This window comes from Tamlana carrageenivorans (genome assembly GCF_002893765.1).
Classification (GTDB): Bacteria; Bacteroidota; Bacteroidia; order Flavobacteriales; family Flavobacteriaceae; genus Pseudotamlana; species Pseudotamlana carrageenivorans.
This window is the reverse complement of record NZ_CP025938.1, coordinates 519,044-980,416: the sequence shown is the minus strand read 5'-3', so window position 1 is coordinate 980,416 and position 461,373 is coordinate 519,044. Positions and strand designations below refer to the sequence as shown.

Genomic DNA, 461,373 nt, shown 5'->3' with positions numbered 1-461,373 from the left:
ATTTTAGATTCTCTAATAGCATGTTCTGTAATTTTTCTAGCAGCGTATAATTTGGCTTTAAAATCAGCCTCGGTAATCTCCTCAGTTTTTCCAATAAATAATTGTTCGATATTAGGTTCTGATGCCAAGGCAATTTCACCTAATTGTGAAGAGTCTACAGGCACTTTTCTCCATCCTAAAACAGCGAGTCCTTGTGCTTTTACTTCGTTTTCAAAGGTCGTTTTGCAAAACTGGTATTGGTTGGATACTTTTGGTAAAAACACCATTCCAACAGCGTATTCACGTTGTTCGGGGATGGCGAAATCGCAAACGCGTTTAAAGTAATCGTGGGGAATATCTATTAATAATCCTGCACCATCGCCAGTTTTTCCATCAGCACTTACACCTCCACGGTGTTCCAGTTTTACGAGTATCTCTAAGGCATCATGAATGATTTGATTGGTCTTCTCTCCTTTAAGATTACAAATGAAGCCAGCGCCACAGTTTTCGTGTTCAAATTCGGGCAAATAAAGTCCTTGTTTCTTCAGCATAATCAACAATATTGGTTTTAAAAACTTGAGTTGAATGGTAAAGATATGCACTAGTATTTGAATAACAATAGGCTGGAATTCATTATTTCGGTTTTACGAGTTAACTCAATATTATTATAGTGATATGTCAATATTAATGGTCTTTTTTAATAAATATTCAAACGCGAAAAAAGAGGTGTATTTATATGGATATCTAATTTAACGCAAGCTTTTTGTTTAAATATTAAGGTAATGTTACGAAATGCGGGAAAATATTGATGATAATTCAAATGGATAAGATATTAAAAAAACAATAAATTAAAAATAATTACGAATACCCTTAAAAAAATAGGGGTAAAAATAGAAAATCGATAAAAGTGAATCAAATACCCCCTTTTTTTATGGGGGTTAAAAGTTTTTAGCATAAGTTTGAACCATTCTTAAGGGATAAAGATCTAAGTAAATCAACCAAAACTCTTAAACAAACCAAGTCTTAGATCTTGAATATTAACAACTTAAAAATATTTACAATTATGAAAAAACTATTTACATTATCAGCATTATTACTAGCTAGCGTAGTTTTCGCGCAAGATGAGCCAAAAAAATTATCGATTAGCGGATCTGTAGATGCTTATTATAGAACTAATTTAACATCTTCTGACGCATCGATTACTGAGGTGCTTGATGAAAATGGTATGGGAACTGGAGAATTTATTCCACAATCATTCGCAACTTCGTTTGCAGATCAAACTGGTTTTGGTTTAGGTATGGCTAACGTTATTCTTTCTTACGAAGGAGAAAAAACAGGAGCAGTTGCCGATTTAGCTTTTGGAACTAGAGGAACTCAAGCTGTTGGTGACGGTACTGATTTATATATTAATCAATTATATGCTTACTGGAATGTTTCAGAAAGCACTACATTAACTATGGGACGTTTTAACACGTATTTAGGTTACGAAGTTATTTCTCCAGTAGCAAACTTCAACTACAGTACATCTTATTTATTTTCTAATGGACCATTCTCTCACGTTGGTTTGAAAGCAGATTTTGCAATATCTGATGATTTCAGCTTAATGTTAGCCGTTATGAATCCAACCGATAAAAATAATAATTTAGTTGGAGGCTATGCTTTAGGTGCTCAACTTGGCTATGCTGGACAATTTTTAAATTTCTATTATGACGACAAGGAAGTGTTAGGATTTGAAATTGACTACACAGGAGGATTCAATTTGTCTGACGCTTTATTTTTAGGTATTAACGCTGCATATCAAACAATGGATAATGCTGGTTTCTATGGCGCTGCATTATACCCTCAGTTTGCCGCAACAGAAAGTTTTTCTATCGGATTAAGAGGCGAGCTTTTTGGAAACCATGAAAAGGATGTAGATGATTTACCTTCTGTTTTTGCTACAACTTTAACAGCAAGTTACACCCTAGAAAACTTAATTATCAAGCCAGAAGTTAGATTAGATTCTTGGAGTAATGATATGCCTTATGTAAATAATGACTTAGACGCTTCTAAAAGTTTAGCTGCTTTCACATTAGCTGCTATCTATTCTTTCTAAACCAAGAAAAATCAAACCTATAAAGAGGGAGGGTAAAGTAAAGCCACAACCATCTTTTTTTACGCTCCTTTAATTAACTAACCAAAAATATATTAATTATGTCAATATTAAATTTGCCCCTATTAATACAAGACGTTGCTGCAACCAAAGCCGACATTGAAGGTATTATAGGAGATATGGGTATGTTATGGATGCTAATCTCTGGGATTTTAGTATTCTTAATGCAAGCAGGATTTACTTTAGTGGAGTCGGGAATGACACGTGCTAAGAATGTTGTAAATATTGCAATGAAAAATGTTTTAGATATCGCCGTTGGATCGATTGTATTCTGGTTCATGGGATATTCTTTAATGTATGGATCTACCAATGGGTGGATTGGATGGAGTGGTTTTATGTATAACCAAGGACCAGCCGATTTATTCTTTCAAACCGTTTTTTGTGCCACTACAGCAACAATCGTTTCTGGAGCTATTGCTGGTAGAACAAAATACACAACCTACATTTTATTCTCTTTAGTGATGACCGCTGTAATCTATCCAATTTCTGGTGGATGGCAATGGAACGGTGATGGATGGTTAGCTCAAATGGGCTTCATCGATTTCGCTGGATCTTCTATTGTACATGCTGTAGGTGGATGGGCTGCCTTAGTTGGTGCTGCTTTAGTAGGACCAAGAATTGGTAAATACATCAATGGTCAAGCTGTTACTATTCCTGGACACAACAAATTATTAGCAACTTTAGGGGTTTTCATCCTTTGGTTCGGATGGTTTGGTTTCAACGGTGGTTCTCAATTAGCTTGGGGAGGTGATGATGCTGTTGGAGGTTCTATGGTTGTATTAGTAACTAATCTAGCGGCCTCTGCTGGTGCGGTTGGTGCACTTTTCTTATCATGGTTTAAATACAAAAAACCAAATTTAGATATGACTTTAAACGGTGCTTTAGCTGGTTTAGTAAGTATTACTGCAGGTTGTGGAAACATGACAGAAGGTGGTGCTATTATCGCTGGTTTTGTTGGAGGTCTTATCGTTGTATTCTCAATGGAGTTTATAGAGCAAAAATTAAAGATTGATGATGCTGTTGGTGCGGCTTCTGTACACGGTGTATGTGGTGCATGGGGTACTTTAGTAATCGGTCTTTGGGGTGTAGATGGTGATACGGCTATTGGTTTATTCAATGGTGGTGGATCTGCACAATTTGTAACACAATTAATTGGAACGGTATCTTATGCGGTTTGGGCTTTAGTAACGGCGTTTATTTTCTTCTTCATTCTTAAGAAAACATTAGGATTAAGAGTAACTGAAAAAGAAGAAGTAGAAGGGTTAGATCTTTCAGAGCACGGTACGTTAGCTTACCCAGGTAAGAGACAAAGAGAAATAGAAGAATAAGTTCTTTTAAATTAAATAACATAGGTTTTAAAATTAAAACTCTAAATGTTTATAAAGATTTAAGTGATTAAGTTTAAGTTTATTTAAGGATGCCTGCTGAATAAGCAGGTATTCTTTTGTATTTACTGCTATGTGACTTAGCATATAGTTAACAGGAAAAATCTTAAGGAGCATTTTAATTTTTATATTTGAAATCTAACTATTAAAACGAAATGATATTATGAAAAAAATTGAAGCAATTATTAGAAAATCTAAGTACCGCGTGGTAAAAGAAGCTCTTCATGATGTTGGAGTGAATTTTTTCTCGTATTGGGATGTTACAGGCTTAGGAAATGAAAAGGAGGGCCATGTGTATCGTGGTGTTTCTTATAGTACAAGTGATATTCAGCGTAGATACTTGTCTATTGTTGTAAACGACGATTTTGAAGAGATTACAATCAAAACGATTCTTAATTCTGCCGCTACTGGGGAAGTAGGTGACGGGAAAATATTCGTTTCCGATGTAAAGGAATGTTATAGAATTCGTACAGGTGAAAAAGGTGGGGACACATTAAAATAAACTAATAACACACAAAAACTAATTATAGATTTATGGAATTATTGACAATTAATAATGTATGGATGATGGTCTGTACAGCGCTCGTTTTCTTTATGCATACCGGATTTGCATTTTTGGAAATTGGTTTAACAAGACAGAAAAACACAATCAACATATTGTTTAAAAATATTTTTATTATAACCATAGGTTTACTCCTATATTATATAGTAGGGTTTAATTTAATGTACCCTGGTTTTGCTGAAGATTCTGCAGGAATTTTTGATTTCGCAGGATTTGGAATTGCCCCTCCTGAAAATGGAATGACTCCAGAATATGCTGATGGTGGTTATACCTGGTGGACCGATTTCTTATTCCAAGGGATGTTTGCGGCTACTGCTGCAACGATTGTTTCTGGTGCAGTTGCCGAGCGTATGAAAATTGGACCTTTTATGATTTTTACAATCATTTATGTTGGATTGGTTTACCCAATTGCTGGTTCATGGAAATGGGGTGGCGGATTTTTAGATCAAATGGGATTCTATGATTTTGCTGGTTCTACTTTAGTACACTCTGTTGGTGGATGGGCTGCCTTAGTAGCTGTTTGGTTATTAGGTTCTCGTATCGGGAAATTTAAAAATGGAAAACCTCAGGCGATTCCTGGACATAGCATTCCTTTAGCGACTGCAGGGGTATTAATCCTTTGGTTAGGATGGTTTGGATTTAATGGTGGTTCTGTACTTTCTGCCGATCCAGAATTAACTTCTTTAACCTTAGTGACTACTTGTTTAGCTGCTGCTGCCGGTGGTGTGGTGTCTGCTTTAGTATCATTCTTTAAGTATAAGAATTTAGATTTAACCATGTTTTTAAATGGTATTTTAGGTGGTTTAGTAGGTATAACTGCTGGAGCTGATGTGATGACTCCTGAAAGTGCTATTATTATTGGTGCTATTGCTGGAGCGCTTATTGTTTTTGCTGTTAGCTTTGTAGATGCTATTAAATTAGATGATCCTGTTGGAGCCATTGCCGTACACTTAATTTGTGGTATTTGGGGTACTTTAGCTGTTGGAATCTTTTCAACGAACCCAGAACATAGCTTTTTAGTACAACTTACTGGTGTAGCATGTTATGCAGGATTTTGTTTAGTAACCTCATTTATAATCATCTTTACTCTTAAGAAAACATTGGGTATTAGAGTGCCTGAAAGAGAAGAATTAGAAGGATTAGATGCACACGAGCACGGTATGGATGCTTATCCAGACTTCAGACTTAATGAGCATTAATATGATATAGCTATTATCAATTAATTTTTTAAAAGGATGTTTTACATGAAGTAAAACATCCTTTTTTGTTTCTATACCTTTTTTTGATCGTTACCTATAGTTGTTGTATTCGTGTCTATCATAACAACTAGATGTTTTAACCACCAAATGATCGGTTTTAAGCGCGGTAGGATGACGCTTTACTTTGATTCTTATTATGAAATATCTGTCCTAAAAGTGTAAAATTTATGTCTTAAACAGGCTGTTGTAAGTGTTGGGAAAGGGGATGGTAGTTTTATTCAGGTTTGGTTATTGGAATATAACTTGAAATTAGTGTTTAATTTGAGGGTTTGTAAAGGTTGAGTATAGTTTCGGTTTTGAAATAAGTAATAACCATTCGTGCAAAAAAAAACCTCCACATCTACATGCGAAGGTTTTAATTAGGATATAAATTAGAAAAGCTATTTACTAAGCTGAATTTCTACTTGCATTAATATTTCCGAATAACGAACGCGTTACAATTTTCTCAAAAATTAACTTTTCAGGGTCATCGGCTGGAACTCCTGCTTTTTCTAACTCCTGAACCTTTTTAAGGGCGTATTGCTGAATCGTTAATAACGGTAATACGATAGACTCTCTAACTTCAATCGAGGCCTTTCCAGTGGGCTCATTTTGCATTAAAGTTTCATATCCTGTAAGCTTTAAAAGCAAACGTTTTGTCGTTTCGTATTCGGTGTGGATAATGTTCCAAAACGCACCAAATTCTTCATCATTAGACATGTATTTTGTCAGGTTAAAGAATGACTTTGTTAAGGACATCATACTGTTCTCCAGAAGCGTTTTAAAGAACTTATTGTTTTTATAAAGTTGTTGAACCTTATCAAACTCGCCGCGATCTTCGTATTTTTTCAATGCCGTTCCAACACCGTAAAATCCAGGAACGTTTTGTTTTAATTGGCTCCAAGATCCTACAAAAGGAATGGCTCTTAAATCGGAGAACACCAACTTATCTGATGTACCACGTTTGGATGGTCTACTACCAATGTTAGTTTTTGCATAATACTTTAAGGTACTCATGCGCTCCAAGTAAGGGATAAACATCTCATGACTCTTGAAGTCTTTGTAAACTTGATAGCTAGTTTCAGCTAAATCGGTCATAACAGCGCGATCTTCTTCAGAAAGCTTGTTCTTTTCACTTCCAATTCGGTTTGTAACGCCCGAACTAATTAACTGTTCTAAGTTGAATTGTGACGAGTTTAAAGTTCCGAAATTAGAACTAATGGTTTGACCTTGAATGGTTAGTTGTACTTCTTTATCTTCAATAGTAGGTCCTAAAGAAGAATAGAAGTTATGTGTTTTCCCACCACCACGTGCTGGTGGTCCACCACGTCCGTCAAAGAATATGGCGGTAATACCATATTTTCTAGACATTTCGGTTAACAATTCTTTAGCTTTATAAATACCCCAGTTTGCCATTAAGTAGCCCCCGTCTTTGGTACCATCAGAGAAACCAAGCATAATGGTTTGTTTGTTTCCTCTAGATTTTAAGTGCGCCATATAAGCTGGGTTGGTATACAACTGTTCCATAACACCAGGAGCGTTTTCTAAATCTGGTATGGTTTCGAAAAGTGGTACTAAATCAACGGTTAATTTGTCTTTGAAAGCAACCATTTTCAGCATAGCAAAAAGCTGCATCATATTTAATGCCGTCTGATTGTTACTTATAATGTATCGATTAGCCCCACGTTCACCATTCATTTTCTGAATTTGCTTAATAACCTGTATCGTTTTTAAGGTGTTAAAGGTCATTTCATCTTCAAAAACATCTAAATCGGTTATTTCATCGGTAGTTTTTGATAAAATATCGATTTGTTCTTCTTCAGATAAATCATGGTAATTTTCTGGTAAGCAAGAGTTGCCGCTAGCTAGTAATTGATCGACAACATTTGTGAATACACTGTGGTGAATTCTGCTATCTTGTCTAATATCTAAAGTTGCAAAACGGTACCCAAAAAGGTGAATGCGGTTAATTAAATTGTTAATCTCGTTTTCATATAACGATTGGTGTTGTTCTACAACTATTTTTCTAATGCTTAAAAGTTCTTCAGTCAATTCCTTTACCGAAATTGCCTTTTTACTTTTAAGATTAATACTGTAATCGTAAAGAATCGTTTCTAGGTTAATGATGCGATCTTCAACACCTTTAAAAGTTAGTTTTTTTCTTAATTTCTTAAGATCCTCGTAGTATTTTTTAAGAATCGCCTTTTTAAGCTTTTTAGCTACTTTTAAGGTGGTTTCAGGTTTTACAAATGGATTTCCATCACGGTCGCCCCCTGGCCAGAAACCAATGTTAATAATTTCATTATGCTTCTTTTGGTCCGCATAAATATTCGTTTGAATGTAATTATAAATTTTTCCAAACGAGATGTAAAAAACATTCTCTAAATACCATATTAAGCTTTTTGCTTCATCGTATGGTGTTGGTTTTTTATGCTTAAAGAAAGGCGTTTTACCTAACTGTCCGAAAAGGTTATTAATTTCAGATAAATTATTCTTTTCTATAGCTTTAGATAATTCGGTAATAATGCCTAATACCGAACCTGGGTAAAACTGTGTTGGGTGGGCTGTTAAAACGATACGTACCTTAAAATCGTCTAAATAGGCTTTTAACTCATCCAACTTGTATTCAGCTTGAGCTTTGTCTTTTAAGTTACGTAGGGTTCCTACGCCATCCATATTGTTTACTATTGGAAAGGCAGCATCTTCAATTGCATCAAACAGTACAACTTGTCTTTCGATGTATTGAATGAATCGGAACAATAGGTTAATTTGACTTTCTTTGTTTCTACGCGCTTGGTATTTTTCAAAAAAAGTATCAACTATCGTTGTGGGATTGTCGCCGTTTTCAAATCCTTTTTTGCAAGTTTCGTGAAAAAGCGGAAGTAATACGCCTGTTTTGGTTACGGCATCAAAGGGTAATGTCATGAAGATACTGTTGAATATCTGATATTTAGACAAGACGCTTTGATTAAATCGTGTTAATTTTGGCTCTATTGACATGTTATGGTTCTATTGAATTTTACGCATAAAAGTACTAAAGCTTAAGGGAAACACACAGTCTTTTTAAAGTTTTATCAATATTTGTTGATAAGCGATTTCTCTTTGTGAAAAATGAAATAAAAGGCAGTTTAATATTAACTTTTTACAATTAAAATTTGTAAGAAAAAACAACTAAACATGGTAAAAAGTGTGCTTTTTGGTTGTTTTTACATGAAATTGGGTTTGTTTGTGTATGACATATGTCATGTTTTTAGCTTGGATGTCGTCCTATCTTTGTAGTCCAAAATATAAATTATGAAAAAAACACATTCGTTTCACATTCCAGTAATGGGTATCGGTTTTACAATCGATACACCTTTGAAAGTGGCGCAATATGGTATGGACTCCGTGATTTCATTAGTAGATGACATTCTACTTGAGAAATTAAGGAAAATGTACAGTGAAAAATTTGAAGTACCTTATCAAGAAATTACAGATAAAATTGATGATTTTAGAGCAAAAAGGATAACGTCTTATTTAAATTTAATTAGTGACCTTGCGGAAAAGAAGTTTGAAGCTTTAAAAAGTTTAACGTCTAAAACCAGTGATGATATTTTGGCTTACATCAATATGTTGCCTAATAATTCCGAGCTTAAAGCGGAATATAAAAAGCTCACTGAAAAGGAATTTAACTTTACAGAAATTAAACGTTGGGCTTCAAAGAATTTGGTTATGGGTTCCATTGATGTGAACATCATGACTAAAGTTGATAAAGATAATTATAAGGATAAGGAGCAGTTGCCAACCGAATATAATGATGCCCATGCGGCCTTACGCGGTTTTGCTAATAGTAAATTAAGTTCTGCTGTGGTGCTTTCGGCAGGGATGAATCCGAGATTGTACAGCTATATGGCGCAGTTTAATGATTTTTTTCCTGATAAAAATGGTCAGTTTGCAAAACGAATCATTTTAAAGGTTAGTGATTATAGATCGGCCTTAATTCAAGGGAAATTTTTAGCTAAAAAAGGACTTTGGGTTTCAGAATATAGAATTGAATCGGGATTAAATTGTGGTGGCCATGCTTTTGCTACAGATGGTTATCTATTAGGACCTGTTTTATCCGAATTTAAAACAAATCGCAAAGCGTTGCAAGAAACCATTCAGCAAGTTTTGTTTCAAGAGCTTGAAAACCTAGGTAAAACCATTCCTGAAGCCGATTTAACTTTCGAGGTTACGGCCCAAGGCGGTGTTGGAACCGAAGAAGAACATACCTTTTTAATCGAAGAATATGATTTAGATTCAGTAGGTTGGGGAAGTCCGTTTTTATTGGTTCCAGAGGCTACAACTGTAGATGATAGAACTTTACAAAAGCTTGTAAAAGCCAAGGAAAAAGACTTATATTTAAGCGATATTTCGCCATTAGGTATTCCGTTTAATAATTTAAAAGACAATACCAAGGATCTTGAAAAACAGGTAAATATTGATAAAAACAGACCAGGAAGTGCCTGTCCAAAAAAGTTTGTAGCCCTTAATAAGGAGTTTAAAGAAACTGGAATTTGTACGGCTTCAAGGGAGTATCAACATTTAAAAATAAAAGCTTTAGACGAAAAGGGATTAGATCCCGAGTCGTATAAAAAAGAGTTAAATAAAATTGTTGTGAAATCCTGTACTTGTGTGGGATTAGGAACTTCAGCATTATTGGCTTATGGTTTAGATACCAAAGTGGAAGGCGAAGGAGTTTCAGTTTGTCCAGGGCCTAATATGGCCTACTACTCTAAAGTTATGAGTTTGGCAAATATGACCGATCATATTTACGGAAGAGCCAATATGGTATCGCGACCTGATCGACCAAATTTATTTATAAAGGAGCTTGGCATTTATATGGATTTTCTAAAAAATAAATTCGAAGAGGCTAAGGTTAATATGAATAAAAAAGAAGAGAAGTATTTGAAGACCTTTACAACTAATATGAAAGCTGGTGTGACCTACTATCAAGAGTTGTTTAATGGTGTTAAAGATAGTTTTCAGGATATAAAAAGTTCGGTGCTTAACGAGCTTGAAAAAACCGAAGCTGTTTTAAATCAAATGCAATTAGATATTCAAAACTTAGCTGTTAAGCTTTAAATATCGGTAGTTTGACTTGTAAATTTAAAAACCAATAAAATGAAAAAATTAGTATTAGCTGTGTTGATTGCTGTGGGGGTTACTTTTTTAGTTACTTATACCTACAATCAAAGTCAACAAGAAACAGCAACGGAATCTAAAATAGCATTAAATTACATTACTGGTTGGCAAGATGGATATTGTGAAGGATGGAAGTTCGTAACAGGTGAAAAATGTCCTACAGTTCCAGTGGCAAAACAATGTGATGATTGTCCTAATACTTACAAATCTGGTTTTAGTATGGCTTTCATGGCTGGAATAGAAGCGGCTCAAAAATAAGAATTACGTATTCTTTTAATAGATTTGAAGAGGCTATCTAAAAAGTCAAAAGCTTTGTTGTATAGAGTCTGTCGAAATATCTTAAAATGCTCATAGTCATTATGGGTTTCGACAAGTTTAACCCTACAATGCCAAGTTAACGACTGTTTAGATAGCTTCTTTTTGCGTTTGAAAATATTATAAAATTATAGGGATTTCTATTTTGTTAATTTTTAAAGGGAATCATTTAAGAAACATTAAAAGAAGCAATAATTAGGCTGTAGGTTGTTAATTTCATGCTTTTTTTTGATAGAATCTCATTTAATAAAATTAATAATTAGGATATTTGTATCTTTATGGGTGGTTAATGGCTGCCAATTATGAATTTCAAATTGTTCCAGAAAATTTAAAATGGATTTAGTAAAAGAAATACAACGCCTTAAAAAGGAGAAAAATGCTGTAATCTTGGCGCATTATTATCAAGTGCCAGAGATCCAGGATATTGCAGATTATGTTGGTGATAGTTTAGGCTTGTCTCAAAAAGCTGCTGAAACCGACGCCGATATTATCGTATTCGCAGGAGTACATTTTATGGCTGAAACCGCCAAAATATTAAACCCAACTAAAAAAGTTGTATTACCTGATTTAGATGCAGGCTGCTCACTGGCAGATTCTTGTCCGCCAGAGGCCTTCGAAAAATTTACAAAAGCGCATCCCGATCATATCGTGATTACTTACGTGAATTGTTCTGCCGAGATAAAAGCTCTTACCGATATTGTTTGTACATCATCTAATGCTTTAAAAATTGTAAATTCAATTCCTAAAGATCAACCCATCATTTTTGCTCCAGATAGAAACTTAGGGCAGTATATTATTAATGAAACGGGTAGAGAGATGTTGCTTTGGGACGGAAGTTGTATTGTTCACGAAGCTTTTTCAATGGAAAAACTTTTAGACTTACATAAAAAATATCCAGATTATAAAATCATCGCACACCCAGAATCGGAAACGCATATTTTAAATACAGCCACCTATATTGGGTCTACCTCGGGCATGATAGACTATGTAAGGCAGCATCAAGATCAAAAATTTATCGTAGCTACCGAAGCAGGAATTTTGCATAAAATGCAACAAGAAATGCCAAATACAGAAATGGTGCCTGCTCCCGCTAAAGAAGATAATACCTGCGCATGTAGCGAATGTCATTTTATGAAAATGAATACCCTTCAGAAATTACACGATTGCTTACTTAATGAATCCCCTCAAGTTGATGTCGATGAAGCTATTCGAGAACGTGCTTTGTTGCCTATTCAACGAATGTTAGACCTTTCCAAGTAATGATGATGATTTCAGATTATTTAGTTATTGGGTCGGGTGTTGCCGGATTAACATTCGCGGTAAAAATTGCAGAAAAATTTTCCGATCGTAAGGTGGTCATCGTTACTAAAGCTAGTGAAGATGAGTCTAATACCAAATACGCTCAAGGCGGTGTTGCCATTGTTTTAAATAAAGAAGAAGATTCATTTAAAAAACATATTAAGGATACTTTAATTGCAGGCGACGGACTTTGCAACAAGGAAGTTGTTAAAATGGTCGTTAATGAAGGTCCAGATCGTTTTGAAGAACTTTTATTATGGGGTGCAAATTTTGATGCTAACGACGCTGGAAAGTTCGACCTAGGAAAAGAAGGTGGGCACTCCGAATACCGTATCGCACATCATAAAGACATTACAGGTTTCGAAATTGAGCGTGCCCTACTAACGCGAGCACACCAATTACCTAATATTTCTATATTACCGCATCATTTTGCCATCGATTTGGTAACCAATCATCATATTGAAGGTAAAGATCCCGACGATTTATGCTGCTACGGGGCCTATGTGATGAACCAAAATACAGGTGAGATTTTCACCATAAAATCCAATAGTATCCTTTTAGCTTCTGGAGGTATTGGTCGTGTGTACGGGCATACCACAAATCCTGTTATTGCTACGGGCGATGGTGTTGCAATGGCACACCGTGCTAAGGCACGCATTAGGGACATGGAGTTTATTCAATTTCACCCTACAGCGCTTTATGATGCTAAAGGCGAATCGTCTTTTTTAATCTCTGAGGCTGTTAGAGGCTTCGGAGCCATTTTAAGAAATGGTAAAGGGTATCGCTTTATGCCCGATTATGATGAGCGCGCCGAATTGGCGTCTCGTGATATAGTATCGCAAAGTATCGATAACGAATTGAAAAAATCGGGAGATTCGCATGTGTACTTAGATTGTACACATTTGGATATGGATGGTTTTATGGCGCATTTTCCTAACATTTATGAAAAGTGTTTGGAGCACCATATCGATATTAAAACCGACTGGATTCCCGTAGTACCGGCGTGTCATTATTTATGTGGTGGGGTAGATGTGGATATGATTGGTAAAACCACGATCGATAATTTGTATGCCTGCGGCGAATGTACCAGAACCGGTTTGCATGGCGCTAACCGTTTGGCATCAAATTCATTATTAGAGGCTTTGGTTTATGCGCATAATATTTATAAGCACTTAGCGGAAAGTGATAATACCGTAAAGGATGTTAATATTCCCGATTGGAACGACGACGGTACTGTAATTCCTAAGGAACATGTACTGGTACAGCATAACTTAAAACAAGTTCAGGCTATTATGCGTGACTATGTGGGCATCGTTAGAAGTAACAAGCGTTTGAAAAGTGCTCTAAAACACTTAGATGTAATTTCTAGTGAAGTAGAAGATTTGTATAAAGAATCAAGAATTTCTACCACACTTTGTGAGCTTCGTAACATGATTAGTGTCGCCTATTTAATTATCTGGCAGTCATTAGAACGTACAGAAAATAAAGGCGGTTACTACAACCTAGATAACATCAAAAAGTAAAATTTTATAGTCTTTATAAAATTAAGTGTGACTATAAATGCACGATAAATAACTATTACTAAGCCTGCCTAAACTTATTATGTAATTCATATTTGGTTTAAGCAGGCTTAGTGTTTTAATAGGAGCTTTATTAAAAGCCTTTTATCTCTTTATTTATCAGTCCGAGCCTTTCGAAGACTATTTTTATTTCGAACTTGACAAAGACATTTCCTGAAAAACATATCATACTAATTCTTGGTTTTCAGTCTGAGACTGTCGAAGACCAATTGTATTCGAACATTAAAAAGATAGGTCAATAAGTCCCATGGACTAGGGCTTAAATTTTCAGGCAGCCTCTATTGTTTATAGGTTATTTTCCCAGCATTAAAAGCTCATTGCAAACAATTTCGGTCATGAATTTTTTTTGACCTTGTTTATCATCATAACTTCTAGACGTAAGTTTGCCTTCAATGGCGACTTCTTTGCCTTTTCCAACATATTTTTCAATAATATCGGCTGTTTTCCCCCAAGCAACCACATAATGCCATTGAGTATCCGTTATTTTTTCACCCTTCGCGTTGGTGTAATAGTCGTTTGTGGCCAATCTGAATTTTGCCATCTTTTTTCCCGAGTCTAAATTGGTGATTTCTGGATCGTTTCCTAAGTTTCCAATCAACTGTACTTTGTTTCTAAGCGTGTTCATAATTTTAATTTTTTCGTTAAACAGTTAATACAAGTGTTCATGTCTGTTTGAATGTGAATTTTATCAAACAAGGACAAGGCAAAGATGCGATAGCTTCAAAGTTTTAGTCGGTAATTACATATTTAAAATCGTTTGTAAACGTTTGTAGTCGTTTGAAAATGGATGTATTATATTTGTAGGTTTTTGCTTTCAAAAGTATTTTGTTGTATGTTTGGTAGTGTGTAAGTGATTAAACATAAAACTTTCTAATTTAAACTTGAACAACGTAAGACATGAAAAAAAAACTAAAAAACTTACTTAAATTAGGAATTCTGGCTTTAGGAATTTCGTTATTCTTAACTAATTGTTCTAAAGAATCTATTTCTGAACAAGAATTAAATCTTGGAAATAACCACTATGAAAGAAACTCAGAATCAGTTTCACTTCAAGAAGCTATAGATTATTTTAATATTCATTCTTCTAAACCAACGAACACAAGAGCTAAAAGCACCTCGGCTTTAATCCTGAATCCAGATTGGAATACTCTAAACCAACAACCTTTACCTACCACAAGCGCTTTACTTACTAATGTAAATACTGATGTTAATAGAAAGGGAAATTTTAATTCTGAACTTTTTTTTATAAAAATCAATGACACCATCAAAAATGTAATCTACACTATTTACAAAGACTCTATTGATACCAATGGAAATCTAATTAATGCAAGATTCTTTATTAATGAGCTAAATGGAGATTATATTGATGGCTATAAAGTTGAAAATGGTAATGTTATAAAGAGATTTATTTTTAATATCGCAAATAGTTCGACTAATTCAAGTCTCTACAGTAAAGCAAGAGCAGAAACAGACCCTGAAAATTGTTGGAATACAGATAATCTACCTGATGGAGATCATACTTTTGATACTGTATATATAACAGGTACTGGCGGAGGTCCTATGGGAAGTTGGGGAGGCTTTACTGGTAGCTCGCGTGGTTCATTTTCAACCACAGGTGGATATTCTAATTCAGAAGGAAGTTCGGGAGGTGGTTCAAATGGAACTGCTGGAGGTAGCTACAGTAATATTGAACCACAATTAACTGCTAGGGAACTTAAAGAACTTGCTGGTGCTATTGTTGTTGATCCACCGGCACCTTATGATGTTGACGACAAAATCGACGCCTCACAACTTACTGGTAAAGCTAAATGTGTTTATGATAAAATGGTAGACAATAACAATAACATTAATTGGATTCTTATAAATTTTATTGATGGGGACAAACCTTCTCAATTTAACTTAATTTTTAAAATGTCTACAGAATTAGGAAATAATACAAATGCCTCTACAGCTACTCCTGCTCAAAGTGGAATACATGATACTTTTGTTATCAGTATAAATCAAAATCGTGCAGAAAACATAAACACCTCTTTAACTATAGCTAGGACTTTATTGCATGAAGGAATCCATGCTAGACTTTGGGAGTTTTATTACAGAAACGGTCCGGGAGTCTCAAATATTGATTTTCCAGGAATATATGATTTTATGAGGACATATGATAAAAATTGGGATCATGAACAAATGGCTGCTCATTACAGGAAAACTATAGCAACTGGATTAAAACAATTTGACAACGGGCAACATTCAGATGCATATTACAATGCGCTTGCATGGGAAGGGCTTTCTAAATATAAAGATGCAAACGGCAATCATGAATTGATTTATTCTGAAGCTTGGGATAAATTATCCCCAACAGAACAACATGAAATTTTAAATATTATTTCAAATGAAAAACAAAACGGAAGTAAAGAGTGCGACTAAACACCTAATTATGTTTTATGCTTTTTTAGGTCTTATTAATATTATCAATTCACAAAACACAAAATATCTTTTATTTGATAATAGTAAGGACACGATTGTTGTTGATATTGATAAAACTAAATACTATAAAATCGACAAAAATTTGTTTGACATTACTCGTTTCAATGAGATTGATACAATTTGCAAAAATAATATTTCAGAAAAAAGTTATACTACTGTTGATCAATTATGTATAGAGGGAAAAAGAATTAGTGATTCTCTTTTTTCTGAAGAAAGAAAAAAAAAGGAAATCAGAATAGTCGAAACTAACAATCAAATTTTTGATAAAATTTATATTCTCGAAGAATTAACAAAATGGAAGTACAAAAGAACTCGTGTCTGGTGGATTGACTATTAAGAAAAATACAAACTGCAACACCAAATAAAAAAATGGCAGTTAAGTGTCAAACCAAAATTAAAGAACTGCTGTTAATGATTCGCCTTATTAGTATATTAGCTTATCATGAAAAACTTAATTATAGCATTCCTTGTTTTAACAATTACAGGATGTAAGGATATGTAAATACTGATGTTAATAGAAAGGGAAATTTTAATTCTGAACTTTTTTTTATAAAAATCAATGACACCATCAAAAATGTAATCTACACTATTTACAAAGACTCTATTGATACCAATGGAAATCTAATTAATGCAAGATTCTTTATTAATGAGCTAAATGGAGATTATATTGATGGCTATAAAGTTGAAAATGGTAATGTTATAAAGAGATTTATTTTTAATATCGCGAATAGTTCGACTAATTCAAGTCTCAACAGTAAAGCAAGAGCAGAAACAGACCCTGAAAATTGTTGGAATACAGATAATCTACCTGATGGAGATCATACTTTTGATACTGTATATATAACAGGTACTGGCGGAGGTCCTATGGGAAGTTGAGGAGGCTTTACTGGTAGCTCGCGTGGTTCATTTTCAACCACAGGTGGATATTCTAATTCAGAAGGAAGTTCGGGAGGTGGTTCAAATGGAACTGCTGGAGGTAGCTACAGTAATATTGAACCACAATTAACTGCTAGGGAACTTAAAGAACTTGCTGGTGCTATTGTTGTTGGTCCACCGGCACCTTATGATGTTGAAGACAAAATCGACGCCACGCAACTTACTGGTAAAGCTAAATGTGTTTATGATAAAATGGTAGACAATAACAATAACATTAATTGGATTATTGAAAATTTTAAAGATGGTACTAATCTTTCTGAATTTGATTTAGTATTTGAAATGTCTACTAATTTAGATGATTTAACTAACGCTTCAACGGTAAAATCTGGTAATACATTTACTGTTAAAATTAATGCAAACACTTTAGCTGATAGAACTACCCTTGGCTTAGCAAGAACTATTATTCATGAAGGAATTCATGCTAGATTATGAGAGTTTGCATCAAGAAAGGGAAGTAATGAAACAAGCTTTCCAGGTGTTTATGATTATTTTAGAAATTATGCTAAAAACTGGGATCACCAACAGATGGCTAATCATTATAGAAATACTATTGCAAAAGGATTAAAACAATATGATAAAGGTCAGCATTCTGATCAATTCTACAATGACATGGCTTGGGAAGGTTTGGCAAATATTCCTGATCATAATTCTACAAATGTACATGACCAAATTTATACTGAAGCCTGGAAAAAACTAACATCAGTTGAGCAAAATAGAATTAAAAATACCATTACTACTGAAAAGATGAACGGAAATAAAACTTGTGAAAAATGAAAAAAAATATTTTAATATTTATTTCTTTTTTATTCTTTAATTCATATGGTCAATCAAAGGATAGTGTTTATTTTTTTATTAATCCAAAAGATACATTGATTAAAAAGCAAATTGCTAATAAAACAAATAATTTTGAAGGATATAAAATAATTAATGAAAAACGAGAAGTTAAAAAAACAAAAAGGTCTTCTGCTATTGATGGTGATGATATTGAGTATACATCATTTGAAAGTTTTTCGTTCTCATTTAATAGAGAAAACGACACTATAATTTCAAAATCTTATGTGAATAACTTGAATATAATAAGAGAAAGGAAACAGTTTTTGGATGTCATTAAAAAATTAAGAAATGAAAGATTAAATTTCATTTTTATTGAGCCTAAAAGTTGTAATAGATTTATAATGAGAAGCGTTGAAATTTTAACCTTTGAATAAATCCAAACCACAACACCGAATGTTAAAAATAGCAGTTAAGTGTCAAGCCAAAATAAAAAAGCTGTTGTTAATGAAAATACTCTGATTGGCAATCAATTTATCGTGAAAAACTTAATTCTATTATTCTTTTTTTTAACGTTTACAGGCTGTAATAATGAGACGAACTCTTCCGATATTAAAGAAGTCATCTCGTTTATGGTGGATAAAAAGCGCTTGCATTGCCGCCACCTCCCCCTCCCCCTATGAATGATATTACAACAGTTATTAGTAAAAAACTATAGACTCTTTGCTTAATGTAAAGCTGAAAGTGGCATTATATCCTACAACAGATATTTTTTTTAAAAAATGAATTAAAAGGGGTTTCAGAAGAATATTTAAATAAATTTAATATAAGTGGCTAACACGGTTCGATTTGTGCCAGTGATTTCGGAGTTACTGTGCCGTTGATTTCGGTTTAAATTGTGCCACACGGAAATTGAGTTAGCTAAAAACGGTTTGATTTGTGCCAATGTTTCCGTTTCGATTTGTGCCACTTTAAGAGATCAAGTAATTACCTTATTGCTCTAAAAAGCGATATGGCCAACACACTTGATCCAATGGACCTAAAACAAATTATCAACTTAAAACAAGATGGTTATAGTAACCGTCAAATTGGAGCCACACTTGGCATTTCCCGCAACACTATAAATAGCTATATACACCTATTTAAAGGTAGTGGTTATAGTTTTAAGGAGTTATTAAAGCTAGACAACCACACCCTAGAAAAGCTCTTTACATCTCATACAACCATAAATAACAAACGCTATGATGAATTGATGTTTTATTTTGAAAGTATTAATAAGGCTCGGAACCACCCAGGATTTACTTTTTTGTACCACTACACAGAATATAGTCAAAAGGTTAAAGACCCTTATAGTTACACTCAATTCATGGAGCATTACCATCGTAAATATGCCAAGATCAAGGGATCTATGAAACTTGAACACGAGGCAGGGAAAGAGATGTTCGTGGACTTTGCTGGAAAAAAACTTCAGATAGTAGACAAAATCACAGGCGAGATACTTCCAGTAGAGGTCTTTGTTGCCATGCTCCCTAACAGTCAGTATACCTATGTTGAGGCTTGTATGAGCCAAAAGCGTGAAGATTTTATAAGTTGTTGCGAAAACGCCCTTCATTTCTACGGGGGAGTACCCAAGGCCATCGTATCAGACAATCTAAAATCAGCCGTTACCAGATCTAGTAGATACGAAGCTCAGGTTAACCGTAGTTTTAAAGACTTTGCCCGCCATTACAACTGCGTGGTCAATCCAACGCGTAGTTACTCCCCTCAAGATAAAGCGCTGGTGGAAAACGCGGTGCATCTAGCTTATCAACGGATTTATTATCCCCTTCGGGAAATGACCTTTTTTTCTTTAGCAGATCTAAACAAAGAGATAAAACTTCTGCTAGAGTGCTACAACAACCTATTATTCCAACGCAAAGAAGCTAGTCGTCTGGAGCTCTTCCAAAGCGTCGAACGAGAGTATCTAAAACCCTTAAGCAGTACACGCTACGAGATAAAAGAATATAGAAGAGCTAAGGTTCAGAAAATAGGCTATATCTATTTTTCACCAGATAAGACTTACTACAGCGTTCCATATCGTTACATTGGCAAGGAAACCACGCTACACTATACCAAAGGCATGGTAGAGGTGTATTATAATCAACAGCGCATAGCTATACACCAACGTAGCGGTTCCAAAGGCGCATACATAACCAACAAGGATCACCTTAGTAGTTCTCATAAACAATACAGCCAGTGGAGTCCGCAATACTTTAAGAACAAGGCAGCTGTCCATGGTAGTTATGTTGCAGCATGTGTCGAGCGGATTATTGCTGCGTTGGATTATCCTGAAACAGGGTATAAAAGAGCTATGGGCGTTATACAACTCCATAAGTCTTATGGCTCCCAAAGGTTAGATAATGCTTGCAAAAGAGCCATACAGGCTGATGCTGTAAGCTACAACAGGATAACCAACATACTGAAGAATAATCTAGATCAAAGCTCCTTATTCCTACAAGAAGAAACAGACCGAGGTTCTCATATCCCCAAGCATGCGAACATCCGTGGGGCATCCAATTATAAGTAAAAACAACACGAAAAAATCACTTAAATTTTATACATATATGAATACAAATCACACCATCGAAAAACTCAGAAAAATGAGATTAACAGCTATGGCTGAACTCCATCACAACCACCTTAGTGATAACCGAATAGAGGGTCTTACGCCAGATCAATATCTAGCATTGCTTACCGATCACCAATGGGAAGACCTTCAGAATAGAAAGATAAAAAGGCTTACAACGCAAGCAGCCTTTAAGCAGGGAGCTACACTTACAGATATTAATTACCTGCACAACAGAAGCTTGGACAGAAATATGTTCGAGCGTTTGGCTACTCTAGATTTTGTACAAAAAAAGGAAAACTTGATTATCACAGGATCCTCTGGAGTGGGTAAAAGTTATATAGCTCAGGCATTGGGACATCAAGCTTGTATGATGAATAAAAGAACCCTATACACAAATACTGCTAGACTGATGAAACGATTAAAACTAAGTAAAGTAGATGGCACTTACCTTAAAGAACTTGCAAAACTATTAAAAGTAGATCTGCTTATCCTTGATGATTTTGGTTTACAGAGCTTCGACAATCAGGACAGAGAGGCGCTTATGGACATAATCGATGAAAGACATGATAAAAAAGCAACGATTGTAGCTTCACAAATACCTGTATCCGCTTGGTACGATATTATCGGCGAAAGCACTATCGCTGATGCGATACTAGATCGTATTGTAAATTCATCGCATAGGATAAACCTTACTGGAGAATCCTTGAGAAAAGGTAAGTTGAAAGAACAGTATTAATTAAATTTAACTATTATTGTATGATCTCTTAAAGTGGCACGGTTTGACCGAAATACGTGGCATGGTCACTCCGAAATAGCCAGGTGTAGCGCTCTTTATATATTGAAAAAAGAAAACAACCTATGGGAAATAGAATACTCTAAATATATTTCTGAGTGGTAAAATAGAAGTAATGCGGTCTACCACATTAGTAATTGTTAACGCAAGCTGATAGGCTGTGAAATATTGATTAAATGTTTCATTTTAAGATTCAAACTGGCTGGGATGGCGACTACTCAAAAAGTGTAACTTGTTGTTTGTAAGTTTTTGCTTTCAGTATTATTTTGTTGTATGTTTGGTGTTGCGTAAGTGATTAAGGGTCAAACTTTATAATTCAAAATTAAACTCATGAAAAACATAGCACTATTCTACAAAAAGCATAAGCAACAAATGGATTTGGGATTTAGTATCGGTTTTGTAGTTGGGTTGGTTTCTGTGGTGTTTTTGTATTTAAGTTAAACCAACCTATGAATAAAAAATGTTTAGAATGCGGCGATAAAATTGTTGGGCGTATCGATAAGAAATTTTGTTGTGATGCCTGTAGAAACGCCTATAACAATCGGGTGAATAAGGATAGCAAAAACCTCATTCGAAATACCAATAATCGCCTACGTAAAAACTATCGCATTTTAGAAAGCCTAAATCCGAGCCAGAAAACCAAAACCTCACGAGCCAAACTTGTCGAAGCCGGATTTGACTTTAATTATTTTACCAGTATTTATAGGACTAAAGCGAATACGGTATATTATTTCGTTTACGATCAAGGGTATTTGCCCTTAGATAACGATTTTTATGCGCTTGTAAAACGAGAGGGGTAAATCGAAAAAAAAGCCTTCAGCCAAAAAGAGCTAAAAGCTTTAATAAAATTGCAGTGTATAAAATTATAATATTATTTCCACGTCTGACCTTTTATAGTCATGGCGGCTTTTAGGATGTCTTTCTGACTTATTTGTCCAACGAGTTTGCCTTTTTCAATAATTGGGAACCTACGGCGTTTCGATTCTAGAAATTTCTTAGCGGCATCAAAAATATTCATGTTGCCGTCTATGGTTTCAACTTCAGAAATCATGTGTTTTTCAATCGTCTGATCTTGTAAAGGCATGTTGTAGTAATGGCTTTCACTAATTTGTTTAATGCAGTCGCCTTCAGAAATAATGCCAACAAGTTCATTTTTTCTGTTTACTACTGGGCCACCAGAAATTCTATTTCTAATTAATGATTGCATCACGCTTTCAATCGTTTGGTCTGGCCGGAATGTAATTAAATTGCGGCTCATATAATCGCTTACGGTTAATGATGGTGTTGTGGTGGTGCCTGTACGCTTTCTCGCGCCTATAAAACTCTTTATCCCCATAGTAGTTAGATTTTTTGGTAATCCTAAATATAATGTATTTAATTTGGAATTCCTAATATAATAAGAGATAAACTATTGGTTAACACGGTTATAGTATTGAGATACGTGTTTGACAGGGGAGAGGCTGACTTCTAATCAGATTAATTTGAGAAGGCGTGACTCATTTTATGCTGTATTAAAATGAGTATAATTTAAGGTTTTTATGAATGCTTAAATCCAATTTGTTGCGCTTAAAACGAGAAATGTTTATTGAGGTTTTACAATGTTGATGGCGTCAAACTCTGCTTTTTTATTCATTTGAAGGTTTAAATTCGAAAAAGCTACCAATACTTCCTCAACACTGGCCTCTAGCTCCTTTTCGCTAGTGGTGCCCAGATTAAACAAACTTTCCAGTTTATAAAATTTAGTTTCTACAACCAAAATACGAGCTTCTATTGAGGGTGATTTTATAGTGCCTGGAATGGTTGCTTTCAACTCTTTAAAAGCGTCTTTTATTGTTTTTTCATTGTCCTTAAAAAAGTGTAAGTCGCTAGCCTTTACCTTCTCGATAACATCTTGCAGTTTATAATACTCTGCCCAATCCTTAATTTGAGCTTGTACTTTATTGTCAATGGAAAACTCAGTGTAATCGAAACTTTTAATGTCGTTTTCAGAAATGAGTTTACTGTTATCGACTTCAGTTTCGGTTGTTGCTGCTTGATCGGGATCTTTTTTACAATTCCAAAGTAGAATACTTATGCCGACTAACCATAAAAATTTATTACGCATCATTTTCATTTTGAGACAATAGGCTACAAAGATATAGGAATAGTTGATTTTATAATAACATAGATGGATAGCAAATTAAGAATATTTCGGTCTTTTTGTAGATTATTTTTAACGAAAACTTGTTATTTTTGAAAATTCTTTATAAACACCTTGAATATTGAGCTCTAAAATACTAATTATTGGTGCCTGTGGGCAAATTGGATCCGAATTAACTTTTAAGTTGCGAAGCATTTACGGCGATGATAATGTGGTGGCTAGTGATATAAGTTACAGTAACTTAGATATTGTTAATTCAGGACTGTTCGAAATTGTTGATGCCAAAGATTATGCAAGCGTAAAAACATGTGTTGAAAAGTTTAATATTGATACCGTTTATTTAATGGCCGCGATGTTAAGTGCAACAGGGGAAAAATACCCTATGGAAGCCTGGGACTTAAATATGACCTCATTATTTCATGTGTTAAACTTAGCTAAAGATAATTTTATAAAAAAAGTATTTTGGCCTTCCAGTATTGCTGTTTTTGGACCAACAACACCTAAAGAGTACACACCGCAATATACCATAATGGAGCCAACAACGGTTTATGGTATGACCAAGCAAGTTGGCGAGCGCTGGTGTGAATATTATTTCAATAAATATCAGGTAGATGTAAGAAGTTTGCGTTACCCGGGTATTATCAGTTGGAAAACTTTGCCAGGAGGTGGAACTACCGATTATGCGGTGGAAATCTACCACGAAGCCATTAAAAACAAATCTTACGAATGTTTTTTAAAAGATGAAAGTGAATTGCCTATGATGTTTATGGATGATGCTATTAAAGCTACTGTGGATATTATGCAAGCTAAAGCAGAAGATATTAAAATCCGTTCTTCCTATAATTTGGCGGCAGTAAGTTTTACACCAGAAGACATTACTGAATCTATCAAAAAACAAATTCCTGAGTTTGAAATATCTTATAAACCGGATTACAGACAGGATATCGCCAACAGTTGGCCAAAAAGTATTAACGACTCTTATGCGAGACAAGATTGGAAATGGAAACATCAATTTTCTTTAGATGATATTACCGAAGAGATGTTGTCGCAACTCCGCAAGAAATATAATTAATTGTATATCTTTGAGCCACCCAAATTGTTATAACTATGCTTGAAAATTTCTGGTTTCACGTGGAATATGGTATCAACCATGTGCTTGATATTAATGCTTACGATCATGTTTTATTTTTAATCGTATTGGCTGTGCCGTATTTGTTTAAAGATTGGAAGCGTGTATTGCTTTTGGTAACCATGTTTACCTTAGGTCATACTTTGTCTTTAATTTTAGCAAGCTATGGGGTGGTAAGTATAAATGCTAGTATAGTAGAATTTTTAATTCCTATTACCATTTTAATTATTGCACTATTTAATGTGTTTACTGCTGGAAAAGGAGCGCAAAAAGAAAAGGTTGGTGTCTTGTTTTTGTCGACCTTATTTTTTGGTTTAATTCACGGATTAGGTTTTGCTAGAGAGTTTAGAATTCTTTTAGGGGATTCGGATAGTAAATTATTGCTGCTTTTTGAGTTTGCCATGGGTATTGAAATCGCTCAAGTAATTATCGTGTTTTTAGTCCTGTTTTTGGGGTATTTAGTACAAACCATTTTCAGGTTTTCTATGCGTGATTGGGTTATGGTTATTTCGGCTATTGTTGTTGGCTTGGTTATTCCTATGATCTTGAATAGCGATTTTTTAGCTTAAAAACAGACTTTACTTATTCTTATCTTTCAGTTAAAGGCTGAATAAGCTTAAATTATTCTTAAAATTTAACGGGCTTACGTTGTAATTAAAATACGAAGCACCTATCTTCGTTAATCAGAATGGATTAGAGTTCGAACGTGAATTTGCGTTAAGGATTGCAGTGGAAATCCTTTTGCTTTTTTCGGCAAAAGATTGCAGCGTAAAGCCTGACCCGAATTGTAGTAAGGTTCCCTTTTTAACGAGGACTTGAAATGAGGGTAACGCCCTAATGATTATAATTTTTAATGCCAGAACACAAACAATTAAAGTACGACAAAGCGTATTTGCGCATTGCTCAGGAGTGGGGAAAGTTGTCGTATTGTAATCGCCGACAAGTAGGAGCGATTATCGTGAAAGATCGCATGATTATTTCCGACGGATATAATGGAACACCTTCCGGATTTGAAAATTTTTGCGAAGATGACGAAGGTTACACCAAATGGTATGTATTACATGCCGAAGCCAATGCCATTCTAAAAGTAGCGGCTTCAACACAATCTTGTAAAGGTGCTACCTTATATATTACCATGTCGCCTTGCAAAGAGTGTAGTAAACTTATCCACCAAGCAGGCATTGTAAAAGTGGTGTATCACGAAGCTTATAAGGATGACTCCGGATTGAAATTCTTAGAAAAGGCTGGTATAAAACTTAAAAGAATAGAAGATTTAAAAGCATAGCATTTTATGGCTTTTCAAAAAAAATACCTTCCCTTGTTTATAGGTGCTGCAATTGCGGCAGGTATTTTTATTGGCGGAAAATTAAGTTTTAGAGATTCACCAGACCGTTTATTTACTACCAATAGTAAGAAAGATAAGCTTAACAGACTCATCGATTATATTGAGTACGATTATGTGGATGATGTTAATACCGATAGTATTGTTGATGTTACCGTTAACGGGATTCTTGATAATTTAGATCCGCATTCCGTGTATATCCCTAAGGAGGACATGCAGCGTGTTACCGAAGAAATGAAAGGTGATTTCGTGGGTATTGGTGTGAGTTTTTATACTTATAAAGATTCGATTGCTGTAATTCGTGCCATTGAAGGCGGGCCAAGTGCAAAAGCAGGGATAAAAGGGGGCGACCGTATTATTTTTGCCGATGGCGATACCTTATTTGGGAAAAATATTGAAGATGGCGCTCTGGTTAAAAAACTTAAAGGGCCTATAAACTCTAAAGTGAATTTAACGGTGTATCGACGTGGCGAACCCGAACTATTAAAATTTTCTGTAAAACGCGGTCATATTCCTATTAAAAGTGTGGATGCCTATTATATGCTTACCGACAAGCTGGGCTATATTAAGGTGAATCGCTTTGCCGAGTCTACCTATAAAGAATTTCGAAAAGGCATTCAAGAACTCGAGGCTTCTGGAGCGACCGAAATTGCTTTAGACTTACGAGGAAACCCTGGAGGTTTTTTAGGAATTGCCGAACAGATTGCTGATGAGTTTTTAGAGGATGATAAGCTTATTTTGTTTACTAAAAATAAACGCGGCGATATCGAGGAGAGTTTTGCAACCAGCAAAGGGGACTTTGAAAACGGAAAAGTTTATGTTATGATTGATGAAAACTCCGCTTCGGCAAGTGAGATTGTAGCAGGAGCTTTGCAAGATAACGATATAGGTACCATTGTTGGTCGTCGATCTTATGGTAAAGGATTGGTGCAGCGGGAAATGGATTTGGGAGATGGATCTGCGGTGCGTTTAACGGTTTCAAGATATTACACACCTACAGGACGTTCTATTCAGCGACCTTACGATCATGGTAATAAAGATTATTATGATGAGTATTTCGATAGAATTACTAGCGGAGAACTTTTAGATCCTGAGAAAATTCATGTCGACGATTCCTTAAAGTTTGTAACTCCAGGCGGAAAAATTGTGTACGGCGGCGGCGGTATTATCCCCGACGTTTTTGTGCCTATAGATAGTGGTATGCAAAATGAAACCCTTTCCTTTTTATTGCGTCGTGGCTTTTTTGGAAATTTTGTGTTTGAAGAGCTTGAAAAAGACCGTGGTCGATACGAAGGTGTTTCAAGACGTGATTTTATAGATAGTTTTGAAGTAGGAGATGACCTTGTGTTCGCTTTTCAGGATTATTTAAATCTGCGTTCCGATTCTAAAGTGACTTTCGTAGCCTATCACGATGAGGTGAAGCAATACATAAAAGCAACTTTAGCCGATCAACTTTATGGCAATGGGGCTTTTGAAGAGGTTTACAATCAAACCGATATCATGATTGAAGAGGTGGTGCGCTTGAGTCGTGGTGAAGTTGTTGAGGATGTTGAGGAAGTAGACTTTGAAAGCGGGGGGTAGGGTAGAGGTTAGTTTATTTTTGCTTGAAGGATCATGCCGTAAAACACCTTGAAAATCACAAAGATTCCAAAGTTAAATTATTTGAATTCGAGATCACACCGCAACCTTATCATGAACCTTCACATGTTTACCGTCATTCCAAAGTGTTAAAATATCGGTAGCCACATGAGCGCCACTTCCTGAAGCTATGGCAAACTGACTGCGCCAACCCGCTAAAGTACCAGCAACATATAGGTTTTCTTCAATAAGGTGATCGGTATTTTTTAGCCAAATACGATTTTTTTCAGCTGCTGCTCTAGGGTGGGCTTCAATATACGGCTCCAAACCTTCAATGGTCATCAAGTTGGTATAGCCTACAGCGATAACCGCTATTTTGGTGAGGTATGTGTTTTTGTTTGTAGTTACGCTATATGCGTCATTTAGTTTGGTAATGCTTAATACCTTTTCGTGGTCAATTTGCTCAACGTGTGGGTATAAGTTAGCGAGTTGATTTTTGCCGTCTTCTAAAATACTTTCGCCAGTGGTTCCTGGGGTTAGTCCTAAAACATTATTGAATAGGGCTGTTTGTAAATGCGATGTTTTTTGGTGTACGATAATACCAATCTTTTTATCGCTAGCAAAAGCCTTGTTTTTTGCAGAACCTAAAACTAAAGCGCAAGATAAACCTGCAGCGCCACCACCAATAATAAGGGCGTCGTACATTATTTTCTGTTTTTTATCTTTTGTTCAATGTGTTTTGAAGTACGTAAAATGGCCATCATTACAATCACACAAAGTGATGCCATAATGGTGATTATAGCAACCATGCTTTGGCCTTCAAACGGGGCGTTAAAATCTAACTGTGTGCAATTAAAAATGATTAAACCTAAAGCAATGATGCTTAGTATTATAGTAAAAATTTTCATTTGTAAATAATTTTAAATAAGCTCAAACAAGGCTTTAATGTTATGTGCAAATAATTTTACAGCAATGGCTAGTAGTACCACACCAAATACTTTTCTAATAATGTTGATACCGTTTTGTCCTATTAAACGTTCGATCTTAGCCGATGTTTTAAGCACGATAAAGATAATGATAACATTTAATAATACGGCAATTATGATATTTTCGGTAGCGAACTCAGCACGTAGCGACAGTAGAGTAGTTAAACTTCCTGGCCCAGCAATAAGTGGGAATGCTAAAGGAAAAACTGCGGTTGTCATGGCATCGTGTTCTTCTTGTTTGTAAAGGGTGATACCCAAAATCATTTCTAAAGCAATAAAAAATAGAATAAAGGAGCCAGCAACAGCAAACGAATTAACATCGATACCAATAAGGTTTAAAATGCTTTTTCCTAGAAATAGGAACATAATTAATATGACTCCAGCAATAATCGAGGCCTTCTCACTTTGAATTTGTCCTGCTTTTTTTCGTAAATCGATAACAATGGGAATGTTTCCAACAATATCAATTACAGCAAATAAAATCATGAATGCTGTAAATATTTCTTTAAAATTGAATTTTAGTTCCATAGGTATTAAATTGTTAACCTAGTAATAACACTTGGTTTTTTTAGTTTTGTATTTTGTGTTCTTTTAAGAAAATTCTAAATTAAAAATCTGTTTTTTAGCTAATTTTGAATTTTCGGCAAAAATATACCATTATTGCCGAATAATCTTAAAAGTTTAAGCTAAAGTTTGTTTATTTTTGCCCACGATTTTAATAGGTGATTTTTATGTTTCAGTTAGGGAAAACGATTGTTTCAGAAGATGTAGTAAAGAAGGATTTTTTATGCAATTTGTCGGCTTGTAAAGGTGCTTGTTGTATAGATGGGGATGCAGGTGCGCCTCTGGATGCTGAGGAAGCTAAAATTCTGGATGATATCTATCCGAAAGTTAAACCTTTTTTGCGACAAGCAGGCATTGATGCTATTGAGGCCCAAGGTACTTATACCGAAACTGAAGATGGTGATTTAGAAACCACGTTAATTGATGGCGCAGATTGTGCTTATGTTATTTTTGATGACAAAAACGTGGCGCTTTGTGCTATTGAAGAAGCCTATAATCAAGGAGAGATTACTTGGAAAAAGCCAGTATCCTGTCATTTATATCCGGTAAGAGTTCAAGATTATTCCGAATTTTCGGCAGTTAATTATCATAAATGGCAAATTTGTGACGATGCCTGTGCTCTTGGCCAGGAGTTGCAAGTGCCCATCTATAAATTTGTAAAGGAAGGTCTGATTCGTAAATTTGGAATAGACTGGTATGCCGAATTGGAGAAGGTAGCTGCGTCTATGTAGCTTTCTAATTTTTCTGTTAATAACGCTTAAGATTCCTTTAAATTAAGGGTTTTTGGTGTAAAAATCCTTAATTTTTTTGTAGACTTTTCTAAGTTTTAAAAAATGTAAAACACATCATGTCAGTAAAATAAGTGTTTTTTTGTGTAAACTTATTGATTTTAAGTGTTTTCAATGTTTGTTAAAAACTTGTTGAAAAGCTTTCTTCTTTTTTGTTAAAACATATCAATCATTTTACAATCTTTGTTCTGCTCAAAATACAAGAATAGAATCCTTTTTTTAGCCTGTTAATAAACTTGTTAAAAATGTATTTTGAATTCACCGAATACCTTTTTTAATATATCATAGCTTTAAAGAAGTCTTTTTACTGTATTGACTTTTTATCGCATGAGGTAGAATTTTAGTTGTTATTCGGTATTGTTAGTTGCTATATTAATTAAATAACCAAAATCAGCGCCATAACCATGGAAATTTCCCACATTATTAAACGCGATTACGACACAACCCCTTTTGTGTTAAAAAAGATTACGCATGCCATTGAAAAGGCTATGCTCTCTGTAAATCATGGCACCAGTGAAGATGCCGCAGACATTTCAAACAAAGTATTAGAAGCTCTTTTAGCACGAAAAGAACTGGATGCCCGTTATGTACCTACTGTAGAGCAAGTTCAAGATATTGTTGAAGATAAATTGATGGGTAGTGCCTTTCATGATGCCGCAAAGGCTTACATATTATATCGCGACGAACAGGCTAGGAAACGCCAAACTAATATTTTTGAAAAACGTATTAATTTAAAGCCTTACGAATATCCAGATTTATATGAATATGTAAATGCTATTAGACATTCGTATTGGATCCATAGTGAATTTAATTTTACTAGCGATATTCAGGATTTTAAGACCGGACTAAGTTCGGTTGAAAAATCGGCTATAAAAAACACCATGTTAGCCATTTCACAAATTGAAGTTGCTGTAAAAACATTCTGGGGCGATATTTATCAAAAAATGCCAAAACCAGAAATTGGTTCTGTTGGAGCTACTTTTGCCGAAAGCGAAGTGCGTCATCATGATGCGTATTCTCATCTTCTTGAGATTTTAGGATTAAATTCTGAATTTAAATCTCTTAAAAAGAAGCCGGTAATTATGCGTCGCGTGCACTATTTAGAAACGGCACTTAAAAATTCTAAAAGTGAAAATATTCAGGAGTATGCTGAATCTATTTTGTTGTTTTCTTTATTTATTGAGCATGTGTCTCTATTCTCTCAGTTTTTAATCATTATGGCCTTCAATAAGCATAAAAATATGCTGAAGGGAATATCTAATGTGGTAGAAGCAACATCAAAAGAAGAACAAATTCATGGCGATTTCGGCATTGATGTTATCAATATTATAAAGAAAGAAAACCCGAAATGGTTTGGAGAAGAATACAACGAAAAAATCCAGACCATTTGCAAAGAAGCTTTTGAAGCCGAAAGCGATATCATCGATTGGATTTTTGAAGAAGGCGAGTTAGATTTCCTTCCAAAGGATGTTATAAACGAGTTTATTAAAAATCGTTTTAATAATTCTTTAGAAAGTATTGGTATAGGTAAGGTGTTTACTGTAAATGAAAAATTATTAGCAGAAACCGAATGGTTTGATGATGAAATTATTGGTACCAAACACGGCGATTTCTTCGTGAAACGCTCAATCAATTATAGTAAAAGAACAAAAAGTATAACCAGCGATGACCTATTTTAATTATGAAAGTACAGACGAACCTCCAAGAATCTCAAACCGAAAAATCTACAAATTACGACGAATTAGTAAATGCTCGTAAAGAACAAATTAAAAAAGCAACGCAACAGGAAGATGCTCCTGAATTTAAATGGTTAACTGAAAACAGTCGAAAATTTTTAGAATCGGGTTACTTAACCGATGGCACTACCCCTGAAGAACGTATTCGTGAAATTGCGAATCGTGCAGAAGAGATTCTACAAATTGATGGTTATGCTGATAAGTTTTATAAATATATGGCGGAAGGGTTTTTCTCTTTAGCTTCGCCAGTATGGTCTAACTTCGGTAAAAAACGTGGCTTACCTATAAGTTGTTTTGGTTCGAATATCGCTGATGATATGGGGAATATTCTTTATACCCAATCGGAAGTTGGTATGATGTCAAAATTAGGAGGAGGAACCTCTGGTTATTTTGGTAATTTACGTCACCGTGGGGCACCTGTAAAAAATAATGGCGTTTCATCTGGCGCGGTACACATTATGCAGCTTTTTGAAAAAATGGTGGATGTAGTTAGTCAAGGTTCTGTTCGTAGAGGGCGTTTCTCTCCGTATTTACCTGTGGAGCATCCAGATATTAAAGAGTTTTTAGAAATTGGTACCGAAGGAAACTCCATCCAAGAACTTACACATGGTGTTTCTGTTACCGATAAATGGATGCAGGAAATGATTGATGGTGATGTTGATAAACGTTCTATTTGGGCAAAAGTAATTCAACGTCGTGGTGAAATTGGTTACCCGTATATATTTTTTAAAGATCATGCTAACAATCAAGCTCCAGAAGTTTATAAAGAAAACGATCATAAAATAGTAGCTTCTAATTTGTGTACTGAAATAATGTTGCCTTCAAATGATCAGTGGTCTTTTGTTTGTGTATTATCTTCAGTAAATGTATTGCACTACGATAAGTGGAAAGATACCGATGCTGTTGAAACCATGGTGTATTTCTTAGATGCTGTAATTACAGAATTTGTTCAGAAATTAGAGGAGTACAGAGATTCTTCAGATTTAGAGGATAGACAAACGTTCATGTTTATGGAACGTGCTTATAACTTCGCGAAATCTAACCGTGCATTAGGTTTAGGTGTTTTAGGATGGCATTCCTTATTACAGTCTAAAATGTACTCATTCGATAGTGAAGAGGCTTATAGTTTAAACAGTGAGATTTTTAAGTTAATTCAAGAGAAGTCGTATAAAGCTTCAGAAGAATTAGCTGAGTTATATGGCGAGCCGGAAGTTTTAAAAGGCTACGGAAGAAGAAACGCGACATTAAACGCGATCGCACCAACAACCTCTTCGGCCTTTATTTTAGGACAAGTATCACAAGGAATCGAGCCCATCTGGTCTAATATCTATGTGAAAGATATCGCTAAGATTAAAACCACGATTAAAAATCCATTCTTAGAGCAATTACTCGAAGAGAAAGGTAAAAATACATCTGAAGTTTGGCGTAGTATCCGCGATTATGATGGTTCGGTACAACATTTAGATTTCCTTACAGAACATGAGCGTGATGTGTTTAAAACTTATTCTGAAATCGATCAGTTGGTTATTGTATATCAAGCTGCCAATCGTCAAAACCATATCGATCAAGGACAGTCGGTAAATATTATTGTGCATCCAGATATGCCTGTAAAAGATATAAATAACATTTATGTTACGGCATGGAAATTAGGGCTTAAATCATTGTATTACCAGCATAGTATGAATGCGGCTCAAAAGTTTAAGCAGAAGAAAGAATGCGCAAGCTGTGAAGGCTAATCCTATTAACTTTATAAGTTAATCTTTTAAATATTAAATCGTCTAAAATGTATGTTTTAGACGATTTTTTTTTTGGCTCAATTGAAATACACTTAGTTGTATAAAAACAGAACGAGCCGCCCAAAAGGCAGCTCGTTCTGTTTTATACATTATTGTAGATGTGCTATAAATTAGCTTTCATCAGCCATCAAAGCAAAAAACTTATCAATATTCGGAAGAATGATAATACGTGTTCTTCTGTTTTTCGCACGGTTGTCAGAGCTATCATTATCCACGATCGGTTGATAGCTGCTTCTACCTGAAGCGATCAGTTTTTCTGGAGCGACATTATATTTGTCTTGTAGCTTTCTAACTACCGATGTGGCTCTTAATACACTAAGGTCCCAGTTATCTGCGATATGATCTGTATTGATGGTTCTAGAGTCTGTATGACCTTCAACCATAACATCTAAACTTTCTTCAGAGTTAATAACATCGGCTAATTTTTTTAAGATAGGATCTGCTTTAGAGCTCAATCTGTAACTAGCTGTGTTAAAAAGCATGTCGTCGGCAATAGAAATCATAACCACAGTACCGTCAATACTCACACCAAAATCTTCTTCGTTATCTAATTCTGAAGAGTTAATTACTTTTTCAAGGTTATAAGCTACAGCTAAATTCATAGAATCTTTTAGTGTTTTAGCTTGACTTAATTTCTCTGCATCCACATGTGTTAATGTTTCACGCATTTTAATTTTGGCGTCATTGGAAATGATTGTTCCGTTTTCTACAACATCAAGTTTTGAGTCATTTTCGGCTTGTAAAGATGAGATTTTAGAGTTATAGGTTTCTACACGCTCCTCAATTCTGGCAAATTTAGCTTCTAAATCCTCTTTTTCTACTTTCGTTTTTTGTAATTCGCTTCTTATTTCTCCATTTTCATGTTCTAAAGCCAGATACTTTTTTTTAGATACACATGATAAGGTTAGAATAGCGAGCAATAAAATCGAAATTTTCTTCATAATTATAATTTTAGTTTAATGCATTTACGTACAAAAAAAAGATATAGATTACGAAGAACGAAAGTTTTTGCATTTAAACGATTATTTGTAGGTACACAAATAGGAAGTTTGTGAAGATACTTTAACCTGGAATTTTTCGTTCGCATCAATTTCATAGGCTTCTCCGGCGTTAAAAGTAGCCCAGTCTGTTGCGTTTGGTAGTTTAACAACCATTTGGCCTTCGATAACTCGCATAGTTTCGTGCTTAGACGTGGCAAATTCATATTCACCTGGGTTCATAACTCCTAAAGTCGAGTTACCTTCTGTAGTCGTGTAACCTAAAGATTTTACATTGTCGTTAAAATACGCGTTGTTTGAAATCATAAATAATATGTTTTTTAGTTTTTAATGCCAACAAAGGTAGATGTTTTAATGAGCTGAGCGAAAATATTGCCGTTTATTTAAAAAATCATGAAATATGATATCAAAAAAAACACTCATTAAGCTGTAGCCTTATGAGTGTTTTGTAGATAAGAATAAAAGAAAGTTATTCTTCTTCGTTATTAATTTTAATGGTTTGAACGTTATTCGTTTCAGCTATTTTAGCTGGCTTAACAGAGTCGTCATGAGCATTATCATATTCCTCTAACAGGTTCATGGTTGCCGATAACAAATCCTTAGTCTCTAATAATAAGCTAAAATATAAAGTTGTGTTTTTCGGACTAGACTCTTCCGTTCGAGTGCGCTCTACTTGTTTATGAATTTTTTCAGTAAGCAATTTAAATAACGGTTCTTTACTTGTTAGTATATGCGAAATTTTACTGAACGATTGGGTTTCAAAAGCTTCTTTAGTATCATTGAAAAGCTGTTCTAAAATAACATCAACCTCTTTCAATTCTTTAATTTGATTGAATTTTAGTTTTTTGTGGTTATTGTTAACGTGTTTATGAATGGCTTTAGAAATAAAATCTAAAGATTGTGTCATATCTTGTAGGTAACCTAAAATATTGATGTAAAAATCACTAGCCCCTATACTCGAATCATCTAAATTTTTAATGAAGTAAAATATATTATCTCGCAAGCCTTCAACTTCTTGTGATAATTTAACAATTTGTTTGTTGTTCTTTTTCAGCATGACTAAATCTTGTTTAGCCAAACCATTTATTGAATTGGTGTAAATTTTGTTTCCACGTTTAACCACATTGGCAATGTTGCTTGCGCTTTCGTGAATCACGCCTTGTATTGAGCTGCTTTCGGCTCTTATTAAGCTGTCTTCTGCTTTTAATTCTTTAGATTTTTTACTGTGTACAATAGAACTTCTAATTAATAGGGCAAGTGCTATAAGGAGTAGGAGTGGGAACATAATGCCTATGTTCAAGTTAAGTAAGTAGGCTACTAAGGCCGCCGCTGTAAAGGCGCTAAATGCCGTGAAGAACCAACCTCCAATAACGTTTATTACTCCAGCTACTCTGTAAACTGCACTTTCTGCACCCCAAGCGCGATCGGCTAATGAACTACCCATGGCAACCATAAAAGTAACGTAAGTAGTAGATAGTGGTAATTTATAAGATGTTGCAATCGAAATAAGTACAGCAGCGACCATAAGGTTTACTGCGGCTCTTACCAAATCAAATGCAGGTAGTTCAATGCGTTTGTCTTTTGAAATTTTAATAACTGGCGCTTCAAATTGTTTGTCGATTTTTGCTTGCCAAGATTTTGGTAACATATAACCTAAAATCTGAGACATTAAAACGGCTGTTCTTACAAAAATTCGTGATAAGTAGTTAGGTTGAAAACGTTCTTTAGTTTCACTTTGGCTTGATAGGTCTAATGAAGTTTTTACAACGTTTTTAGCTTTTGTAGAAAACCATAGGGTTAAAACCATAATCATACCAGCTATAAAGAGTAGCCAGTTGTTGGTGGGGACCTTTTGAGCTAGAATGCCCATAGAAAACTCACTTGCAGGAATTCCAGAGGCAGACCATGCAGTAAAGGCATTATAAGCAGCTACAGGAACACCTATAAAGTTTACTAGGTCATTCCCTGCAAAAGCTAAAGCTAGAGCAAACGTTCCTGCTACAATAACTAATTTGTAAATATTTGATTTTAGAAATACAATTAAAGCATAGGATAGTAAAAACCACCAAATAAAGTTAGCAAGTACAATAGGAATTACTTGTGTTTCTAAAAAATGACTCATGGTATCACCACCAAAAATATCGAAGGTCTGACTCGCATATGAAGTACCTTTTAGGCCCTTCATAAATATAAAATAGGTAATTGCTGTTAATGCAAAACCACCAAATAAAGCGCCTACCCAATTAGCCTTTTTTCGAAGTTATAGGATAATAATAGTCTTGAAAACCATTGCACAAAGGCACCTACCGAAAATGCGACGACCACCGAGAGCAGTATTCCAAAAATAATTTGTGTGGCCTTTGAGGTATTGATATAGGTAATAACATCAGAGAAACCTCCCCCGTCATGTCCAATTTTTATAAGGGCTATAGCAACTGCGGCTCCTAAAAGTTCGAATACAATAGATACCGTAGTGGATGTAGGCATACCAATAGAATTGAAAAAGTCTAACAGTAGTATGTCGGTAATCATTACGGCAAGAAAAATAATCATGATTTCATCAAACATGAATTCCCCCGGGTTAAAAATACCCTTTCTAGCGACTTCCATCATGCCGCTGGAAAAAACGGCTCCAACTGCTACGCCTAAACTGGCTACGATCATGATGGTTTTAAACGATATGGCTTTAGAACCAATCGCAGAATTTAAAAAGTTTACGGCGTCATTACTAACCCCAACAACCAAATCAGCAATGGCTAAAATGGCTAATGCGATAATCATGTACAAATAGATGTTGTCCATAGTATTTAATTGAAATAAGTTTGCAAATATCATGAGTATAAATGTGTGTAGTGTTATCGAATTGTTATGTTTTAGAAGTGCACGTCCATTTGTAATCTAGCTAGGATTTCATTGGATCCACCATGGGTTTCTATGTAGCTGATATCACTTTGTATTTTTAATTTATGCCCAACAATATATTTTGAAACCCCTAAGGTATACATATCTTTAGAGTTTTGCATAGTAAAAGTGTTCATATTTAGGTCGGTATAGCGCCCTGCGATTTCCCAATTTGAAGCAAAAAGGTATCCAGATTGGAAATTTAGTGCGTTTCCGGTTTCAATAATATCTCCTGTAAGACTACCATCTGAGTTTTTTGCAAAGGGATCGTCGGCGTTACGATCGGCATATTCAAACATGAAAGAATAACCTTTATATTTAAACATAGCATCTATAAACACAGTGTTTATGTCCGTTTTATAGAGTCCGTTGTTACTGTCAATAAACATATATCTACCTAGGTTACTTCTTGTTCTAACGGCGTCATTGTTAAATTCATAACTTGCAGCAATAGCCAGTTTTGGTGTGGGCTCTCTTTTTAAGTCGGCTCCTTTATAATCGCCTTTACTTTGGAAGTTTCCAAAAGGTAAGATCTCTATACCGCCTACATATTGCAGACCTCCCAGGTTTCCTGAGGTTACGTTTCGTCCTTCACCCAAGGAAATGGATAGAATTTCACGAAAGTATAGATTTCCAAAGGGATTAAAAAAATGTTTCAATTGAAATCCAATATCTCTATCAATATTAAATTTGCTGTTTAGAAGTGATCGATCTACAAGCTGAAGATTTGCAGACGATATAATACGTTCTCTGTTTCCTGGTAGTTTTCCTTGTCCGACGCGAATAATCATATTTTTGTAGAAATTCCAATCCACAAAGGCATCCATAATAAACCTAGGAGAACCATGAGTAAAATCATCGGAACCTCCCGACATGTCTCTATTGGAGAAACCTGCCTCGAATTTATATTTTAATTTCGGGGAGTACACAAAGCCATCTAGCTTTAACCTGGAGCGTCTTACTAAAAAACTTAAATCGTTAGGTTGGTTTTCTTTCCAACTTGAAACACCTAAGAGTTGAAAGCGTACTGCAAATTTCATTGTAAAAGTACTGTCCTTTCCAGTAACATTGAAAATACCTTTACCAAATGCACCTGTTTTGATTTCTTGTGCATACATGAATGTGCAAACAAGAAGTGCTGCCCCAAGAAGGGGGAATTTAATGTTCATGTAAAATTAGTTTTTGTCGGTGGCAAAGAACTTATTCTAATGTTAATCCAATGTTACCTAATTGTTAACATTGTAAAACAGTAAAGACTGCCTTGGCCGAGGCAGTCTTTCTAGAAATCATGATAATGTAGTCGACAAAAACTAATATATTATATGAAATACTATTTTGTCTTAAGACAGGGCAAATATCCTTTTTATACTTGGTTTTAATGTAAATAAAATATTATGTAATCATTAATTAACTTATGTTAACAAAGATTTGTAAGTCCTGTGATTATTAGGTTTTTAAGATTCCAATGTTAAATTAATGTTACGTAATGATTGTCTAAAAGTTAATTATATTGTATATTTGTGTTATAACATTAAAACCCCATAATTATGAAGAAATCAATTTTAATATTTTTCGCTTTGTTAATGACAGTGGTTTCTTTTGCACAACAAAAGAGGGAATTAAAACTTAATAAGGAAACGAATTTAATCGATGTTGTTTATTATCATGACAATGGTGTTGTAAGCCAAACAGGTTCTTACACAGCAGATGGTAAATTACATGGTGTTTGGTTAAGTTTTGACACTGAAGGCAAAAAAATTGTTTCAGCTAATTATGATAATGGTAAAAAAGTCGGCAAATGGATTCACTGGGTAGACGGTGTAGCCAAAGAAGTAGATTATAGTAAAAATGTTGCTTCGCTTTAAAAAGCAGCAGTTTTGAAATTTGAAATACTAAAACAAAAAGCACTCTTTTATAGAGTGTTTTTTTTTGTTTAGAGGTTTTGCATCATTAAGAAGAATTATGAGATCTTAGTTATTCCAATAGTTTAAATTAAGACTCCTTGATTTAAAAAAAAGCTCTAATATATTAAATTGTATTAGAGCTTTTTTTTGGGGTCATCTAAAAGTGTTGCATTCAGATTTTACTGTAGCGTTGGAGCATATGAAATTGGGAAGTCTGCTGCTTTCATTAAGTTTCCTGAAGCTTCAAAATTAGATCCATATGTAGTATCAATAGCTTTTAAGAAGGTGTTTGCCATTAAAGCATATCCTCTTGCGGTTAAATGGATACCGTCTAAACTTACTAGGCCACCAAAGACTAAATCTGTATTTAGAAAAAAATCATCAAAGGCGATTCCATTTGTAGCAGCTTCATCTAAAACACTTTTTAAATCTGCTAAAGCCAAACCTTTTGTTTTTGCTATGGCTTCAATGCTGGTGTTATAAGCCATGGTAGCATTGTTAATTTCTGTCTGTTCTTCTGGAGTAAGTACAAATTTATCTCCCATTGGGGTAGATACACCTATACCTTTAGGGATTTCAGATGATGCTGTAAGCAAAATTAAGTCGTCTGCCGTAGCTTGTCTTAAATTGATTAAAGCGGGGTTTAAAACCGTTAAATCTCTTAAATCTTCATCAATAATAACTAGGTCGTTATTTGGTCCAGCAGAAAAGGAAATACTACGTTTTGCAATTTCAGCATCGGCCATTTCTTGAGTTAAGGGGGTGTTCGCCACTAAATAAGCATAAGCTTGGGCGATTCCAGCGTTATAAGCCCCATAGCCATTCATGCTGTTTAGTAAATCTGCTGTAGGTCCATCTAAAGGAACTGGATTATGAGGTACGGTAGTGAAATGAGAAACACTTGTAATACTTGGTACATTTGCTATGGCTCCTTTAGCCCCGTTTGCTGTAAGTTTGTTTATTAAAACTTCTAAAGATGCGTTAAAAGTTGCAGGATCTGTAATAGGGTCAGAACCGTCACCTCCAGATAAAGCGTAACCTAGAACATCATTTGCCCCAACTTCAGATAATGTGAAAAATGTAGGCTGCTGGGCCACGGCGTCATCAATAACTGTTGCAGCAGGTGCAGAAGCTATTCTGGCATAATATGGGTTAGCACCAGCATATCCTGGCGTTATTAAATGGAAACTTTTGGAGCCCGGAATACCAAAATTATTAAAATCACTGCCTATATTAATTCCGGCTTCTGTAGTAATTGGTGGTACAGGAGCACCTAATCCTTCTAAAAATTCATTTAAAGGTTGTGGCCCAGGAATCTCGCTATTAAATGTTAAACGGTAACCACGAACAGGTGTACCGCCAACAAGTATACCACCAGTATTGTCATTAACTAATGGTTGTAAAAAATCGCCCCCACCAACTTTTTTGAATTGTGAGGCTAACATATTTGGAAATGAATTTTCTTGGCCTGCGATAAATAATCCGAAGTCTGAATAACCAGCAGTAAGGGAAGCCCCTACAGATATGTAATTTGAGAAATCGGCACTGCCGGCCGTTAATTCAGGAAGCTTTTCCTCGTTCACAGGAGGAAGGATGTCTTCAGGCGTATTGCAAGCTGATAAGCCTAAGAGGGTTAATAGTACTCCTATATATTTAGATTTAATCATAATTGTTAGTTTATAAGTTATTAATAGTCCATGAGAGGTAATACATAGAACCAATAAATCCGGTGCCGTAAGCGGTGTAGTATTCGTCACCTAATAAGTTAGTGGCACCCAATTTAAATGTCGATTTAAAGCAAGGTATCGTATAGTTTACCTGAGCATCTACCACATGGTACTCTGGAATTAATCCGTTTCCAAAAGTTGACTCCCAATAGTAATCATCACTAAAACGATAAGCGATATTAAAACCAAGGTTTTTAAAAACATTGGTGTTTCCAAAAGTCGCTTTGAATTTATGTTCGGGTGTATTAAAGTTTGTTGTGAAGTCCGGATATTTCTCTTGGTCAAAATCTAATTTGGCAAAAGTGTAGTTGGCTCCTAAATCGAAATCACCAAATACTTTTGTAGATACCCCAATAGAAGCTCCATAAGAGTTAACAGCTGCTTTAGAGTTTGTATAAGCGTTGTAAGTGACATCATCACCGCGATTAAGGGCGTCGATAGATAGTGAATTATCACCTACTTGACCGTATAATGGTGCTACAACATATTCTTGGGCGATAAAATCTTTATAGCTGTTGAAGTAAGCGCTAAAATCAATAGTCAGGCTTTTAAGTTTACCGCGGTATCCAATTTCAGCAGAGGTTACTTGTTCAGGTTTGATTAAATCGGGATTAGAAACCACAAGGTCGTTAACATCACCTGAGGCTTGATAAGCTAATACCGAAGCTTCAGAATATGAGTTGTTATACGCAGCTGCCCCCGTTTGGGTAATCACACTAGGTTGCCCACCTATTTGTCCGCTTCCACTTACGTTATAATCACCTGAATAACGGTCTAAGTTCGTTGGTGCAGAACCTACCAATATGGCACGATTAGCATCCAGCCCAATAAACAAATCTTGAGTGGTAGGATTTCTGAATCCTGTTTGTACAGAAGCACGGAAGTTATGATTTTTGTTTAAAGTTAAGCCAGCCGATATTCTTGGTGAGAAGAAACCGTCGAAAAACTCAGACTTATCATAACGTACAGACCCCGTTAGTTTAAGGTCCAAGCTTTCGTTTAATTCCAGATTTTTCTGAATTTGTGTATACATACCATATTCAAAATAATCGATGGAGCCGTCGTAATCGGTGTATATGGTTCCGAAGGAATTTAAACTGTATTTTCTATAAGATCCACCAACTTGAATTTCAGCAAATTTTATGAGTTCACTAAAATTGTAATTACCGTCGGTGTGGTAATATTTTGAAGCATCTTGAAATTTAGATCCTGTTAATAAATCGGGATCATTAATACTTTTATTGAAAGCTGCGATATATTCGGGTGTACCAGGTTCAAACCTTCCTGTTTCTGCTTGAGCACGTGCTGCGGCATGTGCTTGGGCATCGTTAGCACCACCTAAAGTTGATAAAACGTAAGTTCCAGCATATTCTGCAAACCAGTTTAAATCTGGTTTCCATGCTCTATTGATATTAATCCCTGTGAAAACCATATCATAAGAATCACCAGCTTTATCAGCAACCAAATACGTTCTTAAGAAGAAGTTTTTGTTACGGAATTCAATTTTGTGTTGCTCTTGGAAAAAGTTGTCTATGTAGTAGCGGTTTAATCCTTGGTATATGGTTGTACCAGTTCCAACTTTTCCGACGTATGAAACTTCAAAGTCATTTTCAAATGGGCGGTAGTATAAGCCCCAGTCGGCCTTAATGCTCTTTGCTTCATTATTGGTAAGGTATTTTTCGTTATATCCTGTTCTACTTACTTGTACAGAAGGAGCCAATGTGCTTGCGCCAGCTGGTAAGTAGGGTTGTCCGGTAGCAGGATTAATTGCCGATTCTAACAAAATAGCAACCTGTTTTAGGTTTTGTGAAACTTCATCGCCATATACATTAATACCGTTATAGTTCAGGTTAGTTTCTCTAGTACCGGCTTCCATGTTTCTGTCTACTTCACTAGTTGCAGCCCAATCGGTGCCTTCTAAGTATCCAAAATTAAATTTTGCAGCAAATTTTTCACTAAACTTATGAGCGGCACGAATACTTAAATCGGTATAAGGATTTGTTCCAGAAGCTTCTTGAGACGTGACACCTCTTTTTATAGAGGCGCTTAATCCTTCATATTCGAACGGATTTTTGCTACGCATGAATAAAATACCGTTAAAGGCGTTTGCGCCGTATAAAGCAGAAGAAGCTCCAGGCAGTAGTTCAACACTTAGGACATCGGTTTCCGTCATACCCACCAAGTTTCCAATGGGGAAGTTAAGCGCTGGTGTGGAATTATCCATACCATCAACAAGTTGCATAAATCTGTTGTTTGAAAACGTTGCGAAACCTCTGGTGTTTACAGATTTAAAAGTTAACGAATTGGTGTTTACGTCGACTCCTTTTAAGTTTTCTAATCCGTCATAGAAATCGGCTGAAGCGGTGTTTTTAATTTCCTTTAGACCGATACGTTCAACCGTCACAGGAGATTCAAAAATACGTTCAGGGGTTCTTGATGCTGAAATGACAACTTCATCTAGAGCTGTTCCTTCTATCAAAATGAAATTTATAGTTTCGTTATTAGTAGTCACTGCTTTAGTAACGGTTTCAAAACCTACGCTACTGGCCTGAATGGAAAAAGGTGGGTTTTTAGTGTAATTCAATATAAATTTGCCGTCAAAATCGGTAACGGTGCCAACAGCAGCACCAACCACAATAATGTTAGCTCCGGGAATAGGTAGATTGGCATCATCAACAACGGTTCCTGAAACGATGGTTTGTCCGTGGGTTAATCCACAAATGAACAGTAAAAATAGGGGGAGAATTTTTTTCATGTAGTATGTTTCGTTTAAGTTAAAACAATAATTCGCAAAAGAACGAAATATTGTTCATTGCTAAAAATATAAAAATCTATGCACGCATAGTTAAATTTCGTAAAAAAAACCCTTTATTTTTATCAAATAGCTGTTTTTTTAATAAAAAAATGCCATGATTTCTTGAAATCATGGCATTTTAAAAAAAAGCTAATTTTTTGTTGTTTATTCTACAGTCACTGATTTTGCTAAATTACGCGGCTGATCAACATTTTTATCAAGCATTACCGCAATATGATAGGATAATAATTGTAAAGGAATTGTTGTGAGCAATGGAGAAAGTGATTCTAAAGTTTCAGGCACTTCAATAACATGATCGGCTAGTCCTCTAACTTGGGTGTCGCCTTCCGTTACGATGCCAATAATTTTTCCTTTACGGGATTTAATTTCTTGAATATTACTTACGACTTTCTCGTAATGTCCCTTTTTAGTAGCAATTACTGCAATGGGCATATTCTCATCAATTAATGCAATAGGTCCATGTTTCATTTCTGCAGCCGGGTAGCCTTCTGCATGAATATATGAAATTTCTTTGAGTTTTAAAGCGCCTTCGAGAGCTACTGGGAAATTGTAACCTCGACCTAAATATAAAAAGTTTTTAGCGTCTTTGTAAATTTCAGATATGGCTTTAATATTATCATCGGCCTCTAAGGCTTTTTCAACTTTTTTCGGAATTAATTCTAACTCCAGAAGATGTGTTCTAAAATCGGAACTACTTATTGTGCCTTTTGCGCGTGCTAATCTTAAAGCGATTAGGGTTAAAACCGTTATTTGTGTGGTAAAAGCTTTTGTTGAAGCTACACCAATTTCTGGTCCGGCATGGGTATAGGCTCCTGCATCAGATTCTCTTGCTATTGAAGAGCCAACTACATTACATACGCCAAATACAAAGGCTCCCCTTGATTTTGCAAGTTTAATAGCAGCTAAAGTGTCGGCTGTTTCTCCCGATTGTGAAATGGCGATGACCACATCATTTTCGTTAATTACAGGATTACGGTATCTAAATTCAGAAGCATATTCTACTTCAACAGGAATTCGTGCTAAATCTTCAAAAATATATTCTGCAACTAGTCCAGCATGCCAAGATGTTCCACAGGCCACAATAATAATACGATTGGCATTAAGAAACTTTTTCATGTTATCTTCAACACCAGCCATTTTTATAATAGCTTCGTTTCTTAATAAACGGCCTCTGTAAGTATCGGTGATGGCTTTAGGTTGTTCATGAATTTCTTTAAGCATGAAATGGTCATAGCCACCTTTTTCAATTTGCTCTAAATTAAGTTGTAATTCTTGAACATAGGTTTCTACTAAAGAATCATCTTTAATTTTTCTAATTTTAATGCCTTTATGGAATCTAATAATAGCTAATTCTTCATCCTCAAGGTACACGGCATTTTTTGTGTATTCTAAAAATGGAGACGCATCACTAGCAATAAAAAATTCTTCTTCATTATCACCAATTCCAATAGCTAAAGGACTTCCTAAGCGTGCTACAACAATTTCTTCAGGCTTATTTTTATCAAAAACAGCAATGGCGTAAGCGCCAATAACTTGGTTTAATGCTAATTGAACGGCTTTACCTAGTTTTAAATCGTCTTGCTTTTGAATTTCTTCAATTAAGTTTACTAGAACTTCAGTATCAGTATCCGATTTAAATGTGTATCCTCTAGAGATCAATTCTAATTTGAGCGATTCGTAATTTTCAATAATACCGTTATGAATAATAACGAGATTCCCCGAATTTGAAACGTGAGGATGTGAGTTGACATCGTTTGGGACACCATGGGTAGCCCATCTTGTATGTCCGATTCCAACATTACCTGTCGTAGTAATTTCTCTTTCAACTTGGGCCTCTAAATCGACCACCTTTCCTTTAGTTTTTGAAACCTTTAGGTCTTTCCCGTCAAAAAGTGCAATTCCTGCACTGTCGTATCCTCGGTATTCTAAACGTTTCAGGCCTTCTATTATAATAGGATAGGCTTCTCTAGGTCCAATATATCCAACAATTCCACACATATATTATATTTTAATATTGAAGTTAATAATTCCTAACAAATATGAAAAATAAAGTGTAATGAATCATATTTATTATGTGTAGCTTTCATTTTATACGATGAAATTCACAATAGGAGATGATTATTGATTTTATTCTTTGGCTTCAGAAGAAAATATTCTCAATTTAAGTCTTTTCTCTTCTGGAATGTTAGCTGTACTTCCTTGAATAATTGTTCCTCTAGGTGAAATTATTGAAGCTCGTGGTACCTCTGTCACTTCATCGCCACTATCAAGAATTATTCCTGTATCGGTATAATTTACATTGGTAGAGAGTACTAGTCCTATTTTAGTGGGAGTATCTTCGGCAATAGAGTCTGTGAATAAAATATTATTAAGGTGTTGTGTTAGGCGAATTTTAAAAATTCCATCTTCGCTACGTTGACCAAGACTAACTATTTTAGAATTTAATGGGTCGGATTGATTTGTTGTGGCATCACCAATAGAATAATCTAAAGTAGGATTGTTTGTTTTTATGTTATAGGCATAAATACGATCGTAGGTGTGGTAGTCTTCAACCCCACCTGTTGGTAGGTTATCATCTTCGCTTACAACAAGTTGTGCTTCGTTAATAAGTTTTTTAAGTTCGTATCTATTAGTAAGGGGGTCTTTAACATAGTTACCATCCTCATCTAGTTTCCTATAAGTTTGCTTAAAACAATCAATAGCATCGGTATCTACAACACCATCACCATCGCAATCAACCTTACCGCTAAACAGTTCTACTACAGCCATAGATCCTTCGGTGCCTTTTAAGTATAGTTTATCGTCACCTAAAGTTTTATCTCCATTAGTAAGCGGAATGTTATAATTGTTGATAAAGGTATTTAAAATGTTACCTGAGAAATTCAAAGTATAAGTATCCTGGCTTCTACTTTCTTCTTCACCAGAGGTGTAATACATAGTGATATTCGCATTGGCTGCAGAAAGGTTTAGGAGCAACATAGCCCCATCTGTGCCAATGGCTTCAGCCTTTATGTAAAGTCCGCGAAAATAATTTTTAAAATTATTGGAGCTGCTTAAAACAGGATCTCCTTCTTTATCGATAATGGTTGTTTTCCAATAATCGTTATTCAATTTTACACGTAATGCAGGCGATTCGTTAGTAGAAACTTTGTCATCATCTTCGCCTATTGTGGTTATAATCCCCTCGTTACTCGGAATAAATTTAGGTTCTGAATAAATAGGTGTCGTTGCATCAACAATATGATCATCGAATGTAATCACCGAAGTGCCGTTTAGTGCTGTGTTTACGGTACTACGTCCGTTTGAAAAATAGTTTTGTGCTTGGTTTTCAGTACTGTTGGGATCAAAATCTCTTAAGAAATAATTACTTCTATAAACGGTTAGTTTGATAGGAGCGTTGCTTTTTCCGTATAAAGAATCCAATTTGTACTCTGGATTGTTGTCGTCATCATAGTCAACAATGGTACTGTAATAAGGGATTTTAAAAACCACACTATCTATAACAGGGTTTTCGCCAAACTCTGGAGATAGCTTATTAGGTACTATTTGTGATACAATACTGGCTGTTGTAAGACCATATGCAGGGTCGTTAAATACCCCAAGTAAATTTCCTCCTGAACCATTGCTTCCTGTAATGCCTAGGTTATTAATTTGTAAGGAATCTAGCTTTTTGTTGTATCCAACTAAAGGCCATAGGGTGGCTTTAGTATTAAAGTTTGCGTTCTCATCGCCAAGAACATCACTTTCTATAACGTTAAAATCTTTATCGCAGCTAATAAAAGCGCCAACCAAAAGAAGAAAAACAATAGGGTATTGAAGGGATTTAATGGTCTTTTTCATAAAATGTTATGACTTTGATGTTTATCCTAAAACGGTTTCGTTGAAGAATGTTGTATAAGCTTCACCAAATTCATCTTTCGATTTATATTCTAAAATAGGTTTATCTGATGCTTTTAAGTAGGTTTCTAAATCTTCAGGAATGGTTTCAGAACCAATAATTAAAGCGTCAGAATAATCAATAGCAACCTTCATTAAGTTTGTATAAGTTGGTTCTTCCAATGGTTGAATCGATTCGTTATCGATATTATCAAACTTAATTTTATTAATCATCTCTTCGTTTAACGTGCCGTTGAAACTTTGGTTGTATACCGAGGTTACAATTTTACTTTCGCTAAAAAGAGGCTCGTCTTTGTAGTATTCTTTAAAATAAAGCGGTAATAAAGACGCTAACCAACCATGAACATGAATAATATCTGGAGCCCAATTTAATTTTTTAACGGTTTCAATAACGCCTTTAGCGAAAAAGATAGCGCGCTCGTCGTTGTCTGGAAATAGTTTTCCAGCTTCGTCGGTTAAGGTTGCTTTTCTTTTAAAATATTCGTCGTTATCAATAAAGTAAACTTGAATGCGCTCTTTTGGTATCGAAGCGACTTTAATAATTAACGGCATGTCTAAGTCGTTAATAACTAAGTTGATACCAGATAAGCGTATAACTTCGTGTAATTGATGTCTTCGCTCATTTATATTACCATACCTAGGCATAAATATTCTAATTTGTCCGCCTTGTTGATTTACTAATCTAGGCGCTTCAAATGACATAGAAGAAATTTCGGTTTCAGGTAAATAGGGCACTACTTCAGATGATACATATAATATCCTCTTATCTTTCATATGATGGTTTTTGTTGACATTAAAAAACCTTTACAAACGTAAAACTTAACGATTTCATCTTTAAACAAGAAACCTTGTAAAGGTGTTTCTTTTAGCAATTGAAAATAAAAAACACGCAAAAGTACAAAATTTTATGCAAATTGCTTGTAAAATATTAAGTTTGCACCCGTTAATTTTATATTAAAACGTGGAAGTTTACTCAGAAAAACAACAAATAACAGCAGCTCTTGATGCTGTAAAAGCAGAAAATAAAACGGTTGGTTTGGTGCCCACTATGGGGGCCTTGCATGATGGTCACTTAGAATTGGTAAAAAGAGCATTGGTTGAGAACGATCAAGTGGTGGTAAGTATTTTTGTGAATCCAACCCAATTTGATAATAAAGATGATTTAGAGAAATATCCGAGAACCTTAGAAACAGATGTCGCACTTTTAGAAGCTATTAGCGCCCAGAGAATCATGGTTTATGCGCCTTCTGTTAACGATGTATATGATGGTCAATTAATAGCGCAAAAATTCGATTTTGATGGTTTGGAGTTTGAAATGGAAGGTAAATTTAGATCTGGACATTTTGACGGTGTTGGTACTATTGTAAAACGATTGTTTGAAATTATTAAACCTAATCGGGCTTATTTTGGCGAGAAGGACTTTCAGCAGTTGGCTATCATTAAAAAAATGGTTGAAAAACATGACATGCCAATAATAATTGTGCCATGTGCGATTTATCGTGAATTGAATGGCTTAGCGATGAGTTCTCGAAATGTTAGGCTTAAGCCAGAATATAAAGAAGCAGCGCCTTTTATTTATAAAACTTTAACATCTGCCAAAGAGAAATTTGGCACAGAAAGTGCGGTTGGTGTTGTGGAATGGGTTGAAAATCAATTTTCTACACATCCGTTGTTGAATTTGGAATATTTTATAATTGCCGATGAAAACACCTTAAAGACAATAACAGAAAAAGAAAAACAAAAAAAATACAGAGCTTTTATTGCTGTTTATGCTGATGACATCAGACTAATTGATAATATCGCTCTAAATTAATTACCTTTGCCTCATGCAAATTCACGTAGTAAAATCTAAGATTCATCGAGTTAAATGCACCGGTGCAGAACTCAATTATATTGGCAGTATAACCATTGACGAAGACTTGATGGAGGCGGCTAATATTATTCAAGGAGAAAAAGTTCAAATTGTAAATAATGATAATGGCGAGCGCCTAGAAACGTATTGTATTCCAGGACCTCGTAATACAGGAGAAATTACCTTAAATGGTGCAGCAGCAAGAAAAGTTGCAGTTGGCGATACTTTAATATTGATTACCTATGCGATATTGGATATTGAAGAAGCTAAAGGATTTAAGCCGGCTTTAGTTTTTCCTGATGAAGCCACAAACTTGTTAAAATAATTTTTTGAACCAGAAAATAAAAAATCTGTTAAAGGTTGTACTCCCATTGTTATTGGGAGTTTTTTTAATCTGGTATTCGCTGTCTAAAGTTTCTATAGACAAACTTCTGGTATATGCCCAAAATGCAAACTATTCATGGATTGTATTAGGTATGTTTTTGGGTTTGTTAAGTCATATTTCGCGGGCATACCGTTGGCGTTTTATGCTTTTGCCAATTGGGTATCATGTAAAGTTTGGGAATACTTTTATGGCTGTTTTTGCAGCTTATTTAATTAATTATACCATACCAAGAGCGGGAGAGGTGGCTAGAGCTTCACTGTTAACAAATTATGAAGGCGTTCCTTTTGAGAAAGGCTTCGGTACTATTGTTGCCGAACGTATTGCTGATATGATTGTCATGTTAGGTATTATGCTGATTACGCTTTTTTTGCAATTCGATTTTATTTATGGGTTTTTAATGGAGAGATTTAATCCTCTTAAGGTTATCATGTTTATGGTGATTGGACTCATTCTGTTTTTTATAATGGCATTTTTTGTGACTAGAAGTCAGTCTGCCATCGCTATAAAAATAAAAACTTTTGTTAGTGGTTTAGTTGAAGGGGTGTTAAGTATTTTCAAAATGAGAAACAAATGGGCCTATATTTTTCATACCCTTTTTATTTGGGGTATGTACGTGCTTATGTTTTATGTAACGACCTTTGCTATTAGCGAGCTGGGAGTGGTGCAACCCGGAGCTGTTTTGGTTGGGTTTATTTCTGCGAGTTTTAGTATTGCTGCTACAAATGGAGGGATAGGGTCTTATCCTTTAGCGGTTTATGCAGCCTTTGCTTTGTTTGGTATCCCAGAAGAGCCTAGTATTGCTTATGGTTGGATCATGTGGGCGTCTCAAACATTAGTTATAATTGTTTGTGGTGGACTCTCGTTAATTTACTTGCCTATTTACAATAGAAAATATATAAAAATTAAGGGTTAATTGTAGATTTGCACTTCCTATAACTTGTGCTTTTAAACTCTCGGTTTATTTATTACCTTGGCCTTCCGAACCAAAATCTAAATATTTAATATGAAAAACCTACTTTTTGTTTTATTCTTTGCCGTGTCAGTGAGTTATGTGGGGGCGCAGGTTAAATATCAAACCATTACTTCTTCAAAGCTAGGTGAAGATCGTCAATTAAAAATTCAATTGCCTCAAGGTTATAATAAAGATCAAGGAGACTATCCTTTAATTATTGTTTTGGATGCCGATTATATGTTTGAAGCCGTGGCAGGAAACGTTTCTTATTTTACCTATTGGGAGGATATGCCACCAGCTGTTGTGGTAGGTGTCAATCAGTTAAATAAGCGTTATGACGATTGTATGTATTCCGAGCAAAATTCATTGCCTATTGATTCTGGAGCTGCATTTTATGAGTTTATTGGTTTGGAATTAATCCCGTTTATTGAAAAATCATTTAAAACCGGAAGTTTTAAAGCTATTATAGGGCATAGTGAATCTGCCAACTTCATTAATTATTACCTCTTAAAACCGCAGCCATTATTCCAGTCTTATGTGGCCATAAGCCCAGATTTAGCGCCAAATATGTTGGATTATTTACCAGAAGCTTTACGAAAAGTACCGTCAAAAACGTTTTATTATTTAGCCAATACTGATAACGATACAGAAACCATTAAATCAATGACCGATGCTTTAAATTCAGATATTTCAGGTATTGAAAATGACCAGTTAGAGTATAACTTTAATAACTTTAAAGAGGTTTCGCATTATTCGGTTCCAACAAATGCTATTCCTGTAGCTTTAGAAAAAATGTTTAAAATCTATCAGCCTATTTCTAAAAAGGAGTATAAAGAAGTGATTCTTGAATTGGAAACTTCGCCGGTAGTGTATCTTCAAGAAAAATATCAAGAAATTAGTTCGGTTTTAGGTATTGAGAAACCTATTTTGATTAATGATTTTAAGGCTATTGCTGCTGCTATCGAAAAGAAAGAGGCTTACGAATACTATGAAGAATTAGGTAAAATGGCTAGAAAGTCTTATCCTGAAACTTTATTGGGGGGTTATTATATTGGACGTTTTTATGAGGAAACGGGTGAAACCAAACGAGCTATGAGAACTTACCAGTCGGCTTATACTTTAGATGAAATTGCAGGAATTACTAAAGATGAAGTGATGGATAGAGCCGACCTTATTAAAGCGGATTTCGGATATAACTAATCGCATTGTTTCTGTTAAAATAAAGAGATTTTATGGCCAAGGTTAAAACCACATTTTTTTGTCAGAATTGCGGTACCCAATTTTCAAAATGGCAAGGGCAATGTACTGCTTGTAAAGAGTGGAATACCATTGTAGAAGAATTGGTGCAAAAACCTGAAAAAAGCGATTGGAAAACACCAACAACGGCATCAAAACGAGCGGCTGTGCCATTGTTGGTGAGTGAAATTGATACCTCGAAAGAGCCACGATTAAACACTTTTGATGGGGAATTAAACCGCGTTTTAGGAGGTGGTATTGTGCCTGGATCTTTAACGCTTTTAGGAGGGGAACCGGGTATAGGTAAAAGTACCTTGTTGCTTCAGGTTTCTTTGGGCTTGCCTTACAAAACGCTTTACGTTTCTGGAGAAGAAAGTCAGAAACAAATTAAAATGCGTGCCGAACGTGTTAATCCTAATAACAGCAATTGTTACATTTTAACAGAAACTAAAACTCAAAATATATTTAAGCAAATAGAAGCTTTGGAGCCTGATATTGTGATCATAGATTCCATTCAAACCCTCCACAGCGATTATATCGAATCTTCTTCAGGGAGTATTTCTCAGATAAAAGAATGTACTACCGAACTCATAAAATTTGCTAAAGAAACGGCGACTCCGGTGCTACTTATTGGGCATATTACTAAAGATGGAAATATTGCTGGTCCAAAAATATTGGAACATATGGTAGATACCGTATTGCAATTTGAAGGCGATCGCAATCATGTATTCCGAATTTTAAGAGCTCATAAAAACCGTTTTGGTTCTACAAACGAATTAGGGATTTATGAAATGCAAGGTTCTGGACTTCGAGAGGTATCCAATCCTTCAGAAATATTAATATCCAAAAAAGACGAAGAGTTATCGGGCAATGCTATTGCAGCAACTTTAGAAGGTATGCGGCCCTTAATGATCGAGGTTCAGGCCTTGGTGAGTACTGCTGTTTATGGAACACCGCAACGTTCGGCAACAGGATTTAATGCGAAACGTTTAAATATGCTTTTGGCGGTTTTAGAAAAACGTGCTGGCTTTCGTTTAGGCGCAAAGGATGTCTTTTTGAATATTACTGGCGGCATTACTGTTGACGATCCGGCTATCGATTTGGCTGTTGTAGCTTCTATTTTGTCTTCCAATGAAGATGTATCTATTCCTAAAGATTACTGTTTTGCCGCCGAGGTTGGTCTTTCAGGTGAAATACGACCCGTTCAACGTGTGGAACAACGTATTTTAGAGGCTGAAAAATTAGGTTTTGCTACCATTTTTGTTTCTAAATACAACAAGATTTCGCTTCAAAATACCGCCATTAAAATTCAGCTTATTTCCAAAATGGAAGACCTGGTGGATTTTTTAGTTTAAACGGTATACTATCTTTTCATAATAACAGAAATAGGTTTGTAAAAGAGGGGCTTGGTATGCGGTTTAATCGCTGTATTTTTCTTCTAAAACCCAGTAAATTCGAGTATAATTCCTTAAATTCGCGGACTTATTAGAATCACAAGAAAATGAACGCTAAATTTCCTGAATATAAAGGTCTTAACTTGCCAAATGTAGCAACCGAAATTCTACAGTACTGGCAAGAAAATAACATTTTTGAGAAAAGTGTAACCACGAGAGAAGGTAAAGAGCCTTATGTGTTTTTTGAAGGGCCGCCGTCTGCAAACGGACTTCCTGGTGTGCACCACGTTTTAGCGCGTGCGATTAAAGATATTTTTCCGCGTTATAAAACCATGAAAGGGTTTCAAGTTAAGCGTAAAGCTGGTTGGGATACCCATGGTTTGCCTATTGAATTAGGTGTGGAGAAAGAATTAGGTATTACTAAAGAAGATATTGGTAAAAACATTTCTGTTGAAGATTATAACGCCGCTTGTAGAAAAGCCGTGATGCGTTATACCGATGTTTGGAATGACTTAACTGAAAAAATGGGTTACTGGGTAGATATGGACGATCCGTACATTACTTATGAGCCTAAATATATGGAGTCTGTTTGGTGGTTACTAAAACAGATTTACAACAAAAGCTTGCTTTACAAAGGCTATACGATTCAGCCGTATTCGCCAAAAGCAGGAACAGGTTTAAGTTCTCATGAGTTAAATCAGCCAGGAACGTATCAGGATGTTACCGATACGACTATCGTGGCACAGTTTAAAAGCCCCCTAACCCCCAAAGGGGGAACGGAAAACTCAATTGCTAAGGCGTTTGAGGTCTCCCCTCCTATGGAGGGGTCGGGGGAGGCTTACTTTTTGGCATGGACGACAACACCTTGGACACTTCCTAGTAACACGGCATTAACCGTTGGTCCGAAAATAGAATATGTATTGGTTGAAACTTATAACCAATATACTTTTGAGCCTGTTAAAGTGGTATTGGCTAAAAAATTAGTAAGCTATCAGTTTTCTGGGAAATTCAAATTAGTTGAAGAGGCTTCTGAAATTTCAGCTTATAAACAAGGCGATAAAAAAATCCCATACAGAATCATTAGCGAATGTATTGGGAAGGATTTAGTAGGAATTCAATACGAGCAGCTTTTAAAGTATGCGTTGCCAAATGATAATCCAGAAAATGCATTTCGCGTCATTGCTGGTGATTTTGTGACTACCGAAGATGGTACAGGAATCGTACATACCGCCCCAACGTTTGGTGCCGACGATGCTTTGGTTGCAAAACAAGCGACCCCAGAAGTGCCGCCTATGTTGGTGAAAGATGAGAATGGCAATTTAGTGCCTCTTGTAGATTTACAAGGTAAATTTAGACCAGAAATGGGTGAGTTTGCTGGTAAATACGTGAAAAACGAATATTACAACGACGGCGAAGCGCCAGAGCGTTCGGTGGATGTTGAAATTGCCATCAAACTAAAAGAAGAAAATAAAGCTTTTAAGGTTGAAAAATATAAACATAGTTATCCAAACTGTTGGCGTACCGATAAACCAATTTTATACTACCCGTTAGATTCTTGGTTTATTAAGGTTACCGATGTAAAAGATAAAATGGTAGCGCATAACGATACCATTAACTGGAAGCCAAAAGCTACGGGAACAGGGCGTTTTGGAAACTGGCTTGCTAATGCGAACGATTGGAATTTATCACGCTCGCGTTACTGGGGTATTCCGTTGCCAATTTGGAGATCTGAAGATGGTAAGGAAGAACTTTGTATTGGTTCTGTTGAAGAATTAAAAAGTGAAATGGCTAAGGCTGTTTCAGCGGGAGTTTTAGAAAAAGATATTTTCGAAGATTTTGAAGTTGGAAACAATTCAGAAGAAAATTACGCGAAACTCGATCTGCATAAAAATATTGTCGATAACATTGTGTTAGTATCGCCTACAGGTCAGAAAATGTTCCGCGAAAGCGATTTAATTGACGTATGGTTCGATTCAGGATCTATGCCTTATGCACAATGGCATTACCCTTTTGAAAACAAAGATTTAATAGACGATAAAAAATCGTACCCAGCCGATTTTATTGCTGAAGGTGTCGATCAAACACGTGGATGGTTTTACACGCTTCACGCTATTGCGACTATGGTATTCGATTCTGTAGCCTATAAAAATGTGGTGTCTAACGGATTGGTACTCGATAAAAACGGACAAAAAATGTCCAAACGTTTAGGGAATGCTGTCGACCCTTTTGAAACTTTAAGCAATTACGGTGCCGATGCAACCCGTTGGTACATGATTGCCAATGCGAATCCTTGGGATAACTTAAAATTTGATATTGAAGGGGTAGAAGAGGTAAAACGTAAATTCTTCGGAACACTTTATAATACCTATTCATTCTTTAGCTTATATTCAAATCTGGATAAGTTTAGCTATGCTGAAGCCGATATTCCGTTAGCTGAGCGACCAGAATTAGACCGTTGGATACTTTCAGAATTACATACCTTAATCCAGAAAGTAGATGCTTTTTATGCCGATTACGAGCCAACAAGAGCGGCTAGAGCCATTTCAGATTTTACTCAAGATTATTTGAGTAACTGGTATGTGCGTTTAAGTAGAAGGCGATTCTGGAAAGGCGATTATGAGCAGGATAAAATTTCGGCTTATCAAACGCTTTATACTTGTATGGAAACCATAGCTAAATTAGGCGCACCAATTGCACCGTTCTTTATGGATAGACTGTATTTAGATTTAAATTCGGTGACTCAAAAAGAGCAATTTGAAAGTGTGCATTTAGCAAATTTCCCTGTTTTTGATAGTGCTTTTGTCGATAAAAGCTTGGAGCGTAAAATGGAAAACGCACAAATCATATCTTCTTTAGTCTTGTCTTTAAGAGCTAAAGAGAAAATTAAAGTACGTCAGCCGCTTCAAAAAATTATGATTCCTGTAGATTCACTTCAGCAAAAAGAGGAAATCGCTGCGGTTTCTGAATTGATAAAACACGAAGTGAATGTTAAAGAGATTGAGCTTCTGGAAGATGCGTCTGATATCTTAGTAAAACAGATTAAACCTAACTTTAAAGTGTTAGGTCCGCGCTTTGGGAAAGATATGAAAGCCATTGCTGGAGCAGTAATAAACTTTACACCTGAAGATATTAACAAAATTGAACAAAATGGTAGTTTAGAAGTTGATATTAATGGAAAAAATATTACATTAGAACGCTCGGATGTTGAAATTACCTCCCAAGATATCGAGGGTTGGTTGGTTGCAAATGAAGGTGCTTTAACGGTGGCTTTAGATGTAACAATTTCGGATGATTTGCGTAAAGAAGGGATTGCCAGAGAGTTAATTAATCGCATTCAAAATTTACGTAAAGATTCAGGTTTTGAGGTTACAGATAATATTGCTGTAAAACTTCTTAAAGATGAGCAAATTGTAAAAGCTGTAGAGGCAAATGTGGCTTATATTAAGTCGGAAACTTTAACCAATGAACTAGAAATAGTTGAAAAATTAGACGGCGGTATAGATATTGCTTTTGATGATGTCAATACCAGATTGTTTATCCAAAAAAACTAATATTATGGCAGATAACGTAAGATATTCGGATGCAGATTTAGCAGAATTTAAAGCGCTAATTACAGAAAAAATTGAAAAGGCCAAATATGATTTAGATCTTATTAAAAGTGCTTATATGAATGATTCAACAAATGGCACTGAGGATACATCACCTACTTTTAAGGCTTTTGATGAAGGTAGTGCTGTTATGAGTAAAGAATCAAATTCGCAATTGGCTATTCGTCAAGAAAAATTTATTCGTGATTTAAAAAACGCCCTTATTCGTATCGAGAATAAAACCTATGGTATTTGCCGTGTTACAGGAAAATTAATTAATAAAAAACGATTGGAGCTTGTGCCTCATGCAACTTTAAGCATTGAAGCAAAAAATATGCAATAAGTTTTTTAAATATAGCTATTCAGGCTGTCTTAAAAGTAATTTCTATGTCATAGAAAGCTGTCAAAATATCTCCGTGTATCAACTACATCAGGGATTTTGACGTGCTCAAACTAACAAACTAAAATGACATCACTTTTGAGGCAGCCTTTTCTTTTTTTAGCGTCATTTTTTAAATTTCACCCTTTATGTATAAAGTGATTAAAACTTTATAGCGTTCTAATTTCTGTCCATGTCTTTAAAGAAATCGATTCTTATCATCATCGTTATTTTACTTATTGATCAAATTAGTAAAATCTATATAAAAACACATTTTTCCTTGCATGAAAGCGTCGATGTATTTTCATGGTTTAAAATCTATTTTATTGAAAATGATGGCATGGCTTGGGGTACAAAAATTAGTGATTTTACATCCTTAATCTCCGATAGAAGTGCTAAGGTAGCCTTGACTTTATTTCGTGTGTTCGCCATTTTCGGAATTGGGTATTGGCTATATGATGCTACTAAAAAAGGCTGTTCCAAAATTTTACTATTGGCCATTGCTTTAATTTTTGCAGGCGCTTTAGGAAATATTATCGATTCGGTATTTTACGGTGTTTTGTTCGATCATAGTTTTGGTCAGGTTGCCTCTTTTCTAACAGAATCAGGGGGTTACGACAGTTTATTACACGGTCGTGTAGTCGATATGCTATATTTTCCTTTAATCGAAGTAGATTTACCACATTGGCTTCCTCTTTATGGAGGTAAGCGTTTTAACTTCTTTGAACCTGTTTTTAATATTGCCGATGTGGCTATAAGTACAGGCTTTATTATGCTGATTGTTTTTAATAAAAAGGCGTTTCCTAAAATCGACTCGTAAATTTATTTGGTCAAGAGTTTTCATCTCATAAGGGTTTTCCTGTATTTGAGGTTTAAAGCCTTATAAATGAAGTCCTACCGTCTACTTTTAACCTTTGTGCTCGTTTTTTCTTTTCAGAAAGTTTATGTGCAAAGCCATTTCGATATTGTTTTTCCAAGGAGTGCAAACGAGAGAAATCAAAAATGTAAATCCTGTTTTGAAACTTTTAAAAACAAACCCAAGGGGGTTAAGTTTTCAATAAAAAGAGATGGTAATAACCTGTACTTTGAAGTGAATGATAAGGACTGGTTTAACAAATTATTCGCTACAGAAGGCGATGGTATGGCCATAGATTTGGTTACAAAAAGCAAGTATGATTGCAGTATAGATTCTATAGAAAACAAACAAATTCGTGGCCGATTAATGCGTCCACTCTATGGCTCACTCTTACGTAAAGCCTAGAGGCCTCATGGTAAAAATGCCTATCGTGTGCATGTGGGTCGTGTTTCCGATATGGAAATTAAAGAGCCTATAGAATATAACATCCTCTTTTTAGGTAATAAAACACTTTGTAGATATAATCTGTTATACGATTTGGAATCTTAACCTTGGGATTTGCTCGATATGGGGATGTACTTGGATTCATTAAGTTATTCAACTAGAAAAATTCAGGCCTAAGGTCATGAGGGCTATGATCTTAAGAATAAAACCTTGAAGTTTAAAATTCCTTTTGAAAAAGACAAAGCTGAATATTCTCAAGAAGATATAAAACCTATATACGATTCATTAAGACTTACCGATTATAATATAACTGCCTATGAAGTGTCTACCTTTGTTGTGACGGTTTTATATAGAGTATAAACTATATTTGAATTATGGGAAAAAAATATGACAACGAGTTTAAATCGATGATATTAGATTTATCAAAATCTGGTATACGAACAAAACAACTGAGTGAAGAATATGGAGTTCATACAAGTGTTATTAATAGATGGAAACAAGAGTATGATTTAAAAGGAGGAGATTTTTCTAAAAATGAACCTAAATCCAAAGAACATCAAGAACTTATAGCATTAAAAAAGGAATTAAGAGATGTTAAAATGGAACGTGACATCTTAAAAAAGGCGGTGAGCATCTTTTCCAAGAGCGACAGATAAGGTATAACTTCATTTTATCAAACAAAAATACTTATCCTGTCGAAAAGATGTGCAAATGCATGAAGGTTAGTAAAAATGCTTATTACCATTGGCTTAAAACCAAAGACACCTTAAAGGTTAATTCCTCTAAATCATTTTTAAAAGACAGAATCGAAGCTATATTTGACAATAGTAAACAGATTTATGGTAGCTATCGAATTCAAAAACAACTTGAACGAGAAAAGCTTTTTTATTCCCGTTCATATGTGGGGTTACTTATGAAAGAAATGGGACTAAGAAGTGTATTGAATAAAAAATTTGTGGTAACTACGGATTCAAATCATTCTCTAAAAACAGCTAAAAATGAATTAGACAGGGATTTTACCAGTTTTTCTTTAGGCTACAAATTAGTCTCTGACATTACGTATATAAGAGTTAATCAACAATGGAACTATTTAACCACGATAATGGATTTGGCTGATAGAAAAATAATAGGCTGGTCTTTAAGTGAAGATATGACTACTGAGAATACGGTTTTAAAGGCCTGGGTTGATGCTAGAAGAAACAGAGTGATAAACCAGCAGTGTATTTTTCATTCGGACAGGGGTGTGCAATATGCATCCAACAGAATCACAAATATGTTCTTTTTTAATCAAAAAGTGATACAAAGCATGAGTAGAAAGGGAAATTGCTGGGATAATGCTGTAGCTGAAAGTTTTTTTAAAACCATTAAATATGAGTGGATTAATGGATTTAAGTATACGTCTTATAATCAATTATACAAATCTATTGATCAATATTTAAACTGGTATAACACTCAAAGATTACATTCTAGTTTAGGATACATGACGACTCTTGAAAAAGAATCATTAGTGTCCGATAAAAGATTTAAAAAGCGGGATTTCCAAGATAGGATTTCCCGCTTATTTTGTATCTTGAAGTTATCACACATCCAAGATATGAATAAAAGTAAAAACTTTAGCGGACAACCCATAATCAAACAGGTATTAAATTTCATTTTGCCCAAAGATGTTCATCGGACAGCCAAAAAGCACAACAGCGATCGCTATACCAAAAAGTTTACCACCTATGAGCATTTGGCCACTATGGTATTTACCGTGATCAGTGGCTGTAGCTCACTTCGTGAGGTTTCCAGTATTATGCTTGCCTGCGAGGGAAAGATCAACCATCTAGGACTCACGGACTTTCCAAAACGCAGTACCTTGTCAGATGCTAACAGGAGAAGAAGCTCTGAAGTATTTGCCGATATTTATCATTTACTCTACAAACGTTACCATCGCTTTTTATCGGACAGCAGACCCTTAGAACCTGCAGTGAAGAACCTTAAAATCGTTGATTCCTCGACCACACCCCTATTTAGCGACATTCTTAAAGGTGTAGGAAGGAACCCGCTCAACGGCAAAAAGAAAGGAGGTATCAAGATGCATACTATGATAAACGCCATGGAAGACGTTCCTTGTCTGATTAAGTTTTCAAGCGCGGCCACGCACGACCACACCTTTTTAAAAGACCTGGAACTCAAGAAGGGCTCTTATGTGGTTTTTGACAAAGGGTATGTGGATTATGAGCAATACCAAAAATGGACACTGGAAGATGTTTACTTTGTGACTCGGCAAAAGGACAATGCTCGCTATACAAGCCTTGAAGAGTTTGATATCTCCAATAAAGTGGACGATGCTGTCTTAAAGGACGAAAAAATAGGGCTTACGGACAAAAACGGCAATGCTTTTTCCCTGAGGAGAATCGCTTTTTGGCACGAAAAGCACCAAAAAGTTTATGAGTTCATCACTAATAATTATGATCTTGATGCAGACAAAATAGCCGACATCTATAAAAATAGGTGGCAGATTGAGACGATGTTCAAGCGGCTTAAACAGAACTTTCCGCTAAAGTATTTTTTGGGAGACAATCAAAATGCCATCGAAATACAAATCTGGGTCAGTTTGATAATCCAGCTCATTATGCTTGTGATCCAAAGAAAAACCCAAAGAAACTGGGCTTATTCCAATATGATGTCCGTCATACGATACCATTTGATGACATATATCGATTTGTTCAAATTCCTGAAAAACCCAGAAGCTAATTGGGAAGAGATTACAACCAAAAACATTGGGCAATTAAGCCTTTTTGACCCATAAGGAGGTTCTGTTTTCAAAATAAAGAGTGCGATCAATAAAAAAGGCCAACACCAACGCTTTTTTAGCTAATTCTGTTTTTTATCGGACAACAATAAAAAAGAATTACAATTAAAAGGATTTATTAACAAAGCTGCTTAGTATAAAATAGTACCAAATTTATTAGGTAGTCCAGCTATACATATTAAGGCCTATGCTTCCGTTGAAGGGAGTTTAGAGCGTAATTTAGAACTGCAAGAACAACGTGCTAAAAGTATAGTGGCTTCGCTTCAGACGTTTCAAAAACCAACCATTGAAACCACCGTATCGACTTCAGAGAATTGGGTAGAATTTTTTAATGATATTAAAGGAACATCCTATGAAAATTTAAATAACTTAAGTAAAGATCAAATTAAAAGGGAGCTTGCTGCAGGTGTAGGTTTGAAAATGGAACCTATTTTAGAACGTCATCGTAAGGCGGTTGTCGATTTGGAGTTGGAACGCAAAGACAAGTACAAAACCATGTCTGAAGTCATCTTACTCGAAAAGTTTCATGCGGCACTATCTTCGGATGATTTAGAAGAAGCTATAGCGATTCAGAATTCCATTTTTGAAAAAATTAAAGGCGGCACGGTCTCGCCTTTATTTTTAAGAAAAATGGAAGTTCCGCAGCAGGAGAAATATGCTAATTTGCTTAATAAAAACATGTCCTTTTTATATATGATAGATAAAAGGCAAGCGCTAAACGTGTATAATGCGTTATTAGAACTTGAAAAATTAGTGCCACAGGATGCTCATGTTAGGTACAATATCACAGCTTTTAAAATTATATTATGGCGTCATAAATGGCAAGATATTGATGATAACCAGATCAAAAATGATATCAATGCCTTGAAAAATTACGACATTGATCATGCGCTTATTTCCCGAATGCTTGTTAATTATAATATTGTTAAAGCTGAAGATTACATGAGAAAACGTGATTACGACAATAAAGATAAAGCTGTTGGTTTTATTGATAAGCACTATAGCGAATTTACTTTGTTTGATTACGACTATTTAAGTTTAGCGCAGTTTTTTACCTATTATGCGAATTTGGATTATGCTGTTAAGTTGTTAGAAAATAAGGTAAAAAGTATCGATGTTGACGAGGATTTACTTTACTATTACTTGAACCTGACGTTAGTTAATAAAGAACTTACTCAGGATACCGATTACCGGTCTATTTTACTCAATGCTTATAATATGAATCACAAGCGTTTTTGTGAGCTTTTTAATGCTGTTGAAGATGGAGGTGTGACCTTCCAATTGTTAGATGATACCTATTTACGAGCTACGTACTGCGAAAGCTGCAACGATTAAAAGCGATATGTTTTATGTGGTGTGACACAGAAATCTAATTTAACATCTGTTTCAGAGGTTTCAATAGTGTCGGCTTCGGCTTCAAAAAAGGATAGGCCTATTTTAACAGTGTCAGGTTTACATTGTGCTAAAAAGCGATCATAAAAACCTTTGCCGTAACCAACACGATTGCCTTTGTCATCAAAAGCTAAAAGTGGAATAAAAACAACGTCGGTTTTGCTGTTCTCTATTTCAATACCATTAACAGGTTCTGGAATGTTATAACTGTTTTTTTTAATCACTGTGTTGTCTGTGAGTAAAAAACTATGCATGGCACCGGTTGCAAAATCAGATTTAGAAATCAGAATGTTTTTGTCCTTTCCCGATAAAATATTTAGGATATAATCGGTGTTTATTTCCTTTTGTTCCGCAATACTTAAAAAGATATGGTAAAAAGTATAGCTCCAAATGGGTAAATGTAAAAGTTGATTAGAAATGAGTAAACTTAAATCTTCCAATTGCGCTTCGGTGAGTTCCGCTCGAAGCGCCTTATATTTTTTTCTTAATGCTAACTTATTCATGTCAATCTGAGTTTTGTTAATTTTGATTGTATCATTACAATCGAAATCAGATTATTAGCTTAATACACGTTTTAATTTTTTAGAAATGTGAAATAATGCATCGCCTTGGTACACAACAGGCGCTTCATTTACATTTATAATATAACCCGAATTTGGTGCTTTTACGAAGTAATTAAACTTTCCGTAAGGGTCGGTAATATGTCCTAAAACATCGCCTTTTAATACATATGCACCTATATGGATTGAGGCTTTAAACATGCCCGAGTATTTGGCTCGTATCCATTTACTGTCATCAATAAATACACAATCATGTCGCGGTTTAGACGATTTTATATTGGTGTTAAGCATACCCAAGTGTTTCAAAATACGCTTGGAACCATTAACCCCAGAATTGGTAACCACATCATCAATATGAAAAGATTTACCGCCTTCAAAAAGTAAAATCGGTTTCCCTAATTTCGAACAAGTCGCTCTAAAAGATTTCGATAAATTTTTGGAGTAAAGCACAAAAGGTGCTCCAAAAACTTTGGCTAAAGCGATAAGCTCTTCATTCGATTTTTCAAAACGAAGTTGAGGTGCATTAAAGCGCCCCGAGCCCCCGGTATGAAAGTCGATTATAAAATCTACATTCGGTATCACATCATTAATCAGTTTGTGAGCCACGCGTCCTGCAAGAGAGCCAGTGGGGCTACCAGGGAAAACACGGTTTAAATCACGACCATCGGGAAACTCACGTGTTAAGTTTATAAAACCGAAAATATTAATAACAGGCATACACATAATGGTGCCGCATTTCGGTTTATTTATGTTTTTCGCGATGAGCTGTCTAACAATTTCAACCCCATTTACCTCATCACCATGAATACCTGCTGTAAATAAAACCGTAGGTCCGGGTTTTAAAGCACGTTCAATAATTATAGGAACGTTTACTGGGGTAGAAGAGTGTAAGTTGGCCACATTAAAGTTAACCTCCTTACTTTCTCCTAATTTTATGGTAGTACCAAGAATGTGTAAATCACCTTTGTTTATGTTTGTCATTACCTTTTGTTTTTTTCAATAAAAGATATAATGGCTTTGGCGATGTTGCGACCAGTGGCTTTCTCGATGCCTTCTAATCCGGGTGTCGAGTTCACTTCTAAAAGTAGTGGGCCTCTAGATGATTGAAGCATATCTACGCCACAAACGGGTAGTTTAAGGGCTGCCGCTGCGCTCATAGCCAATTTGAGTTCATCATGACTTAATTTTATAATATTGGCTGATCCTCCACGATGCAGGTTTGAACGGAATTCCCCTTCCTTACCTTGGCGTTTCATGGCACCAACTACTTGTCCGTCTACCACCAAAGCACGTAAGTCGGCTCCTCCGGCCTCCTTAATAAATTCTTGAACAATAACACGTGCTTGTAAACCATTAAAAGCTTCTAGGACCGATTCGGCAGCACTTTTAGTTTCGGCTAAAACAACGCCTAATCCTTGAGTGCCTTCAAGTAATTTAATGATTACTGGCGTACCTCCAACATGCTCGATAACTTCCTCGACATCTCTAGAGTAATTTGTAAAAACAGTTTTAGGCATGCCTATTCCTGCTTTGCTTAAACGCTGTAAACTGCGTAGTTTATCACGTGAGCGCTGGATAGCATCAGAAGTGACAATAGTAAAAACCCCCATCATTTCAAATTGCCTTACAACGGCACAACCATAAAAGGTTACCGAAGAGCCAATTCTTGGGATAATGGCGTCTACGTAATCTAAATATCGGTCTTTATAGAAAATTGTGGGTTTTTCTTTTTCAATAATGATATCGCATTTTAGAGGATCGATAATTTCCATTTTATGTCCTCGTTTTTCACCTTCTTCAATAAGACGATCGGTAGAGTACAATTGTGAATTTCTTGATAGAACGACTATATTCATGTTATTTTTTTAGAAAAGAAACGTTGATTAAATCTACGTCTACTATAAATTTTTGTTTTAGGAACTGTCTGCCAATAAGCACGGGAAATTTCATATCGTCTCTGGTGCTTAAAGTTAGGTTAATCTTATATGTTTTGCCAAAAAAGATGACGTCAGATTTAATTTTGTAGCGATTTTCTTTGTAACCGTTACTGCTTTTTACATCGGTGCGCCAAAAAGTATCGAAAACAATTTCTGTTTTGCCAAAGTTTTTATGGGTATTACTGTTGAAAATACACCTTAAAGTACTGCCTTCTTCAATAATTTTTGAACAATGGATGGTTGAAGTGTAAGCTCCAGTATCCATTTTTACATCAATATTGAAGAGTTCCAGATTAGGGAAGTCAACAATATCGGTGCGTCCGAGGATTTTCTTACTCATTATAAATTTTTTAAAAGTGGCGCAATGTAAGGAATTAGTTAACTCAAAGATAAATAATAGCTCATATGATTTTCAATCTATAAAAAATAATTCAATTGTACCGGTTGTTGCATGTAAAAGCTTACCCCTATAATTGTTTGATTTTGTGAAATTGTAACACCATGTGGTAGTATAAACGTTGCGTTAATCTATTACAATTCTGGTTATGAGAGCGTTGTTTTTATTAATATTTTACTCGATTTATTAAAGCGGTCAATTTCCTTTAAAATCTAAAAAGAATTACCTTTACCGTAATGGATCAGCCTAATCTAGAGATACAATTAAAAACGCTTCCCAATCAGCCAGGAGTTTATCAGTATTATGATAAAGATGGTGTTATTATCTATGTTGGTAAGGCTAAAAATTTAAAAAAAAGAGTTAGCTCGTACTTCAATAAAACACACGATAGCGGTAAAACTCGGGTATTGGTGAAAAAAATTGTAGACATCAAGCATATTGTTGTCGATACCGAAACCGATGCGCTGCTTTTAGAAAATAATCTGATAAAAAAATACCAACCCAGGTATAATGTATTGCTGAAGGATGATAAGTCATACCCGTGGATTTGCATCAAAAAAGAACGATTTCCCAGAGTGTTTAGCACCCGACGTGTTTTTAAAGATGGCAGTGAATATTTTGGGCCTTATACCAGTTTAAAAACGGTTTATACGTTATTGGATTTAATAAAAGGATTGTATAGCCTAAGAACTTGCAATTATCATTTATCTGAAGAAAAAATAGATTCAGGGAAATATAAAGTGTGTTTAGAGTATCACCTAGGAAACTGTAAAGGGCCTTGTGAAGATTTGGAAAATGAAGTGGCCTATAATGAGAATATCAAGGCTATTCGTGAGATCTTAAAAGGAAATTTTAAAGATTCCCTGCAGCAATTTAAAACTCAAATGAAAGCCTATGCCGAGAACTTGCAGTTTGAAGAGGCGCAAAAAATTAAAGAAAAAGTTGAGGTTTTAGAGAGCTATCAGGCAAAATCTACCATTGTAAATCCTAAAATAAGCAATGTCGATGTGTTTTCAATTGTGAGCGATGAAAGTTATGGTTATATTAACTTTTTACAAATATCTTACGGTTCTATTATTCGATCTCATACTTTAGAAATTAAAAAGAAATTAGAAGAAACCGATCGCGAACTTTTAGAACTGGCTATCACCGAAATAAGGCAGCGATTCAATTCCAATTCTAAAGAAATTTACGTACCTTTTAGTGTAGAATTGGGTGAAGACGTTAAGGTTACGATTCCTAAGTTAGGTGATAAAAAACACATTTTAGATTTGTCTTTACGAAATGCAAAATACTATCGTATGGAGCGTTTTAAGCAAATGAAAATTGTTGATCCCGACCGGCATGCTAAGCGAATCATGGCACAAATGAAAATAGACTTAAGGTTGTCGGAAGAGCCGCGACATATTGAGTGTTTTGATAACTCAAATATTCAAGGTACAAACCCGGTAGCGGCTTGTGTGGTATTTAAAGATGGTAAGCCCAGTAAGAAAGACTACCGTCATTTTAATATTAAAACGGTTGTAGGACCAGATGATTTTGCTTCTATGGAAGAAGTGGTGTACAGGCGCTATAAGCGTTTGCTTGAAGAAAATAAGCCATTACCGCAATTAATTATTATTGATGGAGGTAAAGGGCAGTTGTCTTCGGCTTTAAAAAGTTTAGACGCCTTAGGTTTGCGACAGGAAATCGCCATAATAGGCATTGCTAAGCGTTTGGAAGAGTTGTTTTATCCCGATGATCCTATTCCGTTGTATCTGGATAAAAAGAGTGAAACGCTAAAGGTGATTCAGTTTTTACGAAATGAAGCACACCGGTTTGGTATCGAACATCATAGAAACCGTAGAAGTAAAACGGCCTTAAATACCGAGTTAGAAACCATACCTGGTGTTGGCAAAAAAACCATTGTAGAGCTCTTAAAGCATTTTAAATCGGTAAAACGTATTTCAAATGCCAAACGTGAAGAATTGGAAACTGTTATAGGGTTCTCCAGAGCTTCAAAAGTGTATAACCATTATCATAAAAAATAAAAATTAGGCTTTAATCATTGTAGAACTTTGAATTTAAAATATGTCATATGCATGTTGTTGTTTTTCGCTTTGTTTTCCGCGGAAGCGCAAAAAAATGCTCAAGATAATCGGCCTAAGGTAGGTTTGGTTTTAAGTGGTGGTGGGGCAAAAGGCTTGGCGCATATTGGCGCTTTAAAGGTGATTGATAGTTTAGGTGTAAAAATAGATTATGTAGCAGGAACCAGTATGGGGGCTATAATAGGAGGGTTGTATGCTTCTGGATATTCTGGAAAACAATTAGATTCTTTATTTCATGTCATTAATTTTGATGATCTGCTTAGTGATGAGTTGCCTCGAGCTTCAAAAACATTTTCCGAACGGGCTAATGCCGAAAAATATGCTGTAAAACTACCTTTCAATAAGTTTTCGGTAAAATTACCTTCGGCCATTTCTAAAGGCCATAATACCTATAATTTATTTTCAAATTTGTTGTTTTCCGTAGGTGGGATAGACGATTTTAGTAAGCTTCCTGTGCCCTTTTTTTGTGTGGCTACTAATGTTGAAAATGGTGAACAGGTTATTTTAAATAAAGGAAATTTGGCGCTCTCTATTATGGCTAGTGGGGCTTTGCCTTCTTTATATCAGCCTGTTATGATTAATGGTGCGATTTTGGTAGACGGTGGTGTTGTAAATAATTATCCAGTTGATGAGCTTCGAGATTTAGGCATGGATATTATTATTGGGGTAGATGTTCAAGATGATCTGGCCAATCGCGAGAATTTAACCTCGGCTCCTGATTTGTTATTTCAAATAAACAATTTCAGAACCATAAATGATATGCGTCAAAAAGTTAGAAAAACGGATATCTACATTAAGCCCGATATCATAGATTATAATGTCATTTCTTTTGATGAAGGACAGCAAATTATAAACCAAGGGAGTGAAGCTGCTTTAATGAAAGTAAAAGTGCTTAAAAAATTACCAAAACAGACTTTAAACACATCAAAAAAAACATGGCGACGCCGTAACACTGATAGTATTTCTATTAATCAGATTAGAATTGATGGTAATAAACATTATACCAGGGCTTATGTTATAGGGAAGCTAAAATTTAAAGAAAAGGAGAAAATAAGTTACCCCGATTTCAATGAAGGGGTGAATAACTTAGTGGCTACCGATAATTTTGATGCTTTCGAGTATCAATTAAAAGAAGCTAAAGATACTGTGGGTTACGATTTGGTAGCACGGGTAAGAGAATCTTCGGTAGATACCTATTTGAAATTGGGAGCGCATTACGACGATTTATATAAAACAGCCATTTTACTTAATCTTACTAAAAAACGCTTGTTGTTTAAAAATGACGAGATGTCTTTCGATTTAATTTTAGGCGATAATGTGCGCTATAATTTTGAATATTTAATTGATAAAGGGTTTTATTGGAGTATCGGTGTAAAATCGCGATACAATCAGTTTGATAAAAAAATAAGTGCAGGTCTGGTTTTAGAGGATGAAGTTTTGCGAGATAATGGCCTAAGCAAAATTGATGTGAAATTAAGGGATCAGACTAATCAATTTTATGTGCAAACGTTATTCATGAGGGATTTTGCCTTTAGTATGGGTGCCGAGCATAAGCATATCGAAATAAATACCGAAAATTTAACAGGTATTGATAATGAAGATTACTCCATAGGGAGTACCAATTATTTAGGCCTTGTTGGCGCCTTAAAAATGGATAAGTATGACGATTTTTATTTTCCACGAAAGGGAGTCTATTTTGATGGGCAATTAAACATGTACCTCTATTCTTCCAGTCAAGGTAGCGATTTTAAAAATTATTCTATTGCTAAAGCAAGTATGGGCTATGCCTATAGTATTTCTAATAAGTTAGCCTTTAACGTTCAAACCAGTGGCGGTTTTAAATTTGGTGATAAATCCGATCCTACTCTAGATTTTGCCCTTGGAGGCTTTGGAAATCATTTAATCAATAATTTTGTTCCCTTTTTTGGATACGATTTTGTGGCTTTAACCGGTAATAGTTACGTAAAATCATCGCTTACTTTCGATTACGAAATTTTTAATAAACAGCACATTTTGCTCGAAGGGAATTGGTCGAATATTGATGATGATATTTTCGATACGGGCGAGTGGTTTACCCTGCCTGATTATTCTGGTTATAGTATTGGCTATGGCATAGAAACATTTATTGGTCCTATTCAACTTAAATACAGTTATTCTCCAGAATTAGGAGACCGCAAATGGGTTTTTAACGTTGGATTTTGGTTTTAAAGCCTTGGTTGTATTTGTTTTATTAGTAATAACGTGCAGTTGCTTATTTTAATAACAAAGAGATCTATTATAATTAAACGTAATAGGTTTTTTTTTATGGCAAAAATTTGAATACATTTAGATATCGTTTTGTGCCAAATTTTAAGTTTTTGCACCTGAAGTTTTGCCGTAACGCGTTTACGGACTAAGTTTCAATGTTTCGTTATGGAACAGTAATTGCCAGAATTTAAGCATAACAATAAAAACACAGCTAAAGAAGTTGTATAACAAACGACCCAACTTATGATGAAAAAAACACTACTTATATTACTTGTTTTAGGGGTTATGCCTGCTGCTATCGCACAAGAAGAATCGGCTTTTGGAGTGGGCGAATGGTTCAAGTTTAAAATGAGTTATAGTAATTGGTTAAAGGCAGGAAATGCCACTTTAACGGTGAAAGAAGGAGGGATTAAAGGTAGGGATGTGTATCATGTAGTAGGTAAAGGTTGGACAACGGGTATGATAAAATGGTTTTTTGCTGTTGAAGATCGTTACGAGAGTTATTTCGATAAAGAACGTTTAGTGCCTTATAAGTTTATAAGAGATATTGATGAAGGCGGTCATACCAAGGATTTGGTTATAGATTTTGATCAGGTTAATAATAAGGCCTATGTACACGATAAAAAAAAGGGATCAAAAAAGGTCATTGCAACAAAACCAAATGTTCAAGATATGGTTTCTACATTTTATTACCTTCGAAATAATTTAGAAACAAAAACCATAAAAATTGGTCATGAAGTACATGTGGATATGTTTTTTGATGAAGAAAACTATGGGTTTAAATTAAAATATTTGGGAGAAGAAACCATTATTACCGATTTTGGACCAGTACGGGCTTTAAAATTTAGGCCTTATGTGATGGCCGGACGGGTTTTTAAAGAAGAAGAGAGTTTAACGCTTTGGGTTTCTAAAGATAAAAATAAAATTCCGTTACGCATTCAGGCTAATTTAGCGGTTGGATCTTTAAGAGCCGATTTAGAAGATTTTAGTGGTTTAAAACACCCGTTTAAAAGCAGTAAAAATTAGGTATGGCAACTAAAGATTTATCAGATAAACTAAAAGCAAAATACGAGACTCTAGATCAAGATCTCGAAACGCATTTAGAAGGTTTATTACATAGCCGCCCTATTAATTATTGGGATTACATACAAACCGACACCTTATTAAGTCTTCAAAAACCACGAACCGACTTTCCCGATGAAATGGTTTTTATTATGTACCATCAAATTTCTGAACTCCTCTTTAAAATGGTGCTTAGTGAAATTAGTCAGGTTGCTGAAGCCAAAGCCTTAACAGCCGAATTTTTTACCGATAAAATTATGAGGGTGAGCCGTTATTTTGATGTGCTCACCTCGTCGTTTAGTATCATGAAAGATGGTATGGATTTGGAGCAATACAATGCTTTTAGAACCACGTTAACACCTGCAAGTGGTTTTCAAAGTGCCCAATATAGAAAAATAGAATTTGCATCAACCGAGCTTATAAATCTCATTGATAAGCGTTTTCGGGATACCATAGATCGAAATACCTCATACGAACACGCTTTTGAACACCTGTATTGGCAAGCCGCTGGAAAAGATTTTGTTACAGGTAAAAAGTCTTATACTTTAACAATTTTTGAACAGAAGTATAAATCGGAATTTATTAATTTTACGCGGTTTTATAAAAACAACAATTTGTGGAGCAAATTTAAACAGTTACCTAAAGCTGCACAAGAAAACAAAGCATTGGTGAAAGCCATGCGCCACTACGATTACACTGTAAATATCAAGTGGGTCATGGCACATTACAACACCGCAAATCACTATTTAAATATTGGTGGAAAAACTGCCGAAGCAACAGGAGGCAGTGAATGGGTGAAGTATATGCACCCAAAATATCAAAAAAGAATATTTTTTCCAGAATTATGGACAAAAACAGAAAAGGAAACATGGGGAACAAATGTAAAGTAACAGCCCTTTTAGGATTAATCATATTATTTTCGGCTTGTAAAGAAAACTCCAAAGAATCGACACCTATCGTAAAAGCCGAGCCCCCTGTGGTCAAGGAAGTCAAAGAAGTTCATGAATTCGGTTTTAATTTAAACGATTACGTTGTTAAACGCGATACAATTAAAAGCGGTGATAGTTTTGGTCATATTCTTGGTCGAAATCATATAGGCTATTCTACCATTCATAATATCGTAGAAAAGGTAAAAAGCACTTTTGATATTACAAGTTTACAAATAGGAAAACCTTATACACTTTTGTGTGCTAAAGATTCTTTACAAACGCCAGAGTGTTTTATATATCAACCTAATTTAGAGGATTATGTGGTGGTAGATTTTAAAGACTCTATTCAAGCTTATACCGAGCAAAAACCAATAAGTTATATTGAAAAATCGGCTACTGGAGTTATAAATAGTAGTATTTCGGAAACTCTAGAAGAACAGGGGTTGAGTCCGAGGTTAGCTTTTAAATTGGCCGATGAAATTTACGCCTGGACTATTGATTTTAGAAGACTTCAAAAAGGCGATCGATTTAAAGTTATTTATACCGATAAATATATTGATGATACCATTTATACGGGAGTTCACAACATTAAAGCAGCTTATTTTGAGCATAATAGCGAACCGTTTTATGCCTTTGAATTTGAGACCGACTCCGATAAAGGGATTGTAGATTATTTTAATGAAGAAGCCAAAAATTTACGTCGTGCATTTTTAAAGGCTCCTGTGCAGTTTAGTCGTATTTCATCGCGATATAATTTAAAACGTAGAATTGCTGTTTATGGTTATAAAGTAAGACCTCATAGAGGCACCGATTTTGCTGCGCCTATAGGAACACCAATTATGGCAACGGCAAATGGTTCGGTTACAAAATCGGAACGTCGCGGTGGCAATGGAAATTATGTAAAAATTAGACACAATGCCACCTACGAAACACAGTACCTGCACATGAGTAAACGTAAAGTTAAAGTGGGCCAATATGTGAAACAAGGTGATGTTATTGGCTGGGTTGGGATGACCGGAAATACCGGTGGCCCTCATGTGTGTTATCGCTTTTGGGTGAATGGAAAACAGGTCGATCCGTTTAAACAAAAACTACCTCAAGCACAATCTATTTCAGATTCGCTTAAAGTAAAATACCTAGAATATATCAAACCTATAAAAGAGCAACTAGACGATATTCCTTTCGAGCTTAAACCTGAGCTTATCGAAGAGCCAAAAGGTGAAACCGTTAGACAGAATGAACACTTAATTTCATAAACCAAAAACAACTACATGACACTACCAAAAATTAATCCTTTAAACACCCCTTCATGGAAAAAGCTTCAAGAGCATTTTGAAGCTGTAAAAGACCTACATATGAAAGATTTATTTGCTGCTGATGCTGAGCGTGCCAATAAATTTACAGTAAAATGGGATGATTTCTATGTCGATTTTTCTAAAAACAGAATCACCGAAGAAACTCTAAAATATTTATTAGAGCTCGCAGATGATGTGAAGCTAAAAGACGCTATTGCCAGTCAGTTTTCAGGAGAAATTATTAATCAAACCGAAGGAAGAGCTGTATTGCATACCGCTTTACGTGCTCCAAAGACAGCCCATTTTAAAGTTGGAGGCGAGGATGTTATGCCTGAAATCTATAAGGTAAAAGATCAAATAAAAGCCTTTACTAACGAAGTGGTTGGCGGCGTTAGAAAAGGATATACCGGAAAAGCCTTTACCGATGTGGTGAATATTGGTATTGGTGGTTCAGATTTAGGACCAGCCATGGTTGTAGATGCTTTGCAATTCTACAAAAACCATTTAAACACACATTTTGTAAGTAATATAGATGGCGATCACGTTAACGAGGTGATTAAAAAACTCAATCCTGAAACAACGTTGTTTGTTGTGGTATCCAAAACCTTTACTACTCAGGAAACTTTGTCGAATGCCAATACGTTAAAAGAATGGTTTTTAGAATATGCCGATGAATCGGACATTGCAAAACACTTCGTTGCGGTGTCTACAAATATTGAAAAAGTGCAAGCCTTTGGGATTGATCCAAACAACATTTTCCCGATGTGGGATTGGGTTGGAGGCCGTTTTTCATTATGGAGCGCCGTAGGATTAACCATTAGCTTGGCGATGGGCTATGAGCATTTTGATAGTTTGCTTAAGGGGGCTCATAAAATGGATGAGCATTTTAGAAATGAAGATTTCGATTCTAATATTCCAGTACTTTTGGCTTTAATTAGTGTTTGGTATAACAACTTCTTTAAAGTAGAAAGCGAAGCTGTAATTCCGTATTCTCAGTATTTAAATCAGTTTGCTACTTATTTACAGCAAGGGATTATGGAAAGTAATGGTAAAAGTGTCGATAGAAACGGTAATCCTATCAACTACCAAACGGGAACCATTATTTGGGGAGAGCCAGGTACCAATTCGCAACATGCCTTTTTTCAGCTTATTCATCAAGGAACAAAACTCATTCCTGCCGATTTTATAGGATTTGCAAAATCTTTACATGGTAACCAAGATCATCAAGATAAATTAACCTCTAACTTTTTAGCTCAAACCGAGGCTTTACTAAACGGTAAAACTGAAGCTGAGGTCGTTGCCGAAGGTACTGCTGAAGCCATTATTCCGTTTAAAATTTTCCAAGGTAACAAGCCTACAAATACCATTTATGTTGAGAAGTTGTCACCTGAAAGTTTAGGGAAATTAATAGCCATGTATGAACACAAAATATTTGTACAAGGGATTATTTGGAATATTTTTAGTTACGATCAATTTGGTGTAGAGCTAGGGAAGCAATTAGCTAGTAAAATTTTACAAGAATTTAATAGCACTGAATCTAGTACACATGATACGTCAACCCAAAATTTATTGAATTATTACAAAAGTTTTAGTTAAAAAAATAAACGTCAAATAAAAATAAGGCATCATTTTTAAAGAAATGATGTCTTATTTTTTGTATAACACGTTGATTCTCTTAACTTTTAGTTAATGTTGATTAGTATTTTATATGTATTTTTGCAGCGACTAATTCATAATAATTAATTCTTTCATGAAAAAATTTACAAAAATTTTATTTGCAATGGCAGTGCTGTTATGCTCTGCTGTGGCATCCTCACAGAGTACGATTACAGGAACTGTCGTTGATGGGGATATCAATACACCGCTACCAGGTGTTAATGTGGTAGAAAAAGGAACATCTCATGGTGTTTCAACAGATTTTGACGGAAATTTTTCTTTTGAAACAAAATCAACAAATACAGTTATTGTAATCTCTTACATTGGCTATTTAACAAAGGAAATCACAATTACTGGTGATGTTAATTTGGGTGAAATTGTTTTAGAATCTAGTGAGTTTGGACTAGATGCTGTTCAAATTATTGCTTCTGTAGCAGTAGACAGAAAAACGCCCGTTGCTGTTTCTACGATTAAGTCGGAGCAAATTCAATTGAAATTAGGAACTCAAGAATTTCCTGAAATTTTAAAATCTACTCCAGGGGTTTATGCCACTAAAGCAGGAGGTGGTTTTGGTGATGGCCGTATTAACCTTAGAGGATTCGAGTCGGAAAACGTTGCCGTACTTATTAATGGTGTACCGGTTAACGATATGGAAAATGGCCGTGTATATTGGAGTAACTGGGCTGGATTATCTGATGTTACGAGCTCTATGCAAGTACAACGTGGTTTAGGAGCTTCAAAAGTTGCTGTGCCATCTATTGGTGGTACCATTAACATTATTTCAAAAACAACCGATATCGAAGAAGGTGGTTCGGTTGAAACTTCTGTGGGTAACGACGGGTATTTAAAATTTGGCGCTACTTATTCAACAGGTTTAATGGATAATGGTTTTGCTGCTACCGTTTCAGCATCAAAAACCGATGGTGACGGTTATGTTGACGGAACGGAATTTAATGCCATGTCATATTTTATTAATATTTCTAAGGAAATAGGAGAAAATCATAAATTAGCATTTACTGCTTTTGGCGCACAACAACGTCATGGACAAAGACAAAACAGACAATTAATTTCAACCTATAGAGCGTCCGAAAGAGGAAAACGTTTTAACGCCGACTGGGGATATAAAAATGGTCAAGTTACTCATCAAGAAGATAACTTCTACCATAAACCACAAATTTCATTAAACCACTATTGGGACATTTCAGATAATGCGAAATTATCAACTTCAGTATATGCTTCCTTCGGTTCTGGTGGAGGCGGTGGTTTCTCTGGTGTAAATAAATTTGGTTTAGGAAACAATGGTGTAAGTGATTATAGAACGGGGCTTTACGGACCAGTAAATTTTGATAAAATTGTAGATGAAAACGAAGATTTAGGAGCTCAAGGATCTGAAACGATTTTAAGAGCATCTCGTAACGACCACGAATGGTACGGCCTTTTATCTACTTTAGACATGAAACTTACCGATAATTTAGTGTTAACGGGAGGTTTAGATTTAAGAAATTATAAAGGGATTCACTTTACAGAGTTAACCGATTTATTAGGTGGTCAATTTTTTGCCGACGATAGTAATGAAAATAATCCTAATGCCACTTACAAGGTTGGAGACAAGATATTATATCATAATGATGGTTTAGTAAATTGGATCGGTCTTTTCGGTCAGTTGGAATATTCTTATGATGCCCTTTCTGCTTTCGTTTCGGTTGCAGGATCTAATACAGGCTACAAACGTATCGATTACTTCAACTATTTAGATAGTGACCCAAATCAATCTACCGATTGGTATAACTTCTTAGGTTATATGGCTAAAGGTGGTGCTAACTATAACTTAAACGAAAACCATAACGTTTTTGCAAACATTGGTTATTTTGAAAAAGCTGGAGGATTTGATGCGGCATTTATTGGTTTCGACAATGAAAACATTAATCCAGATGCCGAAAATCAAAAGATTTTTAGTGTGGAATTTGGATACGGATTTAGAGCTGAAAAATTATCGGCTAACATTAACGTATACAGAACAACTTGGAATGATAGAACAGAAACCTATAGTTTTAATCAACCTGATGGCTCTAGAGCTACAGCAAATATTTTAGGTGTAAACGCGATTCACCAAGGTGTAGAATTAGATTTTGTATATCGAGCAACAGAAAATTTAAGACTTACAGGTATGGCTTCTTTAGGTGACTGGAGATGGGCTAATGATGTTAAGAACGTACAAATTTTTGATGATGAGCAAAACTTAATTGAAACAGTAGATTTATACATTAAAGATTTACGTGTTGGTGATGCCGCGCAAACAACTTTTGCATTAGGTGCTAACTACGATGTTTTAGAAAGAACAACTTTAATGTTAGATTACAACTATTACGATAACTTATATGCATATTTCGATCCGAGTAGTAGAGGTACCGAAGGTGCTGGTGAATCTTGGAAAGTGCCAGCTTATGGCTTATTCGATTTAGGCTTATCTCATAATTTCGATATGGGACCATTTGATGTTCGCTTATTAGGAAGAGTAAATAATGTATTTAATGTTGAATATATCTCTGATGCAAATGATGGTGTAGGTTCTATGGCTAGTACGGCACTAGTTTATTACGGAGTAGGAAGAACATTTAGCATTGGTGCCAAATTTAACTTTTAAAAAAAATTAAAGATGAAAAAAATATTATTTTTATTAGTAGCTGTTGGCGCCATGTTAGCGGGCTGCAACCCTATGGAAGATGTTTATAAGGAATTAGATAAAGTTGAAAATCCGATTGTAGGGAGTTCCGAATATACATTACAGGATGATGATTATTCTGCAATGGGATTAAGCTTTTCAAGTTTTGATACGGAAGATCAAGCTAAAGAGGAGATTCCTGGTTTCCTTGAAACACTTTACCCTTTCTGGGGAAATGGATCGCAAGCTTTAATCACTTATAATTTGTATAAATCAAATAGTATTAAATCTACAGATGCTTATGAAGTAACCGATCAAGATTACCAAGACCTAGGCTTTAGTTATGGAAACTTTAGTAGTCCAGGTGATATGGCAGATTTCTTAGTTTATAAGTTTCCGAATGCCGTAAGAGGTGATGTGGTAGATTTAACGTATAAATATTATTCTGGAGGATCGACTTCAGAACTTACCAATAACTTCGTGTTACTTGAAGGTTGGGAAATGGTGCGTGAGTTTACTGCTGATGAATACATGGATATGGAACAATCGTATCCTAATTTTTCAAATGAAGATGTTGCTGAAAATAACATCTCAATCTACTTGAAATCGTTGTACCCTTATGCTAGTTCAGGAGAGCGTATTGTAACGATGTATGAATTATTTATTAATGGCGAACCAAAAGAAATGAAGTTAATTCCTTTCGTATATGATGGTGCAAATTGGAATGCTATTTCTTCCGTGATAGAAAGTACTTTACAGTTTGGTCATGATGGGAACACATGGGTTCCAGATAATACTATAAAATATGCCTTGTTAAGATCGGATTATGACTATATGTCTGCGCAATTAGCTAGTGAACCTGGTTTTGAAGGTCCTGCTTCAAGTATGGGGAATTACGGAAACTTTGATAGAAGAGAAGGTAATGCTAACTATTGGAGTTTAGATATGATTGAACAAGCCTTAATCATCTTGTTGGATAATATGGATCCTAATGCTGAAGAAGGTCAAAAATATATTATGACTTACGACATCTATAACGGTACAAATACCACCGAAGATATGTTCATGATCAAAAAAGATGGTGTTTGGCAAAAAAACATTTAATCTTAATTTAAAATTGAAGCTAATTAAAAACCATGCAGAAATGCATGGTTTTTTTATGCCTATAATTGTTATCTTTGATTTTTTTAAAATAAAACACAACCAACTATGTACGAGATTATATTGTCGCTTCACTCTTATTGGGCCTATTTAGTCCTCATTGTTATAACTATTACTGCGGTTACTGCTATTGTTAAAGCCTTAGGCGATAAGGAATATGAAAATAATGATTTTAGAAGAGGTTTATTCTCATTAATTGTATCTCATATTCAATTATTAATTGGCTTAGTGTTGTATTTTATATCACCACGTTTCGAGTTGTGGAGCGAATTAGGTGGTAAAGTAATGAGTAATTCATTAGCGAGACTTTATCTAGTTGAGCACCCATTTGTTAATATTATTGCCATTGCTTTAATTACTATGGGCTATTCTAAGCATAAAAGAAAACTTACCTCAAAGGCCAAATTAAAAACCATGGCTATTTTTTATTCGTCAGCCTTAATATTATTGCTGTCTAGAATTCCTTGGGGTACCTGGTTAAGCTAGTCGTTTTTAGCTTCTTTGATTAAATAGAGGTACACCGGAAAATGGTCGCTAAAACCATTTGAAAACCCGCTGTAGCTCCAACTTCTAAAAGGATAACCTTTATGGGAGCCTGTTTGTTGAATGACAGCGTTTTTATTGTAAATACCGGCTTTGTAAAACCTAAAACCGCTTTGGTTTTTTTCTAGTAGCGGTTTGGTTATTATCATTTGATCGAATAAACTCCAAGCATCTCGGTAGGCTGTAGTACCAAAGCCATCTTTGTAAAATTTGCCAAAGGGATTGTATAAACCTTTCAATCCCACCTGATTTCTATCTGTTTTGGCTTTTAGTATTTTTTTGACACTTTGGTTATTAGGGTTATCGTTTAAGTCGCCCATAATAATAATTTTTGCATACGGATCGGTTACTTGTAAGGAGTCGATCATTCGTTTATTCAATTTGGCCGCAGCCACCCGTTTGTAATTACTTTTAGCTTCACCTCCACGTCGCGAAGGCCAATGGTTTACAATAATATGAATCCATTCATTTTCAAGCTTGCCACTTACTAAAAGCTGATTTCTAGTAAAAACGCGTTTTCCGGTTGTTTCGTCGTAAATTTTTAGAACATGAGAACTTTGGTATATGGGCATAAAAACTTCAGGTCGGTATAATAAAGCGACATCTATGCCTCTAGCATCGGGTGAATCAAAATGAATGAATTTGTAGGCCTTAGACTTTAAATGTGGATCTGAAACCAAATCTTCCAAAACACGCTTGTTTTCTATTTCACAAACCCCTATAAGCGTTGGGGAGTGACTGGTGAGATCTCTGCCTATATCCGCTAAAATCCGCGCCATGTTGGTTGTTTTTTGCTGATAGGCTTCACGGCGTTGTGTTTTGAGTTCCATAATGGGGCTGTAATCATCGAGCGTATTGGGATCGTTAATGGTATCAAAAAAGTTTTCGAGATTATAGAAGGCTATGGTGCGAATTTTATATTTTTTTTGTTGCGCATTTAGGTTAGTCACAAGTAGAAAAGTGAGGGCGCAGCTAAATAATTTTAATAACGACATGATAATAATTTGAAATTCAAAAATAAGATATTACAACAAAAATTGTAAGATTTTATTATCATTTCGGATAATTTTATATTTTTGGCTTTCAAATATTTTATGTGAAACAGTCGCTGCTCCTAATCTTTTTTCTAAGTATATCATGTGTTATTTATGCACAGGAAACGCTTGTTGTGGGTAGTGTTAAAGACTCTGAAACCCTTGAGCCAATTGAAAGCGCCATAATCCATCTGGAAGGTACTTCACTTAAAACGCAATCTAATCATTTGGGCGTATTTGTTCTCGAAGGAATTATTCCGCTAGGCGAACAAATTCTTGTAGTTTCAAAACAGGGTTACAACCAAAAAAGTTACCCCATTGTGGTTTACAAAGGTAAAACGCTTAATATTAACGATATGGTTTTGAGTCGGAATTTGTCACCAGACAATGATTTATTTACCATTAGTTTGACTGATGACGAACTGCACGACGATACTTTAGCTTCCGATAATATTTCAGGATTACTAGCCGCTTCATTAGATGTTTTTCAGCGTACCGCAGCCTTTGAATTTAGTGCCTCATTTTTTAGACCTCGCGGCTTAGACTCTAACCACAGTGCCATACTTATTAATGGAGTAGCGATGAACAAAAGTTTTAACGGCCGACCGCAATGGAGTAATTGGGGCGGATTAAATGATGTGCTTAGAAATCAAGAGCTTGCCTTTGGTCTTGCGCCTTCTAGTTTTAGTTTTGGAGGTGTTTTAGGGAGTACCAATATTAATGTACGCCCTTCGGAAGCACGTTCTGGTGGCCGATTAACCTATTCATCCTCCAACCGAAGTTATGCGCACCGCATTATGGCAAAATATGCTTCGGGCTTGTTAAAAAATAATTGGGCTTACACCGTGTCTTTAGGTAGGCGATGGGGCTCGGAAGGGTATCAGGATGCTACTTTATATAGTGCCAATTCCTTTTTTGCTAGTGTAGAAAAGCAATTTAACGGAAATCAAAGTTTAAATTTTACGGCCATTTACACGCCCAATATACGCGGAAAATCATCACCAAACACCCAAGAAGTTTACGACATAAAAGGCACAAAATACAATGAGTATTGGGGTTGGCAAGATGGCGAAAAACGCAATTCGAGACTAAAGGAAGTTAACGAACCCATACTCATGCTTAATCATTATTGGAATCTGAGTTCTAAAACGATACTTAATACCAATATCGCTTTTCAGTTTGGACATATGGGAAATAGTCGATTGGATTACAATGGCACCGATTTAATTGACGGCATGCCACAAGGAGGAGGATCTAATCCGAGTCCGACGTACTACCAAAAACTCCCAAGTTACTTTGAGCGGAATGATCCCGACCATCTAGAGTATGCCTATCAAGCCTTAAAAGCGTTTCAAAGTGATGGGCAAATACATTGGAGCGATATGTATGAGGCAAATATATCGCATGCCGCACAAGGAGGTCATGCGATTTACGCTTTGTACGAAGATCGTGTAGATGATACGCAGTTTACTATAAATTCAATTTTAAATACGGCTATAAATAATAATGTGACCCTTAATGCGGCGGTTAATTATAGCGGGTTGAATTCAGAAAATTTTGCTAATGTACTGGATCTTTTAGGTGCTACGCATTATTTGGATGTCGATGCTTTTGCATCCAACAGTCATGAGGCGCAAAATGATTTACAGAACCCTAATCGTCTCGTAACAGAGGGAGACAAATTTAAATACCATTATCGCCTTTTATCTAAGGCATTGAATGCTTTTGCTCAAGCACAGTTTAGGTATAACAAAATCGATTTTTATTTGTCAGGACAATTCAGTCAAACCCAATACCAACGTGAAGGCTTGTATCAAAATGGCGGATTTCCAGATAACTCTTTAGGCAAAGGGGAAAAAATGAATTTTACAGGATTTGGTTTTAAAGGCGGATTCACCTATAAATTTTCTGGGAAACATCTGTTTGATGGCAATTTAGGGGTTTTATCACGCGCTCCAAGCCTTCAGAATACCTTTTCAAATGCTAAAGAAAATCATAATACCGTACCTCAAATTTTAACAGAAAATATCAGGTCGGTTGATGTTAGTTATCATTTTCGCTCTTCGATAGTTAAGGCTAAATTAACGGGATATTTTACAAAAATAGGGCGTGCTAACGACATTGCTTTTTATTTTGCTGATGGCGTTGGCGGGGATCATGCCGTTTTTGTTCAGGAGATTTTACAAGATATTGAAAAGAAACATTTTGGAGCCGAGTTAGGCATTGAAGCCCAAGTCACTTCAACCTTAAAACTTAAAGGGGTAGCCTCGCTGGGGCAGTTCATCTATGCTAACAACCCCAATCTATTGCTAACAACAGAACCAGATGCTGAAGCTATAACCGCCGGATTTGTTGATGGTGCGAAGTATTTTGGAGAAACAAAACTTAAAAATTATCGATTAGCCTCTGGACCTCAAAACGCGTATTCCATTGGGTTCGAATATCGAGATCCCAATTATTGGTGGTTCGGGGCTACGGCAAATTTTTTCTCCAATACGTTTTTGGATGTGAGTCCGCTAAAGCGGTCTTCCAATTTTAATACCGATTACGACGGACAAACATTTAATGATTACGATGAAGATATCGCTAGGGAATTGCTGAAACAAGAACGGTTTGATGATTATATGGTGGTGAATTTAGTTGGTGGAAAATCATGGATACTCGGTAAGCACTATGTGGGTTTATTTGCTAGCGTTAATAATTTGCTTAATGCCAGTTATAAAACTGGTGGTTTTGAACAAGGCAGAAATGCCAATTACCGTGAGCTTCGCGATGACAAAGCTCTAGAAACCCCTGTATTCGGACCAAAATATTGGTATGGTCGTGGGACAACCTATTTTTTAAACCTGAATGTTAGTTTTTAATACAGATTTTTATGAAGACAATAAACAGCCTTAGATTCGTATTACTACTTTTATTGTGTGTTGGTTTGCTCCAATCCTGTGTAAAAACAGACGATTACGAATTTCCTGAAACTTCAATTAAGGAACCTCAAATACCTTCTGAAAACAAGACGACTTTTAAAACGATAAAATCACTTTACGAGCAAGCGGTAAACGGTGGAAATTCAACTGTCGTTATAAAATCTGAAACCGATTTGTTTATTGAAGGGTATGTGGTGTCTTCCGATAAATCGGGGAATTTTTTTGAAGAACTCATCATTCAGAATAAAACCGATGGGAGTGATCCCGATGCCGATCCGAGACTTGGTTTTTGCTTGCTTTTAAATAAGAGCAATTTGTATGAAACTTTTCAATTCGGACAAAAAGTTTATGTAAAAATGAACGGTTTAACCGTAGGTGAGAACAGTGGTGTGTTATGTATTGGAACAGGTGATGGTGTTCGTGTCGGACAAATACAGGCTTCGGAAATCCCTTCCGTTATTAGTAGAAGTCCTGAAATTGCAGAGATACAGCCTAAGCTGGTGCAACTACAAGATTTAACAGCTAAAGATGAAAACACCCTCATTCAGTTAGAACATATGCAATTGAATCGCTTTGAATTAGGCGCAAGCTTTTCTAGTGAAGCTTATGATGAATTTGATGGTTTTCGCGTTTTAGAGTCCTGCGACTCTGGTGTTTCAGTGATGATGCAAACCAGTACCTATGCCGATTTTAAATCGCTTATTGTTCCGCAAGGAAAAGGCCATGTTTCGGGGGTCTATAGTCGGGATTATGGCGATGATTTTAATGTGTTAGCTGTAAACAGTTCTGCTGATGTCCTTTTTGATGATCCCGAACGCTGCGACCCCATGGAACTGAATTGCGGTCTTGCCGAATCTTACGGGTTAGGAAATTTACTAACCGAAAATTTTGAGGCACAGAAAAACAACAAGCCTATAGTAATCGATGGGTGGACCAATTATATGGAAGTAGGTACCCAAGCTTGGGAAGGTTATTCGTCTACCTCATCGAATGCATCGTTAGGGCGATCAGCAAGATTTCAAAGTGCTAGTTCTGGTGATACGAGTAATATTGGTTGGCTCATTACACCGCCTATAAATTTAGATGACCAAGATGGTGAAACCCTGCGTTTTAAAACTTCAAACAGTTTAGCCGATAGTAGTTTTATGGAAGTGCTTTGCAGTCAAGATTGGGACGGTACCGAAGCTGGGGTACTACAAGCTACTTGGGCTGTGTTATCGGCAGCATACATAGTTAAAAACTCCGATTCCTTTGTGCCGTGGTTTAATTCTGGTGTGGTCGATTTGTCTTGTGCCACAGGCATGGTGCATATCGCTTTTAAATATACGGGTGGCGGACAAGAATCTTTTGATGGGGTTTACGAATTGGACGATATTCGTATTGATTATGTCGAATAGTTTTTACCTTTGAAGACTTTTAAAAATTACCATGACCACATTCGATAAATTATTCTTTCATTTTTTTCAATATTATAAATCTAAAAAAAGTAAGAAAGCCAACGATATTGCTACGTTTTACGTATCATTTCTGCAATGTAGTTTGTTACTACTTTTAGGCGTTTTTTTTTCAGGATTTTTTAAACAAATGAATGTGCAAACCATGTCGGCATCAAAAGCATGGATATTATTTGTGTTGGTTGTTATCTTCATTTATTTTAAAAATTGGATGCAGTACGGCGGTAGAAAACGAAAAATACGCAATGTTAAAATGCTTAAAAATAAAAAGCTAGATTATAACATTTGGGTATTGTGGTTTTTACCTGTAGTCGTTTTGGGACTTACTTTAGTTTTATTTCAAGCACTATAGTGGTTAATATCTTGTTGAAAAATCAAATTTTTCGCTAAGCCTATCAGCGCTCTTTTTTACTACTTTTGAACTATGAATTTGGTTCTAAAGACAGGCTGTGCCCTGTTTTGGATTAAAAGGGAATATGGTGAAAATCCGTAACTGTTCCCGCAGCTGTAAGCTCTTAAAAAGGTGTTACATTCTTTAGTCACTATTTAAAAAAATAAATGGGAAGACGTAACAACCAGAGTAAGTCAGAAGACCTGCCACTTTCAGAATGAGCCTAACTTTCGGGAAAAAAGTTACTGGCATCAAGCCATCCTCATAAAGGATACCTATTGCAATTTAATCGTTTTTTAATGTTTCGATAAACCTGTTTTATCGGTATTACCCTGTTCTATGTATTATCATGATATGCAAATAGCCTTGCAAGAAGTGCCAGGACAAATAAGTATTTGTTTTAGTATTAGTGGTTGTCAATTAAAGTGTCCGGGCTGTCATTCACCTTTTCTTTGGAAGGAAAAGTATGGGGAAAAGCTAACACAAAATATCTATTTGGATATTTTAGATAGATACAAAGTTCTTGCTACTTGTGTATTGTTTATGGGGGGGGAATGGTATGCTCAAAAGCTTTCAAAATATTTAAATATAGCTCAAAAATCAGGGTATAAAACCTGTTTGTATACTGGAGAAACCTCTGTGCCAAAATGTATTTTAGATGAGCTAACTTGGATAAAAACAGGTAGGTGGGACTCCGATTTAGGAGGGCTTGATAGTGCAAAGACCAACCAGAAGTTTATTGAAGTAGCATCGAATACGCCATTAAATCATTTATTTTTAAAAACCCAAAAGTCATGATCAGATTAAGCCAAAAACAAATTGAACAAAAAATTCAATTCATTTCCAATTACATCAATGCCAATAATGCTGCCGATGGATCTACCATGGATGCCAATGCCAATGTGGCCTCCAAAAACATAGCGACTATGGAGTTTGAGCTCAATAAGGATGTAAATATTCAGGTAAACAGGCAACTAGTTAAAAATAAAATTGCCACGCTTTTTGATGATGACTTAGCTAATGAATACGTGCGACAAATTGAAAATCATGAGATTTATATTCATGATGAAACTTCATTAAAACCGTATTGTGTCTCCATAAGTATGTATCCATTTTTGTTAGATGGCATGACTAAATTGGGCGGTGAAAGTAAAGCGCCTATGCATTTGGAGAGTTTCTGTGGTGAATTTGTTAATTTGGTATTTGCTATAAGTTCTCAGTTTGCAGGCGCTTTAGCAACGGTAGAGTTTTTATTGTATTTTGATTATTTTGCTAAAAAGGATTATGGGGACAATTATTTAAAAACAAATACCAAAACGATAGAAAATCATTTGCAACATGTGGTTTATGCTATCAATCAACCCGCTGCCGCTCGTGGGTATCAATCGGTTTTTTGGAATATCTCAATTTACGATGAGCTTTATTTTAATAGTATGTTTAGCGATTTTGTTTTTCCAGATTTAACCCCAGCGCGATGGGAGGATTTAAAAAAATTACAAAGCTATTTCATGTCTTGGTTTAATAAGGAACGGGAAAAGGCTGTACTTACCTTTCCTGTGGTTACCGCGGCCATGCTTGTAGCCAAGGGTAAACCCGTAGATCATGATTTTGCAAACATGTGTGCCACCCAGTTAAGTGAAGGCAACTCTTTTTTTATATATCAGGCGGAGAGCGCCGATAGTTTAGCTTCTTGTTGTAGATTAAGAAATGAAATTAGCGATAATACCTTTAGTTACTCACTTGGTGCTGGAGGCGTTTCAACGGGATCTATAAATGTAATCACCCTAAATATGAATCGCCTTATTCAACAAAAAAGGGATCTTAAGGAAGAGGTTGTCAAAATCCAGAAATATCAGGTGACTTATAGGCGTATTGTAGAAGATTATTTGGAAGCTGGCATGCTTCCTGTTTATGATGCGGGTTATATAACCTTAGATAAACAGTTTTTAACCATAGGGATAAACGGTATGGTGGAAGCTGCTGAATACTTAGGTATAAAGGCCGAAAATAGTTCCACTTATAAAGACTTTGTAAAAAAACAATTGAAAACCATTTTTGACGCCAATAAGGAAGCTAAAGAGAAATATGGTTACATGTTTAATACCGAATTTGTGCCAGCCGAAAATTTAGGGGTTAAAAATGCTAAGTGGGATGCCGAAGACGGCTTGTTTGTGCCTAGAGCCTGTTACAACTCCTATTTTTACCCTGTAGAAAGTCAACAAATAAATCATCTAGACAAAATTATTTTACACGGTAAAGAGATTATTCAATACTTGGATGGCGGATCGGCATTACATTTAAATTTAGAGGAAACACCTAATAAAGCGGGGTTTTTAAAACTTTTGGAAACCACTGCCGCAGCCGGCTGTAATTACTTTTGTTTTAATATAAAAATTACCATTTGTAATGATTGCCAACATATTGATAAGCAAACCCTTCAGAAATGCCCTAAATGTGGATCAAAAAATACTGATTATGGTACCCGAGTAATTGGTTACCTAAAAAGAATATCTAGCTTTAGTTCTCCAAGACAAAAGGAGCATGATTTAAGGCATTATGAGTGCAAGAAAAAGAAAGTAGAACTGGTTTAAAAAACCGAATATCTAAGTGCTTTCCGCGGAAGCGTATTATTTATAAATTGATACTTTTTTGATTAACCCTCTGCTAGCGCTCAACTGTGTCGGGTACCGGTACTGGTAAGTCAAAAAAATAATAGTATTCTAATATTAAACGGGTATATTTATTATACTCGTTTTTTTAATTGAATTTAATGGCGGTATATTTATGTTTTAATCTTTGACGGCACTCGTTATAAACGAGCCCCGCTACCGCCAGTTTGCAACTGGTGGCCGTAATAAAATTCAAAACCAAAGCTTTATATGGCTGTAGTTTTTTTACTACCTTGATAAGGTTAGTAGAAATTTTAAGTCCAAAACACACCTAGGCTATTGTATTTTTGTGTCTTTTGGAATGGTTTACTGGGTAAAAACCACCAGTTGTACACTGGCTGGGAGTGGCGTTTTTTAAAACGTTTTTATAAAGCGCAGAACACTTGAAGCTTGAGCTACCGAATTTTCAAAATTTGCCCCAATACCAAACTGCAATTCGTAACCATGCCCTATATGGTAATGCATTTGTGGTAATACTAATAATGACATCTCGTTACTATCCAAACCCTGTTGCATCGTATCTGTATTATTGAGCTCTAGACCTAAAACGAGGTGTTCGTTTAGGTTAGCAAATACAGAAGTGTTTAATAAAATCGTATGATGCTTGCTTGGTACATCAGCCCCCATTTCTATCATCACGCCAAACAAACCAATAGCACTCCAGGTTTTGTTAAAACGATAAGCCGGTATGTATAACATGCTTAATTCTGTAATTCTGCTGTTTAACATGGTTTCTCCAATGACTTGAATACCATGAATGAATTTATTTGATTTAGACTGCCCAAGCGTGTATTGCGCGGCAACTTTTATCGCTTCCAATTCAAAATTATGCATTGGGAATTCGAGTTCAAAAGCAAGACCATCTATAACGGCGTATTCTATTTCTGGAGCCCATTCTACACCGCGAGAATCTATATGATTCATAGGGAAGTCTGCTAAGGTGTTAATCTCTAATTCCCCTTTACTCGCCCCTAATCCTCTAACCAAATCAAACATTAATGGTTCTGGTATGTCTACAGCTTTAGGTTTTACCTTGTCTTGAGCAGAAAGCCCCATACATAAAAGACAGCATAATAGCGTATAAATTCTTTTCATTATAGCAGGTTTTTTAAAAAAATTAGAAAGCACAAATTTAAAAACTAGCATAAAAGGTCTCTATTAAAATACTGTTAATTGGTAGGTAAGATAAACCGTTTTTTCGTGAATATAAATGGCTCACTACTTATATCAACCCCCGCTACCTCCAGTTTGCAACTGGTGGCCGTAATGAGATTCAAAACCATGACTTTATATAGTTGTAGTTTTTTACTACCTTTCTATGGTGAGTAGATATTATAAAGTCCAAAACACACTTAGGCTATATTTTGTGCCTTTTACAACTGTTTATTGGATAGATATATTTACAAGGTCAGTTTATTTTAATGTCTTTGGGGTCGTATAAAATATTGCGTGAAAACAACCAGTTGCAAACTGGCGGGAGCGGTGCAGAACAATAAAAAGTATACCGTGTAACTAAATTGAAAGAAAAAATTATGACACAATTAAAACTTATTTTAACATTAACATTTTTAGTTGCATTAGGGTGTAAAGTACAACAATGTATTGTACCATTGGAAGAGTTTTGGATAAAAGGTGGTGAATTTATAGAAGAAAATGATTGTTATGCTAAAGATGTAAATGACATTTTGGGGAAGTATGTTGGTGTATGGAGGGGTGATTATAACAACAAGAGTTATGAATTTATGATTGCAAAAGAGACTGATAATAAGTTTGTTAGTGATTTTAAAATTGATATTCTTTTAATGAAATACCTTATTAAAGATAGTAGTGGTCGTACAATAGAAAACACGACCCTTTTACCTGATGATGATAGTTTAGTTATTTGGGGTATGTATCCATCTAGATACAATAAAGCTTATACGCTTTATTATAATGGGAAAAATACAGAGTGTGGTCAATCGGGAGTTGTTTTTATCTATAGCAGTGGCGATGGAAAAATGACATTATCATTGGTTCCGAGTAGGGAGTTAATTAACTCCGAAGAATGTGTCGGCAGAGTGGTGCAAATACTGCCTACTAATACGATGATGTTAACTAAGCAATAGCACTTCCTAAATTCCCCGCTACCGCCAGTTTGCAACTGGTGGCCGTAATGAGATTAAAAACCAAAGCTTTATATGGCTATAGTTTTTTTACTACCTTGCTAAGGTGAGTAGAAATTATAAGTCCAAATCACACCTAGGCTATTGTATTTTTGTGTCTTTTGGAATGGTTTATTGGATAGATATATTTACAAGGTCAGTTTATTTTAATGTCTTTTGGGACGTATAAATTATTTGGTAAAAACCACAAGTTGCAAACTGGCGGGAGCGGTGCTGTAACTAAAATAATTATTGAAAAATGCAAATAATAAAATTAATATTAAGTTTACTAGCTTTAGTCTTAACAAGTAATACAATACTAGCCCAAAATAAGACTCAGATTCTAACTAATTTAAACGAAACAATTATTGATGAAAAAAACAGCTTTATAGATAATTCAATTTCAAAACTAATTGATGCATTAGAATATGATGTTAAAGGATATGCTTTAAAATTAACAAATGAGCAAAATATTAAAGAAATAAAATTTGCTTATATCTATTTACATTTTTTACCTAAAGAGGATGAAGTATATGAAGCACTTAAAGGAACTTTAAATTCATCTAATAATGATTACTTAACCTTGATCGTAAAAATTAAAAATACTGATGATTTTCCATTTACAGATAATAAATTTCCTAATTATACTGCGGGAAATAATTGGAATAGTTCTGCTGAATTTGCTGTTGCTAATTCAGGAATAATTGTAGAGCATTTGAAAATTATCTCGAAATAATACTTTAATTGATCTAGGAAAACAAATTCTCTGAGTATTTAAAAAGTCAATTTGTTTTAATGTTTTTGGGATCGGATAAATTATTTCGTGAAAACCACCAGTTTAAACTGGCGAGAGCGATGTGTTTATAATGATTAATTAGAGTCTTCCAATTGTTTATGCGAGCCATCACAAGTAGGTTTTCGTTTGCTTAACCCACAAGTACAGTCATTTAATCCGTAGCCGTCTAAAATTCGAGCTTGGTTTTTATTAATGCGGGCTGTTTTGGTTTTCGATTGTTTGGGCTGGTCAAAATGTAACAAATAACCACGTTGACGCCCTGGAGTTAAATTATAAAATGCCTTTTTAAAATCTGGGTTCTCTTTAAAAACAGCTTCCAATTCTGTGGGTACGACATAATCGGAGGTTTTCTTCATTGCAACCTTTTGTCCCGATTTCTCTATAGCTTCATTTATATACTGCTTTATAACGGGTTCAATCGTTGTAATTTCTTGAACACTTGTAAAGCGCATCTGCCTTGCCGTTTGCATGTTTTCGGTTTGTTGAATAAGCCTATTTTCAGGGTCGGATAATAAAACACCTTTAAAAAATGAAAGTCCGCAATAGTCCTTAAATTCATGAATGAGTACCACATTATTATCTTGGTGTGTGTAACATGGGTGTTTCCATTTAAAGGTTTCTTCCAAGTTACAAGCCAAAACAATATCCCTAAGTTTAAATAGTGCCTCTTTCCATGTTTTTTGGTGGTCTAGATAGTTTTGAACCGCTTCATTCATATATTTCGTTTCTATTTGAATTCACTATAACCATACAAGCACCTTGAAACTTATAAAGATATTTACTTCTTAAAAACAGCATACACCGGAAAATGATCGCTATACCCGCCATTATAACGTGTGCCAACATAGGTGCGATATGGGGTTCCTTTGTATGGGCCGTTAAATGTTTTTAGGAAGTCTTCATCAAAAATATTGGCTTTACTAAACTCAAAGTTGTTTTCAGAGGTTTTAAAGAAATTAGTAGTAATTAATATTTGATCAAACAAATCCCATTTTCTATTATAGTAGGTCGAGCCGCGGTTGTAGGAACGCAGGGTTTCCATAAGATTAAATAAATTCGAGGTTTTAACCAATTCTTGGATACCAGGGTTGTTGGAGTCTTCATTAAAATCGCCCATAACAATGATTTTAGCATCCTCGTTAACAGCTTTTAATCCAGAAATAATCTCGCTAACTTTTGCAGAAGTGGCTAATCGTTTCGGTTCCGATAATACTTCCCCTTCACGACGCGATGGCCAATGGTTTACAATAACATGTATCTCTTCACCATCTAAAAGTCCGGTAACCAGCAAGATATCGCGGGTGTAATCGGGTAAACCACTGTCGTGGAAAAGTTCTATTCTAAACGGTTCAGAGTGGGTAACACTAAAAACATCCTGGTCGTATAACAAGGCCACATCAATGCCACGTTCGTCCAAGGAGTTGTAGTGCACATAATTGTACTTTAAATGCTCTAAGTGTTTCGACTGTAATAAATCGTTTAAAACCTTTTTGTTTTCAATTTCAGCCACACCAACAATAGCAGGGTTTTTCCCTGTTTCTCTCCGGCCTATATGCGAAATGGCATAACCTAATTTCCTTAGTTTATTTTCATAGCGTTTATGCGTCCATCGTTTTGCTGAAGTTGGCAAAAAATCTTCATCATGAATGTGTGTGTCTTGAATTAAATCGAATAAATTTTCAAGATTATAAAAAGCAACCGCTTGTAAATCGTGGCGTACAGGAATGTCGTCAAAGGTATTTGTCATAATTTCAAAAATAAGACTAATAGTTTAAAAATGAGGTTTAATAATATCTGTAAGTCTAAAATTCTTTTTTAATTATAATGGTAGCAATTGTGTAACTTTGTATAATATATTTATTTATATGATAGAAAAGAAGGATGTCGCTTTAGAAAGAGCCGTATTAATCGGTATTATTACTAAAGATCAAGATGAAGAAAAATCTAAAGAATATTTAGATGAATTGGAGTTTTTAACGTTTACCGCTGGTGGCTATGCGGTGAAGCGTTTTACCCAGAAAATGGAGATGCCAAACTCTAAAACTTTTATTGGAACTGGGAAGATGGAAGATGTGCGCGAGTACATTGAAGCCAATAATATTAGTACAGCTATTTTTGATGACGAGTTATCGGCAGCACAAGAACGTAATATTAGTAAAATTCTAAATGTTAAGGTTTTAGATAGAACCAATTTAATTTTAGATATTTTCGCCCAACGTGCCCAAACCAGTTATGCAAGAACGCAGGTTGAATTGGCGCAATGCGAATATTTACTACCGCGTTTACGTGGTATGTGGACTCACCTTGAGCGTCAAAAAGGGGGTATTGGTATGCGCGGACCTGGTGAAACCGAGATCGAAACCGATAGACGTATTGTGCGTGATAAAATAGCCTTGTTAAAATCGCGTATCAAAACTATCGATAAGCAGATGGCTGTACAACGCGGTAACCGTGGTAAAATGGTTCGTGTGGCACTTGTAGGGTATACCAACGTTGGAAAGTCAACCCTTATGAATGTGATTAGTAAAAGTGATGTGTTTGCCGAAAACAAACTCTTCGCTACTTTGGATACCACCGTTAGAAAAGTAGTAATTCAAAACCTGCCTTTTTTACTTAGTGATACGGTAGGGTTTATTAGAAAATTGCCTACCCAGTTGGTAGATAGTTTTAAAAGTACCCTTGATGAGGTTAGAGAAGCGGATTTATTATTACATGTGGTTGATATTTCACACCCTAATTTTGAAGAGCATATTGCCTCGGTTGAAAAGATTTTAGGTGAAATTGAAAGTAACAACAAACCTACCATCATGGTTTTTAATAAAATTGATGCGTATCAACAAGAACCGATTGACGCGGATGATTTAGCAACCGAACGTACCGAAAAACACTATTCTTTAGAAGAGTGGAAAAGTACTTGGATGAGTAAAGTAGGCAATAATGCCTTATTTATTTCTGCGCTTAACAAGAAAAACTTAGAAGAATTTAAAAAACGTGTGTATGATGAAGTACGAGAAATTCATGTAACACGTTTTCCTTATAACCACTTTCTTTACCCCGATTATGAGGAGGAGGATTAATAAGCTTTTATATCTTGATTGTTTATGAAACATAGCATTAAAAAGATATTACAGAACAAATGGATAAAACGGTTGCTACTTTTAGTGGTAGCTGTTTTTTTATTTTTTGTGAGTTTGTTCTTTAGTATTTATCTCGGACTTTTCGGAAAGGTGCCATCCAAAGAAGATTTAAGTTTTATCATTCAGGAAGAATCTACCGAAGTGCTTGATAAGGATGGTGAACTTATTGGTAAATATTATATCTATGACAGGCAGCCTTTAGAGTTTGAAGATTTCCCCAAGCATTTAATAGATGCTTTAGTGGCTACCGAAGATGTACGTTTTTTTAATCACGACGGCATCGATAATGTAAGTTTACTAAGGGTTTTCGTGAAAAGTATACTCCTTCAAGACAAATCGTCTGGTGGCGGAAGTACCATCACACTTCAGTTGGCTAAAAATCTTTTTGGGAGAAGAGACTACTGGTTTTTTGGGATTGTAGTCAATAAATTCAAAGAGAGTATCATTGCCAAGCGGTTGGAAGAAATTTATACTAAAAATGAAATCCTAACCCTTTACTTCAATACGGTTCCTTTTTCTGATAATACTTATGGTATTGAAAGTGCTTCTCAAAAATTCTTTAATAAATCAACGAAGGATTTAAGCATTTCTGAGGCGGCAACCTTAATAGGAAGCCTAAAAGCAAATACCTATTATAATCCCCGATTGCATTTAGATCGTAGTCAAGAACGTCGCGATGTGGTGCTTTCTCAAATGGAGAAGTATGGTTACTTATCGGCCGATTCCTTAGAGGTTATTACAGAAACACCTGTGGAGTTAAATTACCGGTCGTTTAATCATGACCAAGGTGTGGCACCCTATTTTAGAGAGCAGGTTAAAAAGGAATTGTCTGCCATTTTAGATACCATAACAAATTCAGAAGGTGAGGCCTATGATTTATATAAAGATGGATTAAAAGTATATACCACCTTAGATTTAAAAATGCAGCAGCTTGCGGAAGAAGCCATGAAAACACATATGGCCAAACTTCAAAAGGACTTTGAGGCTTCTTATGGAAACGCAGGACCTTGGACGAACTCCAAATTAATTGATGCTGAGGTTAAAAAATTACCCAAATATAAGCTGTACAAGGAGCAAGGGTTGTCGGATGCTCAAATTCAGGATTCCCTGGCTGTAAAACGCGAAGTTGAATTGTTTTCTTGGGCAGGTGACACCATTCAAAACTTAAGTGTAAGAGATAGTATTAGTCAGTTTTTAAAATTTTTAAACACAGGCATGTTGGCTGTCGACCCAAGTTCTGGAGCTGTACGAACTTATATTGGAGGTGTCGATTACCGCTTTTTTAAGTACGATCATGTTTCGCAAAGTGAACGCCAAGTGGGGTCAACCTTTAAGCCTTTTGTGTATACGGCCGCCATTCAAAATGGTATGGATCCTTGTGAATATTTCTCATTGGCAGAAGTGACTTATACCAATTATAAAAACTGGACGCCAAGTAATTCTGGTAGTAACGAAGATGATGCATATGAGAATTATTCTTTAGAGAAAGCTTTAAGCCATTCGGTAAACACCATTGCCGTTAAGGTGCTGAATAAAGTTGGTATTTCTAAGGTTATCGAACAAGCCCAGCGCATGGGCATCACTAAGGAATTGCCTAATGAACCTTCACTGGCTCTTGGAGTGGCCCAAATCAATTTAAAAGAATTGACGGGGGCTTACACCAGTTTCGTAAATAACAGTCATGTAGCCAAACCGTATTATATCACTAAAATCGAAGATCATCATGGTAATGTTATCGCTTCTTTTGAGCCTGAAATAGCCGAAGAAGAAGCCTTTAATGATTATACTAGGCAAGTCATGCTTCACATGATGAAGGCCACCGTAAATCATGGTACCGCAAAACGATTAAGAAGTCGTTACGGTTTAAAAAATGCCATTGCAGGAAAAACAGGAACCACCCAAAATAATAAAGATGGCTGGTTTGTAGGTATTACACCAAAGTTAGTTACCGTGACTTGGGTGGGGAATGATAATCATAGCATCGGATTTAAAACCACAGGAATGGGGCAGGGCGCTAACTCGGCTTTACCCATTTTTGGTGAGTTTTATAAAGCTTTAAATGCTGATAACGCTTTCGCGGAAATTACCAATGCTCATTTTGAAGCGTCATCTCAACAAGTTATAACAGATTTAAATTGCGAACCAGAAAAGCATGATGGCTTTTTTAAGCGCCTTTTTAAAAGTAAGAATAAAAAGTATTGTTGTCCGATAAAAAACAGAATTAGCTAAAAAAGCTTTGGTGTTGGCCTTTTTTATTGATCGCACTCTTTATTTTGAAAACAGAACCTCCTTATGGGTCAAAAAGGCTTAATTGCCCAATGTTTTTGGTTGTAATCTCTTCCCAATTAGCTTCTGGGTTTTTCAGGAATTTGAACAAATCGATATATGTCATCAAATGGTATCGTATGACGGACATCATATTGGAATAAGCCCAGTTTCTTTGGGCTTTTCTTTGGATCACAAGCATAATGAGCTGGATTATCAAACTGACCCAGATTTGTATTTCGATGGCATTTTGATTGTCTCCCAAAAAATACTTTAGCGGAAAGTTCTGTTTAAGCCGCTTGAACATCGTCTCAATCTGCCACCTATTTTTATAGATGTCGGCTATTTTGTCTGCATCAAGATCATAATTATTAGTGATGAACTCATAAACTTTTTGGTGCTTTTCGTGCCAAAAAGCGATTCTCCTCAGGGAAAAAGCATTGCCGTTTTTGTCCGTAAGCCCTATTTTTTCGTCCTTTAAGACAGCATCGTCCACTTTATTGGAGATATCAAACTCTTCAAGGCTTGTATAGCGAGCATTGTCCTTTTGCCGAGTCACAAAGTAAACATCTTCCAGTGTCCATTTTTGGTATTGCTCATAATCCACATACCCTTTGTCAAAAACCACATAAGAGCCCTTCTTGAGTTCCAGGTCTTTTAAAAAGGTGTGGTCGTGGGTGGCCGCGCTTGAAAACTTAATCAGACAAGGAACGTCTTCCATGGCGTTTATCATAGTATGCATCTTGATACCTCCTTTCTTTTTGCCGTTGAGCGGGTTCCTTCCTACACCTTTAAGAATGTCGCTAAATAGGGGTATGGTCGAGGAATCAACGATTTTAAGGTTCTTCACTGCAGGTTCTAAGGGTCTGCTGTCCGATAAAAAGCGATGGTAACGTTTGTAGAGTAAATGATAAATATCGGCAAATACTTCAGAGCTTCTTCTCCTGTTAGCATCTGACAAGGTACTGCGTTTTGGAAAGTCCGTGAGTCCTAGATGGTTGATCTTTCCCTCGCAGGCAAGCATAATACTGGAAACCTCACGAAGTGAGCTACAGCCACTGATCACGGTAAATACCATAGTGGCCAAATGCTCATAGGTGGTAAACTTTTTGGTATAGCGATCGCTGTTGTGCTTTTTGGCTGTCCGATGAACATCTTTGGGCAAAATGAAATTTAATACCTGTTTGATTATGGGGTGTCCGCTAAAGTTTTTACTTTTATTCATATCTTGGATGTGTGATAACTTCAAGATACAAAATAAGCGGGAAATCCTATCTTGGAAATCCCGCTTTTTAAATCTTTTATCGGACACTAATGAATAAAAAGAAAAAGTTTAAGGGCGATTAAATGAAGGATGTCAATCTGATTTCTATGCCAAAACCAAAGGAAGAAGAAGTTATATATTAAAAATGTTAGATATTAGTAAAAAGTTTAAAGTTAGGACATACGTTTAATAAAAACGTTGGACTCTTGCATACCTTAAAGCATATAGCTCTCCTTGTCAGTCTGAGCTTGTCGAAGACCAATTTTAGGCAATATTATTTGAAAAGAAATTTTACACACCCAATATAAAATTATAAAAGCGCCCTTAAAGACGCTTTTATAATAAACTATTTTCCCGATGGATTAAAAAGCATAACTCAACCCAAAGGTCCAGTAAGTTTGTAAGTCGTTGTCAACATTGTCGAACGTAGGCTCCGTTTGTGCTGGAATAGCTGAAGGATCGTAGTTGTCAAGTGCAAAATTTAAAGCTTCTTGTTTGTTGTCTCTTAAGCCAAATTCAAATCCTAAACCAATACCTTTCCATACTTCGTAAGCAAAAGTGTTAGTCCATGTCCAGTTTGATAAATCGGAACTTTTATACGATTGAAACATCGATAAATTAGATTTCAACTTTAGTTTACCAATAGATTTTGCATAGTTAGCAACTATTTTGGTACCTAAGGAAGAATCGAAAACGGTAGATTCACTACTAAATACAATATTGTAGTTTAAAGGGTGTATAACCACTACCAAATCGCTAATAGGTGTCCACGTAATACCAATACCTAAATCTAAGTAACCAGGATCGTTAAAATTGTTTAATAAAGTGGTTCTGTATTCTCCTAAGGTAGAAGCCGCCAACGTCTTGCTAATTTTATATCCATAAAGCGATGTTAAGGTAAAAACATCGGTAGCTTGTCGGTAGCTATCATCGTCATTTGGGTCGTCTTTATCATCAAATTTCACCCAACTTAAATTGATATTTGCTGTATTGTACCAAAAATATTTTTCATGATTTAGCTTGGCAAATGGGTTTACTGTAATGTTTATGTTACCAGCAGAATTGTTAGGTGAACCTTGAGCGTACCAATTGTTAAACTCCGAAAAATTAGCACCAATAGTACCAAAAGCACCGTAATGCCAACCTGGGTATTTTTCTATTTGTTTTTTAAGGGCATTAAATTCCGATTGCAGTGCACTAATAGAATCTTCTTTTTGAGATTTTAAGGCTTCTAATTCTTCTTTAGTTTGTGCGTTTAAGAATATAAAACTCATAAAAAAGGCACAAATTAGCAGCATTCTTTTCATAATCTTAAATTTTTTAATAAAATGGATTGATTTAAAATGTTTGTTAATTATTAAGGGTTATTTGTTTTTGTATAAGGGTACCGACGAACAAGCTTCGCCATACATTATGGATTTAGCAACAGGCTGCAATTTATTAGCAAGCATGATGTAAGCGTTTTGAGGGACTGGTTTGTTCGAGCAACCTTTTATAATAATTGGTTTTCCTTCAAACTCAGAAACATCCAATTGGTTAATCACGTCTTGGTATATGGACGTTTCAAGGTTGTCTAAACTACCAACTATAATTTTTTTGGCAACAGGTTGCAGTTGAATACTAAGCAACATATAGGCCCATCCTGGAATGATGGCATCAGAACTACAAGTTAAGGCAACATATTGGTCTTGAAATTGACTCCAATCGAAGCTGGCAACCTGGTTTCTAAAGTCTTTTTCACGAAGTATAAAACCTTCGTAAAGCCAATCTTTAATATCGAAAAGCACACGTTTCCCTTGTGGGTAATAATCTTCAAGGTTTACAGTAACCAGTTTGCTATTGGCAACGCGATTGATGATTTCATCAGCCATATAAATGTTTGTTTTTTAATATACTGTTAAGTAAGAAGTCGTATTAGCTATTTGTTAATTTTGACTATTGACTATTGACTATTGACTATTGACTAAAAACTATAAACCAAGAACCAAAAACCACCTTTAAAGCATGCCCAACTCCAATTTCGCCTCTTCGCTCATCAGTTCTTGAGTCCAAGGTGGATCGAAAGTAATTTCAACCTCGGCACCTTTAACCTCGTCAAGAGATTTTACTTTTTCTTCTACCTCTAAAGGAAGGGTTTCGGCAACAGGACAATTAGGTGTAGTTAATGTCATTAAGATCTTAACATCATTGTCTTCATTTACAAAAACGTCGTAGATTAATCCTAATTCGTAAATATCTACTGGAATTTCAGGATCGTAAATAGTTTTTAAAACATTTACAATTTTTTCGCCGAGTTCGGCGGTATCTATATTTTCACTCATAATCGTATAATTTTATTTTCATTTCCGCGCAGGCGGAAATCTGTTTGTTATGCTTTCCGTTTTTTTACAGAAATTATTTCAATTGGGTCTGATAAGCAATAGCATACATTTTTAATTGCTTAATCATACTTATTAAACCATTGGCTCGCGTAGGCGATAAATGTTCTTTAAGGCCGATTTCATCAATAAAATCAGTTTCTGCATGAATGATATCTTTAGGGTGCTGATTAGAAAAGGTACGAATCAGAATCGCAATAATACCTTTGGTGATGATGGCATCACTGTCTGCAGTAAATACCAATTTATCGTCTTGCATCTCGGCATGTACCCAAACTTTACTTTGGCAACCTTTTATGATGTTGCTGTCCGTTTTGTATTGGTCGTCGATAAGGGGTAAATCTTTCCCCAAATCAATCATATATTGGTAGCGTTCTTCCCAATCTTCAAACATTGAGAATTCATCTATGATGTCATTTTGTATGTCTTCTATACTCATTAAGCTCAAATTTTAAACAAAAATACAATATATACCAGTTTGCTACAAGCTGAAATGAGTGAACTGCGCATTTCGATTAAAAAAGAAAAAGTGGATATACTACTGTTGTTTGCGTAAAAGGTTCTTAAAAGTTGAGTTCAGTATTGATTCATTTTTATCATAACAAAAAAGCACAATAAAAACAATATCTCTTACAGTAAAAGTAAGTTTATTCCAGCATTTTTGTTTTGAGCTTATAGATATTAAATGGGGTTTAAATTAATACTAAACCTAAAGCTATATTATAGAATATGATAAAATGATTTTACCAAAAATATTATGAATTATTATCAAATTAATAAACGAAAAAAATGAAACTAATACCCTTTCTATTTCTTGCCGTGTATCCTTGAGTGCACAAGAACAAAATCTTAATTGTAGTTATAATATTCAGGAAGCGCTCTTCTATTTAAAAGGAAGTAGTAGTGTTGAAAAAAACACCAAAAAGGCAATTCAATATTTAAAGCCGTGTGTGTCTGTAGGTAATATTGAAGCAAAACTGTTATTAGGGCACATATACGTTAATAATACAGATAATTCCATTGTGAAAAAAGGTTTTAAATTAATTAAGGAAGCTGCAAAGGAGGGAAATTCACTAGCTGCACAAAAACTGGGCGTTTTATATAAGTATGGAACAGGATGTAATTTAAATTACCAAAAAGCTATTAAATGGTTTAAAAAATCTTAAGAATTAGGAAATGATGAAGGGGTATATAGTTTAGCGTATTTTTATTTAAAGGGCTTAGGAGATATTCCTCAAGATTACACCAAGGCAGTACATTGGTTTATAAAAAGTGAATCCGACATGGCTAACTATTGGTTAGGTGTTTGTTATTTAAACGGAGATGGAGTTCTCAAAGATCTTGAAAAGGCTAATGAACTACTAGGAAGGGGTTATCAGGTCAAGAATAAGGAGTCTACAATTTCAAAACAAATAATGGATGTAAAACCAGGTTTTGGAGTAATTGAGGAGGAAGAAATTTTTGAAGAAATCAAAACTTTTAGTATCAATACGAATGGGACTGTAAACTATTTTGTGTTTTTGCTATTAATTAGTTCATAGGGAGAATTATTTATGGGTGCCTGTCTTGTATTCGTTATAAGGCAGGCATTTTTTTTAAATCTAATGAGGGTTTTAAAAAAGATCTAAAACCCGCTCCAACGCCATACCTCGAGACCCTTTTATTAATATTGTGGCGTTTAAAAAATCTAGATTTGGATTTTTTGCTTGAAAAGCTTCGAATGAAGGGTATAAAGTCAACTTTTCTGAATATTCTTGTACGTTATTAAAATTTTCACCGATAAAATAAATTTTATCAATTTCAAGTGCGGTGGCCAGTTTCACAATCTCTGTATGCTCTTTATGGGCATCTTTTCCAAGTTCAAACATATCGCCTAAAATGGCTATTTTGGTGCCTTCTTGTTTTTCTAAATTTAGAAGGGCTGCTCGCATGCTTGTGGGGTTTGCATTATAGGCGTCAAGAATAATTTTATGAGATGCTTTAGTTATAATTTGCGAACGGTTGTTGGTTGGGATATAACTTTCAATAGCAGTTTTAATAGCGCTGTCATCGACTTTAAAATAATGTCCTATGGTAATGGCTGCTGCAATATTATTAAAGTTATAATCACCTATAAGATGACTTTGTATAGCGTAATTATGATAAGCGCAACTCACAAAAGGTTGAGCGTCTATATAGTTTACACCTACATCAACCTTGTGATCTGATTTTCCAAACGTATATATTTTGGCCTGTTTTGTTTTTTCAATTTGGATGGGGTCATGCGCATTTACAAATATGGTTTTACCATGGTTAGTTAAATATTGATACATTTCACTTTTACCTTTTATAACCCTCTCAACACCTCCAAAACCTTCTAAATGGGCTTTTCCGAAATTTGTGATGTAACCATAATCTGGTTTTGCAATGTGACATGAAAAGGCGATTTCCTTAAGATGATTGGCTCCCATTTCGACAATGCCTATTTCTGTGGTCTTGTTCATGGATAGTAGCGTTAAGGGTACGCCTATATGGTTGTTTAAATTCCCTTTGGTTGCTGTGGTGCTATATTTTTGGGAAAGTACAGCATTGATAAGCTCTTTGGTAGTTGTTTTTCCGTTGCTACCTGTTAAAGCTACAATGGGAATACCGAGATAATTACGGTGGAACGAAGCGAGTTCTTGAAGTGTTTGAAGAACATTTTCCACTAGAATGGTATGTTGAGAAGTATGGGCTGATGCCTCGTCTATAACGGCAAATTTTGCTCCGGCCTCTAAGGCTTTACTAGCATAAGTATTTCCATTAAAATTATCGCCTTTTAAGGCAAAAAATATGTCGTCCGTCTGTATGGTTCTTGTATCTGTACATGCGCTACGACATGTAAGGAAAAGGCTGTGTAATTCTGCTGTTTTCAAATGGAAAAATTTTATTAGAAATAAATGTATAAAAAAAGTCCTAACAACGAAGCGTTAGGACTTTAATTTATTCTATAAAACTAGCGTTAATTTAGTTTTTAGTTTTAGCTTTTGTTTTGCTTTTAGATCCAACTCTAGACATGGCACATCTAAATCCGATATAATCTGTAGCCATATCTTGTGGGAAGTAACGTCTTTGAGCAGGGTCTAGCCAGTACTCTCTGTCTTTCCATGAACCACCTTTATATACACGAACTTCATCGTTGACTAAAGAGGTTCTGTGCGATGCTTTATCAAACTCTCTGATAATATTTCCTAAGGAATCTCTAGTGATTTTGTGTTTAGGAGAATTATACATTTGTCTGGTTTCAGCTTCTGGATCGCTTCCAAGATCATCATCATTAAAACTTTCGAAATAACGAGAAGAACGTTTGTCGCCATCACGGTAATTGATGTGGTTACTTCTATCGAAGTTCGTTCTTAAATATGTTTCGTTTTCATCAACAGGAACTTGTAAAATTTCACCCGGTAAATCTCTTGCGATAACTCTTCCGTTAGATAATGTATCATAAACAATATTTCCTGGCGTTACGATTTTCACAGTACCATCATCATTAATAGCGTTTTTAGTATAAACGTTTCCACGGTAATAGTTGAAATCATTAAACTCATCATCGATAATTGGACGGTAAACATCGGCAACCCATTCTGCAACGTTTCCAGCCATGTCATATAAGCCAAAATCATTTGGTTCGTATGATTTTACTGCGTTAGTAATATCGGCTCCATCGTCAGACCATCCTGCGATACCACCATAATCACCTTTTCCTTGTTTGAAGTTAGCCAATTGGTCGCCACGTATTTTACGTTTTCCAGAACGTGTGTATTGACCGTCCCATGGGTACTTTTTACGTCCGCGGTATAAGTTGTAATCTCTAATTTCACTCAATCCTAAAGCGGCATATTCCCATTCGGTTTCGGTTGGTAGTCTGTATTTAGGCGAAAGTATACCTGTTTCACGAGTGGCGTATACGCCAGTTTCATTTCCTTCTTCGTCAACTCTTGCGTTTCTGCTTCTTGCACGACCATCATGAATTTCTTCATTACCTCCATAAGTACCTGAAGGTGAGTTGATATATGTGTCGGTGCTAAAAGTTTGATCTGCGGCTACATCAGTAGTTTTTGCGTGGCGTTTTAAATAACCAGCATCTTCTAAGTTTTTCTCATTTACACGATCCGATCTCCAGTTGGCAAATTCAACGGCTTGAATCCAGCTAACACCAACTACAGGGTATTCGCCGTATCCTGGATGACGCAAGTAGTTGTTGGTCATAACTTCATTAAAACCTAAACGATTTCTCCAAACTAAAGTATCTGGTAAGGCTCCATTATAAATGGCTCTAAAATTGCCTTCTGATGGCGGGTAAACACGCTTTAACCAATCTAGGTACTCCATGTACATCATGTTAGTAACCTCGGTTTCATCCATGTAAAAAGATTGCACATGTTGTTGACTAGGGCTGTTGTTCCAATCGTGCATCACATCATCCTGAACACGGCCTTTGGTGAAAGTTCCACCCTCAATAAATACCAATCCTGGAGCAGTTTCTTGTTCTCTAAAATTTGTATTGTACTGAAAGCCACCCTCACGAGAATTTAATTGCCATCCAGTAGCTCTTGAACTATTTCTGGAGCTCGAGGATTTTGAACAACTTGTTGAAGCGATAGCAAGTGCTAATAACGCTAAAACTTTGCATGCGACTACTTTTTTCATATCCATACTTTTAAGTAAGCTAAATCATGTTTTGGTGCTGCAATATAAGAATTATACCGAATATTGCAAGCTATTAATTACATTTTGACTAAAAAATCGTGTATTTCGTCCTGTTTTTTGCGCCTTACAACGATGATTTTATCTGTTTTTCGTTGGCTTTTGTGTTATGTTAACGAAGGTTTAACAAATTTATTATTGTATTTTTGAACTACTTTTTAAAAATGTTATTTGTTTTAATAATAACATATTATTAATGACGTTATTTTATCAATGAAAAATAAATTTTTCCTTTTACTACTGCTAACCACAGTTGGATTATTTGCGCAACAAAAAAAATATACGATTTCTTGGGAGGGTGCTAAAACCATATCTGGAACAGGCTTTTCTTTTGAGGTGCCTTATTTTAATTCCGATAATTTCTCTTTTTCAGAGGATGGTCTGCGCTTCACAGATCAGTGGGTAGTATCAAATCGCGTTAATGAAACATCAGCAAAACTGAGTCAGGTGGTTTATGAAGTCATTAGTACTTCAGAATTAAAAGATCTTGATATTACTCGAATTTCGCGCGATTTAAAGTTTCAGTTAAAAAATGTTACGGCTAGAAATAAACGGTATGTAAGTTTTCAGTTAAGTCCCATTATTCGTGATGCCAATGGCACGTATAAAAAAATCATGTCTTTTCAATTGGATTACAAATGGGGGGCTACTTCTAATAGAACAACGACTCGTAAGAATGATGTGTCTTCAAAAGTTTTGTCTAATTCGGTTTTAAATTTAGGGAAATGGTATCGGTTTTATGTTGATACTACAGGGGTTTTTAAATTGTCTAAAAGTTTTTTACAGCGTTTGGGTGTTGATGTGAATAATGTTAACCCCAAGAGAATTCGGTTATTTGGTCATGGCGGTGAGATGATTCCGTATTCGAATGCCGTGTCATATCCTTATGATGTTCCAGAAAATGCCATCAAGTTTGTTGGTGAAGAAGATGGTGTCTTTAACGATCAGGATTATATTTTGTTTTATGCTCGCGGACCAAAAGGATATAATGCTTACAGTAATACGCATATTAATTGTTATACAGATAAAACCTATTATTATATTAATGTAGGCACTGCTGAAGGAAAGCGTATTCAGAATTTTTCACAACCTTCTGGGGTGCCCAATTTGGTTATCGATACTTATGAGGCGTATCAATTTCATGAGGTTGATGATCATAATTTGATTTCATTAGGTAGACGCTGGTTTGGTGATCGTTTCGATGTCGTTAATCGCAAAAATTTTGACTTCGATTTTCCTAATATCAATACCTCAGAGCCTATAAAATTAAATGTTTTGGTGGGCGCTGTTAATTCAACAACATGTTCGTTTGATGTTGATGTGAATGGAACTGCCATATCTACCATCACTTTGCGTGGTGTTTCTAGTCCAAATTTAGCTTCAGGTAATGGGCTTTATAGGGAGGTTGATGTTAGTAGTTCCAAAATATCCGTAGGACTTAATTTTAACAATCAAGGAAATCCTAGTATTGAATCTTATCTTGATTATATTGCTATAGAGGCTAAGTGCGCATTGAGTTTTTCGGGGAAACAATTTCAGTTTAAAAATAGTATTGTAGAAACAGAATCTGGTGTGGGCCAATATAATTTATCTAATGCGACTGCGGTTTCAGAAGTTTGGGATGTCACCGATTTGTATTATGTTTCCAGTGTAGAAAATACTCAAAACGAAGCTGTGTTTAGTTTTACATCAACCTTGGGAAGTTTAAAAACTTATGTAGCTGTAACCCCATCAGATTATTTTACGCCTAAAATAGATTCGAAAACCGATGTCGTTAATCAAGACATTAAAGGAACAATTTTTAAAAATGCCCAAGGGAATTTTCAGGATATAGACTATATTATTGTGGCGCCTAATAATATGCTTAATCATGCCGAGCGTTTAGCCGATATTAATCGAGAGCAGAATGGTTTACATGTAAAGGTTGTGGGTTTAGATGAAATTTATGCCGAATTTAGTACAGGAAATCAAGATGTTGGTGCCATTCGAAATATGGTTAAATATGTGTATGATAATGCTAGTGAACCCAGTAAAAAAATCAAGTATTTATGCTTGTTTGGTGATGGTTCTTTCGATTATAAAGACCGTATTCCTAATAATACGAATATCGTGCCTTCATGGTATTCTTATAACAGTTTTAGTTTAGCTAATTCGTATGTGACCGATGATTTTTATGGTATGATGGACGACGATGAGGGGAGTATGGCCTCAACCGATATGTTGGATATTGCCGTGGGGAGAATTATTGCCGACTCGCCCCAACGCGCGAAAGAACTTGTCGATAAAGTGGCTCAGTATTACCAAAGGGAATCTTTTGGAAGTTGGCGTAATAACTTTGTAGTGATTTCTGATGATGTTGATGCCGATTGGGAAGGTATTTTGCAGGAAACTACCGATAATGTAGGTAATTTGGTTGCTGAGAAAAAGCCTTTTATTAATGTTGTTAAAATTCATAGCGATTCGTATCAGCAAGAAACTTCGGCTGGTGGAAACAGGTATCCTACGGTTAATACGGCTATTTCAAATGCAGTAGATAATGGCGCTTTGGTGGTTAATTACTTCGGTCATGGGGGTGAAGAAGGTTTAGCTCAAGAGCGTATTTTGGGTAAAACAGATATCGAAAATTTTAGGAATTATAATAAACTCAATTGTTTTGTTACCGTAACTTGTGAGTTTACACGTTTTGACAACCCGTATCGTCAAACCGCAGGAGAGTTTACCTTCTGGAATAAACGCGCTGGCGCGATTGGGTTAATTACGACTACCAGACAAATTTATGTGAGTTTTGCCATTTCATTTAATAATATTTTAGGGCAGTATTTGTTTTCATATCATGATAATGACAATTATGGAGATGATGAATACCCGTCTATGGCCGAATCTTTAAGGCTTTCAAAATCCGATCCAGCCGTGTCAAATAACAGCCAACGCAGATTGGTGTTTTTTATAGGGGATCCCGCTATGAAATTAAGCTTTCCTAAACCAAGTATTCGATTAACTAAAATTAATGATGTACCTCTAGCACAATCCACAGATACGCTAAAAGCTTTAAGTAAGGTTAAGTTGTCTGGCGAGGTAGTTGATGCGTCTGGTAATGTTTTAACCGATTATTCAGGCTTGCTCTCAACCACCATATACGATAAATATATTGATAGAAGTACGCTAGGGAATGATGGTACACGTTTAAATGGAGAGTTGGTTATTTTAAATTTTAAAACTTTAGGGGAAATTATTTTTAGAGGCCAGGCTTCAGTTAAAAATGGTGCTTTTGAATTTGATTTTGTTGTTCCTAAGGATATTGGCATTCCTGTAGGTTTTGGTAAAGTGAGTTTTTATTCAAGAAATGATGAACTCACGATTAATCAAACAGGATCTAGTAATAACACAGTTAAAATTGGAGGTTTGGATGAAAATGCTGCCGAAGATAATGTTGGGCCAGTGATTAATCTTTATATGAATGATGAAAACTTTGTATCGGGAGGCATTACAAATGAATCACCAACCTTATTAGTGAAGTTGCAGGATGATAATGGCGTCAATACAGCCAGTGGTATTGGTCATGATATCGTAGCTATTATTGATGGCGATGAAAAAAATCCTATTATTTTAAATGATTACTATCAAACCGAAGTCGACGATTATACGCGTGGTGTTGTGAGTTTTCCCATGAGAGATTTAAAACCAGGTTTGCATACCTTAACCCTTAAAGCTTGGGATGTTTATAATAATTCATCTGTTTCTGAAATTCAATTTATTGTGCATGATCAAGATCAAGAATTGGTTATAAACAACGTGCTTAATTACCCTAATCCGTTTGTGAATTACACCGAATTTTGGTTCAATCACAATAGTTCGGAGTCTTTGAGCGTTTCAATACAGATCTTTACGGTGTCGGGAAAACTTGTGCGAACCTTAAACGGGAAAACTTCAGGTGGAGCGGTGACAAATAGTTCCTTGTCTCGTGATATCGTTTGGGATGGACGCGACGATTTTGGAGGTAAAATAGGGAAGGGTGTTTATGTGTATAAACTTAAGGTGCATTCCGAATTATTGAATAAGACCGTAGAAAAAATAGAGAAACTTGTAATACTGTAAGAAAAAATTATATTTGCTAACTAAACTATATTTCATGAAGAATAAACTATTGTTATTATTAGCTTTTGCTTTTATCTATAAATTAGAGGCCCAAACTACAGAAACGACTATTATTCCAAACAGTAATGATAGCAGAGTCATTACCACGGGAATGCCTTTTTTGCTTATCGCCAGTGATGCGCGCTCAGCGGGTATGGGGGATATGGGTGTGGCTACTTCGGTGGATGCATATTCTCAACAGTGGAACTCTTCAAAGTACGCCTTTTCGGAAACAAAGTCTGGAATTGGACTTACGTATACGCCTTATTTAGGAAAGTTAGTGAATGATATTTTTCTTGGAGGGTTAACTTATTATAATCGAATTGATGAGCGTAGCGCTTTCGCAGGAAGTTTTAGATACTTTTCATTAGGAGATATAGATTTTGTTGAGAATGAATCACAAGTGACTCCTTTTACAGTGAGGCCTTATGAGATGGCTTTAGACGCCTCTTATGCATTAAGACTTAGTGAGCGGTTTGCCATGTCTGTAGCTATGCGCTATGTGCGATCGGATTTAAAATTGACTGATTTTCAGGCAGACTCTACCCCAGCAAGTACTTTTGGTGTCGATATTTCTGGTTACTACCAAAGTGAGGAAGAGGCTTATGCCGATTTTAACGGAAGATGGCGCGGTGGTTTTGCCATTCAAAATATTGGTCCGAAATTTAAATATGATGAAGGCGGACAAGAAAATTTTCAGCCTACTAACTTAAGATTAGGTGGTGGGTTTGATTTTATTTTCGACGATTACAATAAAGTGTCATTAACTGCTGAAGTTACTAAACTTTTGGTGCCAACACCGCCAATTTTGGGCGATGAAGTAACATATGTTGATGTCGATGGTAATGGAGAGTTTGATGAAGATATAGATACAGAACTGTCTCGTACCTCGAATGTCATTTACAAAGGAAAATCTGATGATGTAGGCTTTTTTAAAGGTATGTTTCAGTCTTTTGGTGATGCGCCAGGCGGATTTAAGGAAGAAATGAAAGAAATTACATGGGCTTTAGGGGCCGAGTATATGTATCAAGATGCCTTTGCTTTCAGAGCAGGGTATTTTCATGAATCGGAAGAAAAAGGTGCTCGACAATTTATGGCTTTAGGTGCCGGATTTAAAGCTAGTGTTGTTAATATAGATTTGTCTTACCTGTTTTCAACATCTCAAGTTCAAAGTCCTTTAGAAGGGACCTTGCGTTTTTCACTAACATTTAATATTGGAGCAGGAGCTTATACAGAATACTAATTATAACATTAATTGAATACAAAAAAAACTATTGTGAGAGCAATAGTTTTTTTGTTTCTAAGACTTTCTTAAATTGTTATAACAAATTGAAAGCTTCATGAAAGAAATAAAAAAAGAGTCTAAAATATACGTTTTTGATGATTTATATGAATTACCAAGTGATGTAGCCCAGTTAATGGAAAAAGCGATTGAGGCCAGAAGTCGTGCCTATGCGCCTTATTCAAATTTTGAAGTTGGCGCCGCTTTGTTGCTCGATAACGGCCAAATCATTACCGGTAATAATCAAGAAAACGCCTCATACCCTTCCGGGCTTTGTGCCGAGCGTACCGCAATTTACTATGCTGGATCGCAATATCCAGAAGCTAAAGTAATTCGAATGGCCATTTCAGCAAGTTCAAAAATGACCGCTACAGATACTCCAATTCCGCCTTGTGGTGCCTGTAGACAGGCAATGGTAGAATATGAAGTCAAGCAAATACATGATATCGAGTTATATTTTATGGGCGCAAAAGGAGCTGTCGCTAAGTCAAATTCGGTAATGAATTTGTTGCCTTTTGTATTTGATAAAACAGTACTATTTTAACTTTTTAGTTAGAATCTATCTGTCTGTCATCTACATAAATTGAAAAAAATATAAAAATAAGGTGAAAAATTACAGAATAATCAGCGGAGGTTCTAATCACTAGAATTTTAATTTTTTTCTCACTTTAGTGAATTTGAGTTTTCCCATTTCTCCACAAAGTGTTACTTTTGTAGTCGCTTATAAATTATCATAAAATTATTCCATGCAAAAAATAACAAAAGAGGTTTACCTCAAATGGTACGAAGACATGTTATTCTGGAGAAAGTTTGAAGACAAACTAGCTGCAGTTTACATCCAACAGAAAGTAAGAGGATTTCTTCACTTATATAACGGACAAGAAGCTGTATTAGCAGGAGCTTTACACGCAATGGACTTAAGTAAGGATAAAATGATTACAGCTTATCGTAATCACGTACAGCCTATAGGTATGGGAGAAGATCCTAGACGTGTTATGGCTGAATTATACGGAAAAGCAACAGGTACATCCAAAGGTATGGGTGGTTCTATGCATATTTTTTCTAAGGAATTTAGATTTTATGGTGGTCACGGAATCGTAGGAGGTCAAATTCCTTTAGGTGCTGGTATTGCCTTTGGTGATAAATATCACGGTAGTGATGCCGTTACCTTATGTTGTTTTGGTGATGGTGCGGCAAGACAAGGGTCGCTTCATGAGGCATTTAACTTAGCGATGCTTTGGAAATTACCTGTAGTATTTGTTTGTGAAAATAACGGATATGCCATGGGAACCTCGGTAGAGCGTACAGCAAACCATCCCGATATTTGGAAGTTAGGTTTAGGATACGATATGCCTTCGGCTCCAGTTGATGGTATGAACCCTATTAAAGTAGCTGAAGCTTTCGATGAAGCTATCCAAAGAGGACGTCGCGGTGAAGGGCCAACCTTCTTAGAGTTAAAAACTTACCGTTATAGAGGGCATTCTATGAGTGATGCGCAACATTATAGAACAAAAGATGAAGTTGCTGAATACAAGAAAATTGACCCGATCACGCAAGTGAAAGATGTTATTCTTGAAAAGAAATATGCAACTGAAGACGATATTAAAGCAATAGACAAACGTGTTAAAGAGCGCGTTTTAGAATGTGAGAAGTTCGCAGAAGAATCGCCATTCCCAGAAAAGCAACAGCTTTATGATATGGTTTACGAACAAGAAGATTATCCATTTATTCAACACAAAATATAAGCTATGGCAATAGTAGTAAATATGCCGCGTTTAAGCGATACCATGGAAGAAGGTACGGTAGCGGCTTGGTTAAAAAAAGTAGGAGATAAAATTGAAGAAGGAGATATTCTAGCTGAAATCGAAACCGATAAAGCAACCATGGAATTTGAATCCTTTAATGAAGGAACTTTATTGCATATTGGTGTTCAAGAAGGTGAAACTACTAAGGTAGATGAGCTTTTAGCAATTATTGGTGATGAAGGTGAAGATATTTCAGATTTACTAAATGGAGGAGGAAGCGCTGATGCTCCTGCTACTGAAGCTAAGGAAGAAACTGCCGAGGCTGCTCCAGTTGCAACAGAAGAAGCTCCTGCTGAAGAAGCGGCGCCAGCTGCTGCAGCATTACCAGAAGGTGTTATCGTTGTAACGATGCCACGTTTAAGTGATACTATGGAAGAAGGAACTGTCGCTACTTGGTTGAAAAAAGTTGGTGACACCGTTGAAGAAGGTGATATTTTAGCTGAAATTGAAACGGATAAAGCGACTATGGAATTTGAATCATTCCAATCGGGTACTTTATTAGAAATAGGATTACAAGAAGGTGAATCGGCAAAAGTAGATTCATTATTAGCCATTATTGGCCCTGCAGGAACAGATGTTTCTGGTGTTGCTGCTAATTTTTCAGCATCTAGCGCTCCTGCGAAAGCAGAAGCACCAAAACCAGCAGCCCCTAAAGCTGCTGCACCTGCACCAGCTGCAAAATCGGCTCCAGCGGCGCCTAAAAAAGCGGCTGCACCTGCACCAACGCCTGTTACTGAAAACGGACGTGTGTATGTATCGCCATTAGCTAAGAAATTAGCTGAAGATAAAGGCATCAACTTATTAAAAGTCCAGGGTTCTGGTGAGAACGGACGTATCATTAAGCGTGATATTGAAAATTATGAGCCTGCAGCATCTGCAGCTTCAGCTGGAAAATTTGTACCTTCTGGTCAAGAAGATTTTGATGATGTAGATAATTCACAAATGCGTAAAGCGATCGCTAAGGCATTAACGAATTCTAAATTCTCTGCACCGCACTATTACTTAACTGTAGAGTTCGACATGGAAAATGCTATGGCTTTCCGTGCGCAATTCAACTCGATTCCAGATACAAAAATATCTTATAACGATATGGTTGTTAAAGCTTGTGCTTTAGCGTTAAAACAACATCCTCAAGTAAACTCACAGTGGTTCGCAGATAAAATGCGTTTAAATAACCATGTTCATATTGGTGTAGCTGTAGCTGTTCCTGATGGATTAGTAGTGCCTGTAGTACGTTTTGCTAATGAGCAAACTTTACCTCAAATTGGTGCTGCGGTTAAGGAACTTGCAGGAAAAGCAAGAAACAAAAAATTAACCCCAGACGAAATGCAAGGGAGTACTTTTACCGTATCTAACTTAGGAATGTTTGGTATTGATACCTTTACATCAATCATCAACCAACCTAACTCAGCTATTCTTTCTGTTGGTAACATTGTAGAAAAACCAGTTGTTAAAAACGGTCAAATTGTTGTTGGACACACTATGAAATTATCATTAGCTTGTGATCATAGAACTATTGATGGTGCCACTGGAGCGCAATTCCTTCAAACTTTAAAAGGATATATCGAGAACCCAGTAACCATGTTAGTGTAATTTTAAATTGATACCGATATACGTCGGTTTGTATAATAAATTAAAACCTGTTTCATCTTTTGTGAAACAGGTTTTTTTTATCTTTAAACTATGAAAAAAATATATGCATTACTGTTTTTTCTGCCTATTCTTATCTGCGGAGCACAAGAAAAACAAAATCAATCGAAACATGTTATTTTAAAAGAAAGTGTTGAGAAACATATGAATTACCTCGCTTCAGATGCTTTAGAAGGTCGAAAAACAGGGAGCGAAGGATTGGAAAAAGCAGCTGTTTATATGGAATCTTTTTTTAGGAGCCATGATATTAAACCGTTTTTTCAAACCTATAGAGATAGTTTTAAGTTAAAAGGTCTTGTTGGCTATAATATCGTTGGCTATATAGAAGGTCAAGATCCTATGTTGAAAAATGAATTCGTGATACTTGGTGCACATTATGATCACATTGGTTTTGCGAGAAAAGTAAATGGTGATACTATAGCAAATGGAGCTAACGATGATGCCTCGGGCACGGTTGCTGTTCTTGAATGGGCAAAATATTTCGCAAAAACCAAATCGAATAAACGCAGTATTTTATTCACACTTTATGATGCTGAAGAAATGGGATTAAAGGGTTCAGAGCATTTGGCTAATCGTCTTAAAAAGCAGCCTATCGATTTGTATACTATGATTAATTTTGAAATGATTGGAGTGCCTTTAGCTAACCATGAAACGATGGCCTACATTACTGGCTATAAAAAATCAAATATGGCTAATCAACTAAATAGTTATGCCCATGAGGAATTAATTGGTTTTTTGCCTCAAGCCAAAGCCTATGGTCTTTTCAAGCGTTCTGATAATTATCCGTTTTATAAGACTTTTAAGGTGCCTGCACAGGCAATTTCAACTTTCGATTTTAGCAATTATGAGTATTATCATCATGTCGATGACGAGGTAGAGGCTTTAGATTTTGACCATATGACTACATTCATTCAAAAAATGATTCCTGCACTCGAAGGCATGATTAATTCAGAAAAAAAAGAAATTACCTTACATGAGTAAAAATATTATTATTACAGGAACAAGTCGTGGCATCGGATTCGAATTGGTGCAATTATTCGCCAAGCAAGGCCATCAAGTATTGGCGCTTTCGCGGAATGAACAACCCATTCAAAATCTAAATCTTAAAGAAGTTACTAGCTTTTCCTTCGATTTAGCCGATGAAAAAAACTATAAAAAAGTTGAAGATTTTATAACTAAAAACTGGAAACAGGTGGATGTGTTAATCAATAACGCAGGCGCCTTGCTTAATAAGCCGTTTTCAGAAATTTCCATGCAAGATTTTGAAAACATCTATAGAACCAATGTTTTTGGCGTTGCCGAATTAACCCGTGTGGTATTACCGTTTATGGTGAAGCCAAGTCATGTAGTAACCATCAGTTCTATGGGTGGCGTTCAAGGAAGTATGAAATTCCCAGGATTAGCAGCCTACAGTTCTAGTAAAGCGGCGGTCATTACTTTAACCGAATTACTAGCCGAAGAATACAAAGAATCTGGGATTTCCTTTAATGTTTTAGCTTTAGGTGCCGTTCAAACCGAAATGCTTGAAGAAGCTTTTCCAGGATATCAAGCGCCCATTACAGCTTTAGAAATGGCCGAGTACATCTTCGACTTTGCTCTCAATGGAAATAAATATTATAACGGAAAAATGCTTCAGGTATCTAATTCAACCCCTTGATAATGGCTATGAATAAAAAATATAAATGTATCATTTTCGACTGCGACGGCGTATTGGTTGATAGTGAACCTACAAGTATTCAGGTTTTGGTTGATATCGCTAATGAGTATGGTGCTAATATCGATTTGGAATACGGTATGAAGCATTTTAAAGGCAGTTTTTTTACGGCCTGTAAGCAAATGATAAGTGACTTAACCCAAAAGCAACTTCCCGATAGTTTAGAGGATGAATACCGAAATCGTAGTTTTGAGGCTTTTCAGAAAAAAATGGAACCGGTTGAAGGCGTAAAGGATGTTATAGGACGATTACATTTACCGTTTTGTGTGGCTTCCAGTGGTCCTGAGTCTAAAATCAGACTTAATTTAGGTCTCGCTGGTTTATTGCCATTTTTTGAAGGCCGTATTTTTAGTTGCTATGCCCTGAAAAAATGGAAACCCGATCCTGCCGTGTTTTTATGGGCAGCAAAAACCATGGGCTTCAATCCCGAAGCATGTTTAGTTATTGAAGATAGTCTTTCTGGTGTAAAAGCAGCCAAAGCTGGTGGTTTTGATGTTTTTGGTTACACCGCGCACGATCCCGATAATGAATTGATGCCTTTAGCAACTAAAACTTTTTCTAAAATGAGTGACTTATTGGCGCTTATTGAGTAGGATGGAAGTGGGCTTTATGTTGTAGTTTCAATGCTATATGCTTTGCGATACATGCATAACTAAATCATAGAGCTACCTATTGATGCACTTTGAAACTTTTACTCATAACATAATACACAATTAAACTTTTCCTCGATTCAACATTTAAATTTAAATCTACTATTTTTGTTTTAATGCAGGACACACTTCAAAATTACATTCCCAAAAAAGCGGTACCTCTAATTTTACAGCTTTTAGAGCATGAACATTTAACGATAAAAATAAAAAATGAACGTAAAACCCGTCATGGCGATTATAAGCGTTTGCCAAACGGTAGACATCAAATTACAGTAAACTCGAATTTGAATTGCTACCGATTTTTAATTACTTTAGTTCATGAAATCGCGCATTTAGAGGCTTTTAAAACCTATGGTAAGTTTATTAAACCTCACGGTAAAGAATGGAAGTATACCTTTCAGCGTTTAATGTTGCCCTTTTTAAATCCAGAAGTTTTTCCTTTGGACTTACTCCCTTTATTGGCGAGACATTTTAAAAACCCGAAGGCGAGCAGCGATACCGATGCCCATTTATCATTAGCCCTGAAACAATTTGATGCCCCTAATGATAAAACTTATATTTTTGAAGTGCCAATGGGTCGTCATTTTAAAATTTATAATGGTAAAATTTTCCAAATGATGAAAAAACGGGTTAAGCGTTTTGAATGTGTTGAAGTTAAAACCGGTAAAGTGTATTTGTTTAGTCCGAATGCCGAAGTAGAACTTTTAAATTGAAAATATTTAAATATTAAAAAAATAATAAGATGAAGAAGAATTATTACGCAATATTAATGGCAGGTGGTGTTGGATCACGATTTTGGCCTGTAAGTACAGAAGAATTTCCTAAGCAATTTCACGACATGCTAGGAACCGGCGATACGCTTATTCAGAAGACCTTCCATCGTTTAGCAAAACTGATACCCCAAGAGAATATATTTATTTTAACCAACGCGCGTTATAACGACTTGGTTTTAGAGCAGCTTCCCGAAGTAACCCAGCGCCAGGTAGTTTTAGAGCCTGCCATGCGAAATACAGCGCCTTGTATTTTATATGCTTCATTAAAAATTCAGAAAGAAAATCCCGATGCAGTAATGATTGTAGCACCAAGTGATCATTGGATTGAAGATGAAGATACCTTCTCTAAAAATGTAGAACAGGCCTTTGAATTTTGTTCGGAAAATGATGCGCTTATGACATTGGGTATTCAACCTACATTTCCAAACACAGGTTATGGTTATATTGAATACGATAAGACTTCCGCGGAAGCGATAAAACCCGTAAATCAATTTAGAGAAAAACCAGATTATGAAACCGCTAAAGCCTTTATATCTCAAGGTAATTTTCTTTGGAATGCGGGTATTTTTATGTGGAGCGTAAAAACGGTAATAAACACCTTTCAGAAAAATCAACCAGAATTGTTCGAGCTTTTTAAATCTGGAATTAGTGCTTACAATACTAATGCAGAAGCCGATTTTATAAAAGAAAACTATCCGAAGGCGGAAAACATATCGGTAGATTATGCCATTATGGAAAAGTCTAAAAATGTGTACGTAATTGCAGCAGAATTTGATTGGAACGATTTAGGAACCTGGGGTAGTTTATATGATAAACTTGATAAAACTGAAAATGGTAATGCTGTTGTAAACGCTAGAGTATTACCTGAAGATGCATCTGGAAACATGATTCGCACCAAAAAAGATAAAATTGTGGTTATAGACGGTTTGCAGGATTATATTATTGTAGATAAAGAAGAAGTTTTGCTTATCTTTCCTAAGTCTAAAGAACAGGATATTAAAAAAGTACTCCAAAATGTAAGAGATAAATTTGGAGAACAATACGGTTAATAACATATGAGCGAAGAAAATAAATTTAGTTTTTCGGAAGAAGAAGCTGAAGCTAAGGTGAACAAGGTTGATGAAGCCGCTGAGGCAGAGAAAGCCAAAAGTGTTGAGCAGTCTAAAGATGCTGTAAAAAAGGATGCGCAAGGTCTTCTAGCGAGTATCAAAGTGTTTTTGCGCGAATTGTTAGATTTTCGTGAAGATACCGATCGGGAAGCGACTACCAAAGCCATTGTTGCCGATATTCCGTTTAAAGGTGCCACGGCTTGGATTTTAGTCTGTTCCATTTTTGTGGCTTCCATTGGATTAAACGCCAATTCAACCGCCGTGGTTATTGGAGCCATGTTAATTTCTCCGCTCATGGGGCCTATTTTAGGTATAGGCCTGTCTATTGCTATAAACGATATTGATACGCTTAAAAAGTCGTTAATAAATTTAGCGACGATGATCGTTCTAAGTTTACTAACGGCTTTTCTATTTTTCTGGTTATTCCCTTTAAGTGAAGATACTTCAGAGCTTTTAGGTCGTGTACGACCAGATATTCGCGACGTTTTAATTGCCTTTTTTGGTGGCTTGGCCTTAATTATTGCACGTACCAAAAAAGGAACCATCGCCTCGGTTATTTTTGGTGTGGCTATCGCAACAGCCTTAATGCCACCGCTCTGTACGGCAGGTTATGGTTTGGCTAAAGGAAACTTTGTGTACTTCGGTGGCGCCATGTATTTGTTTACCATCAACACGATTTTTATTGCCTTAGCGACCTTTTTAGTATTGAAATTACTGAGGTTCCCCATGCTTAAATACGCCAATTCTAAGCGTCGTCAGTTCATTTCTAGAGCGGCCATGTTGTTGGCTATTGTGGTTATGATTCCGGCGGTATGGACTTTTATTAATGTGTTGAATGAAAGTAATTTTAACCGCGATGCTAGTACTTTTATCCGTAAAGAGTTAACCGATTTGCCTCATGGGGAATACATAAAAAACAATGCGACATACACTTATTTTGATGATAAAACTTCGGTCATAGAACTGAATACTTTTGGTTTAGATGAAATTTCTGAAACAACCATTACCTTGCTTCGTAATCGTTTAAAAGATTACCGCGCTTTGTCTACTACAACTTTAAATATCAATCAGAATCGCTCTAAAAACTTAGATAATTTTAAGTATATGGAAGAGCTTAGAACACGTGACTCGTTGGATCTGTTAACTCAAAATCAAAAAATTAGATATTTAGAAGATAAGTTAAGAGGCTTTTCGCAATTAGAAAGCAGTTATATGGCCTTTGATGGGTTAACAGAAGAGTTGAAAATCAACTACGAAAACATAGAACAGTTCTCTTATGGTAATGTGATTAATACCAATTTCACTAAAAAAGATACCACACCAGTTTTCTCTGTAAAGTGGAAAAAAGAGTATAAGGACGAACTACGCCAAAAGGATAAGGACAAACTTGAAAAGTGGCTAAAACTTAAACTAGATCTAGATACTTTAGTGGTACGTAGAATTAATTAAGGCGTCATCGTTGTTTCAAACTTATTTGAAAGGTAATGCATATTCGAAATGAATGCCATGAGAATGGGGGTTCGAGGATACAGAGTCTCTAAGAAATAATAAAATAGCTAGGCTAAAGCGTGTTATAGTATTATGGCTTAGAGGCAAATATTAAAATTCCAAAAAGCTTTTTTGATTTTAAGTAGATAAAGCACGAATTAAAGCTTTATTTTAAGAGAAGATGTAATGGACAAAATGGTTGGTAAATCCTTTCGAAGAGCTTATGTTTATTAGCTTTGAAGCAAATCAAAGGCTTTGAATAAAAAAAATGTAAATTTTGTAATAGCTTACTAACCCATAAATATGGTGTTAGATTAGAAAAACAGCGTTATAAATGTTTGAATTGTAAAAGTGTTTTTACTGGAGGAAAAGAAATTCAAGTAGACTCTCTTTGGGATGAATATACCAGAGGAAAGCAGACCTATTTACAGCTTTCTCAGAAATATGGATGTTCAAAGCGAACTATACAACGTAAACTAGATCTTCATCAAGTAAAGGACGTAGAGATAACACCTAAGAAAGTTATTGTCTTAATGGATACAACATATTGGGGGAGAAGCTTTGGATTAATGCTCTTTAAGGATGCTTACAGCAAGGAGAATCTTCTTTGGTATTACGTCAAATCAGAAACTAACGCTTTGTATATAAAGGGGATTAATGAGCTAAAATCTAAAGGTTTTGAGATTGTTGCTATTGTATGTGATGGTAGAAAAGGCTTGGTTGGTACGTTTAAAGGAATACCTGTCCAGCTCTGTCAATTTCATCAAGTTGCTGCAATAAGAAGATATATAACTAAGAACCCGAAAATGCTTGCTTCAATTGAATTAAAAACGCATGTAGCTATGCTCAAAAATACAGATAAAGAATCTTTCGAAGGAGGATTAAATATGTGGTTTATTAAGTGGGAAAGCTTTTTAAATGAGCGAACTATTAATAATGAAACAGGCAAGAGTCATTTTACCCATAAACGACTTAGGAGTGCGTATAGAAGTCTTAATACGAATATGACATGGTTATTTACATGGTATGATAATTACGATTTAAATATTCCTAATACAACCAATATGATTGATGGGCATTTTTCTGATTTAAAAAACAAACTCAGAAATCATAACGGATTAACCAAACAAAGAAAAATCAAATTTATTAATGAGTTTTTAAAAGCAAAAATAGACGTACAAGAATAGGTGTTAAAAGACCAACCATTTTGTCTATTAGGCCTAAGAGAAGTATTTTGTGTTTAGGTTAAGCTTCCGCTTTACTCATGATCCTCCAAGTACATCTTACGTACTTTTTTAAAGAGGTTGGAAGAGTAAACAAAATCGGTAACCACTTCGTTATCTGTTCTAAAAATAGTTTCGTTAGAACCTTCCCAAGCTTTTAATCCATTTTTTAGAAAAACGATTTTTTCACCTATTTCCATCACCGAGTTCATGTCGTGTGAATTAATAACGGTAGTAATTTGATATTCGTCGGTTATTTCTTGGATAAGATTATCAATAACAATAGCTGTTTTGGGGTCTAAGCCCGAATTAGGTTCATCACAAAAAAGGTATTTTGGTTTGTTTACAATAGCGCGTGCAATGGCAACCCGTTTTTGCATCCCTCCAGAGGCTTCGCTAGGCATTTTATTATGGGCATTTTCAAGATTTACACGATTTAAAACGAAATCTACACGATCTTCCATTTCACTCTTGCTTTGCTTGGTAAACATGCGTAAAGGGAACATCACGTTTTCGGCAATGGTCATCGAATCAAATAAGGCACTACCTTGAAACACCATACCTATTTCAGCACGAATGTTTCTTTTTTCATCCTCACTTAATTTGGCTAAAATTTTACCGTCATAGGCAATAGAGCCGCCTTCGTAATTAAAAATACCTAATAAACATTTTAAGAAAACGGTTTTTCCTGCGCCACTTTGCCCAATAATGAGGCTGGTTTTACCCTTCTCAAAAGTAGTGGTAATACCTTTTAAGATCTCTGCGTTTCCAAACGATTTACGTAAGTCTTTAACTTCAATCATTAGCTTAATAACATTTGGGTTAGTAAATAGTTTAGAAGGATGATGAAAACACTGGTCCAAACAAAAGATGTTGTGCTCGCTTTTCCTACTTCTAAAGCACCGCCTTTCATGTAATAACCGTGGTATGAAGGAATTGTTGCTAATAGAAATGCGAAAACACAAGTTTTTATAAAAGCATAGGTAATGTGAAACGGATTGAAATCTAACTGTACGCCAGTGATATAATCTTCGGGCGCGCTAAATCCGCCATACATGCAGGCCACTAAGCCGCCAACAATGCCCAGAAACATACCAATACAAATTAAAAACGGATATAGCATCAGGGAAATAAACTTCGGAAAAACAAGGTAGTTAATCGAGTTAATCCCCATGACTTCTAAAGCATCAATTTGCTCTGTAACTCGCATAGTACCAATACTAGAAGTGATAAACGAACCTACTTTACCAGCCATAACTATCGATACGAAGGTGGGGGCAAATTCTAGTAAAATGGATTGTCTGGTTGCAAATCCAACCAGGTATTTCGGGATTAACGGATTGTCAATATTCAATGCCGTTTGTATAGTAACTACCCCGCCAACAAAAAAGGATATAAAAGCTACGATTCCTAAAGATCCGATAATCAAGTCGTCTATATCTTTTAATATCAGCTTCTTCATAACGCTCCACTTCGTTGGTTTGCGAAACATTTCGGCAATCATCAAAAAATAAGTTCCAATATTATGAAGGTATTTCATATGTAGTTTTGTAGCTGCTAAAGTAAAAAAAAGTTAGGGGTATTTAACGTTAATTTTAAATTATGATGTGCTTAATTATGTATTTTTGAGACCTATCTTAAAAATACGTAATGAAAAAAGTACACCTCTTTGTTTTCACTTTAGCCATCTTATGTTCTTTTGTTGAAATTCATAGCCAGTCGACATCATCGACTAAAAAAGATCAAACTGCTCCAAAACTTGTTGTGGGGATTGTTGTAGATCAAATGCGATATGATTATCTAACCAGGTTCTATTCGCGCTATGGAACTGGTGGTTTTAAACGTATGATGGATGAAGGTTTTAACTGTAAAAACAATCACTTTAATTATGTGCCAACCAAAACGGCTCCAGGTCACGCTTCTATTTTTACCGGAAGTACACCTAAATATCATGGGATTATTTCAAATTATTGGTATGATAAAGAGACTAAAGAACAGGTGTATTGTGCCGATGATGATAGTGTGTTGCCAATTGGAACAAGTGATAAGGCAGGAAAAATGTCGCCTAGCCGCATGTTAACCACCACTTTTGCTGATGAAAATAAATTGTTCACGCAAATGCGTGGTAAAACCATTGGAATTTCTGTAAAAGATCGAGGCGCTATTTTGCCAGCTGGTCATACAGCTGATGCGGCCTACTGGTTTCATGGTGACGATGAAGGGGCATGGATTACCAGTTCTTTTTATATGGATGCGCTGCCAAAGTGGGTGGCTAAATTCAACGCAAGCAAACAAGCTGCCTCGTATTTTAAAAAATGGGACACCTATTATGATATAGACACCTATACAGCGAGTGGTGCCGATTTGAATGATTACGAAGCTGGATTTAAAGGTAAAGAAACGGCAACTTTTCCCTATAATTTGAAGGCGTTAAAAGATAAAAACGGAAATTTTAGTATTCTTAAAATAACACCATTTGGAAATAGTTTAACCACCGATTTTGCTATTGCTGCTATCAAGGGCGAGTCTTTAGGTGCTGATGATATTACAGATGTTTTAACGGTGAGTTATTCTTGTACCGATTATATTGGTCATAATTTTGGGGTAAATTCTAAAGAGATTGAAGATACTTATATTCGTTTGGATCAAGATTTAGAACGTTTCTTTAATGTGTTGGATAAAGAAGTAGGAAAAGGGGAGTATGTTGTGTTTTTAACTGCCGATCATGGTGCTGTTGATGTGCCGGCATATTTGCATGCTCATAATATTCCGTCGGGATATTTGGATAATAAGGCTCGTAAGAAGCAGTTTAATGCGTTTTTAGTTGCTAAATATGGAACTGCTGATGTGGTTGAAAATATTAGTAATGAGCAAATTTTTCTGAATAAAGAAAAACTAAAGACCTTAAATTTAAATGCCATAGAGGTACAAAATGCCATTGTTGAAGAACAAATGACTTACCCTCATATTTCAAAAGCCTATACAAGAGAAGCCATTGTTTCAAGAGATTTTACTGAAGGTATTGAGGCTCTAATTCAAAAAGGCTTTAATCAGAAGCGTTCTGGAGATGTGGTTTTAGTGAGTGATCCTGCCTATATTTCATACGGGAAAACAGGGTCTACACACGGTAGTGGCTTAAATTATGACACGCATGTGCCATTATTGTTTTTTGGAAAAGGGATTAACCATGGCGAAACTACCGAAAGAACAAATATTACCGATATAGCACCTACCATTTCTGCGATGTTAGGTATAAGTTTCCCTAATGCTTCTATTGGAAAACCTTTAGGATACGTTTTAAAATAACAAAATTTTTCCTTACTTGGTTGGATTGCAACTCTCTAAAGGGAGTATTGTAATTGGTCTGGGGTAAAAATAGATGAATAAACGTAATACATACGCCATTTTAGCCGCTATCATCATGATAGCGGTTTATGGTTATGAGCACTTTTTAGACACAAAAGTTCAAGCCGATATAGTTGCTGAAGGTGGTAAGCCTAAAAAACAAACCAACGAATTTTTCTTGCCAACGAGTACTACAGGACAAGTAATTCATCATAATGGCTATTCCTTATCTTACAGTGAAAAAGAGGAACAAGCGGAATGGGTGGCTTACGAATTGAAAAAATCGGATCTTTCAAATAGTCATTTTAAACGCCCTTATTTTGAAATTGACCCTGCTGTAAAAACTGGAGCAGCCCATTGGCGTAATTATAAAAATTCGGGTTATGATCGCGGACACCTTTGTCCGGCGGGCGATAGAAAATACAACAAAGCAGCCCACGATGAAACTTTTTTAACCAGTAATATTAGTCCGCAAGAGCACAATTTTAATGCTGGAATTTGGAATACGCTGGAGCAAAAGGTGCGTTACTGGGCCGCAAAATACGACGGTGTTTTTGTGGTTACTGGAGGCATACTTAAAGGGGATATGAAAACCATTGGAACCGAAAAGGTTGCCGTGCCCAATGCCTTTTATAAAGTGCTCATAGATGCCAATTCGGGGCCCACAAAAATGATAGGCTTTCTTATGCCTCATGAAAATTCTAATAAACCTTTACATCATTTTGTAGTGCCAGTAGATGCTATAGAGCAATTAACTGGGATTGATTTTTTCCCGCAATTAGATGATGAGTTAGAGGATAAATTAGAGGCATCAAGCAGTTATAAAGCCTGGAGTTTTAACTAAGTTTGGAGCGCATACCTTTCCAGCGGAGGTTTCTAATAAATTGGCCTTCTTTTTCATTGACTAGAAAATCAACTTGCTTCTTTTTGGCCTTAAAATAGCCAGCCATATAATCTTTAAATAAAGAAATACTCTGTTTTTTATAAGCGAGTTTTGCTGCAGAAATTAGCGTGATCAAAAAACCATAACGCATTTTGTACATGGCTTCACCTTGCAAATATTTTGAAGCTTTATTGTAACTGATGCCTGTGGGCTTTAAATGTTTGACATGAAGAGTGTCATCGGTTAAAATTTGCCAGTTGTAATATTTAGCCAAAAGCTCATCAACGGTATCCCAACCCATAGAAGGTTTTAGTTGTCCGATTTCGATAAAACACTTTTTGCGATAGGCTTTTAGAGCACCGCGAATATGATCTTTTCGGGTGAGATTTTCAAGAATCCAATCGCCATTTTTTTCAATATAGCAAAAACCTGAAGCCATGCCTAAGTTGTTATCGGCTTCAAAATGATTTGCCAGTTGTGCTAAGTAGTTTTCAGGGAAAATTAAATCGGCATCAAACTTACAGATCACATCGTAATCATCATCTAAAGTTTCAAATCCTTTATAAAAGGCATTAATGATTTTTGATCCTGGTAAATGTTTGTTGGATGATTTGGAATTGACTAAGGATATGAACGGGTACTTTTCCGCGAAAGCGCTAACAATATGTTGCGTACCATCGGTAGAATTATCATTCACCACCACCACACGTTTAGGTAATAGACTTTGTTCTGCTAAAGACTTTAATGTGACGCCAATAGAGGACGCTTCGTTATGTGCTGGGATTACAATATAAAAATTCAATGTACGATGGTTTTGATTTTACTGTGAAACCCTTTCGGCATAAACGATGTAATATCTGGGAGTAAACCATCTTAAAATAGGGCGAATGCCTAATTTTTTCGTGGGGTTTGTCCATTTTTGACGGTCGATAATCTTCCAGCCTGCTTTTTCCAGTAGCCAATCGAATTGCCAATCTTCAAATTCATGATAGTGTCGGTCCAACATATCGGTTTTACTTCTATAAGCAGAAGAAAACCAAAGTTTCAGCGGTACACTAGCCACTAATTTATCGGCTTTAATCGATTGAAGGACGGTAAAAGGGGAGAGCAGGTGTTCGAAAATCTCGAATGCCGTTACCACATCAGCTTTCGAATTTGTGATGTTCGATGTATCTGTGTCTAGATCTTCACCCTTCGTATTTTCAATAGCATAACCATGTTGTGTCATAATTTCAGAAAACGGATTTACAACGCCTAAATCTAAGATGGATTTGGAGGTTGGGATGTGTTTTTCTAAAAAATTAATGGTATGCTTAAAACGTTTATTTGGAAATGTTTTTTCGTACATCAATTTGTTTTATTTTTTATTTCCATGAGCATGGAAATCTCAAATAATGGCTCAATACTTTATACTTCGTAAACAATAGCATTAATATTCATGCCAGCGCCTACGCTTGCAAACATAATGATATCACCCTCATTAATGGCTTGTCCTTCCATTTTTTCGTTAAGAATCAAATCGAATAAGGTAGGAACGGTAGCCACACTAGAATTTCCTAATTTTCCAATACTCATAGGCATAATGCCGTCGGGCATGTCCATATTGTAAAGCTCGTAAAAACGTTTTACAATGGCTTCGTCCATTTTTTCGTTGGCTTGATGGATGAGGATTTTTTTGAGTTTAGATATATCGATACCACTTTTATCCAAGCAAGACTTCATGGCTAAAGGCACGTTGGTTAAGGCAAATTCGTAAATTTTACGACCGTGCATTTTAATGTAGCAACGGTTATCATCAACCTTTGGATTATAAGTTTCTCCAAAGAAGATGAAGTGGGCTTCCTCCAACGAAAATGTTGCCGCTTCATGGGCTAAAATGCCTCCTTTTTGCTCGGAGGCTTCTAAAACGACAGCGCCAGCACCATCGCTGTAAATCATGGAGTCCCTATCCGATGGGTCTAAGATTCGCGATAAGGTTTCGGCACCAATAACTAGGCACTTTTTAGCTATACCTGATTTTATAAAAGCTTCGGCTTGAATAACGCCTTGAATCCATCCTGGGCAGCCAAAAAGTAAATCGTAGGCTACACATTTTGGGTTTTCAATACGTAAAAGATGCTTAACACGGGAAGCGATACTAGGAACTGTATCACTTTGAATGCTATCGTGTTTGATATCCCCATAATTATGGGCAACGATAATATAATCTAAGGTTTCTCCAGAAATATTGGCTTTTTTAAGCGCTTTTTCTGCAGCAAAAGTGGCAATATCTGAGGTGGTGAAATGTGGTTTAGCATAACGCCTTTCTTTAATTCCAGTAATGGCCTTAAATTTTTTAACAATAACCTCGCTCGGGGCTTTTATGGTTGAACCATCACTATTTAAAAACTCATGATTATGAAAGTCTTCGTTTCTTTCAATATCGGCAGGAATATAGCTTCCTGTTCCTGTTATTTTTATAGTCATAAAAAAGGAAAATTGCCTGATTAAAATTAGTATCAAGCAATATATGAGTTTTTAAATCGTGATGGTTTCTATTTTATTAAAATTTACGATGTTCAACCGTGCTTTTACGCTTCAATATAATCTTCAATCGGAGCGCAAGAGCAAATTAAATTTCGATCACCGTAAGCATCATCAACACGTCTAACGCTTGGCCAAAACTTGTTTTCTTTTACATAATCTAAAGGAAAAGCGGCTTGCTCACGCGAGTATGGGAAATCCCAAGTTTCGCTAGTAAGCATGGCTAAAGTGTGAGGTGCGTTCTTTAAAACGTTGTTAATCTCGTCTTTAGAGGCTTTATCAATTTCACTTTTTATAGCGATTAACGCATCACAGAAACGGTCTATTTCCCCTTTACTTTCACTTTCTGTAGGCTCGATCATTAAAGTACCAGCCACCGGGAATGATAAGGTAGGTGAATGGAAACCGTAATCAATTAAACGTTTTGCGATGTCGGTTACTTCAATACCGTTAGCTTTAAACGGACGACAGTCTACAATCATTTCGTGAGCCGCTCTACCACGTTCACCAGAATATAAAGTATCAAAACTACCTTGAAGGCGTTGTTTGATGTAATTAGCGTTTAAGATGGCTACTTTGGTAGATTCGGTTAAACCTTCAGCTCCAAGCATTTTAATATAGCCGTAAGAAATCAAACAAACTAAAGCCGATCCAAAAGGCGCCGCTGATATTCCAGTAATGGCATCTTTACCTCCTGTTTTCACAATGGGGTTTCCAGGCAAAAATGGTACCAGTTGTTCGGCAACACAAATTGGGCCAACACCTGGACCGCCACCACCATGAGGAATTGCAAAGGTTTTATGCAAATTTAAATGACAAACATCGGCTCCAATATTCCCTGGATTTGTTAAGCCTACTTGGGCGTTCATATTCGCACCGTCCATGTAAACTTGTCCGCCATTATCATGAATAATTTTGGTGATTTCTTTAATCGCAGATTCGTAAACGCCGTGTGTTGATGGGTAAGTTACCATTAAACACGATAAGTTATCGGCGTGTAGTTCTGCTTTTTCACGTAAGTCTTCTACATCGATATTACCTTCTTCTGTCGATTTGGTTACGACCACTTTCATACCAGCCATAACCGCACTGGCAGGGTTGGTACCGTGAGCAGACGACGGAATTAAGCAAATATTTCTATGGTGATCGCCACGAGATTCATGATAAGCCTTAATAACCATAAGTCCGGCAAACTCACCTTGAGCACCAGAATTAGGTTGTAATGATGTTGCAGCAAATCCTGTAATTTCGGTAAGTTGATCTTCTAAAGCTTTAAGCACTTTTAAATAGCCTTTAGCTTGTTTTAAAGGCGCAAAAGGATGAATGGTTCCCCAGTTCACCGAGCTTAAAGGTAACATTTCTGAAGCCGCATTTAGCTTCATAGTACAAGATCCTAGAGAAATCATAGAATGATTTAAAGATAAATCTTTACGCTCTAGCATTTTGATGTAACGCATTAATTCGGTTTCAGAATGATAGCTGTTAAAAACAGGTTCGGTAAGGAAATCTGAAGTACGTTGTAAATCTTCTGCAATATTATTATGTTGTTCAACTTCAGAAATAACCATGCTCTTTTTATCTGCAGCCTTAGCAAAAACTGAAATTAAAACGTTTAAATCTGGAATTAAAGTGGTTTCATTAACCGAAATAGCTACCGTGTTTTTATTTGGGTAGTAGAGGTTTACTTTTTTACGATTCGCTATTTTTTCAATCTTTTTAGCATTGGCTTTAATAAGGATGGTATCAAAAAACGAACTATTAACTTGTTCATATCCTAATTTTTCCAAAGCATTGGCAAGCGTTACCGCTTTATTATGCACGCGGTTGGCAATAAACTTTAGGCCTTTTGGTCCGTGATAAACCGCATACATGCTAGCCATAACAGCTAATAAAACCTGAGCTGTGCAGATGTTAGATGTGGCTTTATCACGTTTAATATGCTGTTCTCTGGTTTGTAAGGCCATACGCAGTGCACGGTTTCCGTTGGTGTCTTTGGTAACCCCAATAATACGTCCTGGTAAATCACGTTTGTAAGCTTCTTTAGTAGCAAAATATGCCGCGTGCGGACCACCATACCCCATCGGAATTCCGAAACGTTGTGTGGTTCCCACCACCACATCGGCACCAAATTTTCCAGGCGCTTCTAATTTTACCAAGCTTAAAATATCGGCAGCTACAGCTACTTTTATTCTGGCTGCGTTGGCTTGTTCTATAAATGATTTAATATCGGTAATTTGACCTTCTTTTCCTGGGTACTGTAAAATAGCTCCGAAAAATTCTGAAGAAAAGTTGAAATCTTCTTCGCTACCAACCACTAGCTCAATACCAATTGGCGTGGCTCTGGTTTGAAGTACCGATAAAGTTTGAGGTAAAATATTTTCTGAAACGAAAAATTTATTAACGCCTGCTTTTTTCTGATCGCGTTCACGCACAGCAAATAATAAACTCATGGCTTCAGCAGCAGCAGTACTTTCGTCAAGAAGTGATGCATTGGCAATTTCCATTCCTGTTAAATCGATAACCATGGTTTGGAAATTCAGTAAAGCTTCTAATCGACCTTGAGCAATTTCTGCTTGGTAAGGTGTGTAAGCCGTGTACCAACCTGGGTTTTCTAAAACATTGCGTTGAATAACCGCAGGTAAAACCGTTGGGTGGTATCCTAAACCAATATAAGTTTTATAAACTTTATTTTTTAGAGATAATTTATGAATATGAAGTAAATACTCATATTCGGTCATAGGCTCGTCTAAATTAAGCGGTTTTTTTAAACGAATATCATCGGGAATGGTTTCGTAGATTAACTGATCTAACGAATCTACACCTAAGGTTTGTAACATTAAATTTTGGTCCTCCTGGTTAGGGCCAATATGACGCAAAGCAAACGCGTTTGTATTCATAAAAGTATATTTGAATAAATAATTCGCAAAAATACTGAATATTTGCTCCGTTTTATTGCGAAAAATAGAAAGTTTTTAAACAAAAGAATTCTTTAACACCGGATTGGTTACATTTGTGTTATGAAATTATCAAAGAAGCTTTTAGAGTTTTATGTTAATAGTAGTATTCACGTGGCTTTAGCGGTGTGCGCGCTCGTAGGAGTTACTATGGTGGAGTTGGGTTTAGAGACTGATAACGTAATCCTTTGCTATGTTTTTTTTGCTACCATTTCGGGTTATAATTTTGTTAAATTTTTTGGTGTAGCAAAGTTTCACTACCAACGCTTAACAAAGTGGCTTAAAATGATATACATTTTCTCTTTTTTTAGCTTTTTATTGATGTGTTTTTACGGGGTTCAGTTGCAGGTTAAAACTTTAGTGGTTCTTGGAGGTTTTGCGGTACTAACTTTTTTATATGCCATCCCTTTTTTGAAAGATGGTTCAAAAAGTTTGAGACATGTTGAAGGACTGAAAGTATATATTATCGCTTTGGTTTGGATGGGGGTTACCGTGTTTTTGCCTGTTATAGAAGCTGGTATGGAGATGACGACTAACGTCATTCTCATGGGGATTCAGCGGTTTGCGTATGTTTTGGTGCTTATGCTGCCTTTTGAAATACGCGATTTAAGATATGATCCTAAGGAGTTAAAGACTATTCCTCAGAAAATTGGAGTAAAGAAAACGAAGCAACTTGGGTTGTTTCTTTTGGTTTTTATACTACTGTTGGAATGTTTAAAAGTAGATTTAGATTGCTCTAAACTATTAGTTTTAATTATAATATCGGTAGTAACGGCTGGTTTTGTATGGAAGGCTGAATTGAATCAAGGAAGATATTACTCCGCTTTTTGGGTGGAAGCCCTACCCATTTTATGGTTGCTGATGTTGCTGCTCTTTTAAAGCTTTATCGATGGTTTCTCGCATGGCTTCCTTGCAATCATGGTCCAGGCATTTCACTTTCGATTTTTTAATAAATTTAGTGAGCTTTGAATTGGTTATTGTGTGTTGTCTACACGTTTTACAATACATCACGTGCAGGTTAAGTTTAAGTTTATCCGATAGTGAAGCTTCTCTATATTGGACTTTGTCACAAATTTGACACACTTCTTCGCAAGGTGCAAAAACCCTTATCTTACTCTTCATTATAACCAATTTTCTTTTAAACAATCTGCCATAGCGGTTCGTGCTCTATGAATGATAACCCATAGGTTAGACGCTGTAATATTCAGTTCATTACAGATGGTTTCTGTTTCGTAGTTTAAAATGGTTTTCATTTTAAAAACGTCGGCTTGTTTTTTAGGAAGCTTACTTAAACAGTTGTGAATGGCATCCCCGAGCTCTGAATTTTCCAGGGCATCTTCTGCGGTTTTATCGAAGGGGTCGGCCACGCGTTCCTCTAGCCAGTCGCCCTCACCATCAGTATCTTTGTAATGCATTCGCACTTCGGCCTTGCCTTTATTCGAATTTATTTTTCGGTAATGATCTATAATTTTTCGCTTTAAAATGGAGATGAGCCAAGTACGCTCACTAGCTTCCCCTTTAAAGTTTTTCATGGCTTTTAAAGCCGCTAAAAAAGTGTCCTGAACCAAATCTTGAGCCATTTCTCTATCACTTACACGCGCAATGGTGTAATTGAATAAGTAATCGGAATACAAATCGATCCACTTATTGGGGTTAATTTGATGATCAGGCATTGTTGAACAGTTTTAGTGTGTCAAAAGTAAGTGAAAAAAATGGAATTCTAATTAGTAATTAACCCAGCACGCCTCAACAAAGCCTCCGGTTTTGGTTCCTGACCTCTAAAACGTTTGTAAAGAACCATTGGGTTTTCTGTTCCACCTTGGGACAATACGTTATCTTGGAATTTTTTAGCCACCGTTTTATTGAAAATCCCTGTTTCTTTAAAATATTCGAAAGCATCAGCATCTAAAACCTCGGCCCATTTATAGCTGTAATATCCAGAGGAATAGCCACCTTGAAAAATGTGTGAAAAGGCCGTGCTCATACAGTTTTCTTCCACTTCAGGGTAAAGGGTTGTGTTTTTAAAGGCTTCTTTTTCATGTGCTTTTACATTGGTGATACCTGACGGATCAATACCATGCCAGCTCATATCTAATAAACCAAAACTTAGCTGACGTAAGGTTTGCATGCCTTCGTGAAAAGCAGCTGAAGCTTTAATTTTTTCAATCAAATCCATTGGGATTACTTCACCAGTTTCATAGTGGGTTGCAAATAATTCTAAGGCCTCTTTTTCATAACACCAGTTTTCTAAAACCTGACTTGGTAATTCAACAAAATCCCAATACACGCTGGTTCCAGAAATACTCGGGTAGGTGGTATTGGCGAGCATGCCATGTAAGGCATGACCAAACTCGTGAAACAATGTGGTAACTTCATTGAAAGTTAAAAGCGATGGTTTGCTTTTTGTAGGTTTGGTGAAATTACAAACTATAGAAATATGAGGTCTGCTATTTTCGCCATCTTTGATGTATTGCGGTTTAAAAGAAGTCATCCAAGCGCCGTTACGTTTTCCTGGTCTTGGGAAAAAATCGGCGTAAAAAATAGACACTAAATTGCCATTTATATCGGTAACCTTGTAAGTTAATACATCGTTGTGGTATTTATCGATATCGTAAATTTCTTCAAAATTAAGATCGAATAATTTGTTGGCAATGGTAAAGGCGCCGTTGATAACGTTTTCTAGTTTGAAGTAAGGTTTAAGTAATTCATCATCCAAACTGAATAATTTTTGCTTCAGTTTTTCAGAATAATAAGCCCCATCCCATTTTTCTAAATGATCGATGTTATCTAAATCTTTAGCAAAATTTTCAAGGTTTTTAAATTCTTTTTCCGCCGCAGGCTTCGCTTTTTCTAAAAGCTCATTCAAAAAGGTTTTTACGGTTTCTGGTGTTTCTGCCATGCGTTCTTCCAGTACAAAATCCGCGTGAGTTTCATAACCTAAAAGCTTGGCACGCTGGTGTCGTAATTTTACAATTTGAAGCACGTTGTCTTGGTTGTCTAAGGCATCACCTTTAAAGGCTTTGGCTCCGGCCTCCAGGGCTAATTTTTTTCTTAGCTCGCGGTTGTCGGCATAGGTAAGGAAGGGAATGTAACTCGGGTAATCTAAAGTGAACATCCAGCCTTCTTTATCTTTCGATTCTGCAAGTTGTTTTGCGGCTTCAACCGTGCCTTCTGGTAATCCCGATAAATCGGCTTCATCGGTAATAAGCATTTCAAACTTATTGGTTTCAGCCAGTACATTTTCTCCAAATTTAAGTTTTAAAGCGCTTAATTTTTTGTCGATGTCTCGAAGTTGTTGTTTCTTATCTTCCGCAAGGTTGGCCCCATTTCTGGAAAAACCTTTGTATTTTTTTTCTAAAAGCGTGTGTTGTTCTACGGTAAGTTTTAAGTCATCGTTAGCTTCATAAACGGCTTTAACACGTTTAAATAGGGCTTCATTTAAGGTAATATCGTTACTGAATTCCGAAAGCAGTGGCGATACCTCTTGAGCTATTTTCTGAATGGTTTCATTCGTTTCAGCCGAATTTAAATTAAAAAAGATACTCGATAAGCGATCTAAAGTTTCTCCCGAAAAGTCTAAGGCTTCAATCGTGTTTTCAAAAGTTGGAACCTCGCTGTTGTTGGCAATGCTATCAATCTCTCTTTTAGCACTTTTAATAGCTTCTTTAAATGCAGGAAGGAAATCTTCATTTTTAATTTTTGAGAAAGGAGCGGTGTTATATTTAGTGTTATACGGAGTATTTAATGATTTGTTTAGCATTTTTTTAATTTAAGTGTTAAATATTTAATTTTGCTATGTGTGCATAATAAAATTTTCGTACTTTTGAAACCATAATTGCAGAGTGACTAACTCAATAGAATTATTTGTTAATAGCTGAAAAGCCCTGAATTAATTTTCGGGGCTTTTTTCATTAACAGATATTTATAAGTCTTTTGCAGATTCATGGACCTTTACTTTAAGGCCTTCTTTGTACATGACAATTTTATCGAGCACACATTTATCGCTGGCACCAATAATTTGAGCCGCTAAGATACCTGCGTTTTTAGCGCCGTTTAGGGCTACTGTAGCCACAGGAACACCACCAGGCATTTGTAAAATGGATAAAACAGAGTCCCACCCATCAATAGAGTTACTACTTTTTACAGGCACACCAATAACTGGAAGTGGTGATAGTGAAGCAATCATACCAGGAAGGTGTGCTGCACCGCCTGCGCCAGCTACAATTACCGAAAAACCTCTAGTATGAGCATTTTTTCCATAATCGAATAATTTTTCTGGGGTACGGTGAGCCGAAACAATATCGACTTCCACTTCAATATCAAATCCTTTTAAGATGTCTATTGCATCTTGCATAACAGGAAGGTCACTTTTACTTCCCATAATAACGCCTACTTTGCTCATATCTATTCGCTTATTACTTTAATACTATTTTTAACTTGTTCTGCAACGCGTCGTGCTTCATTTAAATCTTCGTTCACGATGGTCACGTGCCCCATTTTTCTAAAAGGTCGCGTTTGTTTTTTGCCGTATATGTGTGGGGTTACACCATCCATTTTCATAATGGTTTCGATGTTTTCATAAATCACATTTCCAGAATATCCTTCAGCACCTACGAGGTTTACCATAACACCACCAACTTTGTTATCGGTACGACCCAAAGGTAAGTCTAAAATAGCTCTAATATGTTGCTCGAACTGCGAAGTGTAACTGGCCTCAATAGTTTGGTGACCAGAATTGTGAGGTCTTGGTGCCACTTCATTAATTAAAATCTCGTCGTCTTGGGTTTGAAACATTTCTACAGCCAATAAACCAACATGATTAAAAGCTTGCGAGGTGCGTAAAGCAACATCTTCTGCTTTTTTAGCAATCTCGTCTGGAATTCTAGCCGGACAAATAACATATTCCACTTGGTTGGCTTCAGGATGGAATTCCATTTCTACAACAGGATAAGTTTTTATCTCACCCGAAGCACTTCGTGAAACGATTACCGATAATTCATTTTTAAAAGGTACTAACGATTCAGCAATGCATTCTACATTAGGTAAGTCTGTTAAGTCGTCAGCCGATTTCACGATTTTCACTCCCGTACCATCATATCCAAATTGCGCCGATTTCCAAACAAAAGGCAGTGTTAATCCCCCGTTATTTAAAGCTTCTTTGATTTCAGAAGTATAAGCAAAACGTGTAAAGGGTGCCGTTGGTAAATCATGATCCACATAAAACAACTTTTGTGTGGCTTTGTTTTGTATGGTTCTTAAGGTTTTAGAACTCGGATAAACTTTTACGCCTTCCTTTTCTAAAGCTTCAAGAGCATCTACATTAATATTTTCAATTTCAAAAGTTAAAACATCCACTTGCTTTCCGAAGTTATAAACCGCATTGTAGTCCATTAAATCGCCAAGCTGAAATTGATCGCAAGCAATCTTGCAAGGCGCTTCGTTACTAGCGTCTAAAACGGCGGTGTAAATGTCGAATTTGCGTGTGTTGTAAAGGAGCATTTTACCAAGTTGGCCGCCACCTAAAATACCAAGTTTAAAGTCTGATGAAAAATAATTCATTAATGTGTTTTTTTACTAAATAAAAATTTGGATAGGCAAAAATACGTTTAAATCTTAAAATACTTCCTAAAATCCTAAATCAAAAAATGGTTATTGCTCAATCTATTGATTATCTTTGCCTCTTTAAAAAATATTTAAATTTTGATAAAGCTACACGACAAGTTTTTTAAGCCCTTTATTTCAGCCAAACAAATTGATGAGGCCATGGCACGGTTGGCTAGAGAAATAGCAAACGATGTAGGTGATGAAATCCCCGTTTTTATTGGGATTTTAAACGGATCGTTTATGGTGGTTAGTGATTTCGTTAAGAAATACCCGAACCCTTGCGAGGTGACTTTTATAAAGTTAGCTTCTTATGAAGGGGTGAAATCTACCGAAGACATTCAGCGTTTAATAGGCTTAACACAAGACTTAACAGGACGTACGGTAATTATTCTTGAAGACATTATTGATACAGGAAATACCCTAGCTGAGGTGCACCGTATTTTTAAAAATGAAAATGTAAAATCTTTAAAAATAGCCACGCTATTCTACAAGCCTGAGGCCTATAAGAAGGATTTTAAATTGCATTACGTCGGTATTGAAATTCCTAATAAATTTATTGTAGGCTATGGTTTAGACTATGATGGCCTTGGAAGAAATTTACCAGAAGTATATCAAATAAAACAAACTCAACATATGACAAACTTAGTGTTATTTGGCCCTCCAGGTGCCGGAAAAGGAACGCAAGCAGAATTTTTAAAAGAAAAATATAATTTAGTACACATTTCTACAGGCGATGTTTTTAGATTTAATATTAAAAACAAAACGGCTTTAGGGATGTTAGCAAAATCATACATTGATAAAGGTGAGTTGGTTCCAGACCAAGTAACTATTGATATGCTTAACGCAGAAGTTGAAAAAAATGCCGATGCTAATGGCTTTATTTTCGACGGATTTCCACGTACTAATGCACAAGCTGAGGCTTTAGACAAATTAATGGATTCTAAAGATTCGCAAATTAATGCGATGATTGCTCTAGAAGTTGAAGATGAAATTTTGGTTAAGCGTCTTATCGGAAGAGGAAAAACGAGCGGAAGAGCCGATGATGCCGATGAATCTATCATTAGAAATAGAATAAAAGAGTATTACGATAAAACAGCGATTTTAAAAGATTACTATTCAGCTCAAAATAAATATTTTGGTGTTGATGGCGTTGGTAGTATCGAAGATATTACGGTACGTTTAAGTGCTGCAATCGACAAATTATAAATTCCTAATCATCCGATAGCTATCGGAAAGGAATCTCATAACCAAAAACTATAGCTTTGAGATTAAAGTTATAGTTTTTGTGTTTTATATTTAAACAATAAATTTTTCGCTTTCGCGGAAAAAACAAAAGTTAGAGTGCACAAACTTTTAACTTTTAACTCATAACTTTAACTTATAATCATGACTGAAGGGAATTTTGTAGACTACGTAAAAATGTATGTGTCTTCCGGAAACGGCGGTAAAGGTTCTTCGCATTTACATCGCGAAAAGTATATTGCTAAAGGTGGTCCCGACGGTGGTGATGGCGGTCGTGGAGGCCATGTTATTGTTAGGGGGAATCCAAATTTATGGACGCTTCTTCATTTAAAGTTTAAAAAGCATTTTCGCGCTGGCCATGGTGAACACGGTAGTAGTGGTAGAAGTTTTGGTGGTGATGGCGAAGATGTATACATCGATGTGCCTTTGGGAACTGTAATTCGCGATACCGAAACCAATGAAATCCTTTTTGAAATTACCAAAGAAGGTGAAGAACATATTTTGGCTGAAGGCGGAAAAGGGGGGTTAGGAAACTGGCATTTTAAGTCGTCTACCAATCAAACGCCTCGTTACGCACAACCAGGCTTACCGATGGAAGAAAGGTATGTGACCATGGAGTTGAAAGTTTTAGCCGATGTGGGCTTAGTAGGTTTTCCTAATGCCGGAAAATCGACTTTACTTTCGGTAGTCACTTCAGCAAAACCTAAAATTGCCGATTACGAGTTTACTACCCTGAAACCTAATTTGGGTATTGTTAAATATCGTGATTTTCAAACTTTCGTTATGGCCGATATCCCAGGAATAATCGAAGGAGCAGCCGAAGGACGCGGTTTAGGTCATTATTTTTTACGCCATATTGAGCGAAATTCTATACTACTGTTTTTAATTCCAGCCGATGCTGAAGATATTAGAAAGCAGTATGATATTCTGTTAGACGAACTACGTCGCTACAATCCTGAAATGTTAGACAAAGAGCGCATCATTGCCATCTCCAAAAGTGATATGCTAGATAGCGAGCTTAAAGCTGAAATGAAAGCGGAATTGGATAACGAATTACCCGTGCCTTATTATTTTATTTCTGCTGTAGCCCAACAAGGGATTACCGAGCTTAAAGATGTGCTTTGGAAGCTGCTTAATTAAACTTGTCCAGGTTATATTGAGGAAAGAGAAAAGTTCTGCTTGGTAGGTTATATTGAAAAACTATTGTTCGGGATATTCCAAAGACTGATAAATTAGAATCTTATTTTAGTTAAAGTGAGACAATAAGTCACATTTAATTTTCAATTAGGTTATTTTTTGCATTTTTTCTTCAAAATTCATTTCGCAAAATTTCACTAACTTTATCTCTAAAACAAGTAAAAATGCGATGGCTTTCAATCATTTTATTGGCGTTCTTTTTAGTAGCATGCGCTCCCATAAAAGTGCAATACGATTACGATAAAAATGTCGATTTTTCAACCTATAAAACCTATCAGTATTTTGCCGATATGGATACCGGTTTAAGTACTTTCGATACTAAGCGATTATTAGACGCTATCGATTTAAAAATACAAACATTAGGGTTTAAAATTTCTGAAACCCCAGATTTCTATATCGATATTAAATCGAAAGCCTTTCAGACGAATCAACATAGTAGTGTTGGCGTCGGACTAGGAGGCGGTGGAGGTCATGTTGGTGGCGGACTCTCAGTTGGCATTCCCATAGGATCTTCTCAAACCAATGCCGAGCTTACTATCCATTTTGTAGATCATGGTAAAAACCAACTCTTCTGGCAAGCTATAAGCACCTTTAGTTTCAATGCCAATCAAACCCCAGATCAAAAGGAAGCTCAATTTAAGACTCTCGTTGAAAAAGTTCTAGCTGAATATCCACCCAAAGGATTATAGACTTGATGCTTTTGGCTTGATGTTGAATACGATATGCGCCAAACAAATACGCGATGGCGATCAATAAATGACCTATAATTATTTTAATTTGTGTCATGAGGAGATAAATGCTGTAAGCTATTATGTAATAGTCTTCATAGTAAATTATCAATCCTGTCCTAAACATTTTTGATCTAATCAAAAGTCAACGATTTTACTGGTAATTAGCCATGTTTTTTATCTTTTTCAAAAAAGAACCCCTTGTGTATAATTTTGTTTGGGGGGAGGCTGCTCGTTAAAAGGGCTGTCAATCCATTTTTGCAAATCCACTTTGACAAAAAGGTTAAGTCTTATAAAAGCTACTAAATTGGACAAGTACCAATTATATTTTGGATTTGCTTTTAAGGCTTTTAGGATGAGTATAGTAATAAGAGCCGTCCATATTTGTATCATTACGGCATTTTCAGAAGTTCCTATAAACGATTTAATATGTAGCTGTTGTTTGATGTCTCTAAAGAATATCTCAATATCCCATCTAGCTTTGTAGAGTTGGCTAATTGTGTTTGCTGTCCAAGACATTTGGTTGGTAATAAGTTCTATTTCCTGGTTATTTTTATCGTCCCATACAGCTATTCTACGTAGCTTCTTTGGGTATTTTGTTTTTGATTTAGCCCCTGTTAGCTCAATGATTTCATCTTTTAAAACATGATGATGTCTATTTTCTGGCAATTCTTTTTCTTTAATACTCTTAAATTGGATGTTTTCTTTGTGCCTAATTACAAAAAACACTTGGTTGCTGTCCCAAACGTTAAGTAACGAAAAATCATTATAAAATCGATCTGCGACAATAACCGAACGGCTAATCAAAGGAATATCGTAAGCTCCTTTATTATCTGCTGTTTTACCATCGCTAATATTTACATAGTGCGGTAAATTACCATCATAATCAAGCAAGGTGTGCATTTTTACAGCTCCTTTGTGGGTTTTGTATTTTGCCCAATCAAAGAGACTTAAACATAGACTTATCGTTGTAGAATCTAATAGAAATATCTTGGATTTAATTTTGAATTTAACACGTTTTAAGTGAGGGTGCTGTCCAAAACTTTTTAAAAGAACATAGTAGTAATCTCGATAAAGCGTCCAGTCTCGATGTTTGTTTTGATAGCTTATCGTTGATTTAGAAGGTGCTTTCTGTATGCCTAAATGATTAAGGTTTCCTGTGGCAGAGCGAAGTCCATTACTTATATCTCGGACGGATTGACTTTTTGCAAATTGACAAAACAACATGGAGACTAAATGTGTCCAACTATTAAATCCTTTTTGATGTTTATCTGTTCCCTTGGCTTTTACAAGTTTAGAAAAACTAGAACGGTCTAATTTGGAGATTATCTGAGAGAACAATGTTATATTTGTCATGGAGAAAGGTTGTTTTTTGTTGTGCAACTCAAAAATAATATTTTGAGATACAAAATCCCTTTCTCTTTTTAAGCGTTTTGGACGCTATTGGTAAATTATAAATAATCAATAAAAAATAAACGCATCATGAACGAATTAAAAGATAAAGTGGCCTTAATTACAGGAGGTACAAAAGGAATAGGTTTAGGTATTGCTCAAGCGTTGTTAAGCCAAGGGATTCATGTGGCTATAACCAGTAGAAGTGCTAAAGCTGCTGAAGAAACTGCCAAGCAATTAAATTCTAGCGCCACCAAGGCTAGGGCTATAGGTGTTAAAGCCGATGTTCGCGATTTTGAAAGTCAGCAAAATGCGGTGCGTTTAGTATTAAGTGAATTTAAACAATTGGATTTTGTAATTGCGAACGCTGGTTTAGGGCATTTTGCAAGTATCGAGGAATTAACTTTAGAACAGTGGCAGGACACCATTGATACCAATTTAACAGGTGCTTTTTATACCATAAAAGCCAGCGTTGAGGCCTTGAAAAAATCTAAAGGCTATTATATTTCAATTTCTAGTTTAGCTGGAGCGAACTTTTTTGCCAAAGGCGCGGCTTACAATGCTAGTAAGTTTGGCTTAACCGGCTTTACACAAGCTGTCATGTTAGATTTAAGACAACACGGTGTGAAAGTGAGTACCATTATGCCAGGATCGGTTTCTACGCATTTCAATGGTAATGAGCCCGATTCTAGCGACGATTGGAAAATTCAAATTGAAGATATTGGTGAGTTGGTTGTCGATTTGCTAAAAATGAATCCGCGTGCCTTACCTAGTAAAGTTGAAGTGCGCCCTACGATGCCGCCATCAAAATAAAATAAAGAATTACCCTGGATTGTGTTGGGCAATTAAATTGGAAATGACCTCCTCGGTTAATTCATGGCCTGGTAAGCTTGGCCAGCCTTCCCAAACTACAATGCCTTCTGGGTTTACTATAATACAATGTGGTATACCTTGAATTTCAAGTTTGTTATACATGCGTCGTTTGGTATCTACAGCACTGTGATATTCGATGTTAATGGCGGGATTGTTTTTAACTTTTTCAATCGGCTCATCACTTAAACCAATAACCACCAAGTCCTTTTTAAATTGCTCTTGAAAACGGTTTAGTTCGGGAATGACTTTTCTGCAAGGCATACACCACGTCGCCCAAAAATCAATCAACAGAAATTTGTTCTTCACCTCAGGAGATTCCGAAATCCATCGTTCAACCACTAGTTTTGGAGCCTTTTGGTTGATTACAGATTTTGCCCAAAGTTGTTTGTGTTGTGCATGAGATATATAAAAGCTTAAACTTAGAGTTAATAGTAGTAGTGTTTTTTTCATCTTGACATATTGGATTGCATAGTGGTCTATTGTTTAATTAGTCGTTTGCTTGAAATTAAAACAGTACCAGAGTAGAACCGTGCTAAATAAAAGCCAGCATTTAAGAAGCTTAAATCTATTTTTTGATCTGTTAAATCGGATAAATATATGCTTTTAATTCGTTTACCATCCAAACTAACAAGGTCTAGTTTTAAGGGCTGTTGATTACTGTTTTCAAAGGTGATATTCAAATAATCACTAACAGGATTTGGATAAAATGAGAGGCTAAACTTTTGGGTATCACTTTCAATATCGGTTAAACCTAGAGTCTCGTAATTGATGGTCCATGTTACTGTGTAAGCATGTATTGTTTCATGGTTATCAACTTTTAGTAAGCTGGTGTCATCGGTAATAACTGTTGTTAGCGTGTTTATACCTTTTAGTAAGTCGGCTTCAGAAATGGAAATGGCATCCACGTTATTGGCTATGTTGTTGAGGTTTAAAGTCCAAGTGCTTTGTAGGGTATTCGGATTAGGTTTGGTCAAATCTAAACTAAATTCTAAAGGAAAATTTTCGACTTCTACCGTAGATTCATTTGGTGTATAGGCGTTAATCGGACTGGTGAGTTCATGAATTTTTTCAACAATACCTTCCTTACACACATGGCAAAATGGTTTGTCTACGCTTTCCATAATACAAGTCCCGCTATTAGGCTTATACCAATCTGTAGGAGTGCCTTTGTAATAGTGTTGGTGTATTCCAGCTTGGTTAGCGTTGTACCAGTTTTTCCAACGTATTTTGGTGGGGTCGGTCTCTTGGGTCATATTAATGCCTTCAGCAGCCAAATCATCGCCGGGATAATACTCATCAAAAAGCTTAAAAAGGGAATGTCCCATTTCATGCATGGATACGGCGGCGCCCCAGTAGCCTGAGTAGCTAACGGGAAAATCACCTCCACTGCCTCCATAATGAGGTGTGTTTACAAGAATTAAACCCTGATCGTAATTTGGGAAATTATCGGCTAGGACATTGATAATTTTAGTTTCGGTGTCGTTTGCAGAAGCGCCATCTATTTCATAATAGAGCAGGTAATGCTTGCCAAAAGAATCGAAAGTCGCATTAAAATAAGTGTCGACATATTTTACGGGGTGTAAAGGTTCGGAAATATCGGTAGCTGTTCCTGGGTGATCGGCACCACTTTCATTAGATGGTATTTTTAAAGCATAAACATTAAAATAGTTGCTGTATTCTTTAAAGGGACTCGTGTTGAATATTCTATTCGTAAAGGTTTTAGCGTCAGCAATAAATTTATCCAATTCGCCCGCTTGATATCCTTCACTTAAAACCACGATATTGATCCTCTTGTCATCATCACCTGAATTTTTAATCACTTCAATAGGAAAAGTTTGTGCGGTAATGCGACCTAAGGAAAACAAAATAGAAATGACAAGGATAAGTTGTTTTTTCATTCTAGTGTTATTTTTGTGCTTATCAGTTTTTCCGAAGTACTAAAGTTACTAATTGTAATGGTTTTAGTTTTACTTTTTAGAGCAATTCTTGTAGAGAATTTTGTTTTTTGAAGCTTAAATGATGTCGATTCCAAACTTCGGGACGGCGTTAAGGATTCTACGGTTTTTTTTAAAGGATTTTTAATCAAGCTACGGCCAATAAGTTTTGATTGGTTGTCGAACTGCGAACATATTAAATCTCCCTCAGATCCATTTTTTATGGCATAAGAACTGTTATTTTTTATTTGACCATCAACGATTTTCTGACTTACAAAACTCATGCTTCTTTCTCCCGAAGGAGCTTCAGATAAGATGTAAGTTAGAAAGATGATTTTAGAATGTCCTTCATCTTTAATAGGGACTTCATTGTTTTGCTTTTTTATGCCGCAAGCACATAAAAACAACAAAAGCGTGCCAATGGAAAATGTAATGATATGTCGTTTTTTGGCAAAACTATTCAAAATCATTATTCGATTTTAATTCTTAATCCATCACTATGACTGCTAAATTCTGGAGCATACATACTTTGTATGGTTGTGATGCCATTACTCATGTCGCCGGTGTTGTTAACACGTAAGTCATATTCAAAAACATACACCCCTTTTGGTAAATAGTCTATAAAGAAGTTGGTGCTGGCATCTTGAGTGCTTTCATAATAGCCTAACCCATCTTGTGTTTTGTATTTGGAAATCACATTCACAGGCTCTAAACCAGAAGCGCGCATGCCTTTCATATGAAGGAATTCTAGGTTTCTGTCACTTTTTAATTCAATGCGAACGCGCACTAAATCACCTACCTTGAGTTTGGTGTTCGTCGTGATTTCTGTGATTTCTTCTCCAAAATCGGTATTCTTTTTAAGGAATAGTTTTTTGTTTAATTGCAGCGAGGTTTCTGCTGATGTGATATGGTCTAAATCTTCAAAATACTGCCAATACAATCCTGCCCAAGCAATACCTTCACCCTTTTTAGTGAGCGTCACTTGTCCCATGTCAGGTGTGATTTCTGAGGCCTGCCAAGAGGTTTTAAAATAGCCGGTTCCTGCTTCAACTGTAATATCGTCTAATTTAGTCGGGTCGATAGTTTTATTGCCAATTTTCACATCAACCATATCGGTAACCGCTAGCCAATCGTTGCCTTGAAGTAGTAAGGCGTAAACGGCATCGGTCGTGGCTTTTGTGGTCTTCCATTGGTTGGTTTGCTTGTTTTTAAGTAACCAGATTTTTAAATTATCAATGGTGTTGGTGTCCTTTGTAATTTCTAAAAAGGCTTCTATTAAAAGGGCCTGCGTTTCAATGGGGGCTTGACTCCAATGCCAAGAACTTTTGTTTTCTTTCCAATACATGCCCATTTCATCGGAAGTGATACTGTTTTCTTCAAGCGAAGCCATAATCTTTTGGGCCGTTTTTACCTGGTTATTTCTGAAAGTAATTAAGGCCATTAAACCCTTTTGGTATAAAGGTTGATTTAGCCAGTGCTTTTCAATTTGGGATAAGTAATATGCTTGGGTCGCTTCAACTTTATCCGATGCTTTAATTTCAGGGAAGTAGCTTCGTAGGTATAAATAATGGAGTTGAATCGGATTTAAATGATCGTCTTCTAAATTAACTTTAGGGTTGTTTAGTTTTAGGTTTTCGTAAGTCTTTATAAACTCTGAATCTAAATATTTAAGGGCTTTTTCAAGCATTTCCGTAGGGTCTTCAGAAGTCACATTTAAGTGCTTTAGATGTGCGAAGCCCGAAATGATATGTTGGGTGATGAAACGGTTTTCACGACCGCCCTCAAACCAGGCCCAAGCGCCAGATTCTAATTGATTTTTTGATAACTTTTGAAGGTCCGATTGGCTTTCAGAAATCATTTTATTCAAATCAAATAATAGGGCCATACGTTTTTTTTGTTCAGTTTCACTCCGTGCGTCCAGTAACCAAGGCGTTTCCTGAAGGAGAATGGATTTTAAATCATCATTCTTTTCTAGGTTTGAAATTAAAACATCTTGATTTTTCCATTGTTCAAAAACAGCTTTAATTTTCGGATTCGCCTGCAACATAAAATGCCCCAAAGTATTGGCGTAGTATCGGCTAAACGTTTGTTCGTTACACTGGTAAGGATATTCCATTAAATAGGGTAGGGATTGAATCGCATACCAGGCAGGGTTTGAAGTAACTTCTAAAGTTAATTTGTGATTTTTCAAGGAGCTAGAGCTTGCCGCATGATTTTTTAGCTTGTCTAAACTGAAGGTTTTGGTATCGCTTTTAATCCACATAGGCAAGGTTTCTGTAACCAAAATGCGGTTAGAAAGTACGGGAAGCGTGTTTTGTTCGCCATCGCTAAACGTTGCCGATTTAGCAATTACTTTGTAATCTATAGCTTGAATGTTTTTAGGGATATTTAAGCGCCAAGAGACTTCGGTATTGCCATGCGCTTTGGTAGTAAAAGCTTTGCTGTTTATGGCATTTCCGAGGTTTACATTAATATCTGCTCCTGTAAGCGCATCACTAAGCATTAAAATAGCTTCGCCTGTAATTGATTTAACGGTAAGGTTTGAAATTTTAGAACTGATGGTAATTTGGTCGCCTTCACGTAAAAAACGAGGTGCATTTGGAGTAACCATTAATTCTTTTTGTGTCACCGTAGTTAAGGTTTTTGTTGCACTCTCCATATTTTTTGTATGGGCTAACAATTGCAGTTTCCACTGGGTTAAAGCTTCAGGTGTAGAAAAGCTAAAACTGAAGTTTCCGGATTTGTCGGTTTTTAACTGCGGAAAGAAAAAAGCGGTTTCCTTCAAGTTTTTCCTAATATCCACTTTCTGAATGTTTTTCAAACCTTGCTTAGTTTTAACTACCACCACACCATTTGAAGCCTGACTACCATAAATGGCGGTAGCTTCATTAGCTTTTATAATATTTACGGATATAATATCTTCCGGTGCAAGGTTGGTAATATCTTTTACAATTTTACCATCTACAACATAAAGTGGTTTATTGCTATTAGAAAAGCTGCTTTGGCCTCTAATAGATATAACAGCACCTGTGACATTTGAAACATCTGCTTCGTCATCTACACTGGTTATTTTACTAGCTGAATTTACTTCGGTTACTGGTGGTGATGCCGGAGCATATCCTAGAACAACCACTTCATCCAAATGATCATTGTTAGAGGTTAAATAGGTATGAAAAAAGTTTTTGCCTTTTATTTCAATGTCCTGAGTGTCAAACCCAATATAGCTAATTTCTAAAATATCCCCTTTATTGGCCTTTAATGAGAAGTTGCCATCAAAATTGGTCATTGTTCCCCTGCTGGTTCCTTTAATGATTACGTTTACAGCTGGAATAGGCGCCCCAGATTCGTCGTACACGGTGCCAGAAACAAAACCTTTTTTTACCGAGCTACTGTATTTAGATTCATGCTTAGAGCGTAACTGGTTTAGGTAACGTGCGTGAGCTTTATCATCATGCATGTCAAAGCCATACCAGTTGAATTTATCATATTCTTGTATGGGATATTTTGTGAGGTAATTGGGGTTATACACCTCAAAATTTTGGGTGCCAAAACTGTTATTGCCTCTTGTGTAAATTCGTGAGTAATAGGTAGGCTGATTAATGGGGTTGAAATCCCAAGTATGTGTTTTGAAAAGATCTAAAGAGGCATCGTACATGCTGGCTAATAATTCGGTGCTTACTTTTTCACCCTGTGGCCCTTTGATTTTAAACTGCCAAGTTTCATTAGACCCGGGCTGAATTTTATCTCTAAATGTTACGGTTTCAATATTTAATGTGGTACTAGGGTATGGTACCGAGATGTTATTTGTACCCGATATGAAACTATTAAAAACAGCAAAACTATAGTGCACAACAAAACCGTCCACATCATCTTTTGTAATGGGAATACTGATGGTTTTCTTGTTGTTATTCAGTTTTATAATTTCTGATTTAATAATCTTTTTATCTTTCTCGATACTTAAGGTTACAGAAACATTTTTAGCAGATGAAGCTACCGTGATAAGCGCCGCATCATTAACGTTGTAAGTGTTTTTGTTGGTTGTTATGCTAAATAATTGGTTGTCGGCTAAAGTTTTGTCGGTGTCGCTGTAAAGGGTTGTTTTTACTTCATCGGTTACAACTTGCCCGAATTTATCTTTGGTTTCTAGTGTAATCAAATATTGACCGGATTCCCAATGGTTTATTTGGCCTAACTCTAAACTAGTAGCATCATTGGTGTCGAAAGGCTTTTCGAAAACCAAAGCGCCTTTTTTCCATTGATTGGGGTCGTTGTCTTCGTTATAAGATTCATAAGGGAACAAGTTTCTAAAAGTGCCTTCAGGGATGTCTTGATAGTCTGGCGCAGGCCATGGGCGTGTTCTCAATACCGTGTTTGGCGCTTTCAGTTTGTAAATTTTTATGCTGCCTGTTGTTGGTACAAAACTACCGTTTAGGTTTTCGGTAACCAGATCGATATGGTGGTTTGCTTTAGTTTTATCTAATTCATTGGCTAGCCGCATGGTTGCTGTTAAGGCATGATATCCAGCTTTTACAGTGGTGGTTTGGCTATGGGTTTCACCATTAATGTCGGTAACATCGGCCGTGATTTCATAACTAAAAATTGGTAAGCTTTTAGGGGCCGTACTTTGGTCTGGATGGGCTTTAAATATAATGTTGAAATGTCCTGAAGCGTCTGTGGTACTCTCGCCATATGTTATCTCTTGACTCGAATAGGAGTTTTGGATAGGTTGATAAAAATAGAATCTCGGATATTCTACTTTACGTTGTACGCGGTACACCACTTTGGCATCGGAAATCTGACTTCCAGAAAAGGCCAAAGCTTGACCCTTCACCGTTATAGAATCGTTTACTCTAAAGGTTTCTGTAATCGGTTCAAAAGTCGTTTCAAACTTAGGACGCTTGTAAGCTTCAACAGAAAAAAATGCGGTAGAAGTGAGAGGCAACTTACCATCTTTCTCATCAATTCTAATAGAATACCTTCCCGTTAGTCCGTTATTTGGTAGGATAAACTCGCCCGAAACCGAGCCTAAATCATTGGTTGTTAACATCAATTTTCCCACTTCTTCTCTATTTACATTGTAAAGGGTAGCTCGAATTGGGGTATTTTCTAAAACTTGCGATTTTCCTCCATTCACTTGCATCGCAATCGCCTTAAAGTAAACGGTTTGTCCGGGACGGTAAATACTGCGATCGGTAAAAATAAAGGACTTATAAGTGGTATTTTCTTGGTCTTGTTGCGTGTATAGTTTGTTAAGGTAGTAGTCACCAAAATAGGCCGTGTCTTGGTCTTTAGTAACTTTTAGTTTGATGTTTCTTTGCCAGTTGTCGCCTTTTTTAATTTTAAATTCCCCTAAGTGATCCGTTTTATACAACTTTGTTTCAAGGTTTCTTGAATTGTTCGGGTAATACGATGCTTCTACTTGCGCATTTACAATAGGAGCACCATGATTTCGGTTTGTAATTTGGATGGTTTTATACGCTTGACTTTCAGTTTCTAGTACCGCCATATCGGTTACTTGAATGCGATTAAAAGCAAAGGTGTCTTCGTCTTTCTTCACTGTGGCAACCACTAAATAACTGCCGTTGTTTAGCTTAGGAATAATGATTTCCGTAGTATGGGTTTGGAAATCTTGTTCGTTTCTAAGCTTACTAATCCAAGTTTCAGTGGGTTCTAAATCTTTTAAAAAATGGACTTGCTGGTCTTTTCGGTATAAATCATTAAAAGTTTTGCTTTGCGCCTGGGTGAACTTGTAAATATTAAATTGTAAACGATCTAGATTTTTGTACGTAACAAGTAATCGTGAAGGTTTTTGAATAGGTATTACTTTTTCAGAAAGAATATCAAGTTGTAAGGTTTCAATTTGCGATTTTAAAACCACACATTTTTTTGCAGCTCTACTTTCTGGAAACCCCGTGATAATGGTGTTGCAAATATCTAAAGCTTCTTTGGCTTTCCATCTGTTTTTTTCGTTAGATTGTGGCTTATATTGCTTACTTTCTTCAAATAAAATGGAGGCGACTTCAAAACGATAAAGTGCTGTACTTTCTTGGTCGGTAATGGTATTACTCGCTTGCTGTAGTGCTTTTAATTTTAAAGCTTCTTTGTTGTTAAAAGTAGCATGGTTGTAAACAAAATTAATGCGTTCAATGTCTACATCACTCAGGGCTTGAAAATTGTGTTGTTCAAGATGAAATTTTATAAGCGATTGGTATATTTTTAAAGCATTATATTGTAACGACGTAGAATCTTTAGAGGCGATTTTTATTTCAGAAAACGTTTTGGCATCTGCTAAATATGCTTGGTCGTTCAGTTCAAATTTGTAGGACGGTTTGGTAATATGAGTTTCATCTGTTTTATAAAACTCTAAGGCATTATGGCTCAAAAAGTCATATAGAGTAGGCCTGTAGGTACTAGAATTACTCTTCTTAATAATGAGTGCATGATAATCATTTAAGGATTCCTGCTTTAGTAAATCTGCATGTCGTAAAGCGTTTTGATAATGCACATGAATTTCATTAAAAAGGGTTTGTAAATCCCAAGTTCTAAAATCTTCGTGATTTACTTTTTCAGAGGTTTTACTTCGTTTATAAATTTGATGTTTATGCTGGGTGTAATATTGCCAGTATAAATGGGCTAGAATATTTTCGAGAATATTTTTAGTCGGAGTTTCACTTTTGGTAATTTCAGATTTAAAAGCATTAATAATTTTAACTTGAGCCTCTTCCTCTAAAATCAGGTTGAATTTGCTTTCGTAGAGCAAAACTTTAATTAGTTGTTCGTGATTATCAGACTTTTTAGCCTTTTTTTCAATGCTTCGTAACGTTTTTAAAGCCGATTGTGGTAGGCCTTGTACCTCGAAAGCTTCAACTTTTGCCCATAAATCGGTGTAGGGGTTTTGAGCTTTAGAGAGGTGGGAAAAGAGAATAATTATGATTAATAATAGCGTATGCCTCATGTATACTGAATTTGTTTCAGAATGTATTTATTTTGTAGTTTAGTGGGGTCTCAAAAGCCGTTCCAAAATAAGGTTTTTGAAACAACGTTCGTTTAATCGCGTAAGTTAATGATTTTACCTAGAAATATTGGGGCTAATTCATCATATTTATTTTCGATGATTTCTGTGAATTTTAGAACGGATAAGCGATTACATTTGATTTAAAGCATGGAGATATGTCTAAAATTTTGATTTTCATTTTGTTGCCTATTATCAGTTTTTCTCAGGTGAATATAGCTGAGGTCGAGGTGTTATTTCAAAACAAGCAATATGAAAAAGCAGAAATGCTTTTGCTCAATTATTTAAAAAACGCCCCCAATAACATTCAAGCCAAAGCGCTTTTAGGAGATGCCTATGCCTATCAAAAACAATGGGATAAGGCCATTGATACCTATGAAAATGTGCTTGAAAAAGAAACAAAAAACGCACAGTATTTTTACAATTACGGGATGGTTTTAGGCATGCTGGCCATGGAAAATAAACTCAAAGCCATGATGTATGTAAACGATATAAAAATGGCTTTTATAACGGCTTCCGAATTAGATAAAACACACATTGATACGCGTTGGGCACTGGTTCATTTATACATGAAATTGCCTGGCATTGTAGGGGGAAGCATGACAAAAGCGCTTCAATATGCAGAGGAATTAGAGGAACTTTCAAAGGTAGACGGCTATCTTGCAAAGGGGTTTGTTTATGAATATGACGATGCTTTTCTTCAGGCTGAAACGTATTATAAAAAAGCAGTTCAAGTGGGCAGATCTAAAACCTGTTACTTGGCCTTGTTTAACCTCTATGAAGTCAATAATAAACCCGATAAAGCCATTGAAACTTTGGAAGAAGCACAGCAGAAACACCATCAAAATATATTTCAATATCAAATCGGAAAAGTGGCTGCAAAATTTCAAATTCAGCTTGAAAAAGGAAAGCGGAATTTAACGGCTTATCTTGAAAATTTTAAATCTGACGATGAAGCGCCAGAGTCATGGGCGCATTACCGATTGGCACAAATTTATCGTTATCAAAGTAACAAAAGTTTGGCCTTAAATCACATTCATTTAGGACTAAAAGCTTTGCCGAATCAGCCCGAATTTAAAGATGAAAAAAATGAGATTCTAGGCATGTGATATTTTGGTAGCCTGCTTGCCGACAGGCAGGCTACCAAAAGGGTCGTGCTTTTCGTTACTAGTTTTGGCTCGATGCAGCCGCTCGCCAAAAGCTGTCCACTTCAATCACTAGCGCAGACTCTTTGCTAAAGGTGTTACTGGATTTAAAGTATAATTCTATATTTTCAAAGGCTTTCATTCGCGATTTCAGCACGAAAAAACTATATTTGGAACATTCAAAATTACAGCATGAACGTACACTTTATAGCCATTGGTGGTGCAGCTATGCACAATCTGGCCATCGCACTGCATAACAAAGGATATCAGGTCACTGGGAGTGACGACACCATTTTCGAACCTTCTAAATCACGCTTAGAAGCCAAGGGCTTGTTGCCAGAAGCTTTTGGGTGGTATCCAGAAAAAATTAATAATGGTTTAGATGCTATAGTTTTAGGAATGCATGCCCATGCCGATAATCCAGAGCTACTTCAAGCACAGGAACTCGGACTAAAAATATACAGTTATCCAGAATTTTTATACGAGCAGTCCAAAAATAAAACGCGGGTTGTTATTGGAGGAAGTCATGGTAAAACAACAATTACTTCTATGATTTTGCATGTTATGCATTATCACGATCGCGATGTCGATTATATGGTTGGTGCCCAGTTGGAAGGTTTTGATGTGATGGTAAGGCTTACCGAAGAAAATGATTTTATCGTTTTAGAAGGTGATGAGTATTTAAGCTCGCCTATCGATAGACGTCCTAAATTTCATTTATACAAGCCTAATATTGCTTTATTAAGCGGTATTGCTTGGGATCATATTAATGTGTTTCCAACTTACGAGAATTACGTAGAACAGTTTAGTATTTTTGTGGATTCTATTGTAAATGGAGGAAGCATTAATTACAACGTGGAGGATCCTGAAGTAAAGCGTGTTGTTGAAGCAAGCAATAACCCCATTCGTAAAATACCGTACCATACACCCGATTATACGGTTCAAAACGGTGAAACCATTTTAGAAACTTCAGAAGGCGATTTGCCTATTGAAGTTTTTGGTAAGCATAATTTAAATAATCTTGCTGGGGCCAAATGGATATGCCAGCATATGGGTATTGATGAAGATGATTTTTACGAGGCTATCGCGACCTTTAAAGGGGCTAGCAAGCGTTTAGAAAAAATTGCCCAAGGACAAACCAGTGTCGCGTATAAGGATTTTGCACATTCACCTAGTAAAGTGGCCGCCACAACCCAAGCGGTTAAAGAGCAATATCAAGATAAGACTTTAATAGCTTGTTTAGAGCTTCACACTTATAGCAGTTTAAATGCTGAGTTTTTAAAAGAATATAAAGGTGCTTTAGATGCTGCCGATGTTCCTGTGGTTTTTTATTCGCCAGATGCTGTTGAAATAAAGAAATTACAAAAGGTAACTCACGAGCAAATTGCTCAAGCTTTTAATCGCGACGATTTAATTATTTATACCAACTCTGAAGATTTTAAAAACTTCCTGTTTACCCAAGATTTAGAAAATAAAGCTCTTCTTTTAATGAGTTCAGGGAACTACGGAGGTCTTAATTTTGAAGATGTTAAGACTTTGGTGAAGTAGTGGTGGTTGCAAATTTAAAATCAAAATATCAAAAAGAAAATAGCGAACAATATATATGAGGCGATAATTGCAGTGGTTGGCATTTAATGAAATATCCATGTTTAAGTGTTATAAAGGAATTAATGCCTCCAAAAACTCAAAAGAAAAAATATTGCCTTAACTTACCGCAGCAATTTTTTTGGAATATTAAAAGGAAAAGCAGCAACTTCACTATTTAACAGGTCCATCATCAATATTGCTACTATCGCTATCACCATTACTATTTGAGCCATCCGAATCGATATCAGATTTTGAAGGTTCGATAATAGGATGTTTCATATTTTTCTCTAATTCTTGTTCCTCGGTGACGTTTAGAGTTTCTGTAGTCATTTGAGTGGCTTTTAATTGAAAGGATTCTGGGGTGTTTTTAATGTGAAGATCACGTTGTGGGAACGGAATTTCAACGCCTTCTTCTTTAAAACGGTTGTAAATAGCAATAGAGATATCACTTTTAGCTTGCAAGCCCAATTCGTAATGCACCCAAAAAAGCAGTCGGAAGTTTAAAGAGCTATCACCGAAATCGTTAAATAAGGCACGTGGTCCGGGATCTTTTAAAATGTAATCATAACTTTTAGCAACTTCGGTTAGGATTTTTAAAATTTCATTAGGATCAGAATCATAAGTCGTGCCTATTAAAACTTCAATACGTTTGGTGTTGTTGGAGAGTGTCCAGTTTATTAAATCGTTAGAAATTAAATTGTTGTTAGGAACCACCACTTCCGATCCATCAAAAGTACTAATGTTCGATGCACGAATACCGATACGGGAAACGGTTCCTAATAGGTTATTTACTTCAATGGTGTCACCAGGTAAAATAGGCCGTTCAAAAACCAAAATTAAACCTGAAATAAAGTTAGAAACAATATTTTGTAAACCAAAACCGATACCTACACCTAAGGCTCCAGCCATGAGGTTAAATTTACTTAAATCTATACCTAAAGCCGACAAGGCTAAAACGGTTCCAAATCCAATTATAAAATAACGAATGACCAAGGAAATTGCCGCAGGAATACCTTTAGGTAGTTTTAAAAATCTTAGGATACCATCGTCATCATTTATTAAAAAAGACACAAATTTGGTAAGGGTAAAAGAAGCGAAAAGTATAAAGGCAAAACTAACAACAGCCCCTAAAGTAAAAGTGAGATTACCTATTTTATAGGGCTCTGAAAGTATGTCGCCTAAAAATGTGAAAATAGGTCGAAGTAAATCAATCATGCCTAAAAAGAATATGCCCCAGAGTACATATGCAGTAATTCGTATGCGGTTTAATGCCTTGTTCTCAATTTGCTTTCTTTTAAAGGCACTATAGGTGTGCTTTACTGTAAAATGACGATGAATAACGCTAATGGCTATGCCGCTAATAATTAATGTTATGGCGTAAAAGACCATCGTTATAATACCACCTTGAGTACTAATTTTAAGAGTGATATCTGTTAAGTTTGTATAACCTAAGATGTTTGAAATAATGGAGATAATACTTAAAAGATATACCACAGGAACCAATTGAAAAAGCAGTTTGCCTAGTCCTTTGTCTAAAGATTTTAATGTTTTAAGATATGGAGATGTAAAACGATAGAGGATAAAAATGACCACTGCAGACTCACCAAGTATATACAGTCTGTATCCTAAAGAGGAATACCATAAATAAGATTTAGTGGTGTTTAGGATAAAGAAAAGGACAACATAATATAATATTTTCTTGTACTTATCCGCCATGATAGGCCTTATTATTGGTATGGCGATTATTAGTGTAAAAAGGGTGATACAATCACTTGCTAATTTGGGTAGGTTGTTGAAAAAAATCTCACAAAAGATTAGCGATAAAAACCATACACAAAGCATGTCTTTTTTAAGAATGAGGTCTTTGGCAATAATTATTCTTTCGTCTTTATCTTCATATGGATATTTTAAAAAGCCCCTTTTGAAATATATAAATAGTACAGCGAAAAAACCTGTAAAAAGAAGAAACAAGAAGAAGCTATTTATGTAGCCATTGTCTATATTAGGAATTGTAGTTGATTCTTTTTCTAAATCATCAATTTGTTCCTGTATTTCTAGATCTTTTGTAGATTGTTTAAACGAGGTTTTCCAAATAGGCTGATGTCTCAAATAGAACAAATCGTAAACTTCGGAGTTTTTTAAATTCAATAAGTCGTTTCTAACATCCTCCACAAGGTTAGTTTGCTCACTTAATTTGGTCTCTAATTTTAAGTAGTAATTATTGTTATCTATAATAGTTTCTTTAGTGCTTTCAACAGCTTCTAAGGTTTTTTTAATCCCATTTAAAACCTCTTCGGGTGCCTCTTTTTCTACAGCATTTTTATAACTTAATCTCCAAACCACCGTCCTGTTTAGGATGTCCTCAATTAGAATAGAATTACGCTCTGCTTCATCTTTAATGGTCCCCATCCATTTTGATAAGTAAGACAGATAATCGCCCCAGGTGAGCATGGTGTTGTTTGCTTTCTGACTATTGGGATTAGCTTTTATAAAATGTTTGGTGCGCATGCTTTCTACTTCAAGAAACTTGGAGTATATAGGAAGAAGCGAATCAATTTTTTGAATACTCTCAGGGATTTTAATTTTCCTTTGAATGTTTTTTATATCGTAATTCGTTTCTTCTATGCGTTGTACAATATTAATTAAAGGGATGGCCTCTGGTTGTACCTTTATAGAATCTATTATCTTTTTATTTGCTTGTTCTTTTTTTGGAATGATTCCCTGAGCGCATATTGTTTCGCCTCTAAAAAGCAAGAAGAAACAAAATAATAGGACTGATAAAAAATACTTAGGTGTCATTTTTTTAGGCTGAATTTGTCATACAAATATACTGTTTTGTATGGTGGTTTAAAGGTTTTAAGGCTTTTGAAAATAAGGGGTAAGCGTTTGAATTACGAATTAAACTAGGTGTTTTTTAAAAAAATTAATGGTTCTTGTCCATGCTAGTTTTGCTGCAGTTTCATCATATCTAGGTGTGGTGTTATTGTGAAAACCATGATTGGCTCCTGGATAAATATAAGCTTCATAGGTTTTGTTGTATTTTTTTAATGCGGATTCATAGTCTGGCCAGCCAGCATTTACCCGGGTATCTAATTCGCCAAACTGAAGCATTAACGGTGCTTTAATTCTAGATGTTTCTTCGGCTGTGGGTTGCCCGCCATAAAAAGGAACCGCAGCACCTAAAGTCGGAATTTTAACAGCCATCATATTAGAAATCCAGCCTCCAAAACAAAACCCAACTACGCCAACATGACCGTTACAAGCCTCGTGAGATTTTAAATGATTGTATGCTGCGATAAAATCTTCTAACATCTCATTTTTATCTCGTTTACGTTGTAAGGCTCTCCCGTCGTCGTCATTTCCAGGGTAGCCACCTAGAGGTGTTAGGGCATCTGGCGCTAGGGAGATAAAACCCTCTAAAGCCGTGCGGCGTCCTACATCTTCTATATACGGATTTAATCCGCGATTTTCATGAACAACGATAACGCCAGGTAACTTTGTATCGACGTCTTTAGGTTTAGAAAGTAGGCCTTTTATAGCTCCACCACCTTGAGGCGAATTGTAATGAATGTAATCAGAATCCAAAGCCAAAGCAGGATCATTATCAACCAAGACACTGTCTTTATAATTTGGAGAAATAAAGCTTAAAAGCGAAGGCAAAGTAAGGCCGCCAATAGCGAATAAAGAGAGCTTTTCAACAAATTGGCGTCGGTCTATTTTATTGTGGGCATAATCATCGTATAAGTCGTAAACCTCTTGACTGATATCTTCTTTTTTAATGGGCTTCATAAGTGTAATGGTTTTTAATCATGTATATAAAGAATTATTGTTGTCCGATAAAAAACAGAATTAGCTAAAAAAGCTTTGGTGTTGGCCTTTTTTATTGATCGCACTCTTTATTTTGAAAACAGAACCTCCTTATGGGTCAAAAAGGCTTAATTGCCCAATGTTTTTGGTTGTAATCTCTTCCCAATTAGCTTCTGGGTTTTTCAGGAATTTGAACAAATCGATATATGTCATCAAATGGTATCGTATGACGGACATCATATTGGAATAAGCCCAGTTTCTTTGGGTTTTTCTTTGGATCACAAGCATAATGAGCTGGATTATCAAACTGACCCAGATTTGTATTTCGATGGCATTTTGATTGTCTCCCAAAAAATACTTTAGCGGAAAGTTCTGTTTAAGCCGCTTGAACATCGTCTCAATCTGCCACCTATTTTTATAGATGTCGGCTATTTTGTCTGCATCAAGATCATAATTATTAGTGATGAACTCATAAACTTTTTGGTGCTTTTCGTGCCAAAAAGCGATTCTCCTCAGGGAAAAAGCATTGCCGTTTTTGTCCGTAAGCCCTATTTTTTCGTCCTTTAAGACAGCATCGTCCACTTTATTGGAGATATCAAACTCTTCAAGGCTTGTATAGCGAGCATTGTCCTTTTGCCGAGTCACAAAGTAAACATCTTCCAGTGTCCATTTTTGGTATTGCTCATAATCCACATACCCTTTGTCAAAAACCACATAAGAGCCCTTCTTGAGTTCCAGGTCTTTTAAAAAGGTGTGGTCGTGCGTGGCCGCGCTTGAAAACTTAATCAGACAAGGAACGTCTTCCATGGCGTTTATCATAGTATGCATCTTGATACCTCCTTTCTTTTTGCCGTTGAGCGGGTTCCTTCCTACACCTTTAAGAATGTCACTAAATAGGGGGATGGTCGAGGAATCAACGATTTTAAGGTTCTTCACTGCAGGTTCTAAGGGTCTGCTGTCCGATAAAAAGCGATGGTAACGTTTGTAGAGTAAATGATAAATATCGGCAAATACTTCAGAGCTTCTTCTCCTGTTAGCATCTGACAAGGTACTGCGTTTTGGAAAGTCCGTGAGTCCTAGATGGTTGATCTTTCCCTCGCAGGCAAGCATAATACTGGAAACCTCACGAAGTGAGCTACAGCCACTGATCACGGTAAATACCATAGTGGCCAAATGCTCATAGGTGGTAAACTTTTTGGTATAGCGATCGCTGTTGTGCTTTTTGGCTGTCCGATGAACATCTTTGGGCAAAATGAAATTTAATACCTGTTTGATTATGGGTTGTCCGCTAAAGTTTTTACTTTTATTCATATCTTGGATGTGTGATAACTTCAAGATACAAAATAAGCGGGAAATCCTATCTTGGAAATCCCGCTTTTTAAATCTTTTATCGGACACTAATGATAAAGAATTAAAAAGCTTCTGTGTTTTGAAATTTAAAATTATCCATTGTTGATTTATAAATTTACAATTTTTATATTTATCAGATGCAAGAAAAACCAGTCTCCTTTTCCATAAAACATTGGAGCCAAGACGATCAGCCTCGAGAAAAACTTCTATATAAAGGAAAAACAGCTTTAAGTGATGCCGAGTTAGTCGCTATTTTAATAGGTTCAGGAAACCGAGATGAAAGTGCCGTGGCTTTGTGTAAACGTATTTTAGCTAGTACAAATAACAATTTAAGTGCGTTAGGCCGGTTATCAATTAAGCAACTTATGGCATTTAAGGGGATTGGTGAAGCAAAAGCGATTACCATTTTAGCCGCCTTAGAATTAGGCAGGCGACGTCGGGGAGAAGAAGCTTTAGAGCGTTATAAAATTAGTTCTAGCCGCTCGGTATTTGAATACATGCAGCCTGTTATTGGCGAACTTAATCATGAGGAATTTTGGATAATCTATCTAAACAATTCAAACAAAGTACTGCAAAAAAATCAGCTGAGTAAAGGTGGTATTACGGGTACTTTAGTGGATGTGCGTTTGGTTTTAAAAACAGCTTTAGAAGTAGGAGCAACAGGTTTAATTTTAGCGCATAACCATCCGTCGGGAACTCTTAGGCCAAGTGAAGCCGATAAGCAAATTACTCAAAAATTAAAAATCGCAGCTCAAAATCTCGATATTCAGGTTTTAGATCATTTAATCATAACAGAAGCGTCGTATTTTAGCTTTGCAGATGAAAGTTTGTTGTAATGTTACTCGTATATACTCATAACATATCGCCCCGATTAAACTATATATTTAAGCATATATGCACAAGAATATTGGGTTTTGAGGTCAAGTTTACCACTAAGATTGAAGCTTTTATTGCCCACGATAGTTTAAAAATGTCCTATACAAAACAGGCGCTTGGGAATGAGTTTTTTGTAAAATGTCATGATATTTTATTTGAACAAGGCTTGGGTGATATCGATATAAATATTCAGAAATGGGATAATACCAAGTGTTTTTTCTTTAATGGAGATAAAAGTGCCATTCCCTTTGATATTTTTTCGGCTTCATTTTACATGCTATCGCGTTATGAAGAATATTTACCGCATGTTAAAGATGCATTTGGTCGCTTTACAGCCGAAGAAAGTTTGGCCTATAAATCGGGTTTTTTACATCAACCCGTGGTTGATATTTGGGCCTATAAATTTAAAGCGGCCTTACAAGCGCAGTTTCCAGATTTTAAGTTTCCAGATAAAAATTATTCCGTAAAGCCTATTATTGATGTTCCAAGTCCTTATAAATATAAACTTAAAGGACTGTTGCGAACTTTTGGTGGTGTTCTATCCGATTTGTCTAAATTAAGAATTGTAAGTCTTTATGATAGGTTTGGAGTTTTACTTCGATTTAAGCACGACCCCCATGATACTTTTAAGTATTTGTTAAACCGACAAAAAAACACACGGTTTAAGTTTTTATTCTTTTTTTTAATAGGCGAATTGTCTACCTATGATAAAGGGATAAGCCCAAATAAAAAACATTTTGTCTCACTTATAAAGCATGTTGCAGATTATTGTCAAGTGGGATTAAAAATTTCTTTTTTTGCTTTAGAGGATGAAAAACGCCTGAAACGAGAAAAAGAAAAAATGGAAGATGTATTAAACACCAATTTAATTGCCTCCCGACAATCGCATTCCAAGTTGAATTTACCCGAAACCTATAGGTATTTAATTTCATTAGAAATTAAAGAAGATTACACTATGGGGTATCCTAACCATATTGGCTTTAGAGCAGGCTCTTGTACGCCTTTTTTATTCTATGATTTAGATTATGAAGTGCAAACACCGTTAAAAATTATTCCTTATCAACTTATGGATGTAGCACTTTTAAAACAATGGTCCTTATTAGATAAAAAGAAGGTGCTAAATGAGCTTATAAGCAGTATAAAAGCGGTAAATGGAGAGTTTGTTCCTGTGTTTCATAATTATACCTTTTCGGAAGACAAAGAATGGGATGGCTTTAAAGAGTTGTTCAGTCTTATTTTAGATTCTGTAGATGAAAGTTAATACCGGAGGTTGCTCAGTTTTAAACCAGTAAAAACAATAGATTTTAAGAGTTTTGTAACGTTTCTTTTGGGATGCCACATCATGGAAAATTGTATCTTTACAGCTCCTGTTTAACTAATAAGTAGAAAAAAATGAAGTTGAAATTATTATCCATATGTTTAGCGTTGTTTTCGGTATCGGTTGCGATCGCACAGAAAAACTTGAACACTTATAAATATGTTATTGTACCTAGTAAGTATGAGTTTTTAAATGAACCCGATTTATATCAACTTAATTCTTTAACGGCCTTTTTATTTGAAAAATATGGTTTTACACCCGTTATGGAAAATAGTGAGTTTCCTCAGGATTTGGTAGATAATGGTTGTATAGCCTTAAAATCTAATGTGTTAAAAAATTCGGGAATGTTCACAACCAAATTATCGGTTGTTCTTCAAAATTGCTCTGGTCAAACGGTATTTACATCTAAAGAAGGGCGAAGTCGTGAAAAAGAGTATAAAACGGCATATAATCTAGCACTAAGAGATGCTTTCACTTCGTTTGAAGACCTTAACTATAAGTATGATGGCACAGTGGCAGCTACACCGTTAGTTTTATCTGTCCCAGCAGTTAATGCTAAAACTGTTTCTACTATTCCGGCTACCCCATTGGTCCCTGCTACCCCTGTAAATTCAGAGGCTAAAACAGCCAACGGTATCCTTTACGCTCAAGAAACAACAAATGGTTATCAACTTGTGGATAATACTCCAAAAGTGGTTTATAAATTACAAAAAACCAATGCTAAAGATGTGTTTTTAGTGCAGGGTAAAAGTGCCACAGTTTACAAAAAAGATAACCAATGGGTTTTGGAATATTATGAGGGTGATGTACTAAAACAACAAGTGCTTAATATCAAGTTTTAGTAGGTATAAAGGTTAGTAGTTATACTTGTCTTTCCAACGATTTTTTAAAAATTCACGATGGGCCTGCTCTCTAGAATTATTGCCAGGGTCGTATAGTTTCGTGTTTTTTATGGCGTTAGGCAGGAATTCTTGAGAGGCAAAATTGTTTTCATAGTTATGGGCATATTTGTAATCTTCGCTATAACCTAATTCTTTCATGAGTTTTGTAGGGGCATTTCTTAAGTCTAGAGGTACACTTAAATCGCCTGTTTGTTTTACTAATTGTTGCGCTTTACCTATGGCAGCGTAAGCAGCATTGCTTTTTGGAGAACAGGCTAAATATGTGGCACACTGACTTAAAATAATTCGAGATTCGGGGAAACCTATTGTTGAAACAGCTTGGAACGTGTTATTAGCGATAACTAATGCCGTTGGATTGGCATTTCCAATATCTTCGCTAGCGGCAATAAGTAAACGACGGGCTATAAATTTAACATCTTCACCGCCTTCAATCATGCGCGCTAACCAGTAAACAGCAGCATTAGGGTCGCTACCACGAATGGATTTTATAAATGCAGAAATAATATCGTAATGTTGTTCACCTGTTTTATCGTATCGAACCGTATTGTTTTGTATGCGTTGTAAAACTGCTTCGTCGGTAATTTCTATGACATCCGAATCATAGGAGTTTACTAGAAGTTCGAAAATATTAAGCAATTTCCTGCCATCACCACCAGAAAGTTTTAAAAGCGCACTGGTTTCTTTTAACTTAATCTTTTTCTTTGATAGGAATACATCGTTTTTAATAGCACGATTTAGTAGTGTTTCTAAATCTTTTTTATCAAAGGCATTAAGAATATAAACTTGGCATCGCGATAAAAGGGCAGAAATGACTTCAAAGCTAGGGTTCTCGGTAGTGGCACCTATAAGGGTAATCCATCCTTTTTCAACGGCTTGCAACAAAGAGTCCTGCTGTGATTTGCTGAAGCGATGAATTTCATCAATAAACAAAATGGGGTTTTTAACCGTAAAGAGTCCGCCGCTATTTTTAGCTTTATCTATAACCTCACGAATGTCTTTAACGCCAGAATTTATGGCACTTAGGGTGTAAAAAGGTCTGCCAGATTCGGTTGCAATAATATTAGCAAGTGTGGTTTTGCCAGTTCCTGGAGGGCCCCAAAAAATCATAGAAGGAATTAAACCTTGCTTAATATGTTGTGTTAACGAACCCGTTTCGCCCACAAGGTGTGTCTGACTTACATAGTCATCAAGTGTTTTTGGACGTAGGCGTTCTGCTAAAGGCTCATTTGCATTCATGTTGTAAAATTAAAACATTTATCATGCAATGTTTAGGAATGAAAGAAACATTTTTTAACGATTGTAACGAAGGATAACATGCCAATTTAACATATGATAGAATTTGGATAACATTTTGCTATATTTATTCCGATGAAGCAAAAGGAATCATTTCAATTTACAACTGGGGTCATAGCATACCCATTACTTTTTATTCTACTTATTTGGTTGGTATTTTGGTTTGAAGTGCGCTTTGGGTATCATTTTAATAAATTTGGCCTTTACCCACAAACTATAAAAGGCTTGCGGGGTATCTTGTTTGGTCCTTTTATCCATGGTGATATCGAGCATATATATCATAATACGGTTCCGCTGTTTGTGCTTTCGGCTGCCTTGTTTTATTTCTACCGCCCCATAGCCTGGAAAATTTTAGCTTATGGCATTTTATTATCTGGATTTTTAACTTGGTGTATTGGTAGACCTTCTTATCATATTGGGGCAAGCGGACTCATTTATGTTTTAGTGAGTTTTCTGTTTTTTAAAGGGATTTTTGCTAAATATTACAGACTAGTTGCTTTGTCGTTAGCAGTAATTTTTCTTTACGGAAGTATGGTTTGGTATACTTTGCCAATTAAAGAAGGGATATCTTGGGAGGGACACTTGTCGGGATTACTTTGCGGATTGTTTTTTGCTCTTGTTTTTAAAAAACAGATTAAACAACCAATAAAGTATGTTTGGGAAGCAGAAGACTATAATGAAGCCGATGACCCTTTCTTAAAACATTTTGATGAAAATGGAAATTTTATCGAAAGTATTGAGGCCGATGATGAGGTTCAAGATGTCAAAAATGAAAATCCTGTAACCTATAATTATATTTATAAAAGTGAAAAGGGGGAAAATAGTTAGAAGTGAATAGTTAGAAGTGAAAAGACTCTTTTAAACCCTTAGATTAAAATTAGAATTTATACTTTTTAAGAGCCAAGAGCCAAGAAAAATTTAACTGAAATTTAAAAATGTATTTTTATTTTCCAACAACCAACTAATCACGTCGCTGTCTAAGTGCTTCATATAAAAAAGCCCCACAAGCTACCGAAACATTTAAAGATTCTATCTCACCTAGTAAAGGTAGTTTAGCTTTAGCATCGGATACTTTTATGATGGAAGGGTTAATTCCGCGACCTTCCGATCCCATAACAATAGCGCAGGGTTCTTTAAAAGACACATCATATAAGGTGTCGTTTGTTTTTTCGGTGGCAGCAATCACTTTTATTCCGGATGCTTGCATAAAAAATAGCGCATCTTTAATATGGTCTACTTTGCAAATTGGGACTTTAAAAACGGCTCCAGCACTCGTTTTTATAGTGTCGCCATTTACGGGAGCACCACCTTTTTTCTGAATAATAATGCCATCCACTCCAGTACATTCGGCAGTTCTTATAATGGCACCAAAGTTTCTAACATCGCTAAGTTGATCTAAAAGTAGAAATAATGGTGTTTTACCAGATTCCATAACATTTAAAACCAAAGTCTCCATATCATGAAAGGCAATAGGGGATATTTGAGCTACAGCACCTTGATGGTTTCCTTTTGATAATTTATTCAGTTTTTCAATAGGGACATAGGACTTGTTAATGGATTTTTTATTCACCAAAGTCTCTAATTCTGAAAATAAATCGCCTTGTAATCCTTTTTGAAGAAAAACTTTGTCTATAGTTTGATTGGCGTTAATAGCCTCAATGATAGCGCGAATACCGAATATTTGTGTTTGATTTTCCATTGGTGTAAAGGTATGAAAGAAAATACATTGCATCCTAAATTTGGTACCATCTTTTCACTAGTAATACCTCTAAACAAAAAAACCGATTTACAATTATGTAAATCGGTTTTTAAAATTAATTAAAGATTATTTTACTTAACTAGTTTGAATAATGAGGATTTTCATCTTCAGCAAATCCAGTTCTTTTATGACCTTTAAATTTGTATACTGTTCCTGGATCCCAATCAAATTCTGCTTCAAAAGAGATTTCGTCAACCATTGTATTACTGTTAGTTTTGTAGGTTGCTTTGGTGATTACGCCATTGCTAACTGTTACAGTACCTCCGGTTATTAGTTCATCGGCGTTATCTTCACCTTCGAACGTCATAGCGTCTAAATCTGTGTCTACTTGAGTTTTAATTTCCATCCAGTGTCCATGATCATCTACCCACATCATACCGTTGTTTGCAGCGGTATTATATGTTGAGAATTGCTCGTAGTCACCTCCGTAGGCTGGAGTTACTCCATCTGGTTGCAAAGCAATGATCCACCAGTCTCCAGACATTTTTTCAACAGAGCTCCCACCTACATTTATATCTTCTACTTCATCGCAAGAAGTTAAGCTTAAAGAAACCATTAATATTAGGGCTCCAATAATTGATTTATATATTTTCATATTCTTAATTTTTTTAAAATTGAACTTGTTTTAACTGTACTTTAAATGTTCCATTTCCAAAGTTTCCATTTCCTTGAAATGAAATTACTTTAGCAGCAGCATCTACTTTAAAGTCAATTATATCAACTGTGTTCCCCCAAATAGGAAATACAGCTTGGCTAACAGAGAAGTTGTTACTTGGGATATCGTTAGCCGTAATGATAGCGCCTCTAGCTGCATATCCAGGACCGTAACCTCTTCCCATATCGTAATAACCACCGATAGCATGTGTTATTTCGTAGGTGTTTGCTCCTGTTTTGCTAATAATAACATATTTTAAATCATTTGTTGTAGGTGCAAAATCAGGTGCTCTTTGTACGTCGGCTGTATATAGGCCTTCGATACTATTTACTAAATCACCAGTATTAGCAACCCAAACAACTCTTGAATTCGTACCAGTAAATCCATCTGAATTTTCTGCTGCATATGTTACTAAATATTGGTCAGGAGTGTTTGTGTCAACACCATCAGCACCGTTATAGGTACCATTGGAGAAAGAGGTTTGAGTCTCAATGACATCACTACCAACCATAGAAACAGCGCCCTCATCGGTATAAGTATCGCCTTGTGATACTAGAACTACGGGATCACCTGTTAGCGTAATAATAGGGTAGGTCGTAATTTCTGAAATGTCCCCAGTACTATCTGTAGTACAAGAAGCCAATGCCCCAGAAATAAAAATCATCAGTATATATAAATATTGTATTCTTTTCATTTTGTTATTTTTTTAGTTTATGTCATACCAAACGTTATCCGTAACTGCTGATGCCGCTGGTGCATTAGGATTACGTTGTCTTTCTTCTTGAGGGAAAACTAAACGCTTCGGGAATTTTCCGCCTGTTTTTCCTTCTATAGAATAAGAGAATTGTCCTGGTACATATGCAGGGTCAACTTGTGGTACTGAAGAAATTTTAGGATATCCAGTTCTGTTTTGTTCGAAGAAAGATTCGTAACCGTTTCCAGGGAAAGAAGCAACCCATTTTTGAGTAATTACGGCTTCAATATTTTCTTCCATACTACCGTTAGGGAAAGCGTATGCACCAGCCAACATGGTTGTGCCGTCTAAGTCCCAGTTATCAAAAGCTGCCATTACACCTTCGTTGTATACAGCTTCTGCGCCACTTCCTCCTTTATAACGAATTAAAGCTTCAGCATGTAAGAATTTAGATTCTGCCAATGTCATGAAATAAACTGCTGTAGTTGGGTTTAAAATTACTACAGAAGCTGTTGAAGAACCTTGGTCGAAATTACCTTGATCTTGGAAGGTTGTACCATCATAAAATAAATCTAATCTTGGGTCCAAATTAGTATCTAAAAAGCTGCCCATTGTTGTGCTTGCTCTTAGATTTGTTCCAACATTTAATTGTCTTCTATCTGTTTCAAATAAAGGATTACTTTTACTAGCTTCATCTGCAAAGTAGTTGCTTGCAATACCGGCATTCATGGTTAGAAATTGAGCGCCAGAATTTAGTAATTGATTAATTCCTGCAGCTGCAACGCTTGGTCTAGCTTCTGATTGTCTCATGTACAATTTTAAAAGCATGCTATTCGCAAACTGTGTCCATTTGTCCATATCACCTTGAAATAAGAAATCGGTGCTTCCAGGTACGTTGTCTATAGGTGATAGTGCTAGATTTTTACTTAAAGCTTCTTTTAAATCAGCGACCATTAAATCATAAACTTCTTCTCCTGTTTCAAACTTAGGAGTTAGAATTGATGTGTCATTAGCTTCAGAGTAAGGAATAGAACCGTAAGTATCAACTAGTAGTTGCGAAGCATACACTTCAAGTGTAGTAGCAATTAAGTAATAGTTCCAGTTTTCGTTTTCACTAGCAATGCGTTTAATGTTTCTAACATCTGTAAGAGCATCATACATAGATGACCATGCTCTGTTCGTAATCGTGCTTGATGCAGGAATAGTATAGTCATCAATTAATATATATTGATTCGCTACAGCGCTTTGTGTCCAAAATTGACTCCAAAACCCACCTACAATGGCCATATAAGAACCAGATGAAGCAGCAATTCCTGTAATAGCAGCAGGAAGTTGAGAGTTCATTGGTACTTGATCTGGAGATAAAGAATCGGGATCTCTATTGATGTCTAAACTCGTTGTACAAGAAGATAACATAAGTAGTCCTGCAACGATAAGACTTGATATTTTAATATATGTGTTTTTCATTTTAATTTAATATTTTAAGTTAGAAAGAAAATTTTACAGACCCACCATAAGCTCGTTGAGCTGGGTTAGTAGCAAATTCTCCAAATTCACTTCTAATACCTCTACCATAACTCGTTGTTTCAGGATCAACATAAGGGTTTCCTGAAGGAGTCCAAAGCGCTAAGTTTTTACCATATATAGAAAACACCATATTATTGATTCCTGTATTTTGTAATAACTTATTTGGAAGGGTATATGATAATGATGCGTCTCTTAATCTAATAAACGTTTTGTCAATAACGTGAGATCCTTCAATAGCTTGATTTTGAGAAGCGTTATAGAAAGCTGTTACATCTTCGAAATTCACAGGAGTTGTATTTTCTGTATAACCACCACTACCATCAGCGACAACAGATCCTGGGATAATCCAAGGGTTTCTACCGTTATAAGTCGTCTCAATTCCGTTTCCTACGAAATGACTTAAACGTTTTGTATAAGAGTACATTTTCCCTCCTTGTTTCCAATCAAAACCAAAGTTAAATGCGAAATTTTTGTATTTTAATGAGTTTTGTAATCCCATAATAAAATCTCTTTGTGATGTACCTAAGTATTCTTCTTCACCACTGTATGTGTAGTATCCTGTGTTTGGATCTACAATATAATTTCCATCATCATCTTTAGCTGGTTTTGGACCGTAGAATGAACCTAATGGTTGACCTTCTTCAGCATAGAAGTTAATGTTATAGGCACTGTAAATAGAAATTTTATCGTCTTCACCTGCTACGTTTGTAACTTCACCTTTGTTTTTAGTAAAAGTGTAAGTTAAATCCCAAGAGAAGTTTTTGGTAGCTACAGGTGTTGCAGTAAGCGCTAGTTCAATACCCTTGTTGGTAAGGTCAACAAAGTTTCCTGTTACTACTGAATAACCAGTAGATCTTGCTACAGGTAAATCAACAATTAAATCAGAAGTTTTTCTATCATATAAAGCAACATCTAAGCCTAAGCGTCCGTTAAATAATCGTGCTTCAAGACCTAACTCTATCTCATCTGTGATTTCTGGTTTTAATCCTTGATTTTCAATAGTTCCGAAAATTTCATATCCGTTAACTCCTCCAAAAGGGTAAGTTATTTGACCGAAATATCCGTCGTTAACTGCTTGTCCTGCTGTTGAAAAAACAGAATATAAGTTAGTGTCATTACCAATTCTTGCAAAACCACCTCTTAATTTTAAAAAGTGTTCTCCGTTATCTATAACTACCGCTGCAAGTGATGCTGAAGGATAGAAGTAAGAGTTGTTTTCGTAAGGTAAAGTTGAAGACCAGTCATTTCTAGCAGAAAGCGTTAAGAAATATCTGTCTAAGAAACTTAATTCAGCTTGAGCATATAAACCAAATACACGTCTCAAGTAGTTTCCTTGCACGATAGCTGGTGTAGAAGCTGAATTTGATAATTCATAATAATTAGGTAAATCTAAATCATTAACAGTAACTGTTAATTGATCACCATTTCTTTCGTTGTAGTTAAGACCTACAAGACCATTTACCGATAAGTTGTCGGTGATACTTGTATCTAATAAGTTTAAGTTAAAATAAGAATCATACTCTCTACGTGTATACTTGTTTTCTTGAACAGCACCTACAACTTCGTTTGCTCCAGCTAAATCTTGAGCAGATCCGTCTATGTATTCAATTATAGCTCCAAAACGTTTTACGCTTTCATTGTCAATATCAGCACTTGTTTGGAAAGAAGCTGTTAAGAAATCGGTAAGAGTATATGAAAAGTTCACGTTACCAAAAAATCTATCTTTTTTAATGTTGATATTGTTGCTTTCTAGGGTCGTGTATGGGTTTTGAGCATATGGTGTATAGAAATAACTTGGTGTATTCCAAATTAAAGATCGATCTTCCATATCAATAATACTCTTGTCATTTGGTATTTGAATAATTTCTTGAGTTAAAGATTTACCAAACCCAGCATCATCACCTTGTCCCGTAGGTACTGCACGTTGTGTTTTGTGAGCATAGTTACCTGAAGCTCTAAGAGCGAATTTTTCACCTTTAATTCCAGCGTTAAGACCTAAATTGTTTTTTGCAAAACTATCTCTATCGCTAGGAATTACACCGTCAACATCATTTCTTGAATATGTAAACGAAACATCAGATTTTTCATTTCCACCACTAATGTTAAGCGAAGTTAAATAAGAAGTTCCATTCTCATAAAAGTCTCTCATATTGTTTTCTAATACTTCATAAGGAGCAATAAGTTGTTGGTTGTTTACAATTCTACTCCAAGGTCTTACTTGACCGTTAAAAGCAGGTCCCCAAGAACCATTTTCATTACTAGCAGCAAGTGGTCCTTCGCCAGAAACGTTAGAGTATGATGCTCCAGCCCAACCGGTACCAAATCTAGTTTGGAAATGTGGTACACGAGATACTTCAGTTAAATCAATTGAAGTTGCCACGTTTACTTTTAATTTGCTTTTTCCTCTTTTCGTTGTAATTACAACAACACCATTAGAACCTCTAGACCCATATAATGCAGTTGCAGCCGCACCTTTTAAGAAGTTTATAGATTCAATAGTGTTTGGATCAAGATCATTAATACCTGTACCCGCATCAAATGAACTTGTTGAACCTACGCTACTTGATGAGTTGTCCTGGATAGGAGAGCCATCCACTACATAAAGCGGAGAGTTAGAACCGGTGATAGACCCAATACCTCTAAAAATAACTTTGGTTGATGCTCCTGGTTGTGCAGGAGAAGAAATATCAACACCAGCAATTTTACCCGATAATGACTCTAAAGGGTTTTGGTTTGAAACCTCATTTAACTGATCGCCTGAGATTTTTGTTGTTGCATATCCTAAAGATTTGGAAGCTCTTGTACTACCAAATGCTGTTACAACAACTTCATCTAAAGATTCTGCATCCTCTAATAAAGTCACATTAATCTTGTTCGATGCAGCTACAGTTACATTTTTTGTTGTGTAACCAACAAAACTATAAACAAGAACATCTCCTGTCTTGGCTTCAATAGAGTAATTACCGTCGAAATCTGTTGAAGTACCAGCAGTTGTTCCTTTTAATAAGACTGTTGCTCCAGGAAGCGGTAAGCCAGATCCATCTGAAACCGTACCCGAAATTGTCTTTTCTTGTGCAAACGATAGTTGCACAACTAACGCTAATAATAGCGTTAGAATTCCACTAAACTTTGTTTTCATTTTATAATTATTTGAATTAGTCGAGGCTAAAATCATAATAATAAGTTAATAAAACAATAATTAATGGTTAAAATTTAACAATTAGTATGAAAATTGTTTTAAAACTGTAATCTAATATCAAAAATTAGCTATAAAACTCAAATGTGTCATGTAAATTGAAAAATTGATAATGCCGTTTAGTATTTGGTGTTTAATGGTATTTGTATGAATAAAGTGTTTCTGATATTTCATTAGAAACAACGCTCAAAAAAAGGCTTATAAAAGGTTCTATTAATAGGGGTAAATTAATAAGGCTCTTTTAAGTTGAATCCATAAAAAATCCCTGTATAAAAAATTACACAGGGATTTAAAAGTTTAACCGTTTTTATTAACTAATTGGTTTCAATTAGTTAATGTTAGGGTTGTTTTGGATTTCTGATTGTGGGATATCAAAAGTTAATCTATCATCATCAGATGGTATTACTAAACCTGGGAATGATAAATGGTTACTTGGTAAAGTAATGGCCGATTTATTACGTTTCATTAATAAATAGCTTTTTCCTTCTCCCCATAACTCAATACGTGTTTGTAATAAGATTTCTTGTAATAAGGCATCTCCGCTTAAAGCATCAATATAAGATGTGTCATCCATACGTAAATCTAATAACGCTTTTAAAGATGTTTTAGCTGTACCTTCATCACCAGTTTTTGCAGCTGTTTCAGCATTTAATAAATACATTTCTGCAATACGCATGTATAAATAATCTGTAGTAACGTTACGTTGTCCACCAACAACTCTTTCTGGTGAGTAGAATTTGTTAATTGGGTAATACTGGCCGTCTCCGTAAGCATTAATAAATTGGCCTTTTCTTACATCATCCTCTTTAATGGCATCTAGTAGTTCTGTACCAATAATTTTAGGGTCTCCTGCCCAAGCATAACTATAAGTAAATAAATCTACTTGACCCCACCAAGATACTAGATCTAAGTTTGAATTTAAGTTGATGTCTGTTCCCCAGATCCATCCGCTAGTATTAACATCGTTAAAACCTCCAGTTGCTTCTTCTTTACTAACTAAATTTGCTCCAGAACTTAAAATAGCATCATTACTTAATTGTTTAGCCATTTCGTTTTCACCCATGGCAGCATAAGTATATGCTAATAATGCTTGTGCTACAGTTTGGTTTACATACGATTTTGATTCTCTTTGAAACCCTTCTAAGCCTTTAACAGCATAGGTTAAATCTTCAACAATAAAGTCGTACACGTCTTGTGTAGAGCTTAATGGTTGATTTGGTTGCGATAAAGAGGTGTAAATTGGTAAAATTAAAGCTGAAGGATCGTAAGATTCAGCAAATAATTGTGCTAAATAAAAGTAAGCATAAGCACGCATAGCACGGGCTTGAGAGTATGAATAAATCGCGTCTGATCCTGCTTCTAATTTAGCATCATTTCCACCATATCCATCAATTACAGAGTTAGCTCCATTTACAATACGGTAATAGTATCTCCAAGGTTTGTAATTGTCGTTGTTTGTAAAATCTACTGGCGAAAGCATTTGAGATACATTAGAGTACCAACCATAAGTTAGTCCGCCAAGAACCATATCACCCGATAATAGGTCACTATAAATGTCGTATCCTTTTTGTCCGAAATCATCATGATCTAAATCGGTACCACCAGAACCTGTTTTGTACATGTTTTCGTAAATACCTCTTAGCAAGGCTTCAGATAACTCTGGGTAGCCTGGTGCAATTTCCTCAATTTCTTCATCGGACATGTTTTCCGATGGATCTTTTTCTAAGAAATCTTCACTACAACTCACTGCGGTTGTAAGTGTTAATCCTAATAATATGTATATAAATTTTTTCATGTTTTATTGTGTTTTAGAATCTAACATTTAGACCTAGAGTTACTGAAGTTAAAGGCGAGTAAGTATACGTGTCTGATAATCCTGTTTCTGAAGACGACGGATTAAAACCAGCTCTTTTAGACCAGATTCCTAAATTGTCTCCTGATAATGAAACTGAAAAATTTGACATGCCCATTTTTTCAACAAAATCTTGAGACACGTTGTAAGCTAAACGAATGTTATTTAAACTTAAGTAATCTGCCTTAGTAAGAAAGCGTGTAGATGTGCTAGCAACGTTTGGATCTAAATCACTAGTAAGTCTTGGTACATCTGTAATATCACCAGGTTTTTGCCATCTGTTTCTAATATCGGTATGCCAATTGTTACCACCAATAACATCATTATCCATTAAGCCAGCATATACAGCATCGTAGGCATAACCACCTATTCCGTATAAGAATTGTACGTTAAGTTGGAAGCCTTTATAGCCTGTTGCTAAGTTAACTGCACCTCTAACATCTGGAATAATGCTTTTGTCGATAAATTTCTGAGTAGCATCAGCGTATGTAGTCGTTGTTGTTTTAGAAATATTACCTGCTCTGTCCGGATATTGTGCTAAGTAATCTGTTAGCGATTTAATCTCTTCACCGCTATTTACCATACCATCATTATTGGCATCGTAGTAATACTGATTCCATTGTCCAAGACCAGTTTCCGAGTCTACACCAGCCCACTCACGCATATAGAAGTCGTAAATAGAGTGACCAACAGCTCTACCATATCGGCCTTGAATGTCTAAAACTTTTTGTTCGCCTGTAGCAGGGTCAATAGGCATTCTTGTAAGTTCGTTAGATGCGATTTCGCCATTAATTCCTAAATCTAGGTAGAAATCTTTTGTTTTAACTAAGTGTGCATTAAGATCAAATTCAAGACCCTTGTTGCGTAAAGATCCGTCGTTAACTTTAATGATAGCATACCCTAAAGATGGACCAACTTGTCTGTCGAAAATTAAATTTTCGGTATCTTTAATATAGTAATCTACACTAGCATCTAAATATTTACCTAATGAAAATTCTACACCTGTTTGGAATTGATTAGAGGTTTCCCAAGTTAAATCTGGGTTTCCTTTTGAATCAAATACTAATGTTGGTTTATCATCTAAGTTTCCTACCGAGTATAAATCTAACCCAGGGTAGAATCCTACACCACCTTGATCACCAATTTTACCATAACTGGCTTTTAATTTAAGGAACGTAAATATGTTTTGTTTGCTCATGAAATCTTCATTGGAAAGTGCCCAAGCACCACTAAATGAGTAAAACGTACCCCATTTGTTTCCTTTTTTAAATCTTGAAGATCCATCTCGTCTAATAGTACCTGCTAAGAAGTATGTTTCGTTGTAGTTATAGTTTAACTGACCAAAGAAACTTTCTAAAGAGTAACCCTCGTTGAAAGAAGACATTGGTGTTTGGATGATAGCATCGTTCCAATCGGTACCATCTGGATCTGTTAAATAGTTTTTAGAACCATATAAGTATTGTCTGTTCCAATCGTTAATTTCGTGAGCGGCAAGCGCGTCAAAATTATGACCGTCCAATTTCTTCTTAAAGGTTAACATATTTAATAAGTTATAAGAAAAAATATCTGTTCTTCTCTTAAAAATAGAACCGTTCTGTCCAGCACTTGGGCCATAAAATGGTCCTTCTTGGTTTGTGTAGTCGCTATTGTAGTAGTTCCACCCAAACTTGTTGATTAGTTTTAAATCGTCATTAAATGAAATGTCAATATTTGCACTACCGTTTAGGTTGTGAACAAAACTTCTTGAAATTGAGTTATGTGCATCAGCAATAGCATTGGTTAAACCACCAAATCCACGTCCTTCACCGTAATCGTAAATGTTACCACCGTAATGAGGGTCTGGCATGGTATTACCATCAGCATCTCTTAAAAATAATGGGTAAATAGAAGGGATGTTATCTACAAACCAGAATACCGATCCAGAGTCTTCAGATTGACCTCCATTATTAGCTGTAGAGTTAGTATAACCAATATTAAGGCTACCAGACAACCAATCTTTAGCTTTATGTTCGATATTTGCACGTACAGAATAACGTTTGTAATCAGAGTTGATAGAATATCCGTTATCATTTAAATATCCGAAAGAAGTAAAGTATCTTGTTTTATCTGTACCACCACTAATTTTTAAATTCGCTTCGGTTCTTAATGAAGCCTGGAATGCGTAATCTTCCCAGTTTTCTGGATTATATTTACGTGTAACTCCGTTACGAACTAGTCCTGTAGCAGGATCTATAAGTTCTGCACCGTTAGCAACATTCCACATGTTATAGGCTGGATTTATACCAGAGCTGCTAAATAATCTTTGGTTTGCGTAGTCTTCACCACCCGATCCATTAATAGCATTTCCTCTGTTTTTAAGGGCTTCCCAGCTAATGCCAATGTATTCTTCTGGAGAAGAAATAGTAGAATAACGTGGTAAACCATTAAAGTTCTGACCCGTTCTAATGTCTAATTCTATTTCATCTTTTCCTCTAGAACCTTTTTTAGTGTTTATTACAATAACACCGTTAGCACCTCTAGACCCGTAAATTGCAGTTGCAGCGGCATCTTTAAGGATGGTAGTAGATTCAATATCTGTAGGGTTAATAGCATTAATAGATCCTGTGTAAGGAACACCGTCTAATACATATAAAGGGTCTCTGTTACCATTTACAGAACCAAAACCTCTAATTCGTACGGTGGCATCTTCACCTGGCTGTCCGCTTGTGTTTATAACACGTACACCGGAAGCTTCACCAGCTAAGGCTTGAGAAACGTTAGATACTGTTTTACGATCTAATGCTTCTGCTTCAATTTGAGTTGCAGAACCTGTAAATGATCTTAAGGTTGATGTACCGTAACCAACAATTAAAACCTCATCTAAAGACTCTGCGTCTTCTTGTAAAGTAACGTTGATGGTGTTTGATGACGATACGGTGATTTCTTGAGTTGAATAACCAACAAAGCTGAAAACAATTACGTCTCCTTCGTTTGCTTGTATAGAATATTTACCATCGAAATCTGTTGATGTTCCTGTAGTTGTACCTTTAACTAAGACTGTGGCTCCAGGAAGTGGTAGACTATAATCATCTAATACCATACCTGAAACTGTCTTTTCTTGTGCGAACGTGAGTTGCACGAATAACGCTAATAACAGCGTTAGAATTCCACTAAACTTTGATTTCATTTTGTAACTATTTGTATTATTTTGCGCAAAAATCCAAATAAGAATCCAATAAACCAATGAAAATTTGTTAAAATATGCCAATTTTAGTTATAATTGTAAATAATTCGGCGAAAAAAGCTAAAAATTAGCTATAAAACTTAAATGTATCTTCGAATTTGAAAGTTTCGCATTTTCATTTTCGGTTTTTCCTAAGGCGTAGTTTAATTTAAATAGGCCAGTTTTGGTTAATAGGCCAAATCCGAAGCCAAATCCGTATAGTTTTTCGTGTGTATCGGTTGTTTTGTTTTCAAAATAAGCCGCATCGATAATAGAATGAATATATATGGTGTTGCTTAGTTGAAATCTGTATTCGCTATTTATTAACCCGAATAAAGACGCGTAAAGGCTGTTTTCTTCAAAACCTCTTATAGAATTTATACCTCCAAAGCGCAGTAGTTCATTTTCGTAATAATTATTAGAAATTAGTGCTTCGCCATAAGTTCTAATATATAAGCTGTTTTTGTGATTTAGGTTAAAAATTTTAAAGCCATCTAGCGATGCTAAAGTTTGGTTTTCATGCGCATTGGATGTTTTTCGTTTTCCGAAGCCAATATTGGTGTAAAGTTTCGAATTAAAAGGGAAAAGCAAATTCAATGTTCTGGAACTATTAAATTCATAACCTAAGGTGTAATTGAAAGTGGTATAATCTGAAACTAAACTCGCTGTATTCTCAGAACGTAAATTGTTCGATTCTGTCGAGGTTATGCCTACTAAGGCTTTGTTTTTTGAGTTTATTTGATAGTGAAGTTTAGCAGATTGGTTTGCCGTTGTAAAAGATGAGTCTTTTTTGAAAAGGCGCAACATAAGTTCTACACCAATTGGGGTGTTAAATAAATAAGGTAAGGTTAAGTTGGTTTCAAATGTTCGCTGGTCGTTTTCGTCACTTTTGTATAAAACTCGAAAGGCCTCTCCAAAATTTAAATTGTTTATGAGGGTTAAATTTAAATAGCCATCAAATTCTAATTTATTGGTGTCTTCATTGGTTCCAAAACCTATAAAACCATCAAAGGTGTTGCTTTGTGTTTTTTCAATATAGAGGTATAGACTTGTTGAATCTTTGGTGAATAGTACTTCGGGGCTTTTGGTTTCTCGAGCAAAATTCATATTATTAAGTTGTTCTGTTTTTAACTTAATATGGTTTAAATCGAAAGTTTGACATGGTTTTATTTTTAAAAAATGTTTTAAATAGGCTTTAGGAAATTTTTGGTATCCTTTTATTATAATATGATCAATAGTTCTTTTTTGTTTGGAAGTATTTAGTTTTAAAAATGCTTTAAGTGAAATGGAGTCTCGTTTTTTAATGTTTGATAGTTTTAGGTTAGAAAAAGGAAACCCTTTTTTAGAAATCTCGGCGTTTAAATAATTTAAGGTGTTTTCCAGGTTAGAAACCTTTACCGCAAAACAGGTGTCGTTAATAATTTTTGAAACCTGATTAATTTTGGAGGTGTTTATCTCATTTTTGTCGTGGTATATATATATGGTGTCGATTTTATTTTTTAGATGAATGAGAGATTCGACTGTAGAATCGTTTATTTTTTTAATAAACTTTAATTCGTTTTCAATATATCCCATTTTTAAAAGGGCGTTTTGGATGCTGTCAACTTCCAATTTCACAGACTTGTAGTTTTTGTGAAAGGCGGTGTAGTTTAAATTCTTAATTGTTGAAGTTTCAGAATCTGATTTGCCGTATGCTTTTAAACCCAGATTTTGTGTAAACCCATTCAGTGATAAAAGCATGGAGAGAGTGGTTATGAAATAGATAGGTTTCTTCACGTTTTGGACCTTGGGTTTTTTAGTTGTAAATCTAACGGAAAATACCACTTGATAATATAAGTGAATAAGTTATTTTCATTTTAGGTTGAAAATTAATGAATTAGGATTTGAATAATAAAATTTAATTTCTACCTTTGCAGCCCTCTTAGAAGAGGATAATAAAATTTATATATAATATATATGCCAACAATTTCGCAATTAGTAAGAAAAGGAAGAGTCAAAATTACCAAGAAGAGTAAATCGGCTGCTTTAGATTCTTGTCCGCAAAGACGTGGTGTGTGTACTCGTGTTTACACAACGACACCTAAAAAACCTAACTCAGCAATGCGTAAGGTAGCAAGGGTTCGTTTAACAAACGGAAACGAGGTTAATGCATACATCGGTGGTGAAGGACACAATCTACAAGAGCACTCGATAGTATTGGTAAGAGGTGGAAGGGTAAAAGATTTACCAGGAGTTAGATATCACATTGTACGTGGTGCTTTAGACACAGCAGGTGTTTCAGGTAGAACGCAACGTAGATCTAAGTATGGTGCTAAACGCCCTAAGAAGTAAAATTAAAGTTAGAAGTTAGAAGTTAAAAGTTAAAAGTTTGAAAAAACGAATAGCTATTAGCTTATAACCAAAAACTAAAAACTCAAAAAGAAGACATGAGAAAAAGAGCAGCAAAAAAGAGACCGCTTTTACCAGATCCACGTTTTAACGATCAGTTAGTAACTCGTTTCGTTAACATGATGATGTGGGATGGAAAGAAATCGGTAGCTTTTAAAGTATTCTACGATGCAATTGATATTGTAGATTCGAAAAAAACTGACGAAGAGAAAACCGCTTTAGAGATCTGGAAAGATGCTTTATCAAATGTGATGCCTCACGTAGAAGTACGTAGCCGTCGTGTTGGTGGTGCAACATTCCAAATTCCAATGCAAATTCGTCCAGACCGTAAAGTTTCTACGGCTATGAAATGGTTAATTAGCTTTTCACGTAAAAGAAATGAAAAGTCTATGGCCTTACGTTTAGCAACCGAAATCTTAGCAGCAGCTAAAGAAGAAGGTGCAGCGGTTAAGAAAAGAGTTGATACGCACAAGATGGCGGAAGCAAACAAAGCATTCTCTCACTTTAGATTTTAATAAGAAATGGCAAGAGATTTAGAATTCACTAGAAATATTGGTATCGCTGCACATATTGATGCAGGGAAAACCACTACTACAGAACGTGTACTTTATTATACAGGTGTTTCTCATAAAATTGGAGAGGTGCATGATGGTGCTGCAACAATGGACTGGATGGAGCAAGAGCAAGAGAGAGGTATTACAATTACTTCTGCTGCAACAACTTGTTCTTGGAAATTCCCAATGGAAAATGCACAGCCATTACCTGAAACAAAAGATTACCACTTTAATATTATCGATACTCCGGGCCACGTAGATTTTACCGTTGAGGTAAACAGATCGTTACGTGTTCTTGATGGTTTAGTATTCTTATTTAGTGCTGTTGATGGTGTTGAGCCTCAATCTGAAACTAACTGGAGACTAGCTGATAACTATAAAGTGCCTAGAATTGGTTTCGTTAACAAAATGGACCGTCAAGGATCTAACTTTTTAGGTGTTTGTCAACAAGTAAAAGATATGTTAAAGTCTAACGCTGTGCCAATCGTTTTAAACATTGGTGATGAGGCAGACTTTAAAGGAATTGTCGATTTAGTAAAAAATCGTGCTATTATTTGGCATGATGAAACTCAAGGGGCCACTTTTGATGTGATCGATATTCCAGAAGATATGAAAGAAGAAGCTCGTAAATACCGTGCCCTACTTATTGAAGAGGTTGCTGGTTATGACGAGAATCTATTAGAAAAATTCATGGAAGATGAAGATTCTATTACAGAAGAAGAAGTGCACGCTGCACTTAGAGCTGCTGTAATGGACATGTCAATCATTCCTATGATTTGTGGTTCTGCTTTCAAAAATAAAGGAGTACAGTTTTTATTAGATGCTGTATGTCGTTATTTGCCTTCTCCATTAGATAGAGATAGTGTTGTTGGAACTAACCCATCAACAGGTGACGAAGAAAAACGTAAGCCAGATGTAAAAGAGCCTTTCTCGGCTTTAGCATTTAAAATTGCTACCGATCCTTTCGTAGGACGTTTAGCTTTCTTTAGAGCATATTCAGGTCGTTTAGATGCAGGATCTTATATCTTAAATAACCGTTCAGGTAAAAAAGAACGTATTTCACGTATCTATCAAATGCACTCTAATAAACAAAATGCTATCGATTTTATCGAAGCAGGTGATATTGGAGCAGCAGTAGGATTTAAAGATATCAAGACTGGTGATACGATGTCTGATGAAAAGCATCCTATCGTTTTAGAATCTATGGACTTCCCAGATCCAGTAATTGGTATCGCGGTTGAGCCTAAAACTAAAGCAGATGTAGATAAAATGGGTATGGCTTTAGCTAAATTAGCTGAGGAAGATCCAACCTTTACTGCTAGAACTGATGAAGCTTCAGGACAGACTATTATCTCTGGAATGGGTGAGCTTCACTTAGATATTATTGTAGACCGTCTTAAACGTGAGTTTAAGGTTGAAGTAAATCAAGGTCAACCACAAGTTGAGTACAAAGAGGCTATTACACAACGTGCAGAACACAGAGAAGTTTATAAGAAACAATCTGGTGGACGTGGTAAATTTGCTGATATCGTATTTACACTTGAGCCTGCTGAAGAAGGTAAAGTTGGTTTAGAATTTGTTTCTGAAATTAAAGGTGGTAACGTTCCTAAAGAATTTATCCCTTCAATTGAAAAAGGATTCAAAATGGCTATGGTTAATGGACCATTAGCAGGATACGAGGTTGATGCTATGAAAGTAACATTAACTGATGGTTCTTACCACGATGTGGATTCGGATCAATTATCTTTCGAATTAGCTGCAAAATTAGGATTTAAAAACTCTGCAAAAGCTGCAAAAGCGGTTATTATGGAGCCTATTATGAAACTTGAGGTTATTACTCCTGAAGAAAACATGGGTGATATTGTAGGTGATTTAAATAGAAGAAGAGGTCAGGTTAGTGATATGGGTGATAGAGCTGGAGCAAAAACTGTAAAAGCTACTGTACCATTATCGGAAATGTTTGGTTATGTAACAACATTAAGAACATTGTCATCTGGTCGTGCAACATCAACAATGGAATTTTCACACTATGCTGAAACACCTTCAAATATTTCTGAAGAGGTTATAAAAGCAGCAAAAGGAGAATAATCTTAAAAAGTTAAGAAAATGAGTCAAAAAATCAGAATAAAATTAAAGTCTTACGATCATAACTTAGTAGACAAGTCTGCTGATAAGATTGTAAAAACAGTAAAAAGTACTGGTGCTGTTGTAACTGGACCAATTCCATTACCAACACACAAGAAAATTTTCACTGTATTACGTTCTCCACACGTTAACAAGAAATCTAGAGAACAATTTCAATTAAGCTCTTACAAGCGTTTACTTGATATTTACTCTTCATCTTCAAAAACGATTGATGCTCTAATGAAATTAGAGTTACCAAGTGGTGTAGAAGTAGAAATTAAAGTATAAGTAGATTAAAAGTTTAAACTTTTAATACTTTATAAAGTAAAGCATCAGGATAAGTTATTATTCTGGTGCTTTTTTGTGTTTATAGTTGTTTTATTAGTGTTTCTGGAGCTTTTTAAGGTGTTTTAATGGTTTAAATCGCCTTACTTTTGGCGTGCTTAATAATACTAAATTGGTGTAAATTCTACTAATTATGTGGTTATAAAGAATTTATGTAGAATTATTTGATAATCATTTTTTTAAATCAAAATAAAACTCTACATTTGCACTCCTAAAATGTGGAGTTTAACTTCATGTTTACATGTCCCACCAATGCGGTTGCGGGAAAAACGGCAAAAATACACTTCAAGGCTGAATGGTATTTTCAGCCTTAAATGTTTTTAATAAATAAGTAAATCATTAATAAATAATTAAATATGTCTGGGTTAATTGGAAAGAAAATCGGTATGACCAGCATCTTCGATGAAAACGGGAAGAACATTCCTTGTACAGTTATCGAAGCTGGACCATGTATCGTTACCCAAGTCAGAACTGAAGAAGTTGACGGTTATAATGCTGTGCAACTTGGTTTCGATGACGCGACAGAAAAAAGCGCTACTAAAGCAGACTTAGGTCATGCTAAAAAAGCGGGTACTTCTGTTAAGCGAAAACTCGTTGAATTCAAAGGTTTTGATGCGGAGTACAAATTAGGAGATGCTGTTACTGTAGATCACTTTGCTGAAGGTGAATTTGTTGATGTAGCAGGAACATCTAAAGGTAAAGGATTTCAAGGTGTTGTAAAACGTCATGGTTTCGGTGGTGTAGGTCAAGCTACTCACGGTCAACATAACCGTTTAAGAGCGCCAGGATCAATTGGAGCTGCATCTTACCCTGCAAGAGTTTTCAAAGGAATGAAAATGGCAGGAAGAATGGGTGGAGACACAGTTAAAGTTCAAAATTTAAGAGTTTTAAAAGTAGTTGCTGAAAAGAACCTACTAGTAGTGAAAGGGTGTGTACCTGGACACAAAAACGCTTATGTAATTATTAGAAAATAATGAAAGTAGCAGTTTTAGATATAAACGGAAAAGACACAGGTAGAAAGGCAGACCTTTCTAAAGATGTGTTTGCTATTGAGCCTAATAATCACGCTGTATATTTGGATGTTAAACAATATTTAGCAAACCAAAGACAAGGAACTCACAAATCTAAAGAGAGAGCTGAGATTTCTGGATCTACGCGTAAGATTAAAAAGCAAAAAGGAACAGGTACTGCAAGAGCAGGTAGTATTAAGTCTGGTGTATTTAAAGGTGGTGGTCGTATGTTCGGTCCAAGACCTAGAAATTACAGCTTCAAACTTAATAAAAACTTAAAGCGTTTAGCACGTAAGTCTGCCTTAAGTATCAAAGCAGGAGAAAAATCAATTACAGTTTTAGAAGACTTTAATTTTGATACAGTAAAGACTAAAAACTTTACTGCTGTTTTAAAAGCCTTAGAACTTGAAAACAAAAAAACTTTGTTCGTATTAGGTGCTGCAAATAACAATGTTTATTTAGCATCTCGTAATGTACAACGTACAGAGGTTATTACTTCTTCAGAATTAAGCACTTACAAAATCCTAAATGCAGGACAAGTTGTTTTATTAGAAGGAGCATTAGCAGGAATTGAAACAAACTTAAGTAAATAAGAAACAGATGAGTATCTTAATTAAACCTATAATCACAGAAAAAGCGACTGCAGATAGCGAGTTAAGAAATTGCTATACTTTCGCAGTGAACACGAAGGCGAACAAGGTAGAAATCAAAAAAGCGGTTGAAGCTGCTTATGGTGTTTCTGTTGAAAAAGTTCGTACTATAAATGTCCGTCCAGATCGTAGTACCAAGTTTACTAAAACTGGTATTCAACATGGTAAAACAAATGCTGTTAAAAAGGCAATTGTACAACTGGCGGAAGGTGAAATGATTGATTTATACAGTAACATGTAATTAAAGACAAATGTCAGTAAGAAAATTAAAACCAATCACCCCAGGACAGCGTTTTAGAGTAGTAAATGGTTATGACGCCATTACTACTGATAAGCCGGAAAAGAGTTTACTCGTTCCGAATAAAAGGTCTGGTGGTAGAAACAGTCAAGGAAAAATGACCATGCGCTATATTGGTGGTGGTCATAAAAGAAAGTATCGTATCATTGATTTTAAAAGAGACAAAGCAGGGATTCCAGCTGAAGTAGCTTCAATTCAATACGATCCAAACAGAACAGCTTTTATCGCTTTATTGAATTATCAAGATGGTGAGAAAAGATACATTATTGCTCAAAATGGTTTACAAGTTGGACAAAATGTAGTGTCTGGTACAGAAGGTATCGCTCCAGAAATTGGAAATGCCATGCCATTAAGTGAAATTCCATTAGGAACAATTATTTCTTGTGTAGAGTTACGTCCAGGTCAAGGTGCTGTTATGGCACGTAGTGCTGGTGCTTTTGCTCAGTTAATGGCAAGAGATGGTAAATTTGCTACAGTAAAATTACCTTCAGGTGAAACAAGATTAATTCTTGTGAACTGTATGGCTACTGTGGGTGTTGTTTCTAACTCAGATCACCAATTATTAGTAGGTGGTAAAGCGGGTAGAACAAGATGGTTAGGTAGAAGACCACGTACTAGACCAGTAGTAATGAATCCAGTTGATCACCCAATGGGTGGTGGTGAAGGTAAATCTTCAGGTGGACACCCACGTTCTAGAAACGGTGTGCCAGCTAAAGGATACAGAACCCGTTCTAAGACGAAAGCAAGTAATAAATATATTGTAGAACGTAGAAAGAAATAAGACATGGCAAGATCATTAAAAAAAGGACCTTACGTTCATTATAAATTAGAGAAAAAAGTTGCTGTAAATGTTGAAGGAAACAAAAAAACAGTAATCAAAACTTGGTCAAGAGCAAGTATGATTACTCCAGATTTTGTTGGACAAACAATCGCAGTACACAATGGCCGCCAATTTGTACCAGTATATGTTACTGAGAACATGGTAGGACATAAATTAGGAGAATTTTCACCAACACGTTCATTTCGTGGACATGCAGGTGCTAAAAATAAAGGTAAAAAGTAGTAAGCTATGGGAAGTCGTAAAAAACAAATGGCAGACGCTATTAAGGAAGGAAAAAAGCAAGTTGCTTTTGCTAAACTTAATAATTGTCCTACATCACCGAGAAAAATGCGTTTAGTAGCCGATTTAGTAAGAGGTGAAAAAGTAGAAAATGCACTTAATATTTTAAAATTCAACCAAAAAGAAGCATCTGGTCGTTTAGAAAAATTGTTATTGTCTGCAATTGCAAACTGGCAAGCTAAAAACGAAGAAGGTAACATAGAAGAGGCTGGATTAATAGTAAAAGAGATTAGAGTTGATGGTGGATCTATGTTAAAAAGATTGCGTCCAGCACCTCAAGGTCGTGCACACAGAATTAGAAAACGTTCGAACCACGTAACATTAGTGGTAGGAGCTAAAAATAACACACAAAGCTAAGATAGAAGTATGGGACAAAAAACAAATCCAATCGGAAATCGCTTAGGTATTATCAGAGGATGGGAATCTAACTGGTACGGAGGTAATGATTATGGAGATAAGCTTGCCGAAGACGATAAAATTAGAAAATACGTTCACGCGCGTTTATCTAAAGCTAGTGTTAGTAGAGTAATTATTGAAAGAACTTTAAAACTTGTAACCGTTACTATCACTACTGCTAGACCTGGTATTATTATCGGTAAAGGTGGTCAAGAGGTAGACAAGTTAAAAGAAGAGCTTAAGAAAATTACAGGAAAAGAGGTTCAGATTAACATCTTTGAAATTAAAAGACCTGAACTTGATGCATTTTTAGTAGGATCAAGTATTGCTCGTCAAATTGAAAATAGAATTTCATACAGACGTGCAATTAAAATGGCTATCGCTGCTACAATGCGTATGAATGCTGAAGGAATTAAAATCCAAATTAGTGGTCGTTTAAATGGTGCTGAGATGGCACGTTCAGAACACTACAAAGAAGGACGTATTCCTTTATCAACCTTCAGAGCCGATATTGATTATGCTTTAGTTGAGGCACACACTACTTACGGTAGATTAGGTGTTAAAGTATGGATCATGAAAGGTGAAGTATATGGTAAAAGAGAACTTTCTCCGCTTGTTGGTTTATCTAAGAAGCAAGGAAAAGGTGGAGCCGGAGGACGTGGCGGAAACAGAGATAACAAACCTCGTCGTAGAAAGTAATTTTTTATAAAGTAAAGAAAAATGTTACAGCCTAAAAGAACAAAATTTCGTAAACAGCAAAAAGGACGTATGAAAGGTCTCTCTGGAAGAGGACACCAACTTTCAAACGGAACTTTTGGAATAAAAGCATTAGACGCAACTTTTATAACGTCTCGTCAAATTGAAGCAGCTCGTATTGCCGCTACGCGTTACATGAAAAGAGAAGGTCAACTTTGGATTAAAATATTTCCAGACAAGCCTATCACAAAAAAGCCTCTTGAAGTACGTATGGGTAAAGGTAAAGGTGCCGTTGAATATTGGGTAGCCGTTTGTAGACCAGGTCGTGTTTTATTTGAAATAGGTGGTGTGCCTTTAGACGTTGCAAAAGAAGCATTACGTTTGGCAGCACAAAAATTACCTGTTAAAACTAAGTTTTTAATCGCTAGAGATTACGAAGCATAATTTATTTGATATTATGAAACAATCAGAAATTAAAGAATTATCTGTTGCTGAGTTACAAGAGAAACTTAGTGAAACAAAAAAGAGTTATTCAGACCTAAAATTGGCTCATGCAATATCTCCTTTAGAGAATCCAATTCAATTACGTACTGTAAGAAGATCTGTAGCTAGAATTGCGACCGAATTAACTAAAAGAGAATTACAATAATTCTGCCGAAAAGATGGAAACAAGAAATTTAAGAAAAGAACGTATAGGAGTTGTTACTAGTAACAAGATGCAGAAATCAATTGTGGTTTCTGAGGTTAAAAAAGTAAAACACCCTATGTATGGTAAGTTCGTGTTAAAAACAAAGAAATATGTTGCGCACGACGAAACGAACGATTGTAATATTGGTGATACTGTAAAGATCATGGAAACTAGACCTTTAAGTAAATCTAAATGTTGGAGATTAGTAGAAATCATAGAAAGAGCTAAATAATTATGTTACAGCAAGAATCAAGATTAAAAGTAGCAGACAATACAGGAGCAAAAGAAGTTTTGGTTATCCGTGTATTGGGAGGTACTAAAAGAAGATACGCTTCTGTTGGAGACAAAATAGTTGTTTCTGTAAAAGATGCAACCCCTAACGGAAACGTTAAGAAAAAAGCAGTTTCTACAGCAGTTGTTGTACGTACCAAGAAGGAAGTAAGAAGACCAGATGGATCTTATATAAGATTTGATGATAATGCTTGTGTATTATTAAACCCAACGGGTGAGATGAGAGGTACACGTGTATTTGGTCCTGTTGCTAGAGAGCTTCGTGATAAACAATTCATGAAGATTGTATCATTAGCACCAGAAGTGCTTTAATACATTTATAAGTAAGATGACAAAGCTTAAAATAAAAACTGGAGATACTGTAAAAGTAATCGCTGGAGATCACAAAGGATCTGAAGGTGTTGTGCAAAAAGTATTAATAGAAAAGAACAAAGCGATCGTTGAGGGTGTAAACATGGTTAAGAAACATACTAAACCAAGTGCACAAAATCCTCAAGGAGGAATCGTAGAGAAAGAAGCACCTATTCATGTTTCTAACTTATCATTGTTAACTTCAAAAGGAGAAACAACAAGAGTTGGATATAGAGTAGAAGGTGATAAAAAAGTAAGATTTTCAATAAAATCTAATGAAGTAATATAGTTATGGGATATTCACCAAGACTTAAAGAAGAGTATAAAAGCAAAGTAATTGCAGCTCTTACAGACGAATTTGGATATAAGAATGTAATGCAAGTTCCTAAACTTTCTAAGATAGTAATATCTAAAGGTGTTGGAGCAGCCGTTGCAGACAAAAAATTAATTGACTACGCTGTAGAAGAATTAACGACTATATCTGGACAAAAAGCGATTTCTACATTATCTAAAAAGGATGTTGCATCATTTAAATTACGTAAAGGCATGCCTATTGGCGCAAAAGTAACTTTACGTGGTGAAAGAATGTATGAGTTTTTAGACCGTTTAGTAACTTCTGCACTTCCACGTGTAAGAGATTTTAACGGAATTAAAGCTACAGGTTTCGATGGTAGAGGTAATTACAACTTAGGAATTACTGAACAAATTATCTTCCCAGAAATAAACATTGATAAAGTGAACAAAATTTCTGGTATGGATATTACATTTGTAACAACTGCCGAAACTGATAAAGAAGCGAAATCATTATTAACCGAATTAGGATTACCTTTTCAAAAGAACTAAGATATGGCTAAAGAATCAATGAAAGCCCGTGAGGTAAAAAGAGCAAAAACTGTAGCTAAATATGCTGAGAAACGTAAAGCTTTAAAAGAAGCTGGAGATTACGAAGCATTACAAAAGTTGCCTAAAAATGCATCTCCTATTCGTCAGCATAATAGATGTAAATTAACAGGAAGACCAAAAGGATATATGAGAACTTTCGGGATCTCTCGTGTAACTTTTAGAGAAATGGCTAATCAAGGTCTTATCCCTGGTGTAAGAAAAGCTAGTTGGTAATATTATTTAAATAATCAGATTTTAGGTTCGGCGCAAGGCCGAAAACCAAGATCACAAAATCAATTCATTATGTACTCAGATCCAATTGCGGATTATTTGACAAGAATTAGAAATGCGGTGCGTGCTAACCACAGAGTGGTAGAGATTCCAGCATCTAATTTGAAAAAAGACATAACTAAAATTTTATTCGAACAAGGATATATTTTAAGTTATAAATTTGAAGATTCTACTGTACAAGGTACTATTAAAATAGCCCTTAAGTACAATAAAGAAACTAAAGAGCCGGTAATTAAAAAACTTCAAAGAATTAGTACACCTGGTTTACGTAAGTATGCTAGTTCTAAAGATTTACCTCGTATCCTTAATGGACTTGGTATTGCCATCGTTTCAACTTCTCATGGAGTTATGACTGGTAAACAAGCCAAAAGAGATAATGTAGGTGGCGAAGTTTTATGTTACGTTTACTAATTTTAAAACCAGAAAGAAATGTCAAGAATAGGAAATAATCCAGTAGCCATTCCAGAAGGTGTAACAGTTGATGTTAAAGACAACGTTTTAACTGTAAAAGGAAAATTAGGTGAACTAACTCAAAATTTCGACACTGTTGAAATTAAAGTAGAAGAAGGCGATGTTTTAGTAACACGTTCTTCAGATCACAAAGATCAAAAAGCCAAACATGGTTTATACAGATCTTTAGTAAACAATATGATTGAAGGTGTATCTAAAGGATGGACTAAAGAATTAGAATTGGTTGGTGTAGGTTATAGAGCATCTAACCAAGGACAAAAATTAGATTTAGCTTTAGGATTTTCTCATAACATTGTTATGGATATTGCTCCAGAAGTTAAGGTAGAAACCGTTTCTGAAAAAGGTAAAAACCCAATCGTTAAGTTAACATCATTCGATAAACAACTTGTTGGTCAAGTAGCTGCGAAGATCCGTGGATTTAGAAAACCTGAACCTTACAAAGGAAAAGGTATCAAGTTTGTAGGTGAAGAAATTAGAAGAAAAGCAGGTAAATCAGCTTAATAATTAAGTTATGGCATTGACAAAGAACGAAAGAAGACTAAGAATAAAAAACAGAATCCGTAAGGTTGTTTCTGGTACAGAAGCAAAACCACGATTAGCTGTTTATAGAAGTAATAAAGAAATTTATGCTCAATTAGTTGATGATGTAACTGGTAATACTATCAGTTCAGCATCTTCAAGAGATAAAGACATTAGTGCTGCAAATGCAACTAAATCAGAAGTAGCTAAGTTAGTAGGTAAGGCACTTGCTGAGAAAGCTTTAAAAGCTGGTGTAGAAACAATCTCTTTTGATAGAGGTGGTTACTTATATCACGGTAGAGTTAAATCATTAGCTGAAGGAGCTAGAGAAGCAGGACTTAAATTCTAATATATTATGTTTCAAAAATATAAAAGTGCAGAGTTAGTAAAACCAGGTGGATTAGATCTTAAAGATCGTTTAGTTGGTGTACAGAGAGTTACTAAAGTAACTAAAGGTGGTAGAGCATTTGGTTTTTCAGCAATTGTAGTAGTTGGTGATGAAGCAGGTGTTGTAGGACAAGGTTTAGGAAAATCTAAAGATGTTGCTAGTGCAATTGCAAAAGCAGTAGAAGATGCTAAGAAAAACCTTGTGAGAATTCCTATTATTAAAGGAACTTTACCACATGAGCAAAAAGGTAAATACGGTGGAGCTAGAGTTAATATTATTCCTGCTGCTCCTGGTACAGGGGTTATCGCTGGTGGTGCTGTAAGAACAGTGTTAGAAGCCGTTGGTGTGCACGATGTATTATCTAAATCTCAAGGATCGTCAAACCCTCATAACGTAGTAAAAGCAACTTTTGATGCTTTATTACAATTAAGAGATGCAAACGTAATTGCTAGAGATAGAGGTATTTCACTTGAACAAGTTTTTAACGCTTAATATAGACAGAAATGGCAAAGATTAAAGTAAAAAAAGTTAAAAGCGCAATCAATCGCCCGCTAAGACAAAAGAGAACTTTAGAAGCTCTAGGTCTTAAAAAGATTGGTCAAGTAAAAGAGCATGAAGCTACACCAAATATTCTTGGTATGGTTGCTAAAGTTTCACATTTAGTTTCTGTTGAGGAAGCTTAAAAATATAAACTGAAAAATGGATTTAAGTAATTTAAAACCTGCAGAAGGTTCAGTAAAAACCCAAGGTAAAAGAATAGGTAGAGGACAAGGTTCTGGTAAAGGTGGTACGGCAACCCGTGGTCACAAAGGAGCTAAGTCACGTTCTGGTTATTCTAAAAAGCTAGGATTTGAAGGAGGGCAAATGCCACTTCAAAGACGTGTGCCTAAGTTTGGTTTTACAAACATTAACCGCGTTGAATACCAAGGTATCAATTTAGATACTTTACAACAATTGGTTGATGATAAGAAAATTGGAGACACTGTTGATTTTGAAACTTTATTCGCAAACCGTTTAGTCGGTAAAAATGACCTGGTTAAAATTTTAGGTCGTGGTGAATTAAAATCGAAATTAAAAGTATCTGCCCATAAGTTTACTGCTTCAGCAAAAGCTGCTATTGAAGCTGCTGGTGGAGAAGCTGTAAATATTTAATACTCAAATAAAGTATGAAAATTATAGAATCAATTAAGAATGTTTGGAAAATAGAAGAGCTAAGAAATAGAATCGTAGTTACTCTAGGTTTATTATTAGTTTATCGTTTTGGTGCTCAAGTAGTATTACCTGGTATAGATGCCACTCAATTAGAAGGTTTAGCAGATAAAACAGACGGTGGTTTGTTAGGTTTGCTTAATGCCTTTACAGGAGGTGCATTTGCGAATGCTTCGGTTTTTGCTCTTGGTATTATGCCTTACATTTCTGCTTCTATTGTAGTTCAACTAATGGGTATTGCCATTCCTTATTTGCAAAAACTGCAAAAAGAAGGCGCTAGTGGTCAGAAGAAAATTAACCAAATTACACGTTGGTTAACTATTGCTATCTGTTTATTACAAGCGCCTGGTTATTTAGCAAGTTTACCTGCATTAGGTATTCCTCAAAGCGCGTTTTTATTAGGGACAGGGCCATTATTTTATTTCTCTTCAGTGTCAATCTTAGTAACGGGATGTATTTTCGCTATGTGGTTGGGAGAGAAAATTACCGATAAAGGTATTGGTAATGGAATTTCTTTATTAATTATGGTTGGTATCATTGCTACCTTGCCTCAAGCATTTTTACAAAATGCAGCTACCAGATTAGAAGGTGGTGGTAACGGTGGTTTAATGATGGTATTAATTGAATTTGTAATCTGGTTTGTAATCATTTTAGCAGCAATCATGCTTGTAATGGGTGTTAGAAAAATTGCTGTACAATATGCTAGAAGAACAGCATCTGGTGGTTATGAGAAAAGTGCTATGGCAGGTTCAAGACAATATATCCCTTTGAAGCTTAATGCTTCTGGGGTGATGCCAATCATTTTCGCTCAGGCTATTATGTTTGTTCCAGGTTTAATTGGTGGTTCTTCTTTCTTAAAGGAAACTGCTGCTGGTGCTTGGTTACAAATTAATTATTCTGATATGTTTGGGTTTGTTTATAATCTTACATTTGCTTTATTGATTATTGTATTTACATACTTTTATACGGCAATTACGGTTCCTACAAATAAAATGGCCGACGATTTAAAACGTAGTGGAGGTTTCATTCCAGGAATACGTCCAGGATCTGAGACATCAGATTATTTAGATAAAATTATGTCTCAAATTACCTTACCAGGTTCTATCTTTTTAGCACTTATCGCTATTTTCCCAGCGGTTATTGTTAAGCTTATGGGGGTACAACAAGGTTGGGCTTTATTTTTCGGAGGAACGTCGTTATTAATTATGGTTGGAGTTGCAATAGACACGATGCAACAAATAAATTCTTATTTGTTGAATAGACACTATGATGGTTTGATGAAGACAGGTAAAAATAGAAAGGCAGTAGCTTAATTATTATACTATGGCAAAACAAGCAGCAATAGAACAAGACGGAACAATTATAGAAGCATTATCTAATGCGATGTTTCGTGTTGAATTAGAAAATGGTCACATTGTGACTGCCCATATCTCTGGTAAAATGCGTATGCATTATATTAAATTATTACCTGGAGATAAAGTAAAATTAGAAATGAGTCCTTACGATTTAAGTAAGGCTCGAATAACTTATAGATACTAATACGATGAAAGTAAGAGCTTCAGTTAAAAAGAGAAGTGCAGATTGTAAAATCGTGCGTAGAAAAGGTAGACTTTACGTGATAAACAAAAAGAATCCTAGATTTAAACAAAGACAAGGTTAATAATTAGATAAGAGCCATTAGTGACAAAGTAGTTAGATGAGAATCTGTTCGAAATAGAAATGTTTAGGATTCTAACAACTAAAAACTAACAGCTAAAAACTAAAAGAATATGGCAAGAATTGCAGGTGTAGACATACCAAAAAACAAAAGAGGTGTTATATCATTAACTTATATCTACGGAATAGGTAGAAGTAGAGCTAAAGAAATTTTAGAGACTGCTAAAGTTGATGAAAGCACAAAAGTTCAAGATTGGACAGACGATCAAATTAGTAACATTCGTGAAGCTGTTGGTAGTTTTACTATCGAAGGTGAATTACGTTCTGAAACACAATTAAACATTAAACGTTTAATGGATATCGGATGTTATAGAGGTATTCGTCATAGAGCTGGACTTCCTTTAAGAGGTCAACGTACTAAAAACAACTCTAGAACAAGAAAAGGTAGAAGAAAAACTGTTGCTAACAAGAAAAAAGCAACTAAGTAATAATTAAAACAGTCATTAGTTCATTAGTATTTGGACGTTAGAAGAATCTGCTCGAAATGTTATAGTTTAGGATTCCAATAACTAAAAGCTAGCAACTAAAAACTAAAAGAATATGGCAAAAACAAGCACAAAAAAACGTAAAGTTATTGTAGAGTCTGTTGGTGAAGCTCACGTAACGGCATCATTCAATAACATTATTATTTCACTTACCAATAAAAAAGGAGACGTGATTTCATGGTCTTCTGCTGGTAAAATGGGATTTAGAGGTTCTAAGAAAAACACTCCTTATGCTGCTCAATTAGCTGCTGAAGATGCTGCTGCTGTAGCTCAAGAAGCTGGCTTAAAAAAGGTAAAGGTTTATGTTAAAGGACCAGGAAACGGTAGAGAATCTGCTATCCGTTCTATCCATAACGCAGGAATTGAAGTAACTGAAATTATCGATGTTACTCCATTACCACACAATGGTTGTCGTCCTCCTAAAAGAAGAAGAGTTTAATCTCATTCTATTTAGAGGCTTAAATAAAGCAAATTAAAAATTAATATCACCTACAGGCTAGGTGGTATTAATTTTTTGTATACATTTGCAAACTGAAAAAAAACAAGTATCAACGGGAGATCAAGAGATTATCGAAGGATAAGATTAAGACCTTAATTCATAATCACTCCCTTAATTAAATTTATTATGGCAAGATATACTGGTCCTAAAACTAAAATAGCTCGTAAATTTGGCGAAGCTATTTTCGGAGATGACAAATCTTTCGAAAAAAGAAATTACCCTCCTGGGCAACATGGAAACAACAGAAGACGTGGTAAAAAATCTGAATACGCAATTCAATTAGAAGCGAAACAAAAAGCTAAATATACTTACGGTATTTTAGAACGTCAATTTAGAGGATTGTTTAAAAAAGCGAGAGCTGCTCAAGGTATTACTGGTGAAGTATTACTTCAATTATGTGAGTCTAGATTAGATAACGTAGTATTCAGAATGGGTATTGCTCCAACTAGAAGCGGTGCCAGACAATTAGTTTCTCACAGACATATTACTGTAAATGGAGAAATTGTAAACATTCCATCTTACCAATTACATGCTGGTGATGTTGTTGCTGTTCGTGAAAAATCTAAATCTCTTGAAGCTATCGAAAGATCTCTTTCTAATGCTAGCACGGTTTACGAGTGGATTACTTGGAACAACGATACAAAACAGGGAACTTACGTTTCTGTACCTCAAAGAATTCAAATTCCAGAAAACATAAACGAACAGTTTATCGTCGAATTATATTCTAAATAATAAATTAACCATATTGGTATTTGGCCAAAGGGTTTATTCGTCTTTCTTCAAACTTATAAACCGCGCAACCAAATAACAATTAAAACGAAGAAACAAAATGGCAGTATTTAATTTTCAAAAGCCCGACAAAGTAATCATGATCGATTCTACTGATTTCGAAGGAAAATTCGAATTCAGACCTCTAGAACCTGGTTATGGTCTTACAGTTGGTAATGCATTAAGAAGAGTATTATTATCTTCTTTAGAAGGATTTGCAATCACTTCAGTAAGAATTGAAGGTGTAGATCATGAATTTTCAGCTATTTCTGGCGTTGTAGAAGACGTTACAGAAATTATCTTAAACTTAAAACAAGTGCGTTTTAAGAGACAAATTGATGATATTGATAATGAATCAATTTCAATTTCAATCTCTGGACAAGATAGAATTACAGCTGGCGATTTTCAGAAATTTATTTCTGGGTTTCAAGTGTTAAACACTGGATTAGTGATCTGTAATTTAGATCCTAAAGTGAACTTTAACATGGAAATCACAATTGAAAAAGGTAGAGGATATGTTCCTGCTGAAGAAAATAAAAAAGCTTCTGCACCAATTGGAACCATCTTTACAGATTCAATTTACACACCAATAAAAAACGTTAAGTATAGTATTGAAAACTACCGTGTTGAGCAAAAAACTGATTACGAAAAATTAGTTTTTGAAATCATTACCGATGGTTCAATCTCTCCACAAGACGCTTTAACTGAAGGTGCTAAAACTTTAATTCACCACTTTATGTTATTCTCTGATGAGCGTATCACTTTAGAGGCTGATGAAATTGCACAAACTGAAACTTATGATGAGGAATCACTTCACATGAGACAGTTGCTTAAAACAAAGTTAATCGATATGGATTTATCTGTTCGTGCACTTAACTGTTTAAAAGCTGCTGAAGTTGATACTTTAGGTGACTTAGTATCATTCAATAAAAATGATTTAATGAAATTCAGAAACTTTGGTAAAAAATCTTTAACTGAGCTTGAAGAGCTTGTTAATGTTAAAGGTCTTAATTTTGGAATGGATTTAAGTAAATATAAATTAGATAAAGACTAAGGGATTTATTCGGGGTAACCCATTTAAGTTTCTAATTTATCAACAAATAATTATTAACGACTCATAATTTGCTCTCCAAAACGGATCTGGTAGCAAGATGATGTCAAATTTAAAATGTCATGAGACACGGAAAAAAAGTAAACCACTTAGGTAGAAAAACAGCACATAGAAAAGCTATGTTAGCTAATATGGCTTGTTCTTTAATCGAGCACAAGCGTATTAATACTACTGTTGCTAAAGCAAAGGCTTTAAAACAATTTGTTGAGCCAATGATTACTAAATCTAAAGTTGATAGCACACATAACAGACGTATTGTTATGGCAAGCTTGAGACAAAAAGATGCAGTAACTGAATTATTCAGAGAAGTAGCTGTAAAAATTGCTGACAGACCAGGAGGTTATACTAGAATTATCAAATTAGGTAATCGTTTAGGTGATAACGCTGATATGGCGATGATAGAATTAGTTGATTATAACGAAATCTACAACGCTGATAAAGCTAAGAAGAAAACAACAAGAAGAAGTAGAAGAGGTGGTTCTAAACCAGCTGAAACTGCTCCAGTTGAAACTAAAGCTTCAAACGAAGAGGAATAATAAATGTTGATAAGCATTTTAAAATATAAAGGATAAACTATTTTAGTTTATCCTTTTTTTTGCGCAATTTTGTAAAACTTTTTTCCTGAAAGCTAACCTCAGGAAGCTCATAAGAATCATATGAAATATCAAAAAAGAAACAAAGCCATCGTTCTTTTAGCTGATGGTACCATTTTTCACGGTAAGGCAGTTGGTAATAAACAAGGAACTTCTTTTGGAGAAGTATGTTTTAATACGGGAATGACTGGTTACCAAGAAATTTTTACGGACCCTTCTTATTACGGACAACTAATGGTAGCTACTAATGCCCATATTGGTAACTATGGAACAAACTCTGAAGAAGTAGAATCCGATTCCATTAAAATTGCAGGGTTAATTGTTAAAAATTTTAGTTATGAATATTCAAGAGTAGACGCCGATGCTTCTCTAGAAGAATTTTTAGATAAAAATAATTTACTCGCTATTTCTGATGTTGATACCCGTGCTCTAGTAAGCTATATTCGAGATCATGGAGCGATGAATGCGCTAATTTCAACGGAAGTAGATAATATTGAAGGTCTTAAGAAACAATTAGCAGAAGTACCTAATATGGAGGGGCTTGAGTTGGCCTCTAAAGTCTCTACTAAAGAACCATATTATTTTGGCGATGAAAATGCGACATATAAAGTAGCAGCCCTAGATATTGGTATTAAAAAGAACATATTAAGAAACATCGCTAAACGTGATGTTTATATTAAAGTATTTCCTTACAACGCTTCTTTTTCTGATTTAGAAGCCTTTAATCCCGATGGTTATTTTTTATCTAATGGACCTGGAGATCCAGAACCTTTAGTAGAAGCTCAAGAAGTGGCCAAAGAAATTATTAAAAGAGATTTACCGTTGTTTGGTATCTGTTTAGGACACCAAGTGATTGCACGTGCTAACGGTATTTCTACCTATAAAATGCACAATGGTCATAGAGGAATCAATCATCCTGTAAAAAATATGATTACAGGCAAAGGTGAAATTACCTCTCAAAATCATGGTTTTGCCGTGAATAGGGAAGAGGCCGAAGCACATCCAGACTTGGAAGTTACGCATGTGCACTTAAACGATAATACCGTTGCAGGCTTAGCCATGAAAAGTAAAAATTGTTTCTCGGTTCAGTATCACCCAGAGGCTAGTCCTGGTCCGCATGATTCTGATTATCTTTTCGATCAATTTATAGAAAATATTAAAAAATAAAACTTTTACTTCCCCTTTAATACTTTGCTATTGAAGGGGATTTTTTTTACTAAAACGTTGTAGAGAATTATTCTGTTAATTTCTTTAAAATTTTGCCCTTAAAAACCAGATTTAGCCGTAAATTTGAATTAATATAAAGTTTTAAAATAAAGCAATTATGAGTATTATAATTAATGTCCACGCTAGACAAATTTTAGATTCAAGAGGTAATCCAACTGTTGAAGTTGATGTCGTAACAGAAAACAATATTTTAGGTAGAGCTGCTGTACCATCAGGAGCATCAACAGGAGAGCATGAAGCTGTTGAATTACGTGACGGCGGAGATACTTACATGGGTAAAGGGGTTCTTAAAGCTGTAGATAACGTAAACTCTATTATTGCTGAAGAGCTTTTAGGGGTATCTGTTTTTGAACAAAATCTTATCGATAAAATTATGATCGATTTAGATGGTACTGCTAACAAATCTAAATTAGGAGCTAATGCTATTCTTGGTGTTTCTTTAGCGGTTGCTAAAGCTGCTGCCAACGAGTTAAATATGCCGTTATATAGATATGTAGGTGGTGTTTCTGCAAACACATTACCAGTACCAATGATGAATATCATCAATGGTGGATCTCACTCTGATGCGCCTATCGCATTTCAAGAGTTTATGATCATGCCTGTGAAAGCTAAAAATTTCACACATGCTATGCAAATGGGTACTGAAATTTTTCATAACCTTAAAAAGGTATTACACGACAGAAACTTAAGTACTGCTGTTGGTGATGAAGGTGGTTTTGCTCCAAACCTTGCGGGAGGGACAGAAGATGCCTTAGACACTATAGCTAAAGCTGTTGAAAATGCTGGATATAAGTTTGGTGATGAAGTGAAAATCGCTTTAGATTGCGCTGCTGCTGAATTTTTTGTTGATGGCAAATACGATTACAAAAAATTTGAAGGCGATAGCGGTGTTGTAAGAAATTCAAAAGAGCAAGCAGAATACTTAGCACAATTGGTTGAAAAGTACCCTATCATTTCTATTGAAGATGGTATGGATGAAAATGACTGGGAAGGTTGGTCTTACTTAACAGAGTTAATTGGAGATAAAGTACAATTGGTTGGAGATGATTTATTCGTAACTAACGTAGAGCGTTTATCTCGTGGTATTGAAGAAGGTATTGCTAATTCAATCCTAATTAAAGTAAACCAAATTGGTTCTTTAACAGAAACAATTGCAGCTGTAAATATGGCTAAAAATGCTGGATATACTTCGGTAATGTCTCACCGTTCTGGTGAAACTGAAGATAATACTATCGCTGATTTAGCTGTAGCATTAAACTGTGGCCAAATTAAAACAGGATCTGCTTCACGTAGTGACCGTATGGCTAAATACAATCAGTTATTAAGAATTGAAGAAGAATTAGGAGATGTAGCTTATTTTCCTCAAGAAAAAGCCTTTAAAATAAAATAACATCCAACTTCTTTTGAAGTATAGATAAAAAAGCGATTATTATTTTAATAATCGCTTTTTATTTAACATCAATTTTATCAATTTGTCAATTGAAAAAAACATTCTAAATAATCTTTCTAAATAAGGCGATATATTTCTTAAATTAGCGTTCCGCAAAAATAAATTAAACTCACATTATAGTATGGCAGATAAAGCTACCATTGATATTGATGGTAAAAAATATGAATTTCCTTTAATAAAAGGAACAGAAAATGAACTAGCAATAGATATAACGAAATTAAGAACCGCAACTGAAGGTGTTATTACAATTGATCCAGGATATAAAAATACTGGTGCCTGTGAAAGTGCTATTACTTTTTTAGACGGTGAAAAAGGAATTTTAAGATATCGTGGTTATTCAATTGATGAAGTAGCTGAAAATGCAGATTTCCTAGAAGTAGCATACTTATTGATTTTTGGTGAGCTCCCTACTAAGGAACAAAATGATAAGTTTCACGATGATATTAGGGCCGAATCTTATGTCGATGAGGATATAAAGAAAATTATTGAAGCCTTCCCTAAATCGGCTCACCCGATGGGAATTATTTCTTCCTTAACAAGTGCATTAACAGCTTTCAACCCCTCTTCTGTGAATGTTGAGTCTGAGGCAGACATGTACAAGTCTGTAGTAAGAATTTTAGGTAAAATGCCTGTTCTTGTGGCTTGGACCTATAGAAAAAAATCTGGTTTACCATTAGATTACGGTGATAACTCCTTAGGTTACGTAGAGAATATCTTAAAAATGATGTTCAAAAAACCTAATGGCGAGTATGTGCAAAATAAAGTGTTGGTTGATGCTTTAGATAAGTTATTAATTTTACACGCCGACCATGAGCAAAACTGTTCTACCTCTACAGTTAGAATTGTAGGATCGTCTCACGCAGGTTTATTTGCTTCAATTTCCGCAGGTATTTCAGCATTATGGGGGCCTCTTCACGGGGGTGCGAACCAAGCTGTGCTTGAAATGCTTGAAGCTATTCAAGCCGATGGTGGCGACACGAAAAAATACATGGCTAAAGCAAAAGATAAAAACGACCCTTTCCGTTTAATGGGATTCGGACACCGTGTTTATAAAAACTTCGATCCACGTGCTAAGATCATTAAAAAAGCAGCCGACGAGGTATTAAGTCAATTAGGTATTGAAGATCCAATCTTAAGCATTGCAGAAGGTTTAGAACAAGAGGCTTTAAAAGATCAATATTTTGTAGATAGAAAACTATATCCTAATGTAGATTTTTATTCAGGAATCATTTACAGAGCGATGGGCATTCCAACCGATATGTTTACGGTTATGTTTGCTATAGGACGTTTACCTGGATGGATTGCACAATGGAGAGAAATGCGTCTTAAAAAGGAACCTATTGGAAGACCAAGACAAATTTATATCGGGGCAACGGAAAGAAAATTCGTTCCTGTTGAAGAAAGATAATACATAATTATTGTTTTTGTAAGGTTAAGTTTCACAGTTTTCTGTGAAACTTTTCTTTTTTATAGCAATATCTTAAAAAAATCATACTTTAACCTTGTAATTATTACTAGTTTTGAGCCTTTAAAATTTAATCTGTTTTTTTGGTTTAGTGTATGTTGAAATTAAATATTCAAAACGAAACATCTAGACTGCGTGCCGTTGTATTGGGTACAGCAGAAAGTAATGGAGCCATTCCTAAAATTGAAGAGTGCTACGATCCGAAAAGTATTGAGCACCTAAAAGCAGGTACTTACCCCCTAGAAGAAGACATGATTCGCGAGATGGAGGAAGTCGTAGCGGTGTTTAAAAAGTATGATGTTACCGTCTATAGACCTGAAATAATTAATAATTGCAATCAGATTTTCTCTAGAGACATAGCTTTTGTTATTGAAAATAAGATTATTAAATCCAATATATTACCCAACAGAGAGGAAGAAGTTGAAGCCATAAAATACTTGTGGAATCAAGTAAATCCAGAAGACAGAATCATTCTTCCAGATGAATGTCATGCCGAAGGTGGGGATGTGATTCTTTGGAATGACTATATTTTTATAGGGACCTACTCAGGTTCAGATTACCCAGATTTAATTACTGCGCGAACTAATCTCGACGCCGTAATTGCCATTCAAGAGTTATTTCCTCATAAAACCGTGAAATCTTTTGAACTTCGAAAGTCGAATACCAATGCAAAAGAAAATGCTTTACATTTGGATTGTTGTTTTCAGCCTATCGGTCATGATAAAGCCATTCTTCATAAAAATGGATTTCTAAATGAAAGTGAATATGAGTGGTTGGTCGATTTCTTCGAAAAAAAAAATATCTTTGAAATTACCAAACAAGAAATGTACGATATGAATAGTAATGTTTTCTCCATTTCAGAAGAGGTTATTATTTCAGAAAAAAGCTTTACACGACTCAATTCCTGGTTACGAAACCAAGGCTTTACTGTTGAAGAGGTATTATATAGCGAAATAAGTAAACAAGAAGGATTGCTTCGATGTTCTACCTTACCTTTAATTAGAGATTGATTACAATACCCAATGTCATGCAACAAATAACAAATACCATTTTAATGATTCGTCCCGTAAATTTTAGGATGAATGAACAAACGGCTGTTAATAATTATTATCAGCAGGTTTTAGATAATACCCTACCTGAAACGGTTAATTTAAAAGCGCAGCAAGAGTTTGATGCTTATGTTGAAAAGCTACAAAGCGTAGGTGTCGAGGTTATTGTTGTTAATGATACTCCCGAAACCGATACCCCTGATGCCATATTTCCTAATAATTGGATTTCATTTCATGAAAATGGTGATGTAGGTTTGTATCCTATGTTTGCTGAAAACAGACGTTTGGAACGCCGTGAGGATGTTTTAGATATTATAGAAAGTAAAGGTTTTGAAATCAATAATGTGGTTGATTATACCAGCGCCGAAGAGGATGATGTTTTCCTTGAAGGGACAGGGAGTTTAATTCTAGATCGTGGAAATCGTAAAGCTTATTGCGGACTTTCAGCAAGAGCTGATGAGGATTTATTTATCGAGTTTTGTGAAGACTTTGAATTTACTCCCGTTGTTTTTACAGCTTTTCAAACTGTAAACAATCAGCGTAAAGCCATTTACCATACCAATGTGATGATGAGTATTGGTGAAACTTTTGCCGTGGTTTGTTTGAGTAGTATAGACGATAAAAAAGAACGAAAAGCCTTGGTGAAACATCTTAAAGACGATGGAAAGGAAATTATCGATATTACAGAAGACCAGGTTATAAATTTCGCTGGTAACATGTTGCAAGTTAAAGGTGCTAACGACACTTCTTATCTTGTGATGAGTCAGTCGGCCTATAATTCCTTAACAGCATCTCAAATTTCAGCCATAGAAAAACATACCAAAATTTTATCAAGTTCATTAGATACTATTGAAGCCTGTGGTGGAGGTAGTGCACGTTGTATGATGGCAGAAGTATTCTTGCCAAAAACTAAGTAGGTTACGTATAGGCATTGTATTAGAAGCTTTTTTATTGGAAGAAATGCTTTTAATCGAAGTATTGCGCTGTTTTAGTTTTATTGTTTTTCATATATTAGAACTTGTAACTTTTTTTAAAACAGGTTATTAGGTTTAAAATGAAGGCGGATGCAGTGAACATTTCGAAGATCACCAATGCTATTACCACCTCGCAACGGCCAAGTAGCTATGCGGTGTGTTGGATTAAAAATGAAGTGATGGATGTTGAAATAGATAACGTTTTCTATGAAAATGTATCCAATTCTATCTTTTTCTTAAATCCCAATTGTCACTGGAAAAGGCAGTATCTCATAAAGTGTGTAAACAAAAAATATCGAGGGTTGCAACCCTCGATATTTTTTGTTTAATTTTAAAATTTACACACTTATGAAGAAAGAAGATTTTCTAAACGACGATTTTTTAAAACAGTTCAAAACAGGAGACGAACTAACCTCTTTTCTAAAATCCATCCAAAAGCGAGGTATTGAAAAGATGCTAGAAGGAGAACTTGACGCTCATTTAGACTATGAGAAACATCAGCAATCCAATAATAGCAATACCCGTAACGGCTATGGATCTAAAAGGATAAAAACAGCTTTAGGAGAGACTAATATTAAAGTTCCCAGAGACCGAGAAGCTTCTTTTAACCCTATGCTGGTTCCTAAACGCACAAACATGGTTGACGGCATAGAAAACGTCATTATCAGCCTTTATGCCAAGGGTATGAGTAATTCTGATATTGAAGAGCAAATCCGAGAAGTTTACGATTTTGATGTATCTACATCTACCATATCACGTATCACAGATAAAGTTACCAATGATATTATTGCTTGGCAAAACAGACCCCTGGAGCCCGTATATTTAATTACTTGGATGGATGGTATTGTATTTAAGGTTCGGGAGAACTCTAAAGTCATTAACAAAACCATGTACATCGCCGTAGGACTCCGTAGAGATGGTAAAAAGGAAGTCTTAGGACTTTGGCTGGGTAAGAATGAATCGGCAGCCTTTTGGATGAGTGTACTAACCGATATGAAAGCCAGAGGCGTTCAGGATTTGCTTATCACGGCCACAGATAATCTTAACGGTTTCACCGACACCATTAAAAATGTTTTTCCTGAATCTAAAACCCAAATTTGCGTGGTACATCAGATTCGTAACGCTTGTCGCTATGTTGTTTGGAAAGACAAGAAGGAATTTGCAAAAGACATGAAGAATATCTATGATGCACCCACCAAAAACGCAGCAAAAGCTGCTCTAGAGGACTTTGCTCAGAAATGGGAACACAAGTACTCTTATGCTATTAAAAGCTGGAGAGAAAACTGGGATGAGCTTACTGCTTTTTATGAATTTCCTGTTGAAATTAGAAAAATCATTTACACTACCAACCTTATTGAAAACCTTAATGGAAAAATCAGAAAGTACACTAAAAAAAAGCTCTCATTCCCAACAGATGAGGCTGTTATGAAGTCCACTTTTTTAGCCCTTAGAGAGGCTACCAAAAAATGGTCGATGCCTATTAGGAACTGGGGCATTATTTTAAACCAGTTTTTAACTATATTTGAAAAAAGGGTTCAACTTTAAAAAAGCTAAACCCTCGATTTATAACTTACACACTTTACGGGATAGTGTCCTGGAAAATCATTAAAAACGACCAAATTTCGCATGCTGGGTATATGCTTTATTTGTCCAGAGAAGTTTTAAATCATCCGCAACTTAGTAAACTTCATATTAATCAAATAAGACTTTTTAGTCAGGGAGAAATTCCCTTGTTTAAACTAAGTCCAAGGATTGAGTTACGTACTCAGGCCATTCTAGAGATGATTGACGAACTTTTAGGTTCCCAACTTGGACTACCTAATAAATTTGGTACTATTTTATACTAAGCAGCTTTGTTAATAAATCCTTTTAATTGTAATTCTTTTTCAAGAGGCGTCATGTATCCTAAACTAGAATGTAATCTTTGAGTGTTATACCAGTTTAAATATTGATCAATAGATTTGTATAATTGATTATAAGACGTATACTTAAATCTATTAATCCACTCATATTTAATGGTTTTAAAAAAACTTTCAGCTACAGCATTATCCCAGCAATTTCCCTTTCTACTCATGCTTTGTATCACTTTTTGATTAAAAAAGAACATATTTGTGATTCTGTTGGATGCATATTGCACACCCCTGTCCGAATGAAAAATACACTGCTGGTTTATCACTCTGTTTCTTCTAGCATCAACCCAGGCCTTTAAAACCGTATTCTCAGTAGTCATATCTTCACTTAAAGACCAGCCTATTATTTTTCTATCAGCCAAATCCATTATCGTGGTTAAATAGTTCCATTGTTGATTAACTCTTATATACGTAATGTCAGAGACTAATTTGTAGCCTAAAGAAAAACTGGTAAAATCCCTGTCTAATTCATTTTTAGCTGTTTTTAGAGAATGATTTGAATCCGTAGTTACCACAAATTTTTTATTCAATACACTTCTTAGTCCCATTTCTTTCATAAGTAACCCCACATATGAACGGGAATAAAAAAGCTTTTCTCGTTCAAGTTGTTTTTGAATTCGATAGCTACCATAAATCTGTTTATTATTGTCAAATATAGCTTCGATTCTGTCTTTTAAAAATGATTTAGAGGAATTAACCTTTAAGGTGTCTTTGGTTTTAAGCCAATGGTAATAAGCATTTTTACTAACCTTCATGCATTTGCACTTCTTTTCGACAGGATAAGTATTTTTGTTTGATAAAATGAAGTTATACCTTATCTGTCGCTCTTGGAAAAGATGCTCACCGCCTTTTTTAAGATGTCACGTTCCATTTTAACATCTCTTAATTCCTTTTTTAATGCTATAAGTTCTTGATGTTCTTTGGATTTAGGTTCATTTTTAGAAAAATCTCCTCCTTTTAAATCATACTCTTGTTTCCATCTATTAATAACACTTGTATGAACTCCATATTCTTCACTCAGTTGTTTTGTTCGTATACCAGATTTTGATAAATCTAATATCATCGATTTAAACTCGTTGTCATATTTTTTTCCCATAATTCAAATATAGTTTATACTCTATATAAAACCGTCACAACAAAGGTAGACACTTCAACTCAACCATAAAAATGAAGCGATTCTTTCCTTATTGAATACCTTTTTTGTGTATTGCGACGTGCAGTGTAATATTAAATCGGTAGTTTCTAGTAACGACTCCAAAGCTCATGTCGTTTATAGTTATAAAAAATTGGTCGATAAGTATATTTATAAATATCATGATGTTGGCGATTACGCCAAGCTTCTACATATTTCTCCAAAGTACCTTAACGAATGTGTGAAAGGCGTTCTTGGAGTAGGGACGAACATATTATTATCGAACAATTGCTTATGCGCTCTAGGCACGCCTTAAAACTCTCCAATAAATCGATTAAAGAAATTAGTTTTGATTTAGGCTTTTCATCTCCAGATTACTTTAGTTATTTTTTTAAAACGCATACGACAACGACACCTTCGGGTTTAAGGAAAAATTAAATCATTATTTTTAGAATTAAGCCGAAATTCTAAGAGTTAACCGTGATTTTAACATTGCTGTGCCTTCAATTTAATTCTAATTTGCATTAAAACTAGAGTTATGAAAAGAAAAGCATTTTTAGTAAAATCGGGTGTAGGTCTAGGGGTTGCTTTATTTCCCAGTTTGTTGCATTGTCAATCTCAAACCCTTAAAACGAATCAAATTACTCCTGCCACTTCTGAAATTATTAAAGATGAAGAAGGGGTCGTTTTAAATGTGATTGGCGATATTCAAACGCATAAATTACCAGGTAGCGATACAGGAAATCAAATTGTGGAATGGGTGGATAATGTCGATCCTGGAGTAGGCATACCTCCGCACACCCACAAAAGGGAAGATGAGATATTTCGTGTTATTAAAGGTCAAGTTGAAATTACCGTAGATGGCAAAACTTCCGTATTAAGTTCTGGAGATACAGCTTTTGCACCCAAAAATATTCCTCATGCATGGAAGGTTGTGGGAACCCAAAAGGCTAAAATGGTTACTTCTGCTTTTCCTGCAGGCATAGAGTTTATGTTTTAGGAACTTGCTGATCTACCGCCATGACCACCTAATTTTGAAAAAGTAGCAGAAATCTGTGCTAACTATGGAGTGCACTTTGTTTAGAAATAAAAGTTATACGGGTTGCGATTTAGGAAGTTGAACAAAAAAGGTACTCCCAATTTGTGGGGTGCTTTCTACCCAAATTTTACCATGATTTAAATCGATTAATTCTTTGCAAATGGAAAGCCCTAATCCGGTGCCTTTTTCATTATCGGTTCCTAGTGTTGAAAATGAGCTTTCCTTAAACAGCTTGCTTAAGTTTTCTTTGGAGATGCCAATGCCAGAGTCAGCAATACTTATAATGCAACATCCATGGTTGATGTGGTTCGTAATGGTTATAGTATCGCCTTTTTTGCAGAATTTAAGCGCATTAGCTAAAAGATTCTGAATTACAATTTCAAACATGCTTTTATCTGCATAGGCAAAATCTTTTACAGATCGATTAATTAGAGTTATGCCCTTACTTTCTAAGCGCTGTTCTATAAGTTTAATTTTACTTATAAAAACTTCTTGAACATCAAACAAAGTTGGTTTGGGATCTAGTGATTGCATCTGTGATTTAGACCAATTGAGTAAGTTAAATAGGAGTAATGAAGCGTTGTTAGCATTTTCACTTAACTCGGGAATTAAATTGTCGAATTCTTCTCTGGACAACGACCCGTCTTTAAGCAAGTCAATGAAACCATTTATAGAAGAAAGGGAGTCGCGTAAATCATGAGAAACAATTGAAAACAGCTTGTCTTTTACATTATTAACACTTTCTAAATGTTTAATTTGTTGCGAAAAAGCTTCGTTTTGTAAAGCGATACTAAGGTTTTTCTTCTCTAATTCTTTTGTGTATTTAATGTTATTATAGCGTTTTAAATAGTTTAAAACTAAGAATATAGACACCAATACCAAGGCGCTAGCCACACTGTATAAGGACATTTTTAGTCCATCGGCATTGTTGTTAGAATCAGAAAGCATGTTTACCACAACTTCAGGTGTCGAAATATGGTCTGATAAGTGGTGTGGTTCATGTTCAATATGACTTAAAGGTTTGTATAAGCGCTCTTTTTGTACTAATTTCTCTTCAGTAAGTTTCGTGTTTAATTCGTAGTAAGCCCGTTGCCATTCAAAAGCTTTGGTGAATCGGTTTCTGGAGGAGTCGAGCGCTTTTAATAGTTTATAAAGTTTTAGTAATTCTAGTTTATTTGTGGTGGTTTCGGCAACGTTACGAGCTTCAGTTAAATGGGTGTCCGCTTCCGGTAACCTGTTTTGTCTCAAGTTTAAATCCCCGAGATTATTCAGCGTCATTAATAAATCTTCTTTGTTTTCTTTTGAAGTATTTAAATTGTAAGCTTCATTTAGATATTTAGAAGCTTTTTCATAGTCGTTAAATTCTAAAAATTCAGCGCTTATTCTGGGATAAATGTGTCCTAATATTGAATCGTTTGACGTGTTATTTTCTATAATGTTTTCATAAATTTCAATAGCTTTTCGATGTTCTTTTCTGCTAGCATACAGTTCGGCTAAAACGTTTTTTGTTTTATAAATAGCTTGTTCATCATTAAGTGACTCTTGAACCTCAAGCGCTTTAATGTAAAATTCTATAGCTTTATCGGTAGCTCCAATACTATTGTAGGCTTGGACCAGATTACTATAGGCTAAATTGAGTTCGGCTTTGAGATGCCTTTTTTCTAATTCTCTTATTGCTGAATGCGAAAAAGACATGCCTTTAGAAAAATGACCTCTTTTAATTTCGATTAAACCAATACTGTTGTTCACTTTAGCAATGCACAAGGTGTCTTTAAGGGTTTCGAACAATTGTTTCGATTTTCCGTAGCCACTTATGGCATTGATATAATCATTCTTTTGGGCATAAATCAAGGCTTTATAATAGGCCATATTGGCAATGCCTTTTTTGTGATCTAATTTTTGACACAACTTTTCGCTTGCAAGGATGTATTTGAAGGCACGATCATATTCGTTAATATTGTAAAGCGATTCAATAAGTTTAAGAGAGATGGCTACTTTTAAGGAATCTTGATCTTGAAAAGCTAATTGCAGGGCAAGGCTTTCTATGTCATTGGATTGAGAAGTTCCAATATTAATAGATAGCATCATTAAAATGGAAAATAATAATCGCCTCATATTGCATGTCAATTACCACTAAAATAATGCTATAAACGAGGTCTTAGATTTGAGAAAAATAAGACAGCCTTATTTAGCTGTAATTGTAAAAAGTTTACATTGATTTTCAATCAATTGATAATAATAGCTTTACTTAACAAATGTTGCAAAAAGGGTTCTTAAAATCTAATTTTTAGGATTTATTACCAAATAATTAGTTGAAGTGGATTTTAATTCTAAGTTTAAAGTATTTCCATAGATGAACAGCCAAAAAACATAGAACAACGGTTGTTTGACATCTAAAAAAGCTAAGCCATTTTTTATGGAGCTGATAAAGAACGGTATGCTATACTTACTTCTCCATTTTGTATGGAAAGGTTTTCGGTTTTAGTAGAAAAACTTGCTATCTTTGCAGGCTTAAAAAGACACTAGAATGAACCTTCAGGATACTTTATCAAAATACGTTAAACAAGCGGTAAAAGCAGATTTTAATATTGACTTAGAAACGGTTGAATTTCAAGCAACAAGGAAAGAGTTTGCTGGAGATATCACCGTGGTTATCTTCCCCATGTTGCGATTTATTAAAGGTAATCCTGTGCAAATTGGTGAAACTATTGGGCAGTATTTGGTTAAGGAAGTTGCCGATGTTAAGGCTTTTAACGTGGTTAAAGGCTTTTTAAATGTTGAAATTAACGATTCATATTATGTGAGTTTTTTCAATGGAATAAAACAAGACGAACGTTTTGGACTGGTGCAACCTAATCCTGGTGAAAAAGCTATTATGGTGGAGTATTCTTCTCCTAACACAAATAAACCTCTGCATTTAGGTCATATTCGAAATAATTTATTGGGATATAGTGTTGCTGAAATTTTAAAAGCTTCAGGGAAAAAAGTATATAAAACACAAATAATAAACGATCGTGGTATTCATATTTGTAAAAGTATGTTGGCATGGAAACGTTTTGGAAATGGTGAAACTCCAGAAAGTACCGGGTTGAAAGGCGATAAATTGGTAGGTAACTACTATGTGAAATTCGACCAAGAATATAAAAAAGAAATCGAAACCTTAGTGGCTCAAGGTGAAACTTTAGAAGACGCTAAAAAGAAAGCCCCTATTTTATTAGAAGCTCAAGATATGCTTTTAAAATGGGAGTCTGGAGATGAAGAGGTGGTAGCACTTTGGGAGAAAATGAACAACTGGGTTTACGATGGGTTTGATATCACTTACAAGGATTTGGGTGTTGATTTTGATACCCTATATTATGAAAGTAACACCTATTTGTTAGGAAAGGAATTTGTTGAGCAAGGATTAAATTCGGGGGTTTTTCATAAGGAAGAAGATGGTTCGGTATGGTGCGATTTAACCGAGGAAGGTTTAGATAAAAAAATCGTTCAGCGTGCCGATGGTACGGCTGTTTATATGACTCAGGATATTGGTACGGCCATTCAACGTATTAAAGATTTTCCAGATGTAGGCGGTATGGTTTACACCGTTGGAAACGAGCAAGATTACCATTTTCAAGTGTTATTTTTAATTCTGAAGAAACTTGGTTTCGAATGGGCAAAAAATCTATACCACCTAAGTTATGGTATGGTTGATTTACCTAGCGGAAAAATGAAAAGTAGAGAAGGAACTGTTGTTGATGCCGACGATTTAATTGCTGATATGGCTAATACTGCTGAAGAAATCTCTGAAGAATTAGGAAAACTTGATGGTTACTCTGAAGCAGAGAAAAAAGAACTTTATAAAATTATAGGTTTAGGCGCCTTAAAATATTATATCTTAAAAGTAGATCCTAAAAAACGTATTCTTTTTGATCCTAAAGAGTCTATCGATTTTCAAGGGAACACAGGGCCTTTTATTCAGTATACTTATGCGAGAATTCAATCGATTTTAAGAAAAGCCGATGTGGATACTCAAGTGAATTTAGAAGCTATGACGCTTCACCCTAAAGAGAAAGCTCTTCTTAAACAACTACAGTTATTCCCTGAGGTTGTTCAAAATGCAGCCGATAATTTTAGCCCGGCCATTATTGCTAATTTCACGTATGACTTGGTTAAAGAGTTCAATTCATTTTATCAAAACGTTTCAATTTTAGGAGCCGATAACGAAAACGAGAAAACCCTAAGAATACAGCTGTCAAACAGCGTTGCAAACACTATTAAAAACGGATTTCAACTATTAGGGATTCAAGTGCCAGAACGCATGTAATTACTCTATTTTCTCATGGAGGGCTATGGCGGTTATCCAACCTTCAATCCCGGTTGGTGTACTCGAAATAAGTTCGCCAGTTCGTGAGCTGTTTTGGTTAATTTCATTAAGGTTAGATACCGTAACGAGTTTGTTTTCTATAAATGATAAACAATAGGTGCCAGAGGTTTCTACGGTGTTTATCGGGGTTTCAGATTTTGAGGTTAAATTCAATTTAACAATAGGCCCGGTTTCAACGTAACGCAAATAATATAGCGTGTTCTCGTTAATAGTAATGTCTGAGATGTTTAAAGCTGTGTTTTCAGTTTGAATACTTTCAACTAAGGTGCCATTTTTCATAATTTTATGTATGGCATTCTCACTCGAATAATAAATGTATTCGTCTTGTATGGCTAGGCCTTCAGTAATAATATTTGGTATTTCAGATAGCACATCGCCACTTACAGGATCGAGCTGATAAATGGATTGGTTCTCACCTATGCCGCCAACCCAAAGAGACTCGCCATCGTAAGCCAAAGCATGTGGCGATTGTAACCCTTTAGGGAGTTTTAGTTCCACTTCTATGGCGCCAGTTTGTTCGTTGTAAAGGTAAACACCTGGTTTTTGATAGTTTTTATGTGTTAAAATCCACCATTTATAGGTGGCTGTTAAATGTATGTCACTTCCTTGTCCTTCCAAGTCATCAGGGACATTTCTATTGCAACTAGAGCATAAAATCACCAACAATGTAAAAGAGATTATTATTTTAAAAATTTTCATGTAGGCTATTCTTAAATTTATATTTTAACGACTTTATGGACTTCTTTTTCGCTACCAGAAAGTATAACAAACAAGTACATGCCACTACTAAAATGTCTTAAATTTAGAGTTATTTTACCTTCATCTACAAGGTCTGTGCTTTCAATTAATAATACTCCAGCAGCATTATAAATACGGTATGAAATGGTTTCTACACGCTGTACACCTGTAATATGGACAATGTCTTTAAAGGGGTTTGGATAGACTAACCATTTTTTGTCTTCTCCTAACGGATTGTTCGTAATAGGAATACAACCATTGGATACATTGTAAACACTCTTTACAAGGTCGTCTATTTTTAAGTCGTTGAAACTTTGGTTTAGTGAGTTGTTAAAAAAGGTGGCATCGATTATGGCATTATCAGCACCAATAAAATCTTGAAGGAGCGTGGCAAAGGTTTGTCGGTAATCATATTGCACGGTTTTTATTTGGTAGTTATTACGATCTGTAGCTTCACTTAAATCTGGATTCGTACCAGAAACACCTCCTTTTACAGGTTTCCCGAAAACAAACATAGGAGCAATTTCACCATGGTCGGTTCCTAAATTGCCATTTTCTTTAACTTTTCTTCCGAACTCCGAAAAGGTTAATCCGACCACATCTTCAGCAAGGTTTTGTGATTCTAAATCCCTGATAAAAGCCTCAATACTATCCGATAGGCTGGATAATAATTCATGGTGTTTCCCAATAATATTACCTAAATCTTGAACTTGAGAGTCGTGGGTGTCAAAACCAGAAATACGTACCATATAAACTTTGGTTTCCAGGTCGCCACTCATCAATCGCGCCACTGTTTTTAATTGATTTGATAAATCGGTATCTGGATAACTGATATTATTTTTTCCTTTTTGGAAGGTATTAGAAATGGATTGTGCATAGGTGTTGGTTAAGGCATCGGTGTTGGTTAAATACCTTAGTTGGTCACCGTAATCGGAATCTGGAATATTTAATGGCGGTGGGCCACCTAAATCATTTAAAATGGAATAAAAACCAGCAGGATCTTGCCTTGTAAGGTTAATGGACAAGCCGTGGGCTTCTTCACCATGAAACCCTAAAGATGTTTTATTGGAACCAATTTGTATCCCTAAAGGAAAGGGCTCTACAACTAAATTGTCGTAATACCGCTCCATAAATCGGCCAATCCACCCGGTATCACTACCATTAAGTAAACTATTACCATCGTTTCCTGTTGAATATAGATCGGCAGAGGAAAAGTGGCTTTTGTTTTGACTCGGGTACCCAACAGATTGTAGAACACGTAGCCAACCTTTGTCGTATAGCGACTTCATGCCTGAAAGGGCAGGATGTAAGCCAACTTGTTGGTTTTCGGGTAATGAGCTATCAAGCGTGATGAACTTATTAGTTCCCGAAATGGGCACCTTTATAGTGGGGCGTAAATTACTATAAGCATCGTATTGGTTTAATGGAATTACGGTATTTAATCCATCATTTCCTCCAGCTAAATTTATCAATACCAGTTTTCGATTAGAAATATCTGGACAATCAAAATAAGGGGTAAATGTTTTTAAAGCGGCTTGTAATTGCAGTGGGGTTAGTCCTATTACTGATGCTGAAGCGGACAGTTTTATAAAATTACGTCTGTTCATACTTTACATTAATTGAAATTCGGCAGCATTTACCATAGCGATAACTAAGGCGTCTAATCTGGTTTTTACGGTTGTTGCGTTGTTGGAGTTTAAATATTTATTCCAAGCACCCGACCAGTAGTAATCAGGAAAACCTTCGTCAACCAAAAAGCTTTTAAAATAATTGGTGCGATCACTATCTATGGATTCGGGGTATAGGAGTTCGGCCATTTCTGTAATCAAAAGATTCGGGTCACTCGCGTTTGGAAGGTTGTTTTTAACAAATAAAACCGTATCCAAAGCCGCGTATATGGCTCCGTTACCAATGGTGTTTTTTCCGGCAATAAGACTTTCAATAAGTCGGTAGCGACCAATTATGGTATTTGAAGAAAACCAGTTACGATCGTAGTGTGGCTCTTGGTAATATGCAGGGTAGCCTGCAACTTCTTCAGGGCTAAATAAATTGGTGCCCGAAAAAACGAAATAATTATTATGAATAAACTTGTAGAAAAATTCGTTGTAGTAGGTTAACGCATTTGTTGTAGGATCGGGAAATGTGACTTGAAAAACGGTGCATATTTCAGATAGTAATTGCAGCGGACTTTTAATAATACTTCCAATAATCTCATCCTGGTTGTTGCTATCGTCCGAGTCAAAAAAGTGTTCACTCGATAGTAATGTTTTTACCACCGGAATGATATCGTAATCATTAGCGATTAATTGCAGTGCTAATGGCGCAATAATGTCGTTTTCAACCTCTTCGTTCCAGGTGCTTTTTACAAAATAACGATACAGTTTTCTGCAATACGATTTTGCTGTTTTTGGCTGGGCAAACACCATGTCTACAAATTCACTTAATTCAGTTAAGATTTCTGTTGGCGTGCCTTTCCCTGTAATGGTTGTGTTGTTAAATGCTGGACTAAATGTTTTATTGTCGGGATCGTGTAATTCAAAATCAATGTATCCCGTCGGAATGCCAGTGTCTGGGTCTATAAAACTTCGGGTTTTATCAACTTTATAACCAGAAAATACTCTGGTGGCCTGTTGAATGTCTTCTTCGGTGTAATTCGTGTAATTACCTTCACCAACTTGTTCGCCTTCCAAAATCGTAAACAATTCGAAAAACTCCCGAGCATAATTCTCGTTAGGGTTATTTTTATTATTTCTCGTATTATCCAGATAAACTAACATGGCATTATCCATGGTTATCTTTTTGGCTAAGGTTTTAAGGTTTCCATAAGCATAGAAGTCCAGTAACCTGAGGTAGTCATAGTAAAAAGATGAAGGGCCTGCACCATCATCTTTGGCTACATTAAAACAGGTGTGCAGGAAGAAGGATAGTTTATGTTTTAAGCTCGTTTCGTTAACGGCGTTGTACCACCACCAACCAGCGACCAAACCTCGTTTTCGCCTTTCATTTTCAAATTCATCTGTTGCCGTTGTAGCTGATGTCCAAAATCCATCAGGGTTGTCCATAGGAAGTGGGTCATAAGGCTCGGCTAAGGCATTGGTTGTGGGTGTTATAAGTTTGTCAATAACATCAGCTGGTGTCATACCAATAAATGCATCGATCTGATTTTTAGTATAATTAAAAGTAGCGCGCCTAAGTAGGTGCTTCACTTTTCTTTGGTCTAGATTACTGTTTAGCGGATTTAGGGACGCCATAAGTTTTCCTCTTTTATAAAATGTAAGTATTAGGTTGAATCATCTAAAGTAGTTTTTTATTTACAAATTAATGTCGATAAACTGATTTTTTGGCGTGTTGTCTATGTAAACGTGTTTTTTCATAGGTTATTGAAGTGGTTCGATTGGTTAATGATATGTTCTAGTACTAAATAAGTAGGATTTTTCTTTTAAAATAAATCAAAAGCACCTTGGTTTTTCTAAATACGTCTTTTTATACACTTTAGGACTTCAAGCTTCCATAATTACACATCAAATTACTAAATTTGCAGTTCTTAAAATTTCGAGAGTCATATGTTTAATAATTTAAGTGATAAATTAGATAAAGCCTTACACGTTCTTAAAGGACATGGTAGTATAACCGAAGTTAACGTAGCCGAAACTTTAAAAGAAGTTAGACGCGCCTTATTAGATGCCGATGTTAATTTTAAAATTGCCAAGCAATTTACAAATACGGTTAAAGAGAAAGCGCTTGGGCAAGACGTATTAACAACCCTACAACCAGGGCAGTTAATGGTTAAAATTGTAAAAGATGAGCTTACCCAACTTATGGGTGGAGATGCTGCAGGGATTAACCTTTCTGGAACACCAAGTGTGATTTTAATGTCTGGTTTACAGGGGTCTGGTAAAACAACCTTCTCTGGAAAGCTTGCTAATTATCTTAAAAATAAAAAGACTAAAAAGCCATTATTAGTAGCTTGTGATGTGTATCGTCCAGCTGCGATCGACCAATTGCATGTTGTAGGTGAGCAAATTGGTGTTGAGGTTTTTAGTGATAAAGGCAATAACGATCCTGTTGCGATTTCACAAGCTGCGATCGCGCATGCTAAGGCCAACGGACATAATGTTGTTATTATAGATACCGCCGGTCGTTTAGCTGTTGATGAAGCGATGATGACCGAAATATCGAACATTCATAAAGCCATTCAACCACAAGAAACTTTGTTTGTAGTGGATTCTATGACAGGGCAAGATGCCGTTAATACCGCGAAAGCCTTTAACGATGTCTTGAATTTTGATGGGGTTATCCTTACTAAATTAGATGGTGATACTCGTGGTGGTGCCGCAATTTCTATTAAATCTGTAGTTAATAAACCTATTAAGTTTATTGGTACTGGTGAAAAAATGGAAGCTATCGATGTGTTTTATCCATCACGTATGGCCGATCGTATTCTTGGTATGGGGGATGTGGTATCCTTAGTAGAACGTGCTCAAGAACAGTTTGATGAAGTAGAAGCAAGAAAACTTCAAAAGAAAATTGCTAAAAATCAATTCGGTTTTGATGATTTCTTAAGTCAGATTCAGCAGATTAAGAAAATGGGGAACATGAAGGACCTTATGGGTATGATTCCTGGTGCTGGTAAAATGATGAAAGATATTGATATTGATGACGATGCCTTTAAAGGTATTGAAGCCATTATCCATTCCATGACTCCGAAGGAACGTACCAACCCAAGTATTATCAATGCCAGTAGAAAGAAGCGTATTGGTAAAGGGTCTGGAACTTCGGTTCAAGAAGTGAATCAACTTTTAAAGCAATTCAACCAAATGAGCAAAATGATGAAGATGATGCAAGGTGGTGGCGGCAAAAAGATGATGCAGATGATGAAGAATATGAGATAAGTGAGTCTCAGTTAACAGTTTCAGTTATCAGTTCCAAAAATTAGACTTTAATGGATTTCAAAAAACTATTAGCTTATCAAAAATCATTTGAGCTAGCAATGTCTATTTTTGAAATATCAAAATCGTTTCCTAAAGAAGAAACATATTCGTTAACAGATCAAATAAGGAGAAGTTCACGTTCTGTATCTGCTAATATTTCTGAAGCTTATAGGAAAAGAGTGTATCCAAAGCATTTTATAAGCAAGTTAACAGATGCTGATGCTGAAAACTCTGAAACTAATACATGGCTAGAATTCGCATTAGCCTGTCAATATATATCATCTGAAAATTATTCTAAATTTTCGGAACAAGGAAAAGAAATAGGAAAATTGATCAATTATATGATTAATAATCCAGAAAAATTCGGAGTAAAAGTAGAACAATAAAAAAGCAAGAGTAAGCCCTGCGACTGAAAACTGCGACTGAAAACTTATATAAGATGATCATTTTAGACGGAAAAAAAGTTAGTAACGATATTAAGGAAGAAATCGCCGCTGAGGTTAAACAAATTAAAGCTAAGGGTGAAAAAGTGCCACATTTAGCAGCGATATTGGTAGGAACCGACGGCGCAAGTATGACCTATGTTAATGCTAAGGTTAAAGCTTGTGAGAAAATTGGTTTTAACTCGACATTAATTGATTTGCCAGAGGAAACAACTGAAGCTGTTTTATTAGAGAAAATTCAGGAGTTAAATACGAATCCAGATATCGATGGTTTTATTGTGCAGTTGCCTTTGCCAAAACACATCGATGAGCAGAAAGTTTTAATGGCCGTTGATGCTGATAAAGATGTAGATGGATTCCATCCTACAAACGTTGGGAAAATGGCTTTAGATTTACCAAGTTTTTTGCCTGCAACACCTTACGGGATTTTAGAACTTCTAGAACGTTATGAGGTTGAAACTTCAGGAAAAAACGTGGTGGTAATGGGACGTAGCCATATTGTTGGTCGCCCGATGAGTATTTTAATGAGTCAGAAACGTAAGGCCGGTGATGCTACGGTAACTGTGGTTCATAGTCGTACGAAAGATCTTGCCGAAATTACGAAACAAGCCGATATTATTATTGCTGCTATTGGAATTTCAGAATTCTTAAAAGGAGACATGGTGAAAGACGGTGTTGTAATTATTGATGTGGGAATCACGCGTGTCCCGGATGAAACTAAAGAAAGAGGGTATAGATTGGCTGGTGATGTTGATTTTGAAAGTGTGAGCCCGAAAGCAAGTTATATCACGCCTGTGCCTGGTGGTGTTGGTCCAATGACTATTGCTATGTTGCTTAAAAATACTTTACTAGCCCGCGATATACGCAGTTAGTGTACATGATAAGATATTTAAAGAGGCTGTCTCTTATGTTTGCTGTTAGCAAATGTAGTGGACAGCCTCTTTTTTTATAAATCAGGTTTACTCTTCTATTTCAATATGTATAACGCCATGCATTTTTATTTTTTTACCGCTTGATTGGGCTTGAGATAAAAATTCTTTGGTTGTTTTTTGTGCATCCATAAGCTCATTAATTCTTCCGTTATCATAAACACATTCGTCTTTATTATTCCCTTCGGTAATTGATAAACGGTTTAGTTTATGAAAATTAATTTTAACTTTTAAAACCGAATTAACGATATCCAAAGCTTCAGATGCCGTGTATTCACCATTAATTAAATTAATTTTTTGGGTTGTTTTTTGTTCTGCTGTTGTATTCATGATCTAAAATAATTTTATGTTGTGATAATTGAAAAAATAATTATAATATTTTGCTTATGTTTTTTCGAGTATTGTTAAGTTATATTTATGATATATAAATATAGAGGCATGCCTAGTGTGATATTAAATGGAAATGTAATAGCTAATGCCATTGGGATATATAAACTAGGGTTAGCCTTTGGAGCTGCAATTTTCATAGCAGCAGGAACAGCAATGTATGATGCACTTGCTGCAAGAATAGCAAAGAGTAATCGGTTGCCAATATTTTCTGTAATGGCACTGCTTATAAGTGCAACCAAGCAGCCATTAATAACAGGTATGACAATTGCAAAATTTAATGCGAACCATCCTTTTTTAATGAAATCGGATAATTTTTTTCCGCTGGTAATTCCCATATCTAGTAAAAACACGGCTAGAAACCCCTCGAAAATATCTGTGGTAAATGGCTTAATGCCTTGCGCTTGTTCTTCGCTCGCCATAAAGCCAATTACGAGACTACCTATAATAATAAGGACACTGCCATTTGTAAGAGCGTGATGGATTACTTTTTTCATGGGTATGGTGTCTTCGTTTTGTTTTTGTTTTTTAAAAATGGTCATAAGAAATAATCCTATCATGATAGAGGGTGCTTCCATAAGGGCCATAACGGCAACCATATGTCCGCTAAAACTTAATTGTTCAAGCTCAAGAAAGGAGATGGTGGTTACAAATGTTACCGCGCTTACCGATCCGTAAGCGGCTGCAATAGCACCCGAATTTTGTGTGCTAAATTTTCTTCTTAGAATAAAATAAGTGTAAAAAGGAACAATAATCGCTAGGGAGATCCCAAAAAGTAACGACCATAATATTTCCATGGAAAAATCGCTATGTGCCAGTTCTTGTCCGCCCTTAAAACCAATGGCAAGAAGTAAATATAGAGAAATGAATTTTGATGAATTTTCTGGAATACTCAAATCGCTTTTTAATTGAACAGCGATAATGCCTAAAAAGAAAAAGAGTAAAGCGGGGTTGGTTAAATTGTCGAATAGTAAATGTAAATCCATTTATTGTAATGTGTATTTAGGTTTTAGATTGATTTTATGTGAATACTGAATATGAATGTTAAAATGATCCCCATGGTTAATATTTCAAAAATTAATAGGTTGTTGTGGCTTAGCGATAAATATATTAGCCCTAAAAACGAAATGAAAAATCCCAAAAGTTTAAGTGCAGTATTTGGTATTTTTTTAGCATGCCGTCCTAAAGAAATCCACTTGGAATTAGAGATTGTTTTGCTTTTTTTTCTCATTATAAAATCGCTCATTATTTAATTGTTTAAATTATTTGTGCAAATATTAGATGAATTATTTATATATTTTTATATATATTTATTATCATATATATAAAATTTATTTATGAAATATACATTGCATCAACTAGAGGTTTTTTATAAGATATGTGAGCTTCAAAGTGTTACAAAAGCTTCAGAAGAATTGTTTTTAACGCAACCTGCCGTTTCTATTCAGTTAAAAAATTTTCAAGATCAATTTCAAATACCATTATTTGAAGTGGTAGGAAGGAAAATTTATATCACCGAATTTGGGGAAGAAATTAAATTAGCAGCCGAAAAAATATTGAATGAAGTTCATGCCATTAACTATAAGGCTTTATCATTTCAAGGGGAATTGGCAGGAAAACTTAAAATAGCGATTGTTTCTACAGCCAAATATGTGATGCCCTACTTTTTAGCAGACTTTATTAATACGCATAAAGGCGTAGATCTTTCTATAGATGTTACTAATAAGGCCGAAGTTGTACGGTCATTAGAGAATAATGAAGTTGATTTTGCCTTGGTTTCAACCATCCCTAAACACTTAAAAATAAACCGTATTCAACTTATGGATAATAAACTGTACTTGGTTGGAGGTAAACCATACAAGTCTAAAGGAACATATATTTCTAATAAAGAAATTGAACAATTGCCTCTTATTTTTAGAGAACAAGGCTCTGCAACACGAAAACAAATGGAATATTTTTTAGCTTCTAATAAAATTTCGACTTATAAAAAAATGGAGTTAAAGTCGAACGAAGCCTTAAAACAGGCTATTATAGCGGGGTTAGGCTATTCCATTATGCCTTTAATCGGTATTAAAAATGAGCTGAAAAATAACGATTTGCAAATCATTCCCGTTAAAAAATTACCAATGACAACCGAATGGAATTTAATTTGGTTGAAATCGAAAAACATATCCACTATAGCAAAAAGCTTTATTTCGCATATTCACGATAATAAAGATGAAATTAGACGCACACACTTTAATTGGTATGAAGCATATGTTTAGTTGTTGGTACGATGTCCTTATTTTCTGGAGTTTGGTTTTTTGTGTTTTACATACTCTTTAGTAGAGTTGCTAATCAATTGGTTAAGCTCGGAAAATTCGGTTTGTGTGAGTTCACGATATTCACCAATAGGCATGTCTAATTTAATATTCATAATTCTAACACGTTTTAAGGTTTGTACCTCATAATTCAAGTAGTCGCACATACGACGAATTTGGCGGTTTAAACCTTGGGTTAAAATAATCTTGAATTTATAAGTGCTTAGTTTTTCAACATAACACTTTTTGGTGGTTTTATTTAAATCGGCAAGATGAATACCACCTGCCATACGTTCTACAAAAGTTTGAGATATGGGTTTGTCGACTGTTACCACATATTCTTTCTCGTGATTATTGCTGGCTCGAAGAATTTTGTTGACGATATCGCCATCATCCGTTAGGAGAATTAAGCCTTCACTGGGTTTGTCTAATCTTCCAATAGGAAAAATACGTTTGCCGTAGTTTATAAAGTCAATAATGTTATCTTTTTCAACTGAAGTGTCGGTCGTACAAACGATCCCTACGGGTTTGTTAAAAGCTAAGTAAACAAAACGCTCCTTGGTGTTTTTAATCTCCTTATCGTCAACAGCCACCACATCATTAGGTGCTATTTTTGTGCCTTTTTCTGGGACGACACCATTAATGGTTACACGGCCAGCTTCAATGAGTTTATCGGCTTCACGACGCGAGCAATAACCAACTTCACTTAAAAATTTGTTGATGCGCTTTAATTGAGATTCTTCCATGGTACAAAAATACAATAATTTAAGCCTTTAAAAATTCTAAAATATGCTGGTAAACGGCATCCGATTTAAGACGGTGTCCTAATCCTCGGGTTTTTATTAATTCAGCATTTTTATAATGTTTTTTAATGTCTAAAGCTTCTCTGTAAGAAATGATTTTATCTTGCTTGTCGTGAATAATAATTCCTGCTGTGTGGTTGTTTTTGTAAAAGTTTTCGGCACAATAATGACTTGGCAGATGATTAAAGTGTTTTAAATAGTAAGCGTCTATAGCTTTTCTAACCCTGTTGTTTAAGCCCATAAAATTAGCATAATTTTTAACTGAAATGGCTAAGTTTGATGGAGCTCCTAATAAAACATTTTTCTCAACCGACGGTAAATCATGGTTTTCCTGAGCTATAATACTGGCAGTAGCGCCTATAGAATGGCCAATAATGATTTTTGGTTTGTAGGTTTTAACCACTTCATGAATACATTCAGAATACAGGGGGGCATTAAATATTTTGTTACTAGAGTTTCCATGCGCAGGGGCATCAATGGCAACAATGTTGTAGTCTTCTTGTTGTAGTAATTCAATTAAATCTTTCCAACGAAAGGTATTGCTTTCCCAGCCATGTACAAGTAGTATGGTGTCTTTTGATCCGCCCCAAAGGTAGGTTTGAATGGTAATGTCGTTGTAAGTAACACTGTCCTTAATGGCCGTGTTTAAAAAAGCAGTTTGATCTTCGGTAATTTTTCCTTTTTGTGGTGTTGAAAATAATTTTACAGCATATTTAGCTGCTAATTTTGGTAGGATTAAACCTAAACTATTAATGGTTTTTCCTAAAATTTGAGGTATAATTTTACTCATGTATTAATCTTCTCGGTGCACTAAATCCATTGAAAATGCTGGTGTGCAAATCGCGATGTACTCACAAGCTTCTTTAAATGGATTTGAGTATTGCACTCTGGTGTCTTTTTCAATTTTAATGGATTGTCCGGCTTCTAAGATGACAGTTTCATCTTCAATAATAAATTGTTTTCTGCCTTTGATGATAAAGGTGAATTCTTCAAATTCTGGGGTTTGAAAAGGTTCACTCCAGCCAGCAGGGGCAACCATATGAGCGATACTTATATCTGAATTTCCATCGGAAGTTTTTCCAAAATGTTCTTTAATGATTTTGCCATCGGTTGTTGGAACAACAAAAGGCGTGTTCTGGAGGGTGTATTTTTTTCGAGACATCTTTTTAGTAATCTATGACGTTTTTAGTGGTCTTTCATGGGTTTTTTCTTTATCATACCACCTTTTAAATCTTTAACAATACCCATAATTATGAAGGCGTTTCTATCAATTTTATCAATTTCAGTTTGAAGTCTTGCCAATTCTAAACGGGTTACAACGGTATAGATAATGTCTTTGTCGTAACTTTCGCCCGAACTTCCAAAGCCACCTTTTCCAGCATAAATGGTGCAAGCGCGCTGAAGTTTTTGGGTAAGCATTATTCGTAAATCTTCGTGTTTATTGGAAATTATAGTTACTCCAACATATTCTTCAACCCCATCAACCACAAAATCTACTGTTTTGGCTGCTGCTAAATAAGTTAAAATTGCATAAAGCGCTGTTTCGATAGATAGTAAATAGGCGCCAACCGAGAAAATAACAATGTTTATTAATAGTAATACATCTCCAATGGTAAGCGATAATTTGCGCCCTAGGAAAATGGCTAAAACTTCGGTGCCATCAATTACACTACCGCCTCTCATAGACATTCCTATCCCTAAGCCTAGAAAGAAACCTCCAAAAACGGCTATTAAAAGCTTGTCGTCGGTAACGGTAGGGTATTCTATAAAGTGCACAACAAAGGCCAACATGGCAATGGCGACAATACTTTTAATGGCAAATTTCATACCTATGGTACGAGCTGCAAGGATGATAAAAGGTAAATTGACTAAAACAAGTAAAATGCCTAATTGTAAAGATGTAACATGTTCTAGTAATAATGAAATCCCTGTAGCCCCTCCATCGATAAATTTGTTAGGAAGTAAAAAACCTTTTAATCCAAACCCTGCTGAAAATACGCCAATAATAATTAGGATGTATTCCCTAACGGCATGCGTAAATTCAACTTGAAGTACCCTTACTAAAGGAACAATATCCCTTTTAGAAATTGGTTTGTCATCGTTCGATTTTTTTAGTTTTTTTCGAGCAATGTCTACTATAAGTTTAGAAAGAAAAGGGTTCATTTACAGTGTTTTAGTTGTCCCAGTTTAAGAAAAAGTATTTTACTTTTGCGTTATCGGGAATATGAGTTGGTTCAAATTTTAAATTCATATCAAATCTTAAATTTGAAGGTAATTCAGCTTTGTCAATAGTAAAACTGGCATTGATTTCATTAACAGCAACTACAACAGAATTAATTAAGTTGCTAATTTTTGAAATTTTATATTGGCTGTGAATATCTTTAAAAGTACTTATAGACGATATGTTTTTGTCCGTTTTATAACGAGGGTCTATAACCTGAACACTTGAAATTACAGAGGTAGAATCCAAAGCAAACTTAGGGGTTAACTTAAGGAGTTTATTTCCGCCCTTTTCGAAGATTTCAATGTTGTCGATATTGCCCAAAAACTCATCGCCAGCAATAAATTTAACAATCGAATCGTTGGGGAAAACGATATCTAAATCTTTAACTTGAGTAGAATCTGTAAGCAAGCCTATATGTTGTTTAGAGATTTCAAAAGGATTTTGTGTCTTGTTACAGCTTGATAATAATAAAGTTAAGGCGAATCCGCCTAATAGTAATTTACGCATTGGGTTTAATTAAGGTTTGTTGTTTATAATTGCCAAATATCGGTTTATTTTTTCATGACTTTAGTTAAAATTCCAAAAACACTTCTAATAAATGTGGCGCTGGTAAGGACTTTCACAATGGGGTTCATGGCAGAGCTTCGGGTTCGTGTGGTTCTAGAGCGTTTTTTCGATGCTGCTTTTTCTAGCGCTTCTTGCTCTTTTTTTGCTTTTTCCTTGAGTTCTTTAGCTTCGGCTTGCTCAATTTTATCGTTTAGAAGTTCATAAGCACTCTCTCGATCGATGGTTTCGTTATATTTTTTTACCAACTTGGAATGGGCATTTAAAGTATTTATTTCTTCCGCAGATAACACATCCATCCTGCTCATTGGAGCCCGCATAAGTGTTGCCGCCAATGGGGTAGGACGCCCTTTTTCGTCTAAAGCAGAAACTAAGGCTTCGCCAATACCTAGGGAAGTTAGTAATGCTTCGGTATCGTAATAATCGGAGTCTGGATAATTTTGTGCCGTTAGCTTTATGGCTTTGCGGTCTTTAGCGGTAAAAGCCCTTAAGGCGTGCTGTATTTTTAAACCTAACTGACTTAAAACCTCTTCAGGGACATCAGTCGGATTTTGGGTTACAAAATACAAGCCCACGCCCTTACTACGAATAAGCTTTACCATGCTTTCAATTTGATTCAATAAAGCTTTCGAGGCTTCATCAAAAATTAAATGCGCTTCATCAATAAATATAATGAGCTCAGGGCGGTCGCTATCACCTTGCTCAGGAAAAGTAGAATAAATTTCAGCTAAAAGACTAAGCATAAAGGTTGAAAATAGTTTCGGACGGTCTTGGATGTCTGTTAAACGAATGATGTTGATGTAGCCACGGCCATTTTCATCAATGCGAAGTAAGTCTTGGGTATCGAACGAGGTTTCTCCAAAAAATAAATCGGCACCTTGTTGTTCTAATTCTACAATTTTTCTAAGAATGGCTCCTGTTGAAGACGTTGAAATTCTGCCGTAAGCTTCATTAAATTCGGCTTTACCTTCTTGGGTAGCATATTGTAAAATTTTCTTAAAATCTTTTAAGTCTAAAAGTGGGAGTTTGTGGTTGTCACAATACTGGAAAATAACCGAAACAATACCAGATTGGGTTTCGGTTAGGTCTAAAATTCGTGATAAAAGTACGGGGCCGAATTCGCTAACAGTTGCTCGTAATCGCACGCCGTCTTGTTCCGAAAGGGTTAGCAGTTCAACCGGAAAACCTTTGGGTTCAAAAGGAAGGCCAATTTTTTCATGACGCTCGGTTATTTTAGGGTGCCCAGTACTTGGTTGTGCCAATCCGCTTAAATCCCCTTTAATATCCATGAGTAAAATAGGAATGCCTTTATCGCTTAAATTTTCAGCTAAAACCTGAAGTGATTTTGTTTTACCGGTACCTGTTGCTCCAGCAATTAATCCGTGACGGTTCATGGTTTTTAACGGGATTTTTACAAAAGCATTGGTTAGCGTTTCACCATCAAGCATGGCTGCACCTATCGGGATAAAATCACCTTTTGTAGTATTGCTCTCGGTTATGTATTTAAAAAAAGAGTCTTTGCTGCTCATGGGTATAGTTTTTGTATAAAAATACACGAAATAAAAAGAATGAAAAAATTAGTTTCTAATGCTGTAAAAAGCAGTTTTTTGAGCTTCGTTAATTTGAAATCTAAAAGCAAGAATTTGAAATAAGTAATATGTATCTTTGCAGCTTATGAAAGAAGAGATTAAATCACAGGTAGATAAAGGTGAAATGCTACCTTTAATGGAAGAGTTTTATACCATTCAAGGAGAAGGTTTCCATAAGGGAACGGCAGCTTATTTTATTCGTGTTGGTGGTTGCGACGTAGGTTGCCATTGGTGTGATGTTAAGGAAAGCTGGAATGCAGATCTACACCCTCCAACCGAAACCGCTAAAATTGTTGAAAACGCAGCAAAATATAGTGATACCATTGTGGTTACTGGTGGCGAGCCATTAACTTGGGATATGACCCCTTTAACCACGCAGTTAAAAGCTAAAGGATTGCAGGTTCATATTGAAACTTCTGGGGCTTATAAATTAACCGGTGTTTGGGATTGGATTTGTTTGTCGCCAAAAAAAATGAAACTGCCAACGCAAGAGGTTTACGATAATGCTAACGAGCTAAAAGTGATTGTTTATAATAAAGATGATTTTCGCTTCGCGGAAGAACAAGCGGCAAAAGTGAATAAAAATTGTATCTTGTACTTGCAACCCGAATGGAGTAAGCGCGATAAGGTCGTGCCCGAAATTGTGGATTATGTGATGGCCAACCCAAAGTGGAAAGTATCGCTGCAAACCCATAAATATTTGAATATTCCTTAAAAAGATAAACCATGAAACTTTTACGTTTTGGTCGCGATTTTACACCCGATGAAAAAGTTATTCTACGAGATTATTTAGCAATTGAACGCACACGTTTGGCGAATGAACGTACCTTACTATCCTACATAAGGTCGTCTTTATATTTGCTTATTGGTAGTTTTGCCTTTTTTCAATTAAAAGATTTTCCAAACTTTAAATATCTCGCCTTAGTGTCTGTAGTATTTAGTGTCATCTTTTTTGTTATTGGTGTTTTTAGATTTAGACTGCTAAAAAAGAGTTTAAAAAGACTGTACTACATGTCTGAAGAGGCTAAAGATAAATAGGTTTAGGCTATATGCCTTATGTGTAAAGCATACAGCCTAAGGCCTTATAGTACTTATTCTGTAAAAGGCACTGCTACGCGCACCTTGTCCCAGCCTAAATGCATGACAGCATTATCATCAAAAACAATAGAGAAGGCTTCAAGAGCATCATTTGCAGTAGTAACATCGGCTTTAACACGCACCACATCGTTGGCTTCATTATATGCGTAAGCGCCCCACACATTTACATCTTTGCTTAATATGATGGTCCATGATTTGTCCCCAGGAATGGTAAACAAAGAATATTCACCTGCTTTCACCGCTTTACCAGCAATTTTCATGTCTTTATAAAGTGTAATTGTTGGTGCTTCGTTGGCGCCTGTTCTCCAAACCTTATCGTTGGGTGCTAATTTACTTAATGCACGATCTTTTAGCTGCGGACGGCTATATATCACTTTTATAAGTTTGTTAGGTTCTTTGTAACTGGCAGGATAGGCTGCTGCGTCCATCGGACTCTTGTCCAATTTTGCGAATTTTTGAGCATTAACGTTAGTCGATAAAAATAATAAGCATACCAAGGCAAGGCTTGCAATAAAGGTTGAGTTTTTCATAATAAAATTCATTAGTGTCCGATAAAAGATTTAAAAAGCGGGATTTCCAAGATAGGATTTCCCGCTTATTTTGTATCTTGAAGTTATCACACATCCAAGATATGAATAAAAGTAAAAACTTTAGCGGACAACCCATAATCAAACAGGTATTAAATTTCATTTTGCCCAAAGATGTTCATCGGACAGCCAAAAAGCACAACAGCGATCGCTATACCAAAAAGTTTACCACCTATGAGCATTTGGCCACTATGGTATTTACCGTGATCAGTGGCTGTAGCTCACTTCGTGAGGTTTCCAGTATTATGCTTGCCTGCGAGGGAAAGATCAACCATCTAGGACTCACGGACTTTCCAAAACGCAGTACCTTGTCAGATGCTAACAGGAGAAGAAGCTCTGAAGTATTTGCCGATATTTATCATTTACTCTACAAACGTTACCATCGCTTTTTATCGGACAGCAGACCCTTAGAACCTGCAGTGAAGAACCTTAAAATCGTTGATTCCTCGACCATCCCCCTATTTAGCGACATTCTTAAAGGTGTAGGAAGGAACCCGCTCAACGGCAAAAAGAAAGGAGGTATCAAGATGCATACTATGATAAACGCCATGGAAGACGTTCCTTGTCTGATTAAGTTTTCAAGCGCGGCCACGCACGACCACACCTTTTTAAAAGACCTGGAACTCAAGAAGGGCTCTTATGTGGTTTTTGACAAAGGGTATGTGGATTATGAGCAATACCAAAAATGGACACTGGAAGATGTTTACTTTGTGACTCGGCAAAAGGACAATGCTCGCTATACAAGCCTTGAAGAGTTTGATATCTCCAATAAAGTGGACGATGCTGTCCTAAAGGACGAAAAAATAGGGCTTACGGACAAAAACGGCAACGCTTTTTCCCTGAGGAGAATCGCTTTTTGGCACGAAAAGCACCAAAAAGTTTATGAGTTCATCACTAATAATTATGATCTTGATGCAGACAAAATAGCCGACATCTATAAAAATAGGTGGCAGATTGAGACGATGTTCAAGCGGCTTAAACAGAACTTTCCGCTAAAGTATTTTTTGGGAGACAATCAAAATGCCATCGAAATACAAATCTGGGTCAGTTTGATAATCCAGCTCATTATGCTTGTGATCCAAAGAAAAGCCCAAAGAAACTGGGCTTATTCCAATATGATGTCCGTCATACGATACCATTTGATGACATATATCGATTTGTTCAAATTCCTGAAAAACCCAGAAGCTAATTGGGAAGAGATTACAACCAAAAACATTGGGCAATTAAGCCTTTTTGACCCATAAGGAGGTTCTGTTTTCAAAATAAAGAGTGCGATCAATAAAAAAGGCCAACACCAAAGCTTTTTTAGCTAATTCTGTTTTTTATCGGACAACAATAAATAAAATTATAATTTTTAGTTTTTAAAGTTAAAGGGAATTATTCTTAATGATATGGTAAATGTCGGTTTTAGATGTTAAAGTTTATCGGTATTTGGTTGCTCATTTCAAAACCGATTTAATATACAGCTAAACATAATTTTTGTGTTTAGAAGACTTCTGTAATTTATTGTTGTAAATGGCGTCATGTTATTTTAGGATATTATAAAGATATAAGTTATTTTGATTAGAAATTTTTGTCGCTAATGATAAGTCCTGAATTACCTAAAAATGAATACGAAAGGCAGTTAGCAGTTAATAAATATCGGCTATTAGATACTTTGCCAGAGGAAAGTTACGATAACATTACGGCTTTAATGGCTTATATATGCGAGGTTCCTATCTCTTTAGTGTCTTTATTAGATAGAGATCGTAATTTTTTGAAATCGCATCACGGAGTGCCTTTTAATGAATCGCCTAGAAATATGTCATTTTGTGGGCATGCTATTAATTCTGACGATGTGATAACCATCATTGAAGATTCAAGGGAGGATATTCGTTTTCATGATAATCCTTTAGTAACAGATTTTCAAGCGATTTTCTATGCAGGTGTTCCGGTTATTAATACCGATGGGTATAAATTAGGAACCCTTTGTGTTTACGATACCAAACCCAGACAATTAACAGATAATCAAAAAAACGCTTTAAAAGTCATGGCCAAGCAAGTTGCTCATTTATTCGAGCAGCGGTTTCAAAACATAAAACTGATGCAGCTTCAGGAAAATTTAAAGAAAAGGAATGACAACTTAAAAAAGTTTGCTAGGGTGGTGTCTCACGATCTTAAATCGCCATTATCCAATATTATTTCTTTAACCGAGTTGTTAGAAAGTAATAAAAAGAACGTTCTAGATGAAGAATCTCAGCAATATCTGGAATTCTTAAAATCTTCTTCATATACCTTAAAAAATTACATCGATGGTTTATTAAAGTTTTACAATAGTGATGACTTACTTAGTAAACGAAATGAAGTTATTTTGGTTGATGATATTCTAACAGAATTGAAACAGATCACTAATCTGGATCATACGGTGTCTTTTCTTTTAGAAGGAAATTCCACCGAAATTAAAACGAATAAATCAGCCTTAATGCAGGTTTTGGTGAATTTAGTAACGAATTCGATAAAGTATAATAAAAAGCCAAAAACGGAAATTAGCATTGCTATTTCGGAAACGGAAACAGCATATTTGTTCGCGGTAGCAGATAATGGAGATGGGATTCCTGATAAGTTCATTGCTAAAATCTTTAATCTTTTTAGTATTGCGGGTTCCGAAGATAAATATGGCAATATAGGTACTGGTATTGGTCTGGCTACCGTAAAGAATATTATAGATAATCTAGGTGGAGAAATAAGTGTGTCCTCTGAAATGGGCCAAGGATGTACTTTTTCATTTTCTATCCTGAAGAATTATAGTCCTAATTAGAAGCTCAGCATAGTTTTTATGGTATGATTTTGTTTTTTAAATCCATGCGTTTATGGAAAATACTTAGGATTTCAAATTCTCAAGCATTTGAAATTGTTCATCTATAAGTTTTGATTTTTTCGCTTCCGAATCTTCATTTTTTAAAGCTGTTTCAATTTCGATGAATTTATTAGTGAAATCATTAAATGTTTTGGTGGTTGTAAAGTCTTTCAACCATATGCTAAAATCTTGGAGTTCTTCTTGATCTTTAGAATATTCTAGGTTTTCTGCGATGCTTGAATATTGCCAATTGGCGTTTTCAGAATGATCTAAATGAAGGAATTCATTGCCTAAAAATTCATCAATTATAAATCTATTGCAGCAAAAGGTTTCTAAAGCCTTTTTTTCAGCATCTTTAACAATCCTGTCCTAAATAAATTTTAGATAGGATAAATCCAACCATTTTACTAGTTTAATAGTTTATATTTTTGAATTTTCAAAAAAGAACCCCTTGTATGTGCTTATTGGGTGGTGGTTGTTCTTTTGCAAACGGATTATCTAGCCATTTATGTAAATTTACTTTCACAAAAAGATTTAATCTAATAAAGGCTACTAAATTAGATAAATACCAAGGATGCTTTGCTTGTGTTTTTAGCGCTTTTAAAATGAGAATGGTAATTAATGCCGTCCAGATCTGTATCATAACCGCATTTTGACTAGTTCCAATGAAAGACTTGATGTGTAATTGCTGTTTGATGTCTCTAAAAAATATTTCCACTTCCCATCTAGCCTTATAAAGCTCCGTAATAGTGTTTGCTGTCCAAGACTTCTGATTGGTAATAACCTCAATAGTTTGTCCATTTTTATCATCCCACAAGGCAACCCTGCGAAGTCTTTTGGGATATTTCTCTTTTGTCTTAGCGCCTGTTAATTCAATGATTTCATCTTTTAGAACGTGTTGATGCCTGTTTTCTGGCAATTCTAACTCTTTGACTGATTTAAATTGAATATTGTCTTTATGTCTGACTACAAAATTGACTCCGTTGCTGTCCCAAATCTTTAGTAAATCAAAATCGTTGTAAAACCGATCAGCAACAATAACACTTCCTTTTAAAAGCGGGATGTCGTAAGCCCCTTTATTATCCGCTGTTTTGCCATCTGTAATATTTACATAAGCTGGTAAATGACCATCATAATCAAGCAAGGTGTGCATTTTTACAGCTCCTTTTTTAGTCTTGTATTTTGCCCAATCAAACAAACTTAAACAAAGACTTATCACGGTTGCATCTAATAAAAATATTTTGGACTTTATTTTGAAATTAGTACGCTTCATTCCTGCTTGCTGTCCTAAACTCTCTAATAATACATAATAGTAGTCTCTGAAAAGCTCCCAGCTTCGATGTTTATTTTGGTAGCTTATAGTAGATTTTGAAGGCGCTGCTAACATGCCTAAATGATTCAGGTTTCCTGTTGCTGAACGCAATCCGTTGCTGATATCTCTAACAGATTGACTGTTCGCAAATTGACAAAACAACATCGATACTAAGTGAGACCAACTGTCAAATCCTTTTTGATGTTTATCTGTGTTATGAAACCTGACTAATTTATTGAACCTTGACTTTTCTAATTTTGTGATTATTTGAGAAAACAGCGTTATATTTATCATCTGAGAAAGGTTTTTTTGTGGTGCACCACAAAGGTAACTTTGCGGAACAAAATTTCCTTTCTCTTTTTTAATCGTTTAGGACGCTATTGCATCTTTAATTTTTTTCTTTTGAAAAGCGTCATGGTCCACTCAAACATAAAAATTGGATAGCAAGAGTCTTCGGGGAAGTTTTTATTAAACCAATTAAAATAGCGTAAAGCGCCTGTATAATCGTTTATTTTTAAATATAACGCAGGCGGTAAATATCTAAGACCTCGACCGTCATGATAATAGCCACCCCAATGTTTTTTATCAGCAGCCAGCTCCTTTTTAATCTTCTTGATTTTATTTTGAATCCTTTCGACTTGTTTTGGGGTCATTTTTTTAGGTTGGTTTAATTTACAGTCAGAGCTGTGCAAAGTATTTTATTCAAAGGTTATTTCTTGAGTTTGTTTTACTATTTCAGCCCCTGATTCCAGTGAGATTATAACCATAAATAAAGATCTATCTGGAATATTGTCATATTCTGACATGTCCACTTGAAATCCATCATGCCAATCTTCCCGAATTTCAAATAATTCACTTATGGTCAATTGTTCTCCATGATAATTATAAGTTGAAAAATTATCTGTAACATCAGTAATCTCTTGGGTTTCTAAATTTACTACATTTATTTTTATTGAAGCCATAGGGTCTAAATTGATATACTCATCCATAGGACAATCACAATCACTCATTGCGTATGCCGATGTAAATCCAAAAGAACTTATATTCCATATTGGTTTTGAATATGAAATTTGATTTAATTCAAATAGAACAGAAATTGTTAATCCGAAAGCATTTTTATAAGCAGTATTTAATACTTCTGTATTTTGAAATCCAGAAGTATCCCAAGCCATTAGCTCTAAATCATTGTACGTTCTTTCAAATGTTTTTATTGGGTCGCAATCACAAGAACAACAAGAAGTTGCAATAGACTGTATAAAGTAGATTAGAAAAATTATTATTACTTTTTTATTCATTACATTCAATATTTCGCACAGTTTATATTACAAATACCTTTTCAGTTCTATTTACAATTCAAATTAAAAGGCATTATGTTATAATTTCCCTGTAAATATAAATATAAAAAATCCTACAAAAAAACAAAATCCCAATAGGCGTACCTATCGGGATTTAACTTGTATTTGTGTTATAAAAAAAATTATTTCTTCATCACACGCACATTCATTTCTTCAACTTTTTTATCAGATAGAATAGAAGGCGCTCCGAATAATAAATCTTCGCTGGTTCCTGTTTTTGGGAAAGCCATAACCTCTCTAATGGATGCTTTTTTCTCTAAAATCATCATTAAACGGTCTACACCCCAAGCGATGCCGCCGTGTGGTGGCGCGCCATAATGGAAGGCTTTATACATGGTACCAACACTTTTTAGCATTTCTTCTTTATTGTAGCCCATGTTTTTGTAGGTGGCTTCAAGAATTTCAGGTTTGTGGGCACGCACAGAACCACCGCCAATTTCGTAACCGTTTAAGATTAAATCGTATTGTTGGGCGATAATGCTACCTATTTCTTCCTCTTTACCATTCATGTGCTTGTCTAAATCGTAAATCGCTGGCATCGAGAATGGGTTATGGGTAAAAGTCCAACGGCCCTCGTCGGTTTTCTCAAACATTGGGAAATCAATAACCCAAGCAGGTCTTAATTCCTTAGGATTGATTAAACGTAACATGCTTCCTAGTTCTTGACGTACGGCATCTAAAGCTTTGTTTGCAGTTGCATAATCGGCAGCAGAGAAGAATACAATGTCTCCAACCTGTGCTCCGGTGGTTTTTATAATGCCTGCAGCTATATCTTCACCTAAGAATTTAATGATTGGCGATTGTAAATCGTTTTCATTTACAATAATATAGGCCAAACCACCTAAACCATGCTGTTGGGCAATACCTGTTAATTTTTCAATTTGCCCTTTAGATAAACGCTTGTTGCCTTGCTCTTCGGCAGACACTTTAATACATTTTACAATACCACCTTCCTCAATCGGTTTGCTAAAGACTTGGAATGTCGTGTCTTTTACAATCTCGGTGATGTCCTGTAATTTCAATCCGAAACGTAAATCTGGACGGTCGCAACCGTAATAATCCATGGCTTCTTGGTAGGTAAGCACTTCAAACGGATGTAAAATCCATTTTTTACCATATATTTTTTCAACAATCGCATTAAACATATTCGTGTTTAAATCGATGATTTGTTGCATGCTGGCATAAGCCATTTCAATATCCAATTGCGTGAATTCTGGCTGGCGATCGCCACGAGAATCTTCATCTCTAAAACAACGTGCTATTTGAAAATACTTTTCGTAGCCTGAAACCATCAACATTTGCTTGAATTGTTGTGGTGCTTGCGGTAGCGTGTAAAACGAACCGGCTTGCTTACGGGTTGGTACGATAAATTCACGCGCCCCTTCATCGGTTCCGGCACTTAAAATAGGCGTTTCAATTTCTAAGAAATCTTGATCGTCTAAAATATCGCGCATCATTTTAATCACCTTATGGCGATTCACAATAACACGACGCACATCGTCATTTCTATGGTCTAAATATTTATACTGAAAACGAACATTTTCATTCGTTTTAGTGGCTCTTTTTATTTCGAAAGGCAGCGTTTTAGAAAGGTTTAATATTTCTAAATCGTTCGCTTCTAATTCGATTTTTCCGGTGCGTAAAGCAGCGTTATAATCGTCTTCTTTACGTTGAAGAATGGTTCCCGAAACGGTAATGACCGACTCAGGTTTAAGTTTTACCAATTCATCTAAATTCGGGAATGACTCACGACTTAAGCGTACTTGAAAAATTTGAGTACTAGAATCACGTAAATCGATAAATATTAATTCCCCATGATCACGAACACTAGAAACCCAACCAGAAAGTGTTACTTTTTCTGAAATGCTTTCTTCTGAAATGTCAGAAATTAAGTGTGTTCTGTAGGTGTCCTTAATTACGATTGGAATTTGCGGCAGAACTTCTTCTTCCTTTTTGGCTGTTGGTTGCTGGTTGTTGGTTGCTGGCTGATGCGTGTTTCCGTCATCCGTCTTAGCACTTCCGTCATTACTCCCCGCAACCGCGCTCAAAATCCCTTCACGAATCACTTTTCCTGAAGCGCCTTTTCCTATAATCGCAATGACTTTTCCAACAAGAATACCTGCTTTGCCTTGGTTCCCCGATTTAATATCGTTGGCAATGGCTTCATTTTCTGAAATGACTTTAGCAATCGCTTCCTCTATTTGAGATTCGGAAATGGTATGCTCTTCAAAATATTTATTGTAATCAAACTTTCGGTCTTTTAAATAGGCGGTAATCGCATTCTGAACTAAAACAGAAGTGATTTTTTCGTCTTTAAAAAGCTGAAAGATTTCAATTAAATGTTCAATACGGTGAATATCGGCATACTCATCGGCACCAATATTATTCACTAAAGTTTTAGCTACAAACGACGGATCTTTAATCACGTTATTAATAGCCACAAAAGTTTCGGAACGCAACGAATCGGCTGTGAAAAACTTAGCGTCTTGTGGTAAAACGCCACCTTTAATTAAAATGGATTCTACGGCATAAGGCAAGGTGCTTAAATCAATATCAATCGATTCTACCACCTCTTTAATGCTTACAAAAGGTAAATCGGGCTCCGAAATAAAACGGTAATCGGCTTCAAACTCCTTTTTACGCATGGTTTTGGTTTGCTTCAATTCGGCATCCCATAAAACTGTGGTTTGATCTGGTCGAAATTCTTTGTGTTCGATGTAGTAATTCAGTTGTTTTTCTACTTCCTCTTTTAAAGCATCGACCATAAACTTAAACGAGTTCAAGTTTTTAATTTCGGTACGCGGATTTAATTCGTAAGTGTGTTTTTTACGAAGTGATACCGAAACATCCGATTTAAATTCGCCTTTTTCAAGGTTGGCTTCCGAAATGCCTAAATTTTGAACGATACGCTGAATGTACTGTGCATAAGTTGAAGCATCTTCAATATTTCGAATGCAAGGTTCGGTTACAATTTCAATTAAAGGTACACCGGCTTTGTTGAAATCGACTAGCGAGATTTTTTTCTCGTGCATCAATTTCGCGGCATCTTCTTCTATGTGTACCTGAGTTAAATTTACTGTAAACTGCGATCCGTCATTACGGAAACAAGATACTTGTCCGTCTGGAATCACAGGATTGTGAAACTGTGTTATTTGTATGTTTTTCGGGTTGTCTGGGTACTCGTAGTGTTTTCTATCCCAAGAAATAACTTCGTTAGAAAAGGTCGATTTTACTGCTTTTCCAAAGTAAATGGCCTTAGTAACGGCTTCTTTATTAATGGCAGGTAAAACACCCATTTGCCCAGTACATACCGAACATATATTTTGATTAGGTTGTTCTATTTCGCTATTGGCGCAAGAACAAAATAGTTTGGTTTTGGTGTTTAATCGAACGTGGGTTTCCAGACCGATTACTAACTCTAATTCGTGCTTTTTAAGCAAGTCGTTTAATTGTTCCAGTTTCATCTGTTCGTTATATTTTTTTAGAGGTCAGATGTAATATACAAATGCGCATGCTCGGTTGGGTAGAGGATTTTATCAATGTATATTTCATTATATGGTGTCTTTTAAGAAGTTAGCAAACTTCAAAACGAGTTCGTCATTATTTTTTGCAGCCGTAATTTGTAAACCAGTTGCGGTGCCTTGTGGTACGGTTAGAGTAGGTAATTGTCCTAAGCTAAACCCAACAGTATAGGCATCAGATAAGTACATGGCTAAAGGATCTTTTAAGCTATCGCCAATTTTAGGAGGCGTACTTGGCGTAACCGGTGAAAGGATGATATCCACTTCATTGAAATCCTTTTCGAAATTTTCTGAAATTTGATCACGAAGGTTTAGTCCTTTTAAATAAATTTCATCTGAAAATCCTTGAGACAATACCTGATTTCCTCCCACGATTCGGCGTTTTGTTTCTTCCGAAAAATTCTCAGAACGGGTTACCGCGTAGGTTTCTTTTAGGTTTTCGGCTTCAATACGATTGCCGTAATTGGTACCGTCTAAACGTGAAAGGTTAGAAGCGGTTTCAGCCATAGCTAAAGTATAGTAAGTTGAAACTAAAGTATTCGATTCAAAGAAATCTAAAGCTTTCACGGCAATGCCTTTGGCTTTTATTTTTTCGATAGCCGCTAAAAAATCAGCTTTTATTTCAGAATCAATTGCGTCGCTTTCAATAAAATTTTTGAAGTACCCGACAGTTTTAATGGTATCGGAAGATTTTATCGCCTCTGGAGTGATTTCCGCGGAAGCGTAAGTCGTTTGGTCCTTAACATCTTTACCACTCATCACATTTAAAACGATGCGAATATCTTCAATCGATTTTGCGATAGGCCCAACACAGTCGGTCGACGAGGCATAAGCCATGAGACCGTAACGCGAAACGCGTCCGTAAGTGGGTTTTAATCCATACACGTTGTTGTAACCTGCTGGCTGACGAATAGAACCTCCGGTATCGCCACCAATTGAAAAAACAGTATAGTCTTTTGCAACGTTTACGGCCGAACCTCCACTAGAACCACCTCCCACTAAATCGGGGTTTATGGCATTTTTAACCGCGCCAAAAATGGTGTTTTCGCTAGAGGAACCGTGGCCAAAACTATCGCAGTTTTCTTTAACCAACGGAATGGCGCCAGCATCCAATAATTTTTGAATGGCAGTTGCCGTATAAGCCGATTTGTAATTTTTAAGTAATTCGGAACTCGCTGTGGTTAGCGTGCCTTGAACCATGTAAACGTCTTTAATACCAAAAGGAATCCCTTCCAGCAATCCAATGGTTTCGCCGTTGGCTATTTTGGCATCCACTTTAGCTGCTAATTCTAGAGCTTTTTCTTCTAGTAAAGCGTTTACAGTATGGTTGGTATTAGGTTTTAATGCGTCTAATTTACTTTGCACAAGCGCTGTACATGTAATGTCTTGATTCACCAATTGTTGGTGAATTTTGTGTATCTGAGAGTCCATAACTATTCTTCGATGACTTTAGAAACGACTAAATAACCGTTTTTTTCTTTAGGAAAGTTTTCAATAATGATTTGTTTTTCTAGATCTGAACTAGGTATTACAATATCATCTCTCAATTCGTTTAAAGACACGCTATTATTATGATTATTATTAAAAGAATTATTATTTGTAAGATTGGCATTTTTAATAACTTCAAATAATTTGTTCACAGTCTCGGAAGGCTGCGCTCCTTTAATACTCGACAAAACGTCGACTGTCATAATTTTACTCATGTCTTTTTTATGTATTTTAAAGTGAAACTTTTAAGCGGGTAAAATTACAAAAGATTTTAGGTAGTTTTTGTAATCCTAGAAGCAAAGTTGAAATTATGCTAGGATAATTGAAAAAAGGGAGTAAAGTGTTATAATCATTGAAATATTAATAACAATGAAGTGTGTATTATGCGTTTTTTGCTTTCAGATTGGGATAATAATAGGTGAGCTGCTGTTTTAAGTCATTAAAAGGCTCTTAAAATTGTGATTTCAAAGTCAAGAAGTTTTACATGAAGCTCCTATTTTAGGGCAATTTGGTATTGTAAAACGGTCATGCCCTTATAGTTGGTATTGGTTAATGTTGCACTGTCAAAAATTGGTCGGTATTGATAGCCTAAACTAATTTTGTTGCTATGAGACCCATTTACCAGAAAGTTTACCGTAAAATCGTAAACGGTCATGTGGTCGGCTAAGGCATCCCAATGGGCATGTTGAATGGCGATATTTGGCTGAATAACTGTTTGGTGGTTAAAAAGGTTTGTTTGTTTAAAAGTGTACCCTAATTGTGTAAACCAGGTGGTGCCTGTTCCAATCATAGGAAAAGCTACGCCTGCACCGTTAAAACCGCCGTTTTCTACACCATTGGTAGGGTTATTGGCGCCTACATTTCGGATGTAATCTTTTCCAAAATTAAAATCGTAGAATCCTAAATAAGCTGTAATGCCATTTTGATTGGCTAGAGGTAAATTTAAAAATGTATCGATAGCCCAGTGCTTCATGTCGTATAAGGTTGCTGCGGGATTGTTGGCATCGATATCGCTAAATGCCTTTTCTTGAAATTGGAATCCCGTACCGATGTTAAACACCTTTTTATTGGCTAAATATGTTCCAATTTGGTAAGCCGATTTGTTAGATTCGTTTTCGAAAAATTGATATTTTACGTATGCCGAAGTTTTCCATCGCGGTTTGTTGTTGGCGAAGTCCACTTTTCCTGTTGGCGCAGTGCTTATGGTGCTGGGCTGCATGATGCTTAATCTGTAATCCAAATGATTAGCTTGCCCTTTAAACCACAGGCCATACTGACGGCCTAAATCGTCATTTTTTTCAACGGTATTTAAAGTGAATAACGGCGTGTCTAACCCCATTAATGTTGATGCCGAACGTATGTCCCAGCGACTTAAGCCTTGCCATCCCGATTTTCCAATACCGATTTCAAGATATTTTGAAAAGGCATATTCTACATAAAAGTCTAAAATTTCAATAGGGTTGTCTATAGTTTTTAAATTGTAATTATTACCGCCAAACATAGCCGCAGCATAAATTTTTGGCGTTATTTGTGATGAAACCGGAATTCTAATTCTGCGAATAGAAACATCGGTAAACCTTGAAGTTGGTTCGCTGTTAACCAAAGAACCGTCATTTAAATTTGAATGGCGTAACCAAATTTGTGCGCTAATATTCCAATTGAATGTTGGTTTGAAAGCGGCTTCTTTTTTTGCATCCTTATGCGAAGTGATGCTGTCTTGTCCGAAAGAAAAAAGAGAAAAAAATAAAAGAAAGGGTACTAAAAATAGGTTAATTAATTTTGTCATGGTTATGAATTCTGGATTCAATTTGATGCAAAATTAAAATTATTACGGAGGTCGTTTTGTGATTTTCATCATATTTCTAAAAAAATGTATTATTCGGAGTAAATTGACTGAAATTCGCGGTGGTTTTTCTCATGACAAATAAAAACACCAAACGATTTAAAGGGTTTTTAGCAGGTTTTTCAATTTTTTATTTTTTGAATAAAAAAATTACAGCTTATTTTTGTTTTAAGATGGTTTTTAGGTGATTTAAGGGGTTTTTGGCTAATTAACAAATGTTGATAATTTAATAAGTAACTCGATAAAATGCTTTAATTTAAGGGCATAAAGCTGTATATTTGTTTGTATTCAAAAGGATGCTTAGGGGCATCTTTTTTTATGTAAAATAAATCCTGTTTGTAGACTGGTTATTGGTTTAGAATGGGTGGAGTTTTTCGGTTTTAGAATCAAACTCGATTAGAAATAATTAAAACCTAACATTAATTTAGAATTATAGATTATGAGCGAAGGAAAAGAAGAATTTAACAAGCATAATTATTCTGCTGATAGTATTCAGGCCTTAGAAGGTATGGAGCACGTACGTATGCGTCCATCCATGTATATTGGTGATGTTGGCGTGCGCGGACTGCATCATCTCGTGTATGAGGTTGTAGATAACTCGATTGATGAAGCTTTAGCAGGACACTGTAATAATATTACGGTTATTATAAATGAAGACAACTCGATAACTACGGAAGATGATGGTCGTGGTATTCCAGTAGATTTACATAAAAAAGAAGGCGTTTCTGCCCTTGAGGTGGTAATGACCAAAATTGGAGCCGGTGGAAAATTTGATAAAGATTCGTATAAAGTTTCAGGTGGTTTGCACGGTGTTGGTGTGAGTTGTGTGAATGCCTTATCAGATCATTTGAAAGCTACCGTTTATAGAAATGGCGAAATTTGGGAGCAAGAATATGAGCGTGGTAAGGCGCTTTATCCTGTGAAAAAGGTAGGGGAAACAGACAAACGTGGAACCATCGTGACTTTTAAGCCAGACGCTTCTATTTTTACACAAACTTTAGAGTATAGCTACGATACACTAGCTAGTCGTTTACGTGAATTAGCTTATTTAAATAAAGGGATTACCATTCATTTAATTGATAGGCGTGCTGTAAAGGAAGATGGTGAGTTTGAAGGCGAAACCTTTCATTCTGAAAATGGATTAACCGAATTTGTACAGTTTTTAGATGCCACAAGAGAGCCTTTAATGAAAGATGTTATTGCTTTTGAAGGTGAGAAAAATGGTATTCCTGTTGAGGTAGCGATGCTTTATAACACCTCGTATTCTGAAAATTTACACTCTTACGTAAACAATATCAATACACACGAGGGAGGAACCCACTTATCTGGTTTCCGTCGTGGTTTAACACATACGCTTAAAAAATATGCCGATGAATCAGGTATGTTAGACAAGTTGAAATTTGATATTGCTGGTGATGATTTCCGTGAAGGTCTTACAGCTATTATTTCGGTGAAAGTGCAAGAACCTCAATTTGAGGGGCAAACTAAAACCAAATTGGGTAACCGTGAGGTTTCAGCGTCTGTAAGTCAGGCTGTTTCTGAAATGTTAACCGATTATTTAGAAGAACACCCAGACGATGCTAAAATTATTGTACAGAAGGTTATTTTAGCCGCTCAAGCACGTCATGCAGCCCAAAAGGCTCGTGAAATGGTACAGCGTAAAACCGTTATGAGTATTGGCGGATTACCAGGAAAACTGTCTGATTGCTCTGAGCAAGATCCATCAAAATGCGAAGTATTCCTTGTAGAGGGAGATTCGGCGGGTGGAACAGCCAAACAAGGTAGAGACAGAGCTTTTCAAGCGATTTTACCATTAAGAGGTAAGATTCTTAATGTTGAAAAGGCGATGACACACAAAGTTTTTGAAAACGAAGAGATTAAAAATATTTTCACGGCGCTTGGTGTAACCATAGGAACTGAGGAGGATAGTAAGGCTCTAAACCTTTCAAAATTACGTTACCATAAAGTCGTTATTATGTGTGATGCCGATATTGATGGTAGTCACATTGCAACTTTAATCTTAACTTTCTTCTTTAGATATATGAAGGAGCTAATTGAAAACGGACATATTTACATTGCAACACCACCATTATATTTGGTTAAAAAAGGTGCTAAAAAGCAGTATGCATGGTCGGATAAAGAACGTGATGCTATTATTGCCGAGTTTGGCGATGGTTCAAAAATCCAACGTTATAAAGGTCTGGGTGAGATGAATGCTGAACAACTTTGGGATACGACTATGAATCCTGAATTTAGAACCATGCGTTTAGTGCAAATAGATAACGGTACGGAAGCCGATAGAGTTTTCTCTATGCTTATGGGTGATGAGGTACCGCCACGTCGAGATTTTATTGAGAAAAATGCTATTTATGCTAATATTGATGCGTAAATAAAACCTATTAAATAACTAAGCCTTGTGTTTAGTCATGAATTTGTAGCCCCATCACTTTTGTGTTGGGGTTATTTTTTGCCATACTATTTTTAGATTCAAAACAGTTTGATGAAAACATTTGGGTTTAATCAGCTTTTTGATAGCTTCAAAGATAATTTCTAAATTTTTAACATAATTTTTTTAGGGACTCTCAAAAAAGAATGGAATTGCCTGTTACTTCTTTATTAAGACTGTTATAATTCGTAAATTAGCACGGTTTGAACTATTATGAGTTGTATTTCGAGCTTAAAAACAAATTAAATACTAATAATAAATAATAAAAAAAATGAAAGTAACTGTAGTAGGAGCAGGAGCAGTAGGTGCTAGTTGTGCTGAGTATATTGCTATTAAAAATTTCGCTTCAGAAGTCGTAATTCTTGATATTAAAGAAGGTTTTGCTGAAGGAAAAGCAATGGATTTAATGCAATGTGCATCTTTAAATGGTTTTGATACTAAAATAACTGGTGTAACTAACGATTATAGCCAAACAGCAAATAGTGATATTTGTGTGATTACTTCAGGGATTCCACGTAAACCAGGTATGACTCGTGAAGAGCTTATCGGTATTAATGCGGGTATCGTTAAAAATGTATCATCAAGCTTACTAGAGCATTCTCCAAATATGATTCTTATTGTGGTTAGTAATCCAATGGATACCATGACTTATTTAGCTCATAAAGCTACAGGAATGCCAAAAAATAGAATTATTGGTATGGGTGGTGCTTTAGATTCTGCTCGTTTTAAATATCGTTTAGCAGAAGCTTTAGGTGCGCCTATTAGTGATGTAGATGGTATGGTAGTTGGTGGACATAGTGACACAGGTATGGTGCCATTAACAAGTCACGCAACAAGAAACAGTATTAAAGTTTCTGAATTCTTAAGTGAAGAGCGTTTAGCACAAGTAGCTGAAGATACTAAAGTTGGTGGAGCAACATTAACGAAGTTATTAGGTACTTCTGCATGGTACGCACCAGGAGCAGCTGTATCAGGAATGGTACAAGCTATTGCTTGTGATACTAAAAAGATTTTCCCTTGTTCTACTTTCCTTGAAGGCGAATATGGTTTAAATGATATCTGTATCGGTGTACCAGTAGTATTAGGAAAAGACGGTATCGAAAAAATAGTTGATATTCCTTTAAGTGATGCTGAAAAAGCACACATGAAAGCTAGTGCTGAAGGTGTAGCAAAAACAAACGGATTGTTAGAGCTGTAATAGCTTTATAGTCTTTATAAATAAAAAAGAGGTTGTCTAAAAAGGCAGCCTCTTTTTTATTGTTTTAGATTTTATCAAAAGTATCGTTTTTCGTGTCTTAAAGTTATGAAAGGCAACATTGTATGGAAGACTAATAGTCAGACACAATTGAGTCTTCTTCCTCCGAGTTATGATGATTTTGTTCCAGAACATCACCCCGTGCGTATTGTAAATAGCATTTTAAATCAGATAGACATTCGGTCTATAGAAAACACCTATAAAGGAGGTGGTACTTCTAGCTATCACCCAAGAGATTTACTTGAAATTTTAATCTACGCCTATCTTCGTAATTTATATTCTTCTCGCAAAATAGAACAAGCTTTGGGAGAAAACGTTCATTTTATGTGGCTTAGTGGTTGTATCCAACCAGATCATAATACCATCAGTAATTTTCGTTCAGGAAAACTTAAAGGAAATTTTAAAAAAGATATTTAATCAAGTTGTTATTCTCCTTGCTAAGGAAGGTTACTTGAGTTTAAAAGATATTGTTGTCCGATAAAAAACAGAATTAGCTAAAAAAGCTTTGGTGTTGGCCTTTTTTATTGATCGCACTCTTTATTTTGAAAACAGAACCTCCTTATGGGTCAAAAAGGCTTAATTGCCCAATGTTTTTGGTTGTAATCTCTTCCCAATTAGCTTCTGGGTTTTTCAGGAATTTGAACAAATCGATATATGTCATCAAATGGTATCGTATGACGGACATCATATTGGAATAAGCCCAGTTTCTTTGGGCTTTTCTTTGGATCACAAGCATAATGAGCTGGATTATCAAACTGACCCAGATTTGTATTTCGATGGCATTTTGATTGTCTCCCAAAAAATACTTTAGCGGAAAGTTCTGTTTAAGCCGCTTGAACATCGTCTCAATCTGCCACCTATTTTTATAGATGTCGGCTATTTTGTCTGCATCAAGATCATAATTATTAGTGATGAACTCATAAACTTTTTGGTGCTTTTCGTGCCAAAAAGCGATTCTCCTCAGGGAAAAAGCATTGCCGTTTTTGTCCGTAAGCCCTATTTTTTCGTCCTTTAAGACAGCATCGTCCACTTTATTGGAGATATCAAACTCTTCAAGGCTTGTATAGCGAGCATTGTCCTTTTGCCGAGTCACAAAGTAAACATCTTCCAGTGTCCATTTTTGGTATTGCTCATAATCCACATACCCTTTGTCAAAAACCACATAAGAGCCCTTCTTGAGTTCCAGGTCTTTTAAAAAGGTGTGGTCGTGCGTGGCCGCGCTTGAAAACTTAATCAGACAAGGAACGTCTTCCATGGCGTTTATCATAGTATGCATCTTGATACTTCCTTTCTTTTTGCCGTTGAGCGGGTTCCTTCCTACACCTTTAAGAATGTCACTAAATAGGGGGATGGTCGAGGAATCAACGATTTTAAGGTTCTTCACTGCAGGTTCTAAGGGTCTGCTGTCCGATAAAAAGCGATGGTAACGTTTGTAGAGTAAATGATAAATATCGGCAAATACTTCAGAGCTTCTTCTCCTGTTAGCATCTGACAAGGTACTGCGTTTCGGAAAGTCCGTGAGTCCTAGATGGTTGATCTTTCCCTCGCAGGCAAGCATAATACTGGAAACCTCACGAAGTGAGCTACAGCCACTGATCACGGTAAATACCATAGTGGCCAAATGCTCATAGGTGGTAAACTTTTTGGTATAGCGATCGCTGTTGTGCTTTTTGGCTGTCCGATGAACATCTTTGGGCAAAATGAAATTTAATACCTGTTTGATTATGGGTTGTCCGCTAAAGTTTTTACTTTTATTCATATCTTGGATGTGTGATAACTTCAAGATACAAAATAAGCGGGAAATCCTATCTTGGAAATCCCGCTTTTTAAATCTTTTATCGGACACTAATGTTTAAAAGATATTTATGTTGATGGCACCAAAATAGGAGCCAATGCTAATCGCTATACTTTTGTATGAGGCAAAAGCATTAAAACCTCACGCTCACGTATTGAAAAACAACTCAAAGAATTATGGCGCTATGTAGAAACTGTATATGCTGAAGAAGAACAAAAGTCTAACGAGCCAGATAATTTTAAAGCGATAAATCCTGAGCAAGTCTCTCAAACCATAGATAAAATCAATCAAGCACTTCAAGGAAAAGAAGTTGATAAAAAAGTGAAGCAAAAGCTTAACTATGCCAAAAAGCACTGGCCTGGGAATATAGCAAAAAATAAAACCTACCAGCAGCAAATGGGTAGTCGCAACTCTATGAGTAAGACAGATCCTGATGCTACTTTTATGAGAATGAAAGAAGACCATATGCTAAATCGACAGCTCAAACCAGGATATAATTTGCAGGCATCTACCAACAATCAATTTATTGCCAACTACACCATTGCACAAACTACAGCAAATACCACCACACTTATAGAACATACAGAAGATTTTATTGAGGGATATGGCAAAGCTCCACAGACCTTAACAGCAGACGCCGGTTACGGGAGCGATGAAAATTACACCTATCTGGAAGACCAGAATATCGAAGCTTTTGTAAAATACAATTACTTCCATAAAGGACAGTTAGATGAGAAACGCGGTAAGATTAAAAAACCATTTGCAGCAGATAAACTTTTTTATAACCATCACACAGATACGTATTACTGTCCTATGGGACAGCCTATGGAAAATATTGGTAGCTACATAAGACAAACGGCTACAGGATATGAACAAAAAATCGATAGATATCAGGCTAAGAATTGCTGCGGATGCCAGCTCAGAAGCCTCTGTCATCAATCAAAATACAACCGTATTGTAGAGAGGAATCACAAATTGGTTAGACTTAAAGCAAAGGCCAAACAAAAATTATTAAGCCCAGAAGGCGTTGCTCATAGAAAACAGCGTTTCTGGGATGTTGAAGCTGTTTTTGGTAACATAAAACACAATATGAACTTCAAAAGGTTTATGTTAAGAGGACTTGATAAAGTAAATACTGAAATAGGACTTATAGCAATGGCTCATAACCTTAAAAAAGTGAGTTTAGCTATATAAAATCACATTGACTGTTTTTAAATACGCTCGAGTTAATACGTAAAAAAGAAAATCCTGATTAAAAACTAAATGGTCAAAAAATAAAAGGTCGCCTAATTTGTTTTTAGACGACCTCTTCATATCCTTGATATTAATTATTTGTTGGAGTGGCTAGTTTGTCCATCACTTTGTCTAAACTAAAACTAGCGGCTTTTGCTCTAGGGGGATAATCCTTAAAGGTTCCCAAGAATTTAGCAACATAAGCTTGTGCCGGTACAAGTAAAAATGCGTGATCTAGTAACCAATCGTAATAGGTGTTCGATGTAATGCTTGCAAACTCATAAGGGTCTCTTCTTAAGTTGTAAATCATTGGTAAACGTAATTCGATAAAAGGTTCAGCCCAAACTTGTAATGTTCCTGGACTTCTTTGCTCCATGAAAATTAATTTCCAATCATTATAACGTAAGGCTGTTAAGTCACCATCATCAGAGAAATAAAATATTTCTTCACGTCTTCCTTTTTTCTCCTCACCTTTTAAGTAAGGTAACATGTTGTAACCATCTAAGTGTACTTTAAAGGTTTTACCGTTAGCAGAATGACCTTTTAATAGTTTGTTTTTTATTTTATCATCTCCAGCAGCAGCTAAGAAAGTAGGCATCCAGTCCATACCAGAAAAGATATCATTAGCAATTTTTCCTGCAGGGATTTGACCCGGCCATCTTATCATAGCTGGTACTCTCCATCCACCTTCCCAGTTGGTATTCTTTTCTCCTCTAAAAGGATTGATACCAGCATCTGGCCATGTATTTTTGTGTGGTCCGTTATCGGTAGAATACATCACAATGGTGTTGTCAGCAATGCCTAATTCATCTAATAAATCTAAGAATAAACCAATGTGCATATCGTGCTCAACCATACCATCGCCGTATTCATTCTGTCCAGAAATACCTTTATGTTCAGGTTTTACGTGTGTTCTAAAGTGCATACGTGTACCATTCCACCAGCAAAACCATTGTTTTCCTGCTTTGTGTTGTTTTCTAATCCAGTCCATGGCAGCTTTTGATGATTCGTCATCAATAGTTTCCATACGCTTTTTAGTTAATGGTCCCGTATCTTCAACTTTACCATCGGCAGTAGAGTGAATAACACCACGAGGTCCAAATTTCTTTCTGAAATCAGGGTATTTCGCTGGGTCTGGATAATCTCTTAATTCTGGTTCTTCTTCAGCATTTAAGTGGTATAAGTTACCGTAAAATTCATCAAAACCATGGTTTGTAGGTAAGTGCTCATCACGGTCACCTAAGTGGTTTTTACCAAATTGCCCACTAATGTATCCGAGTGGTTTTAATAGCTCTGCAATAGTAGGGTCTTTTTCACTAATACCTTCTTTGGCGCCTGGCATACCAACTTTACTTAAGCCCGTACGAAATACACTCTGTCCTAAAATAAAAGATGAACGGCCAGCTGTACAACTTTGCTCGGCATAGTAATCGGTAAACATCGTACCTTCCTTGGCAATACGATCAATGTTTGGGGTTTGGTAACCCGTAATTCCTAAGGAATAGGCACTAATATTGGATTGTCCAATATCGTCGCCCCAAAGTACTAAAATGTTTGGTTTTTTTTGAGCTGTAACAGATGACGCTAAAAGGGAGAGCATCATCAGAACTCCAAATTTTCTTAAGTTTTTCATAAAAAATTATTAATTAAAGTCTAAATATAATTATTTGACTAGAACATGTGTATATTAATACTGTTAAAAAATGATTATTAATATTAATTCTGTTTTAAGGTATATAAAATGAGTTTGTTAAAGTTTAATTTTGTTTATCTGTACTTCTTTTAAACTAGAATTATTTTTAGTTGCGAAATTAAACTGTCATTTGAAGAGGGTTTCTTGTTTTGGTTTCCATTTTATCAGCTATTGCTTTTATTTCGATAATTAGTTGAGGTCACTTTGTTACGAGGTCTCCTCTTTTAATGCGTGTAAATATTTAAATTTGGAAGCAAAATGCTCCCAATTGAGATGCATCAAGTTTCATTTTAACAATTCTCAAATAGAATTAATTAAAATGCTTTAGAAGTAAAAAAAAGACTGCCTCCTAAATTTGTGTATAACAAATATGGGAGGCAGTCTCTTTTCGACTTTTAGATTGCTATGTTATTAAAGTATTTATTCGTCTTTTACTTCAACAATTTCATACATGTCTTTGCCGTCTACTTGGATGGGTTGGTAATAGGTTTCTCCAAACTGTACATAAGTCACATCTCCTATTTTTACTTCCTCACCACCTTCTGGTAATCCAGGAACAATGGTTCCGGCTGTTGCAGGAACTACAATATAGCCATCTTTGTTTTGTTCGTAAAAGGCGCCGCCGTAATAATAATTGTTTGTTTCGTTAACTTTAACTTCTTGAGCTTCTTTTGGAATGGAAGGTACTTGTGCGCCAACTGGTGCTTGAACAGCTACAAAACCTTCTTCTGTTTTTAAGTAATAAGTTCCATTATCGTAATGGTATTCTTCGTTTTTATTGTCATTACTGTCATTAATTATCGCTACTATAATGGCAGTTCTAGCTAATGAGGTTACAAAATATCCCCAAGGGTGCCAAACGGGTCCCCAATAAAAAGGTCTATAAGGATGATAATAGTAGGGGCGGTGACAATAATATCGACGACCTCCGTAGCGATAAGGCGGCCGCGTGTAACGCACATGACTTGATCTTACGCGGGTGTTTCTAATGTTGTTATGTCGGCTGTTATTGACATTAATATTAACATTGTTATTGCCAATATGTGTTTTGTTTCCAATTTTGTTATTAGAAGGGCGTTTTACAGTTGAGGTTTTTCGATTCGTGTTACTATTAGGTCTTGAAATAGATTTATCTCTTGACGTTGATTTATCTCCATTAACGTTAGGTCTAGAAGTTGATTTATTTGTGATTTTTCCTTTAGATTGCCCTGAAAAGTTACGACTTCTATTAGCGCTTCCGCCATTAATGCTTCGTTTAGGTGTAGCTCGATTTGGTGTAGCTCTATTGCTAGATCGGTTAGGCGTGGTTGTAGGTCTCGAGATGTTACGGTTGCCATTGCCGCCTCCACGGGAAGCACCATGGTTTATACGCTGCGCTATTAAATCTGTAGGAAATGCTAAGGCTAAAAATAGGAGTAGAATGCCTAATTTATGTTTTATATTTAATGAAAAAATAATCATGATTATACTGTTTTATGGATTAAGAATCGCCCTTTTTTAAAATACTAATTAGTTTTGCATTTGGGGGCGCTAAGAAATGAAACTTAGAGTCTGGTATTCTTGGATTTAAAGACCAGTTGCTAAACGTAGACTCATACTGCAAATTAGATTGGTTTTTATATGTAATAACAAAGTGTTTTGGTAATACGTTAGGTTGTGTGGAAACCCATATTTGTACATTTAAATCTTTATTGATAGCTTGAATGTGGTAACAGTCTTCACCTTTTGTAGTTTTCTTTCCAAGGTATTTAATACTATCAAATGCTTCAATTAAGTCGTCGGTAAAGGCAGGATAGAAAAAATCGGCTGCAGGAAACTGGAAATTGTAATGATCGTGCATGTCATCAATCATTTCAAGTGTTGTTTCAGGGGCTTCTAAAGTTACATAATTGTTTTCGTTGTAGTTGTAGTATGTGATGAAGGAGCCATCATACCAATAGGCTATGTCTTCATCCGACCCATTTACACGAATATGAAGTTTGTCTGGTCCAGAAAATGAAATGTTGCTTTCATGATATTCTTTTATAATATCTTTATCCTCATTAAACTTATCGTTAGAACTGCTTAAATGAAAATTAACAGACTCTAAATCGCCAATAACAGCACTCATTTTATCAAGAATGAAGATGGCTGTCGAGTCAATTTCTTTAGAGGTTTGGGCAAACCCAAAGGAGGACATAAAAAGGAGGGTAAGCGTTAATAAATGGTTTTTCATAATTTTTGAAGGTTTTTAGTGTTTTATGAATAACTAGAATAGATTAATTTTAAACCAGGATATAATTTATAGATTTAATATCATGGTGTTTTGTAAATATAGGAAAAATCGACTAATATAAAGATGTTCTGACCTTTTATGATTGTAAGGATTTTTCGAAGTAGAAACAGTTTCTTATTGTAGCAGCGTCAAGGCTATTTTTCAGTGAATTGAATAATATTTCCAACTTTAAGATTCCAGGTGCTAACCAATCCTGCATTAACTTCTAACACATATTGAGCTGGAGCATTTGATGGAAGTGAAGATTCGTCGAAAGGCTTAGCGTTTTCTTGAAAACTTACAATCCTTTTATTCCCATCAATATAAATTAAGTCTAAAGGGATTTTAGTGTTTTTCATGTAAAAAGAACGCTCTTGTTCATCATTAAAAACAAAAAGCATGCCTTGGGTTTTTAACATCGAGTTTCTATACATTAATCCTGTTTGGATATCAAACTCGGTATCTGCAATTTCTATATCCAAAGTGGTTTTTGGAGTATTGGAGGGGCTTAAAACGGTTAGTTCCCCTTCCTTGGTAAACGACACCTCGGTTTGTTTAATGGTTTTTTTATGGTCTTTACATGTTGAAAGGACTAATAAAGCTATTATAAAACAGAGGTGTCGTTTGATATACATATTATTTTACTTCAGTTTTAGGCTTGTAAATAAACATGAAATAGAGTCCTATTAATACAAACGGGATGCTTAACCACTGACCAGTATTAAGGTTAAACCAGTTAATGTATTCATCGCCTTGCGGTTCTTTGGTGAATTCTATAAAGAAACGAATGCTCCATAGTAATACTAAAAACAAACCAAATAAAAATCCTGTTTGGTCTTTTTTGTTGGTTTTAGAATAGAAATACCACAAAAATAAAAATACGAAAATGTAGCAAAACGACTCGTAAAGTTGCGACGGATGTCTGTAAGGAACAGCATTTAATAGATTTTGAAACTTAGGATTGGTGGCAATCGCATCATAGGCTTTTTGAACGTCGTTGATACCTGTAAGTTGCATTACTTCTCTCTTGTAGTATTGGTCTTGAATAAAGCGTACGCCAAAATTAGAATCGGTTACTTTACCTATAATTTCAGAGTTTATAAAGTTTCCAATACGGATAAAAATGGCACCTGATGCTACGGGAATGACCACGCGGTCTAAAATCCAAAGTAGTGATTTATAGTTGTATTTTTTACGGTATAAATACATGCCAATAATAATACCAATAGCGGCACCATGACTGGCGAGTCCTTGAAATCCTGTAAACTCAAAACCGCCTTTAAATTTGAAAGGTAGAAATATGCTGAAAAAATCTTCTGATATCAATTCCGATTGGTAAAATAAAACATGACCTAATCGAGCCCCAATCATAGTTGCTAAAACGGTATAAATAAAAAGGGGGTCTAAATAAGTTAAGGATACTTTTTCTTTGGTGAAAATACGTTTCATAATGTACCACCCCAAAATAAAAGCAGTAACCCACATGAGGCTATAAAAATGAATTTTGAAACTTCCAGCGATATCTATCCCAGTAATGGGATTCCAATCGAATTTTAATGCATGCATAGATTTTGAGCTTATTTTTTATTTTAAAAGTTCTAAAACTTCAACTTCAAAAATGAGGTTTGATTTACCAGGAATTCCCTTTGTACCGCTATCGCCATAACCTAAATGATACGGAATGAATAAAGTCGCTTTGTCTCCAACATGTAATTGTTGTAAGCCTTCTTTAAACCCAGGTATCATGTGGGCATTGGGTTTTAGCTCAACGGTGAGGGGGTGGTATTTGTCGGCAAATTTACGTTTTTTATTTACGGCACCATGGGCTTCAGCAACTTCTAATTTGCTAGTGCCAATTAATTTTCCGTTAACGAGAAATACCGAGTAGTCCACCAGTGCCTTAGCGTTTTTAGGAAGTTTTTTGCCTTTACCTTTTTCAGAGATATAAAATTGTAATCCAGAGTCTAGTGTGGTTGCTTTTTCTTTTTGAGCCTCAAATTTATCGTGTGTGGCTTTTAAAATGGCTTCAGATTTTTCTTTTTTCTCTCTTTCCAGACGTTCTTGTTCTGCAAAATGTTTTTCAAAAACCTTTGGGGCATTAAACGACTGAGCCGCTTTACCTTTTCGGATAATTTTTACATGGTTTAGAACCACATCGTTTAGTGGTCGGTGTTTTTCATTAGTTTTTACATTTGAAATAGAATCTAAAACATCAAGACCTATTATGATCTCGCCAAAAACTGTGTGTACATGGTCTAAATGAGGTTTTGCAACATCGGTGATGAAAAACTGACTCCCATTGGTGTTTTTTCCTGGGTTAGCCATGGAAAGCATGCCAGGTTTGTCGTGTTTTAAATCGGGATGAAATTCATCCATAAAACGATAACCAGGATTTCCTTTTCCAGTGCCTGTAGGATCACCACCTTGAATTACAAATTCGTTCATGACACGATGGAAAATAGTGCTATTATAATATTTTTTGCCTTTATAAGGTGTTTTAACTAAGGTGTTTGTGCCTTCGGCAAGTGAAACGAAATTAGCTACTGTTATGGGGGTTTCCTTCATGTTTAGCCTGGCTATCATGGTCCCTTTTGAGGTGTCAAGCTCGGCATAAAGGCCGTCTTCAAGCTCTGGGTAATCCTCGTTTTTGCAAGAACTTAAACAAATGCAAAAGAGTAACAGTAAAACTTTAATGGTGTTTTTTATGAGATTCATTCGTTTTGAGTAATTGAATTTACAGTAACCTTACATACTAGAGGTACATTATTGCTTATTCTATTGTTATCGCCATAATAGCCATAAGCTTTTTGAGACGGGAAGAAAAAGGTTACGGTTTCGCCCGTTTTCATAAGTTTTAAACCCTCACGAAGCCCCGTAAATAGTTCTTCTTTATCCATGGTGTAGTTTTGTGTTCGTAATTCGTCTGCAGAATAAATTAATTTACCATTCAGGCTTTTTATGTTGTAATCGTAATTTACCAAATCTCCAAAACCTGGTGTTTCTAGAGAGTCTGCTTCGATTTTAGTATTGTAGTAGTACCAAAAACCGCTTTCAGAAGCAATGTAATCTTGTTTTTGTTGCTTTAAAAGGTTTTCGATAGTGGCATGTTCTTTGGCATTTAATTTTTTATTGCGTTCTATAGATGCATCAATAAAAGAACCTGATTTTACTGAAACAGGTCGACGTGGCTTAGGTGTTTTACAGCCTAAAAAAGCGAGTGCTAAAGCGATGATTAGAAGTTTATGCATGGTTTAAAGCTTGGTTATAACTAGGCAATATACTAATAAATTTTTCAATGGTTTTATTTAATGATATCTCGCTTCGTCCTCCTGCAGCATTGGTGTGGCCGCCACCATTAAAATGCGCTCGAGACATGTCGTTTACAGAAAAATCACCTTTAGATCGTAACGAGATCTTTATAATACCCTCTTGTTTATCTTCAATGAATATAGCTGCGAGTATGATGCCTTCTAAAGACAGGGCGTAGTTTACGATGCCTTCGGTATCGCCTTTTCTATAGTTGAAGCGGTTAAGTTCTTCTTGAGATAGAGAAATATATGCCGCTCGCGATTCTGGGATCACCTTCAGGTTTGTTAGCGCACATCCTAATAATTGTAGGCGTTCGAAGCTGTTGGTGTCGTAAACATTGTTGTGGATTTCTGAGTTTTGTGCCCCTTTATCAATAAGCTTGGCAACAATACGATGGGTTGTGCTGGTGGTCGAGGAGAACCTAAAGGAACCCGTGTCGGTCATAATACCAACATATAAGCAGGTTGCAATACAGGCATCGATACATTTTTCGTCACCTAAAAAATCAATAAAACGGTAAACCATTTCGCAAGTAGAACTCATACGAACATCACTATACATATAAGTGGCGTAATCGTCGGGAGCTTGATGGTGGTCAATCATGATTTTTAAAGCCTTACTTTCAGTTAAAATCTGCTCCATATTTCCCGTACGATGAAAGGCATTAAAGTCTAATGTAAAAATAATATCGGCCTCATTAATGAGGGTTTCAGAGGTGCTAGTTTGAGCATCATGGATTAGAATATGGTCATTTCCAGGGATCCATTTTAAAAAGTTAGGATAGTCATTAGGTGCAATAACCTGTGCTTCATGTTGGTGTTTTAATAAATAATGATAAAGCCCCAAAGTAGAGCCAATAGCATCACCATCAGGGTTTTTATGAGGAACAATGACTATTTTTTTTGGAGTTGCTAGTAATTGTTTTATGCTTGAAATATCTTGTTTTTTCATAGAAGGCGAAGATACAATTTTTTAAAACTGGATTTGTTGCTTTTTTGTATAAATAGGTTACTTTTGCAGCCCAAGACCATATGAGGTTTAACGGTTTGTTTTCAGTAAATTATCATTTTATGAAAGCATGTTTTCTTAGAAATTAATATAAATAAAATTTAAAAAATGGCAACAAATAGAACATTTACAATGATTAAGCCAGATGCGGTTGAAAAAGGACACATTGGAGCTATCTTAGAAAAAATTTCTTCAGCGGGCTTTAAAATTGCAGCCTTAAAATTAACACAAATGACAAAGGCTGACGCCGAAGCTTTTTATGCGATCCATAGTGAGCGTCCGTTTTTCGGTGAGTTGGTAGAGTTCATGACGCGTGGCCCTATTGTAGCTGCCATTTTAGAAAAGGAAAATGCTGTTGATGATTTTAGAACGTTAATTGGTGCAACAAACCCAGCTGAAGCTGCTGAAGGAACTATTAGAAAATTATATGCAGCCTCTATTGGAGAAAATGCTGTTCACGGTAGTGATAGCGATGAAAACGCTGCTATTGAAGGTGCTTTTCACTTTGCGGGGAGAGAACAGTTTTAGTATAATTAAAACACTGAATATATTAAAAATCCGAAGCCGCTTGGTTTCGGATTTTTTTGTGCCTGATAAAAATTATCCAGGGTAGAAGAGTCCATAAAAAAAAGCCTATCAAAATTTGATAGGCTTTTATTGTAATTGTTAAATAGTATATCGTTAGACTACTTTTACGTTTACGGCGTTTAATCCTTTTCTTCCTTCTTGAAGATCGAATTCTACAACATCACCTTCACGAATTTCATCGATAAGTCCTGAAATGTGTACGAAATGTTCTTTGTTGTTGTCATCTTCAACGATGAAACCAAATCCTTTTGAATCGTTGAAAAATTTTACGGTACCTTTACTCATTGTATTTGTATTATAATAATTTAAGTTCCAAAGATAATGTAAATAATTGTACCAAGATGTTTTTTATCAAATAATTTCAAATTTATTATTTTGTGTAATTATCTTAAAATCAATTTTTTAATTATTTCTTTCCCTAATTCTTCATTAAGCATGTCAATTATTTTTTGTTTGCCGTAGCTTAGTTCTTCTCTTAATACACTGGAATTCAGTTGAATGTAAAGCGTGTCTCGTTCAAGGTTTATCGAGGAAGTGTAATTGTAAACACCGTTGCCCATAAGTTTTGCCCAGGCATCGGCAACATTTACTTTGTCTAAACCTTTTTCTAGTTTATTGGTTTCTACAAATTCTTTTAGGGCGTCAGAAATACTGAGATGTTCGTTATTGCGTTTTGCCATGATTATAATTTAAATATTTCGTAAGATTGATGTACTTGCTTTACGGCCTTTTCGGTGCGATCGGCATGGGTATCGCTAATGAATAACTGACCAAAGTTTTCATCATCTACTAATTTAATGATTTGTGAGACACGTTGTTCGTCAAGTTTGTCGAAAATATCATCTAAAAGTAAAATGGGATTAACCCCACTTAGGTTTTTTAAAAAATCGAACTGCGCTAATTTTAAGGCGATTAAGAATGATTTTTGCTGACCTTGGCTACCAAACTTTTTTATGGGGTGTTCTTCGATGTTAAAATTTAAATCATCTTTATGAATACCAACACTCGTGTATTGCAGCGCACGGTCCTTGCTTAAAGCTGTTTTTAAAAGCGTTTTTAAATCGTTTTCTTCTAACTGGCTACTGTATACTAAATTGACGAGCTCTTTTCCGTTGCTTATGGCCTCGTACCGTGACTTAAATATGGGTATAAAGGTTTCTAGAAAATGCTTGCGCTTTTCGTAAATTTGGGCGCCAAAAATGTTAAGCTGTTCGTTGTAAACTTCTAAGGTGTCTGCGTTAAAGGTGTGATTTAGAGCAAAATATTTTAGTAGAGCATTCCTTTGTGCTAGGGTTTTATTGTAGCTTATTAATTGATTGAGGTAGTTTTTGTCGCTTTGCGAAATAACACTATCAATAAATTTTCTGCGTGTGTCGCTGCCTTCAATAATAAGGTCTCTATCGGCTGGTGAAATAATTACCAGAGGTAAAAAGCCAATATGCTCACTAAACTTATCATAAATTTTTCCGTTACGCTTAATCACTTTTTTTTGTCCGCGTTTTAAGCTAATGGCAATTTTTTCAATTTTATCATCCTTTTCATAATCCCCATTAATAACAAAAAAGCCTTCGTCGTGCTTGATGTTTTGTGCGGCTATAGGATTAAAATAACTTTTTCCAAAGGATAAATGATAGATGGCGTCTAATACATTTGTTTTTCCAATACCATTATTTCCAACAATACAATTTATTTTGTCGTTGAAAACAAACGATTTGCTGTCGAAATTTTTATAATTGAGAAGAGAAAGTGATTTTAAAATCATATAAATAGCAACTTAACGAAGGTTTTGGAGCTTTACCGATAAAAAGAAGTGCAAATTATTGAAAAATATCAAATAAATACGCTTTTAGTTATAAAGAAAAATTATATTTTTGCGCGACATTAAATTAGACGGAATACATGGCAACTTATAACAAAAGAGGTTACAAACCAAAAACAAAGGAAGAGAAGCAAACGAATATTGAAGAAGAATCGACTACAGCCGAGGTGTTTAACGCCCTTGATGAGTCGGCTTCTAAAACGGAAGACTTTGTTGCAAAAAATCAAAAATACATTTTCATTATTATCGGTTTAGTAGCTATCGTGGTTTTGGGGTCTTTAGGATATAAAGAATTTATTTCTAAGCCTAAGCAAACTCGAGCTATGAACGATATGTTCCAAGCTCAAAAATATTTCGATCAGGCCGTTACAGGTGTAAAAAAAGATTCTTTATACAATTTAGCACTTAATGGTGGTGAAGGTAAATTTGGAATGCTTGATATTATCGATCAGTATAGTGGAACGCCTTCTGCTAATTTAGCGAACTATTACGCGGGTACAGCTTACTTAAGATTAAAGGATTATAAGAATGCTGTTAAGTATTTAAATGATTTTGAAAGCGAAGATGAAATATTAGCGCCTTTAGCTAAAGGAAATATTGGTGATGCTTTTGTGCAATTAGGACAAAAAGAAGATGCTTTAGGGTATTATGAAGAAGCTGCTGAAATGCGTGATAATGAATACACGACGCCTATGTACTTATTTAAAGCTGGAACTATCGCTTTAGATTTAGGACAATCCGATAAAGCTTTAACTTACTTTAAAAGAATTAAAGATGATTATGCAAACTCTACTGAAGCTGCCAAAGTGGATGTGTTTATAGGAAAAGCAGAAGTATTGGCAAACAAATAAATTGCTATTATATGGCTACGGCAAATAAAAATTTATCAGAATACGATAAAGCAACAATCCCAAACGCGAGTAACTTTCGGTTTGGGATTGTTGTTTCAGAATGGAACGATACGATCACTGAAGGGCTTTATAAAGGGGCTTACGATGCGCTAATCGATAATGGGGTAGAGGCTCAAAATATTATTCGCTGGGATGTGCCAGGAAGTTTTGAATTGATTTATGGATGCAAAAAAATGCAAGAGCAAATGGTTAACGCTGTTATTGCTATTGGAAGCGTTATTCAAGGCGAAACCAAACACTTCGACTTTGTATGTGAAGGGGTAACTCAAGGGATTAAAGACCTTAATGTTTTGCATGAAACGCCTGTTATTTTCTGCGTACTTACCGATAATAACATGCAGCAATCCATAGAGCGCTCTGGCGGAATTCACGGTAATAAAGGCACAGAAGCTGCTATTGCTGCTATTAAAATGGCGAAATTACGTCAGGATCACTAAGCTTTTTACTAAAAGTGTTTTTATAAACCTACGCGTTGGTGGGTTTACAACCTTGTTTTTAATAAATTTTGAATAAGGATACGGCCTTCCTTTATGCGCTGTTTTTAACAATTTTTAGCAGTGCAGTTTATATTATCTGTCTATTTTTAAGTACTTTTGAAGTATAACGGTATCCTTATTTTGTTTAAACAACGCAAACATAAAACGTTCAATTATCAGCCTAGGTTTTCAAAAGAAAATCAGGGCGATTTGTCTGATTCTAAAGACGCTGATGCGACGCCTGATTTTGTTTCAAAATGGCGTAAATCTAGCGGTTCTAAGCCTAAAATGCGTGGCCCAATGTCCACCAAAATATTAGTTTTAATCTTGGTATTATTATTGATTTGTATGTACATATTAGATAAAAAATACCTCTAAACTAAAAACTCATGGGAATTTTAAAGACACGTAAGAATAAAAAATTTAGTTATACCCCACGTTATTACGATAATAAAGGGGAAGATGGGAGTCCGTTTGAAATTAAACATAAGTTTGATGATTACCGTAAAACCGTTGGCGATAATAAAGGCTTAAAGTCTAAGTTTGTTGATGCTTTAGACGATTTAAAAAACAATCGTGATAAAGAAGTTAATAAGCGGCTAATCATTATTATAGCCATTCTAATTTTAATATTCTTATTCATCATCGAATTCGATTTATCTATTTTCTTTTCAAAATAATTTATGGCAGACATTATACAGCTTTTACCCGATCATGTTGCAAACCAAATTGCCGCAGGAGAAGTTGTACAACGCCCAGCTTCGGTAGTTAAGGAACTTCTTGAAAATGCCATTGATGCTGGTGCAGATACGATAAAACTTATTATTAAAGATGCCGGAAAAACACTCGTTCAGGTTATCGACAACGGTAAGGGGATGAGTCCTACCGATGCACGACTTAGCTTTGAGCGTCATGCGACTTCTAAAATCAAGAGCGCAGAAGATTTATTTCAACTGCACACTAAAGGCTTTCGTGGTGAAGCCCTTGCCAGTATTGCGGCCATTGCTCATGTAGAATTAAAAACCAAACAGGCTTCCAACGATGTTGGAAATGCCCTTGTTATCGAAGGTAGTCAGGTTGTTTCACAGGATGTTGTGGTGACGCCAACGGGTACTTCGGTAGCGGTTAAAAACTTGTTTTTTAATATACCTGCTCGACGAAATTTTTTAAAGTCCGATACAGTGGAATTGCGCCATGTGGTCGATGAATTTTATCGTGTAGCCCTAGCACATCCTAGTATTAGTTTTGTGATGTATAACAATGGGAGCGAATCTTTTAATTTGCCCATAAGCAACTATCGTCAACGCATTGTCAATATATTTGGCAATAAAACCAATGAAAAATTGGTTCCTGTTGATGAAGATACCGAAGTACTTAATGTTTCAGGGTTTGTAGGAAAACCTGAATTCGCTAAAAAAAGTAGAGGCGAGCAGTACTTTTTTGTGAACGATCGCTTTATTAAAAGCGCTTATCTAAACCATGCGATAGCCTCAGCTTTTGAAGGTTTGTTAAAACCAGGCATGCATGCCAGTTACTTTTTAAATTTACAGGTAGACCCACAGTCTATTGATATTAATATTCATCCCACAAAAACGGAGATCAAATTTGATGATGAGCATACACTTTATGCCATTTTAAGAGCCGCTGTAAAACACAGTCTAGGGCAATTTAATATTGCGCCGGTTCTTGATTTTGAAAGAGATCCCAATTTAGATACACCTTATAATTACAAAGAAACGGTAATAAGTACGCCAAAGGTTGAAGTGGATAGAAGTTTCAATCCCTTTAAGGATGCGTCACAGCCTTCGGTGACTAGTACGCAGCGTTCAAGTCATACCTCGTCGTTTAGTCGTCAAGAGGGACATAAAAGTTCATCTGATTGGGAAGGCTTGTATGTGGGACTGGAATCCAAAAGTAATGAGAGTGTAGTCGATTTTAGCGAAGTGGAATTTGAGAGTGAAGAAGAAACCCTGTCGATTTTTAATGGCGATCATCAGGTTGAACAAACCCACACGACCTATCAATTACACAAGAAATACATTGTAAGTACGATAAAGTCAGGTATGTTAATTATCGATCAATTTCGAGCGCATCAACGTGTTTTATATGAGGAGTTTTTAAGAAATATGACGAGTAGAGAAGGGGTAAGTCAGCAATTATTGTTTCCATTACAACTTCATTTTTCACCTCAAGATATCGACATTGTCAATCAATTAAAAGCCGATTTGGAACATACTGGATTTGTGTTTTCTAACGTTGATGAAGAATTGGTTGAAATTACGGGAGTTCCTGTTAACGTTCCTGAAAGCGAAGTGTCTATCATATTAGAACAGCTTATTAGTGATGTAGAACATGAAGTGCCCGATAGTAACTTTAGTGCTACCGATTTATTAGCGAAATCCATGGCAAAAAGTTTAGCCATTAAAACGGGACAGTCTTTACAAAAAGACGAGCAAGAACATTTAGTCAACAAACTTTTTGCTTGTAAAGACCCCAATGTATCGCCCGCTAATCGTGTTACTTTTGTAACGATGAGTGTCGATGAGTTAGACAAAAAGTTTATATAATATTATACTAAAATTATTGGTTGCCTATTTAGATGTTATCACTTTTGTAACAGCCAGTACTTTTAATAACTAAGATTTTAAATTATGATGAGGATTTCCGAAACCGTAAAGCACTTAATAATCATAAACGTGATTATGTTTCTAGGAACCAAGTTTATTGGTCAGGGCAATTTGTTTTACGAATGGTTTGCTATGTATTTTCCAAAAAATGATGCCTTTAAACCATGGCAGATTTTTACACATATGTTTATGCATGGTAGCGTGACACATATCTTGTTTAATATGTTTGCGCTTTGGATGTTTGGAACACCCGTAGAACAGGTTTTAGGTTCTAAAAAGTTTCTTTTTATTTACCTCTCTGCAGGATTGGGAGCCGTCTTACTGCAAGTAGGCTTTTATTATTTTCAATACATTCCCAATTACAATGCCTTATTAGAGTCTGGATTATCTGCAGAAAGTATAAAAAGTGCACTTGTTTCTGGTCAAGTTAGCGGCGTATCGCAAGCCCAGTTGGAGTCATTAAAAGCGGTCTTTTCGGCTTATAATGCCAGTATGGTTGGTGCTTCGGGTTGTATTATGGGTATTATGGCCGCTTTTGGTATGATGAACCCAGAAGCTAAACTCATGATGATTTTTTTACCAATTCCTATAAAAGCGAAATATTTTATTCCAGGAATTATTATTTTAGATCTTATATCTGGACTCACAGGACAATCATTTTTTAGTCCGAGTAATACCGCATATATGGCACACGTTGGTGGCGCTTTAACAGGATTTTTTGTGATGTGGTATTGGAAAAAAAATCAGTTTAACCAAAACCGTTGGTATTAATGAATACCCTAGTAAACGACATAAAATATAAGCTTTCTAGCCTTAACGTGTTAGAAAAAATTATTGCCATAAATGTGGTGGTTTTTGTTTTGTCCTTGTTGCTTAAACCTTTTTTAGTATGGTTCGAACTCCCTAGTCAGTTTTTTGAGTTCATTTTAGTACCATGGACAATTATTACCTATGCATTTTTGCATTACGACTTCTTTCACTTGCTTTTTAATATGTTATGGCTGTATTTTTTGGGCCGCATGTTTCTAAACTTGTTTAGCCCCAAAATGGCTTTAAACGTTTATTTTTTAGGCGCTATTTCAGGAGGATTGTTATTTGTGATAGGTTACAGCTTGTTGCCTGTGGTTTTTAAAGGTAATCCACCGTTGGTAGGGGCCTCAGGCGCGGTACGAGCCCTTTTAATTTTCCTTTGTGCATATATGCCACAACAGGAGGTGCGTTTATTCGTTTTTAATATCAAATTGTGGTACGTGGGGGCGTTTATTGTTGTTTTAGATGTACTAGGACTTTTTGGTACTAATTCAGGAGGCAGCTTAGCGCATTTAGGAGGGGCTTTATTAGGCTATGCTTACGCGCAACAGCTACTAAAAGGAAATGATATTGGAAAAGGTTTCGAAAGCATGGCCGATACGGTTTCTGGTTGGTTTAAAACTTCTAAAAAAGGGCCTTTAAAAACGGTTCATAAAAATAAAAGTAAAATTGGTGGCTATGCCAAGTCTGACTTTAATGCCTTTAATAACCAAAAGAAAATTGATGTTATTTTAGATAAAATTAGCAAAAGTGGTTATGAGAGTTTAACTGCTGAAGAGAAAGAATTTTTATTTAGAGCTGAAAAATAATCAGATGAAAAATTTAAGTTTTATAAATAAAATCATTTATTTCATTAATGTGATTTTTGCTGTATTACTTTTATCATCTTTTATTTTACCTTATTTACCTCCCAAAACTTTTGCCGTGCTAGCGGTTCTTAATCTAGGGGTTAGCTTTCTTATTGGTATTAATTTTCTGTTTGTTTTATACTGGCTCATCAAATTAAAACGCCAATGTTTTATGTCAATGATCATTCTGCTTTTAGGGTATTTTTTATACGGTTCCTTGTATCGATTTTCATCTACTACAGAAGTAGAGAGCCCTAGAAACATTAAAATCATGAATTATAATGTGCGGCTCTTTGATTTGTATGATTGGATTCCTGAAGACAATACATCCGATAATATTGTCGCTTTTATTAAACAAGAATCTCCAGATATTATTTGTATAGAAGAATTTCATCCGCGTGAAAACCTGGATTTTTCTTTTTATAAATATCAGTATAAAAAAATAGCAGGAAAAAAGGTTAAACATGGTCAATCCATTTTTTCAAAATTTCCGCTAATAAATTCAGGTTCCTTAGGGTTTCCTAACACTTCTAATAACGCGATTTTTGCCGATGTTGTTAAAGGAGTTGATACTTTTAGGGTGTATAACGTGCATTTAGAATCCATGCATATTAATACTCAGGTGGAAAGCTTACGAAAGGAAACTTCTGAAAGACTTTTAAAACGTGTTGGCACGAGTTTTAAAATGCAGCAATCTCAGGCCGAGATAATTTTAGAACACCAGAAACAATGTCATTATAAAGTAATTATTTGTGGTGATTTTAATAATACTGCCTTCTCGTATGTCTACCGAACAATTAAAGGGGATTTAAATGATACTTTTGATGAGGCCGGTCATGGCTTTGGACGTAGTTATGATTTTCGGTTTTTCCCCATTCGAATCGATTTTATTTTAGCAGATAAAGCCTTTAAAATTAACGGTTTTAAAAATTACGATGTGCATTATTCCGATCATTATCCCATTATGGCGACTTTGAGTTTGGAGGAATAATTGTAGATTAACACCTCCCTTAATCCCTCCTTATTAGGAGGGAAACTGTAGCGCAGTAAAATCTACTTTAAAGATTAGAACAGAAACTTTGCGTTTAAGTTTCCCCTCTAAAAAGAGGGGATTAAGGGGTGTGTCCTGTGATAGTTTAGTTTATCGTGTAATTTTATAATACTACTTTTCCTATGTGTACTGAACGTTTATAAGCTACTTTTAGTTTGGAGGAGTAAATTTTAGTCACAGTTTACAGTCCCAGTCCCAGTCCCAGTCGCAGTCCCAGTTTAGAGTTTACAGTTGTGAAAATCTAGTTCTAGAATTTAATACTTTTCGCTCTGTGCGTCTCTGTGAAACTCCGCGCATCTTTGTGTATCAATTTTTAGTTTCAGCAGATATATTTTTTACATTAAAGTACAATCAACAGCATCAGAAATGATGTGAATCACCAAACCCAAACCTATTAAGCGGGTTTTCTTCGGAAGAAGTAAAAGCACATAAACGACTATAGCATAATAGGAGTGCAGCGGATGAAAATTAATGCTGCATCGATTTGGTGCAAAAATAGGGGTGGCTAAGAGGTGATCTAAATCAATAAACATCCCACAAATCATGATGATATACGCCGTTTTCCATTGCGGTTTATAGCAAAGGAGTGCCACGGCTAGTGGTAAAAAAAAATGACAACCGTAATGTATTAAAGGCTGAATCATTTAGGCGTTATAACAGTCTGTGATTCTAAATAATTTAATGCGTTTGGACCTTCATTAAAAAGTAAATCTAAAACACTTAAGTTAGGAATAAAACCATGTTTGTCGGCAAATACTTGTGTGTATGTTTCAAGTTCTTGAGGTGTTTCTTTTTTAGCATGCACTAAAAACCGAAAGTCCTCATGCTGCTCTTCAACGGGATGGTAAACTTCTGTTTTAGACGTTTTTAAATCGAGTTGTAAACAGTCTGAAATAACCTCTAAACACTTGAAGTTATGATCTAAAATGAACTCCGATTTCGTGGTAAATAAGGGGTGAAGCTCATCTTCATAATATTCAAAAAAGGGCGAAGTACGGTAAGCTGATAAGAGGGATTTCCAATGGAGACTTTGCCAGTTTTCTTCATTAAAAATACGAACATCTTTATAAAGCTGACGGTTTTTTTGACTGTGTATTACGGGAATATTTAAGGTGAGTTTACCATTTGCACCATAAATGTACGCCCGATTCCTATAGGTTTGTTTTAAGAAATTATCGGCGGTTTCAAACACAACATGATCGGTACGCGTCATGACAACGCATTGTGCGATACTTGGGAAATATGTTGGATGAATAAGTGCAGACATGGCTTATAAAAAAACAGTTATGATGCTGAATCAATGCAACATCATAACTGAATGTCATTTTAGCTATTTAATTTTTTATGATTTCTCCATTTGCTAAATCCGAACCAAACTAAAAGTAAGATTAGGAAAGGAATTAAAAACGAGGTTGCTTTTCCTTCACCGCTAACGGTTGTAAAGAAACGATCCCATCTAGCTTTAGCACCGTCCCAGCTCATCCAAATAAATACGGGTTTCCCTACAACGTGATCGAAAGGCACAAAGCCCCAAGCACGAGCATCGATAGAGTTATGGCGGTTATCACCCATCATCCAATAGTAGTTTTGTTTGAAGGTGTAATTGGTGGCCACTTCACCGTTAATTAAAATCTGATTGCCTTGAACTTTTAAATCGTTCCCTTCGTATTCTGTGATAACACGTTTGTAAAGTGGTAAGTTTTCTACAGTTATAGCGATGCTTTTGCCTTGCTCAGGAATGTAAAGCGGACCGAAAAAATCTACATTCCAATTGTACGCAGGATCATGAGGGAAAATATTTGGGTCTCTTAAGCCTTTTTCTTGAATGTTAGGCGTAATGCTAACCACATTCGGGTTGTTTTTAAACTTCGCTAAAGCTTCATCGGAAATGGCAGAGAAATAATAGGTGTTTTCATGGTTTATAATGCCAAAACCATCGGTGATATCGTAGCGTTCTTTTAAGTAAGCCGGATTAAACTGATTGGTTTTAGGTTGTACAAAATAACTGAATTGTAAGTGTGCACGATCGGGTAATTCATTTTTCTTCCCGTTAATATAAACAAATCCATTGCGTACTTCTAAAGTGTCTCCAGCTACACCAACACAACGTTTTACCAAATTGGTCTTTTTATCGATTGGCTTGTAATAGTTTCTGTCTGGCTTAAATTTATTCATGTCCAACAGGGTATCGGCTGGTTGATTGAACACAACAATGTCGTTACGCTCAATATCTTCAAAACCAGGAAATCTTAAATATGGTAGCTGAAATTTATTTTTAAATGACGTTTTACGGTCTTCATAATGATCGTCAAATAAATACGATTTCGATCCAATAACAGGAATGGTATCATGAACCATAGGAGCGGCTACCGTTGTCATAGGGACACGAGCTCCGTAGTGAAATTTACTAACAAAAAGAAAGTCACCAACCAATAAAGATTTCTCTAAAGAGGACGACGGAATGGTAAATGGTTGAATAATATAGGTGTGCACTATAGTAGCAGCAACAATGGCAAACAAAATCGAGCTAATCCAATCGCCTGATGTCGTTTTTGGATTTAGACTACGGTTTTCTATATAGTTAACATCGGCAACATAGTTTAAATAGTAGTTGTAAAAGCCTAGCGAAATGACAGCTAATAAGGTGTCTGCCGTTTGATTTTTACCAAAACTCCTAGCGGTTTCTACCCATATCACCGGGAACATAATAAGGTTTACAATAGGTAAGAACAACAAAATAACCCACCACACAGGTCGGTTAATGATTTTCATTAAAATGATGCCATTGTAAATAGGTACAAAAGCCTCCCAAGCTTGTTTTCCTGCTTTAATGTATAATTTCCAGGTGCCTAAGCCGTGAATAACCTGAATAATTAAAATGAAAATAAACCACTGTGTTAATGTCATAATCTAAATGTTTTTATTTTATGTAGGTAGATTGCGCTTGTTTTATGTTACAGAATGCGAAGTGATTAACTAATGTTTAACACGTCTTTCATTGTGAAAACTCCCGATTTCCCGAAAATCCATTCAGCAGCCACCACAGCGCCTAAAGCAAAACCTTGTCGTGTATGAGCCACATGCTCTATGTTTATAGTATCGACCTCACTTTCGTAAGTTACGGTATGCGTTCCTGGAACATCTTCAATACGTTTTGCTACAATAGGAATGGTTGTTTCGTCGCCTTCATCGAGTTTCCATTGGCTATAGTTCCCGTTTTGATCAATCACATCGTTAGCTAATGAAATAGCTGTTCCGCTAGGGGCATCTAGCTTTTGAGTATGATGAATTTCTTCCATAGACACATTATATTGCTTCAAAGAACTCATCATCTTAGCTAAGGTTTTATTGAGTTCGAAAAAGATATTTACGCCTAAGCTGTAGTTAGAAGCATAGATGAAAGCACCCTTTTTTTCTTCACATAAAGCTACGGCTTCATCATATCGGTCTAGCCAACCTGTAGTTCCAGAAATCACAGGAACGTTATGGCTTATACAATTAGAAATATTATTAAAGGCTACATTAGGGATACTAAAATCTATCGCGACATCGGCTTTTGTAATATCGTAATCGGTGTCGTTTTTATCTATGGTTAAAACGATTTCATGCCCACGACTAATCGCTATTTGCTCAATTGTTTTTCCCATTTTCCCGTATCCTAAAAGTGCTATTTTCATGTGTTATTGTATTAGTTAGGCATCACAATGGATGCATATTGGCCTCAATCATCTCCTTTTAAATAGTTGTGTTTGGGCCTTTTTCATATTAAAAATTAAAATTAAGGGTAAGTCCAAGGCTACTAGACGCATCAAATTCATTTATTTTATAATGTGGTGCTAACGATAAGTTTTCGTCAATATTATACTGCATAAGGTGTGCGTCTACGTTAGCATCAATAATATTTAAAGCGTATAATCCTAGGGTTACTAAAAGTGATATTTCTTTGTTACGACGGTAAAATTTTTGTCCGCGTTCCAGTCCTTCATCAGTTACTGTTGGCGTGGTTAATTTATTACCATTGCCGTCATAATAAAACTCATCGTTCGTAAAACCTGCTAACCTACTTTTATAGGCGTCGCGGTAGCGGTGGTATTCTTTATTGTTACTGGTATAAAAATATATCCCAGTACCAATGGCACCCCAAACGATAGGGATTTTCCAATACTTTTTATTGTAAGCTTGTCCTAAACCAGGAAGTATGGCCGAATAAAACGCGGCTTTAGCAGGAGCAAGGGGATTAATGGGGTCTCTAATTTCTACAATAGAATCGGTCTCTATGATTTTAGGGACTTCCGATTTTATAGTAGGTTCTTTTATAGCTGTATTTTTTTCTTCCTGAGCTTGTAATATTGCAAAACAGCACAAAAAAAAGAAAGCACAAACTAATAGAGATTTATTTGGAATCACCTTGAACTAATTTTTTAATGCGGTTAAAATCTTCTTCTGAATGAAACGGAATGGTGATTTTTCCTTTACCATTTCTGGAGACTTTAACGTCAATTTTATGTCCAAAGTATTCTGAAAAGGCCTTAACCCCAGTTTTTACAAATTCTGGCATGCCGTCTTTGTTGACTGGTTTTGCGGCAGGTGTTTCAGCCTGTTCGGAAGTATTATAATCTCGAACCAATTGTTCTGTTTCTCGAACAGACAGTTTATTGGCTAGAATTTTCTCGTAAATATCGAGTTGTATGTTTTGATCTTCAACTGTAATTAACGCACGACCATGGCCCATGGAAAGAAAACCATCGCGCATGCCCGTTTGAATAATAGGGTCTAATTTTAAAAGACGTAAATAGTTGGCAATGGTAGAACGTTTTTTTCCAACACGCTCACTCATTTGCTCTTGTGTTAGGTTAATCTCATCGATTAAACGTTGGTATGACAAGGCAATTTCGATGGGGTCTAAATCTTGGCGTTGAATATTTTCAACTAAAGCCATTTCTAAAGATTCCTGGTCGTTTGCAATTCTTACATAGGCAGGAATGGTTTCTAAACCTAATAATTTAGAAGCTCTAAAGCGACGTTCACCAGATACCAATTGGTAGGCGTTTCTATCTAATTTTCTAACCGTAATGGGTTGAATAATGCCTAGTTCTTTTATCGAAGACGCTAATTCACGTAAGGATTCTTCACTAAAATTGGTTCTAGGCTGGAATGGGTTAACTTCAATAAAATCGATGTCCAATTCCACAATATTACCAACAACTTTATCTGCATTTTTATCTTGTGCCGATTGAATATCGTTACTAGGATCGTTTAAAAGAGCAGATAAACCTCTTCCTAAAGCCTGTTTTTTTGTTGCCTTAGCCATAATTTTTAAGAGTTTTTATTGATAATTTCTTTTGCTAAACTTAAGTAATTCGTAGCCCCTTTACTGCCAGCGTCATAATTAATGATACTTTCACCGTAACTAGGCGCTTCACTTAAACGTACATTTCTTTGAATGATGGTTTGGAAAACCATATCGTTGAAATGTTTTTGAACTTCTTCCACCACCTGGTTCGATAAACGTAAACGGGCATCGTACATGGTGAGTAAAAGGCCTTCGATATCTAATTCTGAATTGTGTATTTTTTGAACACTTTTTATCGTGTTTAAAAGTTTGCCTAAACCTTCTAGCGCAAAGTACTCACACTGAATTGGAATAATAACCGAATCTGCAGCAGTAAGCGCATTTAAGGTTAGTAAACCTAAAGAAGGCGCACAATCAATCAAGATATAATCGTAATCTTCTCTAATATTTTGTAGCGCATTTTTTAACATGTATTCGCGCTGGTCTTTATCGACAAGTTCGATTTCGATGGCTACCAAATCAATGTGTGCGGGTATAATGTCTAAATTGGGCGTTTCGGTTTTTACAACGGCATCTTTCGCAATGTTTGAATGCTCAAGAAGCTGATAGGTTCCAATTTCGACGGTTTCTACGTCTATACCAATTCCAGACGTGGCATTTGCCTGTGGGTCTGCATCAATTAATAATACTTTTTTTTCAAGCACGCCCAGTGAAGCTGCTAAATTTATAGAAGTCGTTGTTTTGCCTACGCCTCCTTTTTGATTAGCGATCGCTATGATTTTACCCATAAAGTGATTTGGTTTTATTAGCGCCAAAAATACGATTATTTAATTAGGAATAAAAATTGAACTTATTAACAAATTGTAAGTGAATTTCGCGCCTTTTGTTGAATAATTGAAAGTTAATCAATTAAAATATTTAAAATAGTTATGGCAGCTTCGCTAATTTTAGTTCCCGGTCCAAAAACAGCCACAGTACCAGCTTCAAACAAAAACGGGTAGTCCTGTTTTGGTACCACACCACCTACAATAACCATGATGTCATCGCGATCAAATTTTTTTAAGGCTTCTATAACTTGTGGAACCAAGGTTTTGTGTCCAGCAGCTAAAGATGAAATGCCTAAAATGTGCACATCATTTTCTACGGCTTGTTTGGCAGCTTCTTCAGGAGTTTGGAATAAGGGACCAATATCTACATCAAAACCTATATCGGCGTAAGCTGTGGCAACAACTCTTGCGCCGCGATCATGACCATCTTGACCAATTTTAGCAATCATAATACGCGGTCGTCTGCCGTCCTGTTCGGCGAACTTGTCGGCTAATTTTTGTGCCTCTAAAAAAGATGCGTCATTATTTATGGCTTTAATATACACGCCTGAAAATGATTTTGTTTCTGCTTTATGTCGACCGAAAATGCTTTCTAAAGCGTCGCTTATTTCACCTAAAGTGGCTCTAGCTTTACTGGCTTCAATCGCTAAGGCGAGTAAGTTTGAATTATTCGGTTTTTTCGAATTTATTGAAAATTTTGCAGCTTCCGTTAATTGGGATAAGGCGGTTTTTACTTTTTCTGAATCTCTTTCAGCTTTTATTTTTTTTAAGCGTTCAATTTGAGCCTCACGAACCATGTGGTTATCTACTTCTAATGTAGAAATAGGCGTGTCCACTTTTGGTTGGTATTGGTTTACCCCAACAATAATATCTTGAAGAGAATCGATGCGCGCTTGTTTTTTTGCTGCGGCTTCTTGGATTCTAATTTTTGGAATTCCGGCTTCAATAGCCTTGGTCATGCCGCCTAATGCTTCAATTTCTTCAATATGTTGCCAAGCTTTTTCGGCAATATCATGGGTTAGCTTTTCAACAAAGTAGCTGCCAGCCCAAGGATCGACTGTTTTGGTGATTTGTGTTTCTTGTTGAAGAAATAATTGGGTGTTTCTGGCTATTCTCGCTGAAAAATCGGTGGGTAAGGCCATGGCCTCATCCAAGGCATTGGTATGTAAACTTTGGGTGCCTCCAAAAACCGCTGATGCCGCTTCAATCGTGGTTCTTGTTACATTATTAAAAGGGTCTTGTTCGGTTAAACTCCAACCAGAAGTCTGACAGTGCGTACGAAGCATGAGTGATTTTGGGTTTTTCGGGTTGAAAGGTTTCATCAATTTGGCCCATAACATTCTTGCGGCTCGCATTTTGGCTATTTCCATAAAATGGTTTAACCCAATACCCCAAAAGAAGGATAATCGCGGAGCGAAATCATCAATATTCATACCAGTAGCCAAGCCTGTTCTTACATACTCTAAACCATCGGCTAGGGTGTAAGCCAGTTCGATATCGCAGGTGGCACCAGTCTCTTGCATGTGGTAACCTGAAATGCTAATGCTGTTAAATTTAGGCATGTGCTTACTGGTATACTCAAAAATATCTGAAATGATTTTCATGGAAGGCTCTGGCGGATAGATATACGTGTTACGCACCATAAATTCCTTTAGGATGTCATTTTGAATGGTGCCTTGTAACTCATTTAAAGCCACGCCTTGCTCCTGAGCGGCTACTATATAGAAGGCTAAAATGGGTAAAACAGCCCCATTCATAGTCATAGAAACCGATATTTTATCCAAAGGAATTTGATCAAAAAGCCGCTTCATATCTTCAACGGTGTCAATGGCTACGCCAGCTTTACCAACATCTCCAATAACGCCTTCATGATTGGAGTCGTAACCGCGGTGCGTCGCTAAATCGAAAGCTACAGATAGTCCTTTTTGCCCGGCTTTTAAATTTCTTAGGTAAAAAGCATTGCTTTCTTCTGCTGTCGAAAACCCCGCGTATTGTCTGATAGTCCAAGGTTTATGAACGTACATGGTGCTGTATGGCCCACGAAGATAAGGGGAGAGGCCTGCGACGAAATTTAATTCTAATGGTTCAACATCCGCCTTGGTATATTGCGATTTTAGAGGAATGCCTTCCGGGGTATTAAAAGTATCGTTAGTGCTTGCCGTATGGCTAGATGCTTTTTTATTTAAGGTAATATGTTGAAGGTTTTTTCTCAAAACGACGTTGTTACAAGGTCTTTGTTATTGATTTGGTGTTTGATCTAAATTGGTATCTATCAGCTTGGCATAGAACAAATCTAAAGCGATATATGTGGCTAAATGCTTATCGTTTAAAGCGTTTCTGTATTTTGTCATTAAAGGCGTTCCAAACAATTTAGATGTTAAACTGTTTGTATTTAAAAGCGCATTAAAGGTTGTTTTTAAATTCCGATCCTTCAAATTATTCGCGATACATTTGGTTGTTGCATTTTGATAATTTAAATGCGTCTTTTCGTTGCTTTTCGCCCATAAATTGGGTTGTTTTTTTAGGGCTTCTAAAACTTCAAGACTGTGCGGTGAAGCAATATCTTGAACTCTTAGTCGGCGATATACTGCCGATCGAATGGTTTGATTGTAGGCCTGAGCTAAATCATTATTTGGATTGCCTAATTTAGTGTATTTTAAAATGTCGTCTTCAAAACTATAAACCGCTTCTTTTAATAATTTAGTGTTTATGTTCTTGCAAGAGATGATGTCGGGTTGCTTGTCGTATTTATAATTTTTAAAGCTGTCCTCTTGCTTACATCCATAAGTTACGCTAATTAAAAAAGTAAAAAATATCAGTTTTAAGGTGTTTTTAATCTTCATTCTTTAAACGTTTTTGTTCTTGTAATGCTGCTAAGCGTTTAGCTATTATAGGTTCAATAAGTGTTTTTCTTGGATTAGTTTTCACGAAAGGATAAAGTTCTAGGTTATCTTTCATTTTGTTCTCGGCGTTTGGATGCAAATTGGTGCCAATTAAAATACGATCCCCTTGATTGAATTGCTGAACTTCTTTTTGTTCACTTTCTTTAATTTTTCTTTGAATGGTACCTGCTTTTAGCTGTTTTAAAAAGCCGCCATTTCTCTCGATGTCTTTAAATAAGTTTAAGGCTTTTTCAGCAAGTTGATTAGTCAGGTTTTCTACGTAATAAGCGCCATCAGAGGGATTGTTTACCGCGTTAAAAAAGCTTTCGTGTTTTAAAATAAGCAATTGATTTCTGGCAATACGTTCGCTAAATTCATTGGTTTTTTTAAAAATATCGTCATAGGGTAGGTTGTAAATCGTATCTGCGCCACCCAAAATGGCACTCATGCATTCTGTAGTGCTTCGTAGTAAATTATTGTAGGCTTCGTATATGGTTTTATTACGTTTTGTAGGTGTGGCTGTAATTTTACATGTGCTTGGCATCCCGTATTCTAAAGCGAGGCTTTCCCAAAGAAGGCGTAGTGCTTTAAGTTTGGCGATTTCAAAAAAGTAATTGCTCCCTATGGCCACCTTGAATGTGACTTGGTGATTTGTTAAGTCAACCTCATGGTTGTCAAGGTGAGTTAGATATTCATGAGCATGCGCTAAAGCGTAGGCCAGTTGCTGTACCATGTTAGCGCCCGCATTTTGATAAAGCGACGCATCTACTGAAAATGATGCGGTTTTGGTTGATATTTTTCTGAATGACTGAAAGTCTGATTGGAGGTTTTCAAACCAATTTCCTGTTTCAGCTAGCCGATTGATAATGTCTTTGTCAATATTAGCCTTAGGACATGTTTTTAGCAGGTTTTCAATGTAAGATTCTGAAAGAAATTGAAGTTGAAAAAGAATTGTAGTCGTTTCTGTATCGATATTTTCAATTAACTTTTCAACTGAAATGCTTTCTGAAGGGATTATAAAAGTTATAACATCAGCTCCTCGATTTAATACATCAATGGCATGAAGATTCGATTTTTCAACATCGGCAACAAAAATATGTTGCGCTATTTTCCAAGCGGTGGCTTTAGTATTTGAAATTTCAGGGAAATCCTTAAAATCATCAGCATGATAAAAGGGTTTTACGGCAATATCTTCATTGGAATTCCAAATGAGTGCGCTGTTATAGTCGGCGCCCATTAAATCATACTGTATTTTTTGTTTCCATTGTTTGGAAGATACAGGATCGAATTCACTGAATAGCCCTTTAGTCATCTGCATTGGTTTTTAAACTGTCTTCGTATTCAATGATATAAATTTCTTCGTTATCGTATTTCATATAATACTTTTCGCGAGCAAACTTTTCTAAACCATTGGCTGTTTCTAATTCTTTTAGGACTTTTTTATCTTTAATAATTTCTTTTTTGTAGTACTCCTTTTCGTTTTCTAGGTCGTTAATTTCCTCGTTTAATTCACTGTGGATGATCCATGAATTGGCATCAAAAAAAAGCATCCAAACAATGAATACTGCTCCAATAAGGAGGTAAACATTTTTAAAAGGTTTTAAATATTTGTTTTTTTTGAATTTCATTCTACAATTTTTGGGCAATAATGTTTTTAATGATATCTACAGCCACGATGTTGTGTTTGTTGTTTGGTATTATAATATCGGCATGCTCCTTAGTGGGTTCTATAAATTGGGTATGCATGGGTTTTAGGGTGTTTTGGTATCGTGTTAAAACCTCGTCGAGATCACGACCACGCTCGGCAATATCGCGTTTTAATCGGCGTATTAGGCGTTCGTCACTATCGGCGTGCACATAAATTTTAATATCGCATAAATCTCTTAATTCTGGATTGGTTAGAATTAAAATACCTTCTACAATCATCACCTTTCTGGGGTGTGTTAAAATGGTGTCGCCTGTTCTGTTGTGTTTCACAAAGGAATACATGGGCTGCTCAATGACTTTGTTATCTTTTAAATCTTTGAGGTGTCTGGTGAGCAGGTCAAAATCGATAGAGCGCGGGTGGTCAAAATTGATGCTAACACGCTCGTCATAACTTAAATGTGTGGTATCTTTATAGTAAGAATCCTGAGAAATAACGCCTACCTCGCCATCGGGAAGTTCGTTAAGTATTTTATTGACAACCGTTGTTTTTCCGCAACCGGTGCCACCAGCAATTCCTATTAAAAGCATAATTTTTAGTTTTGTTCCCTAGTTTGCAAAGTTAGTTAAAGTACTGATTGAAACTTTTTCCATTTGTTAAAAAAATGGCCCTTTTTCACCTGTTTTTTATCTTTTTTTCTTTCCGTAGCTCAGCTATGGAACTCAAAAAAACGTTCAAATAGTCAAAAAATGTCTAATTTTCCCTTAAGCGCAAAAAGGTTAAATCCGTTCAAATGTAAAAATGAAATTGGGCAAATGTTTACTTTTTAATAGATTCAACTTCGGTTTCGGTAATCATTTTAGAATTGGTATTACTCCAGGTATTGGTTATGTAGTTCATAACATCGGCAATCTCATCATCGTCTAATTCCATAGCGGGCATATTACCATTATAGGTTACGCCATTGACTATAATTTCCTTATTGATGCCGTATTTTAGTAGGTGAATACTCGCTTTTCTATTTTCCATAAGAAAATCAGATTTTGCTAGTGGCGGATAGGTGTTTTGAATACCTTGACCATGAGGTAGGTGGCACGTAACACAGAAGTCTTCGTATATCACTTCTCCGCGTTGGATACTCACTTCCAACGGATCTTGGCTTGTAAGATGCACCGTTAAAAAAGTAGAAAAAGTTAAAATGCTTATTAGAATGGTTTTCATACGTATGATTATTTTTTTTCAGGAATGATTTTATAAATACCTTGACCTTCTACTGCTATATAAATGTAACCATCTGGAGCTTGTACGACATGGCGTAATCGTCCGATGTCTTCAAATAATTTTTCACGTTTTATCACTTTTTGGTCTTTTAAAGTTAAGAGTTCTAAATAGCTAAATTTTAAAGATCCAACTAGCAGGTGGTTTTTCCATTCGGGGTATTTGTTTGACGTTACCACGGTCATACCGCTAGGAGCAATAGATGGCGTCCAATAAAAAAGAGGTTGTTTCATGCCGTCTTTATGAGTGAGCTCGGTAAAAGAGGTGCCACCATAATTAATACCGTATGAAATAACCGGCCAGCCGTAATTTTTGCCTTTTTTAATGATATTAATTTCGTCTCCCCCTTGTGGACCGTGTTCGTGAGACCAGAGTTCTCCAGTTAAAGGGTTTTTTATAAGACCTTGCGGATTGCGATGCCCGTAACTATAAATGGCGGTTTTGGCTTGTTTGGAATTTATGAAAGGATTGTCTGAAGGGATGCGTCCGTCGTCATGAAGACGGTAAATTTTGCCACCATCTTTAGTGATGTCTTGGGGGTTTACATCGCGTTGGCCACGTTCGCCAATTGAAAAGTACAGATAGCTGTCGTCGTCGAAAGCGATTCGGGAACCCCAGTGCTGACCTTTTCTGGTATTGGGTTCCGCTTTATATATGCGTTCGTTTCCGAATAATTTATGGTTGCCAGAGTCGAAATGGGCTCTCATAATGGCGGTGTTTCCTCCATCACCTTCGCCTTCCGCGGAAGCGTAAGAGAAATAAATCCAATCGGTTTCCTTGTAATTGGGATGTAATTGAATGTCTAAAAGTCCGCCTTGGCCACGCACATAAATTTCTGGTACCCCTGAAACTTTATGTTTTGTGTTATCTTTAAAATGAATGAGTTCACCCGATTTTTCGGTGATGAGCATGCTGCCATCGGGAAGAAAAGTCATGCCCCATGGGATGTCTAAATCTGGGACAATCAATTCGGTTTTATAATTGTAATGGGAGGTGGTTGCAGCTATCGACTCTTTTTGCTGGGAACATGCGGTGAGCGTGAGTAGTAGAGTAAATAAGAGCGTGATATGCTGCTTTTTCATGTTGACTATTTTGTGCGGTTCTAGGTTAAGCAATTTACTAAATTATTTTGCGAGAATTTGATCGTAACCGTGTTTAAAAAAGTTGGAGCTTTAGGCTGAAATCAAAACAGCAAATAAAATATAAAAAACATTTGTGAAACAAATAAAAAGAGTATATTTGCATCCCGTTAGAGATAACCAATGATTCGGGGTGTAGCGTAGCCCGGTTATCGCGCCGCGTTTGGGACGCGGAGGTCGCAGGTTCGAATCCTGCCACCCCGACAAAAAAAGCACTGATAGTCTTAAAAAGATTATCGGTGTTTTTTGCTTTTAGGACATTTTATGGTTTGTGTTTAGAAAAGGCTATCTTCCTGTAATTTCGTAATGTTGTTTTAATTTTTTAAAAATGAACTGCAAGCCTATACTAAGCTATAATATTCAATTCTTTCATGATTTCAGCAAAGAAAACATAAGATTTTATGCGGTCTTGATGATCATAAATATGAGAAACAGCAATTAGTTCGTCTATTTGTGTTTCTTCAATAAAGGCTTTTACTTTATTTTTAACAGTAGCTTTACTTCCAATAAAAGTGTACTTAAGCATTTGTTGAACAGAAGGGTGATTACTCATACTGCGAAGCTCTTCGGTCATTTCAGAAGGTGGTTGCATATAATCACGTTTTCCTGTAATTAAATTGATAATCATTTTATAGAGTGACGTCGAAATACGTTCGGCGGCTTCATCGGTATCGGCGATTATAATGTTAACCCCAGCAAGGGTATAGGGTGTTTTAAAGCTTCTGAAGGCTTAAATTCTTTACGATAAACATCAAGGGCACTATGAAGTAGGGGTGTAGCAAAGTGATTAGCGAAGGCATAAGGCAGGCCTTTTTTTGCTGCTAAATGTGCACTGTCATGACTAGAACCTAAAATATAAAGCGGAATGTTAATGCCTTCGGCAACATTGGCGCGTACATTTTTAGACGCGCTATAAGGCGAAAAATAGTCTTGTAATTTTTGAACTTCTTCAGGAAATGATTGAGCCGCTTGATAAAAATCAGACCGAATGGCACTAGCCGTTTCTCTGTCTGTTCCTGGGGCGCGCCCCAAGCCTAAGTCAATGCGATTTGGATACAAAATACCCAAGGTGCCAAATTGCTCAGCAATGATTAATGGCGAGTGATTGGGCAACATAATACCTCCAGAACCAACACGTATGTGTTGCGTCCCTTCAGCAATTTTACCGATTAAAATAGACGTCGCGCTACTGCCAATGGCATCAGAATTATGGTGCTCGGCGAGCCAAAAGCGTTTGTATTCTTCTTTTTCGGCAGTTTGAGTAAAGCCAAGGCATGCTCGAAAGTTTCAGCTAAAGAGCTGCCTTTGGATACTATAGCGAGTTCTAATATGGAGTAGGCCATGTTTTTATCTGACATACGTCTGGCTTCCTTAGCTAAAGAGGATGATTTTACTATCGTTTCAACGCTCCAGAGGTATCACCGCCCATTAAACTTTTTATGTTTTCTAACGAGACCATATTAACATCTCCAATAACCGTATGTTTTAAGGCACATGCAGCGGTGGCAAAGTCTAAGGCTTCAATATCGGTATCATAATGAAGTAAGCCATAGATGAGTCCGGCGGCAAAGGCATCTCCTGTACCAACACGATCAATAACATGGGATATGTTTAAGGTTTCTGTTTTAATGTATTCGGTGCCTGTCCACATTCTACCTTGTATTTCCTGCTCGGATGCGCTAATCGATTTTCGTTTTTTACCCACAACTTTTTTAATTCTAGGAAAGGCTTCCATGAGTTCTTGAGCCGAATTTTTAAGCTTTCCGCCAATTTCTCCTAGACCGAACATTTCATTAATACCACGCGGACTGGTAATAACAATATCACAATGTTTTACCAGTTTAGGCATGATTTCCTGCATGGTTTTTCCATATTTCCACATGTTTTTTCGCGAATTAATATCGCCAGAAACCATGATGCCCATTTTGTTAGCCGTTTTTATAGCTTCCAGGCAGCATAGAGCTGCACCTTCAGAAATGGCAGGGGTAATGCCGGTCCAGTGAAACCAATCGGCGTCTTTTAAAACGTCCTCCCAATCGACCATGCCTGGTTGTATTTTAGAAAATGCCGAGCCTTCTCTTTCATAAACAACCACGCTAGGTCTATGCACGGCACCTTTTTCTAAGAAATACATGCCTAGTTTGTCATCACCATATATAATTTGATCACTGCTTAACCAGTTTTTTCGTAAAAACTGCGTCGCCGCACGCCCTAAGGCATTATCTGGAAAACGTGTCATATGGGCCGCTTTCATGCCTAGGTAAGCACATGATATAGCTACGTTTGCTTCACCACCACCGTAAACCAATTCGAAAGAGTTGGCTTGTGAAAATTTTAAATATCCAGGAGGCGATAAACGCATCATGACTTCTCCAAAGGTGACCAGTTTTTTATTCATAATTGATGTTTTTTTTAGGGATTCAATGCTTTTTGCGGCTAAAAATACAATTTTATAAAGGAAAATATAAAATCAACATGCTCAATTGTGCGATTTCAGCTGTGAATATGGAGTGCATTTGGATTTTAAAAATGATTTTTTGAGTTAATAATAATGCAAAACCCGATTAAAAGAGCCCATATTTTATTTCTTAACCAGAAAAATTAATATTAATTTCATTACAATTTTTAAAAGCAACGTCAAACTTTATGCTCAAGCCGTTTTTTGTCATACTATGTTTATTAACTTTTATGCCTTTTTCTTATGCACAGAAAAGGAAGTTAGATTCTTTAAGTGCCAAACAGATGATAGATACTTTGCTTATTGATAGAGATTTGAAAAATTGGTCTATCCGGTTGTTTACCAATTATAAAGGGCAAAGTTTTAATCTTAGAAATGGCGATAATAAATTGTCTTTTAAGCCTAATAATAGGGCTGGAGTTGGTGTAGGCTTAGGGACGAGTAAGCTGATTTTGGATGTTGCTTTTAATTTAAAGGGGCTTGAAGAAAACCCTACCAAGCGCTTGGACCTACAAGGTGCTATTATCGTTGGAACTAATCATCTGGTAGGTATGTATATTCAGCATTATAAAGGTTTTAAGGTGAGTAATAACTTTGGAGAACCTGAGTTTTTTAGTGATAATATTATCTCCTTTTCAATGGGGGTTAATTATCTGCATACTTTTGATGAAATTTCTTTTTCTACATCCACCTTAAGAGCAGGGCTTATGAAAGCTGAAAAAAAGCACTACATCTCTTATGGTGTAGGTGGTTTTATGGTTTATGATAATTTTTCGGCAAACAATGCGCTTATTCCTGATCGTAATTTTTTTGATAGTGATGCGTATTTAAGGGAGTTTAAAGGTGTTGGAGTCGGGGTTTCGGCAGGCGTGTTATCTGTTTTTGTGCTTCCTGCTAATTTTTTTACCACCCTAAATTTGATTCCAGGGATTGGTTTGATGCATAAACGGTCTTTTACTGAAGAAGATAAACACACCGTTTCAAATCCGCTAATCTATAAGTTGGACTATAACGCCGGAATTGGTTATGTTTATAAGCGTTTTTATGTTACTCTTGTTTATGGTAGCGGTATTTATACCAGTGGTTTAGACCACGGTTTAGACTATTTGTTCAGCAATACCAAAGCTAAAATATCTATTGGTTATAGGCTTAATTCTAAGAAAAAGTTGAAGCTTCCTTTTGAAGGGAACTGATTTTTAGTTACCCTCGCAGTCTGAATGAAAATAAAATTATATAGTGATTTATGATGCCTAATAATACTTCTGAAAAATTTAAATTAAAACATTTTCCATCCCTTATAGTAGATACCTATAAAGCATGGACCGCCGATGATCCCTTCCGATTAAGTGCTGTGGTGGCTTATTATGCTGTGCTCTCGCTTCCTGGTCTTTTAGTGATTATTGTTAATACGGTTGGTTATTTTTGGGGTGCTGATATTGTGCAAGGAAAGCTTACACAAGAAATTTCGAGTGCCTTAGGTCATGATGTTGCCGATGCTATTAAAACCATGATGGTTGAAACGCAAAACAAAGAAAAAAGTACTGCCGCAACACTTGCAGGTATTGGGTCGCTATTGTTTGGTGCAACGGGTGTTTTTTACCATTTGCAACTCTCACTAAATCAAATATGGAATATTGTTCCAGATAAAGATTCTGGTTTCACGAAGATGCTTCTCGATCGTACACGAAGTTTCGCTTTTATATTAGTGATTGGGTTTTTGTTACTGATTAGTTTTTTAATCACCACAGCGATTTCTTCATTAAATAATTATATCCAAAGTTTTTTGCCCGATTTTATTGTGTATATCGCTTTTGTATTGGATGCGGTTTTGTCTATTAGTGTTATAACCGTCTTGTTTGCTCTGTTGTTTCAGTATTTACCAGACGCGAAGATTAGATGGAAAACTGTTTGGATTGGCGGACTCATAACGGCTATACTTTTTGTTTTTGGGGAGTTTATTCTTGGTGTGTATTTAGGGACGGCTAATCCAGGATCGACTTATGGTGCAGCAGGAACTATCGTGTTAATTTTACTATGGGTGTCCTATTCTTGTCTGATTTTGTTTTTTGGCGCTGAATTTACTTATGTATATGCCAACCGCTACGGTTTAGGTATTCAGCCAAATGCTAAGGCTAAAATAAGTGAGAATTCGTAGTGAATATAATGCTGGGTAATATTATAAATAGTCTTTTAAAATCAATGTTGTCCGATAAAAGAGTAGCCTAAAAAAGGCACTCTTATTTTTAGTAAGTTTGGAGTTGCGACACAACAAACTACTATGAGCAAAAGCACCTATTTTTCCAGCAAATCTGTTTTCGGACAGCTGATTTCTTTAATTGATGATTCGATGATAAGAAAAGAAGTTAAAAAATGTGATTCAGACTGTTATACTAAGCGATTTACGACCAAAGATCATTTGATAAGTATGCTTTTTTGTTCGTTTTCAAAGTGTACTTCGCTTAGATAAATATCAGGAGCAATGCTTGGTTTGTAAGGAAAAACGAGCAGTTTTTAGTTAAATCATATTCCTAAAAGAAGTACTTTATCTGACGCAAATAAAAGAAGAGATGTTTTGGTTTTTGAAAATATTTATCATCAATTGCTCAAACAATATGGCGATTATTTGTTGGACAGCCCAATAAAAGACGTTATCAAAAAACAAGTTAAGATTTTTGACAGTTCTACCATCAGCCTGTTTAAAAACATTATGGAATGTGTTGGTAGGAATCCAAAAAATGGAAAAAATAAAGGCGGGATTAAAGTCCATACGGTCGTTAATGCCAATGAGATTGTGCCAAGTTTGGTTTGGTTCAGCGAAGCCAAAACACACGACCATAAATTCCTGGAGAAACTAGAATGTGATGAAAATACGATCTATGTTTTTGATAAAGGGTATAATGATTACAAGGCTTTCGAGTACTTCACTACTGAAAAAACAGGGTTTGTAACCCGGATAAAGAATAATACATCCTATAGAAAAATCGAAAATCTGAATATTGAAGAGTCAATTCATAACGGAGTTTTAAAAGATGAAATTATTGAGATCGATGTTAAGAAAGCAAAAGAAACAGCTCCCTTGAAATTGCGAAAAGTAACCTTTTATGACCGTTTAAATAAACGTGAGTTTGCAATCCTGTCCTAAATAAATTTTAGATAGGATAAATCCAACCATTTTACTAGTTTAATAGTTTATATTTTTGAATTTTCAAAAAAGAACCCCTTGTATGTGCTTATTGGGTGGTGGTTGTTCTTTTGCAAACGGATTATCTAGCCATTTATGTAAATTTACTTTCACAAAAAGATTTAATCTAATAAAGGCTACTAAATTAGATAAATACCAAGGATGCTTTGCTTGTGTTTTTAGCGCTTTTAAAATGAGAATGGTAATTAATGCCGTCCAGATCTGTATCATAACCGCATTTTGACTAGTTCCAATGAAAGACTTGATGTGTAATTGCTGTTTGATGTCTCTAAAAAATATTTCCACTTCCCATCTAGCCTTATAAAGCTCCGTAATAGTGTTTGCTGTCCAAGACTTCTGATTGGTAATAACCTCAATAGTTTGTCCATTTTTATCATCCCACAAGGCAACCCTGCGAAGTCTTTTGGGATATTTCTCTTTTGTCTTAGCGCCTGTTAATTCAATGATTTCATCTTTTAGAACGTGTTGATGCCTGTTTTCTGGCAATTCTAACTCTTTGACTGATTTAAATTGAATATTGTCTTTATGTCTGACTACAAAATTGACTCCGTTGCTGTCCCAAATCTTTAGTAAATCAAAATCGTTGTAAAACCGATCAGCAACAATAACACTTCCTTTTAAAAGCGGGATGTCGTAAGCCCCTTTATTATCCGCTGTTTTGCCATCTGTAATATTTACATAAGCTGGTAAATGACCATCATAATCAAGCAAGGTGTGCATTTTTACAGCTCCTTTTTTAGTCTTGTATTTTGCCCAATCAAACAAACTTAAACAAAGACTTATCACGGTTGCATCTAATAAAAATATTTTGGACTTTATTTTGAAATTAGTACGCTTCATTCCTGCTTGCTGTCCTAAACTCTCTAATAATACATAATAGTAGTCTCTGAAAAGCTCCCAGCTTCGATGTTTATTTTGGTAGCTTATAGTAGATTTTGAAGGCGCTGCTAACATGCCTAAATGATTCAGGTTTCCTGTTGCTGAACGCAATCCGTTGCTGATATCTCTAACAGATTGACTGTTCGCAAATTGACAAAACAACATCGATACTAAGTGAGACCAACTGTCAAATCCTTTTTGATGTTTATCTGTGTTATGAAACCTGACTAATTTATTGAACCTTGACTTTTCTAATTTTGTGATTATTTGAGAAAACAGCGTTATATTTATCATCTGAGAAAGGTTTTTTTGTGGTGCACCACAAAGGTAACTTTGCGGAACAAAATTTCCTTTCTCTTTTTTAATCGTTTAGGACGCTATTGGTGAGTTTGAATTTTTAACCAATTTGTTCGACCTAAGGGCTGATCTGATTGCTGCTTTATACAAAATAAGATGGCAAATAGAATTGTTGTTCAAATAGCTTAAACAAAATTTTCCGTTGAAGTATTTCTTGGGAGATAACGAAAATGCCATCAAGATACAGATTTACTGCGTTTTGATCGTCAATCTTTTAATGACCGTAATTCAAAAGAAATTAAAGCGAAAGTGGGCTTTTTTAAATTTGGTCAGCTTTTGTGAAATCCACCTTTTCAATTATATCAACCTGATGAGATTTTTGGAAAACCCTGAAAAAGATTGGATTATCGAAAGAAACCAAACGGAGCAATTGACTCTGTTTTGATAGCCTATTTTTCAAAAACTGAAAGATAAAAAATGTAAGTTGTTAAAAAACAATAATATAAAATCTTAAGAAAAACATTTTTAATTTTTATCGGACGCTAATGTTATTTAATGTAAACTGTTTTTTTATTGGTAAACGCCAAAAGACCTTCTTTTGAAAGTTCGCGTCCGTAACCAGAATTTTTTGTGCCCCCAAAAGGCAGTCTAGGGTCCGATTTAACCATTTCATTAATGAAAAAGGCACCATCTTCAATGTGGATGATGTTTTTCTTAGCCTTCTTAATATTTTCGGTAAAAACCATAGTGCCTAATCCAAAACTGGAGTCGCTAACCATCTCGTAAGCTGATTCTTGGTTGTCAGCTTTAATAACTGCTGCTACAGGACCAAAGGTCTCTTCCTTAAAAATAGGCATATCTGCGGTGACTTCTGTAATTATGGTAGGTTGGTAATAAGCGCCATTGCGTTGGTTTCCAAAATGAACTTTGGCACCCATTTTAACCGATCTTATTATTTGGTCTTCAAGTGTGTCGGCAAAATCAGCTTTAGCTAAAGTGCTTATTTGGGTGGTGTCTAGCAGCGGATCGCCATGTTTTATGGTTTTAATTTTTCCTGTGAACTTTTCAATAAAAGCATCGTAAATACCACTTTCAACAATAAATCGTTTTGCCGCGATGCAGCTTTGTCCTGCATTTTGCATTCGGGCATTAACCATGGTGTCTAGGTGTTTATCTAAATTGGCATCATTTAAAACCACGCAGGCATTATTTCCGCCTAATTCTAAAACGAGTTTTTTAAGTTGAGAACCGGCGATTTCGGCAATTTTTCGGCCAGCAGCTTCACTTCCGGTAAGCGAGACGGCTTTTATAATGTCATTTTTAAGGAGGTTTTCTATAGTATCATGATTAGCTAAAACCGTAGTAAAACAGCCTTTAGGATAGCCTGCTTCTTCAAAAATATCCTGAATTACTAAAGCGCAACCGGTAACATTAGAAGCGTGTTTTAAAATGGCGGTGTTTCCAGCTGTTAGGGTTGGAAGAGCAAATCTAAAGGCTTGCCAAAACGGGTAGTTCCAAGGCATAATCCCTAAAATAACGCCAAGCGGATCGTAAGAAATAAAACTTTCTTGCGCTTCGGTTTTAATAAGCTCGTCGGCCAATAAATTTTCGGCGTTTTTAGCATAAAATGCACATAATAAAATGCATTTTTCAATTTCAGCCTGGCTTTCAGTAATGGGTTTACCCATCTCTGTGGTAATCAGTTTAGCGTATTTATTTCTATGCTCCCATAAATGATCGGCCACCTTATTTAATAACCGTGCTTTTTTCGAAAGCTTTACGGTTTTCCATTGATGAAACCTGTCATCAGCTTGTTTTAAAATATCGGCTATGGTTTGCTCAGAAAAATAATCGTAAGACTTAATTTTTTTGTTGGTATAAGGGTTTGTAGTTGTAACGGTTTTACTCATCTGGAATTTCTTTTCAAAATTTAAGTCTAAATATAGGTATTTATGCAGGTGTAGTTTAACGATATAATTAAAAAAATGAACGCTTTTAAATATTTTCAAAGCAGCTCATATTCTGTTGTATTGCGTTAATAAAGCGTTAGTGTTGTGTTTAAATTTGTAATCGTAACAAGAGTAATAATTAATATTAACCTTTAAATTTTATGAATATGAATAATAATGAAAGTACAGCCTTAGGAATTATTACAGGAGCCTTAGAAGGTGCAGCTGTAGGTGTCTTATTTGCACCTTATAAAGGAAGTAAAACAAGACAAATGATAGCTGATGAAGCTGTTTCTGCAAAAGCTAAACTTGAAGCCGAATTGGCAGCAGCAAAAGACGTTATTGCTAAAACGACTATAGATTTAAAAGATCGGGTAATGACCAATGCTACTACTAAAACGCACACTTTAGAAGAGCAGGTAGATGCCATTGTTTCAGACGTTACTCATAAAGCAGACGACGTGATAGGTACTTTAGAAAAGAAACTTAATGAGTTGAAAGCTAAGAGTAAGAAGTTGCAAAAAATATCGTAGTATATGGGGTTGATCGACGCTATAAATGAAACCAATAATAAGGCTTTAAACTTTGGGGAGCGTTATGCTGAAACCTCATACGAATACTACCGTTAAAATTTTTTAAGCATTTTTCTATTTCAGTTAGTTTGATGCTTAAAGTACTATTTATAGGGTGTTTTTTCGGGGTTTTCACCATACTTAGTGCTGTAAGTTTGGCCTTATATATAGGTGAGGCCATCCAGAGCTATCCCTTAGGATTTATTATTGTGGCCTTAATTTTTATGGTGCTGTCAATCTTGGCTTATTTATCAAGACGGGTGATCAACCGCTTGGTTGTTCGCAAGTTATCTGAGTTTTTCTTTGATTAAACCTAAAACAATTGTTAATCACTAAAATGAAATTAATTTTTAAAACTTTATAGATGAAACAATATAGGGATATGAAACAGGTGGAGCAGGAATTGAAAATTTTAAAATTACAGCGTGCTATTGCATGGGAGGAAATTAAAGGTTTAAAGGAAGACTATAAAGAAGATTTTAAAATATTGTTGTCCGATAAAAAACAGAATTAGCTAAAAAAGCTTTGGTGTTGGCCTTTTTTATTGATCGCACTCTTTATTTTGAAAACAGAACCTCCTTATGGGTCAAAAAGGCTTAATTGCCCAATGTTTTTGGTTGTAATCTCTTCCCAATTAGCTTCTGGGTTTTTCAGGAATTTGAACAAATCGATATATGTCATCAAATGGTATCGTATGACGGACATCATATTGGAATAAGCCCAGTTTCTTTGGGCTTTTCTTTGGATCACAAGCATAATGAGCTGGATTATCAAACTGACCCAGATTTGTATTTCGATGGCATTTTGATTGTCTCCCAAAAAATACTTTAGCGGAAAGTTCTGTTTAAGCCGCTTGAACATCGTCTCAATCTGCCACCTATTTTTATAGATGTCGGCTATTTTGTCTGCATCAAGATCATAATTATTAGTGATGAACTCATAAACTTTTTGGTGCTTTTCGTGCCAAAAAGCGATTCTCCTCAGGGAAAAAGCATTGCCGTTTTTGTCCGTAAGCCCTATTTTTTCGTCCTTTAAGACAGCATCGTCCACTTTATTGGAGATATCAAACTCTTCAAGGCTTGTATAGCGAGCATTGTCCTTTTGCCGAGTCACAAAGTAAACATCTTCCAGTGTCCATTTTTGGTATTGCTCATAATCCACATACCCTTTGTCAAAAACCACATAAGAGCCCTTCTTGAGTTCCAGGTCTTTTAAAAAGGTGTGGTCGTGCGTGGCCGCGCTTGAAAACTTAATCAGACAAGGAACGTCTTCCATGGCGTTTATCATAGTATGCATCTTGATACCTCCTTTCTTTTTGCCGTTGAGCGGGTTCCTTCCTACACCTTTAAGAATGTCGCTAAATAGGGGGATGGTCGAGGAATCAACGATTTTAAGGTTCTTCACTGCAGGTTCTAAGGGTCTGCTGTCCGATAAAAAGCGATGGTAACGTTTGTAGAGTAAATGATAAATATCGGCAAATACTTCAGAGCTTCTTCTCCTGTTAGCATCTGACAAGGTACTGCGTTTTGGAAAGTCCGTGAGTCCTAGATGGTTGATCTTTCCCTCGCAGGCAAGCATAATACTGGAAACCTCACGAAGTGAGCTACAGCCACTGATCACGGTAAATACCATAGTGGCCAAATGCTCATAGGTGGTAAACTTTTTGGTATAGCGATCGCTGTTGTGCTTTTTGGCTGTCCGATGAACATCTTTGGGCAAAATGAAATTTAATACCTGTTTGATTATGGGTTGTCCGCTAAAGTTTTTACTTTTATTCATATCTTGGATGTGTGATAACTTCAAGATACAAAATAAGCGGGAAATCCTATCTTGGAAATCCCGCTTTTTAAATCTTTTATCGGACACTAATGATTTTAAAATAGAACACTGGTTGCATACGGTACTTCGTTTGGGAGGGCAGTATGGACTTGTGCTTTTACTTAAAAAAATAATAAATAGGTGAACTGTATTTAAGGCGCTTAATTATAGCTAGATAAGAAGCGCTCTAATTTCCTCTGAATTTAAAAACAATTTTTCAATACATTAAAACTTAAAAAACATGATAACCATATTTGAAGCCTTAAGAAAAGATCACGATACCTAACGAAATTTATTGGAGCGTTTAGTGGCTACTTCTGGCGATACCGAGGCTAGAGATGTCCTATTTAAACAGCTGAAACATGAATTGGATATGCATGCCAATGCCGAAGAACGTCATTTCTATAAACCCCTAATGAGCAGTGATAAAATGCAGGAAAAAGCCAGACACGGTATTGCAGAGCATCATGAAATTGACGAGTTAATTGAAGCTTTAGAGGAAACAGACTATGATTCGTCGGTTTGGTTAAAAATAGCAAAAGACTTAAAGCATAAGGTAGAACATCATTTAGAAGATGAAGGGCATGCTTTTTTTCAATTGGCAGGAAAGGTGTTTACCGAAAAACAGAAAACAGATTTAGCAAAAGATTACCAGGCTTATATGACTGAAAATGTTTAAGTTGAATTAAAAAAACAAATTAAAACGAATTTGAAGCAACAAAATATGGGTAGTATTCAGCTCAATTTTTAGCTTCAAAGTTCTGGAAACTTTGAATAAGAGGTCGTCTTAAAAAAAATACTTGATGTGATATAGACCCTTTTGGTGTATTTCTAACTAAAGCTTCATTGGGAAGATTTTGGGTAAAATCAACGTAATAAATCAAATTTTATGGGCTCTTAATACCATCTCTTTTTTTGTTTAATACAGTTCATTACAAAATTTTTGGAGTACATGAATACCTTAAAATAATATTATTTTTTTATCGGTTGGTTAGTATGAAAAGACCTTGGCTAAACACTTTTTAGTTGGGGTCTTTTTTGTTGTCTATATCTCATGAAATCAGGGCTAATACCTTCTCGTTTTTGTTGTAAAAAATATTTATTATCAGACTTAAATTTTATCATTTTGAATTGTTTTTATTCATAACTTTAGTAGTGATAATCGAACATCGTTAAATATAACCAAGACACGGTGTGTCGGTATCAGGAAGAGTCATGTGTACTAATTTTGTTTGTAGGTAAAATGATAAAACAATGAAACTTTTTATAAGTGATTTAATGGGTATCGAAGATCCTGTTAAATTTTTAATGTGGGTTTTTATAGTGTTAATGGTGGTTTTTTTGCTGTTCTTGGTTACGCTAAGGGCTGGGAACAAGCTGGGGAAAAGGCACGTTGCAGTTAAAAAAACTTACGGTTTGATCTATTCTACACTTTTAATTGGAGCTATTATTATAGGTGGTATTACAGCTTTGGAGGTTAATAGTAATCAATCCAAACAGATTGTGCGAACAGCCGATCAAATCGAAGCAATTGAAAGCTTAGAGCATATTGGAAATGAAAATTCACACTACCTTTTTGGTATAGATATTTCCCACTATCAAGGTGAAATAAAGTGGCACGAAGTTAAAGGTGCTGATCAGTCTATAGAGTTTGTGTTTATTCGATCAACTATGGGTAAAGACGGTAAGGATACCCGCTATCATAAAAACTGGGCAGATGCTAAAGAGCATGGCTTTATTAGAGGGGCTTATCACTATTATCGGCCGAATGAAGATTCCAATGCTCAATTTAAAAATTTTGCAGAAACAGTTACTTTAGTTGATGGTGATTTTCCATCCATTCTAGATGTTGAAGAGCCAAGTAAATTTGGTGATAAAAAATTGAGAGCAGGGGTTTTAAACTGGTTGAAATTAGCCGAAGCTAAATATGGTATCAAGCCTGTGGTTTATACGGGTAAGCATTTTTATGACACCCATTTAAAAGGATATATTGAAGATTATCCGTTATGGATTGCAGCATATTCTGGGAAAGGTAGAGTTAGCGATGTAAACTGGACTTTCCATCAGTTTTCTGAATCTGTTGAAATTCCAGGTATCGATACTCAAGTTGACGGTAATAGTTTTAATCTTAGTATGGAGGATTTAAAAAGTATGTGCTTGGGTGAACAAGATCACTCCAAGAAGTACTGGAAACCTAATAAAATTAAATAAAATAAAAAAGCCCTGAAAATTATTTCAGGGCTTTTACTTGTGTGGTACCTCCAGGAATCGAACCAGGGACACAAGGATTTTCAGTCCTTTGCTCTACCAACTGAGCTAAGGTACCTCGCTAAAGCGGTTGCAAATATATAGCCTATTTTAGATTCTGCCAAATCTAAAAGCTAAAAAAATCATTTATTTTTAATTTTTTTTTAATTCAAAAGCTAACTAATTTAATGTTAATTAAATATGGTGTGCCTTTGTTATTACTTCTTCTTTTGTAAATTTACGCTTTTTTGAATTATAGATGAATTTAGTTATTGATGTTGGGAATTCTTTGGTAAAACTTGCGGTATTTGATGCCGATGAGCTTCAGGAAAAAAGAATTGTAGCGTTAGCAAACCTTTTGAATGTTGTTAGCGCCTTAGAAATAGATTTTCCCCAGCTTAATAAAGCGGTGGTTTCTTCCGTAGGGCATTTAAGTAGCGATCAAATAGAAAATTTAAAAAAAGCTTTCAACTTACTTGTTCTAGATGCTCAATTAAAATTTCCCTTTATAAATGATTATGCTACACCAAATACTTTAGGCGTCGATCGTATCGCTTTAGTTTGTGCCGCAGTGAAGCGCTTTTCAAATAAAAATGTACTCATCATTGATGCTGGAACATGCATTACTTACGATTTTATATCAGCCGAAAGCAGGTATTTAGGCGGAGCTATTTCTCCAGGATTAAGCATGCGATATAAGGCTTTAAATAATTTAACTGCAAAATTACCGCTATTAGAATTAACTATTCCAGAGCGTCTCATAGGGAACTCTACAGCGGCTTCCATTCATTCAGGTGTGGTGCATGGTGTGCTTCATGAAATTGACGGTACTATATCGAGTTATAAAAATAAATATTCAGATTTAACAGTTATTTTAACAGGAGGGGATACGAAATTCTTGTCTAAACAATTAAAAAGTAGCATATTTGCCCATTCTAATTTCCTTTTAGAAGGATTGAACTATATTTTACAACTTAACTCAAACGAATGATAAAAAAACTTGTATTAGTTTTTATTGTAATTTTTGCAATTAAAGGTCATAGCCAGCAATCAACAGTTTCTCCGTATTCATATTATGGGATTGGTAATCTCAATTTTAAAGGAACTGTTGAAAACAGGAGTATGGGAGGTTTGAGTATATATAATGATAGTATTCATGTTAACTTACGAAACCCGGCCTCTTTTGGAGGTGAGAACCTGGCTTCTTGGGGTGGAAAAAGTAGACCGGTTAAGTATACGGTTGGTGGGTCTTACCAGAGTACAACTCTTAAAAGTGAAACCGATAAAGGAAAAACATCATCTACAACCTTTAATTATTTAGCGATGTCTTTCCCAATTGGGAAATTAGGCTTTGGTGTTGGTATCATGCCTTATAGCTCGGTAGGTTATAAACTTGATAATTTAAATGATGATGGTAATTTAGGAAATCGTTTTAGAGGCGAAGGCGGAATTAATAAAGTATTCCTAGGAGTGGGTTACCAATTGTTAAGTGGGCTTTCGGTTGGTGCCGATGTGCAGTATAATTTTGGAAATATTCAAAATAGTATTATTGCTTTTCAGTATGACGGCGAAATCCCAACCCAATATCAAACACGTGAGGATAATCGATCGGATTTAAGTGGTGTTAATTTTAATCTTGGGGTTTCTTATAAACGAATGCTTACCGAAAGATTAGAGTTAGTATCTGGATTAACGTATACGGCTCAAAGTAATTTGCATTCGGTTAATGAACGTAGTTTCTCAACCATTGTTATCAATTCAAACACAGGCGTAGAGTCTGCATTAAATACCATTGAAGACAATTTAGAGAATAAAGGATTAAAGGAAACCGATTTAACTCTGCCTTCAAGAATTACCTTTGGTGTAGGTATTGGCCAGCCAAGAAGTTGGTTTTTAGGAGCCGAATACATGGCGCAAAATACTAGTGAATTTGGAAATCCTTTGTATGATAACACAGGGGCAGAGTACGAAAACAGTTCCAGATTATCTTTTGGAGGTTTTTTAATTCCGCAGTATAACTCTTTCTCAAACTACTTTAAGCGTGTAGTTTATAGAGGTGGTTTAAGAATGGAGAAGTCGGGTTTAAATATTAATGATGAGTCAATTAAAGAGTTTGGCATATCTTTTGGAGCAGGACTTCCAGTTGGGGATAATAGACTGTTTTCAAATGCAAATTTAGGCCTGGAATTTGGTAAACGTGGAACCACAGAAAGTAATTTGATACAAGAGAATTTTATAAATTTTCAAATAAGTCTATCTTTGAACGATAGATGGTTTCAAAGAGAAAGTACGATTAACAGATTAAAATAATTATGAAGACAAAAATCACATTTTTAACACTTTTATTTATTGGATTAAATTTTGGTTTTGCACAGCAAGATGAAGAGTGCATTTCAAAACTTTCAATATTTCATGAGTATGCGAAAGCTAAAAATTACGACGCGGCTTACGAGCCATGGATGGCCGTTAGAAAAAAATGTCCAAAGTACAGTAATGCTATCTATGCAGATGGAGAGAAAATCTTAGACCACAAAATTGATAAGGCAAAAGGAGCAGAAAAAGTTGCTTTTATTAATGATCTTGTGAAATTATGGGATGAGCGTGCCTTACACTTTGCATCTAAAACGCCTAAAGGGGAGTATGCAGCTAAGTCTTGTCAGTTATTATACGACAACAGAGATGTTTTAAAGAAAACAGATGAGGAGTTATACAAGTGTTTTGATGAGGCTTATCAATTAGATAAAGAGACTTTTACAAACCCTAAAAGTTTATACACGTATTTCTCTTTAATGGTTGATTTATATGATGCAGGTAAAAAGCCTGCAGCCGATTTATTCAATAAATATGATGATATCGCTGAAAAAGTTGAAGGTGAAATCCAAAATTACTCTGAAGACTTAAACAAATTAATCGCAAAGGAAGAAGCTGGTACGGCTTTAACTAAAAAAGAAGCAAAATATAAAAAGTACTATGAAAGTTACTTAAAAGCTTACGATCAAATTGCTTCTGGTATCGATCAAAAATTAGGGGATAGAGCAAACTGTGAAAACCTTATTCCTTTATACAAAAAAGACTTCGAAGCGAATAAAACTAATGCTGTTTGGTTACAAAGAGCTGCAGGGAAAATGTCTGAAAAAGAATGTACAGGCGATCCTTTATTCTTTAAATTGGTAAATGCTTACCATGAGTTAAGTCCGTCGGCAAACTCTGCTTATTACTTAGGGATCTTAAAGGATAAAGAAAACAAAACGAATGAAGCTATTAAATTTTACGAGCAAGCTATCAGTTTAGAAACAGACAACTTTAAAAAGTCTAAACTTTACTACAGAGTTGCTACCAAGTTTAAAGCGAAACACAGTTATTCTAAAGCAAGAGATTACTATAGAAAAGCACTTAGTCTTAACCCGTCTAACGGAAGACCTCATATTGCTATTGCAGCGATGTATGCAGCAAGTGCCAATGATTGTGGTAAGGATAATTTTGATAAAAGAGCTGTGTATTGGTTAGCTGCCGATGAAGCTAAAAAAGCGGCTAGAGTAGATCCAACCATGTCTAGTGCAGCAGCTAAATCTGCAGCAAATTACTTGCATAAAGCACCTCAAAAAGCTGAGATCTTTAGTTCTGGAAGAGCTGGCCAAACTATTAATATTGGTTGTTGGATTGGTGCTTCGGTAACCGTGCCAAGTATCTAATGAAGCCCCTTATTTCAAATAAAATTTTAAACATAGTCACAGTTTTTACTGTGGCTATGTTTTTTTCATGCCAAGATAATTTTAAAGAAGTCCAAAAAATTGGGATTTCTGAAAATGAACCCATCGGTGTAGACTATAATCTCAACTTAAAATATACCGATTCAGGGCGAGTAGCTGCTAATCTTATCAGTACAAAAACATTAGATTATTCAAACAGAGACTTCCCTTTTAATGAATTTGTAGATGGCGTTCAATTGGATATTTTCCATGAAGAAAATAGAAAGAGTACCGTAGTTGCCGATTATGCTATTAGGTATACCGAAACCGAGTTGATTGATATGCAAGGAAATGTTGTGATTACTACCCACGATAATCGGGTGTTAAAAACAGATCAGTTGTATTATGATCAAAAAAATGAATGGCTTTACACCAACGAGCATGTTTCTTTCAAATCGGAGCAAGATATTATTAATGGGCATGGCTTCGACTCCAATGCAAAATTCACAAATGCCGAAGTTCTAGAAGTTACCGGCATTATTACCCTAGAAGAATAAAACGCTTTATTAAAAAGCGACTTTCTCAATTTTAATTACCTTTACACATTAGTAAAATTAAATATCAATCATGAAATATTCTAAGATTTTTCAATATGCTTATTTAGTATTCGCCGCTTTGTTTTTATATGATGGTGCCGTAAAATGGGAGGTCAATCCGGATAAAGCTTATATATCTATGGCATTAGGAGGTTTGGCTATTTTTATGTTTTTCTTCCGAGGGAAATTTAGAAGGAAATATGATGATAAAGATAATTCCAAGTAAATGAGCGTTTATGTAATTATTATAATTGCATCTTTAATACTTTCTGCTTTTTTCTCAGGTATGGAGATTGCTTATGTGTCTTCAAACAAAATCCATGTCGAGATTGAAAAGAAGCAAGATGGCGTATTGGCACGGGTTTTAAGAAAACTTACCGCCAAACCATCAAAGTTTATTACTACCATGCTTATTGGTAATAACATTGCCTTGGTTGTATATGGTTTTTTTATGGGCGATTTATTAGTAAGTTGGTTTCAATCGCTTCTACCTACATCTTATGGTTTTCTAGATTATTTATTAACCGATTTAAGTTTGCTCTCACAAACCATTATTTCAACTTTAGTAATATTAATTACAGCCGAGTTTTTGCCTAAAGTTTTTTTTCAAATTTATGCCAATAGCCTCATTAAAGCTTTGGCTATTCCTGCTTATTTTTTCTATTTCTTTTTCTCGTTGGTGTCCGATTTTGTGATTTGGATTTCCGATATCATTTTAAAAGTGTTTTTTAAAACGGAAGGCGATCAAATACAATTGGCATTTACCAAAGTGGAGTTAGGAAACTATATTAGTGAGCAAATGCAGTCTGTTGAAGCGCATGATGATGTCGATAGTGAGATTCAGATTTTTCAAAATGCCCTAGAGTTTTCGGAAGTAAAAGCTAGAGAGGTGATGATTCCTAGAACAGAAATTATTGCCGTTGAAATTAACGATTCCATAAAATCATTAAACGCTTTATTTACCGAAACGGGACGTACTAAAATTTTGGTATATAAAGAAACCATCGACGATGTTATTGGCTACGTGCATTCCTTCGAGTTGTTTAGAAAATCTACAAACATCAAATCGATGATTACCCCTGTTGAATTCGTTCCAGAAACGGTACTGATTAAAGATGTGCTTAGCGTGCTTACCAAAAAAAGAAGAAGTATTGCCGTGGTGCTCGATGAGTATGGAGGTACTTCGGGTATCATGACTGTAGAAGATATTGTTGAAGAATTGTTTGGTGAAATTGAAGATGAACACGATTCTGTAGATCTTATTGAAGATGTTCTAGATGATGAAACCTATAAATTCTCTGCACGTTTAGAAGTGGATTATATTAATGAAAATTACAAACTGGAACTTCCTGAAAGTGAGAACTATGAAACCCTGGGAGGCCTTATTGTGAATCATACCGAAGAAATTCCTGCTCAAAATGAAATCGTAAAAATAGACAACTTTCAATTCACCATTTTAGAAGTCTCGAATACTAAAATTGATTTGGTCGAACTTATTGTACTAGATGACGATTAAAATACAAAGTTCTACTTTTTTTATTAAAAGGAAAATGGTATTTTCGCGCACGATATTTTTGTCAGTTAGTCTATAAATGACAGCAACTTAACTAGAAATCCCCAAAGGGGACATTAAAAATTTAATTTACAAATGGCAGTTTTAAACAAGATTAGACAACGTTCACTATTCTTAATATTAATTATTGCGTTAGCACTTTTTGCTTTTGTATTAGCAGATTTATTCAAAAACTCTGATGCACTTACAGCAAAATCTCAAAATGTTATTGCTACGGTTAACGGTAAAGAAATTACACGTGAAGACTTTTTACAAAAAGTTGAAATCGCGCAAAGACAAGCGGGGCCAACGGCTACAAATACCCAAGTAATGAATCGTGTTTGGGAGCAAGAAGTAAGACAAGCCATTATGGAGTCGCAGTTCGAAGAGCTAGGTATTACTGTAGAGAAAGATCAAATGAGAGATTTATTGAGAACATCTTTAGCTACAAGCCCTGAGTTTTTAAATGAAGCTGGCATATTCGATGAGAATAAATTAAATGAATATATCGCTAATCTTAAAGAAACTTCGCCTGCAGGTTTTCAAAGCTGGGTAAATTACGAAAAGCAAATCGCTGCAAATGCGCTTAACCAAAACTATTATAATATGGTTAAAGCCGGTTTAACAGGGACTTTGGCCGAAGGGGAATTAGAACACCAATTAGAAGGTAACAAAGTGGACCTTAAATATGTACAAGTAGCGTATACTTCAATTCCTGATAGTCTTGTGAAAATTAGTAAATCGGACATCTCAGAATATATCAATGAAAATAAAAAACAATTTGAAGTAGAGGCTTCAAGAGATATTCGTTTTGTTCAGTTTAACGAGGAAGCATCTGTAGAAGATGAAAACATGATTAAAGAAGAGCTGAACAGATATAAAAAAGGTCAGTTGGTTGATGCAAATGGTAGAAAGAATGTCATTACACCTTTTGCTGAAGCTACCGATAATGAAGATTATATCAACTCTGTTGCTGCTTCAGATATTAAATTCAATAACCGTTTCTTATTTAAAGAAAACTTACCTGAAGAACATGCTGATGCTATTTTTAATTTAGAAGAAGTTCAAGTTTACGGGCCTTACAAAGAATTGGGATATTTTAAAATTTCAAAAATTGTTGCTGTAAAACAAATTCCAGATTCAGCTAAGGTTAGACATATTTTAATCCCTTTCTTAGGGGCTAGAAGTGCTGCTCCCCAAGTGACACAAACCGAGGCGCAAGCTAAATCTACTGCCGATAGTTTATTAGCTGTTTTAAAAACAGATCGTTCTAAATTCCCAGAATTTGTTACCGAGTATTCTTCAGATCAAGGAAGTGTTTCTAATGAAGGGCGCTACGATTGGCATGCTTATGGTTCTATGGTTCCAGAATTTAACGATTTCGAGTTTGGAGGTAAAGTAGGTGACTTAGGTGTTGTAAAAACAGCTTTCGGTTTCCATATTATAGAAATTGAAGGACTTAAAGACCCTAAGAAAGCCGTTCAAGTAGGGACTATAGCTAGAAAAATTGAACCATCGGAAGCGACTACAGATAAAGTATTTAGAGACGCCTCTAACTTCGAAATAAAAGCAGGTGAAGGCGATTTTGAAACTGTAGCCAAAGAAAATAAGTTCACAGTTCGACCAGTTAATGGTATTAAAATTTTAGACGAAAGTATTCCTGGTGTTGGAAATCAAAGACCAATTGTACGTTGGGCTTTTGAAAAAGATGTAGAAGTTGGTGATATCAAACGATTTAACATTCCTGGTGGTTATGTTATCGCACAGGTTGTCGCTCAAAACAAAGCAGGTTTAATGTCTGTTGATGATGCAACAGCACGTGTTTTACCTATTCTTAGAAAACAAAGAAAAGCTGAAATGATTAAAGATAGAATTTCAGCAACTGCTTTAGAAGAAATCGCTGCTGCTGAAAAAACGTCTGTTAAAACAGCTACAGGGATCAACATGAAAAATCCAACAATTTCTGGAGCTGGAAGAGAACCTTTTGTAGTTGGAGCTGCTTTTGGACTTAATGAAGGAGAAACTTCTGGTTTGTTAGAAGGTGAAAAAGGGGTGTATGCTATTCAAGTTACTAAAGTAACACCTGCAGTAAAATTAGAAAATTATCAAGCGGCTGCTAATCGTGTTGAGCAACAAAAAACAAGTATCGTAAATGCGAGACTTTACAATGCTTTAAAAGATGCTGCCGAGATTGAAGATAATAGAGCTGAAGCACAAATTCAGTAGCTAATTTATCTTATAAATAAAATGATTCAAAGCCCCGTTTTTTGGGGCTTTTTTGTAGCTATAAGTTATTATTATCAATATATAAAAACTGTTGATAAATTAACTGTAAGTTTTCTAACAAAAAAGCTACTTTTGTGATGTTAAAAAGTTAAGATTATGTCTGAAACAATAGAAAAAGTAAAATGCCTTATTATAGGATCGGGACCAGCTGGTTATACAGCTGCTATTTATGCTGCTCGAGCAAACATGAATCCTGTTTTATATCAAGGTACACAACCAGGCGGTCAATTAACAACGACTAACGAGGTTGAGAATTTTCCTGGATATCCAGAAGGTGTTACTGGACCAGAAATGATGATGGAATTGCAAAAGCAAGCAGAGCGTTTCGAAGCCGATGTGCGTGATGGTTGGATCACCAAAGTTGATTTCTCTAGCGATGTACATAAAGTTTGGGTAAACGACGAAAAAGAGATTCACTGTGATACCGTTATTATTTCAACAGGGGCGTCTGCTAAATATTTAGGATTAGATTCAGAACAAAAATATTTAAAACTTGGAGGCGGAGTTTCTGCTTGTGCGGTTTGCGACGGATTCTTTTATAGAAATCAAGAAGTTGTTATTGTTGGTGCTGGTGATTCTGCCTGTGAAGAAGCGCATTATTTATCAAAGCTTTGTAAAAAAGTGACCATGCTTGTTCGTAGAGATGAGTTTAGAGCCTCTAAAATTATGGCTAATCGCGTTAAGAATACAGAAAACATCGAGATTTTGTTTAACACGGAAACTGATGAGGTTTTAGGTGACGGACAAGTAGTAAACGGTGTACGTGTTTATAATAAAGTAACTAAAGAAAAACATGAGATTCCAGCAACTGGTTTCTTCGTGGCCATTGGACACAAACCAAACACCGATATTTTTAAAGGGTTTTTAGATTTAGATGAGACAGGATACATTATTAATGTGCCTGGTACTTCTAAAACGAATATAGATGGTGTATTTGTTTCCGGTGATGCCGCCGATCATGTATACAGACAAGCCATTACAGCGGCTGGTACTGGTTGTATGGCAGCTCTTGATGCAGAACGTTACTTAGCGTCTAAGGATGCCGATTTTGAAGTCGCTACTTCAACCTACAATTAAAATAAAATCTAAAATTGATTTAAAAGTCAATAACTGTGTCATATTGAGCTTGTCGAAATATCTTCATGTACCCGCACCCCTTTGGGTTTCGACAAGCTCAACCTGACAAGTAACAAGTTGTCTACTTTTAAAACAATTTCATTAAAATCACAAGATACTTTATCTCATGATTTAAATCGGGATGTGGCGCAGTCCGGTTAGCGTATCACGCTTGCAGCGTGATGGTCGTTTTGAAAGCCAAAAAATTAAATGGAGTATTTAGTTTATATCATATTTAGTGAGACACTTAACCGATATTATGTTGGACAAACCAAGAATGTGGATAAACGTTTAGCTACTCATAATCAAAGAGGGGCTAAATACACAAGTAAAGGAGTTCCTTGGGTTTTGATCAAAACTTATAGTTTTAGCAGTCGTACAGATGCTATATTGATAGAAACAAAAATAAAGAAACGTGGAATTAAGAGATATTTAGAAGATAATAGTTGATTTTATTTTGAGTTGTCCATCTAATGTCAAGTGTGTTAAATAAATTAAAGTAAATATCGGGATGTGGCGCAGTCCGGTTAGCGTACACGGCTGGGGGCCGTGTGGTCGCAGGTTCAAATCCTGTCATCCCGACTAAATGATCTACACTGTTTTACGTAAAATGTTTTTCACATTTTTAAGCAAGACGGTTTAGATCATTTGCAACGAGGGTTTTTATGAATTATTTAAATCCTGTCGAAGCAAAAAACACATAAGTGATTCTGAAAAGAGTCACTTTTCTTTTGAAAAAGACATTTCTAAAACCTCAAAACCAAAACTTGAATCTTCGTTCTAACAAAAAAACACTTTTTATCTGGTTTTCATAAATGTAATTTTTGACTTGTTTTTTTATATATTTTATCATTAGTGTCCGATAAAAGATTTAAAAAGCGGGATTTCCAAGATAGGATTTCCCGCTTATTTTGTATCTTGAAGTTATCACACATCCAAGATATGAATAAAAGTAAAAACTTTAGCGGACAACCCATAATCAAACAGGTATTAAATTTCATTTTGCCCAAAGATGTTCATCGGACAGCCAAAAAGCACAACAGCGATCGCTATACCAAAAAGTTTACCACCTATGAGCATTTGGCCACTATGGTATTTACCGTGATCAGTGGCTGTAGCTCACTTCGTGAGGTTTCCAGTATTATGCTTGCCTGCGAGGGAAAGATCAACCATCTAGGACTCACGGACTTTCCAAAACGCAGTACCTTGTCAGATGCTAACAGGAGAAGAAGCTCTGAAGTATTTGCCGATATTTATCATTTACTCTACAAACGTTACCATCGCTTTTTATCGGACAGCAGACCCTTAGAACCTGCAGTGAAGAACCTTAAAATCGTTGATTCCTCGACCATCCCCCTATTTAGTGACATTCTTAAAGGTGTAGGAAGGAACCCGCTCAACGGCAAAAAGAAAGGAGGTATCAAGATGCATACTATGATAAACGCCATGGAAGACGTTCCTTGTCTGATTAAGTTTTCAAGCGCGGCCACGCACGACCACACCTTTTTAAAAGACCTGGAACTCAAGAAGGGCTCTTATGTGGTTTTTGACAAAGGGTATGTGGATTATGAGCAATACCAAAAATGGACACTGGAAGATGTTTACTTTGTGACTCGGCAAAAGGACAATGCTCGCTATACAAGCCTTGAAGAGTTTGATATCTCCAATAAAGTGGACGATGCTGTCCTAAAGGACGAAAAAATAGGGCTTACGGACAAAAACGGCAACGCTTTTTCCCTGAGGAGAATCGCTTTTTGGCACGAAAAGCACCAAAAAGTTTATGAGTTCATCACTAATAATTATGATCTTGATGCAGACAAAATAGCCGACATCTATAAAAATAGGTGGCAGATTGAGACGATGTTCAAGCGGCTTAAACAGAACTTTCCGCTAAAGTATTTTTTGGGAGACAATCAAAATGCCATCGAAATACAAATCTGGGTCAGTTTGATAATCCAGCTCATTATGCTTGTGATCCAAAGAAAAGCCCAAAGAAACTGGGCTTATTCCAATATGATGTCCGTCATACGATACCATTTGATGACATATATCGATTTGTTCAAATTCCTGAAAAACCCAGAAGCTAATTGGGAAGAGATTACAACCAAAAACATTGGGCAATTAAGCCTTTTTGACCCATAAGGAGGTTCTGTTTTCAAAATAAAGAGTGCGATCAATAAAAAAGGCCAACACCAAAGCTTTTTTAGCTAATTCTGTTTTTTATCGGACAACAATAATATTTTATAAAATTCAGAAGCTTTAAATGTAGATATAGCAACAGTTTTCAAGTGTTTTGATATGTGTTTTAATCATGAAAAATACTTTTTATCGAATTCGTTTCAAATGTTAATTAACGTGTTGTTTGTCTAAAATGTTGATTTTCAGTTGTTAAATTATCTTCTTTCTTTTACATTGCGTAAGAATCAAACTGGTTCACCACTTTGAATAACCAGTTTGATTTACCAATTAAACCATTTTTTTAATTAAAACTTAAACTAAACTTAAATGAAACATTTTTTATTTAAACGAATTGGCCGCATGGCTCTTTTCGTTACGACCCTTTTGTGCGCTTTACAGACCTATGGCGCCGATTACACCGTTAGCTCAGCCGATGAGTTTAACGCATTAAGCCTATCTCCTGGAGATGTGGTTACTTGGACCAACGGAACCTACAGTGATGAACAAAGAATTAATTTCACTGCAAACGGAACTGCTTCAAACCCGATTATCTTAAGAGCACAAACCCCTGGGAGCGCAGTCTTTACGGGCTTAACCAATATGGATATTTCTGGAGACTATGTTGTTATCGATGGGTTCTACTGGAATGGTGGGCCTGGCAGTAATAATCACATTCAATTTAGAAAGAGTAGTGCTTACGCCAATCATTCAACCATTAGAAACTGCGGATTTAATAATCTAACCCCTAGTGGTACAGATAAACACCGCTGGATAGTACTTTATGGTACCAATAACGTGGTTGAAAATTGTTCTTTTCTTAACAAAAATAGCCCAGGAGCTCTAGTATTGGTAGAACTAGAGTATAATGATTATAACCCTGTAGGGCATATCATAAGAAACAATTATTTCTATAATTATATTAAGCGTGACCCCTCTACAACGCATTCTGGCGACAGTGAAACAATTCGAGTTGGTACAAGCGAATTTCAAGATAAAAGTGCAAGCGTAACTGTAGAAGGTAATTATTTTTACAAAGCTGATGGTGAAAACGAAATTATAACCAACAAAAGTGCCGATAACGTATACCGCAACAACACTTTTAGAAGGTGTAGAGGTTCTTTAGTGATGCGACATGGAGCGCGTGCTAAAGTAGAAGGAAATTATTTTCTAGGAGAAAATGTTGAAGGTACAGGGGGTATTAGAATCACCGATAGTTACCATGTTATTACCAACAACTACATTCAAGATGTGGTGAGTAGTGGCGATAAATGGAATAATGGTATCACGCTAGTAGGAGGATCTGATACTTCTGGAGGAACTACTAACGGCTATCAAAAAGTAGATGGTATCGTGGTTGCTTTTAATACCTTATATAATGTGGAATCGCCAATTTTTTATAACGATCGTTCCAGCTACGATCCAACTGGGGTTTTAGCTTATAATGTTGTTTATAGTACAGAATCGAATATTGTAAGTGGTGATATTTCTGGAACTGGACAAGGCATGACTTACGAGGGCAATATTTTTGGAGGTGCACCTATTGGTATTTCAGATTCTGGAATTACAGAAGCCAACGCTAATTTTTCGGCTAGCGGTGAAATTTTTAAGCCTAGTGCTTCAGGGGCAGCGGCAAATGCAGCCGGTAGCGCTTATAGTTCTACTGTAAATAACGATATTGAAGGACGTACAAGACCGAATTCTAATATGGATGCTGGTGCTCACGAGGTGAGTGGTGCTAGTGGTTCTGCAACTTTTGCACCACATACCAATAGTATGGTTGGTGTTTCTGTAGGTGCTAGCTTTTTGGATGCTACAGGTAACGGAAGCTCAGGTGATTATTTATCAGTGGCTTCTTTGAGTGATTTTCCTGCGGAAGGAGACACAGCAACAGTAAACGTGTCTTCAAACGTAAGTTGGGCGGTTACTGATAACCAATCTTGGATTACAGTATCGCCATCTTCTGATTCTGGTAATGGTACTATTAACGTTACTGTTCAAGAAAATACAGCCGATTCAGAGCGCTCAGGAACTATTACAGTAAGTGGTTCTGGAGTGTCTAACCAAACGATTCAAGTAACACAAGAAGCTGCTTCATCAGGAAATGTCGAAGTGTCTTCTGTGGCTTTTTCAGCTAGCAATTTAAATCTGTCTGTTGGAGAATCTCAATCTTTATCTGTTACAGTAAGTCCTTCCGATGCATCGAATAAAAGCGTGAGTTATAGTACGAGTAGTTCGAGTGTGGCTTCAGTAAATTCAGATGGTGTTGTTACCGGTCATGCTGAAGGTCATGCTACTATTACCGTAACTACCGACGATGGTGGGTATACCGATACTATAAATATGACCGTTGAAGAAGCGCCAACACCTTCGGTAGGTGATAATGTAGCTTTAAATAAATCGGTGCAAGGTACGGGTACAGCCGATGGAGTTCATGTGGCATCTAATTTGGTTGATGGCGATACAGGCACACGATGGTCGGTTTCCGGCTTTCCACAAACGGCAACAATCGATTTAGGTTCTGTATACACTTTAGGAAGTACCGAATTGGTATGTTATAATGATAGAGCTTACCAATATACTATCTCGGTATCTAATGCCCAGAATGGCAATTACACCGAAGTGGTCAACAGAAGTAGCAACACATCGGGAGGAACAACTTCAAATCCGATTGCTGATTCTTTTGATAGCATTGATGCCCGATTTGTAAAAATTACAGTAACAGGAGCAGATTCATATACCGGAAGCTGGGTAAGCTTATTAGAGCTTCGTGTGTTTGCTGGCGAAGATGCGCCATCAACAGTGGCGGTAACTTCAGTGTCATTAACACCTTCAAATGTAACTTTAGATGAAGGCGATACCGAGCAACTTTCGGCAAGTGTTAGTCCGAGTGATGCGACTAATAAAGAGGTAAGTTACAGTAGTAGCAATACCAATGTGGCTACAGTAAATGCTAACGGTGTGGTTACGGCAGTTTCAGAAGGTTCGGCTAATATTACAGTAACTACAGATGATGGGGATTTTACCGATACAACTGTGGTAACCGTAAATGGGAGTGCTAATAACGGTACTGTGCCTTACGATTTAGTTAAGTTTCAAGATTATTTAGTGCAGTGTAAATTACAATCGCCGTTAAGTGGCACAGAAGCTACCGACGCCGAAATTATTGCTGGCTATGCTTCAAATACATTTTATGTTGCCGATGGCGATAAATTAGCGTTTTATCAAACTAGAGATTCAGGAGGAACATCGCAACGATCGGAATTAAGATTCCTAGAAAACTGGTATGTCGATGGGAGTTCTCAAACGCTTCACGCCAATGTAAATATTATAGAGCAAACCTGTGAGCAGTTAACCATCATGCAAATTCATGATGATGCCAATGTTGGTAGTGGGCCAAATAAACCTTTATTACGTGTTTACCAAAGTGATGACCATTTATGGGCTGCAGTTAAAGTTGATGCTGCAGGAGTAAGTACAACTCATATCGATCTTGGAGCGACACCTAGCGGCTATTTTGATTGTGATATTACTATAGATTCTGGCGATATGATCGTTGAGGTTAATGGTACAGAATTAGTCAATGTCGATGTATCTTTTTGGTCATTCCCAAGTTATTGGAAAAATGGTGTCTATCTACAAGATAGTGGTGAGGCTACTGTTTACTTTAATGAGTTAACCTTAACAGGTGGCGGGTCTGGGCCTACACCAACTTCTACCAATGTGGCTTTAGAAAAATCGGTGTCATATTCTAGCGAACAATCGACTAATCCAGCCGCTAACCTTGTTGATGGTGACGAAGATTCTAGATGGTCGGCTCAAACCTATCCAGAATGGGCGATTGTAGATTTAGGAGGACTTTACACCATTCACAGCACCGAGGTTATTTGTTTTAACGATCGAGCGTATCAGTATACCATAGAGGTTTCTGAAGATGGTAATAACTTTACCGAAGTTGTCGATCGTTCTAATAATTCTACAGGAGGTTCAAATGGGGCTCCAATTTCAGATGACTTTAGCGAAATTGATGCGAGGTATGTGAGAATATCAGTTTCGGGTGCCAATAGTTATTCTGGAGATTGGATAAGTATAGAGGAGCTTAGAGTGTTTGGTTATTCATCAGCAACATCAAAATCAAGCAGTTCTAAATTAGAAAACGACAGTTTACAAATGGTTACGCTTTGGCCAAACCCAGCAAGTCACACGGTAAATATTAGTGGGCTAGATACGGCGTCATCGGTAATGGTTTTCGATCAAACCGGTAAAGTCGTAATCAATCAACCGTTAGTAGGAGATTCGGTAGATATTTCAAACCTAAACTCAGGCGTTTATATTTTTAGAATTATTGGTAATGATAAAGTTATTAATAAGCGAATTATTAAAAATTAAACAAGAAAGGATGTATTAACCCGTCTTAGAATTTGAATTTAGGTCAAAAAAGCAGATGATTTTAGTCATCTGCTTTTTTTATGAGCTAACCATAGGAGTTTAAATTGAGTATTTGTTAAAAAATCATATCAAAATATATATATGTGATAATATTTTAGGGGATATTTTATTAGTAGTTAGTAAGAAAAAGCTTCAAAATAATGTATTTCATCGAAAATATAGGTTTTGCAGTGTTTAAATTGTTGGTTGTCAGTTGTTAGTTCGAGTTGTTTCATATACATTGCATAAAATTAAATTGGTTCACCACATTAATTAACCAGTTTGATTAACCAATTAAATGGTTTTATTAAAACAACTTAAACTAAATTAAAATGAATCTAACATTATCAAGTCGCATAAGCAAATTGGCGGTATGCGCAACCCTATTTTTAGGGGCCTTTCAAATAGGAACGGCACAAGCTCCCTCAGACCTCATGCGTAATTGTAACCAATGGAAAATTACTTATCCAGATGGTGTAGAAGAAAAACAATTGTGTGGAAAATCAAACGAATTCTTTTATGTTAACAATTCTGGCGATGCTATCGTTTTTAGAGCGCCAATAAGAAGTGATAACGGAACAACACCTAATTCAAGTTACATCCGTTCAGAACTTAGAGAAAGAGAAGTTGATGGAAGTAAAGATATCTATTGGACGACTGAAGGTTCGCATATGATATATGTAAAACAAGCCATCACACATTTACCAATTACTAAATCTCATTTAGTAGCAACGCAAATTCATGGAAATAAAGCCGATGGTATCGACGATTCTATGGTAATGCGATTAGAAAATTCACATTTATTTTTATCATTCAATGGAGGAAAACTACGTGATGATGTAAGCATTAAAACAGATTATAACTTAGGAGATATCCATGAAGTTATCTTTTTAGTTGAAGATGGTAAGCACTATTGTTATTATGCTGAAGATGGAAACTTATTAAACGCTTTTAACAGCGGAAATGCCTCTTCATACTTAGTAAGAGCCGATGGTAACGACTATGTCATGGACTTAAACTACGATCAAACGTATTTTAAAGTAGGTAACTATACGCAAAGTAACCCTGAAAAGGAAGGCGATGCTACAGACGATCCAGATAACTATGGTGAAGTATTAGTATATGATTTCTTAGTAGATCACGGTGGTGGATCAACCGCTCCTATCGATGTTACGGGTGTATCTTTAAACCCTAGTTCAGTTAGTTTAGCTATTGGTGGAACTCAAGAATTATCTGCTTCTGTAAGTCCTTCAGATGCCTCTAATAAAAGTGTGAGCTATAGCTCTAATAATAATGCTGTAGCTTCAGTAAGTTCTACAGGTGTAGTGACTGCACATTCAGAAGGATCAGCAACAATTACTGTAACAACTTCAGATGGAAATTATACAGATTCAACTAATGTTACTGTATTAAAAGCATCAAATCCATCAGTCGATACGAATTTAGCATTAAATAAAAATGTATCAGGAACTGGATCTGCCGATGGATCTAATGTCGCGGCTAATCTTGTTGATGGTGATACAGGTACAAGATGGTCTGTTTCAGGTTTCCCACAATCGGCTACTATCGATTTAGGTGCCGTTCAAAATATTGGAAGTACAGAGTTAGTATGTTATAGCGATCGTGCTTACCAATATACTATTGAAGTTTCTGAAAACGGAAGTTCTTATACCGAAGTTGTAGACAGAACTAATAACTCAACACCAGGATCGGCATCAAGTCCAATTATAGATGCTTTTGATAGTATTAATGCTAGATACGTAAAAATTACGGTTACTGGTGCAGACACTTACACAGGTAGCTGGGTAAGTTTATTAGAATTAGCTGTTTTCCCAGGTGATGGTAGCAATACCGGTGGTGAGCCAACTCCAGATTCTACCAATGTGGCTTTAGGAAAATCGGTAACTTTTTCTAGCCAACAATCTCATAACCCAGCCTCTAATTTAGTAGATGGTGATGAAGACTCAAGATGGTCTGCAGAATCATACCCTGAGTGGACAGTGATCGATTTAGGTGGTTTATATACCGTTAATAGTACTGAAGTTATTTGTTTTGGTGACCGTGCTTACCAATATACAATTGAAGTTTCTGAAGACGGAAGTTCGTATACTGAAGTTGTAGACAGAACTAGTAATTCAACTGGAGGTTCTAATTCATCTCCAATTGCAGATTCTTTTAATGAAATTGATGCTCGATATGTTAGAATCACAGTAACTGGTGCCAATGATTATTCTGGAGATTGGATTAGTATTGAGGAGCTTAGAGTATTTGGATATTCTAGTACAGCAACATCAAAATCTAGTGCTTCTAAAATTGGAAATGATTCGGTTGAAGCTGTAACCTTATGGCCAAACCCAGCTATAAACACCATTAATATTAGCGGTGCAAGCCAATACCAAAAACTAACTATTTTTGATCAAACAGGTAAAGTGATTTTAAATCAAGCGATTCAAAGTCAATCGGTTGATATATCAAACCTAAAATCAGGAATGTATATTTTCAGACTTGAAGGAAAAGCAGGTGCTGTTAATAAGCGCATTATTAAGAGATAATTTTTCTTAAGAATAAATTTAAAGGCAGATGAGTTAATTTTCATCTGCTTTTTTTTTGTTTTAACATTTTAAAAATATGCATCACCGTTTAGCTTCTTAATAATATTGTATTTTGGTCTTAAAAAGAATATTATGGATTTTTCAAAGGTAAAATTAGTAGTTTCAGATATGGACGGTACCTTACTTAACCCTAAAGGCGAAGTAAGTGCACGATTTTTTAGTCAGTTTGAAGCTTTAAAAAAACATCAGGTTCATTTTGTGGCTGCTAGTGGTAGACAGTACCAAAGTATTCTTCATAAACTAGACCAAATAAAAGATGAGATTTCCATTATAGCTGAAAATGGCGGGTTTATGCAACATGATAATGTTTCAGAGGTGTTGCTGCAATTATCTAAGGAAGATGTACAAAAATGTGTTGAAAAGCTGCGAACAATTACTGGAGCTTATATCGTTTTATGCGGAAAAAAAGCGGCTTATATTGAAACTAAGGATGAGGTATTTATAGCTAAATTCAGCGAATACTATAAGTCTTATGAGGTGGTGGATGATATCACCAAAGTAATTGATGATGAATTCCTCAAGATAGCGGTTTACCATTTTGAATCTTCTGAAACCTGCATTCTTCCTGTTATGAAAGATATGACTCACGATTTACAGGTTACGATTTCAGGAAAAAACTGGCTTGATATTTCTCATAAGGAGTCCAATAAAGGCTATGCATTATCCAAGCTTCAAAATAAATTGAATGTGAATTCAGATGAAACCTTAGTTTTTGGCGATTATAACAACGATTTACAAATGTTAGGATTAGGTTATTTCAGCTATGCTATGGCCAATGCGCATCCCGATGTGAAGAAAATAGCGCGTTTCGAGACTAAAAGTAATGCTGATGAAGGCGTGGAAACCGTGCTAGAAAAACTCATTCTGTCTAAGGTAGGATAGTTTTAAAGCCTAATTTTATGGAAAAGCAATTTTTTTTAACCACAATGAATTACTTCCAATTAAAGTTTCAAATAGAAGTGATTATCCTGTTTGGCATTGTATTGCTCTTCATTAAAAATATATAAAAAAGATCCTTTTGTTGATGAGCTCATATCCTTTTCTTTCAATTTAATAAGCACATCCATAGAATTAATTTTATTTACAAAGTTGCGTTTATCTAACTCTTTATTTAAAATCGCTTCGTAAAGTTTTTGTAATTGACGCATGGTAAATTTTTCGGGAAGTAATTCAAAACCAATGGGATTAATAGAAGTCCTTCTGCGTAGTCTTTTTATAGCTTTATCAAGCATATCATCATGGTCAAAAATAAGCTGAGGTACTTCAGATAAACTAAACCATTTAGCGTTTGTCTTTTTGCTTATTTTTTCGTTGTATTTTTCAATATTAATAATAGCATAGTACGAGGTCGAAATAGTACGTGCTACAGGATCACGATCCACTTCACTAAAAGTATAAAGCTGTTCAAGGTATATGTCATGAACACCTGTTAGCCGATGTAAAACTCTGGCTGCAGCATCGTCCAAAGTCTCATTTTGCTTTAAAAACCCCCCCATTAGCGACCATTTACCTTGTTCGGGTTCAAAGTCTCTTTGAATTAATAAGACCTTTAGGTCTTCATTGTCAAATCCGAAAATAATGCAGTCTACTGCTAAATATACTTTATCTTCAGGGTTATAACCTATAATCATCCTTTATTTTTTAAGGCTAATATATAATAATTCTATAATATATTAACAAGTTCGTGTGGGTTATACATTTGTTTTGTGTTTAAACACCTTGCTGCGTTGTTTTGTGTTAGGTAAATGGCATTCAGAATATTACAAAATACAAAATTTAGTCCTTTCCCTGGAATATCAAAAAGCCTCCGTGGCATATCTAGACCTTAATTTAGTTGTTTGTATTTTGAACTCGTTTGGAATTGTCAAAACCTTTAACTTAATTTGTTCGTGTTTCATACACACTTAAAAACTTTTTGTTCTAAATTGTCAATCAGAGAGTAGACCTTTTTGCCTAAGATAATAATTAGGGTACGCATGACTTTTAAACCCATGAGTACTTTTAAAATGTGATCTCTAAATTTCTGATAATCTTGTAAGTGGTTGCATTATTATGGTCAATTTAGTCGATTGTTAACGATCATTTATGTGATCTAATCGTATTGTTTCGATAGCATTTTTTCTGTATGAGCATACCTAAATGTGGTGTGGTATTTTGAGTAAAAATATCAAAAACCTAAGTGTTTAAAAATAAAATAAAAACAACGCATGAACTTATTTAACTTAAAAGACCAGGTAATCCTTATCACTGGAGCTGCTGGCGTATTAGGAAATAGTATGGCGGGCTATTTGCTTACAAATGGTGCAACTGTAATTGTTTTGCATTATAAACAAAAAACGGTTGATGAAACTGTAAATGACCTCAAGACCATTAGTGATAAAGTTGATGGTTTTGTCTGTAATGTTGTGGACAAAGTGAGTTTACAAGAAGTTTGTGATGCCATTATGAACAAATACCAAAAGATTGATGTTTTAATTAATGCCGCCGGGGGAAACATGCCTGGTGCTACCATTGGGCCCGATCAATCGTTTTTCGATATTGATATGGACGATTTTAAAAAAGTAGTAGATTTAAATCTCTTTGGAAGTATCGTACCTTCTATAGTTTTCGGTAAAGAAATGGTTAAAAAAGGAACAGGTGTTATTATTAATATCTCCTCTATGGCATCTGATAGAGCGATTACGCGCGTGGCTGGATATTCGGCATCTAAAGCGGCAATCGATAATTATACCAAGTGGTTATCGGTTGAATTGGCTACAAAATATGGAGATGGATTACGTGTAAATGCCATTGCACCAGGGTTTTTTATAGGAAAGCAGAACAGAACTTTATTGTTAAAGGATGATGGAACTTTTACCGATCGTGGTCATACGATCATTCAAAATACTCCTATGAAGCGCTTTGGAGAAGCAAACGAATTACATGGAGCTGTACACTTTTTAAGCTCAGATGCTTCAAAGTTTGTAACCGGAATTGTAATCCCTGTTGATGGCGGCTTTAGTGCTTTTAGCGGGGTTTAAAAAAACAAAAGATGACAGAAACATTTAGATGGTTCGGGGTAAACGATCCCGTAACCTTATTACATATAAAACAAGCTGGTGCAACTGGGGTTGTAACTGCTTTGCATCATATTGCAAATGGTGAAATTTGGGAAGTTGAAGAGATTTTAAAGGTGAAAAATGCTATCGAAGCGCATGGCTTTGAATGGGCTTTTATCGAAAGTATTCCCATTCATGAAAATATAAAGCTTCGAAAAGGCGATTATTTAAAACGTATAGCGCATTATAAACAAAGTTTAATTAACGTGGCTTCATGTGGTATTAAAAAGGTCTGTTATAATTTCATGCCAGTTTTAGATTGGACACGTACTCAATTGCATTGGAAACTGGATGATGGGAGTACAGCATTACGTTTTGATAAAATTGAAATGGCTATTTTTGAATGCTATATTTTGAAACGAGAAGATGCCAATTTGGTATATACCACAGAGGTATTACAGCAAGCTAAACAGCGTTTTTCTGAAATGTGTGCCAAAGAAAAACAGCAGCTAGAAGACAATGTGCTTAAAGGACTTCCTGGTACGGTTGATGATTTATCTATTCCGGTATTTAAGGACATGATCGCTCAGTACGACAGCTTATCGCACGCCGACTTAAAAGCTAATTTGTCCTACTTTTTAAATGAAGTTATTCCGGTTTGTGAGGCTCACGGCATTGTTATGGCTATTCATCCCGACGATCCGCCTATAGATATTATGGGTTTACCACGTATTATAAAGTCTGAACAAGATTTAGAGGATTTAATTGGGTTTATAGACAGCCCTGCCAATGGCATAACTTTCTGTACAGGATCGTTAGGGGCTAATCCAGACAATGATTTACCTAAAATGATTAAAAAGTTTGCAAAACGTATTCACTTTTTACACTTAAGAAATGTACGACGTGAAACCAATGGTAGTTTTTATGAAGATAATCATCTAGATGGTTCTACCGATATGTATGAGGTCGTAAAGGCAGTACTTGAGGTTGAAAAAGAAAGACAAGTACAGTGGCCTATGCGTCCCGATCACGGACACCAAATGTTACAAGATTTGGACTCCAATTCGGCATATTCAGGATACACGGCCATAGGACGTTTAAAAGGTTTGGCAGAAATACGCGGATTAGCACTTGGAATTTCAAGAAGTATCTAGAATAAAATAACGACTAAAACTTAGCCCAGATGTCATGCAGTATGCTAAATTTTAGTCGTTTGTGTGAAATAAGTTATTTGTGGCTAAAGTCTTAATTCAGACTATTGATTATTGAAAATGCTTGAGATGAGTTTTTTTCGCCTACAGCCTATTTCTGCTTAATACTTCCAGAAGGATTATTGCTTTTTTCTACTTTTTCAGGGTTTCCAAAATAATTAATATCTCCACCACTTGAGGCTTTGGCGATTAATGAATTAGAAGAGTTTACAGTAATGTCTGCTCCGCTCGAGGCTTTGGCGTCTGTAGTTTCAGCAAATAAATCGGCTGCTTTTATAGCGCTTCCGCTTGAGGCTTCAGCCAATAGGTTTACGGTTTTTCCAGAGAGTTTGAGGTCCGATCCGCTTGACGATTTACACTGTAGAGTCTGGGTGTTCACTTCAAGCTCCATATCACTTCCGCTGCTTGACTTTAGGCTTAATGTTTCAGCGTTTATCGTATTAGTACCGTTAACATCACTGCCGCTTGATGATATAATTTCAGATATGTTTTTAAAATGCACCCTTACTTTTTTAGAGGTAGATTTACCAATATTGTGTTTGGTGTGTATTTTTAAAACCCCGTCTTGAATTTCGGTTAAAATAAGCTCTTGAAGGTTCTCGTCGGCCTCTACCGTAATGCTTACTTCGTCACTTTGGGTTAAATAAACATCCAAACCCTCGGCCGCTTTTATGGTTGAAAAGGCTGCGTTAGTAGGGCGGGTTTCGGTGGTTACATGGCCATTACCTCGTTCTCCAGGACTGATGTCGAGATTACAAGAAAGAAGCATGAAGCTTAATACTGTGCTTACAATGATTTTGATTAAAGTGCTCATAATGTTCGTTTTTTGATGATGATTAATGCTTGATTTTTAATTTGATGTCATAAATATCTTTAGAATATATATGTTGATGAAAATTAAATGATTGAATTGTAGTTTTTTAATGATGAATTGTTACTGATCAGATTTTATTTCGATGCCTTTACTGCTAATATTGATTTTGACTTCATCCGATTCGACTTTAATGCCATCGCTGTCAATTTTTACTTCTGGGGTGTCGACTTCAACATTAAAATCTTCATCGGGACAGTCTAAACACTTCGAGTTATTATCCATAATACGGATAAAATGATTGGTGTTCTTGTCAGATATCAAATGACCTTCATGGTTGTTATGTCTAATAAAGTCTTCTGTATTACTACTAAAATATACCACGGTGTTTTCTGGTAGATAGAGTATGATATCAACTTCTTGATCGTTGTATTTATTTTTAATATCGGTAGTTAAAAAAGCATCTAGGAGCAAGGTTTTGTTTTTAACTTCATAATGATAATTGATGTTTTTTGCTCGTGCTATAGCCGTTTCATAGTTTCTTCCGTTGGCACTTTTTATAATTGAAAGTGTGGCTACGGTATCGGAAGTCGATTTTACCATAATACGAACATCAGATGAATACATAATCTTATTGCCGTTGTCATCATGAGCCAGTTTAAAATCATCGCGGCTAAAGCTAGAGTTGAATTTATCGCTATGCGTCATTTTAACCATTAAAGTGTCGTTCGCTTTAATAAAGAGCTCGTTTTTTTTAATATAACTTTCTTCGAAAGCGTGCTCGCTTGCTTGTCGGATACCAAAAATAACCAAGGTGATTATGGATAGAATCCAAAGGCCTAGCAAGGTAAATTTGGCAATGTTTCCAATAGATTTTAAATTGTTGATTAAAATTTTAAGTCCTAAATAAAACAAGAAAAAGAACGGAATCCCTACAGCAAAAAATATAGCAAGTGAGACCAACCAGATTGGGGTATTGCCTACGTTTACAAGATCGAGATTGTCTAAGCCTGGAATGTGAATAATATCGGCTACACCCATAGAAAATAGGCCAATAACAAGAGCAATTAAGGTTGAGGCTCCAATGATAATAAGTAAAATACCTATGAACTTAGCAAATATTTTAAGCAAGATCATAACGGCATCGGCTAGACTATCAAAAAATGTTTTAGACGTCGATTTAATTGAATTTGTGCCTTTTTTTAGGTCTACATTTTTAGCTGCTTTTGAAACCGAATCGGATACATTTTTGGCAACTTGAGAGACGTTATCAAAGCCGTCTTTTATTTTTTTTTCAATATTACTAATGTTAACAGGCTCGCCAGTCATCATAATTTTTTCGGCAGTAGTTTTGGCTTCAGGAACTAAAATCCACAGTAAAATATAAAGTAATACGCCTGTTCCTGCACCAAACACTAAAAGAATCCAAGCCAATCTCACCCAAATAGCATCAATACCGAAATAGTGTGCTAATCCAGACGATACCCCACTGATATAGGAGTTGTCGGGATCTCTAAATAATTTTTTAGAGCGTGTAGATTTATTTTGATTCGTACTCGGGTCGTCTTCAAAAATTTCTTCATCAACCACATAATCTTCAGGTTGCCCCATGATGGAAATGATTTCATCCACCTCTCTAAGCCTAATAACTTGCTTGTTGTTTTGTAAGCGTTCGTTAAAAAGTTCTGCAATGCGCGCTTCAATGTCGGCAATAATTTCATCGCTACCTTGCGAGTTTGCTAACGAGCGTTTTATAGACTCCAAATAACCCTGGAGTTTTAAGTAGGCGTCTTCATCAATATGAAAAAATATACCTCCTAAATTTATGTTTACTGTTTTATTCATTGGTGTTGTTTTTTTGGCTTGTTACGATGTTTACTGCGTTTTGAAGTTCATTCCAAGTACTACTAAGTTCTTCTAAAAACAGTTTTCCTGTTTCTGTTAAACCGTAGTATTTTCTAGGTGGGCCAGAGGTAGACTCCTCCCATCGGTAACTTAAAAGATCGGCGTTTTTAAGTCTGGTAAGCAAAGGGTAAATGGTACCTTCTACCACAAGAAGTTTGGCATCTTTTAAAGTGCTTAAAATTTCGGCCACGTAGGCATCTTCATCTTTTAAGACCGATAGAATGCAAAACTCTAAAACGCCTTTGCGCATTTGGGCTTTTGTGTTTTCTATTTTCATGTGTTGTATTTTTTTGCTTTTATATGGCTGCTGAGGTGATGAAGTTCATTGCGTTTTAAAAGCTTTTGTATGATGAAACAATTCGTTTTTTGATTAATGTTTTTGTTTTTTTTGAAACCGTTTTGATTCGTTTATTTTAAAAATTGAATGGTTAAAGGATATTTATAAATTTCGCCATCTCTGGCTTTGAGACTAGCAATAATAATTAACACCAGTTCCAATACGAAAGCCACGATCGCTATAACACCTAAGCCTAATGCTGTGAATATGATCACGGAGGGTTCATGGATATAGAGCTCAATACCTTCAAAATTACTGAAGGCGATATTGCCAAAAATGGACAACAGAAAAAACGGAATAGCAATACACGCTATAATGATTGCATAAAGCAAGATGCTAATTTGGAAATTGATGATTTGTTTACCATTCTTATCAATAAATTCGGATTTATCTCTATTGGATAGCCATAATATTAAAGGCCCTAGAAAATTTCCGAAAGGAAAAATAAATCTGGTAAATGATGATAAGTGAATAAATGTGGCAATATTTTTTTGTTGTTTATCTTCCATAATGTAAAAACGTATAATAGTTTCTTATGCAAATATATGTCTTTAAAAAGGTATTATGTTACGCATAGTACCTAAATTTAACATAATATTAACAATTGTAACAACAAATTTATTGCTTAACTTAGGAAGTTACCCCCCAAAAAACGAAATGCCCAAAAAACATTTTAGCTAAAAAACGCTGAAAAGCCAATAAAATAAAGGGGTTTAAGCGTTTTTAGTCACTACACTCAACAAAAACCAAATGCCCAAATTTGTGCATTTTACCGTCTTTTTACCGTCTTTTTAAATCTCAATTAAATCCCTTTTAAATCCTATTGCGATGTATATGTAGCAAAAAGGGCAAAACCACGCCATTACTAGGCTTAATACGTGGTTTTGCCCTTTGTTTTTGTGCCATTTTGTTAGCGCCAGCAATATGGTTTGTGTGCATTTGGTTTTTGGGGTTTTAAAAGTTGCGTAACCTGTTGGGTCACCTGTTGGGTCACCTCAACACGACACAAAAAGTATGTGAACGCACCCCCGTACTGTATAATTTTTGCATAAAAACGCCCCTTTTTACGAGTTACGCACCCCCATAATGTAGGGCTGTAAATAGTTAGGGTGTTGAAAACGTGTGTTTTAGTTGTTTTTAGGGTGAAATCTTAGAAATCTTGGCTTCTTTTTGTGCATTCCGTGTATTCCATGTATTCCGTAATACGGTATGTACGGTATTACTCTAGTCTAATTACGCCTACAACTAGGGCTATGTTTCTAATGTCCGATCGTGGTATTTCAAACTCATCATACTCTTTATTGTCCGATTTGCATAAAACATGATCTTCTTTAAGGCCTTTTTTTAATCGTTTCATAATAATGCCTTGGCTTATGGAGTCTATAACATGCACTTTATTCCATTGCACAAATAGCAACTCGGTGATTAGGCGGCAGGCTACAACATCGCCGCTAGAATATTTGGGATACATACTACTGCCACGAACAGGTAGCATAAAATCCACCTTTACTTGTTTAAAAAGCGGAACCTCATACCGTTCTTCAATAACATCAAACGGTACACCAGCAATACCTGCGTCACCTAGTCCAGCAAAAGCCTCTAAAGGCAATAAAGGGATGCCATTATTGTTGCTGCTAACCTGAGCGCTTGCTTCTGGAACTTCTCTGGAAGGTTTTAGCATGGAACCTTCACCGGATAATAACCAATCAGCATTTAAAAATTCACATTTTTTGAATAATAGTTCAGTGTCGAATGTATTTCTTTTATACCACATCGATAGATTTGTTGGTTTTATCTCTAAGAACTCAGCAAAATCTTTATTCGTTTTAATATTTAAATGGCTCTTTATCTTATTAAGCATCAATGGTTTATCCATAAAAAGAAATATTTAATTCAAAAAATGTGAATTATTATTTGTAAATATTCAAAAAATGTGAATATCTTTGTTCGTGTAACAAAACAGTTCAAATATATGAAACCACAAGAAATCCTAGAGGTAAAAACCGCAATAAAACACGCTATTCGTCGGGGCGATTATGTTGTATTAGGTAAAATGCTTTCCAAAACCACCGATGCCGCCAGAATGCGCTATAACCGCAATAAAGCCGATGCGGTGTTAGCCATGAAAAAAATAGTAGAAGACCGCGCCAAGACTATTGAAGGTTATATACATGATAGTGCTAATACAACCAATAATTAAAGAAAAGGATGGGAAATAAATCACTTTTAAAAAACAGAAACAAGATGATACATTTAATTCTCCATTTTCTCTATAAGGTAAAGTTCTGCTTCCTTCTTTACAAAGTTATTTCTATTGAAAAACAACGCAGCTGCCATGGGAAAACCGTACACTTCTGCACCCTCCCCGTTGAAGATTACGGTAACGTGATAGCCTACGATGGTGTTAGCGAATTTTGCACACTCGTCGTATTCCCAGAGTTCTTCGAAGGACACAGACGCGCCAAGAGCTTTGAAAAAAGTGCTGCAAGAATCCTTAATAGGATCTAGGGCTTCCCAGCCCTCAGATTCTTCAAAACACTGATGTTTAATAGTGTAAATTAATTTACTAGAGTATACAAGCTCTTTCATAACTGCATTTTTAAGATTAGACACCCTAAATGTAGTAAAATTTCCCGCCACGGCTTAGCGTGGTTTCGACACCACGGCGGGAACAATACCAACACCATGCAGCACGATAATAACAACATACCTTATCAATTCTACAACGAAAAACTAGGCGTAAAAATTAAGTTTTTAACGACAACTAGGAATCATGAGGATAGTATTCGAGTTATCTCTTATAAAGCCTTGAATGGGCGTATGCGTAGTGATACCTGTACAGAGAAGGAACTCCGTCGCGGTTGTTTTGGTCATGATGCCTTGATCTTGCACGACTCTATTAGTCGAGAGTGGAAAGACCGCCTAAAGCTTAAGTTTGGCAACCCGCCCGAGCTGGTTAAAAAGGCATACTTTGCAGGGTTCTACCAAGCCGACCGCGCAGCCTACGAGTTTTATATAAGTTACCGCTACGGTCAAAACAACAACCAAAAGTTAGATTTAAAATTAGTTGAAGAGTACACTTATAATGCCTCGGTACTTAATGCGGTACTAGAGGTAAAGCAAGACCGTCGCGCCTATGCTCGCGCCTTGGGAGTGCAACGCCTCGATTTATGGTTAAGCCTAAGTAAAGATGTTAATGCTTTTCGCGAGGTGGCGCACACCTTACCAGCAAGTAAAGATGGTTTACGCCGTAAGGCTACAGCTTATGCTAAAGATAGTTATGTAGCGCTTATATCTGGAAAACTTCAAAACAAAAACTCCCGAAAAGTGGCCAATAAAAAACAAATGGCTTTGCTAGACGAGCTTATTGCTAAGCATACCAATCTAGACAATACCATGATCGCTAATATCTACAATACCATTGCCGAGAAATTAGACTGGAAACCTATTACCGCCCAAACCGTAGCAAACCGCAAAAAGGAAAAGAACCTAATTACCCACGCTGGTAGAAAAGGTGTTAAATCTTTAAAAAACAACATACTCATGCAAAATAAACGTAAAAAACCAAGCTCCCCAATGCTATACTGGACCTTAGATGGGTGGAGTGTAGAACTCCTTTACCAGCAAACCACGGTAAACGAGGAAGGTAAAACCGTTACTACCTACCACAATCGACTAACCGTAGTGGTGGTGCTAGATGCCTTTAATAAGTATCCAATTGGTTACGCTATTGGTACGCACGAAACGCCAGAACTTATTACACTGGCTTGTCAAAATGCGATGCAGCATGCAAAGGAGTTGTTTGGTCAATATTTTATGCCATACCAATTGCAGTCCGATAACTATGCAATTAAAAAGTTAACACCATTGTACGAAGCGATGTCGTACCTCTTTACGCCTGCCTCGGTAGGTAATGCTAAGGCTAAAATTGTTGAGCCGTATTTCAATCATATTAATAAAAACTACTGCAAGTTATTAAACAACTGGTCTGGGCACAATATAAGTAGCGGCAGTAAAAACCAGCCAAATAGTGATTATATCAACAAAATTAAAAAGCAGTTTCCAGACCAAGACGGCTGTATTTCACAAATACAAAGCATCATTAATGCCGAGCGTTCCAAAAAAGCCGCCGATTATGGTAATGCATGGCTAACGGCTAAGCCCGAGTATAAAATACTTATGAGCCAAGAAAATTATCTGCTAACCTTTGGTAGTAATACGGGTTATACCAACCGTCTAAAAGGAGAAGGTTTGGTAATGACCATAAACGGGCAAAAATGCTGGTACGATTGTTTTGATCTGGAATTTAGAAACCATGCCGATAAGGATTGGAGTATCCAGTACGATACTACTGACCTTAGTCAAGTACTTGCTGTTTCTACCGATGGTAAAGAGCGTTTTATGCTCGAACAAAAGTACATTCAACCTATGGCTATCGCCGATCGTGTAGAAGGTGATACCCTCCAATTAGCCCGAGTTAACCAATACAACAATGTTTTAATAGAAAACATTAAAGAAGAGCGCGGCGAAAACGGTCGCTTAGTTGGTCGCCTCTTAGAGCAACCAGAACTACAAGACACTTTAGCTAAGCACTTACTTACCGATAGTGCTGGGCAACACAAAAACTACAAGAGCAAAGCCCGATTACAAATAGATAAAAACGCCCAAAAAGCCAATGACAAACACGAACGTAAAACCCTAAAACAAAAAGAAAAGACCTATGCCCAAGAGCAACAGGACTATTATGCAGGCAAAATAGATATTAACGATTACCTCTAATAAAACCCCAAAACCCCAAAACCCCCAAATGAAAAACCTATTAAATAAGCTCCAAGCTACCAGAACACAAATTGTAAACAAAGTTGAAAAACGTGACGAAAGCGCGTTAAAACGCTCCGATAAATGGCACGAAAGCCAACGCGCTAAAGCCTACGAATCTAAAACAGCCGAACTAGCAAACACCGTAGAGCATTTAGATGAAGCAATAAACAATTTACAAGAATACCTAAACTAATATTATGGACAAGCCTACAAAACAATACATAGCCCAAAAGCTACAAGAGTATATCGACCTACATGGAATATCTCAAAAAATGGTCTCTACCCGTACAGGGGTACGCCAAGAATATGTAACCGCTATCTTAAAAGGTGTGTTTACCTACGATGCCGGAAAAGGCAACACGGGTAATATACCAGAACACCACTTTTTAAAGCTGGCCGATCTAATAGATTACACCATGGGAAAACAATACTGGATTAACCGTAACACGCCCCAACTTACACAAATGATTGCTGTATTAAGCGAAGCCCGCGAGCATGCCTATACGCGCCTTATTATTGGTGCTACAGGATCAGGCAAATCTCATGCTATCGATTTGTATGTAAAAAAACATCCTGCCGATGTATTTTGTGTAAAAGTAGGAAGCGAGGATACGCTTAATATCTTATTAGACAAAGTGGCTAAAACCTTGCGTGTGCCTATTTTTAAGCATAAAAGCATGAAAATTCGCGAGATCTCCCGCGCATTAAAGGCCTTGTCGATGTACAATAAAAAGCCTCAGCTAATCTTTGACGAAGCCGAGTATTTAAAAGTATCCGCTTTATGCTCTATCAAAGAGTTTTACGATTATCTAGATAAGTATTGCAGTATTGTACTTATTGGTACAGCTCAACTTACCAATCAAATAGATAAGTTACGTAAAAAAGACGCCAAAGGCATTCCGCAGTTGTACCGCCGTATTAAATTCGGTATCCGACATTTACCCAATATTGATAAGTCATTTAAATTGTTTTTAAATGAAATTGAAGACAAGGACGTGGTGCGATTTCTACGCGATCAATGCGATAACTATGGCGAGCTGCACGATGTTCTGGTACCCTGTCTTCGCGAAGCCGATAGGTTAGAGGTGCCTCTGTCTCTGCCGTTAGTGGAGCGTGTGCTAAACATTAAGCAAGTAGAATTATTTGTTTAATCTCTAACGATTTCACACATGCAGGACAACGCAGAAGCCGATGAGCTAAAGCTAAAGCGTACCCTTACCGTTGCTAATATCCAAAGTCAGAAAGTGAAGCGTGTTCCGTGGACTGGTGATTTTTACCAAGCCCTAGGCAAACCGCAAGACCGAGGCGTTTGGTTCATCTGGGGAAACTCAGGCAGTGGTAAGAGTAGCTTTTTAATGCAGCTCGCAAAAGCCTTATCCAAATTAGGTTATAAAACGCTTTACAACCTATGCGAGGAAGAACCAGACGACGCCGAATACATTCAGCGTACCACCTTATTTAAAATGAACGAGGTACAGGATTGTTTTTATACACAAAGCTATGATTACATAGAGTTGATGATTTTTTTACGCAAACGCCAACCTCCAAAAGTGGTTATAGTCGATTCCATTAAAGACATTACCACCAACTGGGAAGAATACTTAGCCTTAAAAAAACTAATCACTAAAAAGAATATCATTTTAATAATTGTTGGTCAAGCTGAAGGTAAGAACCCCAGAACCGAGTTTGAAAAATCGATACGCTACAACGCTAAAATGAAAATTTTTGTGTCGGGTTACCTAGCAGTTTGCCAAGGTAGAACCATAGGCCCTAACGGTGGGCAATACATCATATACCAAGAAGGCTACGATAAACTTCGTGGCGCATCCTAAATAAGTAAAATACCATGAAAAAACAGGTTATACACATTTTACAAATCACTCCAGAGGCTTACGAATTATTAGTAATAAGCCTATACCACGAGTGGTGTGCGCAAAAAAGCAATAGTAAAAAAACATTACAAAAACTATTAAGCTGCGTGCCTTTGTTTAACTGGTGGTACAAACAACTAGATCACTTCGAAAAACAATTCATTGAAGAAGCCACGCCATTTAAAGGGGCGATAAGTCCGCAAGTAGCACAAGATTTTTACCGTGAAACCATAAGCGGTATTTACTCCATATTCTCTAAACCATTAATTAAAAAAGCCTATGACGCCTAAACAAATCGAAAACAAGATTGATGAACTTAACTTCTGGCTGGATAACAACCGTAACCACCCAGATTATACTCGAAAAAGTAACGAACGATTCCAATTAGTAGAACAATTAACCCAAATTCAAGATTAAACCATGAGTACATTAGATCTATCAACACTATCAGCTTCAGATAAAGAAGCCTTAATGCAGCAACTAGCAAATGAAGCTAAAGCGAAAAAAGAAAAAATTAAAAACGATCGTAAAGCTTATAAAGAGCTGTCTTGCGAGTTTGTAACTCGTAATATAGATAAGCTAGTACATCACAACGATATTACCGAAATATTAATAGAAACCCTATTTAAAGATTTCGAACCTATAAAAGCCATTAAAGAGCAGGTGTATGGCAACGATCCGCAGGATAGTCATACTTCTACTTTAAACGATGGTTCTGCAAGTATCACCATAGGTCACAACGTTACGATTAAGTTCGACGGAACCGAAGCTGCAGGTGTTTCAAAAATTAAGGAATTTATCAAATCCTTATCCGATGGTAATAACAATGAGAATACCATTAAGCTAGCTAAAGCTGTAGATACCTTTTTAAAAATCAACCCTAAAACGGGCATGCTAAACCCTTCTAAAATTATTGAGTTAAGCAAGCTAAGGGATGAGTTTAATGACGAGCGTTTCGACGATGGCCTAGACATCATTTTTAACGCTCAAATCCGTACACAAAACAGTATGTACGTAAGTGGTTGGAAGTTTATCCAGCACCAAGGATTAAGCAAAAAATTAACCTTTAGATTTTCGGTGTAATGGCAGTAATAATAAGTCCCCTTAACGACGATCAATTATTCGTGAATAACAAGATTGTAGAACGTGATAATAACGGTAACTGGATAGCTCGTGTGGAGCTAACCAGTGCCGAACATAAAGCCTTCCAGAAACATTTAAAAAGTTTAATGTCATGACAAAAACAGCTCCATCTCCTAAAAAATACACCTTATGGTCCTTTTACGATAGCAACAACCAGCAGCACAAGTATATTTTAAGCTTGTGCATGCAATTTGGTTGGAGTAAAGCGCATAAAGTAACGGGTAAGCAAGTAGCTAATTTAGGCGCTTTAGATAAGTGGTTGCGTGGGGTGCATAAAATAGGTCAATCGCCTATAAAAAAGCCATTGCAAGACATGAGTACGACAGAGCTAAGCAAAGTAATAACCGCACTAGAAAATATGGTGTTTAAAAAGAATTGCTAATGCCTGAATGTAACGAGATTTTTACTCCAGATTTTTACGCCCAAAGCCATAAACCTTATGTGAGTGCAATAAGTAATTGCACTCATCAGGGCGAAGTTACCAAAGTAGTTGTAAGTACAGCAGCAACCTGCGAAGTTATAAACCTAGTTTGCGCCAATTGCAAAGCTGTTTTACACGAAGAAACTAATTGTTAATTAAAGCCATGACCCAACACTATACCATAGAAATTATAGATACCGATACGCATTTTAAACTAACCTACAGGGATAATAAGTTTAAAAAGCTAGAACACCTACGAGGTCGGTTTAATAGCGCCACATTAAAACAAATTGGGCGCATTATACCGCACACCGAAAGCAATTTAAAAGCCTTTGAAACCCTTTTTAAAAACAAAGTGCTATACACTAAGGTTGTAGCAGAAAAAAGCCTATATGCTAAGTTTTTAAGCGAATGGTATAGCTTTTTTGAACGTTTTACAGGGTTGCCTCCAAAGTTTACAGGAATGGATGGTAAAAGCCTTAAAAGTATTATAACCTATCTCACTCAAATTGGTGGTAACGAAACCGAAGCCTTAGCTCTTTGGCAAGTCGTGTTAAGCAAGTGGAACACCTTAAAAGAGTTCCATAAGCAAAATACCGATTTAAAGTATATAAACTCCAAATTAAACATTATTCTCCATGAAATTAAGCAACAAAATAACACCTTCGCTACTGGAACTAACGGCAGTGTCCAACTATAGCAACACGGCGGTTGTTAGGCATTATTCAGGTATGAATTTGGCAGTAGCCATAAAAGCTACTAGCAAATCCATGGGGTTGCTAAGTAAGCAGGAAAACGGCGAAACCCTAGTGAAACGCTGTGTTATTAATATGTTTATTGGAACCAGTATGTATTTTAGTAAAGTACTACCCGATACCCAAGCAAATGTTATAGCCGAAGAGCTTTTAGCAAATTATGAATACCGCCAATTAAAGCTTGAAGATGTATTAGCAATATGCTACGAGCTTAAAGAAGCCGACATTATTAATCTTACTCCAGCACGCATTTTAAGGCAAATTAAAGACTATTGCCGTCGCCGTGAAAGTGCCGTAATTCACCAAAGCATAAGCCATAGCGAAACACAGAAAAACGCCAGTTTTGGAGCCAATTTCGACGATCGTGTAAAAAACACAATTCGCCATATAGACCGCACTAATATGGAGATTGCTAAAGGTCGAGTAAAAACCCGAAAGTATTATAAGCCATGACTAGAAGTACGAAAAAAAGTGCCTGCTGTAATGCAGGTACTTATAAAAAAGAACATCCCTTTAAAAACCGCATAAATTCCATGCTTATATGTAAAAGATGTGGCAGTATGTGTAAACCAAATAAGTCCAATAGCTAATAATTTAAAATATAATCTTTAAAACTAATATCATGAAATACACCGCACGTATAAGCAGTAATCTAATGACAAAAAACAGCCTGCAACGCTCTATCCAGGAATACATACAAGGAATAGACAGAATACTAATAATAAACAACAAAGACTTGTCGGAGTTTAAAACAAATGTTATCGCCAACATCGTGTTTTTAAACAATGAAAATCCGCGATGTACTCCAGTAAAAGCAAGGTGGATAGAACTTGACAAAAACGACTGGCTGTTAGCCGGTGTAGATTTTTGCCATTTTATAATTCGCCACGTAAAAAAAGATTACCTACCCAACAACCAATAACCAACAACCAACAACCATCAACCAAAAACCAAAAACCAACAACCAACAACCAACAACCAACAACCAATAACCAATAACCAATTTAAAACCTCAATACCATGCAACAAAACATGTCACAAAAACAAACCGTACAATTTGGTAACTATATGTTATCTGAACAACGAAAAGCAAACTTTAAACAAGCCTATAACGCAGCATTGCAAAGCGGTGTGCCTCACCCATTACCAGTAGCCGAAAGTTTGCAACACGTGCACGATGCCGATTTAGAGCAACTAACCCTAACCAGTAATAACTAGCCAGTATGAATTTATATCGCATAGGATTTAAAGATGGCTTTAACTCTGGAATAATATTAGGAGTAGCCATAACCGTAACCTTAGTGGCTGTAATTGCCGTTTTAATGTATTACTAATTATAAAAACAATGACTCAAACTAAAACCCAATCCTTAATAGAAGCCATTACCAACACCGCTGTTGGTTTTGGCATCTCCTTAGCGGCAACCTTTGTAATTTTCCCTGTTTTGGGTATAGCAACCACGCCCAGTAAAAATCTGTTAATAACGCTGTTTTTTACTGCAATTAGTATAATAAGAGGCTATGTGATACGCAGGTGGTTTAATACGGAAGTAAAGCCCTTTGTTCGATTTAAAGAATGTTTAAAAAGAGTCAGTAAATCTGTGTCGGAATCAGATACTAAACCCAAGATAACACGCCAGAATTTGAAAGATTTAGGCTTTACATTTAATGTGGTTAATGAAGATTACATGAGAGTGTTAGAGGCAAGATATTTTACTGAATCCGCAGATATAGTAGTAGGTACTATATATCATGGGAAAAGATGTTCTAGTCAATTTGTATGTTATAAAATAAGAAGAACCATATATGATCCAGACTTAGCATTAATCGAGAAATTAGTTCTAAACTAATAATTATTAAAAAACTATTTTAGCAAGCAATTGTTAACTTTTTAATTAAAAAAAACATTATGAGAAAACTACTTTTAATTTTTGGTTTGTTGGCGTTCTTTAGTTGTACAAGTTCAGAACCTAACGAGGCAAATGCGAAAAACGCAGCTAGATCTGCAATCATCCAAAAGGTAAAGAATCCAACAGATTTAAAATTTCACCACAATGAGGTTATTTCTAACCTTGGTTATAATACGTTTCAGTATCAAGAAACTATTAATGCAACTAATGGTTTTGGGGGTTCTATAAAGAAGAATGCAGTTGTAAAAGTAAAATGGATAAAAGGAGATGCGAGTGAAGTGTCTAGTTGGATAATAGAAGATATATATATCTATTAAAATATTTTTGTATGTTTGCATCGACTGTTAACAAATTTACATAGATGCATTTCAAACAGAAAGCACTTAAAAAACACCCAGAGGGCACATATCGTGAGAGTGTGCGGACTTCTTTTGCATCGCAAAATTTGTTGACAGTCACCTCTGGGCATTTTTATTCATCTAAATTTTTGTTTTATGACTGTCAACAAAAAAAACAGACCAGCTCCGTCTCAAACTGAGCAAAACTTCACGCCTGTACAATTTAATTACGAAGGCAAGAATATTGATTTTAAAGACCAAAAAGGTTCTGTTTTGGTTAATGCTACTCAAATGGCTAAGCTATTTGGTAAAACTCCTAAAGATTGGTTACGATTACAATCTACTGATGAATTTCTTAAAGCTTTGGAAGAGAGTCAGAAGGCAGATGTGCCTAGTGGTTTGTTTCAAGAAGATGGAAACTTAGTTCAAGTAGTAAATGGAGGTAATAATCGAGGTACATGGATGCATGAGGATGTTGCCTTAGAGTTTTCGCGTTGGTTGCACCCTAAATTTGCTATTTGGACAAATAAGCATATTAAAGAATTGTTGTTGAAAGGAAGTACAGCAATTTCGCAACAACAAAAAGGTTATCCGCCCTTGCCCCCTAAACGTAACCATAATCGTCTTACAACAACGAGATTATTAGACATTATGGTAGATGTGGCGAAAATTGATGATGCCGATATACGTTTAAGTTTAACCAAAAAATTAGGGCTATGAGTTTCGAAAAAGCAATACACACCGATGCGTTAAAGCAATATAAGCCAAGCGGCATACGCAAGCGATTTTTAGTTAGCGAAGGCGATTTGTTTCAGTTATACAAAGAAATAACCCTTATACGTGCTAAAGAAGATCGTGAGCGTTTAATGGCCGATTTTAAAGCTTTGTTAAAAGAAGCTCAAGCAGTAACATTAACAGTTAAAGAGCAGGAAGGAGGGCACAATGGTTTATGTAAATAATAACGGTAAGTTGTGTATAGAATTTAATAACAACGCAGGCACGCCACAAGAGCAATACCACGAGTTAAGGGCTGCTATTTTAGACCTCGCTAAAAACTACGACCAGGACACCGGGCAAGACACTTCGCCAGTATGGTATGCTTTAAGTTTTCTGGAACAGCTAGAACCTACCTTGGAGCAAGCCCAACACTTTTTAAAACCATTAGAATAACTATTTAAACCACCCTAAAGCAGGGTGGTTTTTTTTATTCTAGTTTTAATCATTTATTAATTCCAATCTGATAGTCGAAAAGATGTGAGAATTATCAGTGCAGTCGCTGTCTAGTCTCACTAAAGCTTGCCCTTTAATCTTGGATAAATACCTGTGCACTTCTTTTCCATGTTTGTCATACATCGTGTTCCAAACGTCTTCTTTTACAAATTCAATGATGTAACCTTGAGGTTGGTTGCATAAATGATTTACTTTAATTCTCGAGCCTTCGCTCAAAATATTTTTATTCATATTAAAAAATTTTATTACTAGTATTAATTCACTAGTAATAAAATAATACTCCATAAAATCCAAAAAGTAAACCTGAGCGAGAAAAAAGTTAGTTTGTGGTGTGTGGGTTTTATTGCCCCATGTTAAAAAATTGGCTATGTTTGTATTATGGCACACCGTCAGTCCCAAAAGCTCGGCATCCAAAAAAACAAACTGCTACGTTACCAAAAAGTGTTAGATTATTACAACGAGGTTAAAAACCCCGATATTCCTACTACGGTAATTTGGCGCAAGTACATATACCCTAAATTTGCTATTTCTAGAACCACGCTTTACGAGATCCTGGGCACGCCTGTTGTTAAACAGCTTAAAGATATTCAGGCTTTTGAAGATAGCCAAATTAGTATGTTTTAGAGATTCTTCACTTCGCCTTGAATGATATTAAACGTTTGTCATTCCTAAACTATAAACCACTGTATATTCCTGGACACCATCGTCGCGTTTTACTCTTGTAAATCCTGTGCGGGTTAGGGTTCCGGTGTTGCTGGTAGGTCGCCAGCCTTGTAATATTTTGTGTATGTCTTCTTGTAACTCCCAAATATTAAAGGCGGTGTCTTTTTGTAATTGTGGAGCGCGTCCGCTACTATTGGTTAGTTTTAGGTTGGCAATGGTTAAGCTTACCTGTGTTAAAGCGGTTTGCCTGTTAATGGGTGTAGCTGTTTTGTCTATGCCAACATTATCAAACTGGGCATTGCTAATGTCTATCAATACACAAGGCCATTGCACAGGGAAATTTGGACTGTAGTAATCCAATTGCCCCCAATCTTCATCAACATATTTTATCGTGTTTAAACTTGCTATTCTATCCTGAATGCTTTTAATAATTGGCTCTATCATGGTTTTAAATTGCTTTTAATATGTTGTTCCATCTCTTTAAGGTTTAGATCGACTATTTTGCGTATATGCAAATCTACTTGAGGATGCCAACCAATAAACTGGCGTTGTTCTACCGTCATTTTTGCACCTACTTTTTGCAAGGCTAAGGCTTTCCATTGTGCGGCTTCTCCTTGTAATTTTCGGTTGCGTTGGGTATTGGCTGCGCCTTTGCTTTTAACATTGTAAAGAACACCGCCTGCAGCTTTGTAATGCATCGCCCAAAAAAAGCGTTTCATTTTTTCGGTAACAATTATCTCACCGCCGTCATTATGTAACCCCATGTATGGTAAATTACTACTCCAGTGTATTTGTCCGTTTGTAGATTTACTTTTTATACTTCTACGTCCACGACCTGAGCGCAACATCATAGAGCCACGGGAGTTTTTAAGCTTGGTTTGTGGCCACTTTCTATCAAAGAACCCCTTACGTTCAAAATTACGGTCGAAGGCTTGCGATAAGTCAACTTCTACGTCTTTAGTGATGTTATTTAGAAAATCCTTAAACATATTTTATATTTTGTATATTTGTGCTTATGGACGTATTACAAAGCGATTTAAGAACTACTACTATTTTCGACCTTACCGATGATGTTAAAATCATTCGTGAGGAATTTGGTATTGAGTTTTCTAAAGACGAATACCTCCAGATGGCCAGTATCGAAACCCGCATTAAAGATCTTTTAGACTTCGCAGATCTTACCGAAAACACAAAGCTTAAAAGTGCCATCCAAAACGCATATAAAACTGAGTTATCTTCTTTTGGTTTTGAGTAATTCTTTATTAGCATTTAAGTAGGTTTTATAGTGATCTTCCGAGCTTCGTAATCCATAAGAGATAAGAGATCTTATATTATTTTTATTTAGCTTATATGTGCTGTGTTCCGCAATAGCATTTATTAATCCTTCGGCTTGTATTTGGTAATTCTCATTAATTAAGTGCTTTTCTACAGCATTAATAATTTTAGTTTTATCACCTTTTACAAAGTCAATTAATGTATCGTAGTTTCTAACCATGGTATTGTACCCTGTATTACTACGATTATTCATTAAGGATTTGTTTTCGAGCTTTCCACCAAGATTTTTCATGAAGTCCGGGAGGCGTTTTCTACTAATAAACTCGTTAGCCAGTTCCATGTATCTTACTTGTAGTTTTGTCATTCTCACATTACCAACTTTGTTACTATTGTGTAGTATTTCGTGGTGCATGGTAGACAAAGCCGTTTCTTGCTCTAGTGTGGTTTTTAAACCTTTTTTAATGTGGTTAATTCCCGCTTTAACCTTATCCATTATTGGCTTGGTTAAATACACATCGCCTTGCATATAGGTGTACCCGTTAACACCTCTTTTAGAGGTTGTTTTTACATGCTTAAAGCCTTTAGCAAAATAACTAGGGTGTTTCTTTGCAAAATCAGCAAAATGATTGTTGACGTCTGCGGTTGTTTTAAGCTCTTTTATATTTAGTTTTTCGGTAGAGGCTTTTGCCTTTTTCGCACCCGCAACTTTGTTGTAAGGATGATCTGGGGGAAATACCACTTTTTGTTTTCCAGCGTTAAACCTAAATATCTCCAGTTTGTTTTTACCGTTTTTGCCTATTTGGGTCGTAGCTTTTTCTCCGCGCTTTAGAGCTTCTTTGCTATCGTCTCTGGTATTAGTAGCAGCCAAAACTTCTACGGTGGTACAGCGACAGCGCCAACCATTAGGAGGGAAAAACTTATCCCAAAAAGTATCGTCTTTAGGTAAAGTAGTATTATGTAATGCTTCGTGTGATTCCCTTACCTTATCATCTGCAGCTGTACGATATTGCAACCAATAACGCTCACTTGTATTAAAGTTATCCCAACGCTCAGCCATTTGCACGCTCCCAACTGCAAAATCGTATTCAGCCTCCAGATAATTTTCGTTGTAATTGCTTTTTAGTTTTGATACATCGTTACTAAACGCGGCAAAGCTTTTAACGGTTTTATCTTCGGTTAGTAGAAGTCTAGACGCTTCAAACAGCTGCGCATGTGTTTTTAGTCCAGAAAATAAAAACACGTCGTTTTCAAGACTCTTAAGCATACCTGAAGAAATATCGTTATCCTTAAATGCCCTGGATAGAATGCCGTTGGTTTCAAAAATAAGATCCTGGTACGCTTCCACCTCGTTTAGATCGTTTGGGTGGTAACTGCCTTTTTTATGCAAGGCCTTATAGGCGTTTTCGGCTACTTTTAAAAGTTTTTTAAATGGGTTTGCAGCAAGGTTTAAAACTTCTGATTCATGCTTGCATTTATCGCACTGGCAATCGTACAGAAAATCTAAACGGGTATGCAATGCCCCAAAATATGATTTGGGGCTTAGTCGAAAAAATCTAAACCAAGATTTAAATTGTTTTGATTTGGTATTTCTTTTTTTCCTAACACTTTAATGCCAAACTTCTCGGTAATCCACTCGGTGTCTATCTCGTAGTTTTGTGAGGCTTCGTATGTCATTTTCCAAAGTTGTTCCAGGTCTTCGGTTTGCTCGTACTCGTAAACCAAATCACCTTTTAACACGCCAAGTTTAACTAAAGCCGGTATTACTTTTGTGTTCCATTGTTGCTCTAAATATTGCAGGTCGCTATCTATAAGCGTTTGTAGCATGTCTTGGGCGCTTTCGTCCTTACTACGGCTACCGTTTTGGGTGTCTTGTCCAATAACAGCCCCACTTATAAGCAATGAAAGCTCGTTATTACAAAGGGTTATTAGGTTTTTATAAACATCTCCAGAAGTGGATACACCTTTGGCAAACTCGAAACTTTCACTTTCATCGATAATAAACCAAGCAGCAGCACCCATGTCGGTCATCATCTTTTCGGCACGTTTTACCATGGTAGGATCTTGGGTGTTTGTTTTCATGTACCGTGGCGGAATACCGTAAATCTCACACAACTCGCTCCAACAACTTTGTGCAAAACGTTTAAATAGTACATGAGGGACGGCATTGTTAAATAGACCATATTCGGTTTCATCTTCCCCAAATTCTAAAAGCCAGGTGCCGTATTCTGAAGTATCTCGATATAGTATTTTTTTGTCTTCCGTATAGTCGGGATATACAGCCCCAAAGCGTGGGTCTACATTGGTACGCGGTATAAGATTTACCTTTAATGCGCCCTCCTCATTAAATGAAAATTCTATTAATGAATGTTTTTTATACTTACTGTCTAGTATATACGTGTTTATGGCATTGGTGAAGGTTGCATTATTAAGCAAGTCGGTTTGTTCCTGGTCTATGTCTGTACCCCCTTTTTTCTTTAATAAAATGGGCTCTTTAACCGCTTTTAAAAGACGGTTTTTGTATTGTGATGTTAATAAAGCATCTAGCCCAATTTCGTCTAATAGCTGGTGGAACAAATACCATTTTGGGTTATCTTCCAATTTAGTCATTTGTAGTGCTCTATTCCAACTTTTAATATCTTGACGAATACGTGCCACAGCTTTAGGTACAATGCTTGGGCTAATGGTTGGTTTTTTGGCGTTGGTTTTTACATTTGCCAAAGTTGCGTGGGTTGCTTTTCCTATACGTGCGTTTTGCATACTATTCGTGATTAAATTTTAAGCGTGAGCCATAACTAAAGGGTTGGCGCTCATCGGCATCTAAATCGGTTTGACTTAATTGAGGTAAGGTGCTAAGGTTTACGCTGCCGTCACGCAAATCGGTGAGCCATGTAATACTTCGGTCGTAACGCTCCTTGGCTTGTTCGTAAATAATATCGGCATTACAAAGCTCGACGATCCACCATTTAGCAATTGTTACGGCATGTTTTACTATTAAGGGGTTGCGGGCAGCATCTTGCGCGCTCAAAATGGCATCTACATCGTAACGTAAGCGTCCATCAAAGTTTTCTATACGGTTATTGCCACTTAGGTAACTTCGTACTTCTTCTTCGGCTGCAGCCATAGCAATGCTTACAATATTGTTATCGCCTTCGGTAATTTGGTCTATCTGATAGCCATAAATTCCGCTTTCTAAATCTTGCTCAGTTAAAAACATATTAATAGTGTCTTGATTCCCTTTGCCCGAAGGCGTAGGATGTTAATTTTCTAAGTTGTCTGTTTATAAGCTTCCAAACACCGCCTTCCAACATATCGGGACCATCCATTACGGTAGCTTTTTCGCTTACGCCCAACATTTGGTCTCCCATACGGATCATGTGCGGGTTTAGCTTTTCAGCAATATTGAAAATCAGGTTACCCAAACGGTTTAAGGGTTCTAGTGTTCCTTCAATCCTGAAAAACTTATCGGGCTTTTTACGTTTGTCTTCAGTAACAGGAAGGGTAAAACCAAAAGTTGCTGCCTGTTGGTAAATTAAAGGCAGTAATACTTGTTGGTAATGTGGGTCCTGAAGTGAGTTGTTTTCAATGGAAACACGTAAGGTATCGACGCCTTTATCTTTACAATATTGATACGCCTCGTATAACCAACTTACAAACTTGGCGTTGCTTGTTTGTTCTAACCAAACTTTATACAGATAGCATTTACGGCCTTTACGCCCAATAATACCCACCGATTTATAAGAGGCTTGTTTGTTGGTTCCGCGGTCTTTGTTAGAGGTGGACGGATCAGCATAAATTTCAACTTGGTCGCAGTATTTTAATGGCGGACATTTGCCGTAGGTGATTTCCTTGAACGTATCGCCTAAACTAATCGGGTTATTGAAATACTCCTTTTGCGCGGCACGCCACGAGATTTTAGATAATACACGATCGATAAGTTTTTCTGTGTTTTTGGCTGGCCATGTGCTTTTACCGTTTTTATCGCGAATGTTTACAATGTCGTGGTGATCGGCCTTTTTAGCCATTTCGGTAATACAACAATATTTAGCAATAATATTACCTGCAGCAATCCAAAGTAAGGGGTTAGATGTAGAACGGGTTGGGTAAAGTGCGTCTTCAATCCATTCCATTTTATCCTTTATACGCTGCGGATTCCTACACTCTTCATCCGTATCAATATCATCTACAAGTATCACGTCTGGACGTGCGGCATCATTTCGGGTTCCACGGGGGCTTTGTCCTGCGCCCAGAGCTCTAAAGCTTGCGCCTTTTTTGGTGATAAACTCACCAGCTTCCCAGTTTCCTAAACTTTCCTGTTCGCCGTAATCGTTTATAATACGGTTGTTGCTTTCTAATTCGCTTTTATACGGTAATAGCAAACGTTTGGCGTTGCTTTCGGAATTTGAAACTAACAAGGTATTGCGTTTTTTACCTGTAAGGACCAGGAACAAAACAACCAACATGACGCTAACGGACTTGGCAAGCTCACGCGCCCAAGAGATTACCTCGTACCATTCGGCATTTTTTAAAACACGTTTAAAAAAGTCGCGGTGAAACTTAGCGGACTCCGACGTGCAATAATGCGGAAAATAATAAGCCTTCCATTTTTCGGGGTCGGCTTCCTGTTCTGTTATACGCTTCTTTTTTTGCGCAGGGGTTTCGTTAAGATCTACGGGAGTGGCCTTAGCCGTATTCTCGCGATACTGTTGCCATAGCTTTAAAAACTTTTTGTCTTCGGCTTTACTCATTATTTCAGTTTGGCATTAATAAAAGCATCAAAAACAGGGATAAGCTTTTTGTATAAATCGAAGTCCATAGGCTTCACAAAGTCAAGGAAGGAGGTTGCAACTTCGTAAACTTCGGCTATAGAGGTTTCGGTTTCCAAGCGTTTAATACTCGTTGTGATTACGGCGATGGTATTGGACTCTTTTGCTTCGGCAACTTTAATATCACGACTTTTAATATCGTCGTTTAGCCATTCCAATTGGTCGTATAGGTCGGCAATCAATTTTTGTCTGGTTACCATTAAGGACTTACGTAACTTATCCCATTCCTCATCCTTTATCCATTTGCCCACGGTACCAGGACGCACATTAACACGATCGGCAATCTCCTTAATGGTGAGTTTTTGCGAGGTGTCTATATAGAGCATTTTAGCATACTCTTTAGCCTCTGTTTTCTTTAATCCCATATACTAATGTTTCGTACAAAAGTGGGTTTTTTGTTAGCTCATTTCAAAAAGCTGTAAAGCAGGTTTGCAACGTTGTAAGTCTTGTAAACACTAGTGTTAAGCGTATTTACAACTATTTGTAAAGGGTTGTGGTATGGCTAATATTTGTAGTCGCAATTAGTCATAATAATTAAAGCGCATTTATGCCAAAAACAAGATTTGTCTTTAACGACGAAGCCCAAAAAAACAGCTACGGATTCTTTATCCCTACAAGCGGTATTGACCTAACGAGGTTTACTAAAAACCCGATCATGCTGGATTCTCATATTAATAGCACAAGAGCGGTTATAGGTATGTGGGAAGACTTTAAAGCGGATAAGGGTATTTTATCAGGATTGCCGGTATTTGATAGCGAGGATGAGTCCGCGGCTGTAATTGCGGGAAAAGTAGAACGCGGCTTTATAAAAAGTTGCTCTATGGGTGTGCGATTTAATCGCGACGACTTAAAATTTGTAGCAGGTGAATTGGTGTTAGAAAAATGCGAACTCTACGAAGTGTCTATAGTAGCCGTCCCGAGTAACGCTAATGCGATTAGGTTATATGTAGATGATAGCGATACACCACTTAGCGAGCAGGAAATACAAAACTTATGCTTAGCGGTACAACCAGTAACAGGTGCTGAAGTCATTCCCCCAACCCTAAATAATTTAAATACAGATATGAAAATCACATTAACATCTGCTGCGGCCTTAGCATTAGGTTTTGCAGCTACCGAGTTAGAGCATGAAGCTGAGGCAATCAGTCAAAAAGTCGTGACTCTTGAAGCTGCTAAGAAGTCAGCTGAGTTAAAGTACAACGCCCTAAAGCAAGCCGAAGAAGCCAAAGCTTTAGAAGGCATCAAAAACAAAGTGCAATTAGCACATAAGGCAGGCAAGATTAACGCCGATAAAATCGACGAGTTTGTAAACCTTGGTATTGCTAACGAAAGTTTGCTAGATAGCACGCTAGAAGCTATTCCTGCAAAGGCAAGTTTATCTGCTCAGGTTACAGGTGGCGAAGCTGGATCAGGCGAAGTGAAAACCGTAGAGGATTTTATGAAGCTAGGTCACGAAGCACAGTTAGCCTTTAAAGCTGACCAGCCTGAGACTTACAAACAATTATTCACCCCAAAACAATAAAACATGGCAGGAAATTTTCCAGAAATTTGGCTAGGTAGAGTTATTGACAACCTTAAAAAAGGTGACGTTGCTCCTTGGTTAGAAGGTATTGCTGAAATTGGTGTTAACCCAATTACAATTAATGAAGGTACCATTACCGAAAAGCAAAAAATATATGTGCCGACTACTGATTTTGATGTAGATGTATTGATTAACAATACCACTTACCCAATTGATGTACAGGTGTACGACGATGGTACTATTGAAATTACTTTAGATAAGTACCAAACTAAAGTAACGACCCTATCGGACGACGATACAATGGGAGCATCTTACGATAAGATTGATACCGTTACAAACTCGCATACACGTTCTATTAACGGCGATAAGTATGATAAAGCATTGCATTCTATTGCACCTGCTTCACATACAGCAGATACTCCGGTGCTTCAGACTTCAGGAGCGGACGACGGAACTGGGCGTTTACGTTTAACCTATAACGATTTGGTGGAAGCCAGAAGAGCCTTCCCTTACAAAGGTGCCAGATTGGTATTGTCTAACGATCACTGGAACGATTTACTTTTAGATCGCGACCGTTTTGGAAACCTATTGGTTGACTACAAAATGGGGCAACCAGCACCAGTAATTGCAGGCTTTAAAATTTACAAGTTCGAGGATGGTACGCATCCCCTTTACGATAACACAGGTGCTAAAAAAGCCTTTGGAGCGGTGGCAGCTGCAGGCGACACCGAAGCTTCTGTAATGTTTGCTGAAAGTGGTATTGCTAAGAAAACGGGAATTACTAAACAGTATTTCTTAAAAGCAGAAAACAACCCAAGAACACAGGCTAACGAGTTGAACTATCGTCATTATTTCATCGCAACGCCTTACCAAGCCAAGAAAATCGGAGCTATTAGATAAACCCCCAATTCTATCAAACCTAAAAAGGCTACTGCATGAGTAGTAGCCTTTTCTTTTTAACCATGAGAGAGTTAATACTTGAACTAGCAGAAAAATTCGGACTATTTGCCTTAGGAGGTTTAATAGGCGCGATTATACACCGATTTAGAAACAAAATGAGCTTAAAGAAATTTATAAGCACTTTGGTTGTTTCGTCATTTATGGGCTTATCGGTAGGTATCCTATTAAACAATTATTTGCAAGCTCCAGAGGAAGTGGTGTTTGTTGCTTGCGCTTTAGCAGGGGTGTTTTCTAACGATATACTTAACGAGTTTCAAACTATTATTAGCTACGCTAGTGATTGGGTTAAAATAAGACTAAGAGTAAATAATGAAGATGAAGCTTAAATACTTAGTTATTCATTGTACAGCAACTCCAGAAGGACGCGAAGTTACCAAAGCCGATATTGAGCAATGGCATTTGGTTGGCCGTGGCTGGTCGCGTGTAGGGTATTCCGATTTAATACAGTTAGATGGTGCTTTGGTAAATCTTCAGGAATTTAACCAGGACGATCTAGTAGATCCTTGGGAGGTAACCAACGGCGCAAAAGGCTATAACAGTAAAGCGCGTCATGTAGTATATGCGGGAGGTTGCGAAAATAAAGCAGGATTACCAGCAAAAGACACTCGAACTAAAGCACAATTAAAAGCCCTTGAAACCTATGTTAAATTCATGGTTTTACGCCATCCCGAAATTAAAGTAATTGGACATAACCAAATAGCGGCAAAGGCTTGTCCTAGCTTCCATGTACCAAGTTGGTTAAACCATATAGGAATTAATTCTAAAAATATTGGATTATGAATTGGAAAAACACAGCCGAAAATTTAGCCTTAGTGCTTATCAGCATTTTAGTAGGTGTAGGTATCGGGTATTATGTGTCTATACAAGTAGCCGAAACCATGTTAAACAACCAAAAAGACATTATAGTTGAAGCTATAAGAAAAGAAACTACCGCTATAAACAACACGGTTAAAACAGAAATTAATAAGGTTAAAAACCGTAAAGGTGAACCGATTAATATAGTTGTAGAGCCTTATAGTAATAACGAGCTCGATATTAAAAAAAACATACAGGACAGCACCCCAGCACCTGAACCAAAGCGGGGTTTTTTCCGTCGCATTTTTGGCGGTAAACCAAAATAAACCTTAAAACAATTATAGATTATGAGTACAGACAAATCCGTTTTTAAGCAACATCCACACTTAAAGAGTTATCATGAAACTGCCGACGGGACTAAGTTTTTTAAACCAGAACACGCTAAGCTTCATGCTAAATCTTTAAAAGATAAGGCTATTAAAGAAGTAAAACGTCCTGTTTTAGAATCTGTGGAAGTGGTACTGGAAGAGTTAACACCAATGCAGAAGGCGAAACTTCGTGTGAGAGATATAAAAAAGTTAGATACGGTTGAAGCTGTAAAAGCAGCTTTGGAAGGAGAAACGGCGAAAACTGTAATTGAAGCTGGAGAACAAAGGATTCGAGCAATTCAAGATGTAGATGGTGTTTTAAATACATCAGTAAACGAAGAGGAATAACAATCTAAACTCACAATATGTTACCAGGAATAGATATAAAATTTAGCAATGGCAATATTGGCACTGTAGTGCCTTCTGCCGATGGCGTTTTTGGTTTGTTAGCCTCGGCAGTTGCTGTTGCAACTAAATTTGAGCTAAACACTCCTTATGTGCTAAAGGGTATGACTGATGTGGCCAGCCTTGGAATAGTAAATGATACCGATAACTATGTGTTGTACCAGTGGCTTAGCGAATTTTTTGCTGAAGCTGGCGAAGGCACCGAGCTTTGGTTGATGGGATTCCCAAAAACCGATAAGGTTAGTGATTGGTTTACACAAGATGTAGGGACGGGAATAACCCCAGTTGAAGGCTTGTTAGATGCAGCAAATGGAAAGCTAACCGCTTTATTTACGGCATTTTCCCCAGATGGCTCTTATGTACCAACGGTAAGTAATGGTTTTGATGACGACATTGCAGATGCTAAATCAAAAGCGCAAACTTTAGCCGATAATTACACGGCTACGAAGTATGCCCCATTTTATACCATATTAGAGGCTTATGCTTTTAACGGTACGCACACCGATTTACCTGATTTACTTACCGAAAGTAACGATCGTGTAGGGGTGTTTATTGGTGCTACGCAAAAAAGAACTGGAACGGTGACTACTATGGGAGCTACTACCAGTGTATTAGCTGGGCGTTTAGCCAGTACCCAAGTTCAAGAGAGTCCTGGTAAGGTTAAAAATGGGCCATTAGCAAACTTAACGGCATTTATAGTAGATAAAGCAGTAGAGGCATACGACGTAGAAAGTTTGCACGATAAAGGGTATATCTCCTTTAGAACCCATGTAGGTAAAGCTGGGTATTACATAACCGATGGGCGTTTAGCAACTAAGGCTGATGACGATTACCATTACATCGAACGTCGTAGAACTATAGACAAAGCCTTTAGAATTGCGCACGATATTGCTAGTAACGAAATACTAAACGATTTCGATTTAACTAACGAAGGTAAAGTAGATCCTATTTATGCTAAAGATGTATCTGGACGTATGGAAACGGCTATTGCTACACAAATGACTGCTAGAGGTGAATTATCAACCGATAGTAGTAATCCTAACGATTTAGGAGTGCAAGCAGCTTTTAATCTCGATGCTAATGTAGCCAGCACAAACAAGATTGAAATTGTTTTAAAAGTGAGACCTAAAGCCTATGCACGTTGGATTGAAATTGTGTTGGGCTACGATGTAAACCTAAATTCATAAATAAAACATGGCATTTAATTCAAGACAATACGAGTGGGCAGATCTCACTTTAATATTAGGCGGTCAGGATATTACCGGTATTAGAGCGGTGAAATACACCGAGAAAATAGAACGCGAACCGTTATACGCTAAAGGACGTTATCCGCACGCTATACAAAGTGGAAACATCGCTTTTGAAGGTGAAATTACCCTTTTGCAAAGTGATTATGAAGCTTTAGTACGTGCAGGAAACGGCAGCGTGTTAAGTTTAAGTTTAGATGGGCTGTTTGCTTATGGTAATCCAAGTGCTGGTGATGCCATACAAACCGATCGTGCCATAGGTATTCGTTTTACCGAAGCGGCAAAAGAACTTAACCAAGGTGACAAGTTTATGGAAATAACCTTGCCTTTTATATTCTTAAAACTTAAAAATCAAGCATAATGGCTGAAGAAGTAACACAAGAGCAAATAGACGATTGGAAAGCGAAGTACGGCGATTGTATTTGGCGTATTCCATTAGAAACTGGTGAAGCTTGTTATGTGCGTTCTCCTAGAATTAAAGAAATAGAAGCGGTTCAACCCTTATTGCAAGCAGGTAAGTTTATTACCTACAATACAACGCTTTTTAAAACCTGTTTTTTAGGAGGTGACGATGTAACAGGAAACGAAACAAAGCTTACTGCTGCAGCTTCAAAAATGATGGAAACGGTAGAAACTGTTTCCGCAGGCCTGGAAAAGCTATAGCGGGTAGTTCTTTGGAGTGGGTGCAAGACACACCTACTCCAAAAACTACTCGAAAATCCAATAACGTTTCAGAAAAAGAGTGGTGTAAGCTCATGTTTGAATGGACCAGTTGGCTACGTCAAACAAACATATCTCTAAGGTATTATTTAAAGATAGATCCTTACACACTTACGGAAAAAGAATGGGCAATGCGTGTAGTGGAATTGCAGTGGATTAGGCTAGAAGAAAACAAGCAACACCAAAAATAAGGTACACTAAGCTCCAGATAAAAATTAGCGTATAGGCAAATACAGGTTTTGCCTGTTTTATGTTAAAAGCAATAACAAAGGGAAAAACAGGTAAAGCCAATACACTTAAAAGCATAGGGAACCAACGCTTAAAAGTTAACAACAAACCAAAAAGTATTAAAACAGTTACAATCACGGTATGGCTAATTTATTAGAATATACATTAAGTCTAAACGACCAGATGAGTGCTAAATTACAAAAAATTGGCGTTAACTCTGGTACGGCTTTAGATATATTCGCAAAGTTAGAAACCCAAACCAAAGAGGTAGATCGTGTTATGAAAGGTACAGGAACTTCGGTTGGTGCCTTACGTAGAAAATTAGATTTATTAAAAAGTGAACGAGACTGGATTCCCCAATCTAACATTCAAGGCATTCGTAAGTATAACACCGAAATAAAACGCCTTACTTCACAAATAAACCGTTTTGAGACTATAAACGGCAGTCGTACTAAAAGCTGGTTTCAGGATGCGTTTAGTCAAATACCTATGTCGGGTTTGTTAACCAATCCGTTAGTAATGGGTGGTCTTGCCGTTGGTAAGTCGTTGCGCGTTGGTATAGAACAGGAAATGCAACAAACGTCTTTTGAAGTGCTTTTAGGAGGCGAAGATGCTGCAAAAGATATGATGCAGGAAATTAGCGAATACGCTAAGAAAACACCATACAAAAAACTAGGCTTGGGCGATGCTACTAAAACTATGTTGGGTTTTGGGATTGCTCAGGAAAAAATTATGCCCACGCTTAAAGCTCTTGGAGATGTGGCAATGGGCGATGCTAATAAAATGAACTCATTAACCTTGGCATATTCGCAAATGAGTAGTACAGGGAAACTTACTGGACAGGATTTGCTTCAAATGATTAATGCCGGTTTTAATCCTTTAAACGAAATTTCTAAGCAAACGGGCAAAAGTATAGGTGAATTAAAAGACGACATGGCCAAAGGAGCTATTTCTGCCGAAATGGTAGAAAATGCATTTATATCTGCAACCTCCGAAGGCGGACAATTTAACGGCATGGCCGATAAAATGAGTAAAACCATAGGCGGGCGTTTTAGTACGCTTATGGATAGTTTGGAAGAAAAGTTTTTAGCCTTATTTGGCGCAATTCAACCAGTTGCTAGTGTGCTTTTAGATATGGCTATATATGGTTTGGATGCTGTAGGTTCAGGTATGGCTTATTTAATAGATCAGTTTCAAGCAGGTAATCCAATTATTGTTATGGCAACGGGTTTGATACTAAGTATGGCAACAGCTTTGGCAATCATGAAAGTGGCTACTATGGCGCAATCGGCTTGGACGTGGGCGTTAGCTACTGCCAATAAAGTGCAAACAGCATCTTGGTGGCAACTTAACGCGGCTATGTTGGCAAACCCTGTAACATGGATAATTGCCGGTGTAGTTGCGCTTATTGGTCTCATAGGTTATTTAGTGTATAAAGTAGATGGCTGGGGCGAAGCTTGGAGTAATACGGTTAATGGTGTTAAGTCATTATGGGGTGCATACATGAGCTATTTAAAGCTAACCTGGTTAGGAGGAGAACATATCATACTTTCTGGTATCGATGCGATAAAAGTTGCTTGGCTTAAGTTAAAAGGGCTTTGGGATGAAGAGGGTGCGCAAGCTGGATTATCACAAATACAAAGGCAAAGTAACGAACGTTTAAAGGCTATTGAAAAGACACAAGATCTATTAAAGCAGCAAGGCAAAGATGCTGTAGGATCTTTTGTAGCTGGTTGGAATAGCTTGTCTGTTAATGATAAAAGTATTGGAGATGTTAAAGATAGTATTTCTAATAAATTAGGTATTGGTGCTCCTAAAGTACCAGGAACAAACGGAAGTGTTGTAACCAACCTAGATACCAACAAAACAAACAATAATAAACAGACCAACACCGCCACAGCCACAGGAGGAACGAAACACAACTATGTTACTATAAGCTTGCAATCACTTATTGAAAATTTAAGAATAGAAGGTAAAAACTTTAAAGACAGTGCTAAGCAAATGGAAGACCAAACCGTAGAAGCTTTGGTACGTACTTTGGCAATGGCATCAACTGCAGTAGGATAATGGAATTAAATAAACAAGACATCATATTTTCTAGCCTTGTAGGTGTACACCGTAACGAACGCTTTAAGGTGGTGCAAAACCAATTAAGTAAAAACGTGTTGCCTCCTATTCCGTTTTTAGGCTTTAAAAATAAAGAAGCTTTAGCCGAAAGCAATGCTTCTGTTTTAAGTGAGCATTGGCAAGCTGATACTCCAAGAGCCGAAGGCGATCAGTTTTTTCCATTCTCTTTTGTGGGTAGTGATGGTCAAAAGTATTTATTGCCTTACGAACCCATGATAACTATTGCAGGTAAAAATAGCATTGTGCGTCGTAATGTGGCAAAGGCTAAAACAGTAAATGGGCAATTAATTAGTGGTTCTATTAAAGAACGTTGGACCCAAGGAGATTATGAAATTACCATTACAGGAGTACTTATTGGTAGTTTACTTACTGGTGATATGGAAGATTGTTTTCCTATATCCGATTTTGAGAAGCTGCGCGATTTTATGATAGCTCCAAGACGAATAAAAGTGTATTGCGAACCTTTAAGAATACTAGGTGTTGATTACATAGTTATTGAAGATTTTAGTTTCCCTTTTACCAAAGGGGAAAATGTACAGGCTTACGAGATTAAAGCGTATAGCGATTTTGATTATAAACTATTACTAGAATTAGATGATTAATTTTTATTACAGCCCTGTATTAGGGCTGCAATTTTTCAGTATAGAGAAACCGATACAAACCAACCAAAAAAGTAAAAAACAAAAGCGTGCTAAACATCGATTGGTACATAGAGTTTAAGAACAGTGAAGGTAAGCGCTTTCAGTTGGCGTTATTAGCAGAATGCGAAATTATTTCGAGCGTAGAAAATTTAGCCGATACGGCAACCATTGTTTTACCTGAAGCTGTAATGAACGATCCTTTAAATTTTGAAAACAAAATAGGTAGAGGTACCGAGGTGCTCATTAAAATGGGCTACGATAACCAATTAGAAACTGAATTTACAGGCTTTATTAAAGAAATCTTAAATACCGATAGTGCTTTAAAAATCATTTGTGAGGATGCTTTGTTTGTTTTTCGTGTTGGTGTTCCAGATGTCGAATTAAAAGAAACTTCAGTGTCTAAAATTGCGCAGTATGTTATTAGTCAAATAGACGCTAATTATACAGTAAACTGCAGTTTCGATATTAATTATGAAAAGTTCACCATTCACGACGCTACAGGTTATGAGGTATTAAAGAAGATACAAGAAGACACTAGTGCGGCAATATATTTTGATTCGGTTAATAAGGTATTGCACATTCATGAACCTTATATATACAAAGGAGGTGAAGCCATTTATAGCATGCAGCATAATATTGAAAGCTCCAGTTTAGAGTATAAAAACAAACTAGATTATAAAGTAGAAGTGACAGTTGAAAGTACAGATGTAAAGGGCAATGTACACAAAACAGTTATAGGTACAACAGGAGGTGAAAAGGTAGTAAAGCAAACTGGGGTTTTAGGTTCTGAAGCTGCCGAAAAGCTTGCGCAAGCTATTTTAAAAACACAACAGGCACCCATGTACGAAGGAAGTTTCGATACTTGGTTGGTACCTATGTGTAAGCCTACTTATTCGGCTAGAATAAAAGATGAAGATTACCCCGATAAAACCGCTTGGTATTATGTAAAAAGTGTAACCACAACTTTAAGTGAATCGGGAGGTAAACGCACGATAACACCAGGAATAAAATTAAACTAATGGCAGAACTAGCAGAAGTAAAAAGGTTGTTGCGTGAGGTTGTTGGAGCAAATCCCAATTTGCCTATTCCTGCAAAGGTGCTTAGTGTCTCTGGTGATTTGTGTACAGTCCAACTAAAAGGAGGTTTTAAGCTAACCGATGTAAAGTTAAAAGCAACCAGTAATGGTAATTCAAGTTTTGTCCTGGTAACACCAAAACTTAACAGCATGGTTTTATTGCTAAGCTTAACAGGGAAGCTAGATAACTTAACCATTATTAAAGTAGATGAAGTTGAAAAAATGGAGCTCGTTCAGGGCGATTTAAAAATAGTTGTAGATAGTAGCGACAATAAAATAGGTATAGAAAATAGCACCACCTCAATGAATGCATTGTTTGCAGATTTGGTAAGTATTTTAAAAACACTAAAAGTGTTTACCCCTGTGGGACCTAGTGGCACACCTTTACCCGATAGTATTACTAAAATTACAGCTTTTGAAACCAAATTTAAAGCCTTATTAAAATAGTATTAAATGGCACTTAATAAAACACAATTGCAAGCTGATATTAAAAATTTGCTCACTGAAATGATGCAACGAGAAAACACGTCTATTGATGAGTTTGCCGAACGCCTAAGCAATTCTATTGATGATTATGTTAAAAGTGCTAGCATACAATATAATTCGGGTTTAGTTGCGCCAAATGGAGCGGTAACAGGAACTTTTAACGGAAACTTAAATTAATGGGCAAGGATATAGGATTACAGCTGGTAGATCAAAACGATGTAGGAACCGTAATGGATTTAAAAATAAACCCGCAATATGACGCCAATGGAAAAATAATAAGCGGTGTAGTTGTAGGGAATATTTTAGAGCAAAACAAAGCACTTATACTTTTAGCAAAGCAGGGTGAAATAAAGTTCCGTCCCGATTTAGGTGTAGGTATTGAGGATGTGTTATTAAGTGATGACTATTTAGAATATCGCCACACCATTAGAGAACATTTTGCAAAGGATACTTTAAAGATAAGTACGTTGCAATTGTATAAAAACAAACCTTTTATAATTGAAGCAACTTATGGTAGTTGAGCAAGGACAAAGTTTTTTAGATATGGTGCTTCAGGAAACTGGTAGCGTAGAAAATGCTTTAGCTATGGCAATAGAAAACCAGCTAAGTATAACCAGTGATTTGCAAATAGGGCAAAACCTTAATGCAGTTCCTGTAACAAACAAACGTGTAGCAGCTTTGTTTCATAATAACAATAAACCCGCTACACACCAAACGTTTCCTGATTCGGGCAATTTAAGCCCAATATTAGGCGGCATCGATTATATGGCAATTGAAGTAGATTTTATAGTACAATAATATGGCACGAAGTAAAAACGACATAAAAGCAGAAATAACAACCAACTTTATGGGTAATGCCAATATTGCGGCAGCCTATGGTTTTAATATAGGTGATTCGTTTGTAAATACTTTTTCATTGGTAAGCTTGGAGAATTTTTTGTTTGAAATTCTAGCTTATGCGATATATGTACATGAGCTTTTATTTGATACACATAAAACAGAAATAGATCAAGCTTTGTTAAACCAAAAATCGGGGCGATTAAGTTGGTATCGCACTATGGCTTTGGCTTTTCAGTATGGCTTCGATTTAATTGAGGATACCGATGTTTTTGATAATTCTACAGCCACACAAGATCAAATAGATGCTTCCAAAATAATAAAGTATGCAGCCGTTAATGAAAGTGTTACCGAAAGCCGGGTTATTATAAAAATTGCAGGTGAAGAAAACGATGTGTTAGCACCTTTACAACCTAGCGAACTCGCTTCGTTTGAAGCCTACTTACAAGAAATACGGTATGCAGGGGTACAGATAACTGTGGTTAATTATTTGCCCGATTTATTGTTTTTAACCTTGCAAATTCAACGTGATCCTTTAGTGTTAGATGCTAATGGCATGAGTATAAAAAACGGAAATTTCCCTGTTATTGATGCTATTGAGGCTTACATGAAATTACTGCCGTTTGATGGTGAGTTTGTCATTTTTGACTTCTTAAAATATATCGAAGCCAATGCAGAAGGAGTTGTGACACCTACAGCCTTAAATGTGGAAAGTAGTTTTATAGATCCTTTAACCGATGCTTACGGTTCGCCTGTAAGTATTCCAATTAAAACGATTCCGTTTTCGGGTTATTTTAAAGTAGATAACTATAACAGTATTTCGTATGTGGTATAGTGTGAACTTTTACAAATTGGCTTTTCATTTTTTAATGATTGGGTTACGAAAACCTGTATTGTTATCGTGGTTGTATAGTGTTTTGTTTCCGTTGCAAACCTTACATGAGTCCTGGAAACAATTTAGAGTTGATAACCTCTACAAGCTGGCGCACACAGGGCAAGTGTGTTATTTACGTGCTGCATTAAACGATGCTTTTGATGTGTCGGCAAGACGTATTTATATAGATGGTACAGGAGGTAATGCGCAAAAAACATACGTGTACACGGTTGGCGAAAATCAGCCTAAATATTTAAAAACCCTGTACCTGCATAATGCCTTGGAATTTGCAAATACTGGAGCAGATTTTATTGTTTATGTGCCTTCAAGTATTGCACAGTCACAAGGCTATGAGCTACGTGCTCTAATAGATTTTTACAAAGTAGCTAGTAAGCGTTATTTAATAATAGAGATATAATGAACATATTTGACTTTTTACAAACAGGAGGTTTTCCGTTTGAAACCGATACGCTTCACGAAATGCAAGCGGCCTATAATATATTTAATGCCTTTGGAGCTTTGGCAGGCGATAAAACCATAATAAGTGGTTGTGCGGTTACAGGAAGTACTGTAAGTGATGGGGTTGTTTACCTAAATGGGGAGGTGTTTAATTTTGTTGGAGGTAACGAACAAGCTACAGTTAGAATTATAGAAACACCAACTTCAAAAGTATTTGAAGATGGTAGTACTAAAGAAGTGCTTAAAAAACGTCATGTAACTTTTGCTAGCGGTGTTGGAGCCATAAACTGGAGTGAATTTACAAGGCTAGATTCTTTAAAAAATATCAATAGTCGCATTTTGCCTCCAGGTACAAATCCGCAATTATACAGTGGAGCAATTGCAAACATACCCACAGGCTGGCAGTTGTGCGACGGAACCAATAATACACCCGATTTAAGAGGTCAGTTTATTGTTGGTTATAACCCAAATGATACCGATTATAATGCCATAGGTAAAACAGGAGGTGAAAAAGAGGTTACGCTTACAGAACAGCAAATGCCTTCGCACAGCCATACAGGTTCAACAAGCACAAATGGGGCGCATACGCACACACACCAAAGGTTAAAAGTAGCTACTAAAGGTGAATCTAAAAATGATGCTTACTACCGTGTTCATGGATCCGATGAAACAGGAACAACCAGTAGTGCAGGTAATCACTCCCATACACTTAGTACTAATAATACTGGTGGTGGCCAAGGTCACGAGAACCGCCCGCCTTTCTACACATTAGCATACATCATTTATACAGGATAATATGACAACAGCATTAAATACAATTAAGAACTGGTTTAAAACAGGATTAAAACCAACCCAATCACAATTTTGGGCAACGTGGGATAGTTTTTGGCATAAAGATGAAACCATACCGCAAAATAAAATAGAGAGTCTGCAACAAAGCTTTGATGCTAAGCAGGATAAAAGTGGCTTGCATGCAGTGGCTACTAGTGGAGATTATGGTGATTTGGAGAATAAGCCTCCAATTCCAACTTCCACCTCCGATTTAGCTAATGATGGTTCAGATGGAACTTCATCCTATGTAGAGCATGATGAGATTAGTATTGTTGCCACTACCAACGATTACAACGATTTAGATAATGTGCCGGTTTTCAAATCAGTTGAAAATGAATATCCCGATATGGCAACAATGTATGCCGATCAAGCCAACCAAGCCTCAGAGAACATACAACATGTGGTTGATGCTAGTGATCACCCTCAAATTGGTGGTGACAGTGCCTATTTTGAATATTTAGGCACTACTAATGGTGATGAGACGGATTATAGGTTGTTGTCTGAAGCTGAGAGCGCGCCAATTTCGGGTTCAATTTCTCGAACTTCTGAGTTAGTTAACGATGGTGCATCAGGAACTTCAACGTATGTAGAACACGATGATTTAAACCCCACTGCTATAGATGGATTGTCAATAAGAGATGCTAATGGAGTTGAGCAGTTTAAGGCTACTGAAGATATACAGTTTGAGAACGTCGAGTTTGACCCAGCTAATAAAAGAATCACAGTTCCTAATGTTGTTGATGAATTTGGGGTAAGAACTAAAATAGAAATAGGGGATAACGCTTTACAAAACGAAAGTACGTTTAGAAAGAATAGCCTAATTATAGCTCAGACTCAACAAGATTCAGTTCCTACTACTTATGAATTTTGGGCTCAAGCAAGACAATTAGGGGGCGGGTGGCACTCTAAAATGGAGTTTTATTTACAAAACAACAATGATGCCAAATTATTAATGTTAGAAATGAGTAATACAGGTATATTCGCTCATTATCACTTGACAGTTAATAAAGGTATAAGTTCATTAGAAGGATTTACATCTATAGGATCTAATAATCCTAACACTAATATTATTAAATTTAACGATAGTACTGAAGGGCATTACGTAGAATTTAATGCAGTAAATGATGTCAGCGGACATAATATTAAAGTTTTAGAGATAAAAAATCTAAGTCAATATTCTTCTAGAAAAGCTATAACAAGATTCATACTTAAAAACCATACTGAATCTGAAGTTGTACTATGTGAAATGAGTATAGTGAACGGAAACAAAACTACTTTTATCGGTTCTATTAAAATGGATGATTTAGATTTATCTGCTTTAGGTTCTTATGCTGACGATACAGCAGCTGCTGCGGGAGGGGTCGCTATTGGGTTTGGCTATATAAATACTGCAACTGGGGCTTTACACAGAAGATTAACATAATATTATAAATAAAATGATAAAAATTAGGTCAACGCAGAAATTAGCAACATCCAACAGCAAAGGTCTTTGTGATGTTCAAAGAACTCTATCGAATTTTACATTCGATTTAGAAAAAAGAGTAATCAGAACAATTGTTACTGATGTCTTATTTCAAGAACAGGAAATTGAAATTGATGAGGAAACAATAACTGAAAGGCTTATTATTGAAACTAGACAAGGAGAAGCTTATGAATACACTATTAAGGAGATAGATGATTTTTATGCTTTAATCGGTACTGATATAACAAAAGAGGAAGGTTTTTCAGTAGGGCTTTTAAGTAATTTGACAAGTGTTTTGATTGCAGAAACATCTTCATACGAAAGACAAACCATGTCTAATTGGATTCCGGACACAGAACACGTTTTGGTACATGAATTCACTAAAATCGAGGAATGAATTTAGTATTATCATTTTTAGCTCAACTCTTATTTGCCTTTGTAGGACTCATTGACAGTTTTTTTATGTTGTTCTACAAAGTAAGAGGAGAGAAATGGTATAAACTTACTGACCAAAGGAGTTTTGAAAAGGCTTTCAATATTGATGTTTACGGAAATTACCAATACAACGAATTATGGAATGTATTATTTTCTAAAAACGGTTATCAGTTTGGTCGTTTTGGAGAAACCATGAGTAGTTGTTTTGGTAAAAAACAGAAAGAAAAGTCACTTACTTGGTTTGGCTGGATGGTATTATTTCTGATTAATACTGTAGATGTGACTAAGTGGGTAAATGGCTTTAAGGGTAAAGGGTTTCATTGTGAAGCTTCCATACAAAGCGATGCAGCAATTGCTGACTTTATAAAATAAAAATTGCAAAAACCTATGGAGTGCGGGTTTAAAAAAAAAGCCCTCCAGCAAATAAATACTTTCCTACGGTAATTTATTATAGCAACAAAGCCACAGCGCTGGAGGACATAAGTCTTCTATGCTGTGGCTTTGCTATTTTATAATTACTCGTAGGAGACACAAATATAAACATCAATCAATTAATATCAATCAATAAAACGATCAGTTATGAACAACAAGTATTATAGTATGCTTGAAAAAGTGCTTACCAAGGGTAAGACACAGAAAAACAACAAGGGAAACATTACGTATTTGTTAAACCAACAATTGCATTTAAAACCTTGTGATTTGCTCGAAATTTTTGAGGGGCACGGTATTGCCAGAATAAAGCTAAAAAAGTAATTGGAGTTGTTTCAAAGTGGTGAGCGCTTAACAGAAAGCTACAGAGAAGTAGGTATTACGTGGTGGGATTATTGTGGTCCTATATTGGTAAATAGTTATCCTACATACTTTGAGAAGTTACCTAGTTTAATCACTAAGATTAATAAAGAGAAACGAAACTCTAAGAACTATGTGTTGTTTTTGGGGTCTAATGACACTGAAAGCAACCAACAGCCCTGCTTAAGCCTAATCCAGTTTCAAATAGATAAGGGTAAGTTGGTGCTTAGCGCTTATCAAAGATCCAGTGACGCTAACTTAGGCTTACCCGCGGATATATATCACCTGTATTTAATAAGTAGACAAATTAACTTACCGTTAAAGTCTATTACTTTAAATTTGGGTAATGTACATGTGTATGAGAATAATAAAAAGCTAACTAAGCAGCTTTTAAAAGGAAAGAGTGTGAAATTTGAATTGAACGTGTAGTTTAATAGTCTTTAACAGCCTTTTAAATTGATTTTAAAACTCGATTAAAAGGCTGTTTTCTTTGTATATTTAGGAGAAATAATATGCAAAACAGTGTGCATTTCGTTTTGATTATGTGTGCATTTCGATTTTGCGATTATAAGTGAATTTAAATGATGCGTATGAATGTAACACCTACAAAATTAAATACTTATATGGCGTTTAAGCTGCCTGCGGCTTATTTGTGCGGCGTAAGAACACGGTTTATAGATGACAAAAAGTGTGAGGCTGCTGTGAAACACCGGTGGATCAATCAAAATCCTTTTAAGTCGATGTTTTGGGCTGTTCAAGGCATGGCTGCCGAGTTTACAACTGGAGCTTTAATGATGGCGAAAATCCAGTCGACCGGCAAAAAAATGTCCATGTTAGTGACTGCCAATAGGGCTAGCTACTCCAAAAAAGCTAGAGGGAAAATCACCTTTACTTGTAAGGATGGAGAATTGGTCGATGCCTTGTTAGAAAAGGCGATCGTAACCGGAACGGGAGAAACTTTAACGATGACTTCTGTTGGTGTTGATGAAGCAGGGGATGAGGTTTCTACCTTTCATTTTGAATGGAGTGTTAAGCTGAAGGTTTAGTTATTTGTTTTTATTAGAATACCTAGAGGCTCCAAAGAAAAAACTTTGTGTGTCTATGTGTTAGCTCAGCGAAACTCTGTGAAAAAAACTTTACGCCGAGATTCACAGAGAACGCGCTAAGGTTCACAGAGAAGACATTCAGTGTATCTATCTCCGTGCTAACATAGAGAAACTCTGAGAAAAAAGCTTAATGCAGAGCCTCACAGAAAAGACGCTAAGGTTCACAAAGAAAAAGCTTTGTGTGTCTCTGTGTTAGCTCAGCGAAACTCTGTGAAAAAAAAATTTACGCTGAGATTCACAGAGAAGTCACGAAGGTCTACAAAGAAGAACTCAGTGTATCTCTGCGTTATTTCAGCGAAACTCTGAGAAATAGAAATCTTTACGCAGAGCCTCACAAAGAAGGCACTAAGGTCCACAAAGAAAAAACGTAGAGTATTTCTGTGAAAAAAATAAAATCACTGTAACAAAACAAAAAAGGGAACAACATATTATTATCAACAAAAATCGAAAAAAATGACAGCACACGAAATTGATTACATCATCTACGGCGAAGAAATGCAATACGTAGAAATTGAATTAGATCCACAAGAAGGTGTCGTAGCCGAGGCCGGAAGTTTTATGATGATGGAAGAGGGCATCCACATGGAAACCATTTTTGGTGATGGTTCACAAAAGGATTCTGGGTTTTTAGGACAAATATTAGGAGCTGGAAAACGTATTCTTACGGGCGAAAGTTTATTTATGACAGCCTTTTATAACAACCTAAGCGGAAAGCGCAAGGTCTCTTTTGCTTCACCATATCCCGGTAAAATCATTCCTATTGATTTAACCCGCTTCGGCGGTAAATTTATTTGTCAGAAAGATGCTTTTCTATGTGCAGCCAAAGGTGTGAGTATTGGTATAGAGTTTTCCAAACGTTTAGGGCGTGGTTTGTTTGGGGGCGAAGGTTTTATCATGCAAAAGCTTGAGGGCGATGGTATGGCCTTCGTACATGCTGGAGGTACTATGGCTATGAAAGAACTTAAGGCAGGTGAAACTTTACGTGTTGATACAGGTTGTATTATTGGTTTCGATCAAACCATTGATTATGATATCGAGTTTGTGGGTGGCATAAAAAATACCATTTTTGGAGGCGAGGGCTTGTTTTTTGCAAAATTGAGAGGCCCTGGAACCGTTTATATTCAGTCTTTACCTTTTAGTCGATTAGCTGGTCGCGTTTTGGCCTCTGCACCACAAGCAGGAGGAAAGCGTAAAGGTGAAGGTAGTGTGTTAGGCGGTCTCGGTGATTTACTTGATGGTGATAACCGTTTTTAGATTAAGCGGAAGAACGTGAAATTATAAAAGTAGGGCGGTCTGAAAAAGTAGCACAGCTGTCATATTGAGCCTGTCGAAATATGTTTATTGGATTAAAAATCAATATCGGTTTCCATAGGCTCAATACATAAAAAAGTCTCAATGACTATGAGAATTTGAAATAAATTCAGATTGACGAAACACTAACTTTTTATACAGCCTCCTAATATTTAAGAAACTTCATAGAGCGCGTATTAGAATCCGATTTCAGTTTTAAATTTAATATGTATAAACCTTCACTTAATGAGCTAACATCAATATTAGCCGATTTTAACGATCTTTTGGTGATGACTTTTTTACCATTAACATCATAGATTATTACGGAGGCTATGTTGCTTAAATCTTCAGTATGATTTAAAGTTAGGGTTTCAGTTGGTTTATTGTAAGTTGCCGTAACGGTGTTTTTTGCAACCCCTTCAGTATTTAGAAGGCTTTCTTTTTGAAACACAATAGCAAATCGGTTTTCATAGGTGCCACTTTGTAAAGTAATCTCCGCGATGGTATGTCTTAAATCGTAGTAGCTATTCGTTTCATAATCCTTTAAAAACACTTCTAAGGCATCAGGTAGATTTTGTGAATCATCTATAGTCATTTTGTAAATACCGCTATCGATAGCTTTTATTGTAACTGGCAATTCATCCTCAATATTTATTTGGGGTAAGGCCTGGATAACTAATTCCTTGTCTTCTAATGGCCAGTAAATATCATTTTTAAATTCATTAAAAGCTATCGCATCATAACCATGGTCGTAACCTATGGTGGCATGATTTGGATCGTAACCTAAGCCCATAGTTTTCTTTATGTTGTTAGGTTCTAAAAACGCAAACCATATTTTGGTTCTGTTATCTTGAGTCGTCGTTGATTTATTGCTGTTAGACTTATAGAAAACACTTCCGCCATCTGAATCTTTGGCAAAAACACGTTGGTTGTTGTTGAATGTAACAAAGCCTGTAGAAGTGATCGTTACAAAAAAACCTTGCCCTACACTAATATTACCGGTTGGTTTTGCTTTTGATGCAGATCCGAGTCCGCTTGTTAAACCAGAATTATCAGGAATTGCAGCTGAAGTTCCCATCATCAGGTTATAGGTGGCATATCCGCCTTCGTAATCTTTAAGGTAGTGGCTATTATTAGTAATGAAATGCTCCCAGAAATAAAGGGTCCCGTCTATAATGCCTGTATTGTCAGTAATAAATTGATCAGCATTTAGGGCAGATGGGTATGGATTCCCTAGTAATAAATCGTATCCAGGAACTGCTACTTTGGTATAATTCCCATCGTTTGGTATGCCGTTAAAAACGTACTCTTGTTCTGTCCCTGTGGCTCCAGAGCCTTTTAGAGTATAGCCTTCAGCTGAACTAATTGGTATATTGGTTTCTATTTTCTGCCAAGCATCATAATCATTAGTTGCTCCGCTAAAAGTATACAACCATCTGCTGCTTAAAGTTATTGGCGATGTAGATGGGTCAGCATTTAAATTGGAAGTAAATGCTATTTGGCCACTAGCATCTTCAAGCCAGCCAATTTCCCATACGCCAGCTTTATTAACAGGAGCGCTCCAGTAATTGTAATTATATAAATTTGTGGTGCCTTGTTGTCTAATAATTAATGTCCCGTTTCCAGAATTTGTAGTTGGTCCCGAGTGATTCTGTATGAGCTGAGCTTCTCCTAATAAGTCTAAGGTACCGTCAATGATTACAGAATCTTCAACTTCTAAAAGTAACCCGTCATTAATATTTAATGTAGCACTCGATTCTACTTCTACTTCTCTTACATGGGCCGTAGCACTTAAGGTGGCTGGACTTCCAGCTTTTACAGTTAATTTTAAACAAGCATCAGCGGCACTTGGTGCATTGGCTGTACCAGAACCATTAAAAAATGCCGATCCATCCCAAACGATTTGGTCGGTGTATCGTAGTGTGAAGTAATCACCATCAGAAAAAGAAACCCCGGTTGCAGTAGCGGTCGTTCCTGAAATAGTAAGAGGGTAAACTGTGGTAGGAGAAAGTAAATTGGCATCGTTATCCACAATTAATTGTAACGATGGACAAGCACCTCCTTGAAAACCAGATAAATCTAAAGCGCTTGTGTCAAAAGAAACCGTAACGGTGCCTAAATCGTTGGTTTTACTAACACGCCATGTGGTGTTTAACTGTTCGGTGTAATTTGTAGTATTAGTAGCGAACTCGTAAGTAGCGTCTTTAATATTTTCACCCCAAAATAAATAATCACCATTAGATAAATTCGAAGGGGTATGTATTCTAACAATCCCTGTGCCTTGTGAATCCGTATGACTTGAACCATCACTAGCTTGGCCTATACCAGCAACATTATGATCGAAATCGCCATTGGCCGCATTATCTTGAAGATAAAAGTTATTAGCCGTAAGTGTTTGATCATATTTTGCAGATAAATAATTATTAATAATGATTCTTTGCGCAGCATTTACTTTGGTTTTAAAAATGGCGACTTCAGTCATATCGCCTACAAAACCTGCAGTTCCAGAAGTATTCCCTCCTAGGTTAAAGCGTTGTGTGCTATAAGAGTTATAGTTCCTTGTATTACCTCTATTTTGTAACAAATTTTCATTTCTATAAAGTTGTTTCCCGGTTGTCGGATTAGCATCATAAGACCAAATGGAGTAGTCCGTTAAGTTTGGAAGACCACCAACTTGTATACGGGCATCAGTGCCACAACAAGTTCCTATATCAAAATATACCGACCCATTCCAAGGGATATGGCAGGTAAATCTGGTTGAGCCAACAAGTGCATCGGTGGTATATACACATGATTTTTGAGTGGTATTATCAGCCCTAACAACAACAAAAGAAGAGGCTTCATCTACTATAAAATTTGAGGCGGTAAGGGTTAGCCCTGTTCTTAACCGATTACTTCCACTAAAGCTAATCTCACCATAACCATTAACAGCATTAGTTATTAGAGTTGGTCTTTGGGTTGTGGTCTCACTCATATTGAAAGCCGCAACTCCTGCAGCATTTTCCCATGAATCAACTGCAGATCCCGATGTTGAAACCCCATGGTCAGGACGAAACCACATGATAAGATTTGAAGTACCATCATTAGTTCCCACACCACCAGGGCCTGTTTGGGCGTGATTAATATTAAAAATAAGTAGCGTAATTAAAACGGTTAAATGTTTAATTTGAGACATGAGTAGGTATTAAATTAGGGCACTAGTCAAGTAGATTGACTTCAGTACAATAATAAAAATTTTCTACTGAAATTATGATGGGTTCATATTAATTTAGATAAGAGGAAGGGATTTTTATATAACTCCGTAAAAAGCATAGTACTTCCATTTCTTTTGTTGTAATATTTGTTTTACTTATCGTCTAGGTTAATTGATTGTTGATTTTTTGTAAATATAAATCGAGTTATAATTTTATAATTGAAATAGCGTTTGTAAAAATAATTTAAGATAATGCCTTGCATTTAAAAGGGATATGCTTTCTTTTGAATTTTTAAACTTTTTTTACACCAATTAAATTTGTGTTAATCAGGCAGAGTTATCGAAAATTTTAGTAAATTTAGACTGTTATTTTTAAAAAAATAATAGCCTATTCAGCAAATCTACTTATAAAATCAATTATTACACCAAACCTAAACTTTAAACAAAATTATGGCAAGAGCAATGATGGAGTACACGAAAACTGTGCTTGATAAAGTAAGTTTCGATAGTAACTTATTTTGCAGAGAAGTGCAAAAGGCAGTTCAAAGACTATTACCATACGAAGTAGAAGAACTTAAAATTTTTATTTTGTCTTTAGTGCAACAAAATCCAGAATTAAATCAATGTTTGGTTTATTTAAAATAAAAAAAGGCGACGATTTTAGTCGCCTTTTTTATGTATTATAGTTTCCTACACTATATTTGCAAAAAAAAAGTACACTGAAACCGATTTTAGCTGTCATATTATTTTTAATACTTTCGGTAAGACCCATGTATTACCTTGGGCAAGTGGCTTATTATGAGTTAAACATCGATTATATTATTGAGAATTACTGTGTTAATAAAGAGAAGCCAGAGTTTCACTGTAATGGAAAATGTCACTTAGCTAAGCAATTACAGCAAAGTACTCCAGAAGAACATTCCGATACTAATACATCTGTTTTATTGGAGTGTTTCTATATGGTATTTAACAATCCTCAAAAACACGATATTAATCGTAACCTTCAAATAATCTCTACAGACAAAAGTGAAATATTTAGTAACGATAAGCAGTACGCTTATTTAAGAATATCTCCTTTGTTTCGACCACCCATGTGTTAATTTTCATAGTGTCTTGATGATAATCAAGATAAATACATCAGCATTCAATAACATACATATTATTTCGTGAGAAGCGCGGTTTCAAACATGCCTTTCACTAGAGTGCTATGATTTTAATCCAAGGCTATTATAGTGCTTGCCTAAAAAAGCACAGTTGTATTTTATTCCAAAACATAAATGAAAACTACAAAATTTGCAAGTGTGATTATGCTTGCTATATCTGTTTTATCGTGTACATCTGATGATGTAAATAATGATGCTATTACAGGAACAGGGGTACTAACCGTTGAATTTGATAATGCCTATAACAATTCCGATTTACTTTTTGAAACCAGTGTTTATAACGCTGTGGATACCGAAAAAATAAAAATCTCAGATGTGAAATACATTGTGAGTAATATTAGATTAGAAGATGAAGACGGAGAGGTTTATACGGTTCCTAAAAATGAGTCTTATTTTATTGTAGATGAATCTAATGAAAATTCACTACTTATCGACTTATCTGATGTTCCGGCTGGAAACTATAAAAAAATAACTTTTGGCATTGGTGTCGATCAAGAGAAATATCTTGAAGGGGCTACTGGACAAGGTGATTTTTTAAGCAAAGCCGAAGAAGCAGGCATGATGTGGTCCTGGCAAGCGGGCTACAAATTTTTTAGATATGAAGGGCTGTATACATCGGCAACCACTACCACCGAAACAGCTTTTACATTCCATATGGGAAGCCACGGAACGGCTCTAGACAATTACAAAGAGATGACTTTAGATATGCCTACAACGGCGCGTGTAAGAACGGATATTTCACCAGTGGTACATATTGTTTCAGATTTATCCCAAGTATTGAATGGTAAAACCCAGTTTAAACTGGATGATGCTCCTCAAATTCATGTGGATGCTGTAAAATCACCTAAAATAGCTGAAAATGTGATTGGTATGTTTAAGGTGCATCACGTACATAATTAATAATATTTTATTGGCTTGATTGGGTTTACTCTCAATCAGGCCCCTTTTTAGTATGAAAAAAATAGGATTAATTATAGCTCTTTTTGGGGTGTTATGGTCATGTTCTGAAGAGACCTATGTACCTGTGGAGCCTCAAGAATTAGTGTTTGAAACCCCTGCTAATTTCCCAGACGTTAAGTACGATTTGTCAGCTAACCCTTTAACAGATATGGGGTTCGAGCTTGGTAAAAAGTTGTTTTATGAAGGTAAATTATCGTCAAGTGGTATTATTTCTTGTGGATTTTGTCATGAGCAATCTTCCGGGTTTACACATCACGGCCATACCATTAGTCATGGTGAAAATGGCCTAGAAGGATTTAGAAATACCCAACCCATACAAAACTTGGCCTATTTCGATGAATTTACTTGGGATGGGGCCGCTATTCATTTAGACTTACAGCCAATTATTCCTATTACGGCCGAGGTTGAAATGAATGAAACCATGCCTTCCTTATTGGAAAAATTAAGGAATTCATCTGAATATCCAAAATTGTTTAATCGCGCTTTTGGTACTCCAGAAATAAATTCAGAACGCTTGTTAAAAGCATTATCTCAATTTATGGTGATGATGGTGTCTTCAAATTCTAAATATGATAAAGTGGTTCGTCAAGAAGAAAATGCAGAGTTTACAGCTTTAGAAGCTGAAGGCTATCGTGTTTTTAATAATAAATGTGCGTCTTGTCATGCTGGCGATTTGTTTACCGATCAATCTTATCGTAATAATGGCATTCCTTATAACAGAAAGCACCCCGAAGAAGAAGGAAGAAAACGTGTTTCTGGCTTTGAATCTGATTTTTACAAGTTTAAAGTACCCAGTTTAAGAAATATTGAAAAGACATTTCCATATATGCATGATGGTCGTTTTGGAACTTTAGAAGCCGTTTTAGATTTTTATAGCGATGGTATGGTAGAAAATGGAGGGGAAGTCGATGCAAGCTTAATTAAAGAAGACGGTGCTTTAGGGATAGATTTAAGCACCCATGATAAAGAAGCTCTTATTGCTTTTTTACTAACATTAACAGATTATGAATTTTTAGAAGATGAAAGATTTTCAGAGTTTTAAAATACAAAGTGTATGGCTGTTCTTAATTCTGGTTTTTATACCGTTTAAGCATCACGCCTTAGAAGTATTGCCATATTGTCCTATGCATCAACATTCAGAATTTGCTCCCGAATGTGATCTTTGTGGTTGCTCTACAAGTAGCGGTAGTTTTGGGTTTGGCTCATTAAAAAATTCCAATTTTGTTGGGGTGCGATATATCTTTCAGAGTTTTGAATCTAAAGATGGTATTTTTGAAAATTCACCAACATCAAAAGAAAGTTTTAATACCTACCAAGTATGGGGACGCGTACCCATTACCGAAAATTTTTATGTAAGTAGTATCATTCCTTATCAAGATTTATATCGTGATTTCACCAATAGAACCGAGCATATTAATGGTGTTGGCGATATGAATGTGATAGGTTGGTATCAGTTAACGATTTATAAAAAACAAAAGGCTGGCGCTGTGGTTTTTTCAACTGAAAAGGAACCTTCGGGACACAGAATTCAGTTTGGTATAGGGGTTAAATTACCTACCGGCGAATTTGAAGAATCGCTAACCAATTACGTGAACCCAGGATTTCAGGTGGGAACAGGTAGTTGGGACGGTATTTTTGCTTTAAACTATGGGTACAGCGGTGGTAAAATTGGGATTAATACAACAGCTACTTACTATGCTAAAACCGTCAATAAAAATGATTACCGTTTTGGTAACCAATTTAGTTACGCTTCAAACTTCTATTATTCGATACCTAAAACTACCTTTATAGCTATGCCCTTTGTTGGTGTTTCTGGCGATGTTTATGATTCTATTGAACAATTTGGTGAAGTCATTCCAGAAACCGAAGGCCATAGTTTTAGTGGAACCGTGGGCTCGGAAGTTGTTTTTAATAAGTTTACCGTAGGAGCGAATTACACCTTCCCCATTCAACAAAATTTGTTTGGGGATAACGTACACGCGAAAAATAAGTTTTCGTTATACTTGAATTTGACTTTATAAATTTGAAAATGAACGGCTCCGATTATTAGTCTCGCTACTATTTTGGTAGCGGACTAATAATCTGAACGTTTTGAAAAGCAATCGCACCGCGAATAATACTCGATATAACATCTTGGAGCGCCTCAATAATTTGCATTTTTAATTCACTTTTATGATAAATGATACTCACTTCTCGTGCTGGAGTAGGTTCGTTAAAATATATTAAGTTTTCCTTTTCGTTGTTATTTAAATCCAAGGTATGTAAATAGGGCAGTAAAGTCATGCCTAAACCTTCGTCTGAGAGTTTTATTAAGGTTTCAATACTCCCGCTTTCTAACTGAAACTTGTCGTCGGTATGATTTTTAAAGGCCTTGCATAAGTTAAGAACACCATCTCTAAAACAATGACCATCCTCAAGTAGGAGCATATCGTCGACATTCAAATCAGTAGTATTGATTTTTTTACTAGTATGTAAGCGGTGTCCTTTTGGTATGTAATTAACAAACGGTTCAAAGTATAAAACACGCTCCTTAATATTTTCATTTTCCAAAGGCGTGGCAGCAATGGCCGCATCTAAATGGCCATCTTTAATTCTAGCGATAATTTCTTCGGTAGTGAGTTCTTCAATTTTAAGTTTCACCTTAGGGTGTTTTTTTATGAAGCTTTTTAAAAACATAGGCAACAAGGTGGGCATCACCGTTGGGATAATGCCTAACTTAAATTCGCCGCCTATAAAGCCTTTTTGTTGATCGACAATATCCTGAATACGATAAGACTCGTTTACAATGTTCCTAGCTTGAGTAACTATTTTTTTACCAACCTCGGTGAGTTCAATTGGTTTTTTGGTACGGTCGAATATTTGTATGTCTAATTGCTCCTCAAGTTTTTGTATTTGCATGCTTAAAGTTGGCTGGGTTACAAAGCATTTTTCGGCGGCTTTGGTGAAGTTTTGGTTTTCTGCAACAGCCAGAACATAGTACAATTGTGTTATCGTCATGAATCATAAATTTAGGCTATAAAAATATAAAAACAATCAATAAAATCTATTATTTAAACCCTTATTAATAGAGTAAATTTGTAGTAACAAATAAAAAAAACAAAGAAAAATGAAATTAAATAGTATCGGATTAGACACAGAAAAAGCAAATGATTTAGCTGAAGATTTAAACCATCTATTAGCCAATTTTCAAATATATTATCAAAACCTAAGAGGTATCCACTGGAACATTCAAGGAAGAGCTTTCTTCGATTTACATGTGAAATTTGAGGAGTTGTATACGGATGCAAATACCAAAGTAGATGAAATAGCCGAGCGTATTTTAACCTTAGGCGGAACCCCTTTACACACGTTTGAAGATTATTCGGCGAAAGCCCAAGTACCTGTGGGGAAAAACATTTCTAAAGATGATAAAGCCGTACGATTAATTGTAGATTCTTTAGCGGAACTTCTTAAAATAGAAAGAGATCTTTTAGAAAAAGCTGGCGATGCTAATGATGAAGGTACAAACTCTATGATGAGTGACTTTATTACCGAGCAAGAAAAAACGGTTTGGATGATGAAGGCTTGGTTGAGCGAAACGGTTTAAGTTCATCTTTAATCCATAAAATATAGACGGTCTAGAAAGTGAAATTTTCGTTAACCTGAACTCGTTTCAGGTTCTCATAATACAAAGTTATCAGTAGGATGAGATTCTGAAATAAATTCAGAATGACGCGTAAACACTTTCTAGACCGTCTTTGTTTATTTAATTCAGAAATGTTACTACAACATCCCCCGAGCCTTAATCTCTAAATATTTATTTATCGTATCAATCGTGAGATGCTCTGGAGTGGTTAAAATAGAATGAATACCGTATTTTTTAAGCTCGTTAGCAATCAGGCGTTTTTCATATTCTAGTTTTTCAGCAATCACCTTATCATAAACTTGCTGAATGGTTTCTGCCTTGCCCTTAATCATCTGGTCGATTTCGGTGTTTTTAAAGAAAATAACAACTAGCAAATGACTTTTAGAAATGGCTTTTAAATAGGGTAACTGACGTTCTAATCCGTTTAAAGTTTCAAAATTGGTGTACATTAAAAGCAAACTACGGTGGGTAATGTGTTTTTTAATGTTGCCGTATAAGCGACTAAAATCACTTTCAAAATAATCGGTTTTCACATTGTAAAGCGCTTCTAGAATGAGACGCATTTGCGAATTTCGGCGTTCGGCAATCACCACATTGTCTATGTTTTTTGAAAAGGAAAACAAACCTGCCTTGTCATGTTTTCTTAAAACCACATGACTTATAACTAGTGCGGCGTTTATGGCGTAATCAAGCAAACTTAACCCGTTAAAAGGCATTTTCATCAGGCGGCCTTTATCGATTATGGCATATACAGGTTGTGATTTTTCATCCTGAAATTGATTCACCATTAATTGTTTCTTCTTGGCTGTTGCTTTCCAATTGATGGTGCGTAAATCGTCGCCAGAAACATAATCTTTAATTTGTTCAAATTCCATGGAATGTCCGAGACGACGGACTTTTTTTAAACCATAATCAAGTGAGTTTTTATTGATGTTTAGTAACTCAAATTTCTTTAATTGCTTGTAGCTCGGATACGTTGGAACACTGCTGTCTGTATCAAAGGTATAGCGTTTGGCTACCATTTTTAAAACCGATGAAGCGTATACGTTTAAATCTCCAAATTGGTAAACACCACGTTCGCTAGGTTTTAAATGATAGGGGATAGTTTCCGTTTTTTTAGCGTTTATCAAGCGTTCTAGCTTAAAATCCCGTACTTGAAATTGCTCAGGAATCTCATCAATAATCTCAAAACAAACCTTAATGGGATAATTATTTTTAATCGTGATTTCCACTAAATTCATGTCTCCATTCGAAAACTTATCTGGTAAAATCCGTTCACCTTCAACCTTATTTTTACCTATAAATATGAGGAGTATATCTAAAATAAAAACAACACATAATACCAAAATGAGTAACTGTGCCACCAAGAATAAGAATGGAACAAAGTAGCTCAATGCAAACAACACAACAATGCCAATACCGGCATAAAAAAAACGAGGTTGTATGTAAAATGGTTTTAGGAGTTTCAAATTGGTTAATGGTTGATGGTTGTTGGTTATTGGTTTTTGGTTATGCTGTATGCGGTAGGCCATATGCCGTATGTTTTATGCTGCATATAGCCTACAGCATATTGCCTCCAGCCCTTACCTCGGAATCTCCACATTTTCAATAATTTGTTTTATAATTTGTTTACTGCTCACGCCTTCCATTTCACGCTCTGGTGTAACAATAACACGGTGATGAAGCACTGGAACTGCAGCTCGTTTGATGTCTTCAGGCGTTACAAAATCACGACCCGTCATGGCGGCAAAGGCCTTACTCGCTTTTAATATGGCAATAGAAGCACGAGGAGAAGCACCTAAATATAAAAACTGATTGCTTCTAGTGGCCACAATAATTTGCGCGATGTAGTTAATAAGGTGTTTCTCCACAATAACTTGCGTCACGAGATTTTGATAGCTTATAATTTGTGATGCGGTTAAAAAAGACGTGATTTCATCTGTTTTCGCTTTATCTTGTAAAAGGTGCTCACGACTAATAATTTCAATTTCTTCTTCTAAATTGGGATAATCCACATCAATTTTAAACAAAAAACGGTCTAATTGCGCTTCTGGTAGGCGGTAAGTCCCTTCTTGTTCTACAGGGTTCTGAGTGGCTAAAACCATAAAAGGTGCATCTAAAGCATATTGATGTCCATCGATGGTAATTTGCTGTTCTTCCATCACCTCAAAAAGAGCGGCCTGTGTTTTGGCTGGCGATCGGTTAATCTCATCAATAAGAATCATATTTGAGAAAATAGGCCCTTTTTTGAATTCGAATTCTGAATTTTTTAGGTTGAAAATGGACGTTCCTAAAATATCACTAGGCATTAAATCGGGGGTAAATTGAATCCTGCTAAAATCAACACTTAAAGATTTGGCCAATAGTTTGGCCGTAACCGTTTTTGCGACTCCAGGAACCCCTTCAATTAACGAATGTCCTTTAGCTAAAAGCGAAGCAATAAGCATGTCGACCATGTCGGTTTGGCCAACAATAACTTTACCTATTTCAGCCTTTATATTTTGAACGCTGGCTTGTAATGCGCTAAGGTCTAAACGGTTTTGAAACTGTAGATTATTAGCCTCCGTTTGTGATGTAGATACCGTGCTATTTTCATGGTTTGGTAAATAATCTTGATGTTCTTGTGGGGTGTTATTCTCGTCCATAATTATTTTGAATTAAAGGCTTCAATGAATTTGTTTAGTTTGATTAATTGGGCTTCCGTAACGGCTTCTTGCGTTTTTAACCATTTGATATAGTTGATTAAAATTTTAACATCCTCAGCTTTTTTACCCGATTTGGCGGCCAATCGATTTATAAATTCTTCGTCTAAAACCTGTGTGTTTAAATGAAATTCAATTCTAATTTTCTCTAAAAAATAAGTGATTTTTTTATCAATAAGGTTTTTATGGTCTTTGGTTTCAAAGTATAAATTAGAAACGGTTTTCACAAAGGCCACCGAGGTATTTTGTAAAGGGGTTATAATTTTAATAATACGCTGTCTGCGTTTGGCGTTAAAAATCATAAATAAAATAGTAAACACTAATGCGGTGTACCAGGTCCAACGAAATGATTGCTGTTGTAAAAACCACGAAAGATTGGATTCTTGTTCAACGTCAGGGCTGTAAGGGGTTTGTATTTTGGTAAAGGAATCGAAATAGAGATCTTTTTCAGGTAAGTAGGCGAGTACCCCTTCAATATATTGATAGCGATTTTCTGCTAGTAAATTATAGTTTGTAAAGGCTTTGGGTTCGGTATGAAGATAAATAAAACCTGCTCCAAAGGGAACTTTTAAAAAATTAGCGTGTTTATAATCTATTTTGGAATAACCTAAAACGGTATGTTTTTCTTTATTAAAAGATGAAAAATAGGAGTCGCCCTGATTTTTATCAATTTTGATATCAGGTAGATCGAAATCCGTTAGAGAGAGGTATGAAATACTGTCTTTCTGATTTTTGATGTATTTAGTTTCAAGGGCTAAAGTGTCATTTATTTTCTGTGGAAAGCTGTAATCGGAAATGAAAAGTGTGTTTCCTGAATCCACAAACTGAAGCAATTCATCAATGGAATCATCTTCCAAATAATTTGAGTTACCGAAAATAAGGTAGCTCCCTTCAGCAATGAATTCGCCATAACCTCCATCGGAATGTGCGCGTAAGTAACTAGCCGGTTGATGGTAAACGGTTCGAAACGCGTGATTTTCAAAAATTCGAGGCAGTTCCTTATATAGGATGCTAAGTCCGTAAGGTTTATTACTTTTTTCGTTAAAAGATTCTTCCCAATCGACTGTTTTGGTGCTAGAAATACTGAGCACGACAGCTGCAGTTATAATGAGCGTAATTAGGATGATGACAACCACTAAAACTTTTCTCATGATTTTAACGGTTTTAGGAAGTCAGTAAAATGTGTTTTAGCCTTTTGGTATTTCTGTAAATCAACAGGGAATTCGCCGTACCAAATGTAATTATAGAGGTACGAGATATATCCGAAATTTTTAAAGTGTGCCGTTTGTTGTAGTTCGGTTAAGTATTCGGCATTTGTTTTATCATCTTCAAAAGTAATGAGGTCATTTCGGCTTAATGTTTTTAAAGTAAGCAAGTAGTAATAACGTATGGCAAGTCGAAAATTAGTGTCGTTTTCAGCTTGTTTTATTAAAGTCTCAATATCTATATTTTCAATATTCTCTGCAGTAATGTCTTCATCAGGGATAAGCGATTTGTTTCTTTTTGTTGAGAACAAACCACTGCCACCTTCTTTAACCAGTAAATAAACTAAAGCAACAACCGCCAAGGCAATAGCGAGGTAGAAAAACCATCCTAAAGGGCCTAGGTTAATATGAAAATCGCGTTGGTTGTTTTCTTCTTCGGTTTCAAGTGGTTCATTGGTGGCTTCACCGTTTCTGTTGGTTTCATAAACTCCAGACCCCGATTTAGTACGCCTAACAACTGCTCGACCTTGATAGTTAAATCGCTCGTCTTGATAGCGCGATTTAAAATCGTCATCAAAATGTCTAAGCTGATTAGGGTTTTGAGATATTGTGATAGCAAAATTCGTTTGAACACAGCAACACAGCATCAAAATAAAAAGACTAAGATATGGGGGTGTTAATTTCAAACGGTTAAAGTACTTGTAGTTGGAGTTGAAGTGATTTGCTTCTGAATTTTAAAGGGGTAAATTAAATAATAATAAGAGATTAAACTCAAGGTGCTTAAAATGATAAAAACCGATAAGGCATGTGGCATCACATTAGAATATCTGGTAATAAAACCTTCCAAAAAACCAGCAGCAAAAGTAAAAGGGAAGGTGCTAATTAAAATTTTTACACCAATTTTAGCGCCTTTTTTAAAGGAAGTATATCGCGAATGGGTACCAGGAAATAGAATACTAGCTCCTAAAATTAATCCAGCCGCCGCTTCAATAACAATGGCGAATATTTCCATAGAGCCGTGAATCCAGATACCTCGAACGCTTTCCCAGAACACATTTTTTTCATAAAAGAAATATTGAAAGGAGCCCAGCATAATGCAGTTTTTAAACATGATGTAAAGGGTTCCAATACCTAAAAACACACCCATAACAAACGCTATAATACCCACTTTTAGGTTATTAATGGTGATGCCAATAAAACTGCCCCAATTACTGCCACTTTTATAGACGGCCACAGGATCGCCGGCTTCAATGTTTTCTAACGACATGTTTACGTAATGGTCGCCTAAAATAGAACGCACAAAGGCACCGTCGTTGGCAGCAGAGATCACCCCAATAAAGGTAAAGGCGAAAAACACCATAAAAGCGATGTAAATAAATTTTCGGTATTCGTAACAAATGAGTGGAATTTCAGTTTTCCAAAAAGATATAATCCGATTCGTATCCTCTCGTTTGGTTTTATAAATTTTTTGAAAGGCTTTGGCGGCTAATTGATTGAGGTAAACAACCACCTTACTTTTAGGGTAATAAGTTTGTGCATAAGCCAAGTCGTTTACCACATGAATGTATTGTGTAGCCAGCTCATCTGGACTTTCAAAATCGTTATTGAAAATGGCCTTTTCAAAACTTAACCATTTTTCCTTATTTTGCTTGATGAATGAAACTTCCCTCATATATTTGATAAATTAAAATATAAAATGTCAGAGTTACAAATTAACACCACCCAAAATGTAAAAATATCGTTTAATGCTTCAGGAGCAGGAGAGCGCTTGTTGGCTTTTATTATTGATATGGCTATAAAAATTGGCTATTTAATGGTTTTAGCAAGCTCTTTTGGTGTTTTTGATAACATGGATCAATGGTCTCAAATCGCGGTGAATACCCTGCTTAGTTTCCCCGTAATGTTTTACACTTTAGCGTTAGAGTCGCTGTTTAACGGACAAACCTTAGGCAAGCGAATCATGAAAATTAGAGTGGTGAAAATTGATGGCTATCAGGCGTCTTTTTCTGATTATGTGGTGCGTTGGTTTTTTAGAATCGTTGATATTTATATTTTCGGATTAGGCTTTTTTGTTATGTCCATGAATAAAAAAACACAACGTATAGGCGATATGGCCGCCGGAACTGCTGTTATTGTTTTAAAAGATAAGGTGAACATCAGTCATACTATTTTAGAAAATCTTACCGAAAATTATAAACCAAGCTATCCCAATGTTATTAAACTATCTGATAACGATGCTCGTATCATAAAAGAGATGTTTAATACCTCAAAGCTTTCAAAAGATTACAGAACCTTAATCAAACTTCGTGAGAAAATATTAGAGGTGACAGGCATAAAAGAGGTGAAGCAAAAATCGGATACAGAATTTATTAGCGTTATTTTAAAAGATTATAATTTTTATACTCAAAATATGTAAATAGAGAAGTACTTTTGCGCCGCGAAAGTAAATATGACACTTTCCTAAATTATTTTAAGAACATATAATTTAAAGATATATTATGTTTTATATCGTTGAGATTTTTGGAACAGCGGCCTTCGCTATATCAGGAGTTTTAGTGGCTCTTAAAAAGCGAATGGATTTATTTGGTATTCTTATAATTGCTTTCGTAACCTCGGTAGGAGGGGGTACTTTACGTGATATTTTAATTGGTGTTACGCCCGTAAGTTGGATGACTAATATTGTGTATTCTTACGTGATTATTGGCGCTTCGATTTTCGGAATTATTTTTAGAAGTAAACTTAATTATTTACGAACCTCACTATTTTTATTTGATACTATTGGAATAGGTTTGTACACCGTTGTAGGTGTTGAAAGAGGAATAAACGCTGGTTTACATCCCGTAATTTGCATTGCAATTGGCACCATAACAGCATGTTTTGGAGGTGTTGTACGTGATGTGTTATGTAACGAAATCCCCGTTATTTTTAGAAAGGAAATTTATGCAACCGCCTGTATTTTAGGAGGGATCACTTATTTTCTTTTGAAATTATTGCCAATTGAAGGTAACTTTATTTTTATTATCGCTGGGGTTGTGGTTATCGTGATTCGTTTATTAGCCGTTATTTTTAAGATTGCATTACCGAATTTGTACAACAATCAAGGGGATTAAAAAGAGTGAATTTTTTCGCTGAAACCTAATAAAAACACCTCCCTTAATCCCTCCTTATTAGGAGACAAACTGTTGCGTATGAGTTTCCCCTCTAAAAACAGGGGAATAAGGGGTGTGTTGTTGAACGTTTAAAGGTTTTTTATTATGATAATGAAACAACAAACCTTTTACCTTGAAGCATACTTTATCGCTTTCAAATTTACAATTCTAATTTCAACAATAATACACCTCCCTTAATCCCTCCTTATTAGGAGACAAACTGTTGCGTATGAGTTTCCCCTCTAAAAAGAGGGGATTAAGGGGTGTGTTATCAAAAGTTTATAAATTTCGAAATAAATAATATCCTCTAATAAAGTGTATTTTATCCTAAGCTATTCTATAATCTCAACATTACGTATATAAATGTTTTTATTCGGCCAGTCGGCACGATCGGTATCTACACCCGCAATTTTATCAACCACATCCATACCTTTAGTAACATGTCCAAATATGGTGTAATCCCCATCTAAAAAATGTGAGCCTCCTTCTTGCTGAACAATAAAAAATTCATACGGTGAGGCTAGTTTATGCGGATTATCAATTTCGCTGCTCGGCATAGAAATAACACCTCTGTCGTGTTTAAAACCGCGTTTGGTGTCTGGAGGCAAGAGGTATTTGCCTATGTATTCACGTTTTCTTACCGTTTCTTTATCATCGCTATTTCCAGCCTGAACCATGAAGTTATCAATCACACGGTAAAACTGGGTGTTATTGAAGTATTTTTGCTTCGTTAGCCAAATAAAATTGGAACGATGAAACTTGGTTTCGTTATAAAGTAGGATGTCTATGGTGCCAAAATCGGTGGTAATACGCACCTTATTTTCCTTGTGATGCTTGTCGTATTCCAAGAAAAAATCCATCGCATTTTTGTCGGTTAACTTAGGGAACTCACGAGTCTGTTTTATAGTAGACTTGGTTGATTTTGGTGTTTCCTTGGTTTCAACTTGGGCTTCAGAGCTAGGCTTCTTTTTAGTTTGTTTATCTTCACAGTTTAAAATTAGAAGACATAAAAAACAAAAAATAAGATTAAACTTCATTAATTATAATTTTGTTATTCACTGAAAATATTTTCGAATGAATTTTGATACATTTTTACAGGCGCTTTCAAAAATAGAAAATATACCCGTATTAGGCGAAACATCGCACTTTAAAATGGTGCCTTCCTTTCGTCATGAGTTTCTTAGAAATCAGAAATCGGCTATCAAAAATGCCAAATTAGCGGGCGTTTTAGTCTTGTTTTATCCCAATAAGTTTCATAAAACACACTTTGTTTTAATATTAAGAAAGACCTATAAAGGGGTGCATTCGGCACAGGTAGCTTTTCCAGGGGGACGGTTCGAACCGGATGATGCGTCTTTAGAGTTTACGGCTTTACGCGAAACTTTCGAAGAAGTTGGGGTGCCTATGGAGCATGTGGAAGTGGTAAAAGAGCTCACACCGGTGTACATACCGCCAAGTAATTTTTACGTGCAGCCGTATCTGGGGCTAAGTCGTGAAACACCAAAATTTATAAAGCAAGATGATGAGGTTGAATCTGTTATAGAAGTTTCTTTAAACGATTTTTTAGACGATAGTTTCCTAATTACTAAAAAAGTAAAAAGCTCTTATAGTCCTGAAGTCGAGGTGCCTGCTTTTAATTTAAATGGTCATGTGGTGTGGGGCGCAACCGCCATGATGCTTAGTGAAATTAAAGACCTGTTAAAAGCACTTATATAATCTACGAGATTTACTACATTTGCACCACCAACTGAAAAATTGACGCGTGATTTATGGGATTGTTTAAGAAAAATCCATTCGGACACATATTAATATTAAAAAAGTGGCTAATTCGAATTTTCGGATTGCTTACACATAGACGCTTTAGAGGGTTTAATGAACTTCAAATCGAGGGTTCTGAAGTGATTAAAAATCTACCCGATACCAACGTTTTATTCATATCAAATCATCAAACTTATTTTGCCGATGTGGTGTCGATGTTTCATGTTTTTAACGCGAGTTTAAGCGGTCGTGTAGATTCGATTAAAAACGTAGGTTACATTTGGAATCCGAAATTAAACATCTATTATGTTGCAGCCAAAGAAACCATGAAAGCTGGGTTACTGCCTAAAATATTAGCTTATATGGGTTCGATTAGTATCGAGCGTACTTGGCGATCGGAAGGTAAAGATGTGAACAGACAGGTTAAAATGAGTGATATTTCTAATATTGGAAAAGCGCTAGACGATGGTTGGGTAATTACTTTCCCGCAAGGAACCACGACGCCATTTAAACCGGTTAGAAAAGGTACCGCTCATATTATAAAGCGTTACAAACCTATTGTTGTTCCTATTGTTATTGACGGTTTTCGACGTTCGTTCGATAAGAAAGGCTTAAGAATTAAAAAGAAAAATATCTTACAATCTTTTGAAATAAAAGAACCTTTAGAAATTGATTACGATAATGATTCTACAGACGATATCATTACTAAAATTGAATATGCCATCGAGCAGCATCCATCATTTTTAAAGGTTATTCCGCAGAAGGAAATTGAAGCACTTGAAGCTTTGAATAAATTAAGAGAGTGGTAGTAAACCGCTAAAATCTTCTTTCATAAAAAAGCTTAATGCACACTACAGAAACTAAGGATAAATTGTTTTCTAATTTAAAAACGTACTTCGGATACGATACGTTTCGGGCACAGCAAAAAGCGATTATTGAAACGGTTTTAAGCAAAAAAGATTGCTTGGTTATCATGCCTACTGGTGGCGGAAAATCGATGTGTTTCCAATTACCAGCCCTAAGTTTTGAAGGTGTTACCCTAGTCATTTCGCCATTAATTGCTTTGATGAAAGATCAAGTAGATGGTTTAAATGCCAATGGTATTTCGGCTTCGTATTTTAATAGCAGTCAGAGTGCTTCCGAACAAGATCTTATTATAGAACGTGTTATTCAAGCCGACTTAAAACTACTGTATGTGGCTCCAGAGAGCCTCGCGTCGCTTCAAAATATCATTAATGAAAAATATATCAGTTGTGTCGCTATTGATGAGGCGCACTGTATTTCATCTTGGGGACACGATTTTCGACCATCATATCAGCAACTAGGATTTTTAAAAGGTACCCTGCCTAATACACCATTTATAGCCTTAACGGCCACTGCCGATAAAGCCACACGAACCGACATCGCGAAGCAATTACGTATTGAACATGCGCAACAATTTATTTCGTCTTTCGATCGAGAAAATATTGAACTTGAAGTCCGCCCTGCCGATAATAGAATATCTCAAATCGTAAAGTTTATAAACAAAACGCCTAATCAATCGGGTATTGTTTATTGTTTAAGCCGAAAAACCACCGAGCAATTGGCTAAAAAGCTTAAAACTAATGGGATTTCGGCGAAAGCCTATCATGCGGGTTTGAATTTTGAGGAAAGGTCTAAAGTACAAGAGTCATTTATTTATGATAAAACCCAAGTCGTTTGTGCTACGGTTGCTTTTGGTATGGGTATCGACAAATCTAATGTACGTTGGGTCGTGCATTATAATATGCCTAAAAATATAGAAGGCTATTATCAGGAAATTGGTCGTGCTGGACGGGATGGATTAAAATCACACGCTTTGCTATTTCATAGTTATGCTGATGTAATTCAACTTCGGAATTTTGCCAGTGGTGCATCAAATGAAGCGTTTCAAATTGCGAAGCTCGACCGTATGAAGCAGTTTAGTGAAGCAACCACTTGTCGTAGAAAAATTTTGCTTAGCTACTTTGGAGAATTGCTTGCCGAAAATTGTGGAAACTGCGATGTTTGTAAAAACCCGCCACAGTTTTTTGATGGTACCATATTTGCTCAAAAAATTCTGTCGGCCGTATATCGTTTAAAGCAAGCAGAACCTATAGGAACCGTAATCGATGTACTTCGAGGGTCGCAAAATGCCACGGTTTTGGATAAAGGTTATAACCAATTAAAAACCTTTGGGATTGGTAGAGAAATCGCCTATCGCGATTGGCAGCATTTAATAATTCAATTAATAAATCAAGGGTTTTGTGAAATCGCTTTTCATAAAAATAATGTCCTCCGACTTACCGAGTTTTCTAACAAAGTTTTGTTTGAAGGCGCTAAAGTCTCATTAACAAAACCAGTTCATATTCCGGAACCAAAAGTGAAGGAACGTGTAAAACGCAAGCCGAAATCAACTTCGAAAACTCGTGTTAAAACTGTTGAAAACAGCTTGTTTGAGCGCTTACGCCAGTTGCGTTATAAAATTGCTTTAGAAGAAGATATTCCGGCATATTTAGTTTTTAGTGATGCGACCTTAAAGGAAATTGAACGAGAGCGTCCATTAAGTGAATCGGACTTTTTAAGCATAAGTGGTGTAGGACAGCGTAAGCTTGAAGTTTATGGCGATGAGTTTATGGCCGAGATTTTAGATTTTATGGGTTCTAAAGTGAATAAGCCCAAAAAGAAGGCGACCCATTTAGTCACTTACGAACTTTATAAATCGGGTTTAAGTGTGGAAGAAATTTCAATGGAACGTAAACTTTCCACCACGACCATTTATTCACATATCGCTAAATTGCACAGCTCAGGAAAAGCAGTGAATATTCATGATTTTGTTTCAAAAACAGAAATTGAAGCCGTTCGAAAAGCAAAGCAAGAACTTGATGCCCCAAGTGCTTTACGTCCTTATTACGATTATTTTAATGCCGATCTAGACTATTTTAAAATCCGTTTAGCCCTAAGTGTGGTGGATAAAAATTAGTACTTTTAAAAAGAAAAACCATTTTGTAAAAACATATGGTAGAAGATCAAACTTTTAATCAACAAGATTTTACCGAAAATCGGCTTCCTCATGGTGATTATGAATATTGCACCTTTATAAATTGTAATTTTTCTAAATCGTTTTTAAATGGCATCAACTTTTTAGAGTGCGAATTTATCGATTGTAATTTAAGTTCGGCAAACATTACTAACACCGCATTTCAGGATGTGAAATTTCAAGATTGTAAAATGTTGGGTTTACATTTTGAAACCTGTAACGATTTTGGGTTTTCCGTTCATTTTTTGAATGGCATACTAAATCACACGTCGTTTTATCAAGTCGATTTAAAGACATCAAAATTTGAAAACTCTAAATGCCATGAAGTCGAGTTTACCGAAGCCGATTTAAGACAAGTTTCGCTTAACAACTGCGATTTACAAGGTTCAACTTTTAATAACAGCAATTTAGAACGCACAGATTTTAGAACTGCAACCAATTATAACATCCACCCCGAACAGAATAAAATAAAAGGCGCCAAGTTTTCTGCAGATGGCCTTGCGGGACTTTTAAAGGTTTATAAGATTGTAGTAGCGTAATTATGTGACTTATAAACTTAACACTTCTAATGTTCTTTTAGTTAATGGTTGTTCTAATTTTAGGCTTTAGTTTTGGTATTTATAGCGTTGTAATACTTACCTTGCCAGGTGTTTAAAGCGGTAAGTTTTTTATCAATTTTATCAACAACCTCAAAATTTTTAAGCCCATGCCAATTTGGTGCAATCAGTAAGTCTTTTGGTGCTTCGCTCACAAAGCGTTCTATAATAATGTCTGGTCGAAGTAAACCAATAAATTCCGCTATAAATTCAATATAATTTTCGGAAGAAAATAAGTTGAAATCTTCAGGGTTTTGTTTGTACTGGTAGGCCATTATCGATTGCTTAACAATTTGTAAATGATGCATTTTTAAACTGTTTATGGGAAGCTTAGAAAGTGTTGCTGCATGATTTAATAGTTCGGCTTTCGATTCGCCCGGTAAACCCATGATGACATGAGCACCAAGGTGAAAACCTTTATTTTTACATTTTTCATAAGCCGCTATGGTGTCTTCAAAAGTATGGCAACGGTTTACTCTTTTTAATGTTTTATTTAAGGTGCTTTCTACACCAAATTCTAAAGAGATGTGTGCTGTTTTTGAAAGAAGCGCTAAATAATCGATCACTTCATCTGAAATGCAGTCTGGCCTAGTGCCAATAACTAAGCCTACAACGCCAGGAACATTTAAGGCCTCGTCGTACATGGCTTTTAAAGATTCAAAATCGGAATAAGTATTGGTATAGGCCTGAAAATAGGCGAGGTATTTTTGAGCTTTATATTTTTTTGAAAAACGCGAAATTCCTTCGGTTAACTGTAAGCTAATGCTTTTTGAAGGTTCACAATAGTCTGGATTAAAGGTTTCGTTATTGCAATAGGTGCAACCACCATAACCTTTTGAGCCATCTCTATTAGGACATGAAAAACCAATGTTTAGTGATATTTTCTGAACTCGCTCACCAAAGGTAGATTTTATATATGATGAATAATCTAAATAGCGTTTTCCTGTAATTTTCATAATGTGGAAATATGGCGCAAAAGTACTTAAAATTAAGATCTAAGCTGAGGAATAAGCTGCTAAACCCATGTTAAATTGGGTTGTTTTTAAATCTGTTGTTTCCGTGTGGCATTTTAAAAAATGAAATCAGCTTTAAACATCAATTCATTCTATAGTGGCATCAGAAATAATTCTTAACCAAGATTTAAAAAATAGGATAGGAGTTGTAAATTTGAATTGAAAATAAAAAGTTTGGTAGAAGTATTACCAAATTCCGCGAAAGCGAAAACAACAAAAAGATATTTATGAAATTAGTTATATCTCCAGCAAAGTCCTTAGATTTTGAAAGTGAATTACCAACATCGCAACATACAGAAGCGCAGTTTTTAAAGCAATCGGAGCGTTTAAATAAATTACTTAAAAAGAAATCGGCCAAAAGTTTATCGAAACTCATGAGTATTTCTGATGCTTTGGGGCAACTCAATTACGAGCGTAATCAAGCTTGGGAATTGCCTTTCACCACCGATAATGCCCGACCGGCAGTATATACTTTTAATGGCGATGTGTATCGTGGTTTGGATGCGTACACCATTCCAGAGGATAAAATAGAAACGCTTAACAACACAGTTCGTATTCTTTCTGGTTTGTATGGTATTTTAAAACCTACCGATTTAATACAGCCATACCGTTTGGAAATGGGAACTAAATTTCCTGTAGGCACCAAGAAAAATCTATACGAATTTTGGAAAAAAGACATCACCAAAGCCCTTAATGAAGAGTTGGAAGATGATGAGCTGTTTTTAAATTTAGCCAGTAACGAATATTTTAAAGCGGTTGATACTAAAGCGCTTAAAGTACCTGTGGTAACGGCTAATTTTAAAGAATTTAAAAATGGCGAATATAAAATGATTTCTTTTTATGCTAAAGCGGCCCGCGGCTTAATGGCACGTTACGTAGTGGATACCAATGCGAAAACCATAGACGATTTAAAAGGCTTTAACTACGAAGGCTATAGTTATAGCGAGCCTATGTCTAAAGAGAATGATTTGGTTTTTATAAGATAGGGCTTAAAAAAACAAAAGCGCAGCCTATTTGGGTTGTGCTTTGTTTCCAATATTAATTTTACTCTCAACAGAAGGTTTCTTTTTTATTTTTGGGCGTCTTGCTCCAAAAGTTCCTCTGTTTATTTTGCCTCTTTTCGTTTTTTTTATCGCCTTTTCCCATGATGTTTTATGTTGATTTTATGTGCCCTGAATTGAAATCAGAATCTATTAAAATTTAGTTTTTAATCTTGTACATAAAATAACAAATTAAAGCAGAGAAACAAGTAATTCTCATTAAGTTTTAGACGCTATACTATTTTATACCGTTTAAATATTTTTCTAGCATGGTATATCCATCGGGCGCTAATTTATTTCTGTCTTCAGGATTGGTTTTATCTAATTGATGGTCATCTTCCCAAGCATCTGGCATGCCATCGTGATCGGTGTCTGTTGGAGCAGGCAGACTTTTAAGTTCTGGCCAGCCACCAACATCATTTTGGGTATTTATAATTCCGGTTTTTTTCGATGTATCGGCAACCTTATGTTTTAATTTGTAAGAGCCACCTTCAAAAGTAGCAAAACCACCTTTAGTTTCTTTAACTATTCTCGTGTCTATAATATCACGTTTGGGCAAAATAGCACCAGCATTTTCAAGCACTAAATTAAAAGCTTCTTCAGCCGATTGCTGATTGATGGGCATGGCTTCCCAAGGTTTTTCAGATTTTACAAACTGTAAATTTTCCTCACCTCCTTGTGGTTGTACCCCGCCGTTCCAGTTGTTATTAGAGATTTCATTATAGCCTTCAACAACATTATTAGCAATATACCAACTCCCGAAATCGGAATTGGTTTTTCTTTTAGAAGGATTTGCTATGCGATAAGAAACCTCGCCAGGTTGTGTTGCTGGCCCTGGTTTATAATAATTGGCAACCATATTGAATTTTGAAAAAGCAAACTTTGGATTACCCACTTGTTGGTTTTCGCCACCATAACAACTATTATAGCCCCAATTATAAATGACATTGTTTCTGTAATCGGTGTAGCCAGAACCTGAAGCCATTCTCATATTTCGACTGCTATGATGCGCGATAAGGTTATGGTGGTAGGAGCTATAATTTGATCCCCAAATGCCGCCAAATCCATGTGTGCCTTTTACATGGTTTGAATCGAACATACTTTCGGAAATAATACACCACTGTACGGTTATATTTTCGCAATGGTAAACCGACATGGTTTCATCAATACTCCAACTGGCCGAAATATGATCCAAAATAATGTTTTTGGTGTATCTGCTGGAAACGGCATCTGTATCGTTCTTCGTTTCGTTTCCTAGTCGCACTCTTATGTATCTTATTATAACATGATCGGCGTCAATGACAATGGGATTCTTTTTAACGCAAATACCATCGCCAGGAGCTGTTTGTCCTGCAATGGTAATGTACGGATGTTTAATCCGTAAAGCACTTTCCAGTGAAATGGTTCCAGATACTTTAAAAATTACAGTGCGTGGTTCTGATGCTTCAACGGCTGCTCGTAAACTTCCAACTCCAGAATCATTTAAATTAGTCACTTCGTAAACTGTACCTCCGCGACCGCCTTTAGTGTATTTTCCGTAGCCCTCGGCGGTTGGAAAAGCAAGTTGCTGTGCTTGAAAATGAAGTCCGATTAAAAGAAATGAAATACTGAAAAATAGGATTTTCATTGATTTATGGTTAGCTAAAGTTAATTAGATATAGTTATGATAATACGTTGATACCTGGTTAATTGAGGCGACCCATTATCTGATACTTCACAAATAATATGAATGGTTTTACCGTTTTTAACATCGCTAGGAATGACTAATGATGCCTTTTTTGAAGAAGCATTATTAATTGAAACTACCCCATTATAAGTGTCAGCTTCTTCATATTGCCACCACCTATATTTTAGTTTGTCGCCATCGGGATCAAAAGTTCCTTTAGCGTTTAAGCTAATTTTATCACCTAGTTTAGCAGTGATGTTTAATTTGTTTTTCAATTTCACAACGGGTGGATGATTGGCCTCTTCATAAGGTTTGATACACCAATCGGCGCGAGCTGCAAAATCATTTTGCAAAGCATCAGCCCAACGTGTAATAGGTTTAAAATAGCTGTTCATTAAGTCTTGGTTTTCTGGATACACATTGCGCATATAATTTCTTCCCCAAGCGGTTTTTGTATACCATCTTCCTTCTGGATAGTTATAGTTGGTTTCAGGAACAGGGTCTAACCAAGTGTTCTCTCGAATATTTACATAACGACCTCCCCAACCTCCGTAATCTGGAGACTCTAAAGAGCGCAATCCTGTGTTAATGGTGTAAATGAATGCTGGCGAATCACCTTCCGATCGGAAATCACCTTTCATTTTTATGGGGCCTGCTATAAAACCTTCTTTATCACCACCACCTTTATAAGCTTCATATAACGAATATAGTGGCCCATGATTTTCTAGGATGTTAGATTTCATCCAATGGTTTCTGAAATAGTCTATTTTATCTTGAGGCATTATTTTATCCCATTGGTAAGCTATAGCCCAAAACTGGTCGCAAATAATGGTTTGTATGTTGTATTTTCCCCAATGGGGTTTAATGTAGCTTTGATAGGTATTGTCTTGTTCCCAAATAAAGAAAAAGCGCAGTTTTTTAGCAACCGATTCCATTTTGTCTGGATGATTTTCTTCAATGGTTTTTAAGGCACGTGCAAGGGTATTGGTGCCACCCCAGGCTTGTACCCAAATAGGATTGTTATCCGATTCATCTAAAAGTACTTTAACAATCTGCTGCGAGCCAGGAGTTATTAAATCCATTTCGCCTTCTGCTTTTACATTTCCAAGAAAGGTTATTGATTTTAGATAGTCGGGTGTAGGGTAATCTTTTTTGTGTTTTATTAAATTAGGATACACTTTTTCATAAGCTTCCAAGTAAGGATCTATCCAATCATCGCCAGCCCATTTATGTCCTTGCCAATGGTATTGCGAACTGGAAGTGATAATGCCTTCAATATCCCATTCGTTAGCATATAATAAAAAACGTACCATAGAACATTCGTCATCAATTTCACCATCGGAAGTCACAATAATTCGTGGTTTTATGATCTCATTTTGAGTAAATGCTTTTATTGAAGTTATGAGCAGGAAAAGGGCGATTAAAAATTGTTTATGAATCATTTTTTCTACTTTGATTTAATTTTATTCATCTTTCAGCCATGCCCAGCGTTTTGCCCAGTCTAATAAACTTTCTTCTCGCCATTTCGAGATGGTTTTACCACCTTGAATTTTACCGTCGTAAAGGTTTTTATCTGCTTTATCGGTGTACCAATTATTACCTAATTGATAATCGGTTTTATGTTTTTTTCCTGGCCAAAAATTATCGACTACAAGAGCGCCTTTTAATCCATTAATTTCTGGAATCTCAGACGTGAATGTATAGTTTAAAATTTCTGCTTTTTTGGGAATGTATTTTATGGCATAATCACCTTCGCCTAAGTAGTATCCAGGCCATTTTTGAGTAGATTTTCCAAAAGGAACCTCCATCCAAAAGCAAATGGAGTCTTTGGGAATATTAGTTACAGGTCCTTTTAAGTGAAATTCATTGATTGAACAAAAGGCAACCGTATCTTTTAAAGTTGTTACGCCGTGGTGTACAATTCTTGGACTGTGGTTAAAAGTCTCGAAACTGCCTCCCCAGCTTTCACCTGCAGGGTTTTCAGGGTTGCCGTTCATTACATAAAGAAGCGATGGGGTGTCGCCCATTTTAACTTCGCCATTATAATAGTTCTTAAAATCTTTTCCTAGATGTCCGGCTTCATGTATATATTTCTCAAAATAATTGGTGCTATTAATACTATCTATCATGACATTATCTGAGAAGAAACCATAATAGGACGCATTAACTTCAATAAACCAAAGGTCTGGAAAATGCGCTGCAATGTAGGCGTAGCTGTTGGCGCTCCATTTTTTATTAGGGCCACCAATCCAATACACTTTAATTTTATTTTGAATTTCGGGAGCATCATGAAGTGCTTGAGCGACATCTTCTAGACCACCCCATACTAAAACCCACAAGGGTTCAGGTTTATCATCCTTAGCACATTTTATAATCCAATTGGAGCCCTTGGTGGCTGTTGTATAACCTGAATAAGGCGCATTGCCTTGACGTCCCTGTTTTGTAATCGAACGTAAGTAATCGGGTTCAGCGAAGTCTTGACTGTGTTTTTGAAGTCTTGGTAGATCTTTTTCATATAAATCTATCATGCGTAAAATTTCAGAAGTACTCCCTTTGCCATAAGAAGGTGACGAAACAAGTCCTTCAATGGTAAACAAATCATTATACATCAAAAGGTGCGTCATCGATTGGTTGTCGTCAGGATCGGTACCACCAATATCGCTGCTTATTATAATTCGTGGTTTCTCTTTATGCTTTAAAACCTTTTTTTTATTAGAACAGGATGTGCAGGTAGTAAACACCAATACAAGGCATAAACAAAGATTTATTAGGCTTCTATTGAACATGTTTTTGTTTAATTGTAATCGATTGCAATTTAGTAAAATATTTTAAGATTCGTATTTTTTTTATGAAAGGAATTGGGTTAAGTAGACAAGTGTTCCCTTAAATTATTTAACAAATTTGTTACACAACAGCAAGTATTTCATTTAATTGCCAAAATTAGCTGTACCTTTGCACACTTAAAGAAGTAGACTATAATTTTGTATGTGTGCTTCATAAATACGTTATATGTCATTTCAATCTTTGGGACTGTCTGAAGCCCTGCTAAAAGCCATTAGCAAAAAAGGATACACAACACCATCTCCAATTCAAGAAAAAGCCATCCCACCCGTATTAGAGGGACACGATGTTTTAGCATCGGCACAAACAGGAACAGGAAAAACAGCTGGTTTTACTTTACCACTATTACATTTGCTTTCTGAAAATCCGAAGGAAAAATACAAGCCCATTCGAGCTTTAATTTTAACGCCTACGCGGGAATTGGCAGCACAAGTTTATGCGAATGTTAGAGAGTATAGCGAGTTTTTAAATTTACGTAGTGCCGTTATTTTTGGAGGTGTTAACCAAAAACCTCAAGCTGCAACTATTCGTCAGGGGGTTGATATTTTAGTAGCTACTCCTGGGCGTTTACTAGATTTACAAAACCAAGGTTTATTATCGTTAAAACGTGTAGAAATTTTTGTTTTAGATGAAGCCGACCGTATGTTGGATATGGGCTTTTTAAGAGATATAGAAAAAGTGATTAAAATGATGCCAGAGAAACGTCAGAATTTGATGTTTTCGGCAACCTTTTCAAAGGATATTAAAAAACTTGCTCATGGTATTTTAAATCAGCCAGTACAAGTTGAAGCCACACCAGAAAACACAACGGTTGAAGCGATTAATCAAAAGGTTTACCGTGTTGCAAAAGGTTTAAAAACAGGCTTGATTATTAAATTAATTAACGATGGTAATTGGAAACAAGTCCTTGTTTTTACCAGAACAAAACATGGGGCCAATAAATTATGTGAGAAAATGGATAAGGCTGGAATAACTGCAGCTGCCATTCACGGAAATAAGAGTCAGGGTGCGAGAACCAAAGCCTTATCAGGATTTAAATCGGGCCGTGTTCGTGTTTTGGTTGCTACCGATATTGCTGCTAGAGGACTTGATATTCCGTTATTACCACACGTGATTAACTTTGAGTTGCCTAATGTTTCTGAAGATTATGTACACCGCATTGGTAGAACAGGAAGAGCTGGAGCTAAAGGTGAAGCTATTTCTTTAGTGAGTGCCGATGAAACCACTTTTTTACGTGATATCGAAAAACTGATAGAGTTAAAGCTTCCGGTAGACATTGTTGAAGGTTTCGAGCCTGATCCTAATGCATCAACGGTACCTGTAAAACCAGGTCAGGGCAGACAAAACCGAAGACCTCAAAAAAGTAAATCTAATAAACCGAATAACTCTGGAGGATCTGGAGAGGGGTCACGAAGAAATTCTGGAAGAAATAATAAATCCAGACGCCCAAAAAGAAGTAACGAAGGGAGGTAATCATACATTATGAATACCGTTTTAAAAGCTAAAATTATAGAAGTTTGCGATAAGAAAATTGCCGCTAAAGGTGATCAAGTAGGTATTTCGTTTTATGCTTTTTTTAAAAATAAAAATGATAATCCTGAGTTGTTAATGGAGGCTGCTACCTGGTGGATTCAAACGAATAAGCTTGATCATTTTGAAAAGGCGTTAAAAATAAAAAATCTCGTTCTTGGAATCACAACCAAATAATCCCTTGCATGGTGTAAAACTAGAGCAAATTATTAATGATCTCGTGGCGCATTATGGCTGGGAGTACATGGGGTACACTATTAAAATAAGATGTTTTAATGAAAATCCTTCGGTGAAATCTAGTTTAAAGTTTTTACGCCGTACGCCTTGGGCAAGAACGAAAGTGGAAAACATGTATTTGAAGATGCTAAAGAACCAAAAAAGGTAACTACTAAAGGTGTTTCGAGTTGTTTTATCCAGCAGCTTACTTTCTAACGACGGGGATAATTTCACCTTGGGCTAAACAATAGCGGTCAATGAGGTCTTGCGAAAGGTTCGCAGTATAATCTACTTCTTCTACTGTAAAACCTATGTTTCGGAGTTTATCGAAATAATCACGGCCATAAACACGAACGTGGTCGTATTGTCCGAATATTTTTGCGCGTTCTTTTTTATCGGTAATCGAATCGTCTTCAAAAGTTTTTTCCCGGTTCAAATCTTGCGGAATTTGTAAAATACCCATGCCGCCTTTTCTCAAAATTCTATAAAGCTCCTGCATGGCTTTCGTGTCGTCGGGAATATGCTCTAAAACATGATTGCATAGTATCATGTCAAAAGATTCGTCTTCGAACGGTAGATTACAAATATCTGCTTTGACGTCGGCTAGAGGGGAATTTAAATCGGTCGTGACATAATCCAAGTTTTTCATTTGTCTAAACCGCTTATAAAATGCTTGCTCGGGAGCAAAGTGTAATACTTTTAATGGGGCAGAAAAGAAGGAAGTTTCATTTTTTATATACAACCAAAGAAGGCGGTGCCTTTCTAAAGACAGGGTAGAAGGTGATAGTACATTACTTCGTTGATTTCCGTAGCCATATGGTAGAAAGGATTTAAAACTTTTTCCATCTATAGGATCGGTGTATGTTGAACCTTTTAGATAGGTAGCTAAAATAGGTCGTACAACATAGCTTAACCTTATTAATATAGGCCTTGGGATGGTGTTTAGAATTAATTTGAAAGTTTTTTTCATAGTTGTTACACCGAGAATCGCAGAGAGACACAGAGTTTTCACTCGTTAGTGTTTATGAATCTTTTGATACCGTTTTTTAAAAGTTTTGTGTGAAAGTTAATTAACGAGCCTAATGGGAAATTACCTAACTTCATATAAGTTAGAATTTGTGCGGTATGCACATCTGTAAATTTCTCAACAGTTTTTAATTCTAGTACAATTTTATTTTCTACAAGCAAATCAATTCTATAACCATGATTTAATTCTAAATCTTTATAAGTAATGGGACGTGAAACTTCTTTTTGCACAGCATAGCCTATAGCTTTTAATTCATGAAAAAGACATTCTTGATAAGCAGATTCCAATAAGCCAGGACCAAGTGCTTTATGCACTTCAATAGCTGCTCCAATAATATTTTCTGAAATCTTATTATACAATGATGTTTAATTTTAATAAAAGTAAAGAACACTTTGTGCATCTCATTGCCCCTCTGCGAATCTTGGGGTAATAATCCTAACACCAAACTTTCCAACAATATTCATCTACTTCATTTCTATTTAATCACTTAATTTTAATAAAAGTAATAAAGGCTCCGTGTATCTCTGTGCCACTCTGTGAATCTCGGTGTAATAATTATCACTAAAGCTTCACTGCAATTTTCATCTACTTAGTTATCTTTATTTTAATTGAAGTAATGAGAGCTCTGTGTCTCTCCGTGAAACTCGGCGTAAAAATAATTAAAGCACCAAAGCCTCACGACGAAACTCATCTTCTTCATTGCTCTTAATCCCTAAAGCTTCATAGATGTAAGCAAAAGTAGAAAGCAATTCTGGCTTACCGTCAATTAGAGCAACATTATGCTCGAAATGCGCCGAAGGTTTGTTATCTAAAGTCGTAATAGTCCAACCATCACGGTGTTGTTTTATACGTTGTGTCCCTAAGTTAATCATGGGTTCGATAGCTACCGCCATACCGTCAACGAATTTCTTTCCGCGTCCGCGTTTTCCATAGTTTGGCATCTCTGGATCCTCATGCATAGTGCGTCCTAAGCCATGACCAACCAATTCGCGTACCACGCCATAACCATGATCTTCACAGTATTTTTGGATCGCATAGCCAACATCACCAACGCGATTATTGGCCTTAAACTCTCTAATACCTAAATATAATGATTCTTTAGTCACTTGAAGTAGTTTCTCGGTTTCGGGAGCGATTTCGCCAACGGCAAATGTATACGCATGATCGCCATAAAAACCATTCTTTAAAGCACCACAATCGATAGAGATAATATCACCTTCCTTTAAAGGATCGCCATTAGGAATCCCATGAACTACTTGTGAATTCGGACTCATACAAAGGGTGTTAGGAAAATCATATAAGCCTAAGAATCCAGGAATGGCACCGTGGTCTCTAATATGTTCTTCGGCTAACTTATCTAACTGTAGTGTCGTTACTCCAGGCTTAATGGCTTTAGCAATTTCACCTAAGGTTTTAGATACGATTAAGGCACTCTCGCGCATTAATTCAATCTCTTCTCTTGTTTTAACAATAATCATAATTCTAAATATAGGAATGCAAAGGTACTTAATTTTAGTGATTCAGTTTTTACATTATTATTAGTAATTGCTGACTTTTGACAGTTTTTATGTTTTAAAAACGCATTAGTTTTGAGTTTTCAAAAAGCATTGTAAACATGTATAAAGTGGTATCTGTAGAAGACGCAGTAAAAGTTATTAAGAATAACGATAGGGTTTACGTACAAGCTGCAGCTGCAGCCCCTCAGTTGTTGTTAAAAGCTATGACGGCCAGACATGAGGAGTTAAGAGGTGTGGAAGTTTGTCATTTACACGTTGAAGGCGATGCGCCGTATGCAAATCCTGAGCTTCGTGATAGTTTTCATGTGAATTCTTTCTTTATTGGGAAAAATGTGCGACACACCATAGCGGCAGGTAACGGTTCGTATACTCCTGTTTTTTTGAGTGAGTTGCCTTTGCTTTTTAAAAGAAATATTGTGCCTTTAGATGTGGCACTTATTCATGTTTCGGTGCCCGATAAACACGGGTATTGCTCCTTAGGGGTGTCGGTAGAAGCGACTTTAGCAGCTATCGATAATGCTAAAACGGTTATCGCACAAGTTAATGAGCACATGCCAAGAACTCATGGCGATGGTCTTATTCATTATTCTGAAATTGACTTGTTTGTAGAAGGGAATGTTCCCATTCCAACACATATTTATGGTGAACCTAATGCCATCGAGAATAAAATAGGGGATTATATTGCTAATTTAATAGAAGATCGAAGCACCCTACAAATGGGAGTTGGAAGTATTCCTAACGCCGTGTTGTCCCGATTGCATAATCATAAAGATTTAGGGCTTCATACCGAAATGTTTTCTGATGGCGTTATTGATCTTATTTTAAAAGATGTGATTAATGGCAATTATAAAGGCGTGGGTCCAGGTCGAACCTTAACAACTTTTGTGATGGGGTCAAAACGGTTGTATGATTATATCGATGATAACCCTTTTGTTGAAATGCGCTCTTGCGATTATACCAACGATGTGTCTGTAATAAAACAAAACCCTAGAATGGTAGCTATTAATTCGGCATTAGAAGTAGATGTTACCGGGCAGGTTTGTGCTGATTCCTTGGGGTCTAAAATGTACTCGGGTGTTGGTGGGCAGTTAGACTTTATGCGCGGTGCATCGTTAAGTAATGGCGGTAAATCCATAATGGCGTTACCATCAACGACCTCTAAAGGCATCAGTCGAATTGTGCCAGCTTTAAATCATGGTGCTGGGGTTGTAACTACTCGACCGCATGTACATTATGTGGTTACCGAATACGGTGTAGCCAATCTGTTCGGAAAAACGATAAAGGAGCGCGTGAAAGCCTTAGTTAATATTGCACACCCTAACCATAGAGAAGCTATAGATAAGTCGTATTTCGAATTAACACGATACTAATGTTAACCGAATAATCCTAAAAAGCCCTTTTTCTTTTCAGGAATAGGAGGTTCTGTATTGGTGAGTTTTTGATAAATTTCTCCCCAGCCTAAAAAGCCTCCAACATTTCTGTCGTCAATAAATAAATCGGCGTTAATTTTTCGGCTCACGGAGTTGTCGTATTCTTCTTCTGGAAAGCTATTATTTACGGCATAAAAAGTAATACCATTTTCTTCACAAAATTTTACGGCATCATCTAATTTTGAGCCACAACGGTAAGTCCATAAAATAAGGCGGTGGCCATCCTCTTGAAGTTTTTTTAAAGTCTCAAAAGCAAAAATCATGGGTTTTCCAATATTCGGGTAGGCATCTTCAACTATGGTGCCGTCAAAATCGACAGCAATAATTAATTGGTTACTAAATGTCATAAATTAAGTTAAGCAAGGGTTTACAGCAAAAATACAATAATTTTTAAAGATGAGAAGGTTAAAGGTTTATGGACTTTTAATAATTAAAAACCCCACTTTATGTGGGGTTTTATTTTATAGAATTGATATTTAATAAATGGTTATACTAAAGCGTGTCTAGTCATGGCTTCAGGTTGAGGTACTCCCATTAATTTTAGAATCGTAGGAGCAACATCACCTAAAATCCCGTCTTTAATTTCTTTTAATTCATTATCCACTAAAATCACAGGAACTGGGTTTGTAGTATGTGCTGTATTTGGTGATCCATCTGGATTAATCATTGTTTCACAGTTACCATGATCGGCAATCACTAAGGTGGTGTAGTCGTTTTTTAAAGCTGTAGTAATTACAGATTTCACACAGTCATCAACGGCTTCACAAGCTTTAATAGCGGCTTCCATAACGCCAGTATGCCCAACCATATCACCATTAGCAAAGTTTAAACATACAAAATCAACATCACCTTTTTCTAATTCTGGTACTAAAGCATCACGTAGTTCGTAAGCGCTCATTTCAGGTTTTAAATCGTACGTAGCCACTTTAGGAGAGTTTCTTAAAATACGACTTTCCCCTTCAAACTCTTTTTCCCTTCCTCCAGAGAAAAAGAAAGTAACGTGTGGGTATTTTTCAGTTTCAGCAATTCTAATTTGCTTTTTATGGTGCTTTTCTAAAACTTCACCTAAAGTTTCGGTTAAATTCTCTTTATTGAAAATAACATTTACATTTTTATAAGTGTCGTTGTAATTAGTAAGCGTTACGTAGTGTAAATCTAACTTTTTCATGTCGAATTCAGGGAAGTCTGCTTGAGATAACACTTCGGTTAATTCGCGCCCTCTATCGGTTCTAAAGTTAAAAAAGACTATCACATCACCATTTTTTATTTTAGTGATAGGTTCATTGTTGGCATCAACAGCGATGATAGGTTTGATAAATTCATCGGTAATATCATTAGCATAATTAGCTTCAATGCTAGCTGCGATATCGGTAGATTTTTCACCTTCACCTTTTACTAATCCGTCGTATACCACTTTAACACGTTCCCAGCGTTTATCCCTGTCCATGGCGTAGTAACGCCCAGAAATAGTTGCGATTTTAGTGTTTGTTCCTTCAATGTGAGACTGTAATTGCTTTACAAATCCAGCTCCAGATTTAGGATCTACATCACGACCATCGGTAAAACCATGTACGTAAGCGTTTGGTACACCAAATTCATTCGCAGCATCTACCAAACCTAATAAATGGTTGATGTGTGAATGTACACCGCCATTACTTAATAAGCCTAAAAAATGAACATCTTTATTTTGCTCTTTAGCGTATTTAAAAGCATCAACAAGCACTTTTTCTTTATTAAGTGTTTTGTTTTCTACAGCTAAATTTACTTTTACTAAATCTTGATATACAATACGGCCAGCACCTAAGTTCATGTGTCCAACTTCACTATTACCCATTTGGCCTTCAGGTAAACCTACATGTAAACCATCGGTTCGTAAGGTGGCATAAGGGAATTTTGTGTATAAAGAATCAATAAATGGGATGTTGGCATGGTCGATTGCAGATACCTTTGGGGCTGGAGAATTTCCCCATCCATCAAGGATCATTAAGATTACTTTTTTGTTCATTTTTTATAAATTTTAAAACGTAGCAAATATACGGAAGTTTGTTAAAATATAGTCTATAAAAAAGGTTGAAAAGTCTTATAAAGTAAGGCGTTTTGTAATTGTTAACTCAAAGTCTTATTTTGTTAAGTTGTTGCAAATCAAACGTTAAAAATGTGTTACTAATAATTTTTTTTGTAACATTTTAAAAATTTTGTCGTCTCTTTAGTACATCAAAAAACGTTAATCATTTTAATCAAACTTAAAATCTTTCATCATGAAAAAATCAATCATTATTTCAGCCATCGCATTATCCTTTTCGATTGGGGGTGCCCATGCAACAACCGAACCATTACATTTAAAAAACAATCGAGTAGAAGCGTATTTTAAAGTGAACTCCTTTTGTGTTTCTATTGCTTTAGGTGATTATGAAACCGTAAAAAAATTAATTGATAGAGGTGCCAATGTTAATGCGAAATCTCATGGGATGACACCAGCCATGTATGCTGCTAAATATAATCGCGTTGAAATTCTTCAGTTATTAATTGAAAATGGAGCGAAATTAAAAACCAAATGTGATAAAGGTAAAACCGCTTCAGAATATGCCGAATTACACGGTGCTCACGATACGAAAGCGGTTATTGAAGAGCACTTAGAATCGAAAAAGAGAAAAAAATAATTGCTGTTTTATAATTATTTCGAGTTAGTTAGTCTAAAAAACGTCTTGCATTAAGGGCGTTTTTTTATACCTAATTTTAGGCCTAATAGACAAAATGGTTGGTCTTTTAACTCTTTAATTTTCATGTGGACAAAATGGTTGGTCTTTTAACACCTATTCTTTTACGTCTATTTTTGTTTTTAAAAACTCATTAATAAATTTGATTTTTCTTTGTTTGGTTAATCCGTTATGATTTCTGAGTTTGTTTTTTAAATCAGAAAAATGCCCATCAATCATATTGGTTGTATTAGGAATATTTAAATCGTAATTATCATACCATGTAAATAACCATGTCATATTCGTATTAAGACTTCTATACGCACTCCTAAGTCGTTTATGGGTAAAATGACTCTTGCCTGTTTCATTATTAATAGTTCGCTCATTTAAAAAGCTTTCCCACTTAATAAACCACATATTTAATCCTCCTTCGAAAGATTCTTTATCTGTATTTTTGAGCATAGCTACATGCGTTTTTAATTCAATTGAAGCAAGCATTTTCGGGTTCTTAGTTATATATCTTCTTATTGCAGCAACTTGATGAAATTGACAGAGCTGGACAGGTATTCCTTTAAACGTACCAACCAAGCCTTTTCTACCATCACATACAATAGCAACAATCTCAAAACCTTTAGATTTTAGCTCATTAATCCCCTTTATATACAAAGCGTTAGTTTCTGATTTGACGTAATACCAAAGAAGATTCTCCTTGCTGTAAGCATCCTTAAAGAGCATTAATCCAAAGCTTCTCCTCCAATATGTTGTATCCATTAAGACAATAACTTTCTTAGGTGTTATCTCTACGTCCTTTACTTGATGAAGATCTAGTTTACGTTGTATAGTTCGCTTTGAACATCCATATTTCTGAGAAAGCTGTAAATAGGTCTGCTTTCCTCTGGTATATTCATCCCAAAGAGAGTCTACTTGAATTTCTTTTCCTCCAGTAAAAACACTTTTACAATTCAAACATTTATAACGCTGTTTTTTCTAATCTAACACCATATTTATGGGTTAGTAAGCTATTACAAAATTTACATTTTTTTTATTCAAAGCCTTTGATTTGCTTCAAAGCTAATAAACATAAGCTCTTCGAAAGGATTTACCAACCATTTTGTCCATTACATCTAATTTTATAATAATTTTTGCATGGTATAGTGGGTGCCAATATCTGGAATATTAAAAGGTTTGCCGAAAATTTGATAGCCGCATTTTTCATAGAAAGGCGTAGCTACTTTACGAGCATTGCACCATATGGTTGTGATGTTTTGGGACTGGAGCAAGGCTTCTCCGTAATGTAATACTTTGTTCCCTATGCCCATACCTTGATAGGCTTCTAGAACAGCCATACCTCGAAGCTGATATTGCTGCTTGTCCAAAATAAGAGGATGCTTGTTTTTAAAGAAGGAGCAAATACCAATGGTACTATCCTCTAAATAAATGCCAATATGGATGGTAGATTCTAGATCGTCTCCCTCAAAAATACAAGATGTAACAGGTTTCCCTGGTCTTAACACAGGGAGTCGTACTTTATAGGTTTCTTGAGCACTAATTTGTTTTATTTGAAATTTCGATGGATTCATAGAAGATTTGATATTTTTGCCAATTGAAACAAAGATAAACAAACGTTTTAATGCTAAGAACATCTAAAAACTATGGCATACACTTTTAAAATTTTAGACCAAGATTATATAGAGCATATAGTACCCTTGGTAAAAAAACTAAATACAGATAATATTTCGGAAGATTTATTACGAACACGCATCACCGAAATGTTTTCTCAAAATTATGAGTGCGTTGGTGTTTTAGATCAGGATAAACTTATTGGGGTATGCGGATTATGGTTTTGTACACGTCATTATTCGGGGAGAAGTGTGGAGCCTGATCATGTTTTTATTGAAGAAGCTTATCGCGGAAATGGTTTAGGGCATCAATTTTTTAGCTGGATTTATGCTTATGTAAAGCAAAAAGGCTATGAATCTATTGAATTAAATACTTATGTGAGTAATTTGCGTCACATAAATTCTATTATAATCAGGGGTTTAAGATTTTGGGTTATCATTTTTTGAAAAAGTTGTAAATTTTTCTTGGAAGATAACTAAAGGTTTATCTATATTTGCCCCCGGAAATAAAGGCGAGAGTAGCTCAGTTGGTAGAGCGTCAGCCTTCCAAGCTGAATGTCGCCGGTTCGAACCCGGTCTCTCGCTCAAAAAGCTTCATCAAAACGATGAGGCTTTTTTTTTGTGTAAGATTTTAAATGCAGTAAGCTTTATGCATATAGCTTACTGCATATAGCCTAAAGCCTCTCGTTACTTTAACATATTCAATTCAGTTCCTGTTGGAATTTCATAAGGCGCTTTATCATATTCAAAAATTCTGGCATCTAAATTTCCTTTTAAAACAATCGAATCGCCTTGAACATGTAGCCAACTGCCTTCTCTTAAACCTACAACCGGCGGCGTGTTGTAATGATGAAACTCTTTAATGCGTGTTTCCCGTGTTTCCCCCATATGTTTACTAGTTGGATCGGGATCTAAATAATGCGGATTAATATTAAAAGGAACAAAACCCAAAGCATTAAAACTTGGGGGATAAACTATAGGCATATCATTAGTGGTTTTAATGGTAAGTCCGCAAATATTACTACCGGCACTGGTACCCAGATAAGGCGTTCCGTTTTTCACAACATGTTGCAAAGGCGCTATCAGGTTGTTTTTATATAGTTGATTGGTTAAAACAAAAGTGTTACCGCCACCAACAAAAATCGCTTCAGCATGGGTGATGGCTTCAATCGGGTTTTCAAACTCATGCAAGCCTTTAACGGCTATGTTAATTTTTTTAAAAGCTTGTTTGGCATGATCTGTATAAGCGTCGTGTGTGATGCCTCCAGGTCTGGCATAAGGAATAAAAATAATGTTTTTTACTCCTTTAAAAAAGAGGTCCAGATCTTCTAAAATATATTCTAAATAGCCCAAACCGTGCACGGTAGATGTACTGGCTATAATGATGTTTTTCATAGTATTTTTATTTGATGATAAAAGTACTTAAAAATGGTTTTTAATCATTAGTGTCCGATAAAAGATTTAAAAAGCGGGATTTCCAAGATAGGATTTCCCGCTTATTTTGTATCTTGAAGTTATCACACATCCAAGATATGAATAAAAGTAAAAACTTTATCGGACACCCCATAATCAAACAGGTATTAAATTTCATTTTGCCCAAAGATGTTCATCGGACAGCCAAAAAGCACAACAGCGATCGCTATACCAAAAAGTTTACCACCTATGAGCATTTGGCCACTATGGTATTTACCGTGATCAGTGGCTGTAGCTCACTTCGTGAGGTTTCCAGTATTATGCTTGCCTGCGAGGGAAAGATCAACCATCTAGGACTCACGGACTTTCCAAAACGCAGTACCTTGTCAGATGCTAACAGGAGAAGAAGCTCTGAAGTATTTGCCGATATTTATCATTTACTCTACAAACGTTACCATCGCTTTTTATCGGACAGCAGACCCTTAGAACCTGCAGTGAAGAACCTTAAAATCGTTGATTCCTCGACCATACCCCTATTTAGTGACATTCTTAAAGGTGTAGGAAGGAACCCGCTCAACGGCAAAAAGAAAGGAGGTATCAAGATGCATACTATGATAAACGCCATGGAAGACGTTCCTTGTCTGATTAAGTTTTCAAGCGCGGCCACGCACGACCACACCTTTTTAAAAGACCTGGAACTCAAGAAGGGCTCTTATGTGGTTTTTGACAAAGGGTATGTGGATTATGAGCAATACCAAAAATGGACACTGGAAGATGTTTACTTTGTGACTCGGCAAAAGGACAATGCTCGCTATACAAGCCTTGAAGAGTTTGATATCTCCAATAAAGTGGACGATGCTGTCTTAAAGGACGAAAAAATAGGGCTTACGGACAAAAACGGCAATGCTTTTTCCCTGAGGAGAATCGCTTTTTGGCACGAAAAGCACCAAAAAGTTTATGAGTTCATCACTAATAATTATGATCTTGATGCAGACAAAATAGCCGACATCTATAAAAATAGGTGGCAGATTGAGACGATGTTCAAGCGGCTTAAACAGAACTTTCCGCTAAAGTATTTTTTGGGAGACAATCAAAATGCCATCGAAATACAAATCTGGGTCAGTTTGATAATCCAGCTCATTATGCTTGTGATCCAAAGAAAAACCCAAAGAAACTGGGCTTATTCCAATATGATGTCCGTCATACGATACCATTTGATGACATATATCGATTTGTTCAAATTCCTGAAAAACCCAGAAGCTAATTGGGAAGAGATTACAACCAAAAACATTGGGCAATTAAGCCTTTTTGACCCATAAGGAGGTTCTGTTTTCAAAATAAAGAGTGCGATCAATAAAAAAGGCCAACACCAAAGCTTTTTTAGCTAATTCTGTTTTTTATCGGACAACAATAGTTTTTAATAAAACTTTAAATATTTTTACTTTAAGAATATGCCTAAATATGGTACATTGATCCAAAATATTGATATGAAAAAAATAGTACTATTTATTGCTGTAATATGCTCGTTACAAAGTATCGCTCAAACCGTTAAACGCGTAGAAGTTTCTGGGAAAATAATTGTTGAAGGCAGTGATATTTCTGGCATTACTGTTTTTAATAAAACGTCAAATGTTGGTACCATAACTAACGATGAAGGTGAATTTACCATGCTAGTCGCTTTAAAAGATGTTGTAGAAGTTAGTGCGCTTCAATATGAAAATATACGCTTTGAGGTAAACGAGGCCATTTTAAAGTCAAAGCGAATGAAGCTTTTTTTAATAGAAGAAATCAATAAACTGGATGAAGTGGTAGTTACTAAAGGAGGTTTGACGGGAAATTTGGCTGTAGATTTAAAATCGGCCGCGCCGTTTAACCCTAAGCTAGATGCCTTATATTTTGGTGTTAAGCATCAAATGGATTACGAATTTAAAGCGGATAGTAAAACTAAAGTTGAAAATTTAGGACAGAATTATCAGCAGCAGCATATGATTAATGGTTTAAATGTAGTGAATGTAGTCGATCAATTATTACTGCCATTATTCCGATCTAACGTGCCAGACAAAAAGAAAGCAGGTGTCCCAGAAGTGCCTATCGAATCTATAAAACCTTATTTTGGAGCTCAATTTTTAAAAGATAATTTTAACATTCCAGAGCACCGTACTCAAGAGTTTATTCAGTTTGTCGAAAAAGACGATTTCGATTTTACCTTACTTAACTACGGTAAAGAATTGGAATTTTTAGAATTACTCAATCAAAAAAGTGTTGAGTTTTTAGGCAAGAAAAAGTAGCCATTAAACGGTTTTAACGAAATGTTATAGTTTCATTGTCAGTTTTTTAAGATTTTATTAACGTTTTTTGTCGTTTAATCAAGTTACATTGAAACGCTTCATTACTTTTTTATTGGTATTTATCTGGGGGCTTTTAGCTTTTTCGCAGTCCCATGACCTATCAGGAAAAATACTTAGCGAAGTCAATGTCGAGAATATTCATGTCATCAATAAAACCCAACAACTTTTTACAACGACTAATGCGCTAGGGGAGTTTACTATAGCTGTAAAGTTGCAAGACACCTTGGTGTTTTCTTCCATTCAGCATAAACCTCAAAATGTTGTTATTTCAGAATCTGTTTTAAAAAGTAAAACGTTAGTCGTCACCCTAGAAGAACAAATTAACGTTTTAGATGAGGTTTCGGTTGGTAAAACCCTTACTGGCGATTTACTTTCTGATATTGAAAATACCACAGGCGAAGCGCCAATTAATTTTTATGATGTAGGCATACCTGGTTACACGGGTAAAGTGGCAACCCAGAGTGAACGTCGATTATCCCAAGCCAATGGCGAAGGTGTCGCTTTCAAAACTATAATGCTTCAAGTTCTGTCATTAAATGTTCCGGTAGAGCCTATTTTAAATGCGATTTCTGGTAGAACGAAAGTGTTAAAACAACATGTGGCTTTAGAACAGAAATCAGCACTTTTACACGGTGTTAAAGTGAAATTTTCTAAAATGTTCTTTGAGTTGCATCCATTAGATGAAGACAAGCAAAATGAGTTTTTCCATTTCTGTGAGGAAGATGATCGTTTTGTTGCCATTTGTACTTCCAATAACGATTTAGATATTTTACAATTCCTGGAAAAAAAGTATGAAAAGTATCTCGAAAACCTAAATAATTAAGCCTTAGAGCCGTTTTCAATACCATAACACCACCATTTATACCTTTAAATCTTTAATTTAGCCGAAAAATATTTCAATGACAGTCAATAAGTTAATCTTAACTTTATTAATCATTCCCTTTCTTGCATTTACCAACATCCATAAATATTATGTGTCGGTAACCCAAATCGAATATGTTGAGGAAAAGCAAACTGTTCAAATTATTTCTAGAATTTTTATCGATGATATAGAGCGTTTATTACGCGAACGCTACGATGAGTCCATTACCCTTGCTGGTAAAAATGAACCTGAAAAGACTGACGCCTACATTGCAAGATATTTAAGCGATAAGATGAAAATTAAAATTAATGGTCAGCCTACAACGCTTAAATTTTTAGGTAAAGTTTATGACGCCGATGTCATGAAATGCTATTTGGAAATAGAAAATATAAAAACCGTAAAAACATTCGAAATAAGTAATAAAGTACTATTTGATATTTTCGAAGATCAGCAGAATGTTATTAAAACGAAGATCAATTCAAAGCAGAAAAGTTTTATTTTATTCCCTCAAAAGGATGAATACCTGTTAAAATTTGATAATTAATAAGGATTTAGTTCTGAATTTCAGTAATTTTGTTGGTTTTTAGTGATAAAATGTAGTAAATCTAACCAAAATCAATAATAATTATTTTTAAAGAAGAATTAATATGAGGAAAATCGCTTATCTCTGTCTTTCTTTAGTCCTTGCTACTACTGGGATTAACGCTCAAGACCAAACCAAAGAAGAAGCGCCAAATACAGGCCATACCAATACCAATAAATTTAAGCAGTTATACGACGAGTTTTCTACACCAAATATGTACAGGGCAGCTTCAGGAGCTCCAGGGGCAGCTTACTACCAGCAGCAAGCTGATTATAAAATGGACATCGTTTTAGACGATAAATTGGCAAAAATTACAGGTGCAGAAACGATAACATACACGAATAATTCACCTGATAATCTTAAATATTTGTGGGTACAATTAGATCAAAACCAACGCGCCAAAGATTCAAAATCACCTTTAATTGAATCAACAGGTTTAGATCCTGTTTTTCAACCTAGTAAGTTTTCGGAGACCTATTTAGTAGATGGTAAAGATCGTGGCTTTCACATTTTAGAGGTTACTCAAACCAATGGTGATGCGTTACAGTACATGATTAACAGAACCATGATGCGTGTAGAACTGCCTAAAGTTTTAAAAAGCGGAGAGAAATTTTCTTTTGCTATCAAATGGTGGTACAATATAAATAACCATGTTGATGAAGGAGGTCGTTCTGGTTACGAGTATTTCCCAGAAAACGGAAACCGTTCTTATGTTATAGCGCAATTTTATCCTAGAATGGCCGTATATAGCGATGTTGAAGGGTGGCAGAACTCTCAGTTTTGGGGACGCGATGAATTCGCTTTACCATTCGGAGACTACGAAGTTAATATTACCGTACCTGCCGATCATATTTTAGACGGAACAGGAGTACTTACCAATAGAAAAGACGTTTATTCAAAAGACATGATGAAGCGTTATGAAGACGCTAAAAAATCATTTACTACACCTGTAATTATTGCAACACAGGCTGAGGCTGAAGTTCGTGAGAAATCATTCTCTGAAGATACAAAAACATGGAAGCTAAAGGCTGAAAATGTACGTGATTTTGGTTTTGCAACTTCTAGAAAGTACATTTTAGATATGATGGCTGTTAAAATTGGCGGTAAAGACGTTATGGCGGTTTCTATGTATTCTAAAGAAGGAAACCCACTTTGGGAACAATGGTCTACTAAAGCTGTTGCAAGTACTTTAGAATCTTACTCTCGAATGACTTTCGATTACCCATACCACAAAGCTATTTCGGTTCACGCCAAGCGTCAAGGTATGGAATACCCTATGATTTGTTGGAATTACGGTCGCCCAGAAAAAGATGGTACTTATAGCGATCGTGTAAAATACGGTATGATGGGTGTTATCATTCACGAAGTAGGACATAACTTTTTTCCTATGATTGTGAATAGTGACGAGCGTCAATGGACATGGATGGACGAAGGTTTAAATACATTCGTACAGTACGTAGCCGAGCAAGATTTTGGTGAAAAATACCCTGCAGCGCTATCTCCAGAACACAAAGCATTCCCTTCAGATCGTGGTCCAGCAAAAATGATTGTGCCTTACATGAGTGGCAATCAAGATTATATTGCACCTATTATGACTAAGGGTTTAAATACCTACCAATTTGGAAATAATGCATATGGTAAACCTGCTACAGCACTTAATATTTTAAGAGAAACGGTAATGGGAAGAGATTTATTCGATTACGCGTTTAAAGAGTATGCTAACCGTTGGAAATTTAAGCACCCAACCCCAGAAGATTTCTTTAGAACCATGGAAGATGCTTCAGCTTTCGATTTAGATTGGTATTGGCGAGGTTGGTTTTATACCACCGATTGGGTAGATATGGGAATTAAAGAAGTTAAAAAATTCTATGTCTCTTCAGAGCCTAATGCTTATGTTAGAAAAATGGCTAAAGAACAAGGCTTCAAGCTAGAAAATTTACGTCCATTAGTATATATGGTAGAAGAAGGTAGTGAAGACTATAAAGTAGAATTATCTCAAGGTTCACTTTTAGAAAACAGCACCCCATTAAAAGAATATATCATGGATAATTTTACTCCAGAGGAGCGTAAAAATTTAAAAAATCCTAAGTATTTCTATAATGTGATTTTTAATAAGCCAGGAGGTTTAGTCATGCCTATTATTGTTGAGTATACCTATGCCGATGGTTCGACTAAAACTGAAACATATCCTGCGCAAATTTGGAGACTTAACGATAAAGAAGTCTCAAAAGCCATTGCTTCCGATAAAGAAATTGTTGGTATTAAATTAGATCCGAAGGAAGAAACGGCCGATGTTGATACTTCAAATAATATCTGGCCAGCACAAGAGCAAAAAAGTGAATTCGATCAGTTTAAAGAAAATATGTAAGTCGTTTATCAACGGCAAAACAGAAATACAAGAAAGTCGATTTTTAAAATCGGCTTTTTTTTATTCTAAACAAACAACTTAGTATATTTGCACTGTGATACAGCAAGCAACATTCTTATTTATTAGCGGTGCAGAAATAGCCTTCATACTATTTATTGCCATTATGGTATTTGGTGCCGATAAATTACCAGAAATCGCAAGAGGTCTTGGTAAAGGCATGCGTACGCTAAAAGATGCCTCAAACGATATTAAGCACGAAATCACTAAAACAGCCGAAAAAAGTGGTTTAGACACCAGTATTACCGGCGATGTTAAAAAAGAACTCGACAAAGTTAAAGACGATCTTGAAGAGTTTACAGGTTCTGTAAGACGAAAATTCTAAATTTTTATGACTCTGGGCGTTACCCCGCTCTGGCGGCGTCAGGCTGTCGGCAGTCGCTCTTTACAAGGAGCTCCAACAGTGCCTCAATCCTTAACACGGTTGTGTAGCCCTATGAAGTTAAAGTAACTTTTAGGAAGATGACGTTATTATTTTTTTAAATCTCCCTGTTTTATTTTCAATCACATAATTATTGAATTTTCTCACGATAAAACTTTTGAGTTATTACTGTTTGAATTATATTTCGATATTTAACAAAAATAGACGCATGTTGTGTTTGTTTGATGTACTTAGCGATATTTCAAAAAATGAAAAATAGCAAATTAATTCTGCCTTACTTAATTTTTACATTCTTAGCCGTTTGCTTGTTCTAGTGATGACGATGCGTCTGATGAAGCTTTAACAGGCCCTATTGTATTTGAAAGTATATCGGTTTCTGAAAACTTATCTTTTACGGATGCCCCCATTACATTAAGTCTTAACGCTAGTAACTTTAGTAATGTTGAGTTTTTGTTTTCAGATACTAACATGACATCCCGTAAAATTGATAAAACAACTTATGAAATAAGCGCTGGCACAACATCAAAAGGCCGTGTAGGTGTTGTACTATCAAATGATGGAACTGTGGAGACTCAATATATAGATTTGGAATTTGTTGAACATGGTGTCGTTAATTCTTATATTTTTGAAGGTGTTAAGGTTAAGGGGGATACAACAGAAAGACTTTTAGAAGTGCTAGGAGAACCACATGGGGTGATCCGTTTCAGCTCCAAAAACCTTGAGGTATGGGCGTATTATTTCGGTGTTATATTTACAATAAATACGCAAACTAATGTTGTTATTGATGCGGAGATTAATACTTATAGCAGGATATTCAAATCATATAAAGGTGATCTTATCATTCAAACTTACCCATACTTAATCAATAATACTCTTGATTTTAGTGATTCAGAAAGGGGTAAAATGGATGAAATAGTAGATAAATTAGGTTTGCCATCATATAAATATACAGGTATTTTACCTTCACCTCGTGTTAGCATGAAAAGGGAAATTTACCCAGCTACAATCCACGGATCTTGGTTTATATCAGTATGTGTATTTTCATAGTGACCATCAAGATCATTATATCTCTGTGTTATTTAACTCCAATGCTATAGATAACTATAAGAATAAATACTTCTTAGGATTATATATTAATTAACCCGTTGTGCATTATGATTTAAAAGAAAAAAGTTGTTCATCTTACTGAAAATCAGTAAATTGATTTAACCACAAATCATTAATAATGAACAACTTGAGTGCAAATTACGAAAGAATATTGGAAGTATTAAGAAAAATATCGAAAGAACAACTTTTAAGTTATCAAAGACGACAACCAAAGCTTAGTGATTTAGAACTTATCAGCTTGAGTCTTACTGCCGAATTTATGGGAATAGATAGTGAAAATGACCTTTTTAGAAAACTTCCAGATTCCCTATTATCAAAAATAGAGAGAAGTGTCTACAATAGAAGAAGACGAAAACTAGTTAATAAGCTCAACAGTATCAGGTTAAGCATAGCTTCCCATTTTAATGAATTTGAAGATTATTTTGTAGTAGATAGTATGCCTTTAGAAGTTTGTAAATTATCACGCAGTTCTCGTTCAAAGATTTGTAAAGAAAACACTTATGCATTTCCAGATAAAGGTTATTGTGCAGCTCAAAGTTCTAATTATTACAGTTATAAACTGCACGCTGTTTGTTCTGTAAATGGTGTCTTTCAAAGTATCGATTTGAGTCCAGCATCTGTACACGATATTAATTATCTTAAAGATATTAAGATGCAAATAAGCGATTGTACATTAATTGGTGATAAAGGCTATTTATCAACAGAAATACAGCTTAACTTGTTTGAAACCTGTAATATAACGCTAAATACACCTATGAGAAGCAATCAAAAAAATTACAAAGTACAGCCTTATGTATTTATAAAAAAGAGGAAAAGGATAGAAACATTATTTTCACAACTTTGTGACCAATTTATGATAAGACGCAATTATGCTAAAACTTTTGAAGGTTTTAAAACAAGAATCGTAGCTAAGATAACTGCTTTAACAACTATTCAGTATATCAATAAGTTTATTTTTGGGAGAAACATTAATAATATTAAAATTAACATTATTTAAAATGCACAACGGGTATTAATTAAAATCCTTTTAACTATTAGCGAGAATAGCTTATGAAAAAGTAGGCTGATTTCTATATGATTATTTAGTAAAAAATGATCATGTAACATTTTACTAACTTTGGTGATGAAACAGATTCACACCTTCCTACTTATCGTTAAACCATCACGAATTGGTAATAGAACGGTTTCAACTCTGGGGTCTTCTTTTAACAAGGCATTATACTCTAATAGTGCTTTTGTAGCGTGGTCATCTTTTTTTACGGGTTCTAGTACTTTTCCACTCCATAGTACATTGTCTGATAAAATGATACCACCAACATTAAGCTTATCTATAATAACATTAAAATAGTTTGGATAATTCTCTTTATCGGCATCAATAAAAATTAAATCGAAGCTTTTATCCAGTTTAGGAATAATCTCTAAGGCATCCCCTAAATGTTGAAAAATTTGTGTGCCGTATGCCGATTTATCAAAGTGTTTTCTCTGAAAATCGAATAATTCTTCATTGATGTCTAAGGTGTGTAATTCGCCTTCTTTTTGCATGCCTTCAGCTAAACAAAGCGCTGAATATCCCGTATAAGTTCCAATTTCTAAAATGTTTTTAGGATGAACAAGTTTAGAAATCATACTTAAAACACGACCTTGATAATGCCCACTAAGCATACGTGGTTGTAATATTTTTTGATAGGTTTCTCGGGTTAATTGTTGTAATAATTCGGGTTCGTTTTCAGAATGTTTTACAACGTATTCGTCTAAGGCTTCAGGAATAAAATGCATGCTTTTTTGTGTTTTACTTTATATGAAACGACTGGTTTTTTCAGAAATCAAAATTAACTTAAAATTCGCTTGATTAAATTTTCTTTAGCCAATTTATCTTCGCCGCATAGCCATTGTAAGACATTATCTTCCCAAATAGCTTCGTATTCTTTTTGGTTAATAATCTTTCTTTCTTTAGCTAAATCTAAAATTTTACCAGGGTACGACGATTGTTTTTCGTTTTCCATTTCTCCCAACGGATAAGGGTCATCAAGCCCCATAATCACTTGTTTCGAACTGTGATTGTTTATAAGCAGCTCTAAGCTTCCTGTATCATGTACTAGAGTGTCAAAAAATATGTTTTTATGTCCAACCGCTTTTCTGGGGTGGTGTTTGCCTTCAAATAAATCGGGTCTGCCATCAAATCCCTGAATACGACGTCCTAAATTAATTTGGGCTAATTGCCCGCCATGAGCGAAACAAGTTCGCATGTTAGGATATTTTTCTTGATAGCCATTTAGGGTTAAAAAGTGGTAAGCATCAGCACATTGGGCAAGCATCCAAATGAGGTGAAATCGCCAAGAGGTATTTTCTAATTTTATAAATTTTTCACCATCATAAGGGTGAATTTCAACCGCTAAGTTGTATTTGTTAGCGAGTTCAAAAATGGGATCGTTGGCTTCATCAAAAATACAGCGCCAGGTGCCTATGGTGTCCATGTAATGCGTTGGCAAGCAAAGCAACTGTAAACCTAAGGTTTCTACACAACGTTCAATTTCCCAACACGCGCTATTCACAAACCCAGGGTGTACAACAAATCCACAAGTAAATTTACTAGGGTGTTGCTGTTGAATGCCCGCATTAAAATCATTTTGGAAACGCAAGGCTTTTTTCATTTCTTCAACACGTAAACCATTTCCGTAAAGTTGCGAAAGATTTAAAACCACCGCATGATCTAGTTTGTTGCGCGCCATCCACTCTAATTTTTCATTTAGAAAAAAACTGGAATGGGTTACTGGGCGGCTCCAATCTTTTTGAAGCATGAATTTACGGTCTTTATCAACCCAAAAGATTTCTTTCTCTCTCATGAAATCTGGAATGTCTTCCGGGTAGGGTAATAGGTGTGAGTGGCCGTTTATGCGAAGTTTACGTTTTTCCATGTTATTCTTTCTACCTGGGTAGCGGTCTGTTTTAATTTTTTTTTACAATGAATATCATGAGCTTTTAGATGTTTCTTATCTAAATTGTTTAATCGATTTTCACTTTTTTTGGGGGCTGCATAACGTTTCCGCAGTTAGGGCAATGCCTTTTAGTTTCATCGCTGTAAAATTTATCGAATATTTTAGGCATATCGGTTTCGATGTTTTCTAAAGTGAAATCTTCTTCATAGAGCTTGGTAACACAATTTTCACAAAACCATAAAAGCGCATCTCGCATGCCTTGAGGACGCTTGTATTCAATTACTAAGCCAACGGTATTGGCACCGCGTTGGGGCGAATGAGGTACTTTTGGTGGTAATAAGTAAATATCCCCTTCTTTGATGTGTACATCTTTTGGGGTGCCATTATCAATAATCTTTAAAATAATATCGCCTTCAACCTGATAGAAAAACTCTGGTGTTTCATTATAATGGTAATCTTTTCGGTTGTTAGGACCGCCAACTACCATCACGATAAAATCGCCATCTTTCCAAACCACTTTATTCCCTACAGGTGGTTTTAGGAGATGTCTGTTTTCTTCAATCCAAGCTTTAAAATTTATAGGAGATGTTAAATGACTCATGTTGAATATACCCTTTTAAACTTCCTTTTTAGGTCAGTCCTTACAATGAAGCCGGTGAGGAAGAACTCAAATTGGGCGTTTGAGTTAATTGTCTAATGAAATATGAAGTTAAAGATAAAAAATAATCATGTTGAAACAGTGCATGATTCTTGTTTAAAGCGACTTGGTTCTGCCACCATCAACAGGAATATTAATTCCTGTAACATAGCTCGCTGCTTCACTCGCTAAAAAGGTGATGACGTTGGCGGTTTCTTCAGGTTGTGCAAAACGTTTTGCTGGTGCATAGTTTTTCATGGTTTCTGTCATGTTTTCTATACTGGTGTTTTCGGCGTTGGCTTTAATTTTTATAATTTCTGCCAAGCGTTCGGTATCTGTAAATCCTGGAAGCACATTGTTAACTGTGATTCCAAAAGGCGCTACCTCGTTGGAAAGTGTTTTACTCCAATTACCAACAGCACCTCTAATCGTATTACTAACGCCTAAGCCAGGAATAGGTTCTTTAACAGATGTAGAAATAACGTTGACAATTCGCCCAAAACCTTCCGTTTTCATAAAAGGAATTGTAGCCTTAGCTAAAATATGATTGCATTTGATGTGCATAGTAAAGGCATTTTCAAACTCTTCTAGGCTTGCTGTAACAATGGCACCACTCCTTGGTCCGCCTGTATTGTTAATAACGATATGAAACCCGTGATTTCTTTCAATAAATTTTATAACCTGCTCCTGTAAATCTCTGGGATTTGCAAAATCGGCAACAATGTAGCTATGTTGCTCTGGGTTTGGTAATTCGGCTAAAACCGCTTTTAATTTGTCTCTATTTCTAGCTACTAAGGTTACATTTACACCTTCTTGAGCTAGTGCAATGGCCGTTGCTTTGCCTATACCTTGAGTGCTTCCGCAAACTAAGGCGTTTTTATTTTTTATTTTTAAATCCATAAGCTGTCTAATTACTTAATATTTAATACATACATTTTTTGTTTCTGTGAAAAACCGTAAAGATTCCAAGCCGCCTTCACGTCCAAGTCCAGAAGCTTTCATACCTCCAAAAGGGGTTCTTAAATCACGGAGTAACCAGGTGTTTACCCAAACAATACCAACGTTTAACTGACGTGTTATTCGCATACAGCGTTTTAAATCATTGGTCCAAACGGAGGCTGAGAGTCCGTAATTCGAATCGTTAGCCATATTAACAACCTCCGCAGCTGTTTCAAAAGGCATGATGGTTACAACAGGGCCAAAAATTTCTTCTTGGTTTATACGACAACGGTTTGTTTTTACTTCAATTACCGTAGGTTCTAAATAATAACCATTTTCAAAATTGGGTGTATTTACCGGATTACCACCACAAAGTATCTCACCTTCAGTTTTAGCAATTTCTATATAATCTAATATTATATTTAAGTGATTTTTGGATACGATGGCACCAACATCTGTAGTGCTTTGTGATGGATGACCGACTTGTAGTTGTTTTACTTTTTCAATAAAATCGGTTTTAAATTTATCGTAAATCGAAGCTTCAACAAAAATACGACTGCCGCATAAACATATTTGTCCCTGATTAGCGAATGATGCTCGCACTGTGGTGTTAAGCATATCTTCATAATCGCAATCACCGAAAATGATATTGGGGTTTTTTCCTCCCAATTCTAGAGATGTTTTTTTGAATAGTGGTGCTGCCGTTTTAGCGATTTCAGCACCAGTTTTAGTGCCACCAGTAAATGATATGGCTTTTATTTTTGGGTGCGCTACGATAGCTTGTCCTGCACGGCGACCTTCACCGTGAACAATGTTTAAAACGCCAGGAGGTAAGCCAGCTTCATTGCAAATATCGCCTAGTAAATAGGCTGTCATGGGTGTGATTTCACTGGGTTTAGCTACGACACAATTTCCTGCTGCCAGCGCAGGTGCAATTTTCCAAGTGAATAAATAAAGTGGAAGATTCCATGGCGAAATACAGCCTACCACACCAATGGGTTGGCGCAAAGTAAAATTTATAGCATCTAAGCCTACGCTGTCATGACTTTCACTGGAAAACTGTGTAATGGCCTGTCCAAAAAAACGAAAATTAAGTGCTGCTCGCGGAATATCCATAGACTTGGCTAAATGTAAGGGTTTGCCATTATCCTTGCTTTCGGCTAATGCAAACTGCTCTAACTGACTTTCTATGAGTTCCGAAATTTTTATTAAAATCCGGCTACGTGCTTCATAAGTGGTTTGTGACCATTCGGGAAACGCTTTTTCGGCGGCTTGATAGGCCAATTCAACATCTTCTTCGGACGAGTTGGGGATTTGGCAGTACACTTTTCCGATGGCTGGATTATAATTATCTAACCATGCATAAGACATAGGATTAGTATATGTTCCGTTTATGAAGTTTTTAATTTTCATGATTTCTTTTGTAAAGCGTCATATAGATGCGATTCCTTTCAAATGTTTTATCACACTCTGTTTAATGCATTTTTTTATACGCCATCACTTTTATTTCGACAATTAAATCGGGGTGAGGTAATTGGTGTACCGCAACAGTGGTACGTGTTGGGCCGGTTTCTGTTTTGAAAAATTCGGCGTAAGCCTTATTGTATCCAGCAAAATCATTCATATTAACTAAAAAGGTCGTTACATCAACGACATCATCCAAAGTGGCGTTTTCTTGTTTTAAAAGGTGTTCTATATTTTTTAAAACTTCACGGGTCTGCACCTCAATATTTATGTGTTTGGTGCCTAGATTGTCAATAATATCAACCCCAGCAATACTGTTGTCTGGACGCCTAGAACTCGTTCCTGAAACAAAAATAAAATCGCCTACGCGTTTGGTGAGCGGATAAGCACCGCGGGGTGTTACAGTCTTTTTCATAGTAGTTAGTATCTTAAATCGGCATTTCTATGATCTTCTAGAATTTTGTTTGTTTCGTGGTTTATTTTTTCTAAAATGGCTTGTAATTCGTCTTTAGTTGCTTTTGGGTTTATAGAAATCTCTCCCCTTACAAGTAAGTTCAAAATCGCACGATCCTGGGCTCGCCCCCTCAGCATCGCTACCTGATAGCCTATGTTTTCATTAAAGGTCACCATAGCGTATTTAGAGTTGTACTGAAGCGGGAACTTTTTTTCAAGGAGCATTTCTAATTTTCTTTTTTCTTGAAAAATAGGATCTGCAACATGTTCCTTCATTTCATGAAAATTGTCAATGGCCAAATCGGCAATAGCATCGGTGTCTTTTTTTCGGTGTTTTTCAAAGGTTTTAAAAGTGGCCTCCCAGTTTTCTAAATTCAAATTTAAAACCGAATCCAGTACCACAACGTCTTCAAAAGCTGCATTCATGCCTTGACCGTAAAACGGAACAATAGCATGGGCAGCATCACCCATTAAAAGGGTATTGCCTTTATAATGCCAAGGCGAACATTTAATCGTGCCTAGTGGAGAAGTGGGGTTTTTGAAAAATTCCGTAGCCAAGTTAGGCATGATTAACAAAGCGTCGGGGAATTCTTCTTTAAAAAATTCGAGAACTTTTTGCTCGGTATCCAGATTATTAAAATTAAAAGTGCCTTCGGTGTAACTTAAGAATAAGGTTACGGTAAAGCTGCCATCAAGATTTGGGAGTGCAATAAGCATAAAACTTTGTCTAGGCCAAATATGAAGGGCATTTTTATGAGCGAGATACTCACCGTTTTCATTAGGTAAAATACTCAGTTCTTTGTATCCATAGCTGAGGTAGTCCTGAGAAAAACTAAACAGAAAATGACGGTCCAGAAAATAACTTTTCCTAAGAGCAGAGCCAGCACCATCGGCGGCAATAATAACGTCGGCATCTTCGATGAAATCTTTTTGTGTTTTACCATCTGTAAACAAAGCCGTAGTTTTTTCTAAATCAACAGACTGACATGTTTTATCAAAGTAAAAATTGACATTTTCATGTTTTTCAGCTTCATCTAAAAGAAGGGCATTTAAATCGTTTCTTGATACCGAATTGATGTATTCGTGCTTTCTTCCGCTATAATTTGATTGTAGGGTATCACCATTTTTATCGTGGATCATGCGACCATGCATGGGAATACAAAGCGCCTTTACTTTTTCTTCTAAACCCACAAGTTTCATAGCTTTATTACCACGATCGGAAAAGGCTAAATTTATTGAACGGCCAGAGCTTAATTTGGTTGTTCTAAGGTCTGGGCGTTTTTCGTAAACTGCAACATTAAAACCACGCTGCCCCAATCGTAAAGCGAGTAGTGCGCCACAAAGTCCGGCGCCAATAATAAGTATGTTTTGTTGTTTATTATCCATGTTATTTCACTTTTTATGCGGTGACCGGGTTTTAATTATGGCATACTTAAAATAGTTTTCAACTGCTCAACCAAAAAATACACATCCTCAAAGCTGTTATAGAAAGGTGTAGGAGCGCATCGAATAACATCGGGTTCGCGCCAATCACTTATAATGCCTGCTTGTGTTAATTGGTCGTGTAGCGTTTTATTAGCGTTTTTTACCTGAATGGATAGCTGGGCGCCTCGAGAATTAGGATTCGAAGGTGTGATAATCCGGATGGTATCTTCACCTAATTGTTTTAGTAAAAACTCAAAATAACTGGTTATTTTTTGTGATTTCTTTACAAGTTTTTCAATACCCACTTCTTCGAACAGGTCTAAGGACGCTTTTATGGCAGCCATAGATAGGATAGGCGGATTGCTAAGTTGCCAACCTTCTGCTCCTGGAAGCTGATCAAAGTCATCACGCATATTAAACCGAGTAGCTTTATTGTGACTCCACCAACCTGTAAAGCGGTTTAGGTTTTTGTTATGAGCATGACGTTCGTGAATAAAACAACCTGCGAGACTTCCAGGTCCTGAGTTTAAGTATTTATAGGTACACCAAACCGCAAAATCGGCTCCAGAGTCATGTAGATTTAATACCACATTCCCAGCGGCATGCGCACAGTCGAAACCTACTTTGCATCCGTAATGATGACCAAGTTTGGTAATGCGTTTTAAGTCGAAATATTGTCCAGTATAGTAATTGATACCACCAATTAAGATGAGTGCAATTTGATCGCCTTCTTTTTGGAGAATCGATTCTAAATCCTCGTAACGTAGCAAGGATTCATTCTCTTTAGGTTTCCATTGGATAACGCCTTCTTGGTCGTCAAACCCATGATGCCTGAGTTGTGATTCAACAGCAAATTTGTCTGAAGGAAACGCATCGCTTTCAATTAAAATTTTATAACGAGACTTTGTGGGCTTGTAAAAGGAAACCATCATCAAATGAAGGTTGGTGGTAAGCGTATTCATAACAATTACTTCAATCGGTTTTGCACCGACTACATCAGCCATATTTTTCGTTAAAAATTCATGATAAGGTAGCCATGGTGTATCGCCTGTAGTATGGCCTTCCACGCCTAGTTTTGCCCAATCATCAAGCTCTTTGTTTACATAAGCATTGGTTTGTTTAGGTTGCAGGCCTAAGGAATTACCCGTCATGTAGATGAGGTTGTTTCCGTGTTGATCCTTAGGAAGGTGAAATTGATTTCTATAAGACTTTAATTCGTCGCTTTCATCTTGTTCTAAAGCATATTCAAGACCTAGTTTATGAGTGAACACCGTGGGAATGTTTAGGGTTTATAACAAAAATACGGATTATAATGTTAGGAAAGAAGCTACTTTAAAGCCCTTGTTAGTTTAGAAACGAGACGGTTTTAAAAAGGAAAAGCGCTTAAACCATTGATTTAAGCGCTTTAATATATATAGACGCATGACGCGGAATATTTAAAACTATACTTTATATACGTAAATATAACACGTTTTAGACGTCGAGTAGCTGATTATTTATTTCGTTACGACTTTGACATCCGAAAAGTAAAGACGCCAAGAGTCTTCATGTTTTTTGTGTTCTAAGGCCAATTTAAGCCCATTAAAATCTTGGTAATTTTCAAACGTGGTTGTCATGGATGGTTCTTTTTGATTGGCTTTTCTGAAAATCCACTCGCGAATTAAATAATCATCATCATAAAAAACATCATAAGCATCGCCAGGGGTATAGCCACCTTTGTTTGGATAAGTAATGGTTAATTTGTTAAGCTGCTTTTTGCTGATAGGAGCTTCTGTTTTTGTTTCTTCTGAAAAAGTTATATCGGAATCCCACACCAACTGAAAAGGGATAAGTAACCAAAATTTATCGTTTATAAAACCGCGATCGGTTTGTGCTAATGTCGAGTCTATTTTAGATCTGTTGTATTGTATAGAGTCCCTTCTTTTATAATGAGTAATTTCATTCGTGTTCGGGTTCCATTTCCAAGCTCTTTCAAAGTGCATGCTGTCTTTATCAACATTAAAAGTGAATTGGATTTCTGATACTTGGCTCCAGTTTTCGAAACCATGGGCATTCGCTATGTTTTGTGCGATGTCTTGAGGTGCTAATTCTTTTTTACATGCAAAGCACAACAAGGCTAAACATGAGATTGTAAAAATGTTTTTCATGGTTATTTTTTTTCAAAGGTAAAAGAATTTTAGTGTCTTGAAACCTTGAAAAAGATTAATGGCTGTCTTTTAATAGTTCTTTAGGGAAATTAGCTTTAAATCTATTAAGACGGGGAATCGATACATTTTTAATATAAGGGTTGTTAGGGTGGTTTTTTTCATAATCTTGATGGTAATCTTCTGCTACCCAAAATTTTTGAAAAGGATAAACTTCAGCGGCTATTTTTACGCCTAGTTGTTTTGCTAACCCTGCTTTCTTTTCTAAAATGATGCGTTTTTGCGCTTCATTCTGATAAAAAATAATAGAGCGATATTGCGAGCCTTTGTCGTTTCCTTGTCCGTTAACCTGAGTGACATCCTGCGAGGCAAAATAGATATCTACTAAGGTTGCAAAAGAAACTATTTTAGGGTCGTATATAATTTCAACGGCCTCGGCATGGCCTGTTCTTCCAGTGTTGCTTGCTTCGTATGTTGGGTTTTTAGTATGACCACCAGAATAGCCTGAAATAGACTCTTCTACGCCTTTTACACTTTCGTAAATGGCTTCAACACACCAGAAGCAACCGCTAGCAAAGTAGGCTTTTGCTTTGCCGTTTTCTATGGGTATTTCTACGGGGTTGGAGTTTATAACTTCTTGTTGTGCTGTGTTGCTTTGAGCTGAATTTTGACAACTAAAAAATAGGATAAAAGTTAAAAGTGGTAATATCTGTTTCATCATAAATAAGTTTCTTAAAGTATAGACGAAAAAATATAGGAAACCTTATTCTGATTTTAGTTTTATAGTTAAGTGATATGATGAGAAAGCTGTCATCTATAGCGCCTTTTAATGGCGTGTTCGTTAGGTTGAGCCTGTCAAAACCCTTATTCGTTATGGATTAAGAGATATTTCGACAGACCCAATATGACATATAATAGAATATTTATTTAAGCCTCAATTTAGGTTCTAATTGGTGCTATTTAGTTTCAACCAAAGGAACATTTAGAGCTAGTTCTGCATTAATTAAGTCGTCAATTTTATTGATGGCTTGAAGAAATTTTGCTGCTTCTGTCGCGGGAATAATCTTTTTCATTTTCTTATAATATTTCTTCTTAAGTTTGAGGTCTTCTGCCTTAAATGCAAGAAGGTCATTTACTAATTCATCTGCTTTTTCGCTAGAAATACTTTCGTAATTTTTAGCATAATCTTTTATTAAAGCTATTCTTTTGTTTTTAACAGAATGATTTTCAGTTTCGTATTGGTTGTATACTTCCCAAAAGGGTGCGCTTTGCGTTTCGTTTAAAGTCATGACTTCAGCAATAGCCTCTTTTGTTTCAACGTCTAAGATAGAACGCGTCAATTCAACATAATCATTAGTTTGGGCATAGTTTATATAACTACTTAAAATGGCGGTAAGAATGAATAGTTTTTTCATTTAAAATGGATTTATTAATTAGTTTAGTAAATATAAGGGAAATAAAAAAAGCCTACACAAAGTGGAGGCTTTAATATTTACAGGTGAAAACGGATTATTACAGTTTAGAAAACAATTTTTCCATTTTTTCTCTTTCTTCTTCAGCTAATATAGCGTCAACTAGAATACGACCACTATGCTCGTCGGTAATCACTTTTTTACGCGAAGCAATTTCAACTTGTACTTGTGGTGGAATGGTAAAGAATGATCCTCCAGAAGCACCTCTTTCAATAGGAACAACAGCTAAACCATTTTTTACATTGGTTCTAATTCTAGTATATGCAGCAACTAATCTATCGTCAATTTGCTCCTTATATTCTTCAGATTTTTGAATTAAAGCCTGCTCTTCTTTCTCTGTTTCAGATAAAATAGCATCCAACTCACCTTTTTTGTGCTTAAGGTGGTTTTCACGCTCTTTTAAACGTTCTTTAGTTTCAGCGATAACTTCTTTCTTTTGCTCGATTTGAACTTTGAATTCTTTAATATGCTTTTCAGCCAATTCAATTTCTAATTCTTGAAATTCAACTTCTTTAGTTAAAGAATTAAATTCTCTGTTATTTCTAACATTTTTTTGTTGCTCGGTATATTTCTTAATTAAAGATTTAGATTCTTCAATTAAGTTTTTCTTTCCTGCGATATCGTTGTCAATTACTTCTAAATTAGAAATAAGTTTATCTAATCTAATGTTTAATCCAGCAACTTCATCTTCTAAATCACGAACTTCTAAAGGAAGTTCACCACGAACATTTCTTATTTCGTCTACACGAGAATCTATGAGTTGTAAATCGTATAAAGCTCTTAAGCGCTCTTCAACAGTTACTTCTTTCTTTTTAGCCATACTTTAAAAATACTTAACAGGATTGGTATTTGTCTTTGATAAAATGATTGCAAAATTAGTAATTTTTTTCTTAAGATATGCTACTAAAAGATTTTTTGTGTACTGTTCACTTTCATAATGCCCAATATCAGTAAGAAGAATGTTATTTTCAGCAGTAAAAAAATCATGATATTTTAAATCGGCTGTTATAAAGGCGTCAGCACCAGCCGCTTTAGCAGCAGAAATAGCAAAACTACCAGAGCCGCCTAAAACCGCTACTTTTTTAATGTTTTTATTAAGAAAGGCAGAATGTCGAATACATGCGGTATTCATTTTATCCTTAACATATGCTAGAAATTTTTTCTCTGCCATCGGGGTTTCTAGTTCGCCTATCATGCCCATACCAATGTCTTGATTTTTGTTTTCTAAAGTGGTGATTTCGTATGCTACTTCTTCATACGAATGGGTGTCGAAAAGAGTGTGGAGTATTTTCGACTCCAAATGCTTGGCAAATGTTACCGATATTTTTGTTTCTTCTTCGGTATGTACGCGTCCTTTTTCTCCTAGAGTAGGGTTGGAGTCTTCGTTACCATTATAGGTTCCGTAACCATCGACGTTGAAGCTGCATTCGCTGTAATTACCAATATTTCCTGCGCCCGCTTCAAATAAGGCGCTGCGTAACAAATGTGCTTCGTATTTAGGAACGTAGGTCACTAATTTTTTTATAGTGCCGTTTTTCGGAATTAAAACTTGTTTATTTGTTAAATTTAATTGGTTGCAAATCATGTCGTTCACCCCTAATAAAGCATTGTCTAAGGCCGTATGTAAGGTGTAAATGGCAATGTCGTGCTTAATGGCTTTTAACACCACGCGCTCCACATAGGTTTTTCCAGTTATCTTTTTGAGTCCTTTAAAAATAATGGGATGAAAACTAACGATGAGATTGCAGTTTTCGTGTATGGCTTCATCTACTACGGCTTCAAGCGTGTCTAATGCTACTAAAATCCCTGTGACTTCTAGCTGTTTATCGCCAACTAGCAGGCCTACATTGTCAAAATCTTCAGCATAAGCTAAAGGCGCAAGCGCTTCTAAGTGATTGATGACGTCTTGAACGATCATATAATTTAATGGTATTGGTGTTAATTACGATTTTACCATAAAAATAACATTTTATAATTTGTTCTTTTTCGCTTTTACTTCAAAATAAAACTTAACCGTTGCTTTGGCTATGTTTGCGTTTTCTTTTTAGTCTAAACAAAAAATACCTGCTTTTTATTTAAGTCATTTTAAAGTGAAAATGGTATAACAAATATAAATATTATATTTTCGTTGTCATGAAAATTTTAAGATACCTATTGCTTCCTGTGGTTCCCATTTATTTTATGGTGACTTGGCTGCGAAATAAATTTTACGATTTGGAGATTAAAAAGTCTAAACCTTATAATTTTCCTGTGATTTGTGTTGGGAACTTAAGTGTTGGTGGCACCGGAAAAACGCCTATGATTGAATATTTAATTCAATCTCTAAAAAATGATTACAAGTTAGCGAGCTTAAGTCGGGGGTATAAAAGAAAAACGAAAGGTTATAAATTGGCCGATGCAGAAGATTCTGCTCAAACTATTGGTGATGAGCCTTTTCAGTTTTATAATAAATTTAAAAATGACATTCAGGTGGCAGTAGATTCTAATCGGCAAAATGGGATATCCAAATTACGCGGGTTGAAGCTACAACCTGAAGTTATATTGCTAGATGATGCCTACCAACACCGAAAAGTAAAGGCTGGCTTCAATATTTTACTAACCACTTATGCGCATCCGTTTTATAATGATATGGTTTTGCCTACAGGAGATTTAAGAGAACCTCGACGTGGTGCAAAACGAGCGCAGTGCATTGTGGTTACTAAATGTCCTGATGCATTGGGTAAGGAAGAAAAGCAGCAGATTATTAACCATATAAACCCCTTAGCTTACCAGTATGTTTTTTTTAGTCAGATAGTTTATTCTAAAATAATTTTTTCTGCCAACGATTCAAAAGACATAGAAAGCTTACCTGATTTTACGCTTGTTACAGGTATTGCCAATGCCACACCGTTAGTGCAGTTTTTGAAGCAAAAATCACTAAAATTTGAACATTTAAATTATGGTGATCATTATGATTTTTCAGAAAATGATATTTCTGAATTATCGAAGAAATCCTGTATTGTAACTACCGAAAAGGATTTTATGCGATTAAAGCAACATGATGTTTTAAAGGATAAGCTGTATTATTTGCCTATCCAGGTTAAGATAGAGCATGGCGAAAAATTTGATGCTTTAGTAAAAGATTTTATTAAGCATTACTAGACCTTGTTTTCTTTAGGGCTAAAGCATTATATAGTTTTTTCTCAAATTCATCCTGTTTAAATGGTTTTGGGATGATGTCGGTGAATCCAGCGTCTTCAAATTCCTGCATTTTATCTTCTATAGTCACCGCTGTTAAGGCAAAAATAGTTAAGTCTTTGTCAAATTCTCTAATGCGTTTTGTGGCTTCAATACCACTTATGCCTGGCATATGAATATCCATTAAAATGATATTATAGTCGTTATTACGAATCATTTCAATCGCTTCCTCGCCATTATCGATAACATCACAAGAAAGATCCATTTTGGAAAGAATTTTTCTTGTTATCATTTGATTTATTTTGTTGTCTTCTACAACAAGAATCTTAACATTTGAGAGGTCGAGGGCTGTTTTATCTATTTCAGAATAGTTTGATTTACTTTCTAAAGCTTCTTCAACCGTTGTGTATTCTAATGGAATTTCAAAATAAAACGTTGTGCCCTTATTCAGTTCACTTTTAACGTATATTTTACCTTTTAAAATATCGATTAAACCTTTAACAATAGAAAGCCCTAGGCCTGTACCTCCATATTTTCTATTAATTTGAATAGAACCTTGAGAAAAACTTTCAAACATGTGGTCTTGCTTTTCCTGGCTAATGCCTATACCGTTGTCTTCAATTTCAAAACGTAAGGTGTAAATTTTATCAACTTGGTCAACTTTATAAACACGAATCCAAATATCTCCACCTTTGGTAAATTTTATAGAGTTACCAATAAGATTAATAAGGATTTGTGATATTTTAAGTTGGTCGGCAATGAAATTTTCAGCTAAATCCTGAGCGTAAACGAAATGAATTTTAATTTCGTTGTCTTCGGCCGAGTTGTTTAAAGCCAAAATAATATTGGTGATTTTCTTTTTTAAATTGAATGGTTCGGGCTCAATATCGACTTTGTTGGCTTCAATTTTGTTAATTTGAAGGATGTCGTTTATAAAAGTGAGTAAATAATCTCCCGAAAACTTCAAGGATTTAAGATGCGGTATTTGTTCCGGTTTAGGGTTTTCCTCAAGCAGCATATTGCTTAGTCCTGTTACCGCATATAAAGGCGTTCGGAGTTCGTGAGTTACCGTAGAAAGGAAATTTGCCTTTGTTTTAGAAGCCAGTTCTGCTTTTTCTTTAGCTATTATTAATTCTCCATTTTTTTTATGGAGCATGGTGTTTGTTTTAAGTCGTATGTTATTGTTTTTATACAGGGATAATGTTAAAAGGGAAAGTATGGTAATTAATGCCACACTCAAAATAGAAATGAGTGTACCTAAGTTTTTATCTTCTTCAGCTTTTTCTAACTTTTCAACAATCTCGTTGTTTTTTTCAATTTCTTCATTAAGAAGGTACTGTGTTTCCTGGCTGTTAGTCGAATAGTGTCTACTTAAACTACGAATGGAATCCGAGAGTTTTAAGTGATCTTTTAAATATTTTCTTGAAAGCTTGTAATTGCCTATACTGTTGTACAAGTCACTAATTATCAAATAACTATCATTTTTAATATTCGTGAAGTTATGAGTGTTGGCAATATTTAAAGCTTCTAAAGCTGAAACAATGGCTTTTTCGGTGTTGCCAAGTTTGCTGTAAATAATGGCATGATTGTTTAAAGCTTCACTTTGTATTTTATAAAAATCATAATGTTTAGAAATGGCTAAGGCTTGTTCCGTAACGTCTCGTGATTTTTTGTAATTTCTTAATTGAAAATATACTTTACCTTCGTGTAAGAGGGTTTCGGCAAGTTCTAGGTTTAAGTTTTCTTCTTGAAATTTAGATTTTGCTGCGGTGTAATAATCTAAAGCTGCGTAGTAATCTTGTTTAGAAAAATAAACATCACCGTAAATTTTATACGAGGTGCCTAAATTTTTATTGTCGTTTATAATGCGCTGTATTTCAATGGCTTTGTTTAGTGATTTTAAAGCTTTGTTTTCCTGTTGTATAATAAGTTGTAAACGGCCTTTTAAAGCATAAATAACGCCTACACTTTTTTTGTTACCGACTTTTTCGGCAAGTTCTAGCGCTTCGTCTAGGTTTTTTTGGGCGTTGTAATAATGGTAGTTTTCTAGTTCGGTTTCCGATTGACTAATGCGGTAATTGATATTGTTTTGAACAATTTCAGGGTCTTGTTCAATGGTTACTTGCGCCGAGACTCTTGTGTTCAAGAGCAATACGATAATGTAAAGGTAGGTCTTAAATTTTGTCATGACGTTTGGTATTCAAAACAAATATAAACTTTTTACGGAGTAGGAGTTTCTTTTTCCGACAAATAACAAATTAAATCAATTATTCTTTTAGAATAGCCGGTTTCATTGTCATACCAGCCAATTATTTTAACCATATTTCCTATTACAGAAGTCATTTGAGCATCGAAAATACACGAATGGGTGTTGCCAACAACATCTATAGAAACAATGGCATCTTCGGTATATTCAAGAATGTTTTTATACTGATTTTGCGAGGCCTCCTTAAAGGCACGGTTAATATCCTCGGGAGAAACGGTTTTTTTTACATTAAAAGTAATATCTGTAAGCGAGCCATTAATTACTGGAACACGAATGCCGCAGCCTCCAATAACATTTGAAATTTCAGGAAAAATTTTAGTGAGTGCTTTTGCAGCTCCAGTTGTGGTTGGTACAATAGATTGGGCTGCTGCTCGCGACCTGCGTAAATCACGGTGTGGTACATCATGTAAACTTTGATCGGTTGTGTAGGAGTGAACCGTGGTTATGTAGGCCTGATCGATACCACAAAGCTTATTGATAATATCAATCATGGGGGCTGCATTATTGGTGGTGCATGAAGCATTTGAAATGATGGTTTCACTGCCATCAACTTCATTGGTGTTTACACCTAATACAATGGTTTTTATGTCGTCATCTATTGGCGGGACGCTTAAAATGACACGTTTCGCACCATTTTTTATGTGATGATTTAATTCTGATTTGGTTTTAAACTTACCTGTAGATTCTATAACAAAGTCGATGGCAAAGGGTTGCCAATTGATGTCTTTTGGGTGAGGGGCATTTGTTAAAGGGATTTTTTTGCCGTTATATATGATGTGAGTTTCATCTGAAGCAAATTCACCTTTAAAAATACCATGAACGCTATCGTATTTTAGTAAATGCGTTAGTGTTTTTGTGTCAGACAAATCGTTTATCGCGACAACTTCAATGTTGTCTTGTTCTTGAAGAAGTCGAAAAACACGCCTGCCTATTCTACCAAAACCATTGATAGCGACACGTATCATGATTAGTGAATATGTTTTTGAGCTCTGTAAGAAGATCTTACTAAAGCACTACTTTCAACATGACGGAATCCTAATTCTAAACCAATTGCTTCAAACTCTTTAAATTCATCCGGGTTGATGAATTTTTTAACAGGAAGGTGTTTTTTTGAAGGTTGTAGGTATTGCCCAATAGTCACAACATCAACATCTTGATTTTTTAAATCGTGAAGGGTTTGGATCACTTCTTCTCGCGTTTCCCCTAGTCCGAGCATGATGCCCGATTTTGTTCTGCGCTGGCCTTGTTGTTTTAAGTATTTTAAAACGCCCATGCTACGATCGTATTGCGCTTGAATACGTACATCACGAGTTAAACGACGCACGGTTTCAATGTTGTGAGACACCACTTCTGGCGCGACGTCTATGATTCGGTCTATGTGTTTTTCTATACCTTGAAAATCGGGAATTAAAGTTTCTAAGGTGGTTTCGGGGTTCATGCGTCGTACCGCTTTTACCGTTTCAGACCACATGATGCTTCCCATGTCTTTTAAATCATCACGATCTACGCTCGTTAAAACGGCGTGTTTAATGTTCATGATTTTAATAGAGCGTCCTACTTTTTCTGGTTCATCCCAATCTACCGTTTCTGGTCGTCCTGTTTTTACTCCGCAAAATCCGCAAGAACGTGTACAAACGTTACCTAAAATCATAAAGGTTGCTGTACCTTCACCCCAGCATTCTCCCATATTTGGACAGCTTCCCGAGGTACAAATCGTGTTTAATTTGTACTTATCAACTAAGCCTCTTAATTCGGTGTACTTTTTTCCTGTTGGAAGTTTTACACGAAGCCATTTTGGTTTTGGTGTGCGTTCTGCTGGTAATATATTCGAGGTGATTTTGTTATTCATAATCTGAAAAAATAGATTGCAAAGATACAAAGTATTCTACAAAAATAAGCTTATATAACCGTGAGATACCAAACACTAAAAAAGATGAGAAATAATATCCCAGACCAACTAAGTACATGAAGTTTAACTGAGGGGTGTGCTGTTTTTGGTGTATGCTTGCTACAAATTAAGATGTAATTAATAATTGCGTAAAATGGTGTGGTTATAAAGGAAAGGATAGTGGCAACTTTTATAAGTATACCCATTTCTGAAGCCAGAAAAATGAAAATAAAAATAGTTCCTATGGCCAGCAGGATAATCCAAAAGGTATAGTTTATTTTGGAATATTTTTTAAAAAGTAGTTGTGATGTTTTTGCCATGGCCCGAGGTGAGGCGTCTAAGGTGGTTAATGTCGTGCTAAACATGGTGGTAAATGCTGCTATGCCGATAACCAGGTAAGCCCAATTTCCTAAATTGGATGTATACATTTGTATAAGTTGTTTGGAGAAAGTGGTTGCCGAATTACTAAAGCGCTCTCCGCTATTGAACATGACTAATGTGCCTAAAAGCACAAAACCAATACCTATAAAAATGGTTCCAATATATCCGATATTAAAATCGAATAAAGCGGTTTTGGAGTCGTATTTTTTTGTGGATTCATGTTTCTCTATGGTCCATAATGATTGCCAAACGGCTACGTCTAACGGTGCCGGCATCCAACCCATAAAGGCTATTAAGAAAGCTATTTCTATAGGGGTTTTTGGAATTATTTGAGTGATGGCGATGTTGTTCGTGTTTGTTGACAAAGCTATAACTACCGCCGTTACCGTGCTTAAGGTTAGTGTGATTATGATAATTTTCATGAGGCGATCCAGTAGGTTATAGCGTCCCAAAATTAAAAGCAATAAACACATCATTAGAATAATAATGGTCCATGATTCTAGTGAAAATAAGTTACCAAATATTGAAGTTGCTAGCCCTGCGGTAACAATAGTTACTGCGGTTTGAATGGTAAACATGGTGGCAAGGTTTAGGATAAAATATACGATTAACACACCTTTGCCTAGTTTGTTGTACCCATCTAATAAACTTTCTCCAGTTGCCGATGCATATCTAGGTCCAAATTGAAAAAAAGGATATTTAAATAAATTAACTAGTAGTAATGCCCAAAGCAGGCCTAAACCAAAATCGGCTCCAGCTCTTGTAGATTGAACCAAATGAGAGACGCCAACTGCCGCTCCAGCAAATAATAGTCCCGGACTTAAGTTTTTAAGCTTAAAAGGTGTCATTTTTTTAGAATGATTTCGGCAAGAAGCTTTTTGGCACGCAGGAGTTTAACTTTTACGTTATTAATTGGGTCGTTAAGCTCTTTTGATATTTCTTTATAACTCAGCTCTTGAAAATACCGCAAATTTATAATTTCTTGATAATGCGGTTTTAGCTTTTTAATATCTCGAAGTAGTTTAGCTAAATGTTGCTCGCTGATGAGTTTGTCTTCTGGTGAAGGCGATTCGTCTAGAATGTCAAAAACTTCGCGGTTGTTTTTCAAACCCACTTGAGAAATAGAGTTTTTTTCTTTTCGAAGTAAATCAATATGGATGTTTTTTGAAATGGTAATGAGCCAAGTTTTAAACGAATACGCTTCATTAAACGTTTCAATGCGATCAAAAGCTCTTGCGAAGGTTTGAATCGTGATATCTTCAGCGTCATTTTCGTTCTGGATCCGTTTAAGTTGAAAGCCATAAACATCATCCCAAAACATATCTAACAAATGATTAAAGGCTTTTTGGTCCTTTTGTTTGGCACTTTTGATAATGAGATCTATTTCCAATGCTTGGGTTTTGAAAGGATATTATTTATAAAGATAGTTAATTGTATAATGATTAAGAAAAATTCTAATAAAGGAAATATAAGAATTAAGTCGCTCTCTTTTAACTTTTTAGAAGCCATGCCTAATATCAAATATTGTAAACTTAATCGAAGTACAAAGGCGCCTAGAATAATTTGCCATTTTATTTGAGCGACAAATAAAACAACTGCTAAAACCCAAAACAGTAAGTTGGAAATGTATAATAGGGCTAAAAGGAATTTATGTAAAGGTTTGTAATGTTGAGCCGTGGAGACATGACGTCTTTTTTGCAAATACCACGCCTTATAAGTTTTTTTAGGGAGCGATGTGGTAAAGCTATTTTCTGAAAAAGTACAGGCTGTATTTTTTGCAGTAGCGACTTGGTTTACGAATAAATCATCATCGCCCGAGCGTACCTTTATGTGGTTAATAAATCCGTTAGCATTGAAAAACTCTGCTTTAGTATAAGCTAGATTTCTACCAACACCCATATATGGCATGCCAGATAAAGCAAACGAAAAATAATTCACAGCTGTAACAAGGGTTTCGTAGCGAATAAGTTTATTCAAAAATGAATTTTTAATTTTTGAATAGCCACCATAGCCTAATACAACACTCTTTTCTTTTGTGAAATGGCTACACATTTCTGAAATCCAATGCGAAGACATGGGCTTGCAGTCGGCATCAGTAAATAATAAATATTCGTTTTTAGCAGCTTTAATGCCTAACGTTAAAGCGTATTTTTTATTGCCCCAAAACGCCTCAATATTTTTAACGTTTACTATTTTAATGTTGCTATATTGATTAGCGAACGCTTCGATAACGTCTAAGGTGTCGTCCGTTGAATCATCGTTTATAAGTACAATCTCAAAGTTTGGATAATCTTGCTCACATATGGAAGGTAGAAAAGTTTTTAAGTTTTCGGCTTCGTTCTTAGCACAAATAATAACCGAAACAGGAAGACTATTATGGTCACTTTGTTTATCTTTTGAAAACACAAACTTTGTGTAAACACCTAAGTAAAAGAGGGCTTGAATAGCTACTACCACTAAAAAGATGTAGAGCAGAACAACAAGTAGGGGCATAGACTAGTTACGAATGTGAAGGTTCATTACAATCGGCAAACTGATCTGGTGTTTTTCCACAAAAACCACAAGACTCTCCTTCTTTGTTAAGCATGGGGTTTTGACTCGCGCAAGTGCCAGCAAATTTACCATCTTTTTTGGCCCAAATTTTTATTGCAATACCTGCAATTCCTAATCCTAACAGAACAATGGTAATTAATAAAAGTTTCATTTTAATCTTGTAATTGTTTGTGCAAAGATACAATTTTTAGATCATGAATATTACAAGATAATCTTTCAAAAATGTTAACAGCCTGCTAAAAAAGGAAATAAGAGTTCCTTTTTGTTTAGATTAAACCCTAATTTATGCGTAACTCCCTAGGTTTTGTTCTTAATCCGGAATTCTTCCTCTTTAGATTAGTACAAATTTATGCCTAGTCCCCAACTTTTAGGACTGATCCAAGTATATCAAGGGATACGAAGTGTTCTAAAATGAAGAAAGTCAGCAAAAATGCTGACTTGTCTTCTCTAGTAGCGGGAACTGGAATAACCAGCCCCATATTTCATAATTAAACACACCGTTTTTACTGGGGTTTTCGGGGCATTTTTAGCGATTTTGACACAAATACGACACAGGACACGCCCCTATTTTCCCTTTATTCTCTTTATATATACTTTTTTTTACGAGTAAATTTTACAAGACAAATAAGACAAAGTAAGACAATCGTTATAAGTTGTTGAAATACAGTATTTTAAAATGTCTTATTTTGTCTTATTTTCATTTTTCAGCAAGACAAAACAAGACAAAAACAATAAAACAAGTCTTATTTGTGTTTATTTTCGTTCGCTTTGTAGTGTTTTACACTCTTATTTTTGCTTTTTTACTTAAAAATTGAACCTCTTTTTTATAATTCATTTATTTTAAAATGACATATTTTTTGCAATCGCTTAAAATATTCATCCCAGTTTTGTTGTTCCTCTTTTGTTATGATTTTTGTATCTACAGATCTTGCAGGATTCGTTCCGTCTCTAAATAAAAATACTCTTACTATTTCGTTTGTATTTTCGTTTATTGCAATACTGTCTTTATCAAAAGCTAATTCTTGCAGCTCCTGTTCTGTAATGTTTACGTATTTCTGTAGAGTTCCTAAAGGTTCATAGTACCTGTTAAAAGCAAACCATTCACCTTGATCATTTTTTTCTAAGCCGTAAGGCATTATCATTCTAAAAAAATTCATATATCTTGTTTAAACTATGGTCATTTTAGCTAATGGCTCTTTGAAAATCATCATCATCATTTTTGCGCCTACATTCATCAAGCCGTATCTCTAATTCAAATATTTTTCTTTTTAATTTTTCGGTTTCGTCTGTTAAAAATGAACTGCTTTCAAAGTATTTTTCATCCAAAACATTACGTATGTCAATATTGTAGGTGTCAATTAATTTAAAAAACACGTCAATAGGCATTACCCTTTTTTCATTCAAATAATTTAAAACAGACGAGTATGAAACCCCTATATCTACAGGTATTTCCTTTTTTCCTACTCCTTTATTCTTTAATTCTTTGGCTAGTTTTTTTATATACACAATGTTTTTTATTTTACGAAAAAGTTGTTTTTGTATTTTTTTTCTTTACATTTGTAATGTCAAAAAATACGTTTATGCGTACATTTTAACACTTAAAACGTATAAAATTAACCTTTTAAATGACAACGGCAAAAAAATGAAAAACATTATCATCACTGGAAAACAAGGCTCAGGAAAAACTTTTTTAGGAGAAAAAATTGCAGAAACTTCTAATTCTGTTACCGTAAGGTTTAATCATCCCAATTTAAAAAAGGCTTTTAAGGGAGTTTTAAAAAAAATAGAAGAGCCTATTGATTGTATTATTATAGAAGAGTTTGCTCCTGAATTGTACAAGGAAAAACACATTCGTTATTTGTTGGATTTTAAACTTATAAACTTGGTTGTTATCACAGACGCTCCTAAAGAGTTCTTTAAAAAATTCAATCTTAAGAATTTCCGACATGTAGAAACCAGTTATTAAACACAAAAATTTCACACACACCTTATGGAGACTTCAACAAAAACCAAATCGGCTATTAAATTAGAAAAGGCACGCAAAATGTATATCGAGTTACATATACATCAGAAAATTAGGAGGGATTTTGCTTTACAGCAAATTAGCGAAAAGTATTTCTATTCGATTGCTCGATTAAAAAGGTTACTTCCTGTTTCGGAATTTGAAGAGATTGAGAGAGAATATTTAGAAAAGGAAAAAAAGGGCATAAAAAAAACCCGATAAAACGGGTTCTTTTCGGTTCGCTTTTAAATAAAATAAGCGTTTTTCACACACACCCTATTATTATTTTAAGCACCATTAGAAACGTACAATACTAACTAGCACACCTCTAACACGAATATAGTTCAATGAGTGATAACAGCCAAACTAATTCTAATAATACTAAAAATCAATACCTTAAAGATAGATTAAAGGTTTTAGGTATATCGAGTAAATCTAATGTATTTCAATCGAAAAGCTCTAAAAATATCGATGAAAAGGTTTTTTTTGAAGCCGATCAGCACGACAATATTTTAATCAATTATTTTAACATTCATGGCAACCGTGCGCAGTTTCGTAAAAACGGCAATAAGTGGGAGGAGCGTTTTGTTCGTACAAGACTTAAAAACCCGAAACCCGATGCAACTGGTAAGGTTAATAAATATTTGTCGCCAAGCGGAAGCGGTTTATTTCCCTTTTTTCCCCCGCAGATATTAACCAAAATAGCCAATAAAACTAAAATTGAAACTTTAGTAATTACCGAGGGCGAATTTAAGGCTTTTAAAGGCGCAATGCACGGTTTTGATGTTATTGGTATTCCTAGTATTCATGGTTTTTATGATAAAGAAAAACACGAAAACGACAAAATAAAGATATTACATTTTGAAATTGAGCAATTTATTGAAATATGCCAAGTTGAAAATATAATATTTCTTACCGATGCCGATACATTAACGGTTAATTGGAAAAAAGATAAGGATCTAAAAGAGCGCCCATTTTCTTTTTATTTTTCTGTTAAAAACATAAGACAAGCCTTTAATACTCTACTAACTAAAGGAGTAGTTAAGGCTATTTATTTCAGCCACATTCAAAGTAATTTCAACCATATAGGCAAAGGATTGGATGATCTTTTAGTTAGCTTAAAAGGTAAAGAAAACGCTGTTTTAAAAGACTTACTAAAGCTTACTAAAGCTAGTACTTATTTTTCAACTCAAAATATTACAGAATCCGACTACAACAGGCAATTGTTAAAATATTTCGGTCTTACATCTGTAAAGGCTTTTTATGAAGTTTACGAAGACTACATAGGGCAAAGAGAATTTAAGTACGATAATGCTATTTACTATCACAATTATGAAGAGCTTGTATTTGTATGGCATAACGACGTAGATAACTATATGAGAGTTGGCGGCAACTGGTATAAGGTTATTTATCATCCTAACCATTTAGGCGAACTAGAACGCGACATTGTTCCTTATCCAAAGAGTGAAATTGTTATGGATTACGGTAAATTTAAAGGCTTTTTAAGTGGTGTAAAAAAATACGATGCTTTTACCGTTTACCCGAATTGGACTAGTGAGCATGTTCAGGAAATTCATAGTAGTTACAACCTGTACGCTCCAATGGCTTACGAGGCTAAAAAGGGTAAATGGGATAATACATATAAATTCTTAAAACATGTTTTTGGCGGCAATGCGACAATTGATTTTAATACGGCTACAGAGCATAATATAAAAGGTGACCAGTTTAGCGTGTTTTTGGATTATTTAACCATTCAATACCGCATACCTATGCAAATGTTGCCTGTTCCTATTTTGGTAAGTAAAGATCAAGGTACAGGAAAAACAACGGTTTTAAAATGGTTGTCTGAGGTGTACAAAGGTAACTCGGTTGTATTAAACGATACGCAGTTTCAAAACAACTTTAATGCGCATTATATATCTAAATACATTATCGGTATAGATGAAGCCATTATGGGTGCTGATAATGTAGAAGCCAAAAAGAATAAAGAAAGGCTAAAGCAACTGGTTTCCGATAATACGGCTCAGCTTGAAAATAAAGGGGTAAATCTTAAGAAAATACCTTTTTACGGAAAAATAATCATGACCAGTAATGACGAGGATAATTTAATGAAAATAGAGGAAGAGGACACCCGTTTTTTCATTGTTAAAGTTCCTCAAATTGCTGCTGCGGATAAAGATCCCGATTTGTACGCAAAGATGAAACAAGAGATCCCCGCTTTTTTGGATTTTCTCGCTAATAGAAAAATATTTCATAAACGCTCAGATCGTTTTTGGTTCGATACTCAGGATATTTTAACCGATCATTTTCACGTGTTAAAAGATGCTACAAAATCGCCACTTGAAAAGGCTATCGAAGATACGATTAAAGAAATGTTTTTCCGCTTTGATACGCTAGACACAATTAAAATGCACCCTGAATATTTACTAGAGAAAATAAACAAAAATCGTTCTCGAAAATTTCAGCTACCTGAGCTAAAAAACAAGCTTAAAAATGTGTTTAAGCTGGAAACCTACAAGCAAAATCGCTTTAAAATACCCGTAAGGTGGGCTATTGTTGTGGGATCTACAGAGGAAGAAATTATTTATAACGATCATAGGCGACGGTACAATATTTACCATAAAAGCGACTGGTTAAACGCCTCCGAGCTTGTACCAGTTGAAGAGCCTAAACCCTTTTAATTTTCACACACACTCAATAATTATGAACACAGCAACAAAACCCCTAAATCCCCCGCCTTTAAACGAATATGAGGCACAGGTTTACAAGTATTTAAACACCTTATTGCCTAACGACACGATAAATGTAGCCGATATTGTAAAAGAAGAGAATAACGAAAAGTTTATCGAAATCGTAAAAAAGTACATGCGTTACCATGTCGATATTAATTCAAGCCCTTACATGAATGGACTTTCATTTTCTAACGATTACACTAAAATTAGAAAGCAATGGGATTAATTGAAATTACAACAAATCTTGAAACGGCTAACGCTATCGAGGATCACATTAATAGAGAGCTGCGCACAGGCGTTAATAGATCGTATCAAATCAATCATATTTCAAGACAGGAAAATTACTGTGTAGTTTACCTAGAGCCTAGCCATAATTATAAAGAGATAGATCCTAGTGATCTGTTTTTCTTAGGCTTTTACACTTGTTTAAACTGTTAAAAATAAAATCAATGAAAATTCTAAAACAACCCGATAATATCATTTTTGATACCGAAAACCCGATAAAATGAAATTTACAAGGCAAGTGTTTCCGGTTCCTACACCGTTATTTCAAAAGGTAACTAAAACCGAGCACGATTTTTTAAGCCATCATTTTAGACCTTACAAAACCAAGGAGCACCCTGTTTTTAAAGATTTTGGTAGTTCTTATTATTATTTTATTGCGTTTTAGGTTATGGATAGAGAAATTAAATTTCGATTTTGGGATAAAACCTTAAACAAAATGATTTATAGAGCTTTACTACCTTACGACTGTGAGCATAAAGATATAAAGGTTATGCAATTTACAGGGTTTAAAGACTGTAAAGGGGTTGATATTTATGAGGGAGATATTTTGACATCTATTGACATATTCGATAAATCAGAGCAGGTTTATTGGTGCGAAACTTACGGGGGATGGATGCTCGACATGACGGATAGTCAAGACCAAAAAGATGGAACTGTTTTAGGATCTGATCTTGAGGATTTTCAATTTTATGTTTCAGGTAATATTTATGAGAATAAATAACACCCGCATATAATAAAGTTTGAGCGACCCGCAGGGTTTATTATATGCTTTGTTATAGTTTAAAAAATACAAAATGAAAAGAATGTTAAAAGTAACAATAATTAAATCTCAGCCCTCAATGTGGTACAATACTGAGATAGGCTCTACGCAGCTTGTTAGCGACACTAAAGACGTTTATTATAGGCTGGTAGGGCATAACAATAAAATCGTTTTTAAATGCGATGCGAATGAGCTGGTTACTTAAATAAGTCGCTATGTGTACCTGTATTGGTTAGTAGTAGTGTTAATTTATTATCGTCTTGTTTCCAAACAAGTAACCAGTCGGGTTTTATATGGCATTCCCAGCAACCAGCGTAATTGCCTTTTAATTTGTGGGGTTTGTATTTTTTAGGTAAGCTTCCTTTTTTCTCTAGCAGTAAAAGAACTACTTTTAGCTGTTTTAAATCGTAACCTCGCTTTAAACACCGTTTTAAGTCTTTGTCAAAACGATTGGTAGTGCTAAGTTTATACATTAATTAAGCTTCATTTTTTTAAAATAATCATCAACCGAAGCATGAGAGGTAACACGCCCCTTTTTTTCGTCCTCTAAAGCTTCGTCTATGCCTGTAACTTTTTTAAAAACACCTAATTTTAAAATATAATCTAAGGTTTTTTTAGCTAAACTGTTTCTAGCATCGTATTTTAAAGTTATTTCTGCCATGGTAATACTGTTTTATACAAAAGTAGTGTTTTTTTAAATTTCTTAAAATTTAAAAAAATTTTGTATGTTTGTCTTGCGAAACTCTTTGATTGATAGAATAATCAATTACAATATTTTAAATAAACAGAATTACACCATAAAGGCGTAGTTTCTCTCATTTCCATTTGGTTCTACCAATCGGAGGGTTTCGCAACTTTAGAGGGAGCTACGCTCTTTTTTTATTAATCTTTAAATTATTTTCAAATGCGAAACCCTGAAAACAAAATTACAAGAGAATTAACACCATCGGAAAACCAATTATTAAACTACGTTACCGATGCTGGTTATTTACTGCAAAACCAATTATTAAAATTATTACAGCGTGCTTCGTTGGTGGGTGATGAAGATCATCGTGCTACCGATGCTACCGATGCTTTTTGCAGCGGTTTCGAGCTGTTAAAACTTCAAATGGCTATTGTTGCCGACCAGCTAGAAGATGAAGTAAATAAAGCTGCCGAAAACAAAATTTTCGAGCTTGAAACCCGTTTAGATGAGTGTAGGTTGAAAACAAAGTAAAATAACCCTTTACAACTAAAAAAGCCCTCAATTACGAGGGCTTTTCTATTCATACTAATAAACATTAATTAGCTGTAGCTACAGCATTTTTTTTAGCCTTAATTTTAATCGTATAAGAACTAAAAATACCAGCGGTTAAGCCTGTAATTAAAAAATCTGTAATGTTAAACCTTGTAACCACTTCGCAAGCTCCGTCGGTTGGTGTGTTTACGTTGGTACGCCCAATAGGTAAAGTACCCCAAAACACCCAAAACTGTTTACCTTTAGAATAGGTGTATTCATCCCCTTGTTTTTCTTTAAAATGACCTACACTTGTTTTAGTGGTCATACAAGAGGTTAAGCTGCTGGATAATACCATAACCATACAAAAGTATAGCATCGTTTTTTTTAATTGTTTCATGTAAATTTGGTTGTAATTTTTAAAATAAAGGACGCAATTTAATATTATTCAATGGTAATTATAGCATCATCCCACTCTAAAAAGTCGTTTTTTACAGGCGCTTCGTCTTGCTTTATAGGTTCGGTTTTTGCTTCTGTTTTTTCAAGTTCTTGATGGTAAACGTTGTATCTAAGCTTAGTTAAATTTTTACTTTGGTAGCGGTTTTTGTTATGGATAATTACGTTTTCTTTAAAATCGTCGCCTTTTATACCTTTCATAATAATATCCCCATCAAAACCCGCCTTAGTTCCGCCACGCATGCCGCCTGTAACGGTACGCTGGAAAATGGCAAAAATCAATTTTCCGTTGTAGGCTTTTCTTAGGTCGTTATCGAAATCCAGTTTAGAGGCTTCAAATATTTTATTCCAGCTATCTATAATTATAACGTCGTAGTTTGGTATTAAGCTATCTAGTAGCTGTTTTTCCTTACCACGATCTAAATCGCCTATAGCATCAATATTATTCATGTTTTTAGGTTCAATGTACTGTTTTACTTTATCCTGAAACAAAGCGCTTTGCGGGTGTTCCTCTAGGCTAATAAATAAAACCTTGTATTTCTTTGCTAATTCGTTTGCTATTTGGAAGGTGAAACGTGTTTTTCCTGCGCCTTGTTCCGCGTCTATGGTACATGCAACGCTTCCCACGGGTTTTATTTCAATATCTCCTAAAAATTCGCCTATGTCTCCGCCAATTTCAAAAAATTCATTAACCGTACTTTCATGGTTAATTTTAGAAACAAGAGGATTTGCAACTGGTTCAGGTTTTTTTACCTCGATGGTTTGTGTAGGAGCTTGGGGAACTTCTTTAATAATTTCAGGATCATTTGAGCCGTTTAAACCATTTTTCGAGCCGTTAACCAGTTCGTTATATTCCTTTTTAATGAGTAGGGCTGTAGTGCTTTTTCTAATACCGTTAATAGATTTTCTTATAAAATCGAAACTTACATTATGATCGGCTTTTAGTTGCTCCATAGCTGCTTTATCGTATTTGATAGCAGATCTATTTTTGTTTTGTCCGCTTTTTGTTGTAATTTTGCTTTGTGAGTTATTTTCCGTGACAGCAATTGTAGCCGTAGCGTATGAAAATAGCTCACTTTTTCTATCTACAAATAAAAGTAATTTTTCATCTATCCATTTTTTATAACTATCAAAAGAATTTCTAGTATATAAACTAGCTATCCGTGTAGATTGCTTGTTTTTATGGATATGCAAGGCTACCATTATAGGCTTTTTATTAATGTCCTTAATTTCAGTTAGGACAACATAACCTTTAGTTTTACTCTTAAAAATGGCATGCGGTTTGTTTAAGTATTCAGGCAAATCAATAAAATTACCCCAGTTTAAACAATGATCTTTTGTCTGTTTCATTGCTTTGCTCAAAACATAGCCATTCATGGTTATTTCAAAATCTTCAATATGTTTTTTTAGTTCATGTTTTGGATTTCCTAAATTGAAGATCGTTTCTAGCTTATATCCTTTTTGCGCAGCCTTTAAAATTTGTTTGTTAAATAGGCTGTCGTTGCTTTTACCTTTTAATCCAAATAAAGCCAGTTGCCCCTTTTCGTCTTGTTTTGGTTCGGGTTGTTTTTTGGTTGGCTTAGGAGGCTCAGGTGTTGGCGTTTCAACGTCTAGAAACTCATATAATTCTTTTCTATTTAAAGAATAATAAGTGTTTAATTGTCTTTGCCAAACTTTGTTATAAGGCGACCACTTGAAACGATGCCCGCTTTTCTTTAAAAAATTTCTAATTTCTAAACTCGGCTTTTCGTCAAAATCAATTTTTACACGGTTATCAGAAAAATCATTAATTATAACACCGCCTTTAAATTTAATCTCCTTGGTTTCGCCCGTTTCATCGGCTTTTTTGGCTTGTTCTTTCAGCCTTTTTTCCATCTTAATACGCTCCTTAACCGTTCTTATTTTGGCGTTTGAATTTTGCAGATGAAACGGTAAATACATTAGTTTTTCTTCTCTCTTGGATAGATTCACAATACTTTCAACCTCCTTCTTAGAAAAACCAATTTCAACAAGGTATTTTTCGTATTCGGTAATTAATTCTAAAGGAGTTAAACCTTTCTTTTGTAGCTGTCTAATTTTAGCATTGCCTTTTTTCATCAAGGCGTGTTTTTCCTCTAGGGTTTTAAGTTTTTCCTCTAGTTTTTCTAAAGATCCCTTTTTTCCTGTTTTAATAGGTTTTTGGGATGGAAAAATTAAATCATCAAAATATTTTTGGTATTTTTCGTAATAGTGAGCCGTTTCTTTTAGTTTGCTTTTATGAACGTTGTTAGCTTTCTCATTTCGTCTGACATTAAAGCCTGATCCACCTGTTATCATCGTACTTGCAATTCGTGATCGTGATTGCAGTTCGCTAATACGACGTTTTAAAAATCCTGCTTGAAATTTTGAAAACAAGTTATTAAACTTATCCTCTAAGCCTTTTTTTACTGCTTCGCTATGATATTTGTCGAATATTTGCTTAAGATCATTAAAGTAGTATTTCTGTTCTTGTTTCGCTCTTTTTTCAGGATAAAAAGACGTATTTAGATGCGCTCTTCTTCCTGTTTCATAAGGAATATCATCTAAACTAAAAGGATAGTTGTTTTCTTGTTTTTCCTCTTTTTTTGACCTGTTAATTTTTTCGTTATGAACTTCTTTAACATAATCGTTAATCTCCTTGCTCCACAGAATATCTGCGGCATACTCTTTAAAAATCTGTTCGATTTGTTTGTCTGTTAATTTTTCAGGACTGATAAGGCTTTCAATAAGTTGCTTTTTATTACCTTTTTGAGCTTTACCCTTTGCCTTTATTTCTTCTGAAATTTTGTCAAACTCTTTCCAGTAGGCGGGATCTCCATTTTTATCACGATTTAAAATGTAATCGGCTGCTTTTTGGCTTTGTGCTGCGGCTTTAAAAATAGCCTTGTGATTGTCTTGCAGCTCCTTTTTAACGCTCTTAGACCAGCCTTTAATGTATGCTGCATTGTTTTTAAGATTGGCAAGCATGATACCGCTTTCGGCATTTAAAAATATCGCTCCAATTTCAGCCACTAACTCTTCTAAGGCGTACTGAGAATCACCCCACTTTTCACCCCGCTCGAAACCTTTTAAGTTTCGTCTATTTGTTCTTTTTTCATGACCTGTAGCGTGTATCAATTCATGAAATGCAATACCGTACCAGTTTTCAACGTTGTCAAACTGTGATTTTAAAGGCATAACAACGGTATCTGTATTCGGGTTGTAATGTGGTGACGATCCTTTGTCTAAATCTAAAAATAAGGTTTCAAATTTCGGCTTATTTGGCATGTGTTTAAGCACCAAATCGGCTGCTAATATTCGTTTTTCCGAAGTTTTAATGCTTTTTGATTTTTCTTTTAATTCGGCTCTTTTAGCTTCAAAATCAATATTTTCAATATCACGTTCATTAAATACATTGTAATATTTTAAAAACCCAATTCTGCGCAAATTAGCACACTCAGGACTTGAATTTTTTTCACAGCCTAATTGCTTTTTTAATTGATTATATCGCTTTTCGGTAATCTTTTTGCCTTCATAAGTGTATATGAAATTGTAGTAAACCGCTTGTTGAGATAGTGAACCTTTTTTCAGCTTTCCATTAGCTTCTTTAATTTGCTTAAAGGTTAGCCAAAATAAACGATCATCGGTTATAGGCTCGGTAATGCCTTCTTCAAGTTCTCCGTTGCTGTTTATATGTATTTTACCTCTTGTTTCATCTGTGTGGTAACGATACATAGATAATACCAGCGCATTAATACCGCTGTAGTATTTTCCCGATTGGTAATTCATTGGTAAATCTGCGAAAGAGAAAGGCGCTTCGGTAGTGTTGTTAATTCCTGTTTGCCAAGGTAAATGCCCGCTTTCGTCAATAATTTTGATAAACTTGTTGGTTATCATTTTGTAAATATCCTCATTGGATATTTTAGCGCCCAGTCCTTCGGCTTCGGTTGTTCCGAGATCGTTTTCCATTGCCGCACTCAAATAAGGAATACCTAAAGCTGCAAAATCTTGTGAAGCATCTAATTTCGATACAGAATTAAAGTAAAAACCTTTTTTTTCGGGATGATCGGACAGTAATTTTTTAAGCTTAGTATAAACGTTTTCCACGTTGTTTTTTTCGGCTTTATCAATTAACACCTGTAAATCTGATACAGATATATTTTCCCCTCTAAACTGTTGTATTCCTTAATGATGTTGTTGTAAATTATATCCATGTCTACAGTCTTGTTTTATATACTTTATTAAACGCCTCTAGTTCCAGTTCAATAAACACGTCTTGACTTTCAGGATTCTTTAAAAAGCTTTGAAGCTTTGTTAGCCCCGTAGCCATATTTGCAGTAAAAGGGATGCTTTTAAGCTCTAGGTTTTTATTAGGGTCGATGGTTACAGAACTAATGTTTATAATACCTTCCCCTATTAAAGCGCTGTTTGTATCATAAAACAAAACACGTTTAAGCGTTACAAGCCCGATAGTTTCAACATTAAGAGCTTCTTTTTGTGTGTTAATAATAGAAATATCGGCTAAAAAAGTAATCTGCTTTTTTAAAAGCTGAACTTTCACATGATAAATCTTAGTAAGTTTTACTTCTAAATTTTCTATAAGTTTTTTAATTTTTTGCATCTTGTTGTAGCTGCTATAAATTAAAAGTGCTGGTATTGCTAGTAATAAATATTTCATGATTTGTTTTTTATCTGTTTGTAAGGAATCCTTTAGAATTTATTTCACTCAATCGAGTGTTAAACTCTTCACGCATTTGAATTTGTTGCTTTTCGAGGTAATCAACGTGTTTTCGTAGGTCAGATATAATTTCCTGATAAGCCCCGATAGATTCTTTAAGGTTTCTTATTTCTATGCCGTCAGCTTCAATGTTGTATTTGCGTTTTGTGATAAAGTGAGTAACAAAGGAACTTAACAAGGTTGATCCTCCAATGGCTGTAATGTAAGTGATAATGGTTTGGTTCATTTTATCTGATTTTAAAATAATATCCTAAGTGAAAGTTTAAATCCTTGTCTAAAAGATTGTAACCCAGTTTTAAAGCGTGGGTTTCTTTTACAAGCATGATTTCGGGAGTAATGGCATCTATACCGTTTATGGAGCTTCCGAATGAAGCGCCTAAAAAGTATTGATTTCTAACTCTAGGAACTTGCTTGATTAAGGTAGTGGGTTTTAAAATCTTGTATTCTAATTTGGGGAGTTCCACCCTATTTTTATGCAAATCGAAATTGAAGTTTACATATAAATTAGAATCCCGATGCTTTACGCTTTGTTTTATTCGTGAATAATATTGCTTAATAATAAATACCGTATCAACGTCCTGAGGCACGTAAATAATTTGATTCTCTTTACCGTTCAGACTATCAACTTGAACGGTAAGAGAATCGACAACAACTAGCAATGAATCAACAAAATGCGTCTTATATTCGGTTTTGTATTCTGTTTTGGTTTTCGACTTTTGGTAGTCGGAAGCCCTTTTTAAAATGTTGTTAACGCCCATATAAGCCCCAAATGAGATAAGAACTATAAGCGCTACAACAATAATATCTTTAATTTTTTTTATCATTATAGTGAGAATAAGCAATTATAGAAATTAGTAATATTGAAGCCGCTGCAATTCCAGCAACTTTAATTACTTTTTTTTTTCAAAGTGAGAAACACGGTTTAACCAGCCGTTTAAAAAAACGGAGTTTCTTCCTCCTGAAATTTTATTATAATAACTTACCCTTGCTTCTTTAAAAGCGTAAAAGAAAAAATGCGGATCGGTAGCGTTTAGGGCTGCTATGGTTTTGCTTCCGATAGCGCCATCAACCGTTAAGGAGTGTCCGAGTTTATTAAGGGTTCTTTGTACCAGTCTAGCGCCATTTCCAGTACCAGCATTAACGGAGTGGTCAAAAACGATATTAGCTACATCTTGATCTAAAATAGCATCGCCCCAAATAGGCCTCCAAAAATATTGCTTGTAAATTTCTTTTGATTCGGTTAGCGATAAATTACGCATGTCGCTTTCACTTGGTGGGTAGCCTTTCCATCTTTCCAGTACAGGAGCAGAAATGCCGTAGTTTGTTCCTACCAGTTGACCTAAACTGTTATAGTTACCTTTATCGTTTGGGTGTTTTTGGAAGCCGCCTTCATGTTTTAAAATAAAGGGTATTGCTTGATTATAATTTGCCATTTTTTTAATGTTTTAAGCCACACACCCGAAACATTAAAAAAGGGATTATAAATCTACCGAAGCGTAATTCGTTTCTGTGGATTTTCGATTTTTAGCTGCTAAGTAAATAATAGCAATAATAAAAGCGCCCACGCCTATTTTAAAGGCTGTAGTTTTCCAAAACGGTGTTTTTTCTACTGTTGGTTTGTTTGTTATTATAGTAGGATCTAAACCGATAGCTGTGTCCTGCAAAATGGTTACAGGTTCGATTTCCGATGCTGTTGTAACATGCGTTTCCATGCCTAAATAAGAAAACTTAACCACGTCGTTTTCATTTGCAGATATTTCAAATTCTCCGTTTTCATTGGCTGTAGTTCCGTTGTTACCTACTAAAATATGAGCCTCAGGTAATGGGTTTCCGTAAATATCTTGTAATCTTCCTTTTATTAACATTAGTTTTTTCTTTTATAAATGATTATCCCTGTTAAAAGCGCCACGAACACAGAACCACCAACAAGCATGAGCGTTGTGTTTTTAGCGCTTTTCTCGTTGGTTTGCGCCTGCTGTGCTGCGGCTGTTTTTTGGTCGCAACTAGCCTGTAATGAGTTCATATATTCCGAGCCGTCAACAACGCCTTTAGATCTTAGCTTTTCCAAGGTTTCACAGGCTGTTTCAGCAAAAGGGGTGAAATTCAACATTATTTCAAGTTTAAGTTTAAAAATCGATCTAAAACGCTCTTCATTGCGCTTGTTTGAATGAGTTCATCTTGAATCCATTTCGTTAGCGATCCTTTTTCTTCTTTTCCATAAAGGTTGTTAAAATCGTTGTAAACAGATATAAGAACATTGTCACTCTCAGCCGATAAACGTTTGTAAATATCTGTATCTCTTAAACCAAATATTTCGGTTAAATCCTCAAACAAGCTTAAGGAGTAGAACCTTACACGTTTTGCAACATCCTCAGTCACACCTTTGTCATAATTTATGTCAGGTAAAGGCACAGGGATTATTTTTGTGTTTTCCTCTTTTATACCTTGCGACTTTCCACGCCTGTAAACGAGGTAAAGCGTTACCAGCATTATAAATGTAGTAATTCCTATCACTTTCGCTTTCCCTGAATTTTTAAGTAATAATGCGCTTGTTTTCATGGTTAAATATTTTTGCCAATAATTAAACCACCTAAGAAAAGGCCTGTAAAAATGAGGTATTTCTTTTTATTAGAGCATTGGCAAGAGCGCTCTTGTGGTTTTAATGATTTTGAAGGGGTTAAAAAAGAATGTTTTTCACTAACCTCCTTTATTGCTTCGGATGAAATAACAGGTGCTTTTACAATTTCTTTTCTTTCCTCAATAATTATAGGCTTTTTTGTGAAAACGTCGGGGGCTGTCTTAATAACAGGTGCTTTTACAAGTTCTTTTCTTTCCTCAATAATTATAGGTTTTTTTGTGAAAACGTCGGGAGCTATCTTAAAAACAGGTGTTAATTCGGGTTTTGAATCGAAATCGATTATCATAGTAAATATAATTTAAAGGTTATTAAATATCTAAAGCGTCTAACATAGCAACCATTTCAGGATCGTTAGTTAGTTTTGCTAATTTTTCGAGCTGAGCAGTTGTAGCCTTTTTTTCGATGGCTTGTAAGTGGTTAGCTCTGTTAATTTCGTCTGTAAGGTCTGCTGAGTTTGTAATTGTTACCATTTTTAATTTTCTTTTTGCTGTTCTGTTTTAATGATGTTGTTGTTTACTAATATTTCGATGATATCCTGTGTTATTTCAGGAGCGTTTTCGTGCTGGTGGGCTTTAATCATATAAATCAAGAAATCTTTAAAAGCTTCGGGGGTTGTTTCAAGCTCTAAATAATTAACTACATATTTAATTTTAGGATCAAGCTCTTTTTGCTCTACAGGAGTTCCTAATGCAGCAGGAGCAGGAGCGCTGTTTTTAGATAAAATAGAAGATAAAACACCTAAAAGCTGCGGAGACTTTGCAAGCTCTAAAAATTTGCTCTCGCTGTTCTTTTTAAGTTCTTGCATTTCCAACTTGTTTTCAAGCTTCATGTTATCGAACTCTAGGGTTTTTACGCGATCTTCTAAAAAGCTTATTTTGCTTTTTGCTTCGGTTAACTCGGTAGCCTTGTCTTTTGCCGAAAAAACTTCTGCAATGTTTAATCCCATACTTTGCAGCCCAGCTAAAGCGGCAAAACTATTGTCTTGATTGTTGTTCCTGTTGTTCATTTCTGTTTTTTTAAAATTGATAGTAATGGTTTTTGCGAAACCTTGCTTGTAAGAACTTCCGTTCTTTTTTTCAGGAACGATTTGAATTTCCTCTGAATTATTTTCTTTAACTAGGTTTGAAATAAATTCAGCCGTATTTTCCAAGTCGCAGGCATGGTGCGCTAGTCTTTTTTGCTCAGGCTTTGTTTGATAGAGAGTGAACGCCCAATTTTCTGAATCGATTTTATTTGCTATTTGCTGTATTGCCGTCATGTTGTTTTTGTTTTTATTCCTGCTTGTATCTGTAATAATTAGTTGTTACCGAAGTCTCCATGAGGCTTATGCGTTATTTGTCCTCTTAAATTTTTTCCTGCGAAAACAGACCCTACCTGAAGGATATGTACGCTAACTAAAACCGTAGGTTCAATTACGTTGAGGAAATTCTCGTTTTTAAAAACCGCAACTGGATTTGATAAAGTAGAGAATGTTCCGTCCTTGATAATAGGGAGAACATCAAAAATAGAGCTGTCGTTAAGCCTAACGTCTATAATTATATCGCTACCCAAAGGAGCTTCCTCTACCGAAAAATCAAAAGAAGAGCAATTCCATAATTTCCTCATTAGTCTTTGAGCATGAATTTTCCCTAGTTCTAAATCATCTACTCGGCTTCCACAAGCAAAATCGTAGAACCTTATATGATTTCTTTTATAATATTTTTCTAAAAACTCCCTTGTAACAACACTTTTATCTCCAATAATTTTTTCAGGTGTTGAAAAAGGTAAATTGGCAACTCCTCCAGCAATTTCTAAATCATTATTAACAGTTACGTTTCCTTTTTCATCTAGAGTTAAAAGAGCTTTTCTAAGACTAATTTCAAGAATTCCCTCAGAGGAGTTAACGCAAACAATCCCTTTTCCGTTTGAGAAGGAACTTCTATAAATTGCAAACAAATCCCCGTTATCGTTAGTATAATTACGAGATTCAGTTCTTATTACTCCCGTAGGGGAAATAATTAATAGATCAAGATAGTAGGAGTTAAAGGCGAAAACAACTCCCTCAGGGGTTATTTCAAAATCCCCATCGTAAGGATAAAAAGGCACAGGGAAAACAGATATTAACGTGCCGTCAGGGGTAAACTTATGGAGATTATAACCTATGAATAAATAAAAATTATCATAAACATCTATATTAAAAGAATAAATAGAAGAGCTAGCGCTGCTTAGAAAAACGGAGGACTGCCCGTCAGGGGTAATCTTGTAAATTATTTCTGTTGCTCCATTTTTATAATAAACATTTCCTAATGAATCTGTATTAAGTCCTCTAGCATACCAGTCAGTATCTTCCACAAAAATAGAGGACTGCCCGTTAGTATCTATTTTAATAATATTCCTATCCGTATCGTCACTAATAAATAAATTACCCATAGGATCGCAAACCATATCCGCAGGCTCAGACCCCGTATTTCCGTGTATTGATGATAAACCGTTAGTGTCGTATTTTCTAATTATTTTGGTTGTTTCATTAAAAGTATAAATATTGCCAAAAGGATCAATAACGAATCTGTCTGCTGTTTCGACAAGGTCAGCATATACGGTATATGTTTTATCAGGTTTTACCTTGTAAACAACTAAGTCGCTATTGCTAAACCCATACATATTACCTAAGGAATCCTTTTCCGATAAAGACACATGAAGCCCAAGAATAAAAGGTTTGTAGGTATATCCTGTATCACTACGTAATTGATTAAATTTAAACCCCTCAGCCTCTATTCTTTTGGTCGTGTGGTTTCCCGAATCTGTTGTTTGTTGTAGGTTTGGCGCGGGTTTTTCCTCTGCGCTTTCATCTAAAAGCAAATAAAGATCCGTCGAGACAATCTGACTAAAAGATGTCGCTTTTTTATTGTTTATTATAAAAACTTGTCTTCTCATTACGCTATAATATTTACATTTTTAGTTAACAATATAGCTTCGAGCTGCGTTCCTGTTATACTGTCTGTATTGCCATTAAAATAGATATGACAAGTATTGGTAAAAGCTGGCTGCATCGAAGCCCAAGCCTCCGCCTCTGTGTAACTGGCTGCCGTTAAATTATTAGTGTGTATTAACAAGTTGACTAAACTTGTAGGTAGAGGAATAGAGGGATTAAAAGATGTTAACCCGTTTCCTGAAAGAGATAGCGTGCGTAAATTTTCAGGCAGCGGGTGTGTTGGGTTGAACTCGGTTAACTGGTTGTTTGATACACGCAGATTATCTAAAGAAGACGGGAGTATTATTGAGGGGTTAAACTCTGTTAATTCGTTATATGATAAAGATAGTTCTTCCAATGTTGCGGGTAGAGGCGTTGCGGGATCAAATTCGGTAAATTTGTTGTTTTCTAATGAAAGTTTTTCTAGCCCAATAGGGAGTATTTTTTCGTCAAGTTCAGTCAATAAATTGTCAGATAAGACCAAGTTTCTTAAAGTTTCGGGCAGACTTACAGGGGTAAAATACGTTAATTGACTATTAACTATATTAAGATATGTAAGATTTATATCTCCTGAGCTTACAAACTCCGTAACGTCTAAAAATGAAAAAGAAAAATAACCACCGTTTGCCTTTAAAAAACAAGTCAATCGATTATCTTTTAAATTAAAACCTTTTATTTCAATGTTTGTAAAATAATTGTCTTCTCCTCCTATCGTTAAAAATGAAATAAAACTCTCCTCGTCTGTAACATTTCGAGCGATCCAATTAGCTGTAACGTCAAAATTGATAAAATATTCAACAAGTTCAACAACTGGCATTTCTAACTCGTCTATGTCTTTGTTTTGACTTTGTAAATAGGTTACTATTTTAGCGGGAACATCATCGTCAAACCCCGAAGCCCCTATTGTTGGCAATGATAGTCTTATTACGTCGTTAGATGTTGCTAACGACTGATTGCTGTCGCCATTATTGCCGCCATTATTACTTGAATGCTTCTTATAAACCCCTAAGCCTTTATATCCGTCTCTCATAATAATTAAGCGTTACATGTTTCAGATAATGTTTGTAAAATATACAATTCCATGCTTTGAGTTTCTGAACCTGTAAATTTTACCGATTCGTTTTGCTCATAAACCACCCCCGTAAAAGGCACGGTAAAACTATCTCCTGTTTCTAAAGTTCTTCCTAAAAATTCAACAGGGGATTCCCCCAAATTTTCAACATAAAAAGAAGTGCATAATAATTTTACAGATCCGTTTTTTAGAAATTGAGTTGGTAATAATTGCCCTTTAGGGAATGGATAATTCATAAGTAAGTTTTAATAGATAATTAATTAATCGTTCTTAAGAACAAAAACAAGATCGAATGCAAGTTCAGCCGTAAGGTCAGCAGGGATCTCTACAGAAACATACATTTTACGACCTCTAGCCTCTACGTCTAAAGGTTTTTTTCTTTCGTAATAACCTCCAAAACCTTTGTCTATAAAATCGTCCTCGTGAGTAGGCTCTTGAATTTCTCCGCTGGAATCTCTTAAACCTAAGCGAATAGCAGTCACGCCACCATCTGAAATCGGGTACATTGCAACACCTACAACGCGATCCATTTCAGGATCTAAAGTGATCTCATTATCTCTTTTTGTACCAGCGGTTGTTCCTATAGGATATTTAACCTCTAGTCTTTGATATTTTACGTTTGCCATTTTGATTGAATTAAAAAAGGCGCTAGGCAAAAACACCAGCGCCTTTTATTAGTAATTATTTCTTTTTTTTACTGGTATTATCTCTCGAAAGTACCCATCCCTTTTAAAGAAACTTCAACATAGTGCTTGTCAGCTCCTAAGTTAGTTCCCTCAGGGAAATCTAATACAATATCAAAAGGTGTTTCCTCTTTAATTACTGCAAAACCGCTTAACGCAACGAAAGAAGAATCTCCGTCTTTAGCAGGAGCAATAAAATCAGTTGCAGGTAAGTCAACAACGATTTTCCCGTTTTGCTTAATGATTAACTGAGCGTTTTTTAATCCGGCAGGTACACCAGCATCATCGTTCACATATTTTAATGCAGCTTCTTTTCCTGAAGCGGCATCGGTAGCGTACCCCAAACGAATATGAGAGATTACTTGGTTATGTCCTTTTTCAAGCGATTGCCCTACAAAAGACTGAATCCCAGCAAGTTTTTTTCCGTTTGCTGTTAATAATTTCTTTTCTCCTGAAATAGTTGCAGGAACTTCGGCACGTACAAAATCGGTGCTGTCTCTTAAAACAATACCTCTTGTTTTTAATTTTGTTGCTGTATCAACAGGGAACTCCCCGTTTGCCGCTAATTTTTTGATAAAATTTTCTACCGTGTTAAATTGAACTGTGTTAGTCATAATAATATATCTATTTAATTATTTTAAAATTTGTGTGTGTGTGAAAAACTAAATGCTGTGATTTTAACTTAAATCAATTGAATCATCAAGAATAACAGCATCTTGAATGTACTCTACAGGGCTATCTCCGTGTAATGCGTTTAAAGCTTCTGCGGTTTCGATAATTTCAATGTCCTCGTTTACTTCAACTGGTCTCGCAACTGGTTGATTTATTAAACCGTAATCGGCTAGCGCTGTAATACCTGAGCATAAGGTTACACCTAATAAAAGCGCCTGTACTGCTACATATCCAACACCTTTACCTCTTATAGCCGTTTGAGCCAATAAAGAAGCGGCTGAGATACCGACGTTCATTTCTTTTGAAATTGGTAAGTTTTGCGCTAACATATCGTATCCTTGATACCCGACAACAGCCCCAACAGTTGAAGCTCCAGCGTTAATGAATTGCGACTTTTTTGGAGTTTTTATTTCTAAATTTGCCATGTTTTATTTATTTCTTTTTTTTGGTTACTGCATAAATGATACCTCCTACTAGAGCTAAAGCCAATACAGATCCACCAACTATTAAAGCCGTGTTTTGCGGAGCAGGAGCGGGGGTTTCTACAGCAGTAGCTACAGGAGCAGGATTACTGTTTTTATCCGACAGGAGCGATAACAAATCAGCGGTTGACACGCCATCTGTAGGCGTTGTGTTTTGAGCCGATTGCGGTAAGATCAACTTATAATAAGGAGCTTTAAACTTAACACCGTTTACTGTCTTTTCAGATTCGCCCAAGCTTTTAACCTCCCCATCTAAACCTAAAGCATATTGTCTAAATTGAGTCATAACACTACTTGAAGCATCAGAATACCATCTAACATGCTTAGCTTGCTGTTCTTTGTTATTACTGTTCTTAAAATTTGGAGAACCTTCACGCGCTTCCTCATAAGACAAGTCAGAAATAATACGATTAACAACATTTGCAGCCTGTTCAGGCTTCATAAACATCAGGTCGTTAAATCCGTGATCGTTTTTAATTTGTTCAATCCTGTTTTTTACTGTTTTATCCGCAGCATCGTTTTCCTTGCCTCTTCCAATAAAACTAAACAAGCCGTTTAAAGCTTCATTTTCGCTATACTCTATAATCATAATCTATTTTTTTGAAGATTTAAAACCTAGATAAGCCGCTGTACAACCTAATATAGCCGCTACGCCAATCGCTATATTTTTTTGACTTTTTTGTTTTTCAATTTCTTGCTGAGCGTAATACAATTCGTTTGCAAGTCTCTGAGCTTCGTCCGAAGAGCCTTGCGAATTATTAGGAGTAAAAATCGACCCTATTAATTCGCCAAAAAAGCTATTTAATTGGGGTGGATTATCTTGAAATTCTATAACCATAATTATTTTTTTTCGTTTTCAATTGGTTTTTCATCTGAGTTCTTTTTAGGAACTAAAAGCATTGTTCCCAGTAAAACACCAGCAGCAGCAATCCCTAGCACCCAACCGCCCGCTTGATTTGGTTTGTTTGACGAACCATCATCTATCGACTGATAATTAGGGTTTGCAGATGTAGTAGGAATAGAAGAAACAACGGTTGTTTGTTTTGGGGTAAAAATGGATCTAATTAAATTACCCACAACTGTACCAGCGTTGTTTGATAAATTTTCAGTTCTTATTTCCTGCTTTAAAACTTGTCTGTCTCTTCTAATTTCGCCAACTTCTAGGCGTGTTTCTTGTCTATCTATAGCCGCAGCCTCTCTAGTAGCCAGCCTGTTTTCTTGTCTTATTTTAGCCGCTTCAATTTGTTCAGGGCTTCTTAAGAAATCCCAAAAACCTTTTAAACCAGTTGCATTGTTCATTCCATACAAACCATAATGAGGTAATTCAGGGTTATTCCTTTTCATTTTGCAATTTTTTAGGTTCTCGATTCTTAGTTAACATCATTACAACCGCTGTACTAACCACAACCCCGAAAACATGCTTATAGAAATTACATTGTTTAGGATGCGGCAACTCAGCTACTTCTACCTGAGAAACAACGTGTATAGGTTCGTTACGTATGTGTTTTAGGTGATTAACGCTTATATCTGTGTTAGAATCAGATAAAAGTTCGGCTAAGTTTTTACTCGGTAAATTGTGTTTTTTGATGTTGCTTCCGCAGCCGCACCAGTTGCTATTAAAAGACAGTTGAGCTAATCCGTTTAAGCCCTTACTTAAAATAGGTTTGTCGTGATATTCTATGTACAAAGGTTCGTGATTATAGACTACTGTACCATCAATAACTAAATTATGAGCGGGCAAAACAACATATACATGTGTCCAGTAATCAGGTTTATAACTAATTTGTTTGATTTGTCTTAAGCTATTTTCGATACCCAAGTTTGTTAAGATACTTGAAACCATTATCGAATAACTTTTACAATCCACGCCAGTTGCACGTTTAGCCCATGTGTGAGAGGGGCTATATAGTTGTTGATCGGTAATGTCTTGCTTGTATTGAACGTGCCAATACACAAAATCCTTAATGTTTTTAACCGTTTCGTTAACGGTAGAACCCTTTAATTTTTCAGCTAATTTTTTTGTTTCCCCTAAAGTTTGCAGGATCACTTTTTTCATGTTTTCAAGCGTATGAAAAGTATCGCCCTTACCTAAGTAAACTTTCTTGTTTTTAGGCAAAGGCAATATTGAATTGAACTGCGTTCCTTTTTTAATGTTACGGGTGTGTGTGATAATTAATAACTTTAAATTAGTATGAGTTGACGACAAACATATAAGATAGATTTTTGGAGTTTGTGAAGTTTGGAGAAGTTTGGAGAAGTTTCGTGAAGTTTGGAGAAGTTTCGTGAAGTTTGACATTCTTTTTATCGAAAATGTGTGATTTTTTTTAAGCGTTTATAGTATTATCCAACATATAAAAGGCTGAAAAAACGTATATTTGGAACGTTTCACACACACACATTTTTATTATGAATTTTATTGAACTTGATCCAAATACAGGGGATATAACCGCTGTTACTGGTACTACTAGGAAAAACTTAATTAATTTTTATAGCAAGAATAAAGCTTACAATCAAATTTCATTACAATTTAACGCTATAGCTCCCGAAATTAAAGGGTTACAAATTCTTCCAGCTAAAGCCGTTAAAAAAATCATAGAAACAATGGGCTTGCCATCTGTTAAACTAGAAGTTGATATTGATTAATTATTACTCTTTGTCTCTTTTTATTAATAATTCAATAATAACGTTTTTTGAATTTCAAGGAAAAACAAGAGGTGTTTTTTATAAAAGACATGCTTTTTTAGGGTTTTACGTCTTGTTTTTAGGTATTTGTCTTGTTTTTAAGACGTTTTGTCTTGCTTTGTAAGACAGGGTTAGACCAGTCGTGTAAAGGGCTGGGGCGTTTGTCTTGTTTGTCTTGCTTTTTTAAGTGACCAGTCTTTTGTGAAAACAGGCGTTTTTTTAGCAAATTATCAAATTCGCAATATTTTTAAGAAATCACCAATTTGCCGAAAGTAAATTTTGATCTGCTTTTTGTTGTGGTTTTCTTAAATAAGCCGTGGTTACAGATAAATCATAATGACGAGCTTGGTTCATGACAGACACAGGAGAAACGCCATGATCTAAAGCGAACGTAATACCACTATCTTTTAGCGAGTATAAAGGGTTATTTGTAATGCCATTTTTTACAATATGCTTCATCCAGCGATCATAATAGAATTTTCCCGAAGCTTGGTTTTTTCCTGTTTTACATTCATTATTTGAAAAAAGATAATCCTCTAAATTCGCATTTCTAATATGAAAAGCTAATTGCTGCATCAATTCGGTTTGTACGGTTACATATCCGCCTGTTTTTTTACTGTTTTGTTTAGATAGGTGTATGAGCCTATCTTTTATTAAAACGTCCTTTACTTTTAATCGGCTTAACTCGGTAGGTCGTATAAAACAATAGTAAATGAGTTTACATACTAGAGACAATTCACAGTAATTTTTATCGAGGTACTCAAAAACGTTTTTAACCTCATTAGCTTCAATTAATTCCCTTTCCTTTTCGCTATTTCGTTTAGTTTGAAAAATAGCCGTTACATCAATGTTTTTATAGCTTTTTTGGATGAGCCATTTATTGAAAAGCCTTAATGCGTGTAGGTAGTTGTTATAGGTTCGAGCTTTGTTTTTACGTTCTATGTAAATGTGGTCTAAAAATTCGGAGATCAGCGAGGCATTAAAGTGTAATATAAATTCCTTTTCCCTTCCTGTTTTTTTAATCCAGTTTTCAAAATTGGTTATAAAACTGGTGTAAGTTCTATAAGTATCTTTTCTAATAGCCCCATTTTGATAATCTCGATCAAGACTATTTATGTAACTTTTAGTAGCATCAATTATTAAACATAGTGATTTAGGTGCTTCCTCTTCGATTATTTCATTCCAACCACGATCTAAACGGCTGTTTATACTTGATACCATTTTGCGAGCCATTTTGCGACGTTCTACCTTATTGGATAGGGGAGGAACACGCTTGCGTTTTCTCACCAGTTTCTTACTTACTGGATCTAAAATTGAATAGACAATAAGCCAATCTTTGTTTTCTCTTAACTCCGCTGGAATGTAGTCGATAAATGGTTTTGAGAAGTCAACTGAATTTTTTTCAGGATTTTTCATTTTTTTTTTAGCTGTATTAGAAAAAAACTAAAACAGTTAAATAATTATGAAATGCTGTGTCACAGATTCGACACAGGGCTTTAAATGAAAACACCGTAACTTATTGATTATCAATGAGTTACGGTGTGATAGTAGCGGGAACTGGACTCGAACCAGTGACCTTCGGGTTATGAGCCCGACGAGCTACCTACTGCTCTATCCCGCGATATAAACGCTAAAACAACAAACTTAGCTTTTAACTTTCGGTTCATAATGCCGACCTTGTTGTTTCGGACTGCAAATATACAATCCTTTTTAGATCCTGCAAGATTTATTTTTAAAAAAATCACTGTTCTCTGCTATGTGCCTGAAAATCCATGACTTCGCTGTTGAATATTTTTAAAGAAATTTCTATGGGGTTACAACAAACCTCACAATCTTCAATATATTTTTGTTTAGAAATCGAACCGTCGATTAAAACAGATATACTTTCCCAGCAATATGGACAGTTAAAAGCGTATTCAATCATATTGAAAATATGGAGGCTGACTCCTCCAATTTAGCTGAAAAGTCAAGTTAAGCTTGTCGAAACCAAGGTTACTTAACAACAATCAGTTAAAAATATTCCGACAGGCTCAAAATGAAAACAGGTATACTTTTTACACTACCTGATATAAAGAATTTAAAATATAAACTACTGTGCGATATTGTCGGCATTCGCACTTTCAGTCGAATTTTGTAGTTGTAATTTACGTAAAGCTTCTGGTTTTTTTCCAGAAATACTGATGTATTCTTGATTCAATTTGTTGTGACTCACCATAATGGTGTTTAATTTTTTCAGGTTTACAAATTCAAGAGGTAAATCGCCTGTGAACTGGTTTTTCGAAAGTAATAATTCTTCCAGGTTTGTTAGTTTTGCTATTTCTTGTGGAATTTCTCCTTCCAAGTTATTATTCATCAAACTCAGTTTTTCCAACTTTGTTAAAGTAGCAATTTCAACAGGTATGGTACCTGATAAGGCATTACTTCCTAATAAAAGCGCTTTTAAGTTGGTTAGTGACATCAATTCTACCGGGATTTCACCAGATATGTTGTTTTTATATAATTTTAAAGTTTCTAACTTTTTTAAAGCTCCAATTTCCGTAGGAATAGAACCTTCAATGTCATTCATAAATAATTCTAAGGAAACCAATTCTGTAAGGTTTTCAATAGTAGTAGGTATACTACCGCTTAGTTTATTAAAGCCCAAGTTTATTTTTTTTAAATGCACTAAATTGCCAATCGCCTCAGGAAGTTCCCCTTTTAGATTATTAAATTCTAAATTGATTTCGACAACGTGATCATTTTCAATTTCTACACCATACCAATTTTCTACAGTACCATCAATATCCCAAGAGGCGTTCCAATTTTCGCCATTAGTTGATTTGTACAAAGCTATTAAAGCTTCTTTTTCTTCTGGATTAATATTAGCAAAGACACTGGTTGAAATAAGTAAACAGAATAAAAATAGTTTTAGGGAATTCATAATTTAGTTTAAGTGTTATTTTTAATTTGCATCCAAAATAGGGTTAAATTAGATAAAAAACTATTTTAATCGTTGAAATACATCTATTTAGTCGAGCATATCTTGCTATACATGTGATGGGAATTTAATCAAATTTCCAACCTACGCCTGTGGTTAGGACATAATCGGTATCGTTACCTTCAATAGCAGGTTGATTATCATAGTTTATCGTGAATCCAGCTTTAATATAAAAATCTGATGGTAGGTCATATTTAACCGTGGCATCAATATCCGATCGTATCCTCCCTTTTTGTGATAAACTAGGCAAGATTTTGGCTTCAGCCGTTAAGCTAATGTCATCAAAATCGAACATGTTAAGTGTGGTACCTATAAATGCTTCCGAAGAAGTTTTATCTAAGGATGAATCAACATAATTTTCAATATTGTATGATAATCCTAAAGTGAGCCCCCAATAAAGCTTATTGTTGTTTTTTATGAACTTTCCTGCCCCTATACTTGGGCTAATCCTAGCGTCGAGCGCTTGTTCTGTATTGGATAAAAATGACGTGTTAGCTAATATGTACCACTTGCCATCAATTAGAATACGATATATGTCAATTTTTGCATCGGTACGTTTGGTTTTATCGGCATTATCTTGGATGGAATTTAAAATACTTATCGAGCCATCCATAAGCCACATTTTATCTATGTAATGTAATGCCCCGCTAGCCGTGAATTGGTGTAAGTTGTTGGCTTTAGATATATTGTATCCTAAATCAATAGATCCCCTAAAACGTTGCCAAAAGTTATCATCAATTTCATTTAAAGCCACCATTTCACTTAGTGTAAATGTTTCAATTCTCCCGTCTTCGGTTATCACTTGGCCAAGCCCTTTTTTGTTGGTTGTTAAATGGCCAAAACGCCTACGCCCTTTGGTTAAAATAACCAGTGATTTCTTTTGTAAGTGAATATAGTCTACTTTATCGAACTCAACTTTAAAATCGCTATCGCTGTAATCTGTTTCTATAGTAATAACGCCTTGTTTTAAAAGTTTGACTTCTCCAATAAGCAGTGTCTTATTTTCAAGTTTAAGGGTATCGGCTTGTGAAAAGCCTAAGTAAGGAATACAAAATATGAGTATATAGACTATTTTGTTTTTGAGTAGAGATGTGATCATTTGAAGGGAAAGCGGATTAGTTAATTAATAAGTGAAAAAACAACGCTACGCAATTTAATAATAATTAAAAAGTAATTGAAATAATGCTGGATTTTATTCTAAAAACAGCATGCGGTTTATTTAGATTTATTTAAGTTTGTTTCCATAAATTAAGCTTATGAGTCGTTTTAATTGTATTTCTGTTATCTTCTTTTTTTTGATCCTTTTCGCATCATGTAAAAAGAATGTTTACAAAGATAATGTTAGTACTGAGGCTCTAGCGCACCATGAACCCGCTTCTTATATTGGTTCTAAAACATGTGTGGAATGTCATAACGAAGCTTATCAAAAATGGCAAGGTTCTCATCATGATTTAGCGATGCAAGTGGCTAATGACGCTACAGTTCTTGGTAATTTTAACGATCATAAAACGACTATCGATGGGGTTTCTTATCACTTTTTTAAGCGCGACAACAAATTTATAGTTGCAGTAAAAGAGGTCGATAAATCGATTAAAGAATACGAAATTAGCTTTGCATTTGGTTTTACACCTTTGCAACAATATTTGGTAGATTTTGATAAAGGCCGAAAACAAGTGTTACGAGTGACTTGGGATAGTGTGAAAAAGAAATGGTTTCATCAATATTCGGGTGACACGATTGTTCCAAACGATTGGTTGCATTGGACTAAAGGCGCTCAAAACTGGAATACTATGTGTGCCGAATGTCACTCTACAAATCTTCAGAAGAATTATAATGCTGAAACGGATGCTTTTCATACCACATACGACGAAATTAATGTGACCTGCGAAAGCTGTCATGGCCCAGCTAGCCAGCATGTAAAATGGGCCTCAAATAAAGAAGGTGGCCAATATCAAGATCACATTTTAAAAGGCCATGCACAAGATGAGCAGCTAACCCTTTGTGCGCCTTGTCATGCCAGAAGAAGTAAGTTAACCCCTAATTTAGAACCCGGAAAATCTTTTGAAGATCAATACTTGCTTCAAAAGTTATCGACTAATTTTTATCATGGTGACGGACAAATCGATGAAGAAGATTATGTATACGGATCCTTTTTACAAAGTAAGATGTACATGAATGGTGTGAAGTGTACCGATTGTCACGACCCGCATTCCATGGAATTAAAATTTGACGGCAATCAATTGTGCTTGCAATGCCATGTGCCTGCAAAATACAATACAGAAAAACACCATTTTCATAAACAAGGAACCGAATCGGCGTTATGTATAAATTGCCACATGACAGGTAAATTATATATGGGTAACGATTTTAGAAGGGATCATAGTTTTAGGGTGCCTCGACCAGACCAATCGGTTAAACATGGTACGCCAAACGCTTGTACGGGATGTCATGCCGATAAAACGGATGCTTGGGCCGCTAAAATGGTTGAAACTTGGTACGGTACCGATCGCTTGGATCATTTTTCAGAAAGTTTATTGTTAAGCACGAATACAGATTTAACAGTAGCAGAACGCACGAAGTTGGAAGCTTTTATTAATGATTTGAGTTACCCTGAAATAGCCAGAGCTACTGTTATTGATAATTTACCATTTGTAAATCAATCACAATATGCAGCGTTTTTTACCGCATTAGACGACGAATCGGCGCTTGTGCGTTATAGTGCGCTTATGAAATTTAGACCGTTGCCTGCTGAAAATCGCAAAACCATCGCCGAAAAAATGTTAAATGATTCTAAGAAACTGGTACGTATTGGTGCAGCGCAGATAGTTAACGATTTAGATCCAGATACCTTTGCCGAACCTCACAGAACAGCGCTTTTAAAAGCAAATGAAGAATATAACATCATGTTGTACAGTAGTGCCGATTTTTCTAACGGTCGTATGCAGTTAGGGGATTTTTACTTGCAAAAACAAGATTATACCGAAGCCATTAAGCAATATAATATGGCTATAAAAATGGATAGTTTGTTAATACCAGTGTATACCAATTTAGCTACAGCCTACTCCCTGGTGAAGCACTATGATGAGTCGTTAAATACTTTAAACACTTGGAGTAGATTAGAGCCAAAACAAGGGCGGCCACACTTTTTAAAGGCCTTATTGTTTTTTGAGATAGATAAGCCCGAAGAAGCGGTTTCAGAATTAAAAAAAGCAATTCAGCTTAACCCTAAAGATGGGCGATCCATGTATAATTTGGCGACCTACTATTATCAAGATAATAAGGATTTAAGTGCTGCAAAAAAATATATTAACCAAGCCTTAAAAGTGGAACCAGGAAACCCAAATTATGAATATTTGCTAGCTTTAATTTATCAGAATTTAGGTGAAAATGAAAAGGCTAAGCGTATTATATCGCGGTTACAGGCTAATCGGTAGCCGTAGGGTTTAACCACTTGTCGCTTTTTACCGACGCTTTTTTTGATGCTTCCAAATGCTTTAAATAGTTTTTTCTTCCTTCAGTTAATTGTGATAAGAGGTCTCGAAAAAGTTTACTATTAACTTGTTGTTTGCTAAACGTTTCACGGTTTATTTGGTTTAGTGTTTTCTTCATGATTTCAAACATAGGAAGGTGAGCTAAATCATGCAGCGATTCAAATTTTGGATCAAGCTTTTTAATCCATACATGACTAGCAGCTATAAACGCGTAGTAGTGTTTTTGTTTTAATGTTTTTTTGACTTCCGCGAAAGCGTGATTTTCAGAATTTATATAAGTGCGTCGTCTTCGCTTGTAAATAGGAATACTGTATTTGATGCCTTTAACAAGTATGAAAATAATAAGCAAAATACCAACGAGGTATTCAATGAAGGTTTTAGGAGTGAGTCCGAAAATTAAAAAAGGTTTTTCTTCAACTTCAGCGGTACCTTCAGCTTCTTTTTGTAATGACTTTTTAATGGTTGCCAGCATTTTTAAATCGGCATTAGGCTTAACAGTAATCATTATAGAATCTATATGTTTTCTGTAGAAACGCTTACTGTTAGGATTCCAATACACGTATTCCAGGGTGGGAATCATCACTTCACCTTCTTTTTCAAAAAGGTAATTCACCGTTTCTGTACGACTTGCAGAAACTGATGTTTTAGATTTTGTTGTGTTAACCTTGGCTCGTTTAGGGTAGGTGCTTACCCCAGGAATACTGTCCCATGATGTGGCTGGGAGGAATTCGGAAACGGTACCTGCTGCCGATCGGTGAATGGTACGTTGTACCACGTCACCCGCTGTAATGTCTTTTAATGGTATAGACCATTTTTGGTTAATGTTTAACGAGTTTGAAACTAGCCAGTTGTTTAAATTATAGCCTAAAGGAATGTCTTTAACATGAATGGTTTTTGGCTTCGTTTTTACAACGTGTTTAATGCCTTTATAGCCGCCAACTTTTGGAGATTCTACATGAATGGATAAACTGGGAATGGTAATATCACCCTGTTTAGTCGGGAACACATTGTAATAAAAACTTACGCCAGAATAGTTTTTACCACTAATAGTTCTGGAATTACTTACCGAACGAAAATATACGGTTAGTGCACCATCAATTTGAATATTTCCCACGTCTATTCCCGAAGTAAACCAGGTGGAACTATATACCGATACCGTTAAATGGATAGGTTGTCCTATATAAGCTTCAGTGGTATTTGTCGTTATATAGCCGATAAGGTTTTGGCTAAAAGTAGCAACCGATAACAAACCAAAAACCATATGGATAAAGATTTTTTTTACCATGAGTGATCTGTTTTTTCAGTTTTAACCATGCCTTTTTTTATTTGATATCGAAACTTTTTTGTTAAAAACAGGGCAGGATCATCGTCCACTTTTCGCATCAAAATATTTTTTGGTAACTCTCCTTTTCCAGATTTAAAATTATCGGGGAGTTCATCTAATTCTTTGCCTTTACGTTTTCCAGTTTCAACAGTTTCTTCAAGCCTTTTTTTCTGCATGTCCTTTTTAGTGGCTTTTTGTCCGCCGCCACTTAAATCTTCAGGTGATTTGTTCTGCTTGTTTTGGGCTTGGGGCTTATCTTCTCCAACAGCCTGATCCTCTGGTTTGATATCTTCCATGTCATTCATGGTTTGTTGGATATGCTGTAAGTTGGTTTTGGCATTGGTATTGTTTGGGTCTTTTTGAATAACCTTTTCGAAGATCTCTTCCGATTTTTCCAAACGTCCCAATTTGGCATAGGTTAAACCTAAATTATACAAGCCATTTACTGTGGAGTCTTGTTTAAACGCTGTTTCTGCACTTAAAAAATCACCAGCTTTATAATAAGCCACGCCTTTATGCATGGGATCTTTGAACTTTAAAGCAGCTTGGACGTAATTTTTAGCATCGTATGCTTGTTGGGCTTGGTATTGTTGGGTATACCACAAATCTTTGAATTTGAAATCACTATTTTTTTCTTTAGAACAAGACGAAAAAAACAGCATGATTATTACCAAGTTTATCGACCATCCTTTACGGAAGCTAAACAAGAAAATAAAAGCCAAAGGAAAAACCAGCCAATAGCCGTTGTCTTCCCAGTTTTCATCTTTTTTATCGGTTTTATCCTCAAAAATAATATGATCACTTATCGCTTTAGCGAGATCTTTTACATCACTATGGTCTAAGGTCAACTCTAAAATTTCTACCTGATCGAGGGCAGCAAGGCTATTAAGCTTATTACTATTAAGTGCTGAAACTTGCTTTTTATGTCCTGGAATGCTGGCGCCACTTTGTGTTGCAAAGGGGTAAATGTAGAGTTTAACGTTATTTTCTTGTAAAAAGGCACTTAATAACGCTATAGACAAGTCGTCTAAATCATCGGTAATTAAAAGAATTTTGCCTTCTGCTTTATTATCTGTAAAAAAGGTGTTTACTCTATCAAACAACAAGTTGAAGGACGTGCCGCCATGTGGCATCATTCTGGGTTGTAAACCGTCTAATTGGTCAAGAATGATTTTATAATCTGTTGTAAAAGGAATGGCGACATGGGTAGAGCCTGAAAAGAGAACTAAATTGGTTTCCGCTTTAGGATTGGCTTCTAATAAATCGTGAATTTTAAACTTTGCACGCTCTAATCGGTTGGGTGAAACATCGGTGGTGAGCATGCTGTGAGACATGTCTAAAGCTATTACAAATCGCGATTTCACTTTTTTTGCAGGCGCTTTAAACTGACTCCATGTAGGTCCTAAAAAAGCAACTAAGCCTATGCCAAACATGAGAATTACCGATAATCGAATAAGTACCGTTTTCCAAACCGTTCCTTTTTGAATCACATAGGGTCTTAAATGTTTGGCGATTTGTTTTTTCCATGTAAAAGTTTCCTTGTAAAATAGAAAACCTACGCACAGTATTAATATTGCTGCTATGCCATACCAAAGGTGTTCCGTTCGTAAAAAGTGGAATTTGTTCCAGTCGATATGTTTAATTTTTTCTAGCATTAAGAAGCGGTAAGGCGTTTAAAAATTACAATCAAATTATTAATAAAAACTAAAGCAAAGCCTAAAATTAAAGCGATACCTAAAGGGTAGTAATAGAGAAGTGTTTTAGGGGTAAAACTTTCTTCTTCATATTCCACAGGTTCTAATTTTTCCAATTCGGCATAAATTTTTTCGAGTTCCTCAGCGTCCTTGGCTCTAAAGTATTTGCCTTGTGTTAATTCTGATATTTCGGTTAGGGTGCGCTCATCGAGGTCGGAAGAACTACTTCCTGGGTCACCAATTCCAATAGTATAAATAATGGTAGAATCCTTTTTGGCCATATTGGCGGCATCAAGAGGAAGAATGTCCATGCCACTATCTACGCCATCAGTTAAAAGTAGTATCACTTTGTTTGGAATGGTATCACGCTCGAACATATCCATGCCTTTTACAATAGCTTTACCGATGTTAGTCATTTGTCCGGCCATACCTACATCGGCTTCGTCTAGCATGGTTTTTACTGTTTCTAAATCGGTTGTAAATGGTGCTTGAATATAGGCGTTGCTAGCAAAAAAGATTAAGCCCATTTTGTCACTTTCTCGCTTTACAATAAAATCCTGCATGATGTTTTTAACAGCTGCCCAGCGGGTGACTCTTTTTTGGTCTATAAACCAGTCGGTGTTTGCCATACTGAAGGATAAATCGGCTAGAATTAAAAAATTACGCGAGGTCTTAATTTTCTTTTCTGGTTTTCCTACGAGCTCGGGCGAAGCCATGGCTACGATTAACAGGAGCCATATTATATACATTAAAAAAGAAGCTACCCAAGAGCGTTTTTTTACATAAGAAGCGCGTTTGGGTTTTTGTTTTGAAACTTTAGCACTTGGTTTAAAATAGGGGTAGATTAAAGCCGTGCTCCTGTTTTTAATGCTAGGCAAAAGCCAATACACCAAAAAAGGTAATATGGCTAATACAGCCATGTATGGGTATGCAAAATGAAAATTATCAGGCATGTTTTTTAATCCAAGTTATACTGGTTTCAGCAAATTCATTGAAATTAAACGAATCGGCATTTTTTAATTCATTTTTATATATCGCATCAGTGATGACTTTGCTATGATTGGTGTAAAAAGGTTTTTTAAGTTTTTCATCTAAAAAGTTAAGCCAAGATTCGCCGTGTAAAGCAGCGACCTCTTTTCTATCATATGTTTGTAAGGCTGTTTGTTTGATGACAAACATAATTTGAGGAATTAACGTATCGTTTCCTATGGTGTTTTGAGATTTTAAGGCTTCTATTTGAGAAACGGCTGCTCTTCGGTAGGCGTTGTGTTTGTATTTTAAATAGAATTTGTAAACCACATAAAGTAAACACAGCGCTAGTACGAAAAACACAATTTTCCAACCCAAAGTTTCCATAGTGAATGGAATTGGTGGTGCTTCTATAACCGGACTTAAAGTGATGTTATTATCTTGCTGCATTCGTTTTATAATTACTAAAAACCTCAATGAGTTGGTCTTCTACAGGTTCATGGGTGTTTACTTTGAAAATATTAATTTGATATTTTTCGAGTTCTGATTTGAAGGCTTTATAATCGTCTTCAAAGGACTTACTAAGCGTATTATTTAATTTTTTGTTTTTTCCGTTAAGGTTAATTTGATATTTGGTATTGGTAATGGTCAGCTTTTCTTCAGGAATATGCTCTTCAAGTTCATCATATACCTTTATGAGTACTATATCGTTATGAAGCGCTAGCTGACTTAGGTATTGCACCACTGAAGCACTGTACCTTCGGAAATCGCTAATGATATAAACCACATAATCGTGGGTTACAATGTTATTTATTTTTGAAATGATTTCGGTTAGGGTACTTTCAAATTCAAAAGGTTCAGGTTGGTATATCTTATGATTGGCGTCAACTATTTTTTGTAAAAAATAAATGATGTTTCTCGGATCTCTTTTCGGGGTAACGACATCGTATGTTTTTCCTGAATTGACCATACCGCCAACACGATCGCCCCCTTTTTTTATTTTATGAGCTAAAATAGAAGCCAGTTCGCCAGCAACAACAGATTTGGTCTTTTTGGTAGATCCAAAACCCATACTAGCCGATTGGTCTACATAGATGAAAGCAGGTTTCTCTTTTTCTTCGGTGAATACTTTGGTGTGTGTTTTCCCTGTTTTTGCGGTAACATTCCAGTCTATATTTCTTATATCATCGCCTAAAACATAAGGTCTCGATTCTTCGAAATCCAATCCGCGGCCACGTAATCTTGAGGCATAACGTCCTGATAAAACACTGTTTGATTTTTGCTTTCCTGAACCTAGATTAATGATAGAACTTATAAGTTCGAACTTTAATAGGTGTTCGAGGGTAAGAAATACATTCGGATTTTTATCAGCCTTGGACGATTTCATAAAAGATGATTTTTAAGCTACAACAGCCACAACTTCTATTAGTTTATCGATAATTTGATCGGTAGAAACACCTTCAGCTCTTCCTTTGTAGCTAATGGCGATACGGTGGCGTAATACATCTTTAATGACACTATGAATATCTTCAGGTGTCACAAAATCACGATTTTCCATCCAAGCATGAACCCGGCTACAGCGATCTAAAGCAATGGTGCCTCTTGGGCTTGCGCCGAAATCAATAAGTTTATCCAATTCGGCATCATATTTATCAGGGTATCGGCTGGCAGAAATCAAGCTCACCATATATTTTTCCATGTCTTCAGAAACCTTAATTTTTGATATTTCTTTTCGAGCATTAAAAATGGCCTGTTGCGGAATGGTTTTTAAAACTTCTTTAGTGGTTTCGGGAGCCGCTTCTCTTTTATTGAGGCGCATGATTTCTAGTTCGGCATCATCATCTGGATAATCAATAATTGTATGTACTAAAAAACGATCCATTTGAGCTTCAGGTAGGGGGTAAGTCCCTTCCTGTTCGATAGGGTTTTGCGTCGCCATAACCATAAATAGGTCTTCCATTTTATAGGTTTTCCCAGAAACGGTGACTTGGCGTTCTTCCATAGCTTCTAATAATGCCGATTGTACTTTCGCTGGCGCTCTATTAATTTCATCAGCCAAAATTAAATTACTGAAAATAGGGCCTTGTTGAAACATGAATTTTTCAGTTTCATTAGGAAGATAAATTTCAGTTCCTGTAATGTCCGATGGTAATAAATCGGGTGTGAATTGTATACGGCTTAAACCGCAATCTAAGTTTTTGGATAGCGCGTTTATCGCTCTTGTTTTTGCTAAACCAGGTAATCCTTCTAACAGCATATTACCATCGGCAAGTAAAACTAATATGATGGTGTCAATTAACTTTGCTTGTCCGATGATCGATTTGGACATTTGTTCTTTTAAAGTAGAAACAGATTCAAATGGCGTCATAAGTATATTTTTAGTTGTTTGTCTCAAAAGGGTAAATCACCTTCCAATCGTTTTTCATATCGATAATAGTCCACCCATTTTCTTGGGCATAATCTAAACCTTTATCAAAAGTACCTATATGCGATTCTCTATCGTAAGCCCATTCTCTGTCGGCGTCGGTATGATGCACATATAGTTGAAAAGATTTATAATTACTAGAAGCCGAGTATTGCAGCATTTGTAAATCACCATCGGAATTACCTGCAGCAAAAACAGGTTTTTTACCAATGAATTTATTAATACCAACTGGCTTTCCTGCTTTATCATCTATAAAATCGATTTGAGGTAATCTCTTTATTTGTGCTTTACCGTTTTCAAACGTAAATTCGGTTTTAACACTGCTTCCAATAATTTGATCTTTTGGAATACCATAGGTTTCTTCTGTCCAAGGTCGCATAAATTCAACACCACCACCAGAAACAATATAGGTTTTGAAGTTATTCGCTCTTAAATAATCTAGGAGTTCAAGCATGGGCTTAAAAATGACTTCGTTATACGGTTTATTAAATCGTGGATGCGTTTCATGTGCCAGCCAATCTTTTACAAGGTCTTCAAATTCTTCGGCCGTCATTCCAGAATGTGAAGCCATAACCAGTTCTAAAAGGCCTTTTTCACCAGAAGCCATTAAAGCTTTCATATCGTTTTCTAAAACAGCTTTAAAAGGTTGCTTGTTTTTCCATTCGGGGTGTTCTGGTGCTAAGGCTTTGATGCGATACATAGCGAAAAAAAGTTGGAAATAAACAGGTTGCTCGCTCCAAAGGGTGCCGTCGTTATCGAAAGTAGCGATGCGATCGGAGATTGGAATAAAATTCGGATTTCCACTGGTAGAGACCTCTGTGACATAGGATGTAATGGCTTTTTTTGTAGCATTGTCATGCCACGAAGACAAGGGGTCGGCAATTCCAGTTTCGGGCTCTGGAGCAATAACGATTTCAGAATCTTTTTTAGAATTACAGCTCGAAATTAGCCCAAAGATAAAAGTAAATAATAATATTTGAAGGGCTTTGTTTGTATTCATAATATATATATTAGGTTAATTAATTAGGATGAAGGTACAGAAAATAAGTATTTAAAGGAAGCTTAGTTAAAAAAAAATGGTTTGATATGTAAATGTTTGAGTACAAATTGTGAAAGGTAAATAAGGGCTAATAAAAAACATAAAAAAGTCCTGTGAAAACAAATTCAAAGGACTAGATTTTATTAGTTCAAGATCTGGTTGAAGCTATTTTTTTAAACTCTCCATGATTTTTGGAATTAATTTTTCAGCAGCTTTGTGCGCATCATTAGGATCTCCTAAGCTTGTAGTAACCACGGCTACCAGTTGTTTATCGGCTGGCTCATCTAAATTATAGGCTACTGTTTCTAAAATATAATCGGTGCTTACTGAGGTTGATGTAGAGGTTGGAATATATCCGCCAAATGAGCCGTAATACGACCCGTAGGCGTAAGGTTGCATGTAATAGTCGTAGAAACCTCCGTAGTATCCAGGATATCCGCCATAGCCCATTCCCATATAAATACCGTTTGAAGATTTGGTAACTGTTTGTTTTTTGTCCTTTATAACCGTTAATACTACAGCATTATAGCCTTCGCTATCCATTAAGCTTTTAATAAACGCAATACGCTCTTTACTCATTTCTAATTCTGTGTGTATTTTTGGGGCTTTTGTATAACTTTCGGTGGCTTTAATACCTTCTGTTCTAAGCGCATTAGCGATTTCCATTTCAAAAGCGATACGTCCTTGATTGTTTGCTGTTCTGGAAATAACCAGTACATTTTTAGTTTTAAAAAGATCCACGATAGAACCATCAGCTTTCCACGAATTTACGACTTTGGCTGGTTTACAAGCTTGTACTAAAAATAAAGCAGCAAGGATAAAAGTAAGCGTATTGATTTTTTTCATTAGGGAATAGGTTGTTTTAAATTATTTAGAATAAGATTCAAGGTTTTTTTCTGCCAATTCATCGGTAATAAAGGGCAGGCTAAGGTGTAAAGATATATAATTAGAACGATTATGCGCCGTACTAATTTGGTCTTTTAAAATATCGGTAAATCCATAGTAATATCTCAGGTGAATGTGAAGGCCTTTCCCTTGGTGCGCTTTTCCTAAAATGTATCCGATATCTGCCATCATGCCATAGTCTACATCGCGCGTATAGCCATCGAAATTTTGTGTAAAATCGCCTTCAGCATGCTGAAATTCAGCTCGTGATTTTTGAAGAAATGATACCTGAGGCGCTACACTGAAACGGTATCTTTTATTGTTAGTTTGGTAGGATAAAAATACAGGAACATCGATGTAATTAAGGGTGATTCTTGTAGGGACATCTGAAAAAATAAGATCCAGTTCTGGGTTACCAGAATTTAAAGAATAATGATTTAGAAATAAATTACGCTTAGCGAGGAAGTAGATATTCGGACAAACAAACCAGTTTTCGTTTAATTTAATATTGCCTCCAATACCAAAATTTATGCCCATTTTAGACCGACCATGATCTTCTAGGTTCGAATAGCTCATAAAGGTTCCGCCAACCTCTAGACTTACATTAAAGTTTTCGGTGGCTACTTTGTCTCCAAATAATAGAGCAAATAAAGCTGCTTGGGCTTGTACCGATGTTGTTAGTACAAAAAAAATAAAGCCCAATAAAAAAGTTTTTCTCATAATTTAGTGCTTAATACGTTGGTTTTTTTTGGAAGAAAAAATGAAAGTAATGGTTTGAGGGTTTGCTGTATTAGAAAGTGTAGGTTAAAGATATGCTATATCGAAATGAAGGCAGCCTGAGGTCAGATTTTCGTTTTACATCACTAAACCTGAAGTCGCCATCTAATAAATCGAAAATACTATACTTTTCTAAGGCTTCATTAAAATCATCGTAAAATTCATCAGGAAGATCTTTTTTGTTTTCTATAGAAAAGTTGTAAAACCCAGCACCAGGGCCTGCAATAAGGAAGTCTATGGCAAATCTTTTGTAAATAGGTAGTTTGTAGCCCACCATGAGACCTACAGAAGTCACGCTTATTTTGGCATCAAATTCTACCTTGTATGATGTGCCAGCATCGTTAATATAAGTGCCGTCCAAATCAGAATCAAATCCAGAATATTTAACATAGGCTCCAAAATAAAATCCAATCATACCAGTTTGCCTTATGTTATTAAGGTAGTATCTCCCTTCTGGTATAATTTTAATCCCAGAATAGGTGATATCACTTGTTTTAATTTTTTCTGTGTCTAAGCCTGAAAGATTAACAAGGCCCTGTGTGCCTTTATATCCAAGTCCTAAATTAACCGAAAAATGATCGCCTATTAAGCGTTCATATTTAAACTGGAACGTGCCATTAATGAGGTCGGTTGCAACAAATGCAATTTCATTTGCCTTAACAGGACGACTGGCCTGAGCATTACTT

455 protein-coding genes, 5 tRNA genes, 7 pseudogenes and 1 riboswitch (2 of these 468 only partly in view) are annotated in these 461,373 nt (G+C 35.8%); of the genes and pseudogenes, 257 read left to right on the top strand and 210 right to left on the bottom strand.

Annotated elements, in window-relative coordinates:
• Positions 1-530, bottom strand: partial view of a glutamate synthase large subunit gene (gene gltB / locus C1A40_RS04545; protein ID WP_241910482.1) — the beginning only. The gene continues 3,985 nt to the left of window position 1, outside the view; the window shows 530 of its 4,515 coding nt (coding positions 1-530); its start codon is at positions 528-530; its stop codon lies beyond the left edge, outside the window.
• 512 nt (positions 531-1,042) lie between these two features.
• Between gltB and C1A40_RS04540 the strand changes: the two genes are divergently transcribed.
• From C1A40_RS04540 to C1A40_RS04525, 4 genes are all read left to right on the top strand, one after another.
• Positions 1,043-2,074 carry an outer membrane beta-barrel protein gene (locus C1A40_RS04540; protein WP_102994861.1) on the top strand — a complete coding sequence of 344 codons (1,032 nt, stop codon included), beginning with the start codon at positions 1,043-1,045 and terminating at the stop codon, positions 2,072-2,074.
• Between the two features lie 98 nt (positions 2,075-2,172).
• Entirely contained in the window at positions 2,173-3,459 is a 1,287-nt protein-coding gene (locus C1A40_RS04535; protein ID WP_102994860.1) for an ammonium transporter, read from the top strand.
• Between the two features lie 220 nt (positions 3,460-3,679).
• Complete coding sequence (locus C1A40_RS04530) at positions 3,680-4,018, top strand: P-II family nitrogen regulator (protein ID WP_102994859.1); 339 nt, start codon at positions 3,680-3,682, stop codon at positions 4,016-4,018.
• A 32-nt stretch (positions 4,019-4,050) separates the two neighbouring features.
• The gene (locus C1A40_RS04525; RefSeq protein WP_102994858.1) at positions 4,051-5,277 is read left to right on the top strand and encodes an ammonium transporter; all 1,227 of its coding nucleotides are present in this window, start codon (positions 4,051-4,053) and stop codon (positions 5,275-5,277) included.
• Positions 5,278-5,724: 447 nt separating this feature from the next.
• On the opposite strand, the gene C1A40_RS04520 is transcribed toward C1A40_RS04525, so the two are convergent.
• Entirely contained in the window at positions 5,725-8,316 is a 2,592-nt protein-coding gene (locus C1A40_RS04520) for a phosphoenolpyruvate carboxylase (protein WP_102994857.1), read from the bottom strand.
• Positions 8,317-8,610: 294 nt separating this feature from the next.
• On the opposite strand from C1A40_RS04520, the gene C1A40_RS04515 reads away from it, so the two are divergent.
• The 4 genes from C1A40_RS04515 (at position 8,611) to nadB (ending at position 13,616) form a co-directional block, all read left to right on the top strand.
• Positions 8,611-10,419, top strand: a complete 1,809-nt coding sequence (locus C1A40_RS04515; protein ID WP_102994856.1) for a hypothetical protein — start codon at positions 8,611-8,613, stop codon at positions 10,417-10,419.
• A 39-nt stretch (positions 10,420-10,458) separates the two neighbouring features.
• Positions 10,459-10,737 carry a hypothetical protein gene (locus tag C1A40_RS04510; RefSeq protein ID WP_102994855.1) on the top strand — a complete coding sequence of 93 codons (279 nt, stop codon included), beginning with the start codon at positions 10,459-10,461 and terminating at the stop codon, positions 10,735-10,737.
• Between the two features lie 390 nt (positions 10,738-11,127).
• Positions 11,128-12,054: a quinolinate synthase NadA gene (gene nadA / locus C1A40_RS04505; protein ID WP_102994854.1), complete on the top strand. Its 927-nt coding sequence runs from the start codon at positions 11,128-11,130 to the stop codon at positions 12,052-12,054.
• 2 nt (positions 12,055-12,056) lie between these two features.
• Entirely contained in the window at positions 12,057-13,616 is a 1,560-nt protein-coding gene (gene nadB, locus C1A40_RS04500; protein WP_199287761.1) for an L-aspartate oxidase, read from the top strand.
• A gap of 349 nt (positions 13,617-13,965) precedes the next feature.
• On the opposite strand, the gene C1A40_RS04495 is transcribed toward nadB, so the two are convergent.
• The gene (locus C1A40_RS04495; RefSeq protein WP_067144974.1) at positions 13,966-14,298 is read right to left on the bottom strand and encodes a single-stranded DNA-binding protein; all 333 of its coding nucleotides are present in this window, start codon (positions 14,296-14,298) and stop codon (positions 13,966-13,968) included.
• Between the two features lie 272 nt (positions 14,299-14,570).
• Between C1A40_RS04495 and C1A40_RS04490 the strand changes: the two genes are divergently transcribed.
• From C1A40_RS04490 to C1A40_RS04455, 8 genes are all read left to right on the top strand, one after another.
• Positions 14,571-16,094 carry a hypothetical protein gene (locus C1A40_RS04490; RefSeq protein ID WP_102994853.1) on the top strand — a complete coding sequence of 508 codons (1,524 nt, stop codon included), beginning with the start codon at positions 14,571-14,573 and terminating at the stop codon, positions 16,092-16,094.
• Positions 16,060-16,491: a hypothetical protein gene (locus tag C1A40_RS04485; protein WP_102994852.1), complete on the top strand. Its 432-nt coding sequence runs from the start codon at positions 16,060-16,062 to the stop codon at positions 16,489-16,491. Before C1A40_RS04490 ends, C1A40_RS04485 begins: the two co-directional genes overlap by 35 nt.
• 791 nt (positions 16,492-17,282) lie before the next feature.
• Positions 17,283-17,522, top strand: a complete 240-nt coding sequence (locus C1A40_RS04480) for a hypothetical protein (protein WP_102994851.1) — start codon at positions 17,283-17,285, stop codon at positions 17,520-17,522.
• A gap of 93 nt (positions 17,523-17,615) precedes the next feature.
• Positions 17,616-17,864 (top strand): hypothetical protein, encoded by a 249-nt coding sequence (locus C1A40_RS04475; RefSeq protein ID WP_102994850.1) that lies wholly within the window; start codon positions 17,616-17,618, stop codon positions 17,862-17,864.
• Entirely contained in the window at positions 17,861-18,298 is a 438-nt protein-coding gene (locus C1A40_RS04470) for a hypothetical protein (RefSeq protein ID WP_102994849.1), read from the top strand. Before C1A40_RS04475 ends, C1A40_RS04470 begins: the two co-directional genes overlap by 4 nt.
• Positions 18,299-18,873: 575 nt before the next feature.
• The gene (istA, locus tag C1A40_RS04465; RefSeq protein WP_102994848.1) at positions 18,874-20,427 is read left to right on the top strand and encodes an IS21 family transposase; all 1,554 of its coding nucleotides are present in this window, start codon (positions 18,874-18,876) and stop codon (positions 20,425-20,427) included.
• 37 nt (positions 20,428-20,464) lie between these two features.
• Positions 20,465-21,205: an IS21-like element helper ATPase IstB gene (gene istB / locus C1A40_RS04460; protein WP_102994337.1), complete on the top strand. Its 741-nt coding sequence runs from the start codon at positions 20,465-20,467 to the stop codon at positions 21,203-21,205.
• A 506-nt stretch (positions 21,206-21,711) separates the two neighbouring features.
• The gene (locus C1A40_RS04455) at positions 21,712-22,062 is read left to right on the top strand and encodes a hypothetical protein (protein ID WP_102994847.1); all 351 of its coding nucleotides are present in this window, start codon (positions 21,712-21,714) and stop codon (positions 22,060-22,062) included.
• Positions 22,063-22,133: 71 nt separating this feature from the next.
• Here the strand turns inward: C1A40_RS04455 and C1A40_RS04450 are convergent, their stop codons facing one another.
• Positions 22,134-22,598: a CBS domain-containing protein gene (locus C1A40_RS04450; protein ID WP_102994846.1), complete on the bottom strand. Its 465-nt coding sequence runs from the start codon at positions 22,596-22,598 to the stop codon at positions 22,134-22,136.
• A 246-nt stretch (positions 22,599-22,844) separates the two neighbouring features.
• The gene (locus C1A40_RS04445; protein ID WP_158651268.1) at positions 22,845-23,369 is read right to left on the bottom strand and encodes a hypothetical protein; all 525 of its coding nucleotides are present in this window, start codon (positions 23,367-23,369) and stop codon (positions 22,845-22,847) included.
• A gap of 154 nt (positions 23,370-23,523) precedes the next feature.
• Between C1A40_RS04445 and C1A40_RS04440 the strand changes: the two genes are divergently transcribed.
• From C1A40_RS04440 to C1A40_RS04425, 4 genes are all read left to right on the top strand, one after another.
• Positions 23,524-24,474 (top strand): NAD-dependent epimerase/dehydratase family protein, encoded by a 951-nt coding sequence (locus tag C1A40_RS04440; RefSeq protein ID WP_102994844.1) that lies wholly within the window; start codon positions 23,524-23,526, stop codon positions 24,472-24,474.
• Positions 24,475-24,509: 35 nt separating this feature from the next.
• Positions 24,510-25,100: a HupE/UreJ family protein gene (locus C1A40_RS04435; RefSeq protein WP_102994843.1), complete on the top strand. Its 591-nt coding sequence runs from the start codon at positions 24,510-24,512 to the stop codon at positions 25,098-25,100.
• Positions 25,101-25,384: 284 nt separating this feature from the next.
• The gene (locus C1A40_RS04430) at positions 25,385-25,816 is read left to right on the top strand and encodes a deoxycytidylate deaminase (RefSeq protein WP_067144966.1); all 432 of its coding nucleotides are present in this window, start codon (positions 25,385-25,387) and stop codon (positions 25,814-25,816) included.
• 6 nt (positions 25,817-25,822) lie between these two features.
• On the top strand, positions 25,823-27,454 hold the full coding sequence (locus C1A40_RS04425; RefSeq protein ID WP_102994842.1) for a S41 family peptidase: 1,632 nt from the start codon (positions 25,823-25,825) through the stop codon (positions 27,452-27,454).
• Between the two features lie 93 nt (positions 27,455-27,547).
• On the opposite strand, the gene C1A40_RS04420 is transcribed toward C1A40_RS04425, so the two are convergent.
• Genes C1A40_RS04420 through C1A40_RS04410 form a run of 3 tightly spaced genes read right to left on the bottom strand, consistent with a single transcriptional unit; the run spans position 27,548 to position 28,965 of the window.
• On the bottom strand, positions 27,548-28,156 hold the full coding sequence (locus C1A40_RS04420; protein WP_102994841.1) for an FAD-dependent oxidoreductase: 609 nt from the start codon (positions 28,154-28,156) through the stop codon (positions 27,548-27,550).
• Positions 28,156-28,359 carry a hypothetical protein gene (locus tag C1A40_RS04415; RefSeq protein ID WP_102994840.1) on the bottom strand — a complete coding sequence of 68 codons (204 nt, stop codon included), beginning with the start codon at positions 28,357-28,359 and terminating at the stop codon, positions 28,156-28,158. The genes C1A40_RS04420 and C1A40_RS04415 overlap by 1 nt, the downstream gene beginning before the upstream one ends.
• A 12-nt stretch (positions 28,360-28,371) precedes the next feature.
• The gene (locus C1A40_RS04410) at positions 28,372-28,965 is read right to left on the bottom strand and encodes a MarC family protein (protein WP_067144958.1); all 594 of its coding nucleotides are present in this window, start codon (positions 28,963-28,965) and stop codon (positions 28,372-28,374) included.
• Positions 28,966-29,168: 203 nt separating this feature from the next.
• Between C1A40_RS04410 and C1A40_RS04405 the strand changes: the two genes are divergently transcribed.
• The 3 genes from C1A40_RS04405 to C1A40_RS04395 all read left to right on the top strand — a co-directional run bounded on the left by C1A40_RS04405 (position 29,169) and on the right by C1A40_RS04395 (position 33,261).
• Positions 29,169-29,732: a DUF3109 family protein gene (locus C1A40_RS04405; RefSeq protein WP_102994839.1), complete on the top strand. Its 564-nt coding sequence runs from the start codon at positions 29,169-29,171 to the stop codon at positions 29,730-29,732.
• 461 nt (positions 29,733-30,193) lie between these two features.
• A complete protein-coding gene (locus tag C1A40_RS04400) occupies positions 30,194-31,468 on the top strand; it encodes a ribonucleotide-diphosphate reductase subunit beta (protein ID WP_102994838.1) in 1,275 nt (424 codons plus the stop codon).
• A gap of 2 nt (positions 31,469-31,470) precedes the next feature.
• A complete protein-coding gene (locus C1A40_RS04395; RefSeq protein ID WP_102994837.1) occupies positions 31,471-33,261 on the top strand; it encodes a ribonucleoside-diphosphate reductase subunit alpha in 1,791 nt (596 codons plus the stop codon).
• A 170-nt stretch (positions 33,262-33,431) separates the two neighbouring features.
• Here the strand turns inward: C1A40_RS04395 and C1A40_RS04390 are convergent, their stop codons facing one another.
• The 4 genes and pseudogenes from C1A40_RS04390 to C1A40_RS04375 form a co-directional block, all read right to left on the bottom strand.
• Positions 33,432-34,262: an OmpA/MotB family protein gene (locus tag C1A40_RS04390; RefSeq protein WP_102994836.1), complete on the bottom strand. Its 831-nt coding sequence runs from the start codon at positions 34,260-34,262 to the stop codon at positions 33,432-33,434.
• An 81-nt stretch (positions 34,263-34,343) separates the two neighbouring features.
• Positions 34,344-34,625, bottom strand: coding sequence for a pyrimidine/purine nucleoside phosphorylase (gene ppnP / locus C1A40_RS04385; protein ID WP_102994835.1), 282 nt, complete (start codon positions 34,623-34,625; stop codon positions 34,344-34,346).
• 163 nt (positions 34,626-34,788) lie between these two features.
• Positions 34,789-37,121 (bottom strand): annotated as a pseudogene (locus C1A40_RS04380) (inorganic phosphate transporter).
• Between the two features lie 71 nt (positions 37,122-37,192).
• Complete coding sequence (locus tag C1A40_RS04375; RefSeq protein WP_102994834.1) at positions 37,193-38,389, bottom strand: porin; 1,197 nt, start codon at positions 38,387-38,389, stop codon at positions 37,193-37,195.
• Positions 38,390-38,767: 378 nt separating this feature from the next.
• On the opposite strand from C1A40_RS04375, the gene C1A40_RS04370 reads away from it, so the two are divergent.
• Positions 38,768-39,085: a toxin-antitoxin system YwqK family antitoxin gene (locus C1A40_RS04370; protein WP_102994833.1), complete on the top strand. Its 318-nt coding sequence runs from the start codon at positions 38,768-38,770 to the stop codon at positions 39,083-39,085.
• A gap of 218 nt (positions 39,086-39,303) precedes the next feature.
• On the opposite strand, the gene C1A40_RS04365 is transcribed toward C1A40_RS04370, so the two are convergent.
• The 5 genes from C1A40_RS04365 to C1A40_RS04345 form a co-directional block, all read right to left on the bottom strand.
• On the bottom strand, positions 39,304-40,791 hold the full coding sequence (locus tag C1A40_RS04365) for an SGNH/GDSL hydrolase family protein (RefSeq protein ID WP_102994832.1): 1,488 nt from the start codon (positions 40,789-40,791) through the stop codon (positions 39,304-39,306).
• A gap of 10 nt (positions 40,792-40,801) precedes the next feature.
• Positions 40,802-43,606 (bottom strand): TonB-dependent receptor, encoded by a 2,805-nt coding sequence (locus tag C1A40_RS04360; RefSeq protein ID WP_102994831.1) that lies wholly within the window; start codon positions 43,604-43,606, stop codon positions 40,802-40,804.
• A gap of 204 nt (positions 43,607-43,810) precedes the next feature.
• Positions 43,811-45,664 (bottom strand): glutamine--fructose-6-phosphate transaminase (isomerizing), encoded by a 1,854-nt coding sequence (gene glmS / locus C1A40_RS04355; protein WP_102994830.1) that lies wholly within the window; start codon positions 45,662-45,664, stop codon positions 43,811-43,813.
• 129 nt (positions 45,665-45,793) lie between these two features.
• Entirely contained in the window at positions 45,794-47,506 is a 1,713-nt protein-coding gene (locus C1A40_RS04350; protein WP_102994829.1) for a BamH family beta-barrel-assembly machinery protein, read from the bottom strand.
• Between the two features lie 21 nt (positions 47,507-47,527).
• Positions 47,528-48,337: a glycogen/starch synthase gene (locus tag C1A40_RS04345; RefSeq protein WP_102994828.1), complete on the bottom strand. Its 810-nt coding sequence runs from the start codon at positions 48,335-48,337 to the stop codon at positions 47,528-47,530.
• A 187-nt stretch (positions 48,338-48,524) separates the two neighbouring features.
• Between C1A40_RS04345 and panC the strand changes: the two genes are divergently transcribed.
• The 12 genes and pseudogenes from panC to C1A40_RS04285 all read left to right on the top strand — a co-directional run bounded on the left by panC (position 48,525) and on the right by C1A40_RS04285 (position 62,780).
• Positions 48,525-49,376 (top strand): pantoate--beta-alanine ligase, encoded by an 852-nt coding sequence (gene panC, locus C1A40_RS04340; protein ID WP_102994827.1) that lies wholly within the window; start codon positions 48,525-48,527, stop codon positions 49,374-49,376.
• A gap of 13 nt (positions 49,377-49,389) precedes the next feature.
• Entirely contained in the window at positions 49,390-49,740 is a 351-nt protein-coding gene (gene panD / locus C1A40_RS04335) for an aspartate 1-decarboxylase (protein WP_102994826.1), read from the top strand.
• Positions 49,741-49,744: 4 nt separating this feature from the next.
• Positions 49,745-50,713, top strand: coding sequence for a lysylphosphatidylglycerol synthase transmembrane domain-containing protein (locus C1A40_RS04330; RefSeq protein ID WP_102994825.1), 969 nt, complete (start codon positions 49,745-49,747; stop codon positions 50,711-50,713).
• A 90-nt stretch (positions 50,714-50,803) separates the two neighbouring features.
• Positions 50,804-51,952, top strand: a complete 1,149-nt coding sequence (locus C1A40_RS04325) for an alpha/beta hydrolase (RefSeq protein ID WP_102994824.1) — start codon at positions 50,804-50,806, stop codon at positions 51,950-51,952.
• A gap of 32 nt (positions 51,953-51,984) precedes the next feature.
• Positions 51,985-53,343: a DNA repair protein RadA gene (gene radA, locus C1A40_RS04320; protein ID WP_102994823.1), complete on the top strand. Its 1,359-nt coding sequence runs from the start codon at positions 51,985-51,987 to the stop codon at positions 53,341-53,343.
• 146 nt (positions 53,344-53,489) lie between these two features.
• A complete protein-coding gene (gene ileS / locus C1A40_RS04315; RefSeq protein ID WP_102994822.1) occupies positions 53,490-56,933 on the top strand; it encodes an isoleucine--tRNA ligase in 3,444 nt (1,147 codons plus the stop codon).
• 4 nt (positions 56,934-56,937) lie between these two features.
• Positions 56,938-57,312: a TraR/DksA family transcriptional regulator gene (locus C1A40_RS04310; protein WP_102997130.1), complete on the top strand. Its 375-nt coding sequence runs from the start codon at positions 56,938-56,940 to the stop codon at positions 57,310-57,312.
• Positions 57,313-57,541: 229 nt separating this feature from the next.
• Complete coding sequence (locus tag C1A40_RS04305) at positions 57,542-58,168, top strand: lipoprotein signal peptidase (protein WP_102994821.1); 627 nt, start codon at positions 57,542-57,544, stop codon at positions 58,166-58,168.
• A 66-nt stretch (positions 58,169-58,234) separates the two neighbouring features.
• Positions 58,235-58,609: a hypothetical protein gene (locus tag C1A40_RS04300; protein WP_102994820.1), complete on the top strand. Its 375-nt coding sequence runs from the start codon at positions 58,235-58,237 to the stop codon at positions 58,607-58,609.
• 413 nt (positions 58,610-59,022) lie between these two features.
• Positions 59,023-60,149 (top strand): annotated as a pseudogene (locus C1A40_RS04295) (IS3 family transposase); the annotation flags it as partial.
• Positions 60,129-61,442 carry an IS4 family transposase gene (locus C1A40_RS04290; protein WP_338418086.1) on the top strand — a complete coding sequence of 438 codons (1,314 nt, stop codon included), beginning with the start codon at positions 60,129-60,131 and terminating at the stop codon, positions 61,440-61,442. The pseudogene C1A40_RS04295 and the gene C1A40_RS04290, both read left to right, overlap by 21 nt.
• A gap of 255 nt (positions 61,443-61,697) precedes the next feature.
• Positions 61,698-62,780 (top strand): hypothetical protein, encoded by a 1,083-nt coding sequence (locus C1A40_RS04285; RefSeq protein ID WP_102994819.1) that lies wholly within the window; start codon positions 61,698-61,700, stop codon positions 62,778-62,780.
• On the opposite strand, the gene C1A40_RS04280 is transcribed toward C1A40_RS04285, so the two are convergent.
• From C1A40_RS04280 to C1A40_RS04265, 4 genes are read right to left on the bottom strand one after another with little or no spacing between them, the layout of a single operon-like run.
• Entirely contained in the window at positions 62,777-63,340 is a 564-nt protein-coding gene (locus tag C1A40_RS04280; RefSeq protein ID WP_102994818.1) for a 5-formyltetrahydrofolate cyclo-ligase, read from the bottom strand. The two genes, C1A40_RS04285 and C1A40_RS04280, sit on opposite strands and share 4 nt — an antisense overlap.
• A 54-nt stretch (positions 63,341-63,394) precedes the next feature.
• Positions 63,395-64,378 (bottom strand): succinylglutamate desuccinylase/aspartoacylase family protein, encoded by a 984-nt coding sequence (locus tag C1A40_RS04275; protein ID WP_102994817.1) that lies wholly within the window; start codon positions 64,376-64,378, stop codon positions 63,395-63,397.
• A complete protein-coding gene (gene rimK / locus C1A40_RS04270) occupies positions 64,378-65,253 on the bottom strand; it encodes a 30S ribosomal protein S6--L-glutamate ligase (RefSeq protein WP_067144934.1) in 876 nt (291 codons plus the stop codon). Before rimK ends, C1A40_RS04275 begins: the two co-directional genes overlap by 1 nt.
• 1 nt (position 65,254) lies before the next feature.
• A complete protein-coding gene (locus C1A40_RS04265; protein WP_102994816.1) occupies positions 65,255-65,674 on the bottom strand; it encodes an ATP-dependent zinc protease family protein in 420 nt (139 codons plus the stop codon).
• Between the two features lie 293 nt (positions 65,675-65,967).
• Between C1A40_RS04265 and uvrC the strand changes: the two genes are divergently transcribed.
• The 9 genes from uvrC to C1A40_RS04220 all read left to right on the top strand — a co-directional run bounded on the left by uvrC (position 65,968) and on the right by C1A40_RS04220 (position 79,316).
• Complete coding sequence (gene uvrC / locus C1A40_RS04260; RefSeq protein ID WP_102994815.1) at positions 65,968-67,761, top strand: excinuclease ABC subunit UvrC; 1,794 nt, start codon at positions 65,968-65,970, stop codon at positions 67,759-67,761.
• A 51-nt stretch (positions 67,762-67,812) separates the two neighbouring features.
• Positions 67,813-70,026 (top strand): patatin-like phospholipase family protein, encoded by a 2,214-nt coding sequence (locus C1A40_RS04255; protein ID WP_102994814.1) that lies wholly within the window; start codon positions 67,813-67,815, stop codon positions 70,024-70,026.
• Positions 70,027-70,311: 285 nt separating this feature from the next.
• Positions 70,312-71,091 (top strand): DUF3108 domain-containing protein, encoded by a 780-nt coding sequence (locus tag C1A40_RS04250; protein WP_102994813.1) that lies wholly within the window; start codon positions 70,312-70,314, stop codon positions 71,089-71,091.
• A 2-nt stretch (positions 71,092-71,093) separates the two neighbouring features.
• The gene (locus C1A40_RS04245; RefSeq protein WP_102994812.1) at positions 71,094-72,017 is read left to right on the top strand and encodes a tryptophan 2,3-dioxygenase family protein; all 924 of its coding nucleotides are present in this window, start codon (positions 71,094-71,096) and stop codon (positions 72,015-72,017) included.
• Positions 71,996-73,312, top strand: a complete 1,317-nt coding sequence (locus C1A40_RS04240) for a peptidoglycan DD-metalloendopeptidase family protein (RefSeq protein WP_102997128.1) — start codon at positions 71,996-71,998, stop codon at positions 73,310-73,312. Before C1A40_RS04245 ends, C1A40_RS04240 begins: the two co-directional genes overlap by 22 nt.
• Before the next feature lie 15 nt (positions 73,313-73,327).
• Entirely contained in the window at positions 73,328-74,947 is a 1,620-nt protein-coding gene (gene pgi / locus C1A40_RS04235) for a glucose-6-phosphate isomerase (protein WP_102994811.1), read from the top strand.
• A gap of 154 nt (positions 74,948-75,101) precedes the next feature.
• On the top strand, positions 75,102-77,651 hold the full coding sequence (locus tag C1A40_RS04230; RefSeq protein WP_102994810.1) for a TonB-dependent receptor: 2,550 nt from the start codon (positions 75,102-75,104) through the stop codon (positions 77,649-77,651).
• Between the two features lie 12 nt (positions 77,652-77,663).
• Positions 77,664-78,773 (top strand): membrane lipoprotein lipid attachment site-containing protein, encoded by a 1,110-nt coding sequence (locus tag C1A40_RS04225; RefSeq protein ID WP_102994809.1) that lies wholly within the window; start codon positions 77,664-77,666, stop codon positions 78,771-78,773.
• Between the two features lie 105 nt (positions 78,774-78,878).
• Positions 78,879-79,316 (top strand): hypothetical protein, encoded by a 438-nt coding sequence (locus C1A40_RS04220; RefSeq protein WP_102994808.1) that lies wholly within the window; start codon positions 78,879-78,881, stop codon positions 79,314-79,316.
• Here C1A40_RS04220 and C1A40_RS04215 read toward each other — a convergent pair.
• A complete protein-coding gene (locus C1A40_RS04215) occupies positions 79,313-80,368 on the bottom strand; it encodes an endonuclease/exonuclease/phosphatase family protein (protein ID WP_102994807.1) in 1,056 nt (351 codons plus the stop codon). The genes C1A40_RS04220 and C1A40_RS04215 overlap by 4 nt on opposite strands.
• A gap of 101 nt (positions 80,369-80,469) precedes the next feature.
• Here C1A40_RS04215 and C1A40_RS04210 point away from each other — a divergent pair, with 101 nt between their 5' ends.
• From C1A40_RS04210 to nrdD, 5 genes are all read left to right on the top strand, one after another.
• Positions 80,470-83,271: a TonB-dependent receptor gene (locus C1A40_RS04210; RefSeq protein WP_102994806.1), complete on the top strand. Its 2,802-nt coding sequence runs from the start codon at positions 80,470-80,472 to the stop codon at positions 83,269-83,271.
• Positions 83,272-83,282: 11 nt separating this feature from the next.
• Positions 83,283-84,728, top strand: coding sequence for a DUF5689 domain-containing protein (locus C1A40_RS04205; protein WP_158651267.1), 1,446 nt, complete (start codon positions 83,283-83,285; stop codon positions 84,726-84,728).
• A gap of 31 nt (positions 84,729-84,759) precedes the next feature.
• Complete coding sequence (locus C1A40_RS04200; RefSeq protein ID WP_102994804.1) at positions 84,760-85,137, top strand: hypothetical protein; 378 nt, start codon at positions 84,760-84,762, stop codon at positions 85,135-85,137.
• A gap of 62 nt (positions 85,138-85,199) precedes the next feature.
• Positions 85,200-85,401, top strand: a riboswitch (cobalamin riboswitch).
• A gap of 114 nt (positions 85,402-85,515) precedes the next feature.
• The gene (locus tag C1A40_RS04195) at positions 85,516-85,974 is read left to right on the top strand and encodes a 4Fe-4S cluster-binding domain-containing protein (protein ID WP_102994803.1); all 459 of its coding nucleotides are present in this window, start codon (positions 85,516-85,518) and stop codon (positions 85,972-85,974) included.
• The gene (gene nrdD / locus C1A40_RS04190) at positions 85,971-87,767 is read left to right on the top strand and encodes an anaerobic ribonucleoside-triphosphate reductase (RefSeq protein ID WP_102994802.1); all 1,797 of its coding nucleotides are present in this window, start codon (positions 85,971-85,973) and stop codon (positions 87,765-87,767) included. The genes C1A40_RS04195 and nrdD overlap by 4 nt, the downstream gene beginning before the upstream one ends.
• Positions 87,768-88,199: 432 nt before the next feature.
• On the opposite strand, the gene C1A40_RS04185 is transcribed toward nrdD, so the two are convergent.
• A complete protein-coding gene (locus C1A40_RS04185; RefSeq protein WP_158651266.1) occupies positions 88,200-88,940 on the bottom strand; it encodes a hypothetical protein in 741 nt (246 codons plus the stop codon).
• Positions 88,941-89,377: 437 nt separating this feature from the next.
• On the opposite strand from C1A40_RS04185, the gene C1A40_RS04180 reads away from it, so the two are divergent.
• Positions 89,378-89,950, top strand: coding sequence for a hypothetical protein (locus tag C1A40_RS04180; protein ID WP_102994800.1), 573 nt, complete (start codon positions 89,378-89,380; stop codon positions 89,948-89,950).
• Between the two features lie 295 nt (positions 89,951-90,245).
• Positions 90,246-90,722 carry a hypothetical protein gene (locus tag C1A40_RS04175; protein ID WP_102994799.1) on the top strand — a complete coding sequence of 159 codons (477 nt, stop codon included), beginning with the start codon at positions 90,246-90,248 and terminating at the stop codon, positions 90,720-90,722.
• 134 nt (positions 90,723-90,856) lie between these two features.
• Here C1A40_RS04175 and C1A40_RS04170 read toward each other — a convergent pair whose 3' ends face one another.
• A complete protein-coding gene (locus C1A40_RS04170) occupies positions 90,857-91,498 on the bottom strand; it encodes a DUF1801 domain-containing protein (protein WP_102994798.1) in 642 nt (213 codons plus the stop codon).
• Between the two features lie 62 nt (positions 91,499-91,560).
• Positions 91,561-92,529, bottom strand: coding sequence for an endonuclease/exonuclease/phosphatase family protein (locus C1A40_RS04165; RefSeq protein WP_102994797.1), 969 nt, complete (start codon positions 92,527-92,529; stop codon positions 91,561-91,563).
• A gap of 118 nt (positions 92,530-92,647) precedes the next feature.
• On the opposite strand from C1A40_RS04165, the gene hflX reads away from it, so the two are divergent.
• Both hflX and C1A40_RS04155 read left to right on the top strand, forming a co-directional pair.
• Positions 92,648-93,859 (top strand): GTPase HflX, encoded by a 1,212-nt coding sequence (gene hflX / locus C1A40_RS04160; protein ID WP_102994796.1) that lies wholly within the window; start codon positions 92,648-92,650, stop codon positions 93,857-93,859.
• A 24-nt stretch (positions 93,860-93,883) separates the two neighbouring features.
• Positions 93,884-96,148, top strand: a complete 2,265-nt coding sequence (locus tag C1A40_RS04155; protein WP_102994795.1) for a transglycosylase domain-containing protein — start codon at positions 93,884-93,886, stop codon at positions 96,146-96,148.
• A 61-nt stretch (positions 96,149-96,209) separates the two neighbouring features.
• Here C1A40_RS04155 and C1A40_RS04150 read toward each other — a convergent pair whose 3' ends face one another.
• The 5 genes from C1A40_RS04150 to C1A40_RS04130 all read right to left on the bottom strand — a co-directional run bounded on the left by C1A40_RS04150 (position 96,210) and on the right by C1A40_RS04130 (position 100,265).
• The gene (locus C1A40_RS04150) at positions 96,210-97,409 is read right to left on the bottom strand and encodes an IS4 family transposase (RefSeq protein ID WP_102994434.1); all 1,200 of its coding nucleotides are present in this window, start codon (positions 97,407-97,409) and stop codon (positions 96,210-96,212) included.
• A 401-nt stretch (positions 97,410-97,810) separates the two neighbouring features.
• Positions 97,811-98,755: a DUF3078 domain-containing protein gene (locus tag C1A40_RS04145; protein WP_102994794.1), complete on the bottom strand. Its 945-nt coding sequence runs from the start codon at positions 98,753-98,755 to the stop codon at positions 97,811-97,813.
• A 57-nt stretch (positions 98,756-98,812) separates the two neighbouring features.
• Positions 98,813-99,319: a DUF2480 family protein gene (locus C1A40_RS04140; RefSeq protein ID WP_102994793.1), complete on the bottom strand. Its 507-nt coding sequence runs from the start codon at positions 99,317-99,319 to the stop codon at positions 98,813-98,815.
• Positions 99,320-99,445: 126 nt separating this feature from the next.
• A complete protein-coding gene (locus C1A40_RS04135) occupies positions 99,446-99,769 on the bottom strand; it encodes an SUF system Fe-S cluster assembly protein (RefSeq protein ID WP_102994792.1) in 324 nt (107 codons plus the stop codon).
• Between the two features lie 73 nt (positions 99,770-99,842).
• Positions 99,843-100,265, bottom strand: a complete 423-nt coding sequence (locus C1A40_RS04130) for a SufE family protein (RefSeq protein ID WP_102994791.1) — start codon at positions 100,263-100,265, stop codon at positions 99,843-99,845.
• 388 nt (positions 100,266-100,653) lie between these two features.
• Between C1A40_RS04130 and C1A40_RS04125 the strand changes: the two genes are divergently transcribed.
• From C1A40_RS04125 to C1A40_RS04115, 3 genes and pseudogenes are all read left to right on the top strand, one after another.
• Positions 100,654-100,992 carry a tetratricopeptide repeat protein gene (locus tag C1A40_RS04125; protein ID WP_158651265.1) on the top strand — a complete coding sequence of 113 codons (339 nt, stop codon included), beginning with the start codon at positions 100,654-100,656 and terminating at the stop codon, positions 100,990-100,992.
• Positions 100,993-101,025: 33 nt separating this feature from the next.
• Positions 101,026-101,088, top strand: a pseudogene (locus C1A40_RS18760) (hypothetical protein); the annotation flags it as partial.
• 21 nt (positions 101,089-101,109) lie between these two features.
• A complete protein-coding gene (locus C1A40_RS04115) occupies positions 101,110-101,367 on the top strand; it encodes an SEL1-like repeat protein (RefSeq protein WP_102994789.1) in 258 nt (85 codons plus the stop codon).
• A gap of 72 nt (positions 101,368-101,439) precedes the next feature.
• On the opposite strand, the gene C1A40_RS04110 is transcribed toward C1A40_RS04115, so the two are convergent.
• Together C1A40_RS04110 and gldJ are read right to left on the bottom strand one after the other, a co-directional pair.
• Positions 101,440-102,720 carry a UDP-N-acetylmuramoyl-tripeptide--D-alanyl-D-alanine ligase gene (locus tag C1A40_RS04110; RefSeq protein ID WP_102994788.1) on the bottom strand — a complete coding sequence of 427 codons (1,281 nt, stop codon included), beginning with the start codon at positions 102,718-102,720 and terminating at the stop codon, positions 101,440-101,442.
• Positions 102,721-102,811: 91 nt separating this feature from the next.
• Positions 102,812-104,500, bottom strand: coding sequence for a gliding motility lipoprotein GldJ (gldJ, locus tag C1A40_RS04105; protein ID WP_199287740.1), 1,689 nt, complete (start codon positions 104,498-104,500; stop codon positions 102,812-102,814).
• Between the two features lie 264 nt (positions 104,501-104,764).
• Between gldJ and porU the strand changes: the two genes are divergently transcribed.
• The 12 genes and pseudogenes from porU to C1A40_RS04045 form a co-directional block, all read left to right on the top strand.
• The gene (gene porU / locus C1A40_RS04100) at positions 104,765-108,646 is read left to right on the top strand and encodes a type IX secretion system sortase PorU (protein ID WP_102994787.1); all 3,882 of its coding nucleotides are present in this window, start codon (positions 104,765-104,767) and stop codon (positions 108,644-108,646) included.
• 34 nt (positions 108,647-108,680) lie between these two features.
• Positions 108,681-109,928 (top strand): type IX secretion system outer membrane channel protein PorV, encoded by a 1,248-nt coding sequence (gene porV, locus C1A40_RS04095; RefSeq protein ID WP_102994786.1) that lies wholly within the window; start codon positions 108,681-108,683, stop codon positions 109,926-109,928.
• Between the two features lie 97 nt (positions 109,929-110,025).
• Entirely contained in the window at positions 110,026-110,511 is a 486-nt protein-coding gene (cdd, locus tag C1A40_RS04090) for a cytidine deaminase (RefSeq protein WP_102994785.1), read from the top strand.
• Between the two features lie 202 nt (positions 110,512-110,713).
• The gene (gene pdhA / locus C1A40_RS04085) at positions 110,714-111,712 is read left to right on the top strand and encodes a pyruvate dehydrogenase (acetyl-transferring) E1 component subunit alpha (RefSeq protein WP_102994784.1); all 999 of its coding nucleotides are present in this window, start codon (positions 110,714-110,716) and stop codon (positions 111,710-111,712) included.
• Between the two features lie 3 nt (positions 111,713-111,715).
• Positions 111,716-113,365 carry a pyruvate dehydrogenase complex dihydrolipoamide acetyltransferase gene (locus C1A40_RS04080; RefSeq protein WP_102994783.1) on the top strand — a complete coding sequence of 550 codons (1,650 nt, stop codon included), beginning with the start codon at positions 111,716-111,718 and terminating at the stop codon, positions 113,363-113,365.
• 90 nt (positions 113,366-113,455) lie between these two features.
• The gene (locus C1A40_RS04075; protein WP_102994782.1) at positions 113,456-114,403 is read left to right on the top strand and encodes a M28 family metallopeptidase; all 948 of its coding nucleotides are present in this window, start codon (positions 113,456-113,458) and stop codon (positions 114,401-114,403) included.
• The gene (locus C1A40_RS04070) at positions 114,396-115,079 is read left to right on the top strand and encodes an SDR family NAD(P)-dependent oxidoreductase (protein WP_102994781.1); all 684 of its coding nucleotides are present in this window, start codon (positions 114,396-114,398) and stop codon (positions 115,077-115,079) included. Before C1A40_RS04075 ends, C1A40_RS04070 begins: the two co-directional genes overlap by 8 nt.
• A gap of 8 nt (positions 115,080-115,087) precedes the next feature.
• On the top strand, positions 115,088-115,729 hold the full coding sequence (locus tag C1A40_RS04065; protein ID WP_102997126.1) for an HAD family hydrolase: 642 nt from the start codon (positions 115,088-115,090) through the stop codon (positions 115,727-115,729).
• A 173-nt stretch (positions 115,730-115,902) separates the two neighbouring features.
• A complete protein-coding gene (locus C1A40_RS04060; RefSeq protein WP_102994780.1) occupies positions 115,903-116,499 on the top strand; it encodes a SprT-like domain-containing protein in 597 nt (198 codons plus the stop codon).
• A 29-nt stretch (positions 116,500-116,528) separates the two neighbouring features.
• Positions 116,529-117,608: a mannose-1-phosphate guanylyltransferase gene (locus C1A40_RS04055; protein ID WP_102994779.1), complete on the top strand. Its 1,080-nt coding sequence runs from the start codon at positions 116,529-116,531 to the stop codon at positions 117,606-117,608.
• 6 nt (positions 117,609-117,614) lie between these two features.
• The gene (locus C1A40_RS04050; protein ID WP_102994778.1) at positions 117,615-119,117 is read left to right on the top strand and encodes a DUF389 domain-containing protein; all 1,503 of its coding nucleotides are present in this window, start codon (positions 117,615-117,617) and stop codon (positions 119,115-119,117) included.
• 317 nt (positions 119,118-119,434) lie between these two features.
• A pseudogene (locus C1A40_RS04045) lies at positions 119,435-120,343 on the top strand (IS256 family transposase, variant Zn-binding type); the annotation flags it as partial.
• 71 nt (positions 120,344-120,414) lie between these two features.
• Here the strand turns inward: C1A40_RS04045 and C1A40_RS04040 are convergent.
• A complete protein-coding gene (locus tag C1A40_RS04040) occupies positions 120,415-121,182 on the bottom strand; it encodes an ABC transporter ATP-binding protein (protein WP_102994777.1) in 768 nt (255 codons plus the stop codon).
• The gene (locus tag C1A40_RS04035; RefSeq protein ID WP_102994776.1) at positions 121,182-121,919 is read right to left on the bottom strand and encodes an MlaE family ABC transporter permease; all 738 of its coding nucleotides are present in this window, start codon (positions 121,917-121,919) and stop codon (positions 121,182-121,184) included. The genes C1A40_RS04040 and C1A40_RS04035 overlap by 1 nt, the downstream gene beginning before the upstream one ends.
• A 110-nt stretch (positions 121,920-122,029) precedes the next feature.
• Between C1A40_RS04035 and pafA the strand changes: the two genes are divergently transcribed.
• Together pafA and C1A40_RS04025 are read left to right on the top strand one after the other, a co-directional pair.
• Complete coding sequence (pafA, locus tag C1A40_RS04030; RefSeq protein WP_102994775.1) at positions 122,030-123,685, top strand: alkaline phosphatase PafA; 1,656 nt, start codon at positions 122,030-122,032, stop codon at positions 123,683-123,685.
• A 73-nt stretch (positions 123,686-123,758) separates the two neighbouring features.
• On the top strand, positions 123,759-124,568 hold the full coding sequence (locus C1A40_RS04025; protein ID WP_102994774.1) for a DNA/RNA non-specific endonuclease: 810 nt from the start codon (positions 123,759-123,761) through the stop codon (positions 124,566-124,568).
• Here C1A40_RS04025 and C1A40_RS04020 read toward each other — a convergent pair.
• The 4 genes from C1A40_RS04020 to gcvP all read right to left on the bottom strand — a co-directional run bounded on the left by C1A40_RS04020 (position 124,561) and on the right by gcvP (position 130,027).
• Positions 124,561-125,409 carry a glycosyltransferase family 2 protein gene (locus C1A40_RS04020; RefSeq protein ID WP_102994773.1) on the bottom strand — a complete coding sequence of 283 codons (849 nt, stop codon included), beginning with the start codon at positions 125,407-125,409 and terminating at the stop codon, positions 124,561-124,563. The genes C1A40_RS04025 and C1A40_RS04020 overlap by 8 nt on opposite strands.
• 18 nt (positions 125,410-125,427) lie before the next feature.
• A complete protein-coding gene (locus tag C1A40_RS04015; protein ID WP_102994772.1) occupies positions 125,428-125,955 on the bottom strand; it encodes a class I SAM-dependent methyltransferase in 528 nt (175 codons plus the stop codon).
• Between the two features lie 59 nt (positions 125,956-126,014).
• Positions 126,015-127,073, bottom strand: coding sequence for a 3-oxoacyl-ACP synthase III family protein (locus C1A40_RS04010; protein ID WP_102994771.1), 1,059 nt, complete (start codon positions 127,071-127,073; stop codon positions 126,015-126,017).
• 104 nt (positions 127,074-127,177) lie between these two features.
• Positions 127,178-130,027 carry an aminomethyl-transferring glycine dehydrogenase gene (gene gcvP / locus C1A40_RS04005; RefSeq protein ID WP_102994770.1) on the bottom strand — a complete coding sequence of 950 codons (2,850 nt, stop codon included), beginning with the start codon at positions 130,025-130,027 and terminating at the stop codon, positions 127,178-127,180.
• A gap of 120 nt (positions 130,028-130,147) precedes the next feature.
• Here gcvP and C1A40_RS04000 point away from each other — a divergent pair, with 120 nt between their 5' ends.
• Entirely contained in the window at positions 130,148-130,963 is an 816-nt protein-coding gene (locus tag C1A40_RS04000; RefSeq protein WP_102994769.1) for a UbiA prenyltransferase family protein, read from the top strand.
• A gap of 242 nt (positions 130,964-131,205) precedes the next feature.
• On the opposite strand, the gene C1A40_RS03990 is transcribed toward C1A40_RS04000, so the two are convergent.
• The 4 genes from C1A40_RS03990 to C1A40_RS03975 all read right to left on the bottom strand — a co-directional run bounded on the left by C1A40_RS03990 (position 131,206) and on the right by C1A40_RS03975 (position 135,643).
• Positions 131,206-131,757: a sigma-70 family RNA polymerase sigma factor gene (locus tag C1A40_RS03990; protein ID WP_102994767.1), complete on the bottom strand. Its 552-nt coding sequence runs from the start codon at positions 131,755-131,757 to the stop codon at positions 131,206-131,208.
• 47 nt (positions 131,758-131,804) lie between these two features.
• Positions 131,805-133,844 (bottom strand): M3 family metallopeptidase, encoded by a 2,040-nt coding sequence (locus C1A40_RS03985; protein WP_102994766.1) that lies wholly within the window; start codon positions 133,842-133,844, stop codon positions 131,805-131,807.
• A gap of 162 nt (positions 133,845-134,006) precedes the next feature.
• Positions 134,007-134,486 carry a 5-(carboxyamino)imidazole ribonucleotide mutase gene (gene purE / locus C1A40_RS03980; RefSeq protein ID WP_067147288.1) on the bottom strand — a complete coding sequence of 160 codons (480 nt, stop codon included), beginning with the start codon at positions 134,484-134,486 and terminating at the stop codon, positions 134,007-134,009.
• 2 nt (positions 134,487-134,488) lie between these two features.
• Positions 134,489-135,643: a 5-(carboxyamino)imidazole ribonucleotide synthase gene (locus tag C1A40_RS03975; RefSeq protein WP_102994765.1), complete on the bottom strand. Its 1,155-nt coding sequence runs from the start codon at positions 135,641-135,643 to the stop codon at positions 134,489-134,491.
• 141 nt (positions 135,644-135,784) lie between these two features.
• On the opposite strand from C1A40_RS03975, the gene C1A40_RS03970 reads away from it, so the two are divergent.
• The 3 genes from C1A40_RS03970 (at position 135,785) to C1A40_RS03960 (ending at position 138,816) form a co-directional block, all read left to right on the top strand.
• Entirely contained in the window at positions 135,785-136,894 is a 1,110-nt protein-coding gene (locus C1A40_RS03970; RefSeq protein WP_102994764.1) for an adenylate kinase, read from the top strand.
• A gap of 180 nt (positions 136,895-137,074) precedes the next feature.
• Positions 137,075-138,070, top strand: a complete 996-nt coding sequence (gene obgE / locus C1A40_RS03965) for a GTPase ObgE (RefSeq protein WP_102994763.1) — start codon at positions 137,075-137,077, stop codon at positions 138,068-138,070.
• 221 nt (positions 138,071-138,291) lie between these two features.
• Positions 138,292-138,816 (top strand): DUF4136 domain-containing protein, encoded by a 525-nt coding sequence (locus tag C1A40_RS03960; protein WP_102994762.1) that lies wholly within the window; start codon positions 138,292-138,294, stop codon positions 138,814-138,816.
• A 225-nt stretch (positions 138,817-139,041) separates the two neighbouring features.
• On the opposite strand, the gene C1A40_RS03955 is transcribed toward C1A40_RS03960, so the two are convergent.
• On the bottom strand, positions 139,042-140,211 hold the full coding sequence (locus C1A40_RS03955; protein ID WP_102994761.1) for an IS4 family transposase: 1,170 nt from the start codon (positions 140,209-140,211) through the stop codon (positions 139,042-139,044).
• Positions 140,212-140,337: 126 nt separating this feature from the next.
• Between C1A40_RS03955 and C1A40_RS03950 the strand changes: the two genes are divergently transcribed.
• Positions 140,338-141,060 carry an SDR family oxidoreductase gene (locus C1A40_RS03950; protein ID WP_102994760.1) on the top strand — a complete coding sequence of 241 codons (723 nt, stop codon included), beginning with the start codon at positions 140,338-140,340 and terminating at the stop codon, positions 141,058-141,060.
• Positions 141,061-141,069: 9 nt separating this feature from the next.
• Here C1A40_RS03950 and C1A40_RS03945 read toward each other — a convergent pair whose 3' ends face one another.
• Genes C1A40_RS03945 through C1A40_RS03930 form a run of 4 tightly spaced genes read right to left on the bottom strand, consistent with a single transcriptional unit; the run spans position 141,070 to position 150,009 of the window.
• Positions 141,070-141,570, bottom strand: coding sequence for a TlpA family protein disulfide reductase (locus C1A40_RS03945; RefSeq protein ID WP_102994759.1), 501 nt, complete (start codon positions 141,568-141,570; stop codon positions 141,070-141,072).
• Positions 141,571-141,596: 26 nt separating this feature from the next.
• Positions 141,597-143,018: a T9SS type A sorting domain-containing protein gene (locus C1A40_RS03940; protein WP_102994758.1), complete on the bottom strand. Its 1,422-nt coding sequence runs from the start codon at positions 143,016-143,018 to the stop codon at positions 141,597-141,599.
• Positions 143,015-143,524 carry a hypothetical protein gene (locus C1A40_RS03935; RefSeq protein ID WP_102994757.1) on the bottom strand — a complete coding sequence of 170 codons (510 nt, stop codon included), beginning with the start codon at positions 143,522-143,524 and terminating at the stop codon, positions 143,015-143,017. The genes C1A40_RS03940 and C1A40_RS03935 overlap by 4 nt, the downstream gene beginning before the upstream one ends.
• Positions 143,524-150,009, bottom strand: coding sequence for an alpha-2-macroglobulin family protein (locus C1A40_RS03930; protein WP_102994756.1), 6,486 nt, complete (start codon positions 150,007-150,009; stop codon positions 143,524-143,526). The genes C1A40_RS03935 and C1A40_RS03930 overlap by 1 nt, the downstream gene beginning before the upstream one ends.
• A gap of 215 nt (positions 150,010-150,224) precedes the next feature.
• Between C1A40_RS03930 and C1A40_RS03925 the strand changes: the two genes are divergently transcribed.
• Together C1A40_RS03925 and C1A40_RS03920 are read left to right on the top strand one after the other, a co-directional pair.
• A complete protein-coding gene (locus C1A40_RS03925; RefSeq protein ID WP_102994755.1) occupies positions 150,225-151,175 on the top strand; it encodes a tetratricopeptide repeat protein in 951 nt (316 codons plus the stop codon).
• A gap of 228 nt (positions 151,176-151,403) precedes the next feature.
• Positions 151,404-152,759 (top strand): UDP-N-acetylmuramate--L-alanine ligase, encoded by a 1,356-nt coding sequence (locus C1A40_RS03920; protein ID WP_102994754.1) that lies wholly within the window; start codon positions 151,404-151,406, stop codon positions 152,757-152,759.
• A 210-nt stretch (positions 152,760-152,969) separates the two neighbouring features.
• Here C1A40_RS03920 and C1A40_RS03915 read toward each other — a convergent pair whose 3' ends face one another.
• From C1A40_RS03915 to C1A40_RS03905, 3 genes are all read right to left on the bottom strand, one after another.
• A complete protein-coding gene (locus tag C1A40_RS03915; protein ID WP_102994753.1) occupies positions 152,970-155,597 on the bottom strand; it encodes a mechanosensitive ion channel family protein in 2,628 nt (875 codons plus the stop codon).
• A 99-nt stretch (positions 155,598-155,696) separates the two neighbouring features.
• The gene (locus tag C1A40_RS03910) at positions 155,697-156,587 is read right to left on the bottom strand and encodes a dienelactone hydrolase family protein (protein ID WP_102994752.1); all 891 of its coding nucleotides are present in this window, start codon (positions 156,585-156,587) and stop codon (positions 155,697-155,699) included.
• Positions 156,588-156,716: 129 nt separating this feature from the next.
• Complete coding sequence (locus C1A40_RS03905) at positions 156,717-157,916, bottom strand: IS4 family transposase (protein WP_102994751.1); 1,200 nt, start codon at positions 157,914-157,916, stop codon at positions 156,717-156,719.
• Between the two features lie 176 nt (positions 157,917-158,092).
• Here C1A40_RS03905 and radC point away from each other — a divergent pair, with 176 nt between their 5' ends.
• The 3 genes from radC (at position 158,093) to C1A40_RS03890 (ending at position 160,991) form a co-directional block, all read left to right on the top strand.
• Entirely contained in the window at positions 158,093-158,791 is a 699-nt protein-coding gene (gene radC / locus C1A40_RS03900) for a RadC family protein (RefSeq protein ID WP_102994750.1), read from the top strand.
• Entirely contained in the window at positions 158,791-160,092 is a 1,302-nt protein-coding gene (locus C1A40_RS03895; RefSeq protein WP_102994749.1) for a polysaccharide deacetylase family protein, read from the top strand. Before radC ends, C1A40_RS03895 begins: the two co-directional genes overlap by 1 nt.
• 131 nt (positions 160,093-160,223) lie before the next feature.
• Positions 160,224-160,991, top strand: coding sequence for a hypothetical protein (locus C1A40_RS03890; RefSeq protein ID WP_102994748.1), 768 nt, complete (start codon positions 160,224-160,226; stop codon positions 160,989-160,991).
• A 12-nt stretch (positions 160,992-161,003) separates the two neighbouring features.
• On the opposite strand, the gene C1A40_RS03885 is transcribed toward C1A40_RS03890, so the two are convergent.
• Positions 161,004-162,287, bottom strand: a complete 1,284-nt coding sequence (locus C1A40_RS03885; protein WP_102994747.1) for a replication-associated recombination protein A — start codon at positions 162,285-162,287, stop codon at positions 161,004-161,006.
• 132 nt (positions 162,288-162,419) lie between these two features.
• Between C1A40_RS03885 and C1A40_RS03880 the strand changes: the two genes are divergently transcribed.
• Entirely contained in the window at positions 162,420-163,172 is a 753-nt protein-coding gene (locus tag C1A40_RS03880) for a rhomboid family intramembrane serine protease (RefSeq protein WP_102994746.1), read from the top strand.
• Between the two features lie 133 nt (positions 163,173-163,305).
• On the opposite strand, the gene rlmB is transcribed toward C1A40_RS03880, so the two are convergent.
• The 8 genes from rlmB to C1A40_RS03840 all read right to left on the bottom strand — a co-directional run bounded on the left by rlmB (position 163,306) and on the right by C1A40_RS03840 (position 176,969).
• Positions 163,306-164,043, bottom strand: coding sequence for a 23S rRNA (guanosine(2251)-2'-O)-methyltransferase RlmB (gene rlmB / locus C1A40_RS03875; protein WP_102994745.1), 738 nt, complete (start codon positions 164,041-164,043; stop codon positions 163,306-163,308).
• 139 nt (positions 164,044-164,182) lie between these two features.
• On the bottom strand, positions 164,183-164,698 hold the full coding sequence (locus tag C1A40_RS03870) for a lipid-binding protein (RefSeq protein ID WP_102994744.1): 516 nt from the start codon (positions 164,696-164,698) through the stop codon (positions 164,183-164,185).
• Positions 164,699-164,711: 13 nt separating this feature from the next.
• Positions 164,712-165,452: an immunoglobulin-like domain-containing protein gene (locus tag C1A40_RS03865; RefSeq protein WP_102994743.1), complete on the bottom strand. Its 741-nt coding sequence runs from the start codon at positions 165,450-165,452 to the stop codon at positions 164,712-164,714.
• A 12-nt stretch (positions 165,453-165,464) separates the two neighbouring features.
• Positions 165,465-166,919 carry a SusD/RagB family nutrient-binding outer membrane lipoprotein gene (locus tag C1A40_RS03860; protein ID WP_102994742.1) on the bottom strand — a complete coding sequence of 485 codons (1,455 nt, stop codon included), beginning with the start codon at positions 166,917-166,919 and terminating at the stop codon, positions 165,465-165,467.
• Positions 166,920-166,938: 19 nt separating this feature from the next.
• Positions 166,939-170,118 carry a SusC/RagA family TonB-linked outer membrane protein gene (locus C1A40_RS03855; RefSeq protein ID WP_158651264.1) on the bottom strand — a complete coding sequence of 1,060 codons (3,180 nt, stop codon included), beginning with the start codon at positions 170,116-170,118 and terminating at the stop codon, positions 166,939-166,941.
• A 385-nt stretch (positions 170,119-170,503) separates the two neighbouring features.
• Positions 170,504-171,970, bottom strand: coding sequence for a RagB/SusD family nutrient uptake outer membrane protein (locus C1A40_RS03850; protein ID WP_102994740.1), 1,467 nt, complete (start codon positions 171,968-171,970; stop codon positions 170,504-170,506).
• 13 nt (positions 171,971-171,983) lie between these two features.
• Positions 171,984-175,193, bottom strand: a complete 3,210-nt coding sequence (locus C1A40_RS03845) for a SusC/RagA family TonB-linked outer membrane protein (RefSeq protein WP_102994739.1) — start codon at positions 175,191-175,193, stop codon at positions 171,984-171,986.
• 117 nt (positions 175,194-175,310) lie between these two features.
• On the bottom strand, positions 175,311-176,969 hold the full coding sequence (locus tag C1A40_RS03840; RefSeq protein WP_102994738.1) for a BamA/TamA family outer membrane protein: 1,659 nt from the start codon (positions 176,967-176,969) through the stop codon (positions 175,311-175,313).
• Between the two features lie 216 nt (positions 176,970-177,185).
• Between C1A40_RS03840 and rpsL the strand changes: the two genes are divergently transcribed.
• From rpsL to C1A40_RS03645, 39 genes are all read left to right on the top strand, one after another.
• Positions 177,186-177,560 carry a 30S ribosomal protein S12 gene (gene rpsL / locus C1A40_RS03835; RefSeq protein ID WP_102994737.1) on the top strand — a complete coding sequence of 125 codons (375 nt, stop codon included), beginning with the start codon at positions 177,186-177,188 and terminating at the stop codon, positions 177,558-177,560.
• Between the two features lie 95 nt (positions 177,561-177,655).
• Entirely contained in the window at positions 177,656-178,132 is a 477-nt protein-coding gene (gene rpsG, locus C1A40_RS03830; protein ID WP_067147332.1) for a 30S ribosomal protein S7, read from the top strand.
• 6 nt (positions 178,133-178,138) lie between these two features.
• Complete coding sequence (fusA, locus tag C1A40_RS03825) at positions 178,139-180,259, top strand: elongation factor G (RefSeq protein WP_102994736.1); 2,121 nt, start codon at positions 178,139-178,141, stop codon at positions 180,257-180,259.
• Between the two features lie 18 nt (positions 180,260-180,277).
• Positions 180,278-180,583: a 30S ribosomal protein S10 gene (gene rpsJ / locus C1A40_RS03820; protein WP_007650482.1), complete on the top strand. Its 306-nt coding sequence runs from the start codon at positions 180,278-180,280 to the stop codon at positions 180,581-180,583.
• 413 nt (positions 180,584-180,996) lie between these two features.
• On the top strand, positions 180,997-181,614 hold the full coding sequence (gene rplC / locus C1A40_RS03815) for a 50S ribosomal protein L3 (protein WP_067147336.1): 618 nt from the start codon (positions 180,997-180,999) through the stop codon (positions 181,612-181,614).
• A complete protein-coding gene (rplD, locus tag C1A40_RS03810) occupies positions 181,614-182,243 on the top strand; it encodes a 50S ribosomal protein L4 (RefSeq protein WP_102994735.1) in 630 nt (209 codons plus the stop codon). The genes rplC and rplD overlap by 1 nt, the downstream gene beginning before the upstream one ends.
• Positions 182,244-182,250: 7 nt before the next feature.
• Positions 182,251-182,541: a 50S ribosomal protein L23 gene (rplW, locus tag C1A40_RS03805; RefSeq protein ID WP_019386269.1), complete on the top strand. Its 291-nt coding sequence runs from the start codon at positions 182,251-182,253 to the stop codon at positions 182,539-182,541.
• 10 nt (positions 182,542-182,551) lie between these two features.
• Positions 182,552-183,379, top strand: coding sequence for a 50S ribosomal protein L2 (rplB, locus tag C1A40_RS03800; RefSeq protein ID WP_067147340.1), 828 nt, complete (start codon positions 182,552-182,554; stop codon positions 183,377-183,379).
• 3 nt (positions 183,380-183,382) lie between these two features.
• Complete coding sequence (gene rpsS, locus C1A40_RS03795; RefSeq protein WP_067147342.1) at positions 183,383-183,661, top strand: 30S ribosomal protein S19; 279 nt, start codon at positions 183,383-183,385, stop codon at positions 183,659-183,661.
• A 6-nt stretch (positions 183,662-183,667) separates the two neighbouring features.
• On the top strand, positions 183,668-184,075 hold the full coding sequence (gene rplV / locus C1A40_RS03790; protein WP_067147344.1) for a 50S ribosomal protein L22: 408 nt from the start codon (positions 183,668-183,670) through the stop codon (positions 184,073-184,075).
• 9 nt (positions 184,076-184,084) lie between these two features.
• Positions 184,085-184,813 carry a 30S ribosomal protein S3 gene (gene rpsC, locus C1A40_RS03785; RefSeq protein WP_067147346.1) on the top strand — a complete coding sequence of 243 codons (729 nt, stop codon included), beginning with the start codon at positions 184,085-184,087 and terminating at the stop codon, positions 184,811-184,813.
• Between the two features lie 21 nt (positions 184,814-184,834).
• Positions 184,835-185,254 (top strand): 50S ribosomal protein L16, encoded by a 420-nt coding sequence (rplP, locus tag C1A40_RS03780; RefSeq protein ID WP_067147348.1) that lies wholly within the window; start codon positions 184,835-184,837, stop codon positions 185,252-185,254.
• A gap of 13 nt (positions 185,255-185,267) precedes the next feature.
• The gene (rpmC, locus tag C1A40_RS03775) at positions 185,268-185,459 is read left to right on the top strand and encodes a 50S ribosomal protein L29 (RefSeq protein WP_067147350.1); all 192 of its coding nucleotides are present in this window, start codon (positions 185,268-185,270) and stop codon (positions 185,457-185,459) included.
• 13 nt (positions 185,460-185,472) lie between these two features.
• Positions 185,473-185,730 (top strand): 30S ribosomal protein S17, encoded by a 258-nt coding sequence (gene rpsQ, locus C1A40_RS03770; protein WP_054729566.1) that lies wholly within the window; start codon positions 185,473-185,475, stop codon positions 185,728-185,730.
• Positions 185,731-185,732: 2 nt separating this feature from the next.
• Positions 185,733-186,101, top strand: coding sequence for a 50S ribosomal protein L14 (gene rplN, locus C1A40_RS03765; protein ID WP_067147352.1), 369 nt, complete (start codon positions 185,733-185,735; stop codon positions 186,099-186,101).
• Between the two features lie 16 nt (positions 186,102-186,117).
• Positions 186,118-186,429, top strand: a complete 312-nt coding sequence (rplX, locus tag C1A40_RS03760) for a 50S ribosomal protein L24 (protein ID WP_102994734.1) — start codon at positions 186,118-186,120, stop codon at positions 186,427-186,429.
• 2 nt (positions 186,430-186,431) lie between these two features.
• Complete coding sequence (gene rplE, locus C1A40_RS03755) at positions 186,432-186,983, top strand: 50S ribosomal protein L5 (RefSeq protein WP_102994733.1); 552 nt, start codon at positions 186,432-186,434, stop codon at positions 186,981-186,983.
• Between the two features lie 3 nt (positions 186,984-186,986).
• A complete protein-coding gene (rpsN, locus tag C1A40_RS03750; protein ID WP_040278732.1) occupies positions 186,987-187,256 on the top strand; it encodes a 30S ribosomal protein S14 in 270 nt (89 codons plus the stop codon).
• A 69-nt stretch (positions 187,257-187,325) separates the two neighbouring features.
• Entirely contained in the window at positions 187,326-187,724 is a 399-nt protein-coding gene (gene rpsH, locus C1A40_RS03745) for a 30S ribosomal protein S8 (RefSeq protein WP_102994732.1), read from the top strand.
• Between the two features lie 18 nt (positions 187,725-187,742).
• A complete protein-coding gene (gene rplF, locus C1A40_RS03740) occupies positions 187,743-188,285 on the top strand; it encodes a 50S ribosomal protein L6 (RefSeq protein ID WP_067147361.1) in 543 nt (180 codons plus the stop codon).
• A 10-nt stretch (positions 188,286-188,295) separates the two neighbouring features.
• Complete coding sequence (gene rplR, locus C1A40_RS03735; RefSeq protein WP_102994731.1) at positions 188,296-188,652, top strand: 50S ribosomal protein L18; 357 nt, start codon at positions 188,296-188,298, stop codon at positions 188,650-188,652.
• Between the two features lie 6 nt (positions 188,653-188,658).
• Positions 188,659-189,183 carry a 30S ribosomal protein S5 gene (gene rpsE / locus C1A40_RS03730; RefSeq protein ID WP_102994730.1) on the top strand — a complete coding sequence of 175 codons (525 nt, stop codon included), beginning with the start codon at positions 188,659-188,661 and terminating at the stop codon, positions 189,181-189,183.
• A gap of 11 nt (positions 189,184-189,194) precedes the next feature.
• The gene (rpmD, locus tag C1A40_RS03725; RefSeq protein WP_102994729.1) at positions 189,195-189,374 is read left to right on the top strand and encodes a 50S ribosomal protein L30; all 180 of its coding nucleotides are present in this window, start codon (positions 189,195-189,197) and stop codon (positions 189,372-189,374) included.
• Between the two features lie 16 nt (positions 189,375-189,390).
• Positions 189,391-189,843, top strand: coding sequence for a 50S ribosomal protein L15 (rplO, locus tag C1A40_RS03720; RefSeq protein WP_102994728.1), 453 nt, complete (start codon positions 189,391-189,393; stop codon positions 189,841-189,843).
• Between the two features lie 14 nt (positions 189,844-189,857).
• The gene (gene secY / locus C1A40_RS03715) at positions 189,858-191,213 is read left to right on the top strand and encodes a preprotein translocase subunit SecY (RefSeq protein WP_102994727.1); all 1,356 of its coding nucleotides are present in this window, start codon (positions 189,858-189,860) and stop codon (positions 191,211-191,213) included.
• Between the two features lie 10 nt (positions 191,214-191,223).
• Positions 191,224-191,439, top strand: a complete 216-nt coding sequence (infA, locus tag C1A40_RS03710; RefSeq protein WP_028289261.1) for a translation initiation factor IF-1 — start codon at positions 191,224-191,226, stop codon at positions 191,437-191,439.
• Positions 191,440-191,443: 4 nt separating this feature from the next.
• Positions 191,444-191,560, top strand: coding sequence for a type B 50S ribosomal protein L36 (gene ykgO / locus C1A40_RS03705; protein WP_013305171.1), 117 nt, complete (start codon positions 191,444-191,446; stop codon positions 191,558-191,560).
• 109 nt (positions 191,561-191,669) lie between these two features.
• Positions 191,670-192,044, top strand: a complete 375-nt coding sequence (gene rpsM / locus C1A40_RS03700) for a 30S ribosomal protein S13 (RefSeq protein WP_067147384.1) — start codon at positions 191,670-191,672, stop codon at positions 192,042-192,044.
• A 112-nt stretch (positions 192,045-192,156) separates the two neighbouring features.
• On the top strand, positions 192,157-192,540 hold the full coding sequence (rpsK, locus tag C1A40_RS03695; RefSeq protein ID WP_067147387.1) for a 30S ribosomal protein S11: 384 nt from the start codon (positions 192,157-192,159) through the stop codon (positions 192,538-192,540).
• Between the two features lie 186 nt (positions 192,541-192,726).
• Entirely contained in the window at positions 192,727-193,332 is a 606-nt protein-coding gene (rpsD, locus tag C1A40_RS03690; RefSeq protein ID WP_102994726.1) for a 30S ribosomal protein S4, read from the top strand.
• 97 nt (positions 193,333-193,429) lie between these two features.
• On the top strand, positions 193,430-194,422 hold the full coding sequence (locus C1A40_RS03685; RefSeq protein WP_102994725.1) for a DNA-directed RNA polymerase subunit alpha: 993 nt from the start codon (positions 193,430-193,432) through the stop codon (positions 194,420-194,422).
• 119 nt (positions 194,423-194,541) lie between these two features.
• A complete protein-coding gene (rplQ, locus tag C1A40_RS03680) occupies positions 194,542-195,015 on the top strand; it encodes a 50S ribosomal protein L17 (protein WP_067147397.1) in 474 nt (157 codons plus the stop codon).
• Positions 195,016-195,135: 120 nt separating this feature from the next.
• Entirely contained in the window at positions 195,136-196,239 is a 1,104-nt protein-coding gene (gene carA, locus C1A40_RS03675) for a glutamine-hydrolyzing carbamoyl-phosphate synthase small subunit (RefSeq protein WP_102994724.1), read from the top strand.
• Between the two features lie 157 nt (positions 196,240-196,396).
• On the top strand, positions 196,397-197,689 hold the full coding sequence (gene eno, locus C1A40_RS03670) for a phosphopyruvate hydratase (protein ID WP_102994723.1): 1,293 nt from the start codon (positions 196,397-196,399) through the stop codon (positions 197,687-197,689).
• Between the two features lie 181 nt (positions 197,690-197,870).
• Positions 197,871-199,157 carry a citrate synthase gene (locus C1A40_RS03665; RefSeq protein ID WP_102994722.1) on the top strand — a complete coding sequence of 429 codons (1,287 nt, stop codon included), beginning with the start codon at positions 197,871-197,873 and terminating at the stop codon, positions 199,155-199,157.
• A 152-nt stretch (positions 199,158-199,309) separates the two neighbouring features.
• On the top strand, positions 199,310-200,224 hold the full coding sequence (locus C1A40_RS03660) for a dimethylarginine dimethylaminohydrolase family protein (protein WP_102994721.1): 915 nt from the start codon (positions 199,310-199,312) through the stop codon (positions 200,222-200,224).
• Positions 200,225-200,241: 17 nt separating this feature from the next.
• Positions 200,242-201,180: a citrulline utilization hydrolase CtlX gene (gene ctlX, locus C1A40_RS03655; RefSeq protein WP_102994720.1), complete on the top strand. Its 939-nt coding sequence runs from the start codon at positions 200,242-200,244 to the stop codon at positions 201,178-201,180.
• Positions 201,181-201,585: 405 nt separating this feature from the next.
• Complete coding sequence (locus tag C1A40_RS03650) at positions 201,586-202,782, top strand: IS256 family transposase (protein WP_102994719.1); 1,197 nt, start codon at positions 201,586-201,588, stop codon at positions 202,780-202,782.
• Between the two features lie 44 nt (positions 202,783-202,826).
• Entirely contained in the window at positions 202,827-203,084 is a 258-nt protein-coding gene (locus tag C1A40_RS03645) for a hypothetical protein (RefSeq protein WP_199287739.1), read from the top strand.
• Here the strand turns inward: C1A40_RS03645 and C1A40_RS03640 are convergent.
• Positions 203,081-204,243, bottom strand: a protein-coding gene (locus C1A40_RS03640) for an IS3 family transposase (protein WP_102994718.1) whose coding sequence is annotated in 2 segments (ribosomal slippage) — positions 203,081-204,006 and positions 204,006-204,243 — 1,164 coding nt in all. Because the reading frame shifts where the segments join, the coding sequence is not laid out codon by codon here. The two genes, C1A40_RS03645 and C1A40_RS03640, sit on opposite strands and share 4 nt — an antisense overlap.
• A 91-nt stretch (positions 204,244-204,334) precedes the next feature.
• Between C1A40_RS03640 and C1A40_RS18440 the strand changes: the two genes are divergently transcribed.
• The 3 genes from C1A40_RS18440 (at position 204,335) to C1A40_RS03630 (ending at position 205,279) form a co-directional block, all read left to right on the top strand.
• On the top strand, positions 204,335-204,595 hold the full coding sequence (locus C1A40_RS18440; protein ID WP_241910549.1) for a hypothetical protein: 261 nt from the start codon (positions 204,335-204,337) through the stop codon (positions 204,593-204,595).
• Positions 204,517-204,717 (top strand): helix-turn-helix domain-containing protein, encoded by a 201-nt coding sequence (locus C1A40_RS18435; RefSeq protein WP_338418074.1) that lies wholly within the window; start codon positions 204,517-204,519, stop codon positions 204,715-204,717. The genes C1A40_RS18440 and C1A40_RS18435 overlap by 79 nt, the downstream gene beginning before the upstream one ends.
• Before the next feature lie 100 nt (positions 204,718-204,817).
• On the top strand, positions 204,818-205,279 hold the full coding sequence (locus tag C1A40_RS03630) for a cupin domain-containing protein (RefSeq protein ID WP_241910481.1): 462 nt from the start codon (positions 204,818-204,820) through the stop codon (positions 205,277-205,279).
• 93 nt (positions 205,280-205,372) lie between these two features.
• Here the strand turns inward: C1A40_RS03630 and C1A40_RS03625 are convergent, their stop codons facing one another.
• The gene (locus C1A40_RS03625; RefSeq protein ID WP_241910480.1) at positions 205,373-207,433 is read right to left on the bottom strand and encodes a tetratricopeptide repeat-containing sensor histidine kinase; all 2,061 of its coding nucleotides are present in this window, start codon (positions 207,431-207,433) and stop codon (positions 205,373-205,375) included.
• Between the two features lie 412 nt (positions 207,434-207,845).
• On the opposite strand from C1A40_RS03625, the gene argS reads away from it, so the two are divergent.
• Positions 207,846-209,624: an arginine--tRNA ligase gene (gene argS, locus C1A40_RS03620; RefSeq protein WP_102994716.1), complete on the top strand. Its 1,779-nt coding sequence runs from the start codon at positions 207,846-207,848 to the stop codon at positions 209,622-209,624.
• Here argS and C1A40_RS03615 read toward each other — a convergent pair whose 3' ends face one another.
• From C1A40_RS03615 to C1A40_RS03605, 3 genes are read right to left on the bottom strand one after another with little or no spacing between them, the layout of a single operon-like run.
• Positions 209,625-210,383 (bottom strand): DUF5050 domain-containing protein, encoded by a 759-nt coding sequence (locus C1A40_RS03615; RefSeq protein WP_158651263.1) that lies wholly within the window; start codon positions 210,381-210,383, stop codon positions 209,625-209,627. It lies immediately after the preceding gene.
• Between the two features lie 17 nt (positions 210,384-210,400).
• Positions 210,401-212,029: a DUF1501 domain-containing protein gene (locus C1A40_RS03610; RefSeq protein ID WP_102994714.1), complete on the bottom strand. Its 1,629-nt coding sequence runs from the start codon at positions 212,027-212,029 to the stop codon at positions 210,401-210,403.
• A 3-nt stretch (positions 212,030-212,032) separates the two neighbouring features.
• Positions 212,033-213,673 carry a DUF1800 domain-containing protein gene (locus C1A40_RS03605; protein ID WP_102994713.1) on the bottom strand — a complete coding sequence of 547 codons (1,641 nt, stop codon included), beginning with the start codon at positions 213,671-213,673 and terminating at the stop codon, positions 212,033-212,035.
• A 312-nt stretch (positions 213,674-213,985) separates the two neighbouring features.
• Between C1A40_RS03605 and ffh the strand changes: the two genes are divergently transcribed.
• From ffh to C1A40_RS03590, 3 genes are read left to right on the top strand one after another with little or no spacing between them, the layout of a single operon-like run.
• The gene (ffh, locus tag C1A40_RS03600) at positions 213,986-215,314 is read left to right on the top strand and encodes a signal recognition particle protein (protein WP_102994712.1); all 1,329 of its coding nucleotides are present in this window, start codon (positions 213,986-213,988) and stop codon (positions 215,312-215,314) included.
• 50 nt (positions 215,315-215,364) lie between these two features.
• Positions 215,365-215,739, top strand: coding sequence for a four helix bundle protein (locus C1A40_RS03595; protein WP_067147439.1), 375 nt, complete (start codon positions 215,365-215,367; stop codon positions 215,737-215,739).
• Positions 215,740-215,792: 53 nt separating this feature from the next.
• Positions 215,793-216,668 (top strand): bifunctional 5,10-methylenetetrahydrofolate dehydrogenase/5,10-methenyltetrahydrofolate cyclohydrolase, encoded by an 876-nt coding sequence (locus C1A40_RS03590; protein ID WP_102994711.1) that lies wholly within the window; start codon positions 215,793-215,795, stop codon positions 216,666-216,668.
• A gap of 87 nt (positions 216,669-216,755) precedes the next feature.
• On the opposite strand, the gene C1A40_RS03585 is transcribed toward C1A40_RS03590, so the two are convergent.
• Complete coding sequence (locus C1A40_RS03585; RefSeq protein ID WP_102994710.1) at positions 216,756-217,055, bottom strand: hypothetical protein; 300 nt, start codon at positions 217,053-217,055, stop codon at positions 216,756-216,758.
• Positions 217,056-217,129: 74 nt separating this feature from the next.
• The gene (locus C1A40_RS03580; protein WP_102994709.1) at positions 217,130-218,098 is read right to left on the bottom strand and encodes a sodium-dependent bicarbonate transport family permease; all 969 of its coding nucleotides are present in this window, start codon (positions 218,096-218,098) and stop codon (positions 217,130-217,132) included.
• A gap of 351 nt (positions 218,099-218,449) precedes the next feature.
• Between C1A40_RS03580 and C1A40_RS03570 the strand changes: the two genes are divergently transcribed.
• Positions 218,450-219,376: a LysR family transcriptional regulator gene (locus C1A40_RS03570; protein ID WP_102994707.1), complete on the top strand. Its 927-nt coding sequence runs from the start codon at positions 218,450-218,452 to the stop codon at positions 219,374-219,376.
• Positions 219,377-219,393: 17 nt separating this feature from the next.
• On the opposite strand, the gene C1A40_RS03565 is transcribed toward C1A40_RS03570, so the two are convergent.
• The 6 genes from C1A40_RS03565 to C1A40_RS03540 are packed head-to-tail and all read right to left on the bottom strand — an operon-like array spanning position 219,394 to position 224,532.
• Positions 219,394-220,158 carry a pseudouridine synthase gene (locus C1A40_RS03565; protein WP_102994706.1) on the bottom strand — a complete coding sequence of 255 codons (765 nt, stop codon included), beginning with the start codon at positions 220,156-220,158 and terminating at the stop codon, positions 219,394-219,396.
• Positions 220,159-220,177: 19 nt separating this feature from the next.
• Complete coding sequence (locus C1A40_RS03560) at positions 220,178-221,005, bottom strand: alpha/beta fold hydrolase (protein ID WP_102994705.1); 828 nt, start codon at positions 221,003-221,005, stop codon at positions 220,178-220,180.
• Positions 221,006-221,008: 3 nt separating this feature from the next.
• A complete protein-coding gene (locus C1A40_RS03555; protein ID WP_102994704.1) occupies positions 221,009-221,377 on the bottom strand; it encodes a cupin domain-containing protein in 369 nt (122 codons plus the stop codon).
• Between the two features lie 23 nt (positions 221,378-221,400).
• The gene (locus tag C1A40_RS03550; RefSeq protein ID WP_102994703.1) at positions 221,401-222,378 is read right to left on the bottom strand and encodes a YitT family protein; all 978 of its coding nucleotides are present in this window, start codon (positions 222,376-222,378) and stop codon (positions 221,401-221,403) included.
• Between the two features lie 10 nt (positions 222,379-222,388).
• Positions 222,389-222,946: a hypothetical protein gene (locus tag C1A40_RS03545; protein WP_102994702.1), complete on the bottom strand. Its 558-nt coding sequence runs from the start codon at positions 222,944-222,946 to the stop codon at positions 222,389-222,391.
• A gap of 44 nt (positions 222,947-222,990) precedes the next feature.
• Positions 222,991-224,532 (bottom strand): helicase HerA-like domain-containing protein, encoded by a 1,542-nt coding sequence (locus tag C1A40_RS03540; protein WP_102994701.1) that lies wholly within the window; start codon positions 224,530-224,532, stop codon positions 222,991-222,993.
• A 145-nt stretch (positions 224,533-224,677) separates the two neighbouring features.
• Between C1A40_RS03540 and C1A40_RS03535 the strand changes: the two genes are divergently transcribed.
• Both C1A40_RS03535 and C1A40_RS03530 read left to right on the top strand, forming a co-directional pair.
• The gene (locus C1A40_RS03535) at positions 224,678-225,307 is read left to right on the top strand and encodes a 7-carboxy-7-deazaguanine synthase QueE (RefSeq protein ID WP_102994700.1); all 630 of its coding nucleotides are present in this window, start codon (positions 224,678-224,680) and stop codon (positions 225,305-225,307) included.
• Between the two features lie 11 nt (positions 225,308-225,318).
• A complete protein-coding gene (locus C1A40_RS03530; protein WP_102994699.1) occupies positions 225,319-225,630 on the top strand; it encodes a DUF202 domain-containing protein in 312 nt (103 codons plus the stop codon).
• Positions 225,631-225,683: 53 nt separating this feature from the next.
• On the opposite strand, the gene C1A40_RS03525 is transcribed toward C1A40_RS03530, so the two are convergent.
• Positions 225,684-226,220 (bottom strand): DUF2911 domain-containing protein, encoded by a 537-nt coding sequence (locus tag C1A40_RS03525; RefSeq protein WP_102997124.1) that lies wholly within the window; start codon positions 226,218-226,220, stop codon positions 225,684-225,686.
• 101 nt (positions 226,221-226,321) lie between these two features.
• Here C1A40_RS03525 and C1A40_RS03520 point away from each other — a divergent pair, with 101 nt between their 5' ends.
• Both C1A40_RS03520 and C1A40_RS03515 read left to right on the top strand, forming a co-directional pair.
• Positions 226,322-227,521 carry an IS4 family transposase gene (locus C1A40_RS03520; RefSeq protein ID WP_102994338.1) on the top strand — a complete coding sequence of 400 codons (1,200 nt, stop codon included), beginning with the start codon at positions 226,322-226,324 and terminating at the stop codon, positions 227,519-227,521.
• Positions 227,522-227,859: 338 nt separating this feature from the next.
• Positions 227,860-229,074, top strand: a complete 1,215-nt coding sequence (locus C1A40_RS03515; RefSeq protein WP_102994698.1) for a sensor histidine kinase — start codon at positions 227,860-227,862, stop codon at positions 229,072-229,074.
• A gap of 63 nt (positions 229,075-229,137) precedes the next feature.
• On the opposite strand, the gene C1A40_RS18100 is transcribed toward C1A40_RS03515, so the two are convergent.
• The 8 genes from C1A40_RS18100 to C1A40_RS03480 form a co-directional block, all read right to left on the bottom strand.
• On the bottom strand, positions 229,138-229,287 hold the full coding sequence (locus C1A40_RS18100) for a hypothetical protein (protein ID WP_158651262.1): 150 nt from the start codon (positions 229,285-229,287) through the stop codon (positions 229,138-229,140).
• Positions 229,288-229,549: 262 nt separating this feature from the next.
• Positions 229,550-230,719, bottom strand: coding sequence for an IS4 family transposase (locus C1A40_RS03510; RefSeq protein WP_102994235.1), 1,170 nt, complete (start codon positions 230,717-230,719; stop codon positions 229,550-229,552).
• 83 nt (positions 230,720-230,802) lie between these two features.
• Positions 230,803-231,078 (bottom strand): hypothetical protein, encoded by a 276-nt coding sequence (locus C1A40_RS03505; RefSeq protein WP_241910479.1) that lies wholly within the window; start codon positions 231,076-231,078, stop codon positions 230,803-230,805.
• A 45-nt stretch (positions 231,079-231,123) separates the two neighbouring features.
• Positions 231,124-231,720: a hypothetical protein gene (locus tag C1A40_RS03500; protein ID WP_102994697.1), complete on the bottom strand. Its 597-nt coding sequence runs from the start codon at positions 231,718-231,720 to the stop codon at positions 231,124-231,126.
• Between the two features lie 182 nt (positions 231,721-231,902).
• Positions 231,903-235,244, bottom strand: coding sequence for a bifunctional amidotransferase subunit GatB/aspartate--tRNA ligase AspS (gene gatB/aspS, locus C1A40_RS03495; RefSeq protein WP_102994696.1), 3,342 nt, complete (start codon positions 235,242-235,244; stop codon positions 231,903-231,905).
• 87 nt (positions 235,245-235,331) lie between these two features.
• The gene (locus C1A40_RS03490) at positions 235,332-236,732 is read right to left on the bottom strand and encodes an amidase family protein (protein WP_102994695.1); all 1,401 of its coding nucleotides are present in this window, start codon (positions 236,730-236,732) and stop codon (positions 235,332-235,334) included.
• A 2-nt stretch (positions 236,733-236,734) separates the two neighbouring features.
• Positions 236,735-237,004: an Asp-tRNA(Asn)/Glu-tRNA(Gln) amidotransferase subunit GatC gene (locus tag C1A40_RS03485; RefSeq protein ID WP_199287738.1), complete on the bottom strand. Its 270-nt coding sequence runs from the start codon at positions 237,002-237,004 to the stop codon at positions 236,735-236,737.
• Positions 237,005-237,282: 278 nt separating this feature from the next.
• Complete coding sequence (locus tag C1A40_RS03480) at positions 237,283-238,575, bottom strand: porin (protein WP_102994693.1); 1,293 nt, start codon at positions 238,573-238,575, stop codon at positions 237,283-237,285.
• A 496-nt stretch (positions 238,576-239,071) separates the two neighbouring features.
• Between C1A40_RS03480 and gyrB the strand changes: the two genes are divergently transcribed.
• From gyrB to C1A40_RS03465, 3 genes are all read left to right on the top strand, one after another.
• Positions 239,072-241,021 (top strand): DNA topoisomerase (ATP-hydrolyzing) subunit B, encoded by a 1,950-nt coding sequence (gene gyrB, locus C1A40_RS03475; RefSeq protein ID WP_102994692.1) that lies wholly within the window; start codon positions 239,072-239,074, stop codon positions 241,019-241,021.
• A 328-nt stretch (positions 241,022-241,349) separates the two neighbouring features.
• Positions 241,350-242,276, top strand: a complete 927-nt coding sequence (gene mdh, locus C1A40_RS03470) for a malate dehydrogenase (RefSeq protein ID WP_102994691.1) — start codon at positions 241,350-241,352, stop codon at positions 242,274-242,276.
• 105 nt (positions 242,277-242,381) lie between these two features.
• Entirely contained in the window at positions 242,382-242,750 is a 369-nt protein-coding gene (locus tag C1A40_RS03465; protein ID WP_102994690.1) for a transposase, read from the top strand.
• Between the two features lie 142 nt (positions 242,751-242,892).
• Here the strand turns inward: C1A40_RS03465 and C1A40_RS03460 are convergent, their stop codons facing one another.
• Entirely contained in the window at positions 242,893-244,092 is a 1,200-nt protein-coding gene (locus C1A40_RS03460; RefSeq protein ID WP_102994689.1) for an IS4 family transposase, read from the bottom strand.
• A gap of 438 nt (positions 244,093-244,530) precedes the next feature.
• On the opposite strand from C1A40_RS03460, the pseudogene C1A40_RS03455 reads away from it, so the two are divergent.
• Positions 244,531-245,322: pseudogene (locus C1A40_RS03455) on the top strand (transposase); the annotation flags it as partial.
• A gap of 130 nt (positions 245,323-245,452) precedes the next feature.
• Here C1A40_RS03455 and C1A40_RS03450 read toward each other — a convergent pair.
• The 8 genes from C1A40_RS03450 to C1A40_RS03415 all read right to left on the bottom strand — a co-directional run bounded on the left by C1A40_RS03450 (position 245,453) and on the right by C1A40_RS03415 (position 253,568).
• Positions 245,453-246,994, bottom strand: coding sequence for an arylsulfatase (locus C1A40_RS03450; protein WP_102994687.1), 1,542 nt, complete (start codon positions 246,992-246,994; stop codon positions 245,453-245,455).
• A gap of 480 nt (positions 246,995-247,474) precedes the next feature.
• Entirely contained in the window at positions 247,475-248,515 is a 1,041-nt protein-coding gene (locus C1A40_RS03445; RefSeq protein ID WP_102994686.1) for a DUF6515 family protein, read from the bottom strand.
• Between the two features lie 19 nt (positions 248,516-248,534).
• Positions 248,535-249,269, bottom strand: a complete 735-nt coding sequence (locus C1A40_RS03440) for a DUF2092 domain-containing protein (protein WP_102994685.1) — start codon at positions 249,267-249,269, stop codon at positions 248,535-248,537.
• Between the two features lie 194 nt (positions 249,270-249,463).
• Entirely contained in the window at positions 249,464-249,943 is a 480-nt protein-coding gene (locus C1A40_RS03435; RefSeq protein WP_102994684.1) for a DUF192 domain-containing protein, read from the bottom strand.
• A 1-nt stretch (position 249,944) separates the two neighbouring features.
• Positions 249,945-250,874, bottom strand: coding sequence for a prolipoprotein diacylglyceryl transferase (lgt, locus tag C1A40_RS03430; protein WP_102994683.1), 930 nt, complete (start codon positions 250,872-250,874; stop codon positions 249,945-249,947).
• 18 nt (positions 250,875-250,892) lie between these two features.
• Complete coding sequence (locus C1A40_RS03425) at positions 250,893-252,023, bottom strand: peptidylprolyl isomerase (RefSeq protein ID WP_102994682.1); 1,131 nt, start codon at positions 252,021-252,023, stop codon at positions 250,893-250,895.
• Positions 252,020-252,556, bottom strand: coding sequence for a gliding motility-associated peptidyl-prolyl isomerase GldI (gldI, locus tag C1A40_RS03420; RefSeq protein WP_102994681.1), 537 nt, complete (start codon positions 252,554-252,556; stop codon positions 252,020-252,022). The genes C1A40_RS03425 and gldI overlap by 4 nt, the downstream gene beginning before the upstream one ends.
• Positions 252,549-253,568, bottom strand: a complete 1,020-nt coding sequence (locus tag C1A40_RS03415; RefSeq protein WP_102994680.1) for a DHH family phosphoesterase — start codon at positions 253,566-253,568, stop codon at positions 252,549-252,551. Before C1A40_RS03415 ends, gldI begins: the two co-directional genes overlap by 8 nt.
• 165 nt (positions 253,569-253,733) lie before the next feature.
• Here C1A40_RS03415 and C1A40_RS03410 point away from each other — a divergent pair, with 165 nt between their 5' ends.
• Positions 253,734-254,153, top strand: coding sequence for a nucleoside-diphosphate kinase (locus C1A40_RS03410; protein WP_067150463.1), 420 nt, complete (start codon positions 253,734-253,736; stop codon positions 254,151-254,153).
• 153 nt (positions 254,154-254,306) lie between these two features.
• Here the strand turns inward: C1A40_RS03410 and C1A40_RS03405 are convergent, their stop codons facing one another.
• The 3 genes from C1A40_RS03405 to recF form a co-directional block, all read right to left on the bottom strand.
• Positions 254,307-254,498, bottom strand: coding sequence for a cold-shock protein (locus C1A40_RS03405; RefSeq protein ID WP_027137048.1), 192 nt, complete (start codon positions 254,496-254,498; stop codon positions 254,307-254,309).
• A gap of 98 nt (positions 254,499-254,596) precedes the next feature.
• Positions 254,597-254,893, bottom strand: a complete 297-nt coding sequence (locus C1A40_RS03400) for a DciA family protein (RefSeq protein WP_102994679.1) — start codon at positions 254,891-254,893, stop codon at positions 254,597-254,599.
• A gap of 2 nt (positions 254,894-254,895) precedes the next feature.
• Positions 254,896-255,975, bottom strand: coding sequence for a DNA replication/repair protein RecF (gene recF / locus C1A40_RS03395; RefSeq protein WP_102994678.1), 1,080 nt, complete (start codon positions 255,973-255,975; stop codon positions 254,896-254,898).
• A 137-nt stretch (positions 255,976-256,112) separates the two neighbouring features.
• On the opposite strand from recF, the gene C1A40_RS03390 reads away from it, so the two are divergent.
• From C1A40_RS03390 to C1A40_RS03355, 7 genes are all read left to right on the top strand, one after another.
• On the top strand, positions 256,113-256,883 hold the full coding sequence (locus tag C1A40_RS03390; protein WP_102994677.1) for a tetratricopeptide repeat protein: 771 nt from the start codon (positions 256,113-256,115) through the stop codon (positions 256,881-256,883).
• Positions 256,884-256,894: 11 nt separating this feature from the next.
• Positions 256,895-257,380 carry a 6,7-dimethyl-8-ribityllumazine synthase gene (ribH, locus tag C1A40_RS03385; protein WP_102994676.1) on the top strand — a complete coding sequence of 162 codons (486 nt, stop codon included), beginning with the start codon at positions 256,895-256,897 and terminating at the stop codon, positions 257,378-257,380.
• A 428-nt stretch (positions 257,381-257,808) separates the two neighbouring features.
• Positions 257,809-258,099 carry a riboflavin synthase subunit beta gene (locus tag C1A40_RS03375; RefSeq protein ID WP_102994674.1) on the top strand — a complete coding sequence of 97 codons (291 nt, stop codon included), beginning with the start codon at positions 257,809-257,811 and terminating at the stop codon, positions 258,097-258,099.
• 3 nt (positions 258,100-258,102) lie between these two features.
• On the top strand, positions 258,103-259,986 hold the full coding sequence (gene mutL, locus C1A40_RS03370; protein WP_102994673.1) for a DNA mismatch repair endonuclease MutL: 1,884 nt from the start codon (positions 258,103-258,105) through the stop codon (positions 259,984-259,986).
• 84 nt (positions 259,987-260,070) lie between these two features.
• The gene (locus C1A40_RS03365) at positions 260,071-260,817 is read left to right on the top strand and encodes a rhomboid family intramembrane serine protease (protein ID WP_102994672.1); all 747 of its coding nucleotides are present in this window, start codon (positions 260,071-260,073) and stop codon (positions 260,815-260,817) included.
• A complete protein-coding gene (locus C1A40_RS03360) occupies positions 260,817-261,665 on the top strand; it encodes a rhomboid family protein (RefSeq protein ID WP_102994671.1) in 849 nt (282 codons plus the stop codon). Before C1A40_RS03365 ends, C1A40_RS03360 begins: the two co-directional genes overlap by 1 nt.
• Before the next feature lie 211 nt (positions 261,666-261,876).
• Positions 261,877-262,695: an endonuclease/exonuclease/phosphatase family protein gene (locus C1A40_RS03355; protein WP_241910478.1), complete on the top strand. Its 819-nt coding sequence runs from the start codon at positions 261,877-261,879 to the stop codon at positions 262,693-262,695.
• A 395-nt stretch (positions 262,696-263,090) separates the two neighbouring features.
• Here the strand turns inward: C1A40_RS03355 and C1A40_RS03350 are convergent, their stop codons facing one another.
• The 14 genes from C1A40_RS03350 to C1A40_RS03285 all read right to left on the bottom strand — a co-directional run bounded on the left by C1A40_RS03350 (position 263,091) and on the right by C1A40_RS03285 (position 275,762).
• A complete protein-coding gene (locus tag C1A40_RS03350) occupies positions 263,091-263,399 on the bottom strand; it encodes a DUF6122 family protein (RefSeq protein ID WP_102994669.1) in 309 nt (102 codons plus the stop codon).
• Positions 263,396-264,022 carry a WbqC family protein gene (locus C1A40_RS03345; RefSeq protein ID WP_102994668.1) on the bottom strand — a complete coding sequence of 209 codons (627 nt, stop codon included), beginning with the start codon at positions 264,020-264,022 and terminating at the stop codon, positions 263,396-263,398. Before C1A40_RS03345 ends, C1A40_RS03350 begins: the two co-directional genes overlap by 4 nt.
• Positions 264,023-264,081: 59 nt before the next feature.
• A complete protein-coding gene (gene lepB, locus C1A40_RS03340) occupies positions 264,082-265,662 on the bottom strand; it encodes a signal peptidase I (RefSeq protein ID WP_102994667.1) in 1,581 nt (526 codons plus the stop codon).
• 65 nt (positions 265,663-265,727) lie between these two features.
• Complete coding sequence (gene dapB / locus C1A40_RS03335) at positions 265,728-266,432, bottom strand: 4-hydroxy-tetrahydrodipicolinate reductase (protein WP_102994666.1); 705 nt, start codon at positions 266,430-266,432, stop codon at positions 265,728-265,730.
• An 88-nt stretch (positions 266,433-266,520) separates the two neighbouring features.
• Positions 266,521-267,162 carry a DUF5683 domain-containing protein gene (locus C1A40_RS03330; protein ID WP_422395600.1) on the bottom strand — a complete coding sequence of 214 codons (642 nt, stop codon included), beginning with the start codon at positions 267,160-267,162 and terminating at the stop codon, positions 266,521-266,523.
• Positions 267,149-268,066, bottom strand: coding sequence for a ParB/RepB/Spo0J family partition protein (locus C1A40_RS03325; RefSeq protein ID WP_102994665.1), 918 nt, complete (start codon positions 268,064-268,066; stop codon positions 267,149-267,151). Before C1A40_RS03325 ends, C1A40_RS03330 begins: the two co-directional genes overlap by 14 nt.
• A gap of 5 nt (positions 268,067-268,071) precedes the next feature.
• A complete protein-coding gene (locus C1A40_RS03320) occupies positions 268,072-268,836 on the bottom strand; it encodes a ParA family protein (RefSeq protein WP_102994664.1) in 765 nt (254 codons plus the stop codon).
• A gap of 113 nt (positions 268,837-268,949) precedes the next feature.
• Positions 268,950-271,088, bottom strand: a complete 2,139-nt coding sequence (gene scpA / locus C1A40_RS03315) for a methylmalonyl-CoA mutase (RefSeq protein ID WP_102994663.1) — start codon at positions 271,086-271,088, stop codon at positions 268,950-268,952.
• A 24-nt stretch (positions 271,089-271,112) separates the two neighbouring features.
• Positions 271,113-271,718 (bottom strand): hypothetical protein, encoded by a 606-nt coding sequence (locus C1A40_RS03310; RefSeq protein ID WP_102994662.1) that lies wholly within the window; start codon positions 271,716-271,718, stop codon positions 271,113-271,115.
• On the bottom strand, positions 271,708-273,069 hold the full coding sequence (locus C1A40_RS03305) for a methylmalonyl-CoA mutase subunit beta (RefSeq protein WP_102994661.1): 1,362 nt from the start codon (positions 273,067-273,069) through the stop codon (positions 271,708-271,710). The genes C1A40_RS03310 and C1A40_RS03305 overlap by 11 nt, the downstream gene beginning before the upstream one ends.
• Positions 273,062-273,385, bottom strand: a complete 324-nt coding sequence (locus C1A40_RS03300; protein WP_102994660.1) for an FtsB family cell division protein — start codon at positions 273,383-273,385, stop codon at positions 273,062-273,064. The genes C1A40_RS03305 and C1A40_RS03300 overlap by 8 nt, the downstream gene beginning before the upstream one ends.
• A 1-nt stretch (position 273,386) precedes the next feature.
• Positions 273,387-273,992: a uridine kinase gene (gene udk / locus C1A40_RS03295; RefSeq protein ID WP_102994659.1), complete on the bottom strand. Its 606-nt coding sequence runs from the start codon at positions 273,990-273,992 to the stop codon at positions 273,387-273,389.
• A gap of 229 nt (positions 273,993-274,221) precedes the next feature.
• Positions 274,222-274,623 (bottom strand): c-type cytochrome, encoded by a 402-nt coding sequence (locus C1A40_RS03290; protein ID WP_102994658.1) that lies wholly within the window; start codon positions 274,621-274,623, stop codon positions 274,222-274,224.
• 8 nt (positions 274,624-274,631) lie between these two features.
• Entirely contained in the window at positions 274,632-275,762 is a 1,131-nt protein-coding gene (locus C1A40_RS03285) for a PQQ-dependent sugar dehydrogenase (protein WP_102994657.1), read from the bottom strand.
• A 186-nt stretch (positions 275,763-275,948) separates the two neighbouring features.
• Here C1A40_RS03285 and C1A40_RS03280 point away from each other — a divergent pair.
• Positions 275,949-276,023: transfer RNA gene (locus C1A40_RS03280), tRNA-Pro, on the top strand.
• 142 nt (positions 276,024-276,165) lie between these two features.
• Here C1A40_RS03280 and C1A40_RS18730 read toward each other — a convergent pair.
• From C1A40_RS18730 to C1A40_RS03270, 3 genes and pseudogenes are all read right to left on the bottom strand, one after another.
• Complete coding sequence (locus tag C1A40_RS18730; RefSeq protein ID WP_338418073.1) at positions 276,166-276,447, bottom strand: LLM class oxidoreductase; 282 nt, start codon at positions 276,445-276,447, stop codon at positions 276,166-276,168.
• A gap of 50 nt (positions 276,448-276,497) precedes the next feature.
• Positions 276,498-277,043: pseudogene (locus C1A40_RS18725) on the bottom strand (MsnO8 family LLM class oxidoreductase); the annotation flags it as partial.
• A gap of 169 nt (positions 277,044-277,212) precedes the next feature.
• Positions 277,213-278,217, bottom strand: coding sequence for a sugar kinase (locus C1A40_RS03270; protein WP_102994656.1), 1,005 nt, complete (start codon positions 278,215-278,217; stop codon positions 277,213-277,215).
• 344 nt (positions 278,218-278,561) lie between these two features.
• Here C1A40_RS03270 and C1A40_RS03265 point away from each other — a divergent pair, with 344 nt between their 5' ends.
• From C1A40_RS03265 to C1A40_RS03255, 4 genes are all read left to right on the top strand, one after another.
• A complete protein-coding gene (locus C1A40_RS03265) occupies positions 278,562-279,470 on the top strand; it encodes a DUF4421 family protein (protein WP_241910477.1) in 909 nt (302 codons plus the stop codon).
• Positions 279,471-279,520: 50 nt separating this feature from the next.
• Positions 279,521-280,432 (top strand): YihY/virulence factor BrkB family protein, encoded by a 912-nt coding sequence (locus C1A40_RS03260; protein WP_241910476.1) that lies wholly within the window; start codon positions 279,521-279,523, stop codon positions 280,430-280,432.
• 123 nt (positions 280,433-280,555) lie between these two features.
• Positions 280,556-280,744, top strand: coding sequence for a DUF4372 domain-containing protein (locus C1A40_RS18640; protein ID WP_277871386.1), 189 nt, complete (start codon positions 280,556-280,558; stop codon positions 280,742-280,744).
• A gap of 105 nt (positions 280,745-280,849) precedes the next feature.
• Entirely contained in the window at positions 280,850-281,419 is a 570-nt protein-coding gene (locus tag C1A40_RS03255; protein WP_241910475.1) for a transposase, read from the top strand.
• A 63-nt stretch (positions 281,420-281,482) separates the two neighbouring features.
• Here the strand turns inward: C1A40_RS03255 and C1A40_RS03250 are convergent, their stop codons facing one another.
• A complete protein-coding gene (locus C1A40_RS03250; protein WP_102994235.1) occupies positions 281,483-282,652 on the bottom strand; it encodes an IS4 family transposase in 1,170 nt (389 codons plus the stop codon).
• Between the two features lie 551 nt (positions 282,653-283,203).
• Positions 283,204-284,565 carry an NAD-dependent succinate-semialdehyde dehydrogenase gene (locus C1A40_RS03240; protein WP_102994653.1) on the bottom strand — a complete coding sequence of 454 codons (1,362 nt, stop codon included), beginning with the start codon at positions 284,563-284,565 and terminating at the stop codon, positions 283,204-283,206.
• Positions 284,566-284,771: 206 nt separating this feature from the next.
• On the opposite strand from C1A40_RS03240, the gene C1A40_RS03235 reads away from it, so the two are divergent.
• Together C1A40_RS03235 and C1A40_RS18095 are read left to right on the top strand one after the other, a co-directional pair.
• Positions 284,772-285,137, top strand: coding sequence for a YtxH domain-containing protein (locus C1A40_RS03235; RefSeq protein ID WP_102994652.1), 366 nt, complete (start codon positions 284,772-284,774; stop codon positions 285,135-285,137).
• A gap of 403 nt (positions 285,138-285,540) precedes the next feature.
• The gene (locus tag C1A40_RS18095; RefSeq protein ID WP_158651261.1) at positions 285,541-285,690 is read left to right on the top strand and encodes a hypothetical protein; all 150 of its coding nucleotides are present in this window, start codon (positions 285,541-285,543) and stop codon (positions 285,688-285,690) included.
• Between the two features lie 65 nt (positions 285,691-285,755).
• On the opposite strand, the gene C1A40_RS03225 is transcribed toward C1A40_RS18095, so the two are convergent.
• A complete protein-coding gene (locus C1A40_RS03225) occupies positions 285,756-286,955 on the bottom strand; it encodes an IS4 family transposase (protein ID WP_102994338.1) in 1,200 nt (399 codons plus the stop codon).
• Positions 286,956-287,289: 334 nt separating this feature from the next.
• On the opposite strand from C1A40_RS03225, the gene C1A40_RS03220 reads away from it, so the two are divergent.
• Together C1A40_RS03220 and C1A40_RS03215 are read left to right on the top strand one after the other, a co-directional pair.
• Positions 287,290-287,673 (top strand): hemerythrin domain-containing protein, encoded by a 384-nt coding sequence (locus C1A40_RS03220; protein WP_241910474.1) that lies wholly within the window; start codon positions 287,290-287,292, stop codon positions 287,671-287,673.
• Positions 287,674-288,248: 575 nt separating this feature from the next.
• Positions 288,249-289,205, top strand: a complete 957-nt coding sequence (locus tag C1A40_RS03215) for a glycoside hydrolase family 25 protein (RefSeq protein ID WP_102994650.1) — start codon at positions 288,249-288,251, stop codon at positions 289,203-289,205.
• A 42-nt stretch (positions 289,206-289,247) separates the two neighbouring features.
• Here C1A40_RS03215 and C1A40_RS03210 read toward each other — a convergent pair.
• A tRNA-Phe gene (locus tag C1A40_RS03210) sits at positions 289,248-289,320 on the bottom strand.
• Between the two features lie 180 nt (positions 289,321-289,500).
• On the opposite strand from C1A40_RS03210, the gene C1A40_RS03205 reads away from it, so the two are divergent.
• The 14 genes from C1A40_RS03205 (at position 289,501) to C1A40_RS03140 (ending at position 308,577) form a co-directional block, all read left to right on the top strand.
• The gene (locus C1A40_RS03205; RefSeq protein WP_102994649.1) at positions 289,501-290,232 is read left to right on the top strand and encodes a type III pantothenate kinase; all 732 of its coding nucleotides are present in this window, start codon (positions 289,501-289,503) and stop codon (positions 290,230-290,232) included.
• On the top strand, positions 290,229-291,551 hold the full coding sequence (bamG, locus tag C1A40_RS03200) for a BamG family beta-barrel-assembly machinery protein (protein WP_102994648.1): 1,323 nt from the start codon (positions 290,229-290,231) through the stop codon (positions 291,549-291,551). The genes C1A40_RS03205 and bamG overlap by 4 nt, the downstream gene beginning before the upstream one ends.
• 2 nt (positions 291,552-291,553) lie before the next feature.
• Positions 291,554-292,933 carry a hypothetical protein gene (locus C1A40_RS03195; protein ID WP_102994647.1) on the top strand — a complete coding sequence of 460 codons (1,380 nt, stop codon included), beginning with the start codon at positions 291,554-291,556 and terminating at the stop codon, positions 292,931-292,933.
• Positions 292,933-293,487: an LPS export ABC transporter periplasmic protein LptC gene (lptC, locus tag C1A40_RS03190; RefSeq protein ID WP_102994646.1), complete on the top strand. Its 555-nt coding sequence runs from the start codon at positions 292,933-292,935 to the stop codon at positions 293,485-293,487. The genes C1A40_RS03195 and lptC overlap by 1 nt, the downstream gene beginning before the upstream one ends.
• Positions 293,488-293,557: 70 nt before the next feature.
• Positions 293,558-293,752, top strand: a complete 195-nt coding sequence (locus C1A40_RS03185; protein ID WP_102994645.1) for a hypothetical protein — start codon at positions 293,558-293,560, stop codon at positions 293,750-293,752.
• Positions 293,753-295,042, top strand: a complete 1,290-nt coding sequence (locus C1A40_RS03180; RefSeq protein WP_102994644.1) for a hemolysin family protein — start codon at positions 293,753-293,755, stop codon at positions 295,040-295,042.
• A gap of 132 nt (positions 295,043-295,174) precedes the next feature.
• On the top strand, positions 295,175-297,304 hold the full coding sequence (locus tag C1A40_RS03175; protein WP_102994643.1) for a peptidylprolyl isomerase: 2,130 nt from the start codon (positions 295,175-295,177) through the stop codon (positions 297,302-297,304).
• Between the two features lie 156 nt (positions 297,305-297,460).
• Positions 297,461-298,441 carry a thioredoxin-disulfide reductase gene (gene trxB, locus C1A40_RS03170; RefSeq protein ID WP_102994642.1) on the top strand — a complete coding sequence of 327 codons (981 nt, stop codon included), beginning with the start codon at positions 297,461-297,463 and terminating at the stop codon, positions 298,439-298,441.
• A 249-nt stretch (positions 298,442-298,690) separates the two neighbouring features.
• Complete coding sequence (locus tag C1A40_RS18755; RefSeq protein WP_102994641.1) at positions 298,691-298,930, top strand: GIY-YIG nuclease family protein; 240 nt, start codon at positions 298,691-298,693, stop codon at positions 298,928-298,930.
• Between the two features lie 57 nt (positions 298,931-298,987).
• Positions 298,988-299,062: transfer RNA gene (locus C1A40_RS03160), tRNA-Pro, on the top strand.
• A 360-nt stretch (positions 299,063-299,422) separates the two neighbouring features.
• Positions 299,423-300,622 (top strand): IS4 family transposase, encoded by a 1,200-nt coding sequence (locus C1A40_RS03155; protein ID WP_102994338.1) that lies wholly within the window; start codon positions 299,423-299,425, stop codon positions 300,620-300,622.
• Between the two features lie 363 nt (positions 300,623-300,985).
• Positions 300,986-305,044 (top strand): chondroitinase-B domain-containing protein, encoded by a 4,059-nt coding sequence (locus C1A40_RS03150; protein ID WP_102994640.1) that lies wholly within the window; start codon positions 300,986-300,988, stop codon positions 305,042-305,044.
• A gap of 371 nt (positions 305,045-305,415) precedes the next feature.
• Entirely contained in the window at positions 305,416-307,635 is a 2,220-nt protein-coding gene (locus tag C1A40_RS18635; protein WP_102994639.1) for a discoidin domain-containing protein, read from the top strand.
• Between the two features lie 132 nt (positions 307,636-307,767).
• A complete protein-coding gene (locus tag C1A40_RS03140) occupies positions 307,768-308,577 on the top strand; it encodes an HAD family hydrolase (RefSeq protein WP_102994638.1) in 810 nt (269 codons plus the stop codon).
• A 59-nt stretch (positions 308,578-308,636) separates the two neighbouring features.
• On the opposite strand, the gene C1A40_RS03135 is transcribed toward C1A40_RS03140, so the two are convergent.
• Positions 308,637-309,326 (bottom strand): NUDIX hydrolase, encoded by a 690-nt coding sequence (locus tag C1A40_RS03135; protein WP_102994637.1) that lies wholly within the window; start codon positions 309,324-309,326, stop codon positions 308,637-308,639.
• A 576-nt stretch (positions 309,327-309,902) separates the two neighbouring features.
• Between C1A40_RS03135 and C1A40_RS03130 the strand changes: the two genes are divergently transcribed.
• Both C1A40_RS03130 and uxuA read left to right on the top strand, forming a co-directional pair.
• Positions 309,903-310,715 carry an SDR family oxidoreductase gene (locus C1A40_RS03130; protein ID WP_102994636.1) on the top strand — a complete coding sequence of 271 codons (813 nt, stop codon included), beginning with the start codon at positions 309,903-309,905 and terminating at the stop codon, positions 310,713-310,715.
• A gap of 11 nt (positions 310,716-310,726) precedes the next feature.
• Positions 310,727-311,887 carry a mannonate dehydratase gene (uxuA, locus tag C1A40_RS03125; protein ID WP_102994635.1) on the top strand — a complete coding sequence of 387 codons (1,161 nt, stop codon included), beginning with the start codon at positions 310,727-310,729 and terminating at the stop codon, positions 311,885-311,887.
• A 148-nt stretch (positions 311,888-312,035) separates the two neighbouring features.
• On the opposite strand, the gene C1A40_RS03120 is transcribed toward uxuA, so the two are convergent.
• The 5 genes from C1A40_RS03120 to C1A40_RS03100 form a co-directional block, all read right to left on the bottom strand.
• Positions 312,036-312,758 (bottom strand): head GIN domain-containing protein, encoded by a 723-nt coding sequence (locus tag C1A40_RS03120; RefSeq protein WP_102994634.1) that lies wholly within the window; start codon positions 312,756-312,758, stop codon positions 312,036-312,038.
• A gap of 120 nt (positions 312,759-312,878) precedes the next feature.
• Positions 312,879-314,600, bottom strand: a complete 1,722-nt coding sequence (locus C1A40_RS03115) for a PspC domain-containing protein (RefSeq protein WP_102994633.1) — start codon at positions 314,598-314,600, stop codon at positions 312,879-312,881.
• Positions 314,593-314,937 carry a PadR family transcriptional regulator gene (locus tag C1A40_RS03110; RefSeq protein ID WP_102994632.1) on the bottom strand — a complete coding sequence of 115 codons (345 nt, stop codon included), beginning with the start codon at positions 314,935-314,937 and terminating at the stop codon, positions 314,593-314,595. The genes C1A40_RS03115 and C1A40_RS03110 overlap by 8 nt, the downstream gene beginning before the upstream one ends.
• Before the next feature lie 131 nt (positions 314,938-315,068).
• Positions 315,069-315,506, bottom strand: a complete 438-nt coding sequence (locus tag C1A40_RS03105; protein WP_102994631.1) for a DUF4870 domain-containing protein — start codon at positions 315,504-315,506, stop codon at positions 315,069-315,071.
• 710 nt (positions 315,507-316,216) lie between these two features.
• Positions 316,217-316,873: a LexA family transcriptional regulator gene (locus tag C1A40_RS03100; protein WP_102994630.1), complete on the bottom strand. Its 657-nt coding sequence runs from the start codon at positions 316,871-316,873 to the stop codon at positions 316,217-316,219.
• A 96-nt stretch (positions 316,874-316,969) separates the two neighbouring features.
• Here C1A40_RS03100 and C1A40_RS03095 point away from each other — a divergent pair, with 96 nt between their 5' ends.
• Entirely contained in the window at positions 316,970-317,197 is a 228-nt protein-coding gene (locus C1A40_RS03095; RefSeq protein ID WP_102994629.1) for a hypothetical protein, read from the top strand.
• 53 nt (positions 317,198-317,250) lie between these two features.
• Here C1A40_RS03095 and C1A40_RS03090 read toward each other — a convergent pair whose 3' ends face one another.
• The gene (locus C1A40_RS03090) at positions 317,251-317,586 is read right to left on the bottom strand and encodes a hypothetical protein (RefSeq protein WP_158651260.1); all 336 of its coding nucleotides are present in this window, start codon (positions 317,584-317,586) and stop codon (positions 317,251-317,253) included.
• Positions 317,587-317,682: 96 nt separating this feature from the next.
• Here C1A40_RS03090 and C1A40_RS03085 point away from each other — a divergent pair, with 96 nt between their 5' ends.
• The 20 genes from C1A40_RS03085 to C1A40_RS03000 all read left to right on the top strand — a co-directional run bounded on the left by C1A40_RS03085 (position 317,683) and on the right by C1A40_RS03000 (position 328,109).
• Positions 317,683-319,776, top strand: coding sequence for a hypothetical protein (locus C1A40_RS03085; protein WP_102994627.1), 2,094 nt, complete (start codon positions 317,683-317,685; stop codon positions 319,774-319,776).
• A gap of 28 nt (positions 319,777-319,804) precedes the next feature.
• Positions 319,805-320,011 carry a hypothetical protein gene (locus tag C1A40_RS03080; protein ID WP_102994626.1) on the top strand — a complete coding sequence of 69 codons (207 nt, stop codon included), beginning with the start codon at positions 319,805-319,807 and terminating at the stop codon, positions 320,009-320,011.
• A gap of 4 nt (positions 320,012-320,015) precedes the next feature.
• A complete protein-coding gene (locus C1A40_RS03075) occupies positions 320,016-320,969 on the top strand; it encodes an AAA family ATPase (protein ID WP_102994625.1) in 954 nt (317 codons plus the stop codon).
• An 18-nt stretch (positions 320,970-320,987) separates the two neighbouring features.
• Positions 320,988-321,650, top strand: a complete 663-nt coding sequence (locus C1A40_RS03070; protein ID WP_102994624.1) for an ATP-binding protein — start codon at positions 320,988-320,990, stop codon at positions 321,648-321,650.
• A gap of 14 nt (positions 321,651-321,664) precedes the next feature.
• Positions 321,665-321,979, top strand: a complete 315-nt coding sequence (locus C1A40_RS03065) for a hypothetical protein (RefSeq protein ID WP_102994623.1) — start codon at positions 321,665-321,667, stop codon at positions 321,977-321,979.
• Positions 321,969-322,106: a hypothetical protein gene (locus C1A40_RS18090; RefSeq protein WP_158651259.1), complete on the top strand. Its 138-nt coding sequence runs from the start codon at positions 321,969-321,971 to the stop codon at positions 322,104-322,106. The genes C1A40_RS03065 and C1A40_RS18090 overlap by 11 nt, the downstream gene beginning before the upstream one ends.
• Before the next feature lie 3 nt (positions 322,107-322,109).
• Positions 322,110-322,772, top strand: a complete 663-nt coding sequence (locus tag C1A40_RS03060; RefSeq protein ID WP_102994622.1) for a hypothetical protein — start codon at positions 322,110-322,112, stop codon at positions 322,770-322,772.
• On the top strand, positions 322,772-322,927 hold the full coding sequence (locus C1A40_RS18085) for a hypothetical protein (RefSeq protein WP_158651258.1): 156 nt from the start codon (positions 322,772-322,774) through the stop codon (positions 322,925-322,927). The genes C1A40_RS03060 and C1A40_RS18085 overlap by 1 nt, the downstream gene beginning before the upstream one ends.
• Entirely contained in the window at positions 322,924-323,214 is a 291-nt protein-coding gene (locus C1A40_RS03055) for a hypothetical protein (RefSeq protein ID WP_102994621.1), read from the top strand. The genes C1A40_RS18085 and C1A40_RS03055 overlap by 4 nt, the downstream gene beginning before the upstream one ends.
• Positions 323,214-323,408, top strand: coding sequence for a hypothetical protein (locus C1A40_RS03050; protein ID WP_102994620.1), 195 nt, complete (start codon positions 323,214-323,216; stop codon positions 323,406-323,408). The genes C1A40_RS03055 and C1A40_RS03050 overlap by 1 nt, the downstream gene beginning before the upstream one ends.
• An 8-nt stretch (positions 323,409-323,416) precedes the next feature.
• Complete coding sequence (locus C1A40_RS03045) at positions 323,417-323,953, top strand: hypothetical protein (RefSeq protein ID WP_158651257.1); 537 nt, start codon at positions 323,417-323,419, stop codon at positions 323,951-323,953.
• Entirely contained in the window at positions 323,892-324,461 is a 570-nt protein-coding gene (locus C1A40_RS03040) for a hypothetical protein (RefSeq protein ID WP_158651256.1), read from the top strand. Before C1A40_RS03045 ends, C1A40_RS03040 begins: the two co-directional genes overlap by 62 nt.
• Before the next feature lie 169 nt (positions 324,462-324,630).
• A complete protein-coding gene (locus tag C1A40_RS18080; protein WP_158651255.1) occupies positions 324,631-324,930 on the top strand; it encodes a hypothetical protein in 300 nt (99 codons plus the stop codon).
• Between the two features lie 98 nt (positions 324,931-325,028).
• Positions 325,029-325,226, top strand: coding sequence for a hypothetical protein (locus C1A40_RS03035; protein ID WP_102994617.1), 198 nt, complete (start codon positions 325,029-325,031; stop codon positions 325,224-325,226).
• A gap of 127 nt (positions 325,227-325,353) precedes the next feature.
• The gene (locus tag C1A40_RS18270; RefSeq protein ID WP_199287737.1) at positions 325,354-325,857 is read left to right on the top strand and encodes a DUF7220 family protein; all 504 of its coding nucleotides are present in this window, start codon (positions 325,354-325,356) and stop codon (positions 325,855-325,857) included.
• A 59-nt stretch (positions 325,858-325,916) separates the two neighbouring features.
• Positions 325,917-326,234 carry a hypothetical protein gene (locus C1A40_RS03025; protein ID WP_102994616.1) on the top strand — a complete coding sequence of 106 codons (318 nt, stop codon included), beginning with the start codon at positions 325,917-325,919 and terminating at the stop codon, positions 326,232-326,234.
• A 177-nt stretch (positions 326,235-326,411) separates the two neighbouring features.
• Positions 326,412-326,975, top strand: a complete 564-nt coding sequence (locus tag C1A40_RS03020; RefSeq protein ID WP_102994615.1) for a KilA-N domain-containing protein — start codon at positions 326,412-326,414, stop codon at positions 326,973-326,975.
• A complete protein-coding gene (locus C1A40_RS03015; protein WP_102994614.1) occupies positions 326,972-327,214 on the top strand; it encodes a hypothetical protein in 243 nt (80 codons plus the stop codon). Before C1A40_RS03020 ends, C1A40_RS03015 begins: the two co-directional genes overlap by 4 nt.
• Before the next feature lie 10 nt (positions 327,215-327,224).
• Positions 327,225-327,425 (top strand): hypothetical protein, encoded by a 201-nt coding sequence (locus C1A40_RS03010; protein ID WP_158651254.1) that lies wholly within the window; start codon positions 327,225-327,227, stop codon positions 327,423-327,425.
• A 438-nt stretch (positions 327,426-327,863) separates the two neighbouring features.
• The gene (locus C1A40_RS03000) at positions 327,864-328,109 is read left to right on the top strand and encodes a hypothetical protein (protein WP_102994611.1); all 246 of its coding nucleotides are present in this window, start codon (positions 327,864-327,866) and stop codon (positions 328,107-328,109) included.
• A 27-nt stretch (positions 328,110-328,136) separates the two neighbouring features.
• Here C1A40_RS03000 and C1A40_RS02995 read toward each other — a convergent pair whose 3' ends face one another.
• Entirely contained in the window at positions 328,137-328,592 is a 456-nt protein-coding gene (locus tag C1A40_RS02995; RefSeq protein WP_102994610.1) for a hypothetical protein, read from the bottom strand.
• Complete coding sequence (locus C1A40_RS02990; protein ID WP_102994609.1) at positions 328,589-329,137, bottom strand: hypothetical protein; 549 nt, start codon at positions 329,135-329,137, stop codon at positions 328,589-328,591. The genes C1A40_RS02995 and C1A40_RS02990 overlap by 4 nt, the downstream gene beginning before the upstream one ends.
• A 26-nt stretch (positions 329,138-329,163) precedes the next feature.
• Between C1A40_RS02990 and C1A40_RS02985 the strand changes: the two genes are divergently transcribed.
• Positions 329,164-329,403, top strand: a complete 240-nt coding sequence (locus C1A40_RS02985) for a hypothetical protein (RefSeq protein ID WP_102994608.1) — start codon at positions 329,164-329,166, stop codon at positions 329,401-329,403.
• On the opposite strand, the gene C1A40_RS02980 is transcribed toward C1A40_RS02985, so the two are convergent.
• Genes C1A40_RS02980 through C1A40_RS02960 form a run of 5 tightly spaced genes read right to left on the bottom strand, consistent with a single transcriptional unit; the run spans position 329,380 to position 334,611 of the window.
• Positions 329,380-330,939: a phage head morphogenesis protein gene (locus tag C1A40_RS02980; RefSeq protein ID WP_102994607.1), complete on the bottom strand. Its 1,560-nt coding sequence runs from the start codon at positions 330,937-330,939 to the stop codon at positions 329,380-329,382. The genes C1A40_RS02985 and C1A40_RS02980 overlap by 24 nt on opposite strands.
• Before the next feature lie 23 nt (positions 330,940-330,962).
• The gene (locus C1A40_RS02975) at positions 330,963-332,180 is read right to left on the bottom strand and encodes a phage portal protein family protein (RefSeq protein ID WP_102994606.1); all 1,218 of its coding nucleotides are present in this window, start codon (positions 332,178-332,180) and stop codon (positions 330,963-330,965) included.
• A gap of 1 nt (position 332,181) precedes the next feature.
• Positions 332,182-332,637, bottom strand: a complete 456-nt coding sequence (locus C1A40_RS02970) for a phage protein Gp36 family protein (protein WP_102994605.1) — start codon at positions 332,635-332,637, stop codon at positions 332,182-332,184.
• A gap of 1 nt (position 332,638) precedes the next feature.
• Positions 332,639-334,168 carry a P-loop NTPase family protein gene (locus C1A40_RS02965; protein ID WP_102994604.1) on the bottom strand — a complete coding sequence of 510 codons (1,530 nt, stop codon included), beginning with the start codon at positions 334,166-334,168 and terminating at the stop codon, positions 332,639-332,641.
• Positions 334,168-334,611 carry a phage terminase small subunit-related protein gene (locus tag C1A40_RS02960; RefSeq protein ID WP_102994603.1) on the bottom strand — a complete coding sequence of 148 codons (444 nt, stop codon included), beginning with the start codon at positions 334,609-334,611 and terminating at the stop codon, positions 334,168-334,170. The genes C1A40_RS02965 and C1A40_RS02960 overlap by 1 nt, the downstream gene beginning before the upstream one ends.
• A 182-nt stretch (positions 334,612-334,793) precedes the next feature.
• Here C1A40_RS02960 and C1A40_RS02955 point away from each other — a divergent pair, with 182 nt between their 5' ends.
• The 26 genes from C1A40_RS02955 to C1A40_RS02830 all read left to right on the top strand — a co-directional run bounded on the left by C1A40_RS02955 (position 334,794) and on the right by C1A40_RS02830 (position 352,867).
• Positions 334,794-335,768: an HK97 family phage prohead protease gene (locus C1A40_RS02955; protein ID WP_102994602.1), complete on the top strand. Its 975-nt coding sequence runs from the start codon at positions 334,794-334,796 to the stop codon at positions 335,766-335,768.
• A 3-nt stretch (positions 335,769-335,771) separates the two neighbouring features.
• A complete protein-coding gene (locus C1A40_RS02950) occupies positions 335,772-336,668 on the top strand; it encodes a hypothetical protein (RefSeq protein WP_102994601.1) in 897 nt (298 codons plus the stop codon).
• A gap of 35 nt (positions 336,669-336,703) precedes the next feature.
• Positions 336,704-337,054, top strand: coding sequence for a phage holin family protein (locus C1A40_RS02945; protein ID WP_102994600.1), 351 nt, complete (start codon positions 336,704-336,706; stop codon positions 337,052-337,054).
• Positions 337,044-337,508 carry an N-acetylmuramoyl-L-alanine amidase gene (locus C1A40_RS02940; RefSeq protein WP_199287736.1) on the top strand — a complete coding sequence of 155 codons (465 nt, stop codon included), beginning with the start codon at positions 337,044-337,046 and terminating at the stop codon, positions 337,506-337,508. Before C1A40_RS02945 ends, C1A40_RS02940 begins: the two co-directional genes overlap by 11 nt.
• Positions 337,505-337,849, top strand: coding sequence for a hypothetical protein (locus C1A40_RS02935; RefSeq protein ID WP_102994598.1), 345 nt, complete (start codon positions 337,505-337,507; stop codon positions 337,847-337,849). The genes C1A40_RS02940 and C1A40_RS02935 overlap by 4 nt, the downstream gene beginning before the upstream one ends.
• Before the next feature lie 21 nt (positions 337,850-337,870).
• The gene (locus C1A40_RS02930; RefSeq protein WP_102994597.1) at positions 337,871-338,239 is read left to right on the top strand and encodes a hypothetical protein; all 369 of its coding nucleotides are present in this window, start codon (positions 337,871-337,873) and stop codon (positions 338,237-338,239) included.
• Positions 338,240-338,256: 17 nt separating this feature from the next.
• Entirely contained in the window at positions 338,257-339,483 is a 1,227-nt protein-coding gene (locus C1A40_RS02925; RefSeq protein WP_102994596.1) for a DUF2586 domain-containing protein, read from the top strand.
• A 7-nt stretch (positions 339,484-339,490) separates the two neighbouring features.
• Positions 339,491-339,904 carry a hypothetical protein gene (locus tag C1A40_RS02920; RefSeq protein WP_102994595.1) on the top strand — a complete coding sequence of 138 codons (414 nt, stop codon included), beginning with the start codon at positions 339,491-339,493 and terminating at the stop codon, positions 339,902-339,904.
• On the top strand, positions 339,904-340,206 hold the full coding sequence (locus C1A40_RS02915; protein ID WP_102994594.1) for a hypothetical protein: 303 nt from the start codon (positions 339,904-339,906) through the stop codon (positions 340,204-340,206). Before C1A40_RS02920 ends, C1A40_RS02915 begins: the two co-directional genes overlap by 1 nt.
• An 11-nt stretch (positions 340,207-340,217) precedes the next feature.
• Positions 340,218-340,454: a hypothetical protein gene (locus C1A40_RS02910; RefSeq protein WP_206748207.1), complete on the top strand. Its 237-nt coding sequence runs from the start codon at positions 340,218-340,220 to the stop codon at positions 340,452-340,454.
• Between the two features lie 178 nt (positions 340,455-340,632).
• Positions 340,633-342,558: a tape measure protein gene (locus C1A40_RS02905; RefSeq protein ID WP_102994592.1), complete on the top strand. Its 1,926-nt coding sequence runs from the start codon at positions 340,633-340,635 to the stop codon at positions 342,556-342,558.
• Positions 342,558-343,220 carry a DUF6046 domain-containing protein gene (locus tag C1A40_RS02900; protein WP_102994591.1) on the top strand — a complete coding sequence of 221 codons (663 nt, stop codon included), beginning with the start codon at positions 342,558-342,560 and terminating at the stop codon, positions 343,218-343,220. The genes C1A40_RS02905 and C1A40_RS02900 overlap by 1 nt, the downstream gene beginning before the upstream one ends.
• 86 nt (positions 343,221-343,306) lie before the next feature.
• Positions 343,307-344,278: a hypothetical protein gene (locus C1A40_RS02895; RefSeq protein ID WP_102994590.1), complete on the top strand. Its 972-nt coding sequence runs from the start codon at positions 343,307-343,309 to the stop codon at positions 344,276-344,278.
• On the top strand, positions 344,278-344,781 hold the full coding sequence (locus tag C1A40_RS02890; protein ID WP_102994589.1) for a hypothetical protein: 504 nt from the start codon (positions 344,278-344,280) through the stop codon (positions 344,779-344,781). Before C1A40_RS02895 ends, C1A40_RS02890 begins: the two co-directional genes overlap by 1 nt.
• A 6-nt stretch (positions 344,782-344,787) precedes the next feature.
• Positions 344,788-344,997 carry a hypothetical protein gene (locus C1A40_RS02885; RefSeq protein WP_102994588.1) on the top strand — a complete coding sequence of 70 codons (210 nt, stop codon included), beginning with the start codon at positions 344,788-344,790 and terminating at the stop codon, positions 344,995-344,997.
• The gene (locus C1A40_RS02880) at positions 344,997-345,341 is read left to right on the top strand and encodes a hypothetical protein (RefSeq protein WP_102994587.1); all 345 of its coding nucleotides are present in this window, start codon (positions 344,997-344,999) and stop codon (positions 345,339-345,341) included. The genes C1A40_RS02885 and C1A40_RS02880 overlap by 1 nt, the downstream gene beginning before the upstream one ends.
• A complete protein-coding gene (locus C1A40_RS02875; protein WP_158651253.1) occupies positions 345,319-345,618 on the top strand; it encodes a hypothetical protein in 300 nt (99 codons plus the stop codon). Before C1A40_RS02880 ends, C1A40_RS02875 begins: the two co-directional genes overlap by 23 nt.
• Before the next feature lies 1 nt (position 345,619).
• Entirely contained in the window at positions 345,620-346,492 is an 873-nt protein-coding gene (locus C1A40_RS02870; protein WP_102994585.1) for a nucleotidyltransferase, read from the top strand.
• A 16-nt stretch (positions 346,493-346,508) separates the two neighbouring features.
• Positions 346,509-346,949 (top strand): hypothetical protein, encoded by a 441-nt coding sequence (locus C1A40_RS02865; RefSeq protein WP_241910472.1) that lies wholly within the window; start codon positions 346,509-346,511, stop codon positions 346,947-346,949.
• Positions 346,949-347,785: a phage baseplate protein gene (locus C1A40_RS02860; RefSeq protein WP_102994584.1), complete on the top strand. Its 837-nt coding sequence runs from the start codon at positions 346,949-346,951 to the stop codon at positions 347,783-347,785. The genes C1A40_RS02865 and C1A40_RS02860 overlap by 1 nt, the downstream gene beginning before the upstream one ends.
• Before the next feature lies 1 nt (position 347,786).
• The gene (locus C1A40_RS02855) at positions 347,787-349,244 is read left to right on the top strand and encodes a hypothetical protein (protein ID WP_102994583.1); all 1,458 of its coding nucleotides are present in this window, start codon (positions 347,787-347,789) and stop codon (positions 349,242-349,244) included.
• 13 nt (positions 349,245-349,257) lie between these two features.
• A complete protein-coding gene (locus C1A40_RS02850) occupies positions 349,258-349,680 on the top strand; it encodes a hypothetical protein (protein WP_102994582.1) in 423 nt (140 codons plus the stop codon).
• Entirely contained in the window at positions 349,677-350,090 is a 414-nt protein-coding gene (locus C1A40_RS02845) for a hypothetical protein (protein ID WP_102994581.1), read from the top strand. The genes C1A40_RS02850 and C1A40_RS02845 overlap by 4 nt, the downstream gene beginning before the upstream one ends.
• A 381-nt stretch (positions 350,091-350,471) precedes the next feature.
• On the top strand, positions 350,472-350,936 hold the full coding sequence (locus tag C1A40_RS18415; protein WP_338418072.1) for a thymidylate synthase: 465 nt from the start codon (positions 350,472-350,474) through the stop codon (positions 350,934-350,936).
• A 161-nt stretch (positions 350,937-351,097) separates the two neighbouring features.
• Positions 351,098-351,553, top strand: coding sequence for a DUF4442 domain-containing protein (locus C1A40_RS02835; protein WP_102997121.1), 456 nt, complete (start codon positions 351,098-351,100; stop codon positions 351,551-351,553).
• A 513-nt stretch (positions 351,554-352,066) separates the two neighbouring features.
• Entirely contained in the window at positions 352,067-352,867 is an 801-nt protein-coding gene (locus tag C1A40_RS02830; protein WP_102994580.1) for a TIGR00266 family protein, read from the top strand.
• Positions 352,868-353,069: 202 nt separating this feature from the next.
• Here the strand turns inward: C1A40_RS02830 and C1A40_RS02825 are convergent, their stop codons facing one another.
• Positions 353,070-356,078, bottom strand: a complete 3,009-nt coding sequence (locus C1A40_RS02825) for a T9SS type A sorting domain-containing protein (protein ID WP_102994579.1) — start codon at positions 356,076-356,078, stop codon at positions 353,070-353,072.
• A gap of 468 nt (positions 356,079-356,546) precedes the next feature.
• On the opposite strand from C1A40_RS02825, the gene C1A40_RS02820 reads away from it, so the two are divergent.
• The 5 genes from C1A40_RS02820 (at position 356,547) to C1A40_RS02800 (ending at position 360,240) form a co-directional block, all read left to right on the top strand.
• Positions 356,547-356,741 carry a hypothetical protein gene (locus C1A40_RS02820; RefSeq protein ID WP_102994578.1) on the top strand — a complete coding sequence of 65 codons (195 nt, stop codon included), beginning with the start codon at positions 356,547-356,549 and terminating at the stop codon, positions 356,739-356,741.
• 125 nt (positions 356,742-356,866) lie between these two features.
• Positions 356,867-357,196 (top strand): hypothetical protein, encoded by a 330-nt coding sequence (locus C1A40_RS02815; protein WP_102994577.1) that lies wholly within the window; start codon positions 356,867-356,869, stop codon positions 357,194-357,196.
• 177 nt (positions 357,197-357,373) lie between these two features.
• The gene (locus tag C1A40_RS02810; RefSeq protein WP_102994576.1) at positions 357,374-358,159 is read left to right on the top strand and encodes an MbnP family protein; all 786 of its coding nucleotides are present in this window, start codon (positions 357,374-357,376) and stop codon (positions 358,157-358,159) included.
• A gap of 52 nt (positions 358,160-358,211) precedes the next feature.
• Positions 358,212-359,261, top strand: coding sequence for a cytochrome-c peroxidase (locus C1A40_RS02805; RefSeq protein WP_102994575.1), 1,050 nt, complete (start codon positions 358,212-358,214; stop codon positions 359,259-359,261).
• Positions 359,239-360,240: a hypothetical protein gene (locus C1A40_RS02800; protein ID WP_102994574.1), complete on the top strand. Its 1,002-nt coding sequence runs from the start codon at positions 359,239-359,241 to the stop codon at positions 360,238-360,240. The genes C1A40_RS02805 and C1A40_RS02800 overlap by 23 nt, the downstream gene beginning before the upstream one ends.
• Before the next feature lie 37 nt (positions 360,241-360,277).
• Here C1A40_RS02800 and C1A40_RS02795 read toward each other — a convergent pair whose 3' ends face one another.
• The gene (locus C1A40_RS02795; RefSeq protein WP_102994573.1) at positions 360,278-361,216 is read right to left on the bottom strand and encodes a hydrogen peroxide-inducible genes activator; all 939 of its coding nucleotides are present in this window, start codon (positions 361,214-361,216) and stop codon (positions 360,278-360,280) included.
• Between the two features lie 109 nt (positions 361,217-361,325).
• Here C1A40_RS02795 and C1A40_RS02790 point away from each other — a divergent pair, with 109 nt between their 5' ends.
• The gene (locus C1A40_RS02790; RefSeq protein WP_067149541.1) at positions 361,326-361,805 is read left to right on the top strand and encodes a Dps family protein; all 480 of its coding nucleotides are present in this window, start codon (positions 361,326-361,328) and stop codon (positions 361,803-361,805) included.
• A 176-nt stretch (positions 361,806-361,981) separates the two neighbouring features.
• On the opposite strand, the gene C1A40_RS02785 is transcribed toward C1A40_RS02790, so the two are convergent.
• From C1A40_RS02785 to C1A40_RS02765, 5 genes are read right to left on the bottom strand one after another with little or no spacing between them, the layout of a single operon-like run.
• Positions 361,982-363,376 (bottom strand): DUF58 domain-containing protein, encoded by a 1,395-nt coding sequence (locus C1A40_RS02785; protein ID WP_102994572.1) that lies wholly within the window; start codon positions 363,374-363,376, stop codon positions 361,982-361,984.
• 51 nt (positions 363,377-363,427) lie between these two features.
• Positions 363,428-364,489, bottom strand: a complete 1,062-nt coding sequence (locus tag C1A40_RS02780; protein ID WP_102994571.1) for an AAA family ATPase — start codon at positions 364,487-364,489, stop codon at positions 363,428-363,430.
• A gap of 2 nt (positions 364,490-364,491) precedes the next feature.
• On the bottom strand, positions 364,492-365,697 hold the full coding sequence (locus C1A40_RS02775; RefSeq protein WP_102994570.1) for a DUF4350 domain-containing protein: 1,206 nt from the start codon (positions 365,695-365,697) through the stop codon (positions 364,492-364,494).
• Positions 365,694-366,437: a hypothetical protein gene (locus tag C1A40_RS02770; RefSeq protein WP_158651252.1), complete on the bottom strand. Its 744-nt coding sequence runs from the start codon at positions 366,435-366,437 to the stop codon at positions 365,694-365,696. Before C1A40_RS02770 ends, C1A40_RS02775 begins: the two co-directional genes overlap by 4 nt.
• Complete coding sequence (locus tag C1A40_RS02765) at positions 366,434-367,423, bottom strand: stage II sporulation protein M (RefSeq protein ID WP_102994568.1); 990 nt, start codon at positions 367,421-367,423, stop codon at positions 366,434-366,436. The genes C1A40_RS02770 and C1A40_RS02765 overlap by 4 nt, the downstream gene beginning before the upstream one ends.
• Positions 367,424-367,447: 24 nt before the next feature.
• Between C1A40_RS02765 and C1A40_RS02760 the strand changes: the two genes are divergently transcribed.
• The gene (locus C1A40_RS02760) at positions 367,448-368,167 is read left to right on the top strand and encodes an RDD family protein (protein WP_102994567.1); all 720 of its coding nucleotides are present in this window, start codon (positions 367,448-367,450) and stop codon (positions 368,165-368,167) included.
• 82 nt (positions 368,168-368,249) lie between these two features.
• Complete coding sequence (locus C1A40_RS02755; protein WP_068602547.1) at positions 368,250-368,861, top strand: trimeric intracellular cation channel family protein; 612 nt, start codon at positions 368,250-368,252, stop codon at positions 368,859-368,861.
• Between the two features lie 371 nt (positions 368,862-369,232).
• Here C1A40_RS02755 and C1A40_RS02750 read toward each other — a convergent pair whose 3' ends face one another.
• On the bottom strand, positions 369,233-369,937 hold the full coding sequence (locus C1A40_RS02750; RefSeq protein ID WP_102994566.1) for a peptidylprolyl isomerase: 705 nt from the start codon (positions 369,935-369,937) through the stop codon (positions 369,233-369,235).
• A gap of 37 nt (positions 369,938-369,974) precedes the next feature.
• Between C1A40_RS02750 and C1A40_RS02745 the strand changes: the two genes are divergently transcribed.
• Genes C1A40_RS02745 through C1A40_RS02730 form a run of 4 tightly spaced genes read left to right on the top strand, consistent with a single transcriptional unit; the run spans position 369,975 to position 374,234 of the window.
• Positions 369,975-370,616, top strand: a complete 642-nt coding sequence (locus C1A40_RS02745) for an NUDIX hydrolase (protein WP_102994565.1) — start codon at positions 369,975-369,977, stop codon at positions 370,614-370,616.
• 53 nt (positions 370,617-370,669) lie between these two features.
• Positions 370,670-371,467 (top strand): lysophospholipid acyltransferase family protein, encoded by a 798-nt coding sequence (locus C1A40_RS02740; RefSeq protein WP_102994564.1) that lies wholly within the window; start codon positions 370,670-370,672, stop codon positions 371,465-371,467.
• Between the two features lie 35 nt (positions 371,468-371,502).
• Positions 371,503-373,638, top strand: a complete 2,136-nt coding sequence (recQ, locus tag C1A40_RS02735; RefSeq protein WP_102994563.1) for a DNA helicase RecQ — start codon at positions 371,503-371,505, stop codon at positions 373,636-373,638.
• A gap of 35 nt (positions 373,639-373,673) precedes the next feature.
• Positions 373,674-374,234, top strand: coding sequence for a pentapeptide repeat-containing protein (locus C1A40_RS02730; protein WP_102994562.1), 561 nt, complete (start codon positions 373,674-373,676; stop codon positions 374,232-374,234).
• A 59-nt stretch (positions 374,235-374,293) separates the two neighbouring features.
• Here the strand turns inward: C1A40_RS02730 and mnmL are convergent, their stop codons facing one another.
• Positions 374,294-375,247, bottom strand: coding sequence for a tRNA modification radical SAM protein MnmL/YtqA (mnmL, locus tag C1A40_RS02725; protein WP_102994561.1), 954 nt, complete (start codon positions 375,245-375,247; stop codon positions 374,294-374,296).
• A 284-nt stretch (positions 375,248-375,531) separates the two neighbouring features.
• Here mnmL and yaaA point away from each other — a divergent pair, with 284 nt between their 5' ends.
• Positions 375,532-376,290: a peroxide stress protein YaaA gene (gene yaaA / locus C1A40_RS02720; protein ID WP_102994560.1), complete on the top strand. Its 759-nt coding sequence runs from the start codon at positions 375,532-375,534 to the stop codon at positions 376,288-376,290.
• Between the two features lie 24 nt (positions 376,291-376,314).
• Here the strand turns inward: yaaA and C1A40_RS02715 are convergent, their stop codons facing one another.
• The 4 genes from C1A40_RS02715 to C1A40_RS02700 all read right to left on the bottom strand — a co-directional run bounded on the left by C1A40_RS02715 (position 376,315) and on the right by C1A40_RS02700 (position 380,796).
• Positions 376,315-376,413 (bottom strand): 30S ribosomal protein THX, encoded by a 99-nt coding sequence (locus C1A40_RS02715; protein ID WP_422395604.1) that lies wholly within the window; start codon positions 376,411-376,413, stop codon positions 376,315-376,317.
• A 169-nt stretch (positions 376,414-376,582) separates the two neighbouring features.
• Positions 376,583-377,971, bottom strand: coding sequence for a pectate lyase family protein (locus tag C1A40_RS02710; protein ID WP_102994559.1), 1,389 nt, complete (start codon positions 377,969-377,971; stop codon positions 376,583-376,585).
• Between the two features lie 20 nt (positions 377,972-377,991).
• The gene (locus tag C1A40_RS02705) at positions 377,992-379,452 is read right to left on the bottom strand and encodes a DUF1593 domain-containing protein (RefSeq protein WP_102994558.1); all 1,461 of its coding nucleotides are present in this window, start codon (positions 379,450-379,452) and stop codon (positions 377,992-377,994) included.
• A 21-nt stretch (positions 379,453-379,473) separates the two neighbouring features.
• Positions 379,474-380,796, bottom strand: coding sequence for a nucleoside hydrolase-like domain-containing protein (locus tag C1A40_RS02700; RefSeq protein WP_102994557.1), 1,323 nt, complete (start codon positions 380,794-380,796; stop codon positions 379,474-379,476).
• A 223-nt stretch (positions 380,797-381,019) separates the two neighbouring features.
• On the opposite strand from C1A40_RS02700, the gene C1A40_RS02695 reads away from it, so the two are divergent.
• Genes C1A40_RS02695 through C1A40_RS02685 form a run of 3 tightly spaced genes read left to right on the top strand, consistent with a single transcriptional unit; the run spans position 381,020 to position 382,766 of the window.
• A complete protein-coding gene (locus tag C1A40_RS02695; RefSeq protein WP_102994556.1) occupies positions 381,020-382,324 on the top strand; it encodes a DEAD/DEAH box helicase in 1,305 nt (434 codons plus the stop codon).
• Between the two features lie 9 nt (positions 382,325-382,333).
• On the top strand, positions 382,334-382,558 hold the full coding sequence (locus tag C1A40_RS02690; protein ID WP_102994555.1) for a DUF6500 family protein: 225 nt from the start codon (positions 382,334-382,336) through the stop codon (positions 382,556-382,558).
• Complete coding sequence (locus C1A40_RS02685) at positions 382,539-382,766, top strand: VF530 family protein (RefSeq protein WP_102994554.1); 228 nt, start codon at positions 382,539-382,541, stop codon at positions 382,764-382,766. Before C1A40_RS02690 ends, C1A40_RS02685 begins: the two co-directional genes overlap by 20 nt.
• Before the next feature lie 36 nt (positions 382,767-382,802).
• Here the strand turns inward: C1A40_RS02685 and C1A40_RS02680 are convergent, their stop codons facing one another.
• The 3 genes from C1A40_RS02680 to map form a co-directional block, all read right to left on the bottom strand.
• Positions 382,803-383,567, bottom strand: coding sequence for a class I SAM-dependent methyltransferase (locus C1A40_RS02680; RefSeq protein WP_102994553.1), 765 nt, complete (start codon positions 383,565-383,567; stop codon positions 382,803-382,805).
• Between the two features lie 38 nt (positions 383,568-383,605).
• Complete coding sequence (locus C1A40_RS02675) at positions 383,606-383,983, bottom strand: GxxExxY protein (RefSeq protein ID WP_102994552.1); 378 nt, start codon at positions 383,981-383,983, stop codon at positions 383,606-383,608.
• Positions 383,984-384,283: 300 nt separating this feature from the next.
• On the bottom strand, positions 384,284-385,102 hold the full coding sequence (gene map, locus C1A40_RS02670) for a type I methionyl aminopeptidase (protein WP_102994551.1): 819 nt from the start codon (positions 385,100-385,102) through the stop codon (positions 384,284-384,286).
• A gap of 128 nt (positions 385,103-385,230) precedes the next feature.
• On the opposite strand from map, the gene C1A40_RS02665 reads away from it, so the two are divergent.
• Positions 385,231-386,511 (top strand): acetyl-CoA hydrolase/transferase family protein, encoded by a 1,281-nt coding sequence (locus tag C1A40_RS02665; protein WP_277871390.1) that lies wholly within the window; start codon positions 385,231-385,233, stop codon positions 386,509-386,511.
• A gap of 2 nt (positions 386,512-386,513) precedes the next feature.
• Here the strand turns inward: C1A40_RS02665 and C1A40_RS02660 are convergent, their stop codons facing one another.
• Both C1A40_RS02660 and gpmI read right to left on the bottom strand, forming a co-directional pair.
• A complete protein-coding gene (locus C1A40_RS02660; protein WP_102994549.1) occupies positions 386,514-386,918 on the bottom strand; it encodes a BT0820 family HAD-type phosphatase in 405 nt (134 codons plus the stop codon).
• Between the two features lie 140 nt (positions 386,919-387,058).
• Positions 387,059-388,576 carry a 2,3-bisphosphoglycerate-independent phosphoglycerate mutase gene (gene gpmI, locus C1A40_RS02655; protein ID WP_102994548.1) on the bottom strand — a complete coding sequence of 506 codons (1,518 nt, stop codon included), beginning with the start codon at positions 388,574-388,576 and terminating at the stop codon, positions 387,059-387,061.
• A 253-nt stretch (positions 388,577-388,829) separates the two neighbouring features.
• Here gpmI and C1A40_RS02650 point away from each other — a divergent pair, with 253 nt between their 5' ends.
• Complete coding sequence (locus C1A40_RS02650) at positions 388,830-389,231, top strand: ankyrin repeat domain-containing protein (protein WP_102994547.1); 402 nt, start codon at positions 388,830-388,832, stop codon at positions 389,229-389,231.
• Positions 389,232-389,384: 153 nt separating this feature from the next.
• On the opposite strand, the pseudogene C1A40_RS02645 reads toward C1A40_RS02650, so the two are convergent.
• Both C1A40_RS02645 and C1A40_RS02640 read right to left on the bottom strand, forming a co-directional pair.
• Positions 389,385-390,239, bottom strand: a pseudogene (locus C1A40_RS02645) (IS256 family transposase, variant Zn-binding type); the annotation flags it as partial.
• 158 nt (positions 390,240-390,397) lie between these two features.
• Positions 390,398-390,847 carry a GNAT family N-acetyltransferase gene (locus C1A40_RS02640; RefSeq protein ID WP_102997118.1) on the bottom strand — a complete coding sequence of 150 codons (450 nt, stop codon included), beginning with the start codon at positions 390,845-390,847 and terminating at the stop codon, positions 390,398-390,400.
• Positions 390,848-390,919: 72 nt separating this feature from the next.
• Between C1A40_RS02640 and C1A40_RS02635 the strand changes: the two genes are divergently transcribed.
• Complete coding sequence (locus C1A40_RS02635) at positions 390,920-391,333, top strand: GNAT family N-acetyltransferase (RefSeq protein WP_338418071.1); 414 nt, start codon at positions 390,920-390,922, stop codon at positions 391,331-391,333.
• Positions 391,334-391,398: 65 nt separating this feature from the next.
• A tRNA-Gly gene (locus C1A40_RS02630) sits at positions 391,399-391,471 on the top strand.
• A 102-nt stretch (positions 391,472-391,573) separates the two neighbouring features.
• Here the strand turns inward: C1A40_RS02630 and pepE are convergent.
• Entirely contained in the window at positions 391,574-392,281 is a 708-nt protein-coding gene (gene pepE / locus C1A40_RS02625) for a dipeptidase PepE (protein WP_102994546.1), read from the bottom strand.
• 137 nt (positions 392,282-392,418) lie between these two features.
• On the opposite strand from pepE, the gene C1A40_RS02620 reads away from it, so the two are divergent.
• From C1A40_RS02620 to C1A40_RS02585, 8 genes are all read left to right on the top strand, one after another.
• The gene (locus C1A40_RS02620; protein ID WP_102994545.1) at positions 392,419-393,618 is read left to right on the top strand and encodes an IS4 family transposase; all 1,200 of its coding nucleotides are present in this window, start codon (positions 392,419-392,421) and stop codon (positions 393,616-393,618) included.
• Positions 393,619-393,786: 168 nt separating this feature from the next.
• Positions 393,787-394,587 carry a carboxypeptidase-like regulatory domain-containing protein gene (locus C1A40_RS02615; protein ID WP_102997117.1) on the top strand — a complete coding sequence of 267 codons (801 nt, stop codon included), beginning with the start codon at positions 393,787-393,789 and terminating at the stop codon, positions 394,585-394,587.
• Between the two features lie 88 nt (positions 394,588-394,675).
• Entirely contained in the window at positions 394,676-395,470 is a 795-nt protein-coding gene (locus tag C1A40_RS02610) for a peptidase associated/transthyretin-like domain-containing protein (RefSeq protein WP_102994544.1), read from the top strand.
• Between the two features lie 76 nt (positions 395,471-395,546).
• Positions 395,547-396,053, top strand: coding sequence for a DUF6702 family protein (locus C1A40_RS02605; protein WP_102994543.1), 507 nt, complete (start codon positions 395,547-395,549; stop codon positions 396,051-396,053).
• A gap of 103 nt (positions 396,054-396,156) precedes the next feature.
• Positions 396,157-398,460 (top strand): M1 family metallopeptidase, encoded by a 2,304-nt coding sequence (locus C1A40_RS02600; RefSeq protein ID WP_102994542.1) that lies wholly within the window; start codon positions 396,157-396,159, stop codon positions 398,458-398,460.
• A gap of 94 nt (positions 398,461-398,554) precedes the next feature.
• Complete coding sequence (locus tag C1A40_RS02595; RefSeq protein WP_102994541.1) at positions 398,555-398,842, top strand: Sec-independent protein translocase subunit TatA/TatB; 288 nt, start codon at positions 398,555-398,557, stop codon at positions 398,840-398,842.
• A 525-nt stretch (positions 398,843-399,367) separates the two neighbouring features.
• Complete coding sequence (locus tag C1A40_RS02590; protein WP_102994540.1) at positions 399,368-399,946, top strand: hypothetical protein; 579 nt, start codon at positions 399,368-399,370, stop codon at positions 399,944-399,946.
• 178 nt (positions 399,947-400,124) lie between these two features.
• Positions 400,125-401,003, top strand: a complete 879-nt coding sequence (locus C1A40_RS02585) for an IS982 family transposase (protein WP_102994539.1) — start codon at positions 400,125-400,127, stop codon at positions 401,001-401,003.
• A gap of 137 nt (positions 401,004-401,140) precedes the next feature.
• Here the strand turns inward: C1A40_RS02585 and C1A40_RS02580 are convergent, their stop codons facing one another.
• The 13 genes from C1A40_RS02580 to C1A40_RS02520 all read right to left on the bottom strand — a co-directional run bounded on the left by C1A40_RS02580 (position 401,141) and on the right by C1A40_RS02520 (position 413,394).
• The gene (locus C1A40_RS02580) at positions 401,141-401,782 is read right to left on the bottom strand and encodes an O-methyltransferase (RefSeq protein ID WP_102994538.1); all 642 of its coding nucleotides are present in this window, start codon (positions 401,780-401,782) and stop codon (positions 401,141-401,143) included.
• A 53-nt stretch (positions 401,783-401,835) separates the two neighbouring features.
• On the bottom strand, positions 401,836-402,921 hold the full coding sequence (locus C1A40_RS02575) for an amidohydrolase family protein (RefSeq protein WP_102994537.1): 1,086 nt from the start codon (positions 402,919-402,921) through the stop codon (positions 401,836-401,838).
• 88 nt (positions 402,922-403,009) lie between these two features.
• The gene (locus tag C1A40_RS02570; RefSeq protein ID WP_102994536.1) at positions 403,010-403,543 is read right to left on the bottom strand and encodes a 3-hydroxyanthranilate 3,4-dioxygenase; all 534 of its coding nucleotides are present in this window, start codon (positions 403,541-403,543) and stop codon (positions 403,010-403,012) included.
• 153 nt (positions 403,544-403,696) lie between these two features.
• A complete protein-coding gene (locus C1A40_RS02565) occupies positions 403,697-404,479 on the bottom strand; it encodes an SDR family oxidoreductase (protein WP_102994535.1) in 783 nt (260 codons plus the stop codon).
• A 15-nt stretch (positions 404,480-404,494) separates the two neighbouring features.
• Complete coding sequence (locus C1A40_RS02560; RefSeq protein ID WP_102994534.1) at positions 404,495-405,931, bottom strand: aldehyde dehydrogenase; 1,437 nt, start codon at positions 405,929-405,931, stop codon at positions 404,495-404,497.
• Between the two features lie 61 nt (positions 405,932-405,992).
• Positions 405,993-406,397: a RidA family protein gene (locus C1A40_RS02555; RefSeq protein WP_102994533.1), complete on the bottom strand. Its 405-nt coding sequence runs from the start codon at positions 406,395-406,397 to the stop codon at positions 405,993-405,995.
• Between the two features lie 5 nt (positions 406,398-406,402).
• Positions 406,403-407,821 (bottom strand): FAD-dependent oxidoreductase, encoded by a 1,419-nt coding sequence (locus tag C1A40_RS02550; protein WP_102994532.1) that lies wholly within the window; start codon positions 407,819-407,821, stop codon positions 406,403-406,405.
• Positions 407,822-407,856: 35 nt separating this feature from the next.
• Positions 407,857-409,131, bottom strand: coding sequence for a kynureninase (gene kynU, locus C1A40_RS02545; RefSeq protein WP_102994531.1), 1,275 nt, complete (start codon positions 409,129-409,131; stop codon positions 407,857-407,859).
• 225 nt (positions 409,132-409,356) lie between these two features.
• A complete protein-coding gene (locus C1A40_RS02540; RefSeq protein ID WP_102994530.1) occupies positions 409,357-410,007 on the bottom strand; it encodes a hypothetical protein in 651 nt (216 codons plus the stop codon).
• Between the two features lie 55 nt (positions 410,008-410,062).
• Positions 410,063-410,722 carry a peptide-methionine (S)-S-oxide reductase MsrA gene (msrA, locus tag C1A40_RS02535; RefSeq protein ID WP_102994529.1) on the bottom strand — a complete coding sequence of 220 codons (660 nt, stop codon included), beginning with the start codon at positions 410,720-410,722 and terminating at the stop codon, positions 410,063-410,065.
• A gap of 238 nt (positions 410,723-410,960) precedes the next feature.
• Positions 410,961-411,419 (bottom strand): hypothetical protein, encoded by a 459-nt coding sequence (locus tag C1A40_RS02530; RefSeq protein WP_102994528.1) that lies wholly within the window; start codon positions 411,417-411,419, stop codon positions 410,961-410,963.
• Positions 411,420-411,516: 97 nt separating this feature from the next.
• Positions 411,517-412,296, bottom strand: a complete 780-nt coding sequence (locus C1A40_RS02525; protein ID WP_102994527.1) for a zinc ribbon domain-containing protein — start codon at positions 412,294-412,296, stop codon at positions 411,517-411,519.
• Between the two features lie 3 nt (positions 412,297-412,299).
• Positions 412,300-413,394 carry a Nif3-like dinuclear metal center hexameric protein gene (locus tag C1A40_RS02520; RefSeq protein WP_102994526.1) on the bottom strand — a complete coding sequence of 365 codons (1,095 nt, stop codon included), beginning with the start codon at positions 413,392-413,394 and terminating at the stop codon, positions 412,300-412,302.
• A gap of 215 nt (positions 413,395-413,609) precedes the next feature.
• On the opposite strand from C1A40_RS02520, the gene lpxK reads away from it, so the two are divergent.
• Positions 413,610-414,617: a tetraacyldisaccharide 4'-kinase gene (lpxK, locus tag C1A40_RS02515; protein ID WP_102994525.1), complete on the top strand. Its 1,008-nt coding sequence runs from the start codon at positions 413,610-413,612 to the stop codon at positions 414,615-414,617.
• On the opposite strand, the gene C1A40_RS02510 is transcribed toward lpxK, so the two are convergent.
• The 9 genes from C1A40_RS02510 to C1A40_RS02470 all read right to left on the bottom strand — a co-directional run bounded on the left by C1A40_RS02510 (position 414,604) and on the right by C1A40_RS02470 (position 423,247).
• Positions 414,604-416,841: an ATP-binding protein gene (locus C1A40_RS02510; protein WP_102994524.1), complete on the bottom strand. Its 2,238-nt coding sequence runs from the start codon at positions 416,839-416,841 to the stop codon at positions 414,604-414,606. The two genes, lpxK and C1A40_RS02510, sit on opposite strands and share 14 nt — an antisense overlap.
• A gap of 32 nt (positions 416,842-416,873) precedes the next feature.
• Positions 416,874-417,884, bottom strand: coding sequence for a type I glyceraldehyde-3-phosphate dehydrogenase (gene gap, locus C1A40_RS02505; RefSeq protein ID WP_102994523.1), 1,011 nt, complete (start codon positions 417,882-417,884; stop codon positions 416,874-416,876).
• A 2-nt stretch (positions 417,885-417,886) separates the two neighbouring features.
• Positions 417,887-418,768 carry a lipoyl synthase gene (gene lipA, locus C1A40_RS02500; protein WP_102994522.1) on the bottom strand — a complete coding sequence of 294 codons (882 nt, stop codon included), beginning with the start codon at positions 418,766-418,768 and terminating at the stop codon, positions 417,887-417,889.
• A 50-nt stretch (positions 418,769-418,818) separates the two neighbouring features.
• Complete coding sequence (locus tag C1A40_RS02495; RefSeq protein WP_102994521.1) at positions 418,819-420,036, bottom strand: Nramp family divalent metal transporter; 1,218 nt, start codon at positions 420,034-420,036, stop codon at positions 418,819-418,821.
• The gene (locus tag C1A40_RS02490) at positions 420,033-420,578 is read right to left on the bottom strand and encodes an RNA polymerase sigma factor (protein WP_102994520.1); all 546 of its coding nucleotides are present in this window, start codon (positions 420,576-420,578) and stop codon (positions 420,033-420,035) included. The genes C1A40_RS02495 and C1A40_RS02490 overlap by 4 nt, the downstream gene beginning before the upstream one ends.
• The gene (locus C1A40_RS02485; RefSeq protein ID WP_102994519.1) at positions 420,569-421,681 is read right to left on the bottom strand and encodes a glycosyltransferase; all 1,113 of its coding nucleotides are present in this window, start codon (positions 421,679-421,681) and stop codon (positions 420,569-420,571) included. The genes C1A40_RS02490 and C1A40_RS02485 overlap by 10 nt, the downstream gene beginning before the upstream one ends.
• Before the next feature lie 7 nt (positions 421,682-421,688).
• Complete coding sequence (locus C1A40_RS02480) at positions 421,689-421,892, bottom strand: membrane or secreted protein (RefSeq protein ID WP_102994518.1); 204 nt, start codon at positions 421,890-421,892, stop codon at positions 421,689-421,691.
• Positions 421,893-422,565: 673 nt separating this feature from the next.
• Positions 422,566-422,898 carry a hypothetical protein gene (locus tag C1A40_RS02475; RefSeq protein ID WP_158651251.1) on the bottom strand — a complete coding sequence of 111 codons (333 nt, stop codon included), beginning with the start codon at positions 422,896-422,898 and terminating at the stop codon, positions 422,566-422,568.
• 25 nt (positions 422,899-422,923) lie between these two features.
• Positions 422,924-423,247 carry a helix-turn-helix transcriptional regulator gene (locus C1A40_RS02470; protein WP_102994516.1) on the bottom strand — a complete coding sequence of 108 codons (324 nt, stop codon included), beginning with the start codon at positions 423,245-423,247 and terminating at the stop codon, positions 422,924-422,926.
• A gap of 136 nt (positions 423,248-423,383) precedes the next feature.
• Between C1A40_RS02470 and C1A40_RS02465 the strand changes: the two genes are divergently transcribed.
• The 7 genes from C1A40_RS02465 to C1A40_RS02440 all read left to right on the top strand — a co-directional run bounded on the left by C1A40_RS02465 (position 423,384) and on the right by C1A40_RS02440 (position 427,481).
• Entirely contained in the window at positions 423,384-423,707 is a 324-nt protein-coding gene (locus tag C1A40_RS02465; protein ID WP_158651250.1) for a P-loop NTPase family protein, read from the top strand.
• Between the two features lie 24 nt (positions 423,708-423,731).
• Complete coding sequence (locus C1A40_RS02460; RefSeq protein WP_102994514.1) at positions 423,732-423,965, top strand: hypothetical protein; 234 nt, start codon at positions 423,732-423,734, stop codon at positions 423,963-423,965.
• A gap of 125 nt (positions 423,966-424,090) precedes the next feature.
• Entirely contained in the window at positions 424,091-426,424 is a 2,334-nt protein-coding gene (locus tag C1A40_RS02455) for a DUF5906 domain-containing protein (protein WP_102994513.1), read from the top strand.
• A gap of 22 nt (positions 426,425-426,446) precedes the next feature.
• Positions 426,447-426,701 carry a hypothetical protein gene (locus C1A40_RS02450; protein WP_102994512.1) on the top strand — a complete coding sequence of 85 codons (255 nt, stop codon included), beginning with the start codon at positions 426,447-426,449 and terminating at the stop codon, positions 426,699-426,701.
• A complete protein-coding gene (locus C1A40_RS02445; RefSeq protein WP_102994511.1) occupies positions 426,692-426,913 on the top strand; it encodes a hypothetical protein in 222 nt (73 codons plus the stop codon). The genes C1A40_RS02450 and C1A40_RS02445 overlap by 10 nt, the downstream gene beginning before the upstream one ends.
• A gap of 67 nt (positions 426,914-426,980) precedes the next feature.
• The gene (locus C1A40_RS18075; protein WP_158651249.1) at positions 426,981-427,145 is read left to right on the top strand and encodes a hypothetical protein; all 165 of its coding nucleotides are present in this window, start codon (positions 426,981-426,983) and stop codon (positions 427,143-427,145) included.
• 51 nt (positions 427,146-427,196) lie between these two features.
• Complete coding sequence (locus C1A40_RS02440) at positions 427,197-427,481, top strand: YopX family protein (protein WP_158651248.1); 285 nt, start codon at positions 427,197-427,199, stop codon at positions 427,479-427,481.
• Between the two features lie 236 nt (positions 427,482-427,717).
• Here the strand turns inward: C1A40_RS02440 and C1A40_RS02435 are convergent, their stop codons facing one another.
• A complete protein-coding gene (locus tag C1A40_RS02435; RefSeq protein ID WP_102994509.1) occupies positions 427,718-427,993 on the bottom strand; it encodes a type II toxin-antitoxin system RelE/ParE family toxin in 276 nt (91 codons plus the stop codon).
• Positions 427,993-428,181 (bottom strand): hypothetical protein, encoded by a 189-nt coding sequence (locus C1A40_RS02430; protein ID WP_102994508.1) that lies wholly within the window; start codon positions 428,179-428,181, stop codon positions 427,993-427,995. Before C1A40_RS02430 ends, C1A40_RS02435 begins: the two co-directional genes overlap by 1 nt.
• 243 nt (positions 428,182-428,424) lie before the next feature.
• Here C1A40_RS02430 and C1A40_RS02425 point away from each other — a divergent pair, with 243 nt between their 5' ends.
• Positions 428,425-428,736 carry a hypothetical protein gene (locus C1A40_RS02425; RefSeq protein WP_102994507.1) on the top strand — a complete coding sequence of 104 codons (312 nt, stop codon included), beginning with the start codon at positions 428,425-428,427 and terminating at the stop codon, positions 428,734-428,736.
• A 64-nt stretch (positions 428,737-428,800) separates the two neighbouring features.
• On the opposite strand, the gene C1A40_RS02420 is transcribed toward C1A40_RS02425, so the two are convergent.
• The 22 genes from C1A40_RS02420 to C1A40_RS02320 all read right to left on the bottom strand — a co-directional run bounded on the left by C1A40_RS02420 (position 428,801) and on the right by C1A40_RS02320 (position 444,480).
• Positions 428,801-429,136, bottom strand: a complete 336-nt coding sequence (locus tag C1A40_RS02420; protein WP_199287735.1) for a hypothetical protein — start codon at positions 429,134-429,136, stop codon at positions 428,801-428,803.
• A gap of 44 nt (positions 429,137-429,180) precedes the next feature.
• The gene (locus C1A40_RS02415) at positions 429,181-433,296 is read right to left on the bottom strand and encodes a zincin-like metallopeptidase domain-containing protein (RefSeq protein WP_158651247.1); all 4,116 of its coding nucleotides are present in this window, start codon (positions 433,294-433,296) and stop codon (positions 429,181-429,183) included.
• Positions 433,297-433,405: 109 nt separating this feature from the next.
• The gene (locus C1A40_RS02410) at positions 433,406-433,867 is read right to left on the bottom strand and encodes a hypothetical protein (RefSeq protein ID WP_158651246.1); all 462 of its coding nucleotides are present in this window, start codon (positions 433,865-433,867) and stop codon (positions 433,406-433,408) included.
• A gap of 10 nt (positions 433,868-433,877) precedes the next feature.
• Positions 433,878-434,153: a hypothetical protein gene (locus C1A40_RS02405; protein ID WP_102994504.1), complete on the bottom strand. Its 276-nt coding sequence runs from the start codon at positions 434,151-434,153 to the stop codon at positions 433,878-433,880.
• A gap of 1 nt (position 434,154) precedes the next feature.
• Positions 434,155-434,751 carry a hypothetical protein gene (locus tag C1A40_RS02400; RefSeq protein ID WP_102994503.1) on the bottom strand — a complete coding sequence of 199 codons (597 nt, stop codon included), beginning with the start codon at positions 434,749-434,751 and terminating at the stop codon, positions 434,155-434,157.
• 66 nt (positions 434,752-434,817) lie between these two features.
• Positions 434,818-435,360 (bottom strand): glycoside hydrolase family 108 protein, encoded by a 543-nt coding sequence (locus tag C1A40_RS02395; RefSeq protein WP_102994502.1) that lies wholly within the window; start codon positions 435,358-435,360, stop codon positions 434,818-434,820.
• 45 nt (positions 435,361-435,405) lie between these two features.
• The gene (locus tag C1A40_RS02390; protein ID WP_102994501.1) at positions 435,406-435,792 is read right to left on the bottom strand and encodes a carboxypeptidase-like regulatory domain-containing protein; all 387 of its coding nucleotides are present in this window, start codon (positions 435,790-435,792) and stop codon (positions 435,406-435,408) included.
• On the bottom strand, positions 435,792-436,037 hold the full coding sequence (locus C1A40_RS02385; protein WP_102994500.1) for a hypothetical protein: 246 nt from the start codon (positions 436,035-436,037) through the stop codon (positions 435,792-435,794). The genes C1A40_RS02390 and C1A40_RS02385 overlap by 1 nt, the downstream gene beginning before the upstream one ends.
• Positions 436,037-436,486 (bottom strand): hypothetical protein, encoded by a 450-nt coding sequence (locus C1A40_RS02380; protein ID WP_102994499.1) that lies wholly within the window; start codon positions 436,484-436,486, stop codon positions 436,037-436,039. Before C1A40_RS02380 ends, C1A40_RS02385 begins: the two co-directional genes overlap by 1 nt.
• 2 nt (positions 436,487-436,488) lie before the next feature.
• A complete protein-coding gene (locus tag C1A40_RS02375) occupies positions 436,489-436,851 on the bottom strand; it encodes a hypothetical protein (protein ID WP_102994498.1) in 363 nt (120 codons plus the stop codon).
• Between the two features lie 22 nt (positions 436,852-436,873).
• Positions 436,874-437,035 (bottom strand): hypothetical protein, encoded by a 162-nt coding sequence (locus tag C1A40_RS18070; protein WP_158651245.1) that lies wholly within the window; start codon positions 437,033-437,035, stop codon positions 436,874-436,876.
• 2 nt (positions 437,036-437,037) lie between these two features.
• Entirely contained in the window at positions 437,038-437,823 is a 786-nt protein-coding gene (locus C1A40_RS02370) for a hypothetical protein (protein ID WP_102994497.1), read from the bottom strand.
• A 38-nt stretch (positions 437,824-437,861) separates the two neighbouring features.
• Positions 437,862-439,478, bottom strand: a complete 1,617-nt coding sequence (locus C1A40_RS02365; RefSeq protein ID WP_102994496.1) for an NHL repeat-containing protein — start codon at positions 439,476-439,478, stop codon at positions 437,862-437,864.
• On the bottom strand, positions 439,478-440,545 hold the full coding sequence (locus C1A40_RS02360; protein WP_102994495.1) for a hypothetical protein: 1,068 nt from the start codon (positions 440,543-440,545) through the stop codon (positions 439,478-439,480). Before C1A40_RS02360 ends, C1A40_RS02365 begins: the two co-directional genes overlap by 1 nt.
• A 5-nt stretch (positions 440,546-440,550) precedes the next feature.
• Positions 440,551-440,823 carry a hypothetical protein gene (locus C1A40_RS02355; RefSeq protein ID WP_102994494.1) on the bottom strand — a complete coding sequence of 91 codons (273 nt, stop codon included), beginning with the start codon at positions 440,821-440,823 and terminating at the stop codon, positions 440,551-440,553.
• Positions 440,824-440,847: 24 nt separating this feature from the next.
• Positions 440,848-441,213: a hypothetical protein gene (locus tag C1A40_RS02350; protein ID WP_102994493.1), complete on the bottom strand. Its 366-nt coding sequence runs from the start codon at positions 441,211-441,213 to the stop codon at positions 440,848-440,850.
• Positions 441,214-441,290: 77 nt separating this feature from the next.
• Positions 441,291-441,884 (bottom strand): hypothetical protein, encoded by a 594-nt coding sequence (locus C1A40_RS02345; RefSeq protein ID WP_102994492.1) that lies wholly within the window; start codon positions 441,882-441,884, stop codon positions 441,291-441,293.
• Positions 441,885-441,947: 63 nt separating this feature from the next.
• Positions 441,948-442,367 carry a hypothetical protein gene (locus tag C1A40_RS02340; protein WP_102994491.1) on the bottom strand — a complete coding sequence of 140 codons (420 nt, stop codon included), beginning with the start codon at positions 442,365-442,367 and terminating at the stop codon, positions 441,948-441,950.
• A gap of 7 nt (positions 442,368-442,374) precedes the next feature.
• Positions 442,375-443,013 (bottom strand): hypothetical protein, encoded by a 639-nt coding sequence (locus C1A40_RS02335; RefSeq protein ID WP_102994490.1) that lies wholly within the window; start codon positions 443,011-443,013, stop codon positions 442,375-442,377.
• A gap of 3 nt (positions 443,014-443,016) precedes the next feature.
• On the bottom strand, positions 443,017-443,262 hold the full coding sequence (locus tag C1A40_RS02330; protein ID WP_102994489.1) for a hypothetical protein: 246 nt from the start codon (positions 443,260-443,262) through the stop codon (positions 443,017-443,019).
• A gap of 2 nt (positions 443,263-443,264) precedes the next feature.
• Positions 443,265-443,768 carry a hypothetical protein gene (locus C1A40_RS02325; RefSeq protein ID WP_102994488.1) on the bottom strand — a complete coding sequence of 168 codons (504 nt, stop codon included), beginning with the start codon at positions 443,766-443,768 and terminating at the stop codon, positions 443,265-443,267.
• Entirely contained in the window at positions 443,755-444,480 is a 726-nt protein-coding gene (locus C1A40_RS02320; RefSeq protein WP_158651244.1) for a transglutaminase-like domain-containing protein, read from the bottom strand. The genes C1A40_RS02325 and C1A40_RS02320 overlap by 14 nt, the downstream gene beginning before the upstream one ends.
• 350 nt (positions 444,481-444,830) lie before the next feature.
• Here C1A40_RS02320 and C1A40_RS02315 point away from each other — a divergent pair, with 350 nt between their 5' ends.
• Positions 444,831-445,067: a hypothetical protein gene (locus C1A40_RS02315; protein WP_102994486.1), complete on the top strand. Its 237-nt coding sequence runs from the start codon at positions 444,831-444,833 to the stop codon at positions 445,065-445,067.
• A gap of 294 nt (positions 445,068-445,361) precedes the next feature.
• On the opposite strand, the gene C1A40_RS02310 is transcribed toward C1A40_RS02315, so the two are convergent.
• The 5 genes from C1A40_RS02310 to C1A40_RS02290 form a co-directional block, all read right to left on the bottom strand.
• Positions 445,362-446,522, bottom strand: coding sequence for a tyrosine-type recombinase/integrase (locus C1A40_RS02310; protein WP_102994485.1), 1,161 nt, complete (start codon positions 446,520-446,522; stop codon positions 445,362-445,364).
• A 132-nt stretch (positions 446,523-446,654) separates the two neighbouring features.
• Positions 446,655-446,727 (bottom strand) — tRNA-Met (locus C1A40_RS02305).
• A 120-nt stretch (positions 446,728-446,847) separates the two neighbouring features.
• Complete coding sequence (locus C1A40_RS02300; RefSeq protein WP_102994484.1) at positions 446,848-447,030, bottom strand: CPXCG motif-containing cysteine-rich protein; 183 nt, start codon at positions 447,028-447,030, stop codon at positions 446,848-446,850.
• 165 nt (positions 447,031-447,195) lie between these two features.
• Entirely contained in the window at positions 447,196-448,026 is an 831-nt protein-coding gene (locus C1A40_RS02295) for a leucine-rich repeat domain-containing protein (protein ID WP_102994483.1), read from the bottom strand.
• Between the two features lie 124 nt (positions 448,027-448,150).
• A complete protein-coding gene (locus C1A40_RS02290) occupies positions 448,151-449,182 on the bottom strand; it encodes a DUF481 domain-containing protein (protein WP_102994482.1) in 1,032 nt (343 codons plus the stop codon).
• A gap of 157 nt (positions 449,183-449,339) precedes the next feature.
• On the opposite strand from C1A40_RS02290, the gene C1A40_RS02285 reads away from it, so the two are divergent.
• The gene (locus C1A40_RS02285; protein ID WP_102994481.1) at positions 449,340-451,517 is read left to right on the top strand and encodes a multiheme c-type cytochrome; all 2,178 of its coding nucleotides are present in this window, start codon (positions 449,340-449,342) and stop codon (positions 451,515-451,517) included.
• Here the strand turns inward: C1A40_RS02285 and C1A40_RS02280 are convergent.
• From C1A40_RS02280 to C1A40_RS02235, 10 genes are all read right to left on the bottom strand, one after another.
• Complete coding sequence (locus tag C1A40_RS02280; protein ID WP_102994480.1) at positions 451,507-452,859, bottom strand: BatD family protein; 1,353 nt, start codon at positions 452,857-452,859, stop codon at positions 451,507-451,509. The genes C1A40_RS02285 and C1A40_RS02280 overlap by 11 nt on opposite strands.
• On the bottom strand, positions 452,853-454,553 hold the full coding sequence (locus C1A40_RS02275) for a VWA domain-containing protein (RefSeq protein ID WP_102994479.1): 1,701 nt from the start codon (positions 454,551-454,553) through the stop codon (positions 452,853-452,855). Before C1A40_RS02275 ends, C1A40_RS02280 begins: the two co-directional genes overlap by 7 nt.
• Positions 454,553-455,545 carry a VWA domain-containing protein gene (locus tag C1A40_RS02270; protein ID WP_102994478.1) on the bottom strand — a complete coding sequence of 331 codons (993 nt, stop codon included), beginning with the start codon at positions 455,543-455,545 and terminating at the stop codon, positions 454,553-454,555. The genes C1A40_RS02275 and C1A40_RS02270 overlap by 1 nt, the downstream gene beginning before the upstream one ends.
• Positions 455,538-456,011 (bottom strand): DUF4381 domain-containing protein, encoded by a 474-nt coding sequence (locus C1A40_RS02265; RefSeq protein ID WP_102994477.1) that lies wholly within the window; start codon positions 456,009-456,011, stop codon positions 455,538-455,540. The genes C1A40_RS02270 and C1A40_RS02265 overlap by 8 nt, the downstream gene beginning before the upstream one ends.
• The gene (locus C1A40_RS02260) at positions 455,998-456,948 is read right to left on the bottom strand and encodes a DUF58 domain-containing protein (RefSeq protein WP_102994476.1); all 951 of its coding nucleotides are present in this window, start codon (positions 456,946-456,948) and stop codon (positions 455,998-456,000) included. The genes C1A40_RS02265 and C1A40_RS02260 overlap by 14 nt, the downstream gene beginning before the upstream one ends.
• 12 nt (positions 456,949-456,960) lie before the next feature.
• Entirely contained in the window at positions 456,961-457,929 is a 969-nt protein-coding gene (locus C1A40_RS02255) for an AAA family ATPase (RefSeq protein ID WP_102994475.1), read from the bottom strand.
• A gap of 10 nt (positions 457,930-457,939) precedes the next feature.
• Positions 457,940-458,986 carry an HAD family hydrolase gene (locus C1A40_RS02250; protein WP_102994474.1) on the bottom strand — a complete coding sequence of 349 codons (1,047 nt, stop codon included), beginning with the start codon at positions 458,984-458,986 and terminating at the stop codon, positions 457,940-457,942.
• A 204-nt stretch (positions 458,987-459,190) separates the two neighbouring features.
• Positions 459,191-459,871 carry a hypothetical protein gene (locus C1A40_RS02245; RefSeq protein WP_102994473.1) on the bottom strand — a complete coding sequence of 227 codons (681 nt, stop codon included), beginning with the start codon at positions 459,869-459,871 and terminating at the stop codon, positions 459,191-459,193.
• Positions 459,872-459,892: 21 nt separating this feature from the next.
• Entirely contained in the window at positions 459,893-460,630 is a 738-nt protein-coding gene (locus C1A40_RS02240; RefSeq protein WP_102994472.1) for a porin family protein, read from the bottom strand.
• A 70-nt stretch (positions 460,631-460,700) separates the two neighbouring features.
• Positions 460,701-461,373 carry the 3' portion of a DUF3575 domain-containing protein gene (locus C1A40_RS02235; RefSeq protein WP_277871389.1) on the bottom strand. It continues 38 nt past the right edge of the window, so the window shows 673 of its 711 coding nt (coding positions 39-711); its start codon lies off the right edge, out of view; its stop codon occupies positions 460,701-460,703.

Bases quoted from the DNA above. Each gene is read 5' to 3' on its own strand.
- C1A40_RS03055 (WP_102994621.1), top strand. From the start codon at position 322,924: ATGACAAAAACAGCTCCATCTCCTAAAAAATACACCTTATGGTCCTTT.
- C1A40_RS02925 (WP_102994596.1), top strand. From the start codon at position 338,257: ATGTTACCAGGAATAGATATAAAATTTAGCAATGGCAATATTGGCACT.
- C1A40_RS02465 (WP_158651250.1), top strand. From the start codon at position 423,384: ATGAAAAACATTATCATCACTGGAAAACAAGGCTCAGGAAAAACTTTT.
- C1A40_RS02960 (WP_102994603.1), bottom strand. From the start codon at position 334,611: ATGGGATTAAAGAAAACAGAGGCTAAAGAGTATGCTAAAATGCTCTAT.
- C1A40_RS04470 (WP_102994849.1), top strand. From the start codon at position 17,861: ATGAAAAAAAATATTTTAATATTTATTTCTTTTTTATTCTTTAATTCA.
- rpmC (WP_067147350.1), top strand. From the start codon at position 185,268: ATGAAACAATCAGAAATTAAAGAATTATCTGTTGCTGAGTTACAAGAG.
- C1A40_RS02530 (WP_102994528.1), bottom strand. From the start codon at position 411,419: ATGAAAAAACTATTCATTCTTACCGCCATTTTAAGTAGTTATATAAAC.
- C1A40_RS02750 (WP_102994566.1), bottom strand. From the start codon at position 369,937: ATGAAGTTTAATCTTATTTTTTGTTTTTTATGTCTTCTAATTTTAAAC.
- bamG (WP_102994648.1), top strand. From the start codon at position 290,229: ATGATAAAAAAACTTGTATTAGTTTTTATTGTAATTTTTGCAATTAAA.
- C1A40_RS02450 (WP_102994512.1), top strand. From the start codon at position 426,447: ATGAACACAGCAACAAAACCCCTAAATCCCCCGCCTTTAAACGAATAT.
- C1A40_RS04055 (WP_102994779.1), top strand. From the start codon at position 116,529: ATGAAGAAGAATTATTACGCAATATTAATGGCAGGTGGTGTTGGATCA.
- C1A40_RS02395 (WP_102994502.1), bottom strand. From the start codon at position 435,360: ATGGCAAATTATAATCAAGCAATACCCTTTATTTTAAAACATGAAGGC.
- C1A40_RS02590 (WP_102994540.1), top strand. From the start codon at position 399,368: ATGACATCCCGTAAAATTGATAAAACAACTTATGAAATAAGCGCTGGC.
- msrA (WP_102994529.1), bottom strand. From the start codon at position 410,722: ATGAAACAGATATTACCACTTTTAACTTTTATCCTATTTTTTAGTTGT.
- pepE (WP_102994546.1), bottom strand. From the start codon at position 392,281: ATGAAAAACATCATTATAGCCAGTACATCTACCGTGCACGGTTTGGGC.
- C1A40_RS03270 (WP_102994656.1), bottom strand. From the start codon at position 278,217: ATGAATAAAAAACTGGTCACCTTTGGAGAAGTCATGATGCGTTTATCG.
- C1A40_RS18080 (WP_158651255.1), top strand. From the start codon at position 324,631: ATGAAATACACCGCACGTATAAGCAGTAATCTAATGACAAAAAACAGC.
- C1A40_RS03870 (WP_102994744.1), bottom strand. From the start codon at position 164,698: ATGAAAATATATAAATCAATTATTGGAGCCCTAATATTAATGGTTTCT.
- C1A40_RS18095 (WP_158651261.1), top strand. From the start codon at position 285,541: ATGAAACAATATAGGGATATGAAACAGGTGGAGCAGGAATTGAAAATT.
- istA (WP_102994848.1), top strand. From the start codon at position 18,874: ATGGCCAACACACTTGATCCAATGGACCTAAAACAAATTATCAACTTA.
- C1A40_RS03545 (WP_102994702.1), bottom strand. From the start codon at position 222,946: ATGCGTAAATTACTATTAGGCGGATTCGCCTTAACTTTATTATTATCA.
- C1A40_RS04375 (WP_102994834.1), bottom strand. From the start codon at position 38,389: ATGAACATTAAATTCCCCCTTCTTGGGGCAGCACTTCTTGTTTGCACA.
- rpsK (WP_067147387.1), top strand. From the start codon at position 192,157: ATGGCAAAAACAAGCACAAAAAAACGTAAAGTTATTGTAGAGTCTGTT.
- rpsQ (WP_054729566.1), top strand. From the start codon at position 185,473: ATGGAAACAAGAAATTTAAGAAAAGAACGTATAGGAGTTGTTACTAGT.
- C1A40_RS04185 (WP_158651266.1), bottom strand. From the start codon at position 88,940: ATGAAAAGAATTTATACGCTATTATGCTGTCTTTTATGTATGGGGCTT.
- C1A40_RS03290 (WP_102994658.1), bottom strand. From the start codon at position 274,623: ATGAAAACCATTCTAATAAGCATTTTAACTTTTTCTACTTTTTTAACG.
- C1A40_RS04000 (WP_102994769.1), top strand. From the start codon at position 130,148: ATGAAATTATCAAAGAAGCTTTTAGAGTTTTATGTTAATAGTAGTATT.
- C1A40_RS18085 (WP_158651258.1), top strand. From the start codon at position 322,772: ATGGCAGTAATAATAAGTCCCCTTAACGACGATCAATTATTCGTGAAT.
- C1A40_RS03400 (WP_102994679.1), bottom strand. From the start codon at position 254,893: ATGGCAAAACGCAATAACGAACATCTCAGTATTTCTGACGCCCTAAAA.
- pafA (WP_102994775.1), top strand. From the start codon at position 122,030: ATGAAAAAAGTACACCTCTTTGTTTTCACTTTAGCCATCTTATGTTCT.
- rpsM (WP_067147384.1), top strand. From the start codon at position 191,670: ATGGCAAGAATTGCAGGTGTAGACATACCAAAAAACAAAAGAGGTGTT.
- C1A40_RS03535 (WP_102994700.1), top strand. From the start codon at position 224,678: ATGAAAGAAGAGATTAAATCACAGGTAGATAAAGGTGAAATGCTACCT.
- C1A40_RS02935 (WP_102994598.1), top strand. From the start codon at position 337,505: ATGAATTGGAAAAACACAGCCGAAAATTTAGCCTTAGTGCTTATCAGC.
- hflX (WP_102994796.1), top strand. From the start codon at position 92,648: ATGATAGAAAAGAAGGATGTCGCTTTAGAAAGAGCCGTATTAATCGGT.
- C1A40_RS02780 (WP_102994571.1), bottom strand. From the start codon at position 364,489: ATGGACGAGAATAACACCCCACAAGAACATCAAGATTATTTACCAAAC.
- C1A40_RS02550 (WP_102994532.1), bottom strand. From the start codon at position 407,821: ATGGATAATAAACAACAAAACATACTTATTATTGGCGCCGGACTTTGT.
- gcvP (WP_102994770.1), bottom strand. From the start codon at position 130,027: ATGAATACAAACGCGTTTGCTTTGCGTCATATTGGCCCTAACCAGGAG.
- C1A40_RS03685 (WP_102994725.1), top strand. From the start codon at position 193,430: ATGGCAGTATTTAATTTTCAAAAGCCCGACAAAGTAATCATGATCGAT.
- gpmI (WP_102994548.1), bottom strand. From the start codon at position 388,576: ATGAACAAAAAAGTAATCTTAATGATCCTTGATGGATGGGGAAATTCT.
- dapB (WP_102994666.1), bottom strand. From the start codon at position 266,432: ATGAAAATAGCACTTTTAGGATACGGGAAAATGGGAAAAACAATTGAG.
- C1A40_RS04035 (WP_102994776.1), bottom strand. From the start codon at position 121,919: ATGAAATACCTTCATAATATTGGAACTTATTTTTTGATGATTGCCGAA.
- C1A40_RS02245 (WP_102994473.1), bottom strand. From the start codon at position 459,871: ATGAAAAAAATCAATACGCTTACTTTTATCCTTGCTGCTTTATTTTTA.
- C1A40_RS04130 (WP_102994791.1), bottom strand. From the start codon at position 100,265: ATGAGTATAGAAGACATACAAAATGACATCATAGATGAATTCTCAATG.
- C1A40_RS03095 (WP_102994629.1), top strand. From the start codon at position 316,970: ATGAAACCACAAGAAATCCTAGAGGTAAAAACCGCAATAAAACACGCT.
- lepB (WP_102994667.1), bottom strand. From the start codon at position 265,662: ATGACATTAACACAGTGGTTTATTTTCATTTTAATTATTCAGGTTATT.
- C1A40_RS18075 (WP_158651249.1), top strand. From the start codon at position 426,981: ATGAAATTTACAAGGCAAGTGTTTCCGGTTCCTACACCGTTATTTCAA.
- C1A40_RS03555 (WP_102994704.1), bottom strand. From the start codon at position 221,377: ATGTCTCGAAAAAAATACACCCTCCAGAACACGCCTTTTGTTGTTCCA.
- porV (WP_102994786.1), top strand. From the start codon at position 108,681: ATGAAGAATAAACTATTGTTATTATTAGCTTTTGCTTTTATCTATAAA.
- C1A40_RS04370 (WP_102994833.1), top strand. From the start codon at position 38,768: ATGAAGAAATCAATTTTAATATTTTTCGCTTTGTTAATGACAGTGGTT.
- C1A40_RS02335 (WP_102994490.1), bottom strand. From the start codon at position 443,013: ATGATTATAGAGTATAGCGAAAATGAAGCTTTAAACGGCTTGTTTAGT.
- C1A40_RS02480 (WP_102994518.1), bottom strand. From the start codon at position 421,892: ATGAAACTTTTATTAATTACCATTGTTCTGTTAGGATTAGGAATTGCA.
- C1A40_RS03000 (WP_102994611.1), top strand. From the start codon at position 327,864: ATGGCACACCGTCAGTCCCAAAAGCTCGGCATCCAAAAAAACAAACTG.
- C1A40_RS03930 (WP_102994756.1), bottom strand. From the start codon at position 150,009: ATGAGGCATACGCTATTATTAATCATAATTATTCTCTTTTCCCACCTC.
- C1A40_RS04415 (WP_102994840.1), bottom strand. From the start codon at position 28,359: ATGAAAATTTTTACTATAATACTAAGCATCATTGCTTTAGGTTTAATC.
- C1A40_RS02375 (WP_102994498.1), bottom strand. From the start codon at position 436,851: ATGATAATCGATTTCGATTCAAAACCCGAATTAACACCTGTTTTTAAG.
- C1A40_RS18270 (WP_199287737.1), top strand. From the start codon at position 325,354: ATGACTCAAACTAAAACCCAATCCTTAATAGAAGCCATTACCAACACC.
- C1A40_RS03305 (WP_102994661.1), bottom strand. From the start codon at position 273,069: ATGACTAAAGGGCTATTCAGTGAATTCGATCCTGTATCTTCCAAACAA.
- C1A40_RS03065 (WP_102994623.1), top strand. From the start codon at position 321,665: ATGAAAAAACAGGTTATACACATTTTACAAATCACTCCAGAGGCTTAC.
- C1A40_RS04445 (WP_158651268.1), bottom strand. From the start codon at position 23,369: ATGATGCGTAATAAATTTTTATGGTTAGTCGGCATAAGTATTCTACTT.
- C1A40_RS04365 (WP_102994832.1), bottom strand. From the start codon at position 40,791: ATGATTAAATCTAAATATATAGGAGTACTATTAACCCTCTTAGGCTTA.
- ykgO (WP_013305171.1), top strand. From the start codon at position 191,444: ATGAAAGTAAGAGCTTCAGTTAAAAAGAGAAGTGCAGATTGTAAAATC.
- C1A40_RS03595 (WP_067147439.1), top strand. From the start codon at position 215,365: ATGGATTTCAAAAAACTATTAGCTTATCAAAAATCATTTGAGCTAGCA.
- radC (WP_102994750.1), top strand. From the start codon at position 158,093: ATGCAAGAAAAACCAGTCTCCTTTTCCATAAAACATTGGAGCCAAGAC.
- C1A40_RS03225 (WP_102994338.1), bottom strand. From the start codon at position 286,955: ATGAATAAAAGTAAAAACTTTAGCGGACAACCCATAATCAAACAGGTA.
- trxB (WP_102994642.1), top strand. From the start codon at position 297,461: ATGTCTGAAACAATAGAAAAAGTAAAATGCCTTATTATAGGATCGGGA.
- secY (WP_102994727.1), top strand. From the start codon at position 189,858: ATGAAAATTATAGAATCAATTAAGAATGTTTGGAAAATAGAAGAGCTA.
- C1A40_RS02280 (WP_102994480.1), bottom strand. From the start codon at position 452,859: ATGGTAAAAAAAATCTTTATCCATATGGTTTTTGGTTTGTTATCGGTT.
- C1A40_RS03440 (WP_102994685.1), bottom strand. From the start codon at position 249,269: ATGAAAAACCATTTATTAACGCTTACCCTCCTTTTTATGTCCTCCTTT.
- C1A40_RS02930 (WP_102994597.1), top strand. From the start codon at position 337,871: ATGAGTACAGACAAATCCGTTTTTAAGCAACATCCACACTTAAAGAGT.
- C1A40_RS03025 (WP_102994616.1), top strand. From the start codon at position 325,917: ATGAGAAAACTACTTTTAATTTTTGGTTTGTTGGCGTTCTTTAGTTGT.
- C1A40_RS02435 (WP_102994509.1), bottom strand. From the start codon at position 427,993: ATGTATAAACTTAGCACTACCAATCGTTTTGACAAAGACTTAAAACGG.
- C1A40_RS03910 (WP_102994752.1), bottom strand. From the start codon at position 156,587: ATGAAGCCCATTAAAAAAGAAGATATCAGTCAAGAGGTTTACGACTTA.
- lpxK (WP_102994525.1), top strand. From the start codon at position 413,610: ATGAAAATTTTAAGATACCTATTGCTTCCTGTGGTTCCCATTTATTTT.
- C1A40_RS03525 (WP_102997124.1), bottom strand. From the start codon at position 226,220: ATGAAAAACTCAACCTTTATTGCAAGCCTTGCCTTGGTATGCTTATTA.
- C1A40_RS03405 (WP_027137048.1), bottom strand. From the start codon at position 254,498: ATGAGTAAAGGTACCGTAAAATTTTTCAACGATTCAAAAGGATTTGGT.
- C1A40_RS02915 (WP_102994594.1), top strand. From the start codon at position 339,904: ATGGCTGAAGAAGTAACACAAGAGCAAATAGACGATTGGAAAGCGAAG.
- nadA (WP_102994854.1), top strand. From the start codon at position 11,128: ATGGATTTAGTAAAAGAAATACAACGCCTTAAAAAGGAGAAAAATGCT.
- C1A40_RS04325 (WP_102994824.1), top strand. From the start codon at position 50,804: ATGAAAAACCTACTTTTTGTTTTATTCTTTGCCGTGTCAGTGAGTTAT.
- C1A40_RS04395 (WP_102994837.1), top strand. From the start codon at position 31,471: ATGAAAGTACAGACGAACCTCCAAGAATCTCAAACCGAAAAATCTACA.
- C1A40_RS02775 (WP_102994570.1), bottom strand. From the start codon at position 365,697: ATGAGAAAAGTTTTAGTGGTTGTCATCATCCTAATTACGCTCATTATA.
- C1A40_RS02540 (WP_102994530.1), bottom strand. From the start codon at position 410,007: ATGAAAAACATTTTTACAATCTCATGTTTAGCCTTGTTGTGCTTTGCA.
- ileS (WP_102994822.1), top strand. From the start codon at position 53,490: ATGAACGCTAAATTTCCTGAATATAAAGGTCTTAACTTGCCAAATGTA.
- C1A40_RS04410 (WP_067144958.1), bottom strand. From the start codon at position 28,965: ATGGAACTAAAATTCAATTTTAAAGAAATATTTACAGCATTCATGATT.
- C1A40_RS03610 (WP_102994714.1), bottom strand. From the start codon at position 212,029: ATGAACAGACGTAATTTTATAAAACTGTCCGCTTCAGCATCAGTAATA.
- C1A40_RS03180 (WP_102994644.1), top strand. From the start codon at position 293,753: ATGAGCGTTTATGTAATTATTATAATTGCATCTTTAATACTTTCTGCT.
- porU (WP_102994787.1), top strand. From the start codon at position 104,765: ATGAAAAATAAATTTTTCCTTTTACTACTGCTAACCACAGTTGGATTA.
- C1A40_RS03605 (WP_102994713.1), bottom strand. From the start codon at position 213,673: ATGGCGTCCCTAAATCCGCTAAACAGTAATCTAGACCAAAGAAAAGTG.
- mnmL (WP_102994561.1), bottom strand. From the start codon at position 375,247: ATGAAAATTACAGGAAAACGCTATTTAGATTATTCATCATATATAAAA.
- C1A40_RS02990 (WP_102994609.1), bottom strand. From the start codon at position 329,137: ATGTTTAAGGATTTTCTAAATAACATCACTAAAGACGTAGAAGTTGAC.
- C1A40_RS02900 (WP_102994591.1), top strand. From the start codon at position 342,558: ATGGAATTAAATAAACAAGACATCATATTTTCTAGCCTTGTAGGTGTA.
- C1A40_RS02565 (WP_102994535.1), bottom strand. From the start codon at position 404,479: ATGGATTTAAAAATAAAAAATAAAAACGCCTTAGTTTGCGGAAGCACT.
- C1A40_RS03075 (WP_102994625.1), top strand. From the start codon at position 320,016: ATGGACAAGCCTACAAAACAATACATAGCCCAAAAGCTACAAGAGTAT.
- C1A40_RS04280 (WP_102994818.1), bottom strand. From the start codon at position 63,340: ATGAATAAGTTAGCATTAAGAAAAAAATATAAGGCGCTTCGAGCGGAA.
- rplF (WP_067147361.1), top strand. From the start codon at position 187,743: ATGTCAAGAATAGGAAATAATCCAGTAGCCATTCCAGAAGGTGTAACA.
- C1A40_RS02605 (WP_102994543.1), top strand. From the start codon at position 395,547: ATGACAGTCAATAAGTTAATCTTAACTTTATTAATCATTCCCTTTCTT.
- C1A40_RS03895 (WP_102994749.1), top strand. From the start codon at position 158,791: ATGTTACTCGTATATACTCATAACATATCGCCCCGATTAAACTATATA.
- C1A40_RS03505 (WP_241910479.1), bottom strand. From the start codon at position 231,078: ATGACCCCAAAACAAGTCGAAAGGATTCAAAATAAAATCAAGAAGATT.
- C1A40_RS03435 (WP_102994684.1), bottom strand. From the start codon at position 249,943: ATGTATATCAAACGACACCTCTGTTTTATAATAGCTTTATTAGTCCTT.
- C1A40_RS03540 (WP_102994701.1), bottom strand. From the start codon at position 224,532: ATGAGCAGCAAAGACTCTTTTTTTAAATACATAACCGAGAGCAATACT.
- C1A40_RS02965 (WP_102994604.1), bottom strand. From the start codon at position 334,168: ATGAGTAAAGCCGAAGACAAAAAGTTTTTAAAGCTATGGCAACAGTAT.
- gyrB (WP_102994692.1), top strand. From the start codon at position 239,072: ATGAGCGAAGGAAAAGAAGAATTTAACAAGCATAATTATTCTGCTGAT.
- glmS (WP_102994830.1), bottom strand. From the start codon at position 45,664: ATGTGTGGAATTGTTGGATATATTGGACCTAGAGAAGCCTATCCTATT.
- C1A40_RS04520 (WP_102994857.1), bottom strand. From the start codon at position 8,316: ATGTCAATAGAGCCAAAATTAACACGATTTAATCAAAGCGTCTTGTCT.
- C1A40_RS03250 (WP_102994235.1), bottom strand. From the start codon at position 282,652: ATGATAAATATAACGCTGTTTTCTCAAATAATCACAAAATTAGAAAAG.
- C1A40_RS03360 (WP_102994671.1), top strand. From the start codon at position 260,817: ATGAATACCCTAGTAAACGACATAAAATATAAGCTTTCTAGCCTTAAC.
- C1A40_RS04430 (WP_067144966.1), top strand. From the start codon at position 25,385: ATGCCAGAACACAAACAATTAAAGTACGACAAAGCGTATTTGCGCATT.
- lipA (WP_102994522.1), bottom strand. From the start codon at position 418,768: ATGAATAACAAAATCACCTCGAATATATTACCAGCAGAACGCACACCA.
- C1A40_RS02835 (WP_102997121.1), top strand. From the start codon at position 351,098: ATGAATGTAACACCTACAAAATTAAATACTTATATGGCGTTTAAGCTG.
- lgt (WP_102994683.1), bottom strand. From the start codon at position 250,874: ATGCATGCATTAAAATTCGATTGGAATCCCATTACTGGGATAGATATC.
- gatB/aspS (WP_102994696.1), bottom strand. From the start codon at position 235,244: ATGAAACTGGAACAATTAAACGACTTGCTTAAAAAGCACGAATTAGAG.
- C1A40_RS04215 (WP_102994807.1), bottom strand. From the start codon at position 80,368: ATGTCGTTATTAAAATTATTTAGCTGCGCCCTCACTTTTCTACTTGTG.
- C1A40_RS03665 (WP_102994722.1), top strand. From the start codon at position 197,871: ATGGCAGATAAAGCTACCATTGATATTGATGGTAAAAAATATGAATTT.
- C1A40_RS03105 (WP_102994631.1), bottom strand. From the start codon at position 315,506: ATGGAAGATAAACAACAAAAAAATATTGCCACATTTATTCACTTATCA.
- C1A40_RS03345 (WP_102994668.1), bottom strand. From the start codon at position 264,022: ATGTCTGCACTTATTCATCCAACATATTTCCCAAGTATCGCACAATGC.
- C1A40_RS02845 (WP_102994581.1), top strand. From the start codon at position 349,677: ATGAATTTAGTATTATCATTTTTAGCTCAACTCTTATTTGCCTTTGTA.
- carA (WP_102994724.1), top strand. From the start codon at position 195,136: ATGAAATATCAAAAAAGAAACAAAGCCATCGTTCTTTTAGCTGATGGT.
- C1A40_RS02810 (WP_102994576.1), top strand. From the start codon at position 357,374: ATGAAAACTACAAAATTTGCAAGTGTGATTATGCTTGCTATATCTGTT.
- eno (WP_102994723.1), top strand. From the start codon at position 196,397: ATGAGTATTATAATTAATGTCCACGCTAGACAAATTTTAGATTCAAGA.
- C1A40_RS03515 (WP_102994698.1), top strand. From the start codon at position 227,860: ATGATAAGTCCTGAATTACCTAAAAATGAATACGAAAGGCAGTTAGCA.
- C1A40_RS04195 (WP_102994803.1), top strand. From the start codon at position 85,516: ATGTATTATCATGATATGCAAATAGCCTTGCAAGAAGTGCCAGGACAA.
- C1A40_RS03050 (WP_102994620.1), top strand. From the start codon at position 323,214: ATGCCTGAATGTAACGAGATTTTTACTCCAGATTTTTACGCCCAAAGC.
- C1A40_RS02745 (WP_102994565.1), top strand. From the start codon at position 369,975: ATGAATTTTGATACATTTTTACAGGCGCTTTCAAAAATAGAAAATATA.
- C1A40_RS02410 (WP_158651246.1), bottom strand. From the start codon at position 433,867: ATGAAATATTTATTACTAGCAATACCAGCACTTTTAATTTATAGCAGC.
- C1A40_RS03630 (WP_241910481.1), top strand. From the start codon at position 204,818: ATGAAAAGAAAAGCATTTTTAGTAAAATCGGGTGTAGGTCTAGGGGTT.
- C1A40_RS03550 (WP_102994703.1), bottom strand. From the start codon at position 222,378: ATGAACCCTTTTCTTTCTAAACTTATAGTAGACATTGCTCGAAAAAAA.
- C1A40_RS02475 (WP_158651251.1), bottom strand. From the start codon at position 422,898: ATGAATTTTTTTAGAATGATAATGCCTTACGGCTTAGAAAAAAATGAT.
- C1A40_RS02830 (WP_102994580.1), top strand. From the start codon at position 352,067: ATGACAGCACACGAAATTGATTACATCATCTACGGCGAAGAAATGCAA.
- C1A40_RS02365 (WP_102994496.1), bottom strand. From the start codon at position 439,478: ATGAGAAGACAAGTTTTTATAATAAACAATAAAAAAGCGACATCTTTT.
- C1A40_RS03035 (WP_102994617.1), top strand. From the start codon at position 325,029: ATGCAACAAAACATGTCACAAAAACAAACCGTACAATTTGGTAACTAT.
- rpsN (WP_040278732.1), top strand. From the start codon at position 186,987: ATGGCTAAAGAATCAATGAAAGCCCGTGAGGTAAAAAGAGCAAAAACT.
- C1A40_RS02320 (WP_158651244.1), bottom strand. From the start codon at position 444,480: ATGAAAAAAGTGATCCTGCAAACTTTAGGGGAAACAAAAAAATTAGCT.
- rplR (WP_102994731.1), top strand. From the start codon at position 188,296: ATGGCATTGACAAAGAACGAAAGAAGACTAAGAATAAAAAACAGAATC.
- C1A40_RS04485 (WP_102994852.1), top strand. From the start codon at position 16,060: ATGAAAAACAAAACGGAAGTAAAGAGTGCGACTAAACACCTAATTATG.
- C1A40_RS04170 (WP_102994798.1), bottom strand. From the start codon at position 91,498: ATGAATGAAGCGGTTCAAAACTATCTAGACCACCAAAAAACATGGAAA.
- C1A40_RS02440 (WP_158651248.1), top strand. From the start codon at position 427,197: ATGATTTATAGAGCTTTACTACCTTACGACTGTGAGCATAAAGATATA.
- C1A40_RS03365 (WP_102994672.1), top strand. From the start codon at position 260,071: ATGATGAGGATTTCCGAAACCGTAAAGCACTTAATAATCATAAACGTG.
- C1A40_RS02890 (WP_102994589.1), top strand. From the start codon at position 344,278: ATGGCAGAACTAGCAGAAGTAAAAAGGTTGTTGCGTGAGGTTGTTGGA.
- ffh (WP_102994712.1), top strand. From the start codon at position 213,986: ATGTTTAATAATTTAAGTGATAAATTAGATAAAGCCTTACACGTTCTT.
- C1A40_RS03585 (WP_102994710.1), bottom strand. From the start codon at position 217,055: ATGAATACAACAGCAGAACAAAAAACAACCCAAAAAATTAATTTAATT.
- C1A40_RS02730 (WP_102994562.1), top strand. From the start codon at position 373,674: ATGGTAGAAGATCAAACTTTTAATCAACAAGATTTTACCGAAAATCGG.
- C1A40_RS03240 (WP_102994653.1), bottom strand. From the start codon at position 284,565: ATGAGTAAAACCGTTACAACTACAAACCCTTATACCAACAAAAAAATT.
- C1A40_RS03625 (WP_241910480.1), bottom strand. From the start codon at position 207,433: ATGAGGCGATTATTATTTTCCATTTTAATGATGCTATCTATTAATATT.
- C1A40_RS03650 (WP_102994719.1), top strand. From the start codon at position 201,586: ATGAAGAAAGAAGATTTTCTAAACGACGATTTTTTAAAACAGTTCAAA.
- C1A40_RS03880 (WP_102994746.1), top strand. From the start codon at position 162,420: ATGAAGCAAAAGGAATCATTTCAATTTACAACTGGGGTCATAGCATAC.
- C1A40_RS18755 (WP_102994641.1), top strand. From the start codon at position 298,691: ATGGAGTATTTAGTTTATATCATATTTAGTGAGACACTTAACCGATAT.
- gldJ (WP_199287740.1), bottom strand. From the start codon at position 104,500: ATGGATATGAAAAAAGTAGTCGCATGCAAAGTTTTAGCGTTATTAGCA.
- C1A40_RS03375 (WP_102994674.1), top strand. From the start codon at position 257,809: ATGGGAATTTTAAAGACACGTAAGAATAAAAAATTTAGTTATACCCCA.
- C1A40_RS03850 (WP_102994740.1), bottom strand. From the start codon at position 171,970: ATGAAAAAATTTATATACATATTATTAGGATTAACACTTACAACCGCA.
- C1A40_RS02560 (WP_102994534.1), bottom strand. From the start codon at position 405,931: ATGAAAATTAAAAACTTCATAAACGGAACATATACTAATCCTATGTCT.
- gldI (WP_102994681.1), bottom strand. From the start codon at position 252,556: ATGCATAAACTTCTAATCATCGCTTTAGCACTCGCTTTTTTAGGCTGT.
- lptC (WP_102994646.1), top strand. From the start codon at position 292,933: ATGAAGCCCCTTATTTCAAATAAAATTTTAAACATAGTCACAGTTTTT.
- pgi (WP_102994811.1), top strand. From the start codon at position 73,328: ATGACACTACCAAAAATTAATCCTTTAAACACCCCTTCATGGAAAAAG.
- C1A40_RS03510 (WP_102994235.1), bottom strand. From the start codon at position 230,719: ATGATAAATATAACGCTGTTTTCTCAAATAATCACAAAATTAGAAAAG.
- C1A40_RS03450 (WP_102994687.1), bottom strand. From the start codon at position 246,994: ATGAAAAACTTAAGAAAATTTGGAGTTCTGATGATGCTCTCCCTTTTA.
- C1A40_RS03920 (WP_102994754.1), top strand. From the start codon at position 151,404: ATGAACGTACACTTTATAGCCATTGGTGGTGCAGCTATGCACAATCTG.
- C1A40_RS04010 (WP_102994771.1), bottom strand. From the start codon at position 127,073: ATGACTATAAAAATAACAGGAACAGGAAGCTATATTCCTGCCGATATT.
- rpsE (WP_102994730.1), top strand. From the start codon at position 188,659: ATGTTTCAAAAATATAAAAGTGCAGAGTTAGTAAAACCAGGTGGATTA.
- fusA (WP_102994736.1), top strand. From the start codon at position 178,139: ATGGCAAGAGATTTAGAATTCACTAGAAATATTGGTATCGCTGCACAT.
- C1A40_RS04405 (WP_102994839.1), top strand. From the start codon at position 29,169: ATGTTTCAGTTAGGGAAAACGATTGTTTCAGAAGATGTAGTAAAGAAG.
- C1A40_RS03520 (WP_102994338.1), top strand. From the start codon at position 226,322: ATGAATAAAAGTAAAAACTTTAGCGGACAACCCATAATCAAACAGGTA.
- C1A40_RS02975 (WP_102994606.1), bottom strand. From the start codon at position 332,180: ATGCAAAACGCACGTATAGGAAAAGCAACCCACGCAACTTTGGCAAAT.
- C1A40_RS04525 (WP_102994858.1), top strand. From the start codon at position 4,051: ATGGAATTATTGACAATTAATAATGTATGGATGATGGTCTGTACAGCG.
- C1A40_RS04245 (WP_102994812.1), top strand. From the start codon at position 71,094: ATGGCAACTAAAGATTTATCAGATAAACTAAAAGCAAAATACGAGACT.
- C1A40_RS03130 (WP_102994636.1), top strand. From the start codon at position 309,903: ATGAACTTATTTAACTTAAAAGACCAGGTAATCCTTATCACTGGAGCT.
- C1A40_RS02860 (WP_102994584.1), top strand. From the start codon at position 346,949: ATGAACATATTTGACTTTTTACAAACAGGAGGTTTTCCGTTTGAAACC.
- C1A40_RS03090 (WP_158651260.1), bottom strand. From the start codon at position 317,586: ATGAAAGAGCTTGTATACTCTAGTAAATTAATTTACACTATTAAACAT.
- C1A40_RS02710 (WP_102994559.1), bottom strand. From the start codon at position 377,971: ATGAAAATCCTATTTTTCAGTATTTCATTTCTTTTAATCGGACTTCAT.
- C1A40_RS03960 (WP_102994762.1), top strand. From the start codon at position 138,292: ATGCGATGGCTTTCAATCATTTTATTGGCGTTCTTTTTAGTAGCATGC.
- C1A40_RS03460 (WP_102994689.1), bottom strand. From the start codon at position 244,092: ATGAATAAAAGTAAAAACTTTAGCGGACAACCCATAATCAAACAGGTA.
- C1A40_RS02705 (WP_102994558.1), bottom strand. From the start codon at position 379,452: ATGATTCATAAACAATTTTTAATCGCCCTTTTCCTGCTCATAACTTCA.
- C1A40_RS03115 (WP_102994633.1), bottom strand. From the start codon at position 314,600: ATGAATAAAACAGTAAACATAAATTTAGGAGGTATATTTTTTCATATT.
- C1A40_RS03100 (WP_102994630.1), bottom strand. From the start codon at position 316,873: ATGGATAAACCATTGATGCTTAATAAGATAAAGAGCCATTTAAATATT.
- rpsL (WP_102994737.1), top strand. From the start codon at position 177,186: ATGCCAACAATTTCGCAATTAGTAAGAAAAGGAAGAGTCAAAATTACC.
- C1A40_RS02880 (WP_102994587.1), top strand. From the start codon at position 344,997: ATGGGCAAGGATATAGGATTACAGCTGGTAGATCAAAACGATGTAGGA.
- C1A40_RS03985 (WP_102994766.1), bottom strand. From the start codon at position 133,844: ATGCTAAACAAATCATTAAATACTCCGTATAACACTAAATATAACACC.
- C1A40_RS04400 (WP_102994838.1), top strand. From the start codon at position 30,194: ATGGAAATTTCCCACATTATTAAACGCGATTACGACACAACCCCTTTT.
- C1A40_RS04205 (WP_158651267.1), top strand. From the start codon at position 83,283: ATGAAGACAATAAACAGCCTTAGATTCGTATTACTACTTTTATTGTGT.
- C1A40_RS04535 (WP_102994860.1), top strand. From the start codon at position 2,173: ATGTCAATATTAAATTTGCCCCTATTAATACAAGACGTTGCTGCAACC.
- ribH (WP_102994676.1), top strand. From the start codon at position 256,895: ATGGCTACGGCAAATAAAAATTTATCAGAATACGATAAAGCAACAATC.
- C1A40_RS04060 (WP_102994780.1), top strand. From the start codon at position 115,903: ATGCAGGACACACTTCAAAATTACATTCCCAAAAAAGCGGTACCTCTA.
- C1A40_RS03325 (WP_102994665.1), bottom strand. From the start codon at position 268,066: ATGGCTAAGGCAACAAAAAAACAGGCTTTAGGAAGAGGTTTATCTGCT.
- yaaA (WP_102994560.1), top strand. From the start codon at position 375,532: ATGAAATTAGTTATATCTCCAGCAAAGTCCTTAGATTTTGAAAGTGAA.
- C1A40_RS03845 (WP_102994739.1), bottom strand. From the start codon at position 175,193: ATGAAATCAAAGTTTAGTGGAATTCTAACGCTGTTATTAGCGTTATTC.
- C1A40_RS04070 (WP_102994781.1), top strand. From the start codon at position 114,396: ATGAGTAAAAATATTATTATTACAGGAACAAGTCGTGGCATCGGATTC.
- C1A40_RS03840 (WP_102994738.1), bottom strand. From the start codon at position 176,969: ATGCTTTTATCACTGAATGGGTTTACACAAAATCTGGGTTTAAAAGCA.
- C1A40_RS02300 (WP_102994484.1), bottom strand. From the start codon at position 447,030: ATGATTGAATACGCTTTTAACTGTCCATATTGCTGGGAAAGTATATCT.
- C1A40_RS04015 (WP_102994772.1), bottom strand. From the start codon at position 125,955: ATGTACGAAAAAACATTTCCAAATAAACGTTTTAAGCATACCATTAAT.
- C1A40_RS02460 (WP_102994514.1), top strand. From the start codon at position 423,732: ATGGAGACTTCAACAAAAACCAAATCGGCTATTAAATTAGAAAAGGCA.
- C1A40_RS02455 (WP_102994513.1), top strand. From the start codon at position 424,091: ATGAGTGATAACAGCCAAACTAATTCTAATAATACTAAAAATCAATAC.
- mutL (WP_102994673.1), top strand. From the start codon at position 258,103: ATGGCAGACATTATACAGCTTTTACCCGATCATGTTGCAAACCAAATT.
- C1A40_RS04150 (WP_102994434.1), bottom strand. From the start codon at position 97,409: ATGAATAAAAGTAAAAACTTTAGCGGACACCCCATAATCAAACAGGTA.
- C1A40_RS03235 (WP_102994652.1), top strand. From the start codon at position 284,772: ATGAATAATAATGAAAGTACAGCCTTAGGAATTATTACAGGAGCCTTA.
- C1A40_RS03120 (WP_102994634.1), bottom strand. From the start codon at position 312,758: ATGAGCACTTTAATCAAAATCATTGTAAGCACAGTATTAAGCTTCATG.
- C1A40_RS04155 (WP_102994795.1), top strand. From the start codon at position 93,884: ATGAAACATAGCATTAAAAAGATATTACAGAACAAATGGATAAAACGG.
- C1A40_RS04145 (WP_102994794.1), bottom strand. From the start codon at position 98,755: ATGAAAAGAATGCTGCTAATTTGTGCCTTTTTTATGAGTTTTATATTC.
- C1A40_RS02260 (WP_102994476.1), bottom strand. From the start codon at position 456,948: ATGAAATCGTCCAAGGCTGATAAAAATCCGAATGTATTTCTTACCCTC.
- C1A40_RS04050 (WP_102994778.1), top strand. From the start codon at position 117,615: ATGAGCGAAGAAAATAAATTTAGTTTTTCGGAAGAAGAAGCTGAAGCT.
- rplP (WP_067147348.1), top strand. From the start codon at position 184,835: ATGTTACAGCCTAAAAGAACAAAATTTCGTAAACAGCAAAAAGGACGT.
- rplV (WP_067147344.1), top strand. From the start codon at position 183,668: ATGGGAAGTCGTAAAAAACAAATGGCAGACGCTATTAAGGAAGGAAAA.
- C1A40_RS02585 (WP_102994539.1), top strand. From the start codon at position 400,125: ATGAACAACTTGAGTGCAAATTACGAAAGAATATTGGAAGTATTAAGA.
- C1A40_RS02400 (WP_102994503.1), bottom strand. From the start codon at position 434,751: ATGATAAAAAAAATTAAAGATATTATTGTTGTAGCGCTTATAGTTCTT.
- C1A40_RS03990 (WP_102994767.1), bottom strand. From the start codon at position 131,757: ATGCCTGATCATCAAATTAACCCCAATAAGTGGATCGATTTGTATTCC.
- C1A40_RS02695 (WP_102994556.1), top strand. From the start codon at position 381,020: ATGTCATTTCAATCTTTGGGACTGTCTGAAGCCCTGCTAAAAGCCATT.
- udk (WP_102994659.1), bottom strand. From the start codon at position 273,992: ATGCTTTTAATAGGAATTGCTGGTGGCACCGGTTGCGGAAAAACAACG.
- C1A40_RS02985 (WP_102994608.1), top strand. From the start codon at position 329,164: ATGGACGTATTACAAAGCGATTTAAGAACTACTACTATTTTCGACCTT.
- C1A40_RS03135 (WP_102994637.1), bottom strand. From the start codon at position 309,326: ATGATTATAGGTTATAACCCTGAAGATAAAGTATATTTAGCAGTAGAC.
- C1A40_RS03080 (WP_102994626.1), top strand. From the start codon at position 319,805: ATGAAAAACCTATTAAATAAGCTCCAAGCTACCAGAACACAAATTGTA.
- C1A40_RS02270 (WP_102994478.1), bottom strand. From the start codon at position 455,545: ATGCCTGATAATTTTCATTTTGCATACCCATACATGGCTGTATTAGCC.
- purE (WP_067147288.1), bottom strand. From the start codon at position 134,486: ATGAGCAAAGTAGGCGTTATTATGGGAAGTAAAAGTGACCTTCCTGTT.
- C1A40_RS03860 (WP_102994742.1), bottom strand. From the start codon at position 166,919: ATGAAAAACACATATATTAAAATATCAAGTCTTATCGTTGCAGGACTA.
- C1A40_RS03950 (WP_102994760.1), top strand. From the start codon at position 140,338: ATGAACGAATTAAAAGATAAAGTGGCCTTAATTACAGGAGGTACAAAA.
- C1A40_RS03060 (WP_102994622.1), top strand. From the start codon at position 322,110: ATGAGTACATTAGATCTATCAACACTATCAGCTTCAGATAAAGAAGCC.
- C1A40_RS04300 (WP_102994820.1), top strand. From the start codon at position 58,235: ATGAAGTCCTACCGTCTACTTTTAACCTTTGTGCTCGTTTTTTCTTTT.
- C1A40_RS02370 (WP_102994497.1), bottom strand. From the start codon at position 437,823: ATGACGGCAATACAGCAAATAGCAAATAAAATCGATTCAGAAAATTGG.
- C1A40_RS03020 (WP_102994615.1), top strand. From the start codon at position 326,412: ATGACTGTCAACAAAAAAAACAGACCAGCTCCGTCTCAAACTGAGCAA.
- C1A40_RS04310 (WP_102997130.1), top strand. From the start codon at position 56,938: ATGGCAGATAACGTAAGATATTCGGATGCAGATTTAGCAGAATTTAAA.
- nrdD (WP_102994802.1), top strand. From the start codon at position 85,971: ATGATCAGATTAAGCCAAAAACAAATTGAACAAAAAATTCAATTCATT.
- C1A40_RS04220 (WP_102994808.1), top strand. From the start codon at position 78,879: ATGTACGAGATTATATTGTCGCTTCACTCTTATTGGGCCTATTTAGTC.
- C1A40_RS02920 (WP_102994595.1), top strand. From the start codon at position 339,491: ATGGCATTTAATTCAAGACAATACGAGTGGGCAGATCTCACTTTAATA.
- C1A40_RS04360 (WP_102994831.1), bottom strand. From the start codon at position 43,606: ATGAAAAAAATTCTCCCCCTATTTTTACTGTTCATTTGTGGATTAACC.
- C1A40_RS03465 (WP_102994690.1), top strand. From the start codon at position 242,382: ATGAAAGGCAACATTGTATGGAAGACTAATAGTCAGACACAATTGAGT.
- C1A40_RS02805 (WP_102994575.1), top strand. From the start codon at position 358,212: ATGAAAAAAATAGGATTAATTATAGCTCTTTTTGGGGTGTTATGGTCA.
- C1A40_RS18730 (WP_338418073.1), bottom strand. From the start codon at position 276,447: ATGATTATCAATTTAATTACAGGAAAACGTGATTATATGCAACCACCT.
- rplQ (WP_067147397.1), top strand. From the start codon at position 194,542: ATGAGACACGGAAAAAAAGTAAACCACTTAGGTAGAAAAACAGCACAT.
- C1A40_RS04240 (WP_102997128.1), top strand. From the start codon at position 71,996: ATGGGGAACAAATGTAAAGTAACAGCCCTTTTAGGATTAATCATATTA.
- C1A40_RS03140 (WP_102994638.1), top strand. From the start codon at position 307,768: ATGGATTTTTCAAAGGTAAAATTAGTAGTTTCAGATATGGACGGTACC.
- C1A40_RS04435 (WP_102994843.1), top strand. From the start codon at position 24,510: ATGCTTGAAAATTTCTGGTTTCACGTGGAATATGGTATCAACCATGTG.
- C1A40_RS03975 (WP_102994765.1), bottom strand. From the start codon at position 135,643: ATGAATTATTTTTCATCAGACTTTAAACTTGGTATTTTAGGTGGCGGC.
- C1A40_RS02240 (WP_102994472.1), bottom strand. From the start codon at position 460,630: ATGAGAAAAACTTTTTTATTGGGCTTTATTTTTTTTGTACTAACAACA.
- rpsC (WP_067147346.1), top strand. From the start codon at position 184,085: ATGGGACAAAAAACAAATCCAATCGGAAATCGCTTAGGTATTATCAGA.
- argS (WP_102994716.1), top strand. From the start codon at position 207,846: ATGAACCTTCAGGATACTTTATCAAAATACGTTAAACAAGCGGTAAAA.
- ctlX (WP_102994720.1), top strand. From the start codon at position 200,242: ATGCAACAAATAACAAATACCATTTTAATGATTCGTCCCGTAAATTTT.
- C1A40_RS02950 (WP_102994601.1), top strand. From the start codon at position 335,772: ATGGCAGGAAATTTTCCAGAAATTTGGCTAGGTAGAGTTATTGACAAC.
- C1A40_RS02275 (WP_102994479.1), bottom strand. From the start codon at position 454,553: ATGCTAGAAAAAATTAAACATATCGACTGGAACAAATTCCACTTTTTA.
- C1A40_RS03320 (WP_102994664.1), bottom strand. From the start codon at position 268,836: ATGGGTAAAATCATAGCGATCGCTAATCAAAAAGGAGGCGTAGGCAAA.
- C1A40_RS02265 (WP_102994477.1), bottom strand. From the start codon at position 456,011: ATGCAGCAAGATAATAACATCACTTTAAGTCCGGTTATAGAAGCACCA.
- C1A40_RS02575 (WP_102994537.1), bottom strand. From the start codon at position 402,921: ATGGAAAAACGTAAACTTCGCATAAACGGCCACTCACACCTATTACCC.
- C1A40_RS02405 (WP_102994504.1), bottom strand. From the start codon at position 434,153: ATGAACCAAACCATTATCACTTACATTACAGCCATTGGAGGATCAACC.
- C1A40_RS03390 (WP_102994677.1), top strand. From the start codon at position 256,113: ATGGCAACTTATAACAAAAGAGGTTACAAACCAAAAACAAAGGAAGAG.
- C1A40_RS02795 (WP_102994573.1), bottom strand. From the start codon at position 361,216: ATGACGATAACACAATTGTACTATGTTCTGGCTGTTGCAGAAAACCAA.
- C1A40_RS02255 (WP_102994475.1), bottom strand. From the start codon at position 457,929: ATGACGCCATTTGAATCTGTTTCTACTTTAAAAGAACAAATGTCCAAA.
- C1A40_RS03940 (WP_102994758.1), bottom strand. From the start codon at position 143,018: ATGAAAAAACAACTTATCCTTGTCATTTCTATTTTGTTTTCCTTAGGT.
- C1A40_RS02350 (WP_102994493.1), bottom strand. From the start codon at position 441,213: ATGGCAAACGTAAAATATCAAAGACTAGAGGTTAAATATCCTATAGGA.
- C1A40_RS03260 (WP_241910476.1), top strand. From the start codon at position 279,521: ATGATGCCTAATAATACTTCTGAAAAATTTAAATTAAAACATTTTCCA.
- rpsS (WP_067147342.1), top strand. From the start codon at position 183,383: ATGGCAAGATCATTAAAAAAAGGACCTTACGTTCATTATAAATTAGAG.
- C1A40_RS02740 (WP_102994564.1), top strand. From the start codon at position 370,670: ATGGGATTGTTTAAGAAAAATCCATTCGGACACATATTAATATTAAAA.
- rpsG (WP_067147332.1), top strand. From the start codon at position 177,656: ATGAGAAAAAGAGCAGCAAAAAAGAGACCGCTTTTACCAGATCCACGT.
- C1A40_RS02340 (WP_102994491.1), bottom strand. From the start codon at position 442,367: ATGGCAAATTTAGAAATAAAAACTCCAAAAAAGTCGCAATTCATTAAC.
- panD (WP_102994826.1), top strand. From the start codon at position 49,390: ATGCAAATTCACGTAGTAAAATCTAAGATTCATCGAGTTAAATGCACC.
- C1A40_RS02650 (WP_102994547.1), top strand. From the start codon at position 388,830: ATGAAAAAATCAATCATTATTTCAGCCATCGCATTATCCTTTTCGATT.
- C1A40_RS04350 (WP_102994829.1), bottom strand. From the start codon at position 47,506: ATGAAAAAGACCATTAAATCCCTTCAATACCCTATTGTTTTTCTTCTT.
- C1A40_RS03415 (WP_102994680.1), bottom strand. From the start codon at position 253,568: ATGAAAAAACAAGATATTTCAAGCATAAAACAATTACTAGCAACTCCA.
- C1A40_RS02635 (WP_338418071.1), top strand. From the start codon at position 390,920: ATGGCATACACTTTTAAAATTTTAGACCAAGATTATATAGAGCATATA.
- C1A40_RS03955 (WP_102994761.1), bottom strand. From the start codon at position 140,211: ATGACAAATATAACATTGTTCTCTCAGATAATCTCCAAATTAGACCGT.
- C1A40_RS03445 (WP_102994686.1), bottom strand. From the start codon at position 248,515: ATGATTATTTTTTCATTAAATATAAAACATAAATTAGGCATTCTACTC.
- C1A40_RS04455 (WP_102994847.1), top strand. From the start codon at position 21,712: ATGAATAAAAAATGTTTAGAATGCGGCGATAAAATTGTTGGGCGTATC.
- rpsJ (WP_007650482.1), top strand. From the start codon at position 180,278: ATGAGTCAAAAAATCAGAATAAAATTAAAGTCTTACGATCATAACTTA.
- C1A40_RS02380 (WP_102994499.1), bottom strand. From the start codon at position 436,486: ATGAAAACAAGCGCATTATTACTTAAAAATTCAGGGAAAGCGAAAGTG.
- C1A40_RS03070 (WP_102994624.1), top strand. From the start codon at position 320,988: ATGCAGGACAACGCAGAAGCCGATGAGCTAAAGCTAAAGCGTACCCTT.
- C1A40_RS04025 (WP_102994774.1), top strand. From the start codon at position 123,759: ATGAATAAACGTAATACATACGCCATTTTAGCCGCTATCATCATGATA.
- radA (WP_102994823.1), top strand. From the start codon at position 51,985: ATGGCCAAGGTTAAAACCACATTTTTTTGTCAGAATTGCGGTACCCAA.
- C1A40_RS03015 (WP_102994614.1), top strand. From the start codon at position 326,972: ATGAGTTTCGAAAAAGCAATACACACCGATGCGTTAAAGCAATATAAG.
- C1A40_RS02615 (WP_102997117.1), top strand. From the start codon at position 393,787: ATGAAAAAAATAGTACTATTTATTGCTGTAATATGCTCGTTACAAAGT.
- C1A40_RS02855 (WP_102994583.1), top strand. From the start codon at position 347,787: ATGACAACAGCATTAAATACAATTAAGAACTGGTTTAAAACAGGATTA.
- istB (WP_102994337.1), top strand. From the start codon at position 20,465: ATGAATACAAATCACACCATCGAAAAACTCAGAAAAATGAGATTAACA.
- C1A40_RS04530 (WP_102994859.1), top strand. From the start codon at position 3,680: ATGAAAAAAATTGAAGCAATTATTAGAAAATCTAAGTACCGCGTGGTA.
- rimK (WP_067144934.1), bottom strand. From the start codon at position 65,253: ATGAATATAGTCGTTCTATCAAGAAATTCACAATTGTACTCTACCGAT.
- C1A40_RS02310 (WP_102994485.1), bottom strand. From the start codon at position 446,522: ATGAAAAATCCTGAAAAAAATTCAGTTGACTTCTCAAAACCATTTATC.
- C1A40_RS04475 (WP_102994850.1), top strand. From the start codon at position 17,616: ATGGCTAATCATTATAGAAATACTATTGCAAAAGGATTAAAACAATAT.
- C1A40_RS03265 (WP_241910477.1), top strand. From the start codon at position 278,562: ATGATAGATACTTTGCTTATTGATAGAGATTTGAAAAATTGGTCTATC.
- C1A40_RS02250 (WP_102994474.1), bottom strand. From the start codon at position 458,986: ATGAATACAAACAAAGCCCTTCAAATATTATTATTTACTTTTATCTTT.
- C1A40_RS04065 (WP_102997126.1), top strand. From the start codon at position 115,088: ATGAATAAAAAATATAAATGTATCATTTTCGACTGCGACGGCGTATTG.
- C1A40_RS04425 (WP_102994842.1), top strand. From the start codon at position 25,823: ATGGCTTTTCAAAAAAAATACCTTCCCTTGTTTATAGGTGCTGCAATT.
- C1A40_RS03530 (WP_102994699.1), top strand. From the start codon at position 225,319: ATGAAACTTTTACGTTTTGGTCGCGATTTTACACCCGATGAAAAAGTT.
- rplC (WP_067147336.1), top strand. From the start codon at position 180,997: ATGTCTGGGTTAATTGGAAAGAAAATCGGTATGACCAGCATCTTCGAT.
- C1A40_RS02315 (WP_102994486.1), top strand. From the start codon at position 444,831: ATGAATTTTATTGAACTTGATCCAAATACAGGGGATATAACCGCTGTT.
- C1A40_RS04175 (WP_102994799.1), top strand. From the start codon at position 90,246: ATGCAAATAATAAAATTAATATTAAGTTTACTAGCTTTAGTCTTAACA.
- C1A40_RS03590 (WP_102994711.1), top strand. From the start codon at position 215,793: ATGATCATTTTAGACGGAAAAAAAGTTAGTAACGATATTAAGGAAGAA.
- C1A40_RS02325 (WP_102994488.1), bottom strand. From the start codon at position 443,768: ATGAAAAGGAATAACCCTGAATTACCTCATTATGGTTTGTATGGAATG.
- rpsH (WP_102994732.1), top strand. From the start codon at position 187,326: ATGTACTCAGATCCAATTGCGGATTATTTGACAAGAATTAGAAATGCG.
- C1A40_RS02580 (WP_102994538.1), bottom strand. From the start codon at position 401,782: ATGCATTTTATTCCTGAAGCCTTAGACGAATACGTTGTAAAACATTCT.
- C1A40_RS02385 (WP_102994500.1), bottom strand. From the start codon at position 436,037: ATGTTGAATTTCACCCCTTTTGCTGAAACAGCCTGTGAAACCTTGGAA.
- C1A40_RS02885 (WP_102994588.1), top strand. From the start codon at position 344,788: ATGGCACTTAATAAAACACAATTGCAAGCTGATATTAAAAATTTGCTC.
- C1A40_RS02355 (WP_102994494.1), bottom strand. From the start codon at position 440,823: ATGAATTATCCATTCCCTAAAGGGCAATTATTACCAACTCAATTTCTA.
- C1A40_RS18640 (WP_277871386.1), top strand. From the start codon at position 280,556: ATGAGCAAAAGCACCTATTTTTCCAGCAAATCTGTTTTCGGACAGCTG.
- C1A40_RS04275 (WP_102994817.1), bottom strand. From the start codon at position 64,378: ATGACAAACATAAACAAAGGTGATTTACACATTCTTGGTACTACCATA.
- C1A40_RS04490 (WP_102994853.1), top strand. From the start codon at position 14,571: ATGAAAAAAAAACTAAAAAACTTACTTAAATTAGGAATTCTGGCTTTA.
- C1A40_RS02820 (WP_102994578.1), top strand. From the start codon at position 356,547: ATGGCAAGAGCAATGATGGAGTACACGAAAACTGTGCTTGATAAAGTA.
- C1A40_RS04540 (WP_102994861.1), top strand. From the start codon at position 1,043: ATGAAAAAACTATTTACATTATCAGCATTATTACTAGCTAGCGTAGTT.
- C1A40_RS02445 (WP_102994511.1), top strand. From the start codon at position 426,692: ATGGGATTAATTGAAATTACAACAAATCTTGAAACGGCTAACGCTATC.
- C1A40_RS02510 (WP_102994524.1), bottom strand. From the start codon at position 416,841: ATGACAAAATTTAAGACCTACCTTTACATTATCGTATTGCTCTTGAAC.
- C1A40_RS04515 (WP_102994856.1), top strand. From the start codon at position 8,611: ATGAAAAAAACACATTCGTTTCACATTCCAGTAATGGGTATCGGTTTT.
- C1A40_RS03425 (WP_102994682.1), bottom strand. From the start codon at position 252,023: ATGAATCTCATAAAAAACACCATTAAAGTTTTACTGTTACTCTTTTGC.
- C1A40_RS02485 (WP_102994519.1), bottom strand. From the start codon at position 421,681: ATGCCCCTACTTGTTGTTCTGCTCTACATCTTTTTAGTGGTAGTAGCT.
- C1A40_RS03915 (WP_102994753.1), bottom strand. From the start codon at position 155,597: ATGACACCTAAGTATTTTTTATCAGTCCTATTATTTTGTTTCTTCTTG.
- C1A40_RS04075 (WP_102994782.1), top strand. From the start codon at position 113,456: ATGAAAAAAATATATGCATTACTGTTTTTTCTGCCTATTCTTATCTGC.
- C1A40_RS02330 (WP_102994489.1), bottom strand. From the start codon at position 443,262: ATGGTTATAGAATTTCAAGATAATCCACCCCAATTAAATAGCTTTTTT.
- C1A40_RS02360 (WP_102994495.1), bottom strand. From the start codon at position 440,545: ATGAGAGACGGATATAAAGGCTTAGGGGTTTATAAGAAGCATTCAAGT.
- C1A40_RS02815 (WP_102994577.1), top strand. From the start codon at position 356,867: ATGTATTACCTTGGGCAAGTGGCTTATTATGAGTTAAACATCGATTAT.
- C1A40_RS03040 (WP_158651256.1), top strand. From the start codon at position 323,892: ATGAAATTAAGCAACAAAATAACACCTTCGCTACTGGAACTAACGGCA.
- C1A40_RS02995 (WP_102994610.1), bottom strand. From the start codon at position 328,592: ATGATAGAGCCAATTATTAAAAGCATTCAGGATAGAATAGCAAGTTTA.
- C1A40_RS04480 (WP_102994851.1), top strand. From the start codon at position 17,283: ATGGTAGACAATAACAATAACATTAATTGGATTATTGAAAATTTTAAA.
- C1A40_RS03885 (WP_102994747.1), bottom strand. From the start codon at position 162,287: ATGAATGCAAATGAGCCTTTAGCAGAACGCCTACGTCCAAAAACACTT.
- C1A40_RS02640 (WP_102997118.1), bottom strand. From the start codon at position 390,847: ATGAATCCATCGAAATTTCAAATAAAACAAATTAGTGCTCAAGAAACC.
- rplD (WP_102994735.1), top strand. From the start codon at position 181,614: ATGAAAGTAGCAGTTTTAGATATAAACGGAAAAGACACAGGTAGAAAG.
- C1A40_RS02945 (WP_102994600.1), top strand. From the start codon at position 336,704: ATGAGTAGTAGCCTTTTCTTTTTAACCATGAGAGAGTTAATACTTGAA.
- C1A40_RS03215 (WP_102994650.1), top strand. From the start codon at position 288,249: ATGAAACTTTTTATAAGTGATTTAATGGGTATCGAAGATCCTGTTAAA.
- cdd (WP_102994785.1), top strand. From the start codon at position 110,026: ATGAAAGAAATAAAAAAAGAGTCTAAAATATACGTTTTTGATGATTTA.
- C1A40_RS18090 (WP_158651259.1), top strand. From the start codon at position 321,969: ATGACGCCTAAACAAATCGAAAACAAGATTGATGAACTTAACTTCTGG.
- mdh (WP_102994691.1), top strand. From the start codon at position 241,350: ATGAAAGTAACTGTAGTAGGAGCAGGAGCAGTAGGTGCTAGTTGTGCT.
- infA (WP_028289261.1), top strand. From the start codon at position 191,224: ATGGCAAAACAAGCAGCAATAGAACAAGACGGAACAATTATAGAAGCA.
- C1A40_RS03935 (WP_102994757.1), bottom strand. From the start codon at position 143,524: ATGATTTTGAATAGTTTTGCCAAAAAACGACATATCATTACATTTTCC.
- C1A40_RS03310 (WP_102994662.1), bottom strand. From the start codon at position 271,718: ATGAAGATTAAAAACACCTTAAAACTGATATTTTTTACTTTTTTAATT.
- C1A40_RS04345 (WP_102994828.1), bottom strand. From the start codon at position 48,337: ATGAAAGATAAGAGGATATTATATGTATCATCTGAAGTAGTGCCCTAT.
- C1A40_RS03485 (WP_199287738.1), bottom strand. From the start codon at position 237,004: ATGAGTAAAATTATGACAGTCGACGTTTTGTCGAGTATTAAAGGAGCG.
- C1A40_RS04495 (WP_067144974.1), bottom strand. From the start codon at position 14,298: ATGAACACGCTTAGAAACAAAGTACAGTTGATTGGAAACTTAGGAAAC.
- C1A40_RS03185 (WP_102994645.1), top strand. From the start codon at position 293,558: ATGAAATATTCTAAGATTTTTCAATATGCTTATTTAGTATTCGCCGCT.
- C1A40_RS02760 (WP_102994567.1), top strand. From the start codon at position 367,448: ATGTCAGAGTTACAAATTAACACCACCCAAAATGTAAAAATATCGTTT.
- C1A40_RS02850 (WP_102994582.1), top strand. From the start codon at position 349,258: ATGATAAAAATTAGGTCAACGCAGAAATTAGCAACATCCAACAGCAAA.
- C1A40_RS02680 (WP_102994553.1), bottom strand. From the start codon at position 383,567: ATGAAAAAAACTTTCAAATTAATTCTAAACACCATCCCAAGGCCTATA.
- C1A40_RS02765 (WP_102994568.1), bottom strand. From the start codon at position 367,423: ATGAGGGAAGTTTCATTCATCAAGCAAAATAAGGAAAAATGGTTAAGT.
- C1A40_RS02430 (WP_102994508.1), bottom strand. From the start codon at position 428,181: ATGGCAGAAATAACTTTAAAATACGATGCTAGAAACAGTTTAGCTAAA.
- C1A40_RS03865 (WP_102994743.1), bottom strand. From the start codon at position 165,452: ATGAAAAGAATACAATATTTATATATACTGATGATTTTTATTTCTGGG.
- C1A40_RS03045 (WP_158651257.1), top strand. From the start codon at position 323,417: ATGACCCAACACTATACCATAGAAATTATAGATACCGATACGCATTTT.
- C1A40_RS03205 (WP_102994649.1), top strand. From the start codon at position 289,501: ATGAATTTAGTTATTGATGTTGGGAATTCTTTGGTAAAACTTGCGGTA.
- obgE (WP_102994763.1), top strand. From the start codon at position 137,075: ATGACTGAAGGGAATTTTGTAGACTACGTAAAAATGTATGTGTCTTCC.
- recF (WP_102994678.1), bottom strand. From the start codon at position 255,975: ATGATTTTAAAATCACTTTCTCTTCTCAATTATAAAAATTTCGACAGC.
- C1A40_RS04250 (WP_102994813.1), top strand. From the start codon at position 70,312: ATGAAAAAAACACTACTTATATTACTTGTTTTAGGGGTTATGCCTGCT.
- C1A40_RS03560 (WP_102994705.1), bottom strand. From the start codon at position 221,005: ATGAGTAAAATTATACCTCAAATTTTAGGAAAAACCATTAATAGTTTA.
- C1A40_RS02425 (WP_102994507.1), top strand. From the start codon at position 428,425: ATGCGAAACCCTGAAAACAAAATTACAAGAGAATTAACACCATCGGAA.
- C1A40_RS03355 (WP_241910478.1), top strand. From the start codon at position 261,877: ATGTCAATGATCATTCTGCTTTTAGGGTATTTTTTATACGGTTCCTTG.
- C1A40_RS04390 (WP_102994836.1), bottom strand. From the start codon at position 34,262: ATGAAGAAAATTTCGATTTTATTGCTCGCTATTCTAACCTTATCATGT.
- C1A40_RS02790 (WP_067149541.1), top strand. From the start codon at position 361,326: ATGAAATTAAATAGTATCGGATTAGACACAGAAAAAGCAAATGATTTA.
- C1A40_RS02345 (WP_102994492.1), bottom strand. From the start codon at position 441,884: ATGACTAACACAGTTCAATTTAACACGGTAGAAAATTTTATCAAAAAA.
- C1A40_RS03565 (WP_102994706.1), bottom strand. From the start codon at position 220,158: ATGGAAGAATCTCAATTAAAGCGCATCAACAAATTTTTAAGTGAAGTT.
- C1A40_RS02600 (WP_102994542.1), top strand. From the start codon at position 396,157: ATGAGGAAAATCGCTTATCTCTGTCTTTCTTTAGTCCTTGCTACTACT.
- rplE (WP_102994733.1), top strand. From the start codon at position 186,432: ATGGGATATTCACCAAGACTTAAAGAAGAGTATAAAAGCAAAGTAATT.
- recQ (WP_102994563.1), top strand. From the start codon at position 371,503: ATGCACACTACAGAAACTAAGGATAAATTGTTTTCTAATTTAAAAACG.
- C1A40_RS02785 (WP_102994572.1), bottom strand. From the start codon at position 363,376: ATGGCCTACCGCATACAGCATAACCAAAAACCAATAACCAACAACCAT.
- rpmD (WP_102994729.1), top strand. From the start codon at position 189,195: ATGGCAAAGATTAAAGTAAAAAAAGTTAAAAGCGCAATCAATCGCCCG.
- C1A40_RS04510 (WP_102994855.1), top strand. From the start codon at position 10,459: ATGAAAAAATTAGTATTAGCTGTGTTGATTGCTGTGGGGGTTACTTTT.
- C1A40_RS03175 (WP_102994643.1), top strand. From the start codon at position 295,175: ATGGCAGTTTTAAACAAGATTAGACAACGTTCACTATTCTTAATATTA.
- C1A40_RS04255 (WP_102994814.1), top strand. From the start codon at position 67,813: ATGTTGTTGTTTTTCGCTTTGTTTTCCGCGGAAGCGCAAAAAAATGCT.
- rplW (WP_019386269.1), top strand. From the start codon at position 182,251: ATGAGTATCTTAATTAAACCTATAATCACAGAAAAAGCGACTGCAGAT.
- C1A40_RS02620 (WP_102994545.1), top strand. From the start codon at position 392,419: ATGAATAAAAGTAAAAACTTTATCGGACACCCCATAATCAAACAGGTA.
- C1A40_RS03285 (WP_102994657.1), bottom strand. From the start codon at position 275,762: ATGAAAAAGCAGCATATCACGCTCTTATTTACTCTACTACTCACGCTC.
- C1A40_RS04420 (WP_102994841.1), bottom strand. From the start codon at position 28,156: ATGTACGACGCCCTTATTATTGGTGGTGGCGCTGCAGGTTTATCTTGC.
- rlmB (WP_102994745.1), bottom strand. From the start codon at position 164,043: ATGGAAAATCAAACACAAATATTCGGTATTCGCGCTATCATTGAGGCT.
- C1A40_RS04140 (WP_102994793.1), bottom strand. From the start codon at position 99,319: ATGGCTGATGAAATCATCAATCGCGTTGCCAATAGCAAACTGGTTACT.
- C1A40_RS02970 (WP_102994605.1), bottom strand. From the start codon at position 332,637: ATGTTTTTAACTGAGCAAGATTTAGAAAGCGGAATTTATGGCTATCAG.
- C1A40_RS03945 (WP_102994759.1), bottom strand. From the start codon at position 141,570: ATGAAAAAAACACTACTACTATTAACTCTAAGTTTAAGCTTTTATATA.
- C1A40_RS03905 (WP_102994751.1), bottom strand. From the start codon at position 157,916: ATGAATAAAAGTAAAAACTTTAGCGGACAACCCATAATCAAACAGGTA.
- uvrC (WP_102994815.1), top strand. From the start codon at position 65,968: ATGGATCAGCCTAATCTAGAGATACAATTAAAAACGCTTCCCAATCAG.
- C1A40_RS04230 (WP_102994810.1), top strand. From the start codon at position 75,102: ATGAAAAAATTTACAAAAATTTTATTTGCAATGGCAGTGCTGTTATGC.
- C1A40_RS02825 (WP_102994579.1), bottom strand. From the start codon at position 356,078: ATGTCTCAAATTAAACATTTAACCGTTTTAATTACGCTACTTATTTTT.
- C1A40_RS04115 (WP_102994789.1), top strand. From the start codon at position 101,110: ATGGCTAACTATTGGTTAGGTGTTTGTTATTTAAACGGAGATGGAGTT.
- C1A40_RS02555 (WP_102994533.1), bottom strand. From the start codon at position 406,397: ATGAAAAAGACTGTAACACCCCGCGGTGCTTATCCGCTCACCAAACGC.
- C1A40_RS04135 (WP_102994792.1), bottom strand. From the start codon at position 99,769: ATGAGTGAAAATATAGATACCGCCGAACTCGGCGAAAAAATTGTAAAT.
- C1A40_RS02390 (WP_102994501.1), bottom strand. From the start codon at position 435,792: ATGTTAATAAAAGGAAGATTACAAGATATTTACGGAAACCCATTACCT.
- rplB (WP_067147340.1), top strand. From the start codon at position 182,552: ATGTCAGTAAGAAAATTAAAACCAATCACCCCAGGACAGCGTTTTAGA.
- C1A40_RS03855 (WP_158651264.1), bottom strand. From the start codon at position 170,118: ATGAAAACAAAGTTTAGTGGAATTCTAACGCTATTATTAGCGTTAGTT.
- C1A40_RS03350 (WP_102994669.1), bottom strand. From the start codon at position 263,399: ATGATTCAGCCTTTAATACATTACGGTTGTCATTTTTTTTTACCACTA.
- C1A40_RS04305 (WP_102994821.1), top strand. From the start codon at position 57,542: ATGTCTTTAAAGAAATCGATTCTTATCATCATCGTTATTTTACTTATT.
- C1A40_RS04180 (WP_102994800.1), top strand. From the start codon at position 89,378: ATGACACAATTAAAACTTATTTTAACATTAACATTTTTAGTTGCATTA.
- C1A40_RS04040 (WP_102994777.1), bottom strand. From the start codon at position 121,182: ATGATTGAAGTTAAAGACTTACGTAAATCGTTTGGAAACGCAGAGATC.
- C1A40_RS02495 (WP_102994521.1), bottom strand. From the start codon at position 420,036: ATGACACCTTTTAAGCTTAAAAACTTAAGTCCGGGACTATTATTTGCT.
- C1A40_RS02940 (WP_199287736.1), top strand. From the start codon at position 337,044: ATGAAGCTTAAATACTTAGTTATTCATTGTACAGCAACTCCAGAAGGA.
- C1A40_RS03195 (WP_102994647.1), top strand. From the start codon at position 291,554: ATGAAGACAAAAATCACATTTTTAACACTTTTATTTATTGGATTAAAT.
- C1A40_RS02525 (WP_102994527.1), bottom strand. From the start codon at position 412,296: ATGGCTAAAAAGAAAGAAGTAACTGTTGAAGAGCGCTTAAGAGCTTTA.
- C1A40_RS02290 (WP_102994482.1), bottom strand. From the start codon at position 449,182: ATGATCACATCTCTACTCAAAAACAAAATAGTCTATATACTCATATTT.
- C1A40_RS18070 (WP_158651245.1), bottom strand. From the start codon at position 437,035: ATGGTAACAATTACAAACTCAGCAGACCTTACAGACGAAATTAACAGA.
- C1A40_RS03925 (WP_102994755.1), top strand. From the start codon at position 150,225: ATGTCTAAAATTTTGATTTTCATTTTGTTGCCTATTATCAGTTTTTCT.
- C1A40_RS03580 (WP_102994709.1), bottom strand. From the start codon at position 218,098: ATGGATTTACATTTACTATTCGACAATTTAACCAACCCCGCTTTACTC.
- nadB (WP_199287761.1), top strand. From the start codon at position 12,057: ATGATGATTTCAGATTATTTAGTTATTGGGTCGGGTGTTGCCGGATTA.
- C1A40_RS02755 (WP_068602547.1), top strand. From the start codon at position 368,250: ATGTTTTATATCGTTGAGATTTTTGGAACAGCGGCCTTCGCTATATCA.
- C1A40_RS03660 (WP_102994721.1), top strand. From the start codon at position 199,310: ATGTTGAAATTAAATATTCAAAACGAAACATCTAGACTGCGTGCCGTT.
- C1A40_RS03500 (WP_102994697.1), bottom strand. From the start codon at position 231,720: ATGAATAAAAAAGTAATAATAATTTTTCTAATCTACTTTATACAGTCT.
- C1A40_RS04450 (WP_102994846.1), bottom strand. From the start codon at position 22,598: ATGGGGATAAAGAGTTTTATAGGCGCGAGAAAGCGTACAGGCACCACC.
- rplO (WP_102994728.1), top strand. From the start codon at position 189,391: ATGGATTTAAGTAATTTAAAACCTGCAGAAGGTTCAGTAAAAACCCAA.
- C1A40_RS04225 (WP_102994809.1), top strand. From the start codon at position 77,664: ATGAAAAAAATATTATTTTTATTAGTAGCTGTTGGCGCCATGTTAGCG.
- C1A40_RS04165 (WP_102994797.1), bottom strand. From the start codon at position 92,529: ATGACAAATACCTTTGACGACATTCCTGTACGCCACGATTTACAAGCG.
- C1A40_RS03110 (WP_102994632.1), bottom strand. From the start codon at position 314,937: ATGAAAATAGAAAACACAAAAGCCCAAATGCGCAAAGGCGTTTTAGAG.
- pdhA (WP_102994784.1), top strand. From the start codon at position 110,714: ATGCAAAAAATAACAAAAGAGGTTTACCTCAAATGGTACGAAGACATG.
- C1A40_RS04200 (WP_102994804.1), top strand. From the start codon at position 84,760: ATGACCACATTCGATAAATTATTCTTTCATTTTTTTCAATATTATAAA.
- uxuA (WP_102994635.1), top strand. From the start codon at position 310,727: ATGACAGAAACATTTAGATGGTTCGGGGTAAACGATCCCGTAACCTTA.
- C1A40_RS02520 (WP_102994526.1), bottom strand. From the start codon at position 413,394: ATGATCGTTCAAGACGTCATCAATCACTTAGAAGCGCTTGCGCCTTTA.
- gap (WP_102994523.1), bottom strand. From the start codon at position 417,884: ATGATACGTGTCGCTATCAATGGTTTTGGTAGAATAGGCAGGCGTGTT.
- C1A40_RS03150 (WP_102994640.1), top strand. From the start codon at position 300,986: ATGAAACATTTTTTATTTAAACGAATTGGCCGCATGGCTCTTTTCGTT.
- C1A40_RS02295 (WP_102994483.1), bottom strand. From the start codon at position 448,026: ATGAATTCCCTAAAACTATTTTTATTCTGTTTACTTATTTCAACCAGT.
- C1A40_RS02905 (WP_102994592.1), top strand. From the start codon at position 340,633: ATGGCTAATTTATTAGAATATACATTAAGTCTAAACGACCAGATGAGT.
- C1A40_RS02870 (WP_102994585.1), top strand. From the start codon at position 345,620: ATGGCACGAAGTAAAAACGACATAAAAGCAGAAATAACAACCAACTTT.
- C1A40_RS03570 (WP_102994707.1), top strand. From the start codon at position 218,450: ATGAAATATACATTGCATCAACTAGAGGTTTTTTATAAGATATGTGAG.
- C1A40_RS03615 (WP_158651263.1), bottom strand. From the start codon at position 210,383: ATGAAAATTTTTAAAATAATAATCTCTTTTACATTGTTGGTGATTTTA.
- C1A40_RS02570 (WP_102994536.1), bottom strand. From the start codon at position 403,543: ATGAGTCATTTAACATCTCCTATAAATTTTAAAGCTTGGATTGAAGAA.
- C1A40_RS02285 (WP_102994481.1), top strand. From the start codon at position 449,340: ATGAGTCGTTTTAATTGTATTTCTGTTATCTTCTTTTTTTTGATCCTT.
- C1A40_RS02955 (WP_102994602.1), top strand. From the start codon at position 334,794: ATGCCAAAAACAAGATTTGTCTTTAACGACGAAGCCCAAAAAAACAGC.
- C1A40_RS03300 (WP_102994660.1), bottom strand. From the start codon at position 273,385: ATGAAATTCAAAAAAAACAAATATTTAAAACCTTTTAAAAATGTTTAC.
- C1A40_RS03480 (WP_102994693.1), bottom strand. From the start codon at position 238,575: ATGACAAAATTAATTAACCTATTTTTAGTACCCTTTCTTTTATTTTTT.
- C1A40_RS02690 (WP_102994555.1), top strand. From the start codon at position 382,334: ATGAATACCGTTTTAAAAGCTAAAATTATAGAAGTTTGCGATAAGAAA.
- map (WP_102994551.1), bottom strand. From the start codon at position 385,102: ATGATTATTGTTAAAACAAGAGAAGAGATTGAATTAATGCGCGAGAGT.
- C1A40_RS18635 (WP_102994639.1), top strand. From the start codon at position 305,416: ATGAATCTAACATTATCAAGTCGCATAAGCAAATTGGCGGTATGCGCA.
- C1A40_RS04290 (WP_338418086.1), top strand. From the start codon at position 60,129: ATGACGACTCTTGAAAAAGAATCATTAGTGTCCGATAAAAGATTTAAA.
- C1A40_RS02420 (WP_199287735.1), bottom strand. From the start codon at position 429,136: ATGAAACAATTAAAAAAAACGATGCTATACTTTTGTATGGTTATGGTA.
- C1A40_RS02800 (WP_102994574.1), top strand. From the start codon at position 359,239: ATGAAAGATTTTCAGAGTTTTAAAATACAAAGTGTATGGCTGTTCTTA.
- rplX (WP_102994734.1), top strand. From the start codon at position 186,118: ATGACAAAGCTTAAAATAAAAACTGGAGATACTGTAAAAGTAATCGCT.
- rpsD (WP_102994726.1), top strand. From the start codon at position 192,727: ATGGCAAGATATACTGGTCCTAAAACTAAAATAGCTCGTAAATTTGGC.
- rplN (WP_067147352.1), top strand. From the start codon at position 185,733: ATGTTACAGCAAGAATCAAGATTAAAAGTAGCAGACAATACAGGAGCA.
- C1A40_RS03085 (WP_102994627.1), top strand. From the start codon at position 317,683: ATGCAGCACGATAATAACAACATACCTTATCAATTCTACAACGAAAAA.
- C1A40_RS02700 (WP_102994557.1), bottom strand. From the start codon at position 380,796: ATGTTCAATAGAAGCCTAATAAATCTTTGTTTATGCCTTGTATTGGTG.
- C1A40_RS03410 (WP_067150463.1), top strand. From the start codon at position 253,734: ATGGCAACAAATAGAACATTTACAATGATTAAGCCAGATGCGGTTGAA.
- C1A40_RS03155 (WP_102994338.1), top strand. From the start codon at position 299,423: ATGAATAAAAGTAAAAACTTTAGCGGACAACCCATAATCAAACAGGTA.
- C1A40_RS04265 (WP_102994816.1), bottom strand. From the start codon at position 65,674: ATGAGTAAGAAAATCCTCGGACGCACCGATATTGTTGACTTCCCTAAT.
- ppnP (WP_102994835.1), bottom strand. From the start codon at position 34,625: ATGATTTCAAACAACGCGTATTTTAACGACAATGTAAAATCTTTAGGT.
- C1A40_RS03490 (WP_102994695.1), bottom strand. From the start codon at position 236,732: ATGGACTCTCAGATACACAAAATTCACCAACAATTGGTGAATCAAGAC.
- C1A40_RS04080 (WP_102994783.1), top strand. From the start codon at position 111,716: ATGGCAATAGTAGTAAATATGCCGCGTTTAAGCGATACCATGGAAGAA.
- C1A40_RS03890 (WP_102994748.1), top strand. From the start codon at position 160,224: ATGAAGTTGAAATTATTATCCATATGTTTAGCGTTGTTTTCGGTATCG.
- C1A40_RS18435 (WP_338418074.1), top strand. From the start codon at position 204,517: ATGTGTGAAAGGCGTTCTTGGAGTAGGGACGAACATATTATTATCGAA.
- C1A40_RS02660 (WP_102994549.1), bottom strand. From the start codon at position 386,918: ATGACATTTAGTAACCAATTAATTATTGCTGTCGATTTTGACGGCACC.